The organism is Enterobacter sp. S-33, from assembly GCF_028735835.1.
In the GTDB taxonomy this organism is placed as follows: domain Bacteria; phylum Pseudomonadota; class Gammaproteobacteria; order Enterobacterales; family Enterobacteriaceae; genus Enterobacter; species Enterobacter vonholyi.
On sequence record NZ_CP117838.1, the window covers coordinates 3665518 to 4120430 of the forward strand.

438 protein-coding genes, 8 tRNA genes, 2 other RNA genes, 2 pseudogenes and 1 riboswitch (2 of these 451 only partly in view) are annotated in these 454913 nt (G+C 56.2%); of the genes and pseudogenes, 191 read left to right on the forward strand and 259 right to left on the reverse strand.

From position 1 onward, the window contains the following. The 7 genes from hypD to PUP35_RS17345 all read left to right on the forward strand — a co-directional run. Positions 1-882 carry the 3' portion of a hydrogenase formation protein HypD gene (gene hypD, locus PUP35_RS17315; RefSeq protein WP_274240671.1) on the forward strand. It extends 240 nt beyond the left edge of the window, so only the last 882 of its 1122 coding nucleotides appear in the window; its start codon lies beyond the left edge, outside the window; the stop codon is at positions 880-882. Next, entirely contained in the window at positions 879-1889 is a 1011-nt protein-coding gene (gene hypE, locus PUP35_RS17320) for a hydrogenase expression/formation protein HypE (protein ID WP_111965473.1), read from the forward strand. The genes hypD and hypE overlap by 4 nt, the downstream gene beginning before the upstream one ends. A 56-nt stretch (positions 1890-1945) precedes the next feature. Continuing rightward, on the forward strand, positions 1946-4018 hold the full coding sequence (gene flhA, locus PUP35_RS17325) for a formate hydrogenlyase transcriptional activator FlhA (protein ID WP_115876158.1): 2073 nt from the start codon (positions 1946-1948) through the stop codon (positions 4016-4018). Between the two features lie 153 nt (positions 4019-4171). After that, positions 4172-5170, forward strand: a complete 999-nt coding sequence (locus tag PUP35_RS17330) for an ABC transporter substrate-binding protein (RefSeq protein WP_115876159.1) — start codon at positions 4172-4174, stop codon at positions 5168-5170. After that, positions 5170-6207 (forward strand): FecCD family ABC transporter permease, encoded by a 1038-nt coding sequence (locus PUP35_RS17335; protein WP_111965470.1) that lies wholly within the window; start codon positions 5170-5172, stop codon positions 6205-6207. Before PUP35_RS17330 ends, PUP35_RS17335 begins: the two co-directional genes overlap by 1 nt. Then, on the forward strand, positions 6207-6968 hold the full coding sequence (locus PUP35_RS17340; RefSeq protein ID WP_111965469.1) for an ABC transporter ATP-binding protein: 762 nt from the start codon (positions 6207-6209) through the stop codon (positions 6966-6968). Before PUP35_RS17335 ends, PUP35_RS17340 begins: the two co-directional genes overlap by 1 nt. 16 nt (positions 6969-6984) lie before the next feature. Then, positions 6985-8205, forward strand: coding sequence for an MDR family MFS transporter (locus PUP35_RS17345; protein ID WP_127732136.1), 1221 nt, complete (start codon positions 6985-6987; stop codon positions 8203-8205). Between the two features lie 5 nt (positions 8206-8210). Here the strand turns inward: PUP35_RS17345 and PUP35_RS17350 are convergent, their stop codons facing one another. Continuing rightward, positions 8211-8555, reverse strand: coding sequence for a nitrous oxide-stimulated promoter family protein (locus PUP35_RS17350; protein WP_111965467.1), 345 nt, complete (start codon positions 8553-8555; stop codon positions 8211-8213). A gap of 175 nt (positions 8556-8730) precedes the next feature. Between PUP35_RS17350 and PUP35_RS17355 the strand changes: the two genes are divergently transcribed. Continuing rightward, on the forward strand, positions 8731-8961 hold the full coding sequence (locus tag PUP35_RS17355; protein ID WP_045908493.1) for a SymE family type I addiction module toxin: 231 nt from the start codon (positions 8731-8733) through the stop codon (positions 8959-8961). A 113-nt stretch (positions 8962-9074) separates the two neighbouring features. Then, positions 9075-11636, forward strand: a complete 2562-nt coding sequence (gene mutS, locus PUP35_RS17360) for a DNA mismatch repair protein MutS (protein ID WP_127732138.1) — start codon at positions 9075-9077, stop codon at positions 11634-11636. A gap of 45 nt (positions 11637-11681) precedes the next feature. Here the strand turns inward: mutS and PUP35_RS17365 are convergent, their stop codons facing one another. Genes PUP35_RS17365 through PUP35_RS17375 form a run of 3 tightly spaced genes read right to left on the reverse strand, consistent with a single transcriptional unit; the run spans position 11682 to position 13933 of the window. Next, the gene (locus PUP35_RS17365; RefSeq protein ID WP_003862116.1) at positions 11682-11903 is read right to left on the reverse strand and encodes a non-oxidative hydroxyarylic acid decarboxylases subunit D; all 222 of its coding nucleotides are present in this window, start codon (positions 11901-11903) and stop codon (positions 11682-11684) included. Positions 11904-11913: 10 nt separating this feature from the next. Continuing rightward, positions 11914-13341 carry a non-oxidative hydroxyarylic acid decarboxylases subunit C gene (locus PUP35_RS17370; RefSeq protein WP_115876163.1) on the reverse strand — a complete coding sequence of 476 codons (1428 nt, stop codon included), beginning with the start codon at positions 13339-13341 and terminating at the stop codon, positions 11914-11916. Then, complete coding sequence (locus tag PUP35_RS17375) at positions 13331-13933, reverse strand: non-oxidative hydroxyarylic acid decarboxylases subunit B (protein ID WP_127732142.1); 603 nt, start codon at positions 13931-13933, stop codon at positions 13331-13333. Before PUP35_RS17375 ends, PUP35_RS17370 begins: the two co-directional genes overlap by 11 nt. Before the next feature lie 172 nt (positions 13934-14105). Between PUP35_RS17375 and PUP35_RS17380 the strand changes: the two genes are divergently transcribed. Next, entirely contained in the window at positions 14106-14513 is a 408-nt protein-coding gene (locus PUP35_RS17380; RefSeq protein ID WP_008499596.1) for a MarR family winged helix-turn-helix transcriptional regulator, read from the forward strand. On the opposite strand, the gene PUP35_RS17385 is transcribed toward PUP35_RS17380, so the two are convergent. Continuing rightward, positions 14510-15397 carry a LysR family transcriptional regulator gene (locus tag PUP35_RS17385; RefSeq protein ID WP_127732144.1) on the reverse strand — a complete coding sequence of 296 codons (888 nt, stop codon included), beginning with the start codon at positions 15395-15397 and terminating at the stop codon, positions 14510-14512. The genes PUP35_RS17380 and PUP35_RS17385 overlap by 4 nt on opposite strands. 108 nt (positions 15398-15505) lie before the next feature. Between PUP35_RS17385 and PUP35_RS17390 the strand changes: the two genes are divergently transcribed. Together PUP35_RS17390 and PUP35_RS17395 are read left to right on the forward strand one after the other, a co-directional pair. Then, a complete protein-coding gene (locus PUP35_RS17390; RefSeq protein WP_274240672.1) occupies positions 15506-16708 on the forward strand; it encodes an MFS transporter in 1203 nt (400 codons plus the stop codon). Then, the gene (locus PUP35_RS17395; RefSeq protein ID WP_115876167.1) at positions 16705-17082 is read left to right on the forward strand and encodes a DUF4440 domain-containing protein; all 378 of its coding nucleotides are present in this window, start codon (positions 16705-16707) and stop codon (positions 17080-17082) included. The genes PUP35_RS17390 and PUP35_RS17395 overlap by 4 nt, the downstream gene beginning before the upstream one ends. 52 nt (positions 17083-17134) lie before the next feature. Here PUP35_RS17395 and rpoS read toward each other — a convergent pair whose 3' ends face one another. The 13 genes from rpoS to cysG all read right to left on the reverse strand — a co-directional run bounded on the left by rpoS (position 17135) and on the right by cysG (position 28214). Further along, positions 17135-18127, reverse strand: coding sequence for an RNA polymerase sigma factor RpoS (gene rpoS / locus PUP35_RS17400; RefSeq protein WP_008499600.1), 993 nt, complete (start codon positions 18125-18127; stop codon positions 17135-17137). 59 nt (positions 18128-18186) lie between these two features. Beyond that, positions 18187-19311, reverse strand: coding sequence for a murein hydrolase activator NlpD (nlpD, locus tag PUP35_RS17405; RefSeq protein WP_039024138.1), 1125 nt, complete (start codon positions 19309-19311; stop codon positions 18187-18189). 116 nt (positions 19312-19427) lie between these two features. Then, positions 19428-20054, reverse strand: a complete 627-nt coding sequence (locus PUP35_RS17410; protein ID WP_008499604.1) for a protein-L-isoaspartate(D-aspartate) O-methyltransferase — start codon at positions 20052-20054, stop codon at positions 19428-19430. Then, entirely contained in the window at positions 20048-20809 is a 762-nt protein-coding gene (gene surE / locus PUP35_RS17415; protein ID WP_115876168.1) for a 5'/3'-nucleotidase SurE, read from the reverse strand. Before surE ends, PUP35_RS17410 begins: the two co-directional genes overlap by 7 nt. Further along, positions 20790-21839, reverse strand: coding sequence for a tRNA pseudouridine(13) synthase TruD (gene truD / locus PUP35_RS17420; protein WP_274240673.1), 1050 nt, complete (start codon positions 21837-21839; stop codon positions 20790-20792). Before truD ends, surE begins: the two co-directional genes overlap by 20 nt. Beyond that, a complete protein-coding gene (gene ispF / locus PUP35_RS17425) occupies positions 21836-22315 on the reverse strand; it encodes a 2-C-methyl-D-erythritol 2,4-cyclodiphosphate synthase (protein WP_008499607.1) in 480 nt (159 codons plus the stop codon). Before ispF ends, truD begins: the two co-directional genes overlap by 4 nt. Next, positions 22315-23025 (reverse strand): 2-C-methyl-D-erythritol 4-phosphate cytidylyltransferase, encoded by a 711-nt coding sequence (ispD, locus tag PUP35_RS17430; RefSeq protein WP_127732154.1) that lies wholly within the window; start codon positions 23023-23025, stop codon positions 22315-22317. Before ispD ends, ispF begins: the two co-directional genes overlap by 1 nt. 19 nt (positions 23026-23044) lie before the next feature. Further along, complete coding sequence (gene ftsB / locus PUP35_RS17435; RefSeq protein WP_008499609.1) at positions 23045-23356, reverse strand: cell division protein FtsB; 312 nt, start codon at positions 23354-23356, stop codon at positions 23045-23047. A 166-nt stretch (positions 23357-23522) separates the two neighbouring features. Next, on the reverse strand, positions 23523-23849 hold the full coding sequence (locus PUP35_RS17440) for a DUF3561 family protein (RefSeq protein WP_008499610.1): 327 nt from the start codon (positions 23847-23849) through the stop codon (positions 23523-23525). Between the two features lie 58 nt (positions 23850-23907). After that, on the reverse strand, positions 23908-24513 hold the full coding sequence (gene cysC / locus PUP35_RS17445; protein ID WP_025912398.1) for an adenylyl-sulfate kinase: 606 nt from the start codon (positions 24511-24513) through the stop codon (positions 23908-23910). Then, a complete protein-coding gene (gene cysN, locus PUP35_RS17450; protein ID WP_274240674.1) occupies positions 24513-25937 on the reverse strand; it encodes a sulfate adenylyltransferase subunit CysN in 1425 nt (474 codons plus the stop codon). Before cysN ends, cysC begins: the two co-directional genes overlap by 1 nt. 9 nt (positions 25938-25946) lie before the next feature. Next, positions 25947-26855: a sulfate adenylyltransferase subunit CysD gene (gene cysD, locus PUP35_RS17455; protein ID WP_006811770.1), complete on the reverse strand. Its 909-nt coding sequence runs from the start codon at positions 26853-26855 to the stop codon at positions 25947-25949. A 9-nt stretch (positions 26856-26864) separates the two neighbouring features. Beyond that, positions 26865-28214: a siroheme synthase CysG gene (gene cysG, locus PUP35_RS17460; protein ID WP_168708014.1), complete on the reverse strand. Its 1350-nt coding sequence runs from the start codon at positions 28212-28214 to the stop codon at positions 26865-26867. Positions 28215-28460: 246 nt separating this feature from the next. Between cysG and PUP35_RS17465 the strand changes: the two genes are divergently transcribed. Beyond that, a complete protein-coding gene (locus PUP35_RS17465; RefSeq protein ID WP_115876173.1) occupies positions 28461-29504 on the forward strand; it encodes an aminopeptidase in 1044 nt (347 codons plus the stop codon). A 47-nt stretch (positions 29505-29551) separates the two neighbouring features. On the opposite strand, the gene cysH is transcribed toward PUP35_RS17465, so the two are convergent. The 3 genes from cysH to cysJ are packed head-to-tail and all read right to left on the reverse strand — an operon-like array spanning position 29552 to position 33819. Beyond that, on the reverse strand, positions 29552-30286 hold the full coding sequence (cysH, locus tag PUP35_RS17470) for a phosphoadenosine phosphosulfate reductase (RefSeq protein WP_023344813.1): 735 nt from the start codon (positions 30284-30286) through the stop codon (positions 29552-29554). Between the two features lie 15 nt (positions 30287-30301). Beyond that, positions 30302-32014: an assimilatory sulfite reductase (NADPH) hemoprotein subunit gene (gene cysI / locus PUP35_RS17475; protein ID WP_008499617.1), complete on the reverse strand. Its 1713-nt coding sequence runs from the start codon at positions 32012-32014 to the stop codon at positions 30302-30304. Next, positions 32014-33819 carry an NADPH-dependent assimilatory sulfite reductase flavoprotein subunit gene (cysJ, locus tag PUP35_RS17480; protein ID WP_274240675.1) on the reverse strand — a complete coding sequence of 602 codons (1806 nt, stop codon included), beginning with the start codon at positions 33817-33819 and terminating at the stop codon, positions 32014-32016. Before cysJ ends, cysI begins: the two co-directional genes overlap by 1 nt. 306 nt (positions 33820-34125) lie before the next feature. Between cysJ and queD the strand changes: the two genes are divergently transcribed. Then, positions 34126-34488 (forward strand): 6-carboxytetrahydropterin synthase QueD, encoded by a 363-nt coding sequence (gene queD / locus PUP35_RS17485; protein WP_111965448.1) that lies wholly within the window; start codon positions 34126-34128, stop codon positions 34486-34488. Here queD and PUP35_RS17490 read toward each other — a convergent pair. Continuing rightward, positions 34473-36821, reverse strand: coding sequence for a helix-turn-helix domain-containing protein (locus tag PUP35_RS17490; protein WP_271369223.1), 2349 nt, complete (start codon positions 36819-36821; stop codon positions 34473-34475). The genes queD and PUP35_RS17490 overlap by 16 nt on opposite strands. A 171-nt stretch (positions 36822-36992) precedes the next feature. On the opposite strand from PUP35_RS17490, the gene PUP35_RS17495 reads away from it, so the two are divergent. Then, the gene (locus PUP35_RS17495; protein ID WP_274240676.1) at positions 36993-38162 is read left to right on the forward strand and encodes a M20 aminoacylase family protein; all 1170 of its coding nucleotides are present in this window, start codon (positions 36993-36995) and stop codon (positions 38160-38162) included. A 27-nt stretch (positions 38163-38189) separates the two neighbouring features. Beyond that, the gene (locus PUP35_RS17500; protein WP_271369225.1) at positions 38190-39587 is read left to right on the forward strand and encodes an MFS transporter; all 1398 of its coding nucleotides are present in this window, start codon (positions 38190-38192) and stop codon (positions 39585-39587) included. Between the two features lie 17 nt (positions 39588-39604). On the opposite strand, the gene queE is transcribed toward PUP35_RS17500, so the two are convergent. The 3 genes from queE to PUP35_RS17515 are packed head-to-tail and all read right to left on the reverse strand — an operon-like array spanning position 39605 to position 42597. Next, entirely contained in the window at positions 39605-40276 is a 672-nt protein-coding gene (gene queE, locus PUP35_RS17505) for a 7-carboxy-7-deazaguanine synthase QueE (RefSeq protein WP_023333236.1), read from the reverse strand. 54 nt (positions 40277-40330) lie between these two features. Further along, positions 40331-41038 carry an N-acetylmannosamine-6-phosphate 2-epimerase gene (locus tag PUP35_RS17510; RefSeq protein ID WP_271369226.1) on the reverse strand — a complete coding sequence of 236 codons (708 nt, stop codon included), beginning with the start codon at positions 41036-41038 and terminating at the stop codon, positions 40331-40333. Then, positions 41038-42597, reverse strand: coding sequence for a PTS transporter subunit EIIC (locus PUP35_RS17515; protein ID WP_274240677.1), 1560 nt, complete (start codon positions 42595-42597; stop codon positions 41038-41040). The genes PUP35_RS17510 and PUP35_RS17515 overlap by 1 nt, the downstream gene beginning before the upstream one ends. 165 nt (positions 42598-42762) lie before the next feature. On the opposite strand from PUP35_RS17515, the gene PUP35_RS17520 reads away from it, so the two are divergent. Then, complete coding sequence (locus tag PUP35_RS17520) at positions 42763-43587, forward strand: MurR/RpiR family transcriptional regulator (RefSeq protein ID WP_274240678.1); 825 nt, start codon at positions 42763-42765, stop codon at positions 43585-43587. Between the two features lie 358 nt (positions 43588-43945). Then, positions 43946-45055, forward strand: coding sequence for an SDR family oxidoreductase (locus PUP35_RS17525; RefSeq protein ID WP_115876180.1), 1110 nt, complete (start codon positions 43946-43948; stop codon positions 45053-45055). Between the two features lie 53 nt (positions 45056-45108). On the opposite strand, the gene eno is transcribed toward PUP35_RS17525, so the two are convergent. The 5 genes from eno to rlmD form a co-directional block, all read right to left on the reverse strand. Then, on the reverse strand, positions 45109-46407 hold the full coding sequence (gene eno / locus PUP35_RS17530) for a phosphopyruvate hydratase (protein ID WP_024909267.1): 1299 nt from the start codon (positions 46405-46407) through the stop codon (positions 45109-45111). Positions 46408-46489: 82 nt separating this feature from the next. Continuing rightward, entirely contained in the window at positions 46490-48127 is a 1638-nt protein-coding gene (gene pyrG / locus PUP35_RS17535; RefSeq protein ID WP_032648095.1) for a glutamine hydrolyzing CTP synthase, read from the reverse strand. A 223-nt stretch (positions 48128-48350) separates the two neighbouring features. Continuing rightward, positions 48351-49142, reverse strand: a complete 792-nt coding sequence (gene mazG / locus PUP35_RS17540) for a nucleoside triphosphate pyrophosphohydrolase (RefSeq protein ID WP_115876181.1) — start codon at positions 49140-49142, stop codon at positions 48351-48353. Positions 49143-49208: 66 nt separating this feature from the next. Next, positions 49209-51440, reverse strand: a complete 2232-nt coding sequence (gene relA / locus PUP35_RS17545) for a GTP diphosphokinase (RefSeq protein WP_274240679.1) — start codon at positions 51438-51440, stop codon at positions 49209-49211. A gap of 51 nt (positions 51441-51491) precedes the next feature. After that, positions 51492-52790, reverse strand: coding sequence for a 23S rRNA (uracil(1939)-C(5))-methyltransferase RlmD (gene rlmD / locus PUP35_RS17550; protein WP_274240680.1), 1299 nt, complete (start codon positions 52788-52790; stop codon positions 51492-51494). Positions 52791-52847: 57 nt separating this feature from the next. On the opposite strand from rlmD, the gene barA reads away from it, so the two are divergent. After that, the gene (gene barA / locus PUP35_RS17555; protein WP_274240681.1) at positions 52848-55607 is read left to right on the forward strand and encodes a two-component sensor histidine kinase BarA; all 2760 of its coding nucleotides are present in this window, start codon (positions 52848-52850) and stop codon (positions 55605-55607) included. 89 nt (positions 55608-55696) lie between these two features. Here barA and PUP35_RS17560 read toward each other — a convergent pair whose 3' ends face one another. The 8 genes from PUP35_RS17560 to syd form a co-directional block, all read right to left on the reverse strand. Next, positions 55697-56836 (reverse strand): glycerate kinase, encoded by a 1140-nt coding sequence (locus PUP35_RS17560; protein ID WP_274240682.1) that lies wholly within the window; start codon positions 56834-56836, stop codon positions 55697-55699. A gap of 77 nt (positions 56837-56913) precedes the next feature. Then, the gene (gudD, locus tag PUP35_RS17565; protein ID WP_274240683.1) at positions 56914-58251 is read right to left on the reverse strand and encodes a glucarate dehydratase; all 1338 of its coding nucleotides are present in this window, start codon (positions 58249-58251) and stop codon (positions 56914-56916) included. 15 nt (positions 58252-58266) lie between these two features. Beyond that, positions 58267-59607 carry an enolase C-terminal domain-like protein gene (locus PUP35_RS17570; RefSeq protein WP_274243295.1) on the reverse strand — a complete coding sequence of 447 codons (1341 nt, stop codon included), beginning with the start codon at positions 59605-59607 and terminating at the stop codon, positions 58267-58269. After that, positions 59607-60962, reverse strand: a complete 1356-nt coding sequence (gudP, locus tag PUP35_RS17575; RefSeq protein WP_090418491.1) for a galactarate/glucarate/glycerate transporter GudP — start codon at positions 60960-60962, stop codon at positions 59607-59609. The genes PUP35_RS17570 and gudP overlap by 1 nt, the downstream gene beginning before the upstream one ends. A 294-nt stretch (positions 60963-61256) precedes the next feature. Continuing rightward, a complete protein-coding gene (locus tag PUP35_RS17580; RefSeq protein ID WP_029741558.1) occupies positions 61257-61706 on the reverse strand; it encodes a flavodoxin in 450 nt (149 codons plus the stop codon). Positions 61707-61730: 24 nt separating this feature from the next. Continuing rightward, the gene (gene truC, locus PUP35_RS17585) at positions 61731-62507 is read right to left on the reverse strand and encodes a tRNA pseudouridine(65) synthase TruC (RefSeq protein WP_274240684.1); all 777 of its coding nucleotides are present in this window, start codon (positions 62505-62507) and stop codon (positions 61731-61733) included. Beyond that, positions 62504-62833, reverse strand: a complete 330-nt coding sequence (locus PUP35_RS17590; RefSeq protein WP_047173524.1) for a YqcC family protein — start codon at positions 62831-62833, stop codon at positions 62504-62506. The genes truC and PUP35_RS17590 overlap by 4 nt, the downstream gene beginning before the upstream one ends. Before the next feature lie 632 nt (positions 62834-63465). Further along, positions 63466-64011, reverse strand: coding sequence for a SecY-interacting protein (gene syd / locus PUP35_RS17595; protein WP_274240685.1), 546 nt, complete (start codon positions 64009-64011; stop codon positions 63466-63468). 69 nt (positions 64012-64080) lie between these two features. Here syd and queF point away from each other — a divergent pair, with 69 nt between their 5' ends. The 5 genes from queF (at position 64081) to xni (ending at position 70516) form a co-directional block, all read left to right on the forward strand. Next, a complete protein-coding gene (gene queF / locus PUP35_RS17600; RefSeq protein WP_127732188.1) occupies positions 64081-64923 on the forward strand; it encodes an NADPH-dependent 7-cyano-7-deazaguanine reductase QueF in 843 nt (280 codons plus the stop codon). Positions 64924-65039: 116 nt separating this feature from the next. Beyond that, positions 65040-66404 carry a nucleotide 5'-monophosphate nucleosidase PpnN gene (ppnN, locus tag PUP35_RS17605; RefSeq protein ID WP_023309027.1) on the forward strand — a complete coding sequence of 455 codons (1365 nt, stop codon included), beginning with the start codon at positions 65040-65042 and terminating at the stop codon, positions 66402-66404. 515 nt (positions 66405-66919) lie between these two features. Beyond that, complete coding sequence (locus PUP35_RS17610) at positions 66920-68215, forward strand: HAAAP family serine/threonine permease (RefSeq protein ID WP_111965430.1); 1296 nt, start codon at positions 66920-66922, stop codon at positions 68213-68215. Between the two features lie 65 nt (positions 68216-68280). Beyond that, positions 68281-69648, forward strand: coding sequence for an L-serine ammonia-lyase (locus PUP35_RS17615; protein WP_111965429.1), 1368 nt, complete (start codon positions 68281-68283; stop codon positions 69646-69648). A gap of 112 nt (positions 69649-69760) precedes the next feature. Beyond that, positions 69761-70516: a flap endonuclease Xni gene (gene xni, locus PUP35_RS17620; protein ID WP_115876191.1), complete on the forward strand. Its 756-nt coding sequence runs from the start codon at positions 69761-69763 to the stop codon at positions 70514-70516. 60 nt (positions 70517-70576) lie between these two features. Here xni and rlmM read toward each other — a convergent pair whose 3' ends face one another. The 4 genes from rlmM to PUP35_RS17640 form a co-directional block, all read right to left on the reverse strand. Continuing rightward, a complete protein-coding gene (gene rlmM / locus PUP35_RS17625) occupies positions 70577-71677 on the reverse strand; it encodes a 23S rRNA (cytidine(2498)-2'-O)-methyltransferase RlmM (RefSeq protein ID WP_111965427.1) in 1101 nt (366 codons plus the stop codon). Continuing rightward, a complete protein-coding gene (locus PUP35_RS17630; protein WP_023309031.1) occupies positions 71670-72065 on the reverse strand; it encodes a DUF423 domain-containing protein in 396 nt (131 codons plus the stop codon). Before PUP35_RS17630 ends, rlmM begins: the two co-directional genes overlap by 8 nt. Positions 72066-72104: 39 nt before the next feature. After that, the gene (gene gcvA / locus PUP35_RS17635; protein ID WP_032643156.1) at positions 72105-73022 is read right to left on the reverse strand and encodes a glycine cleavage system transcriptional regulator GcvA; all 918 of its coding nucleotides are present in this window, start codon (positions 73020-73022) and stop codon (positions 72105-72107) included. A 349-nt stretch (positions 73023-73371) separates the two neighbouring features. Continuing rightward, positions 73372-73599: a YgdI/YgdR family lipoprotein gene (locus PUP35_RS17640; protein WP_115876192.1), complete on the reverse strand. Its 228-nt coding sequence runs from the start codon at positions 73597-73599 to the stop codon at positions 73372-73374. 192 nt (positions 73600-73791) lie between these two features. Between PUP35_RS17640 and csdA the strand changes: the two genes are divergently transcribed. Beyond that, on the forward strand, positions 73792-74997 hold the full coding sequence (gene csdA / locus PUP35_RS17645) for a cysteine desulfurase CsdA (protein ID WP_274240686.1): 1206 nt from the start codon (positions 73792-73794) through the stop codon (positions 74995-74997). Then, positions 74997-75443 (forward strand): cysteine desulfurase sulfur acceptor subunit CsdE, encoded by a 447-nt coding sequence (csdE, locus tag PUP35_RS17650; RefSeq protein ID WP_115876194.1) that lies wholly within the window; start codon positions 74997-74999, stop codon positions 75441-75443. Before csdA ends, csdE begins: the two co-directional genes overlap by 1 nt. On the opposite strand, the gene tcdA is transcribed toward csdE, so the two are convergent. Both tcdA and mltA read right to left on the reverse strand, forming a co-directional pair. After that, positions 75434-76240, reverse strand: a complete 807-nt coding sequence (gene tcdA / locus PUP35_RS17655) for a tRNA cyclic N6-threonylcarbamoyladenosine(37) synthase TcdA (protein WP_274240687.1) — start codon at positions 76238-76240, stop codon at positions 75434-75436. The genes csdE and tcdA overlap by 10 nt on opposite strands. Before the next feature lie 75 nt (positions 76241-76315). Beyond that, complete coding sequence (mltA, locus tag PUP35_RS17660) at positions 76316-77413, reverse strand: murein transglycosylase A (RefSeq protein ID WP_111965423.1); 1098 nt, start codon at positions 77411-77413, stop codon at positions 76316-76318. Positions 77414-77621: 208 nt separating this feature from the next. Between mltA and PUP35_RS17665 the strand changes: the two genes are divergently transcribed. The 3 genes from PUP35_RS17665 (at position 77622) to PUP35_RS17675 (ending at position 77941) form a co-directional block, all read left to right on the forward strand. Next, positions 77622-77698, forward strand: a tRNA-Met gene (locus PUP35_RS17665). Between the two features lie 45 nt (positions 77699-77743). Next, a tRNA-Met gene (locus tag PUP35_RS17670) sits at positions 77744-77820 on the forward strand. Positions 77821-77864: 44 nt separating this feature from the next. Next, positions 77865-77941 (forward strand) — tRNA-Met (locus tag PUP35_RS17675). 87 nt (positions 77942-78028) lie between these two features. Here the strand turns inward: PUP35_RS17675 and amiC are convergent. After that, positions 78029-79282, reverse strand: coding sequence for an N-acetylmuramoyl-L-alanine amidase AmiC (gene amiC, locus PUP35_RS17680; protein WP_023309036.1), 1254 nt, complete (start codon positions 79280-79282; stop codon positions 78029-78031). A gap of 227 nt (positions 79283-79509) precedes the next feature. Here amiC and argA point away from each other — a divergent pair, with 227 nt between their 5' ends. Then, the gene (gene argA, locus PUP35_RS17685; RefSeq protein WP_008499655.1) at positions 79510-80841 is read left to right on the forward strand and encodes an amino-acid N-acetyltransferase; all 1332 of its coding nucleotides are present in this window, start codon (positions 79510-79512) and stop codon (positions 80839-80841) included. 34 nt (positions 80842-80875) lie between these two features. Here the strand turns inward: argA and recD are convergent, their stop codons facing one another. The 12 genes from recD to rppH form a co-directional block, all read right to left on the reverse strand. Further along, a complete protein-coding gene (gene recD, locus PUP35_RS17690) occupies positions 80876-82696 on the reverse strand; it encodes an exodeoxyribonuclease V subunit alpha (RefSeq protein ID WP_274240688.1) in 1821 nt (606 codons plus the stop codon). Next, the gene (recB, locus tag PUP35_RS17695) at positions 82693-86235 is read right to left on the reverse strand and encodes an exodeoxyribonuclease V subunit beta (protein WP_274240689.1); all 3543 of its coding nucleotides are present in this window, start codon (positions 86233-86235) and stop codon (positions 82693-82695) included. Before recB ends, recD begins: the two co-directional genes overlap by 4 nt. After that, complete coding sequence (ptrA, locus tag PUP35_RS17700; RefSeq protein WP_274240690.1) at positions 86232-89114, reverse strand: pitrilysin; 2883 nt, start codon at positions 89112-89114, stop codon at positions 86232-86234. Before ptrA ends, recB begins: the two co-directional genes overlap by 4 nt. A gap of 139 nt (positions 89115-89253) precedes the next feature. Beyond that, the gene (gene recC, locus PUP35_RS17705) at positions 89254-92628 is read right to left on the reverse strand and encodes an exodeoxyribonuclease V subunit gamma (RefSeq protein WP_143345477.1); all 3375 of its coding nucleotides are present in this window, start codon (positions 92626-92628) and stop codon (positions 89254-89256) included. 12 nt (positions 92629-92640) lie between these two features. Next, positions 92641-92964 carry a prepilin-type N-terminal cleavage/methylation domain-containing protein gene (locus tag PUP35_RS17710; RefSeq protein ID WP_133295081.1) on the reverse strand — a complete coding sequence of 108 codons (324 nt, stop codon included), beginning with the start codon at positions 92962-92964 and terminating at the stop codon, positions 92641-92643. Next, positions 92949-93350 carry a DUF2509 family protein gene (locus PUP35_RS17715; protein ID WP_127732206.1) on the reverse strand — a complete coding sequence of 134 codons (402 nt, stop codon included), beginning with the start codon at positions 93348-93350 and terminating at the stop codon, positions 92949-92951. The genes PUP35_RS17710 and PUP35_RS17715 overlap by 16 nt, the downstream gene beginning before the upstream one ends. Beyond that, positions 93347-93907, reverse strand: coding sequence for a prepilin peptidase-dependent protein (locus tag PUP35_RS17720; RefSeq protein WP_127732208.1), 561 nt, complete (start codon positions 93905-93907; stop codon positions 93347-93349). The genes PUP35_RS17715 and PUP35_RS17720 overlap by 4 nt, the downstream gene beginning before the upstream one ends. Further along, a complete protein-coding gene (locus tag PUP35_RS17725; protein ID WP_127732830.1) occupies positions 93898-94362 on the reverse strand; it encodes a prepilin peptidase-dependent protein in 465 nt (154 codons plus the stop codon). Before PUP35_RS17725 ends, PUP35_RS17720 begins: the two co-directional genes overlap by 10 nt. A 184-nt stretch (positions 94363-94546) precedes the next feature. Further along, complete coding sequence (thyA, locus tag PUP35_RS17730; protein WP_111966081.1) at positions 94547-95341, reverse strand: thymidylate synthase; 795 nt, start codon at positions 95339-95341, stop codon at positions 94547-94549. A gap of 6 nt (positions 95342-95347) precedes the next feature. Beyond that, positions 95348-96223 carry a prolipoprotein diacylglyceryl transferase gene (gene lgt, locus PUP35_RS17735; protein ID WP_127732210.1) on the reverse strand — a complete coding sequence of 292 codons (876 nt, stop codon included), beginning with the start codon at positions 96221-96223 and terminating at the stop codon, positions 95348-95350. Between the two features lie 193 nt (positions 96224-96416). Beyond that, positions 96417-98663, reverse strand: coding sequence for a phosphoenolpyruvate--protein phosphotransferase (ptsP, locus tag PUP35_RS17740; protein ID WP_111966082.1), 2247 nt, complete (start codon positions 98661-98663; stop codon positions 96417-96419). A 12-nt stretch (positions 98664-98675) separates the two neighbouring features. Next, positions 98676-99206, reverse strand: a complete 531-nt coding sequence (gene rppH, locus PUP35_RS17745; RefSeq protein ID WP_013098553.1) for an RNA pyrophosphohydrolase — start codon at positions 99204-99206, stop codon at positions 98676-98678. Positions 99207-99889: 683 nt separating this feature from the next. On the opposite strand from rppH, the gene mutH reads away from it, so the two are divergent. From mutH to PUP35_RS17760, 3 genes are all read left to right on the forward strand, one after another. Further along, complete coding sequence (gene mutH, locus PUP35_RS17750) at positions 99890-100582, forward strand: DNA mismatch repair endonuclease MutH (protein ID WP_111966083.1); 693 nt, start codon at positions 99890-99892, stop codon at positions 100580-100582. A gap of 128 nt (positions 100583-100710) precedes the next feature. Beyond that, positions 100711-100929 (forward strand): YgdI/YgdR family lipoprotein, encoded by a 219-nt coding sequence (locus PUP35_RS17755; RefSeq protein WP_008499668.1) that lies wholly within the window; start codon positions 100711-100713, stop codon positions 100927-100929. Positions 100930-101060: 131 nt separating this feature from the next. Next, positions 101061-102101, forward strand: a complete 1041-nt coding sequence (locus PUP35_RS17760) for an NADP(H)-dependent aldo-keto reductase (RefSeq protein WP_115876203.1) — start codon at positions 101061-101063, stop codon at positions 102099-102101. Positions 102102-102193: 92 nt separating this feature from the next. Here PUP35_RS17760 and lplT read toward each other — a convergent pair whose 3' ends face one another. Both lplT and aas read right to left on the reverse strand, forming a co-directional pair. Further along, positions 102194-103387, reverse strand: a complete 1194-nt coding sequence (lplT, locus tag PUP35_RS17765) for a lysophospholipid transporter LplT (RefSeq protein ID WP_111966085.1) — start codon at positions 103385-103387, stop codon at positions 102194-102196. After that, on the reverse strand, positions 103380-105539 hold the full coding sequence (gene aas / locus PUP35_RS17770; RefSeq protein ID WP_274240691.1) for a bifunctional acyl-ACP--phospholipid O-acyltransferase/long-chain-fatty-acid--ACP ligase: 2160 nt from the start codon (positions 105537-105539) through the stop codon (positions 103380-103382). Before aas ends, lplT begins: the two co-directional genes overlap by 8 nt. Before the next feature lie 425 nt (positions 105540-105964). Between aas and galR the strand changes: the two genes are divergently transcribed. After that, positions 105965-106981 carry an HTH-type transcriptional regulator GalR gene (gene galR / locus PUP35_RS17775; RefSeq protein WP_127732218.1) on the forward strand — a complete coding sequence of 339 codons (1017 nt, stop codon included), beginning with the start codon at positions 105965-105967 and terminating at the stop codon, positions 106979-106981. Here the strand turns inward: galR and PUP35_RS17780 are convergent. Further along, complete coding sequence (locus PUP35_RS17780; RefSeq protein ID WP_115876206.1) at positions 106942-107427, reverse strand: GNAT family N-acetyltransferase; 486 nt, start codon at positions 107425-107427, stop codon at positions 106942-106944. The two genes, galR and PUP35_RS17780, sit on opposite strands and share 40 nt — an antisense overlap. 220 nt (positions 107428-107647) lie before the next feature. Here PUP35_RS17780 and PUP35_RS17785 point away from each other — a divergent pair, with 220 nt between their 5' ends. Then, positions 107648-108685 carry a LacI family DNA-binding transcriptional regulator gene (locus PUP35_RS17785; RefSeq protein ID WP_274240693.1) on the forward strand — a complete coding sequence of 346 codons (1038 nt, stop codon included), beginning with the start codon at positions 107648-107650 and terminating at the stop codon, positions 108683-108685. Here the strand turns inward: PUP35_RS17785 and lysA are convergent. Next, positions 108655-109917 carry a diaminopimelate decarboxylase gene (gene lysA, locus PUP35_RS17790; RefSeq protein WP_115876207.1) on the reverse strand — a complete coding sequence of 421 codons (1263 nt, stop codon included), beginning with the start codon at positions 109915-109917 and terminating at the stop codon, positions 108655-108657. The genes PUP35_RS17785 and lysA overlap by 31 nt on opposite strands. Positions 109918-110038: 121 nt before the next feature. Here lysA and PUP35_RS17795 point away from each other — a divergent pair, with 121 nt between their 5' ends. Further along, on the forward strand, positions 110039-110971 hold the full coding sequence (locus PUP35_RS17795) for a LysR family transcriptional regulator (RefSeq protein WP_111966091.1): 933 nt from the start codon (positions 110039-110041) through the stop codon (positions 110969-110971). Positions 110972-110990: 19 nt separating this feature from the next. On the opposite strand, the gene PUP35_RS17800 is transcribed toward PUP35_RS17795, so the two are convergent. Continuing rightward, positions 110991-111539 carry a flavodoxin family protein gene (locus PUP35_RS17800; protein WP_045909897.1) on the reverse strand — a complete coding sequence of 183 codons (549 nt, stop codon included), beginning with the start codon at positions 111537-111539 and terminating at the stop codon, positions 110991-110993. A gap of 190 nt (positions 111540-111729) precedes the next feature. On the opposite strand from PUP35_RS17800, the gene PUP35_RS17805 reads away from it, so the two are divergent. Next, the gene (locus PUP35_RS17805) at positions 111730-112122 is read left to right on the forward strand and encodes a winged helix-turn-helix transcriptional regulator (protein ID WP_111966092.1); all 393 of its coding nucleotides are present in this window, start codon (positions 111730-111732) and stop codon (positions 112120-112122) included. Between the two features lie 14 nt (positions 112123-112136). Here PUP35_RS17805 and PUP35_RS17810 read toward each other — a convergent pair whose 3' ends face one another. From PUP35_RS17810 to PUP35_RS17835, 6 genes are all read right to left on the reverse strand, one after another. Continuing rightward, on the reverse strand, positions 112137-112829 hold the full coding sequence (locus PUP35_RS17810; RefSeq protein ID WP_115876209.1) for an aspartate/glutamate racemase: 693 nt from the start codon (positions 112827-112829) through the stop codon (positions 112137-112139). 132 nt (positions 112830-112961) lie between these two features. Further along, positions 112962-114377 (reverse strand): arabinose-proton symporter AraE, encoded by a 1416-nt coding sequence (araE, locus tag PUP35_RS17815; protein WP_149367469.1) that lies wholly within the window; start codon positions 114375-114377, stop codon positions 112962-112964. Between the two features lie 311 nt (positions 114378-114688). Then, on the reverse strand, positions 114689-115450 hold the full coding sequence (kduD, locus tag PUP35_RS17820; protein WP_111966094.1) for a 2-dehydro-3-deoxy-D-gluconate 5-dehydrogenase KduD: 762 nt from the start codon (positions 115448-115450) through the stop codon (positions 114689-114691). 63 nt (positions 115451-115513) lie between these two features. Continuing rightward, positions 115514-116350, reverse strand: a complete 837-nt coding sequence (kduI, locus tag PUP35_RS17825) for a 5-dehydro-4-deoxy-D-glucuronate isomerase (protein ID WP_115876212.1) — start codon at positions 116348-116350, stop codon at positions 115514-115516. A gap of 233 nt (positions 116351-116583) precedes the next feature. Beyond that, on the reverse strand, positions 116584-117762 hold the full coding sequence (locus PUP35_RS17830) for an acetyl-CoA C-acetyltransferase (protein ID WP_133295091.1): 1179 nt from the start codon (positions 117760-117762) through the stop codon (positions 116584-116586). 93 nt (positions 117763-117855) lie between these two features. Next, positions 117856-118722, reverse strand: a complete 867-nt coding sequence (locus tag PUP35_RS17835; RefSeq protein ID WP_274240698.1) for a LysR family transcriptional regulator — start codon at positions 118720-118722, stop codon at positions 117856-117858. A gap of 105 nt (positions 118723-118827) precedes the next feature. Here PUP35_RS17835 and PUP35_RS17840 point away from each other — a divergent pair, with 105 nt between their 5' ends. Then, a complete protein-coding gene (locus PUP35_RS17840; RefSeq protein WP_115876214.1) occupies positions 118828-119289 on the forward strand; it encodes a multidrug/biocide efflux PACE transporter in 462 nt (153 codons plus the stop codon). 119 nt (positions 119290-119408) lie between these two features. Then, a complete protein-coding gene (locus tag PUP35_RS17845; protein WP_274240700.1) occupies positions 119409-120638 on the forward strand; it encodes an amino acid permease in 1230 nt (409 codons plus the stop codon). Positions 120639-120674: 36 nt separating this feature from the next. Here PUP35_RS17845 and PUP35_RS17850 read toward each other — a convergent pair whose 3' ends face one another. Next, on the reverse strand, positions 120675-121145 hold the full coding sequence (locus PUP35_RS17850; protein ID WP_274240701.1) for an Lrp/AsnC family transcriptional regulator: 471 nt from the start codon (positions 121143-121145) through the stop codon (positions 120675-120677). Between the two features lie 115 nt (positions 121146-121260). Between PUP35_RS17850 and PUP35_RS17855 the strand changes: the two genes are divergently transcribed. Then, entirely contained in the window at positions 121261-121872 is a 612-nt protein-coding gene (locus tag PUP35_RS17855) for a LysE family translocator (RefSeq protein WP_274240703.1), read from the forward strand. A 27-nt stretch (positions 121873-121899) separates the two neighbouring features. Here the strand turns inward: PUP35_RS17855 and PUP35_RS17860 are convergent, their stop codons facing one another. Beyond that, complete coding sequence (locus PUP35_RS17860; RefSeq protein WP_032664303.1) at positions 121900-122172, reverse strand: GNAT family N-acetyltransferase; 273 nt, start codon at positions 122170-122172, stop codon at positions 121900-121902. 10 nt (positions 122173-122182) lie between these two features. Further along, on the reverse strand, positions 122183-122413 hold the full coding sequence (gene yjdI, locus PUP35_RS17865; RefSeq protein WP_008499689.1) for a 4Fe-4S mono-cluster protein YjdI: 231 nt from the start codon (positions 122411-122413) through the stop codon (positions 122183-122185). A gap of 176 nt (positions 122414-122589) precedes the next feature. On the opposite strand from yjdI, the gene PUP35_RS17870 reads away from it, so the two are divergent. From PUP35_RS17870 to PUP35_RS17890, 5 genes are all read left to right on the forward strand, one after another. Continuing rightward, positions 122590-124230 (forward strand): ATP-binding protein, encoded by a 1641-nt coding sequence (locus PUP35_RS17870; RefSeq protein ID WP_274240707.1) that lies wholly within the window; start codon positions 122590-122592, stop codon positions 124228-124230. After that, on the forward strand, positions 124214-124909 hold the full coding sequence (locus tag PUP35_RS17875; RefSeq protein ID WP_023294489.1) for a response regulator: 696 nt from the start codon (positions 124214-124216) through the stop codon (positions 124907-124909). Before PUP35_RS17870 ends, PUP35_RS17875 begins: the two co-directional genes overlap by 17 nt. A 168-nt stretch (positions 124910-125077) precedes the next feature. Beyond that, the gene (locus tag PUP35_RS17880) at positions 125078-126166 is read left to right on the forward strand and encodes an ABC transporter substrate-binding protein (RefSeq protein WP_271369248.1); all 1089 of its coding nucleotides are present in this window, start codon (positions 125078-125080) and stop codon (positions 126164-126166) included. An 80-nt stretch (positions 126167-126246) separates the two neighbouring features. Continuing rightward, positions 126247-128016 carry an ABC transporter permease gene (locus PUP35_RS17885; RefSeq protein WP_274240710.1) on the forward strand — a complete coding sequence of 590 codons (1770 nt, stop codon included), beginning with the start codon at positions 126247-126249 and terminating at the stop codon, positions 128014-128016. Next, entirely contained in the window at positions 128009-129079 is a 1071-nt protein-coding gene (locus PUP35_RS17890; RefSeq protein ID WP_023326018.1) for an ABC transporter ATP-binding protein, read from the forward strand. Before PUP35_RS17885 ends, PUP35_RS17890 begins: the two co-directional genes overlap by 8 nt. A gap of 210 nt (positions 129080-129289) precedes the next feature. On the opposite strand, the gene PUP35_RS17895 is transcribed toward PUP35_RS17890, so the two are convergent. Further along, positions 129290-129742: a hypothetical protein gene (locus PUP35_RS17895; protein ID WP_115876221.1), complete on the reverse strand. Its 453-nt coding sequence runs from the start codon at positions 129740-129742 to the stop codon at positions 129290-129292. Continuing rightward, on the reverse strand, positions 129742-131607 hold the full coding sequence (locus tag PUP35_RS17900; protein ID WP_274240715.1) for a VENN motif pre-toxin domain-containing protein: 1866 nt from the start codon (positions 131605-131607) through the stop codon (positions 129742-129744). The genes PUP35_RS17895 and PUP35_RS17900 overlap by 1 nt, the downstream gene beginning before the upstream one ends. Positions 131608-132805: 1198 nt before the next feature. Here PUP35_RS17900 and PUP35_RS17905 point away from each other — a divergent pair. The 7 genes and pseudogenes from PUP35_RS17905 (at position 132806) to PUP35_RS17935 (ending at position 137181) form a co-directional block, all read left to right on the forward strand. After that, complete coding sequence (locus tag PUP35_RS17905) at positions 132806-133072, forward strand: hypothetical protein (RefSeq protein ID WP_061354404.1); 267 nt, start codon at positions 132806-132808, stop codon at positions 133070-133072. A 167-nt stretch (positions 133073-133239) separates the two neighbouring features. Continuing rightward, on the forward strand, positions 133240-133596 hold the full coding sequence (locus tag PUP35_RS17910; RefSeq protein ID WP_115876222.1) for a hypothetical protein: 357 nt from the start codon (positions 133240-133242) through the stop codon (positions 133594-133596). Positions 133597-133768: 172 nt separating this feature from the next. Then, positions 133769-134917, forward strand: a pseudogene (locus tag PUP35_RS17915) (IS3 family transposase). A 20-nt stretch (positions 134918-134937) separates the two neighbouring features. Further along, positions 134938-135261 (forward strand): annotated as a pseudogene (locus tag PUP35_RS17920) (tyrosine-type recombinase/integrase); the annotation flags it as partial. Then, positions 135255-135431, forward strand: coding sequence for a hypothetical protein (locus tag PUP35_RS17925; RefSeq protein WP_274240722.1), 177 nt, complete (start codon positions 135255-135257; stop codon positions 135429-135431). The pseudogene PUP35_RS17920 and the gene PUP35_RS17925, both read left to right, overlap by 7 nt. A gap of 150 nt (positions 135432-135581) precedes the next feature. Continuing rightward, a complete protein-coding gene (locus PUP35_RS17930; protein WP_181899770.1) occupies positions 135582-136043 on the forward strand; it encodes a hypothetical protein in 462 nt (153 codons plus the stop codon). Positions 136044-136053: 10 nt separating this feature from the next. Further along, positions 136054-137181, forward strand: coding sequence for a PAAR domain-containing protein (locus PUP35_RS17935; protein WP_115876223.1), 1128 nt, complete (start codon positions 136054-136056; stop codon positions 137179-137181). An 812-nt stretch (positions 137182-137993) separates the two neighbouring features. Here the strand turns inward: PUP35_RS17935 and PUP35_RS17940 are convergent. Both PUP35_RS17940 and actS read right to left on the reverse strand, forming a co-directional pair. Next, positions 137994-138067, reverse strand: a tRNA-Gly gene (locus PUP35_RS17940). Between the two features lie 80 nt (positions 138068-138147). Beyond that, positions 138148-138891: an amidase activator ActS gene (gene actS, locus PUP35_RS17945; protein ID WP_023294504.1), complete on the reverse strand. Its 744-nt coding sequence runs from the start codon at positions 138889-138891 to the stop codon at positions 138148-138150. 163 nt (positions 138892-139054) lie between these two features. Between actS and idi the strand changes: the two genes are divergently transcribed. Next, positions 139055-139597 (forward strand): isopentenyl-diphosphate Delta-isomerase, encoded by a 543-nt coding sequence (gene idi / locus PUP35_RS17950; RefSeq protein WP_133295107.1) that lies wholly within the window; start codon positions 139055-139057, stop codon positions 139595-139597. 38 nt (positions 139598-139635) lie between these two features. Here idi and lysS read toward each other — a convergent pair whose 3' ends face one another. The 5 genes from lysS to xerD form a co-directional block, all read right to left on the reverse strand. Beyond that, the gene (gene lysS / locus PUP35_RS17955) at positions 139636-141153 is read right to left on the reverse strand and encodes a lysine--tRNA ligase (protein WP_021242046.1); all 1518 of its coding nucleotides are present in this window, start codon (positions 141151-141153) and stop codon (positions 139636-139638) included. 9 nt (positions 141154-141162) lie between these two features. After that, positions 141163-142261 (reverse strand): peptide chain release factor 2 gene (gene prfB, locus PUP35_RS17960; RefSeq protein ID WP_096151315.1). Its coding sequence is split into 2 segments (ribosomal slippage): positions 141163-142185 and positions 142187-142261, totalling 1098 coding nucleotides; the frame shifts between segments, so codons are not numbered across the junction. Positions 142262-142351: 90 nt separating this feature from the next. Then, entirely contained in the window at positions 142352-144085 is a 1734-nt protein-coding gene (gene recJ, locus PUP35_RS17965; protein WP_274240732.1) for a single-stranded-DNA-specific exonuclease RecJ, read from the reverse strand. A 5-nt stretch (positions 144086-144090) separates the two neighbouring features. After that, complete coding sequence (dsbC, locus tag PUP35_RS17970) at positions 144091-144804, reverse strand: bifunctional protein-disulfide isomerase/oxidoreductase DsbC (RefSeq protein WP_111963201.1); 714 nt, start codon at positions 144802-144804, stop codon at positions 144091-144093. A 28-nt stretch (positions 144805-144832) separates the two neighbouring features. Beyond that, on the reverse strand, positions 144833-145729 hold the full coding sequence (xerD, locus tag PUP35_RS17975; RefSeq protein ID WP_111963202.1) for a site-specific tyrosine recombinase XerD: 897 nt from the start codon (positions 145727-145729) through the stop codon (positions 144833-144835). Between the two features lie 101 nt (positions 145730-145830). Between xerD and fldB the strand changes: the two genes are divergently transcribed. Further along, the gene (gene fldB / locus PUP35_RS17980; RefSeq protein WP_008499710.1) at positions 145831-146352 is read left to right on the forward strand and encodes a flavodoxin FldB; all 522 of its coding nucleotides are present in this window, start codon (positions 145831-145833) and stop codon (positions 146350-146352) included. Positions 146353-146358: 6 nt separating this feature from the next. Here the strand turns inward: fldB and PUP35_RS17985 are convergent, their stop codons facing one another. Continuing rightward, positions 146359-146769 carry a protein YgfX gene (locus PUP35_RS17985; RefSeq protein WP_021242050.1) on the reverse strand — a complete coding sequence of 137 codons (411 nt, stop codon included), beginning with the start codon at positions 146767-146769 and terminating at the stop codon, positions 146359-146361. Then, complete coding sequence (sdhE, locus tag PUP35_RS17990; protein WP_006178375.1) at positions 146750-147016, reverse strand: FAD assembly factor SdhE; 267 nt, start codon at positions 147014-147016, stop codon at positions 146750-146752. Before sdhE ends, PUP35_RS17985 begins: the two co-directional genes overlap by 20 nt. A 294-nt stretch (positions 147017-147310) precedes the next feature. Between sdhE and ygfZ the strand changes: the two genes are divergently transcribed. Then, positions 147311-148291, forward strand: coding sequence for a tRNA-modifying protein YgfZ (gene ygfZ / locus PUP35_RS17995; RefSeq protein ID WP_274240739.1), 981 nt, complete (start codon positions 147311-147313; stop codon positions 148289-148291). A 110-nt stretch (positions 148292-148401) separates the two neighbouring features. On the opposite strand, the gene trhA is transcribed toward ygfZ, so the two are convergent. Together trhA and yqfB are read right to left on the reverse strand one after the other, a co-directional pair. Next, the gene (gene trhA / locus PUP35_RS18000) at positions 148402-149061 is read right to left on the reverse strand and encodes a PAQR family membrane homeostasis protein TrhA (protein WP_274240741.1); all 660 of its coding nucleotides are present in this window, start codon (positions 149059-149061) and stop codon (positions 148402-148404) included. Between the two features lie 165 nt (positions 149062-149226). After that, complete coding sequence (yqfB, locus tag PUP35_RS18005) at positions 149227-149538, reverse strand: N(4)-acetylcytidine aminohydrolase (RefSeq protein ID WP_223582476.1); 312 nt, start codon at positions 149536-149538, stop codon at positions 149227-149229. Positions 149539-149589: 51 nt separating this feature from the next. On the opposite strand from yqfB, the gene PUP35_RS18010 reads away from it, so the two are divergent. Together PUP35_RS18010 and bglA are read left to right on the forward strand one after the other, a co-directional pair. After that, entirely contained in the window at positions 149590-150321 is a 732-nt protein-coding gene (locus tag PUP35_RS18010) for a MurR/RpiR family transcriptional regulator (protein WP_032660101.1), read from the forward strand. Between the two features lie 116 nt (positions 150322-150437). Continuing rightward, positions 150438-151871, forward strand: a complete 1434-nt coding sequence (gene bglA, locus PUP35_RS18015; protein WP_274240745.1) for a 6-phospho-beta-glucosidase BglA — start codon at positions 150438-150440, stop codon at positions 151869-151871. Between the two features lie 60 nt (positions 151872-151931). Here the strand turns inward: bglA and PUP35_RS18020 are convergent, their stop codons facing one another. From PUP35_RS18020 to PUP35_RS18055, 8 genes are all read right to left on the reverse strand, one after another. Next, positions 151932-152675, reverse strand: a complete 744-nt coding sequence (locus PUP35_RS18020) for an SDR family oxidoreductase (protein WP_274240747.1) — start codon at positions 152673-152675, stop codon at positions 151932-151934. A 70-nt stretch (positions 152676-152745) separates the two neighbouring features. Next, on the reverse strand, positions 152746-155619 hold the full coding sequence (gene gcvP / locus PUP35_RS18025; protein WP_127732250.1) for an aminomethyl-transferring glycine dehydrogenase: 2874 nt from the start codon (positions 155617-155619) through the stop codon (positions 152746-152748). Positions 155620-155745: 126 nt separating this feature from the next. Then, positions 155746-156135 carry a glycine cleavage system protein GcvH gene (gcvH, locus tag PUP35_RS18030; protein ID WP_008499718.1) on the reverse strand — a complete coding sequence of 130 codons (390 nt, stop codon included), beginning with the start codon at positions 156133-156135 and terminating at the stop codon, positions 155746-155748. Between the two features lie 23 nt (positions 156136-156158). Beyond that, entirely contained in the window at positions 156159-157253 is a 1095-nt protein-coding gene (gcvT, locus tag PUP35_RS18035; protein WP_115876383.1) for a glycine cleavage system aminomethyltransferase GcvT, read from the reverse strand. A 397-nt stretch (positions 157254-157650) separates the two neighbouring features. Next, complete coding sequence (ubiI, locus tag PUP35_RS18040; protein ID WP_274240753.1) at positions 157651-158853, reverse strand: FAD-dependent 2-octaprenylphenol hydroxylase; 1203 nt, start codon at positions 158851-158853, stop codon at positions 157651-157653. Between the two features lie 12 nt (positions 158854-158865). Further along, positions 158866-160044 (reverse strand): 2-octaprenyl-6-methoxyphenyl hydroxylase, encoded by a 1179-nt coding sequence (ubiH, locus tag PUP35_RS18045; protein ID WP_274240755.1) that lies wholly within the window; start codon positions 160042-160044, stop codon positions 158866-158868. Further along, positions 160041-161354, reverse strand: coding sequence for a Xaa-Pro aminopeptidase (pepP, locus tag PUP35_RS18050; protein WP_274243302.1), 1314 nt, complete (start codon positions 161352-161354; stop codon positions 160041-160043). The genes ubiH and pepP overlap by 4 nt, the downstream gene beginning before the upstream one ends. A 31-nt stretch (positions 161355-161385) precedes the next feature. Further along, complete coding sequence (locus PUP35_RS18055) at positions 161386-161964, reverse strand: YecA/YgfB family protein (protein ID WP_029739212.1); 579 nt, start codon at positions 161962-161964, stop codon at positions 161386-161388. 167 nt (positions 161965-162131) lie between these two features. Between PUP35_RS18055 and zapA the strand changes: the two genes are divergently transcribed. The 3 genes from zapA to PUP35_RS18070 all read left to right on the forward strand — a co-directional run bounded on the left by zapA (position 162132) and on the right by PUP35_RS18070 (position 163307). Continuing rightward, positions 162132-162461 carry a cell division protein ZapA gene (zapA, locus tag PUP35_RS18060; protein ID WP_006811891.1) on the forward strand — a complete coding sequence of 110 codons (330 nt, stop codon included), beginning with the start codon at positions 162132-162134 and terminating at the stop codon, positions 162459-162461. A gap of 41 nt (positions 162462-162502) precedes the next feature. Then, a non-coding RNA gene (gene ssrS, locus PUP35_RS18065) (6S RNA) lies at positions 162503-162686 on the forward strand. A gap of 24 nt (positions 162687-162710) precedes the next feature. Beyond that, complete coding sequence (locus PUP35_RS18070) at positions 162711-163307, forward strand: 5-formyltetrahydrofolate cyclo-ligase (protein WP_127732256.1); 597 nt, start codon at positions 162711-162713, stop codon at positions 163305-163307. Between the two features lie 96 nt (positions 163308-163403). Here PUP35_RS18070 and serA read toward each other — a convergent pair whose 3' ends face one another. Both serA and rpiA read right to left on the reverse strand, forming a co-directional pair. Continuing rightward, positions 163404-164636 (reverse strand): phosphoglycerate dehydrogenase, encoded by a 1233-nt coding sequence (gene serA, locus PUP35_RS18075; RefSeq protein WP_274240765.1) that lies wholly within the window; start codon positions 164634-164636, stop codon positions 163404-163406. Between the two features lie 266 nt (positions 164637-164902). Then, entirely contained in the window at positions 164903-165562 is a 660-nt protein-coding gene (rpiA, locus tag PUP35_RS18080; RefSeq protein WP_003860091.1) for a ribose-5-phosphate isomerase RpiA, read from the reverse strand. Positions 165563-165689: 127 nt separating this feature from the next. Between rpiA and argP the strand changes: the two genes are divergently transcribed. Beyond that, on the forward strand, positions 165690-166583 hold the full coding sequence (gene argP / locus PUP35_RS18085; protein ID WP_274240769.1) for a DNA-binding transcriptional regulator ArgP: 894 nt from the start codon (positions 165690-165692) through the stop codon (positions 166581-166583). A 43-nt stretch (positions 166584-166626) separates the two neighbouring features. Here argP and PUP35_RS18090 read toward each other — a convergent pair whose 3' ends face one another. The 7 genes from PUP35_RS18090 to tkt all read right to left on the reverse strand — a co-directional run bounded on the left by PUP35_RS18090 (position 166627) and on the right by tkt (position 174993). Further along, entirely contained in the window at positions 166627-167358 is a 732-nt protein-coding gene (locus tag PUP35_RS18090; protein ID WP_008499728.1) for an oxidative stress defense protein, read from the reverse strand. Between the two features lie 91 nt (positions 167359-167449). Then, positions 167450-168085: an arginine exporter ArgO gene (gene argO / locus PUP35_RS18095; protein WP_021242063.1), complete on the reverse strand. Its 636-nt coding sequence runs from the start codon at positions 168083-168085 to the stop codon at positions 167450-167452. 145 nt (positions 168086-168230) lie between these two features. Continuing rightward, positions 168231-169085: a small-conductance mechanosensitive channel MscS gene (locus PUP35_RS18100; RefSeq protein ID WP_111963216.1), complete on the reverse strand. Its 855-nt coding sequence runs from the start codon at positions 169083-169085 to the stop codon at positions 168231-168233. A 186-nt stretch (positions 169086-169271) separates the two neighbouring features. Further along, a complete protein-coding gene (gene fbaA / locus PUP35_RS18105) occupies positions 169272-170351 on the reverse strand; it encodes a class II fructose-bisphosphate aldolase (protein WP_008499731.1) in 1080 nt (359 codons plus the stop codon). Between the two features lie 92 nt (positions 170352-170443). Then, positions 170444-171607 carry a phosphoglycerate kinase gene (gene pgk, locus PUP35_RS18110; protein WP_023309116.1) on the reverse strand — a complete coding sequence of 388 codons (1164 nt, stop codon included), beginning with the start codon at positions 171605-171607 and terminating at the stop codon, positions 170444-170446. A 49-nt stretch (positions 171608-171656) separates the two neighbouring features. Continuing rightward, the gene (epd, locus tag PUP35_RS18115) at positions 171657-172676 is read right to left on the reverse strand and encodes an erythrose-4-phosphate dehydrogenase (RefSeq protein ID WP_127732263.1); all 1020 of its coding nucleotides are present in this window, start codon (positions 172674-172676) and stop codon (positions 171657-171659) included. A gap of 325 nt (positions 172677-173001) precedes the next feature. Continuing rightward, positions 173002-174993, reverse strand: a complete 1992-nt coding sequence (tkt, locus tag PUP35_RS18120; protein ID WP_274240776.1) for a transketolase — start codon at positions 174991-174993, stop codon at positions 173002-173004. Between the two features lie 272 nt (positions 174994-175265). Between tkt and PUP35_RS18125 the strand changes: the two genes are divergently transcribed. Both PUP35_RS18125 and PUP35_RS18130 read left to right on the forward strand, forming a co-directional pair. Continuing rightward, complete coding sequence (locus tag PUP35_RS18125; protein ID WP_021242066.1) at positions 175266-176024, forward strand: M48 family metallopeptidase; 759 nt, start codon at positions 175266-175268, stop codon at positions 176022-176024. A gap of 210 nt (positions 176025-176234) precedes the next feature. After that, complete coding sequence (locus PUP35_RS18130) at positions 176235-177503, forward strand: OprD family outer membrane porin (RefSeq protein WP_274240777.1); 1269 nt, start codon at positions 176235-176237, stop codon at positions 177501-177503. 52 nt (positions 177504-177555) lie between these two features. On the opposite strand, the gene speB is transcribed toward PUP35_RS18130, so the two are convergent. From speB to PUP35_RS22055, 4 genes are all read right to left on the reverse strand, one after another. Then, positions 177556-178476, reverse strand: a complete 921-nt coding sequence (speB, locus tag PUP35_RS18135; protein WP_014071686.1) for an agmatinase — start codon at positions 178474-178476, stop codon at positions 177556-177558. A 230-nt stretch (positions 178477-178706) separates the two neighbouring features. Beyond that, on the reverse strand, positions 178707-180683 hold the full coding sequence (gene speA, locus PUP35_RS18140; RefSeq protein ID WP_008499744.1) for a biosynthetic arginine decarboxylase: 1977 nt from the start codon (positions 180681-180683) through the stop codon (positions 178707-178709). A gap of 8 nt (positions 180684-180691) precedes the next feature. After that, positions 180692-180823 (reverse strand): acid stress response protein YqgB, encoded by a 132-nt coding sequence (yqgB, locus tag PUP35_RS18145; protein WP_127312443.1) that lies wholly within the window; start codon positions 180821-180823, stop codon positions 180692-180694. A 94-nt stretch (positions 180824-180917) separates the two neighbouring features. Continuing rightward, positions 180918-181061, reverse strand: coding sequence for a hypothetical protein (locus PUP35_RS22055; RefSeq protein WP_441315739.1), 144 nt, complete (start codon positions 181059-181061; stop codon positions 180918-180920). A 425-nt stretch (positions 181062-181486) separates the two neighbouring features. On the opposite strand from PUP35_RS22055, the gene metK reads away from it, so the two are divergent. The 8 genes from metK (at position 181487) to ruvX (ending at position 188570) form a co-directional block, all read left to right on the forward strand. Next, positions 181487-182641: a methionine adenosyltransferase gene (gene metK, locus PUP35_RS18155; protein WP_014885184.1), complete on the forward strand. Its 1155-nt coding sequence runs from the start codon at positions 181487-181489 to the stop codon at positions 182639-182641. Between the two features lie 359 nt (positions 182642-183000). Continuing rightward, complete coding sequence (galP, locus tag PUP35_RS18160) at positions 183001-184398, forward strand: galactose/proton symporter (protein ID WP_111963220.1); 1398 nt, start codon at positions 183001-183003, stop codon at positions 184396-184398. 58 nt (positions 184399-184456) lie between these two features. Further along, positions 184457-184954 (forward strand): SprT family zinc-dependent metalloprotease, encoded by a 498-nt coding sequence (locus PUP35_RS18165; RefSeq protein WP_021242073.1) that lies wholly within the window; start codon positions 184457-184459, stop codon positions 184952-184954. Between the two features lie 94 nt (positions 184955-185048). Then, on the forward strand, positions 185049-185756 hold the full coding sequence (gene endA, locus PUP35_RS18170; protein ID WP_274240778.1) for a deoxyribonuclease I: 708 nt from the start codon (positions 185049-185051) through the stop codon (positions 185754-185756). A 51-nt stretch (positions 185757-185807) separates the two neighbouring features. Then, the gene (rsmE, locus tag PUP35_RS18175; protein WP_021242075.1) at positions 185808-186539 is read left to right on the forward strand and encodes a 16S rRNA (uracil(1498)-N(3))-methyltransferase; all 732 of its coding nucleotides are present in this window, start codon (positions 185808-185810) and stop codon (positions 186537-186539) included. A 19-nt stretch (positions 186540-186558) separates the two neighbouring features. Continuing rightward, positions 186559-187506 carry a glutathione synthase gene (gshB, locus tag PUP35_RS18180; protein ID WP_274240779.1) on the forward strand — a complete coding sequence of 316 codons (948 nt, stop codon included), beginning with the start codon at positions 186559-186561 and terminating at the stop codon, positions 187504-187506. A gap of 87 nt (positions 187507-187593) precedes the next feature. Beyond that, positions 187594-188154 carry a YqgE/AlgH family protein gene (locus PUP35_RS18185; protein WP_020883695.1) on the forward strand — a complete coding sequence of 187 codons (561 nt, stop codon included), beginning with the start codon at positions 187594-187596 and terminating at the stop codon, positions 188152-188154. Then, positions 188154-188570 (forward strand): Holliday junction resolvase RuvX, encoded by a 417-nt coding sequence (ruvX, locus tag PUP35_RS18190; protein ID WP_127732267.1) that lies wholly within the window; start codon positions 188154-188156, stop codon positions 188568-188570. Before PUP35_RS18185 ends, ruvX begins: the two co-directional genes overlap by 1 nt. A 9-nt stretch (positions 188571-188579) precedes the next feature. On the opposite strand, the gene PUP35_RS18195 is transcribed toward ruvX, so the two are convergent. Beyond that, positions 188580-189560 (reverse strand): type IV pilus twitching motility protein PilT, encoded by a 981-nt coding sequence (locus tag PUP35_RS18195; protein WP_274240780.1) that lies wholly within the window; start codon positions 189558-189560, stop codon positions 188580-188582. 17 nt (positions 189561-189577) lie between these two features. Between PUP35_RS18195 and PUP35_RS18200 the strand changes: the two genes are divergently transcribed. From PUP35_RS18200 to hemW, 5 genes are read left to right on the forward strand one after another with little or no spacing between them, the layout of a single operon-like run. After that, positions 189578-190279, forward strand: a complete 702-nt coding sequence (locus PUP35_RS18200) for a YggS family pyridoxal phosphate-dependent enzyme (RefSeq protein WP_274240781.1) — start codon at positions 189578-189580, stop codon at positions 190277-190279. 21 nt (positions 190280-190300) lie between these two features. Beyond that, positions 190301-190867, forward strand: a complete 567-nt coding sequence (locus PUP35_RS18205) for a YggT family protein (RefSeq protein ID WP_111963226.1) — start codon at positions 190301-190303, stop codon at positions 190865-190867. Continuing rightward, entirely contained in the window at positions 190864-191160 is a 297-nt protein-coding gene (gene yggU, locus PUP35_RS18210) for a DUF167 family protein YggU (RefSeq protein ID WP_023309131.1), read from the forward strand. The genes PUP35_RS18205 and yggU overlap by 4 nt, the downstream gene beginning before the upstream one ends. A gap of 3 nt (positions 191161-191163) precedes the next feature. Further along, the gene (locus tag PUP35_RS18215; protein WP_136195092.1) at positions 191164-191757 is read left to right on the forward strand and encodes an XTP/dITP diphosphatase; all 594 of its coding nucleotides are present in this window, start codon (positions 191164-191166) and stop codon (positions 191755-191757) included. Further along, entirely contained in the window at positions 191750-192892 is a 1143-nt protein-coding gene (gene hemW / locus PUP35_RS18220) for a radical SAM family heme chaperone HemW (protein WP_274240782.1), read from the forward strand. Before PUP35_RS18215 ends, hemW begins: the two co-directional genes overlap by 8 nt. A gap of 208 nt (positions 192893-193100) precedes the next feature. Here the strand turns inward: hemW and PUP35_RS18225 are convergent, their stop codons facing one another. Genes PUP35_RS18225 through trmB form a run of 3 tightly spaced genes read right to left on the reverse strand, consistent with a single transcriptional unit; the run spans position 193101 to position 194919 of the window. Continuing rightward, on the reverse strand, positions 193101-193817 hold the full coding sequence (locus PUP35_RS18225; protein ID WP_008499762.1) for a DUF2884 domain-containing protein: 717 nt from the start codon (positions 193815-193817) through the stop codon (positions 193101-193103). Positions 193818-193873: 56 nt separating this feature from the next. Beyond that, complete coding sequence (locus PUP35_RS18230) at positions 193874-194200, reverse strand: YggL family protein (protein WP_003862421.1); 327 nt, start codon at positions 194198-194200, stop codon at positions 193874-193876. Beyond that, on the reverse strand, positions 194200-194919 hold the full coding sequence (gene trmB, locus PUP35_RS18235; protein ID WP_127732277.1) for a tRNA (guanosine(46)-N7)-methyltransferase TrmB: 720 nt from the start codon (positions 194917-194919) through the stop codon (positions 194200-194202). The genes PUP35_RS18230 and trmB overlap by 1 nt, the downstream gene beginning before the upstream one ends. A 144-nt stretch (positions 194920-195063) precedes the next feature. Here trmB and mutY point away from each other — a divergent pair, with 144 nt between their 5' ends. From mutY to PUP35_RS18255, 4 genes are all read left to right on the forward strand, one after another. Beyond that, a complete protein-coding gene (mutY, locus tag PUP35_RS18240) occupies positions 195064-196116 on the forward strand; it encodes an A/G-specific adenine glycosylase (protein ID WP_181574011.1) in 1053 nt (350 codons plus the stop codon). 26 nt (positions 196117-196142) lie between these two features. Next, complete coding sequence (locus tag PUP35_RS18245; RefSeq protein WP_023309138.1) at positions 196143-196415, forward strand: oxidative damage protection protein; 273 nt, start codon at positions 196143-196145, stop codon at positions 196413-196415. Between the two features lie 56 nt (positions 196416-196471). Further along, on the forward strand, positions 196472-197548 hold the full coding sequence (mltC, locus tag PUP35_RS18250; RefSeq protein WP_111963230.1) for a membrane-bound lytic murein transglycosylase MltC: 1077 nt from the start codon (positions 196472-196474) through the stop codon (positions 197546-197548). A 237-nt stretch (positions 197549-197785) separates the two neighbouring features. Then, positions 197786-199042: a nucleoside permease gene (locus PUP35_RS18255; protein ID WP_115876247.1), complete on the forward strand. Its 1257-nt coding sequence runs from the start codon at positions 197786-197788 to the stop codon at positions 199040-199042. A 79-nt stretch (positions 199043-199121) separates the two neighbouring features. On the opposite strand, the gene citG is transcribed toward PUP35_RS18255, so the two are convergent. The 8 genes from citG to PUP35_RS18295 are packed head-to-tail and all read right to left on the reverse strand — an operon-like array spanning position 199122 to position 206433. Continuing rightward, on the reverse strand, positions 199122-199925 hold the full coding sequence (gene citG / locus PUP35_RS18260) for a triphosphoribosyl-dephospho-CoA synthase CitG (protein WP_115876248.1): 804 nt from the start codon (positions 199923-199925) through the stop codon (positions 199122-199124). Then, complete coding sequence (citX, locus tag PUP35_RS18265; RefSeq protein WP_115876249.1) at positions 199903-200442, reverse strand: citrate lyase holo-[acyl-carrier protein] synthase; 540 nt, start codon at positions 200440-200442, stop codon at positions 199903-199905. Before citX ends, citG begins: the two co-directional genes overlap by 23 nt. A 2-nt stretch (positions 200443-200444) precedes the next feature. Next, the gene (citF, locus tag PUP35_RS18270) at positions 200445-201962 is read right to left on the reverse strand and encodes a citrate lyase subunit alpha (protein ID WP_274240795.1); all 1518 of its coding nucleotides are present in this window, start codon (positions 201960-201962) and stop codon (positions 200445-200447) included. A gap of 10 nt (positions 201963-201972) precedes the next feature. Beyond that, entirely contained in the window at positions 201973-202848 is an 876-nt protein-coding gene (citE, locus tag PUP35_RS18275) for a citrate (pro-3S)-lyase subunit beta (protein WP_039269783.1), read from the reverse strand. Continuing rightward, a complete protein-coding gene (gene citD / locus PUP35_RS18280; RefSeq protein ID WP_008499773.1) occupies positions 202845-203138 on the reverse strand; it encodes a citrate lyase acyl carrier protein in 294 nt (97 codons plus the stop codon). The genes citE and citD overlap by 4 nt, the downstream gene beginning before the upstream one ends. A gap of 16 nt (positions 203139-203154) precedes the next feature. Then, complete coding sequence (gene citC / locus PUP35_RS18285; protein ID WP_111963236.1) at positions 203155-204177, reverse strand: [citrate (pro-3S)-lyase] ligase; 1023 nt, start codon at positions 204175-204177, stop codon at positions 203155-203157. Between the two features lie 13 nt (positions 204178-204190). Next, positions 204191-205054: a fumarylacetoacetate hydrolase family protein gene (locus tag PUP35_RS18290; RefSeq protein WP_047173579.1), complete on the reverse strand. Its 864-nt coding sequence runs from the start codon at positions 205052-205054 to the stop codon at positions 204191-204193. 17 nt (positions 205055-205071) lie between these two features. Then, entirely contained in the window at positions 205072-206433 is a 1362-nt protein-coding gene (locus PUP35_RS18295; protein WP_115876255.1) for a 2-hydroxycarboxylate transporter family protein, read from the reverse strand. A 345-nt stretch (positions 206434-206778) separates the two neighbouring features. Between PUP35_RS18295 and PUP35_RS18300 the strand changes: the two genes are divergently transcribed. Together PUP35_RS18300 and PUP35_RS18305 are read left to right on the forward strand one after the other, a co-directional pair. Further along, complete coding sequence (locus PUP35_RS18300; protein WP_164850639.1) at positions 206779-208404, forward strand: ATP-binding protein; 1626 nt, start codon at positions 206779-206781, stop codon at positions 208402-208404. Further along, positions 208394-209086, forward strand: a complete 693-nt coding sequence (locus PUP35_RS18305) for a response regulator (RefSeq protein ID WP_115876257.1) — start codon at positions 208394-208396, stop codon at positions 209084-209086. The genes PUP35_RS18300 and PUP35_RS18305 overlap by 11 nt, the downstream gene beginning before the upstream one ends. A gap of 54 nt (positions 209087-209140) precedes the next feature. On the opposite strand, the gene PUP35_RS18310 is transcribed toward PUP35_RS18305, so the two are convergent. After that, positions 209141-211276, reverse strand: a complete 2136-nt coding sequence (locus PUP35_RS18310; protein WP_274240802.1) for an ornithine decarboxylase — start codon at positions 211274-211276, stop codon at positions 209141-209143. A 181-nt stretch (positions 211277-211457) separates the two neighbouring features. Here PUP35_RS18310 and PUP35_RS18315 point away from each other — a divergent pair, with 181 nt between their 5' ends. Both PUP35_RS18315 and PUP35_RS18320 read left to right on the forward strand, forming a co-directional pair. Further along, positions 211458-212171, forward strand: a complete 714-nt coding sequence (locus tag PUP35_RS18315; RefSeq protein ID WP_047173584.1) for a DUF554 domain-containing protein — start codon at positions 211458-211460, stop codon at positions 212169-212171. Positions 212172-212266: 95 nt separating this feature from the next. After that, positions 212267-212342 (forward strand) — tRNA-Phe (locus tag PUP35_RS18320). 140 nt (positions 212343-212482) lie between these two features. On the opposite strand, the gene PUP35_RS18325 is transcribed toward PUP35_RS18320, so the two are convergent. After that, positions 212483-212875, reverse strand: a complete 393-nt coding sequence (locus tag PUP35_RS18325) for a hypothetical protein (RefSeq protein WP_115876385.1) — start codon at positions 212873-212875, stop codon at positions 212483-212485. A 292-nt stretch (positions 212876-213167) separates the two neighbouring features. After that, positions 213168-213695 (reverse strand): LuxR family transcriptional regulator, encoded by a 528-nt coding sequence (locus PUP35_RS18330; protein WP_274243304.1) that lies wholly within the window; start codon positions 213693-213695, stop codon positions 213168-213170. Positions 213696-213973: 278 nt separating this feature from the next. Between PUP35_RS18330 and PUP35_RS18335 the strand changes: the two genes are divergently transcribed. From PUP35_RS18335 to pgaD, 5 genes are all read left to right on the forward strand, one after another. Next, on the forward strand, positions 213974-214222 hold the full coding sequence (locus PUP35_RS18335; protein ID WP_127732290.1) for a hypothetical protein: 249 nt from the start codon (positions 213974-213976) through the stop codon (positions 214220-214222). Between the two features lie 145 nt (positions 214223-214367). Continuing rightward, positions 214368-216806 (forward strand): poly-beta-1,6 N-acetyl-D-glucosamine export porin PgaA, encoded by a 2439-nt coding sequence (gene pgaA, locus PUP35_RS18340; RefSeq protein WP_274240807.1) that lies wholly within the window; start codon positions 214368-214370, stop codon positions 216804-216806. An 8-nt stretch (positions 216807-216814) separates the two neighbouring features. Then, positions 216815-218752, forward strand: coding sequence for a poly-beta-1,6-N-acetyl-D-glucosamine N-deacetylase PgaB (gene pgaB, locus PUP35_RS18345; protein WP_274240809.1), 1938 nt, complete (start codon positions 216815-216817; stop codon positions 218750-218752). Further along, on the forward strand, positions 218745-220073 hold the full coding sequence (pgaC, locus tag PUP35_RS18350; protein ID WP_274240811.1) for a poly-beta-1,6-N-acetyl-D-glucosamine synthase: 1329 nt from the start codon (positions 218745-218747) through the stop codon (positions 220071-220073). Before pgaB ends, pgaC begins: the two co-directional genes overlap by 8 nt. Next, a complete protein-coding gene (pgaD, locus tag PUP35_RS18355; RefSeq protein ID WP_126534059.1) occupies positions 220073-220504 on the forward strand; it encodes a poly-beta-1,6-N-acetyl-D-glucosamine biosynthesis protein PgaD in 432 nt (143 codons plus the stop codon). Before pgaC ends, pgaD begins: the two co-directional genes overlap by 1 nt. Before the next feature lie 52 nt (positions 220505-220556). On the opposite strand, the gene gss is transcribed toward pgaD, so the two are convergent. The 6 genes from gss to PUP35_RS18385 form a co-directional block, all read right to left on the reverse strand. Further along, entirely contained in the window at positions 220557-222419 is a 1863-nt protein-coding gene (gene gss, locus PUP35_RS18360) for a bifunctional glutathionylspermidine amidase/synthase (RefSeq protein ID WP_274240816.1), read from the reverse strand. A gap of 110 nt (positions 222420-222529) precedes the next feature. Next, positions 222530-223507: an ABC transporter ATP-binding protein gene (locus tag PUP35_RS18365; protein WP_274240818.1), complete on the reverse strand. Its 978-nt coding sequence runs from the start codon at positions 223505-223507 to the stop codon at positions 222530-222532. Then, positions 223504-224481, reverse strand: a complete 978-nt coding sequence (locus PUP35_RS18370) for an ABC transporter ATP-binding protein (protein ID WP_274240820.1) — start codon at positions 224479-224481, stop codon at positions 223504-223506. Before PUP35_RS18370 ends, PUP35_RS18365 begins: the two co-directional genes overlap by 4 nt. Continuing rightward, entirely contained in the window at positions 224474-225319 is an 846-nt protein-coding gene (locus tag PUP35_RS18375; RefSeq protein WP_115876267.1) for an ABC transporter permease, read from the reverse strand. The genes PUP35_RS18370 and PUP35_RS18375 overlap by 8 nt, the downstream gene beginning before the upstream one ends. A gap of 5 nt (positions 225320-225324) precedes the next feature. After that, positions 225325-226278: an ABC transporter permease gene (locus PUP35_RS18380; protein WP_149367632.1), complete on the reverse strand. Its 954-nt coding sequence runs from the start codon at positions 226276-226278 to the stop codon at positions 225325-225327. Positions 226279-226323: 45 nt separating this feature from the next. After that, positions 226324-227913, reverse strand: a complete 1590-nt coding sequence (locus PUP35_RS18385) for an ABC transporter substrate-binding protein (RefSeq protein WP_274240824.1) — start codon at positions 227911-227913, stop codon at positions 226324-226326. 245 nt (positions 227914-228158) lie between these two features. On the opposite strand from PUP35_RS18385, the gene yghU reads away from it, so the two are divergent. Together yghU and PUP35_RS18395 are read left to right on the forward strand one after the other, a co-directional pair. Next, positions 228159-229025 carry a glutathione-dependent disulfide-bond oxidoreductase gene (gene yghU, locus PUP35_RS18390; protein WP_115876270.1) on the forward strand — a complete coding sequence of 289 codons (867 nt, stop codon included), beginning with the start codon at positions 228159-228161 and terminating at the stop codon, positions 229023-229025. 160 nt (positions 229026-229185) lie between these two features. Next, on the forward strand, positions 229186-229518 hold the full coding sequence (locus tag PUP35_RS18395) for a hypothetical protein (RefSeq protein WP_029740720.1): 333 nt from the start codon (positions 229186-229188) through the stop codon (positions 229516-229518). Positions 229519-229623: 105 nt separating this feature from the next. Here the strand turns inward: PUP35_RS18395 and PUP35_RS18400 are convergent, their stop codons facing one another. Beyond that, positions 229624-229878, reverse strand: coding sequence for a hypothetical protein (locus PUP35_RS18400; RefSeq protein ID WP_115876271.1), 255 nt, complete (start codon positions 229876-229878; stop codon positions 229624-229626). Positions 229879-230006: 128 nt separating this feature from the next. After that, positions 230007-231554 carry a methyl-accepting chemotaxis protein gene (locus PUP35_RS18405; protein ID WP_115876272.1) on the reverse strand — a complete coding sequence of 516 codons (1548 nt, stop codon included), beginning with the start codon at positions 231552-231554 and terminating at the stop codon, positions 230007-230009. A 231-nt stretch (positions 231555-231785) separates the two neighbouring features. Between PUP35_RS18405 and PUP35_RS18410 the strand changes: the two genes are divergently transcribed. Next, positions 231786-232826 carry an aldo/keto reductase gene (locus PUP35_RS18410; protein WP_274240830.1) on the forward strand — a complete coding sequence of 347 codons (1041 nt, stop codon included), beginning with the start codon at positions 231786-231788 and terminating at the stop codon, positions 232824-232826. Between the two features lie 70 nt (positions 232827-232896). Here the strand turns inward: PUP35_RS18410 and PUP35_RS18415 are convergent, their stop codons facing one another. Together PUP35_RS18415 and PUP35_RS18420 are read right to left on the reverse strand one after the other, a co-directional pair. Further along, positions 232897-233385: a TIGR00645 family protein gene (locus tag PUP35_RS18415; RefSeq protein WP_008499805.1), complete on the reverse strand. Its 489-nt coding sequence runs from the start codon at positions 233383-233385 to the stop codon at positions 232897-232899. Positions 233386-233466: 81 nt separating this feature from the next. Next, the gene (locus tag PUP35_RS18420; RefSeq protein ID WP_111963268.1) at positions 233467-233970 is read right to left on the reverse strand and encodes an ESA_00282 family adhesion-associated protein; all 504 of its coding nucleotides are present in this window, start codon (positions 233968-233970) and stop codon (positions 233467-233469) included. Positions 233971-234073: 103 nt separating this feature from the next. Here PUP35_RS18420 and PUP35_RS18425 point away from each other — a divergent pair, with 103 nt between their 5' ends. After that, the gene (locus tag PUP35_RS18425) at positions 234074-234478 is read left to right on the forward strand and encodes a hypothetical protein (protein ID WP_032659974.1); all 405 of its coding nucleotides are present in this window, start codon (positions 234074-234076) and stop codon (positions 234476-234478) included. Between the two features lies 1 nt (position 234479). Then, positions 234480-234929: a cytoplasmic protein gene (locus PUP35_RS18430; RefSeq protein WP_115876276.1), complete on the forward strand. Its 450-nt coding sequence runs from the start codon at positions 234480-234482 to the stop codon at positions 234927-234929. Positions 234930-234971: 42 nt separating this feature from the next. On the opposite strand, the gene exbD is transcribed toward PUP35_RS18430, so the two are convergent. Together exbD and exbB are read right to left on the reverse strand one after the other, a co-directional pair. After that, positions 234972-235397, reverse strand: a complete 426-nt coding sequence (gene exbD, locus PUP35_RS18435; protein WP_023333404.1) for a TonB system transport protein ExbD — start codon at positions 235395-235397, stop codon at positions 234972-234974. A 4-nt stretch (positions 235398-235401) separates the two neighbouring features. Next, entirely contained in the window at positions 235402-236133 is a 732-nt protein-coding gene (gene exbB / locus PUP35_RS18440; protein ID WP_023333405.1) for a tol-pal system-associated acyl-CoA thioesterase, read from the reverse strand. Between the two features lie 251 nt (positions 236134-236384). Here exbB and metC point away from each other — a divergent pair, with 251 nt between their 5' ends. Together metC and yghB are read left to right on the forward strand one after the other, a co-directional pair. Then, positions 236385-237572, forward strand: coding sequence for a cystathionine beta-lyase (gene metC / locus PUP35_RS18445; protein WP_274240841.1), 1188 nt, complete (start codon positions 236385-236387; stop codon positions 237570-237572). Between the two features lie 143 nt (positions 237573-237715). Further along, positions 237716-238375, forward strand: a complete 660-nt coding sequence (gene yghB / locus PUP35_RS18450; protein WP_029740714.1) for a DedA family general envelope maintenance protein YghB — start codon at positions 237716-237718, stop codon at positions 238373-238375. A gap of 48 nt (positions 238376-238423) precedes the next feature. On the opposite strand, the gene PUP35_RS18455 is transcribed toward yghB, so the two are convergent. Next, entirely contained in the window at positions 238424-239323 is a 900-nt protein-coding gene (locus PUP35_RS18455) for an AraC family transcriptional regulator (RefSeq protein WP_115876279.1), read from the reverse strand. Positions 239324-239517: 194 nt separating this feature from the next. Between PUP35_RS18455 and yqhD the strand changes: the two genes are divergently transcribed. Continuing rightward, positions 239518-240681 (forward strand): alcohol dehydrogenase, encoded by a 1164-nt coding sequence (gene yqhD / locus PUP35_RS18460; RefSeq protein ID WP_115876280.1) that lies wholly within the window; start codon positions 239518-239520, stop codon positions 240679-240681. A gap of 105 nt (positions 240682-240786) precedes the next feature. Further along, positions 240787-241614 carry a 2,5-didehydrogluconate reductase DkgA gene (gene dkgA, locus PUP35_RS18465; RefSeq protein ID WP_021242117.1) on the forward strand — a complete coding sequence of 276 codons (828 nt, stop codon included), beginning with the start codon at positions 240787-240789 and terminating at the stop codon, positions 241612-241614. A gap of 83 nt (positions 241615-241697) precedes the next feature. Here the strand turns inward: dkgA and PUP35_RS18470 are convergent, their stop codons facing one another. Continuing rightward, positions 241698-243869, reverse strand: coding sequence for a YgiQ family radical SAM protein (locus PUP35_RS18470; protein WP_115876282.1), 2172 nt, complete (start codon positions 243867-243869; stop codon positions 241698-241700). 199 nt (positions 243870-244068) lie between these two features. On the opposite strand from PUP35_RS18470, the gene PUP35_RS18475 reads away from it, so the two are divergent. Further along, complete coding sequence (locus tag PUP35_RS18475; protein WP_111963275.1) at positions 244069-245544, forward strand: TrkH family potassium uptake protein; 1476 nt, start codon at positions 244069-244071, stop codon at positions 245542-245544. A 30-nt stretch (positions 245545-245574) separates the two neighbouring features. On the opposite strand, the gene ftsP is transcribed toward PUP35_RS18475, so the two are convergent. From ftsP to PUP35_RS18495, 4 genes are all read right to left on the reverse strand, one after another. Continuing rightward, the gene (ftsP, locus tag PUP35_RS18480; RefSeq protein WP_023309186.1) at positions 245575-246987 is read right to left on the reverse strand and encodes a cell division protein FtsP; all 1413 of its coding nucleotides are present in this window, start codon (positions 246985-246987) and stop codon (positions 245575-245577) included. Between the two features lie 58 nt (positions 246988-247045). After that, a complete protein-coding gene (gene plsC / locus PUP35_RS18485) occupies positions 247046-247783 on the reverse strand; it encodes a 1-acylglycerol-3-phosphate O-acyltransferase (protein ID WP_045404006.1) in 738 nt (245 codons plus the stop codon). A gap of 164 nt (positions 247784-247947) precedes the next feature. Continuing rightward, positions 247948-250206, reverse strand: a complete 2259-nt coding sequence (gene parC / locus PUP35_RS18490) for a DNA topoisomerase IV subunit A (RefSeq protein WP_111963276.1) — start codon at positions 250204-250206, stop codon at positions 247948-247950. Between the two features lie 118 nt (positions 250207-250324). Next, the gene (locus PUP35_RS18495; RefSeq protein WP_111963277.1) at positions 250325-250726 is read right to left on the reverse strand and encodes a YgiW/YdeI family stress tolerance OB fold protein; all 402 of its coding nucleotides are present in this window, start codon (positions 250724-250726) and stop codon (positions 250325-250327) included. A gap of 138 nt (positions 250727-250864) precedes the next feature. On the opposite strand from PUP35_RS18495, the gene qseB reads away from it, so the two are divergent. The 4 genes from qseB to PUP35_RS18515 all read left to right on the forward strand — a co-directional run bounded on the left by qseB (position 250865) and on the right by PUP35_RS18515 (position 253902). Next, positions 250865-251524, forward strand: a complete 660-nt coding sequence (gene qseB / locus PUP35_RS18500; protein ID WP_023326078.1) for a quorum sensing response regulator transcription factor QseB — start codon at positions 250865-250867, stop codon at positions 251522-251524. Next, a complete protein-coding gene (gene qseC / locus PUP35_RS18505; RefSeq protein WP_274240853.1) occupies positions 251521-252870 on the forward strand; it encodes a quorum sensing histidine kinase QseC in 1350 nt (449 codons plus the stop codon). The genes qseB and qseC overlap by 4 nt, the downstream gene beginning before the upstream one ends. 104 nt (positions 252871-252974) lie before the next feature. Then, complete coding sequence (locus PUP35_RS18510; protein WP_023333418.1) at positions 252975-253556, forward strand: NAD(P)H-dependent oxidoreductase; 582 nt, start codon at positions 252975-252977, stop codon at positions 253554-253556. A gap of 31 nt (positions 253557-253587) precedes the next feature. Beyond that, positions 253588-253902: a putative quinol monooxygenase gene (locus PUP35_RS18515; protein ID WP_008502984.1), complete on the forward strand. Its 315-nt coding sequence runs from the start codon at positions 253588-253590 to the stop codon at positions 253900-253902. An 88-nt stretch (positions 253903-253990) separates the two neighbouring features. Here PUP35_RS18515 and PUP35_RS18520 read toward each other — a convergent pair whose 3' ends face one another. Genes PUP35_RS18520 through PUP35_RS18540 form a run of 5 tightly spaced genes read right to left on the reverse strand, consistent with a single transcriptional unit; the run spans position 253991 to position 258665 of the window. Next, a complete protein-coding gene (locus PUP35_RS18520; protein WP_111963280.1) occupies positions 253991-254878 on the reverse strand; it encodes a MurR/RpiR family transcriptional regulator in 888 nt (295 codons plus the stop codon). Beyond that, complete coding sequence (locus tag PUP35_RS18525; protein ID WP_274240858.1) at positions 254875-255825, reverse strand: iron-siderophore ABC transporter substrate-binding protein; 951 nt, start codon at positions 255823-255825, stop codon at positions 254875-254877. Before PUP35_RS18525 ends, PUP35_RS18520 begins: the two co-directional genes overlap by 4 nt. A 10-nt stretch (positions 255826-255835) precedes the next feature. Further along, entirely contained in the window at positions 255836-256876 is a 1041-nt protein-coding gene (locus tag PUP35_RS18530) for a FecCD family ABC transporter permease (RefSeq protein ID WP_274240859.1), read from the reverse strand. Then, positions 256873-257856, reverse strand: coding sequence for a FecCD family ABC transporter permease (locus PUP35_RS18535; protein ID WP_274240861.1), 984 nt, complete (start codon positions 257854-257856; stop codon positions 256873-256875). Before PUP35_RS18535 ends, PUP35_RS18530 begins: the two co-directional genes overlap by 4 nt. Continuing rightward, a complete protein-coding gene (locus PUP35_RS18540) occupies positions 257853-258665 on the reverse strand; it encodes an ABC transporter ATP-binding protein (protein WP_271369555.1) in 813 nt (270 codons plus the stop codon). The genes PUP35_RS18535 and PUP35_RS18540 overlap by 4 nt, the downstream gene beginning before the upstream one ends. Before the next feature lie 382 nt (positions 258666-259047). Here PUP35_RS18540 and PUP35_RS18545 point away from each other — a divergent pair, with 382 nt between their 5' ends. Continuing rightward, positions 259048-261189: a TonB-dependent siderophore receptor gene (locus PUP35_RS18545; RefSeq protein WP_274240865.1), complete on the forward strand. Its 2142-nt coding sequence runs from the start codon at positions 259048-259050 to the stop codon at positions 261187-261189. An 83-nt stretch (positions 261190-261272) separates the two neighbouring features. On the opposite strand, the gene parE is transcribed toward PUP35_RS18545, so the two are convergent. The 5 genes from parE to nudF are packed head-to-tail and all read right to left on the reverse strand — an operon-like array spanning position 261273 to position 265681. Then, positions 261273-263165: a DNA topoisomerase IV subunit B gene (gene parE, locus PUP35_RS18550; protein WP_111963285.1), complete on the reverse strand. Its 1893-nt coding sequence runs from the start codon at positions 263163-263165 to the stop codon at positions 261273-261275. 28 nt (positions 263166-263193) lie between these two features. Beyond that, positions 263194-263775, reverse strand: a complete 582-nt coding sequence (gene yqiA / locus PUP35_RS18555; RefSeq protein ID WP_047173609.1) for an esterase YqiA — start codon at positions 263773-263775, stop codon at positions 263194-263196. After that, complete coding sequence (gene cpdA, locus PUP35_RS18560; RefSeq protein ID WP_274240868.1) at positions 263775-264602, reverse strand: 3',5'-cyclic-AMP phosphodiesterase; 828 nt, start codon at positions 264600-264602, stop codon at positions 263775-263777. Before cpdA ends, yqiA begins: the two co-directional genes overlap by 1 nt. A 27-nt stretch (positions 264603-264629) precedes the next feature. Continuing rightward, on the reverse strand, positions 264630-265052 hold the full coding sequence (locus PUP35_RS18565) for a DUF1249 family protein (RefSeq protein ID WP_014833293.1): 423 nt from the start codon (positions 265050-265052) through the stop codon (positions 264630-264632). Then, on the reverse strand, positions 265049-265681 hold the full coding sequence (gene nudF / locus PUP35_RS18570) for an ADP-ribose diphosphatase (RefSeq protein ID WP_008502974.1): 633 nt from the start codon (positions 265679-265681) through the stop codon (positions 265049-265051). Before nudF ends, PUP35_RS18565 begins: the two co-directional genes overlap by 4 nt. A gap of 204 nt (positions 265682-265885) precedes the next feature. On the opposite strand from nudF, the gene tolC reads away from it, so the two are divergent. The 3 genes from tolC (at position 265886) to PUP35_RS18585 (ending at position 269386) form a co-directional block, all read left to right on the forward strand. After that, positions 265886-267364: an outer membrane channel protein TolC gene (gene tolC, locus PUP35_RS18575; RefSeq protein ID WP_111963287.1), complete on the forward strand. Its 1479-nt coding sequence runs from the start codon at positions 265886-265888 to the stop codon at positions 267362-267364. A 190-nt stretch (positions 267365-267554) separates the two neighbouring features. Further along, positions 267555-268223 (forward strand): DUF1190 family protein, encoded by a 669-nt coding sequence (locus PUP35_RS18580; protein WP_048028997.1) that lies wholly within the window; start codon positions 267555-267557, stop codon positions 268221-268223. 2 nt (positions 268224-268225) lie between these two features. Continuing rightward, positions 268226-269386 carry a glutathionylspermidine synthase family protein gene (locus PUP35_RS18585; RefSeq protein WP_274240874.1) on the forward strand — a complete coding sequence of 387 codons (1161 nt, stop codon included), beginning with the start codon at positions 268226-268228 and terminating at the stop codon, positions 269384-269386. 92 nt (positions 269387-269478) lie between these two features. On the opposite strand, the gene ygiD is transcribed toward PUP35_RS18585, so the two are convergent. Further along, on the reverse strand, positions 269479-270267 hold the full coding sequence (gene ygiD, locus PUP35_RS18590) for a 4,5-DOPA dioxygenase extradiol (protein ID WP_115876291.1): 789 nt from the start codon (positions 270265-270267) through the stop codon (positions 269479-269481). Positions 270268-270463: 196 nt separating this feature from the next. On the opposite strand from ygiD, the gene zupT reads away from it, so the two are divergent. After that, complete coding sequence (zupT, locus tag PUP35_RS18595) at positions 270464-271237, forward strand: zinc transporter ZupT (protein WP_024906487.1); 774 nt, start codon at positions 270464-270466, stop codon at positions 271235-271237. A gap of 32 nt (positions 271238-271269) precedes the next feature. Here the strand turns inward: zupT and ribB are convergent, their stop codons facing one another. Beyond that, a complete protein-coding gene (ribB, locus tag PUP35_RS18600) occupies positions 271270-271923 on the reverse strand; it encodes a 3,4-dihydroxy-2-butanone-4-phosphate synthase (RefSeq protein ID WP_028017147.1) in 654 nt (217 codons plus the stop codon). A gap of 106 nt (positions 271924-272029) precedes the next feature. Next, a riboswitch (FMN riboswitch) is annotated at positions 272030-272180 on the reverse strand. Between the two features lie 119 nt (positions 272181-272299). Here ribB and ubiK point away from each other — a divergent pair. Then, positions 272300-272596: a ubiquinone biosynthesis accessory factor UbiK gene (gene ubiK / locus PUP35_RS18605; RefSeq protein ID WP_014071796.1), complete on the forward strand. Its 297-nt coding sequence runs from the start codon at positions 272300-272302 to the stop codon at positions 272594-272596. Between the two features lie 77 nt (positions 272597-272673). Here the strand turns inward: ubiK and hldE are convergent, their stop codons facing one another. From hldE to PUP35_RS18620, 3 genes are read right to left on the reverse strand one after another with little or no spacing between them, the layout of a single operon-like run. Then, a complete protein-coding gene (gene hldE, locus PUP35_RS18610) occupies positions 272674-274104 on the reverse strand; it encodes a bifunctional D-glycero-beta-D-manno-heptose-7-phosphate kinase/D-glycero-beta-D-manno-heptose 1-phosphate adenylyltransferase HldE (RefSeq protein WP_274240881.1) in 1431 nt (476 codons plus the stop codon). Between the two features lie 40 nt (positions 274105-274144). Continuing rightward, complete coding sequence (glnE, locus tag PUP35_RS18615) at positions 274145-277000, reverse strand: bifunctional [glutamate--ammonia ligase]-adenylyl-L-tyrosine phosphorylase/[glutamate--ammonia-ligase] adenylyltransferase (protein WP_274240883.1); 2856 nt, start codon at positions 276998-277000, stop codon at positions 274145-274147. A gap of 21 nt (positions 277001-277021) precedes the next feature. Further along, positions 277022-278323: a CYTH domain-containing protein gene (locus PUP35_RS18620; protein WP_274240885.1), complete on the reverse strand. Its 1302-nt coding sequence runs from the start codon at positions 278321-278323 to the stop codon at positions 277022-277024. A gap of 229 nt (positions 278324-278552) precedes the next feature. Here PUP35_RS18620 and PUP35_RS18625 point away from each other — a divergent pair, with 229 nt between their 5' ends. Together PUP35_RS18625 and PUP35_RS18630 are read left to right on the forward strand one after the other, a co-directional pair. After that, positions 278553-279173 (forward strand): TIGR04211 family SH3 domain-containing protein, encoded by a 621-nt coding sequence (locus PUP35_RS18625; RefSeq protein WP_024906484.1) that lies wholly within the window; start codon positions 278553-278555, stop codon positions 279171-279173. Positions 279174-279233: 60 nt separating this feature from the next. Then, positions 279234-280475: a multifunctional CCA addition/repair protein gene (locus PUP35_RS18630; protein ID WP_127732337.1), complete on the forward strand. Its 1242-nt coding sequence runs from the start codon at positions 279234-279236 to the stop codon at positions 280473-280475. A 10-nt stretch (positions 280476-280485) separates the two neighbouring features. Here PUP35_RS18630 and bacA read toward each other — a convergent pair whose 3' ends face one another. Together bacA and folB are read right to left on the reverse strand one after the other, a co-directional pair. Continuing rightward, positions 280486-281307, reverse strand: a complete 822-nt coding sequence (gene bacA, locus PUP35_RS18635) for an undecaprenyl-diphosphate phosphatase (RefSeq protein WP_115876294.1) — start codon at positions 281305-281307, stop codon at positions 280486-280488. 105 nt (positions 281308-281412) lie between these two features. Further along, positions 281413-281781: a bifunctional dihydroneopterin aldolase/7,8-dihydroneopterin epimerase gene (gene folB, locus PUP35_RS18640; protein ID WP_023333447.1), complete on the reverse strand. Its 369-nt coding sequence runs from the start codon at positions 281779-281781 to the stop codon at positions 281413-281415. A gap of 107 nt (positions 281782-281888) precedes the next feature. Between folB and plsY the strand changes: the two genes are divergently transcribed. After that, positions 281889-282503 carry a glycerol-3-phosphate 1-O-acyltransferase PlsY gene (gene plsY, locus PUP35_RS18645; RefSeq protein WP_111963295.1) on the forward strand — a complete coding sequence of 205 codons (615 nt, stop codon included), beginning with the start codon at positions 281889-281891 and terminating at the stop codon, positions 282501-282503. A 91-nt stretch (positions 282504-282594) separates the two neighbouring features. Further along, complete coding sequence (locus PUP35_RS18650) at positions 282595-284061, forward strand: MFS transporter (protein ID WP_274240891.1); 1467 nt, start codon at positions 282595-282597, stop codon at positions 284059-284061. Between the two features lie 42 nt (positions 284062-284103). On the opposite strand, the gene PUP35_RS18655 is transcribed toward PUP35_RS18650, so the two are convergent. Continuing rightward, positions 284104-284526: a MarR family winged helix-turn-helix transcriptional regulator gene (locus PUP35_RS18655; RefSeq protein WP_274240893.1), complete on the reverse strand. Its 423-nt coding sequence runs from the start codon at positions 284524-284526 to the stop codon at positions 284104-284106. 147 nt (positions 284527-284673) lie between these two features. Here PUP35_RS18655 and PUP35_RS18660 point away from each other — a divergent pair, with 147 nt between their 5' ends. From PUP35_RS18660 to ureG, 9 genes are all read left to right on the forward strand, one after another. Beyond that, positions 284674-285687, forward strand: coding sequence for an alpha/beta hydrolase (locus PUP35_RS18660; RefSeq protein ID WP_111963298.1), 1014 nt, complete (start codon positions 284674-284676; stop codon positions 285685-285687). 149 nt (positions 285688-285836) lie between these two features. After that, on the forward strand, positions 285837-286664 hold the full coding sequence (locus PUP35_RS18665) for an urease accessory protein UreD (protein WP_274240894.1): 828 nt from the start codon (positions 285837-285839) through the stop codon (positions 286662-286664). 10 nt (positions 286665-286674) lie between these two features. After that, entirely contained in the window at positions 286675-286977 is a 303-nt protein-coding gene (locus tag PUP35_RS18670) for an urease subunit gamma (protein ID WP_003862556.1), read from the forward strand. 10 nt (positions 286978-286987) lie between these two features. Beyond that, entirely contained in the window at positions 286988-287302 is a 315-nt protein-coding gene (locus PUP35_RS18675; RefSeq protein ID WP_127732343.1) for an urease subunit beta, read from the forward strand. After that, positions 287295-288998: an urease subunit alpha gene (gene ureC / locus PUP35_RS18680; protein WP_274240913.1), complete on the forward strand. Its 1704-nt coding sequence runs from the start codon at positions 287295-287297 to the stop codon at positions 288996-288998. Before PUP35_RS18675 ends, ureC begins: the two co-directional genes overlap by 8 nt. Before the next feature lie 9 nt (positions 288999-289007). Then, entirely contained in the window at positions 289008-289466 is a 459-nt protein-coding gene (ureE, locus tag PUP35_RS18685; RefSeq protein ID WP_274243309.1) for an urease accessory protein UreE, read from the forward strand. 9 nt (positions 289467-289475) lie between these two features. Further along, positions 289476-290015, forward strand: coding sequence for a HupE/UreJ family protein (locus PUP35_RS18690; RefSeq protein WP_274240914.1), 540 nt, complete (start codon positions 289476-289478; stop codon positions 290013-290015). Continuing rightward, on the forward strand, positions 290015-290689 hold the full coding sequence (locus PUP35_RS18695; RefSeq protein WP_274240915.1) for an urease accessory protein UreF: 675 nt from the start codon (positions 290015-290017) through the stop codon (positions 290687-290689). The genes PUP35_RS18690 and PUP35_RS18695 overlap by 1 nt, the downstream gene beginning before the upstream one ends. A 9-nt stretch (positions 290690-290698) precedes the next feature. Further along, on the forward strand, positions 290699-291316 hold the full coding sequence (gene ureG, locus PUP35_RS18700) for an urease accessory protein UreG (protein WP_014071813.1): 618 nt from the start codon (positions 290699-290701) through the stop codon (positions 291314-291316). A 44-nt stretch (positions 291317-291360) separates the two neighbouring features. Here ureG and tsaD read toward each other — a convergent pair whose 3' ends face one another. Further along, positions 291361-292374, reverse strand: coding sequence for a tRNA (adenosine(37)-N6)-threonylcarbamoyltransferase complex transferase subunit TsaD (gene tsaD / locus PUP35_RS18705; protein WP_024906472.1), 1014 nt, complete (start codon positions 292372-292374; stop codon positions 291361-291363). Positions 292375-292610: 236 nt separating this feature from the next. On the opposite strand from tsaD, the gene rpsU reads away from it, so the two are divergent. The 3 genes from rpsU (at position 292611) to rpoD (ending at position 296700) form a co-directional block, all read left to right on the forward strand. Then, positions 292611-292826, forward strand: a complete 216-nt coding sequence (gene rpsU / locus PUP35_RS18710; RefSeq protein ID WP_001144069.1) for a 30S ribosomal protein S21 — start codon at positions 292611-292613, stop codon at positions 292824-292826. A gap of 115 nt (positions 292827-292941) precedes the next feature. Beyond that, complete coding sequence (dnaG, locus tag PUP35_RS18715; protein ID WP_003862574.1) at positions 292942-294687, forward strand: DNA primase; 1746 nt, start codon at positions 292942-292944, stop codon at positions 294685-294687. A 165-nt stretch (positions 294688-294852) separates the two neighbouring features. Then, the gene (gene rpoD, locus PUP35_RS18720; RefSeq protein WP_023309228.1) at positions 294853-296700 is read left to right on the forward strand and encodes an RNA polymerase sigma factor RpoD; all 1848 of its coding nucleotides are present in this window, start codon (positions 294853-294855) and stop codon (positions 296698-296700) included. Positions 296701-296801: 101 nt separating this feature from the next. Here rpoD and mug read toward each other — a convergent pair whose 3' ends face one another. Beyond that, positions 296802-297308, reverse strand: coding sequence for a G/U mismatch-specific DNA glycosylase (mug, locus tag PUP35_RS18725; RefSeq protein ID WP_006812011.1), 507 nt, complete (start codon positions 297306-297308; stop codon positions 296802-296804). Positions 297309-297432: 124 nt separating this feature from the next. On the opposite strand from mug, the gene PUP35_RS18730 reads away from it, so the two are divergent. Beyond that, positions 297433-297508 (forward strand) — tRNA-Ile (locus PUP35_RS18730). Positions 297509-297578: 70 nt separating this feature from the next. Here PUP35_RS18730 and PUP35_RS18735 read toward each other — a convergent pair. From PUP35_RS18735 to PUP35_RS18775, 9 genes are all read right to left on the reverse strand, one after another. Then, positions 297579-297779 (reverse strand): ogr/Delta-like zinc finger family protein, encoded by a 201-nt coding sequence (locus PUP35_RS18735; protein WP_029741756.1) that lies wholly within the window; start codon positions 297777-297779, stop codon positions 297579-297581. Between the two features lie 67 nt (positions 297780-297846). Further along, positions 297847-299001, reverse strand: coding sequence for a phage late control D family protein (locus PUP35_RS18740; RefSeq protein WP_274240916.1), 1155 nt, complete (start codon positions 298999-299001; stop codon positions 297847-297849). Continuing rightward, positions 298998-299462, reverse strand: coding sequence for a phage tail protein (locus tag PUP35_RS18745; RefSeq protein WP_126303110.1), 465 nt, complete (start codon positions 299460-299462; stop codon positions 298998-299000). The genes PUP35_RS18740 and PUP35_RS18745 overlap by 4 nt, the downstream gene beginning before the upstream one ends. An 11-nt stretch (positions 299463-299473) precedes the next feature. After that, positions 299474-301753, reverse strand: a complete 2280-nt coding sequence (locus tag PUP35_RS18750) for a phage tail tape measure protein (protein WP_274240917.1) — start codon at positions 301751-301753, stop codon at positions 299474-299476. Next, on the reverse strand, positions 301746-301865 hold the full coding sequence (locus tag PUP35_RS18755; protein WP_023616176.1) for a GpE family phage tail protein: 120 nt from the start codon (positions 301863-301865) through the stop codon (positions 301746-301748). Before PUP35_RS18755 ends, PUP35_RS18750 begins: the two co-directional genes overlap by 8 nt. A 32-nt stretch (positions 301866-301897) precedes the next feature. Beyond that, the gene (locus PUP35_RS18760; RefSeq protein ID WP_033146681.1) at positions 301898-302206 is read right to left on the reverse strand and encodes a phage tail assembly protein; all 309 of its coding nucleotides are present in this window, start codon (positions 302204-302206) and stop codon (positions 301898-301900) included. 56 nt (positions 302207-302262) lie between these two features. Then, complete coding sequence (locus tag PUP35_RS18765; protein ID WP_248170523.1) at positions 302263-302781, reverse strand: phage major tail tube protein; 519 nt, start codon at positions 302779-302781, stop codon at positions 302263-302265. An 11-nt stretch (positions 302782-302792) separates the two neighbouring features. Next, positions 302793-303980, reverse strand: a complete 1188-nt coding sequence (locus tag PUP35_RS18770) for a phage tail sheath protein (RefSeq protein ID WP_274240918.1) — start codon at positions 303978-303980, stop codon at positions 302793-302795. Between the two features lie 58 nt (positions 303981-304038). Further along, on the reverse strand, positions 304039-304632 hold the full coding sequence (locus tag PUP35_RS18775) for a recombinase family protein (RefSeq protein WP_271369578.1): 594 nt from the start codon (positions 304630-304632) through the stop codon (positions 304039-304041). A 155-nt stretch (positions 304633-304787) separates the two neighbouring features. Here PUP35_RS18775 and PUP35_RS18780 point away from each other — a divergent pair, with 155 nt between their 5' ends. From PUP35_RS18780 to PUP35_RS18790, 3 genes are read left to right on the forward strand one after another with little or no spacing between them, the layout of a single operon-like run. Then, positions 304788-305045 carry a hypothetical protein gene (locus tag PUP35_RS18780; protein ID WP_274240919.1) on the forward strand — a complete coding sequence of 86 codons (258 nt, stop codon included), beginning with the start codon at positions 304788-304790 and terminating at the stop codon, positions 305043-305045. Continuing rightward, positions 305032-305226, forward strand: coding sequence for a hypothetical protein (locus PUP35_RS18785; protein WP_274240920.1), 195 nt, complete (start codon positions 305032-305034; stop codon positions 305224-305226). The genes PUP35_RS18780 and PUP35_RS18785 overlap by 14 nt, the downstream gene beginning before the upstream one ends. 37 nt (positions 305227-305263) lie before the next feature. Beyond that, positions 305264-305311: a hypothetical protein gene (locus tag PUP35_RS18790; RefSeq protein ID WP_274243310.1), complete on the forward strand. Its 48-nt coding sequence runs from the start codon at positions 305264-305266 to the stop codon at positions 305309-305311. A gap of 1 nt (position 305312) precedes the next feature. Here PUP35_RS18790 and PUP35_RS18795 read toward each other — a convergent pair whose 3' ends face one another. The 17 genes from PUP35_RS18795 to PUP35_RS18875 form a co-directional block, all read right to left on the reverse strand. Next, positions 305313-305912 carry a tail fiber assembly protein gene (locus tag PUP35_RS18795; protein WP_274240921.1) on the reverse strand — a complete coding sequence of 200 codons (600 nt, stop codon included), beginning with the start codon at positions 305910-305912 and terminating at the stop codon, positions 305313-305315. Beyond that, a complete protein-coding gene (locus PUP35_RS18800; RefSeq protein WP_274240922.1) occupies positions 305912-306961 on the reverse strand; it encodes a phage tail protein in 1050 nt (349 codons plus the stop codon). Before PUP35_RS18800 ends, PUP35_RS18795 begins: the two co-directional genes overlap by 1 nt. After that, on the reverse strand, positions 306958-307566 hold the full coding sequence (locus tag PUP35_RS18805) for a phage tail protein I (protein ID WP_111964904.1): 609 nt from the start codon (positions 307564-307566) through the stop codon (positions 306958-306960). Before PUP35_RS18805 ends, PUP35_RS18800 begins: the two co-directional genes overlap by 4 nt. Further along, positions 307559-308467 carry a baseplate assembly protein gene (locus PUP35_RS18810; protein ID WP_274240923.1) on the reverse strand — a complete coding sequence of 303 codons (909 nt, stop codon included), beginning with the start codon at positions 308465-308467 and terminating at the stop codon, positions 307559-307561. Before PUP35_RS18810 ends, PUP35_RS18805 begins: the two co-directional genes overlap by 8 nt. 5 nt (positions 308468-308472) lie before the next feature. Continuing rightward, on the reverse strand, positions 308473-308823 hold the full coding sequence (locus PUP35_RS18815) for a GPW/gp25 family protein (RefSeq protein ID WP_023616182.1): 351 nt from the start codon (positions 308821-308823) through the stop codon (positions 308473-308475). Then, positions 308820-309461: a phage baseplate assembly protein V gene (locus PUP35_RS18820; protein ID WP_111964906.1), complete on the reverse strand. Its 642-nt coding sequence runs from the start codon at positions 309459-309461 to the stop codon at positions 308820-308822. The genes PUP35_RS18815 and PUP35_RS18820 overlap by 4 nt, the downstream gene beginning before the upstream one ends. A gap of 112 nt (positions 309462-309573) precedes the next feature. Then, positions 309574-310041, reverse strand: a complete 468-nt coding sequence (locus PUP35_RS18825) for a phage tail protein (protein WP_271369514.1) — start codon at positions 310039-310041, stop codon at positions 309574-309576. Further along, positions 310004-310294 carry an Rz1-like lysis system protein LysC gene (lysC, locus tag PUP35_RS18830; RefSeq protein ID WP_023616185.1) on the reverse strand — a complete coding sequence of 97 codons (291 nt, stop codon included), beginning with the start codon at positions 310292-310294 and terminating at the stop codon, positions 310004-310006. The genes PUP35_RS18825 and lysC overlap by 38 nt, the downstream gene beginning before the upstream one ends. Next, positions 310191-310562: an Rz-like lysis system protein LysB gene (lysB, locus tag PUP35_RS18835; protein WP_274240924.1), complete on the reverse strand. Its 372-nt coding sequence runs from the start codon at positions 310560-310562 to the stop codon at positions 310191-310193. The genes lysC and lysB overlap by 104 nt, the downstream gene beginning before the upstream one ends. Continuing rightward, the gene (locus PUP35_RS18840; protein WP_274240925.1) at positions 310559-311068 is read right to left on the reverse strand and encodes a lysozyme; all 510 of its coding nucleotides are present in this window, start codon (positions 311066-311068) and stop codon (positions 310559-310561) included. Before PUP35_RS18840 ends, lysB begins: the two co-directional genes overlap by 4 nt. Continuing rightward, on the reverse strand, positions 311052-311273 hold the full coding sequence (locus PUP35_RS18845; RefSeq protein WP_023616187.1) for an HP1 family phage holin: 222 nt from the start codon (positions 311271-311273) through the stop codon (positions 311052-311054). The genes PUP35_RS18840 and PUP35_RS18845 overlap by 17 nt, the downstream gene beginning before the upstream one ends. Beyond that, positions 311264-311467 carry a tail protein X gene (locus PUP35_RS18850; protein WP_274240926.1) on the reverse strand — a complete coding sequence of 68 codons (204 nt, stop codon included), beginning with the start codon at positions 311465-311467 and terminating at the stop codon, positions 311264-311266. Before PUP35_RS18850 ends, PUP35_RS18845 begins: the two co-directional genes overlap by 10 nt. A 178-nt stretch (positions 311468-311645) precedes the next feature. Beyond that, a complete protein-coding gene (locus tag PUP35_RS18855; RefSeq protein ID WP_274240927.1) occupies positions 311646-312086 on the reverse strand; it encodes a DinI-like family protein in 441 nt (146 codons plus the stop codon). Positions 312087-312195: 109 nt separating this feature from the next. After that, complete coding sequence (locus tag PUP35_RS18860; protein ID WP_274240928.1) at positions 312196-314385, reverse strand: replication endonuclease; 2190 nt, start codon at positions 314383-314385, stop codon at positions 312196-312198. Position 314386: 1 nt separating this feature from the next. Further along, positions 314387-314608, reverse strand: a complete 222-nt coding sequence (locus tag PUP35_RS18865) for a TraR/DksA family transcriptional regulator (RefSeq protein WP_048028939.1) — start codon at positions 314606-314608, stop codon at positions 314387-314389. Then, on the reverse strand, positions 314608-314835 hold the full coding sequence (locus tag PUP35_RS18870; RefSeq protein WP_271369508.1) for a DUF2732 family protein: 228 nt from the start codon (positions 314833-314835) through the stop codon (positions 314608-314610). Before PUP35_RS18870 ends, PUP35_RS18865 begins: the two co-directional genes overlap by 1 nt. Before the next feature lie 68 nt (positions 314836-314903). Next, on the reverse strand, positions 314904-315242 hold the full coding sequence (locus tag PUP35_RS18875) for a DUF5347 domain-containing protein (RefSeq protein ID WP_274240929.1): 339 nt from the start codon (positions 315240-315242) through the stop codon (positions 314904-314906). 227 nt (positions 315243-315469) lie between these two features. Between PUP35_RS18875 and PUP35_RS18880 the strand changes: the two genes are divergently transcribed. Both PUP35_RS18880 and PUP35_RS18885 read left to right on the forward strand, forming a co-directional pair. Beyond that, positions 315470-316045, forward strand: a complete 576-nt coding sequence (locus tag PUP35_RS18880) for a phage repressor protein CI (protein ID WP_271369506.1) — start codon at positions 315470-315472, stop codon at positions 316043-316045. Positions 316046-316327: 282 nt separating this feature from the next. Beyond that, positions 316328-317497: a DNA repair protein gene (locus PUP35_RS18885; RefSeq protein WP_111964916.1), complete on the forward strand. Its 1170-nt coding sequence runs from the start codon at positions 316328-316330 to the stop codon at positions 317495-317497. On the opposite strand, the gene PUP35_RS18890 is transcribed toward PUP35_RS18885, so the two are convergent. Then, entirely contained in the window at positions 317498-318262 is a 765-nt protein-coding gene (locus PUP35_RS18890; RefSeq protein WP_274240930.1) for a siderophore-interacting protein, read from the reverse strand. 147 nt (positions 318263-318409) lie between these two features. On the opposite strand from PUP35_RS18890, the gene PUP35_RS18895 reads away from it, so the two are divergent. Beyond that, complete coding sequence (locus tag PUP35_RS18895) at positions 318410-318904, forward strand: PadR family transcriptional regulator (protein WP_274240931.1); 495 nt, start codon at positions 318410-318412, stop codon at positions 318902-318904. Here the strand turns inward: PUP35_RS18895 and PUP35_RS18900 are convergent. Together PUP35_RS18900 and PUP35_RS18905 are read right to left on the reverse strand one after the other, a co-directional pair. Beyond that, complete coding sequence (locus PUP35_RS18900; RefSeq protein WP_136195059.1) at positions 318901-320460, reverse strand: methyl-accepting chemotaxis protein; 1560 nt, start codon at positions 320458-320460, stop codon at positions 318901-318903. The genes PUP35_RS18895 and PUP35_RS18900 overlap by 4 nt on opposite strands. Before the next feature lie 337 nt (positions 320461-320797). Then, positions 320798-322318 carry a methyl-accepting chemotaxis protein gene (locus tag PUP35_RS18905; RefSeq protein ID WP_274240932.1) on the reverse strand — a complete coding sequence of 507 codons (1521 nt, stop codon included), beginning with the start codon at positions 322316-322318 and terminating at the stop codon, positions 320798-320800. Positions 322319-322754: 436 nt separating this feature from the next. On the opposite strand from PUP35_RS18905, the gene ygjG reads away from it, so the two are divergent. Continuing rightward, positions 322755-324134 (forward strand): putrescine aminotransferase, encoded by a 1380-nt coding sequence (gene ygjG / locus PUP35_RS18910; protein ID WP_168708009.1) that lies wholly within the window; start codon positions 322755-322757, stop codon positions 324132-324134. A 39-nt stretch (positions 324135-324173) separates the two neighbouring features. On the opposite strand, the gene PUP35_RS18915 is transcribed toward ygjG, so the two are convergent. Further along, a complete protein-coding gene (locus PUP35_RS18915) occupies positions 324174-324776 on the reverse strand; it encodes a helix-turn-helix domain-containing protein (RefSeq protein WP_274240933.1) in 603 nt (200 codons plus the stop codon). A gap of 42 nt (positions 324777-324818) precedes the next feature. Between PUP35_RS18915 and PUP35_RS18920 the strand changes: the two genes are divergently transcribed. Beyond that, on the forward strand, positions 324819-325505 hold the full coding sequence (locus tag PUP35_RS18920) for a B3/B4 domain-containing protein (RefSeq protein ID WP_274240934.1): 687 nt from the start codon (positions 324819-324821) through the stop codon (positions 325503-325505). Positions 325506-325517: 12 nt separating this feature from the next. Then, positions 325518-326366: a dihydrodipicolinate synthase family protein gene (locus tag PUP35_RS18925; RefSeq protein ID WP_271369501.1), complete on the forward strand. Its 849-nt coding sequence runs from the start codon at positions 325518-325520 to the stop codon at positions 326364-326366. 54 nt (positions 326367-326420) lie between these two features. Here the strand turns inward: PUP35_RS18925 and lsrG are convergent, their stop codons facing one another. Genes lsrG through lsrA form a run of 6 tightly spaced genes read right to left on the reverse strand, consistent with a single transcriptional unit; the run spans position 326421 to position 332106 of the window. Next, positions 326421-326714: a (4S)-4-hydroxy-5-phosphonooxypentane-2,3-dione isomerase gene (gene lsrG, locus PUP35_RS18930; protein ID WP_008503162.1), complete on the reverse strand. Its 294-nt coding sequence runs from the start codon at positions 326712-326714 to the stop codon at positions 326421-326423. Then, on the reverse strand, positions 326711-327598 hold the full coding sequence (gene lsrF, locus PUP35_RS18935) for a 3-hydroxy-5-phosphonooxypentane-2,4-dione thiolase (protein WP_271369500.1): 888 nt from the start codon (positions 327596-327598) through the stop codon (positions 326711-326713). The genes lsrG and lsrF overlap by 4 nt, the downstream gene beginning before the upstream one ends. 11 nt (positions 327599-327609) lie before the next feature. Continuing rightward, positions 327610-328611, reverse strand: coding sequence for an autoinducer 2 ABC transporter substrate-binding protein LsrB (gene lsrB, locus PUP35_RS18940; RefSeq protein WP_115876313.1), 1002 nt, complete (start codon positions 328609-328611; stop codon positions 327610-327612). Position 328612: 1 nt separating this feature from the next. After that, positions 328613-329590, reverse strand: a complete 978-nt coding sequence (gene lsrD, locus PUP35_RS18945; protein ID WP_274240935.1) for an autoinducer 2 ABC transporter permease LsrD — start codon at positions 329588-329590, stop codon at positions 328613-328615. Further along, positions 329591-330622: an autoinducer 2 ABC transporter permease LsrC gene (gene lsrC, locus PUP35_RS18950; RefSeq protein WP_111964928.1), complete on the reverse strand. Its 1032-nt coding sequence runs from the start codon at positions 330620-330622 to the stop codon at positions 329591-329593. After that, positions 330619-332106 carry an autoinducer 2 ABC transporter ATP-binding protein LsrA gene (gene lsrA / locus PUP35_RS18955; protein WP_274243311.1) on the reverse strand — a complete coding sequence of 496 codons (1488 nt, stop codon included), beginning with the start codon at positions 332104-332106 and terminating at the stop codon, positions 330619-330621. Before lsrA ends, lsrC begins: the two co-directional genes overlap by 4 nt. A gap of 215 nt (positions 332107-332321) precedes the next feature. On the opposite strand from lsrA, the gene lsrR reads away from it, so the two are divergent. The 3 genes from lsrR (at position 332322) to PUP35_RS18970 (ending at position 337114) form a co-directional block, all read left to right on the forward strand. After that, complete coding sequence (gene lsrR / locus PUP35_RS18960) at positions 332322-333293, forward strand: transcriptional regulator LsrR (protein ID WP_008503156.1); 972 nt, start codon at positions 332322-332324, stop codon at positions 333291-333293. Between the two features lie 33 nt (positions 333294-333326). Continuing rightward, positions 333327-334907: an autoinducer-2 kinase gene (lsrK, locus tag PUP35_RS18965; protein ID WP_274240936.1), complete on the forward strand. Its 1581-nt coding sequence runs from the start codon at positions 333327-333329 to the stop codon at positions 334905-334907. A gap of 185 nt (positions 334908-335092) precedes the next feature. After that, complete coding sequence (locus PUP35_RS18970; RefSeq protein ID WP_274240937.1) at positions 335093-337114, forward strand: NADPH-dependent 2,4-dienoyl-CoA reductase; 2022 nt, start codon at positions 335093-335095, stop codon at positions 337112-337114. Positions 337115-337196: 82 nt separating this feature from the next. On the opposite strand, the gene rlmG is transcribed toward PUP35_RS18970, so the two are convergent. Further along, a complete protein-coding gene (gene rlmG / locus PUP35_RS18975) occupies positions 337197-338333 on the reverse strand; it encodes a 23S rRNA (guanine(1835)-N(2))-methyltransferase RlmG (RefSeq protein ID WP_274240938.1) in 1137 nt (378 codons plus the stop codon). Positions 338334-338416: 83 nt separating this feature from the next. Here rlmG and PUP35_RS18980 point away from each other — a divergent pair, with 83 nt between their 5' ends. The 4 genes from PUP35_RS18980 to sstT all read left to right on the forward strand — a co-directional run bounded on the left by PUP35_RS18980 (position 338417) and on the right by sstT (position 342669). Continuing rightward, positions 338417-338920, forward strand: coding sequence for a YgjP-like metallopeptidase domain-containing protein (locus PUP35_RS18980; RefSeq protein ID WP_023309281.1), 504 nt, complete (start codon positions 338417-338419; stop codon positions 338918-338920). A gap of 70 nt (positions 338921-338990) precedes the next feature. After that, positions 338991-339989: a Gfo/Idh/MocA family protein gene (locus PUP35_RS18985; RefSeq protein ID WP_223580545.1), complete on the forward strand. Its 999-nt coding sequence runs from the start codon at positions 338991-338993 to the stop codon at positions 339987-339989. Between the two features lie 251 nt (positions 339990-340240). Further along, positions 340241-341209: a TerC family protein gene (locus tag PUP35_RS18990; protein WP_274240939.1), complete on the forward strand. Its 969-nt coding sequence runs from the start codon at positions 340241-340243 to the stop codon at positions 341207-341209. A gap of 218 nt (positions 341210-341427) precedes the next feature. Beyond that, positions 341428-342669, forward strand: coding sequence for a serine/threonine transporter SstT (gene sstT, locus PUP35_RS18995; protein WP_115876320.1), 1242 nt, complete (start codon positions 341428-341430; stop codon positions 342667-342669). Between the two features lie 94 nt (positions 342670-342763). On the opposite strand, the gene PUP35_RS19000 is transcribed toward sstT, so the two are convergent. Together PUP35_RS19000 and uxaC are read right to left on the reverse strand one after the other, a co-directional pair. After that, positions 342764-344251 carry a UxaA family hydrolase gene (locus PUP35_RS19000; RefSeq protein WP_115876321.1) on the reverse strand — a complete coding sequence of 496 codons (1488 nt, stop codon included), beginning with the start codon at positions 344249-344251 and terminating at the stop codon, positions 342764-342766. Positions 344252-344268: 17 nt separating this feature from the next. Further along, positions 344269-345681 carry a glucuronate isomerase gene (gene uxaC, locus PUP35_RS19005; protein WP_115876322.1) on the reverse strand — a complete coding sequence of 471 codons (1413 nt, stop codon included), beginning with the start codon at positions 345679-345681 and terminating at the stop codon, positions 344269-344271. A gap of 475 nt (positions 345682-346156) precedes the next feature. On the opposite strand from uxaC, the gene PUP35_RS19010 reads away from it, so the two are divergent. From PUP35_RS19010 to PUP35_RS19060, 11 genes are all read left to right on the forward strand, one after another. Next, on the forward strand, positions 346157-347455 hold the full coding sequence (locus PUP35_RS19010) for an MFS transporter (protein WP_024906406.1): 1299 nt from the start codon (positions 346157-346159) through the stop codon (positions 347453-347455). Positions 347456-347570: 115 nt separating this feature from the next. After that, entirely contained in the window at positions 347571-348347 is a 777-nt protein-coding gene (gene exuR / locus PUP35_RS19015) for a transcriptional regulator ExuR (protein ID WP_274240940.1), read from the forward strand. Positions 348348-348691: 344 nt separating this feature from the next. Beyond that, complete coding sequence (yqjA, locus tag PUP35_RS19020; RefSeq protein WP_008503144.1) at positions 348692-349354, forward strand: DedA family general envelope maintenance protein YqjA; 663 nt, start codon at positions 348692-348694, stop codon at positions 349352-349354. 2 nt (positions 349355-349356) lie between these two features. Beyond that, positions 349357-349740 (forward strand): EnvZ/OmpR regulon moderator MzrA, encoded by a 384-nt coding sequence (mzrA, locus tag PUP35_RS19025; RefSeq protein WP_274240941.1) that lies wholly within the window; start codon positions 349357-349359, stop codon positions 349738-349740. Positions 349741-349883: 143 nt separating this feature from the next. Beyond that, on the forward strand, positions 349884-350252 hold the full coding sequence (locus tag PUP35_RS19030; protein ID WP_149367590.1) for a DUF1090 domain-containing protein: 369 nt from the start codon (positions 349884-349886) through the stop codon (positions 350250-350252). Between the two features lie 31 nt (positions 350253-350283). Beyond that, positions 350284-350589, forward strand: a complete 306-nt coding sequence (locus tag PUP35_RS19035) for a DUF883 family protein (protein ID WP_008503141.1) — start codon at positions 350284-350286, stop codon at positions 350587-350589. Position 350590: 1 nt separating this feature from the next. Beyond that, entirely contained in the window at positions 350591-350989 is a 399-nt protein-coding gene (locus PUP35_RS19040; RefSeq protein WP_014885329.1) for a phage holin family protein, read from the forward strand. Next, the gene (locus PUP35_RS19045) at positions 350986-351282 is read left to right on the forward strand and encodes a YqjK-like family protein (RefSeq protein ID WP_111964937.1); all 297 of its coding nucleotides are present in this window, start codon (positions 350986-350988) and stop codon (positions 351280-351282) included. Before PUP35_RS19040 ends, PUP35_RS19045 begins: the two co-directional genes overlap by 4 nt. Before the next feature lie 206 nt (positions 351283-351488). After that, entirely contained in the window at positions 351489-351881 is a 393-nt protein-coding gene (locus PUP35_RS19050; protein ID WP_023309292.1) for a DoxX family protein, read from the forward strand. Between the two features lie 71 nt (positions 351882-351952). Continuing rightward, complete coding sequence (locus PUP35_RS19055) at positions 351953-352939, forward strand: glutathione S-transferase family protein (RefSeq protein ID WP_127732379.1); 987 nt, start codon at positions 351953-351955, stop codon at positions 352937-352939. A 106-nt stretch (positions 352940-353045) separates the two neighbouring features. Further along, positions 353046-353411, forward strand: coding sequence for a DUF805 domain-containing protein (locus PUP35_RS19060; protein ID WP_274240942.1), 366 nt, complete (start codon positions 353046-353048; stop codon positions 353409-353411). A gap of 41 nt (positions 353412-353452) precedes the next feature. On the opposite strand, the gene yhaJ is transcribed toward PUP35_RS19060, so the two are convergent. Further along, a complete protein-coding gene (yhaJ, locus tag PUP35_RS19065; RefSeq protein ID WP_274240943.1) occupies positions 353453-354355 on the reverse strand; it encodes a DNA-binding transcriptional regulator YhaJ in 903 nt (300 codons plus the stop codon). Positions 354356-354459: 104 nt separating this feature from the next. Between yhaJ and PUP35_RS19070 the strand changes: the two genes are divergently transcribed. Beyond that, positions 354460-355161 carry a pirin family protein gene (locus tag PUP35_RS19070; RefSeq protein WP_274240944.1) on the forward strand — a complete coding sequence of 234 codons (702 nt, stop codon included), beginning with the start codon at positions 354460-354462 and terminating at the stop codon, positions 355159-355161. An 89-nt stretch (positions 355162-355250) separates the two neighbouring features. On the opposite strand, the gene PUP35_RS19075 is transcribed toward PUP35_RS19070, so the two are convergent. The 9 genes from PUP35_RS19075 to PUP35_RS19115 form a co-directional block, all read right to left on the reverse strand. Continuing rightward, complete coding sequence (locus PUP35_RS19075) at positions 355251-355661, reverse strand: Spy/CpxP family protein refolding chaperone (protein WP_115876326.1); 411 nt, start codon at positions 355659-355661, stop codon at positions 355251-355253. A 146-nt stretch (positions 355662-355807) separates the two neighbouring features. Then, complete coding sequence (gene pflB, locus PUP35_RS19080; RefSeq protein ID WP_274240945.1) at positions 355808-358102, reverse strand: formate C-acetyltransferase; 2295 nt, start codon at positions 358100-358102, stop codon at positions 355808-355810. Positions 358103-358117: 15 nt separating this feature from the next. Continuing rightward, positions 358118-359326: a propionate kinase gene (gene tdcD / locus PUP35_RS19085; protein WP_274243312.1), complete on the reverse strand. Its 1209-nt coding sequence runs from the start codon at positions 359324-359326 to the stop codon at positions 358118-358120. Positions 359327-359356: 30 nt separating this feature from the next. Continuing rightward, positions 359357-360688, reverse strand: a complete 1332-nt coding sequence (gene tdcC / locus PUP35_RS19090) for a threonine/serine transporter TdcC (protein WP_127732383.1) — start codon at positions 360686-360688, stop codon at positions 359357-359359. A gap of 9 nt (positions 360689-360697) precedes the next feature. Continuing rightward, positions 360698-361687: a bifunctional threonine ammonia-lyase/L-serine ammonia-lyase TdcB gene (gene tdcB, locus PUP35_RS19095; RefSeq protein WP_111965010.1), complete on the reverse strand. Its 990-nt coding sequence runs from the start codon at positions 361685-361687 to the stop codon at positions 360698-360700. A gap of 101 nt (positions 361688-361788) precedes the next feature. Beyond that, positions 361789-362709, reverse strand: a complete 921-nt coding sequence (tdcA, locus tag PUP35_RS19100) for a transcriptional regulator TdcA (protein WP_008501504.1) — start codon at positions 362707-362709, stop codon at positions 361789-361791. A gap of 996 nt (positions 362710-363705) precedes the next feature. Beyond that, positions 363706-365907: a S8 family peptidase gene (locus PUP35_RS19105; RefSeq protein WP_274240946.1), complete on the reverse strand. Its 2202-nt coding sequence runs from the start codon at positions 365905-365907 to the stop codon at positions 363706-363708. Then, on the reverse strand, positions 365900-367015 hold the full coding sequence (locus tag PUP35_RS19110) for an AAA family ATPase (RefSeq protein WP_274240947.1): 1116 nt from the start codon (positions 367013-367015) through the stop codon (positions 365900-365902). Before PUP35_RS19110 ends, PUP35_RS19105 begins: the two co-directional genes overlap by 8 nt. A gap of 445 nt (positions 367016-367460) precedes the next feature. Continuing rightward, positions 367461-367670 carry a hypothetical protein gene (locus tag PUP35_RS19115; protein ID WP_063157850.1) on the reverse strand — a complete coding sequence of 70 codons (210 nt, stop codon included), beginning with the start codon at positions 367668-367670 and terminating at the stop codon, positions 367461-367463. A gap of 159 nt (positions 367671-367829) precedes the next feature. Between PUP35_RS19115 and PUP35_RS19120 the strand changes: the two genes are divergently transcribed. After that, positions 367830-368612: an OB-fold protein gene (locus tag PUP35_RS19120; RefSeq protein WP_274240948.1), complete on the forward strand. Its 783-nt coding sequence runs from the start codon at positions 367830-367832 to the stop codon at positions 368610-368612. 336 nt (positions 368613-368948) lie between these two features. Beyond that, positions 368949-369509, forward strand: coding sequence for a recombinase family protein (locus tag PUP35_RS19125; RefSeq protein WP_274240949.1), 561 nt, complete (start codon positions 368949-368951; stop codon positions 369507-369509). A gap of 81 nt (positions 369510-369590) precedes the next feature. On the opposite strand, the gene PUP35_RS19130 is transcribed toward PUP35_RS19125, so the two are convergent. The 9 genes from PUP35_RS19130 to garL form a co-directional block, all read right to left on the reverse strand. Next, a complete protein-coding gene (locus PUP35_RS19130) occupies positions 369591-369827 on the reverse strand; it encodes a hypothetical protein (RefSeq protein WP_274240950.1) in 237 nt (78 codons plus the stop codon). Positions 369828-370148: 321 nt separating this feature from the next. Continuing rightward, positions 370149-370850 carry a YagK/YfjJ domain-containing protein gene (locus PUP35_RS19135; protein WP_274240951.1) on the reverse strand — a complete coding sequence of 234 codons (702 nt, stop codon included), beginning with the start codon at positions 370848-370850 and terminating at the stop codon, positions 370149-370151. A 203-nt stretch (positions 370851-371053) separates the two neighbouring features. Beyond that, positions 371054-371182: a hypothetical protein gene (locus PUP35_RS19140; RefSeq protein WP_274240952.1), complete on the reverse strand. Its 129-nt coding sequence runs from the start codon at positions 371180-371182 to the stop codon at positions 371054-371056. Continuing rightward, positions 371179-371670 (reverse strand): hypothetical protein, encoded by a 492-nt coding sequence (locus PUP35_RS19145; RefSeq protein ID WP_274240953.1) that lies wholly within the window; start codon positions 371668-371670, stop codon positions 371179-371181. The genes PUP35_RS19140 and PUP35_RS19145 overlap by 4 nt, the downstream gene beginning before the upstream one ends. 97 nt (positions 371671-371767) lie before the next feature. Further along, a complete protein-coding gene (locus tag PUP35_RS22060) occupies positions 371768-372034 on the reverse strand; it encodes a helix-turn-helix domain-containing protein (protein WP_368077509.1) in 267 nt (88 codons plus the stop codon). 149 nt (positions 372035-372183) lie between these two features. Continuing rightward, a complete protein-coding gene (locus tag PUP35_RS19150) occupies positions 372184-373578 on the reverse strand; it encodes a tyrosine-type recombinase/integrase (protein ID WP_274240954.1) in 1395 nt (464 codons plus the stop codon). Between the two features lie 289 nt (positions 373579-373867). Then, an RNA gene (rnpB, locus tag PUP35_RS19155) (RNase P RNA component class A) lies at positions 373868-374244 on the reverse strand. Between the two features lie 59 nt (positions 374245-374303). Further along, the gene (gene garR / locus PUP35_RS19160; RefSeq protein ID WP_127732385.1) at positions 374304-375194 is read right to left on the reverse strand and encodes a 2-hydroxy-3-oxopropionate reductase; all 891 of its coding nucleotides are present in this window, start codon (positions 375192-375194) and stop codon (positions 374304-374306) included. Between the two features lie 21 nt (positions 375195-375215). After that, positions 375216-375986, reverse strand: a complete 771-nt coding sequence (gene garL / locus PUP35_RS19165) for a 2-dehydro-3-deoxyglucarate aldolase (protein ID WP_127732387.1) — start codon at positions 375984-375986, stop codon at positions 375216-375218. Positions 375987-376360: 374 nt separating this feature from the next. Here garL and garD point away from each other — a divergent pair, with 374 nt between their 5' ends. Next, positions 376361-377932 (forward strand): galactarate dehydratase, encoded by a 1572-nt coding sequence (gene garD / locus PUP35_RS19170; protein ID WP_274240955.1) that lies wholly within the window; start codon positions 376361-376363, stop codon positions 377930-377932. Between the two features lie 155 nt (positions 377933-378087). Here garD and rsmI read toward each other — a convergent pair whose 3' ends face one another. After that, positions 378088-378951, reverse strand: a complete 864-nt coding sequence (gene rsmI, locus PUP35_RS19175) for a 16S rRNA (cytidine(1402)-2'-O)-methyltransferase (protein ID WP_111964947.1) — start codon at positions 378949-378951, stop codon at positions 378088-378090. A 62-nt stretch (positions 378952-379013) separates the two neighbouring features. Here rsmI and PUP35_RS19180 point away from each other — a divergent pair, with 62 nt between their 5' ends. From PUP35_RS19180 to dolP, 4 genes are read left to right on the forward strand one after another with little or no spacing between them, the layout of a single operon-like run. Beyond that, a complete protein-coding gene (locus tag PUP35_RS19180; RefSeq protein WP_274240956.1) occupies positions 379014-381191 on the forward strand; it encodes a penicillin-binding protein activator in 2178 nt (725 codons plus the stop codon). After that, positions 381149-381544, forward strand: coding sequence for a YraN family protein (locus PUP35_RS19185; protein ID WP_111964949.1), 396 nt, complete (start codon positions 381149-381151; stop codon positions 381542-381544). Before PUP35_RS19180 ends, PUP35_RS19185 begins: the two co-directional genes overlap by 43 nt. Positions 381545-381565: 21 nt before the next feature. Then, a complete protein-coding gene (diaA, locus tag PUP35_RS19190; protein WP_003861754.1) occupies positions 381566-382156 on the forward strand; it encodes a DnaA initiator-associating protein DiaA in 591 nt (196 codons plus the stop codon). 9 nt (positions 382157-382165) lie between these two features. After that, positions 382166-382741, forward strand: coding sequence for a division/outer membrane stress-associated lipid-binding lipoprotein (gene dolP, locus PUP35_RS19195; protein ID WP_111964950.1), 576 nt, complete (start codon positions 382166-382168; stop codon positions 382739-382741). 50 nt (positions 382742-382791) lie between these two features. On the opposite strand, the gene PUP35_RS19200 is transcribed toward dolP, so the two are convergent. Both PUP35_RS19200 and PUP35_RS19205 read right to left on the reverse strand, forming a co-directional pair. Next, entirely contained in the window at positions 382792-383829 is a 1038-nt protein-coding gene (locus PUP35_RS19200) for a permease (RefSeq protein ID WP_143345580.1), read from the reverse strand. A 39-nt stretch (positions 383830-383868) separates the two neighbouring features. Then, positions 383869-384513 carry an NAD(P)H-binding protein gene (locus PUP35_RS19205; RefSeq protein WP_111964952.1) on the reverse strand — a complete coding sequence of 215 codons (645 nt, stop codon included), beginning with the start codon at positions 384511-384513 and terminating at the stop codon, positions 383869-383871. Positions 384514-384641: 128 nt separating this feature from the next. On the opposite strand from PUP35_RS19205, the gene PUP35_RS19210 reads away from it, so the two are divergent. Further along, positions 384642-385160 carry a type 1 glutamine amidotransferase domain-containing protein gene (locus tag PUP35_RS19210; RefSeq protein ID WP_115876340.1) on the forward strand — a complete coding sequence of 173 codons (519 nt, stop codon included), beginning with the start codon at positions 384642-384644 and terminating at the stop codon, positions 385158-385160. On the opposite strand, the gene PUP35_RS19215 is transcribed toward PUP35_RS19210, so the two are convergent. Next, positions 385140-385574, reverse strand: a complete 435-nt coding sequence (locus PUP35_RS19215; protein WP_274240958.1) for a YhbP family protein — start codon at positions 385572-385574, stop codon at positions 385140-385142. The genes PUP35_RS19210 and PUP35_RS19215 overlap by 21 nt on opposite strands. Before the next feature lie 14 nt (positions 385575-385588). On the opposite strand from PUP35_RS19215, the gene PUP35_RS19220 reads away from it, so the two are divergent. Next, the gene (locus tag PUP35_RS19220) at positions 385589-385918 is read left to right on the forward strand and encodes a GIY-YIG nuclease family protein (RefSeq protein WP_115876341.1); all 330 of its coding nucleotides are present in this window, start codon (positions 385589-385591) and stop codon (positions 385916-385918) included. Here PUP35_RS19220 and PUP35_RS19225 read toward each other — a convergent pair. Then, positions 385905-386408, reverse strand: coding sequence for a GNAT family N-acetyltransferase (locus PUP35_RS19225; RefSeq protein ID WP_115876342.1), 504 nt, complete (start codon positions 386406-386408; stop codon positions 385905-385907). The two genes, PUP35_RS19220 and PUP35_RS19225, sit on opposite strands and share 14 nt — an antisense overlap. Beyond that, on the reverse strand, positions 386402-386926 hold the full coding sequence (gene ubiT, locus PUP35_RS19230; RefSeq protein ID WP_024906374.1) for a ubiquinone anaerobic biosynthesis accessory factor UbiT: 525 nt from the start codon (positions 386924-386926) through the stop codon (positions 386402-386404). Before ubiT ends, PUP35_RS19225 begins: the two co-directional genes overlap by 7 nt. 211 nt (positions 386927-387137) lie before the next feature. Between ubiT and ubiU the strand changes: the two genes are divergently transcribed. The 3 genes from ubiU (at position 387138) to PUP35_RS19245 (ending at position 390105) form a co-directional block, all read left to right on the forward strand. Next, on the forward strand, positions 387138-388133 hold the full coding sequence (ubiU, locus tag PUP35_RS19235; protein ID WP_021242249.1) for a ubiquinone anaerobic biosynthesis protein UbiU: 996 nt from the start codon (positions 387138-387140) through the stop codon (positions 388131-388133). A gap of 7 nt (positions 388134-388140) precedes the next feature. Further along, the gene (locus tag PUP35_RS19240; protein ID WP_115876343.1) at positions 388141-389019 is read left to right on the forward strand and encodes a U32 family peptidase; all 879 of its coding nucleotides are present in this window, start codon (positions 388141-388143) and stop codon (positions 389017-389019) included. 78 nt (positions 389020-389097) lie between these two features. After that, the gene (locus PUP35_RS19245) at positions 389098-390105 is read left to right on the forward strand and encodes a luciferase-like monooxygenase (protein ID WP_248174971.1); all 1008 of its coding nucleotides are present in this window, start codon (positions 389098-389100) and stop codon (positions 390103-390105) included. An 84-nt stretch (positions 390106-390189) separates the two neighbouring features. Here the strand turns inward: PUP35_RS19245 and mtr are convergent, their stop codons facing one another. From mtr to PUP35_RS19300, 12 genes are all read right to left on the reverse strand, one after another. Then, positions 390190-391434 carry a tryptophan permease gene (gene mtr, locus PUP35_RS19250; RefSeq protein ID WP_115876390.1) on the reverse strand — a complete coding sequence of 415 codons (1245 nt, stop codon included), beginning with the start codon at positions 391432-391434 and terminating at the stop codon, positions 390190-390192. A 142-nt stretch (positions 391435-391576) separates the two neighbouring features. Further along, positions 391577-393472 carry a DEAD/DEAH family ATP-dependent RNA helicase gene (locus PUP35_RS19255; RefSeq protein WP_111964959.1) on the reverse strand — a complete coding sequence of 632 codons (1896 nt, stop codon included), beginning with the start codon at positions 393470-393472 and terminating at the stop codon, positions 391577-391579. Beyond that, positions 393465-393545 (reverse strand): protein YrbN, encoded by an 81-nt coding sequence (gene yrbN, locus PUP35_RS22065; RefSeq protein WP_100122156.1) that lies wholly within the window; start codon positions 393543-393545, stop codon positions 393465-393467. Before yrbN ends, PUP35_RS19255 begins: the two co-directional genes overlap by 8 nt. A 107-nt stretch (positions 393546-393652) precedes the next feature. Further along, entirely contained in the window at positions 393653-394537 is an 885-nt protein-coding gene (nlpI, locus tag PUP35_RS19260; RefSeq protein ID WP_023309331.1) for a lipoprotein NlpI, read from the reverse strand. A 108-nt stretch (positions 394538-394645) separates the two neighbouring features. After that, positions 394646-396784, reverse strand: a complete 2139-nt coding sequence (gene pnp, locus PUP35_RS19265; protein ID WP_111964960.1) for a polyribonucleotide nucleotidyltransferase — start codon at positions 396782-396784, stop codon at positions 394646-394648. Between the two features lie 242 nt (positions 396785-397026). After that, positions 397027-397296 (reverse strand): 30S ribosomal protein S15, encoded by a 270-nt coding sequence (gene rpsO, locus PUP35_RS19270; RefSeq protein ID WP_003861789.1) that lies wholly within the window; start codon positions 397294-397296, stop codon positions 397027-397029. Positions 397297-397450: 154 nt separating this feature from the next. Next, complete coding sequence (gene truB, locus PUP35_RS19275) at positions 397451-398401, reverse strand: tRNA pseudouridine(55) synthase TruB (protein ID WP_115876345.1); 951 nt, start codon at positions 398399-398401, stop codon at positions 397451-397453. Continuing rightward, positions 398401-398805 (reverse strand): 30S ribosome-binding factor RbfA, encoded by a 405-nt coding sequence (gene rbfA, locus PUP35_RS19280; protein ID WP_003024988.1) that lies wholly within the window; start codon positions 398803-398805, stop codon positions 398401-398403. Before rbfA ends, truB begins: the two co-directional genes overlap by 1 nt. 89 nt (positions 398806-398894) lie before the next feature. Then, positions 398895-401582 (reverse strand): translation initiation factor IF-2, encoded by a 2688-nt coding sequence (gene infB, locus PUP35_RS19285; RefSeq protein ID WP_115876346.1) that lies wholly within the window; start codon positions 401580-401582, stop codon positions 398895-398897. Positions 401583-401606: 24 nt separating this feature from the next. Further along, positions 401607-403109 (reverse strand): transcription termination factor NusA, encoded by a 1503-nt coding sequence (nusA, locus tag PUP35_RS19290; protein WP_003861798.1) that lies wholly within the window; start codon positions 403107-403109, stop codon positions 401607-401609. A 28-nt stretch (positions 403110-403137) separates the two neighbouring features. Further along, positions 403138-403590: a ribosome maturation factor RimP gene (rimP, locus tag PUP35_RS19295; protein WP_014833432.1), complete on the reverse strand. Its 453-nt coding sequence runs from the start codon at positions 403588-403590 to the stop codon at positions 403138-403140. Between the two features lie 207 nt (positions 403591-403797). Beyond that, a tRNA-Met gene (locus PUP35_RS19300) sits at positions 403798-403874 on the reverse strand. Positions 403875-404161: 287 nt separating this feature from the next. Here PUP35_RS19300 and argG point away from each other — a divergent pair. After that, positions 404162-405508, forward strand: a complete 1347-nt coding sequence (argG, locus tag PUP35_RS19305) for an argininosuccinate synthase (RefSeq protein WP_274240967.1) — start codon at positions 404162-404164, stop codon at positions 405506-405508. A gap of 187 nt (positions 405509-405695) precedes the next feature. On the opposite strand, the gene PUP35_RS19310 is transcribed toward argG, so the two are convergent. The 6 genes from PUP35_RS19310 to rlmE form a co-directional block, all read right to left on the reverse strand. Continuing rightward, a tRNA-Leu gene (locus tag PUP35_RS19310) sits at positions 405696-405782 on the reverse strand. A 9-nt stretch (positions 405783-405791) separates the two neighbouring features. Further along, positions 405792-406124 (reverse strand): preprotein translocase subunit SecG, encoded by a 333-nt coding sequence (gene secG / locus PUP35_RS19315; protein ID WP_023309338.1) that lies wholly within the window; start codon positions 406122-406124, stop codon positions 405792-405794. Between the two features lie 223 nt (positions 406125-406347). Then, entirely contained in the window at positions 406348-407685 is a 1338-nt protein-coding gene (gene glmM / locus PUP35_RS19320) for a phosphoglucosamine mutase (RefSeq protein WP_274240971.1), read from the reverse strand. Then, positions 407678-408526 (reverse strand): dihydropteroate synthase, encoded by an 849-nt coding sequence (gene folP, locus PUP35_RS19325; RefSeq protein ID WP_127732403.1) that lies wholly within the window; start codon positions 408524-408526, stop codon positions 407678-407680. The genes glmM and folP overlap by 8 nt, the downstream gene beginning before the upstream one ends. 98 nt (positions 408527-408624) lie before the next feature. Next, positions 408625-410559: an ATP-dependent zinc metalloprotease FtsH gene (ftsH, locus tag PUP35_RS19330; protein WP_010436002.1), complete on the reverse strand. Its 1935-nt coding sequence runs from the start codon at positions 410557-410559 to the stop codon at positions 408625-408627. Positions 410560-410661: 102 nt separating this feature from the next. Next, a complete protein-coding gene (gene rlmE / locus PUP35_RS19335) occupies positions 410662-411288 on the reverse strand; it encodes a 23S rRNA (uridine(2552)-2'-O)-methyltransferase RlmE (RefSeq protein WP_003861812.1) in 627 nt (208 codons plus the stop codon). Between the two features lie 127 nt (positions 411289-411415). Here rlmE and yhbY point away from each other — a divergent pair, with 127 nt between their 5' ends. Next, entirely contained in the window at positions 411416-411709 is a 294-nt protein-coding gene (gene yhbY / locus PUP35_RS19340; RefSeq protein ID WP_003861814.1) for a ribosome assembly RNA-binding protein YhbY, read from the forward strand. A 151-nt stretch (positions 411710-411860) separates the two neighbouring features. Here the strand turns inward: yhbY and greA are convergent, their stop codons facing one another. Then, positions 411861-412337 (reverse strand): transcription elongation factor GreA, encoded by a 477-nt coding sequence (gene greA, locus PUP35_RS19345; protein ID WP_014171793.1) that lies wholly within the window; start codon positions 412335-412337, stop codon positions 411861-411863. A 228-nt stretch (positions 412338-412565) separates the two neighbouring features. Here greA and dacB point away from each other — a divergent pair, with 228 nt between their 5' ends. The 3 genes from dacB to pmrB are packed head-to-tail and all read left to right on the forward strand — an operon-like array spanning position 412566 to position 415704. Next, positions 412566-413999 carry a serine-type D-Ala-D-Ala carboxypeptidase gene (gene dacB, locus PUP35_RS19350; RefSeq protein WP_115876348.1) on the forward strand — a complete coding sequence of 478 codons (1434 nt, stop codon included), beginning with the start codon at positions 412566-412568 and terminating at the stop codon, positions 413997-413999. A 2-nt stretch (positions 414000-414001) separates the two neighbouring features. Continuing rightward, positions 414002-414664 carry a two-component system response regulator PmrA gene (gene pmrA, locus PUP35_RS19355; RefSeq protein ID WP_115876349.1) on the forward strand — a complete coding sequence of 221 codons (663 nt, stop codon included), beginning with the start codon at positions 414002-414004 and terminating at the stop codon, positions 414662-414664. Then, a complete protein-coding gene (pmrB, locus tag PUP35_RS19360) occupies positions 414661-415704 on the forward strand; it encodes a two-component system sensor histidine kinase PmrB (protein WP_274240976.1) in 1044 nt (347 codons plus the stop codon). The genes pmrA and pmrB overlap by 4 nt, the downstream gene beginning before the upstream one ends. Before the next feature lie 33 nt (positions 415705-415737). Here the strand turns inward: pmrB and cgtA are convergent, their stop codons facing one another. The 4 genes from cgtA to rplU all read right to left on the reverse strand — a co-directional run bounded on the left by cgtA (position 415738) and on the right by rplU (position 418579). Beyond that, entirely contained in the window at positions 415738-416913 is a 1176-nt protein-coding gene (cgtA, locus tag PUP35_RS19365; protein WP_115876351.1) for an Obg family GTPase CgtA, read from the reverse strand. Between the two features lie 15 nt (positions 416914-416928). Then, positions 416929-417894: a DMT family transporter gene (locus PUP35_RS19370; protein ID WP_111964967.1), complete on the reverse strand. Its 966-nt coding sequence runs from the start codon at positions 417892-417894 to the stop codon at positions 416929-416931. Between the two features lie 96 nt (positions 417895-417990). Further along, positions 417991-418248, reverse strand: coding sequence for a 50S ribosomal protein L27 (rpmA, locus tag PUP35_RS19375; RefSeq protein WP_004385076.1), 258 nt, complete (start codon positions 418246-418248; stop codon positions 417991-417993). A 19-nt stretch (positions 418249-418267) separates the two neighbouring features. Then, complete coding sequence (gene rplU, locus PUP35_RS19380; protein WP_003025032.1) at positions 418268-418579, reverse strand: 50S ribosomal protein L21; 312 nt, start codon at positions 418577-418579, stop codon at positions 418268-418270. 257 nt (positions 418580-418836) lie between these two features. Here rplU and ispB point away from each other — a divergent pair, with 257 nt between their 5' ends. Next, positions 418837-419808, forward strand: a complete 972-nt coding sequence (ispB, locus tag PUP35_RS19385) for an octaprenyl diphosphate synthase (protein ID WP_136195031.1) — start codon at positions 418837-418839, stop codon at positions 419806-419808. A 229-nt stretch (positions 419809-420037) separates the two neighbouring features. Further along, on the forward strand, positions 420038-420325 hold the full coding sequence (gene sfsB, locus PUP35_RS19390) for a DNA-binding transcriptional regulator SfsB (protein ID WP_111964968.1): 288 nt from the start codon (positions 420038-420040) through the stop codon (positions 420323-420325). 61 nt (positions 420326-420386) lie between these two features. On the opposite strand, the gene murA is transcribed toward sfsB, so the two are convergent. The 7 genes from murA to mlaF all read right to left on the reverse strand — a co-directional run bounded on the left by murA (position 420387) and on the right by mlaF (position 425180). Next, positions 420387-421646, reverse strand: a complete 1260-nt coding sequence (murA, locus tag PUP35_RS19395) for a UDP-N-acetylglucosamine 1-carboxyvinyltransferase (protein WP_115876352.1) — start codon at positions 421644-421646, stop codon at positions 420387-420389. 50 nt (positions 421647-421696) lie between these two features. Further along, entirely contained in the window at positions 421697-421951 is a 255-nt protein-coding gene (ibaG, locus tag PUP35_RS19400; RefSeq protein ID WP_008501458.1) for a BolA family iron metabolism protein IbaG, read from the reverse strand. Between the two features lie 126 nt (positions 421952-422077). Beyond that, positions 422078-422371 carry a lipid asymmetry maintenance protein MlaB gene (gene mlaB, locus PUP35_RS19405; protein WP_274240981.1) on the reverse strand — a complete coding sequence of 98 codons (294 nt, stop codon included), beginning with the start codon at positions 422369-422371 and terminating at the stop codon, positions 422078-422080. Beyond that, a complete protein-coding gene (gene mlaC / locus PUP35_RS19410; RefSeq protein ID WP_045403542.1) occupies positions 422371-423006 on the reverse strand; it encodes a phospholipid-binding protein MlaC in 636 nt (211 codons plus the stop codon). The genes mlaB and mlaC overlap by 1 nt, the downstream gene beginning before the upstream one ends. A gap of 18 nt (positions 423007-423024) precedes the next feature. After that, positions 423025-423573, reverse strand: coding sequence for an outer membrane lipid asymmetry maintenance protein MlaD (mlaD, locus tag PUP35_RS19415; protein WP_008501455.1), 549 nt, complete (start codon positions 423571-423573; stop codon positions 423025-423027). A 4-nt stretch (positions 423574-423577) separates the two neighbouring features. Beyond that, the gene (mlaE, locus tag PUP35_RS19420; protein ID WP_010436044.1) at positions 423578-424360 is read right to left on the reverse strand and encodes a lipid asymmetry maintenance ABC transporter permease subunit MlaE; all 783 of its coding nucleotides are present in this window, start codon (positions 424358-424360) and stop codon (positions 423578-423580) included. 7 nt (positions 424361-424367) lie between these two features. Beyond that, positions 424368-425180 (reverse strand): phospholipid ABC transporter ATP-binding protein MlaF, encoded by an 813-nt coding sequence (gene mlaF, locus PUP35_RS19425; protein WP_274240985.1) that lies wholly within the window; start codon positions 425178-425180, stop codon positions 424368-424370. A gap of 227 nt (positions 425181-425407) precedes the next feature. Between mlaF and PUP35_RS19430 the strand changes: the two genes are divergently transcribed. From PUP35_RS19430 to npr, 11 genes are all read left to right on the forward strand, one after another. Beyond that, the gene (locus PUP35_RS19430) at positions 425408-426385 is read left to right on the forward strand and encodes a calcium/sodium antiporter (protein WP_039260412.1); all 978 of its coding nucleotides are present in this window, start codon (positions 425408-425410) and stop codon (positions 426383-426385) included. Between the two features lie 13 nt (positions 426386-426398). Beyond that, on the forward strand, positions 426399-427385 hold the full coding sequence (kdsD, locus tag PUP35_RS19435) for an arabinose-5-phosphate isomerase KdsD (RefSeq protein WP_032659705.1): 987 nt from the start codon (positions 426399-426401) through the stop codon (positions 427383-427385). Positions 427386-427399: 14 nt separating this feature from the next. Continuing rightward, the gene (gene kdsC / locus PUP35_RS19440) at positions 427400-427966 is read left to right on the forward strand and encodes a 3-deoxy-manno-octulosonate-8-phosphatase KdsC (protein ID WP_274243315.1); all 567 of its coding nucleotides are present in this window, start codon (positions 427400-427402) and stop codon (positions 427964-427966) included. Further along, entirely contained in the window at positions 427963-428538 is a 576-nt protein-coding gene (lptC, locus tag PUP35_RS19445; protein WP_115876356.1) for an LPS export ABC transporter periplasmic protein LptC, read from the forward strand. Before kdsC ends, lptC begins: the two co-directional genes overlap by 4 nt. Further along, entirely contained in the window at positions 428507-429061 is a 555-nt protein-coding gene (lptA, locus tag PUP35_RS19450; RefSeq protein WP_033146750.1) for a lipopolysaccharide ABC transporter substrate-binding protein LptA, read from the forward strand. The genes lptC and lptA overlap by 32 nt, the downstream gene beginning before the upstream one ends. Before the next feature lie 6 nt (positions 429062-429067). Further along, entirely contained in the window at positions 429068-429793 is a 726-nt protein-coding gene (lptB, locus tag PUP35_RS19455; RefSeq protein WP_023309359.1) for an LPS export ABC transporter ATP-binding protein, read from the forward strand. Between the two features lie 47 nt (positions 429794-429840). After that, positions 429841-431274, forward strand: a complete 1434-nt coding sequence (gene rpoN / locus PUP35_RS19460; protein ID WP_111964974.1) for an RNA polymerase factor sigma-54 — start codon at positions 429841-429843, stop codon at positions 431272-431274. A gap of 22 nt (positions 431275-431296) precedes the next feature. Beyond that, positions 431297-431584, forward strand: a complete 288-nt coding sequence (hpf, locus tag PUP35_RS19465; RefSeq protein ID WP_111964975.1) for a ribosome hibernation promoting factor — start codon at positions 431297-431299, stop codon at positions 431582-431584. Between the two features lie 82 nt (positions 431585-431666). Next, a complete protein-coding gene (gene ptsN, locus PUP35_RS19470) occupies positions 431667-432158 on the forward strand; it encodes a PTS IIA-like nitrogen regulatory protein PtsN (RefSeq protein ID WP_008501443.1) in 492 nt (163 codons plus the stop codon). Between the two features lie 45 nt (positions 432159-432203). Then, on the forward strand, positions 432204-433058 hold the full coding sequence (gene rapZ / locus PUP35_RS19475) for an RNase adapter RapZ (protein WP_008501442.1): 855 nt from the start codon (positions 432204-432206) through the stop codon (positions 433056-433058). Further along, a complete protein-coding gene (gene npr, locus PUP35_RS19480; protein WP_003861872.1) occupies positions 433055-433327 on the forward strand; it encodes a PTS phosphocarrier protein NPr in 273 nt (90 codons plus the stop codon). Before rapZ ends, npr begins: the two co-directional genes overlap by 4 nt. A gap of 39 nt (positions 433328-433366) precedes the next feature. Here the strand turns inward: npr and mtgA are convergent, their stop codons facing one another. From mtgA to lptF, 5 genes are all read right to left on the reverse strand, one after another. Next, positions 433367-434092 (reverse strand): monofunctional biosynthetic peptidoglycan transglycosylase, encoded by a 726-nt coding sequence (mtgA, locus tag PUP35_RS19485; protein WP_127732416.1) that lies wholly within the window; start codon positions 434090-434092, stop codon positions 433367-433369. Next, positions 434089-434742: an isoprenoid biosynthesis glyoxalase ElbB gene (gene elbB / locus PUP35_RS19490; RefSeq protein WP_274243317.1), complete on the reverse strand. Its 654-nt coding sequence runs from the start codon at positions 434740-434742 to the stop codon at positions 434089-434091. Before elbB ends, mtgA begins: the two co-directional genes overlap by 4 nt. Before the next feature lie 233 nt (positions 434743-434975). Continuing rightward, positions 434976-437309 carry an aerobic respiration two-component sensor histidine kinase ArcB gene (gene arcB / locus PUP35_RS19495; protein ID WP_252093502.1) on the reverse strand — a complete coding sequence of 778 codons (2334 nt, stop codon included), beginning with the start codon at positions 437307-437309 and terminating at the stop codon, positions 434976-434978. Between the two features lie 135 nt (positions 437310-437444). Further along, on the reverse strand, positions 437445-438527 hold the full coding sequence (gene lptG, locus PUP35_RS19500) for an LPS export ABC transporter permease LptG (RefSeq protein ID WP_115876359.1): 1083 nt from the start codon (positions 438525-438527) through the stop codon (positions 437445-437447). Next, positions 438527-439627 (reverse strand): LPS export ABC transporter permease LptF, encoded by a 1101-nt coding sequence (lptF, locus tag PUP35_RS19505; protein ID WP_047650945.1) that lies wholly within the window; start codon positions 439625-439627, stop codon positions 438527-438529. Before lptF ends, lptG begins: the two co-directional genes overlap by 1 nt. Before the next feature lie 266 nt (positions 439628-439893). Between lptF and pepA the strand changes: the two genes are divergently transcribed. The 5 genes from pepA to ahr all read left to right on the forward strand — a co-directional run bounded on the left by pepA (position 439894) and on the right by ahr (position 446520). After that, positions 439894-441405: a leucyl aminopeptidase gene (gene pepA / locus PUP35_RS19510; protein ID WP_023309366.1), complete on the forward strand. Its 1512-nt coding sequence runs from the start codon at positions 439894-439896 to the stop codon at positions 441403-441405. An 86-nt stretch (positions 441406-441491) separates the two neighbouring features. Next, the gene (gene holC / locus PUP35_RS19515; RefSeq protein WP_008502815.1) at positions 441492-441935 is read left to right on the forward strand and encodes a DNA polymerase III subunit chi; all 444 of its coding nucleotides are present in this window, start codon (positions 441492-441494) and stop codon (positions 441933-441935) included. Further along, complete coding sequence (locus PUP35_RS19520) at positions 441935-444790, forward strand: valine--tRNA ligase (protein WP_274240986.1); 2856 nt, start codon at positions 441935-441937, stop codon at positions 444788-444790. The genes holC and PUP35_RS19520 overlap by 1 nt, the downstream gene beginning before the upstream one ends. 123 nt (positions 444791-444913) lie before the next feature. After that, positions 444914-445417, forward strand: coding sequence for a GNAT family N-acetyltransferase (locus tag PUP35_RS19525; RefSeq protein ID WP_271369473.1), 504 nt, complete (start codon positions 444914-444916; stop codon positions 445415-445417). A gap of 83 nt (positions 445418-445500) precedes the next feature. Beyond that, positions 445501-446520: an NADPH-dependent aldehyde reductase Ahr gene (ahr, locus tag PUP35_RS19530; protein WP_021242270.1), complete on the forward strand. Its 1020-nt coding sequence runs from the start codon at positions 445501-445503 to the stop codon at positions 446518-446520. A 43-nt stretch (positions 446521-446563) separates the two neighbouring features. Here the strand turns inward: ahr and PUP35_RS19535 are convergent, their stop codons facing one another. Continuing rightward, entirely contained in the window at positions 446564-448204 is a 1641-nt protein-coding gene (locus PUP35_RS19535; protein WP_127732420.1) for a dihydroxyacetone kinase subunit DhaK, read from the reverse strand. A 137-nt stretch (positions 448205-448341) separates the two neighbouring features. On the opposite strand from PUP35_RS19535, the gene PUP35_RS19540 reads away from it, so the two are divergent. After that, on the forward strand, positions 448342-449844 hold the full coding sequence (locus tag PUP35_RS19540; RefSeq protein ID WP_115876361.1) for a helicase HerA-like C-terminal domain-containing protein: 1503 nt from the start codon (positions 448342-448344) through the stop codon (positions 449842-449844). On the opposite strand, the gene PUP35_RS19545 is transcribed toward PUP35_RS19540, so the two are convergent. Next, positions 449824-450765, reverse strand: coding sequence for a TIGR01212 family radical SAM protein (locus tag PUP35_RS19545; protein WP_271369517.1), 942 nt, complete (start codon positions 450763-450765; stop codon positions 449824-449826). The two genes, PUP35_RS19540 and PUP35_RS19545, sit on opposite strands and share 21 nt — an antisense overlap. Positions 450766-451451: 686 nt before the next feature. On the opposite strand from PUP35_RS19545, the gene gltB reads away from it, so the two are divergent. After that, positions 451452-454913, forward strand: the 5' portion of a protein-coding gene (gltB, locus tag PUP35_RS19550; protein ID WP_274240987.1) for a glutamate synthase large subunit. Its footprint extends 999 nt past the window's final position; 3462 of the gene's 4461 nt are visible here — the first part of the coding sequence; it begins with the start codon at positions 451452-451454; its stop codon lies beyond the right edge, outside the window.

Below are 454913 nucleotides of genomic sequence, written 5' to 3' on the forward strand. Positions count from 1 at the left end.
AGCTGTATTGAAATTGCCAGCCAGCCCGACGTCATTTTCTGCACCTTTGGCGACGCGATGCGCGTGCCGGGGAAAAATGGTTCGCTGCTGCAGGCGAAAGCGCGCGGCGCAGACATCCGGATCGTCTATTCGCCGATGGATGCCCTGACGCTGGCAGCGGATAACCCCGCGCGCAAGGTGGTGTTTTTTGGCCTGGGGTTTGAAACCACCATGCCCGCCACCGCCATCACGCTGCAGCAGGCGAAAGCGCGCGGCGTCGATAACTTTTTCTTCTTCTGCCAACACATTACGCTCATCCCCACCCTGCGCAGCCTGCTGGAAGAGCCAGGCAACGGCATTGACGCCTTTCTGGCACCGGGCCACGTCAGCATGGTGATTGGCACAGACGCCTACGGTTTTATCGCTGAACAGTACAATCGTCCGTTAGTGGTCGCTGGTTTCGAACCACTTGATCTACTGCAAGGTGTCACCATGCTGGTTGAGCAGAAAATAGCGTCCCTGAGTACCGTGGAAAATCAGTACCGCCGCGTGGTGCCGGATGCGGGAAATGAACGAGCGCAGCAGGCGATAGCAGACGTGTTTAGTGTTGAGGGCGACAGCGAATGGCGCGGCCTGGGGCTGATTGCTGAATCCGGCGTGCGCCTGACGCCAGCCTATCGCGCGTTCGACGCCGAAGCGCATTTCCGCCCGCAGCCGCAGCAGGTTTGCGACGATCCCCGTGCCCGCTGCGGCGAGGTGCTCACCGGCAAATGCAAACCGCATCAGTGTCCGTTATTTGGCAATACCTGTAACCCGCAAACCGCCTTTGGCGCGCTGATGGTCTCCTCCGAAGGGGCGTGTGCCGCGTGGTATCAGTATCGCAACCAGGAGAGTGAAGCATGAATACGGTTGAAATGGCGCACGGCAGCGGCGGACAGGCGATGCAGCAGCTGATTAACCGGCTGTTTATGGAGGCCTTTAACAACCCCTGGCTCGCCGAACAGGAAGACCAGGCGCGCATTGACCTCGCCACCCTCACCGCCCAGGGCGACAGGCTGGCCTTCTCCACCGACAGCTACGTGATAGACCCGCTGTTCTTCCCGGGCGGCGATATCGGCAAGCTTGCCGTCTGCGGCACGGCAAACGACGTGGCCGTCAGCGGCGCCGTTCCGCGCTACCTCTCCTGCGGGTTTATCCTCGAAGAGGGCTTACCGATGGAGACGCTCGCGGCCGTGGTCAACAGCATGGCGCAGACCGCGCGCGAGGCGGGGATAGCTATCGTCACCGGCGACACCAAAGTGGTGCAGCGCGGCGCGGCCGACAAGCTGTTTATCAACACCGCCGGAATGGGCGCGATCCCCCCCGATATTCACTGGGGCGCGCAGCGCCTCAGCGTGGGCGACGTGCTGATCGTGACCGGCACGCTGGGCTGCCACGGGGCGACCATCCTGAACCTGCGCGAAGGCCTGGGGCTGGACGGCGAACTGCGCAGCGACTGCGCGGTACTCACCCCGCTGATTCAGACGCTGCGCGGTATTCCCGGCGTGAAGGCCCTGCGTGACGCCACGCGAGGCGGTGTCAACGCCGTGGTTCACGAGTTTGCGGCAAGCTGCGGGTACGGGATTGAACTCACCGAGCGCAGCCTGCCCGTTAAGCCCGCCGTTCGCGGGCTTTGCGAACTGCTGGGTCTGGACCCGCTCAACTTTGCAAACGAAGGCAAGCTGGTGATTGGCGTTGAACGGGCCGCGGCACAAGCTGTTCTTGAACAGCTGCAGGCTCATCCGTCAGGAAAAGAGGCGGCGATGATTGGTGAAGTGGTTGAGCGCAAAGGGGTGCGCCTGACCGGACTTTATGGCGTGAAGCGCACGCTGGATCTGCCGCACGCTGAACCCTTACCCCGTATTTGCTAGGCCGCGCCACAAGCGGCCAGCATGGATTTTTTTGCTCGTTTCTACTGGAAAGCACTATGCCGTATACACCGATGAGCGATCTTGGACAGCAGGGTCTGTTTGACATTACGCGCACACTTTTACAGCAACCCGATCTCGGCGCGCTGAGCGATGCCCTGACGCGGCTGGTCAGGCAATCAGCGCTGGCGGACAGCGCCGCGATTGTGCTCTGGCATAGCGGAACGCAGCGCGCGAGCTACTTCTCAACGCGTGATAATGGCAAAACGTTTGAATACGAAGACGAAACGTATCTCGCGCATGGCCCGGTGCGCCGCATTCTCTCCAGACCTGAAGTGCTGCACTGCAACTTTGCGGAATTTCAACAGGCGTGGCCGCGGCTCGCGGAGAGCAACCTCTATCAGCCGTTCGGGCATTACTGCATGCTGCCGCTGGCTGCAGAGGGCCAGATTTTTGGCGGATGCGAGTTTATCCGCACGACCGACCAGCCCTGGAGCGAGGCGGAATACGAGCGCCTGCACACCTTTACCCAGATAGTGGCCGTCGTCGCGGAGCAGATCCAAAGCCGAGTGACGAATAACGTGGATTACGACCTGCTCAGCCGCGAACGCGACAACTTCCGCATTCTGGTCGCCATCACCAATGCCGTACTCTCCCGCCTGGACATGGATGAGCTGGTCAGCGAAGTCTCGAAAGAGATCCACCACTATTTCAAAATCGATGCCATCAGCATTGCGCTTCGCGGGCATCGCAAGGGCAAGCTGAACATCTACTCCACGCATTATCTTGATGAAGCCAACCCGGCGCACGAGCAGAGCGAAGTGGATGAAGCGGGCACTCTTTCTGAACGGGTCTTCAAAAGCAAAGAGATCCTCCTGATCAACCTCAACGAGCAGGATCCGGTCGCGCCGTACGAGCGGATGCTGTTCAACACCTGGGGCAACAAAATCCAGACCCTGTGCCTGCTGCCCCTGATGTCCGGCAACACCATGCTGGGCGTGCTGAAGCTGGCACAGTGCGAGGAAGGCGTGTTCACCACCGCCAACCTGAAGCTGCTGCGTCAGATCGCCGAGCGTATCTCCATCGCGCTCGATAACGCGCTTGCCTATCAGGAGATCCACCGTCTGAAAGAGCGGCTGGTGGATGAAAACCTGGCCCTGACCGAACAGCTCAACAACGTGGACAGCGAGTTTGGTGAAATCATCGGGCGCAGCGACGCCATGTACAGCGTGCTCAAGCAGGTTGAGATGGTGGCGCAAAGCGACAGCACGGTGCTGATCCTGGGCGAAACCGGTACGGGTAAAGAGCTGATTGCCCGCGCCATCCATAACCTGAGCAACCGCAACAGCCGTCGGATGGTGAAGATGAACTGCGCGGCGATGCCCGCAGGGCTGCTGGAAAGCGATCTGTTCGGCCACGAACGGGGTGCCTTCACCGGGGCCAGCAGCCAGCGGCTGGGCCGTTTTGAGCTGGCAGACAAAAGCTCGCTGTTCCTTGACGAAGTGGGCGATATGCCGCTGGAGCTACAGCCGAAACTGCTGCGCGTCCTGCAGGAGCAGGAGTTTGAGCGCCTGGGCAGCAACAAGCTTATCCAGACCGACGTGCGGCTGATTGCCGCCACCAACCGCGACCTGAAAAAAATGGTCGCCGACCGCGAGTTTCGCAGCGATCTCTACTATCGCCTGAACGTCTTCCCGATCTTCCTGCCGCCGCTGCGCGAGCGCCCGGAAGATATCCCCCTGCTGGTTAAAGCCTTTACCGCGAAGATCGCGCGCCGGATGGGGCGAAACATCGACAGCATTCCTGCCGAGACGTTGCGTACCCTTTCATCGATGGAATGGCCCGGCAACGTGCGCGAGTTGGAAAACGTCATTGAACGCGCGGTGCTGCTGACGCGCGGCAATGTGCTGCAGCTCTCCCTTCCTGAAGTTACGCTGCCTGACGTGAGCGTGCCCGCCGCCGAGACGGCGAAAGAGGGAGAAGATGAATATCAGCTCATTATGCGCGTACTCAAAGAGACCAACGGCGTGGTCGCCGGGCCGAAAGGTGCCGCCCAGCGCCTGGGGTTAAAACGCACCACCCTGCTGTCGCGCATGAAGCGTCTCGGTATTGATAAAGAGAGCCTCATTTAAGGCCTTATTCCGGCGGTGTTTTTCTGACACCGCCTTTTGTTACCCTGCGCGATTGTCCCTCATTGACACAAAATCGTTTCCTCTGTATAAAATTCCGCCTTAATAATGAGTTTCATTTGCATCAAAAATAATTTTAATGAAGGGTAGCGTTTCATGAAGAAGGTCATCTGCGCGTTAGGCCTGGCGGTTGCGTCGGTCAGTTCTGCTCTGGCAACCACATATCCTCTGACGATTGAAAACTGTGGCTATAAAGAGACATTCACCAAAGCGCCGGAACGCGTCGTGGCCCTGGGCCAGAACACCGTCGAAATATTGCTCCTGCTGGGGCTGGAAGATAAGGTGAAGGCCAGCGCCTTCTGGCCGACGAAAGTGTTGCCGCAGCTCGCTGAACAGAACGCAAAAATCAAAACCCTGACGGTCGAAATCCCTACCCTTGAATCCGTGCTTGCGCAAAATCCCGACTTTGTCCCCGCCCAGACGCCACTGCTGCTGGGGCCGGAAAGCAAGGTCGCAAAACGCGACGATCTGATGACTCTGGGCGTGAACAGCTACGTGTCGCCGGGCATGTGCGCGACCAAAAAAGCCACCGGCGATATGTACGGCAGCCGCCAGAAGCTGTGGGATATGACGTATCTCTATCAGGAGATTGAGGACTTCGCCAAAATATTTAACGTTGAAGACCGCGGTCAGGCCGTGATTGCCGATTTCAAAAAACGAGAGGCCGACCTGCGTAAGGAATTCGGCAAGAGCAAAAAAGACCTCTCGTTTGTCTTCTGGTTCTCCAGCTCCTCCCCCTCTGCGGACGCCTACGTCGGCGGTAAAAATAGCCCCTCCGGGTTTATTGCGAGCCTGATGGGCGGCCATAACGCCATCACCTCCGAGACCGAATGGCCAACCGTGGGTTGGGAGAGCATTATTGCCGCCAATCCGGATGTCATTGTGGTGTCCAGCCTCGATCGCAACCGCTGGGCGCTGGATAACGCGGAAGAGAAAATCAAATTCCTGAAAAGCGATCCGGCCGTCAGCCAGCTGGACGCGGTGAAAAAAGGTCATATCGTGGTGATGGACGGTCAGGCCATGAACCCGACGATTCGCACGATTTACGGGGCTGAGCAGGTCGGCGAACAGCTCAGAAAGCTGGGGCTGAACTGATGACCACCGCCGTTCTTCAGGCCCGGCAGAGCCTGGTTCTGACGACCTCGTGTTTGCTCGCCTTCGTCCTGCTATTTCTGGTTATCGCGCTGAGCGTCAGCGTCGGCGAACTGTCCATCCCGCTGGATAACGTGTTTTACGCTATCAGCAATAAAATGGGGCTCACCGATATTCCGCTCACTCGTATCTATGAGAGCGTGATCTGGGACTTTCGCCTGAGCCGCGCGCTGGTTGCGGCCTGCTGCGGCGCGGGGCTGGCCATCTGTGGTGCCGTATTGCAGAGCCTGCTGAAGAACGCGCTGGCGGAACCCTACGTGCTCGGCGTGTCCGCGGGCGCGTCGACCGGGGCGGTTTCTGTTGTCGTATTGGGGATCGGCACCGGTGCGGTGTCGCTCTCTGCCGGGGCCTTTGCCGGGGCGTTCGCCGCGTTTGCGTTTGTCGCATTTCTGACGAACGGCGCGCGCGGCGGGAATGAACGTACTATTCTGGCAGGCGTTGCCGCCTCGCAGCTTTTCAACGCCATTACCGCCTATACCATCAGCACCTCCGCCAGCGCCCAGCAGGCGCGCGACGTGATGTTCTGGCTGCTGGGCAGCTTCAGCGGCGTACGCTGGCCCGAGTTCCAGCTGGCACTTGTCGTGGTGCTGATTGGATTAGCCATTTGCCTCTACTACTCCCGTGCGCTGGATGCCTTTACGTTCGGTGACGACGCCGCGGCGTCGCTTGGCATTGCTGTTCCCTGGGTGCGCCTGGCGCTCTTTACCACTACCGCACTTATCACCGCGACCATCGTCAGCATGGCGGGGTCAATCGGCTTTGTCGGGCTGGTGGTGCCGCACGTCATGCGCTTCCTGTTCGGGCCGCTGCACCGCACGCTGCTGATTGCCAGCGCGCTGGCAGGCGCGATCCTGATGGTGCTGGCAGACATTGCCTCACGCATGCTGATTGCGCCGCAAAGCCTGCCCGTCGGCGTGGTCACCGCGCTGGTTGGCGTCCCCTTCTTTGCCGTGATTATCTACCGTTCAAGGAATAAGTGATGAGCATCTGCGCGGAAAATATTACCTGGAAGGTCGGCAAAAAAGTCATCGTTAATGACGTCTCGCTGAAGGTGTCACGGGGCGAAACGGTAGGGCTGCTTGGCCCTAACGGCTGCGGTAAATCGTCTCTTTTACGTATCCTCGCGGGTCTGCGTCGCCCGGATGCTGGCCGCGTTACCCTGGACGGTCAGGACATCTGCAGCATCGCCAAAAAGCAGCTGGCGCGACGGGTGGCCTTTGTCGAGCAGCACGGTATGACGGACGCCAATATGCGCGTGCGCGACGTGGTGAAACTTGGGCGTATTCCGCACCACTCCGCCTTTTCCAACTGGAGCACGCACGATGACGAGACCGTCACCGCCGCTCTGCAGCGCGTGGATATGCTGGATAAAAGCGACCAGGGCTGGCTGAGCCTCTCCGGCGGCGAGCGCCAGCGCGTCCACATTGCCCGCGCGCTGGCCCAGACCCCGACGGAAATCCTGCTGGATGAACCGACCAACCACCTGGACATTCATCATCAGATGCAGCTGATGCAGTTGATCAGCGAATTACCGGTCACCAGCATTGTCGCTATACACGATCTCAACCACGCCTCGATGTTCTGCGACTCGCTGATAGTCATGCAGAAAGGGCAAATTGTGGCGACGGGGACACCGCAGGATATCTTATCCGAGTCGTTGCTCTGGGACGTCTTCCGGGTCAAAACCAAAATCGAGATCTCACCGTTCCATGGCAAAAAGCACATTCATTTTATCGTTTAGGGGCGAGTGACCAACGATGCCCCTTCGCCCTGCCACCATGCTCTGGCCGCCCGTTTTACTGGGTAGCCAGTTTGTTTTTAACATTGGCTTTTACGCCGTTGTTCCCTTCCTGGCGATATTCCTGCGCGACGACATGCTGCTCTCCGGCGGGCTGATCGGGCTGATCCTCGGCCTGCGCACGTTCTCGCAACAGGGGATGTTTATCGTCGGTGGTGCCCTCTCGGACCGGTTTGGCGCGAAAGTGATTATCCTGAGCGGCTGTATTGTTCGTGTTTCAGGTTATCTGCTGCTGGCCCTCGGGGAATCGCTGTGGCCGATTATTCTGGGCGCGTGTCTGACAGGCATTGGCGGCGCGCTGTTTTCTCCGTCTATTGAGGCATTGCTGGCGAAAGCGGGCACGCACAGCGAGGCGAAAGGTAAACGAAGCCGGGCGGAGTGGTTCGCGCTCTTTGCGGTTTGCGGGGAACTCGGTGCCGTACTGGGCCCGGTCGCCGGCGCCCTGCTAACCGGCCTGGGCTTTCGTCAGGTGGCGCTGGCGGGCGCGGGGGTCTTTCTCGTTGCGCTGGTGGTTCTCTACTTTTGCCTGCCCGCGTCACGCCACGCCGCGCGGACGCTGAAGCTCGTTCCCTGGTGGACGACGTTCCGCCAGCCCCGCTTTGTCGCATTTATTATTGCCTACAGTTCGTGGCTTTTAAGCTATAACCAGCTCTATCTGGCGCTGCCGGTAGAGATCCAGCGCTCTGGCGGTAACGAGAAAGATCTCGGCCCGCTTTTTATGCTGGCCTCCGTTCTGATCATCACCTTACAGCTGCCGCTGGCGCGTTTCGCCCGGCGCGTGGGCGCGGTGAGGATCTTGCCGGTGGGCTTTTTGCTGCTCTCCGCCGCCTTTGCAAGCGTGGCAATATTTGCGTCGACGGCACCGCCAGAGGGCTGGCTGCGCCTGCTGCCGTCAGTCTGTTTCGTGACGCTGCTGACGCTGGGGCAGATGCTGCTGGTACCCTCGGCAAAGGATCTGATCCCGAGGTTTGCCGAGGAGTCCACGCTGGGGGCGCACTATGGCGCACTCGCCACCGCTGGCGGCATCGCGGTACTGGCAGGAAACTTGTTGTTTGGTAGCCTGCTGGATCGCGCGCTGGTACCCTCAACGCAGGCGATGTATCCCTGGCTGCTGCTGGCTCTTTTCCCACTCTGCAGCGCGCTGGCCCTGAACGTTATTTGCCGCCCGCTCAGAAGCTGAACCGGTCACTTTTTCGGACGATACTTTTCCGGCAGCTCCGGCACGGGACGACGGTCATCAATCAGATGGCGGACGGTCAGAATGGGGTGACGCCATAACATACGCGGGCCTGCCCAGCGCATAATCAGCTTCATCTCTTCGCGTTTTGCAGGCTGGTAGCAGTGGACCGGACATTGCTTACAGGCAGGCTTTTCCTCACCAAAAACGCACTTATCCAGGCGCTTATCGGCATAGGCATTCAGCGCCTGATAGTGCCCGTCTTCCACAGAGGCCTGAGGACACTGCTTCTGATACAGCGCGATCATTTTCGCGATGGTCTCTTTTTCGCGAGAAATTCGTTTACCGGACATAGCGACTTACCAAACAATAAAGTGCAAAAATAATACACCTTTCAATGCGGGATTTCAGTTGTTGCATGCGGTTTTCTGAAGCCTGATTCCAGTTTTATCCCTGCACCGCCCGGCAATCACTGGTATTTTATACAGGCATTAGTGATGACTTTTATCCGTGTTGTCGGGAGACCCTATGCAAGAACTCGCTATCAACAAACCCTATCGCCATTTAACAGTGGGATATTTCAGAAAGCGCCATGAAGACCGCAATACCAAGATACCGAAGCGCTACAGCGTGCATGCGGCGCTGAGCTTAAAAGGAGACTGGCTTGAACAGGCTGGGTTTACCACCCACTCCAGGGTTCGAGTGGGCGTCGAGCATGGAAAAATAGTCATTGAGTTAATGTCGGAAGATGCCTCGTAAAGCGACGACATTTTTCTGCGCCGTACCTTTTTTTCATGCGACAATAGAAGGAACAAACGGCCTCTGAGCCGCTCAAAACGGTTTATATTCAAAGAAATGGACATCATAACTCCATGAGCACACTCGACAATTTCGACGCACATACGCCGATGATGCAGCAGTATCTGAAGCTGAAGGCACAGCATCCGGAAATCCTGCTGTTTTACCGTATGGGCGATTTTTACGAGCTGTTTTATGACGATGCCAAACGCGCATCGCAACTGCTCGACATCTCGCTGACCAAACGTGGCGCATCGGCAGGTGAACCCATCCCGATGGCAGGTATTCCGCACCACGCGGTAGAAAACTACCTGGCGAAACTGGTGAATCAGGGTGAGTCTGTCGCCATCTGCGAACAGATCGGCGACCCCGCGACCTCAAAAGGTCCGGTGGAACGCAAGGTCGTGCGCATCGTCACGCCTGGCACCATCAGTGATGAAGCCCTGCTTCAGGAACGCCAGGACAACCTGCTGGCCGCGCTGTGGCAGGACGGCAAAGGGTTTGGCTACGCGACGCTGGACATCAGCTCCGGGCGTTTTCGTCTGAGTGAACCGGCCGATCGTGAAACGATGGCTGCCGAACTGCAGCGCACCAACCCGGCAGAATTGCTCTACGCCGAAGATTTCGCCGAAATGGCGCTGATTGAAGGTCGTCGCGGGTTGCGCCGCCGTCCGCTGTGGGAATTCGAAATTGATACCGCGCGCCAGCAGCTGAATCTGCAGTTTGGCACCCGCGATCTGATTGGCTTTGGCGTTGAAAACGCTCCGCGCGGGCTGTGTGCGGCAGGCTGCCTCCTGCAGTACGTTAAAGATACCCAGCGCACCGCCCTGCCGCATATCCGCTCTATCACCATGGAGCGCCAGCAGGACAGCATCATCATGGATGCCGCCACTCGCCGTAACCTGGAGATCACGCAGAACCTCGCGGGCGGCGTAGAAAATACGCTGGCGTCGGTCCTCGACAATACGGTCACGCCAATGGGCAGCCGTATGCTGAAACGCTGGCTGCATATGCCGATTCGCGATACCGCAACGCTGGTTTGCCGTCAGCAGACGATTGCCGCCCTGCAGGATCGCTATACCGAGCTGCAGCCTGTCCTGCGCCAGGTGGGGGATCTGGAACGTATCCTGGCCCGTCTGGCGCTGCGCACGGCGCGACCGCGCGATCTTGCTCGGATGCGTCATGCTTTCCAGCAGCTGCCGGAACTTCGTGCGCAGCTGAGCGACGTTGACAGCGCGCCGGTACAGAAACTCCGCGAAACCATGGGCGAATTTTCCGAACTCCGCGAGCTGCTTGAACGCGCCATCATTGATGCGCCTCCGGTTCTCGTGCGTGATGGCGGCGTGATTGCTCCGGGCTACAACGAGGAGCTGGACGAATGGCGCGCGCTGGCCGACGGTGCGACGGACTACCTCGATAAGCTGGAGATCCGCGAGCGCGAGCGTCTTGGGCTCGACACCCTGAAAGTGGGGTATAACGCGGTTCACGGTTACTACATTCAAATCAGCCGCGGGCAGAGCCACCTGGCACCGATTCACTACGTGCGCCGCCAGACGTTGAAAAACGCTGAACGCTACATCATTCCCGAGCTGAAAGAGTACGAGGACAAAGTCCTCACCTCGAAAGGGAAAGCCCTGGCGCTGGAAAAACAGCTGTATGAAGAGCTGTTTGATATGCTGATGCCGCACCTGGCCGACCTGCAGCTGAGCGCCAGCGCGCTGGCGGAACTGGACGTGCTGGTGAACCTCGCAGAGCGTGCGGAAACGCTGAACTACACCTGCCCGACCTTTACCGACAAGCCCGGCATTCGCATCACTGAAGGCCGTCACCCGGTGGTCGAGCAGGTGCTGAACGAACCGTTCATCGCCAACCCGCTGAGCCTGTCGCCGCAGAGAAGAATGCTGATCATTACCGGTCCGAACATGGGCGGTAAGAGTACCTATATGCGTCAGACGGCGCTGATTGCCCTGCTTGCCTATATCGGCAGCTACGTTCCGGCGCAAAACGTGGAGATCGGCCCCATCGACCGCATATTTACCCGTGTCGGAGCTGCGGACGATCTGGCGAGCGGTCGCTCAACCTTCATGGTCGAAATGACTGAAACGGCAAACATTCTGCATAACGCGACGGAGCACAGCCTGGTGCTGATGGACGAAGTCGGACGCGGAACGTCAACCTACGATGGTCTGTCGCTGGCATGGGCCTGTGCGGAAAGCCTCGCGAATAAAATCAAGGCCATGACGCTCTTCGCCACCCACTACTTCGAACTGACGCAGCTGCCGGAGAAAATGGAAGGCGTGGCTAACGTCCACCTTGATGCGCTGGAGCACGGCGACACCATCGCCTTTATGCACACGGTGCAGGATGGCGCGGCAAGCAAAAGCTATGGTCTGGCCGTTGCGGCGCTGGCTGGCGTACCGAAAGAGGTGATCAAGCGCGCGCGTCAGAAACTGCGTGAGCTGGAAAGCCTGTCACCGAATGCGGCGGCGACGCAGATTGATGGTACGCAGATGTCGCTGCTGGTGCCAGCGGAAGAGACATCGCCTGCTGTGGAAGCGCTGGAAAACCTCGATCCGGATTCACTGACGCCGCGTCAGGCGCTGGAGTGGATTTATCGCCTGAAGAGTCTGGTTTAGTTTTCTGCGGTCTTTGCCCGGTGGCGCAGCGCCACCGGGCTGTCTTTACAGCAGCGGCGGGATCGTTGGCACCTGCGGCGCCTCGTCAATATCCTTCTGCGTCATGCGGAACGCTTCAGGGTAATGCTCGCGGCTGGTACGACGCAACGGTTCGGTATCTCGCCAGGTATACAGACAATGCTGGCACTGGTAAACGGTCCAGACCCCTTTCACCGGCGACGTCGCCATCACTTCAATATGCTCATCGGCACAACGTGGACAAATCATCTTTTCCTCCTTATTGACGTGAAGCCAGCATCGCGGTCAGTTTTTCAGCCCAGGCTTTGGTTTCAGGCAGATCCTGTACCGGCTGGCTATAGTGGCCACGGGTGTCCGGTGCGACAGGCGTGGTCGCATCGATAATCAGTTTGTCGGTAATGCCCGCCGGACTGGATCCAGGATCGAGTTCCAGCACCGACATGTTCGGCAACTGCACCAGATCGCCTGCCGGGTTGACCTTCGATGACAGCGCCCACATCACCTGCGGGAGGTTGAACGGGTCGACATCCTCATCCACCATGATCACCATCTTCACGTAGCCCAGGCCGTGCGGCGTGGTCATGGCGCGCAAGCCGACCGCGCGGGCAAAACCGCCGTAGCGTTTTTTGGTGGAGATAATCGCCAGCAGACCGTGGGTATACATCGCATTCACCGCCTGCACTTCCGGGAATTCCGCTTTCAGCTGCTGGTAGAGCGGCACGCAGGTGGCTGGCCCCATCAGATAATCAATCTCGGTCCACGGCATACCGAGATAAAGGGATTCGAAAATCGGTTTGGTGCGGTAAGAAACTTTGTCGATACGCACAACCGTCATGTTACGACCACCGGAGTAGTGCCCAGTAAACTCGCCGAACGGCCCTTCAATTTCGCGCTTACGGCCTTCAATCACCCCTTCCAGGATCACTTCAGAACCCCACGGCACGTCGAAGCCGGTCAGCGGCGCGGTGGCAATCGGATATGGGCTTTCACGCAGCGCGCCGGCCATTTCATACTCTGACTGATCGTATTTCAGCGGCGTCGCGCCCATCAGCGTAATGATCGGATCGTTGCCGAGGGTAATGGCAATCGGCAGGTCTTCGCCACGCTCTTCGGCTTTGTGCAGATGCAGAGCAATATCGTGCATCGGTACCGGCTGCAGGCCGAGCTTGCGCTTGCCCTTCACTTCCATGCGGTAGATGCCAACGTTCTGCTTGCCGAAGTTATCCGGGTCAAGTGGATCGCGCGAGACGACGCACGCTTTATCGAGATAAAAACCCCCGTCTCCGTCGTTCAGACGGAACAGCGGCAGAATATCGAACAGGTTAATGTCTTCGCCGTCCACCGTATTCTGCGCCCAGGCCGGATTGGCGCGGCGTTCTGGCGCAATAGGAAATTTATCCCAGCGACGGATAAACTCGTCGATCTGCTTTTTCACCGGGGTGTTCGCCGGCAGCCCCATCGAAATGGCATGGTTCTGCCAGGAGCCGATGGTGTTCATCACCACGCGGGCATCGGTAAACCCGCGAATATTGTCGAACCACAGCGCGGGGGCGCCGTCACCGATGCGGCCGGTCGCGTTGGCTGCCGCCGCCAGATCGGGCTCGGCGTTAACCTCTTCCTCAATTTTCAGCAGTTGCCCTTGCTCATCGAGCGCCTGCAGGAAGCTTCTCAAATCATCAAATGCCATCTTTATTCTCCTGTGAAAAATGTTTCGCCTCCCGCAACCCGTTCCAGCGGCGCGCCTTTTTATGCTCCAGGCCAAACTGGTCAAGCACGCGGGTCACAATATGCTGGGTGATGTCATCGGCGGTTTGCGGATGGTTGTAATACGCAGGCATAGGCGGCACCATCGCCACGCCCATGCGGGAGAGCGCAAGCATATTCTCCAGATGAATGGTGCTGAGCGGCGTTTCACGGGGCACCAGCACCAGCTTACGCCCCTCTTTCAGCACCACATCCGCCGCACGGCCCACCAGCCCTTCGGCATAGCCCGCGCGGATCCCGGCCAGCGTTTTCATGCTGCAGGGAATGACGATCATGCCGTCGGTACAAAACGAACCGGAGGAGATGGTGGCGGCCTGGTCAGCCGGGCTATGGACAACGTCAGCCAGCGCAGCAACGTCCTGGGCGGCGTAAGGCGTTTCCAGCTCAATGGTGGTTTTTGCCCACTTCGACATCACCAGATGCGTCTCTACTTCCGGCATTTCCCGCAGCGCCTGCAGCAGCGCCACGCCCAGCGGAGCACCCGTTGCCCCCGTCATTCCCACGATCAATCTCATTCATCACCTCAATCATTTTGTTCGTGTACGAACATTATCAATAAACTACCCCCGAATACTTTTTCTGACAATATCGTTCGCATACGATCACACTAAATGCTAAAAAATGCCGCATTATCATCCCGGGCTTTAGCCGCTATCATAGGGGGTGATTTTTTCTGTCGGAGTGTTCATGGAACTAAGACAAGAGGCGTTCCACCTGTTACGTCAGCTTTTTCAACAGCATACCGCGAAGTGGCAACATGCCCTGCCGGAGCTGACCAAGCCGCAGTATGCGGTGATGCGCTCTATTGCCGAGCATCCGGGCATCGAACAGGTGGCATTGACTGAAGTCGCGGTCAGCACCAAAGCGACCCTGGCGGAAATGCTCAGCCGCATGGAGGCGCGCGGGCTGGTCAAACGCGAGCACGACCCTGCGGATAAGCGCCGTCGCTTTGTCTTCCTCACGCCAGAAGGTGAGGCCCTGCTTGCAGACTGTAAGCCGGTAGGCAATGAGGTTGATGAGGCCTTTTTAGGCCGTCTTAACAAGGCCGAGCGGGAGCAGTTCTCGGCTCTCATCAAAAAGATGATGCACGATTAATTCACGCTGGTGCGCATAAAATCGATAAAGGTGCGCACTTTCGCTGGCACATGCCGGGCATCAGGATAGACCGCATAGATCCCTTGCCGCGCAAAGGTATACTCCGGTAAAACCGTCACCAGCGTTCCCGCACCAAGCGCATCGCGCACCAGCCATTCCGGCAGTAACGCCACCCCACCGCCTGCGAGCGCAAAAGCCATAAGGGCCTGAGCGCTGTCGGCAAACAGGCGCGGCGCCTTTTTTATCTCGAGCGTTTCAGGCGCGCCGCTGGCATTTTTCACCTGCCAGCGCAGCGGTGAGGCCAGGCGCTCGTGGATAATCCAGTCGGCCTGCGCCAGCTGCGCAAGAGATTCGATCGGGTTTCTCACAAGCCACTCGGGCGTTGCGACGGGGAGAATAGAAAAGTGAGAAATCAGTGCGGCGTGGTTGCGCGAATCGACAAGCGTGCCCAGCCGGATGGCCACGTCAAAACGCTCCGAGATAAGGTCAGCATGCAGTGACGACGAAACGTGTCGGACGCGAAGATCGGGGTGCTGCTGGCTAAACCTGGCCAGCAGCGGCACCACGACCCGGGAGCCATATTCAGGCGTGGTCGTGATCCGCAGTTCACCGGTAAGTCCCGCATGATTCGCGCGGACATCATCCTGCAGCCGTTCGGCTTCCTTCAGAAGCGCCACGCTGCGCTGATGAAAAAGCGCGCCCGCCTCGGTTAGCGTCAAGCGGCGGGTGGAGCGCAGCAGCAGCGTAACGCCCAGCTCATCTTCAAGCTGGCGGATATTGAAGCTAACCACCGCTTTTGTCAGCCCCATCGCCTCTGCGGCCGCCGTAAAACTGCCGGTGTCGGCCACTGCGATAAACATCTGCGTCCGCTGTAGGTTAACCATTATTACGCCTTATACTGTCAAAATATTTTTGACAGTATATCGCGCTTTGTCAGGTTTATCCGTGATTCCCGAGCCGATACGATACGCCACCTCACCGGAGGATCCACCATGACGTATCGCAGCAAAGTTGCCGTTGTCTATCTGCTGGGCTTTTTTCTTGATTTGATCAACATGTTTATTGCCAGCGTCGCCTTTCCGGCAATGGCTCACGCCTTTACTGCCACGCCATCAGCGCTTGCCTGGGTCAGTAACGGGTATATTGCCGGTCTGACGCTGGCGATCCCGTTCAGCAGCGTGCTCGCGTGCCGCATCGGGTCAAAGCGCGTCATCCTGCTCTCGCTTTTTCTGTTCAGCGCAGCCTCAGCTGCAGCGGGCATGTCTGCAACGCTGGAAACTCTGATTGCCTGGCGAGTGCTTCAGGGCGTGGGAGGAGGCTTACTGATCCCCGTCGGACAGGCGCTGACCTGGCAACAGTTCAGGCCTCACGAGCGGGCCCGACTCTCCTCGGTAGTGATGCTGGTTGCGTTGCTTGCCCCGGCCTGCTCCCCGGCTATCGGCGGCGTGCTGGTTCAGACGCTGGGCTGGCGATGGATCTTTTTCGCCACGCTCCCGGTGGCTATCGTGACCTTTGTTCTGGCCTGTCTGTGGCTTAAACACGAAAAACCCACGATGAACGCGGCCAGATTGCTAAACCTGCCCTTGCTCGCGGACCCGCTTTTGCGTTTTTCCATGCTTGTCTATTTATGCGTCCCCGGCATATTTATTGGGGTGAACGTCACGGCCATGTTTTATCTTCAGCACGAGGCGAACATGAGCCCAGCCGCAACGGGAATGCTCATGCTGCCGTGGTCTGTGGCATCGTTTCTCGCCATCACGGCGACGGGACGTTATTTTAACCGTATCGGCCCCCGACCGCTGATAGTCATCGGCTGCCTTTTGCAGGCGGCGGGTATTCTGCTTTTGATTGACGTCAGCTCGTCAACGCTGTTGCCTGCCGTCGCGTTTGCCCTGATGGGCGCGGGGGGAAGCCTGTGCAGCAGTACAGCTCAGAGCAGCGCGTTTCTGACAACGCGCCGGGACGAGATGCCGGATGCCAGCGCGCTGTGGAATCTCAATCGTCAGCTGAGTTTTTTTGCCGGTGCCCTGCTGCTTGCGCAGGTGCTGAACCTGGCGCAGGCGTGGCTGACACCACTCGCCGCCTGGCACGGGATGTTTATTTTTGCTGCAGGCATGACCTTGCTGCCTGTACCGTACGTTTTTCGTCTTAACAATACGCAGGTGCTAAATCAGCTGCGACAGGAGAATTCATGACGCCTTTCGAACACGACATTATCGACCTCCACATTGCGCTTGAAGACTGGTTAGGCAAAGGTGAAGGCGATCCCGACGCCCTGCTCGCCCGCTTCAGCCCAGATTTTCTGATGATCCCACCGGGCGGTGTTCAGATCGACTATATCGGCCTGGCCAGTTTTCTGGAAAAACAGCGTGGAAGCCGTCCCGGACTGAAGATCGTCATTGACGAATTATCCACGATCCAGCGTTGGGATCGTGGCGCGGTGCTCCACTACCGGGAGACGCAAACCCGGACGGACCTGCCCGTCAACGTGCGCTGGTCAACTGCGGTGCTTAATCAGGAAGGCGATCGGATAGTGTGGCGTCTGCTGCACGAAACGGCTAAGCCGTAGCGCAAAAGAAAAAGGCCCGTCTCACGACGGGCCTTTTTTGACGAAAGGTTGCTTATTCGCGGAACAGCGCTTCGATGTTCAGACCTTGCCCCTGCAGGATTTCACGCAGGCGGCGCAGACCTTCAACCTGAATCTGACGAACACGTTCACGGGTCAGGCCAATTTCGCGGCCGACGTCTTCCAGTGTCGCAGCTTCATACCCCAGTAAACCGAAACGACGTGCCAGCACTTCACGCTGTTTGGCGTTCAGTTCGAACAGCCATTTGACGATGCTCTGTTTCATGTCATCGTCCTGCGTGGTGTCTTCCGGACCGTTATCTTTTTCATCGGCCAGGATGTCCAGCAGCGCTTTTTCGGAGTCGCCACCCAGCGGGGTGTCAACGGAGGTAATGCGCTCGTTGAGACGCAGCATACGGCTTACGTCATCAACCGGTTTATCGAGTTGTTCGGCAATCTCTTCTGCGCTTGGCTCGTGGTCCAGTTTATGGGACAACTCGCGCGCGGTGCGCAGATAAACGTTCAACTCTTTGACGATGTGAATCGGCAGGCGGATCGTACGGGTCTGGTTCATAATAGCCCGTTCGATGGTCTGACGAATCCACCAGGTCGCGTAGGTTGAGAAACGGAACCCGCGTTCCGGGTCAAACTTCTCAACTGCGCGGATGAGACCTAAGTTGCCCTCTTCAATCAGATCCAGCAGAGCCAGACCACGATTGCCGTAACGGCGGGCAATTTTCACGACCAGTCGCAGGTTACTTTCAATCATGCGACGACGCGAGGCAACATCACCACGCAAAGCACGACGTGCGAAATAGACTTCTTCTTCGGCCGTTAGCAGTGGGGAGTAACCAATCTCCCCAAGGTAAAGCTGAGTCGCGTCCAGTACACGCTGTGTGGCACCCTGCGATAACAGCTCTTCTTCAGCCAAATCGTTATCACTGGGTTCCTCTTCTACTAAGGCTTTTTCGTCAAAAGCCTCTACTCCGTTCTCATCAAATTCCGCGTCTTCATTTAAATCATGAACTTTCAGCGTATTCTGACTCATAAGGTGGCTCCTACCCGTGATCCCTGAACGAGACACCCTGGCTGGCATGCCCCGTCAAATTATCGCTGCGGCAAGTACTGCAGCGGGTTTACGGATTTCCCCTTGTAACGAATTTCAAAATGCAAGCGTGTAGAACTGGTTCCGGTGCTACCCATGGTAGCGATTTTTTGCCCCGCCTTAACTTCTTGTTGTTCCCGGACCAGCATTGTGTCGTTATGGGCGTAGGCACTCAGGTAATCATCGTTATGTTTGATGATAATAAGATTACCGTAACCGCGCAGGGCGTTACCGGCATACACAACGCGTCCATCTGCGGTCGCGATGATAGCCTGTCCTTTACTCCCTGCGATATCGATCCCTTTATTTCCCCCTTCGGAGGAAGAGAAGTTCTCGATAACCTTGCCGTCAGTCGGCCAGCGCCATGCAGAAATCGGCGAACTGGAGGTCATACTGCTGGCAGTCGGTTCAGTAGAGCTAACCACAGGTGCCGTAACCGGTGCTGTGACAGCAGTCGCAGTCCCTTTATTATTCGGCAACATTTTGTTAGCAGTCTGATCACCTGAATCCTCAGAATACGTAATTACAGGTTGTGAAGCAACCACCGTGGTGGATTTTTGTGCAGGCTTAACGCTGTTATTTTGAGCTGTTACATCGGCCGCTGAAACGGTGTTGCCAGGCGTAAGTGGCGTCCCCGTCGCGTTGCCCACCTGGAGCGTTTGCCCGACTTCCAGACCATATGGGGCCTGGACGTTATTGCGCTGCGCGAGGTCACGGAAATCGTTCCCGGTGATCCACGCAATGTAGAACAGCGTATCGCCGCGTTTCACGGTATAGGTGCTGCCACCGGTGTAGCTGCCTTTCGGAATGTTCCCATACTGACGGTTATAGACTATGCGGCCATTTTGGGTCTGAACAGGTTGTTCAACTGGCTGAACCTGTACTGGCTGTGTAACAGGATGTTGCACAGGCTGAATTTGTGGTGTTTGCTGCGGTGCAGCCGTCCCCATTTTAGGTGGCGGCGTGATTAACATTCCGCTGGACGTGTTACCGGAGCCGCTGTTTCCGCCGACGGAACTCACGGGCGCAGGCGCGTTGTTTGAACTTGTACAGCCTGCCAGCCAGAGCGAAACCAGTGATAATGCCGCAACACGGCTGATGGTGAATTTAGGGCTTCCCGCGCTCATTTATCCCCCAGGAATGTGTTAACTACCAGTGACTTAAAATTTACCGTGATGGCACGAATCTTTCGCGCCACACCATACGCTGAATTTGCCTTAATAACCCTGGATAATTCCGAGTCTCAGGCCAACTCCCCCTTCACCAGAGGCACAAAGCGCACGGCTTCCACGGTGTCGATAATAAACTCGCCGCCGCGCCGACGAACGCGCTTCAACAACTGCTGCTCGTCCCCAACGGGCAGAACCAGAATGCCCCCCTCATCCAGCTGCGACAACAGGGCTGCAGGAATTTCAGGCGGGGCCGCCGTCACGATGATCGCGTCAAACGGGGCGCGCGCCTTCCAACCCTGCCATCCATCACCGTGTCGTGTCGAAACATTATGTAAATCAAGTTGTTTCAGGCGACGACGCGCCTGCCACTGTAAACCTTTGATGCGCTCAACGGAGCATACATGATGAACCAGATGCGCCAGGATCGCGGTCTGATACCCCGACCCGGTGCCAATCTCCAGCACGCGGGAGTCGGGCGTCAGCTCCAGCAGCTCCGTCATGCGTGCCACCATGTAAGGCTGCGAAATCGTCTGGCCCTGTCCGATGGGCAGCGCCACGTTTTCCCACGCTTTGTGTTCAAACGCCTCGTCTACAAATTTTTCACGCGGAACCAGGGCGAGCGCTTCGAGCACGTGCTCGTCGCGGATCCCCTGCGCGCGGAGTTGTTCCAGAAGAGTTTGTACACGTTTGTTTACCATTGCGCGTTCACTCCTGCGCGATCCAGCCAGCCCGACACCACATCATGCGCGCTATACGCGGTTAAATCTACGTGCAGCGGAGTAACCGAAACATATCCTTCATCCACGGCGGCAAAGTCGGTATCCGGACCCGCATCGCACTTGTCGCCGGGAGGGCCAATCCAGTAAAGCGTGTTGCCGCGAGGATCCTGCTGCGGGATCACCTGATCGGCAGGATGTCGGCTCCCGCAACGGGTGACGCGGATGCCTTTAATTTCATCAAGAGGAAGATCCGGCACGTTGATATTAAGAATGCGCCCGGTACGCAGCGGCTCACGGCCAAGCGCCCGCAGGATCGAACAGGTTACCGCGGCAGCGGTGTCGTAGTGCGTGTGGCCATTTAACGAGACCGCCAGCGCCGGGAACCCCAGATGGCGCCCTTCCATTGCGGCCGCCACGGTGCCGGAGTAAATCACGTCATCGCCGAGGTTAGGCCCGGCGTTGATGCCGGAGACGACGATATCCGGACGAGGCCGCATCAGCGCGTTCACGCCCAGAAAAACGCAGTCGGTTGGCGTGCCCATCTGCACGGCAATATCGCCATTATCAAAGGTAAAGGTGCGAAGCGACGACTCCAGCGTCAGAGAGTTAGACGCTCCACTGCGGTTACGATCGGGCGCCACGACCTGCACGTCCGCAAATTCGCGGAGGTGTTTCGCCAGGGTCTGAATGCCTGGCGCGTGGATCCCGTCATCGTTACTCAGCAATATTCGCATAATCACCCGAGGTGTTGATAAGTTCCCTGACAACACTGGTGGCAAAGCTGCCTGCCGGCAGCCAGAAGCGTAACTCGACGGTCACGTCATCCCACCAGTTCCAGCTTAACTGCTGCGGATAGAGCAGCATCGCGCGGCGTGCCGCGTCGACTTTTTCCCGCACCAGCAAGGACTGCAATTCTGGCGCATCCGCCACGGCTGACTGCTCGGCGGCCAGGGCCTCCCCCAGGGTTCCCCAGTCGCCCGTACCGGGCAACGCGGCGGTAATCATCAGCGCTTTTGCGTCCACGCGCGACTGCACATCAGCCATCTCTTCGGCCGTTGCCACAAACCAGCTTCCGCGTCCCGCTAATTGTAGCGCATCGCCAACAACAACTTGATTCGCGTCCGGTTTTTTCAGCCTTTCGCTCACAATCTGATTAAACAACGCGCTGCGGGCCGCCGACAACCAAAAACTGCGTTTATTCCTGTCACGCACCGGCGCGTCGCTTTGCGCCCAGCGCAGCGCGCCCTGCAGGTTGCTGCCGCCGATGCCAAAGCGCTGCGCGCCAAAGTAGTTCGGTACGCCGCGGTCGCTGATGGCGTTCAGGCGTTTTTCAACGTCTTCTCGGTCAGTCACTTCGCGCAGCACCAGCGTAAACGCGTTGCCTTTCAACGCCCCCAGACGCAGTTTGCGCTTGTGGCGGGCATATTCCAGTACCTTACAGCCCTCAAGCTCAAATTTGCTTAAATCAGGCATCGCATTGCCGGGAACGCGCGCGCAGAGCCACTGTTCCGTAACGGCGTGTTTATCTTTCTGCCCGGCAAAGCTCACTTCGCGGGCATGAATTTTGAGGAATTTTGCCAGCGCGTCGGCCACAAAGCGGGTATTGCAGCCATTTTTCAGAATACGCACCAGGATATGTTCGCCTTCGCCATCCGGCTCAAAGCCCAGATCCTCGACCACGAGGAAATCTTCCGGGCTGGCTTTCAGCACCCCGTTCCCCTGCGGTTTACCGTGCAGGTATGTCAGGTTGTCGAAGTCTGTCATTTGCTCGCCTTCACCAGCAGCGCCACGGCTTCACAGGCAATCCCTTCGCCACGACCGGTGAAGCCCAGCTTCTCGGTCGTCGTCGCTTTGACGTTCACGTCGTCCATGTGGCAGCCCAGATCTTCCGCAATAAACACGCGCATCTGCGGAATGTGCGGCAGCATTTTCGGGGCCTGAGCGATAATCGTCACGTCGACGTTGCCAAGGGTGTAGCCTTTCGCCTGGATGCGGCGCCACGCTTCGCGCAGCAGTTCGCGGCTGTCCGCCCCTTTGAACGCCGGATCGGTGTCCGGGAACAGCTTGCCAATATCACCCAGCGCGGCAGCGCCCAACAGCGCGTCGGTCAGCGCATGCAGCGCCACGTCGCCATCAGAATGCGCCAGCAGGCCTTTTTCATAAGGAATGCGCACGCCGCCAATGATAATTGGGCCTTCACCGCCAAAGGCGTGTACATCAAAACCGTGTCCAATTCGCATTATGCCTTCTCCTGATGGGTCGAACGGGTAAGATAAAATTCCGCGAGCTGTAAATCTTCCGGACGCGTCACTTTAATATTATCAGCACGTCCTTCAACAAGCTCAGGATGGAAACCGCAGTACTCCAGCGCAGAGGCTTCGTCCGTGATGGTCGCACCTTCGTTAAGCGCGCGCGTTAAGCAGTCGTGGAGTAATTCGCGGGGGAAAAATTGCGGCGTCAGCGCGTGCCATAGATCGACGCGATCGACGGTGTGGGCGATAGCCCGTTTGCCCGGCTCGGCACGCTTCATGGTGTCGCGCACGGGAGCGGCCAGAATGCCACCCACTTTGCTGGTTTCGCTCAGCGACAGCAGGCGAGCGAGATCGTCCTGATGCAGGCACGGACGCGCCGCGTCATGGACCAGCACCCACGGCGCGTTACCGGCAGCCTGAATGCCTGCCAGCACGGAATCGGCGCGCTCGGCACCGCCGTCGACAACGGTAATCTGTGGATGATTTGCCAGCGGGAGCTGCGCGAAGCGCGCATCGCCCGGGCTGATAGCGATGATCGCCCGCGTCACCCGCGGGTGCGCCAGCAGCGCCGCCACGGCGTGCTCGAGGATCGTTTTATCGCCAATAGAGAGGTACTGCTTGGGACATTCTGTCTGCATGCGCCGGCCAAAACCTGCGGCCGGCACCACGGCGCATACGTCCGAAAAAGTTACTGCCATGTCGTAATCCTGGGCCTGATTATCGATTATTTTGTGCTGAGCCCTGATTGCGTTTAGACGCATCCGGAACCAGACGATAAAAGGTTTCGCCCGGCTTAGTCATACTGAGTTCATTGCGTGCGCGTTCCTCAATCGCCTCTTGCCCGCCATTGAGGTCATCAATTTCAGCAAAGAGTTGATCGTTTCGCGCCTTAAGTTTGGCGTTTGTTGCCTGCTGAGCCGCGACGTCATCGCTTACCCGGCTATAGTCGTGCAGTCCGTTCTTACCGAACCACAGCGAATATTGCAGCCAGATTAGCAAAGCCAGCAACAGCAGCGTTAGTTTACCCATCCTGCCCCCTGAAAAACGGCATCATCATCCCAAGACTTCCCCAGAGCACTACGCCGGGGTAATAGAGATGCCGCAACATCGCGGGCAAATGTACCACATTTTTTCCGCAGAATCGTCCTGCACAATATCGTTACACAGTTGGTTACGGTTTGAATTATGGCTGAAGTTAGCCCATGAGCCACAAAAATAACAGACCAAACATCAGAACCACCGTCACAATCGTGACCACGGTGCTGTACAGGAGCTTACCGTTGAGCAACGAGTGCAGCGCAATGCCAACGACAACCGCCACGGGCATCAGCGCCAGAAAGAAAGGCCAGGTGTAGAGAAAGAAGAACAGCGTGTTGCCGCCGTAGATGAGAAACGGAATACCCAGCGCCAGCAGCCATGAGACGAAGCCAATGATGGCCCCAGGAAATGACCAGGTCGTTTCGTCGTCGGTCGCAAGCGGCTCCGACCCGGTGGTGGTGATGTAATGTTCACTGTTGCGCATAGCTAGTCCTGTGACCGTGACTCATCGTTCGGGAAGACAGCTCCCGAACGATACCGTCTCAGGATCTGATAATATCGTCCCGTCTGAGCAGGTCTAATAATTGGCTTACTAAATTTGTTACCAATTGTTGACCTTCCAGGTGAATTTCAGGCGATTCAGGCGCTTCGTATACCGCGTCAATTCCGGTGAAGTTGCGCAATTCTCCGGCACGCGCTTTTTTGTACAGCCCTTTCGGGTCGCGCGCTTCGCAGACCTCCAGTGGCGTATCCACAAACACCTCGATAAAGCGATCCTGGCCGACGCGTTCGCGCACCATCTGGCGCTCGGCGCGGTGCGGAGAGATAAACGCGGTCAGCACCACCAGCCCGGCGTCGGCCATCAGGCTGGCGACTTCCCCGACCCGGCGGATGTTCTCTTTGCGGTCGTCGTCGCTGAACCCTAAATCGCTGCACAGGCCATGGCGCACGTTGTCGCCATCCAGCAGGTAGGTGCTTACGCCCTGCTGATAAAGCGCCTCTTCCAGCGCGCCCGCCACCGTCGATTTACCCGAGCCGGACAGTCCGGTAAACCAGAGTACAACCCCACGGTGACCGTGGAGCTGTTCGCGCTGGGCGACGGTGACCGGATGAGGATGCCAGACGACGTTCTCATCATGGGCGGCCATTACTTGCCTCCCAGCAGATCGCGCGCGCCCCAGTGCGGGAAGTGTTTACGCACCAGCGCGTTCAGTTCCAGCTCAAAGGCGCTGAATTCAGACGCCACGGCAGCCTGTTTAATCGGTTCGCGTACCATACCGGCCCCGACGGTAACGTTGGTCAGCCTGTCGATAAAGATAAGACCTCCCGTGACCGGATTCTGCTGATATGGATCCAGCACCAGCGGTTCGTCAAAGGTCAGATCGACCAGACCAATACCGTTCAGCGGCAGCTCGGTAACCTCGCGCTGGGTCAGATTGTTGATGTCCACCTGGAACTGAATACCGTCCACGCGGGCGCGGGTCTTCTTGCCGGCGATTTTGATGTCGTAGCTCTGGCCCGGCGTCAGCGGTTGCTCCGCCATCCACACCACATCCACGGAAGCCCCCTGCACGGCGGCCAGCGTTTCCCGGGCATCCACCAGAAGATCGCCCCGGCTGATATCAATTTCGTCTTTCAGCACCAGCGTTACGGCTTCACCGGCCCCCGCGTCCTGCAGGTCACCGTCAAAGGTGACGATGCGTGCGATGGTCGATTCCACACCGGATGGCAGCACCTTGACGCGCTGACCGACCTTTACGGAGCCTGACGCAAGGGTGCCGGAGAAACCGCGGAAATCGAGGTTAGGACGGTTCACGTACTGCACCGGGAAGCGCATCGGCTGGGTGTCGACCACGCGCTGAATTTCAACCGTTTCCAGCACCTCCAGCAGCGTCGGGCCGCTGTACCACGGCATGTTCGCGCTTTGGGACGCGACGTTATCCCCTTCCAGCGCCGAGAGCGGCACAAAGCGGATATCCAGGTTGCCCGGCAGCTGTTCAGCAAAGGTCAGATAGCTCTGGCGGATCTCCTCGAATTTTTCTTCGCTGAAGTTCACCAGATCCATCTTGTTGACCGCCACCACCAGGTGTTTGATCCCCAGCAGCGTCGAGATAAAGCTGTGGCGACGGGTCTGATCCAGCACGCCTTTACGCGCGTCCATCAGCAGGATCGCCAGGTCGCAGGTCGACGCGCCGGTCGCCATATTGCGGGTGTACTGTTCGTGCCCCGGGGTGTCGGCGATAATAAATTTGCGCTTCTCGGTAGAGAAGTAGCGGTAGGCCACGTCAATCGTGATGCCCTGCTCGCGCTCCGCCTGCAGGCCATCCACCAGCAGCGCCAGGTCGAGTTTTTCACCCTGGGTGCCGTGACGTTTACTGTCGTTATGCAGGGAAGAGAGCTGATCTTCGTAAATCTGGCGCGTATCGTGCAGCAGGCGGCCAATCAGGGTACTTTTCCCGTCATCCACGCTGCCGCAGGTCAGAAAACGCAGCAGGCTTTTGTGTTGTTGCGCGTGCAGATACGCTTCCACGCCGCCTTCTTTGGCAATTTGTTGAGCAATAGTGGTGTTCATGGCGGCTCCTTAGAAATAACCCTGACGTTTCTTCAGCTCCATGGAGCCTGCCTGGTCGCGGTCAATCACGCGCCCCTGTCGCTCGCTGGTGGTCGACACCAGCATCTCTTCGATGATCTCCGGCAGCGTCTGCGCGCTGGACTCCACCGCGCCGGTCAGCGGCCAGCAGCCAAGGGTGCGGAAACGCACCATCTGTTTTTTAATCACTTCGCCCGGCTGCAGGTCGATGCGATCGTCGTCGATCATCATCAGCATGCCGTCGCGCTCCAGCACCGGACGCTCGGCGGCCAGATACAGCGGAACGATCTCGATGTTTTCCAGATAGATGTACTGCCAGATATCCAGCTCGGTCCAGTTGGAGAGCGGGAAGACGCGGATGCTTTCGCCCTTGTTGATCTGGCCGTTGTAGTTGTGCCACAGCTCCGGGCGCTGGTTTTTTGGGTCCCAGCGGTGGAAGCGGTCGCGGAAGGAGTAGATACGCTCTTTGGCGCGGGATTTCTCTTCGTCACGGCGCGCGCCGCCGAAGGCCGCGTCAAAACCATATTTGTTCAGCGCCTGCTTCAGCCCTTCGGTCTTCATGATATCGGTATGTTTGGCGCTGCCGTGCACGAACGGGTTAATCCCCATCGCCACCCCTTCCGGGTTTTTGTGCACCAGCAGCTCGCAGCCGTAGGCTTTCGCGGTACGATCGCGGAACTCGTACATTTCGCGGAATTTCCAGCCGGTATCCACGTGCAGCAGCGGGAACGGCAGCGTGCCCGGATAAAACGCTTTACGCGCCAGATGCAGCATGACGCTGGAATCTTTACCGATGGAGTACATCATCACCGGGTTAGAAAACTCGGCGGCCACTTCGCGGATAATATGGATACTTTCCGCTTCGAGCTGCCGCAGGTGTGTAAGACGTTTTTGGTCCATAACCGTTCCTTAAGCCAAATTTACAACAGAAGAACCAAAGCCTTCTGTATCGGTTGTGTGTTGGAACCAGGCGAGCGTGCTGTGCAGCTGCACCACTTCACCCACCACGATCAGGGCGGGCATAGGGGCGTCTTTCGCCAGGGTTGCAAGATGTTCCAGCGTGCCCGTCGCAACGTGCTGATCGACGCGCGTGCCGCGAGAAATGACGGCAACGGGCGTCGTCGCCTCGCGACCGTGCTGAATAAGCTGTTCGCTGATGTCCGCCGCCTTCATCGTGCCCATGTATATCGCCAGCGTCTGGCGGCTCTGGGCGAGATGCGACCAGTCGAACGGCGTGCTGTCCGCCTTGTAGTGGCCGGTCACAAAGGTGACGCTCTGGGCGTAATCGCGATGGGTCAGAGGAATACCGGCGTAGGCCGTCACCGCAGAGGCCGCCGTAATGCCGGGCACCACCTGGAACGGTATGCCCGCTTCGGCTGCCGCCTGCAGCTCTTCGCCGCCGCGGCCAAAGATAAACGGATCGCCCCCCTTCAGGCGCACCACGGTTTTGCCCGCTTTAGCGGCGTCAACCAGCATCTGGTTGGTGTCGTGCTGCGGCACCGAGTGCTCGCCAGCCCGTTTGCCCACGCAGATTTGCTCCGCGTCGCGACGGATCAGTTCGCGCACGCCGTCGGTGACCAGATGGTCGTAGAACACGACGTCCGCGTCCTGCAGCACCTGCAGGCCGCGCAGCGTCAGGAGCCCGGCATCGCCAGGCCCCGCGCCCACCAGGATGATCTCCCCGCCCGTGCTGCCGGGGTTATCCAGTTCATCCTCGAGGATTTTTTGCGCAGCCGTTTCATTGCCGGCATGCATCAGGCTGGCGAAGCGGCCGCGAAACACACGTTCCCAGAAGCGACGGCGTTCCGTCACGCTGGTCAGGCGGGTTTTCAGGTGGTTACGCCAGTAGCTGGCTTTCTCCGCCATGCGCCCGAGGCTGGTCGGCAGCAGCGCTTCGATTTTTTCACGCAGCACACGCGCCAGCACCGGTGCGGTACCGCCGGAGGAGATCGCCACCAGCAGCGGCGAGCGGTCAACGATCGACGGGAAAATAAACGAGCATAAAGGCTGGTCGTCCACCACGTTCACCAGGCGGTAACGGGCCTGCGCGGCGTCGGAGATCCGCTGGTTCAGTTCACGATCTTCGGTCGCCGCAATTACCAGCACCACGCTGTCGATTTGTGACTCGTCGAAATCCGCCTCTGCAACGACCTGCACCTGGGCCCCTGCGCGCTGCAGAAACGCGATTTTGCGATCGGCGATTTCACCCGTGCCAACAACCAGCACCGGTTTCTCTTTAATCGCAGCAAATAAGGGCAGATAGTCCACAGGCAACAACTCACTAACAACGAGGAATAGAGGGACTATAGGGGGCGGCTTAGACCGAATGAAATTACGAATTGGAATGAGTAGTTACTCAATGGAATAACGCCGTAAAAATGCTAATACCAAAAAGTGCTTAACGCGCGAAATTTCGGGCATTTAAGAGCAATTCAAATTGTGTATGGACGATCACAGTTTCATACTAGGCGGGTTATTATTTTGCTCTGTTTTTAAGGACTCACTATGTTTTCCGCAACGCGCCACCGTATTGCTGCCCTGGCGCTCGGCGTTTGCTTTATTCTTCCTGCTCAGGCAAAAAACCAACCTTATGGTGAAATCGCCAATATGCAGGCGCGGCATATTGCCACCGTTTTCCCTGGCCGCATGACCGGCTCGCCTGCGGAAATGCTCTCCGCGGACTATCTTCGCCAGCAGTTTGCTGAGATGGGTTACCAGAGCGACATCCGGTCGTTTCACAGCCGCTACGTCTATACCTCGCGAAATAAAACGAAAAACTGGCATAACGTGACCGGCAGTACGGTGATTGCGGCCCACGAAGGAAGCGCAAAAGAGCAAATTATTATTATGGCGCACCTTGATACCTACGCTCCGATGAGCGATGCCGACACGGATAACAACCTCGGCGGGCTGACGCTGCAGGGCATGGACGACAACGCTGCAGGCCTGGGCGTGATGCTCGAACTGGCCGAGCGGATGAAAGATATTCCAACCCAGTATGGCATTCGTTTTGTTGCCACCAGCGGTGAAGAAGAGGGCAAACTCGGCGCTGAGAATCTCCTTAAACGCATGAGCGCCGAGGAGAAGAAAAATACGCTGCTGGTGATCAACCTCGACAACCTGATCGTCGGCGACAAGCTCTATTTCAACAGCGGGCAGAGTACGCCGGGTACCGTGCGAAAACTGACGCGCGACCGTGCGCTGGCCATTGCCCGCAGCCATGGCGTTTATGCCACCAGCAATCCCGGCGGTAACCCGGATTATCCGCGAGGCACAGGCTGCTGCAACGACGGGGAAGTGTTTGATAAGGCGGGCATTCCGGTGCTGTACGTGGAAGCGACAAACTGGGCGCTGGGCAAAAAAGATGGCTACCAGCAGCGGGCTAAATCGAAGGCCTTCCCGGACGGGACGAGCTGGCACAACGTGATGCTGGACAATCAGCAGCACATCGATCGCGTGCTGCCGCAGCGGATTGAGCACCGCAGTCGTGATGTGGTGAAGGTGATGCTGCCGCTGGTGAAGGAGCTGGCGAAAGCGGGGAAAGCCTGAGGCCGTTAAGCCCGGTGGCGGCTACGCCTTACCGGGCAAAAAGGTTATCACCCTTCATGCAACCCGCACTCGCGCTTCAGCCCGAAGAATCGCGTCTCTTCTTCCGCCATTCCCGGTTCCCACTTACGCGTGGTGTGGGTGTCTCCCACCGACAGATAGCCCTGATCCCACAGCGGATGGTACTTCAGCCCGTGTTTTTGCAGATACTGGTACACCGTCCGGTTATCCCAGTCGATAATCGGCAGCACTTTAAACACCCCGCGCTGCACCGCCAGCACCGGTAAGGTTGCCCGGCTGCCGGACTGCTCGCGGCGCAGGCCCGCAAACCACGTCTGCGCATTAAGCTCTTTCAGCGCCCGGTTCATCGGCTCGACCTTGTTGATCTCATTGTATTTCTCAATGCCCTCAACGCCCTGTTCCCACAGCTTACCGTAGCGCGCCTCCTGCCAGGCCGCGCTTTCCGTCGCGCGGTAGACCTTGAGGTTCAGCCTGAGCTTGTCCGTCAGCTCGTCAATAAACTGATAGGTTTCCGGGAACAGGTAGCCGGTATCGGTGAGGATCACCGGAATGTCCGGACGGATCTGATTCACCAGATGCAGGCTGACCGCCGCCTGAATACCAAAGCTCGACGAGAGCACATATTCTCCCGGCAGGTTTTCCAGCGCCCACGCCACGCGCCCTTCGGCGTCCAGCTTTTCAAGGTGGGCATTGGTTTCTGCCAGCGCCAGAATACGTTCGACTTTTGGCAGGTCATTAAGGGCGTTTAGATCGAGTTCGGACATAGTTACCTCTCGTGGTTACTCCCAGAAATCCCTTGCGGGATCGAGCACCGGGCGAATGATGCCCGCACGCACCGTAAAGTCGCCGAAGCCTTCACCCGCTTCGCGCTCTTTCGCCCAGCGCCCGACAAGCTCGTCGATGGAATCAAGAATTTCCGGCTCGGTGATGTTCTCGCGGAACATGCGCGGAATGCGCGTGCCGATACGGTTACCGCCCAGATGCAGGTTATAGCGCCCCGGCGCTTTCCCCACCAGACCGAGCTCGGCCAGCATCGCGCGACCGCAGCCGTTCGGACAACCGGTGACGCGCATAACAATATGCTCGTCCGGAATGCCGTGTTTTTCCAGAATCGCTTCCACTTTGTCGGTAAACGACGGCAGGAAACGTTCCGCTTCGGCCATCGCCAGCGGGCAGGTCGGGAACGATACGCAGGCCATCGAGTTTTCACGCTGCGGCTTAACCGCATCCATTAATCCGTGTTCGCGCGCCAGCTTCTCGATCTTCGCCTTCTGGCTTTCCGGCACGCCGGCAATAATCAGGTTCTGGTTAGCGGTAATGCGGAACTCACCTTTGTGAATCTTCGCAATTTCCAGCAGACCGGTTTTCAGCGGACGTCCCGGATAATCCAGAATACGGCCGTTTTCGATAAACAGCGTCAGGTGCCATTTATTGTCGATACCCTTCACCCAGCCAATGCGATCGCCGCGACCGGTGAATTCGTAAGGGCGGATCGGCTCAAACTTGATGCCCGCGCGACGCTCCACTTCCGCTTTGAACGTCTCCACGCCCACGCGCTCCAGGGTGTATTTGGTTTTCGCGTTTTTACGGTCGGTACGGTTACCCCAGTCGCGCTGGGTCGTCACCACCGCTTCCGCCACGGCCAGCGTATGCTCCAGCGGCAGGAAGCCGAACTCGCTCGCGGTGCGGGCGTAGGTTTTCTTGTTACCGTGTTCGATGGACAGGCCGCCGCCCACCAGCAAGTTAAAGCCCACCAGCTTGCCGTTTTCGGCTATCGCCACGAAGTTCATGTCGTTGGCGTGCAGGTCGATATCGTTCTGCGGCGGGATCACTACCGTGGTTTTAAACTTGCGCGGCAGGTAGGTCTGGCCAAGGATCGGCTCTTCGTCGGTGGTCGCGACTTTTTCCTGATCGAGCCAAATCTCGGCATAGGCGCGCGTACGCGGCAGCAGGTGCTCAGAGATCTTCTTCGCCCACTCGTAGGCTTCGGCGTGCAGCTCGGACTCATACGGGTTCGAGGTGCAGAGCACGTTACGGTTCATGTCGTTGGCGGTCGCCAGCGCGTCCAGCCCGACCGAGTGCAGCATCTGGTGCACCGGCTTGACGTTCTTCTTCAGAATGCCGTGGAACTGGAAGGTCTGACGGTTGGTCAGACGAATGCTGCCATAAATCGTGTTTTCACCGGCAAACTTGTCGATCGCCTGCCACTGTTTGGTGGTAATCACCCCACCCGGCAGACGGCAGCGCAGCAGCATCGCGTGACGCGGCTCCAGCTTCTGCTCGGCACGCTCGGCACGGATGTCGCGGTCGTCCTGCTGGTACATGCCGTGGAAGCGGATCAGCAGGAAGTTGTCGCCTTTGAAACCGCCGGTGAGACCGTCATTCAGATCTTCAGCAATGGTGCCGCGCAGATAGTTGCTTTCCAGCTTCATGCGCTCGGCGTCTGTCAGTTTACCTTCGACCACCAGTGGCCCTGGATGTTTTTCGCTCATTAGTAGACATCTCGCTGATAACGGCGCTCAACGCGCAGCTCACTTAAAAATTCATCCGCCGTTTCGGCATCCATACCGCCGAATTCGGCAATCACTTCCAGCAGTGCCTGCTCAACGTCTTTCGCCATGCGATTGGCGTCGCCGCAGACATAAATGTGGGCACCGTCATTGATCCAGCGCCACAGCTCTGCGCCCTGTTCGCGCAGTTTGTCTTGTACGTATACTTTTTCTTTCTGGTCGCGGGACCAGGCCAGATCGATGCGGGTCAGTACGCCTTCTTTCACATAGCGCTGCCACTCAACCTGGTAGAGGAAATCTTCGGTAAAGTGCGGATTGCCGAAGAACAGCCAGTTCTTACCCGACGCGCCGTCTGCCGCGCGCTGCTGCATGAAGGCGCGGAACGGCGCAATGCCGGTGCCCGGGCCAATCATGATGACCGGCGTTTCCGGGTTTGCCGGCAGGCGGAAGTTGTCGTTGTGCTCGATAAAGACGCGCACTTCGCCCTCTTCTTCCACGCGATCGGCCAGGAAGCTCGACGCCCCACCCGCGCGCGCGCGGCCTTCGATGTCGTAGCGCACCACGCCGACGGTAACATGCACTTCACTCTCCACTTCGGCCTGCGAAGAGGCGATGGAGTAAAGGCGCGGGGTTAGCGGACGCAGCAGGCCGATCAGCGCATCGGCATCCAGCTGAGCCGGAGAGAAACGCACCATATCGACAATCGGCGTCGTCGCGGCGTAATGCTGCAGTTTCGCCTTGTCGCCCACCAGCGGCAGCAGGGATTCGCTGCGCGTTAAGGTGGCATAATTTTCGACGATATTCGGGGTGTTCACCGTCAGTTCAAAATGCCACTGCAGCGCCTCGGATAACGGCAGCGATTTGCCGTCAACGGTCACAGGCTCGTCGCCTTTCAGCCACAGCAGCTCAACCAGCTCTTTCACCAGCGCAGGATCGTTCTGATACCAGACGCCCAGCGCATCGCCAGGCTGATAGCGCAGCCCCGAGTCGCCTAAATCGATTTCGATATGACGCACGTCTTTTTCTGAGTCGCGGCCGGTAATTTTCTGGTTCACCGACAGGCTCGCCGTCAGCGGCGCCTCTTTGGTGTACGGGCTGGTGTGGATGTCGTTGACAGCACCCGTCGCGGTGAACGCGGCCTGTGCCGACGTCTCTTTCGGCACGCGCGCTTTTAGCACTTCAACGATGCGGGCGCGCCATTCAGCGGCGGCGGTCTGGTATTCGACATCCGCATCAACGCGGTCCAGCAGACGCTCCGCGCCCAGCTCCGCCAGCCTGCTGTCGAAGTCTTTGCCGGACTGGCAGAAGAATTCATAGGAGGTATCGCCCAGGCCAAAGACGGCAAACGCCGTCCCATCCAGCTTCGGCACTTTTTTCGAGAACAGGAACTTATGAAGCGCCACCGCTTCTTCAGCAGGTTCACCTTCACCTTGCGTAGAGGCGACCACCACCAGCAGTTTTTCCGACGCGATTTGCTTGAATTTATAATCCCCGGCGTTGACCAGGTTCACGTTCAGTTTAGCGGCCAGCAGGTCGTCGCGCAGCGCTTCGGCCACGCGGCGGGCGTTGCCCGTCTGCGAGGCGGAAATCAGGGTAATGGCCGGAATCTCAACGGCCGTAGCCGGTGCACCCGCCACAGCGCCAGGCTGCTGATTGAGCATTCCCCAGAAATAACCGGAGACCCAGGCAAGCTGAGTGGGAGAAAAATCAGAGGTGGCAGCCTGAAGGCGCGCCAGTTGCTCCGGGTTCAGGGGAAGCAAATTTGAAGGTGGGGCCTGTGTTGTCATGCGTCGTTATGTTCCAGTAGCCAAGCGGACTTTAAGCGAATAAATCCAAACTGAAGATAAGGTTAACGGCGAGGATAATAACAATTAAAGAAGGGATGGAAATAATAAATAACCAAATGGACTAACCTGTTTTGGTTGTCATGCTTAGCGATAAAACCGATTAAATAATTATTTGAAATATAAGAACAAATAGCGATAAACACCCCGAATACGAGGCGGTGGACGCTCAGAGCCGTTTTAGTTAATGCTAAAAATTGTGCTTTCCGGTACTATGCGGCGGTTTTTTCCGCATTACTGAGAGCGATCATGTCCACCACACTGTTTAAAGATTTCACCTTCGAAGCCGCCCACCACCTTCCGCATGTCCCTGAAGGACATAAATGTGGCCGTCTGCACGGGCATTCGTTCATGGTGCGTCTTGAGATCACCGGTGAAGTTGATCCGCATACCGGTTGGATCATGGATTTTGCCGAGCTGAAGGCGGCGTTTAAGCCGACCTACGATCGTCTGGATCACTATTACCTGAATGAGATCCCGGGCCTTGAAAACCCGACCAGCGAAGTGCTGGCAAAATGGATTTGGGATCAGATGAAGCCGCTGGTACCGCTGCTGAGCGCGGTGATGATCAAAGAGACCTGCACCGCGGGCTGCATCTATCGCGGGGAGTGATTCTCCTCTTCCCCACGCACGTTTAGCGGCGTGAACTCATAGAGCACAAGCGCGTTACTTTCCAGCGATTCTGTAATTTGCCAGCCGTCATAAAGCCGTTCATCGCGTAAGGAAAGCGTTGGGCGCGCTTTGTGCGCAATCCAGCGCCACATCTCCTCATCAGGCCCGCTGTCGCTGTGTACTCCTTCCAGCAACGGATAGAGCGCACCGTTGTGCCGATCGAACAAATGGCTCTTAATGCGCCAGTGACCGCGCATTCCTCGTAGCTCAAGATGATACTGCTGGCGAAAACGCTGAATAAAGGCCTCCTCGCTGGAGAGCAGAGGATTGAAGACCACCACGTTACGCAACAGCAGCTGATATCGCCCCTGATGGCGGAGCAGCAGCACGCTCTTGTCGTTAACGAGCACCTCTCCCCGCAGACGCTGCCACAGCCAGAGTACCCAGTAGATGGGCCGTGGAAGGCCGTGATTATATTGAAGCGCAAGGCTTGATGTATCGAGGGTGTTGTTCGCCCTCGCTTCCCCCTGTAAACCAGAATTAAGCCAGAATCCCGCCAGCCATACCTGTTCTGAAAGCCCGAGCAGATTCTGCATCAACAGCGCACCGCGAAAAAACCAGCCGTTGGTCGCCCGCGTATTCCCCGTAAGAGTGTTCCATGAGAGTAACCATACCGGCAGCGTCCGCTGCCGCTGGCGAAGGGCGGCGAGGATCTGGCGGACCTTTAGCACCGGGTAATTTTCAGAAGAGGAAAGATGCGCGGGATCCAGCTGCGCCAGATCGAGCAGCTCGTTGGCATCTGCCGGACATGCGAGGAAATCAGCCTCGTCCAGAATGTCAGAACGGAACAGCGCGTCACCGCTCAGCTCGCTACCATCGGGGGAGAAGCGATGCCACACCCCCAATTTTGCCTGCGGAAGGTAGGCCCTCAGCGCCGCCCGCTGCGCCCGCCAGGCGTGCTCCTGGGTTTCCGCGTTTGCCTGGGGAGACCAGTGCATGACGACGTGCCAGCCAGCGGTAATGTCGGGCAAAAATCGGTTAACCGAAAGCTGCAAAAAGCGCGTCAGGAGATCGCATCGGGTAGTGACCCCCGTGTGCAGCAGGACCGTCCAGCCTTTTTTCGCCACCCAGGTAAACAATTGCTGCAGATGATACCAACAGGCGTAGCCCGCCATTTGGGGATCGTCCCATCCCGTAGCGAACAGACGGCTGCTGAGAAAAGGTTCGGCGATATCAATGCCCTCAATCGGGATCGCCTCGTGTAGCGCCTCCAGATGCCGACGAACATCCTCTCGCAGCAAATCGTCTAGCTCGCGCAGGGTGATGACCAGCCGCGTGCGGCGCAGCGCGGAAGAGAGCGGATAAAGCTGCTGCACATCCAGTATCCGCTCCTGACACGGGGAGTAGGTTAGCGGCGAGGGTTCCCAACCGCGGGTCTCAGCGTCGTTAAGCAGGCTAAATAACGTATCCACCGCAACAGGGATACGCTGTTCATCCACGGTCGTGCGCGGGCGGAACGCAAGGGGACGATGACGCCCGGCCTTACGAAACTCACCCGGAGACATATTGTGATAGCGCTGGAAACTATCGGTCATCATACGTGTGCTGGCAAATCCATTCTCCAGCGCAATCTGATGCAGAGGGCGGCTGGTGAGACACAGGGCGTCAGCCGCTTTTTCCAGCCGCAGGGCAGTGATGTACTGCATAAAACTAGCTCCCGTCTCTTTTCTAAAGAGACGAGAGAGCCACGCTTCTGAGACGAACTCACTCTCTGCGATTTCGGCCAACGTAATGCGGCGGGTGTAGCTGGCGTCGATCCGCTCCAGTACACGGGCGATGCGCTTGCTTACGTTGGCGTGCTGGTTCCGGGGTTTCTGGCGGACGGGCTGCTGAAAGCGACCAATCAGCAGCAGCAGGATCTCGCTCAGCCAGCGATTCGCCTCCAGCCGGTAGCGATGCGGATCGTTGACGAGCGTCACCACCAGCAGCTGGCGCAGCAGGTGCCGAAGCTCGTCACACTGCGGCCAGCGCCCGCCTGACTCCTCCGGAACCGCGTAATCATGGGCAAAAAAATCATTGTACAGCTGGATTACCCAGCGTCCGGATAGAACGACACGCAGAGTCACATTCGCGTTCTGGCTGATAAGCCTCCATCGCTGATGGCGGTTTATCACTACAAGGCCATTTGTCGGAACCCTTTCTAGTCCCGCCTCGGTTTGCAGTTCAGCTTGCCCTTCCAGCACCCACAGTATCGTCAGCAAATCGCCTTCATCCTGCGCGAACAGGCGAATGTCCTCAACGGCTATCGCAAACTCATTTCCACGATGTTCCATTCGCCCCCTCCACGAAGACAAAAAATGACGCACTCTTTTTTGTCATAACCGAATCGTATGAAAAACAATCAGAAAAAAGGCGTCGATTTACAACAAAAAAGGACATTTTCCGGCAATACGATCGACATAAACTCGAAACTAACACCATTTGGCAGGAAAAGGATAACAAAAATGACACATCCAATTGTTGACGCGCTGCGAGGCTCCGAGGCTCAGTTCACTGAATTACGCCGCGAGTTTCACCGACATCCCGAAACAGGCTTCGAGGAGCACAAAACCAGCGACCGCGTCGCGTCACTCCTGGAGCAGTGGGGCTATGAGGTCCACCGGGGAATGGCCAAAACCGGGGTGGTCGGCACCCTTAAGGTAGGAAACGGCAGCAAACGTCTGGGCCTGCGCGCCGATATGGATGCGCTGCCGATGCAGGAAAATAGCGGCAAAGCGTGGAGCAGCACGGTTGAAGGTAAATTTCACGGCTGCGGGCACGATGGCCACACCACTACCCTGCTTTATGCCGCAGAGTATCTGGCCCGAACCCGCAACTTTAGCGGCTGGCTGCATCTGATTTTTCAGCCAGCCGAAGAGCTGCTGTATGGCGGGCGCGTCATGGTTGAAGATGGCCTGTTTGAACAATTCCCCTGCGACCATATTTTTGGCCTGCACAACATGCCCTCCCAGCCGCTTGGGAAAATTGGCCTGCGCGATGGCGCCATGATGGCCTCCTCTGACACCGTTCATATTGAGGTGAACGGCGTAGGGGGTCACGGCGCCGTTCCGGAACACACCGTTGATGCCACGCTGGTTGCCTGCCATATCACCCTCGCCCTGCAGTCGATTGTGTCGAGGAATATCACCCCATTCCAGCCGGTCGTCGTAACCGTGGGCAGCATCCAGGCGGGACATGCCCCGAATATTATCAACGATAAGGTATTAATGAAGCTGACCGTGCGCACGCTGGACGAAGCGGTGCGTCAAACCGTCCTGCAGCGAATCCACGACATTGCCGTGGCACAGGCTGAAAGCTTCAACGCCACGGCCACGATCCGTCACGTCAACGGCAGCCCGGTGCTGCGCAATAGCCCGCAGGCCAATGACATGGTGCGCACGGTGGCGACCGACCTGTTCGGTCAGGATGCCGTCACGTCGGTGAATGCCTTTATGGGAAGCGAAGATTTTGCGTTCATGCTCGAGAAAAACCCCAACGGCTGTTACTTCACCCTCGGCGCTGGCGATGAGCCGGACCGCTGCATGGTGCATAACCCAGGCTACGACTTTAACGACAAGCTTCTGCTTACCGGCGCGGCACTCTGGAGTGCGTTGACCGAGCACTATCTGCGCTGATTCGCACCAACCCCGGAGGGCCGCACGATGAGTACCGTACCCCTGACAGGCACACCGTCCTACGCCGGTAACGATCGGCTGCTGGCCGGTATTGTGATGAGCGTTCTGACCTTCTGGTTATTTGCGCAGTCGGTGATAAACGTTGTCCCGGCAATGAAAAACAGCCTCGCTATCTCCCTTGAAACCCTCACGCTGGCGGTCAGCCTTAGCGCCTTGTTCAGCGGCTGTTTTGTCGTTGCCTGCGGCGGCTTTGCCGATAAGTTTGGCCGCGTGCGTATGACCTACATTGGCCTCGCGCTGAGCATCATCGGCAGCGCCCTGCTTTTTTTCTCGTGGGAGCCGGTTCTGTTTCTGCTGGGGAGAGCGATACAGGGGCTGTCAGCGGCCTGCATCATGCCCGCCACCCTGGCGCTGATTAAAACCTGGTATCAAGGCAACGCTCGCCAGCGGGCAATCAGCTTTTGGGTGATTGGTTCATGGGGCGGCAGCGGGCTGAGCTCGTTTGTCGGCGGCGCCATCGCCACCACGCTCGGCTGGCGATGGATCTTTATTTTTTCCATGCTGGTGGCGGCGATGGCACTCCTGCTGCTCCGCGGCACGCCGGAAAGCCGAAGCGACGGCGCACGTCGCCATAAGCTAGATATTGGCGGCCTGGTGAGTTTTGTCCTTATGCTGGTGCTGCTGAACCTGTTTATCAGCAAGGGACACGGCTGGGGCTGGAGCAGCGGCCTGTCGCTGCTGGTGCTGGGGGGCTCCGCGCTGGCAGCGGCCTGCTTTGTGCTCACCGGGCGACGCAAGGGTGACGCGGCGCTGATTGATTTTGCCCTGTTTAAAAACCAGGCCTACAGCGCCTCGGTATTCTCTAACTTTTTGCTCAACGGCTGCATTGGCACCATGATGATCGCCAGCATCTGGCTGCAGCAGGGCCACCGTCTGTCGCCATTGCAAACCGGCATGATGACGCTGGGGTATCTGATTACCGTGCTGGCGATGATCCGGGTAGGGGAAAAGCTGCTTCAGCGCTACGGCGCGCGCCTGCCGATGATGACCGGGCCGCTGCTGACCGCAACGGGCATCACGCTCATCTCCTGCACGTTTTTAAGCAAGGAGATCTACATCGTCACCGTCTTTCTCAGTAACATTTTATTTGGTCTGGGGCTGGGATGTTACGCCACGCCGTCAACAGATACGGCGGTGATGAACGCGCCAGAAAACAAAGTCGGGGTGGCCTCGGGGGTGTACAAAATGGGCAGCTCGCTGGGGGGAGCGATGGGGATCGCGGTTACCGCGTCGCTCTATGCGCTGCTGCTGCCGCTGGGCATGGCCAGCGCCGCACAGTATGCCCTCCTTTTCAACAGCGCGATGTGTCTCGCTTCGGTGGGAGTGACCTGGGCGTTACTCCCTTCAGGTCGGGCCCCGCAATAGGCGGGGCCACGAAAGGGTCAGGCAATATTCAGGTACTTGTGCGTCTGCATCGACAGGCGCCAGTTGCGCGCAATACAGGTCTCAATGCACAGGCGCGTCGCGTCGTCTTTCTGGCTGATCGGCTGTAGCGCAATGACGCGCTGCTTTTCATCCGTCAGCGTTGCCAGCAGTTCATCCAGCGCTTCGATATCACGCACGCGCCCAACCGGGTGCTTAATCTCATCCGCGCGTTCCAGCGCCTGAGACAGCACGTCATACCCGCCGCGCATATTCACTTTTGGCGATACCGTCACCCAGGTGGTGTGTGAACAGCGCACTTCATGGGTGCCGCTGGTTTCAATCTGGCAGCTGTAGCCGTTCTTTTCGAGCAGCTCGGTCAGCGGCGTCAGATCGTGGATGCAGGGTTCACCGCCGGTGATCACCACGTGACGCGCCGTCCAGCCCTGACGACCAATAATGGCCAGCAGATCTTCTGAACTGCCCGCGCCCCACTTATCGCTCTCTTTGGTTTTCGCCAGAATGCTAAACAGCGACACTTCCCGATCTGCGAGCTTATCCCACGTATGTTTGGTATCACACCAGGCACAGCCAACCGGGCATCCCTGTAAACGAATGAAAATAGCGGGAACGCCGGTAAAGTAACCCTCGCCTTGCAGGGTCTGGAACATCTCGTTAATCGGGTACTGCATAGTCATCTCAGTAAAGGGGATAAACGATAAGTATCGCAGATCCCCGCCGGATGGTCATGCTCCATCGGTGCTTTGCGCGCCAATCGCCGCCATAAAGCGCTCGGTAATTTGCTGTGGGCGGGTGATCGCACCGCCGACAACGACCGTATGCGCCCCTAGCGCCAGGCATCTGGCCGCGCGTTCAGGCGTATCCACGTTGCCTTCGGCAATTACGGGGACCGTTACGGCAGCCAGCACGGCCTTCAGGAACGCGCAGTCTTTCTCAGGAAGCGAATGGCCCACCGTTTCCGCCGTATAGCCATAAAGCGTGGTGCCGACGCAGTCAAAGCCCAGCGCCTGCGCCGTCACTGCCTCTTCGACCGTTGAAATATCCGCCATCAGCAATACTGAGGAGTAACGTGAGCGTATGCGCGTGACCAGCGTTTCCAGAGATTCTCCGCCGGGACGCTCCCGCGCCGTCGCATCAAGCGCAATGATTTCCGGAGAGACGGCCATGAGCTCATCCACCTCTTTCATTGTCGCGGTGATAAATACCTCGCTTTCCGGGTAATCCCGTTTGATGATGCCGATAACAGGCAAAGAGACCTGCTGCTTAATGGCCTCGATATCCACCACGCTGTTGGCACGAATTGCGGCGGCCCCGCCCTGTGCCGCCGCCAGCGCCATTCGCGACATAATAAACGGGCTATGCAGCGGTTCATTTTCCAGCGCCTGACAGGAGACGACCAGTTTTCCCTTCAGGGTATCCAGTACAGTTTTCATTACGATAAGATCTCTTCCACTTCGTTTTTGATAATCGTGACGTGCGGGCCATAGATGACCTGAACACCGTTGCCGCGCACGATAACGCCGCGCGCCCCGGTGGCTTTCAGCGCCGCGTCATTCACTTTGCTGCCGTCCTTGACCGTAACGCGAAGACGAGTGGCGCAGCAGTCCACCTCTTCCAGATTGTCTTTTCCGCCTAATCCGGCGATCACCGCAGCGGCACGTTCGTTTTGCGGCACGCTGACCTCGTCAGCCATCGCCTCCTTTTCCCGACCCGGCGTGGCGAAATCAAAACGGTTAATCAGATAGCGGAAGGTAAAGTAGTAAAGGAAGAACCACGGTACGCCGACCAGCGGTACGAACATCCAGTTGGTTTTGGCCTCTCCCTGTAAAATGCCGAACAGCACGAAGTCGATGAAGCCGCCGGAGAAGGTTTGCCCGATGGTGATATGCAGCATGTGCGCGAGCATGAATGCCAGCCCGTCAAACAGTGCATGGATGACGTAGAGCACCGGCGCAATAAACAGGAAGGAGAACTCAATAGGCTCGGTAATCCCGGTAAGGAACGAGGTTAACGCCGCAGAGAGCAGCAGCCCGGCAACGCGCTTTTTGTTCTCGGGTTTTGCCGTGTGGTACATCGCCAGACACGCGCCGAGCAGGCCAAACATCATCGTAATAAAGCGCCCGGACATGAAGCGTGACGTGCCCTCATAGAAATGCTGCGTGTTCGGGTCGGCCAGCTGGGCGAAGAAGATCCGCTGCGTGCCTTCCACGAGGTGTCCGTTGACGATTTCACTCCCGCCAAGCGCGGTGGTCCAGAAAGGTAAATAGAAGATGTGGTGCAGACCGAACGGGCCCAGCATGCGGAGAATAAAGCCGTACAGCAGGGTGCCCAGATAACCCGTAGCATCCACCAGCCCGCCCAGACCAAAAATCAGCTTCTGGAAATGCGGCCAGACCACTGTCATGAGCGCACCGACGAGTATCGCCGCCAGGGAGCTGATAATGGGGACAAAGCGCGAGCCGCCAAAAAAGCCCAGGAACTGCGGAAGCGCAATCTTGTTAAACCGATGATGGAGTGCGCAGGTCACCAGTCCAATCACCACGCCGCCAAACACGCCGGTTTCGAGCGTCTGGATACCCAGCGTCATGCCCTGCCCCACGGCCCCCGGGTTCTCCTGCGCCAGTTTGCCGGTGAGGATCAGCAGCGCGTTGATGGTGGCATTCATCACCAGAAACGCGAGTAATGCCGCCAGCCCGGCCGTGCCCTTATCGCTTTTTGCCAGCCCGACGGCCACCCCAACGGCAAACAGCACCGAGAGGTTCGCAAACACGATGGATCCAGCGCTGCTCATGATGGTGAAAATGGCCTGCAGCCAGCTCACGTCTAAAAACGGATAGGCTGCCAGCGTGTTGGGATTCGATAACGCGCCGCCTATCCCCAGCAGCAGACCCGCCGCAGGCAACACGGCAATCGGCAACATAAAGGATTTGCCAAAGCGCTGCGCTTTTTCAAACCATCCTCCTGAAGAAGCCCCACTGAATATTTGCATCATTTTTTCATCCCCTTATTAAACGATGAAAATTTTTACCATATAAATATTTAATAGTGAAAATTATCATCACAAACCAGGACGACGATCATACTTTTTCAAAATGACTGGCATCTTTCCCCCGCTTTCCGCCACACTAGTCGCAGAGAAACGCATTAAGGATCGAGCATGTCAGACCATGAAAACCTGCTGCTGAAGCTACGCCAGGAGGCTTCCGGGTACAGCCCAACACAACAAAAACTCGGCGAGTTTGTCCTCAGCGATCCTGCCCGGGTGCTCTACCTGACGATCACCGAGCTGGCGCGCGAGAGCCACACCAGCGAGGCCAGCGTCACGCGTCTTTGCCGGACGCTGGGCTGCAAGGGCTATAACGAATTTAAAATGGCGCTTGCGCTGGATATTCAGCAGGGCCAGCCCGCGCGTCAGGCGGGCGATGAGATTGATAACGTCGTGGATGAGTCGGTGCAGGCTTTGCAGGATACCGCCCGGCTCCTTGACCGCACGCTGCTTGAAAAGGCCGCACTGGCGCTGCACCAGGCGCAGTCCGTGCAGGTTTATGGCGTTGCGGCCAGCGCGATCCTTGGGGAGTATCTCCACTACAAGCTGTTGCGGTTGGGCAAACCCGCGCAGCTGTTCAGCGATATGCACCGCGCGGCCATGAATGCGACAACGCTTTCAAAAGAGACCCTGGTCGTGGCTATCTCCAGTTCGGGTTCAACGCGGGATTTACTCCACGTGGTGAAGCTTGCCCGCAAGCGCGGCGTTAAGATTCTGGCACTCAGCAATACGCCCCGCAGCCCGCTGGCATCCCTGAGCGACATGCTGCTGGTTGCGGCCAAACCAGAGGGTCCCCTTAGCGCTGGCGCACTCAATGCTAAGGTTGGGGTTATGCTGCTGGTCGAGCTGCTGACCACGTCCATGATTGCGCTGGATGGTCATTACGGCGACGTTAGCCAGCAAACAGCCAGCGCCACGCTTCCCCTTTTGCTCTGAAAATCATTCGCAGGCTAAATAAATCGGCCTGCGACTTATATTGTCTGATTTTCGTTAAGTGGAGTTTTCATCATTTACCCGGTAAATGTTTGGTGTAACAAAGTATTATATTTATTACATTTTGAATTAAGTCCACCATTCGGCACAGGCCTTATAAAATCAATTAAATTCAACGAGTTAAAATTTAAATTTTAATAGATTGAATTTTTACCATTGCGATAATGTCCAATATCTTCACCTGATTTCCTTTCCTTAAAATAAGCTTAAGACGCCACTGATTTCGGCGTTTTATTATTTAAATGCCGTTTACTTTTGCCCGCCTACAATCCGCCTCATCAATCATAATGAGACGGTATTAATGAAGATGTTATTGATTACAGGCGTGACCGGATTTCTGGGCGGTGCAGTTCTTGAAAAAATCCTGACCAACGATCAATCCATAGAACTCCTTTTGCTTGCGCGCGCCAGCGATCCGCAGAGCGGGCTGGAGCGCGTGCTGGAGAATATGCGCAAGTTCAACGTTCCTGAGGACAAACTGGCCTCCCTGAATGTGGACAATATCCTGATTGGCGACCTCAGCCAGCCAGAAGCCTTCCTGAACGATCCCCGTCTGGATCGGGTCACGCATGTCGTGAACTGTGCGGCCGTCGCCTCATTTGGTAACAACCCGCTGATCTGGAAGGTCAACGTTGAAGGAACGCTGGCGCTGGCGCGCCGCATGGAGCAGGTCACAGGACTGCAGCGTTTCCTCCACGTCGGCACCGCGATGTCATGCACGCCGGAGCAGGATTCCCTGGTCGCCGAAAGCGCTGAATTCAGAGAGAATGCTGAACACCTGGTGGAATACACGTTTTCGAAGTCAACCATCGAACAGCTGATGCGCCAGGAGTGCCCTAACCTTCCCCTGCTCATCGCCCGTCCGTCCATCGTCGTTGGCCATACCCGTCACGGCTGCACGCCGTCGAGCAGCATTTTCTGGGTCTTTAGCATGGGCCTGATGCTGCAGAAGTTCATGTGCTCCATGGAAGACCGGATCGACGTTGTTCCGGTGGATTACTGCGCCGACGCGCTGTTAATGTTGCTTAACAGCAACGCGCGTCCGGGGGAAGTGGTGCACATTTCTGCGGGTGAAGAGAACAGCGTTCGCTTTGCGGATATCGATCAGGCGATGGCGCAGGCGCTGGAGAAAGCCCCCGTCGGGGATAAATATGCCCAGGTCAGCTACGAAACGCTGGTCCGAATGCGCCGCGAGTTGAAACATATTTTTGGCCCGTGCAACGAACGTCTGATGCTGAAAGCCATGCGGTTATACGGCGCGTTTGCCACGCTTAACGTGCGCTTCAGCAACGATAAGCTGCTGAGCATGGGAATGCCAAAGCCACCCCGGTTTACGGATTATATCGCCCGCTGCGTGCAAACCACTCAGGGACTGACCATTCCGGAGCAAATGGCGGTTGATTTTAAATAGCCAAAAAAAATGCCAGTCATTCGACTGGCATTTTCATTTTAAGGCTTAAGCAATTATGCCTGGCCTTTGATCTCTTTACGACCGTTGTATGGTGCTTTTTCACCCAGCGCTTCTTCGATACGAATCAGCTGGTTGTATTTAGCAACACGGTCAGAACGGCTCATAGAACCGGTTTTGATCTGGCCTGCAGCGGTACCCACAGCCAGGTCGGCAATGGTAGCGTCTTCAGTTTCGCCAGAACGGTGAGAGATAACCGCGGTGTAGCCAGCGTCTTTCGCCATTTTGATCGCAGCCAGAGTTTCGGTCAGAGAACCGATCTGGTTGAATTTGATCAGGATGGAGTTAACGATGCCTTTCTCGATGCCTTCTTTCAGGATCTTGGTGTTGGTTACGAACAGGTCGTCACCAACCAGCTGGATTTTGTCGCCCAGTACTTTAGTCTGGTATGCGAAGCCAGCCCAGTCAGATTCGTCCAGACCGTCTTCGATAGACACGATTGGGTACTGTTTGGTCAGGTCTTCCAGGAAGTGAGTGAACTCTTCGGAGGTGAACGCTTTGTTGCCTTCGCCAGCAAGAACGTATTTACCGTCTTTGTAGAATTCAGATGCTGCACAGTCCATCGCCAGGGTGATGTCTTTGCCCAGCTCGTAGCCAGCAGCTTTAACTGCTTCTGCGATAACAGCCAGTGCTTCTGCGTTAGAACCCAGGTTTGGCGCATAGCCACCTTCGTCACCAACAGCAGTGTTCATGCCTTTAGCTTTCAGAACTTTAGCCAGGTTGTGGAACACTTCAGAACCCATACGTACCGCTTCTTTCAGGGATTTCGCGCCAACTGGCTGAATCATGAATTCCTGAATATCAACGTTGTTATCTGCGTGCTCACCACCGTTGATGATGTTCATCATTGGTACAGGCATGGAGTATTTGCCTGGGGTGCCGTTCAGTTCAGCGATGTGCTCGAACAGTGGCATACCTTTAGCAGCAGCCGCCGCTTTGGCGTTCGCCAGGGAAACAGCCAGGATTGCGTTCGCACCGAAGTTAGATTTGTTTTCAGTACCGTCCAGATCGATCATGATCTTGTCGATGCCAGCCTGGTCTTTAGCGTCTTTGCCAATGATTGCCTGAGCAATAGGACCGTTTACAGCGCCAACCGCTTTCAGTACGCCTTTACCCAGGAAGCGAGATTTGTCGCCATCGCGCAGTTCCAGCGCTTCGCGAGAACCGGTAGAAGCACCTGATGGAGCAGCAGCCATACCAACGAAACCACCTTCCAGGTGAACTTCGGCTTCAACGGTCGGGTTACCACGGGAGTCGATGATTTCACGACCGATGACTTTAACGATTTTGGACATTAGATTTTCCTCAGTACAAGTTAAACTAAAACTCCAGACAAACAACGCGTACCAAAGGTACGCGTTGCCGTTCTAACTTTTTTTACTTCGCCTGACGCTTCTGGTAGTCGCTGGCGGCTTTAACGAAGCCTGCAAACAGCGGATGCCCGTCACGTGGCGTTGAAGTAAATTCCGGGTGGAACTGGCAGGCGACAAACCACGGATGGTTTGGCACTTCAATGATCTCGACTAACTGATCATCCCCGGAGCGTCCCGCAACACGCAGGCCCGCGGCTTCAATAGGTTTCAACAACATGTTGTTGACTTCATAGCGGTGACGATGGCGCTCGGTGATGACCGGCTCGCCATACAGCTTGCGAACCACGCTATCGTCAGTCAGCTGGCAGGCCTGTGCGCCAAGACGCATGGTGCCACCCAGATCGCTCTTCTCGGTACGGACTTCGACGTTACCTTCTTCGTCACGCCATTCGGTGATAAGCGCCACAACAGGGTACTTACAGTCTGGCACAAATTCCGTAGAGTTCGCGTTTTCCATTCCCGCTACGTTGCGCGCAAATTCGATCAGCGCAACCTGCATACCCAGACAGATGCCGAGGTATGGAATATTGTTTTCACGCGCATAGCGCGCGGTGGCGATCTTGCCTTCTACACCACGGTAGCCGAAGCCGCCAGGGATAAGGATAGCATCCAGATCTTTCAGGATTTCAACGCCACGCGTTTCAACATCCTGCGAATCAATCAGCTTGATGTTCACGGAGACACGGTTCTTCAGACCACCGTGTTTCAGCGCTTCGATCACTGACTTATAGGCATCCGGCAGCTCGATGTACTTGCCGACCATACCGATAGTCACTTCGCCTGCCGGATTGGCTTCTTCGTAAATAACCTGTTCCCATTCAGACAGGTTAGCTTCCGGACAGTTCAAGCTGAATCGTTTACAAATATAATCGTCCAGGCCCTGAGATTTCAACAGGCCCGGGATTTTATAAATGGAATCGACATCTTTCATTGAAATAACGGCTTTTTCAGGCACGTTACAGAACAATGCAATTTTCGCACGTTCGTTCGCCGGAACCGCGCGATCGGAGCGGCAAACCAGGATGTCTGGCTGAATACCAATAGAAAGCAGCTCTTTAACAGAGTGCTGAGTCGGTTTGGTTTTCACTTCACCTGCAGCGGCCATGTATGGCACCAGCGTCAGGTGCATGAACAGCGCGTGTTCACGGCCAATGTCTACCGCCAGCTGACGAATCGCTTCCAGGAATGGCAGGGATTCGATATCACCCACGGTACCGCCGATTTCAACCAGCACCACGTCGTGGCCTTCGCCACCCGCCACAATGCGTTCTTTGATGGCGTTAGTGATGTGCGGGATAACCTGAACGGTTGCACCCAGGTAGTCACCACGGCGCTCTTTACGCAGAACGTCGGAGTAGATGCGGCCGGTCGTGAAGTTGTTACGACGGGTCATTTTGGTGCGGATGAAACGCTCGTAGTGGCCAAGATCCAGATCGGTTTCAGCGCCGTCTTCAGTAACGAACACTTCCCCGTGTTGGATTGGGCTCATGGTGCCCGGATCGACGTTGATGTACGGATCCAGTTTCATCATGGTCACATTAAGGCCACGGGCTTCAAGAATGGCTGCGAGGGAGGCTGCGGCAATGCCTTTACCCAGAGAGGATACGACCCCGCCGGTCACAAAAATATAGTTCGTTGTCATGCTGAACCTGAGAAGTTAGGGTGAAACGATGGAATAACCAGGACGGGAAAGTAGTATACCCGAACACGGCGAGCGCCACAAACTTTCATTCTCCGTCTCCATTCCAGGCCATGACAAACATAAGGAGTGAGAAAATAGCCCCTTTTGGGTAAATGTTTTTGACGCAAATCAAGCGCTTGTCATTTAAAAAATCACACAAATTGCGCTTGATCGCAAAATTTCGTTAGAGATCAGATTCCTGGCGCTTTACTTCCTGCCAGACTTCTTCCATCGCGTCGAGGTCAATACCGCTCATTTCCAGGCCGCGCGAGGCGACAATCCGCTCCACTTCGCGGAAGCGGCGTTCGAATTTCAGGTTGGCTTTTTGCAGCGCCGTTTCCGCTTTTACACCCAGGTGGCGAGAAAGGTTGACGGTCGCAAACAGCAGGTCGCCCATCTCTTCCTCAAGCTTTGCTTCATCCACCACCGCCTGCTGCGCTTCGTGCATCACTTCGTCAATCTCTTCGTGCACTTTATCCAGCACCGGGCCGAGAGAGGTCCAGTCAAACCCCACCGCGGAGCAGCGTTTCTGAATTTTGTGCGCACGCATCAGTGCGGGCAGGCTCAGCGGAATGTCGTCCAGCGCGGAGTGCTGGGATTTTTCTGCCCGCTCGGCGCTTTTGATCTGCTCCCAGCGGGCCAGCACTTCGGTGCTGTTTCCTGCGGTAGCGTCACCGAAAATATGGGGATGACGGCGCTCAAGCTTGTCGCTGATTGCTGCGCAGATATCGTCAAAGTTAAAGCGCCCTTCTTCCTGCGCCATTTGTGCATAGAACACCACCTGGAACAGCAGATCGCCCAGCTCGCCGCGCAGGTCGTCAAAGTCTTCGCGGGAAATGGCGTCCAGCACCTCATAGGTCTCTTCAAGGGTGTACGGGGCAATGGTAGCGAAAGTCTGCTCTTTGTCCCACGGGCAGCCGTTTTCCGGGTCGCGCAGGCGTTTCATGATGCCGAGCAGGCGGTCGATTTGAGTCATGGTTATGTCCTGATAAAAAAATGCCGGGTGGCGACGTTGCCTAACCCGGCCTACGGAAGAGGATGTTTAGCCGCCGTGCAGACGACGCGCGTCAATCACATCCGGCACCTGGTTCAGCTTGCCAAGCACGCGGCCCAGCACCTGCAGGTTGTAGATTTCGATAGTCATATCGATGGTGGCAAGCTGCTCGCGGGTATCGCTGCGGCTGGCGACGCCCAGCACGTTGACCTTCTCGTTGGCAAGAATGGTCGTGATGTCGCGCAGCAGGCCGCTGCGGTCGTTGGCGGTTACGCGCACCACCAGCGAGTAGCCAGCGGAATAGCTTTCCCCCCAGACCGCTTCCACGATGCGCTCAGGCGCATGGGACTGAAGCTCGGCAAGCTGGTCGCAGTCGGAACGGTGAATTGAAATCCCGCGCCCCTGGGTGATAAAGCCGACGATATCGTCCCCTGGAATTGGCTGACAGCAGCGGGCAATGTGGTGCATCAGGTTACCTACACCCTCGACCACCACGCGGCCATTGTCTTTACTGCGCTGCTGCGGCGCGTAGGTTTTCTGCTGCAGCTGCTTCAGCGCCGCCGCATCCTGCTCTTCCGCGCTTGGCTTATTGAACTGCGCCTGCAGGAAATTCACCATCTGATTCAGACGAATATCACCGCCGCCAATGGCCGCTAGCAGCTCGTCAAGCTCGTTGAAGTTGTAGCGCGGCAGCAGGAATTTTTCCGCCTCTTTCAGGCTGATTCCGATATGCTCCAGCTCGTCGTCGAGGATCTGACGACCGGCAAGGATGTTCTTGTCACGATCCTGCTTACGGAACCAGGCGTGAATTTTCGAGCGCCCGCGGCTGGTGGTGACGTAGCCCAGGTTCGGGTTAAGCCAGTCCCGGCTCGGGTTGGGCTGCTTCTGGGTAATGATTTCAATCTGGTCACCCATCTGCAGCTGATAGGTGAACGGTACAATACGCCCGCCGATTTTCGCCCCGATGCATCGGTGTCCCACATCGCTGTGGATGTGGTAGGCAAAATCGAGCGGCGTAGAGCCGGCCGGCAGGTCGACAACGTCCCCTTTCGGCGTAAAGACATACACCCGATCGTCAAAGACCTGGCTGCGCACTTCGTCGAGCATCTCGCCGGAATCGGCCATCTCTTCCTGCCACGCAATCAGCTTGCGCAGCCAGGCAATGCGGTCTTCGTGGCCAGAACGCGCCCCACCGGAGGTGCCTTCTTTGTATTTCCAGTGCGCGGCAACGCCCAGCTCGGCGTCTTCATGCATCTGTTTGGTGCGGATCTGAATCTCAACCGTTTTACCGCCAGGGCCAAGCACCACGGTATGGATAGACTGGTAGCCGTTCGGTTTTGGGTTGGCGACATAGTCGTCGAACTCATCGGGCAGATGACGGAAGTGAGTGTGTACTATCCCCAGCGCGGCGTAGCAATCCTGCAGACGCTCCGCCACGATACGCACGGCGCGTACGTCAAACAGCTCGTCAAAGGCGAGGTGTTTCTTCTGCATTTTGCGCCAGATGCTGTAGATATGCTTAGGCCGACCGTAGACTTCGGCGCGCACGTTCTCTTCTTTCATCGCCTGGCGCAGGCCGCCGACAAACTCCTCGATATAGTGCTCGCGGTCGATACGGCGCTCGTGCAGAAGTTTGGCAATCCGTTTATATTCCGCCGGGTGCAGATAGCGGAAGCAGTAATCTTCCAGCTCCCACTTCAGCTGACCAATCCCTAAGCGGTTCGCCAGCGGCGCATAGATGTTCGTACACTCTTTGGCGGCCAGCACGCGCTCGTCTTCCGGCGCATCCTTTACCTCTCGCAGGTGGGCAATACGCTCGGCCAGCTTGATGACCACGCAGCGGAAATCATCCACCATGGCCAGCAGCATCCGGCGAACGTTATCAACCTGCTCTGAGGAGACGGAATCGGTATGCGCGGCTTTAAGCTGACGAATGGCCGCCATATCGCGCACGCCGTGGATCAGCGCGACGACGGATTTCCCGACGCTGTCGCGCAGCACGTCTTCGCTGACCACGTCCGCATCCGCGAGGGGGAAGAGTAGCGCGGCCTGCAGCGTTTCGATGTCCATGTTCAGCATGGACAGGATTTCAACCATCTCAACGCCGCGCCACAGGAGAAGATCCGAGTCGGGATGCCCCTGCGTGGTGCGCAGACAATAGGCCCAGGTTTCGGTTAAGCGTTCACACGACTGCTGGCTGGAAATTCCCAGACTTGCGATCCATTTTTGTGGGTCAAACTCCCCAGCTTTATTGAGATGTGCACTTCTTACCGCAACCATTGTCCTCTCCTTTAGGGACCAGGGCCTGTCGAAGTCGACAAGCCAAACAAATTAGATGTGCTCGAACAACACCATCGATTCCAGATGCCCAGTGTGCGGGAACATGTCCAGCATTGCCAGACGCTGAATCTGGTAACCCGCGCTGAGTAATGCCTCGCTGTCCCGGGCAAGCGTTGCCGGGTTACAGGAAACATAGACCACACGCTTTGGCGCGAGTTTAATAATATGTGCCATCACGCCCGGGGCACCGGCACGTGCCGGGTCGAGCAAAATTTTATCAAAGCCCTGCTTTGCCCACGGCTGTTGAGTGACATCTTCCTCAAGATTTTGATGAAAGAATGTCACATTTTGCAAGCCGTTCTGCCGCGCGTTCTCCTGCCCTTTCGCCACCAGCGCCTCAACGCCTTCCACGCCGACGACGCTGGCCGCTTCTCGCGCCAGCGGCAGCGTGAAGTTGCCCATTCCGCAGAACAGATCGAGCACCCGATCGCTTTTCTGAACGTCCAGCCACGCCAGCGCTTTCGCCACCATCTGCTGGTTAACGCCATCATTGACCTGAATGAAATCCCGCGGGCTAAACGTTAAGCGTAGCCCGTTTGACGCATACCAGGGCGCCTCACCGGTAACCTGCTCAAGTATCTCGCTTTGTGGTGCCAGGAAAAGCGCCAGGTCGTGGGAATGCGAAAAGCGTTCCAGTTTTTCGCGATCTTTTTTCGACAGCGGTGCGGTGTGGCGCAGCACCATCAGCGGGCCATTGTTTGCCATGACCAGTTCGACGTGCCCGAGATGGCGTACGCCGTCCAGCCCGGAGAGGCAGATGCGCACTTCCGGAAGCAACGCCTCAAGATGGGGCACCAAAATGGGGCACTGCTTCACGTCAACGATGTCGCTGGAGCCGGCCTTGCGAAACCCCATCTCCAGACGATCCGTTTTTGGCTGATAGCTGAGGCTCAGGCGCGCGCGACGACGATAGCCCCAGGGCTCGTCGGCAACAATTTCGTTAACGTGATGTTTGAGCAGACGCGCCAGCGCGCGGCTTTTACTTTTTTGCTGTAATTCTGTGCTCGCATGCTGTTGCTGGCAGCCGCCGCAAACGCCAAAATGCGGGCAGCGGGGCTTCTCGCGCTCCGGGCTATCGTTGAGACGACGCTTAACCTGTCCGCGCGCGAACTGACGTTTATCTTCCGTCAGCGTAATTTCTGCTCGTTCTGCTGGCAGTAAACCTGTTATAAACAGAGCCTTACCATTGTGACGTGCTACTCCCTGACCAAACGGATCGAGGTCCGTGGCTTCAACAGTAATGATTTCACGCGTCGTCACGCGTCGCTTTGCAGAGTAGAATTGCGCCATCGCCGAGATTTTTCTCACATAAACATAATTATCTTAATTGTCCCATAACGGAACGCCATGACCAACTACAGCCTGCGCGCGCGCATGATGATTTTGATCCTCGCCCCCACCGTTCTTATCGGTTTGCTGCTGAGTATCTTCTTTGTGGTGCACCGCTATAACGATTTGCAGCGGCAGCTGGAGGATGCAGGCGCCAGCATCATCGAACCGCTGGCCGTATCCAGCGAGTACGGCATGAACCTGCAAAACCGCGAATCCATTGGGCAGTTAATCAGCGTACTCCACCGCCGCCACTCGGACATCGTACGCGCCATTTCCGTGTACGACGAACATAACCGGCTGTTTGTCACCTCGAACTTTCATCTCGATCCGGCGGCCCTGAAGATCCCGGACGGTACGCCGTTCCCGCGCCACCTCACCGTATTGCGGCGCGGCGATATCATGATCCTGCGCACGCCGATCGTGTCGGAAAGCTATTCCCCCGATGAGTCCGCGCAATCCGACGCCAAATCCAGCAATAATATGCTGGGATATGTGGCGCTGGAGCTGGATCTCAAGTCGGTACGGCTACAGCAGTACAAAGAAATCTTCATCTCTGGCGTGATGATGCTGTTCTGCATTGGCATTGCGCTGATCTTCGGCTGGCGCCTGATGCGCGACGTGACGGGCCCCATCCGCAACATGGTTAACACGGTTGACCGCATCCGCCGGGGACAGCTCGACAGCCGTGTGGAAGGGTTTATGCTGGGCGAGCTGGACATGCTGAAAAACGGCATCAACTCGATGGCGATGTCGCTGGCGGCCTATCACGAAGAGATGCAGCACAACGTTGACCAGGCGACGTCCGACCTGCGCGAAACGCTGGAGCAGATGGAGATCCAGAACGTTGAGCTGGATCTGGCGAAAAAGCGCGCCCAGGAAGCGGCGCGTATCAAGTCGGAATTCCTTGCCAATATGTCGCACGAGCTGCGCACGCCGCTCAATGGCGTGATCGGCTTTACCCGCCTGACGCTCAAAAGCGAGCTCAACCCCACTCAGCGCGATCACCTGCACACCATTGAACGCTCGGCCAACAACCTGCTGGCGATCATCAACGACGTGCTGGACTTCTCCAAGCTGGAAGCGGGCAAGCTGATCCTGGAGAGTATTCCCTTCCCGCTGCGCAGCACGCTTGATGAAGTGGTGACGCTGCTCGCGCACTCGTCGCACGATAAAGGCCTGGAGCTGACGCTTAACATTAAAAACGACGTGCCGGATAACGTTATTGGCGATCCGCTGCGCCTGCAGCAGGTCATTACCAACCTTGTCGGGAATGCCATTAAATTCACCGAAAGCGGTAATATCGACGTCCTGGTAGAGAAACGCTCGATCAGCAGCAATAAGGTCCAGATTGAAGTCCAGATCCGCGATACCGGCATCGGCATTCCGGAGCGCGACCAGTCGCGTCTGTTCCAGGCGTTCCGTCAGGCGGACGCCAGTATCTCCCGCCGTCATGGCGGCACCGGTCTGGGGCTGGTGATCACCCAGCGTCTGGTGAACGAGATGGGCGGCGATATCTCTTTCCACAGCCAGCCAAACCGCGGTTCAACCTTCTGGTTCCACATTAATCTGGACCTCAATCCGAACGTGCTGACCGACGGTCCGATGACGGACTGCCTGAAGGGCAAGCGACTGGCCTACGTTGAGCCTAACGCCGCGGCGGCGCAATGTACGCTCGACATATTAAGCACCACGCCGCTGGAGGTGGTCTACAGCCCAACCTTCTCCGCCCTGGCCGTTGAGCATTACGACATCCTGCTGATGGGGATCCCGGTCACCTTTACCGGCGAGCTGACCATGCAGCAGGAGCGGCTGGCGAAAGCCGCGTCGATGACCGACTATCTGCTGCTGGCGCTGCCTTGCCACGCTCAGCTGAATGCAGAAGAGTTAAAAAATGACGGAGCCGCCGCGTGTCTGCTAAAACCGCTCACCGCGACCCGTCTCCTGCCCGCGCTCACGGAGTATTGCCGTCTTAGCCAGCATGCCCTTCCGCTGATTAACGATGAGCAAAAATTGCCGATGAGCGTGATGGCGGTGGATGATAATCCGGCCAACCTGAAGCTGATAGGCGCATTGCTTGAGGACCAGGTTCAGCATGTTGAGCTGTGCACCAGCGGCGCGCAGGCGGTTGAACAGGCTAAGCAGATGCAGTTCGATTTAATCCTGATGGATATTCAGATGCCGGGCATGGACGGCATCCGGGCCTGCGAGCTGATCCACCAGCTGCCGCATCAGCAGCAAACGCCGGTCATTGCGGTCACCGCACATGCGATGGCTGGCCAGAAGGAGAAGCTGCTGAGCGCCGGGATGAACGATTACCTGGCAAAGCCCATCGATGAAGAGAAACTTCATAGCCTGCTGCTGCGATATAAGCCGGGTCATATCGGCGGGACGTACACGGTTTCCAGCGAGCAGGCTGAGGTAAGCGTTAATCAGAACGCCACCTTTGACTGGCAGCTTGCGCTGCGCCAGGCGGCAGGTAAACCCGATCTCGCCCGCGACATGCTGCAAATGCTGGTCGCGTTTCTGCCGGAGATCCGCAATAAGGTGGAAGAGCAGCTGGTGGGTGAAAATCCGGAAGATCTGCTGGACGCGATCCACAAGCTGCACGGCAGCTGCGGGTACAGCGGCGTGCCGCGGCTGAAAAACCTCTGCCAGCTGCTGGAGCAGCTGCTGCGTGCCGGTACGCCGGAATCGGAGCTTGAACCGGAGTTCCTGGAGCTGCTGGATGAAATGGATAATGTGACGCGGGAAGCGATGAAGGTGTTGGGGAGCTGAGGTAAATGCCCGGTGGCGCTACGCTTACCGGGCCTACAGGTGCACTAACGTAGGCCGGTTAAAGCGAAGCCGCCACCCGGCAACCACAGCTAAAATGCCTGCCCCACTTTCAGCACCGCCGCGATATTCCTTGCGGTCATCCTGACGTTCTCGCTGGCATTTTCCAGCGCGTCTTCCAGGGAGCAGATGGTGTAGATCACGCTAAACACTGCATCAATGCCGTGATCGTGTACTACGCCAACGTCCGCCGTCAGGCTGCCAGCAATGCCAATAACGGGTTTGTTAAAGCGTTTCGCCACCTTCGCCACCCCCACCGGGACTTTGCCGTGGATCGTCTGGCTGTCAATGCGGCCTTCCCCGGTGATCACCAAATCCGCATCGGCCACCTGGTCGGCCAGGTGTAGCGCATCGGTCACGATCTCAATGCCCTGGCGCAGCTGCGCGCCGCAAAAGGCGTACAGCGCCGCCCCCATGCCACCTGCCGCTCCGCCGCCAGCAAGGTTTAGCACGTCGATATCCAGATCCCGGGCAATGACTCTAGCATACTGCGCCAGCGCGTTGTCCAGGGTGACGATCATCTCGGGTGTGGCACCCTTTTGCGGTCCAAATACGGCTGACGCACCGTCCTTTCCGGTGAGTGGATTCGTGACATCACAGGCGACTTCTATCCGACACTCCGCCAGACGTCTGTCCAGCCCGCTCAGGTCGATACGCGCGAGTTTTCCCAGTTCGCCTCCGCCCTGCCTAAGAGGTTGTTCGCTCGCGTCGAGCAATTTAGCGCCCAGCGCCTGCACCATCCCTGCTCCGCCGTCATTGGTGGCGCTGCCGCCAATGCCAATGATGATATGCTTAACACCCGCATCCAGCGCATGCCTAATCAGTTCGCCCGTGCCCCAGGAGGTGGTTTTCAGGGGATTACGCTGTGAAGGGACGACCAGCTCCAGGCCGCTTGCCGCCGCCATTTCAATAAAGGCGCTCTGCTCGTCACCGGATAAGCCATAAAACCCGTCCACCCGCTCACCCAGCGGGCCGGTCACCGGAACATGCACAATGCGTCCCTGCGTTGCCGCGATCATCGCCTCAACCGTCCCTTCGCCGCCGTCCGCAACCGGCAGTTTGACGTAAACCGCCTCGGGAAAGATCTCGCGAAAACCACGTTCTATCGCTGTCGCAACCTCAAGCGCACTCAAACTTTCCTTATACGAGTCCGGTGCGATAACAATTTTCATAAGCCATCCTTACGCATAGTCGTTACGTTAAGCATACACCACGTAAAAGACCGCTCATGGGAGCGGTCCCAATGCGTTTATCGTACCATGCACGGGCATTTATTGTCGAATGTCCAGTCGGGGATCAGATACTGCATCGCCATCGCGTCATCGCGCGCGCCCAAACCGTGTTTCTGGTACAGCTCATGGGCCTTCATCACCTGGTCCATATCCAGCTCAACCCCCAGCCCCGGAGTGGAAGGCACCTGCACCATGCCACCTTTGATTTCAAACGGCTGCTTAGTCAGACGCTGATTACCCTCCTGCCAGATCCAGTGCGTGTCGATAGCGGTAATCGTCCCCGGAGCGGCAGCGGCAACGTGCGTGAACATTGCCAGCGACACGTCGAAGTGGTTGTTAGAGTGCGAACCCCAGGTCAGGCCAAACTCATGACACATCTGCGCCACGCGCACCGAGCCCTGCATCGTCCAGAAGTGCGGGTCCGCCAGCGGAATGTCGACAGACTGCAATGACAGCGTGTGTCCCATCTGACGCCAGTCGGTAGCAATCATATTGGTCGCGGTTGGTAGCCCCGTTGCTCGGCGGAATTCCGCCATCACTTCACGGCCCGAGAAGCCTTGTTCAGCCCCGCACGGATCTTCCGCATACGCCAGCACGCCTTTCAGCTGATTACCAATTTTGATCGCTTCATCAAGCGACCATGCTCCGTTAGGATCCAGCGTCACGCGCGCCTGTGGAAAACGTTTTGCCAGTGCGGTGACGGCTTCCGCCTCTTGTTCCCCGGCCAGCACGCCGCCCTTCAGTTTGAAATCATTAAAGCCATATTTTTCGTACGCGGCTTCCGCCAGGCGCACCACCGCATCCGGGGTCATCGCCTCGTCGTGACGGAGTCGGTACCAGTCGCATTGTTCATCCGGCTGGCTCTGATACGGCAGCGGTGTCAGCCTGCGGTCGCCGACAAAGAACAGATAGCCCAGCATTTCCACTTCGCTGCGCTGCTGTCCTTCACCTAACAGCGACGCGACGTTGACCCCCAGATGCTGACCCAACAGATCCAGCATCGCGGATTCAATCCCGGTCACCACGTGAATGGTGGTACGCAGATCGAAGGTCTGCAGGCCACGTCCCCCGGCATCGCGATCGGCAAAGGTGTTGCGCACGGTGTTCAGGACATTTTTGTACTCACCCAGCGTTTTGCCCATGACCAGCGGAATGGCCTCTTCCAGAGTTTTGCGGATCTTCTCCCCGCCCGGAATTTCGCCCACGCCCGTATGGCCGGAATTGTCTTTGATAATGACAATATTGCGGGTAAAGAATGGCGCATGCGCGCCGCTCAGGTTCATCAGCATGCTGTCATGGCCCGCAACCGGAATGATTTGCATAGAAGTGACGACAGGGGTCGTAAAGGTACTCATCGTGTAATCCTTTTATCAGTGACGTCCAAAAACAGGGCGCTTACGGTCAAATGTCCAGCCGGGGATAAGGTACTGCATCGGGCCCGCGTCGTTACGCGCGCCGCCCGGTAGCTTTTTATACGCCTCATGGGCTTTATGGATCCGATCCCAGTCCAGCTCCACGCCCAGACCCGGCGCATCCGGTACGGCAATTTTGCCATCTATGATTTCCAGCGGATTTTTCGTCAGTCGGGCTTCACCTTCCTGCCAAATCCAGTGGGTATCGATGGCGGTCGGGTTACCCGGCGCCGCCGCGCCAACGTGGGTAAACATCGCCAGCGAAATATCAAAGTGATTGTTCGAGTGACAGCCCCAGGTGAGCCCCCACTCATCGCACAGCTGGGCCACGCGGACTGCGCCTGAGAGCGTCCAGAAGTGCGGGTCCGCCAGCGGTATGTCGACGGCGTTAAGCATCACCGCGTGACCCATTTCGCGCCAGTTGGTGGCGATCATATTGGTCGCGACCGGCAGCCCGGTGGCGCGACGGAACTCGGCCATGACTTCACGACCCGAGAATCCTTGCTCCGCGCCGCAGGGGTCTTCCGCATAGGTCAGGACATCCCCCAGCCCTTTGCACAGGCTAATGGCTTCATCCAGCAGCCATGCGGCGTTGGGATCGACGGTGATCCGTGCATCAGGGAAGCGCTTTTTCAGCGCCCGGGCCGTTTCGATCTCCTGCTCGCCGGGCAGCACGCCGCCCTTCAGCTTGAAATCCTTAAAGCCGTAGCGATCCTGCGCCGCCTCGGCCAGCCGCACCACCGCGTCGCTGGAGAGCGCTTCCTGATGGCGCAGCTGATACCAGTCGTGGTCGCCCGCGGTTCGGGCCAGATAGGGGAGATCGGTCTTATTGCGATCGCCAACGTAGAACAGATAGCCCAGCACGGTGACCGCATCGCGCTGTTTGCCGGGCCCCAGCAGCTCGCAGACCGGAACATTGAGCGCCTTACCCAGTAAATCGAGCAGGGCGGCCTCCAGGGCGGCAACGGCGTTGACCCGCAGTTCAAACGTCCAGGCACCTTTACCGAACGTATCAAAATCCGCCGACTGATTGCCCTTATGCACCCGCTGAACCACCTTGTTCAGACGGGCGATCTCCTGGCCCACGACCTGCGGAATGGCATCGACCAGCGTCTGGTAAATCACCTCTCCGCCAGGGGCCTCGCCCACGCCGGTATTCCCTGCGCTGTCTTTCAGCACGACGATATTACGGGTAAACCAGGCGTTATGCGCACCGCCAATATTGAGCAGCATGCTGTCCTGTCCGGCCACCGGGATGACCTTCATCTCCGTGATGGTTGGACTCGATTGCGTTGTCATCATCCACGCTCCGCTACAGGTTTAAGTTCGACGCGTTTGATATCCCCCACCAGCACCAGGTAACTCAGCACCGCCACCAGCGCATGCACACCTACGTAAATCAGCGCACCGTTAAAGGAGCCGGTGGTGCCGACGATGTAGCCGATAGCGATGGGCGTAACAATCCCGGAGATGTTGCCGAACATGTTGAACAGACCGCCGCTCAGGCCGCTGATCTCTTTCGGTGCCGTATCCGCCATCACCGCCCAGCCCAGCGCGCCAATGCCTTTGCCGAAGAAGGCCATCGCCATAAAGCCGATAATCATCCACTCGGCATTAACATAGTTACAAAACACCATGGTCATGGAGAGCAGCATGCCGAGCACGATAGGCGTTTTACGCGCGATGTTCAGGGAACCGGTGCGGCGCATCAGCCAGTCGGAAATCACCCCGCCGAGCACGCCCCCCACGAAGCCGCAGATGGCCGGGACCGAGGCAACAAATCCCGCTTTCAGAATCGACATGCCGCGTGCCTGCACCAGGTATACCGGGAACCAGGTGATGAAAAAGTAGGTCAAGGCGTTGATACAGTACTGGCCCAGATAGATCCCGATCATCATGCGCGAGCCGACGAGCTGCCTGATCTGCGCCCATTTCTGGCTGAACGGCACTTTCGCCGTCGAGGATTTCTGATCCATGTTGATCAGCGCGCCGCCTTCTGCGATGTACTCCAGCTCTTTTTTGTTTACGCCAGGATGCTGGTTGGGTTCGTGGATCACTTTCAGCCAGATAAAGCTGATGACGATCCCAAGCCCGCCCATGAAGAAGAAGACGTGTGACCAGCCCACCTCATGGGTCAGCCAGCCCATAATGGGCGCAAAGATCACCGTCGCGAAGTACTGTGCGGAGTTGAAAATCGCCACCGCCGTTCCCCTCTCCTGCGCCGGGAACCAGGCCGCCACAATGCGGCTGTTGCCCGGGAAGGAAGGTGCTTCCGCTAGCCCCACCAGGAAGCGCAGCGTGAAGAGCGCCACGATAATGCCGAAGCCGCTGAAGATATCAACGAAGCCCTGCAGCAGGGTAAAGGCAGACCAGATGAAGATGGACCAGAAATAGACGCGTTTCGAGCCAAAACGGTCCAGCAGCCAGCCGCCAGGAATTTGCCCGATGACGTAGGCCCATGAGAATGCGGAGAAAACGTAACCCATCCCCACCGGATCAAGGCCGATATCTTTTGCCATTTCCGAACCGGCAATCGACAGCGTGGCGCGGTCACCATAGTTAAAGGACGTGACGATAAACAGCATCACCACTATCCAGTAGCGGGCATTGGTGCGCTTTTCAGCGCTGCTCGCTGCGTGGCTTAATGTACTCATTGTTGCACTCCTGAAACATAGCTTTCGCCTGGTTCATTCTGTACAGCACCGGTAGGGTAATCAGAATGAGATTGGTTTTTGTCGTTTTAGTACGGCCTGAAGCCGTTTTATAGTGACCGGGAAAGTATATGAAGGAGAGCCTCTTCTCCTCACCGTGCAAAAACACAACATTGAAAGGAGTAGGGAACGTGGTTTGGGGCATAAGCCCAAAGCAGTGGAAGATGCTTCACGGAATCGAGGATTTGGTGCGGCTTCGTTGCCGGGTGGCGGTTAAGCCTTACCCGGCCTGGAGAACTATTTAAGCAGCGTTGCCCAGTGTTCGACCCACGGGTTTGATTCGCTTTCTGGCTCCGGGTGCTCGCCCGCGTCAATCAGCAGCATCTCGCCGACGCGCTGTGCGCTCTGTTCCTGCAGGAGCGCATCGAACTGCTTGCCGCCGCCGCAGAAGTTAGCGTAAGAGCTGTCGCCGAGGGCGATGATGCCGTAGTGAACATCTGGCTGATAGCCAAGCTGGTCTTTAATGCCCTGGAACAGCGGCACGATGCTGTCCGGCAGGTCGCCCTGCCCGGTGGTGGAGGTCACCACCAGAATGTATTTATCTTTATACTTTTCCCAGTCCGCCAGCTCCGGATCTTCATAGACCGTGGCTTTATGGCCCTGGCTGGCGAGTATTGCCTCAGCCTCTTCCGCTACCAGCAGCGAGTTGCCGTACATTGTGCCGACAAAAATGCCTACTTCAGCCATGCTATTTTCCCATATTGAATGCGTTTACTGTTCATCCTGAACGTTGCCCGATACAAACTCAACCCTTTCATTTTCGGGGAGTTGTCCCAGCCAGCCAAACTGTGACAGCGCCTGCATCCAGACGTCGTCCAGCCGCGCACGGATAGTCAGCGGCTCGCCGGTAAACGGGTGCGTCAGGCTGAGCTCGCTCGCGTGCAGCATCAGACGATGGCAGCCAAAGTGTTCGGCCGCGCTGCGGTTCTGGCGTAAATCACCGTGTTTGCTGTCGCCAATAATCGGGTGGCGCAGATGCGCAAGATGGCGTCGCAGCTGGTGCTTACGCCCGGTTTTGGGCAGAAGCTCAACCAGGCTGTAGCGTGTGGTCGGAAATTTGCTGGTGGCCACCGGCATTTCGGTCGTCGCCATGGCGCGATAATCCGTCACGGCGGGCTGCGGGCCTTTGTCATCGCGGGCAAATTTATCGGCGATTTTGTCCAGCTCCTCCACCAGCGGGTAGTCCAGCGTGGCGGACTCGGTCAGCCAGCCCCGCACGATCGCGTGGTAGCGCTTCTGGATCTGATGTTGTTCAAACTGCTGCGCCAGCAGACGCCCCGCCTCGCTGGAAAGCCCCATCAGCAGCACGCCGGAAGTTGGCCTGTCGAGACGATGGGCGGTAAAAACATGCTGACCAATCTGATCGCGAACGGTCTGCATCACCACCACTTTCTCATCACGATCGAGCCAGCTGCGGTGTACCAGCCAGCCGGACGGTTTATTCACCGCCACCAGCCACTCGTCCTGATAGAGGATCTCAAGCGTCATGCATCTTCACCGGCAAACAGGGAATCCAGTTTTTCCAGTTCGACCAGCATGACGTCGCGCGCAGGATGCGTCGCTTCGAGCGCCATTTCATAATAGGGAGAGACAGCAAACGCCTGCGGCAGCGGATGACCGCCCTCAAGCAGGGCGTGCATGCGCGGAATTAACACCCACTGCAGCCACTCAAACGGGGCCAGCGTATCCAGGCAGAAAGGCTGGGTGCTCGCGAACGCTTCTGGCTGCGGCGCGGTCTCCTGCCACAGCTGATGTTGGCGCAAAAGGGCTTCGATGGCGTGCAACTGAGCACGAACGCTATCGTGTTGCGTCATAGTAACCTCAACTGAAAAAGTGAACGGCGCGCAGCATAGCATTGCGGAAGGCAGAAATAAAAAAAGGGAGCACTGTAAAAACAGTGCTCCCGGTTCGTTCCGCAGCATTCCAGCTACAATTCGTGCTCCCTGCTCATCCGTGACAACTTTTCCTGAAGCCCGAAGGCCTGGTTATCCGTCTACCTTTTGCATCCTTCACACATCTTCCTGACGTGTTTGTTTCATCATGAAACGTCCTGGCCTTCCTGACCCACCGACCATCCTGACCGGCTCTCGTTCTCCTTCCTGGAGGTGTCCCTTACGCATCCTGCGTTATCCGCTTCGCTTCATCCTGAAGCCTTCCTGCAGCGCCATCCTGACGAGTCCTGAGTGAGAAACGCCATCATCCTGATGTTCGTTTCTCGTGTCGGCTTCCTGTCGACGGAGATAGAATCCGCTATTCCGCTTCGTCTTACAACCCACTCAGCCAGCGTTGTAAGACGCCGGGACTCCCTAAAAATAATAGGCAAAACAACTAATTCATTGAAAAATAGAGTGATATTAATCTGAATTAAATGAGGTAAGACTGAATGTTCCAGCGATCTCTCACAAACGTTGTAAGAGATCTCTCACACGCGATATAGCATCAGGGATTACAGAAGTGGCTCAAGTCGGGTGAGGAAATCCGCAAGAGAGGGGGCGAGAGTCTCGCGATTGCGGGTACCGATAGTCTCTTTAACCACTTCACCTGACAGGTTACAGACGGAGATAACGTCGAGCTCGCTGTCCAGCGTGGCAATAAAGAGCGTCGGAGAAAACTTAAGGCGTTTTTGCGTGACAAGATGACCAATCAGGTTTTCCTGAACACGCTGCAGATCGTCTTCGCTCCAGGTCTGCAACAGCGTCAGCGTGATATCGGCAAAGCGCGCGGGCATATCCCCTGCAAACTGCGCGGTATAAAATGCGTGAACCGCTGGTTGTACCACAATGTCCATTGCCCGCTCAACCGCATTTACATTTTGCTCGCCGTCGAAGGGTTTTGGTTGCCAGATAACGTAACCGTCGAGCGAAGAGATAATACACGGTGAAGGTACGCCATATAAATCAGAACTTTGCGGCCACGAGCCCTGCTTTTCATGCCATGCGTCGCAGTAGCGGGTCGTAAAGGTAGTGAGGGCATTTGCAGTTTCGATGTCCACCGATTTCTCTCTTCTTGTCAGACAGGATAAACTCAGGCCATAAGTGTACCTGTAAAGTGGCTATGAAACATGTCTTACGAAAATCATCAGGCGTTAACCGGCTTAACGCTGGGTAAATCGACCGATTACCGCGATACCTACGATGCAAGCCTGCTGCAGGGCGTGCCGCGCAGCCTGAACCGCGATCCTCTGGGTCTGCACGCAGACGCGCTGCCGTTCGTGGGTGGCGATATCTGGACGCTGTACGAACTCTCGTGGCTCAACGCACGCGGCCTGCCGCAGGTGGCGGTGGGCCACGTTGAGCTGGACTATGCCAGCGTGAATCTCGTCGAGTCTAAAAGCTTTAAGCTCTATCTCAACAGCTTTAACCAGACAAAATTTAACAGCTGGGACGACGTTCAGCACACGCTGGAACGTGATTTAAGCGCCTGCGCGCAGGGAAAGGTGAGCGTTTCACTGTATCGCCTGCACGAGCTGGAAGGGCAGCCAATCGCCCACTTCAACGGGACCTGCATCGACGATCAGGATATTGAGGTGGAGAATTATGAATTTAGCGCCGATTACCTCGAAAACGCGGCGAGTGGCAAGGTGGTCGAAGAGACGCTGGTCAGCCATCTGCTGAAATCCAACTGCCTGATCACCCACCAGCCGGACTGGGGCTCGGTGCAGATCCAGTACCGCGGCCCGAAAATTGACCGGGAAAAATTGCTGCGCTACCTGGTGTCATTCCGACATCACAACGAATTCCACGAGCAGTGCGTGGAGCGCATCTTTAGCGATATTCAGCGCTTCTGCCAGCCAGAAAAACTGAGCGTTTATGCGCGCTATACCCGCCGCGGCGGTCTGGACATCAACCCGTGGCGCACCAACACCGATTTTGTGCCGGCGACCGGACGGCTGGTGCGTCAATAATATAAATATTTTCACAATATGCGCGGTATCTTCCGCGCTTTAGGTTGTGAAACGTCACGCGCCAGGGCTATTGTAATCAACAGGGAAAGACGATAATCGTCCCGTAAGGAGCTCACTTGATTACACATATTAGCCCGCTTGGCTCAATGGATATGTTGTCGCAGCTGGAAGTGGACATGCTTAAGCGCACGGCCAGCAGCGATCTTTATCAACTGTTTCGTAACTGTTCACTTGCCGTACTGAACTCCGGAAGCCTGACAGATAACAGTAAAGAACTGCTGTCCCGCTTCGAAAGCTTTGATATCAACGTGCTGCGCCGCGAGCGTGGCGTGAAGCTTGAAGTCATCAACCCGCCGGAAGAGGCCTTTGTTGACGGGCGTATCATTCGTTCACTTCAGGCTAACCTGTTTGCCGTGCTGCGTGACATCCTGTTTGTTAACGGGCAGATCCACAACGCAGGTCGTTTCCAGCATCTCGATCTGGAAAGCTCGGTCCATATCACCAACCTGGTGTTCTCCATTTTGCGTAACGCCCGTGCCCTGCACGTCGGCGAAGCGCCGAACATGGTTGTCTGCTGGGGCGGCCACTCCATTAACGAAACCGAATACCTTTATGCCCGTCGGGTTGGAACGCAACTCGGCCTGCGTGAGCTGAATATCTGTACCGGCTGCGGTCCGGGTGCGATGGAAGCACCAATGAAAGGAGCGGCGGTTGGGCATGCGCAACAGCGTTATAAAGAGGGACGGTTTATCGGCATGACCGAACCGTCCATCATCGCCGCTGAGCCACCTAACCCGCTGGTTAATGAGCTGATTATCATGCCGGATATTGAGAAGCGTCTTGAAGCGTTTGTCCGTATCGCCCACGGCATTATCATCTTCCCGGGCGGCGTGGGGACAGCGGAAGAGCTGCTCTATCTGCTGGGTATTCTGATGAACCCGGCCAACAAGGATCAGGTTCTGCCGCTGATCCTGACCGGGCCAAAAGAGAGCGCCGACTACTTCCGCGTGCTGGACGAGTTTATCGTGCACACGCTGGGTGAAGCCGCGCGTCGTCACTATCGCATCATCATTGACGATGCCGCGGAAGTGGCGCGCCAGATGAAAAAAGCGATGCCGCTGGTGAAGGAGAACCGTCGCGATACCGGCGATGCGTACAGCTTTAACTGGTCAATCCGTATTGCGCCAGACCTGCAGATCCCGTTCGAGCCAACGCACGAAAATATGGCGAACCTGAAACTCTACCCGGACCAGCCGGTGGAAGTGCTGGCTGCCGATCTGCGTCGCGCCTTCTCCGGTATTGTCGCGGGCAACGTGAAAGAGATGGGCATCCGCGCCATTGAACAGTACGGTCCGTACAAGATCCACGGCGACCCGGAGATGATGCGCCGCATGGATGATATGCTTCAGGGCTTTGTCGCCCAGCACCGCATGAAGCTGCCGGGCTCTGCCTATATTCCTTGCTACGAAATCTGCACATAACGCTTAGCGATATCTCATCAAAGCCGGGTCGCCCTGTTGCGCGTCCCGGCTTTTTTTATTCCTGATGTAATTCATACGAATCACTTATGTCTTTAACAAACTATGCCCAAACGCAAACGATTACCTTGTTTTCTCAACCGTAAATTATCAGCCTTAAACTAAATTACCCGTCAGAAAATACTAAAAACCCCTTTCTTTACAGCTAAAGACACCTATATCACGGGCCAGTCTTTCAGCTCACATGTCGTTGGTGGTAGCCTTCGCGCCCGTAAATTCTCTTTGGTGTTTTTTTAACAGATAAATGGTCTAAAGATGCCCACATCATAAGTGGATTATTGCATTTGGGATCAGGATCACTGATAGATTCATAACTAGAATGTATCTTTCCGCCCGCCAATAGTTACGGGCAAAAATTATTAAAAAACCGTCACTGAACGAATTTCATATTACCGTCAGGCACTTTTTCATCGGATTTGACTAAAAACCTGACAATTCGCTTCCTCCAGGAGATACAGATGGAAACCACTCAAACCAGCACCGTTGCTTCGATTGAATCCCGAAGTGGTTGGCGCAAAACGGATACCATGTGGATGCTTGGCCTTTACGGCACGGCAATCGGCGCTGGTGTACTGTTCCTTCCTATCAACGCAGGCGTCGGCGGTCTGATTCCGCTGATCATTATGGCTATCATTGCTTTCCCGATGACCTTCTTTGCACACCGCGGTTTGACCCGCTTCGTGCTGTCCGGTAAAAACCCGGGCGAAGACATCACTGAAGTGGTTGAAGAGCATTTCGGCGTGGGCGCAGGTAAGCTGATTACCCTGCTCTACTTCTTCGCGATTTACCCTATCCTGCTGGTTTACAGCGTGGCGATTACCAACACCGTTGAAAGCTTCATGCTGCACCAGCTGCACATGACGCCGCCTCCGCGTGCCATCCTGTCTCTGATCCTGATTGTCGGCATGATGACCATCGTGCGCTTCGGTGAGCAGATGATTGTGAAGGCGATGAGCGTGCTGGTGTTCCCGTTTGTGGCTGCACTGATGCTGCTGGCCTGCTACCTGATCCCACAGTGGAACGGTGCAGCGCTGGAAACCCTGTCCCTGAGCAGCGCATCGGCGACCGGTAACGGCCTGCTGATGACCCTCTGGCTGGCGATTCCGGTAATGGTCTTCTCCTTCAACCACTCTCCAATCATCTCTTCCTTCGCCGTTGCGAAACGTGAAGAGTACGGTAACGGCGCAGAGAAGAAGTGCTCCAGCATCCTGGCACGCGCTCACATCATGATGGTTCTGACCGTTATGTTCTTCGTCTTCAGCTGCGTACTGAGCCTTTCCCCGGCGGATCTGGCTGCAGCGAAAGAGCAGAACATCTCTATCCTGTCTTACCTGGCGAACCACTTTAACGCACCGCTGATTGCGTGGATGGCACCGATCATCGCGATTATCGCCATCACCAAATCCTTCCTGGGCCACTACCTCGGCGCACGTGAAGGCTTCAACGGTATGGTGATTAAATCTCTGCGCGGTAAAGGCAAGAGCATTGAAATCAACAAGCTGAACAAAATCACCGCGCTGTTCATGCTGCTCACCACCTGGGCAGTAGCGACCCTGAACCCAAGCATCCTGGGCATGATTGAAACCCTGGGCGGCCCGGTCATCGCGATGATTCTGTTCCTGATGCCGATGTACGCGATTCAGAAAGTCCCTGCTATGCGTAAGTACAGCGGTCATGTGAGCAACGTGTTTGTGGTCATCATGGGTCTTATCGCAATCTCTGCGATCTTCTACTCCCTGTACACCATGTTCTGATTACCACCCGCGCCGTTTTCGGACGGCGCACTCCTCCCTCTCTGACTGAAAGCAATGGACGCATCATGATTAGCGTATTCGATATCTTCAAAATCGGTATTGGTCCTTCCAGCTCTCATACCGTCGGACCGATGAAAGCCGGTAAGCAGTTCACGGATGACTTGATTGCACGCGGCATCTTGCACGACATTACGCGCGTGGTTGTAGATGTGTACGGCTCGCTTTCCCTGACCGGGAAAGGCCACCATACCGATATCGCGATTATCATGGGCCTGGCGGGAAACCTGCCGGATACCGTTGATATTGATGCGATCCCTGGTTTCATCCAGGACGTTAATACCCACGGGCGCCTGCTGCTGGCGAACGGCGAGCACGAGGTTGAATTCCCGGTTGACCATTGCATGAATTTCCATGCGGACAACCTGTCGCTGCACGAAAACGGCATGCGCATTACCGCGCTGGCCGGCGAAAAAGCGGTATACAGCCAGACTTATTACTCTATCGGCGGCGGTTTTATCGTCGACGAAGACCACTTTGGTCAAACCAGTACCTCTTCTGTCGAGGTGCCGTATCCGTACAAAACGGCGGCAGACCTCCAGCGCCACTGCCAGGAGACGGGCCTTTCCCTCTCCGGCCTGATGATGAAAAACGAGCTGGCACTTCACAGCAAAGAGGAGCTCGAACAGCACTTCACAAACGTTTGGGAAGTGATGCGCGGCGGTATTGAGCGCGGGATCACCACCGAAGGCGTTCTGCCGGGCAAGCTTCGCGTGCCGCGTCGTGCTGCTGCGCTGCGCCGTATGCTGGTGAGCACCGACAAAACGACAACGGACCCGATGGCCGTGGTGGACTGGATCAACATGTTCGCCCTGGCGGTAAACGAAGAGAACGCCGCAGGAGGCCGCGTGGTCACCGCGCCGACTAACGGCGCCTGCGGTATCGTTCCGGCGGTGCTGGCGTACTACGACAAGTTTATCCGTGAAGTGAACGCGAACTCGCTGGCGCGCTACCTGCTGGTGGCCAGTGCGATTGGTTCTCTGTATAAGATGAACGCGTCTATTTCCGGTGCGGAAGTGGGCTGTCAGGGTGAAGTCGGCGTGGCGTGCTCTATGGCGGCGGCGGGTCTGGCGGAACTCTTGGGCGCAAGCCCGGCGCAGGTGTGCATCGCAGCGGAAATCGGCATGGAACACAACCTGGGGCTGACCTGCGACCCGGTTGCCGGCCAGGTACAGGTTCCGTGCATCGAGCGTAACGCGATTGCCTCCGTGAAGGCGGTTAACGCGGCACGTATGGCGCTGCGCCGCACCAGCGAGCCGCGCGTCTGTCTCGATAAGGTTATCGAAACCATGTACGAAACCGGTAAAGATATGAACGCCAAATACCGCGAAACCTCTCGCGGCGGCCTGGCGATGAAGATCGTAACCTGCGATTAAGCCTCTCAGGAAGCCTCGTTTTGCGAGGCTTCTTCCTGTTTTCCCCACCATTCATAGTTTCACGCTGCTGACAGTGTTACCCTTCACGTATGAGATAGAAGGGAGATTATCTGTGGCCGTTCATTTACTTATCGTCGATGCACTAAACCTGATTCGCCGTATCCATGCGGTACAGGGGACGCCTTGTAAAGACACCTGCCTGCACGCTCTGGAACAGCTTATCCGCCACAGCGAGCCCACCCATGCGGTCGCGGTTTTTGATGACGAAGACCGCAACACGGGCTGGCGACACCAGCGTTTGCCCGACTACAAAGCCGGACGCGCACCGATGCCGGACGATCTTCACGCTGAATTGCCCATGCTGCGCGCTGCATTTGAACAGCGGGGCGTCCCCTGCTGGGGCGCACAGGGAAATGAAGCCGACGATCTCGCAGCCACTCTGGCCGTAAAGGTAGCCAGCGCCGGGCATCAGGCCACTATCGTTTCAACTGACAAAGGCTACTGTCAGCTGCTCTCCCCAACTATCCGCATTCGCGACTATTTTCAAAAACGCTGGCTGGACGCGCCGTTTATTGCCAGCGAGTTCGGCGTCTCGCCCGGACAACTGCCGGATTACTGGGGGCTGGCAGGCATCAGCAGCTCTAAGGTTCCGGGTGTCGCCGGTATTGGGCCGAAAAGCGCCGCGCAGCTGCTGGCCGATTTTCAGAGTCTGGAAGGGATTTACGCCCGTCTGGATGAGGTGCCGGAAAAGTGGCGCAAGAAGCTGGAGGCGCATAAAGAGATGGCGTTTATCTGCCGGGAAATCGCAACGCTACAGACGGATTTACAGCTCGACGGGAATTTACAGCAGCTGCGTTTAGAACGTTAAAACCACTACACAGTTTTTTGCCCGGTAAGCGCAGCGCCACCGGGCAAAACAAAGCACGCACTATCGCTCGTCGCGACGTCCGCCGACCGCTGCCCACCAGCGACGAATGTGCACCGTCACCTCTTCGCGGTCGTGATACAGCTGACGCGCCTGGATCTCCACGTTAATACCGTGTTCATCCATCTGCTCCTGAATGTAGGCCAGGTTCTGCGACACTTCCTCATAGCGCTTTTTCATCGGCAGCTTGAGGTTGAAAATGGTCTCACGACACCAGCCGTTGACAAGCCAGGAGGCCATCAGCGCGGCGACTTTTGCCGGCTTCTCAACCATATCGCACACCATCCACGAGATGTTGTTACGGTTCGGGCGATAGCGGAAACCGTCTTCACGCAGCCAGGTGACCTGCCCGGTGTCCATCAGGCTTTGCGCCATTGGGCCGTTATCAACGGACGATACCCACATGTTGCGTTTCACCAGCTGATAGGTCCAGCCGCCCGGGCACGCGCCAAGGTCGACGGCGTACATGCCGTTTGCCAGACGCTCATCCCACTCATCCGCCGGGATAAAGACGTGGAACGCCTCTTCCAGCTTGAGCGTGGAACGGCTTGGCGCATCGGCCGGGAAGCGCAAACGCGGGATGCCCATAAAGAAGGGAGAGTTGTTGGTGGTGTACGAATAGCCTGCATAGCAGCAGCCCGGTGCGATAAAGAAGATATGCACCACCGGACGCTTCGGCGTTTCGTAGTTCGTCAGCACGCCCGCATCACGCAGCGCCGCACGCAGCGGCACGGTGAACTTACGGCAGAACTTCATCAGCTCTTTACTTTCGTTGGTATCCGCCACTTCAACGCGCAGATCGCCGCCCTTTTCCACCACGCCCTGCAGCATGCCGACAATTGGCGTGATGCGGTCTTCCGGCGGAAGATCCTTCAGCAGCTCACCCGCAACAAACATCTGGCGAGCAAAGATCAGCGAGCTGAACGGCAGCTCGCGTGCCAGCTTGTCTGCGTCTTCGGGCTGGTAGCACTCGAATACCACATAGCCCGCGTTCTCTTTCACGCGGGCAAAGCCGAAGACTTCGCGCTTCGCCGCTTTATCGGTAATTTCCGCGGCGCACTCTTTCTCAAACCCCGGGCGACAATATAAAACAACCTTATTCATGAACAACGCCCTTGCGTTTCAGACGGATAGCTCCGATAAACATTAATACCCAACCCGCCAGGAAGCTGAAGCCACCGACGGGTGTAACGAACGCCCACAGGCGTAGATGTGAGAGTGCAAGGCAGTACAGGCTACCGCTGAATAACACGGTACCCAGCGCCATAAACACGCTGCTCCAGTAAAACCAGATACTGATACGACGCTGCATCGCCACCGCCAGCCCAAAAATAGCCAGCGTGTGGAATGCCTGATATTCAAGGCCGGTCTGGATCCAGCCCATCTCTACAGCGCCCAAAGACTTGCTTAATACATGTGCGCCAAAGGCGCCCAGTGCAACAAAAATAAAGCCACTCACCGCGGCAAAAATCAGCATGAATCGGCTGGTCATGTTTAAGTCCTGAGTTGATGCGTGCCCGGCACACAAACGTTATTGTTCATACCTGAAGCGGAATTTTTCTTGCTCGGTTGCCGCTTTCGCCAGTATCCACTGCCGGAAGGCGGCTATTTTACCCAGTTCTGCCTGACTGTCATGACAAACCAGATAAAATGCATTCTTGCTGACCAGTACATCATTAAAAGGGCAGACCAGGCGGCCTGCCTCAATTTCAGACTGCGCCATGACGTTGTTCGCCAACGCCACGCCTTGTCCGTGAATGGCAGCCTGTAACACCATCGCACTGTGGCTAAAGATGGGTCCCTGCTGCACGTTTATATGAGTAAGACCTAATTGACGGGTATAAGTTTGCCAGTCGCGGCGAGAGGCATCATGCAAAAGCGTATGCTGCGCCAGATCAGCGGGAGACTTCAGCGCCTTGTCGCCCGTTAACAGCAGGGGAGAACAGACCGGCAGGAGATATTCTGCGTATAATTTCTCAACACGCAAGCCCGGCCAGTTACCGCGACCATAAAAAATGGCGACATCCACGTCATCGGCCAGCTTGTCCTCCTGACGATCTACCGCCTGGATTCGAACGTCGATCCCCGGATAAGCTGAGTTAAAGCTTGAGAGTCTGGGCACCAGCCATTGAATCGCAAAACTGGGCAATAAACTGACAGTCAGGGCACCTTTTGCACTGCGAGCCTGCAGCTTACGCGTGGCTTCCGTAAGCTGGGAAAAAATCTCTTTAATATCCTGAAAATAGCTCTGCCCCTCTTCGGTCAACAGCAACGAACGGTTGCGTCGACGAAACAGCTTAAGGCCCAGAAAATCCTCCAGAGACTTGATTTGGTGACTTACTGCGGCCTGTGTCACAAAAAGCTCATCTGCTGCGCGGGTAAAGCTCAGGTGACGTGCTGCTGCATCAAAAACACGTAATGCATTAAGAGGTGGCAATCGCTTTGACATGGTTATCTGGCTTAGATGTTAACGGATTTTAACAAACAGGAAACAACGTTTAACCTATTAGTTTTTTTTATCTGAGCCATTATAATTTGTCCGTTGAGGAACTACCAGCAAATACCTATAGTGGCGGCACTTCCTGAGCCGGAACGAAGAGCTTTTTTCGGAATGCGTGTTCTGAAGGGCTTTTGGCTTACGGTTGTGATGTTGTGTTGTTGTGTTTGCAATTGGTCTGCGATTCAGACCACGGTAGCAACGCTACCAATTTTTCACTTCCTGTACATTTACCCTGTCTGTCCATAGTGATTAATGTAGCACCGCCAATTTGCGGTGCTTTTTTTTCGCTTGCGATCTGTTAATGCTCGATCTCTTTCATCTCTTTCACGTCCGTGCGGTTGATCTGCTGCTTGTTCCCGTTAGCATCTTTGTACGAAATCATCCCGGTATCATTATCGGTAGTCGGTTTCCCTTCCGAAACGATAGAACGACCATCGTTGGTGTGCATCACGTAGTTATTACCAGAACAGGCGCTCAGGGCAAAAGAAAACGCACAGGCAGAAATGATTGCAGCTGTCTTATTCATGATTATTCTCCTTTAGCAATTAATGCTATTCAAACCTCGATTTATAACAGGCTAAAACATCCGCCTAACACTATTTAGCATAACCTGCTTTTTTAGGGTCATCAGGATAAGCAGACAATTCTGATAGATATCAACCTCCTTGCCCTGCAGCTGAAATTGCGCGACGATCGCTATATTGAAATGAGGAATCCCATGAACGCTTTCAGCCCTGCGCAGTTCCGCGCACAGTTTCCGGCCCTGGCCGATGCCGGTATTTATCTGGATAGCGCCGCCACCGCCCTTAAGCCCCAGGCGGTGATTGAGGCCACTCAGCAGTTCTACAGCCTGAGCGCCGGGAACGTGCATCGCAGCCAGTTTGCCGAAGCGCAGCGGTTAACCGCGCGCTATGAAGCGGCACGCGATCAGGTCGCTCGCCTGATCAATGCCGAAAGCGGGAAAAACATCGTCTGGACGCGCGGCACGACCGAGGCCATCAACATGGTGGCCCAGTGCTACGCGCGCCCGCTGCTTCAGCCGGGCGATGAGATCGTCGTCAGCGAGGCGGAACATCACGCCAACCTGGTGCCGTGGCTGATGGTGGCCGAGCAGACGGGCGCACGCGTGGTGAAGCTTCCGCTGGGTGCAGACCTTCTGCCCAATGTGGCCCGCCTCCCCGAGCTGATTACCTCCCGCAGTCGCATTCTGGCGCTCGGACAGATGTCGAACGTCACGGGAGGTTGCCCGGATCTGGCTCAGGCCATTCGCATAGCCCATGCCAGCGGGATGGTGGTGATAGTTGACGGCGCTCAGGGCGTGGTGCACTTCCCCGCCGACGTGCAGGCGCTGGATATCGATTTCTATGCCTTCTCAGGACATAAACTTTATGGGCCAACCGGTATTGGGGCGTTGTACGGCAAGCCAGAACTGCTGGCAAAAATGACGCCGTGGCTTGGTGGCGGCAAAATGATTACCGAAGTGTCGTTCGAGGGCTTCAAAACGCAGGACATTCCCTATCGTCTGGAAGCCGGTACGCCGAACGTGGCGGGGGTGATTGGCTTAAGCGCGGCGCTGGAGTGGCTGGCAGAAACAGACATTGTTCAGGCTGAAAGCTGGAGCCGGGGGCTGGCGACGCTGGCAGAGGAAGAACTCAAAAAGCGCCCGGGCTTCCGCTCGTTCCGCGTTCAGGACTCAAGCCTGCTCGCCTTTGATTTTGCGGGCGTACATCACAGCGACATGGTGACGCTGCTGGCCGGGTATGGCATTGCCCTGCGTGCCGGACAGCACTGCGCCCAGCCGCTGCTGGCGGCGCTTGGCGTTAACGGTACGCTGCGCGCCTCGTTTGCGCCGTATAATACCCAAAGCGATGTCGACGCGCTGGTTGCCGCCGTTGACCGTGCCCTTGAAATACTGGTGGATTAATGACTAGCGCTGCTTTAGCCGGACATCCGTTTGGCACCGTCATCACAGAAGAGACCTTGAAACAGACCTTCGCCCCGCTCCAGCAGTGGGAAGATAAATATCGACAGCTGATCCTGCTGGGTAAACAGCTCCCTGCCCTTTCAGACGATCTCAAAGCGCAGGCGAAAGAGATTGCGGGCTGTGAGAACCGAGTCTGGCTGGGCGTGAGCGTCTCCGGCGAAAAGCTGCACTTCTTCGGCGACAGCGAGGGCCGGATTGTCCGGGGCCTGCTGGCCGTATTGTTGACCGCTGTTGAAGGAAAAAGCGCGGCGGAACTGCTGGCCCATTCGCCGCTGGCATTATTTGATGAGCTGGGACTGCGCGCGCAGCTCAGCGCCTCGCGCGGTCAGGGGCTGATCGCGCTAAGCGAAGCCGTGCAGGACGCCGCACGCCAGGCTCAGGCCTGACGCTCCGCTTTCGCCATCATCTTCTTCAGGGCGTGTGACACCGCCACAAAGCCAAAGGAAGCGGTCACCATCGTGGCCGCGCCAAAGCCTGAGGCGCAATCCATTCTCTTTGGGCCTTCCGCCGTGCTTTTCATCGCGCACACGGAGCCGTCCGCCTGCAGGTAGACCAGCGCTTCGGTCGAGAACACGCAGTCAACGCCCAGCTTGCCTTTGCTGTTCTTCACCACGTTAAAGTCGCTCTTCAGGCGCTCACGCAGCTTAGCCGCCAGCGGATCCTGAATGGTTTTCGCCAGATCGGCTACCTGGATCTGCGTAGGGTCGATTTGCCCGCCCGCGCCGCCCGTCGTCACCAGGGGAACCTTGTAACGACGACAGTAGGCGATCAGCGCCGCTTTTGGCCGCACGCTGTCGATGGCGTCAATCACATAGCTGTAGCCTTTGCTCATATACTCCGCGACGTTATCTGCCGTCACAAAGTCGTCGATCACCGTAACCTGACATTCCGGGTTGATCAGGCGGATACGCTCCGCCATGACCTCAGACTTCGCCAGACCGACGTTATCGAGCAGGGCGTGGATTTGACGGTTGGTGTTGGTGACGCAAACGTCATCCATGTCAATCAGGGTGATTGCGCCAATACCGGTTCTTGCCAGCGCTTCTGCCGCCCACGACCCCACACCACCAATGCCCACGACGCAGACATGCGCATCCGCAAACAGCTGCAGGGCTTTTTCACCATATAAACGTGCCGTCCCGCCAAAACGCTGGCGCCAGGCGTCGCTGATTACCACAGACATAAAACCTCAGATGTAAAAAGGGTGAGGTTATCCTCACCCTGAACAGTAATCCGTATTGCGCTCAGAATACCACAATCAGCCGCTGAATACGTTTCCGGCACCTGGTGCCGCCTTCAGTACCCACACGCGTCCGTAGTGATTATACCAGCCCGCGCGATGGCCTGCGTCAGGGCCAATACCCTGATAGATGTCGAAGTGCTGGCCTTTAATCGCCCCGCCGACGTCCAGCGCCACCATCAGACGCAGCTCATACTGGCCGTTGAACTTGCCGTTGTTGTCCAGCAGCGGGACCTCAGCAAGCAGCGTGGTGCCTGCAGGAATAATCGAACGATCGGATGCTACCGACGCGCGGCCAATCAGCGGAACTGCGCTCGCCCCTTTCACCGGCGCGAAGTTTTGCGGTTTAAAGAAGACGAACGACGGGTTCTGCTCAAGCAGCTCGCGCACCTCGGCCTCGCTGTGCTTCTCGCCCCACTCGCGGATCGCCTGCATCGACATATCTTCTTTCTTCACTTCGCCGCGGTCGATCAGCACCTTGCCGATACTGCGATAGGCGTGGCCGTTTTTACCGGAATAGCTGAAGAAGTTAAGTGGCGAACCGTCGCCAAAATCAATGTAGCCGCTGCCCTGAACGTCCATGATGAAGTTATCCATCAGGGAGTTGCTGTAGGCCAGGACGTAGTTTTCGCTCAGCGCACCGGCGTAGATCTCGGCGCGCGACGGGAGGCGACCGCGTTTTGGCGGCATACGGTAGATAGGATACTGGAACTCGCCCTGACGCGAGTGTCGTGCCTGGATAACAGGGGTGTAATAGCCGGTAAACTGGACGTTGCCGTAGTTATCGGCCCCTTCCATCTGCCAGGCGTCGATACCAAACTGGCGCATATTGCGCGTATCGCCGCCTGCTTTCAGCCAGTCCTGGACCGCGTTATATACGCTACTCTGGGCGCCATACAGACGCGGCGACGCGTTGCGGATCTGGTAGACCTGCTCGGAGAAATCACCGGCATTAATCGGTGCGCCGACAGCATCAGGCTGATTAACTAAAGAGAAAGGCTGGGATAACTTCCCGTCTTTATACTGTTGACCGCGATCGGTCGGTTTGGAAGAACAGGCCGCAAGAATCGCTACCATTGCGCCCGTCATCAGATACTTCGCCCAACGTCCTTTCATTATATCTCGTCTTTAAGTTGCCCATTTCCGCGTGATGAAGATAACAAACCACCAGGGCTAATGAAATGCGATCGCATGCCCTTTGGCAAATTTTGCGCAAAAAATAGTCCAAACAACGCCATGTCGTTCAATTTACATACAAAATCATGATAAATGTGAAAAAGGGGTTGCATCACAAGTCTATCCGAGTATAGTGCGCATCCACGGACGCGGGGTGGAGCAGCCTGGTAGCTCGTCGGGCTCATAACCCGAAGGTCGTCGGTTCAAATCCGGCCCCCGCAACCAATTAAAATTTGATGAAGTATCTTCTACGACCAGTAGAAAGACGGACGCGGGGTGGAGCAGCCTGGTAGCTCGTCGGGCTCATAACCCGAAGGTCGTCGGTTCAAATCCGGCCCCCGCAACCAATCAAATTTGAAGAAGTAAGTTTCTACAAGAGTAGAAAGACGGACGCGGGGTGGAGCAGCCTGGTAGCTCGTCGGGCTCATAACCCGAAGGTCGTCGGTTCAAATCCGGCCCCCGCAACCAACACTTCTAAAACAATAAACACCCTGAAGGGTGTTTTTTTGTATCTGTCGTTTGTGAATTTGCCGGGCGTCTACCCGGCTGAGAGCGTTATCCGCGCCGCGCCAGCGTCGCCCCGTCAGAGAAATACGCACGAATCCCTGCCAGAATCGACTCCGCAACCTCCTGCTGGAATTTTGCCGTCTTAAGCTTACGCTCCTCTTCCACGTTACTGATAAACGCGGTTTCAACCAGGATGGACGGAATATCCGGCGCCTTGAGTACCGCAAATCCGGCCTGTTCAACGCTGTTCTTATGCAGCTTATTGATGTTCCCCAGCTTGCCCAGCACCGCTTTACCAAACTTCAGGCTGTCGTTAATGGTCAGCGACTGCACCATATCGAACATGGTGTGGTCGACGTAGCGATCGCCGCTTTTGCTTACGCCACCAATCAGGTCCGAGGCGTTCTGGGTGTCCGCAAGGTATCTCGCGGCGGTACTGGTCGCGCCTTTGGTTGAGAGCGCGAACACGGACGAACCGCTTGGCTGGCGGCTGGTAAACGCATCCGCATGGATCGACACGAACAAATCTGCGCGCTGCTTCTGTGCTTTCGCCACCCGGACCTTCAGCGGAATAAAGATATCTTCATTGCGCGTCATATAGGCGCGCATATTGCCTTCTTTATCAATCAACGCCTTCAGGCGACGGGCAATTTGCAGCACCACGTCTTTTTCACGCGTACGGTATTTTCCCACCGCGCCGGAGTCTTCGCCGCCGTGGCCAGGATCGAGCATGATCACAATCGGACGATCGCGCCCTGCTTTCCCCGGCTGCGGACCACTTTGCGCGGGCGGCACCTGACGCTGAAGATCGCCTTTGTTGTAATCCTCCAGCAGGGCGAGAAGCGGATCCTGAATATCCGTCGCATTGGCCGGGTAGAGATCCATGACCAGTCGCTCTTTAAACGTCGCGACGGGCGCCAGGGCGAACAGCTGCGGCTTCACGTTCTGCTTAAGCTCAAACACCATGCGCACGGTTTGCGGGTCGAACTGCCCGACGCGCGCCGATTTAATAAACGGATCGTCGCCGCGGATCTGCGCCGCCATCCCTTTCAGCACGGAGTTGAGGTTAACACCTTCGAGATCCACCACCACGCGTTCCGGGTTGCTGAGGGCAAATTGCTTATATTTCAGCACGCGATTGGATTCGACCGTCACGCGCGTATAGGTCGACGATGGCCAGACGCGCACCGCTACCACCTGACTGGTTGCGGCAAGACCGACCTGACTGACGCTAAGCAACCACATTGCCCCGGCCCCTTTTAACAAACGGCGGCGGCTTATTGCTGAATTGGATCCCGACATGCTTCTCCCGAGCAAGAACACTGACTGATATACAAAATGTCCAGATTGACCGAAAACTTTAACGAATGACGCATAAACTGTCATCTATAAAAGGGTAAACAATCATACGCTAACGCACGGATTACTTACCAAATTCTGTGGGTCGCGGAAAATTTGCGCTTGCACACGCGGTCACAATCGAATAAAAATACATAAATTACGAATAAACATTCATTAAGGGTTGTGCCATGGTGAAGGAACGTAGAACCGAACTGGTCCAGGGATTCCGCCATTCTGTTCCCTATATCAACGCCCATCGGGGAAAAACGTTTGTCATCATGCTTGGCGGCGAAGCCATTGAGCATGAAAATTTTTCCAGCATCGTCAATGACATTGGCCTGCTGCACAGCCTCGGGATCCGCCTGGTGGTGGTTTATGGCGCCCGTCCGCAGATCGACGCCAACCTGGCCGCTCATCACCACGAGCCGATTTACCACAAACATACCCGCGTCACGGATGCCAAAACCCTTGAGCTGGTGAAACAGGCGGCAGGTCTGCTGCAGCTGGATATTACCGCTCGCCTGTCCATGAGCCTGAACAACACGCCGCTGCAGGGCGCGCATATCAACGTCGTGAGCGGCAACTTTATCATTGCCCAGCCGCTCGGCGTGGACGATGGCGTGGATTACTGCCACAGCGGTCGCATTCGTCGTATTGATGAAGAAGCTATTCACCGCCAGCTGGACAGCGGAGCCATCGTCCTGATGGGCCCGGTCGCCGTTTCCGTGACTGGCGAAAGCTTTAACCTCACCTCAGAAGAGATCGCCACGCAGCTGGCGATCAAGCTGAAGGCGGAAAAAATGATTGGGTTTTGCTCGTCCCAGGGCGTCGTGAACGATGAGGGAACGATCGTGCCGGAACTCTTCCCGAACGAAGCCCAGGCCCGCGTGGAAGCGCTGGAAGCCGAAGGCGATTACCACTCCGGCACCGTCCGGTTCCTGCGTGGCGCCGTGAAGGCCTGCCGCAGCGGCGTGCGCCGCAGCCACCTTATCAGCTATCAGGAAGACGGCGCCCTGCTGCAGGAGCTGTTCTCCCGCGACGGTATTGGTACGCAGATTGTCATGGAAAGCGCGGAGCAGATCCGCCGCGCCACCATCAACGACATCGGCGGTATTCTCGAGCTGATCCGCCCGCTGGAACAGCAGGGTATCCTGGTGCGTCGTTCACGCGAGCAGCTGGAGATGGAGATCGACAAATTCACCATTATTCAGCGCGATAACCTGACCATCGCCTGCGCCGCGCTCTATCCGTTCCCGGAAGAGAAGATCGGTGAAATGGCCTGCGTGGCGGTGCATCCTGATTACCGCAGCTCTTCACGCGGTGAAATGCTGCTTGAGCGCGTGGCGGCACAGGCGCGCCAGATGGGGCTGAGCAAGCTGTTCGTCCTGACGACGCGCAGCATTCACTGGTTCCAGGAGCGCGGCTTCACGCCGGTGGATATTGATTCCCTGCCGGAAACGAAGAAAGAGATGTACAACTATCAGCGCCGTTCAAAAGTGCTGATGGCAGACCTGGGATGATACTAGGCCCTCACCGTCCGGCGAGGGCGTTCGTTCAGAGAGACTCAAATATCGCGCCCAGCCCGCTTCGGCGTTCCGTACGGGTGGCGATCGCCTGCACCAGCACCCGTTCATCGGCATAAAGCGACAGGCGCTGACGCGCGCGCGTAATGGCGGTATAGATCAGCTCGCGGGTAATAACGGGTGAAAGCTGAGTAGGCAGGATCAGCGCCGCATGGTTAAATTCGGAGCCCTGGGATTTATGCACCGTCATCGCCCAGGCGGTTTCATGCTCGGGTAAACGGCTGGGCTGGAAGGACTTCACGCTCCCGTCCGGCATCTGGAACCAGACGCGTAGTCCCTGACCGCAGTCGAGCGCAATCCCGATATCCCCGTTAAACAACCCCAGCGCGCTGTCGTTACGGGAGATCATCACCGGTCGCCCTTCATACCAGCGCGAATGCGGGGTACGGTTAATTTTGCGTTTTTGCGCCAGCAGCTGTTCCAGCCTGTCGTTGAGACCCCGGACGCCAAAGGGGCCTTCCCTCAGCGCACAGAGCAGCTGGTATTCGCCAAACGCGGCAATGACCTGCTCCGGCGCACTTTGCTGTTGTACGCTTGTCAGAAAGTGCTGATACCCCTGCAGGGCGTCGTCCAGCATCGCCTGATACTCTTCCCCGTTTTGCAGCGATTTTTTCTCAATATCCGTAAAGGTTCCGGCAAACACCGCTGAGGTGGCGTGTCTGTCTCCCCGGTTTACGGCCGCCGCAAGCTGGCCGATGCCGGAATCGCTGCCGAAACGGTAGCTTTTCTGCAGCAGACACAGGCTGTCGCGCAACGCCCCTGCAAGCGAGTGGCTTTCAGAGGTGAGCGTACATCCGGTGAGACGCGCTAACTCCTGAGCGCGTTCAGCGGTATATCCCAGACTGGCATAGGTGCAAATATCGCCCAGCACAGCCCCCGCCTCTACGGAGGCAAGCTGGTCACGATCGCCGAGGAAAATGACGCGCGCGTGCGGCGGTAGCGCATCAATCAAACGCGACATCATCGTCAGATCAATCATTGAGGCTTCATCCACCACCAGCACATCCAGGTGCAGCGGGTTACCGGCATGGTAGCGCAAACGCTGGCTGCCAGGCTGTGCGCCAAGCAAACGGTGCAGCGTGCTGGCTTCATTGGGAAAAAGCGCAAGCTGCTCCCCGGTAAGCGGCAGCTTTTGCAGCGCGCCGCCTAACGACTCCGTCAGACGCGCAGCGGCTTTACCGGTGGGGGCCGCCAGGCGAATACGGCACTTTTGCTCCCCCGATAACTGAATCAGCGCGGCGAGCAGTTTTGCCACGGTGGTCGTTTTCCCGGTGCCCGGACCGCCAGAAATGACCGAGATCCGACGCGTTAACGCCACGGCAGCTGCCACTTTCTGCCAGTCTGTCGCATCGTCAGATATAAACAGCGTATCCAGCGTTTGCCGGAGCTGCGTTTCATCGCAGGGAAGCGGGGCGTTGCTCCCACTGAAGAAGCGCGCCACCGTCAGTTCGTTACGCCACAGCCGGTTAAGATACAAACGTTCGCCGACAAGGATCATCGGCGTCCCGGTATCGGCTCCGCTTACGGCAGGCGAGCCGAGTAATATCTCCTGCCAGTCAACGGCGTCACCGAGCTGCGCGAAACACGCCTGTAAAGCTGGCGGCATTTTCTCATCCACCGCCAGACGCGACAGCGGCAGGCACACGTGCCCTTCCCCCGCGTCTTTGCTAAGAATGGCTGCGGCAAGCATGACGGCAGGCTCCTCACCTGCCACCATCATGGCAAACTGCACGTCCAGGTGGCGCAGTAATCGTTGTTCAACCGCGTCCAGCAGTAGCGCCTGCATCGTCATGCCACCTCCTCCGTGCTCGCAGCAAACAGGTTATCCATTTTTTCAATCAGTTCCTCAGCCGGACGCGTGCTAAAGATGCCGGAACGCGGGTCGTTAGCATCCACGCCGCGCAGGAACAGGTAAATCACGCCGCCAAAATGCGCTTCGTAACGGTAATTGGCCATGCGATGGCGCAGGTAACGGTGCAGCGCCAGGGTGTAAAGCTGGTACTGCAGATCGTAGCGATGCAGTTGCATTGCCGACGCCATCGCCTGTTGGGTATAGGCTTCGCTGCTGTCACCGAGCCAGTTCGATTTGTAATCCAGCAGGTAGTAGCGTCCTTCGTGGCGGAAAACCAGGTCGATAAAGCCTTTGAGCATCCCCTGCACCTGGCGGAAATTCAGCGGCGGGCATCCGACAGATAGCGGATCGTACTCGCGGATCAGCGCATCAAGCGCCTCGGCCCTGAGCGGGCTGGCGATGGGGAGATAAAACTCCATCTCCACCTGCTTATCTTTGGCGGTCAACTGATTCAGCGAAATACCCTGCGTCGTGAGCGGCGCGTGCAGAACCGCGCGGATCCAGTCGGTGAGAACCGGCTGCCACTGTGCGTCGTAACCACCGCTCTGTAACATCTTCAGCACCCACTCTTCGGAAACCGGCTGGGTGAAATCCAGCTCTTCAAACAGTCTGTGCAAAAACGTGCCCGGAGAAGCGCCGCGAGGGAACTGGTGCGGCGTCAACACAGGCTCAGCCGGCACGCTACCGGCGCCTGCGGCATCCACGTCCAGTTTTGGCATCAGATCCTGCGCAATACTCTGCCCGTGCTGCTGTAAGCCGGAGTAGCTGGTAACGCGCCAGTCGTCGGCAATGGTACGTACCACCTGACGGGCATGGAGATCTGACTCGTGCGGATCCGGCATGTGCCAGCGGCTGTTATCGGGCAGAGATGGAATATGCAGGGCCACATGCTCAGTGCAAAGCGATTCGATGCACTGGCGCAGGCCCGCCGCGTCTTTGGGCTCACCCTGTTGAATAAGCCGCCCCAGCGCGCTCAGATGAAAATCGCTCTCCCCGGTCTTTTCGCCACGGCGACGGAACAGCGGCGCAACGCCCAGGCTGCAGTGCCATATCGAACGGGTCAGCGCCACGTAAAGCAGGCGCAGGTCTTCCGCCAGACGCTCGGCTTCGGCCAGCTCAACGCTGGACTCCGCGTTGCTGAGATCGAGCACCGCCTCGAACGACTCGCGATCGTGGTAAAAAGCCTGATCCTGCACGCGGTAATTGGCGATAAACGGCAGCCAGACCAGCGGATATTCCAGGCCTTTCGACTTGTGAATGGTGACGATCTGCACCAGATGTTTATCACTCTCGAGGCGCATCTGCTGGCTGGATGAATTGCTGTTCGGATCGGCAATCTGCTGCGCCAGCCAGCGCACCAGGGCGTGCTCGCTCTCCAGCTGCGTACCCGCTTCCTGCAAGAGTTCGCTGATGTGCAAAATATCGGTCAAACGGCGCTCGCCGCCTGCGGTAGCCAGCATATTCTCCGCAATGTGGCGCTGTGCCATGAGCTCGCGCACCATCGCCATGACTCCACGTTTCTGCCATTTTTCGCGGTAGCGAACAAACTCTTCTACCACAGCATCCCACGCGGCTTCGTCATTGTTGAGCGCATCTATATCCCGCGCGTTCAGTCCGAGCATCGCGCTGGCTAATGCGCTACGCAATGTACTTTCCCTCTCCGGGGCCAGCACGGCCTGGAGCAGCCATAACATCTCTTGCGCCTCAAGCGTTTCAAAGACGCTGTCGCGGTTCGAGAGATAGACGGAGGGGATATTCAGTAACGTCAGGGCGTCTCGGATTAATGCGGCCTCCTGACGGCTGCGCACCAGCACCGTAATATCCGATGCCTTTACCGGAGTGGGGTTATCCCCCTTAAACAGCAGCGCCTCGCCCCGCGCCCCCGCACTGAGCCAGTCACGGATTTGCGCAGCACAGTGTTGGGCCATGGCATTTTGATAGTCGGCAACGCCGCAGCCTTCCCCATCCAGCAGCCAGAAGTTCATTGCAGGCTGCGTCACGCCGTTAAACTCGAAGCGCAGCGAGGCATTTTTCGGGGCAAATTTTACCGGCTGAAACGGGATCTCCCGGAACATAAACGCCGTATCCATGCGGCTAAAGAGCGCGTTGACGCTCTCCACCATGCCTGGAGAGGATCGCCAGTTAGTATCGAGCGTGTAGTGCGCGTCAACCTCGCTGCGGGCTTTCATATAGGTGAAAATATCCGCCCCGCGGAAGGCGTAGATGGCCTGTTTCGGATCGCCGATTAACAACAGCGCGGTACCGGGCTGCTGGCGCCAGATACGGCGGAAAATGCGGTACTGCTGAGGGTCGGTGTCCTGAAATTCGTCTATCATCGCAACCGGGAAGCGGGTGCGAATCGCGGCGGCAAGCGCTTCGCCATTTTCACTGCACAGCGCCGCATCAAGGCGGCTCAGCATATCGTCGAAACCCAGTTCACCCCGGCGGCGTTTCTCGCGCGCCACGGCTTCGCGAATTTCGGTCATGGCGCGAGCGATCATCAGATCGTTGAGCGTAAGGTTATCCGCCAGCAGGGTTTCTATTGCCACAAACAGGGGATGCTCAGGCACAATGCCGTCGGCTTTGGTCCGCTCAGCCAGGAAACGCTGGGAGAATTTCTCCAGCGCGTCCGGGAGCTGATAGCCCCGCGTCTCTTCCTGCGCCCAGGCGCTGATCTTGTCGATCCATTTCCCCTGATTGCCGCGGTTGAACTTGCGACGATCGATGCCGGAATTTTCGATGATGGCGTCAATCTCACCGACTGACTCCATCCATTTTTGCTTGATATCCGCAATTTTCGCGATAATTTTTTCATGCCGCGAGGCCAGGGTTTCATCTGCCGGCGGCGGGGATTTGATTACCGGCGCTTCGCCCTGCAGATAACGATCGATCGCGCGCAGCAGCGCTTCCGGGCCTTTCCAGAGCGCGTGTACCGCTTCGGCAATATCACGCTGTAAGGGATAGCAGTGGCGACGCCAGAAATCCGCGCAGGCCTGATAGCGAAGCACGGATTCATCTTCAATGAGCTGCTGTTCGAACAGCATTCCGGACTCGAACGCATTCAGGCTCAGCATACGCTGGCAAAAACCGTGAATGGTAAAGACGGACGCTTCGTCCATCTGCCGTTCAGCGAGCAGCAGCCACTGGGCTGCCTGCTGCTTATCGGCAATCTCTTCCAGAAGGCTGGCGTAGAGGGGGTTATCCGTGCTCTGACGCAGGCAGGCAATGCGAAGCTCGTGGATATTGGTTCGAATACGGCCCCGCAGCTCCGCGGTAGCGGCCTCGGTGAAGGTGACTACCAACAGCTCTTCCACGCTCAAAGGGCGTGGAAAAGCTGCGTTGCCGCCAAGCCCTAACAGCAGGCGCAGATAGAGGGCGGCAATGGTGAAGGTTTTTCCCGTTCCCGCTGAGGCTTCAATCAATCGTTCACCCTGCAGAGGTAAACGTAAGGGATCAAGGGACTCAGCGGTATCGGTCATTCTTTCTTACTCCAGGGCATAGATTGCTGCAGCGCGCTGACGCTCTTCCAGACTTTCCAGCCTTTCGGGTTCACGTACTCCGTTTTCCCATTCTGGCTACCGGAAACCTGAGACAGGATGGTGATTCCCTGCGGCTTAATGACCGCCAGATGGAAGAAGTCGGCAACCTTCTGCGGCGTCAGCTGTTTTATCTCGGCCACTACTTTATCACGCGAATCAAATTTCAGATTACCGCGATCGAAATCTTTGCTCAGCTGAGAGGCTTCTTCACCCAGCGTCTGCGGCGGCTGCATCACCTGCGCGATGACGGCCTGCTGGATCTGAGCAAACTCTTCCGGCTTCATGGCACGCAGTTTTGCTTCCACCTGCGGGAAGAAGGCCTGATAACGCTTCCAGAGATACGCCGGTTGTTTGTCGCTGCTTTGCAGCAGGAAGCCCAGCCCCCACTGACGCCCGACGTTCATGGAGAAGGCAAACACCGCGTAGCCAAGCTGCTCCTCGGTGCGTAACTGGTTATAGAACCACGGCTGAATAATCTGCCCCAGCACGGCACTCTGCGCCGAGCTGGCGAATTCATCATAGCCCGTTGGCACAAATACCGCGGCCAGCGCGGAGTCGGTGCTGTTACCCGCCTTTTCAAAAATCACATTTTGCTTTTTCTCAACCAGCACGTCCTGGTTGCGGCACCACTCGTCGCCTTTAGAGCCGAGCTGAGTGCGAACATTCTGCGCCAGAGTTTTGGCCTGCTCCTCACTCATGTTGCCGACAATCAGGAACTCCGGACGCGTGTTGGTTTTCAGCGCGTCACGGTACGCCAGCACGTCTTTTAAGGAGATGGAAGGCAGCAGCGCGCGGCGCTCCTCTCGCTGGAAATAAGGAACCTGCGACAGCATTTGCGCCGGCATAAGCGCAAGATCGTAGGCCTTGCCCTTCTCGGCAGAATCCATCATCTGGGCATACCAGGATTTAGCCTGCTCAAGCTGCTCTTCCGTCGGCGTGTAGCTGAAGTAGCCCTCCAGCAAGGCCTGGAACAGCTGAGGCAAGCGCTGGGTATAGCCGTTTGCATTAAGCATCAAACCGTTATTGGCGTTGGTGGAGAAGCTGATCCCGCCCACGGCGGCCTGGTTGCTGAGCTGATCGAGAGCGATACCGGCGAGATAGTCATTGAGTGCGAACATCACCTGATTTTTGGCGCTGTTCATTGCTTTCGGGTTACGCAGCACCACGCTGACATCGGCTTTTGGCTCACTGGCAAAATAGCGGCTTGGGGTATACACAACGCGCAGCGTTGGCTCATCAATGATGAGTTCTGGATGCGGATAATCTTTCGTCGTTTTGATCAGCGAGAAATCATCCGGAATATAGGGGTTCAGCTCCGGCAGCTTCAACGCAATCTCCCCGGCCTTCTTCTGCCAGTCGGCGAAGGTCTGAGCGCTGACTTTATCCACCTGATAAGGGGCATCGACAAAGTACGCCGTCTTGTTATGCGGTTCGTTCGGGCTGATGTACCAGATGCGGGCATTCTCCGGCGTCATCATCGCCAGGCGGGCTTTTACCGCCCCGGCATCATACTGGTCGGCAATATTTACCGCGTCAAGGGTATGTTCCACCGGCACGCGGATCATGGTATCCGCCAGCCACTCCACATAGTCCATGTCGCGGGTTATGGATGGGTAGCGGAAGTCGAGATCCAGCACGTGCGCGAGTTCATCAAAATAGCGCTTATCGACGCCTCTCTCGCGCAGCAAAGCGAGGTAGCTAAAGATAGCCGCCACGACTTCATCGCGGTTGGCCAGCCCTTTGTCGGTCAGGGTGGCGGAGATCGCCAGTACGCCGCTATTACCGTTCACTACCGGATCGGAATCGGCGCGAATACCTTCCGCCAGCCCCTGCTTTTGCAGCCAGTCAGACAGCGTACCCGGGCTACGGTTACCTATCAGGTAGGTCACCAGCTCATCGGTTTTACTGCGAAACTGCGCCGTGTTGTTATCAATGCGGAATTCGACGCGCAGCACTTTGCGCGGCATGGCAGGAACGTAGTGGATCACGATACCTTTTTGCGCGTCCGTGACCACCGGAACGGTTATTTGCGGCAGGTCGATATTTTTATTCGGCACCCGGCCAAACGTTTTGGCCGCCATGTCTGCCAGCTCAGGCAAAGGTTTATTGCTGTAGATGACCGCTTTCATCAAGTTAGCGGAGTAGTATTTATCGCGAAACGCGTGCAGGGCATCCAGCACCGGGCTATTCGGTTTGTCGCTCAAGGTTTCGAGGTTACCGCCGGAGAAGCGCGAACCCGGGTGCGCCGGGTTGATGGTCTCGGCGCTGACCTGCGCCATGCGCATACCGTCTCGCGTGCGGGCCATGGTCAGCTCGGCATTCACCGCATTGCGTTCACGATCGGCGTATTTTTTATCCAGCAACGGCGCGGCGATGGAATCAGCCAGACGGTCGACTGCCCCTTCCAGCGCATCATTTTCGACTTCGAGATAAAAGGCCGTGCGGTACGGTGCCGTACTGGCATTGTGGCTACCGCCATGCATCTTGAGAAATTCGGACAGGCTATCTGGCTGTGGGTATTTTTTTGACCCCATCAGCGTCATATGTTCCAGATAGTGTGCAAGTCCAGGATGAGCGTCAGGATCTTCCAGCGACCCAACCGGCACCACTAATGCCGACAGGGATTTCACCGCCTGCGGGTCGGAAACCAGCAGCACGGTCATGCCGTTATCAAGACGAATAGCCTGATATTGACGGGTATCTTTTTCGCTCTTACGGATAGTTTCCTGAACGGGTTGCCAACCGGAGTCTGCGTGAGTGACGGGCGCCCAAAGGGCAATAAACAAAACAAACGCTTTAAACAAGGTGCTGCCTGGCATTACGACCTCTTTATCACGGCTACATCATTAACAAACTGCGTGCTGGACACGCCAACATCTCTTTCTTTGGGTACATCAGTCCGTGATAAGAAGTGCATCATAAATGAACACCCTTAGCTGCGCAATTTTTATACAGCGCTCAGGACTGATTAAATTTAAACAACGGCAGCAGGTAGCGCTGCGCCTCTTCCGTAATAGCCTCAAAGTACTCTGGCTCAAGCGTTCGCCATAAGCGCTGATACCAGACATCTTCACCTTCGCCACGCACCATCATGTTACCTTCGTAGGCCTGCATAAACTTACTGCGGGCTTTCTGCAGCGAAGCCTCATCCGTTAACATCGCATCATTCTGCGCGTCATAACAGGCTTTTATCCAGGCGCCGCCACTTTCCGGCAGTAGCAAGAGGGGTTTGTTCATTCCCTGGCGGTAGCCATCAATGTACAAAGACAGATACCGTAACGCCTGATCAGACTCCATTGGCGGGAAGCGCCATTCGCCCTCTTTGCGCACGAAAATGCGGCTTTCGCCTTTATGCCCACCCGCACTGTAGACAAGATGTTCCAGCCAGAGTTGCAAACCCTGTGAGACGCTAAGCATTGAAGGCCGCCAGCGAAGCAGCCCATCCTGCTGAACCTGGGTTAACCAGCCTGTGAGCTGTACCCCGTTGCAGTTGAGATCGATTTCAATACTATTCCCTGGCTGTCGGCACGCTCTTACGCGCTCTGCCAGGGCGGTCATCTCCTGACACTGCGCCTCCCAGACGATCTCCCCGAACGCCCCATAAGGCAACTGTCCCGCAGCGCGGTAGCGGCGGTATAGTTTTTCAGCATCTTCCTCTTCAACCAGCGCATTCAACAGCTGCAGGTTTAACTGGTAGCGCTCCAGACCTTCCAGCGTAAACGGCTCTGCATCAGGAATTTCACTCTCTTCAGAACGGAAATTGACCTGTAGTCGCTGCTGGAAGAAAGCGCGCACAGGATGCGCCCAAAACCGCTGAAGCTGCTCGAAGGTCAGGGTGTCGACAGGGCGAGGGTCGAGTTCCTGAATAAAATCGGTATGCGCATTCCCCTCTTTTTTCGCCGCTGGCAGCCACTCCTGCGCATAGCTCTGGCGCTCGCTGGCCGTATAGTTCACCGGGTCAAACGGCATGCGGCTGTGGAAACAGGTGATATGGTCTTTCACCCTCTTCTCGCTTTCATCGCAGTTGCGCTCTTCATCCCCCGGCAGGTAGTGGCTCTGACCGATATAATCCACCAGTTCCTGCACCAGAACGGAGGGGAAACGCTCGCTGTTGTCCTGAATCGAACGGCCGATATAGCTGATATAAAGCTTACTCTGGGCGGAAATAAGCGCCTCAAGGAAGAGATATCGGTCATCATCACGGCGGCTACGGTCGCCCCGTTTTGGATTTGCGCTCATTAAATCGAACCCCAACGGCGCGAGCGCGCGAGGATAAACGCCGTCGTTCATGCCAAGTAAACAGACCACTTTAAACGGGATTGAACGCATTGGCATCAGGGTGCAAATATTGATGGGGCCTGCCAGGAAACGCTGGCTGATTCGCTCCTGGTCAAGCCGCTGCGTCAACTCATCCCTCAACAGCGACAGCGGAATGGCCTCCTGATAGTGGGAATTGACGCCTTCGTCGATGATAGCCTGCCACTGCGTTTCAATGAGCGCCATCGCCGCTTCGGTGTCATTGTCCGGCAGGAAGAAATCATTAAGCAACGCTCTGCAAACCGGGAGCCATTCTTCAAGTGGACGCGGCTGCAGCAGCTCGTGTCGCCAGCGGTTAAGCTGCATCAAGAGCGATGCTAAATGCCCCACCAGTTCAGCAATTAACCCGCTGGACTCGTCGTAAGGCAGCACCTCATTCCACTCGCCCTGACTGCTCTCCATGGCGTAGCCCAGCAGCATACGCGTCAGGCCAAATCGCCAGGTGTGCTGCCCGGTTGGAGGAAGTTCGAACTCCTGAACGTTATCGTCATCGATCCCCCAGCGAACGCCAGACTCATTCACCCACTGGCGAAGGTAGCGAAGCCCCTCTTCATTGATGTTGAAGCGTGCAGACAGAACGGGAACATCCAGTAACGCCAGGACATCTTCGGAGATAAAGCGGCTATCCGGCAGTGAGAGTAAAGTGATAAACGCCTGCAATGCCGGATGCGACTGACGGGCACGACGGTCAGAAATAGCATAAGGAAGATATCGCTCGCCCGTCGCGCTGCCAAAGACGGCCTGAATAAAGGGACTGTAGCTATCGATATCCGCCACCATTACCACGATATCGCGTGGCGTCAGTTCGGGATCGTCCTGCAGCATCGCCAGCAGCTGGTCGTGAAGCACTTCGACCTCACGCTGAGGGCTATGGCAAACATGGATCGTGATGCTGCGATCGTCAGCGTCCAGCTTACGCTTGCTGTCGCTGCGTTCGAACTCGTTCGCCGTCACGCCCATGACGGCACGGTTTTCCAGATCCAGAATATCTAACTGAATATTATGCAGCAGGCTGTCCGGAGCGATCTCGACAAAGGCATCCACGTCACCTTCGCCTGAAGAAGTAATGTCTGAAAGCATGTGAATGTAGTCACGCCCCAGCTTCCCCCATGAGGCAAGCAGCGGATTGGGCAAGTTCTGGATACCATCTTCGTCAAAAAGCTGCCCGGCAGTCGAGCCGTCCTTAAACAGCGGGACGGACCGTTCTTCAAAAAGACGCTTTCGTTGGCGAGTTACCAGACGCGCAAGCCAGCGTTCATCGAGGATATCCCCCCAATACTGTCGGCAAGGGTTGGTGAACAAAATATGAATATCAATATGTTTACCCAGCGCATTCAACGCCTTTAGATAGACAGGGGGTAATGCGGATATTCCGCAGATAAAAACGCGTGACGGCAGTCTTGCTGGACGCTCTGTCGCATTTTCGAGTATTGAAATAAACCGATCGTACAGGTTGGCACGGTGCCACTTAGGCTGCCCAAGTTTCTCCGTATGTTCTACCAGTGCTTTCCACAGCGGTGCCTGCCATATTTGCGCCTCCGGCAGACCTTCAACCAGCTCGCCCGCTTCCCAACGAATTAACCAGTCAGAACGGTAAACAAGGTATTGGTCGTAGAGATCGGCAGTACGCGACGCCAGCTGGAACAGCTTGCGCTTGTCGGTATCGTCATTGAGGTAGTGGCGCAGCATGGCGAATTCATCATGCTGCAGCATTTCCGGCAGCAGCGCCATGAGCTTCCAGCTCATGGCCTGCTTGTTGAAGGCGCTCTGCTCCGGGATGTCCGGCAACACGCGCACAAACATCTCCCAGATAAAGCTCGCGGGCAGCGGGAAATCAATATTTGCGGCTATGCCAAATTTACGGGAAAGCGACATTTGCAGCCACTGTGCCATACCGGTGCTCTGCACCAGCACCATTTCAGGCTCAAAAGGATCGTCAAGCCGCTCGCGCTCAACGATAAACTCCATCAGCGCTTCCAGCACATCCAGACGATTTGAGTGGTAGACCCTTAACATAGACGCTCCCGACTACTGGCTAACCGGGCAATGCAGACGCGTTAGCTCACCGCGCCGCCCCAGAGGAGAAATAAGTGTAACCGTGATGCTGACACATCCTGCGTGCGTTGTCTGCCCCCGACTGGCCTGCCAGCCTGCAGGGAGAACATTTGTTGAGAGCTGAGACTGATTCCAGGCATGGTGCCAGAGCTGGCGATACTGGTTAAACAGGGTAAACCGCGCCGCCAGCGCCCGGTGATAACCCGACAAAGCCGTCACGACGATCACCAGCAGCATCATCGCCAGCAGGACTTCCACCATGCTAAACCCTTTTTCTTTGCTCACGGCAGCTGGCATAACGCGCTCTCCTTAAGGGGACAAAAATCACTCCAGCCGTGAGGCAAAAAGCGAACTTCCCCGTCGACAATCTCTGCTGCGCGCCAGAGCAGCAGGCCGCTGTCTCCGGCAATCAGTAACGCGCGCCCCTCACTCAGCTGGCGCAAACACACTCGCCACGCAGGTGTCTTTTTGCACTGAATCTGGGGCTCTGACGACCAGCTCTGAACCCGTCCCCACTCAAGCGCTGACTGTACCGTCGCCTGCTGCTGAAGCGAGCGGCTCTCGCCGCCAACGAGCGCGCTAAACGTTATGAGCTGCTGATTGAGACCCGTGAGGATCAGTGTCCCGAGCACCAGTAAAAGCAGAACCAGCGCCAGCGAAGATATGCCGCGTTGACGATTCAAAGGTTGTATCCCGTGACCGTATACAACGCCTGCCAGGGCTCCCCCTTCTCGCCTTTGCGAATCGCCGCCATTTCGATATTCACCTCAGGCGCAAAACCGGCATGCTCCACTGTTCTTACCACAAAATGCGCGATCGTAAGCCTGCTCGGGTCAGTAAGCTTTTCCCATCCTTTTCCTTCACATGAGGTCGCTCCACGCAGGGTTTCCAGCGCCCCCGACTCCAGACGAAAACCGGTGCTGTCATTTTCTGATGCGCTGTTATCCCAGCTGCCGTTACTGTTGGCGTCCGACCGCACAATGACGCAACTTCCAAGCCTCGCGGTCACCAGCGCCTGCCCCTGACAGTTTCCCGCGCAGTACCCCGCACGCTGAAGCTGTTTGCCCACGGAAAACAGATGATGCCAGACCTCTTCCTCTAGTTCTCTCTGGCCGGATTGCACTAAGACCGCTCGCTGCAAGCCGGGTAAAAATCGCGATGCGCTTATCAGCAAAAGGCTGCTAATCGCCGTAGCAATCAGAACTTCAGTCAGCGAGAAACCACGCTGCCTCATCGACATGAACCTCCCCCAGTGACCTTACACATCCTGATGCGTCCTCCATTTGAGACAATAATCAACCACTCTCCTGCACGGCTTTGAACGCGTATCCGCCCTGCCCACGCCGTATCCCTTAATCCATAGAACGCGAGCGACGGCGTTACCTCGCCGATCGCGACTTCAGGCCAGAGTGGTATCAGCACAAAGGGACTGCCCTTCTCACAGCCTTGGGCGGCAGAGCTCACCAGACAGTCCCGGCCTCCCACCCGCTGATGGGTAATTTGATGGTCGCGGTTGTAGCGGTTGGCATGATTGCGTAGAAAAAGCAGGTAATCTCGCACCTGACTGGCGGTTTGCCACAGCCGCTGCTGCCGCTGCCAGCTGTCCCATCCGTACAGCCCTGAGGCGCTAAGAATAACGACAAGCGATATGGCGACCAGCGTTTCGATAAGCGTAAAACCGTTCTCTTTTTTCATACCGGGAGTGTGGCGAAGCACCGTGAACATGACGAGCATCGAAATATCGTTTTACGAGGCGTTATCCGGAGAATTGGAAGAGTTGCAGCGCGTTGCACGCTTTCTGGATAGCGCTTCGGGAAACGGGATATAGGCGAAAAAAAACCGGCGCTAAACAGCACCGGTTGTGTCACGCTTTATCGCATCAGATAGCGACGGGCGCTTTGATGCCCGGATGTGGGTCGTAGCCCTCAATTTCGAAATCATCAAAGCGGTAATCGAAGATTGATGCCGGTTTGCGCTTGATAACCAGCTTCGGCAGCGCACGCGGTTCGCGCGTCAGCTGGAGATGCGTCTGTTCCATATGGTTGCTGTAAAGATGGGTATCCCCTCCGGTCCAGACAAAATCCCCCACTTCCAGATCGCACTGCTGCGCCATCATGTGGACCAACAGCGCATAGCTGGCAATGTTAAACGGCAGGCCGAGGAACACGTCACAGGAGCGCTGGTAGAGCTGGCAGGAGAGCTTCCCATCCGCCACATAGAACTGGAAGAACGCATGGCACGGTGCCAGCGCCATTTTATCCAGCTCGCCGACGTTCCAGGCGGAAACGATGATGCGGCGCGAGTCCGGATCGTTTTTCAGCTGGTTCATCACGGTGGTGATCTGGTCAATATGGCGGCCATCAGGCGTTGGCCATGCGCGCCACTGCTTGCCGTAAACCGGGCCCAGGTTGCCATTTTCATCTGCCCATTCGTCCCAGATTGAGACGTTATTTTCGTGCAGATACGCTATGTTGGTATCGCCTTGCAGGAACCAGAGCAGTTCATGAATGATCGAGCGCAGGTGGCAGCGCTTTGTCGTCACCAGAGGGAAGCCTTCTTGCAGGTTGAAGCGCATCTGGTGGCCAAAAATGGAGAGCGTACCGGTGCCGGTGCGGTCGTTTTTCGGCGTGCCCTCGTCGAGCACTTTTTTCATCAATTCAAGATACTGTTTCATGGTTCCTCAGGAAATTTGTTGCTGTGGACGACGACGATACGCCCAAATCATCATAATGGTACCCGCGACAATCATCGGTATGGAGAGGATCTGCCCCATGCTGATGTACTGTACCCATTCGCCGGTAAACTGTGCGTCTGGCTGACGGAAGAACTCGACGATAATACGGAATGCGCCGTAGCCAATAAGGAACAGGCCGGAGACAGCGCCCATCGGACGCGGTTTGCGGATAAACAGGTTGAGAATGATAAACAGCACAACGCCTTCCAGCGCCAGCTCGTACAGCTGAGACATATGGCGCGGCAGAACGCCGTAGGTATCGAAAATGGACTGCCACTCCGGATGTGATGGCAGCAGCGCGATATCTTCCGCGCGGGAGCCCGGGAACAGCATCGTATAAGGCACGCTCGGGTCGACGCGGCCCCACAGCTCACCGTTGATAAAGTTACCCAGACGACCGGCACCCAGACCAAACGGGATCAGCGGCGCGATAAAATCCGAAACCTGGAAGAAGTTGCGTTTGGTGCGTTTGGCAAAAATCACCATCACCAGGATCACCCCAATCAGGCCGCCGTGGAAGGACATGCCGCCGTCCCAGACGCGGAACAGGTAGAGGGGATCGTTCAGGAATACAGGGAAGTTATAGAACAGCACGTACCCAATACGGCCACCGAGGAACACGCCGAGGAAGCCCGCATAGAGCAGGTTTTCAACTTCGTTTTTCGTCCAGCCGCTGCCGGGACGACTGGCGCGACGGCCAGCGAGCCACATGGCAAAAATGAAGCCCACCAGGTACATCAGACCGTACCAGTGAAGCGAAACAGGTCCTACTGAGAAAATGACCGGATCAAATTCCGGAAAATGCAGATAACCACTGTTCATCTGTCACCACAAGATGTTGTTATTCCGCTGAAAGTGGACAGCGGTAGAAATGCGATTCTGCCGTAAGCAGAGGCTCCAAAGTTGCGAATCATAGCATAAGGCGGGCGCGGAGGATGCGCCCGAGATGTAAAAGATGTGTATAGGGTGTTATGCCCTCTGGTGCCCTCTCCCACCGGGAGAGGGAGAAAGACGATTAGCGGCCGCCGCGGATCAGGCCGCCCATACCGCGTCGTTCCATAAACGCCGCGACCTGGTGACGGACCTCAGCAGCCAGCTGCGCCTCAAGGCTGCGTTCTGCGAGTTCGCGAGCATCATTGATGTCGATATGTCGCAGCAGGTATTTCACGCGGGCGACAGCGCGACCGTTCATCGACAGATGGCGGTATCCCAGACCAATAAGGATCGCAACGCACATGGAATCCCCGGCCATTTCACCGCACAGGCGTAAATCAATGCCGTACTGCTCCGCTTCACGGGCAATCATCGCTAACGCGCGAATGATCGCCGGATGCAGGCTGTCGTAGATACTGGCGACGCGGGTATTGTTGCGGTCGACGGCCAGAATATATTGCGTCAGGTCGTTGGTGCCGACAGAGATAAAATCAACACGGCTTGCCAGCTGCGGCAGCATAAAGACCATGGACGGCACTTCTAGCATCACGCCGATCCGCGGTTTCGGGATCGCATAGCCGATCATCTCTTCCACTTCACGCCCGGCACGTTCGATCAGCCGCCGCGACTCGTCGATCTCATCAATGCTTGTGACCATCGGCAGCAGGATGCTGAGATTGCCCGTCGCCGCGTTGGCGCGCAGCATCGCGCGCACCTGGATCAGGAAGATCTCCGGCTGATCGAGCGTAATGCGGATCCCACGCCAGCCCAGGCACGGGTTTTCTTCGCTGATCGGCATGTAGGGGAGCTGTTTATCCGCCCCGACATCCAGGGTTCGCAGGGTGACAGGTTTGTCGTTAAACATCTGCAGCATCCCCTGATACTGCGCCACCTGCTCCTCTTCGGAGGGGAAACCGCTCTGCAGCATGAACGGGATTTCAGTACGGTATAGGCCAATGCCGTCGATGCGGCTGCCAAGCTTTTCTTCATGCTCAGGGCTTAAACCGGCGTTGAGCATGACTTTGATCCGCTCACCGCTCTTAAGCTGTGCGGGCAGGTTAACGTCATCTTCCGCCAGCTTGCTTAATTCATTCTCTTCGCTGATAAGACGCTGGTATTCCTGGAGCAGAACCGGCTCAGGATCGACCAGCAGCTCACCGCGATAGCCGTCGACCACCAGCGTACGGCGGTGCAGTACCGACGGCTGAATGTCCGCCCCCATAACGGTAGGGATACCCAGCGCGCGCACCATAATGGCGGCGTGTGAGTTGGCGGCACCATCGCGCACCACGACACCGGCCAGCCTGTCCTGCGGCAGTTCAGCCAGCGTGGTTGCCGACAGTTCATCGGCGACCAGAACAAACCGTTGAGGCCAGGCATTCGGCCCCTGAATGGTGTCATCAAGATGGAACAGCAGACGTTGTCCCAGGGCCCGGAGATCTCCAGCCCGCTCTTTCAGGTAACCGTCGGTCAATGCCGCAAATTGGTCGGCAAATTTCTCGATAACCTTCTTAACGGCCCACTCCGCGACCGAGCCTTTATCCACTTCAGCAAAAAGCTCACGACGCAGACGCGCATCGGAAAGCAGGTGCGAATAGAGGTCGAAAATGGCCGCCGTCTCTTTTTGCGCACCTGCGGCAAAACGTTTGCTGTAACGACGAAATTCATTCGCCGCCTCTTCCAGCGCGGCGGTAAGACGCTCGCGCTCAAGCGCTTCATCAAGCGTTGAGGCTTCGTAAACCTGCTCCATTAACGGCAGCGTGGCGTCCATCCAGCCTTCAGCAATCGCTACGCCTGGCGATGCCGGAAGGGCACGAATGCGCGTATGGCGATACTGGCCAAAGAGCGCGGCAAGCTGAGACTGAGAGAGGATCGCCGCCATCTGCGTGGCCAGCGTGACGAGGAAAGACTCCTCGCTTTCGTCATACTGACGTAGCTCACGCTGCTGGACGACCAGTACGCCGAGCAGCTGGCGACGCTGGATAATCGGTACGCCAAGGAAAGCGCGGAAGCGCTCTTCTTTTACGGAAGGGATGTATTTAAAGCTGGGGTGTTTTTGCGCGTCAGCAAGGTTGATGGGTTCAGCCAGCCGCCCAACCAGACCGACGATACCCTCATCAAATGCGAGCGTTACGGTGCGTCCCCGTGGCTTCTTCAAACCACGGGTCGCCATCAGGTAATAGCAGCGCCGATCGTGGTCGGCCAGATATACCGAACAGACCTCGGTCTCCATCGCAAGACAGATGTCGGTGACCAGAATATTCAGCGCCTCGTTCAGACGCGGAGCGCTGGCCACCTTCTCGACTATTTCTCGCAAGCGGGTGAGCATGATTTGCGTAGCTTAACCTCTTTTACGTCGCCAGGCAGGTGCGCTCTGCGGCTTAGGCGGGATCTCCTGAAGCTGCATGACCACACTTGCAAACTCTTTCATCACCCTACGGTAAACATCGCGTTTAAATGACACGACCTGACGAACAGGATACCAATAGCTCACCCAGCGCCAGCCATCGAACTCCGGCGTACTGCTGGTTTGCATATTGATGTCTGAATCGTTGCCCACCAACTGCAACAGAAACCACTTCTGTTTCTGGCCGATACAAACCGGCTTTGTGTCCCAACGCACCAAACGTTTCGGTAACTTGTAACGCAACCAGTTGCGGGTCGAAGCCAGGATGCGAACATCTTTCCGGCTCAAACCGACCTCTTCAAAAAGCTCCCGGTACATCGCTTGTTCTGGGGACTCTCCCGGATTGATCCCGCCTTGCGGGAACTGCCAGGAGTGCTGACCATATCGCCGGGCCCACATTACCTGGCCCTGACGATTACAAATTACTATTCCTACGTTCGGGCGGTAGCCATCGTCATCAATCACCGGACTACCCCAAACTAAACCTTATATATGAATGATTGTTTCACACTACAGGGAGGCGGTAAACCACTCTCTTACAGGGCTGCAACCTAATAACATTTGAATAACTCACAAATAAGTGCTGAGTTATAAACAGATGAGAGCCATTAAAAGGAATTTTATTCACCTTTTCTGTGGATATAGTTGTGAAGAAGTGTCTAATTACCGATGAACAACCTCAAACAATGCCGTCCCCCCTTTTTTAGCTTAATTCAATAATGCAATTATTTTCATATAGTTAAATGTATTTTCATGAACACAAAACAGAATAGCGTGACGATCGTCACATCAGGGATCATCGTGCTGATGAAAGATCGAACAGCGTCGGTTTTATCCACAGATTGTGCCAATAAGTTAGTCACAATTTGTTTGAAATTTCGATTTTCCTCGCACGTCAAGGCTGTAAATTGAAACAGTAGTCAGGGTTATGCCCAGTTATCCCATTTTTCTGTGGATAACATGGTGTAAGATCCTGTTCATTGTCAGTGACCAGATTTGAACAACCCGTTTTCCGACTCTGGTGAAACGATTTCAAACCAGTAAAAAAACATATAAATCATGTACATGGAATATTCGTACAGAAATAGTTAAACTCTATCCACAGGGGACAATTTCTTCGTTTATTTTTTAATCAAAAGGTTACCATCATGCATCCGCTTACACCCTTGCTCTCACCGCCGTCCAGCGAGGGCCAGTTGCTACAGCAGGCACAGCGTCTTGCAGGCTTTTCGCTTGGCGAGCTGGCGGCAATGGCAGGGCTTCAGATCCCGAAGGATCTTAAGCGGGATAAAGGCTGGATCGGCATGCTGCTTGAACTATGGCTGGGTGCCAGCGCAGGGAGCAAACCCGAGCAGGATTTTGCTGCACTTGGCGTGGAGTTAAAAACTATCCCTGTAGACAGCCAGGGCAAGCCGCTTGAGACCACTTTTGTCTGCGTTGCGCCATTAACCGGCAATACCGGCGTGACGTGGGAAACCAGTCACGTTCGCCACAAGCTGAAGCGCGTATTATGGGTACCGGTTGAAGGTGAGCGTCAGATCCCCCTGGCTGACCGTCGCGTTGGCGCACCGCTGCTCTGGAGCCCGGACGAGGATGAAGAGCATCAACTGCGCCTGGACTGGGAAGAGCTGATGGACATGATTGTGCTTGGGCAGGTAGAGCGCATCACCGCCCGACACGGAGAAGTGTTACAGCTGCGTCCGAAAGCGGCCAACAGTAAAGCACTTACCGAGGCAATCGGCGCGCAGGGTGAACCGATACTGACGTTGCCGCGCGGTTTTTATCTCAAAAAGAATTTCACCGGCGCACTCCTGGCACGTCATTTCCTGTTAAAAACATAGTTTTTTACTTATTTTGCGAGCTCTCAAACATAATCGACTGCTTTTTAAGATTTTACCGCTTCCTCAAGTCGCCTTATCGGGTTAATACTAGATTATGATTTGATACAAGCCAGATGAGGACGATAACGATGAAAAAATGGGCAGTATTAGTGTCAGCAGTCGGTTTAGCGTTTGCCGTATCGGGCTGTAGCAGCGATTACGTCATGGCGACAAAAGATGGTCGAATGATCCTGACCGATGGCAAACCCGAAGTCGACGATGATACCGGTCTGGTCAGCTACCGCGACCAGGAAGGCAATAAAATGCAGATCAATCGCGACGAAGTATCGCAAATTATCGAGCGATAATCAGAGAGAGGTCAGTCGCTTGCTGGCCTTTTTGATTTTTTTCTTCCCCTTTTGCTTCCCCTCTGCCATGTTTATATTCTTTTGTCGGGCACGCCCTGACGCGGTCTATAAGTCTACTGAGGAAGCCGGCTATGCATTATCACCGTATCCCCCACAGCGCTCTGGAAATAAGCCAACTGGGGTTGGGCACGATGACATTTGGTGAACAAAACAGCGAAGCCGATGCCCATGCACAACTCGATTACGCCGTCAGCCAGGGCATTAACCTTATTGATGTTGCAGAGATGTACCCAGTTCCGCCACGCCCTGAAACGCAGGGACTTACCGAAACTTACGTCGGTAACTGGCTGGCAAAGCGCGGCAACCGTGAAAAGCTGGTGATTGCCTCAAAAGTCAGTGGCCCCGCGCGCAATAACGATACCGGGATCCGCCCGAACCAGATCCTCGATCGCAAGAATATCCGCGCCGCTCTGGATGCCAGCCTGAAGCGCCTGCAAACCGACTATCTCGACCTCTACCAGGTGCACTGGCCGCAGCGACCAACCAACTGCTTTGGCAAGCTCGGATACAGCTGGAATGAGAGCGCCCCCGCCGTGACGCTGCTGGAAACGCTGGAAGCGCTGACCGAGTGCCAGCGCGCGGGAAAAATCCGCTACATTGGCGTATCTAACGAAACGGCCTTTGGGGTCATGCGCTATCTGCACCTGGCGGATAAGCACGATCTTCCGCGTATTGTGACTATCCAGAACCCGTACAGCTTGCTTAACCGCAGCTATGAGGTGGGTCTGGCCGAAGTGACGCAGTATGAAGAAGTGGAACTGCTCGCCTATTCCTGTCTCGGCTTCGGCACGCTGACGGGGAAATACCTGAACGGCGCGAAGCCGGCGGGGGCGCGAAACACCCTCTTTAGCCGCTTCACCCGCTACAGCGGTGAGCAGACGCAGAAAGCCGTTGCTGCCTATGTAGATATCGCAAAGCGTCACGGTCTTGACCCTGCTCAGATGGCGCTGGCCTTCGTGCGTCGTCAGCCGTTTGTTGCCAGCACCCTGCTGGGCGCGACCACGATGGAACAGCTGAAAACCAATATTGAGAGTTTCCACCTGAACCTGAGTGAAGACGTGTTAGCAGAGATTGAAGCGGTGCATCAGGTTTATACTTATCCTGCACCATAGCCTGACGCTTTTGCCCGGTGGCGCTACGCTTACCGGGCCTACAGGTGCTCAAACGCAGGCCCGGTAAGGCGAAGCCACCACCCGGCTAGATATCAACGGCGACGCTGCCAAATCCACAAGCCCGCGATCGCAATCGCAAACAGCCCACCAAACCCGACGCCGATCCCCACCACCGGCACACCCACTTTTACCGCCAGCGAGTAAAGCCCCAGCATTAACAGCATTGCCAGGTTTTCACCCAGGTTTTGTACCGCAATGGCATTGCCTGCCCCGACGGTCTGCTTACCCCGTTCCTGCAGCAACGCGTTCAGCGGCACCACGAAGAAGCCCCCCAGAATACCAATCAGGATGAGGAGGACATACGCGGGCAATAACGCATGCTGCAGCGAGAAGATAAGCACCACGACGCCAATCAGGATCCCTGCGGGCATGCAGCGTGCGACCGTCTCGAGCGTCACCAGCTTCGCCGCCGCACCCGCCCCAACCACAATGCCGATGGCCACCATCGCATTAAGATAGGTCGGCGTCGCATTGTCCGTTATGCCCAGCGCCACCGGCACCCACAGGACCAGCAGGAAGCGCAGCGTGACGCCCGCCCCCCAGAACATACTGGTCCCCATCAGGGAGAAACGCGTTTCCCCGTTACGCCACAGCACGCGGCACGCGTTGAAGAAACTGCCGGTCATCGGTTTGAAGCGCCAGGATTGCCCCGGGCGAGCCACTGGCAGCTTCGGAATAAAGAGGTTTGCCACAACTGCCCCGCCATACACCACCGCGCAGATGCCCAGTGCCGCCAGGACATGCCAGTCGGCCAGTACACCGCCCGCGACGGATCCGAGCAGAATAGCGGCAATGGTTGACGACTCCATCAGGCCGTTGGCTTTCACCAGCTTATCGCCCGTGGTCAGCTCTCCGAGGATGCCATATTTCGCAGGGGAGTAGGCGGCAGCGCCAATGCCCACCAGCGTGTAGCCAATAAACGGATTGAAGCCAAAGCAAATGCTGGCGGCACCCAGCAGCTTGAGACCGTTGGCAAACATCATCACCCGGCCTTTCGGGAAGCTGTCCGCTACCTGCCCGACGAACGGAGCAAAGATAATGTAAGCGCCCACAAACACCATCTGCAGGATCGGCTGACTCCAGTCGGGGTAAAACTCGGCTTTCAGCAGCGCCAGCGTGGCGAACAACAGCGCATTATCACCGAACGCAGAGAGGAACTGCGCGGCAATGACCGCCATCATGCCTTTTGAACGCAGTGAGGTGTTAGTGTGTACTGACTCACGCATTTTGCTGTTCCGCCTCTTCAACCATGCCTTTCAGGGTCACGAAATCGGGCTTCCCGCTACCCAGCACCGGGAGCTGCTTCAGGTAGCGAATGTCGCGCGGCACGGCCAGTTCAGGGATACCGTGTTCACGCGCATAGCTTAGTAACCTGTCGCGCTTAAGTTCAGCGTCGGTCGTAAACAGCACCAGCGCCTCGCCTTTGCTGGCATCACTCTTCACCACCGTCGCATGCATCTTATCCGCAGACACGGCCGTTGCCAGCTGTTCGACCATTTCCAGTGAGACCATTTCACCGGCGATTTTGGCAAAGCGTTTCGCGCGTCCCCGAATCTGTACAAAGCCCTGTTCATCAAAACGGACGATATCCCCGGTGTCGTACCAGCCGGTTTCAACCTCGCCGATGACGTTTTCCGCCGTCGGCGCTTCCAGCACGCCCGGGTTTTCCACGCGCAGATAACCGTTCATCACGTTTGGCCCTTTCAGCTGCAGACGGCCACCGTCCTCAATGCCCGGTACCGCCAGCAGACGCGCATCCATTCCCGGCAGGATTCGGCCAACCGTACCCGGTTTCGCCGCCATCGGCACGTTAATCGAGACCACGGGCGCACACTCGGTAACGCCATAGCCTTCAAGAATGCGCAGGCCAAACTTGTCCTGCCAGATCTGGCGCGTGCTCTCCTGCAGTTTTTCCGCACCGGCCACCACATACCGCACGCGATAGAAGTCATACGGATTGGCGAAACGCGCATAGTTGCCCAGGAAGGTTGAGGTTCCGAACAGGACGGTGCAGTTACGGTCATAGACCAGCTCCGGCACAATGCGGTAATGCAGCGGGCTCGGGTAGAGGAACACTTCTGCGCCGGTCAGGAGCGGCGTGAACAGCCCCACCGTCAGGCCAAAAGAGTGGAAAAGCGGCAGCGCCGACATAAAGCGGTCGTTTGCGGTAAAGTCGGCAATGCTTTTGATCTGCTCAACGTTCGCCAGAATGCTCTTGTGGCTGTGGACGACGCCTTTAGGGTTGCCCTCCGATCCCGACGTGAAGAGGATAATCGCGTCATCTTCCGGCTGCTGTTTGACCTGCGCCAGACGCGGCACCAGCAGATGCGCAAAAATCCACAGCTTGTCGCCGGTGGTCACGTCCGCTTTCAGATCCTCCAGGAAGACCCAGCGCACCTGGGTGAGCTGCTCGGGAAGGTGCCAGAGCTTGCCTTTGTCCAGGAACTGTCGGGAGGTAAAGACGGTATTAATCTGCGCTGCGGTGATGGCGCTGGTCAACCCCTTCACGCCCGCCGTGTAGTTCATCATTGCCGGGATACGGCCCCGGGAAACCGCACCGAAAATCACCGCCGCGCTGATGCCCGCATTAGGCAGCATCAGGCCAATTTTTTCGCCTTTTTTGCTGTACTTCTCCAGAATACGGCCCACAAACAGGGTTTTGGTCAGCAGTTTGCGATAGGTGTCGGGGGTAAAGTTGATGTCTTCGATACAGTTTTTCTTCGCGCCATAGCGGTACTGCGCGGATAGCAGAGATTCGTACAGCGTTTCGCGCGGGCGCACGGCCATGCGCGCTTCCATCATAATCTGATGCAGCATTTCCCCGGCGATTTTACGGCGATCGCGGGCACGCGGCGCTTCTGGCATCGGTAACGACGTTGGCGGCAGAATATGCAGGGTTATTTTAGGGAACAGACGCTGCTTCACCAGCCCCTTCAGGCGGCTGAAATGGGTTAGCTCCGCGCCTTCAATGCGCAGCGGTACCACGGTCGCTTTTGATTTCGCTGCAACAAACCCCGCGCCGTCGTAGATTTTCATCAGCGAACCGGTCACTGAAATACGCCCTTCAGGGAAAATAACCACCGGACGCCCTTGCTCAACCAGACGCACCAGATGCTTAATCATCATCGGCTTGGTCGGGTCGAGCGGCACAAAATCAATCAGCGGCGTGAGCCAGCGCATGTACCACTGCTGGCTGATAGAGGTATAGACCGCAAACACCGGGCGCACGGGTAAAAACAGCGCCAGCAGGATGCCATCTATAAAGGAAACATGATTTGGTGTGATAAGAACGCGTTCGCCGCGAAGCGCCTGGGCATCGCCAGTGACGTGGATGCGAAAAAGAATACGGAACAGTGTACGGAAGAACCCAAATAGCATCTCAACTCCCTTTGCCAGCCAGTGTGGAGGGTTGATAGTAAATGGTGGCAGATTACACGAGAAGTGATACGGGAGCGACAGCAAAAGTGGAGGCGAAAAAAAACCTGCGCATCCGCGCAGGTTGGTGCAAGAGATGAGTACGAAATCGTACTAAGAATTCTCACCAATCAATACCTCTGGGATCTCAACTGTATCAATCTCATTAACATCCTCGCCATCGGACAATCGCAACAGCCTGAGGCAAAGTGTAACCAAAGGTTCAGATTGACATTCTTCAGACATGACTGCGCGTGTAACGATTACACCACCAGGGTTGTCCTGCGTCACGTTTGTGGAGAGCGGAAATCCGCTCCCCTTGAATGCGCGCCGCTTTTCCGCAACACTATTTGGTGTGTAAACGCTTACCCCCAATAAGAAGGTAATGAATGGCGACAATAAAGGATGTGGCCCGTCTGGCAGGCGTGTCGGTGGCAACCGTCTCCCGCGTGATTAACGACTCCCCAAAAGCCAGTGACGCATCGCGCCAGGCGGTACAAAATGCCATGGAATCCCTGAACTATCATCCCAATGCCAATGCCCGCGCGCTCGCCCAGCAGTCCACCGAAACCATTGGGCTGGTGGTGGGTGATGTTTCCGATCCCTTTTTCGGCGCCATGGTTAAAGCGGTTGAACAGGTTTCTTATCAGACAGGTAATTTTTTGCTGATCGGCAATGGCTACCATAATGAACAAAAAGAACGCCAGGCCATTGAACAGCTGATCCGCCACCGCTGCGCGGCGCTGGTGGTTCACGCCAAAATGATCCCGGACGCCGAGCTGATTCACCTGATGAAGCAGATGCCCGGAATGGTGATCATCAACCGCATTATTCCCGGATTTGAAAAACGCTGCGTGGCCCTCGATGACCGCTACGGTGCCTGGCTTGCAACGCGGCACCTTATTCAGCAGGGCCATACCCGAATTGGCTATCTCTGTTCAAATCATCCGATTTCTGATGCAGAGGACCGCCTGCAGGGCTACTACGATGCCCTTCGTGAAAACGGGCTGCCGTGTAATGACCGCCTGGTGGCCTACGGTGAACCGGATGAGAGCGGCGGTGAACAGGCCATGACCGAGCTGCTGGGTCGCGGACGGAATTTCACGGCGGTTGCCAGCTATAACGACTCAATGGCCGCAGGGGCGATGGGGGTGTTGAATGACAACGGAATTGAGGTACCGGCAGAAATTTCGCTGATTGGCTTCGACGACGTGCTGGTCTCCCGCTACGTTCGCCCGCGTCTGACCACCGTGCGCTACCCAATCATCACCATGGCAACGCAGGCCGCCGAGCTGGCGCTAGCGCTGGCTGAACAGCGCCAGCCGCCGGAAATTACGCATCTGTTTAGCCCGACGCTGGTTCGCCGTCACTCCGTTGCGTCACCTGCGGAAGCGCAGAGCGAATAACGGTAGAGGTGAACCCGCGTGTTCGGGTATTCCAGACCATCACCGATGTACTGCCAGCCGTAACGTTCGTAGAAGTCGCGGCAGGCAGACCAGAGATGGAGCTCCTCATACCCGGACTGCGCTGCGTAAGCGATAACATGCTGCTGAAGTTGTCCCGCCAGCCCCTTACCTCGCGCCGCCTCATCAACGTACAGCGCCGCCAGCCACGGAAAGAGATCCTGTCGGGTGATCAAATCGCAGCGCCAGAGCCCTACCGTGCCAAGAAGCTGTTCGCCTTCAAGGGCAATAAACGTTAACGGTAGTGCCCCCGGGGTCTGGCTGTGCTCAACGATGCTGTGGAAAAATTCCCGAGAAAGCCCTTCGCCAAAGGCCTGCCAGAGCCAGTCGGTAACCTGCTCTGCGAAGTGTGGAGCCTTGTAAAGCGGGAGGATGACAGCCTTATTCATGTTTCACCTGCATTTTCTCATGTATTTACTGGCCTGATGCTCCAGCCCGGTTCGGTGATTATCTTACCAGAGTCAGGCTATTGAGTTTGACTTCAGGCTGGCCGGACGAATCGTTACCAAAAAGCGTGATCGTGGCAGAGTTTTTGCGCTTCCCGCATCGCTTATACGCCGCGAGGTCTGTGTTAAACTGCAAACCATTACGTGGAAGCAGGAATGTAGAATGGCAACAATGCTGGATGTCTCACTGCGCGCGGGCGTGTCGAAGGCTACCGTCTCGCGCGTGCTGAACGGCACAGGTCAGGTCAAAGAGAGTACGCGTCAGCAGGTCTTTGCTGCGATGGAAGAGCTGGGCTATCGTCCGAACTTTCTCGCGCGCTCGCTGGCTAACCAGACCAGCAACAGCATTGGTCTGGTCGTCTCGACCTTTGACGGCTTTTATTTTGGCCGCCTTCTCCAGCAGGCGTCGCGGCAAACTGAAACTCACGGAAAACAGCTGATCGTCACCGACGGTCACGACGCGCCAGAACAGGAAGAACAGGCGGTGCAGATGCTGGCCGATCGCCAGTGCGATGCCATCGTGCTTTACACGCGCTACATGAGCGAAAAAGCGATCGTCAAACTAATGAACACCGTGAAAACGCCGCTGGTGGTCATTAACCGTGAAGTGAGCCAGGCGCCGGATCGCTGCGTGTTCTTCGAACAGCAGGATGCCGCATTTAAGGCTGTGGATTATCTGATCGAACAGGGGCATCGGGAGATCGCCTGTATCACCGTCCCGATCCATACCCCAACCGGGAAAGCGAGGCTGATGGGCTATCGCAAGGCGCTGGAAAAGCACGGCATCCGTCTGGACGAGCGTCGGATAAAGTACGGCGATGCGGGAATGACCGGGGGATATGAGCTTTGCAAGGAATTGATTGCCGACGGAGTACCGTTTAGCGCCCTGTTTGCCTGTAACGACGATATGGCGCTGGGTGCGTCCAAAGCGTTGCACCAGGCGGGGCTTAAAATCCCGCAGGATATTTCACTGTTCGGCTTTGACGATGCCCCAAGCGCGAAATGGCTGGAGCCTGCGCTCTCATCGGTTTATCTGCCCATCGACAATATGATTGTCACGGCCATCGATCAGGCGATCCGGCTGGCAAAAAACCAGCCGGTCGATGCCATCCCGCCGTTTACCGGCACGCTGGTCTTACGCGATTCGGTCACCACCGGGCCCTACTTTACTCAGATGAGTTCTAAAGCCAGCAGTTCCTGAATGGTCTGGCGACGGCGGATCAGCCGCGCCTTGCCGTTATCAAACAGCACTTCCGGCAGCAGCGGGCGGCTATTGTAGTTAGAGGACATTGACGCCCCGTACGCGCCGGTGTCGTGCAGCACAAGGTAATCACCCGGCTTGACCTCTGGCAGCGCGCGGGTTTCTACTTTGCCGCCTTCCTGCTGGGTAAACACGTCACCCGATTCGCACAGCGGCCCCGCAACGACCGTCTCAACGCGCGGCGCCTGCGTTAAATCACGGCCGTCAGCAGCCAGGGCGGTAATGTGGTGATAGCTGCCGTACATGGACGGACGCATCAAATCGTTAAAGCCTGCGTCAATCAAGACGAAGTGGCGAGAGCCCATCTCTTTCACGCTGCGTACCTGCGAAACCAGCACGCCGGCTTCCGCCACCAGGAAACGACCCGGCTCAATTTCCAGCTTCACGGCATGACCCAGATGCGCGGCAATTTGGTCACGTGCGGCGCTCCATAGACCGTAATAATGATCGGTATCGATCGCCTCTTCACCTTCGCGATAAGGAATAGAGAGACCGCCGCCCGCAGAGATCGCCTCCAGATCCTGACCGAAGTCGACAACCTGGCGCACCATCGCGCCGCACACCTGCTCCAGGTGGCCGTAATCCACGCCAGAGCCAATATGCATATGAATACCCACCAGCTTCAGACCGTAGCGCTGTAATACCTCCAGCGCGGCAGGCATATCGGCATACCAGATCCCGTGCTTGCTATTTTCGCCGCCGGTATTGGTTTTTTGGCTGTGGCCGTGACCAAAGCCCGGGTTCACGCGCAGCCAGACGCGATGGCCGGGAGATACCTGACCCAGCTGCTCCAGCATATCCACAGAACCGGCATTCACCGGGATCTGCAGCTCGTGAACGCGCGCCAGCGTCGCGTCGTCGATCACATCGGCGGTAAAGACGATCGCGTCGCCGTCAGCTTTCGGATCGTATCCGGCCGCCAGCGCGCGTTCGATTTCGCCAAGCGAGACGGAGTCGACCTTCACGCCCTGCTCACGCATCAGGCGCAGAATATGAATATTGGAGCAGGCCTTCTGGGCAAAACGCACCACGTCAAACTGATGCAGGGCGGCGATCTTCTCGCGGACAATCTGCGCGTCGTAGACCCACACCGGACAGCCAAATTCGGCAGGCAGGCGCAGCAGGTTGTCGGCGTTCAAATCGGTATCAGTCTGGTTCAGCGGGCGTGGCATGGTCTTCTCCGGATAAAGGCGTTTTGATGATTACGCCACAGCGCAAAGAGAATAAAAAATATCGTTTTATCGCGAGTCTATGCAAAAATGATATGGACAGTTCTCTGCTTTCAGGTGCCCTATGCCCGCCGTCAATTTACGCCACATCGAGATTTTTCACGCCGTGATGACCACCGGCAATCTCACCGAAGCCGCACAGATGCTGCATACCTCGCAGCCGACGGTGAGCCGCGAGCTGGCCCGCTTCGAGAAAGTGCTGGGGCTAAAGCTGTTCGAACGCACCCGGGGCAGGCTTCACCCTACGGTGCAGGGACTACGCCTGTTCGAGGAAGTTCAGCGCTCCTGGTACGGGCTGGACAGAATCGTGAGTGCAGCCGAAAGCCTGCGCGAGTTTCGCCAGGGCGAGCTGTCGATCGTCTGCCTGCCCGTCTTCTCGCAATCTTTTTTACCGATGCTGCTGCAGCCCTTTCTGGCGCGATACCCGGAGGTCAGCCTCACCATCGTGCCTCAGGAATCTCCCCTGCTTGAAGAGTGGCTTTCGGCTCAGCGCCATGATTTAGGCCTAACCGAAAACCTCTCAACGCCAGCAGGCACGGCGCGCACGGAGTTACTTTCGTTAGATGAAGTATGCGTTCTGCCCGCCGGGCATCGGCTTGCCGGTAAGGCGGTGCTCACGCCTGAGGACTTCCACGGGGAAAACTACATTAGCCTGTCGCAGACCGACAGTTACAGACAGCTGTTGGATACCCTGTTTGCCGAGCATCAGGTCAAACGGCGAATGGTGGTGGAAACGCACAGCGCGGCTTCAATTTGCGCGATGGTGCGAGCGGGCATCGGCGTCGCGGTGGTGAATCCGCTTACGGCGCTGGATTATGCGGAAAGTGGAATTGTTGTGCGTCGGTTTAGCGTCTCAGTTCCTTTTACCGTTAGCCTAATCCGCCCATTGCATCGCCCGGCGTCGGCGCTGGTGGAGGCGTTTAGCGAACATCTGCAGGGAGGGCTAAGTATGTTGGCGGGCCAGCTAAATAAGATGTTGAATCAGACGCCCCGCTGAACAGCGGGCGTCTGAAAACTCAGTTAAAACGTTTCGCAATGGCCGCAACACGCTCGCCGAATTTAACCGCGGTTTGCAGATCGCCGCTGGCAATGGCGCCAGCATCAGCATCCGATGGAGACTGCACCAGCAAACCTACTGAACCGCCCAGATTATTAATGTCCTGACGGGTTGCCGCGAGAGTATTTGACGGCGGCAGCCCCAGGCTCACCCAGATCCCACCGTGCTGAGAGGCTAGCGTTTGCAGATATTGCAACGATACCTGCTTATCACCGTTCAGGCTGGCGCTGTTGCTGAATCCCGCGAACACTTTGTCCTGCCAGCTACGTACGAACCAGGCTTTAGAGGTCGCGTCAGCGAATTTCTTAAACTGCCACGGTACGCTTCCCATGTAGGTTGGCGCGCCAAAAATAATCGCTTTGGCATCGTTGAGTTTTTGCCAGTCGCTTTCCTGAATATCGCCATTACTGTCAATGGCGATAAGCTCAGCCTGCGCGCCCTCGGCGACAGTTTCAGCAACGCGTTTGGTATGGCCGTAGCCAGAATAATAGATAACTACAACGCTCATGATAGATCTCCTGATGCAATATTGCCTTGTGAGTCAAACGATTAAGACGACTTTAAAATTGCTCTGCGAGCCCGTTGCCATTTTCGGTTCCCTGGTATCAAATAGAAACCTTACGTCGTTTTATACACGCAAACATTCACGGGCGTAAGAAGGCACCTTTACCTCACCTGGTTACCTCGAGGGAACCACCATGACCCATACAGCAGTTCTGAAAAAGGAGATGCCTCCTTACAACGTGTTCGATGAGCGCTGCCCGACCCGAGGCGTGCTGACGCGTATCGCCGATAAGTGGGCACTGTTAATCCTTGCGCGTCTGGAGAAGGGACCGATGCGCTTTAGTCATCTTCAACGCGATATTCAGCGAATCACCAAAAAGGTGCTGACCCAGTCTTTACGCAAGCTGGAACGTGATGGGCTGGTGTCGCGAAAGATATTCGCCACGGTACCTGTAACAGTCGAGTACAGCCTGACACCGCTTGGCCAGACATTAACCGAAACGGTGACGGTGCTGGCGCACTGGGTGGAAAATAATATTGATGCCATTGTGGCGGCGCAATCCGCCTATGACGCCGCCAACACGTAAACCAGAACGGGTGCTCAGGACAGCATAAACGCCACGGCATCCGCAGCGTGGATGGCGGTGGTATCGAATACCGGAATCGGGCTTTGCGCTACGGGGACCAGCAAACCAATTTCCGTGCAGCCGAAAATCACCCCTTCGGCCCCCTGCTGCGCGAGTTTATCGATAACGCTGACGTAATACGCGCGGGAAGATTCGCTGAAGGTACCGAGGCAGAGCTCGTCAAAGATAATCTGATTGATGCGCGCCCGATCGTCTTCATCCGGGATCAGGCTCTCGATCCCAAATTCACTGTGCAAACGTCCGCGATAAAAATCCTGCTCCATGGTGTAGCGTGTACCCAAAAGCGCTACGCGGCGCATCCCGGATGCCGCAATCACACGCCCGGTCGCGTCCGCAATATGCAAAAACGGCAGCGAGCAGCGGTCCTCAATATGCGACGCCACTTTGTGCATGGTATTGGTACAAAGCACTATACCCTCGGCGCCAGCACGCTCCAGTCCAAGCGCCGCCTGGGCCAGGATCTCCCCGGCTTTATCCCACTCGCCGCTCGACTGGCAGGCTTCGATTTCATGAAAGTCAACGCTGTGCAGGAGCAGGCTTGCGGAATGCAGACCACCCAAACGCTGCTTCACCCCTTCGTTAATCAGGCGATAATAAGGGATTGTCGATTCCCAGCTCATTCCACCTAACAGGCCGATCGTTTTCATCATCCCTCCTTTTCGTTGATTTCTTCTTTTAACACATCCGGTGCCAATAAAAAAAGGCGCTGCATTCAGCGCCTTTTAAACAAACATTGGTTATCCCCTGCATACGTTGGGCCAGGTAAACGGGCAATACGATCACACGCCGATGTTTCGCAGTTTCTCTCCGGCCATCAGCTTGCGCTCGATGTGTTCCAGCGTCACGCCTTTGGTTTCCGGGATCAGCCAGAACGTGACGCCAATAAACGCCACGTTCAGCACCGTATAGAGCCAGAACGTTCCCGCTGCGCCAATCGCGTCCAGCAGCGTCAGGAACGTCGCGCCGATGATCATGTTCGATACCCAGTTGGTGGTCGTAGAACAGGTGATGCCAAAGTCGCGGCATTTGAGCGGCTGAATTTCGGAGCACAGGATCCAGACCACCGGCGCGGCGCTCATCGCGTAGCCTGCGATACACATCATGGTCATCCCGACAGAAAGCCAGGAAAGTCCGCTTGAGGCCGTACCGTTATCAAACTGCATCAGGCAGTAGCCCAGGATCAGCGTGCCGAGCGCCATCACGCTGAAGCCAATTTTCAGCGCAGGTTTACGGCCCGCCTTGTCCACGGTGAAAACGGCAATAAAGGTGGCGAACATGAAGGTCAGCCCGACCACCAGGGTCGCGATCATCTGCTGTTCCGTGGTGGTAAACCCGGCCATTTTGAAAATCCGCGGAGCGTAGTACATGATGATGTTCATGCCGGTGAACTGCTGCATCGCCTGCAGCAGCATGCCGAGGAATACCGCCCGGCGCACGTTGCGGTTGATTTTAAACAGCGCCCAGCCTCCCTGCTTCAGCTTCAGGCTTTCGCGGATCTCGTTCAGCTCTTCGCGGGCTTTTTCTGAGGTATCGCGCAGCATGCGCAGCACCTCTTCCGCCTCCACGTGGCGCCCTTTTTGCGCCAGCCAGCGCGGGCTGTTTGGCAGGAAAATCACCAGGACGATCAGCACCAGCGCCGGTAAGGCCAGCACGCCCAGCATCGCGCGCCAGTTGCCGCTGTAGCTGAAGTAGGTGTCAGACAGAAACGCCAGCACAATACCCAGCGTGACCATCAGCTGATACATGCTGATCATCTTGCCGCGCACGTTTTCGCTCGCCATTTCGGAGAGATAAAGCGGCGCGGTGTAGGACGCAATCCCCACCGCCACGCCCAGCAGCACGCGGGAAAGCAGCAGGATTTCAACGTTAGCGGCAAACGCCGAGCCAATGGAGCCGGCAACGAACAGAATTGCCCCGACCATCAGGCTGTATTTGCGCCCCAGACGAAACGACAGCCAGCCGTTGAACAGCGCGCCGATGGCCGCACCGAGCATCATGCTGCTCACCACCCACTCCTGCAGGCGACTGCTGAGGGTAAAGTGATCGCTAATAAACGGTAATGCGCCGGCAATAACGCCAATATCCAGTCCAAATAACAGGCCAGCCACGGCGGCGGCAATGGAGACAAACTGGTTCATGCGGCGAGTATCACGCAGCGCAGCGGGCATTAGGGTAGAGTCATTTATCGATGTCATATTTTTCCTGCCTCAACAGCAAAATTCGTTAAATGAAATTACGAGAAAGCGAGGAAAAGTGTCAGGTGGGAAAAGGTGAAGATATGGATCATTTAGCTGCGACATAGCGATCTGTGATGGACATTACAATTTCAACTAACGCTTAATAATCACGTTTTTTTACTAATGCATTAATTTTTCAGAATTAAAAGTGTGATGAATGTCGTTCATGATTTTTTAGTATGGATTTTTCGTGTTTATCCATATGGACTGTGACAATTTTTGAGCAAAAAAACCTCCGCCCGAAAGCAGAGGTCCAGACCCGATGCGGGTTATCGCGCCAGCCAGCCGCCATCAACCGCCACGGTGTAGCCGTTGATATAGTCCGATGCCGACGAGGCCAGAAACACTACCGGCCCCATCAGATCGCCCGGCAGACCCCAGCGCCCCGCCGGAATACGGTCAAGTATTTCCGCGCTGCGCTGCTCGTCTGCGCGCAGCTGCTGCGTGTTGTTGGTCGCCATGTAACCCGGCGCAATGGCATTCACATTGATATTGTGTTTCGCCCACTCGTTTGCCAGCAGGCGGGTCACGCCCATCACGGCGCTTTTGGACGCGGTGTAAGACGGCACGCGGATTCCCCCCTGGAACGAGAGCATAGAGGCAATATTCACGATCTTGCCGCCGTTCCCCTGCGCAATAAAATGCTTCGCCGCCGCCTGGGACATGAAAAATACGCTCTTGATGTTCAGGTCCATCACGTCGTCCCAGTCGCGTTCGCTGAAGTTGATCGCATCTTCACGGCGAATCAGCCCGGCGTTGTTGACCAGAATGTCGATATGGCCGAATTCCGCTACCGCGCGATCCAGCAGTTCAGGAATGGTATCGATTTTACGCAGGTCGGCGGTCAGGCTCAGGAAACGGCGTCCCAGAGCCGTCACGCGCTCGATGGTTTCTGTAGGCTCAACGATATTAATCCCGACGATATCGCAGCCCGCTTCCGCCAGGCCTAACGCCATCCCCTGACCCAGCCCGGTATCACATCCGGAAACCACCGCCACTTTCCCCTGCAGGGAGAATGCATCCAGAATCATGTTTATTCCTTACTCTTTCAGAGCCTGTCACTCACAGGCAGGTTTATGCTTCACTGCCCGCGACTAGCGCAGATCGCTGACCGCAACATGGTCCATATCATCAAAGACCTGGTTTTCGCCCACCATTCCCCAGATAAAGGTGTAGGCTTTTGTCCCAACGCCGGAGTGAATAGACCAGCTCGGTGAAATCACCGCCTGCTCGTTGTGCATCACGATATGGCGCGTTTCCTGCGGCTGCCCCATCATGTGGAACACGCAGGCGTCCTCATCCATGTTGAAGTAGAAGTAGACTTCCATGCGGCGCTCGTGGGTATGGCACGGCATGGTATTCCACAGGTTGCCCGGCGCAAGTTCGGTCAACCCCATGCTGAGCTGGCAGGTCTCCAGCACGTCCGGCACGAAGTATTTATTAATGGTGCGGCGGTTGCTGGTGAGGTTGTCGCCCAGCGTCACGGGTGCGACGTCTGCCGGGGTCACCTTTTTGGTTGGACAGGTGGCGTGGGCCGGCGCGCAGTTGTAGTAGAACTTCGCAGGCCTGCTGGCGTCGATGCTGGCAAAGACCACGTCTTTCGCCCCTTTACCCACGTACAGCGCCTCGCGATGGCCAATCTCATAGCACTGTCCGTCTACGGTGATGGTGCCCGGCCCGCCGATGTTAATCACCCCCAGCTCGCGACGTTCGAGGAAATAATTTACGCCCAGCTGTTTACCGACCTCGCCGCCAACGGAGACGGTTTTCGTGACGGGCATAATTCCGCCCACAATAATGCGGTCGATATGGCTGTAAACCATGGTGTACCTGTCGGCCTCGAATACCTGCTCGACTAAAAACGCATTGCGCAGCCCCTGAGTATCCAGCGTTTTGGCGTGCGCGCTGTGGATGCTTTCTCTGACGTCCACGGTAACCTCCAGATGTGGTCATGCCCGAAGGCGGAAATAAACGAAACAGCGTTCCGTTTTTCATAATGAGCACATACTATCGGCATAAAGTGGGCTTTTCAATAAAATTTAAAACAACGTTTCATTTTTATTTTTGTTTATAACGGAAATGGTGTTCGGATCACAATTAAGCCGCCAGGAGAAAAAGGGCGCGAAAAAAAACCTCCCGGAGGAGGTTTTTTAATAAGAAGAGTTTAGCGTTCGATGGCCAGCGCCACCCCTTGCCCGCCGCCTATACAAAGCGTGGCAATCCCTTTGCGGGCATTGCGCTTTTTCATTTCGTGGACCAGCGAAACCAGGATCCGGCAGCCGGACGCCCCGATAGGATGACCCAGCGCGATCGCCCCACCGTTAACGTTGACCCGCAGCGGATCCCACTCAAGCATTTTTCCGACGGAGATCGCCTGCGCGGCATAAGCTTCGTTCACTTCGATCAGATCCACATCCGAAAGCTGCCACCCCGCACGCTCCAGGCAGCGGCGGGTCGCGTAGACCGGTGCGATCCCCATTAACGCAGGATCAACCCCCACGCTCGCGAACGCCTTAATGCGGGCCAGGACGGGGAGATCGAGCTCAAGAGCTTTGCTTTCGCTCATCATCATAACGGCGGCAGCGCCGTCGTTAATGGAAGAGGCATTTCCCGCAGTCACTGAGCCCTGCATTTCAAACGCGGGGTTCAGCCTGGCCAGGCCTTCAGCACTGGCGTCAGTGCGCGGCTGTTCATCGGTATCTACGACGACATGCTCGCCGCTCTGACGCTGCGTGCTGACCGGGACAATTTCGTCGCGAAAACGACCGGAATCGATCGCCGCACGCGCTTTTTGCTGCGAGCTTAGCGCATAGGCATCCTGCACCTCACGGCTGATGCCGTACTCGCGCGCCAGATTTTCCGCCGTCACGCCCATATGATAATCGTTGAATGCGTCCCACAGGCCGTCATGCACCAGACTGTCGAGCAGCTGACTGTTGCCCAGCTGTGCGCCGGTCCGGCTGTCGGTCAACACGTGCGGCGCGCGGCTCATATTCTCCTGCCCGCCCGCGATGATCACGTCCGCCTCACCACACTGAATGGCCTGCGTCGCGAGATGCAGCGCTTTTAATCCTGAACCACAGACGTCGTTGATGGTGATGGCAGAGACGGTATTTGGCAGCCCACCCTTCAGCGCCGCCTGACGCGCAGGGTTTTGCCCGGCACCGGCCGTGAGGACCTGTCCCAGAATCACCTCGTCAACTTCATGTGCTGCGATCCCGCTACGTTCCACCAGCGCTTTCACCACCACGCTCCCCAGGTCAACCGCCGAGTGACGCGCGAGCGCTCCCTGAAAACAGCCGATAGCTGTACGCAACGCACCCACTATTACGACATCTTTCATCACGACCTCTGTGTTAAATGACATGACGATAGTAGAGGATTGTTACTGGCAATTATCTTAATTGTTTAAAAATAGTGAGTTTAATCACAAGGATCAGCGTGCATCCTGCAGATACTGCCGCAGCCAGCTTCCGGCAACACCGGGAGGGGATCGTTTATTCCACAGCAGATCGATGCCGATCGCCCGCGGCCAGCCGGGAACATTGAGCTGTACCAGGGATTTCGCGGCGGCAAACTCATCCACCAGCGCGCACGGCAAGACGCACCAGCCAAATCCCTGTACCGCCATACTCAAGAGTAACAGGTAATTCGGGGCTGACCAGACAGGCCCGCGCGCGATCTCCGCCTCGCGCTCAAGATAGGTGCTCAGCCGCAGCTCTCGCCAGCCGTGCAGCTCGTCACGCTGAACGTCATGTTGTCCGGCGAGCGGATGCGTGGTCGCGACATAGATCGCCATGCGGGTCTGCATCGGCAGCCGGATAGCGCCGATATCCGTAGGATAACCGTCTCGCGCCTCGGTGAGGCCAATCTGCGCGCGCTCCTTTTGCAGGAGATCGATCACGTCCTCCTCCTCGCCAATCAGACATTCGAATTCCGTATGGGGAAAGCGCGCGTCAAACTGTTTCATCATCTCTTCCAGCACGTCCGGGTTGAGGGTATCGGAAAGGACAAACGTCAGACGCGCCTCCGTTTGCGCTGATAGCGACACCGCCAGCTCATCCAGCCGCGTGCTGGCGGCGAGAATCGCCTGCACGTAGCCCAGCACCTGTTCCCCCTGGGCCGTCAACACCGGCTGGCGCGCAGAGCGGTCAAACAGCTCGAAGCCCAGATCGGCTTCAAGATTGGCAATGGACGTGCTGATCGTCGACTGGCTTTTACGCAGCCGGCGTGCGGCCGCAGAGAAAGAGCCAGCCGCAACGGTCTCAACAAACGCGGTAAGGGCTTCGGGTGAATAGCGCATAACCTATCTACTTTAGCGATGGATACTATCTTTAATATATCAGCTTTAGCGATGAAAATAGGCCACATCAACGCCCATACCGGCGAATTAACGAGGTCTATCGCTATGCAACATCAGGATGCACTCCAACGTAAACTGCCGGAGCGGATCTTTCATGCTGTCTGTTTTGAAGGGATTGCGACGGCGATCCTCGCCCCTACCGCGGCGTGGCTTATGCAGCGTTCCGTGGTGGAAATGGGCGGGTTGACCATTGTTCTGGCGACCACCGCCATGCTGTGGAACATTATTTATAACTTCGGCTTCGACCGCTTCTGGCCCGTTCAGCGGGTCAAACGTACGGCAAAAGTGCGTGCGCTGCATGCGCTTGGGTTTGAATGCGGGTTTATTGTGATTGGCGTGTCGATTGTCGCCGCCGTGCTGGGCGTTACCCTGCTGCAGGCATTCACACTGGAAATAGGTTTCTTCCTGTTCTTCCTGCCGTACACCATGTTCTATAACTGGGCGTACGATTGCCTTCGCGAGAAATTTCTTAAGCGTCGCCAGCAACGGCGCGCCCTGGCAGGCTAAACACCTTCTGGCCGGACGCCCGCTCCGGCCATTCACCTTCGAAGCAACTGCGCTCTCGGTGCATAACTATGGTAAATTGCACTCCATTCCGATGGTTTGATAGTTGAAACGTTGCTCTAATGTCGAAAATTTGGTCAAAAGATGAGACTCTCTGGAGTTTCGCTCTCTACGGCACGGCCGTGGGCGCAGGAACGCTGTTCCTGCCCATTCAGCTGGGCTCCGCAGGCGCAATTGTCCTGTTTATTACCGCCCTCGTGGCCTACCCCTTAACCTACTGGCCGCACAGAGCGCTGGCGCAATTTATTCTGTCGTCGAAAACGAAAGGCAACGAGGGGATCACCGGCGCCGTCTCGCACTATTACGGCAGGAAGATTGGCAACCTGATCACCACGCTCTATTTCATCGCCTTCTTTGTGGTGGTGCAGATTTATGCGGTGGCCATCACCAACTCGTTAACCGAGCAGCTGGCGAAACACCTGACGGTCGATACCGCCGTTCGCGTGCTGGTCAGCCTGGGCGTGGTGCTGGTCCTGAATCTGATCTTCCTGATGGGACGGCATATCACGATAAAAGTGATGGGCTTCCTGGTGTTTCCGCTGATTGCCTATTTCCTGTTTGTCTCGCTCTATCTGATCGGCAGCTGGCAGCCCTCGCTGCTGACCAGCCAGATGGCCGTCGATCGCCACACGCTGCACCAGGTCTGGATTTCGATTCCGGTGATGGTATTTGCGTTCAGCCATACCCCGATTATCTCCACGTTTGCCGTTGACCGTCGCGAGAAGTTTGCCGATGGCGCCATGGATAAATGTAAGAAGATCATGAAGGTGGCGTACCTGATTATCTGCCTGAGCGTGCTGTTCTTTGTCTTCAGCTGCCTGCTCTCTATTTCGCCGTCGTACATTGTGGCCGCCAAAGAGCAAGGGGTGACTATCCTGTCCGCGCTGTCGATGATGCCTTCTTCACCGGCGTGGCTGGGCATCTCCGGGATTGTCGTGGCGATAATTGCGATGTCGAAATCGTTCCTCGGCACCTATTTTGGGGTGATTGAAGGGGCGACGGAGATCGTGAAGTCGTCGCTCAGTCAGGTGGGGGTGAAAAAGAGCCGCGCCTTTAACCGCGCGATTTCCATTATGGGGGTGTCGTTAATCACCTTTGCCGTCTGCTGCATTAACCCGAACGCCATTTCGATGATTTACGCCATCAGCGGCCCGCTTATCGCCATGATCCTGTTTATCATGCCGACGCTGTCGACGTATCTAATCCCCTCTCTGAAACAGTACCGTTCCATTGGCAACCTGCTGACGCTGATCGTCGGGGTGCTGTGCGTGTCGGTGATGTTTGTCGGCTAACGCCCTGCATGCCCGGCGTTCTGCCGGGCATGCCCCTCAGTCTCGCCCAGCTGATTCCAGCGGAAAAGGCCTGTCCTGCACCACCGTTTTCATGACAAGCGTAGAGCGAAGGTGCTGCACGCCGGGCATGGCGGAGAGCTTCTCGTCATAGAGCTTCTGGAAAGCGGAAAGGTCGCGGGTCACGACGTGCATCAGATAATCGGGATCGCCAAACAGACGCTGCGCCAGCACGATCTGCGGGATCTCCTCCACCGCCTCTTCAAACGCGCTAACCGCCTTTCGGTCCCCCTCTTTCAGCGTCGCAAAGACGATTGCCAGGAAGTTAAACCCCATTTTGGCGGGATCCAGGCTGGCACGGTATCCCGTTATGGCCCCGCTTTGCTCCAGCGCCCGCACGCGACGATGGCAGGGCGAGAGGCTCAGATTGACCCGCTCAGCCAGCTCGGTAAGCGACAGGCGTCCATCAGACTGGAGCGCCGCAAGAATTTTTCGATCGATGCTGTCCATTTGGAAGATTTTCTCAATTTCACCGTGTTATGAGCATAACATTGAAAGCCTATTTCGCAGGGTTAACGATATTCTTTTTCGCAACGTTTAACCCACTGCGGGAGTTTTCAGAACGATGGAAATGAGTATTGTGGCCGGCTTTTGGGTGGTTTCGTTTCTGCTCATCATGACGCCAGGCGCCGACTGGGCCTACGCCATTAGCGCCGGGATTAACGGGCGACGCGTGGTACCGGCGGTGATGGGGCTGATGTCCGGACATCTGTTAGCCACTCTGATTGTGGTGGCTGGCGTGGGGGTCGTGATTGCTCAACATCCGCTGGCGTTGACCGGGCTGACCCTCGCGGGGGCCGCGTATCTTCTGTGGCTCGGTATCGGACTGTTGCGTCACCCTGCCGCCCCGGAAAAGGCGAGCTACCACGCGGGAAACTGGCGACAGTGGGCGGTGAAAGGGCTCTGTATTAGCGGCCTAAACCCGAAAGTGTTTTTGCTGTTCCTGGCCCTGCTCCCGCAGTTTACAGACCCGACCGGGAGCTGGTCGTTAGCAATGCAAATGTCCACGCTTGGGATGATGCACCTTATCACCTGTACGCTGGTCTATCTGCTGGTGGGGTATGGTTCGAAAGCGGTGCTGGCGACCCGGCCACAGGCGGCGCGTCTGGTAAGCATGGCATCTGGAGGGATAATGGTGCTGATCGCGATGGTATTGCTGCTTGAGCAGGTAAGATAAAAAAACACCGGCCATCGCCGGTGTTATTTACGCCCGAATATCGTCATATTCCCGCGTTTTATCAAACTCATGCTTCGCGAACGGGCACAGCGGGATAATTTTACGGTTCTCACCGCGCATCTTCTCCACCACTTTCGCCACCAGCTGTTTACCGACGCCCTGCCCTTTCAGGCTCTCATCCACGTCGGTGTGCTCGATAATGCTCAGGTGCTCGCCGGTCGGTACGAAGACAATCTCCGCGACCTGATTGCCGTTCGCATCATTCACGTAAAACTTGTTATGGCCTTCCAGAATTTCCATGGTTCCTCGCTTATTTTTGGCGATACTTCAGCGCACCGCTCGGGCAGGTATCAATCACGCGGACAACCGTTTCAACGTCCACTTCATCGGGAATGATCCACGGTTTACGTTTGAGATTAAACAGCTTTGCGCTGCCACGCACGCAGTTACCGGAGTGTTTGCAGATCCCGGTGTTGAAGTAAACGTCAATTTTCTCGCCGGTATAGGCCCGGTAACCCGCATCCAGTAGCTCTTTATCCATGACATTGCCTCTGTAATTATTATCGTGCTGAATGAAGAATAGCCTGACGGGATCCTGCTGGCTATAACGCCGAAAACGAAAAGCCAGGTCACAACTCTTTTCTTGCCAGATTGCGTCCGCTATTTGCCCATGTCAGGCTCGGCAAATGTCACTTTTACATAACATCCGCAGGTTGAATGAAACGCAGACTCTCTTTTCAGGTAAAGCTATTTTTAGCGCTGGTGTGCTTCTCCTGCCTGCTGTTAGTTCTGCTGGGAACGATCCTGTTTCATTTTATTGACCGGCAGCTCCATCACGATCTCGGCCAGCGCGCCCGGGTTCAGGCCAGCCAGATCGCGCTGATGCCGGGTCTGGCGGCCATGGTCGCGGCCAGAGATATCCCCGGCATCGCCCGGTTAATTCAGCCGCTGCGCGCCGAAAGCGATGCCAGCTATATTGTGATTGGCGATACCGAGGAACAGCACCTCTATCATTCGGAATCCCCGGAGCGTATTAATTTACCGATGATCGGCGGGGATAATGCGGAGGTGTTAAAGGGTAAAACCATTATTTCCGTGCGTCAGGGTGGGATTGGCGTGTCGCTACGCAGCAAAGCCCCCATCTTCAATGCGCAGCATCAGGTGATCGGTATTGTCTCGGTCGGCTATCTGACCTCCTATATTGCCAATATTAACGCCCGTATTCTCTGGCAGTCCGGGCTGTACGGCGCGGCTCTTCTGCTGCTGCTGTTTATGTTCTCCTGGCTGTTTACCCGCAATCTCAAAAAACAGATGTTCCGACTGGAGCCGAAAGATATCGCTCAGCTGGTTTTGCAGCAGCGCGCGCTATTAGAAGCCATGTATGAGGGGGTATTTGCCGTCAATGAAGAGAAGCAGCTGATCTTAATTAACCGCGCCGCACGAGAAATGCTGGATATTCGGCAAAGTGAGAAAGACCTTATCGGTAAACCGCTGGAAGACGTTCTGCAGACGTCGCCGGGCTTTTTATCCCAGCGCTACGCCTCGGTCAGCGCTGGCAGCCACGACCAGATTGCGGTGCTGAACCAGCGCGAGGTGATCGTCAACCGCGTGGCGATTGAGGTCGAACCGGGCGTTGAAAGCGGCTGGGTCTACAGCTTTCGCGACAAAAATGACATCAACACCCTCAGCAGCCAGCTCAGTCAGATCAAGCGCTATGCGGATAACCTGCGCATTATGCGCCACGAGCAGCTGAACTGGACCGCCACGCTGGTGGGCTTGCTGCAGATGAAACACTATGACGAGGCGATTCGTTACATTCAGGTGCAGTCCGAAGGCGCGCAGCGGGTGCTGGACTTTGTCTCCGCCCGTTTTTCCTCTCCCGCGCTATGTGGGCTGCTGTTAGGAAAATACGTCAGCGCGCGCGAAAAAGGCATCGAGCTGCTGTTTGATCCCGCCTGCCAGCTCACCCGCATGCCCGCCACGCTCAACGAAACGGAGCTGATGTCGGTTATTGGAAATCTGCTGGACAACGCGGTGGACGCAACCCTTAAAGCACCGGTCCCCGCGCCGGTAGAGCTTTACATTTCAGACCGTAACCAGGAGCTGCTGATCGAGGTGGCCGACCGGGGCTGCGGGGTGGAGGATGCGATGAAGCCGCACATTTTCCGCCAGGGATTCAGCAGCAAGCCGGACAGCGAAAACGACATTGTGGGCACCGAGCACGGTATTGGCCTGTATCTGGTGGCAGGATATATCGACAAGGCTGGCGGCACTATTGAGATTGCCGACAACACGCCACAAGGGACTATTTTTTCTGTGTTTATTCCGAATGGGCAAAAGCATGACCCGAGCACTTGATGTTGTGATCGTTGAAGATGAGCCGCACCTGGCGGAGCTGCATCGCGAGTATATCGAGCAGAATTTTCATTTGCGCGTGGTGGGCATCGCCGCGTCGATTGAGCAGGCATGCAGCCTGATTCGTCAGCATCAGCCGCGGCTTATCCTGCTGGACAACTATCTCCCGGACGGTAAAGGCGTGGAGCTCATCGATAACCCGCTGCTGAAAAGCTATGAGTGTTCGGTGATCTTCATCACCGCCGCCAGCGATATGCAGACCTGCAGCCACGCCATGCGCAGCGGCGCGTTTGACTACCTCATCAAGCCCGTCTTTTTCCAGCGCCTGCACGCCTCGCTGGAGCGGTTTATGCGCTTCATCCACACCGTACAGCAGGTAAAGGTGGTCGACCAGCATGCGCTGGATCGCCTGTTTCATCTGCCCGCCGCGGAAGCCTCCGTTACGCCGTCCACAAAGGGCATTGAACCCCAGACGCTGGAGCGGATAAAACGCCTGTTCGCCGAGCATCCCGACAGCGCGATGTCGGTTGAAGAGGTGGTGGAAAACGTGGGGATCAGCAAAACCACGGGGCGTCGCTACCTCGAATACTGCGTGGAGAGTGGGTTAATCAGCATCGAAATGCTGTATGGCAATATTGGTCATCCTCGCCGGTTATACCGCAAAGCCCCCGATAAACCGTAATCCAGAACCGTTCGTAAGCTAACGTTCGCGGATTTTATGGTGTTAATTGCTGAAACGACGGCGACAATCACACTTCGGAATCATTGCCCTCGCTTCCCTATTGTCGGAGGCGCGCTTTACGCTATGTTGACAATTAGTTCCTCAAATGTAACTAAAAGGTTAACTATAATGTCGAACACGTTCCGAATTTCTCTGCTTACCGCTACCGTACTGTTCTCTGCTTCTGCACTGTCTGCCCTGCCGCAGGGTTATCCTGCTGAGTATCAAAAAGTGGTTGATGCCGCCACGAAAGAGGGCAAGGTTGTTATTTACTCCACCACCGACATCAAAGCTGCCGGACCGCTGATCCAGGGCTTCGAAAAAACCTATCCAGGCATTAAAGTCGAATACAACGACATGAACAGCACCGAGCTGTACAACCGTTTCATCAGCGAACAGGCCTCCGGCGGCGTGAGCGGCGACGTGGTCTGGAGCTCCTCGATGGACACCGGCCTGAAGCTCGCCACCGACTACGCCATGGAGTATAAATCGCCGGAGCAAAGCCAGCTGCCGAAATGGGCGGTCTGGAAGGATAAGGCATACGGCACTACCTATGAGCCGGTGGTCTTTATCTACAACAAGCGTCTGATCCCGGCCGGCGACGTGCCGGACTCTCACGCCGCACTGGCGAAGCTGATTGCCAGCCAGACGGACAAATTCAAGAACAAAGTCACCACCTACGACATCGAAAAATCGGGTCTGGGCTTTATGCTTTCGGTGCAGGATCACAACGCCGATCCTAACTACTTCAAGACCCTGGCCGACGTCGCCAAAGGAGGCCTGTCGGTGCAGTCGTCTACCGGCACCATGATGGAGCGCGTCTCCTCCGGTGAAAACCTGATCGGCTTCAACATCCTCGGTTCCTACGCGGAAGCGCGCGCGAAGAACGATCCGTCGCTCGGCATTGCCTATCCAAAAGATTACACCCTGGTGCTGTCGCGCGTATCGTTCATCAGCCAGCAATCGCAAAACAGCAACGCCGCGAAGCTGTGGCTGGACTACGTGCTGTCTGAACAAGGGCAAAACATTCTGGCCAGTCAGGCGGACATCCCCTCCATTCGTAACGATATCGAAGGCAAGAATGATATCGACGGCCTGACCAAAATCCTCGGCAACGCGCTGAAGCCAATTCCGGTTGATGAAACGCTGCTGGAATACCTGCAGCCGAAAAAACGCCTGGAGTACATCAAAGAGTGGCGTACCGCCGCCGGTAAATAAGCGTCTGAGTGCGGCGCAGGCCGCCGCGCTCCCTTATCGACTGAGTTCGTTTTTCTGGGCTGCAACACCAGGGATACCCCATGAATACACTACGCAGAAAGTGGCAAAGCCTGCCGCGAGGCATCGTCGTGCTGATAACCGCCCTGGTTATCTACACGCCGCTGTCGTTTATCGTGATACAGAGCTTCCTGTCCGCCCCGTTCTTTTCGCCGTCAAAAGAGTGGAGCTTTGAATCATTTGAATTTATTTTCACCGACCCTGATTTTTATAAGGCCCTGAAAAGCGGCTTTATTCTTGCTTTCGGGCTGGTCTTTATCTCCATTCCGCTGGGTGGCGTGCTGGCGTTTCTGATGGTACGCACCGACCTGCCCGGTCGCCGGTTGATTGAGCCGCTGATCCTGGTCCCGATTTTCGTTTCACCGATGGTGCTGGGCTTTGGCTACGTGGTGGCTGCCGGTCCGGTAGGCTTTCTCTCCCAGTGGGCTCAGGCGCTGATTGGCTTTGTGCCGTGGAATATCTACGACATGTCGAGCATTGTGGTCATCGCCGGCCTGACGCACGTCCCGCACGCCTATCTGTATATCTCGTCAGCGCTGCGCAGCGTGGGCTCCGATGTGGAAGAAGCCGCGCGCACAGCGGGCGCGTCGCCCTGGCAGGTGATGACCTCCGTCAGCCTGCCGATGGTGCGCCCATCCATTCTGTACGCCACCGTGCTGCTGTTCTTCCTCGGGCTGGAAGTGTTCGGCCTGATGCTGGTCCTCGGCGACCCAGAAGGCAACATGGTGCTGGCGACCTATCTCTATAAGCTGACGAACAAGATGGGCACCCCATCCTATAACCTGATGGCGGCGGTTGCCGTGGTGCTGATCTGCATCACCATCCCGCTGGTGATGCTCCAGCGTCGCCTGATGCGCACCGCCAACCGCTTCGTCACCATGAAGGGCAAGGCCTCGCAGGCCCGCGCGCTGCCGCTGGGTAAATGGCGCTGGGTGGCTGGCGCGGTGATTGCCTTCTGGCTCACCGTCACCATCGGCGTTCCGCTGCTCGGCGTGGTATTGCGTGCGTTTATCTCCAACTGGGGCGTGGGCGTTTCGCTGTGGGACGAGCTTTCTCTGAACACCTTCCGCACCATCTGGGCGCAGCCCAACCTGCTGCGCGCCATCGTCAACTCCATGGCGATTGGCGTGATTGGCGGCGCGCTGGCCGTGGTGTGCTACCTGTTTGTCGGCATTGCCATGCACCGTAAGCCGGACAACACCACGCGTTTCCTGGACTATAGCGTGCTGGTGCCGCGCGCCGTGCCTGGCCTGCTGGCGGGTCTGGCATTCCTGTGGGTGTTCCTGTTCCTGCCGATGTGGCTGGATAACTCGCTGAAATCCGGCTGGCTTTCCGGGTTTTCCTGGACCGACTGGATGCGTGAAAACGTCATCGTCTGGCTGCGTTCGCTGCGCAGCACCATTTTCAGCGTCTGGCTGGCCTATACCGTGGTGTGGATGGCTTACGGGCTGAGGCTTATCTCTTCCACGCTGCTGCAGGTAGGGCCGGAGCTTGAAGAGGCGGCGCGCAGTACCGGGGCGACGCGCGGGCAGATCACCCGCCACGTCACCATACCGCTCTCCCGCTACGGTCTGATCGGTTCGTGGCTGCTGATGTTCCTGATCTTTGAGCGCGAATATTCAACGGGTGTGTACCTGCTTTCACCCGGCACGGAAACCATCGGATCGATGCTGGTTTCCCTCTGGGCCGCGGGTGCCATTGATATCGTGGCGGCGCTCTCTTTCATTAACATCCTGCTGGTCGTGGTAGGTCTGGGCATTGCCCTTCGTTTCGGAGTGAAAATACATGATTGAATTAGCGGTTGACGATTTGCACTTAACCTACGGCGACAATCCTGTTTTAAAAGGTGTCTCCATGAACCTGAAGCGCGGCGAAGTGGTCTCCCTGTTAGGCCCCTCCGGCAGCGGCAAAACCACCCTGCTCCGCGCCGTCGCGGGTCTGGAAAAACCGACCCAGGGGTCGATTGTGATTGGCAACAATAAAGTTTACGACGGCACGCCGCGCAGCGAGGTCCCGGCGGAAGAGCGTAACCTGGGGCTGGTATTCCAGTCCTATGCTCTGTGGCCGCACAAAACCGTGTTTGAGAACGTGGCCTATCCGCTCAAGCTGCGCAAAGTCCCGGCCAAAGAGATCCAGCAGCGCGTGCAGGACGTGCTGGACCAGCTTGGCCTGGGCCATCTTGGCAAACGTCACCCGCACCAGCTCTCCGGTGGGCAGCAGCAGCGCGTGGCGATCGGCCGTGCGCTGGTGTACAACCCGCCAGTAATTTTGCTGGACGAGCCGCTTTCCAACCTCGACGCCAAGCTGCGCGAAGAGGCCCGCGTGTTCCTGCGCGAGCTGATTATCAAGCTCGGGCTATCGGCACTGATGGTGACGCACGACCAGAACGAAGCGATGTCCATATCCGACCGCATCCTGCTGCTCAACAACGGCAAAATTGAGCAACAGGGCACGCCGCAGGAGATGTACGGCTCGCCGAAAACGCTGTTTACCGCCGAGTTTATGGGCAGCAACAACCGCCTGCACGGCAAGGTCACCGAAGTGCGCGACGGCAGAGCGCGTATCGAAGGGAAAGGCTGGGTGCTGTGGGGTCAGGCCGGTGAAGGGGTGCAGAGCGGTGATGAAGCCACGGCGGTGATCCGCGTCGAGCGCGTGGCGGTAGTCGAGGGGCCAGGGGAAAATCAGCTTGAGCTGCCGCTGCTCACCAGCATGTATCTCGGCGACCGCTGGGAATACCTGTTCCGCACGGTGGGAGATGATTTTGTCATTCGTGCGTATGGGCATGAGGTTCGGGATCCGCAGCACTGCCATCTTTCGCTGCCTGAGAAGCATGTTTGGGTGTTTCCGAAAGGGTGATGAGTCAATAATTAATCTGCCATGGCCCGGTAGCGATTCGCTTACCGGGTCTACAAAACAAAGAAATGCGCAGATGCCAGGATAGATGGCGCTAGCCATTATTGTTAAGGCATTCTGACTAAAATAGCCACCTGACACTTTTTTCCGTCCGTACGTATAACGGTTTAAGACTCCATATCAAAATATTATTACAGAGCATATAAAGAAAATTTATGCGCCATATCCAGCATTTTTGAAAACTAATTGAACATGCTCCGTCAGTCCAACAAGATCTTCATAGGCGATTTGGCCAAAATCAGGATAATGGTTTTCAATATACTCGTTAACATCTTCCATACCTTCACTCGCTCTGAGATTTTTAACAAATGTAGGCAAAATACGATGATTAACACCAGTACCATACTCTTTCGGATGATGGGTCATACACCACTCAACTTTACCTTTATATGATTGAATCGCATCTTCCAGTAAGGTGATAACTTCTGGAACCTCTTTTTCAAAACGAAAACTGGTATAAGGAGGGCACTTAGAGCGATCAATTTTTTCAAAATGATCATTTATCCATTCATCTTCAATACGGCTCTGATAATGTAACCACTCCAGTTTTCCAAGAGAACCAATGAAGTCCAACAAGATTGTTTCTTTCTTACCTATCGGAAACATTATTTTAACCCCTGTAATTCATCAGAGATCGTAACACTTCCCTGATTTATAGATTTGATATGTTTTTCCCAATCTCCTTTAGGAATCAGTTTTAAGGACACTCTTGGATCGTAAACATACTGACCATCGGTATAAACCTGATGGAAAGCTTGTTCATGTACAATTTTTCCATTTTCATACACATTTAAGTTGTACGGAGTCGTCGGCCTTGCTTCAATAATTTTCCCGTGCCCGCCAGCTGCATCGAGAAGCTTAGGTGCGATATCTGAGCAATCCGTACAATCTGTATTGCCTATCCAGGCAATAAACTTAGGTTCGTTCATTTTTTCAATAACACTCTGATTGGCTGGATAACCGGGATTTTCAGGGCGAACATTTTCAAGGCCGGGGATCTTCTCGTTCTGATAGAAAAGATCATCCAGTGAAGGAGAATCCGGAACAGGCGTAGTTGTCGTCCAGCCATTATTGTTTGACGCTCCATCACCGTTGGCATTACCAGTATGATTTATCCCTCCGGTTGCTACACTATTATTCCCTGTGTTGGAGGGCGTATTTCCGGTTACAGTCTGGTCTCCACCAGTATTTGATGGTCCCGGGTTGATGACCTGCGTACCACCAGTACTGGTGATTGTCTTACCTGTCAGGGACTCATAGGCCGCTTTCTGAGCATCATTTAACTGACTGAGCTGGGAAGGATCATTGAGCGAGGCCACATAGATCAGATGCAACTGCTCATCTTGTGACAATGTATCCATTGCTGATGTGGATGCACCAATCCCCAGTAAAGCACCCAGACCACTGGCAACCAAGCGATCACGGCAAGCAGAAATTTTCAGACATCCCTGTGCAGCCAGTTTACCGCCCTGTATAACGACACCCAGCGAGTTATTCTCAACCTCCACCTTCGCCGTTTCTGACGCCGTCGCCGCCATGGAAACACTGCCATCCGTCACCGCTGCGCCCGCCAGACCACCCGCGATACTCACGAGGCTACTGACCAGCCGTTTTTCCTCTGGCGTCAGGTCACTGGATTTTTTATCTCCATACAGCGCACTCACCAGATGGTCGGTCATCGCCGAGGCCGTAATGGCTCCAATGGCACCGGCCTTCAGGCCATCCGCAGTGCTCCCGCCACTCAGTTGCGTCAGCGCCGCAGCCACAATACCGTGCAGCGCGGCACGGGCTGTCGGGTCTTTCTGCTCCTTGACCAGGGTCGCCAGCAGAGGGGCCGCCCCTGCTGCCGCGCCTGCCTTCAGGTTACCGCCAAGCGCACCTGCCAGTAATCCCGCCGCTGCGCTGCCCTTCGTCCAGAAGGCACTCCCCGGACCGTACTCGGTATTCTGATATCCGGGCTGCGTCTTCAGGAATGCTTCCTGCTCCTGCGGCGTATCGCCCTGCAGTTTTCCTTCAGATGCCAGCTTCGCGCCCAGCGCCGCATTGGATTCCCGCGCTTTCTGCTCCGCATACTTACCGTAAGCATCCAGCGCAGAGGTGGCCAGCGCCGCGCCTTCGCTCTGGACCGCCAGGTTATCCCTGACCTTCTGCACATCACCGTTCACGTCCACGCCGTGGTGGGCGTCAGCCGTATCACGGCTCAGGTCAGCAATATCCTGTTTCTGTCCCGCCGGGTTGCGAATGACAATGCTACCGCCACTCACCGCTGATGAGGTCGTGCCGGTGTGGCTCTCTTCTGACTGGCCCGTACCGATGGCAGGAGCCAGGTTGCGGTTTTCACCGTTTCCGCTGCCGGAAAGCGCCACCGTGTAGCCGTTGCCGCTGGTCTGGCTCTCGTTGTGGAGATTACTGAAACCCAGCGTACCCGTGTCGAGGCTATTTTTATCTGCAGACGCCGTGGATGCAATCACCGCGCCGTCAAGCTGGGTATGATTTCCGGTGGTGACAGCAAAGCGCCCTTGCCTGCGAATATCCCGCTCTGTTCAACAACGCTCTTACCATTCTGGGTGATATTCTCACCCGATGCACTGACGCTACGGGCATCTGGTGAAGCGCAGGATGGATTGGTGGGTTGGCTGTTTACATTGTTGTGGGCAATGGGTACGAAACAGTGGCGGCCTGGCTCGGTGAATATCACCAGGTGATGGCAGACTTTCAGCCCGTTGTGTTAACGTCGCCGTAGTAGCCCTGTGTCTGCTGGCGAATACAAAAATGTGCTTTTATGACATTTGATGAGCTGGTAACTTCAAAGGCCTGAAACCTGAAATTGTGTGGTGAGCAGCCAAACTCATCCAAAATCCTTGAACAAGAGAACTCACTTCAAATCCTCCCGAATGCTTTCCTTTTGTTGATGAAATAGCTGTTGTGTACCCCGCTTCGCATCAACACTCCGAAAAGCAATACCTGACAATTCCAGTCAAGTACTTATAATGAACCGTTATGTTAAATAGACCAAAAAACGAACAGCGAAATGCTCTATTGTGGCAAGTTTTCCCTGTTGTGATGGCCTATGGGATGAAGTAGTCAAATGCATTGTTGGGAGTGTCGGCTGTAGGATATTTTGTGAACATTCTGGTTTTTTGCGGAGGGTCTGGGCTGGTGGTCTAGCAGATCACCAACAGTTCCGAGCCTGATTATTTTAAGCACCAGAGACGAATACTCAATCGTGTGTTTTTCTCATAGTTACCAGTAACATGAATCCACATACTCAAAATCATGTTGAAGAAATCAGCACTCGATCAAATTTTGAATTTTTTTTCTTAATTATTGACATGTCTTCCAGGCCTTACGGTACGAGGACTTAGCCTTTTTTACCCTTTCACAGCTTTAACTTAACGTCAAAATAAACCCTTGTGCACAAAAGAATCATCTCTAAAATATCGACTATGTGGGGCCGCTATTGATTGACCACCCCCACATGTAGTGCTGCGCCTGAATTTTAGGTGTAAAAAACCGGATTCATTTGCATGAACCCGGCTTACAAAGCATGACCAATACGAGTCGCCAAACTCGTACGAATCTTAGCCTTGCCTTCATTTTTCACGGCTTGATTGTGCCAGGCAAAGAGGATCATGTAAACCATAAAATGACGCTCATAAGGAGCATTGCATGACTATTTGTAAACAATCACACCGTTACAATACTCTTTTCATCAGCTTACCTCACGATCAAGGTGGTGAAGGTCGCCATAAATGTTGCGGCTGCGCTTACGATCAGGGTTACCGTGCAGGCTTGGCTCGCACAGGGCAAGTTTGGGTAGACTTAGCCGCCTTACCTGATAGCCAAGCGGGAACCGTTCGTCACAAAAGTCCTCAAGCAGCGTTCGCTGATGGTTATCGTGATGGTGTGCGTGAATCTTACCGTCACGCTGGTTAATGTTGACGAAGGGGCTTCATGCCCCTTCCTTTTTACGGAATAGACCGCCCCAAGTTTTTGTAAGATTGACTTTTTCGGTTTGAGATCTCCCCCATTCATAACGCCTTATTTGCTCTTATCCATTCCCTCCGTAAAATGTTACTTTTGTTAACATCCTAAGGCCTCCCATGAAAAAAGCTCTCATAATCGCGCTTTCGTTATTCTCCTTACCTGTACTCGCAGAAGAAGATCAGGGGCCTGGAAAATATATTTGTGACATTCGCATATCCAGCCAAGGCACAGCTACCAAAATTCTGTCGAGAGCCTCGACTGTTCTTGATAATGAAAATAACTTCATCGTCCAAATGCCCAATGGTGATCAGTTGTATTCCCCTGAACTGGAAAACACTGATGATGGATTAAAACAAAAAGCCGAAAAAGGTGGCGTGACCTTCATTCGCCGTCCAACCTTTGGCGATAGGTTCATTGTGGAAGATGCAAATACAGGGTTCTTCTATAAGATGCGCAACTGTGAGAAGAAATGAGGTAAGTCAGAGAATGAAAAAAATAGTATTGGCTGTACTGTGTCTTCTCCCTATTCTCGCTTTTGCTAACGGATATAAAGTCGTAACGAAAGATGGTGGCAGGTCTTTGTGAATCGCCACGGGTTTAACAGACACCTCAGAGCCATTTAAGATGACTTAAAGAGAAATGCCCATGAGCGGTAAGCGTTATCCTGAAGAGTTTAAAATTGAAGCAGTCAAACAGGTTGTTGATCTTGGTCATTTTGTTTCCAGCGTTGCAACACGTCTTGATATCACCACCCACAGCCTTTACGCCTGGATAAAGAAGTACGGTCCGGATTCTTCCATTAATAAAGAACAGTCAGATGCTCAGGCCGAGGTCCGCCGTCTCCAGAAAGAGCTGAAGCGGATTAAGGACGAACGGGACATATTAAAAAAAGCCGCGACGTACTTCGCAAAGCAGTCCGACTGAGGTATGCCTTTATCCGCGACAACAGCCGTTGCGGGCCTGTTCGTTTGCCCTGTCGGGTTCTGAATGTCCATCCGAGTGGTTTTATTTCTGGCTTCAGCAGCCACATTCACAGCGTCACCAGACAGACCAGATGCTGACCGGGCAGATCAAACAGTCCTCGCTTGAGTCTGGCTGCGTCTATGGTTATCGCAAGATCCATCTCGATCTTCGTGATATCGGACAGCAGTGTGGAGTGAACCAGGTCCGGCGACTGATGAAGCGTGCCGAAATAAAAGCTCAGGTTGGGTACCATAGCCCACACGCGCACGTAAAGACGAAGCCAGCATCGTGACACCCAACAGGCTCCAGCGGCAGTTCAATCCGGCCTCACCGGATGAACGTTGGGCGACGGACGTAACCTACATCCGAACCCACGAAGGCTGGCTGTATCTGGCCGTGGAGGTTGACCTGTTCTCCCGAAAAGTTATCGGCTGGTCAATGCAACCCCGCATGACAAAAGAGATTGTTCTGAACGCATTACTTATGGCGGAGTGGAGGCGTAATCCTCAAGAGCAGGTACTGGTTCACTTTGATCAGGGCAGTCAGTACACGAGCCATGAGTGGCAGTCGTTCCTGAAATCACACGGTCTGGAAGGCAGCATGAGTCGTCGCGGTAACTGCCACGACAACGCGGTTGCGGAAAGCTTTTTCCAGCTACTGAAACGCGAACGGATTAAGAAAAGGATCTACGGAACGAGAGACGAAGCCAGAAGCGATATTTTTGATTACATCGAAATGTTTTATAACAGTAAGCGTCGGCATGGTTCGAGCGAGCAGATGCCACCGGCTGAATATGAAAACCTATATTATCAACGGCTCAGAAGTGTCTAGATTATCCGTGGCGATTCACACAACGCAAGGCAGAGCAAGCCGATATACCAGTGAAGACGGATTTCATCTTTAGCAAGGGCGATCTCCGTAGCAAAGGCAACGCCGTAACCCGTAACACGGTATTCACTGAATTTGGGAAGATGGGACGTAGAGCCGGATTCTCTAACGTGGGCTGCCATACGCCGCGAAAAAGTCGGGGGCGAATCCTATTCGAAAATGGAGTGGCTATTGAAACTATCGCCCATTTCCTGGGACAGACAGATCCGCGCTCAACCATGTATTACATCGGGTACGGTCAGGATGTGCAGGACGATTTAACAGAGGAGTTTTCTTTAGAATGGTGATCGATATGAAACACTTGATTGTGCTGATAGTGGCGCTATTACCAGCCCTGGCGAATGCCGGACAGATAACCCTGATTCTCAGTGATGAAGAGGAGACAGGCAACGCGAAGATTTGCGTATACAGTAACGCCAATTATACGGAGATAGTGACGATCAGACCGTCGCAGTAATGCCGCTACACAATGACCTTTGAGGAGGAGTAACCCCCTTTACTGGTTGCTACGAAACATAATTTCGCTTAAGTCTAACACTTGTTGCTCATGTGGTCATTGCTTGTAAAATAGCCACTGAAATTATTTCCATAGCAAGTAGAGGGACTTATGAAGCAATACACCAATGAACTCACCGCCGAAATGCTGGCAGCATTTGACCAGTCACCATTCACAGCTGAACAGCTCGCGGAAATGAACGAAGAAGCCCGTAATCTGATCGCTGAAAGAAACGCCTACAACCTCGCTCACCCAGTTACAGCCGCTTATCTGATTGCTACAGAGGGTAGCTTAACCCGCAACGGGGGAGCGGTTATTAGTGAATACAACGGGCAGCAGATCGAAATTGAAGACGGAACACGCCTAAATGTATCTCTTGTGGGTGATGAAGTTCGTTATCCAGATGGAACCACCGCGAAAATCAGCACTGAAGTAGGCTATACCTCTGGTAACTCCGCCGCTCTTGTCGGTAGCTTACTCGACAACGGCGACGAAATTATCAGTAGCCCACAGAATGCCGGAAGAAGAGTAGTCCGAGCAGGGGAATCGTTGCCAGAAAACTTTCTGAAATAAGGTGGTCACTATGGCATCGGTTAACAGGGGTTGCACGGTTCACGGTAAGAACGTTGGTCTGCACGGAGATAAAACCTCTACAGGCGCACAATGTATTGCCGCCCGCCCCGGTATGTCTGTTATGGGCTTGTGGAAACTCTACATCGGCGATAAGACCACTCCTTGCCCGAAATGCGGGAAAGTGGGGGTAATTGTGAGCGGAGATCCTCGCTGCTCCAATAGCGCCGCAGTCGCCGTGGATGGTGCGGAAATCCTCTGCGGTTGTCCACAGGGTACTAATTTTCTTATCGCGCCTGGCACAGTTGAGGTTAATATCCCTTCCTGGGCTATAGCGCCTGGAGAGCCAGTGCAGCACGCACAGGTAGCGAAGAAGCAAAACAGCTTTGCTGGCACCTGCAAGCCAGAAGATAACCAGCTATTGAACGGCGTTTACATCTGGACAGAAATCACCGATGCAGGACACGCTTTCGTTTCGGTGCATGAAAATAACTCGATCTACGTTTACACCTACGGGCGCTTTGGTCGAAGAGGACCAGCTAACTTTACAGGCGATGGAATACTTAACTTCTTTACCGGTGACGATGCTCGTAGCTACTACCGTGAAGAACTTTACAAAGTTAATGCTCGGGTATTCAAAATTGATGATGCATCCATAGTGGAGACACGTTCATTGTTTGAAAACCTTTGGAACTCAGGAGCAAAGCCAATCCCTACTGAGAAAATGGGTGAAAGAACCAAACGCAGGGGAAGAGTAATTGACGTCTATGATCTTACTGGTAGCAACTGTACAACTCACACTGTTCAGGTAATTCGTAAATCTGGCTCAAACATTTTCGAAACAAGCTACACATCGACTACAACGCAATTACCGATTGAAGGCGTGGAAGATTTTGCAGTGCCTTTATCTCTGCAAAATTATCTTATGCGCAAGAGCAGCAGCCTAAACTCAATGCAAGTAACTGAAGTTACCAATGAATTTAAAGAGCAGTATCCAAACATAGATAATTACACTCTTGGTGAAGAAAATGCTATGGAGAAAAACCTTGCTGCGGGAGCCTCTACATTAGGTTCGGCTTCTGGTTATTCTGGCGGTACGGTTGGTGGATTCTTGGGTGGTTCATATGACCTTGACGAGTAGAACAAAATGTTTCATCCGATGGGGGAGCATAATCACGATCTCTTTCCTCTACATAGCATCCATTTTGGTCAATGTATTAGATTATGGGATAACGAGAAAATACACTGACATACTCAATGAAAAAACGATCACTATTGAAGCCTGTAATGCTGTGGTGGCTGATTTTGAACAGTATTACGACAGACTAATTGATGTTTCTCTCTTCGGTTACATCATTTCTACCGTGTTGATCCTGATCATCTTCAAGAAAGTGAGATGACCGTCAAAGGCTGGAGAAATCCAGCCTTTCCCCTTCTCCCTGATTTTAGACAATACAAGCCTAATGCCCGTTGGTGGTAAGACAACGCGCGGAGCCGTCAGGCGACAACATCAGGGTATGTCAGACAGTGAAGTTTATCAGGATGACCATGTACCCGAAGGAGCGAGGCCGAACCGCTGGCAGAGCTTGCATGTGGTGTGCAAGTACCGTGACCACCATAAAACCTGTTTATTCCCTGCAACGTCATCGCGACGTGTAGCATGTGGGAGCATCGGCAAAAAATGCGCTTCACTGTAAGGTTATGAGAATCAATGCCCGGATCAGGCTTTGCCTTCACGTTGTGCTATCGCGGTGTGAGGTTGGAACTGCCGCCGCCGAATAGTTATACTCTCATTTCCATAGTAACTATCCGTGACAACTAACAGTGTAATCCCCGTTGGTACTTCGTCGTTCAATGGTAGAACGATCACAGACAACTTATGTTATGTAAGTTGTTGATAGCGAAACACATTAAGCCAGTAGCTGGCGGTGTTTTGCAACAAGGGGAGAGATCTGGAGCGGGCGAAGGGAATCGAACCCTCGTATAGAGCTTGGGAAGCTCTCGTTCTACCATTGAACTACGCCCGCTTTGAGGTGCGTATGGCATTATAGACCTTACGCACCTTCATACAAGCCTCTTCACAACTAAACGGCGATTAAATAATCACTTAGCACTTCGGCTTACTGCCGGGCGCAGGCAGATAGCGCTGCGGATCGATGGCCGTCGCCTTATAGCGGATCTGGAAATGCAGCTTCACTGAATCCGTACCGGTGCTGCCCATGGTGGCAATCTTCTGCCCTGCTTTGACGTTCTGCCCGTTGTTGACCAGCATCGTGTCGTTGTGAGCATAGGCCGTGATGTAGTCTTCACCATGTTTAATCATGATCAGGTTACCGTAGCCGCGCAGCTGGTTACCGACGTAAACCACCTTCCCGGCGCCGGAGGCATAAACCGGCGTACCGCGCGCAGCGGCGATATCAATACCCTTGTTGCCACCTTCCGAGAGTGAGTAAGGGGCGACCACTTTACCGCTGGCAGGCCAAATCCAGCAGCGCTGTCCAACCGGCGGCCATGACGATTGCGGCACCTGATAGGACGGCGTCACTTTGGCGGTTTTGCCTTTCGAAGAGGATTTTTTGCCCGAGGACGATCCGCCGCTAACCTTCAGCTGCTGCCCCACCTCGATGGTGTAAGGCGGCGAGAGGTTATTCAGCCGCGCCAGATCCTTCACGCTGGTGCCCGTTGCGCGCGAAATCCGGTACAGGGTGTCCCCGCGCTTAACGGTGTAGACCGAACCGGAATAGCTTCCCGTATCCGAAGATTTGCTCCCTGAACAGCCCGCCAGTAATAGCGTCAGCGTCAGGCAAAAAATAGCGGTAAGGGGTTTTCTCGTCAGGCTTCCTGCAAACAAAACAGATCCTCGGTCAGCGTGAATGGCGCACTATGATAACAGCCAAAACGAATAAGGGTCATGCCCTTTTCCGCTCTACGAGCCAAACCGTTCGTATAAGAATGCAGTATAATGCTTCGGCTGATGGTGCTGAACCACTCGGCATTTTGGCACTGGAGCATCAATGAGTATTCAAGAACACGTTATTTTGGTAAACGACCAGGGAATGGTGATTGGCACTCAGGAAAAATATGCCGCTCACACGTTACATACCCCGCTGCATCTGGCGTTCTCTTCCTGGCTTTTTAACGCAAAAGGGGAATGTCTGATCACCCGACGCGCCTTAAGCAAAAAAGCCTGGCCCGGCGTCTGGACCAACTCCGTTTGCGGCCACCCGCAGTCGGGCGAAGAGACAGTCCAGGCGATAATCCGCCGCTGCCGCTTTGAAGTGGGCGCTGAACTGACCGATATCACCGCCGTCGCCCCTGAATTTCGCTATCGGGAAACCGACCCGTCCGGGATCGTGGAAAATGAAATTTGCCCGGTATTCGCCGCCCGCATCACCAATGACGTGACGATAAACGAAGATGAAGTGATGGACTATCAGTGGGTTGAGCTGGAGGCGTTATTCCGCGCGCTGGACGCGACGCCCTGGGCCTTTAGCCCGTGGATGGTCATGGAAGCGACGACCGCCCGCGAAGAACTTAAAGCCTTCGCGGCGCAATAAAAAAGCCCCTTTCGGGGCTTTTTTTACATCTTAACGTCTTACTTCACCGGGCGCATCGCCGGGAACAGGATCACGTCGCGGATGGTGTGGCTGTTGGTGAACAGCATAACCATACGGTCGATACCAATGCCCAGACCCGCCGTTGGTGGCAGACCGTGTTCCAGCGCGGTCACGTAGTCTTCGTCGAAGAACATCGCTTCGTCGTCGCCTGCCGCTTTCGCGTCAACCTGGTCCTGGAAGCGCTGAGCCTGGTCTTCCGCATCGTTCAGCTCGCTGAAGCCGTTACCGATTTCACGGCCGCCGATGAAGAATTCGAAGCGGTCAGTGATTTCCGGGTTCTGGTCATTACGACGCGCCAGAGGAGAGACTTCCGCCGGGTATTCGGTGATAAAGGTCGGCTGAATCAGGTGCGCTTCGGCCACTTCTTCGAAGATCTCGGTCACGATACGGCCCAGACCCCAGCTCTTCTCAACCTTGATACCGATGCTTTCCGCGATCGCTTTCGCAGAATCGAAGTTATCCAGATCCGCCATGTTGGTTTCCGGACGGTACTTCTTGATCGCTTCGCGCATGGTCAGTTTTTCGAACGGCTTGCCGAAGTCGAAGACTTCTTCACCGTAAGGGACCTGCGTGGTGCCCAGAATATCCTGCGCAAGGGTACGGAACAGAGATTCAGTCAGCTCGATCAGATCTTTGTAATCCGCATACGCCATGTAGAGTTCCATCATGGTGAACTCTGGGTTATGACGAACGGAGATACCTTCGTTACGGAAGTTACGGTTGATCTCGAACACGCGGTCAAAACCACCAACCACCAGACGCTTCAGGTACAGTTCCGGCGCGATACGCAGGTACATGTCCAGGTCCAGGGCGTTGTGATGGGTGATGAACGGACGCGCAGACGCGCCGCCAGGGATCACCTGCATCATCGGGGTTTCCACTTCCATAAAGTCGCGGTTGACCATGAACTGGCGGATACCGGCCATGATCTGGGAGCGAATTTTAAAGGTCTTGCGGGATTCATCGTTAGAGATGAGATCCAGGTAGCGCTGACGGTAGCGCGCTTCCTGATCCTGCAGGCCGTGGAATTTGTCCGGCAGCGGGCGCAGGGCTTTGGTCAACAGACGCAGCTCGGTGCAGTGGATAGAAAGTTCACCGGTTTTGGTTTTGAACAGTTTACCTTTTGCGCCCAGGATATCTCCCAGGTCCCACTTCTTGAACTGCTCGTTGTAGATGCCTTCCGGAAGATCGTCACGGGAAACGTACAGCTGAATGCGGCCGCCAACGTCCTGCAGGGTCACGAAGGAGGCTTTACCCATGATACGACGGGTCATCATGCGGCCTGCAACGGCCACTTCAACGTTCAGCGCTTCCAGCTCTTCGTTCTCTTTCGCGTCGAAGTCAGCGTGCAGTTGGTCTGAGGTGTGGTCACGACGAAAATCGTTCGGGAACGGCACGCCCTGCTCGCGCAGCGCTGCCAGCTTCTCGCGGCGGGTTTTCAGTTCGTTGTTAAGATCGACTACCGCGTCAGCGCCCTGTGCTTGTTGTTCAGACATGTTGGTTCCTCATAACCCTGCTTTCAAACTTGCTTCGATAAATTGGTCCAGGCTGCCGTCCAGCACCGCCTGCGTGTTGCGGGTTTCAACCCCGGTACGCAGGTCTTTGATGCGGGAGTCATCAAGGACGTAAGAACGGATCTGGCTGCCCCAGCCGATGTCAGACTTGTTGTCTTCCATCGCCTGTTTCTCAGCATTTTTCTTCTGCATCTCCAGCTCATAAAGCTTCGCTTTCATCTGCTTCATGGCCTGGTCTTTGTTCTTATGCTGGGAACGGTCGTTCTGGCATTGCGTGACCAGCCCGGTTGGAATGTGGGTAATACGCACCGCCGATTCCGTACGGTTAACGTGCTGACCACCCGCGCCGGATGCGCGATAAACGTCGATACGCAGGTCCGCCGGGTTAATTTCGATATCAATATCTTCGTCAACTTCCGGGTAAACAAACGCGGAGCTGAAGGAGGTATGACGGCGGCCGCCGGAGTCGAACGGGCTCTTACGTACCAGGCGGTGAACGCCGGTTTCGGTACGCAGCCAGCCGTAGGCGTAATCGCCAATGATCTTGATGGTGACGGATTTCAGACCCGCTACTTCACCTTCAGACTCTTCGATAATTTCGGTTTTGAAGCCGCGCGCTTCTGCCCAACGCAGGTACATACGCGTCAGCATGCTGGCCCAGTCCTGCGCTTCGGTACCGCCGGAACCTGCCTGAATATCGAGATAGCAGTCAGCGCTGTCGTATTCGCCGGAGAACATGCGACGGAATTCAAGCTGCGCCAGCTTCTCTTCCAGCACGTCGAGTTCTGCCACGGCTTCGTTAAAGGTTTCTTCGTCGTCAGCTTCGACGGCCAGCTCCAGCAAACCGGAAACATCTTCCAGCCCCTGGGCCATTTGATCCAGCGTATCTACGATAGCTTCGAGAGAGGAACGCTCTTTACCCAGCGCCTGGGCGCGTTCAGGTTCGTTCCAGACGTCCGGCTGTTCCAGCTCGGCGTTTACTTCTTCAAGACGCTCTTTCTTGGCATCGTAGTCAAAGATACCCCCTAAGAACGTCAGAGCGCTCCGTGAGGTCCTGAATACGGTTTTTTACCGGATTAATTTCAAACATGGTCTGTTTTCTTTTATGGACTTGTCAAAATGCGGTGATAAGAGCGGGATTGTACCGAATCCACGCCCTTTTTTATAGAGATTACTGCCGCTAAATTGGCCAGATATTGTCGATGATGATCTGAAGGGTGCGGTTACCGCGAAACTCGTTGATGTCCAGTTTGTACGCCAGCTCGACCTCGCGCACGCCGTTGTCCGGCCAGATGGAGGTATCGACGTTAAAAGCAATGCCGTCCAGAAGCGGTCCACCGCCCACGGGCTCGACCATCACTTTCAGATGACGTTCGCCGACAATGCGCTGCTGCAGCAGGCGGAATCGCCCGTCAAACAGCGGTTCCGGGAACATCTGCCCCCACGGGCCGGCATCGCGCAGCATTTGCGCCACGTCCATCGTCATCTCAAGCGGTGAAAGCTCGCCATCGGACACCACTTCCCCCTGCAGCAGGGCCGGGTCAATCCAGTCGGTGACCAGCTCGCCGAACAGGCGCTGGAACTCGTCGAATTTCGCCTCTTCCAGCGACAGTCCAGCCGCCATCGCATGGCCGCCGAACTTGATCATCAGACCCGGGTACAGCGTATCGAGACGCTCCAGAGCATCACGCATGTGCAACCCCTGAATTGAGCGGCCAGAGCCTTTCAGCGTGCCGTCGCCCGCGGGTGCGAACGCGATCACCGGGCGGTGGAAGCGCTCTTTGATGCGCGACGCCAGAATGCCGACCACGCCCTGATGCCACTCGGGATGGTACATCGCCAGGCCGCCCGGCAGCGTATCGCCGCTGCGCTCCAGTTTTTCACACAGGGTCAGCGCTTCGGCCTGCATCCCCTGCTCAATCTCTTTACGTGTCTGGTTCAGGGCGTCCAGCTCGTTGGCCAGCACGCGCGCTTCACCGATGTTGTCGCACAGCAGCAGCGCCACGCCGACGGACATATCGTCCAGTCTTCCGGCCGCGTTCAGGCGCGGCCCGAGCGCAAAGCCCAAATCGCTTGCCGCCAGCTTGAGCGGGTCGCGGTTGGCAATTTCCAGCAGCGCCTTGATCCCCGGACGGCACTTGCCTGCCCGGATGCGGCTTAGGCCCTGCCAGGTCAGGATACGGTTATTGGTATCGAGCGGGACCACGTCGGCGACGGTACCCAGCGCCACCAGATCGAGATATTCGGCCAGGTTTGGCACGGCAATACCGCGGGATTCGAACCAGCCCTTATCGCGCAGCAGGGTCCGTAACGCCAGCATCAGATAAAACGCCACGCCCACGCCTGCGAGGGATTTCGATGGGAAATCGCAGTCGAGCAGATTGGGGTTAATAATCGCTTCCGCTGCGGGCAGCGTTTCTCCCGGCAGGTGGTGATCGGTGACCAACACCGGGATCCCCAACGCGTGGGCATGATCGACTCCCGCATGGGAAGAGATCCCGTTATCGACGGTCATGATCATCTGCGCACCCCGGGCGTGGGCCTGATCGACCACTTCCGGGCTGAGTCCGTAGCCGTCTTCAAAACGGTTCGGCACCAGATACGTGACGTTATCGCAGCCCAGCGCGCGCAGGCTGAGCACGCTCAGCGCGGTGCTGGTTGCGCCGTCGGCGTCGAAGTCCCCTACCACCACAATCCGCGTTCCTTCACGAAGGGCGTTGTAGAGCATCTCAGTGGCTTTTTCGATACCGCTCAGCTGCTGCCAGGACAGCATCCCTTTCACGCTGCGTTCAAGATCCTCAGCGCTACGCACGCCGCGACTGGCGTAGAGGCGCTTAAGCAGCGCCGGGAGATCGGCTGGCAAATCAACCGGTTCGACCGCCTCGCGGCGGCGCAATTTTATCGGGGCTTTCACGCGGATTATTTACCACCAAACTGTTTCTGGTGCGCGTCGAGGAATTCTTTCATCTCCTTCGGTCCCTGATAGCCCGGAACGACATAGCCGTTGCTCAGGACAATCGCTGGCGTCCCGCTCACGCCAAACTGCACGCCCAGCGCGTAGTGGTTAGCAATGTCGATATCGCAGGAGGCTGGCTTAACTTCTTTTCCGCTCATCGCATCATCAAAGGCTTTGTTGCGGTCTTTCGCACACCAGATGGCCTTCATGTCCTGCTCTGGCTGGCTCTGCACACCCGCGCGCGGGAAGGCAAGATAGCGCACGGTAATGCCCAGCGCGTTGTAGTCTTTCATCTCTTCATGCAGCTTGTGGCAGTAGCCGCAGGTGATGTCGGTGAAGACGGTAATGACGTGTTTTTCCTGCGCCGCCTTATAGACGATCATCTCTTTTTCGAGCGCGTTCAGGTTTTTCATCAGCAGCTGGTTGGTCACGTTGACCGGCTGCGCGCCGCTCACGTCGTACATTGGCCCCTGAATAATGTGTTTGCCGTCTTCAGTGACGTACAGCACGCCGCTGTTGGTCAGTACTGTTTTCATGCCAGCGACCGGCGCAGGCTGAATATCGCTTCCGGTGACGCCGAGCTTAGCCAGCGACTGCTTGATGGCGGCGTCGTCCGCATGGGCGAAACCGGTAAAGGAGGCTGCCAGCAGGGTGAACAGCGCGAAAGTCTTTTTCATATGTGATCCTGTTACAATTCGTCGGCACTCACGCTCGAGGGTGGTGCTGTTGGTGTAGCTGCCGCAGGCGTTCCGTCGCGACATGGGTGTAAATTTGCGTCGTGGAAAGATCGCTGTGTCCCAGCAGCATCTGCACCACGCGTAAATCAGCGCCGTGGTTGAGCAGATGCGTCGCGAAGGCGTGACGCAATACGTGCGGCGAAAGCTTTTCACTGTCGATACCCGCCAGTGTGGCGTAATGCTTGATGCGATGCCAGAACGTTTGTCGCGTCATCTGCTGTGCGCGCTGGCTCGGAAACAGGACATCGATAGACACGCCGTTGAGCAACCACGGACGGCCATGCTCCAGATACGTTTCCAGCCAGTAAACCGCCTCTTCGCCCAGCGGAACCAGCCTTTCCTTATTGCCTTTACCGATGACGCGCACCACGCCCTGACGCAGGCTGATGTCGCTCATCGTCAGGCCAACCAGTTCCGAAACGCGCAGGCCGGTAGCATACAATAGCTCAAGCATGGCTTTATCGCGTAACTCCAGCGGCAGGTCAACTGCCGGTGACTGTAATAATCTCTCAACTTGTGCTTCGCTGAGATCTTTCGGCAGCCGCTGCGGGAGCTTAGGGGACGCCAGCAGCGCGCTGGGATCGTCCTGGCGAATCTTCTCACGGTAGAGATGCTGGAAAAGCCGACGCATGGCGCTGAGCAAACGAGCGGAGCTGGTGGCTTTGTACCCCCCTTCTACACGTTCACCGAGCAGCGCCTGCAGGTCGTCGCTTTGCGCGCTCGCCAGCGAGAGCTGCCGACGGGCCAGCCACTCCACCAGCATGGTAAGATCGCGCCGGTAGGCGCTGAGCGTATTCTCGGCCAGGTTTTTTTCCAGCCACAGTGCGTCGAGAAACTGTTCAACGAGTGCGAGATCCTTTTCCACATCAGCCCCTTTGATTCTGCAGTCAGGCCATTATGCCTGATTGTGACCGGTTTCTGGTACACTACGCGCAAAGTCAACGCAAGAATTGAGATAGTTACGCGATGAATATTGGTCTGTTCTATGGTTCCAGCACCTGCTACACCGAAATGGCGGCAGAGAAAATTCGCGACATCATTGGCCCGGAACTGGTGACGTTGCATAACCTGAAAGATGACGCGGTCGCGCTGATGGAACAGTACGATGTACTGATCCTCGGCATCCCAACCTGGGATTTTGGTGAGATACAGGAAGACTGGGAAGCCATCTGGGATCAACTTGATTCAGTCAATCTCGACGGCAAAATCATTGCCATGTACGGCATGGGAGATCAGCTGGGTTACGGGGAGTGGTTCCTGGACGCGCTTGGCATGCTGCACGACAAACTGGCGCCAAAAGGGGTGTCGTTCATCGGCTACTGGCCAACCGAAGGTTACGAGTTCACCAGTAAAAAGCCGATTATTGCCGACGGCGAGCTGTTTGTTGGACTCGCGCTGGATGAAACCAACCAGTACGATCTCAGCGATGAGCGCCTGCAAACCTGGTGCGAGCAGATTTTGGGCGAAATGGCTGAAAAGTTTAGCTAACGCATATTATCCCTGCGTCGTCTGTTGCAATAGCATCCGGCGCAGGTCTCGCCACTCGGCAGCATCCATACTGTCAGCCGCCAGCCAAAGATGCTGGCAACGCCCGCCGTCCACCTTGCGTAACCGTAACATCATGCCGCAGTTGAGCATCCAGGGCATACCGAGGATATCCCACTCTTTACCCTGCCAGCGCAGGCGGGAATCCATCAGTAATTTGATCTCTCCCTGACGGGCATTAATTCGACGCTGGCTGCGTACGCTGTCAAAAACGACAAACGAGAGTAACAGCAGCCACAGCGGCGTATAGCTTAGCGGCCACGGCATCAGTAACACAAAGGCCGCAACCAGTCCGTGGAGCAATAAAGACATCCACTGCGAGCGCCACGAGACGCGAAGATCAGATTGCCACAGGACCACGTTCCCGATTCCGTGTTTGAATTAATTGCACCATCCGTTGCAACTCGGTATCGGCGGGTTTGCCGTGGTTCATCAGCCAGTTGAATAAATCCGGATCGTCAGACTCAAGCAGGCGAACAAACAGACGCTTATCATCGTCGCTTAAGGTGTCATATTCATATTCGAAGAAAGGCATGATGGAAATATCAAGTTCACGCATTCCGCGACGGCACGCCCAGTGAATACGGGCCTTGTTGTTAATATCCATGTTCAGTTTCCTGCATTACGTTTGGCACAGTCGGTGCCCCGTTCAGTGTTCTTTATTTCTCTACGGGGACACCAGCTAGTGTAACGTGTTTTTGACCGTTTCATTACTGGAATATTGCGATCGACGAGCAGGCTTCCAGAATAATCCCTACAAAGGCAGCGGATTACATTATTTTGCGTAGCGTTACGCATAACCGGTTTAGGGCACAAATGGCCTGTTGAAAGCGCTTGCATTGCCTGCAGGCTCTTTTACCATTAGGCATTATCAAAGCGTTAAGCAATTCAGGATCTCGTTATGGCATTTACACCATTTTCTCCTCGCCAGCCCGCCGCCTCTGCGCGTCTGCCGCTGACGCTTATTTCTCTTGATGACTGGGCGCTAGCGACGCTCACCGGTGCCGACGCCGAAAAATATCTGCAGGGCCAGGTGACCGCCGACGTCAGCCAGATGACCGAACACCAGCACCTGCTGGCCGCCCATTGCGACCCAAAAGGCAAAATGTGGAGCAACCTGCGTCTGTTCCGCCGTCAGGATGGTTTTGCCTTTATTGAGCGCCGCAGCCTGCAGGAGGCCCAGCTCAAAGAGTTGAAAAAGTACGCAGTCTTTTCCAAAGTCACTATCGCCCCGGACGACGAACATGTCCTGCTGGGTGTGGCCGGCTTCCAGGCACGTGCGGCGCTGAAAAATCTCTTTAGCGAACTGCCGGATGCCGAAAAGCAGCTCGTCAGCGAAGGCGCCACCTCCATCCTGTGGTTTGAACACCCGGCAGAGCGTTTTCTGTTAGTCACGGATGCCGAAACCGCCGAGCGCATCACCGAGGCGCTGCGCGGCGAAGCGCAGCTCAACAACAGTCAGCAGTGGCTGGCGCTGAACATCGAAGCGGGTCTGCCGGTAATTGACGCAGCAAACAGCGCGCAGTTTATTCCTCAGGCAACCAACCTGCAGGCACTGGGCGGCATAAGCTTTAAAAAAGGCTGTTACACCGGCCAGGAGATGGTCGCGCGTGCAAAATTCCGCGGGGCAAACAAACGTGCGCTGTGGACACTCGCGGGACATGCCAGCCGCGTCCCTGAAGCGGGTGAAGATTTAGAGCTGAAGATGGGTGAAAACTGGCGCCGTACCGGCACCGTATTAGCCGCCGTACAGCTGGATGATGGACGTCTTCTGGTGCAGGCCGTTATGAATAATGACATGGAAGCCGACAGCGTGTTCCGCGTGCGTGACGATGCGAATACGCTGAGTATTGAGCCGCTGCCATATTCACTGGAAGAGTGATGCTGTATCGCCCGGTGGCGCTGCGCTTACCGGGCCTACGGTTTTGGTGTCCTCCCTCTCCCTGTGGGAGAGGACCGGGGTGAGGGCAACCGCCCGCACGGCGTAAAAAACTACGCCTGCCCCACGTACAAATAGATCGCCAAAAAGTGGCATACGCTGCCGCCGAGCACAAAGCCGTGCCAGATGGCATGGTTGTAAGGAATGCGCTTGCAGACGTAAAAAATCACGCCGAGCGAGTACACCACACCGCCTAAGGCCAGAAGCGTTACGCCCCCTACCGACAGTTTGACCGCCAGTTGATACACCACAATCAGCGACAGCCAACCCATGGTCAGATAGGTGACCAGCGACAGCACCTTAAAGCGGTGCGCGATGGTCAGCTTAAACAGGATCCCCATCAGTGCCAGGCTCCAGATAACAATCATCAGGCCACGCGACAGCGGCGAGTTGAGCCCCACCAGCAAAAATGGCGTGTAGGTGCCTGCAATAAGAAGATAGATAGCGCAGTGGTCAAATTTCTTGAGCCACATCTTGGCCCGCTGATGCGGGATCGCGTGATACAGCGTCGAGGCCAGGAACAGCAGGATCATACTCCCGCCATACAGGCTGTAGCTGGTAATGGCCATCGCGCTGGCATTAGCGTCCACCGCCTGCACCAGCAATAAGACTAAACCGACAATCCCAAACACCAGGCCAATGCCGTGGCTGATGCTGTTGGCTACTTCCTCAGCCAGCGAATATCCCTGTGCGATTAATGGTCTACTCACCATACAAAACTCCGGGAAAACAAAAGATGATTATTCATCGCATCACTATGCTAACTGAGAATGATTCCAGTGAACACATGTTAGCTAAAATAAAGTTAAACATAACGTTTCTAAATTACAATCAGACAGTTACACTTTAATTTCAGCGAACGCACGTTTCGATTTTAATTATAAACATTTAAAATCAATCACATAAAACTGGTTCTGCCTGGGGTAGATCTCTGCGATCACGCTTTTCAATTCATCCAGGGTCATGTTCTCCTGTTCAGCATGTTTTTGCGTCAATGTGTCGAACGTAACGATTGACGTCCCTGTTACTTCGATGGTGCAAAAATAACCATCATCCTCATAACGCCCCACCCGCAGGATATCGCCGGTTTTGAAATGGGATTCACTTTGATCCCGGATAGTGATGGTTTTACGCCCGGCCAGAATGTCGTCCTGAAAGCGCTGAAAAAAAGTGATGTCGTTTGGCTGCATGTTATTATTCCCTGAAGAAAAGTCTGATGAGTGAGTGTAGCCATTGTGAGCATGTTCTCCCATTCCGCCATTGCCAGTCTCAATAACCTGGAGATGATGGTCTACAACTATGTCATAAAAAATCGTGACAAAGTGATGTACATGACCATTCGCGAGCTGGCGGATGCTGCAGACGTCTCAACCACCACTATCCTGCGCTTTTGCCGCAAGCTTAACTGCGAAGGGTATTCTGAATTCCGCGTGCGCTTTAAGCTGTACCTTGAGCAGAACGAGCCCCAGCAGGCGAACTTCGGCGCCAGCGAAATAATCAGCTTTTTTAAAAGCGTGAATAATGAAGAGTTCGACGCGTTATTGGATAAGGCGGTCGATATTATTTTATCTTCCGAGCGAATTATATTTGTCGGTGCCGGGACATCAGGTTCGCTGGCAAAATATGGCGCACGTTTCTTTTCTAATATTGGGAAATTCAGTAACCATATTGATGACCCTTATTTCCCGGTCACGAATGACATGGCAAAAAATGCGCTGGCGATTGTGCTCTCCGTCTCGGGCGAGACCGAGGAGATCCTGCGCTTCGCCAGCCAGTTCAGCCTGCATCACTGTAAGGTGCTCTCCATTACCAGCCACGAGCACTCGCGCCTGGCAAAACTGGCGGACTTTAATCTCTCCTGGCACGTTCCTCAGACTCGAATTGCAGGCGTCTACGATATAACCACGCAAATTCCCGTCATCTATATTCTGGAATCTCTCGGCCGTAAGCTGGCGAAGAAACTTACAGAATAAAACACCCTGTTTTTTTGATGTGACAAATCACATTTACCGTAAATTGTTATATCGTGACATTTAATTTCGCTTTGCTAGACTCGATGCCAATAAGTCATTTATTGAGAATAGCAGCGATGAAAAAATTGACCTTACCAAAAGATTTTTTATGGGGTGGCGCGGTTGCCGCTCATCAGGTTGAAGGCGGCTGGAACAAAGGCGGCAAAGGGCCAAGCATTTGCGACGTATTGACCGGCGGCGCACACGGCGTACCGCGTGAAATCACGCAGGAGGTGGTGCCGGGTAAATACTACCCAAACCACGAGGCCATCGACTTCCACGGCCACTATAAAGAAGACATCAAGCTATTTGCCGAGATGGGCTTCAAGTGTTTCCGTACCTCCATCGCCTGGACGCGCATCTTCCCGAAAGGTGATGAAACGCAGCCAAACGAAGAGGGGCTGAAGTTTTACGACGACATGTTCGATGAGCTGCTGAAGTACAACATCGAACCGGTGATCACCCTCTCCCACTTCGAAATGCCGCTGCACCTGGTGCAGGAATACGGTAGCTGGACCAACCGTAAAGTGGTTGATTTCTTTGTGCGCTTCGCGGAAGTGGTTTTTGAGCGCTACAAAAACAAGGTCAAATACTGGATGACCTTCAACGAAATCAATAACCAGCGCAACTGGCGCGCACCGCTGTTCGGCTACTGCTGCTCCGGTGTGGTCTATACCGAACACGAAAATCCCGAAGAGACCATGTATCAGGTGCTTCACCACCAGTTTGTGGCCAGCGCCCTGGCGGTGAAAGCCGCGCGCTGCATCAATCCGGAGATGAAAGTCGGCTGCATGCTGGCCATGGTGGCGCTCTATCCATTCTCCTGCAAGCCGGAAGACGTGATGTTCGCCCAGGAATCGATGCGCGAGCGCTACGTCTTTACCGACGTCCAGCTGCGGGGTTACTACCCGTCTTACGTCCTGAACGAGTGGGAGCGCCGCGGGTTCTCCATCAAAATGGAGGCAGGCGACGAGCAGATCCTGCGTGAAGGTACCTGCGACTACCTGGGCTTCAGCTACTACATGACCAACGCGGTGAAAGCGGAAGGCGGCACCGGGGACGCGATTTCCGGTTTCGAAGGCAGCGTGCCGAACCCGCACGTTAAGGCTTCCGACTGGGGCTGGCAGATTGACCCGGTAGGGTTACGCTATTCCCTGTGCGAACTGTACGAGCGTTACCAGAAACCGCTGTTTATCGTTGAAAACGGCTTCGGCGCCTACGACAAGGTTGAAGAAGACGGCAGCATCAACGATGACTATCGTATCGACTATCTGCGTGCCCACGTGGAGGAAATGATCAAAGCCGTTACCCACGATGGCGTGGATCTGATGGGCTATACGCCATGGGGCTGTATCGACTGCGTGTCGTTCACCACCGGCCAGTACAGCAAACGCTACGGCTTTATCTACGTGAATAAACACGACGACGGTACGGGCGACATGTCGCGTTCACGCAAGAAAAGCTTCGAGTGGTATAAGGGCGTAATTGCCAGCAACGGCGAGAAACTTTAACGCCGAGCGCCGTTACGCTTGATCCCCTCTCCCCTTTGGGGAGAGGGTTAGGTTAGGGGTTTACTTCCCACCCGCCAGCTCAATAAAGCTCCCCGTCACGTAAGACGCCTTCTCGCTCAGCAGCCAGACAATCGCCTGGGCGACCTCTTCCGGCTGACCGCCGCGCTGCATCGGCAGCAACGATTTCACGCGATCCACTCGCCCCGGCTCTCCGCCGGAAGCATGGATATCGGTATAGATCAGACCCGGACGGACGCAGTTGACGCGAATGCCCTGCGCCGCTACCTCCAGCGATAAACCCGTTGTCAGCGAATCCACCGCCCCCTTGGACGCGGCATAATCCACATATTCACCCGGCGCGCCCAGACGCGACGCTGCAGAAGAGACATTCACTATCGCCCCACCCTTGCCGCCATACCTGAAGGACATTCGTTTTACCGCTTCCCGGCAGCAGAGGAAGTAGCCCGTGACGTTGGTCGCCAGGACGCGGTTAATGCGCTCAGCGGAGAGATTCTCGATGGTGGATTGCTCAAACAGAATTCCCGCATTGTTGACCAGCGCGGTAAGCGGCTCGCCTTCACGATCGATGCTGTCAAACATCGCCAGCACCTGAGCTTCATCACTGATATCTGCGCGGACGGCAAAGGCTTTACCGCCAGCTTCAACGATCTGGTTTATCACGTCCGTCGCGGCTTTAATGTTGTGATGATAGTTCACCGCCACGGTGTAGTCTTCGCGTGCCAGCTGGAGCGCAGTGGCTTTCCCAATGCCCCGACTGGCGCCGGTCACAAGTGCAATGCCCATTTTCTTCTCCCAATAAAAAAGCCGGGTGGCGCCTTCGCCTTACCCGGCCTGGATTACTGCACCAGCGCGATTACTGGTATTCGCTCATCGGTACGCAGGAGCAGAACAGGTTACGGTCGCCGTAGACGTCATCGAGACGCTTCACGGTCGGCCAGTATTTGTTCGCCACACCTGCCGGGAAGACCGCCAGCTCGCGGGAGTAACCGTGGTTCCACTCAGCCACCATCTCGTGCTGGGTGTGCGGAGCGTTGACCAGCGGGTTATCTTCCAGCGTCCACTCGCCGTCCTGCACGCGGTCGATCTCCATGCGGATGGCCAGCATCGCGTCGATAAAGCGGTCCAGCTCTGCTTTGCTTTCAGACTCCGTTGGCTCAACCATCAGCGTACCCGCAACCGGGAACGACATGGTTGGCGCGTGGAAGCCGTAGTCGATCAGACGCTTGGCGATATCCAGCTCGCTAATGCCGGTCTGCTCTTTCAGCGGACGAATATCGAGGATGCACTCGTGCGCCACGCGGCCGTCGCGGCCGGTATAGAGCACGGGGAAGGCGGACTTCAGGCGAGTCGCAATATAGTTGGCATTCAGAATTGCCACCTGGCTCGCCTGCTTCAGCCCTTCCGCGCCCATCATGCGAATGTACATCCAGCTGATTGGCAGGATAGAGGCGCTACCGAACGGTGCCGCAGAGACCGCGCCCTGACGGGTCAGCATGCCTTCGATCTGCACAACGCTGTGGCCTGGGACAAACGGTGCCAGGTGCGCTTTCACGCCGATTGGGCCCATGCCCGGGCCGCCACCGCCGTGCGGGATGCAGAAGGTTTTGTGCAGGTTAAGGTGCGACACGTCCGCGCCGATAAAGCCCGGAGAGGTAATGCCCACCTGCGCGTTCATGTTCGCGCCGTCGAGGTATACCTGACCGCCGAACTGGTGCACCACTTCGCACACTTCACGGATGGTCTCTTCGTACACGCCGTGGGTGGACGGATAGGTCACCATGATGCAGGAGAGCTTGTCGCCCGCCTGTTCGGCTTTCGCGCGCAGGTCAGCCAGGTCGATGTTGCCGTTCTTATCGCACGCGACCACCACGACTTCCATGCCCGCCATCTGGGCTGAGGCCGGGTTGGTGCCGTGGGCGGAGCTTGGGATCAGGCAGATATCGCGGTGACCTTCGTTACGGCTTTCGTGATAATGACGGATTGCCAGCAGGCCCGCATATTCACCCTGCGCGCCGGAGTTCGGCTGCATGCAGAGCGCGTCATAACCGGTCAGCTTCACCAGCCAGTCGGAAAGCTGGTTGATCATCATATGATAACCTTCTGCCTGCTCTGGCGGGCAGAACGGGTGCAGCTCGGAGAATTCGGGCCAGGTGATCGGGATCATCTCTGCCGCGGCGTTGAGCTTCATGGTGCATGATCCCAGCGGGATCATCGCCTGGTTCAGCGCCAGATCCTTACGCTCCAGAGAGTGCATGTAACGCATCATCTCGGTCTCGCTGTGGTAGCGATTAAAGACCGGGTGCGTCAGGATGGCGTCGTTACGCAGCATGCTGTCCTGAATGGAGCGGCTGTCGAGCGCGACCTCTTTGTCGAGCGCGTCAATGTCCAGACCGTGCGCGTCACCCAGCAGCACGCTGAACAGGTTCAGGATATCGTCGCGGGTGGTGCTTTCATCGAGCGTAATGCCGACGGCGTTGTGGATGTCGCTGCGCAGGTTGATCTCTGCCGCGTTCGCGCGGGCCAGCACGGCCGCTTTGTCCGCCACGTCCACGCACAGGGTGTCGAAGTAGTGGGTATGGCGCAGCTTAAGACCTTTTTGCTGCAGGCCGCAGGCCAGGATATCGGCCAGGCGGTGAATGCGGCTGGCAATGCGTTTCAGGCCTGCCGGGCCGTGGAACACGGCGTACAGGCTGGCGATGTTTGCCAGCAGAACCTGCGAGGTACAGATGTTGGAGTTCGCTTTCTCGCGGCGGATATGCTGCTCGCGGGTCTGCATCGCCATGCGCAGTGCAGTATTACCGGCAGCGTCTTTGGAGACGCCGATAATACGGCCAGGCATGGAACGTTTGAATTCATCTTTCGCGCCGAAGAACGCCGCATGCGGACCGCCGTAGCCCATCGGCACGCCGAAGCGCTGCGCTGAGCCGAATACGATATCCGCGCCCTGTTTGCCCGGTGCCGTCAGCAGCACCAGCGCCATAAAATCGGCGGCAACGCTGACAACCACCTTGCGGGATTTCAGCTCGGCAATCAGCGCGCCGTAGTCGTGAACTTCGCCGGTGGTGCCCACCTGCTGCAGCAGAACGCCGAAAACGTCCTGATGATCCAGCACTTTGTCAGCGTCATCGACGATCACGTCAAAGCCGAAGGTTTCCGCACGGGTGCGCACCACGTCCAGCGTCTGCGGATGCACGTCCGCCGCGACGAAGAAGCGGTTGGCATTTTTCAGCTTGCTCACGCGCTTAGCCATTGCCATCGCTTCGGCGGCGGCGGTCGCTTCGTCCAGCAGAGAAGCAGAGGCGATATCCATGCCGGTCAGGTCCAGCGTCACCTGCTGGAAGTTCAGCAGCGCTTCCAGGCGGCCCTGGGAGACTTCTGGCTGATAGGGGGTGTAAGCGGTGTACCAGCCCGGGTTTTCCAGCATGTTGCGCAGGATAACCGGCGGTAACTGCACGTTGGTATAGCCCATGCCAATGTAAGACTTATAGCGCTTGTTCAGGCCTGCGATGGCCTTCAGCTCCGCCAGCGCGGCGAATTCCGTGGTGGCTTCCCCCACCTGAGGCGGCGTGGCAAGCTGGATGTCTTTTGGCACAATCTGGCCGATCAGTGCGTTTAATGAATCCGCGCCAACTGTCTTCAGCATCTCCTGCTGTTGCTGAGCATCCGGCCCAATGTGACGTTCGATGAAGGCGCCACGGTTTTCAAGCTGGCTTAAAGTCTGTGTCATGAGCGATGGTTCCTGAAACGTGCAGTGAATGTGTTTTCTCCCTCTCCCTGAGGGAGAGGGCTGGGGTGAGGGTGTCGTCTGTTCCCCTCACCCTACCCTCTCCGCAAAGGGGAGAGGGATAATGGCTTACTCGTCTTCTAACAGTGCTTCGTACGCGGTCGCATCCAGCAGCGCGGCAACCTGGGATTCGTCGCTGGCTTTGATCTTGAAGATCCAGCCGCCTTCATAAGGCTCGCTGTTGACCAGTTCCGGCGAATCGCTCAGCGCATCGTTGACGGCGACAATCTCACCGCTTACAGGGGCATAGATGTCAGATGCTGCTTTTACGGACTCCGCCACGGCGCAGTCGTCGCCCGCGCTAACGGTCGTGCCCACGTCAGGCAGGTCAACAAACACCATGTCGCCCAGCAGCTCTTGCGCGTGCTCGGTGATCCCTACGGTGTAAGTGCCGTCCGCCTCTTTGCGCAGCCACTCGTGTTCTTTGCTGTATTTCAGTTCTGCTGGCACATTGCTCATTGAAGTTCTCCTGATAAAAATAGTTAGGCGACCGGCTTACCGGCGCGAACAAAAATCGGTTTGGTCACGTTGACCGGCATTTCGCGGTTGCGGATTTGCACCACCGCCGTTTCGCCAATGCCCGCCGGCACGCGTGCCAGTGCAATACTGTAGCCCAGCGTCGGGGAGAAGGTACCGCTGGTGATCACGCCTTCACGAGGATTGCCGTCAGCATCGGTAAAGCGCACCGGCAGTTCACCGCGCAGCACGCCCTTCTCGGTCATCACCAGACCCACCAGCTGTTCAGTACCCTTCTCGCGCTGCATCTCCAGCGCTTCACGGCCAATAAACTCACGGTCAGCCGGTTCCCAGGCGATGGTCCAGCCCATGTTGGCGGCCAGCGGAGAGACGCCTTCATCCATCTCCTGACCGTAAAGGTTCATTCCCGCTTCCAGACGCAGCGTATCGCGCGCGCCCAGACCCGCAGGCTTCACGCCCGCTTCCACCAGCGCACGCCAGAAATCAGCGGCCTTCTCGTTCGGCATCGCAATTTCGTAGCCCGCTTCACCGGTGTAGCCGGTGGTGGCGATAAACAGATCGCCCGCCTGCACGCCGAAGAACGGCTTCATGCCTTCGGTTGCTTTGCGCTGCTCGTCGTTAAACAGAGAGGCGGCTTTCGCCTGCGCGTTTGGTCCCTGCACGGCGATCAGCGACAGATCGTCACGGACGGTGATGTCGATGGCATAAGGTTCGGCGTGTTGGGTGATCCAGGAGAGGTCTTTTTCGCGGGTGGCGGAGTTTACAACGAGGCGGAAGAAATCTTCAGTGAAGTAATAAACGATAAGGTCATCAATCACGCCGCCCGAGGCATTCAGCATGCCGGTATAGAGCGCTTTGCCCGGCGTCTTCAGTTTGGCGACGTCGTTTGCCAGCAGATAACGCAAAAACTCCCGGGTGCGGCTACCGCGCAGATCGACAATCGTCATATGGGACACGTCGAACATACCGGCATCGGTGCGCACCGCGTGGTGCTCATCAATCTGCGAGCCGTAGTGCAGCGGCATCATCCAGCCATGGAAGTCCACCATGCGGGCGCCGCATAACACGTGTTGTTCGTACAAAGGAGTCTGTTGAGCCATCTTGTCCTCGTTGAAAAATTCACCGTGAAACCCGGTATCGGCCCCGCGTTCGGGCACCGACGCAAACGTTCTCTTTTACCTGAACTTACCACCGAAACCGGCGGTTAACCATAAGGCAAAATGGGTCATCACATTAGCTTATGACCAAAAAACGCTAAAAAGCCTACAGAGTTATTCACTGGAAAAATGCGATTAACCCCGCACAAAATTAACAATGCTCTAACAGGATTTAGCACATGGTGATATTTCGTGCGGAAAATCGGGCCGAATTTCCGTAACGAGAAAAATGCGACATTAGATTATCTAATGCGAAAAATGACGTGAAATTAGAATATTTCAAACGAGGGAATTTCCCCGGCGCAGAGGCCGGGAAAAGAAAGTGTGACAGGGGTCTAAATTAACGCAGCCAGTCCGGCAGGTCGTTAAGACCCATCGCCTGACGGAGGAGTTGGGGCTTAACGCCCGGAAGGGTGTCAGCAAGCTTGAGGCCAATATCGCGCAGCAGTTTTTTCGCCGGATTCGCTCCGGCAAACAGCTCGCGGAAGCCCTGCATGCCCGCCAGCATCATCGCCGCGCTGTGCTTGCGGCTGCGCTCGTAGCGGCGCAGGTACAGATGCTGACCAATATCTTTCCCTTCGCGATGCAGGCGACGCAGCTCCTCAACCAGCTCCGCCGCGTCCATAAAGCCGAGGTTAACGCCCTGTCCTGCCAGGGGATGAATGGTATGCGCCGCATCCCCCACCAGCGCCAGACGGTGCGCCGCAAACTGACGCGCGTAGCGGCCGGTTAACGGGAATACCTGACGTTCGCTTTCAAGCGTGCACAGGCCAAGGCGGTTATCAAAGGCCACGCACAGCGCCTGGTTAAAGGCCTCCGGCGTCGCCTCATGCATCTGCTGGGCTTTTTCCGGCACCAGGGACCAGACAATCGAGCACAGGTGCGGGTCGCTAAGCGGCAGGAACGCCAGAATGCCGTCGTTGTGGAAAATCTGGCGCGCCACGCCGCCGTGCGGCTCTTCGGTACGGATCGTCGCGACCAGCGCGTGATGACGATAGTCCCAGAAGGTCAGCGGGATGTCGGCTTTATTCCGCAGCCAGGAGTTCGCACCGTCAGCACCGACTACCAGACGCGCGGTCAGCATGTCGCCGCTCTGCAGGGTGATAAACGCCTCGTTTTCGCCCCATGCCACCTGCTGGATCTGCGCAGGCGCAATCAGCGTCACGTCGCTGCACTGCTGTGCTTTCTGCCACAGCGCGTGGTGGATCACCGCGTTTTCAACGATGTGCCCCAGATGGCTATAGCCCATGCTTTCATCATCAAAAGCAATATGACCAAAGCTGTCTTTATCCCACACTTCCATGCCGTGATAGCAGCTGGCGCGGTGCGCCACAATATCTGCCCAGACGCCAAGGTGCGTCAGCAGCTTTTCGCTGGCCGCATTGATCGCCGAGACGCGGAGTTCCGGCGGCGCATCCGGTGCAACGGGCTGGGGCTGCTTTTGCTCCAGCACCGCCACGCGCAGGCCGCTGCCCTGCAATCCACAGGCCAATGCCAGTCCAACCATTCCGCCGCCAACGATGGCGACATCAACATTTTGCACGATGATAACTCCTTAACGCGCGACCCAACCCAGGGTCCGCTGCGCCAGCACGTCACGTGCCGGAATGAATAGTTCCATCGCCATCAGCCCGAGGTTGCGGCCCGCAACCAGCGGTGCCCAGCGATTGGCAAAGAGATGGACTAAGCCGTCGGTAACGCCGATGGTGGCCTCTTTATCCGCCTGACGGCGCTTCTGGTAATGAATCAGCACCGAATACGCCCCGCAGTCTTTTTGCTCGCCCCACGCATGCGCCAGTGATTCGGCCAGGCTCATGACGTCGCGTAAGCCCAGGTTAAAGCCTTGCCCCGCGATGGGGTGCAGCGTCTGTGCGGCATTACCGACAAGCGCCAGACGATTGGAGACAGACTGAGACGCCGTGGTCAGCGAAAGCGGGTAGACCGTCCGCTTGCCTGCGTGGGTAATACGCCCCAGCCGCCAGCCAAAGGCTTTCTGCAGCTCGGTACAAAAACGTTCGTCGGACCAGCCCTTAACCTCTTCCGCCTTATCCTGAGGATGACACCACACCAGGGAACAGCGCCCGTCCGACATCGGCAGCATCGCCAGCGGACCATGCTGCGTAAAGCGTTCAAACGCCCTGCCGTGGTGGTCAGCTGCGGTAGAGACGTTCGCAATGACCGCCACTTGCCCGTAAGGCTGCTGGCGCCACTCCACGCCACACTGGGTGCCGAGCGACGAGCGCGAACCGTCCGCGGCGACCAGAAGCTGGCCTTCAAGAACGGTGCCGTTTTCCAGCGTCACGCTAACCGACGCCTCACTACGGCTCACGCTGGCCACGCGCGCGGGGCAATGCAGCGTGACGCCCGGCGCGTCCTGGAGCAGGCGGAACAGTCGCAATCCGACGTCGTGCAGCTCAACGACCTGTCCCAGGGCATCAATCCGGTAGTCCTGCGCGTCCAGCGTGACAAAGCCAGCATGGCCGCGATCGCTGACGTGCACGGTACCGATCGCCGTGGCGCGGTCGGCTATCGCCTGCCAGATACCAATGCGTGAAAGCTGCTGGCAGGTGCCCTGCGCCAGCGCAATGGCGCGCGCATCAAAACCGGGGTGGTTTGACGCCTCTGGCGCAACGGCTTCCACCAGGTGCACCGGAAGCTGGCCCTGCGTCAAATGCGAAATGGCCAGCGCCAGCGTGGCCCCGGTCATGCCGCCGCCAACGATAATCACGCTCATGCGCGTGCCGCTGCCATCAGCGCCTCGATATCGTCAGCGTTTTTCACGACGCTGGCGGTCAGGTTTTCGTTACCGGTTTCGGTAATCACGATGTCATCTTCAATACGAATGCCAATCCCGCGGTACTCTTCAGGCACGTCGGCATCCGGCGCGATATACAGGCCCGGCTCCACGGTTAACACCATGCCCGGCTCCAGCACGCGCGAACGGTCGGTACCGTACGCGCCAACGTCATGCACGTCCAGCCCCAGCCAGTGGCTCAGGCCGTGCATGAAATACGGTCGATGCGCGTTTTCAGCAATCAGGCTGTCGACATCCCCTTTCAGGATCCCGAGCCTGACCAGACCGGTAATCATGATGCGCACCACTTCGCCGGTCACTTCCTGCATGGAGGTACCGGGACGATACAGCCTGAGCGCCGTCTCAAGAGACTCGAGAACGATGTCGTAAATGGCGCGCTGTGCCGGTGAGAACTTACCGTTCACCGGGAAGGTACGGGTGATGTCCCCCGCATAGCCCTGATATTCGCAACCGGCGTCAATCAGCACCAGATCGCCGTCGCGCAGCACGCTTTCGTTCTCGGTGTAGTGCAGAATGCAGCCGTTTTCCCCGCCGCCGACAATGGTGTTGTAAGAGGGATAGCGCGCGCCGTGGCGGTTAAATTCGTGGTGAATTTCGCCTTCCAGCTGGTATTCGAACATCCCGGGACGGCATTTCTCCATCGCGCGGGTGTGCGCCAGGGCGCTGATTTCGCCCGCACGGCGCATCACGTTAAGCTCCTCTTCAGACTTGAACAGGCGCATCTCATGCACCACCGGACGCCAGTCCGTCAGCGTGGCCGGTGCGGACAGGTTCTGGCGCGAGCCTTTGCGCAGCTTATCCAGCGCGGTGAAAACAATCTCATCTGCGTACGCATATTCGCCCTGCGCGTGATAGAGCACGTCGAGGCCGTTAAGCAGCTGATAGAGCTGCTGGTTGATTTCGCTAAACGCCAGCGCGCGGTCAACGCCCAGCTTCGCCGGTGCGGCCTCTTGCCCCAGGCGGCGGCCAAACCAGATTTCAGCAGTTAAGTCACGTACGCGGTTGAAAATCACGCTGTGGTTGTGGGTGTCATTGCTCTTAATCAGCACCAGCACCGCTTCCGGCTCGTTAAAGCCGGTGAAGTACCAGAAATCGCTGCTCTGCCGATAGGGATATTCGCTGTCGGCGTTGCGCGTCACTTCGGGCGCAGCAAAAATTAGCGCGGCGCTGCCCGGCTGCATTTTCGCCAGCAGCGCCTGACGGCGGCGCGAATACTCTTGACTCGAGATAACCATGACACCCTCCTGTGCGTTATTTTTCTTAATGTAAGGTTGGCTTGCGGACTTCCGGCGCGGTCGGCTGTGAGCGCGTAAAGTTATCGTGGCACAGCAGTGCCGCCACGCGCACGTACTCGATGATCTCTTCGAGAGACATTTCCAGCTCTTCCTGGTCTTCGTCTTCATCGTAGCCGAGCTGAGCGATATTACGCAGATCGTCGATCGCCTCACCCGCTTCGCCGGTCACTTTATCCAGTTTAGGCTGCGTCACGCCCAGCCCCAGCAGATAGTGGTTTACCCAGCCGGCCAGCGCATCGGCGCGATCGAACACGCTAACGTCGTCGCCTTCAGGCAGATAAAGCTGAAAAAGGAAGCCATCGTCTTCCAGAGAATCGCTGGTGGCGGCGTGCATTTTACGCAGCGCTTCCGCCAGCTCGTGACCAAACGCCAGCCCTTCATTCGTGAGGTCGTGGATCAGCGGCTGCCATGAGCTGTCGCTGTTTCCGCCGCACAGCATGCCACTGATCAGACCGTGCATTTCGGCAGGGGTTAAACCGACTCCCTGCTGGTTCAGTAACTGGTTTAAATCCTTGTAACCAGGCATTTCGTTCTGTATAGACATGAGCATTCGTCGTCAAAGGGGGGAAGTTTCATGATATGCTACCACTTTGGACCCTGGTGATACCAGAAAAGGGCTTGTATCTTCACATCAGGGTAGCTATAGTGTCGCCCCTTCGCAGCCCCCGGGCCGTAAGCGAAGGCAGCGCAGTCAATCAGCAGGAAGGTGGCATGTCTGCACAACCCGTCGATCTCCAGATTTTTGGCCGTTCACTGCGAGTGAATTGTCCGCCTGAACAAAGGGATGCTTTGAATCAGGCTGCGGACGATTTGAATCAGCGGTTGCAAGATCTAAAAGAACGCACTAGAGTCACAAATACTGAGCAGCTGGTTTTCATCGCCGCGTTGAACATCAGCTATGAACTGACTCAGGAAAAAGCGAAGACCCGCGACTACGCGGCAAGCATGGAGCAGCGCATTAAAATGCTCCAGCAGACCATAGAACAGGCATTGCTTGATCAAGGTCGCAATCCCGAAAGACCGGGACCCAAGTTTGAATAACACTTCTCAGTTGACTATGGTAGAGTAACTGTGAAGACAAAATTTCTCTGAGATGTTCGCAAGCGGGCCAGTCCCCTGAGCCGATATTTCATACCACAAGAATGTGGCGCTCCATGGTTGGTGAGCATGCTCGGTCCGTCCGAGAAGCCTTAAAACTATGACGACACATTCACCTTGAACCAAGGGTTCAAGGGTTACAGCCTGCGGCGGCATCTCGGAGATTCCCTCTCTTTTCTTCTACCGACTACCATGACTCAATTCCCTGAAGTTTCTGCTTCACGCCTGGACATCCGTCAGCTAATTCGTCAGCGCCGCCGTGCGTTAACCTCCGATCAGCAAGCGCATTTTGCCCAGCAGGCCGCCGCCCGTATGATGGCGTATCCCCCTGTCTTGATGGCGCATACCGTTGCGCTGTTTCTGTCGTTTGACGGCGAGCTGGACACCCAACCGTTGATAGAGCAACTCTGGCGCGCCGGGAAGAAGGTCTATCTGCCGGTGCTGCACCCGTTTAGCGAGGGGAATCTGCTGTTTCTGCACTACCATCCGCACAGCGAGCTGGTGGTGAATCGCCTGAAAATCACCGAACCGAAACTCGACGTGCGCGACGTGCTGCCGCTGTCACAGCTGGATGTACTGATCACGCCGCTGGTGGCGTTTGATGAACAGGGCCAGCGTTTAGGGATGGGCGGCGGTTTTTATGACCGGACGCTGCAAAACTGGCAGCAGTACGGGTTGCAGCCGGTGGGCTATGCGCATGATTGTCAGGGCGTGGAGGCGTTACCGGTGGAGAAATGGGATGTGCCGTTGCCGGCGGTGGTGACGCCCAGCAAAATCTGGGTCTGGTAGAATAAAGCCGGGTGGCGCTTACGCTTACCCGGCCTACAAATGCTCAGAGTAGGTCGGGTAAGGCGCAGCCGCCACCCGACACCACAAACCGCACTATCAGTACAGCAGACGCGCGCGAATCGTCCCCGGGATGGCCTTCATGCTCAGCAGCGCTTTCTCGGCCACATCATCATCCGCTTCGATATCAATAACCACGTAGCCCATCTGCGAGTTCGTCTGCAGATACTGCGCGGCAATGTTGACGCCCTGCTCGGCAAAGATCTGGTTGATCGCGGTCAGCACGCCTGGACGGTTTTCGTGGATGTGCAGCAGACGACGACCACCGTGCAGCGGCAGAGACACTTCCGGGAAGTTCACGGCAGAGAGCGTAGAACCGTTGTCGGAGTATTTGCTCAGTTTACCCGCCACTTCCAGACCGATATTTTCCTGCGCTTCCTGGGTAGAACCGCCAATGTGAGGCGTCAGGATCACGTTGTCGAACTCGCACAGCGGAGAGGTAAACGGATCGCTGTTGGTCGCAGGCTCCGTCGGGAACACGTCGATGGCTGCGCCCGCCAGGTGCTTACGCTTCAGCGCATCGCACAGCGCAGGGATATCGACAACCGTGCCGCGCGCGGCGTTAATCAGCAGTGAGCCCGGCTTCATCAGCGCCAGCTCTTCCGCGCCCATCATGTTTTTGGTGGACGCATTTTCCGGCACGTGCAGGCTCACCACGTCACTCATGTTCAGCAGGTCAGACAGGTGTTGAACCTGGGTGGCATTGCCCAGCGGCAGCTTGCTTTCGATATCGTAAAAATAGACATGCATACCGAGAGATTCCGCCAGAATCCCCAGTTGGGTACCGATGTGGCCATAGCCGATAATCCCCAGCTTTTTACCACGCGCTTCATATGAGCCAGACGCCAGTTTGTTCCACACGCCGCGGTGCGCCTTGGCGTTAGCTTCAGGAATGCCGCGCAGCAGAAGCAGCAGTTCGCCAATCACCAGCTCCGCCACGGAACGGGTGTTGGAGAACGGGGCGTTGAAGACGGGAATACCGCGTTTCGCGGCAGCATTCAGGTCAACCTGGTTGGTACCAATGCAGAAGCAGCCGATAGCCACCAGCTTTTCCGCCGCGGCAATAACCTCTTCAGTCAGGTGAGTACGGGATCGCAGGCCAATGAAGTGGGCATCACGGATGGACGTTTTCAGCTCTTCGGTATCGAGCGCGCCTTTGTGAAATTCGATGTTGGTGTAACCTGCTGCACGAAGGCTATCGATTGCTTTTTGATGTACGCCCTCGACCAGCAGGAATTTAATCTTGTCTTTCTCCAGTGATACCTTTGCCATTTACCCGACCCTGTTTTTGTCTGAACTGATGTTGTGCTGGATATGAATCCGCCGTAGCCAACATATCAAAAAAAACTATTGCAGCAATATGAACGTTTGCGTCGGCACTCTGAAGAAAAGTCATACAGAGCAAAATGTCAGAGGAAAATGCTATGGAAATTTACAAACGCGGCAGGATCGGCAAAAGAGGCGTAAAAACGTGACACAAGTCACCGAATTTAGCTTTTCAAAAATTTTTTAGCGGGGGGAGGACTCCCCCCATCAGATCATTTTACGATGGTTTTCACGCCGTCAGCGGTGCCGATCAGCGCCACATCCGCGCCACGGTTGGCGAATAGCCCTACGGTCACTACGCCCGGAATGCCGTTGATGGCATTTTCCAGCGCAATCGCGTCAAGAATTTCCAGACCGTGAACGTCGAGGATCACGTTACCGTTATCGGTGACTACACCCTGACGGTATTCCGGACGACCGCCAAGCTTCACCAGCTGACGGGCAACCGCGCTACGGGCCATTGGGATCACTTCGACCGGCAGCGGGAAATTACCCAGAATGTCGACCTGCTTGGAGGCGTCCGCGATGCAGATAAACTTGTCCGCAACGGAGGCGATGATTTTTTCGCGCGTCAGCGCCGCGCCGCCGCCTTTGATCATCTGCATGTGGCCGTTGATTTCATCCGCGCCGTCGACGTAAATCCCCAGACGATCCACTTCGTTGAGATCGAAAACGGTAATGCCGAGGCTTTTCAGCTTTTCCGTGGAAGCATCGGAGCTGGAAACCGCGCCCTCGATTTGCCCCTTCATCGTGCCCAGCGCATCGATAAAGTGTGCCGCGGTTGATCCCGTACCGACACCGACAATGGTACCCGGCTGTACGTACTGGAGAGCGGCCCATCCTACTGCTTTTTTCAGTTCATCCTGCGTCATGATCGTTTTGCCTGTGGTGTGAAAACTCAGGGCGCATTATAGAACACGTCGAATGGAATTCGTCTGCCACAAAGGGAAAATTGTGTCATAGTGCAGAATAAGCAAAATTAAGGAGTCAGCCAGAGCAATGAAACGTCCGGACTACAGAACACTACAGGCACTTGATGCAGTTATTCGTGAACGCGGTTTTGAGCGCGCGGCGCAAAAGCTTTGCATCACCCAGTCCGCCGTATCACAGCGTATAAAACAGCTTGAAAACATGTTCGGCCAGCCGCTGCTGGTGCGTACCGTGCCGCCACGTCCAACCGAGCAAGGGCAAAAACTCCTCGCCCTGCTGCGCCAGGTTGAACTGCTGGAAGACGAGTGGCTGGGTGACGAACAAACGGGCTCTACGCCGCTGCTGCTCTCTCTGGCGGTCAACGCCGACAGTCTGGCAACCTGGCTGCTGCCGGCTCTTGCGCCGGTATTAGCAGATTCCCCTATCCGCCTGAACTTACAGGTTGAAGATGAAACCCGAACCCAGGAGCGCCTGCGTCGCGGTGAAGTGGTTGGAGCCGTCAGTATTCAGCCTCAGGCGCTGCCAAGCTGTCTTGTCGATCAGCTGGGCGCACTGGACTACCTGTTTGTGGGGTCAAAAGCCTTTGCCGACCGCTACTTCCCCAACGGCGTAACCCGAGCCGCGCTGCTGAAAGCCCCTGCCGTGGCGTTCGACCATCTGGACGATATGCATCAGGCGTTCCTGCAACAAAACTTCGATCTGCCGCCTGGCAGCGTGCCGTGCCATATCGTCAACTCGTCTGAAGCCTTCGTGCAGCTTGCGCGCCAGGGCACCACCTGCTGCATGATCCCGCACCTGCAGATTGAGAAAGAGTTGAAAAGCGGTGAGCTGATTGACCTGACGCCGGGGCTGTATCAGCGCCGGATGCTCTACTGGCACCGTTTTGCGCCGGAAAGCCGTATGATGCGCAACGTCACCGACGCGCTGCTGGCATACGGGCATAAGGTGTTGAGACAGGATTAAAAAGAAAAGCCGGGTGGAGGCTACGCCTTACCCGGCCTACAGATTACTGAGCAGGTTTCGGCTGTGCTGCAACTGGTTCCAGCTGGAACACCACATCCACCTGATCGTCGAACTGGATTGTCGGCTGCTCGTAAGTTTCCTGAGCGGATACCGGGGCGGCATCGGCCTTCATCATACGAACCATCGGGCTTGGCTGGTAGTTAGAGACGTGGTAACGCACGCTGTAAACCGGGCCAAGCTTGCTCTTAAAGCCAGAAGCCAGCTGTTCCGCCTGGTGAATGGCATCATCAATCGCCGCTTTACGCGCTTCGTCTTTATATTTTTCCGGTTGCGCAACGCCCAGCGACACGGAACGAATTTCGTTGAGACCCGCCTTCAGCGCACCGTCCAGCAGCGAGTTAAGCTTATCCAGCTGACGCACGGTCACTTCGACGGTACGCACGGCGCGGTAGCCCTTCAGGATGCTTTTGCCATTCTGGTAGTCGTAATCGGGTTGAGTACGCAGGTTCGCAGAGTTGATATCTTTTTTACCGACACCGTTCTGCTCGAGGAAAGAGAGGTATTGCGCAACGCGATCGTCAGCCTGCTTCTTGGCCGTCGCCGCATCTTTCGCCGCCACATTCACCTCAATTGCCAGGGTTGCAACATCGGGTACCGCGTCCACGCTTGCGGTGCCTGACGTGACGATGTGCGGACCATCCGGCAGTTCACTTGCCTGCACCGACACCGCACCGAAACTTACTAATGCCGCCAGGGCCATCACCTTAAACTTCACTGTTATTCCTCCATGTTGCGAAGAGTGCCCATTAACAGGGCGCATGCCAGCAAGCTTAGCGGGTCTTGTTCAGTTGTCCATAAGACAAGGATTAGTTGAACAATTCCTGGACATGATGAATCCCCTCTTTTGCCAGCTGAAAAGCAATAAACCACATCACCAGCCCCACAAGGGTATTAATGATGCGCTGGGCTTTGGCCGTACGCAGGCGAGGTGCCAGCCATGCCGCCAGAATGGCGAGACCGAAGAACCAGAGGAACGAGGCGCTGACCGTACCGAGCGCAAACCACCGTTTCGGCTCAACGTCCAGCTGTCCGCCCAGGCTGCCCAGCACCACAAAGGTGTCGAGATAAACATGCGGATTAAGCCAGGTGACCGCCAGCATGGTGACGATAATCTTCCAGCGGCCCTGCTTCATGACCTCCGCGCTCGCCAGCTCGAGGTTGCTGCTCATCGCCGTTTTCAGGGCACCAAAACCGTACCAGAGCAGAAACGCCACGCCGCCCCAGGTAACCAGCGCCAGCAGCCACGGAGACTGCATCAGCAGCGCGCTGCCGCCAAAAATCCCGGCGCAGATCAGCAGTAAATCACTTACCGCGCACAGCAGGGCAATCATCAGATGGTACTGGCGGCGGATGCCCTGATTCATCACGAACGCATTTTGCGGTCCGAGCGGAAGGATCATGGCCGCGCCTAAGGCAAGCCCTTGAAAATAATAAGATAGCATGACGATTTTCTCGCAGTGTTGTTCTGGAGGCTGACTATACTGCGCGAATCACATTAGAGGAAATGGATAATATTAATTGGGTATTAGCGGAGCTTATGAAAGTAAAGCCCGGTGACGCTTGCGCTTACCGGGCCTGCGGGAGAAGTTATTCTGCTTCTTTGACTTTTTTGACGTTTACGTCCATCTGCGGGTACGGGAAGCTGATGCCGTTGGCATCGAAGTCGCGCTTAATGCGTTCCAGCACGTCCCAGTACACGTTTTGCAGATCGCTGCTTTTGCTCCAGATGCGCACCACAAAGTTAATGGAGGAAGCACCCAGTTCGTTCAGGCGAACCGTCTGCTCTTTGTCTTTCAGAATGCGATCGTCTGAAGCAATGATATTAGTAATCAGCGACTTCACCTGATCGATATCGGAGTCATACGCCACGCTGATAATCAGTTCGTTACGACGCACCGGTTCACGGGAGAAGTTAATAATGTTGCCTGCAATGATTTTTCCGTTCGGCACGACCACGATGCGGCCATCCACGGTACGCATGGTCGTAGAGAAAATCTGCACCTGCAGCACGGTTCCGGCAATGCCGCCCAGGTCAACGTATTCGCCAGAGCGGAACGGACGGAAGGTGACCAGCAGCACGCCTGCCGCCAGGTTTGAAAGCGAGCCCTGCAGCGCCAGACCAATGGCCAGACCGGCGGCACCGAGAACGGCGATGACGGAGGCGGTCTGCACGCCCACACGGCCCAGCGCCGCAATCAGCGTAAAGGCGATAACGCCGTAGCGCACCAGTGCGGAGAGGAAGTCAGCCACCGTGGCGTCAATGTGACGGGCCAGCATCACGCGGTTAACCGCGTTCGATACGATACGCGCCACGATCATCCCGACGATGATGATGGCAATCGCCGCGACAATGTTCACGGCATAGCTCAGCAATAGCGCCTGGTTGCGTACCAGCCAGTTACCGGCGTTATTGATGCTGTCTACGACATCGAGTTGTTCCATTTATTCTTCCTTTTGTTAAACCAAAACACAAAATCCATCCCCCATGGAGACAGGCAGGTTCGTAAAGGGTAAACAAAAAGCGCCGGGTTTGCCAAACAGATCACAAAAACAGGTCTGGCAGGGTATTGAAAAAGCATAAAAAAAGGCCCGCATTTGCGGGCCTTCTGATGCTGTTAGCAACTCAAATTACAGAACGTCGATCGCGTTCAGTTCTTTGAAAGCCTGCTCCAGACGGGTCACCATAGACGTCTGAGCAGCGCGCAGCCATACGCGTGGATCGTAGTATTTCTTGTTCGGCTGGTCTTCGCCTTTCGGGTTGCCCAGCTGGCCCTGCAGGTAAGCTTCGTTCGCTTTGTAGTACTGCAGGATACCGTCCCAGGTTGCCCACTGGGTATCGGTATCGATGTTCATTTTCACAACGCCGTAGCTTACGGAGTCTTTGATTTCCTGAGCAGAAGAACCTGAACCGCCGTGGAAGACGAAGTTCAGGCTGTTGTGCGGCAGGTTGTGTTTCTTAGACACGTATTCCTGAGAATCACGCAGGATGGTTGGGGTCAGAACCACGTTACCTGGTTTGTAAACGCCGTGTACGTTACCGAAGGACGCTGCAATGGTGAAGCGTGGGCTGATCTTGCTCAGCTCGGTGTAAGCGTAATCAACGTCTTCTGGCTGGGTGTACAGGGCAGAAGCGTCCATGTGGCTGTTGTCCACGCCGTCTTCTTCACCACCGGTGCAGCCCAGTTCGATTTCCAGGGTCATGTCCATTTTGGCCATGCGCGCCAGGTACTTAGAGCAGATTTCGATGTTTTCGTGCAGTGACTCTTCAGACAGGTCGATCATGTGAGAAGAGAACAGTGGCTTACCGGTTGCCGCGAAGTGTTTTTCACCCGCGTCCAGCAGACCGTCGATCCACGGCAGCAGTTTCTTCGCGCAGTGGTCAGTGTGCAGGATAACTGGAACACCGTAGTGTTCAGCCATCTGGTGAACGTGGTGCGCACCAGAGATAGCGCCCAGGATTGCAGCACCCTGAGGAATGTCAGTTTTCACGCCTTTACCTGCGATGAACGCAGCGCCGCCGTTAGAGAACTGAACGATAACTGGAGCTTTAACTTTAGCAGCAGTTTCCAGTACGGCGTTGATGGAGTCGGTACCCACGCAGTTAACTGCTGGCAGAGCGAAGTTGTTTTCTTTAGCTACCTGGAACACTTTCTGTACGTCATCACCAGTGATAACGCCAGGTTTTACGAAATCAAAAATTTTAGACATGTTACTTAGTCCTGTATCTTCGGCCGTTAGAAAAGGTGCGAGCTCTTAAAAGCGCGCTGAAAATTGGGCAGGTTTCCCTGCCCTTGAATGGCTTACTTCTTAGCGCGCTCTTCGAGCATTGCTACTGCTGGCAGTACTTTGCCTTCCACGAATTCGAGGAATGCACCGCCACCAGTGGAGATGTAGGAGATCTTGTCAGCGATACCGAACAGGTCGATTGCTGCCAGGGTATCACCACCGCCTGCGATAGAGAACGCTTCGCTGTCTGCGATAGCGTTAGCAACGATTTCAGTACCTTTGCGGAAGTTCGGGAATTCGAACACGCCAACAGGACCGTTCCACAGGATAGTTTTTGCGTTTTTGAGGATTTCAGCCAGTTTCTGTGCAGAAACGTCGCCCAGGTCCAGAATCTGCTCTTCGTCTTTGATGTCGTTTACAGATTTCAGGGTCGCGGTTGCGGTTTCGGAGAACTCGGTCGCGACGCGAACGTCAGTTGGAACCGGGATATCACAGGTACCCAGCAGGCGTTTGGCTTCGTCAACCAGGTCTGCTTCGTACAGGGATTTACCGACGTTGTGGCCCTGAGCGGCAACGAAGGTATTCGCGATACCACCGCCAACGATCAGCTGGTCAGCGATTTTAGACAGGGAATCCAGAACGGTCAGTTTGGTAGAAACTTTAGAACCACCAACGATAGCCACCATCGGACGAGCTGGTTCTTTCAGTGCTTTACCCAGCGCTTCCAGTTCGTCAGCCAGCAGAGGACCGGCACACGCTACGTCTGCGAATTTACCGATACCGTGGGTTGACGCCTGTGCACGGTGAGCAGTACCGAAGGCATCCATCACGAATACGTCGCACAGTGCAGCGTATTTTTTGGAAAGGGTTTCGTCGTCTTTCTTCTCGCCTTTGTTGAAGCGAACGTTTTCCAGAACAACCAGTTCACCGGCCGCAACTTCAACGCCGTCCAGGTAATCTTTCACCAGGCGAACCGGGTTGGACAGTTTGTCTTTTAGGTAATTAACCACTGGCAGCAGAGAGAACTCTTCGTTGTACTCGCCTTCAGTTGGACGACCCAGGTGGGAGGTGACCATCACTTTCGCGCCCTGCTTCAGAGCCAGTTCGATGGTTGGCAGAGATGCACGGATACGCGCGTCGCTGGTCACTTTGCCATCTTTAACCGGTACGTTCAGATCGGCACGGATGAAAACGCGTTTACCAGCCAGATCCAGATCGGTCATCTTAATTACAGACATGGTGAATCCTCTCGTTGATTCTTAAAGTTTTGCAGACGCACGATGCGTCTTACCTGAAACCTTGAGCGGCCATTGCTAACGTGGTGTCGAGCATTCGGTTAGCAAAGCCCCATTCGTTATCACACCAGACCAGCGTCTTGATAAGGTGTGCCCCACTGACTCTCGTTTGCGTACCATCGACGATGGCGCTGTGCGGGTCGTGGTTAAAATCTACTGAGACCAACGGTAATTCCGTATAGTCAACTATACCATGAAATGCCCCCTGTGCCGCTTTTTGCAGCAACAGGTTGACTTCACAGGCTTTTACAGGTTTTTTTACCGTCACGCTAAGGTCGATTGCGGTAACGTTAATCGTTGGAACACGCACGGCAATCGCTTCAAACCGGTCATTAAACTGCGGAAAAATTCGGGTGATCCCTGCCGCCAGTTTCGTATCTACCGGAATAATTGACTGGCTCGCCGCGCGAGTGCGTCGTAAATCCGGATGGTAGGCGTCGATAACCTGCTGATCGTGCATGGCGGAATGAATCGTGGTCACGGTGCCGGATTCAATGCCATACGCATCGTCTAACAGTTTGATGACCGGAATAATGCAGTTGGTGGTACAGGAGGCGTTGGAAACAATGCGGTGTTCGGCCTGCAGCTCATGCTGGTTGACGCCAAACACGACTGTCGCGTCGAGGTCATTACTGCCGGGATGAGAAAACAGGACTTTTTTCGCGCCTGCAGCCAGATGAGCTTCGCCGTGTTCGCGGTTGCCATAAACACCGGTACAGTCAAGCACGACATCCACACCCAGTTCACGCCAGGGTAGCCCGGAAATGCTGTTCTCATGCAGAACACGAATAGCGTCATCACCCACAAAGAGCTGATCTCTTTCCTGGCGCACATCCCAGGCGAAACGTCCGTGGCTGGTGTCATACTTCAATAAATGCGCCATGCCCGCAGCATCCGCCAGTTCATTGATTGCCACCACGGTTATTTCCGCCCGACGTCCGGATTCATACAAAGCACGAACCACGTTACGCCCGATGCGACCGAAGCCATTAATCGCTACGCGTACGGTCATAGATCTCCTGCAAAGCAATCCCTGAGTTTGAGGTGGCTGAAAGAGTAATCCAGCTACGCCCGAAGGGGAATCCTTGCTGTCACAAACTGCGATTGATTGGTCAATTGTCGAACATTTAATCGACTGAAACGCTTCAGCAAGAATAAGCGAATCGGGGAATAAAAGGAATGTCTGTCCAGATGAATAAGCGAGCTATATGACTTGCGTCACATTTTAGGTGGAATAATGACGCAAAAAAAGCCGGGTGGCGCGCTAGCGCTTACCCGGCCTACTTTCGAGCCATTTGTAGACCCGGTAAGCGTAGCGCCACCGGGCAAAACGGCGATTACAGCAGCTCTTTCGCTTTCGCGACAACGTTCTCAACGGTGAAGCCGAACTCTTCGAACAGCTGCTCTGCCGGAGCAGACTCACCGAAGGTGGTCATACCGACGATGGCACCGTTCAGGCCCACGTATTTGAACCAGTAGTCAGCGATACCCGCTTCCACTGCCACACGCGCGGAAACCGCTTTAGGCAGAACGGATTCACGGTAAGCGGCATCCTGCTTGTCGAACGCATCGGTAGACGGCATGGAGACCACGCGCGCCTTCACGCCTTCGGCAGTCAGTTTTTCCCATGCGGCAACAGCCAGCTCAACTTCAGAACCGGTAGCGATGAAGATCAGCTCAGGCTGGCCCGCGCAATCTTTCAGCACGTAACCACCGCGAGCGATGTTTGCCAGCTGCTCAGGGGTACGCTCCTGCTGCGCCAGGTTCTGACGGGAGAGGATCAGCGCGGTTGGACCGTCCTGACGCTCAACGCCGTATTTCCACGCCACCGCGGATTCAACCTGGTCACATGGACGCCATGTGCTCATGTTCGGGGTCACGCGCAGGGAAGCCACCTGCTCTACCGGCTGGTGAGTTGGGCCGTCTTCGCCAAGACCGATGGAGTCGTGGGTGTAGACCATCACCTGACGCTGTTTCATCAGCGCCGCCATACGCACGGCGTTACGGGCATATTCAACGAACATCAGGAAGGTAGAGGTGTACGGCAGGAAACCACCGTGCAGGGAGATACCGTTGGCAATCGCGGTCATACCGAATTCACGTACACCGTAATGGATGTAGTTACCGGCAGTATCTTCGTTGATTGGCTTAGAACCAGACCACAGGGTCAGGTTAGATGGCGCCAGGTCAGCGGAGCCGCCCAGGAATTCTGGCAGCCATGGGCCGAACGCTTCAATCGCATTCTGAGACGCTTTACGGCTCGCGATTTTAGACGGGTTCGCCTGCAGCTTAGCGATAAACTCGTTCGCTTTCGCGTCGAAGTCAGACGGCATGTCACCTTTCATACGACGGGTGAATTCAGCCGCTTCCTGCGGGAAGGCTTTCGCGTAAGCAGCGAACTTCTCGTTCCAGGCCGCTTCTTTCGCCTGGCCTACTTCTTTTGCATCCCACTGAGCGTAAATCTCTGATGGGATTTCGAATGCAGGGTGTTTCCAGCCCAGCGCTTCGCGGGTCAGTGCGATTTCTGCATCACCCAGCGGCGCGCCGTGGGAGTCGTGCGTACCCGCTTTGTTCGGTGAACCGAAGCCGATGATGGTTTTGCACATCAGCAGGGACGGTTTGTCCGTCACAGCGCGCGCTTCTTCCACTGCACATTTAATCGAGTCAGCATCGTGACCATCAACGCCACGCACAACGTGCCAGCCGTAGGCTTCGAAACGTGCTGCGGTGTCGTCGGTGAACCAGCCTTCAACGTGACCGTCGATGGAGATACCGTTGTCGTCATAGAACGCAACCAGTTTACCCAGCTTCAGGGTACCTGCCAGGGAACACACTTCGTGAGAAATGCCTTCCATCATGCAGCCGTCGCCCATGAACGCGTAGGTGAAGTGGTCAACGATGTCGTGACCAGGACGGTTGAACTGCGCCGCCAGGGTCTTCTCAGCAATCGCCATACCCACGGCGTTAGCAATACCCTGACCCAGCGGGCCGGTGGTGGTTTCTACGCCAGCGGTGTAGCCCACTTCCGGGTGACCTGGAGTTTTGGAGTGCAGCTGACGGAAGTTTTTCAGCTCTTCAATTGGCAGATCGTAGCCGGTGAGGTGCAGCAGGCTATAGATCAGCATAGAGCCGTGGCCGTTGGATAGCACGAAGCGGTCGCGGTCAGCCCATGACGGGTTCTGCGGGTTGTGGTTCAGGAAATCACGCCACAGGACTTCGGCGATATCAGCCATACCCATAGGGGCCCCTGGGTGGCCGGATTTGGCTTTCTGAACTGCGTCCATGCTCAGCGCACGAATAGCATTAGCAAGCTCTTTACGTGAGGACATTTTAACTCCAGATCGGACTGTTAAAGGCCATGCCCTTGACGACAGCGCGTTTTGGGCTACGCCGGAAAAAAGTGCCAACAATGTAACCCAAGCGGCATGCCATGTACATGGACCATTCTTTTGCAGCTTAAGAAATCTCTGGATCATGCTCGCATGTTGCGCAATCTACTCGCCCGGCCCTGTAGATATTCCTTATACTTAGCCCGACACCGGCTTCGCTGACGGTGACCTTTTCGGATTTTATTCAGATTAACGAGTACGGAAGCAACCTCATGAAAATGCGTGCAATAGTGCTGGCCCTGGGTACAACGCTCCTGCTGAGCGGCTGTCAGAATATGGATTCTAACGGTCTGATGACGTCAGGGGCAGAGGCCTTTCAGGCCTATTCCCTGAGCGATGCGCAGGTGAAAGCGCTGAGCGACCAGGCCTGTAAAGATATGGACGGAAAAGCCACGCTTGCGCCGGCCAACAGTACCTACACGCAGCGTCTGAATAAGATTGCTTCCGCGCTGGGCGACAACATCAACGGCCAGCCGGTGAACTACAAGGTGTACATGGCGAAAGACGTCAACGCCTTCGCGATGGCGAACGGCTGTATCCGCGTCTATAGCGGACTGATGGATATGATGACCGACAACGAAGTGGAAGCGGTCATCGGCCATGAAATGGGCCACGTTGCCCTGGGCCACGTGAAGAAAGGGATGCAGGTTGCCCTGGGCACCAATGCCATCCGCGCAGCGGCGGCCTCCGCAGGCGGTATCGTTGGCAGCCTGTCGCAGTCACAGCTTGGCGACGTGGGTGAAAAGCTGGTTAACTCTCAGTTCTCACAGCGTCAGGAGTCCGAGGCGGATGACTACTCCTACGATCTGTTGCGCAAACGCGGCATTAATCCATCAGGCTTAGCCACCAGCTTTGAAAAACTGGCCAAGCTGGAAGCGGGACGCCAAAGCTCCATGTTTGACGATCACCCGGCCTCAGAAGAACGCGCACAGCATATTCGCGACCGTATGGCCGCAGACGGAATTAAATAATTTCAGGAGGAGGCAGTTTTGCCTCCTTTTTATTTCGCATGAATTGTTAACTTAACAGCACGTATCGATAACACCCCTGAAAGCCCCGCCAAATCTGCCCTATGGCATTGAAATGTCTGGTCACATAATTATTGCAAAGGTCACTTTTTCCGGTAATTATCACCTCCGCAGTTATTCAAATTAATATATCCAGACAGAGACGTTCCCTCCGTGAAAAAAGAATTATCATTAGTTGCTTTAAGCTTATTTGCCGCATTACCTGCCGCTGCAAGCCAGCAATCCGACAGCCAGGGTTTTATTGACGACAGCCGTCTGGACCTGTTTTTCCGCAATGCGTATATCAGCCGCGACTACCATCAGGGCCAGCAGGACAAAGCCGAATGGGGTCAGGGGATCATCGCCACGTTTGCATCCGGCTATACCGAAGGGATGGTGGGCTTTGGTGTGGACGGTATTGCTCAATACGGCGTGCGCCTGGACGGCGGTCGCGGCAAAAGCGGCGCAGGCGGCATCGACTTCTTTAAGCAGGAAGACGACGGCCGGGCAAAATCCGATCTGGCAAAGTTTGGCGCAACCGCCAAAATGCGCATCTCGAAAACCGTACTGAGCTACGGGAATCAGCGTCCTGAATTGCCTATCGTCAATGCCGACAGCTCTCGCCTGCTGTTTGAAAGCTACACCGGCGCCATGCTGACCTCAAAAGAGATCGACGGTCTGGAAATCAACGCTGGTTATTTCACCGACGAGCAGCGTAAAAGTGACGATCGCCACGACAGCGGACTGAAGAGCCTCTCCTTCGGCGGCGCGAGCTACCAGTTTAACGACCAGTTCAGCGGCGCGCTTTACGCCTCTCACAATGAAGAGGTGATGAACAAGCAGTATCTGGGCCTGAACTTCAAGCAGCCGTTCAGCACCGGGCAGCAGCTGGTGCTCGACTTCAACGGCTATAACTCCCGTCTCGATCAGAGTTACGCGGACAGCCTCGACACGGGCCGCAGCAACACTATCTGGAGCCTGGCGGCGAGCTACATCTGGGATATTCACACGTTCAAAGTGGCGTACCAGCAGAGCAGCGGCAGTACCGGCTACAACTACGGCGGCTATCGTGACAAGGGCGGCGTGGGTGACGGCGGTAACACCATCTGGCTGGCGAACTCCTACTGGTCAGATTTTAACGGCGAAGATGAACGTTCATGGCAGGCTTCCTACGGTCTGGACTTTAGCGGCCTTGGCTTACCGGGCCTGAGCTGGACCACCGCCTACGTGCGTGGCGATAACATCAAAACCTCTGAAACCAGCAACGGCAAAGAGCACGAGTGGTTTAACCAGATCCAGTACCAGGTGCAGGATGGTCCGGCTAAGGATCTGAAGCTTAAACTGCGCTACTCCGTCCTGCGCGTCTCCAGCAACGCCAGCGATTACAACGTGGGCGGGGACGAGATCCGCGCTTACGTGGAATACCCTTTTAACGTGTTCTAAAGGCAATAAAAAACCTCTCAATAGAGAGGTTTTTTTTCACGCCAGGCGAGGCTTATTCGCCTTTTTTAGCTGCCTGAATGTAGAGCATTTCCAGTGCCAGAGTCGCTGCGGCAAGCGCAGTGATCTCGGACTGGTCATAGGCAGGCGCCACTTCCACCACGTCCATCCCAACAATGTTCAGATCCTTCAGGCCGCGCACCAGTTTGATGGCACGATCTGAGGTCAAACCGCCGATGACCGGCGTACCGGTACCCGGAGCAAAAGCCGGATCCAGGCAGTCGATGTCGAAGGTCAGATACACAGGCATATCACCCACGATTTGCTTCACCTGAGCGATGATGTCATCAACGCCGCGATCGTTAACCTGGCCCGCATCCAGCACGGTGAAGCCGTTGTCTTTGTCGAACTCGGTGCGAATGCCGATCTGCACTGAGTGGTTCGGGTCGATCAAGCCTTCGTTCGGCGCGGTAAAGAACATGGTGCCGTGGTCAAACTCACAGCCGTTCGCGTAGGTGTCGGTATGCGCATCAAAGTGTACCAGCGCCATTTTACCGAAGTGCTTCGCGTGGGCGCGCAGCAGCGGCAGGGTCACGAAGTGGTCGCCGCCGAAGGAGAGCATGCGCTTACCGGCAGCCAGCAGCTTCTCGGCGTGGGCCTGCAGCTTTTCGCTCATCTCACGCGCGTCGCCGAAGGCGTACACCAGGTCACCGCAGTCCACCACGTTCAGGCGCTCGCGCATGTCGAAGTTCCACGGGAAGCGGTTATGCTCCCACGCAAGGTTAGTGGAAACCTGACGAATCGCTGCCGGGCCGTGACGACCACCCGCGCGGCCAGATGTCGCCATATCGAACGGCACGCCGGTGATCACCCAGTCAGCGTCGCTATCGTACGGCTGGAAGTTCATCGGAAGGCGTAAAAAACCAAACGCGTTAGATACCAGAGAGTTATCGTACTGATGACCTAAAGTGCTCATGTCCTGACCTCTTTTAAAGTCGATACATTAAAAACAGATGAAAAAAAATCCCCTCCGCGTCGTTAAACCCGACGAGGAAGGGATTGATTCGTAAATCGCTTATTAGGGCGAATTATCGCCGGTAATGCATACGGGTTCAAGTGAGTATAGCATTCTGCCGGATGGCGGCTTCGCCTTATCCGGCCTACATTCGTAGGCCCGGTAAGCGCAGCGCCACCGGGCATCAGCGACTACTCGTCTTCCAGATACGTATATCCGTACAGACCCGCTTCAAACTCTTCCAGGAACTGCTGCTGGAGCGCGTCGTCCAGACCGGTGTTTTTCACCTGATCGCGGAACTGCGTCAGCAGGGTTTTCGGATCCAGCTGAACGTATTCCAGCATGTCTGCCACGGTGTCCCCTTCATCGGACAGCTCAACTTCCACGCTGCCGTCAGGGAACACGAACACGTCCACCGCTTCGGTATCACCGAACAGGTTATGCATGTTGCCGAGGATCTCCTGATACGCGCCGACCATAAAGAAGCCCAGCATCGGCGGGTTCTCCGGGTCGTATTCCGGCATTGGCATTGTCGTTGCGATGCCGTCGCCGTCAACGTAGTGGTCGATAGCACCGTCGGAATCGCAGGTAATGTCCAGCAGCACCGCGCGACGTTCCGGGGCGTGGTTCAGCCCTTCCAGCGGCAGAACCGGGAACAGCTGATCGATACCCCAGGCATCCGGCATCGACTGGAACAGCGAGAAGTTGACGTAAATCTTATCCGCCATACGCTCCTGCAGCTCGTCGATAATCGGACGGTGCGCGCGGTTGCTCGGGTCGAGCTGTTTCTGCACTTCATGGCACATGTTCAGATAGAGCTGCTCCGCCCACGCGCGCTCCTGCAGGCTGAAGGTGCCTGAAGAATAGCCCACGTGAATATCGTGCAGGTCCATCTGGCTGTCGTGCAGCCATTCGCGCAGGGAACGACGCGTGCCCGGCTCGTGCATCTCCTGCCAGGTTTCCCACATGCTCTGCAGGGAACGCGGCGCATCGTCTGCCGGCGGTGTCGCTTCGGTGGTTTCGCTGCGCTCAACGCCGATGATGTTCGAGACCAGCACCGTATGGTGCGCAGTGACCGCGCGACCGGATTCGGTGATCACCGTCGGGTGCGGCAGGCCGTTCTCTTCACAGGCATCGCCGATCGCCCAGATGATGTTGTTCGCGTATTCGTTCAGGCCGTAGTTCACGGAGCAGTCAGACTGCGAGCGGGTCCCTTCGTAGTCCACGCCCAGGCCGCCGCCCACGTCGAAGCACTGAATATTTACGCCAAGCTTATGCAGCTCAACGTAGAAACGCGCTGACTCACGCACGCCGGTCGCAATATCGCGAATGTTGGCCATCTGCGAGCCGAGGTGGAAGTGCAGCAGCTGAATGCTGTCCAGACGACCGCGCTCGCGCAGGATTTCCACCAGCTGCAGCACCTGGTTCGCCGCCAGGCCGAACTTGGATTTTTCGCCGCCGGAGGACTGCCATTTGCCGGAACCCTGTGACGCCAGACGCGCACGCACGCCAAGGCGTGGCACCACGTTCAAACGCTCGGCTTCTTCCAGCACGATGGCGATTTCGGTCATCTTTTCGATAACCAGATAGACCTTGTGGCCCATCTTCTCGCCAATCAGCGCCAGACGAATGTATTCACGGTCTTTATAGCCGTTACAGACGATCACTGAACGGGTCATGCCCGCATGCGCCAGAACTGCCATCAGTTCCGCTTTGGAACCTGCTTCCAGACCCAGCGGCTCGCCGGAGTGGATCAGAGATTCAATTACGCGGCGGTGCTGGTTCACCTTGATCGGGTAAACCAGGAAGTAGTCACCTTTATAACCGTAGGACTCACGCGCGCGCTTAAACGCGGCGTTAATCGAACGCAGGCGATGTTGCAGGATCTGCGGGAAGCAGAACAGTGCAGGCAAACGCTGGCCCTGAGCTTCACGGGCTTTAACCAGCTTCGCGAGATCCACGCGCGCTTCAGGGACGTCCGGATCCGGGCAGACGCTGATGTGGCCCAGTTCGTTGACGTCGTAATAGTTATTGCCCCACCAGGCAATATTGTAAGTGCGCAGCATCTTGCTGGCTTCCTCGGAGCTCATCGCAACCTCCTGCATAGAACGTAGTACACCCTGTTCGCCCGCTGACGAAGGCGAAAAAGAAGACATGTCGTCAGACATAGCGAACCTCAACTCTTTGTATTAAGTGTAAAACAGTTGACTACTATCGCAGCGTTATACGGCGATAACAACCCATAAACGGCTCCGTTTCCCAGCAGAGTATGCTGAAATCCAGACCGTGCGACCGGTTTCTTATTCATATCATTGTAAAACACGTATCCGAACTCTGTATGACAAGGTTCGGCGAAACCACGAGAAAACTCTTGTATTAACAAGAGCGCCCTTGTTCAGTTTTCACAAAGCGTGACCGGCCCTGGAATCCTGAGAAGCGCCGAGATGGGTATAACATCGGCAGGTTTGCAGACTAAAAATGCGGGTTGCGGGAATCAAATGCACGCCAGAACGGCTGCGCTGAATTAGCGGAAAACGATGGTTCATTATCTCGTATCACCTCCACGGCCGCTTCTGCTGAAACGGACCCCAAGCCAAAGCTAAAAGTTCACTGCTTAACCCGGCTGGAAGTGGCGACACGATGAGTTCATCGAGCGCTTATTTTATATGAGCCGCGCGCCGCGTTTTATACCGAGAAGGGGGCTAAAAAGCAAAACAAAAATGCGCGTGTTGCCGGGGCCGTCAGGAATTATTGCCAGCAGCAATTTCAACTGAGTGAGAGGTTAGTCAAAAAAAACTGGAAATCGGGCGAAGAAGTGACCTAAAATAGCCATCCAGATGTTAATCCATCTATACTGATTAACACTCATACTGCCAGTGTCAAAAACCTGCAGGCCTTGGTAGAATTATCTCCTTTGGCTATTCCACACAGCAGCTTGAGCTAACCAAATTCCTCTTAGGTGAAATAAAACATGGCAAAACACCTGTTTACGTCCGAGTCCGTATCAGAAGGACATCCTGATAAAATTGCTGACCAAATCTCCGATGCGGTGCTGGATGCGATCCTGGCGCAGGATCCTAAAGCGCGCGTAGCGTGCGAAACCTATGTCAAAACCGGCATGGTTCTGGTTGGCGGTGAGATCACCACCAGCGCATGGGTTGATATCGAAGAGATCACTCGTAACACGGTGCGTGAGATCGGCTATGTGCATTCTGATATGGGTTTTGATGCCAACTCCTGCGCGGTACTGAGCGCAATTGGCAAACAGTCTCCGGATATCAACCAGGGCGTTGACCGTGCCGATCCGCTGGAACAGGGCGCGGGCGACCAGGGTCTGATGTTCGGCTATGCAACCAACGAAACCGACGTGCTGATGCCTGCACCGGTCACCTACGCACACCGTCTGGTGCAGCGTCAGGCAGAAGTGCGTAAAAACGGCACCCTGCCGTGGCTGCGCCCGGATGCGAAAAGCCAGGTCACCTTCCAGTATGACGACGGCAAAATCGTCGGGATTGACGCGGTGGTTCTGTCTACCCAGCATTCCGAAGAAATCGATCAGAAATCCCTGCAGGAAGCAGTGATGGAAGAGATCATCAAGCCGGTTCTGCCTACCGAATGGCTGAGCTCTGCGACCAAATTCTTCATCAACCCAACCGGACGCTTTGTTATCGGCGGCCCAATGGGTGACTGCGGTCTGACAGGTCGTAAAATCATCGTTGATACCTACGGCGGCATGGCGCGTCACGGTGGCGGTGCGTTCTCCGGTAAAGATCCGTCTAAAGTTGACCGTTCTGCGGCGTACGCGGCACGTTATGTGGCGAAAAACATCGTTGCTGCCGGCCTGGCTGACCGCTGTGAGATTCAGGTCTCCTACGCAATCGGCGTGGCTGAACCCACCTCCATCATGGTTGAAACCTTTGGTACCGAGAAAGTGCCTTCAGAACAGCTGACGCTGCTGGTACGCGAGTTCTTCGACCTGCGTCCATACGGCCTGATTCAGATGCTGGATCTGCTGCACCCTATCTATAAAGAAACCGCTGCATACGGTCACTTTGGTCGTGAACATTTCCCATGGGAAAAAACCGACAAAGCCGCTCTGCTGCGTGAAGCTGCCGGTCTGAAGTAATCGACTGATATCGCTTTTAAAAGGCCAGCCTTCGGGCTGGCCTTTTTTTGTCGGATGGCGGCTGAAAGGTGTACCCTTTGGAACCGATTACACCGCACCGACACGAATGCGCTTTCAGAATATTCTCTTTGCATGTTCGCCTTTCTTCTGCTGTTACATTCCCTTTCAGTTAAGTCTGAAATGTGTCCTTTCGCGATGCATATCACCTCATTTACCTCTATATTTTCAAAGCTTTAATTTTATTTACGGTTGCAAAGCTGTGTAACCGATTACACCTATGTGATTAATCTCACATATTTTTGTGGGTCGCTCACCTACCCTTAACATCAATAAAACTGATAACCCAACTGGAGGGCATAATGCCTGACAATAAAAAACAGGGGCGTACGTCCAACAAGGCGATGACATTCTTCGTCTGTTTCCTCGCCGCCCTGGCAGGATTACTTTTTGGCCTGGATATCGGCGTGATTGCCGGTGCATTACCTTTCATTACAGAAGAGTTCCAGATCAGCGCTCACACCCAGGAGTGGGTGGTTAGCTCAATGATGTTTGGCGCGGCCGTCGGGGCCGTCGGCAGCGGCTGGCTCTCCTTTAAGCTCGGACGTAAAAAGAGCCTGATGATCGGCGCGATCCTGTTCGTTGCCGGCTCACTCTTCTCTGCCGCAGCGCCTAACGTTGAGGTCCTGCTGGTTTCCCGCGTGCTGCTTGGTCTGGCCGTGGGCGTGGCGTCCTATACCGCCCCGCTTTACCTGTCTGAAATTGCGCCGGAGAAAATCCGCGGCAGTATGATTTCCATGTACCAGCTGATGATCACCATTGGTATCCTGGGCGCGTACCTTTCCGATACGGCGTTTAGCTACAGCGGCGCATGGCGCTGGATGCTCGGCGTGATCATCATCCCTGCGGTTCTGCTGCTGATTGGCGTCTTCTTCCTGCCGGACAGCCCTCGCTGGTTTGCTGCAAAACGTCGATTCCACGATGCAGAACGCGTGCTGATGCGCCTGCGCGATACCAGCGCGGAAGCGAAAAACGAGCTGGAAGAGATCCGCGAAAGCCTGAAGGTCAAACAGTCCGGCTGGGCGCTGTTTAAAGAGAACAGCAACTTCCGTCGCGCCGTTTTCCTCGGCGTACTGCTGCAGGTGATGCAGCAGTTCACGGGGATGAACGTCATCATGTACTACGCGCCCAAAATCTTTGAGCTGGCGGGTTATACCAACACCACCGAGCAGATGTGGGGGACCGTCATCGTGGGTCTGACCAACGTGCTGGCGACCTTTATCGCCATCGGTCTGGTGGACCGCTGGGGACGTAAGCCAACCCTGACGCTGGGCTTCCTGGTGATGGCGGCCGGTATGGGCGTCCTCGGTACCATGATGCATGTGGGCATTCACTCCCCAACCGCCCAGTACTTTGCGGTAGGCATGCTGCTGATGTTTATCGTCGGGTTTGCGATGAGCGCCGGTCCGCTGATCTGGGTGCTGTGCTCTGAGATCCAGCCGCTGAAAGGACGTGATTTTGGCATCACCTGCTCTACCGCAACCAACTGGATTGCCAACATGATCGTCGGCGCAACGTTCCTGACCATGCTCAATACCCTGGGCAACGCGAACACCTTCTGGGTCTACGCCGGTCTGAACATCTTCTTTATTGTGCTGACCATCTGGCTGGTTCCAGAAACCAAACATGTGTCCCTGGAACATATTGAACGTAATCTGATGAAAGGTCGTCCTCTGCGCGAAATCGGCGCCCACGACTAATCCTCACTCGGGAGGTGCCTCTTGCACCTCCCCGCTTCGCGCTTTATGCTCTGCCCCTATGAAAGCACCCCGTCTCCCCATCGCCATTCAGCAGGCCGTTATGCGCAGCCTGCGGGAAAAGCTCGCCCAGGCGAACCTGAAGCTTGGGCGCAACTACCCTGAACCCAAACTCGTTTACCAGCAGCGTGGCACCTCGGCCGGTACCGCCTGGCTCGAGTCGTATGAAATCCGCCTTAACCCGGTGCTGATGATGGAAAACCAGCAGGCGTTTATCGATGAAGTGGTGCCGCACGAGCTGGCGCATCTGCTGGTGTGGAAGCACTTCGGGCGCGTCGCCCCCCACGGAAAAGAGTGGAAGTGGATGATGGAGGCGGTGCTCGGCGTTCCGGCGCGCCGTACCCACCAGTTCGAGCTGGAGTCGGTGCGCCGCAATACCTTCCCCTACCGCTGTCAGTGCCAGCAGCACCAGCTTACCGTCCGTCGCCATAATCGCGTGGTGCGCGGCGAGGCGACCTACCGCTGCGTCAAATGCGGCGAGCCGCTGGTTGCGGAATAATCATCTGAACTTTCAGGAACTTTCCTGATCTGACTGATTGCATACAGGAACAACATTCGTTACGTTGCGGGCTCGTTTTGACACGGAGTGTAAGATGTCCCGTAATTTTTCTCTCGCGGTCGCCTTTCTGACGACGGCGTTCTCAGGCCATGCTCTGGCCGACGGTATCAACAGTTTTTCCCAGGCCAAGGCCGCAGGCGTGAAGGTGAACGCCGATGTGCCGGGCGATTTCTACTGCGGCTGTAAAATTAACTGGCAGGGTAAAAAAGGGGTCGTTGACCTTGAATCCTGCGGCTACAAGGTGCGTAAAAACGAAAACCGCGCCAGCCGTATTGAATGGGAGCATGTCGTTCCGGCCTGGCAGTTTGGCCACCAGCGCCAGTGCTGGCAGGATGGCGGACGTAAAAACTGCGCCAAAGACCCGGTTTATCGCCAGATGGAAAGCGACATGCATAACCTGCAGCCCGCGGTGGGCGAAGTGAACGGCGACCGGGGTAACTTCATGTACAGCCAGTGGAACGGTGGCGAAGGCCAGTACGGCCAGTGCGGTATGAAGATTGATTTTAAAGAGAAAGTCGCCGAGCCCCCTGCCCGCGCGCGCGGCAGCATTGCCCGTACCTACTTCTATATGCGCGACCGTTACGATCTCAACCTCTCCCGCCAGCAGACGCAGCTGTTCAACGCCTGGGACAAGCAGTATCCGGTGACGGAGTGGGAATGCCAGCGCGACGACCGTATCGCCAGAGTCCAGGGGAATCACAACCCTTACGTCCAGCGGGCTTGCCAGGCGCAAAAGAGCTAACCTACACTACGGCAATTCGCTTATATCGCATGACACATGGAATTTCTGACTATGCGCATTCCCCGCATTTACCACCCTGAACTGATTACCGCAGGCCGCGAAATCGCCCTGTCTGATGACGCCGCCAACCACGTTGGCCGCGTGCTGCGCATGGGCGCCGGTCAGGCAATCCAGCTGTTCGACGGCTCGAACCAGGTGTTCGACGCCGAAATTACGCGGGCAGATAAAAAAAGCGTACACGTGAACGTCCTGCGCGGTGAAGTGGATGACCGGGAATCACCGCTGCACATTCATCTGGGCCAGGTCATGTCGCGCGGTGAGAAAATGGAGTTCACCATTCAGAAATCCATTGAACTGGGTGTAAGCCTCATTACGCCACTTTTTTCTGAGCGCTGTGGCGTTAAACTGGACGCGGAACGTCTGAACAAAAAGATCCAGCAGTGGCAGAAAATTGCCATTGCTGCTTGCGAACAGAGTGGCCGGAACCGTATTCCGGAGATCCGCCCGGCGATGGATCTGGAGGAATGGTGTGCAGAAGAGGACAGTGGGCTGAAGCTCAATCTTCATCCGCGCGCCAGCGCCAGCATCAATACGCTACCGCTGCCCGTTGAGCGCGTTCGCCTGCTGATTGGCCCCGAAGGCGGCCTGTCGGCGGACGAAATTGCGATGACGGCACGTTACCAGTTTACTGATATTCTGTTGGGACCTCGCGTTCTGCGCACTGAGACAACGGCACTCACGGCCATTACCGCGCTACAGGTACGGTTTGGCGATCTGGGTTGAAGCATTAACGGAGAAGAACATGATCAAGCTCGGCATCGTGATGGACCCCATCGCAAACATTAACATCAAGAAAGATTCCAGCTTCGCCATGCTGCTGGAAGCGCAGCGTCGCGGCTATGAACTCCACTATATGGAGATGAACGATCTTTACCTGATCAACGGTGAAGCCCGCGCCCGCACCCGCATCGTTAACGTCGAGCAGAACTACGACAAATGGTACGAATTCGGCACCGAACAGGACATTGCGCTTGCCGATCTCAACGTCATCCTGATGCGTAAAGATCCGCCATTCGACACTGAATACATCTACTGCACCTATATTCTCGAACGCGCAGAAGAGAAAGGAACGCTGATCGTCAACAAGCCGCAGAGCCTGCGCGACTGCAACGAGAAGCTCTACACCGCCTGGTTCTCTGACCTGACGCCGGAAACGCTGGTGACCCGCAGCAAAGCTCAGCTGAAGGAATTCTGGCAGAAGCACGGCGACATCATCATGAAGCCGCTGGACGGCATGGGCGGTGCGTCGATTTTCCGCGTGAAAGAGAGCGACCCGAACATTGGCGTGATTGCCGAGACCCTGACCGAGCTGGGCACGCGTTACTGCATGGCGCAGAACTATATTCCGGCGATCAAAGACGGCGACAAACGCGTTCTGGTCGTGGATGGCGAACCGGTTCCTTACTGCCTGGCGCGTATCCCGCAGGGTGGTGAAACCCGCGGTAATCTGGCCGCCGGTGGCCGCGGCGAACCGCGTCCGCTGACCGAAAGCGACTGGGAAATTGCCAGCCGCGTTGGCCCGACGCTGAAAGCCAAAGGCCTGATCTTCGTTGGCCTGGATATCATCGGCGATCGTCTGACCGAAGTGAACGTCACCAGCCCGACCTGCATTCGTGAAATTGAGGCTGAATTCCCGATTTCGATCACCGGAATGCTGATGGACGCTATCGAAAAACGTTTACAGAAATAACCTAACAATACTATTAGTGACAGCGCCTGTGTTTGTCCCCATACTGGGCGCTGTCGCTTTTTAAACCAGGAAACAGTACCTCTGACAATGAATTTACAGCATCACTTTCTTATTGCCATGCCTGCTCTCCAGGACCCGATTTTTCGCCGCGCCGTGGTTTATATTTGTGAATACAATGAAGACGGCGCGATGGGTATTATCATTAATAAACCGCTGGAAAATCTTCAGGTTGAAGGAATTCTGGACAAGCTGAAAATCTCGGCTGAAGAGCGCCTGCCGGAAATACGGCTTGATAAACCTGTGATGCTGGGCGGACCTCTTGCAGAAGATCGCGGTTTTATCCTGCATACGCCGCCGGTGTTCTCTTCCAGTATTCGAATTTCGGATAACACCGTCATCACCACCTCGCGTGACGTGCTCGAAACGCTGGGTACCGCAGAGCAGCCTTCTGAAGTGCTGGTGGCGTTAGGCTATTCGTCCTGGGAGAAAGGCCAGCTTGAGCAGGAGATCCTCGATAACGCATGGCTTACCGCGCCTGCGGACATGAATATCCTGTTTAAAACCCCCATCGCCGATCGCTGGCGTGACGCGGCGAAGCTGATTGGTATTGATATCCTGACCATGCCTGGCGTAGCGGGGCACGCCTGATGAGCGGAACGCTTCTGGCCTTCGATTTTGGCACCAAAAGCATTGGCGTCGCCGTGGGGCAGCGCATCACCGGTACCGCGCGTCCGCTTACTGCCCTGAAGGCCAACGACGGTACGCCGGACTGGAATCTCATTGAGCGCCTGCTCAAGGAGTGGCAGCCGGATGACATTATTGTTGGGCTGCCGCTGAACATGGACGGTACCGAACAGCCGCTTACCGCCCGGGCGCGAAAGTTCGCCAATAAAATCCATGGCCGCTTTGGCGTCTCCGTTAAGCTTCACGACGAGCGTCTTAGCACCGTCGAAGCGCGTGCGGGTCTGTTTGAGCACGGCGGCTTCCGGGCGCTCAACAAAGGCAGCGTGGACTCCGCTTCTGCCGTGATTATCCTCGAAAGCTATTTCGAACAGGGCTTTTAAGCACGGGGCCTACAGCCGCCCCTGCGCCCGTCTCTCCGCCAGGCTCTGGTTAAAGTTCTGCATTCCTGCCTGCAGACCGGTTTGGATGATGCCGGGCAGTTGCCACGTTTTCCCTTCACGAATAAGATTTGCCGCCGCAGCGGTGTTCACCAGCAGTTCATACAGCGCGACGCGGCCGTCCTGCAGATCGGGAAGCAGCTTCTGCGCCAGCACTGCCCGGAGGCTGCCGGCCAGCTGGTTACGCACCGGATCTTTCTCCTGCGCCGGGAACGTATCGACCAGCCGTTCAATCGCCTGCGATGCCCCGCGCGTATGCAGCGTCGCCAGCACCAGATGTCCGGTTTCCGCCGCCGTTAGCGCCAGGCGGACCGTTTCGCTGTCGCGCAGCTCCCCCAGCAAAATAACGTCCGGATCCTGGCGTAAGGCGCTGCGCAGCGCGTCGGCAAATGACGGGCTGTGCTGGCCAATCTCCCGCTGCTGGATCAGGCAACGCTCGCTCTGGTAGATAAACTCCACCGGATCTTCAAGCGTGAGGATATGGCCGTCAGTATGGTGGTTGAGAAAATCGACCATCGCCGCCAGCGTAGTGGATTTGCCGCTGCCGGTCGCCCCGGTGACCAGAATCAGCCCGGCGTCATTGGATAACAGTTCCGGGATTGCCCGCGGCGCGCCCAGCGTAGCGAGCTGCGGACAGGTACGCGGCAACAGCCGCAGCGTCAAAGAGACACCTCTCATCTGCTTAAAGGCACTCCCGCGCAGACGCTGGCCTCCCGTTACCGTCGCGGCAAAATCCACCTGTCCATTTGCCCACCATGTTCCCTGCTGCTCATCGTTGAGCCACGCTTTTAACAACGCCCCGACGTCAGGAGGAGGAAACGGTGCCGGTTCAAGGCGGCCCGTTCTGCGCCAGCGGGGTGGCGAATCACTGCACAGGTGTAGATCGGAGACGTTATGCTTTACACTAAGGGCCACAATTTCTTCCACATCCATAGACTACTCCTCGGAAAATGAACGACATTGCGCATAACCTGGCACAGGTCCGGGACAAAATCTCAGCCGCCGCAACGCGTTGCGGCCGGGCTTCAGAAGAAATTACGCTGCTTGCAGTCAGCAAAACCAAGCCTGCGAGTGCCATCGCAGAAGCTATTGACGCAGGCCAACGCGCGTTTGGTGAAAACTACGTCCAGGAAGGCGTGGATAAAATTCGTTCCTTCCAGGAACAGGGGAATACGGATCTGCAGTGGCACTTTATTGGTCCACTGCAGTCGAACAAAAGCCGTCTGGTGGCGGAGCACTTTGACTGGTGCCATACCGTTGACCGTCTGCGCATTGCGACACGCCTGAACGACCAGCGTCCGTCAGAGATGCAAGCGCTTAACGTGCTGATTCAAATCAACATCAGCGATGAAAACAGCAAGTCCGGCATTGCGCTGAGCGAGCTGGATGCGCTGGCAGCCGAAGTGGCCGCCCTGCCGCGCCTAACCCTGCGCGGGCTGATGGCAATTCCGGCGCCTGAGTCAAGTTATGAAAGGCAGTTTGCCGTGGCACAGCAAATGGCTGTAGCATTTGAGGCGCTTAAAGCGCGCTATTACACGGTAGACACGCTTTCTCTGGGCATGTCGGACGATATGGAAGCCGCCATCGCGGCAGGCAGCACTATGGTGCGCATCGGCACGGCAATTTTCGGTGCGCGCGACTACTCAAAATAATAAGGAAACCTGAGGAACGCCATGAAGACGTTGACTTTCCTGCTCTCAACTGTGCTTGAGCTGTATACGATGGCGCTTTTGCTGCGCGTCTGGATGCAGTGGGCCCGCTGTGATTTTTACAATCCGTTCTCGCAGTTTGTCGTGAAAATCACGCAGCCTGTTGTCGGACCGCTGCGTCGTATTATCCCGGCGATGGGTCCCATCGACAGTTCGTCTCTGCTGGTAGCGTTTATTCTTAGCGTGATCAAAGCGATCGTGCTGTTTATGGTCATCACCTTCCAGCCGATTATCTGGATTGCTGCGGTCCTGATTTTAATCAAAACCGTCGGTCTGCTGATTTTTTGGGTGCTGCTGGTCATGGCCATCATGAGCTGGGTAAGCCAGGGCCGTAGTCCGGTAGAATATGCGCTGATCCAACTGGCCGAACCGCTGCTGCGCCCGATTCGCAACCTGCTGCCTTCGATGGGCGGTATTGATTTCTCGCCGATGATCCTGGTACTGCTGCTCTATGTGGTCAACATGGGGATCGCTGAGCTGCTGCAGTCCACGGGCAATATGCTGCTGCCGGGGCTGTGGATGGCGCTATGAGTGCAGTAAGCACCTGCGCTGACGGGCTGGTTTTGCGGCTGTATATTCAGCCCAAAGCCAGCCGTGACGGTATTGTTGGGCTGCATGGCGACGAGTTAAAAGTCGCCATCACCGCCCCGCCGGTTGACGGCCAGGCGAACGCGCATCTTACCAAATATCTGGCAAAACAGTTTCGCGTCGCCAAAAGCCAGGTCATCATTGAAAAAGGTGAACTTGGGCGACATAAACAGGTAAAAATCCTTAATCCGCAATCTATCCCGACGGAAGTCGCGGCACTGAAAGAACAGGACTAAACCATGCAGAAAGTTGTTCTCGCGACCGGCAACGCCGGTAAAGTGCGCGAGCTGGCCTCGCTATTAAATGATTTTGGTCTGGACGTGGTCGCCCAGACCGATCTTGGCGTGGATTCCGCCGAAGAGACGGGGCTGACGTTTATCGAAAACGCGATCCTGAAAGCGCGTCACGCCGCGCAGATTACCGGCCTGCCCGCGATTGCTGACGACTCCGGCCTGGCCGTGGATTTTCTCGGCGGCGCACCGGGGATTTACTCCGCGCGCTATTCCGGCGTTGACGCCACCGACCAGCAGAATCTGGAAAAGCTGCTTGTCGCCCTTAAAGACGTACCGGACGAACAGCGCTCCGCGCAGTTCCACTGCGTACTGGTCTATATGCGTCACGCGGAAGACCCTACTCCGATCGTCTGCCACGGCAGCTGGCCGGGCGTGATTACTCGTGAAGCGGCTGGCAACGGCGGCTTTGGCTACGATCCGATTTTCTTTGTCCCGACCGAGGGCAAAACCGCTGCGGAACTGACCCGCGAAGAGAAAAGCGCGATATCCCACCGTGGACGCGCGCTGAAACTGTTACTGGAAGCACTGCGTAATGGCTAATTTGCCGCCTCTGAGTCTTTATATTCACATCCCGTGGTGCGTGCAGAAATGCCCGTACTGCGATTTCAACTCGCACGCGCTGAAGGGCGAAGTGCCGCACGATGACTACGTTGCGCATCTGCTGGCCGACCTGGACGCCGATGTACCTTACGCACAGGGACGTGAAGTTAAGACCATTTTCATAGGTGGCGGTACGCCGAGCCTGCTGTCAGGCCCGGCGATGCAAACGCTGCTGGACGGCGTGCGTGCGCGCCTGAACCTGGCAGCGGATGCTGAAATCACGATGGAAGCCAACCCCGGTACCGTTGAGGCCGACCGTTTTGTCGACTATCAGCGCGCGGGCGTGAACCGCATCTCCATCGGCGTGCAGAGCTTTAGCGAGCCGAAACTGAAGCGCCTGGGGCGTATTCACGGCCCAGAAGAGGCGAAGCGCGCGGCATACCTGGCGACCGGTCTGGGCCTGCGCAGCTTTAACCTGGATTTGATGCACGGCCTGCCGGATCAGTCGCTGGAAGAGGCGCTGGACGACCTGCGCCAGGCGATCGAACTGAACCCGCCGCACCTGTCGTGGTACCAGCTCACCATCGAGCCCAACACCCTGTTTGGCTCGCGTCCGCCGGTGCTGCCGGATGACGACGCGCTGTGGGATATCTTCGAGCAGGGTCACAGGCTTTTAACCGCTGCGGGCTATCAGCAGTACGAAACGTCGGCGTATGCAAAGCCGGGCTACCAGTGTCAGCACAACCTGAACTACTGGCGTTTTGGTGACTATCTCGGGATTGGCTGCGGCGCGCACGGCAAGGTGACCTTCCCGGACGGGCGGATTCTGCGTACTGCCAAAACCCGCCACCCGCGCGGGTATATGGAAGGCCGCTACCTGGAGCGCCAGCACGACGTCGAGGCGGCGGATAAGCCGTTTGAGTTCTTTATGAACCGCTTCCGTCTGCTGGAAGCCGCGCCGCGCGCGGAGTTTGCGCTGTACACCGGGCTGGCGGAATCGGTGATTCGCCCGCAGATTGACGAAGCGCTGGCGCAGGGGTATCTCACTGAGAGTGAGGAATACTGGCAGATCACCGAGCACGGCAAGCTGTTCTTAAACTCCCTTCTTGAGCTGTTCCTCGCCGAAGATTCCTGAAGACTGGTTCAGGATTTTGCATCCCGTTCTGCCGGCTGAGGGAAAGGTTGGCAGAGTGTGGGGATGATCGACCTGAAGAGACAGTCGATCACCATGGGTAAAGGATGTTAAAAATTGTTCACCATGTCCCCGGACCGTACACCCTGAAAGGGAGAGGGAGCAAACCATCCCCTCGCCCCTTTGGGGAGAGGGATAGGGTGAGGGGAACTTACTTCAGCGTCCCCACCAGCGCCTTACGGCTGTCTTCCAGCGACACCACGCGCTTACACACGTCTTTGCCGAACTGCTGGAAATCATCTTCCTGGTTCTTCCACTCGTTCTGAATGGAGGTCTGCAGGCCACCCAGACTGCCCAGCACGCCCTGCAGCGGGTTACCGCCGCCTTTCAGCACCGCTTTGGCGCCCATCTCGTTGATGCTGTCCTGCAGGATGCCGCCCATCGCCTGGTTCACCAGCTGCTGCCCGTCGGCACGGACCTGATCGATCGCCTTATAGTGGAACGTCAGGCCGTCGGAGCGCGTCTCGATAATACGGTTCATCTGCTCTTTAAGCTGCTTGTCCAGCTTCGTCAGGCGGGTGCGCATGTTGCTGCTCTCCCCCACCTCTTTGGTGATGATCTTATCCAGCGCCACGCGGCTCTTTTCGACGCGCGTCAGGGCACCTTCATTAATCCACGGCAGCGCGGTACGCAATTCGGACTGGTAGTCTTTCGCCTGCTCGCGCTGTGCGGCAGTCAGGTTGTACTGCTTTCCGTTATAGGTGACGTTCCCTTCTGGCGTAATCACCAGATTGCCGTTCTCGCCTTTGACCTGCACGGTTTGCGGGCTTAACACCACGTCATCACGCGGGGTGACGCTACATTGATAATCCGCATGGGCGGTGAATCCGGTTGCCATCAAAGCAACTGCCAGCAACGTTTTGCGCATCTTAAACACTCCCTCAGACAAAACGGGCCAGCTAATGCTGGCCCCTTACTGCTTAATTAGTCCCACCAAACGTCGAAAAGTTCGCTGACGCGGACATCTTCGAGCTTGTGGTCTTCAAGCCACTTACGTACCAGAGCCTGATGTTCTTCGGTGCATTTACCCACTTCCTGAGTGCAGATCAGACCTTCCCAGGCCAGATAGCCGCTACCGTCGAAGGCCAGCTTGTTTGGCTCGATCACCTCGTTGATGAACGCATCCACGTCCTGATCGATCTGCTCAACGCTGGTGCCTTCCGGGAAACGCCACGCAACGGAGAAGCCCACTTCCTGGAATTCTTCGATGTGCATCTTTTTACGCAGACGACGGCTACGATTCTTTGCCATTATTTCACCCTCTCGAACATTAAGTCCCATACACCGTGACCAAGACGATGGCCACGCTGTTCAAATTTCGTTACCGGACGCGATTCCGGACGCGGTACATAGTCGTTGCTCGCAGACTGGTTTTTATAGCCGTCCAGCGACGACATCACTTCCAGCATATGTTCCGCATACGGTTCCCAGTCGGTCGCCATATGGAAGACACCGCCCAGCTTCAGCTTGCTTTTTACCAGCTCGGCAAACGGCGCCTGAACGATACGGCGTTTATTATGACGCGCTTTGTGCCACGGGTCAGGGAAAAAGAGCTGAACCATGGTTAAAGAATTGTCAGGAATCATTTTGTGCAGCACTTCCACCGCGTCGTGACACATCACGCGCAGGTTCTCAACGCCCTCTTCGTGGGCCGTTGCCAGACACGCGCCCACGCCCGGCGAATGCACTTCGATACCGAGGAAGTTCTGCTCCGGGCGCGCTTTCGCCATGGTCACCAGCGAGGCGCCCATACCGAAGCCAATTTCCAGCGTGACCGACGCGTCGCGGCCAAACAGCTCGGCAAAATCCAGAGGCTGCTCGCTGAACTCAACGCCCATCACCGGCCAGTAGTTGTCCAGCGCGTGTTGCTGACCTTTTGTCAGGCGGCCCTGACGACGGACAAAGCTGCGAATACGGCGCAGCGGGCGACCGTTTTCATCAAATTCCGGTGAAATGACGTCGTTTTTCATAAAAGAGTTGTCTGCTTGTGAGAATGTTCGGGAAACGGGCATTATCCAAAGTTAAGGCTTCTATGCAAGCATGGGAAAGATCCGGTTTACAGCAGATTGACGCTGTGCTGCAATCTGCGTCCCTGATTATGCGAATCGATGACCATGCAAGCCTCTCAATTTTCAGCCCAGGTGCTGGACTGGTACGACAAATACGGGCGTAAAACCCTGCCCTGGCAAATTGAAAAAACGCCTTACAAAGTATGGCTCTCCGAGGTGATGTTGCAACAAACGCAGGTCGCCACGGTGATCCCTTACTTCGAGCGTTTTATGGCGCGCTTCCCGACGGTGACCGATCTGGCCAACGCGCCGCTGGACGAGGTCCTGCACCTGTGGACCGGTCTTGGCTATTACGCCCGCGCGCGTAACCTTCACAAGGCCGCACAGCAGGTCGCCACGCGCCACAGCGGGAAGTTCCCGGAAACCTTCGATGAGGTGGCCGATCTCCCCGGCGTTGGACGCTCAACCGCAGGCGCTATTCTCTCCCTGTCTTTAGGCAAGCATTTCCCTATCCTCGACGGCAACGTGAAGCGCGTGCTGGCGCGCTGCTATGCCGTCGACGGCTGGCCGGGGAAGAAGGACGTTGAAAAACGTCTTTGGGAAATAAGTGAGGCGGTTACTCCGGCTAACGGCGTCGAGCGTTTCAACCAGGCGATGATGGATCTCGGCGCCATGGTCTGCACGCGCTCAAAACCAAAATGCGAACTCTGCCCGGTGAATAATCTCTGCGTGGCGTATGCCAACCATTCATGGGCGCAGTATCCGGGTAAGAAACCCAAGCAGACGCTGCCGGAGCGCACCGGCTATATGCTGCTGATGCAGCACGGTGACGAGGTCTTCCTCGCCCAGCGTCCGCCGAGCGGTCTGTGGGGTGGTCTATACTGCTTCCCACAGTTTGAAGATGAAGACTTGCTGCGTGAATGGCTTAAAAAGCGCGGGATTGCTGCCGATAACCTGACGCAGCTGACCGCGTTTCGCCACACCTTCAGCCATTTCCATCTGGATATTGTGCCGATGTGGCTTCCCGTGTCCTCCTTCGCCTCGTGCATGGATGAAGGCACCGCTCTCTGGTATAACTTAGCGCAACCGCCATCAGTCGGACTGGCGGCTCCCGTGGAGCGCCTGTTACAGCAATTACGTGCCGGTGCAATGGTTTAGCATCGACAAGAAAAAGAGGAATAAGTATGGCCAGAACGATTTTTTGTACTTTCCTGCAGCGTGACGCTGAAGGCCAGGATTTCCAGCTTTATCCGGGCGATCTGGGTAAACGCATCTACAATGAAATCTCCAAAGAAGCCTGGGGACAGTGGCAGAAAAAGCAGACCATGCTGATCAACGAGAAGAAACTCAGCATGATGAACCCGGAACACCGCAAGCTGCTTGAGCAGGAGATGGTGAGCTTCCTGTTCGAAGGAAAAGACGTGCACATCGAAGGCTATACGCCACCGGAAAAATAACAGCGTGCGGGGGAAACCCCGCCGTTAAAGCAAACACAACACGCACTCCCGGAATGATGAAAAAACTTTTAGCGCTAGCCCTTGTTGCGCCGTTGCTTGTCTCATGTTCGTCAAAAAAAGGCGAAGATTACAACGAAGCCTGGATCAAGGACACCAACGGTTTTGACATTTTGATGGGGCAGTTTGCCCACAACATCGAGAACATATGGGGATTTAACGAAGTTCTTATTGCCGGACCTAAGGACTACGTTAAGTACACCGACGCCTATTTGACCCGTAGCCACATCAACTTTGATGAAGGGACGATCACGATTGAGACCATCGCAGGCACGGACCCTGCGGCACGACTGCGTCAGGCGATAATCAAAACCCTGCTGATGGGTGACGATCCTGGCTCTATCGATCTCTACTCCGATGCCGACGATATTACCATCTCGAAAGAGCCGTTCCTGTACGGCCAGGTCGTCGATCAGACCGGTCAGCCGATCCGCTGGGAAGGCCGCGCCACGAAATTTGCCGACTACCTGCTGCAGACGCGCCTGAAGAGCCGCTCTAACGGTCTGAAGATCATCTATAGCGTCACCATCAACCTCGTCCCGAACCACCTCGACAAGCGTGCGCATAAGTATCTGGGCATGGTGCGTCAGGCCTCGCGTAAATACGGCGTGGATGAGTCGCTGATCCTGGCGATTATGCAGACCGAATCCTCGTTTAACCCGTATGCGGTAAGCCGTTCCGATGCCCTGGGGCTGATGCAGGTTGTGCAGCACAGCGCCGGTAAAGACGTCTTCCGCGCGCAGGGTAAATCCGGCACGCCGAGCCGCAGCTATCTGTTCGACCCGCAGAGCAACATTGATACCGGCACGGCCTATCTGGCGATGCTGAACAATGTCTACCTCGGCGGCATAGACAACCCGACGTCGCGCCGCTATGCGGTGATCACCGCCTATAACGGCGGCGCGGGCAGCGTGCTGCGCGTCTTCTCAAATGACAAAGTGCAGGCCGCGAACATCATCAACAGCATGGCGCCGGGGGATGTCTACTCTACCCTCACCACCCGCCACCCGTCTGCGGAATCCCGTCGCTATCTGTATAAGGTGAATACGGCGCAGAAGAACTACCGTCGTCGCTAAAAAACGGCCACTCACCCTGCCCTCTCCCCTTTGGGGTGAGGGCATCAGGCCGCCCCCATCACCCACCCATACGAAAATGTTATTTGCATCACAATCCAAACTGCAAATTAATGTGGATTGCATTTTTTTGCGGGAGGTAACAAAACATATCGTTGCCAACTGATAGAATTGCATCAAATAACAACCCTGAATGTTCCCAAAACAACATATCTCCCGCTCACTTGTGAGGAAAGTAACATGAACCTTAAGCTGCAGCTTAAAATATTGTCGTTTCTGCAGTTCTGCCTGTGGGGTAGCTGGCTGACTACACTCGGCTCCTATATGTTTGTGACGCTCAAGTTCGATGGTGCGTCAATCGGTGCCGTCTACAGCTCGCTCGGTATTGCGGCTGTCTTCATGCCAACGCTGCTGGGCATCGTGGCGGATAAATGGCTAAGCGCCAAATGGCTGTACATGCTTTGCCATCTGGTGGGTGCGGGGACGCTGTTTATGGCAGCCCAGGTGACCACGCCGGGGGCGATGTTCATGGTGATCCTGCTTAACTCGCTGGCCTATATGCCAACGCTTGGGCTGATCAACACCATCTCCTACTACCGCCTGAAGTCTGCGGATATGGATATCGTGACCGATTTCCCGCCAATCCGTATCTGGGGCACCATCGGCTTTATCATGGCGATGTGGGGCGTGAGCTTCGCGGGCTTCGAACTGAGCCATATGCAGCTCTATATCGGTGCGGCGCTCTCCGTGGTGCTGGCGATCTTCACCCTGACGCTGCCGACCATTCCGGTTTCTAACCAGCAGAAAAACCAGAGCTGGAGCACCATGCTCGGCCTGGACGCCTTCGCGCTGTTCAAAAACAAACGCATGGCGATCTTCTTTATCTTCTCCATGCTGCTGGGCGCAGAGCTGCAGATCACCAACATGTTCGGCAACACCTTCCTGCACAGCTTCGATAACAACCCGCTGTTCTCCGGCAGCTTTATCGTTGAACATGCGTCGGTCATGATGTCCATCTCTCAGATCTCTGAGACGCTGTTCATCCTGACCATCCCGTTCTTCCTGAGCCGCTACGGCATCAAGAACGTCATGCTGATCAGTATCGCGGCGTGGATGTTGCGCTTCGGCCTGTTCGCCTACGGCGATCCAAGCCCGTTCGGCACCGTGCTGCTGGTGCTGTCGATGATTGTTTACGGCTGCGCCTTCGACTTCTTCAACATCTCCGGTTCGGTGTTTGTGGAAAAAGAAGTGAAGCCTGAAATCCGCGCCAGCGCGCAGGGTATGTTCCTGATGATGACCAATGGCTTCGGCTGTATTCTGGGCGGCGTGGTGAGCGGTAAAGTGGTTGAGATGTACACCACTAACGGCATCACCAACTGGCAGCCGGTGTGGCTGATCTTCGCGGCGTACTCGCTGGTGCTGTTCTTCGCGTTCATCGCGCTGTTCAAGTACAAGCACGTGCGCGAGCCGCACGGTGCGCAGCCGATCGCGCATTGATTGTTGTGCCCGGTGGCGCTGCGCTTGCCGGGCCTACAAAACAAGACCGTAGGCCGGGTAAGGCGAAGCCGCCACCCGGCTATTTTATTCCAGACAGCACCCAACCCACCGACAGCAAATCCGCGCTACCGCCCGGGCTCAGGTTCCGTTCAATCAGTGCGTTATCCATCTTAAACAACGCCTCGCTGTCCCAGCCAGTGGCCAGTAATTCCCGCGCATAGCCCTGAACGTAGCGCAGCCCTTCCATGCCGCCGCGTGAAACCAGATTACTGTCCTGATTAACCGCCATCAGGCGTAACAGCAGGCCGTGAAGTGAATGTCCGTTCCACTGCGCCAGCGCCTTACGGACCGTCGCAAAGCCGCTCTCAGCCTCGCCGCGCGCCCCGGTTAATCCGTACTGCTGAAATTGCCGCTCGCCCGCCGTCGCCTGCCCGCTGCGTGCGGCCAGCTCCCGCGACACCAGCCCGCGGCAGATGTTACTCACCTCACAGCAGAGGCTATCTGCGGAGATCTTTTTCACACGACCGGCGGCGAAGCACAGTAAACCCAGGGCAAAAATCCCGCCCTTGTGGGTATTCACTCCGTTCGTCGCGGCGTACATCGCCTGCTCGCAGGCCATCCCCATCGGGCGGAGAAGCCTTAGCTGTTCGCCAGCGGGTTTATCCGCATGCGCGCTGCCCAACTCGGCAAAGCGCGTAAACCACGGCGTAATCGCCATAATGCTGCGAACGAACAGCGCATGGTCCATATCGCGATGGGAACCGTTATTGAGCTTGTCCACCAGCCCCGGCTTGGGCGTCAGCTCCAGCTCCTGCCACAGCGCCGCTTCGGCAAGCGCAGGCACGTCAACCGGGCGCGGTTTAGTCGCGAGCAAACCAGTCATCGATCATTTTCTCCACGCGGGAAACCACCTGCTCCACAGGATGAGCGCGCGAACGGGAACAGGCATGAGCGGGCTCGTCGCAGATCAGACAACGCCTTAGATTTGCGCCCAGCGACTGACGCCCGACGTGGCCGTGCTTAGGGCAGATCACGTCCAGATCCCACAGCCTGCCGAGCGGGTGCATCTGCTCCAGATCCGCACAGTGCGCTTTGATTTCCGCCGCCGGATGGGCCACGCACCACAGGGCTTCTGGCCCGGTCGGGAGCCATAGAACCTGGCGGTCCAGCACCTGCCAGCGTTTTTCCCACAGCAGCTGGTCGCACATCTGCAGCGCCACGCCCATGGTATTGCGATAGCGCAGGCTGTCCTTGATTTCCCCTGGCGTGACCAGCGTGAGGGAAATCACCGGTTGTTGATAGTGCTCGAGCATGTCAGCCTGGCGCGCTGCGCGGCGCTCTTTCGCCGCCAGCAGTTCGTCCAGGCTGACACCCGTCCGCACGGGTGTCGCTGAAATCATACTTACTCCTTCACCTGTCGCACGGTGTCGATCACGCTGCCGTCGCGGTAGCGGATCACCCCGACGATTTTGTCGGTAAACTCTATCGGTTTAGGGACGCCGGTCAGGGAGATCGCCCGCTCGTACAGCGCGTTGATATCCACAACCTTCAGCCCGGCTTCCAGCAGCCGCTCGCGGATTTCCGGACGCGCCGGGTTAACCGCGATGCCGTGGTCGGTGACCAGCACGTCGATGCTTTCGCCCGGCGTGAGGCGCGTGGTAACCCGCTTCACGACCGTGGGAATGCGGCTGCGCAGCAGCGGTGCGACGACGATGGTCAGATTCGCCGCGGCGGCCACGTCGCAGTGCCCGCCGGACGCGCCTCGCATCACCCCGTCGGAGCCGGTGATGACGTTGACGTTGAAATCAACGTCGATTTCAAGCGCGCTGAGGATCACCACGTCGAGCTGGTCGCAGCTTGCCGCCTTGCTGCCGGGGTTGGCGTAGACGTTGGTGGAGATCTCCACGTGGTTCGGGTTGCGCGCCAGCGAAGCCGCCGCCTGGCCGTCAAAGCACTGGGTATCGAGTAGCTTTTCGATCAGCCCCTTCTCGTGCAGGTCCACCAGGCTCCCGGTGATGCCGCCGAGCGCAAAGCGTGCCTTCACGCCGCTGCGCTCCATCTTCTCTTCCATAAAGCGGGTGCAGGCCGTGGCCGCCGCGCCGGAGCCGGTCTGCATCGAGAAGCCCGGTTTGAAATAGCCGGAATGCTCGATCACGTCCGCCGCATAGCGGGCGATCATCAGCTCGCGCGGGTTGCTGGTGACGCGCGCCGCGCCGACGCTGATTTTCGCCGGGTCGCCTACGCTTTCAACCTGCACGATGTAGTCCACCTGGTCCTGCACCAGGCTGGCGGGCATATTGGGGAACGGCACCAGCTCTTCCGTCAGCAGCACCACCTTGCGGGCAAAGTGCGCGTCCACCATGGCGTAGCCCAGCGAGCCGCAGCACGATTTTCCGTGCGTCCCGTTGGCGTTGCCAAACTCATCGCTGCACGGCACGCCGAGAAACGCCACGTCGATATTCAGCTCGCCGTCCTGGAGCAGCTTCACGCGACCGCCGTGGGAGTGGATTTGCACCGGCTCGTCCATCAGGCCGTGGGAGATGGCATCTGCCAGCCTGCCGCGCATGCCCGAGGTGTAAATCCGGGTGATGACGCCGCTTTCGATATGCTCGATCAGCGCGTCGTTGCAGGTCATCAGCGAGCTGGAGGCCAGGGTCAGGTTTTTGAAGCCCATGCGCGCCAGCAGCGCCACAACGGTGTTGATCACCCGATCGCCTTCGCGAAACGCGTGGTGGAAGGAGATGGTCATGCCGTCCTGCAGGCCGCAGCGCTTAACCGCCTCTTCAACAGAGGCGCACAGCTTGCGGCTGTGTTTCGCGTCGCTGTCCGCCAGCCACGGCGTGGCGCTGTGGGCGGTATCAAACGGTTTTAGGTCCCGCAGATGGGGAAAATTCACGTGAAGAAGTTCTGTCTGATTCATTATTTCATCCTTACCGACGCACGCCGGAGGCCGCCGCGCGCTCCAGCACCACCTGCGCGTGGTTAATAATCGGTGCATCCACCATTTTGCCGTTAAGCGACACCACGCCCAGGCCGTTACGCTCGCCCTCTTCTGCAGCCTCAATCACCCTTCTGGCGTGATCCACCTCTTCCTGAGTCGGGGCGTAGGCGTTGTGCAGCAGGTCAATCTGGCGCGGGTTGATCAGCGATTTGCCGTTAAAGCCCATCTTGCGGATCAAATCGACCTCGCGCAGGAACCCGGCCTCGTCGTTAACGTCTGACCACACCACGTCGAAGGCGTCGATACCCGCCGCGCGGGCGGCGTGCAGCACGGCGCAGCGGGCGTAGAACAGCTCGGTGCCGTCGCCGCGCTCGGTCTGCATGTCCATCACGTAGTCAAAGGCGGCCAGCGCAATGCCGATGAGGCGCGGAGAGCTGCGGGCAATCGCCACGGCGTTGATGACGCCAATGGCCGACTCAATCGCCGCCATTACGCGGGTGGAGCCGACCTCGCGGCCACACTCCTGCTCGATGCGCTCAAGGTGGCCTTCCAGCTCGTAGATGTCGTCCGGCGTGTCGGTTTTCGGCAGGCGGATCACGTCCACGCCTGCCCGCACGGCGGCTTCCAGATCCAGCAGGCCAAACGGCGTGCTGAGCGGGTTAATGCGCACCACGGTTTCGATATCCTGATACATCGGATGCTGCAGGGCATGGAACACCAGCATGCGCGCGGTATCCTTCTCGCGCAGGGCAACGGCGTCCTCAAGATCAAACATGATGGAGTCGGGACGGTAGATAAAGGCGGTGGAGAGCATGGCGGCGTTGGCGCCCGGCAGGAACAGCATACTGCGGCGGAGTTTGCTCATTTCAGCGCCCCCCAGTTGATGGCCTGTTCATCGGCGGCACGCATCAGCGCGCTTTGCAGGCGGGCGCGGATGACACAGTCCAGCGCCCCTTTGTCTTCAATAATAATTAATCCCTGGTGCACGTTCATGGCGCGCAACGTGTCGTTGACCACCTGGCGAATTTGCTCGCCAAACTGCTTAATCACTTCACTGTGGATGACTATCTCCAGCTCGCCGTGAGCGGGAGCGATTTTCACCATCAGGTCGCTGGACTCCTGCGTTCCGGCCAGCGCCTCCCTTACAATTTTCATGATAAATTCCTGGTAGTTAAGCGACTTCCGCACTCGCACGGTAATGCGTTTCGAGATGCGCGAAGGTGGAGTCCGGGACAATCTCCCGGATCCGGGAAAACTGCTGTGTCTTCAGTAAGCGGCGCACTTCGGACGCCGATATGGCGTTACCGGTGGCCTTGATGCGCGGCATTTCCACCACCTCAATATGTGAGGCCAGCAGGTCGTGCAGCGTCTGGTTGTACTGGCGGGTAATGTCGCAGAACGGCTCCGAGCCGATGAAGCGGTGCGTGATGCCCAGCGCCGGGGCGATAAAGTCCCGAAAGATCAGCACGTCGATCTCGCTCCACGCCTGCTGCACTTTGCCGGTCTCCTTAAGGAAGTAGGCCGGAAAGGTGGCGCGAGAGATGATGTACTGCGAGCCTTCATGCACCACGACGTTCGGCAGATGCGCCACCCCCGCGCGCACCATCTCCAGACGGGCACTGAACGGAAAGAACGAGGCGTCTTCACGCACCACGAACAGATGCAGAGCATCGCACCGCTGCACCGCCTGCTCCACCAGATGGCGGTGGCCGAGGGTGAACGGATTGGCGTTCATCACAATGGCGCCAATATTCTCCCCGCACTTGCGCTTCGCGCGCAGGGAACGGCAGTAGCGCTCGATCCCCTGCGGGGTGTTCTCCATCAGCACCGCGTTGTTCCCGCTCTGGGCAATCGGCCAGAAGCCGCTGCGGGCAAAGCGCTCCCGGTTGCACGGACGGGTGCAGAGGAAGAGGTGAAAATGGCCGCACTCCAGCGCCGCATTTTCCACCTCTGCCAGCAGCCGCGCGCTGAGGTTCTCGCCGCGAAGCTGCTCGTTGACCGCCACGCATTTGATGACGTTGGCAGCAAGCCCAGCGCAACCCACCAGCTGCGAGCCGGACCAGGCTTCGACGAACAGCGTGATGTCGTTGTCCAGGCCAAGGCCGCTGTCTGCCAGCAGGTAGCGGATCTGGCTTAAGCGTTCCGGGTGTTTCGCCACGAGGGTGTGGCGAAAATCGATGGGTTGCGATTGCATGCTGCCGCCTTACTTAATGTGCTGCCGCAAGCCCGACGGCTGGCGCTTCCACGATCACGTTGCTGAGATGACCGATATGCTCGATCTCCACCTCAATGCGATCGCCCTCTTTCATAAACAGCGGGGGATTGCGCTTTTTACCCACCCCGCCCGGAGATCCGGTGATGATCACATCGCCAGGACTTAAGCGGGTGAAGGTGCTGATGTACTCGATCAGCTCCGCAACCTTGTGGATCATGCTGCTGGTGTTGTCTTCCTGCACCATGCGGCCGTTCAGCCAGGTGCGGATTGCAAGCCTGTGCGGATCGGGGATCTCATCTGCCGTCGCCATCCACGGGCCAAACGCGCCGGTTTTGCGCCAGTTTTTACCGGCGGTAAACCAGGTGTGCTGCCAGTCGCGGGCGGAGCCGTCCATGTAGCAGCTGTAGCCCGCAACGTGACGCAGGGCGTCGTCACGGCTGATGTTTTCCCCACCTTTACCGATGATCACCGCCAGCTCTCCTTCGTAGTCGAATTCGCTGGAGTGGCGCGGCTTCAGCACCGGTTCGTTGTGACCGGTCTGTGAATCCGGGAAGCGGACAAACAGCGTTGGGGCCGGGTTGTGCTGGTCAAACTCCTTGCGCTTGTCGGCGTAGTTCATGCCCACGCAGAGGATTTTTTCCGGCTGCTCAATCACCGGTAAGAAGGTGATGGCGCTCATCGGCACGTCCACGGCATCGTTCAGGTAGCGGGTGGCCTGTGCCAGCCCGTTGCCCTGCAGCAGCGCTTTAAGGTCGCTGTAGCGGTCGCCAAGACGGCGGCCTAAATCAATCACGCCGTCGGCCTGGACGATGCCGTAGCTGCGTTTTCCCTGGTATAAAAAGCTTGCGAGTTTCATTGTTCTTTCCTGAAAACTTAAACGAGGAAGTTGCCCAGAATCAGCAGTGAGACAGAGACGTTAATCGCCCCGCCGATACGGGTAGCAATCTGGGCGAATGGCATCAGGCTCATGCGGTTGCCTGCGGTCAGGATCGCCACGTCGCCGGTACCGCCCTGACCGCTCTGGCAGCAGGAGACGATGGCGACATCAATCGGGTGCATACCAATCTTTTTGCCGACGAAGAACCCGGTCGCCACGAGCGCGGAGACGGTGCTGATAATCACCAGCAGGTTGGTCAGCGTGAAGGCGGCCACCAGTTCATGCCACGGGGTGATAGCCACGCCAACGGCAAAGAGAATCGGATAGGTCACAGAGGTCTGGAAGAATTTGTACACCACCTGAGAGCCTTCCAGCAGGCGTGGAGAGGCACCGTTACAGAGCTTCACCAGAACCGCCATAAACAGCATGCCGACCGGAGCAGGCAGGCCAATCAGCTTGTGGCCGAGCATGCCCAGCATGTAGAGCAGCACCGCCAGCAGCGCGCCGGAGGCGATAGTGGTCACGTCCGCCTTGCCGGAGAATGCAGGCTGAGAGACGGTGGCATCGGCATTGGCGCGGTTAGGCATCAGCTGGCCTTCACCGGTCAGGTGCGGGTAGCGTTTACCGAGCTGGTTCAGGCAGCCGGAGATGATGATTGCCGTCAGCCCGCCGAGCATGACCATCGGCAGTACGCGGCCGAGCGCCACGCCCTGATCCATATGCAGCAGGGTGGCATAGCCGATGGAGAGCGGGATTGCACCTTCGCCCACGCCGCCCGCCATAATCGGCAGAATGATAAAGAAGAAGATCTGGAACGGCTCAAGACCCAGCGCCAGGCCGACGCCCATCCCTACCAGCATGCCGACGATTTCGCCGCACAGCATCGGGAAGAAAATGCGCAAGAAGCCCTGGATCAGCACCGTGCGGTTCATGCTCATGATGCTGCCGACGATAATGCAGCAGATATAGAGGTAGAGGATGTTGGTGGATTTGTAGAACTTGGTTGTGGACTCGACCACCACGTCCGGCAGCAGGCCGTAATAGACCAGCGCGGAAGGGATAAAGGTGGCGCAAATCGCCGCCGCGCCGAGCTTGCCGACAATCGGCAGGCGTTTGCCAAACTCGCCGCAGGCAAAGCCGAAGAAGGCCAGCGTGGCCACCATGACCACGATATCGCTCGGCAGTTTTCCGCCCAGGCAATCAATGGCAATCAGCGCGCCCGCCAGAACGAACAGCGGCAGAGGAATAATCCCGATTTTCCAGGTATCCATAATATGCCACCAGCGCTCTTTGAGCGAAGGTCGCTGAATTTCAATCGGGTCGTGGGTAACAGAGAAAGAATCGTCAGTTGTGCTCATAATAAGCCCCTTGGTTATTTTGTGCGTTCAGCTTAGAGTCACAAAGGCTTACTTTATGTGAGGGATGGCATATTAAAAGCGAAGTTTTAATGGCAGCTATGGTTTTAATGGTTTCTTTTATTTAATGTGATTTATACCTTATTTATTGCCGTGGTTTTTATGGTTTCTTTTCTAAATTGAACAAACAAATAACATTTGTTCATGCAGCCCAAAGCACGTTAGCCTTTTGGATAACGCTTTTACAGCGCCCGCTGTGCAAGGGATCACAAGTTTTCGGCAAAGCGGGCGTACGCGCAAAAAAAGATGATATATTGGCGATCTTTGTCGCTACCTTACGTGATAGTTATGAAAGTCTCTTTCCAGATCAAGCTGTTTATTTCGCTGGTTGCCTTTTTCTCAGTGCTTTTTGCGTTACTGGGCGGATATTATTATGCCGACGTAGGGAAACAGCTTTATCAGGAAATGAGTACGCGAGCCAAAATACAGGCTGAAGAGATTGCACTTATTCCGACATTGCGTAATGAAGTTGAACAAAAGAATATCAACGCCATCCATGATTTTATGCAGAAGATTTCTGCGCACAGCGACGCCAGCTTTATTGTGATTGGTGATAATAAAGGCCAGCATCTTTTTCACTCCGTCTTTGCCGACAGAGTGGGCACCACGCTGGTAGGCGGTGACAACGAAGCCGTATTGCAGGGTAAAAGCATCACCACCATCCGCAAAGGCGGGCTGGGCATTTCGCTGCGCAGTAAAGCCCCCATCTTCAACGCTGCAGGACAGGTGGTCGGCATCGTTTCGGTCGGCTATCTCACCAGCTACCTGGACACCATTACCGTCAGTAAGGTGGTCAACATTCTGATTGCCGCCGTGCTGCTGCTGATTGCTCTCTTTATCTTCTCCTGGTTCTTTACCCGCAGTATTAAGAAGCAGATCTTCTCCCTTGAGCCGCGCGAGATCGGCCTGCTGGTGCGTCAGCAGAAGGCCATGATGGAGTCTATTTATGAAGGGGTGATTGCCATTGACGATCAAAGGCGGATTGAAGTCATCAACCAGGCGGCGCGCAAGCTGCTGGGCCTGAGCCAGCCGGCCCGTGAACTGCGCGGACAGCTGATAAGCCAGGTGATCGATCCGGTCCCGTTCTTCGACACGCAGACGATGCTGGCGAAAGATACCCATGACGAGATTTGCCGTTTTAACGATCTCACGGTGATTGCCAGCCGGGTACACATCATGCTTGAGGGGTCGCTGCAGGGCTGGGTGATCACCTTCCGCGATCGCAACGAGATCGACTCGCTGAGCGCCCAGCTCAGCCAGGTCAAACGCTATGTCGATAACCTCCGCATTATGCGCCACGAGCAGTTAAACCGGATGACCACCCTCTCCGGCCTGCTGCATATGGGCCGCTATGAGGAGGCGATTGGCTACATTCAGGCGCAGTCTGAACACGCCCAGGAGCTGCTGGACTTTATCTCTTCGCGCTTCAGCTCACCGACCCTGTGCGGTCTGCTGCTGGGGAAAGCCGCCCGCGCGCGGGAGAAAGGCGTTGAATTGTGCTTCGATCCGGCCTGTCGGCTGGATAAATCATTCCTCCCCCTCGGGGAGCAGGAACTGATTTCAATTATTGGCAACCTGCTGGATAACGCCATCGAAGCGACGCAGCGGTCGCCGCTTCCCCACGCGCCGGTGGAGGTGCTGATAAAGCTCAGCGAACAGGAGCTGATTATTGAAGTCGCCGACCAGGGCGTTGGCATTACACCGGAGATCCGTGAGCGGATCTTTGAACGCGGCATCACCACCAAGACGCGCGGCGATCATGGGATTGGTCTGTATCTGATCGAAAGCTATGTCACACAGGCTGGCGGCGCAATAGAAGTTGCCGATAATACCCCGCGCGGCGCCATTTTCTCCCTGTTTATCCCGGCCACGGGAACCGCCCGGCAACTGGAAGACACCGACTATGCAACATGAACTTATCGACGTACTGATTGTTGAAGACGAGAACGAACTGGCGCAACTGCACGCGGAGCTGATAGGCAAACATCCGCGTCTGAGGCTGGTGGGCATTGCCTCGTCGCTGGCTGCGGCCCAGGCAGAGCTTGCAAATAAACAGCCGCAGCTGGTGCTGCTGGATAACTACCTGCCGGACGGCAAAGGGATCTCGCTTATCAATAACCCCATGCTGGCCCGCGCCAACTGCTCGGTGATTTTTATTACTGCCGCCAGCGATATGGACACCTGCAGCCAGGCCATCCGCAACGGCGCGTTCGACTACATCCTCAAACCCGTCTCCTGGAAGCGGCTCAGCCAGTCGCTGGAGCGGTTTGTACAGTTTGCCGAACAGCAGCGGGTCTGGAAGATTGTCGACCAGCAAAACGTCGATTCGCTGTATCAGCTGCAGGCGAAAAACTACCGCCTGGACAACGGCAGCAAAGGCATTGAGGAAAATACGCTGGCGCGGGTGCAGTCGCTGTTTAACGACAAGGCAACGCACTGCTTTACCGTGGATGAGGTGGTGAGCGAGACGGGGTTGAGTAAAACCACCACCCGTCGCTATCTGGAACACTGCGTCGAGGCGGGTTTTCTGACGGTGGAGATGCTGTACGGTAAGATTGGGCATCCGAGGAGAATGTACAAGCGTAGTGCGGTTTGATGAGACGTTCCCTCTCCCTGGGGGAGAGGGTTAGGGTGAGGGCAGCAGCCCGCACTATCTCAGTACATACCCATATATCCGCTTAATCCCGTCGGCATCCTTCTCGCTGTAAACGCCCTGCAGTTCCGGCGAGAAGCCGGGCAGCAGGTTGATGCCCTCCTCCAGCGCCAGGAAGTAACGCTGTACCGCCCCGCCCCAGACTTCACCCGGCACCACGCACAGCACGCCTGGCGGATAGGGCAGCGCCCCTTCGGCAGCAATTCGCCCTTCGGCATCCCGTATGCGAACCAGCTCCACGTCGCCTCGAATATAGGCCCGGTTCGCATCCTGCGGGTTCATCACCACCTCAGGCAGGCTCTCCTTGCGGAACATCGCCTTCTGCAAATCCTTCACGTCGAAGCTGACGTAGAGATCGTGCATCTCCTGACACAGCTGGCGAAGGGTGTAATCCCGGTAGCGCACCGGGTATTTCTGAAAAATCGTCGGCAGCACGTCCGCCAGCGGCGTGTCGTCTTCAATATGCTGTTCAAACTGGCCCAGCATCGCCACCAGCTGTGCCAGCTTCTCGCTGCTTTCGGCAGGGGTCAGCAGGAACAGGATCGAGTTAAGGTCGCATTTCTCCGGCACAATGCCGTTTTCACGCAGATAGTGCGCCAGAATCGTCGCCGGGATACCGAAATCCGTGTACTCGCCGGTTTCGGCATCGATGCCCGGCGTGGTCAGCAGGAGCTTGCACGGGTCGACAAAGTACTGCTCGCTTGCATAGCCCTCAAAGCCGTGCCATTTGGCCCCCGGCTCGAAGCTGAAGAAGCGCAGCTCGCTGGCAATGGCGTGCGTCGGATGATCCTGCCACGGCCGCCCCGCCACCACCGGTGGGATAAACGGTTTGATCATATGACAGTTGGCAATGATTGCCTTGCGCGCTTCAATACCCAGCTCGACGCACTCCGCCCACAGCCTGCGTCCGCTTTCCCCTTCGTGGATCTTGGCATTCACATCCAGCGCTGCGAACAGCGGATAAAACGGGCTGGTGGAGGCATGCAGCATAAACGCGTTGTTCAGCCGCTTGTGCGGGCAAAAACGCGCCTGACCGCGAATGTGGTTATCCTTTTTATGGATCTGCGAGGTTTGCGAGAACCCGGCCTGCTGTTTGTGCACCGACTGGGTCACGAAAATCCCCGGATCGTTCTCGTTCAGCTCCAGCAACAGCGGGGACGTTTCCGCCATCATCGGAATAAACTGCTCGTAGCCCACCCAGGCGGAGTCAAAGAGAATGTAGTCGCACAAATGGCCGATCTTATCGATCACCTGACGGGCGTTGTAGATCGTCCCGTCGTAGGTGCCAAGCTGAATGATCGCCAGGCGGAACGGACGTGCCTCATCGGCCTTCTCCGGTGCCGCCTCGCGGATAAGATCCCGCAGATACGCATCGTCAAAGCAGTGGTCGTCAATTCCGCCAATAAAGCCAAACGGATTACGCGCGGCCTCAAGATAAACCGGCGTGGCGCCCGCCTGGATCAGCGCCCCGTGGTGGTTAGATTTGTGGTTATTGCGGTCGAACAGCACCAGGTCGCCGCGGGTCAGCAGCGCGTTGGTCACTACCTTGTTGGCCGCCGACGTGCCGTTCAGCACGAAGTAGGTTTTATCCGCGTTAAATACTTTCGCCGCGAACTTTTGCGCGTGCTTAGCGGAGCCTTCGTGGATCAGCAGATCGCCCAGCTTCACGTCGGCGTTGCACATGTCGGCGCGAAACACGTTCTCACCGAAGAAATCATAGAACTGTCGCCCTGCCGGGTGCTTTTTGAAAAAGGCGCCGTGCTGGTGGCCCGGACAGGCGAAAGTGCTGTTGCCCATCTCCACATACTGGCTCAGGGTGTCGAAAAAAGGCGGCAGCAGGTTCTCTTCGTAACGGCTGGCAGCGCTCTCCAGTTCCAGAAACTGCTGAGCTTTGCCCGAGATGACCGCGGTGGCGCCGTCGGGCACCTCCGTTGGCTCCGGAGAGAAAATAAACACCGGCAGCTGAAAGCCCGTGCCTTTCAGCAGTGCAAGGATACCGCTGCGGCTTTCAGCCGTTGTGATGACGACGGCCGCCACATCGGTAAAATCAGTGCTGTCCAGCGTCACCTTTTCGCGGTGCGTAGACACAGTGGAGAGCAGCTCGCGGCTGACGGCAATTTTCATGGTTTTCATAGGCGCAGTTACCCTCACCGGGCGGTGAGACAGGGAGGAGAAAATTCGCGCAATAATGTCACCTTTTATTTTGAGGTGCAAGAAGGAATCAGTATGCACGAAATCAGCCAAAGCTAAGGCCAGCAAAGCCCTGCCGTGCCATAATAATGCAATATCAATGATTAAATAACAGGAGTTAACTTTGGTTATCGGGCCATTTATTAACGCAGGAGCCGTATTGCTGGGCGGCGTACTCGGCGCCGTGCTGAGCCAGCGGCTCCCGGAGCGGATTCGCACCTCCATGCCCTCAATATTCGGCCTGGCATCGTTAGGGATTGGTATTCTTCTGGTGATCAAATGCGCCAACCTGCCGGTGATGGTGTTGGCTACCCTGCTCGGCGCGCTGATTGGCGAATTTTGCTATCTGGAAAAAGGCATTAACAGCGCGGTGAGTAAAGCCAAAAACCTGATAGCCCGACCGGGAAAGGCGAAACACGGCACGCACGAGACGTTTATTCAGAACTATGTCGCCATCATTATTCTGTTTTGCGCCAGCGGCACCGGGATTTTCGGTTCGATGCAGGAAGGGATGACGGGCGACCCGAGCATTTTGATTGCAAAAGCGTTTCTTGATTTCTTCACCGCCACTATTTTTGCCACCACGCTCGGCATTGCCGTGGCGGCGATTTGCGTCCCGATGCTGCTTATCCAGCTGGCACTGGCTACCTGTGCCACGCTAATTCTCCCGCTAACCACGCCGGCAATGATGGCAGACTTTACCGCCGTCGGCGGCCTGCTGCTGCTGGCTACCGGGCTGCGCATCTGTGGGATCAAGATGTTTGCCGTGGTGAATATGCTGCCCGCACTGCTGCTCGCCATGCCGCTCTCCGCGCTCTGGACGCACTTTTTCGCTTAAGGATGCGGCGAAATGGTGAGAGATTGCGCAGTCTGTAACGAAAACAACATTTTTCGTTGACGCCACCGGGCAGATCGGGTTTAATGCGCCCCGTTGCCCGGATAGCTCAGTCGGTAGAGCAGGGGATTGAAAATCCCCGTGTCCTTGGTTCGATTCCGAGTCCGGGCACCACTATTTAAAGAACCCGCCCAAAAGGCGGGTTTTTGCTATATGGCTACGGCCGATTTCTGGGCGCTGATAAGCGTGGCTTTAATGCAGGCACGCTTACGATAATAGTCCGGTAAGTTAATACAGGCGGTGGCTCTTTTTTATCACTTAATTTTGCCGGATAAATTGCTGACCTGATTTGAAAGGTTGTCGTTGCTCCGCTTCATGTCATCAAGGCTTCTTTGCAATCGCTCGATCTTACTCTCCTGCTCAGAATTCTTTCTCTCAAGCTGTAAAACCTTCTGAGTTAGCTCATCGACTTTGCGGTTGTCGGACTTCATCTTCCTCAGGCTATCCTGCATCTCCTTTAGATCCTCCCCCCTGAAATTAGAAGGCTCTATTTCATCTGCACCATAAATTACCGGGATATATCCACTATTAAAGTTGCTGGGTTCGATACTAACCTGAACTTTATTTTGCCCCGTAGAGTGCGCGTAACCTATTGAAGAAAAATAAAAAAAAGAAACAACACACAGACCAGACAGATATTTATTCATTTCTAACGTCCTTTTAAATTTTTCAATCACTTCCAGGAGTCTCATTCTGGTATCACCCGCTCAGGATAAAACACTTGGCTTAGCCTCAGGGAGTTCATAAACGGGGTTAAAGAGCAGAAGACACTTTTCGTTTTTCATTATAATACGCGTTTCCTCTCCCCCAAAATCCAACCGCCACCCGCTCATTTTCTGCCACCTTACATCCGCCGGCATCGAGAAAAGTGCGTTACCACGCACCTTATTAACGAACCCGCCCTCGTGGCGGTTTTTTGCTTTTGAATTCCTGACAACTTTAGGGATCGTTCCCACCTGTGCCCAGCAGTTTATTTTTGAAGATAAACAGACACGCCTCATTGAAGGTCTCCGCCCCCAGGCGTTCCGAGAGCGCCGTACGTTTGCGGTAGAGACTTTTCACTGACGTATTCAGTTCGCCTGCAATCTCCTCCATTGACATGCCTGCCCTCAGCAACCGCAACATGATCGTTTCATGCGTGCTCAGCCGTAAATTCAGCAGCCACTTCGTGGTCAGGCGCCTGCCCTTCATATTGAGCACCAGGTTAAACAGCGAGGCCATGTCCGGCGCCGTCAGCGATGTGTTCATAAACAGCTTCATACTGAGCAGATTCTCCTCGCGATGGCGCATATCAAGCATAACGCAGCAAATCGTTTTTCTCGTTCTGGCCGGATGGCGTATCAGGTAATCATATAAACGAAGCGGCGCACGACTATCAATCAATACAGAATATTCATCTGCACCGTTATCAAATATGTTTCTGTCAATCGAATCGAGCAGGATAATATCCGGAAAAAATATCCGCATCCCCCTGACAAGGTAGCGATCCTGAGTCACTAACACTATTGAAGTTGCCACTAACCATCCCTTTTAGATTAAAGCAAGAACGATCCCTCAGAAAGAAGGCCGCCTTCGTTTTATAGCGCTGTTATATTAACGACAAATGTATTCTGGCTTTGGACATCCCTCAATACACACATTGATGAGTAAGACTTCCTGTAGACTATCATTCAATGTCTGCCTTTAATTATAAATAAAAAACAATCCCAGAAAAGTCACTTCTCTAAACATTAAGAATTTTTGTCATGAAACTTCCCAAACATGCACCAGAAAGTACTTTAATTGAGGCAAATATGCGTCATTTAAAATATATACAAAACTGTCACAATAAAAATAAAACCACTATATTTCAATGTATTACAATTAACGACTCAATTCAAAATAAACACAAAAAACTGCTCATTACAGAATTATCTCAAAACTACACAGCAGCTTTTCAGCATATTTATCCGGCAACATATCAGGTGTACATTACCTCCCATCAAGACCACTGAGATGAGGTTTCATAATTACCTTTAAGTAAGTACCCCATAACGTTACTGCATTCAGATTTAATGTTCCCATTTATGGCCTTTAACGCAGAGTTAAAAGGCGGCCGTGTTATGCAATGGATTCATGATAAACAAATGGCAAATAGATATGGAAAGATCGCTTCGCTTAAGTACATTATTCTTTTATCGCACCCCAACATTATTGTTTCTATTATTACTCTTTCCTGTTCTGGTTCAGGGTTCGGAATCCGTTTATGAGCAACAGATTCAACAGGCGCGTAACGGTAATTACACGTCGTTTCTCGATTATCTTCAGCGTTATCAGCAGCAGCATGCCCTGACGCCTGAACACGTTGCGGACTGGTTACAGGTGGCGGCCTGGGCAGGTCATGATGACGAGGTTATTCAGATCTGGCAGCGCTACAGCATTTATATGCCGCTGCCCGCCCGTGGCGTTGCGGCTGTCGCACAGGCCAGGAGAAATCAGAAAGCGTGGCAGCCAGCTCTGGCGCTCTGGAAAGAAGCGCTGAGCCTTGCGCCGGATAACGACGATTATCGTATCGGCTATATCAAAACCCTGGCCGATGCACGTAAAAATACGCTTGCCCTCAAGGAAGCCCGACAGCTGGTGGCGGAGGATCCCTCTCAGGCGCATCTTCAGACGCTGGGGTATGTCTGGTTACGCCAGGGAAAAAGCTGGGATCGGCTTTTAGCAGACACGCGCGCGCTGAATATCGCGCCAGAAAATCACGCGCTTCTTCGCGAGCTGATCGACGCGCTAACGGATAACCGGGTCAATACTCCCGCTCTCCAGCTTTCAAAAAAGGTGGCGCTGTCCCCAGCGGAGCGTCGTCGTCTAGAGCTGAATGCAGCAGCCGAAAGCGTTCGCCTTGCAGATGTGCCTGGCAGAACAGAAAAAGAGCGCCTGCAGCTTGCGCAATCCGCACTGAATCGTTACGACGCGCTGCTGTCTCGCTGGCAAAGCGAGCCGCAGGCGGCGGAAGACATTATCCTTGCGCGTATCGACCGACTCGGCGCGCTGTATGCCCATGCTGATTACCGGCAGGTCATCAGTGAATATCAGGATCTGACGGCAGCCCGGCATCCAGTGCCGGGCTGGGCAATCGGCTGGGTGATCTCGTCCTACCTCCAGGAGAAAAATACCGCTGCCGCCTTCTCGCTTCTGCATCGCTATCCGCAATACTCATCTGACCCGCAGGACGAAGAGCATGCGCTTTTCTACGCCTGGCTGGATACGGGAGAGTATCAGGCCGCCCGCCAGTACGTTGAGCGCCAGACCCGCAACGTCCCCTGGACCCGTTACGATTTCGGCTCCCCTACCCCTCAGCCGAACGATCGGTGGCTTGCCGGCCAGTCGCTCCGTTTTAACTATTTGCTGGCGACGAATGCACTGCCGGAAGCCGAAAAGCTGGCGCGACGTCTGGCGACAACCGCGCCGGGCAATCAGGGATTGCAGATTGACTACGCCACGCTGCTTCAGGCGCGAGGCCTGCCGCGCGCGGCCGAGCAAACGCTGAAAATGGCGGAGGCGCTGGAGCCCTCGAATCTGGAGCTTGAGCAGCAGCAGGCTTACGTCGCCATGGATCTGCAGGAATGGCGGCAGATGGATTTACTGGCTGACGACGTTATCGCCCGCGCGTCGCGCGATCGCAGCGCAAGGCGTCTGGACAGGCTCCGCACCGTCCACCATATGTCCGAGCTGCGCCTCAACGCGAGCAAGGGTTTGCACTCCGATAACCCCGTCAGCGGGACGCACGACCTCAACTGGGACGCCACGCTCTATGGCCCACCCGTGGCGGATAGCTGGCGGCTGTTTGCCGGCACCCGCTATGCCGAAGGTAATTTCGATGAAGGCAAAGGCTCCAGCCGTCACCTGTTGGGCGGCGTCGAATGGCGGCCACGCAATCTCCAGCTCGAAGCCGAACTCTCCAGCAACCGTTATCACGGGGCAAACAAGCCGGGCGCTCGACTCTCAACAACGTACTTTGTCACCGATAACTGGCATGTCAGCGGCAGCCTTGAGCGCCTGTCGCGCACCACGCCCCTGCGGGCGTTACGCAACGGGATCAACGCCAACCGGGGGGAAGGCGGCGTGCGCTGGTATCAAAACGAGCGTCGTGAGTACCAGTTCAGCGCCGCCCTCAGCCGCTTCTCGGATCATAACCGCCGCCAGGAATACACCCTCACGGGCAAGGAGCGTCTCTGGCAGACCCCGTCACTGACGCTGGATCTCGAACCGGGGATCGCCGCCAGTAAAAATAGCCTGCGGGACACGCTCTACTACAACCCGGCGCGGGATCTCTCCGTGACGGCGGCCCTGGCCGTTGACCATGAGATGTACCGCCATTACGACACCCTCTGGAGCCAGCAGTTCGTGGCGGGAGGCGGCAGCTACTGGCAGAAAAATCAGTCCGCTGGCGCCATCGCCCTGCTGGGTTACGGACAGCGCGTTCAGTGGAACAACGTTATTGATACCGGCGTGATGCTGAACTGGGATAAACGCCCTTACGACGGCAAACGCGAGAGCAACCTCTCCGTCACGTTAGACGCGACTTTACGCTTTTAAGGATGATTATGCTTAACACACGTTTTTCCGCGAGCCTGATACTTCTCGGCTGGCTCTGCCTCAGCGCGAGCGTCTGCGCGCAGGCATTTTCATTTATTGCGCCCAAAGCGCGGCCACAGCTGGAGGCGAGCAAACCCTGGCCGCAGAACCAGTTTCTGGTGCTGGCCTACCACGATGTAGAAGACGATGCCGCCGATCAGCGCTACCTCTCCGTGCGTACCAGCGCACTAAACGAGCAGATAAGCTGGCTGCTGCACAACGGTTATCACATCATCAGCGTGCAGGACATTCTGGATGCCCATAACGGGAAAAAAACGCTGCCGCCGAAAGCCGTTCTGCTCAGCTTTGACGACGGCTACAGCAGCTTTTACACCCGCGTCTGGCCGCTGCTTCAGGCGTGGAACGTCCCTGCGCTCTGGGCGCCGGTGGGCAGCTGGGTGGATACGCCGGAAAATCAAAAAGTTAACTTCGGCGGTCTGATGACGCCCCGCGATCGCTTCGCGACGTGGGACATGGTGCGCGAGCTCAGCCGGTCCCCGCTGATTGAGATCGGATCGCACACCTGGGCCTCGCATTACGGCATTCCGGCCAACCCGCAGGGCAGCCGCGAACCTGCCATCGCCAACCGCTTTTATGATAAAGCCACGGGCCGCTATGAAACCGATCGGCAGTTCAGCCAGCGGATCGGCGATGACGTTCGTAAAGTGACTGAAAAAATCACGCAGGTAACGGGCAAGGCGCCGCGCGCCTGGGTCTGGCCCTACGGCGCCGCCAACGGCACGTCGCTCGCGATCGCCAGACAGCAGGGTTATCAACTGGCCTTTACCCTTGAGGACGGGCTGGGAAATGTGCAGGAGCTGGGGAACATCCCTCGTCTGCTGATCGCCGGCAATCCCTCGCTCAAGGCGTTTGCCAGTACGGTAAGCCAGGTTCAGGAGCACGATCCCGTTCGAGTCATGCACGTCGATCTCGACTACGTTTACGATCCCGATCCGGCCCAGCAGACCCAAAACATCAACAAGCTGATCCAGCGGGTCTACGACATGAAAATCAGCCATGTTTTTCTGCAGGCGTTTGCCGACCCGCAGGGCGACGGCAGGATCAAGGCGCTCTATTTCCCCAACCGTCGTCTGCCGGTCCGGGCCGATCTCTTTAATTTTGTCTCCTGGCAGCTGCAAACACGCTCGGGGGTGAAAGTCTTCGCGTGGATGCCGGTGCTCTCGTTCGATCTTGATCCTGCCCTGCCGCGCGTGCAGCGCCGGGATCGTCAAACCGGCCAGCTGCGCGAAGCCACCGAGCCCTATATCCGGCTCTCCCCGTGGGACCCGCAGGTGCGCCAGCAGGTAACGGACATCTACGAAGATCTGGCCCGCTATGCCAGCTTCAACGGGATTTTGTTCCATGACGATGCGGTGCTGACGGACGTGGACGATGGCGGACAGGACACGACTCGCCAGAAGAGCCAACTGCTTATGGGGTTTACCCACGCCCTGAGCCTGGCGGTGAAGCATATCCGTGGCCCGCAGATAAAAACCGCGCGCAACATGTTCGCCCTACCCATTCTTCAGCCGGAAAGCGAAGCGTGGTTCGCGCAGAATCTTGACGATTTTCTGGCGGAGTATGACTGGACGGTGCCGATGGCCATGCCGCTGATGGAGTCCATTTCGGCTGACGAGAGCGATGCCTGGCTGACGCGTCTGGTTAAAGCGGTCGCCACACGTCCCGGCGCGATCGATAAAACCATTTTTGAACTGCAGGCCAGGGACTGGGATAAGAAACCGCAGCGCGCCGTTTCTGATAGCCAGCTTGCGCAGTGGATGCGCGTGCTCCAGCTGAACGGCGTCAAAAACTACGGTTACTACCCCGATGATTTCATCCACAACCAACCTGATATCTCACGCATCAGGCCTGTATTTTCTTCGTACTGGTACCCTGACAATGACTGATCGCATTATCGCCTTTTCCATTTTATGTCTGGTATTCGGGTTGCCGTTAGGCGTGGCCGCCCTCTTTACCGGCGAGCTGATTCTGGATTTTGTGTTCTTCTGGCCGCTGTTCATGTCCGTGCTCTGGATAACCGGCGGGCTCTATTTCTGGTTTCAGCTTGAACGCCACTGGTCGTGGGATAAAGAGACGCCCGCCCCGACGCTCGCCGGTGAGCCGCTCATCTCCATTCTGATCCCTTGCTTCAACGAGGAACGAAATGCCCAGGAGACCATCAGCGCCGCGCTGGATCAGCGGTATGAAAATATCGAGGTTATCGCCATCAACGACGGATCGTCTGACAACACGGCGGAGGTATTGCAGGCGCTGGCGCAGGAACATCCGCGCCTGCGGGTGATTAACCTCGCGGAGAACCAGGGGAAAGCGCTGGCACTCAAAGCCGGAGCAGCGGCGGCCCGGGGCGATCTGCTGGTCTGCATTGACGGCGACGCCCTGCTCGACCGCGATACGGCAGCGTATCTGGTGGCCCCGCTGATTCAGTATCCCCACGTCGGGGCGGTCACCGGGAACCCGCGTATTCGCACGCGCTCCACGCTGATCGGCCGCATTCAGGTGGGCGAGTTCTCTTCGATTATCGGGCTCATCAAGCGGACGCAGCGGATCTATGGTCGGGTCTTTACCGTCTCGGGCGTCATCGCCGCCTTTCGCCGACAGGCGCTGGCGGACGTCGGGTACTGGAGCCCGGACATGATCACCGAAGACATCGACATCAGCTGGAAGCTGCAGTTGCGCCACTGGGATATTTTTTTCGAGCCGCGGGCGCTGTGCTGGATCCTGATGCCGGAGACGCTCAAGGGCCTGTGGAAACAGCGTCTGCGCTGGGCCCAGGGCGGCGCGGAGGTGTTTCTGGTCAACCTTCGCAGGATTGTGCGCTGGGAGCATCACCGCATGTGGCCCCTGTTTCTTGAGTATGCCCTGTCAACACTGTGGGCCTTCGCCTACGCGATGACGGTGCTGTTATTTATTCTCAGCCATATCGCTCCTGTTCCTGCCAGGCTGACCGTGGAGAGCCTCTTTCCACCGGAGTTTACCGGGCTACTGCTGGGCGTGATGTGCCTCCTGCAGTTCCTCGTCAGTTTGTACATCGAGCGGCGCTATGAACGGAAGGTGGCCAGCTCGCTTTTCTGGGTGATCTGGTTTCCGATGGTGTACTGGATGATCGGCCTGTTCACCACCCTTGTCGCATTTCCAAAAGTCATGCTTAAACGCCAGCGCGCCCGCGCGCGCTGGATCAGTCCGGACCGGGGAAAAGGACGCATTTAATGAACGAAAATACCTTAATTCTGACCGAACATCGGCTGTTGCCACGTCTTTTCGATGCCGCGTTAACGCTGGTGGCGTGGGGAGGCTTTCTGTTTTTCCTGTATGCCCGGCTCTGGATGCAGCTCACCGAGGAGAGCGACCACCGCTGGGGCGTCATTATTGCGTCTTTTAATACGGTGTTGCTCTACCTGCTGTTTGCCGCGCTCAACGGCTGGCTGCTGATTTTGTGGTATCAGTACAATCGCCGTCGGGCCCACGTGAGGCGGCGTCAGCCTGGCTATTTTCATCAGGAGGAGCTGGCCCGCAGCTTTAATGTCTCACCGCAGATCATCTCCGAGATGAGCCAGTACAACCTGCTGACGGTCTATCATGACCAGATTGGCCGCATCATCGATCTGAAGATCAACGGGCAGGAAGAGGAAGAACAGTAACAAAAAGCCCCCGCAGGATGCCCTGCGGGGGCTTTTTTATTGCGGGTAAGAGCTACTTATCTTTAACCACGATCAGCGGCTCAATATCGCTCTCTTTCTTCACCACCAGCGAGTCATCGCCGCGCAGACAGGTCCCACCGTAGTTCCCGCCCACGGTAAAGGTACAGACCTGAATGTACTTGCCGTCGACGTTTGGCAGGCACCACAGTTGCTGGTAGATGTTTTTACGGTCGACAAACTTGCCGCTGGATTTATCCAGCAGTTCGTCCTGGGCGCTAATCAGGTCGATATTGCTGCCGCAGCGTCCGGCAATCGGCTTGGCGGCGTATCCGGTCTGCTTCAGCAGATCGTTGACCTCAAAATCGGTGTCGAGCAGGTAACGATGATTCGGGAACAGTTGCCACAGCACCGGAAGAATCGCCTTGTTGCCGGGAATGACGGTCCACAGCGGTTCAAAGACCAGCACCTCCGGGCGCAGCAGGACGTCAATCAGGCGCACTTCGCCTTCAGGATGTCCGGTGCGGATCGGCACGGCGGCATATTCGGTTTCGCTGACCTCACGGATCTGCTCAATCGCCGTTTCCCACGCCCAGGTCTTCCACACGCAGTTGACGTGGCGACCTTCGTCGTCAATCAACTGTCCGGCGGCATCCCAGCTGAGCGCCCCCAGCCCGTGGAGGATTTTGGTCTCGAACCCGGCCTGCATCAGCGAACGCTGAATAAAGAGCGCGTGATAGTCCTCTTCGACATCGTTGTCCTGCATGATGTGGACGAATGGCCGGGCGTGGCTGTGCTTCCAGGCGCCGGTCAGCTCTTCCAGCAGGCCTTCCGCCGGGTTATGCCCGTTGCCGCGATAGCCGTTTTTCACCCACTCTTCGAGAATCAGCCCGCCCTCGGTATGGCAGGAGGCGGAGTCGGCGTTGTACTCGTAGACCTTGATGCCGCGCTCATCCATGCAGAAATCCATACGACCGGTGATCATATGGTGACGACGCCACTGCCAGGAGAGGCGCAGGCGCGGCCAGAGGATTTTCGGGATGTCGAAAAGCGCCAGCAGGCTGTCGTCTTTCAGCACCTTGTCCGTGGCGTGCAGGTACATCAGATGCAGTTCGTTGGTGGCCTTGATCAGCTCCTGTTCGGCGCTTTCGGTAATGGTGAAGTACTGGCAGGGATCTTTGTTGATCACGTGGCCGTTGGCGCGGATATACGCCTGCTGCAGCGCGTCATTTTCGTTGAGCCACTTGCCGTCGAACTGACGTTTGTTTTTCAGCCGCGCGCCGCTGATTTTCAGCAGTTCACCGTCGATTTCCGGCTGGGGAATGCTGTGTTCCGTATCCTCGGTCTGGATCATCCAGCCGAGAATTTCCGTGTCGCTGAAGGTGTCGTGGAGGGTGTAACACCCGTTCTCCACGCTCAGGCGCAGCTCGCGCGTCCACTGCTGCCCGAGCGGCAGCGGGGAGTGAATCACGTTCTGCTCCGCAATACGCACCCTATCGTCCAGAAGCTGGGTGATCACCGCCACGTGGCCGGTCTCGTGAAACTCGCCGCCCTTTTGCCAGATCAGCAGCGCTCCGGCGCGCGGGGCGCGTTTTGAACCGTTGGCAAAGGCCTGAAGGGGCAGAATGTTATCGTTCACCACCTGACGCAAAAAGCGCAGAGAGAAGATCTCCCACGCCATACCGACGTCGGTAAACACGAAGCCATAGTTGAGGAACAGGAAACGGCGGGCAAACTCAACGCACTGCCACTTGTGGCCCATGTATTCGTTGCCGATGTAGCTGCGAAAATCCGCGTCTTCCGGGTATTTTCGCGGGTCCAGACTGCCGTAATTTGAAGAGTAAATCGCCACGCCACCGGGCGCATAGCCTAACAATGTCCCGAATGGCGCATCACTGCTTAACTTTCCTTTACGCATGTATCCAACCTAAAACAGGCAGGCGGCAATTTTTTATGGGTTGTCGTCGTCTGCACGTTGTAATTAACCTGACAGAGGGACATTTATCATACACCTGCGCGGCGCATTAACTACATGTTAAACAGCCAGCACGCCGCGAAATGCCCTGGCGCGATATCCTGCATCGCAGGCTCCTGCGTCTGGCAAACCGGCATGGCGTGCGGGCATCGGCTGCAAAACTTACAGCCCGGCAGCGCGGACGTAGGGCCGGGCATTTCACCGCGCAGGGTTGCGTCTTCAAGGTTGCGAATCCGCGGGTCGGGCTGGGGAACAGCCGCCAGCAGCGCGCGGGTATAAGGGTGCGCCGGACGCTGATACAGTTCATTCGCCGGGGCCACCTCCACCAGTTTACCGAGATACATCACCCCAATGTGGCTGGAGATATGGCGCACCATCGAGAGATCGTGGGCGATAAACAGATAGGTCAGCCCCAGCTCCTGCTGCAGGTCCTGCAGAATATTCACCACCTGCGCCTGCACCGAAACGTCCAGCGCCGAGAGCGGCTCATCGCACAGCACAAATTCGGGACGCACGGACAGCGCGCGGGCAATACTGATGCGCTGACGCTGCCCGCCGCTGAACTCATGCGGGAACCGTTCAAGGTGTTCCTGCTTCAGCCCCACTTTGTAGAGCAGCGTTTCCGTCCGTTCCCGCTGTTCTTCACGGCTGTAGCCGTGGATCTGCATCGGCTCGGCCACCAGCTGTCGCACCGTCATGCCTGGGTTGAGCGAGGAGTAAGGATCCTGAAAAATCGCCTGCATCCGCTTGCGCAGCGGCTTGAGTTCTTTTTCGCGGGCGTGGGCAATCGCCTGCCCGGCGAAGTGGATCTCGCCCGCGGTAATATCGAAAAGGCGCAGAATGGCGCGTCCGAGCGTCGATTTCCCGCAGCCGGACTCCCCCACCAGGCCAAACGTCTCGCCGGGCTGGATATCAAAGCTCACGCCATCAACCGCCTTCACGGCCGCGCCTTTACGCAGCAGACCGCCGTTAAGCTGATAGTGCTTGCGCAGATCGCGCACGCTCACTAATGGTGCCTGTTGTTCACTCATGCATGAGTCTCCTTATCGGCCCATAGCCAGCAGGCGGCGCGATGGCCCTCTCCGGCGGTGTAAAATGCGGGCTGCCGTTCACACTGGGGCATGCGTTTTGGGCAGCGTTCGGCGAACGGGCAGCCCGGCGGCGGGTTAAGCAGGCCGGGCGGCGAACCTTCGATCGGCGATAGACGCTGATTGACCTCATCCGGGCGCGGCAGCGAGGCCAGCAGCCCCTGGGTGTAAGGATGCGCGGGGCGATAAAAGATGTCCTCTACGCTGCCCTCCTCCATCACCAGCCCGCCGTACATCACCACTACGCGGCTGCAGACCTGCGCCACCACGCCGAGATCGTGGGTGATCAGCAGAATCGCGGTTTGGGTCTGCTGCTGCAGGCTTTTCAGCAAACGCAGGATCTGCGCCTGAATGGTGACGTCCAGCGCGGTGGTCGGCTCATCGGCAATAAGCAGCTTCGGGTTGCAGGAGAGCGCAATGGCGCTCATCACCCGCTGGCGCATCCCACCGCTGAACTCGTGAGGATACTGGTCGTATCGGCGTTCCGCCTCGGCAATCCCCACCTGTTCCAGCATGGCGATCGCCGCCGCTTTGGCCGCTTTTTTCGACAGCTTTTTATTTCGCACCAGGATCTCAGACATCTGCTTGCCGATAGTGAGCACCGGGTTCAGGGCGGTCATCGGATCCTGAAAAATCATCGCGATCTCGTTGCCGCGAATAGCGCGCATCTGCGCAGGGGTTTTCTGCGCCAGATCGTCATTCTGGAAGCGAATGCTGCCGCCGGTGATCCGTCCGTTGCTCCCCAGAAGCTGGATAATCGACTTACAGGTGACGCTTTTTCCGCAGCCCGACTCGCCAACAATGCCGACAAGTTCTCCCGGCTGCACCTGAAAGCTTACGCCGCGCACCGCGTGAACTTCACCCTCGCGGGTGCGGAAAGTAGTTTGCAGGTTATCAAGCGCTAATAAGCTACTCATCGCGATTCGCTCCCGGCTCAAAGGCGGTACGGAAGACATCGCCGAGCACGTTAAAGCTGAACACCGTCAGCAGGATCAGGATGCCGGGGAACATCGCCAGCCACGACGCTTCGCCAATATAAGACTGGGCGTTGTTGAGCATGCTTCCCCACGACGCCGCCGGCGCCTGCACACCCAGCCCTAAGAAGCTGAGCGTCGACTCCATCAGAATGGCCGAGGCGATATTGAGCGTGGCGGCCACGATAATGGTCGGCAGCACGCCGGGAATAATGTGGCGCACGATAATACGCAGCGGGTTTTCCCCCGACGCGCGGGCATAAAGCACGTACTCGCGCTCTTTCACCGACAGGGTTTCTGCCCGCACCAGCCGCGACATGTTCATCCACGTCAGCAGGCTGATGATCAGAATTATGTTATCCACGCCCGGCTTGAGGTAAGCATTCACCACCAGCAGCAGGAAGAAGGCCGGAATGGCCATCAGGATATCCACGGCGCGCATCATCAGGTTATCCAGCCAGCCGCCAAAATAGCCGCTCACCGTGCCCACCACCGTGCCGATAAGCGTGGAAAAGAGCATGGCGAGAAAACCGACCATCAGGGAGATCTGGCCGCCATAAAGCGCGCGGGTGAAGTAGTCGCGTCCGTACTCGTCGGTGCCGAACCAGTGTGCGGCATCCGGCGGTAACGTGCGTGCGCCGAGCGCCATCCGATCCGGATCGTACGGACTTAACCCCGCACAGAGCGCGGCGACAATGAAAATAAAAAGCACAAACAGGGAGAACTGCGCCGGACGGTTGCGGCGCAGCTGGTGACGAACCTGCTGCCAGCGTCTGCTCATCCGGGTTACCTCAGCGTACGAATGCGTGGATCGGCGAAGCGATAAAGCAGATCGGCGATCAGGTTACCGACGATCAGCATCATCGACGAGAGCATGATGATCGCCATGATCAGCGGGTAGTCCAGCGAGGCGATCGACTGGATCCCGAGCAGCCCCATCCCCGGCCAGGAGAAGACGCTTTCCGTCACGTAGGCCCCCACAATCAGCTCACCGAACGACAGTCCGAACAGGGTGATCACCGGCAGCAGCACGTTTTTCAGCACGTGCCTAAACAGAATGCTGGAACGCGTGGCGCCGTAGGCAAGCTGGGTTTGCACGTAGTCGGCCGAGAGCTGCGAGATGGTGTTGGAGCGGATGTAGCGCACGTAGCTGGAGAGGTTGTAGAACGTGAGGGCAATACAAGGCAGTACGCCGTGACGCAGCACGTCCAGCGCGTTATCTTCCATGCCGATGGTGCGCATTCCCATGCTGGGGAACCAGCTAAGCTGCACGGCAAAGACCGTAATGAGCAAGATGCCGAACCAGAAAATCGGCACCGAAATGCCGATATAGGCGAACAGGTTAAGCAGGTGATCCAGCCAGCGATGCTTGAATGCCCCCGCCAGCAGGCCCAGCGGGATCGCCAGCACGATCGCCAGCAGCAGCGACGCGCCCATCAGCCCCAGCGTGGCCGGAATGCGTTCGCCGATCATCTCCAGCACCGGGCGGTGGTAAATCAGCGAATAGCCGAGATCGCCCTGCAGGACATTTTTTAGCCACAGGACGTACTGCGTCACCAGCGGCTTATCCAGCCCCAGGCTCTGGCGAATACGTTCGATATCTTCCGGAGCCATACGCGGCGTAATGTACGCCGCCACCGGATCGCCGGGCGCCAGTTTGACCAGCAAAAACGCCACCAGCGAAATAAAGAACAGCATCGGCAGCAGCTGCAGCAGCCGACGCGTGAGAAGTGTGTTCACGACGTGCCCTTTCAAAAGCCCCGACCTGACGGCCGGGGCAATCGCTTATTTCTGATAGATTTTTGACAGATCCTGGAACAGATAGACCGGTTTCGGCTCCGCTTCCTCGGTACCGCCAAAACGCTTGTCCACCGCGACGGTCGCATTGGTATAGGCGATTGGGTAGTACGTCATGTCGTTCGCCACGGTCTGCTGAATTTGCTTGTAGATATCGGCACGTTTTGCGGCGTCGGTTTCCACGGCGCCTTTATCCCACAGGGCATCAAACTGCGGATTTTTGTAATGCGCGTAGTTATAGGCCTCGTTGCTCATGAACAGCGATTTATAGCCGTCCGGCTCTGAGCCCATGATGTAGCCGCCCAGATTCAGCTCCCACGCGGTGTTGTTCATATCGAGGCTGCGCTGGGACATCGCGTTGGAGTCCAGCGGCATCAGCTCCACGTTCACCCCAATCCCCTTCAGCGCCTGCTGAATGTAGAGCGCCATGCTCTCCTGGGTTTTGTTGGTATTCACATACGCCAGGCGCAGCTTGAGGTTGTCCGGCGCGCCGGACGCTTTAAGCAGCTCTTTAGCTTTTTGCAGGTCGAATTTGTACTGCTCGACGTCATCCGTCTTGTAAAGCGTATCGGGCGTGAGGAAGGACGTCGCCGGTTTGGCGTAGTCCAGCGAGGTAAAGGCGGTCTGGGTCAGCTCGTCTTTGTTGATGGCGTAAGCAATGGCCTGACGCAATTCTTTGCTCTTCATTACCGGCACGTTCTGGTTGAACGTCATATAGGCCAGACGGCCTTCCGGATAGACCACGAAGTCAAACTTACCGGTATTTTTCAGGCGGTTCACGTCCTGCGGGTCAACCATCTTGAGGTTGATTTCACCGTTTTGCAGCGCCAGGTTGGCGGCGTTACTGTCTTTGGCGAAACGGTAGGTGACTGAATCAAGCTTCGCTTTGCCGTTCCAGTAATCGTCAAAACGGGTCAGGGCGTAATACTGCCCGGCGCGGTACTCTTTAAATTTGAACGGCCCGGAGCCGACCGGCGCATCGTTTTTGCTGCTCTTTTCCAGGTCGCCTTCACCGGCGAACACGTGCTGCGGGATCGGGTAAATCTGTACCAGGGTGCCGGTAAAGGCCGCGCTAACCTGCGGTAAGGTGAACTTAACGGTGCGGTCGTCAACCTTGCTTACCTCAACAGGCTTGCCGCCCCAGGTAAACATGCTGCGGAAGAAGCTGTGCTGTTTGGCATCCAGCAGCTTATTGAAGGTGAAGACCACGTCGTCCGCCGTCAGCGGCTGGCCGTCCTGCCATTTCAGGTTGGGTTTTAACGTCAGGGTGTAGCTCAGGTTGTCGGCGGAGGGCGTGAGGCTTTCCGCCAGGCCCCACTCAATCTTGCCGTTATTAAAGCTGTACAGCGGGGCATACAACGCCTGCATGATGGTTAACGTTGTGCGGTCGCTGGCATAAAGCGGATTAACGGCTAACGAGTCGCCGGAGGTAATTCCAATAATTAGCGAACCGCCCTCTTTTGGCGCGTCGCTTTTTGCCGCAGGGGGCGTATTGGTCTCTTTATTTTTCGCATCATCACAGCCCGCCAGGCCTAACGCGAGCGAAACGACCACTGCCGATAACAGAAGCTTGCGCATCTCACTAACTCCTTGCCTAATAAAGTGTTTATAACTGCATCTTTTATTTATGTTGAAGCATCATAGGCAGCTTTATCCATTAACGCATTAGTTATGAAAATGCGATTTTCGATTAAGCTTATGCCGGATTTGATATATATAAGCAGCAGAAGGAATAGCGGTTAATTGATTGCGCTCGCAACGTTAAACGGTTCACAAATCTCCTGCTACACTGCCTCAACACATCACTCAAAAGGCAGGCCAACATGTCAGACAACACGTATCAGCCACCCAAAGTGTGGGAATGGAAAAAGAACAACGGCGGCGCGTTCGCCAACATTAACCGTCCGATTTCCGGCGCAACGCATGAGAAAGATCTGCCCGTGGGCTCCCACCCGCTGCAGCTTTACTCTCTCGGGACACCGAACGGCCAGAAAGTGACGATCATGCTCGAAGAGCTGCTGGCGCTGGGCGTGACGGGCGCGGAGTACGACGCGTGGTTGATCCGCATCGGCGAGGGAGATCAGTTCTCCAGCGGCTTCGTTGAGGTGAACCCGAACTCGAAAATACCGGCGCTGCGTGACCACTCCACGAACCCGCCAACCCGCGTATTTGAATCCGGCAATATCCTGCTCTACCTGGCAGAGAAATTCGGCCACTTCCTGCCGAAAGATCCGGCGGGGCGCACCGAAACGCTGAACTGGCTGTTCTGGCTGCAGGGCGCGGCGCCGTTCCTCGGCGGCGGTTTTGGCCACTTCTACAACTACGCGCCGGTAAAAATTGAGTACGCAATTGACCGCTTTACCATGGAAGCCAAACGCCTGTTCGACGTGCTGGATAAACAGCTGGCGCGTGGTCGCTACGTGGCGGGTGAGGAGTACACCATCGCGGATATGGCAATCTGGCCATGGTTCGGCTGCGTGGCGCTGGGCAGCGTGTACAACGCCGCCGAGTTCCTGGATGCAGAGAAGTACACCAACGTCCAGCGCTGGGCGAAAGACGTGGCGAATCGGCATGCCGTTAAGCGCGGACGTATCGTTAACCGCACCAGCGGCGAGCTGAACGAGCAGCTCCACGAGCGCCATGCGGCGAGCGACTTCGAGACCAATACGGAAGATAAGCGTCAGGCGTAATGTTCCGCCGGGCGGATCCCCGCCCGGCAGCTGAGATCCTTGCCCAGGGCATGATTAGCTTAAAGGTTGAACCGGTATTGCTGGCACTATCTGGACGTTTTTCTCGCGTCAGAGAGTGAGAAATGACGTATCAACCGACAGCAGTCACAAAGGATCTGTTATGAAACTTATTAAAACAACGCTGGTTATCAGCGCCCTCATTTTCTCCACCTCGGGAATGGCCATCGACAAAACTGCAGCTGGCGCGGTAGCAGGCGCGGCGATTGGCGCGGCCACTGGCAAAGATCTGAAATCGACCGTTGGCGGCGCCGTTGTTGGCGCAGGCACGGGTGCTATGTTCAAAAACGGCGGCAAAGGTAAAGCCGCGCGTAAAGGCGGTGCGGTAGGTGCTGCCGTGGGCGCAGGTGCCGCGGCGGTGACCGGCAAGAGCGTGCTGAAAGGTGCAGCCGTTGGTGCGGGCACGGGTGCGCTGATTGGTGAAGCGACGCACTGATACATACAGCCGGGCAGCGCTGCGTTTGCCCGGTATTAATCACATCCCCGATGACGCTTTCCGCTTATTGTCCGTGTCTCATTCCTAATATTTTTCATTACCACATTAATACTTAATATCCCGCGCTTTTTGCCGTCCGGCCTGTTTCATCTGACGTTTATCCTGGCGGCAGTCGTGATTACTCTGGTTATTGTTCGCCACGCAGGTCTGCTTCACCTGCCGTGACGCGTCGCGGGTTTCCTGCCTGACATCACGCGCCACGCGCCGTTCCTGCGCCTGTTGGGTCGCATCGGCAAAAACCGAGAACATCATCAGAAAAATGAAAGAGAGAACAGGGATGAGAGATAACGATCTGTTCATAGCAACACCTCACAGAAGAGAGCCCAGAACGTCAGGGGGGTTAGCAAAAGAATAGCAGTTTCAACGCGAGCTGAATGGGGAAGGCGTTAATAATACAAGGCCGCATCCGGCGGCCTTGTAACGTTGCGTTATGCCGTCAGGCGGAACTTTTGCACCGAGCGCTGAAGCTCTTCGGTCTGACGCTCCAGCGCCGCCGCCGCCGCGGAAACTTCTTCAACCAGCGAGGCGTTTTGCTGGGTAACGCCGTCCATCTGGGTAATGGCAATCCCGACCTGCGAAATGCCCTTGCTTTGCTCCTCAGAGGCGGAAGCGATTTGCTTCATAATGGTCGTCACTTCCGTCACGTCCCGCAGAATCGCATCCATGGTGGTGCCGGTGTCGCCCACCAGCTTCGCCCCCTGCTCTACGCGGGACACGGAGTCGGTAATCAGCCCTTCAATCTCTTTTGCCGCGTTGGCGCTGCGGCTTGCCAGGTTGCGAACTTCTCCTGCCACTACCGCGAAACCACGCCCCTGTTCACCCGCGCGCGCCGCTTCAACCGCCGCATTGAGCGCCAGAATATTGGTCTGGAAGGCAATGCTGTTGATAACGTTAGTGATTTCAGCGATTTTCTTCGAGCTTTCCGAAATACCGCTCATGGTGGTCACCACCTCTTCCACCAGCGAACCGCCGCGGCTGGCGGTAGTTGAGGCCACATCGGCCAGCTGGCTGGCCTGACGCGCGCTTTCCGCATTCAGTTTCACCGTGGCGGTCAGCTGTTCCATGCTGGCTGCCGTCTCTTCCAGCGCAGCCGCCTGCTCTTCGGTACGGGAAGAGAGATCGTTGTTACCGCTGGAGATTTCCGTCGCGCCGCGCCAGATATTTTCACTGCCGGAGCGGATCGTGCTGACCGCTTCGCGCAGGCTGTCCTGCATGGCGCTCAGCAGCGGCACCAGCTGGCCCACGCAGTTGCGGCCGAACGGCTCAATGGGCTGGCTGAGATCGCCCTGGGCAATCTGGCGGAACTGCTGGCGAATGCGATCCAGCGGTTTGACCAGCATCGCCACCAGGTAACGGTCGGTGAAGAGCAGGATCAGCAGGCCGATAATCGTGGCAACGATAATCACCGTGCGGGTCATGCTTGTCAGGCCGTCCACCACCACGCGGGTGCTGTCGAGCGACTTCGCGGCGGCATTATTGAACTCCTCAGCGGCCGCACCAAACGCGCGGCTCAGCGGCGGTGTGACGTTGTTGGCCTGCTGGCGATATCCCTCCAGAGCCCCCTGCTTCGCCTGCTGCATTTGCGGCGTTACGCCCTGTTCAAGCAGCGCCTGCCAGGAGCCGATCACCCTGGAAGAGATCTGCTCATCCATCGGGCCTGGGGAGATCGCCTTCATCTCGGCCAGTTTCTTGCCCATGTTATCCAGCGCCTGTTGGGCAGAGGACAGATCCGGCGTGCCGCCTGCGGCTTTGACTTCCATTGCGCGGCTCAGACGGGTCACAAAGCGGAAATATTGATCGTTACCCTGGCTGAGTACCGTCATCTGTTTAACCAGCTGGCGATCGACTTCGTTGCCATCTGAAACGCGAGAAAGGGACCAGGTGCTGTACAAGCCAACACCCGCCCACATTAAACAAAAGATCCCGAGAATCGTCAGCATGACGAAGCGGATCGTGAAATTACGGAGCATATTCATAAGTCTTCCTTGCCGTGAGGGTGAGTTCGCCCAGAGGCGAGTACTACTCTCGTTATCGGCAGGAAAGAGGGAAATTATAACGTTTTGTGATCATTTTTAATTAGCGTGGCTTCACTGGTCACACAGCAGTTGTTAACCATCAGGCCCGAGCTTCGTGATGTAATTTGTGATGTGATAAGTTCAGGATGAAAACGTTGTTTCGAAAATTTCATCAATAAGAAAGGAGACATCATGTCCTGGCACCCTTACCCCGGCCGCTATGAGAATATGCAATACCGTTATTGCGGCAAAAGTGGCCTGCGCCTGCCCGCGCTGTCGCTGGGACTGTGGCATAGCTTCGGCCACGTCCAGCCTCTTGATGCCCAACGCGCGCTGCTGCGAAAAGCCTTCGACCTCGGCATCACTCATTTCGATCTTGCCAATAACTACGGACCACCGCCGGGTAGCGCGGAAGAAAATTTCGGCCGCCTGCTGCGGGAAGATTTTGCCGCATACCGCGACGAACTGATTATCTCCACCAAGGCGGGTTATGACATGTGGCCTGGGCCTTACGGTTCCGGCGGTTCACGCAAATATCTGCTCGCTAGCCTCGACCAGAGCCTGAAGCGTCTGGGCGTCGAGTACGTTGATATTTTCTACTCCCACCGCGTGGATGAAAACACCCCGATGGAAGAGACGGCATCCGCGCTGGCCCATGTCGTGCAGAGCGGAAAAGCGCTGTATGTGGGGATTTCCTCCTACTCGACAGACCGCACACAAAAAATGGCCGAGCTGCTGCGCGAGTGGAAGATCCCCCTGCTGATCCACCAGCCGTCCTATAACCTGCTTAACCGCTGGGTCGATAAGACCGGCTTGCTGGATGCACTGGAAGCAAACGGTACGGGCTGTATTGCCTTCACCCCGCTGGCGCAGGGGCTCCTGACCGGGAAATACCTGAACGGTATCCCTGAAGGATCACGCATGCAGCGCGAAGGGAATAAAGTGCGCGGCCTGACGCAAAAGATGCTCACCGACGCCAACCTGAGCAGCCTTCGCCTGCTGAATGAGATGGCGCAGGCGCGCGGACAAACCATGGCGCAGATGGCACTAAGCTGGCTGCTGAAAGATGCGCGCGTGACGTCCGTGCTGATTGGCGCAAGCCGCCCGGAACAGCTGGAAGAGAATGTACAGGCGCTGGAAAACCTGCGCTTTACGGAGGACGAACTCAAGCGGATTGACCAGCATGTTGCGGATGGGGAGTTGAATCTGTGGCAGGCGTCGTCTGATAAATAATGCCGCACCGAGCAGTCCCCTCTCCCCTTTGGGGAGAGGGTTAGGGTTAGGGTGAGGGGTAAGGCGTACTTTACTTCTTACTGATCTTATCCAGATACCCCATCACAAACGCAGACAGCACAAACGTCAGATGGATAATGACGTACCACATCAGTTTGTTATCCGGCACGTTCTTCGCGTCCATAAATACGCGTAGCAGGTGGATAGAAGAGATCGCCACAATCGACGCGGCCACTTTATTCTTCAGCGACGAGGCATCCATTTTGCCCAACCAGCTGAGCTTCTCTTTACGCTCGTCGATATCAAGCTGGGAGACGAAATTCTCGTAGCCGGAGAACATCACCATCACCAGCAGCCCACCCACCAGGGTCATATCCACCAGCGAGAGCAGAACCAGAATCAAATCCGCTTCGGCAATGGAAAAGATATTCGGCAGAACGTGCAGGATTTCCTGAAAGAACTTAATCGTCAGCGCGATAAGCGCCAGCGAAAGGCCAAAATAGACGGGGGCCAGTATCCAGCGAGAGGCGTACATGGCATTTTCAAAAAAGCGTTCCATAGAGTCCTGTTTGCAAAAGAAACCAGCGCCCAGTATATCTCAACGGCGCTGACTGTTTGCAATAACTCAACGGTACGTCACTCAGACGTTGTCTGGATTAACTTCCGGACGTGCGTACTCCGGCCAGACAAGCGCCACCAGTTCAGGATAGGCTTCCAGACTGAACTCGCGAAAACACTGCCGCAAATTCAATACGTCCAGATCGGAATAAGATACCTTTTCTCCGTTAAGACAGCGCTTTTTGATATTGTCATAATATTTATAGACTGCTGAATTCAGATCGCTACAGCGACGCTGCGCCTCAAACAGTCCGGGCGTGTCATTAATTTCCGACATTTTCATGCGCTTAATTGTCGCATGTAAAAAGTCGATATATTCGTGGTTCACCCGCCAGTACCAGACAGGCGTAACGGAGTTCATCAATACAGAGAAATGGTCTTCACCTTCCTCTTTTGTCATCAGTTCAGGTTGTGGGGGCTCACTGGCGTCTTTCGACACTTTCGTTTTATTGAACTCCTGCATCAATAAAAGCACACCAGCGGTCAATAATAGTAATGTGATGACCGTAAAAAAGATGCTGTTCATGGGTAGGCTCCATTTTTTTTGATTTTAAATTTGCCTCATGATATTGTCAACGAATCTCACGCCTTTACCAACCCCACCCTGTTGAAATTAAAGGAAATTAAAAATGCTGCCCGACTATCTCGTCCCGGCTAAGTACCACATTACGCCTGTGGAACAGCAACCGACGGAAGCAGAAAAAGAGGCCAGTTTCACTCAGGGGAAAAGAAAGCTCTCTGATTTCGAGCCCGATATATTAATTGGTGTTTCCCGAACTGGCAAATCGCGAAATATGTTGCTGGAAGAGCACGATCGTCATATAAAAGACCGCTTATTTCGCGCTATAAAAATTGAAGCCTTTGTCCACCTGCTGAATGACCTGCAGGCCGAGGGGGAAATAGATGCCCAGAAACTAAGTCAAATAATAGCCGAGAAAACCGAAGAAATTAATGAAGCGGGCAATGAAATTTGGCTTAATTTAATTACGCGCGAAAAAAACAACCCAATTTTTTATAGCCTGGGGGAAGATTAACGTGAAAGAAGTTAAAAATAACGACGTTTATTTGACTTTAGATGATAAAAAAAGTGATGAATTTATCTTAAAGCAAAATCTCGACGCGCTACGAAACACAAAAAATGACGAGATGACGCGCATTACACAAGACCTGGTATCGATCCCGGCGACGCTGGTTCGGCTTAAATGGCAGAATCGCCGTGAAATTTATCCGCTGCAGGTCAAAGAAGAAATTTACGGTGCCGTGATGAATGCCATCATTGAACAGCGGCCAGAGCTGAAAGAGAAGCTTCTGGGGCGCCTCGAGGCCAATTATCAGTATCTGCTCGCCAGAGAAATCGCCACCCTGCGTCTGACGCGCAAGCTGTCAGACGGTGAGTACCGTACCTCAAACGTCACCTGCGTTGCGCTTGATGAGGACGCGCTGGCAACCCCTTCTGCCGCACCAACGAATAACAAAAGCGCATAAACCGACAGGCATAAAAAAAGCCGGCTTTCGCCAGCTTCTTTATCACTTCGAGGCCGCCTTTTCTTCGCCGACCAGTCCAATCTTCAGGTAACCCGCCTGATGCAGCGTGTCCATTACCTTCATCATGGTTTCATAATCAACGGTTTTATCCGCACGGAAGAAGACCGTAGTGTCTTTCTTTCCGCCCGTAAGCTGCTCCAGCGCCGGGATGACTGAGTCGGCCGTCACCGGGTCGTTGCCGAGGAACATGGATTTATCCGCTTTCACCGACAGGTAAACAGGCTTCTCCGGGCGCGGCTGGGGCTGGCTGGAAGATGCCGGCAGATTCACCTTCACATCCACCGTCGCCAGCGGTGCAGCTACCATGAAGATAATCAGCAGAACCAGCATGACGTCGATAAACGGCGTCACGTTGATTTCATGCATTTCGCCGTTATCGTCCAGATTTTCGTTTAGACGCATCGCCATACTATTAACCTGCGCGCAGTTTAGACGCCGCATGCACCGGCTTAACCGAGCTGGCATTCAGATCGAGATCGCGACTTTGCAGCAGCAGAACCTGCGCGGCAACGTCTCCGAGAGTCGCTTTATAGCTGCCAATCATACGCGCGAAGATATTGTAGATGACCACCGCCGGGATAGCGGCAACCAGACCGATTGCTGTCGCCAGCAGCGCTTCTGCGATACCCGGCGCCACGACCGCCAGGTTGGTAGTTTGGGTCTGCGCGATACCGATAAAGCTGTTCATGATGCCCCAGACCGTGCCGAAAAGACCGATGAACGGTGAGATCGCGCCGATGGTAGCCAGATAACCATTGCCGCGCCCCATGTGTCGGCCAACGGCCGCAACGCGACGCTCCAGGCGGAAACCGGTACGCTCTTTGATGCCTTCGTTATCTTCACTGCCAGCGGAGAGTTCCAGCTCGTTCTGCGCTTCATTCACGAGCAGGGTGGTCAGGCTTTTCGCGTGGAAAGATGATGTCATATCTGAAGCCTGATCCAGAGAGCGGGCTTCAGCCAGCTGCTGCTGCTCCCGCTTCAGGCGGCGCTTCTGCGAAAGCAACTCGGCACTTTTGCTGAAGAAGATAGCCCAGGTGACAACGGACGCCAGAATCAGGCCGATCATCACAATCTTAACCACGATGTCAGCATGCTGATACATGCCCCAAACGGAGAGATCCGTCTGCATCAAATTATTACCCACTCTGTATCTCCAGGACGCAAATCACAAAATCTGAGCGTAATAATATCAAAACGTCGTCGAATTGATAGTAGTTCTCATTAGTATTTGCATGGTGCCGTAATTTTCGCTCACTTTCCTTGCGCTTACGCAGTAAAAATTTCTTATGCGGTTTTTTGCTAATATTTTCTGCTTATTCGATAAGCCTCGGGGTGCAGTTTTTTCCAATCGTGGTAGTCTGGACGTCCAGACGTATAAAAACAGGGTTAGCGAACATGACAAAGAAGCATCTTGATACCACGCTGGTACAGGCAGGACGCAGCAAAAAATATACTCAGGGATCGGTCAACAGCGTGATTCAACGAGCCTCCTCGCTGGTGTTTGACACCGTTGAGGAGAAAAAAATCGCCACGCGTAACCGCGCGAAAGGCGGGCTGTTTTATGGCCGTCGCGGCACGCTAACCCATTTTTCTCTGCAGGAAGCGATGTGCGAGCTGGAAGGCGGCGCGGGCTGTGCGCTATTCCCGTGCGGGGCGGCGGCGGTCGCCAACACCATTCTGGCGTTTGTGGAACAGGGCGACCATATCCTGATGACCAACACCGCCTATGAACCCAGCCAGGACTTCTGCACCAAAATCCTCAGCAAGCTCGGGGTAACGACCGGCTGGTTCGACCCGCTGATTGGTGAAGGCATTGCCGAACTTATTCAGCCAAACACGCGCATTGTGTTCCTGGAATCTCCGGGGTCGCTCACCATGGAAGTTCACGACGTGCCGGCTATCGTGAAGGCCGTACGCAGCAAAGCGCCAGAGGCGATCGTTATGATCGACAACACCTGGGCTGCAGGCGTGCTGTTCAAAGCGCTGGAATTCGACATTGATATTTCGATTCAGGCGGCAACGAAATACCTGATAGGCCACTCTGACGGCATGATTGGTACTGCGGTCTCCAACGCGCGCTGCTGGGATCAGCTGCGTGAAAATGCCTACCTGATGGGCCAGATGGTGGATGCCGACACGGCCTACATGACCAGCCGCGGTATCCGCACGCTGGGCGTTCGTCTGCGTCAGCATCATGAAAGCAGCCTGAAGGTCGCCGAATGGCTGGCGCAGCATCCGCTGGTTGAGCGCGTAAATCATCCCGCGTTACCAGGCAGTAAAGGCCACGAATTCTGGCAGCGTGACTTTACGGGCAGCAGCGGGTTGTTCTCATTCGTACTGAAAAAGCGGCTGAATAACGACGAGCTGGCGAGCTATCTGGATAATTTTACCCTTTTCAGCATGGCCTACTCCTGGGGCGGTTTTGAATCCCTGATCCTGGCTAACCAGCCGGAACAGATCGCGGCCCTTCGCCCCGGGGGTGAAGTAGACTTCAGCGGTACCCTGATACGACTGCATATCGGTTTAGAAAATGTTGACGATCTGATTGCCGATTTAGCAGCAGGGTTCGAGCGTATCGTGTAGAGTGCTGGCTGAAAATGTACTCTCTGGACGCTTTTGTGGACACGGCAATGAGAAAAGTCTGCATGAGTTGCGCCCGGGATCAAACCCGACGGACGAATAAGGGAGTACAATAGCGCTATATCTGCTGTTCCACAGGAAAGTCCATGGCTGTTATTCAAGATATTATCGCGGCGCTCTGGCATCACGACTTTGCCGCGCTGGCGGATCCTCACATCGTTGGTATTGTTTACCTCGTGATGTTCGCAACTCTGTTTCTGGAAAATGGATTACTGCCAGCCTCGTTTTTACCCGGTGATAGCCTGCTTTTACTTGCCGGGGCGTTAATCGGGAAAGGCGTCATGGACTTCACGCCAACGATGGTTATTCTCACCTCCGCAGCCAGCCTGGGCTGCTGGCTGAGCTATCTTCAGGGCCGCTGGCTCGGGAATACCCGCGTCGTAAAAGGCTGGCTGGCGCAGTTACCGCATAAATATCATCAGCGTGCGACCTGCATGTTCGATCGCCACGGCCTGCTGGCATTGCTGGCGGGGCGTTTCCTGGCGTTTGTTCGCACCCTTCTGCCGACGATGGCGGGCATTTCCGGTCTGTCGAACCGCCGCTTCCAGTTCTTCAACTGGCTGAGCGCCCTGCTGTGGGTGGGTGTAGTCACCACGCTTGGCTATGCGCTGAATATGATCCCTTTTGTGAAACACCACGAAGATCAGGTGATGACCTTCCTGATGGTGCTGCCGATGTTCCTGCTGGTGGCGGGTCTGGTGGGAACCATCGCGGTGGTGATTAAGAAGAAGTACTGCAGCGCATAATTCAACAAAGCCGGGTGGCGCTGTCGCTTACCCGGCCTGTGTTTCCCCTCAGGCTCCCTGCATCGTTCTGATACGTGACGCATCCTCTCCCGGCGTGACGCCGAAATAGCGCTTAAACTCCCGACTGAACTGCGACGCACTTTCATAGCCCACCCGCATCGCCGCCGCGCTGGCCTTCATGCCGTCGTGGATCATCAACATCCGCGCCTTATGCAGCCGGTAGGTTTTGAGGTACTGCAGCGGAGAGGTGCTGGTCACCGACTTAAAGTTATGGTGAAACGCCGAAACGCTCATATTGGCTTCCGCCGCCAGCTGGTCGACGCTGAGGTTTTCCGTGTACTGGCTTTCGATACGCTTGAGCACGCGGCTTATCAGGCTGAAGTGGGTCTGTCGGCTCACCAGAGCGAGTAACGCGCCGCCGCCCGGGCCCAGCAGCACGTGGTACAGAATTTCGCGGACGATCTGCTTGCCCAGAATACGCGCGTCCAGCGGCCTCTCCATCACGTCCAGCAGACGCTCAATGGCGCAGAGGATCTCCTCCGACAGCGTCGCCGAATTAATCCCGCTCGAGGCCATCGAAGGCTGGAAGAGTTCATCTTCGCCAATCTCCATCAGCAGCTCCTGCAGCTGGAGGATGTCGACATTGACGCGGATCCCCGCCAGCGGAACGGCCTCTGTCGCGAAGGTTTCACATTCAAAGGGTAAAGGTACCGTCAGGAGAAGATATTCATTGGTGTCGTAGCGGAACACGCGCTCGTTGATATAGCCAATTTTATGGCCTGAAAAGAGAAAAACGATGCCCGGCTGGTACATGACCGGCGTGCGCGTCCCCGGCTGCGTGCCATAGAGCAAGCGAATATCCGGCAGCAGATCGCTGGCACGATTCTCATTATCTATCAATCTCTTAATCTGCACAGTGAGCTGCTGGCAGATAGCCTCACGGTTCATCTTGCGTTACTCCAGGTACGGTTTTTGACGCTAACAGTGTGCGTCGTTTTCCGCGCTTTCTCCAGCGCTCTGTAGAAATGGGCAAGACATCGGCAGGAATGTGCATTGAGGGGATAGCCCCGGACGGCCACAATGTGCAGCATCAGGTCGCCCTCTGCGCACCACGGTTTTTCACCCACTAAAGGGAACGAGCAATGAACAACTTTAATCTTCACACCCCAACCCGCATTCTGTTTGGTAAAGACGCTATCGCTGACCTGCGCGCGCAGATCCCTGCTGACGCCCGCGTACTGATCACCTACGGTGGCGGCAGCGTGAAAAAAACCGGCGTACTGGATCAGGTTTATAGCGCGCTGGACGGTCTGGACGTGCGTGAGTTCGGCGGTATCGAACCAAACCCGTCTTACGAAACGCTGATGAACGCGGTGAAAATCGCCCGCGAAGAAAACGTCACCTTCCTGCTGGCCGTCGGCGGCGGCTCCGTACTGGACGGCACCAAATTCATCGCTGCGGCAGCGCACTACGCTGACGGCATCGATCCGTGGCACATTCTGGAAACCCGCGGCAGCGACATTAAAAGCGCCATCCCGATGGGCTCCGTGCTGACCCTGCCAGCCACCGGTTCTGAATCCAACAAGGGCGCGGTGATCTCCCGTAAAACCACCGGTGACAAGCAGGCCTTCATGAACGAACACGTTCAGCCTGTGTTCGCTATCCTGGACCCGGTTTACACCTACACCCTGCCTGCGCGTCAGGTGGCGAACGGCGTGGTCGATGCCTTTGTTCATACCGTTGAGCAGTACGTCACGTACCCGGTGAATGCCAAAATTCAGGATCGCTTCGCGGAAGGCATTCTTCTGACGCTGATTGAAGAAGGTCCGAAAGCGCTGAAAGAGCCTGAAAACTACGACGTTCGTGCCAACGTGATGTGGGCCGCCACACAGGCGCTGAATGGCCTGATCGGCGCTGGCGTGCCGCAGGACTGGGCGACCCACATGCTGGGCCACGAGCTGACGGCGATGCACGGTCTGGATCATGCTCAGACGCTGGCCGTTGTGCTGCCTGCGCTGTGGAATGAAAAACGTGATACCAAACGCGCCAAGCTGCTGCAGTACGCTGAGCGCGTGTGGAACATCACCGAGGGTTCTGACGACGCGCGCATTGATGCCGCCATCGAAGCGACCCGCAGCTTCTTTGAAGGTCTGGGCGTGCCAACGCGTCTGTCCGGCTACGGGCTGGACGGCAGCTCCATCCCTGCCCTGCTGGCGAAACTCGAAGAGCACGGCATGACCCATCTGGGCGAGCACGGCGACATCACCCTGGACGTCAGCCGTCGTATTTACGAGGCGGCACGCTAAGCGTTTTTGTCCCCCCGACTTTCGTTTTTTGACATTTCGTCCAGACTTAATGCACACCCCATCGCCGGAGTCTCCCTCCGGCGATGCGCACCTGAAGGAGGAAAAATGGCAAACCAAACCGTAATCAAGCTGCAGGACGGCAACGTGATGCCCCAGCTGGGGCTAGGTGTATGGAAAGCCGGTAACGACGAGGTCGTCTCCGCCATTCATAAAGCCCTGGAAGTCGGCTATCGGTCGATTGACACCGCCGCCGCGTACAAAAACGAGGACGGCGTGGGGACCGCACTGGCCAGCGCCGGTGTCCCCCGCGATGAGTTATTCATCACCACGAAACTGTGGAATGACGATCAAAAGCGTCCCCGCGAGGCCCTGCAGGAGAGCCTGGAGAAGCTCCAGCTCGACTTCGTCGATCTTTATCTGATGCACTGGCCGGTCCCGGCTATCGACCATTACGTTGATGCCTGGAAAGGAATGATTGAACTGCAGAAAGAGGGGCTGGTGAAAAGTATCGGCGTCTGCAACTTCCAGGTTCATCACCTGCAGCGGCTGATTGACGAGACGGGCGTCGCGCCTGTCATTAACCAGATCGAACTGCACCCGCTGCTGCAGCAGCGTCAGCTTCACGCCTGGAACGCCACGCATAAAATCCAGACCGAGTCCTGGAGCCCGCTGGCACAGGGTGGCGAAGGCGTGTTCGATCAGAAAATTATCCGCGACCTGGCGGATAAATACGGCAAAACCCCGGCGCAGATCGTCATTCGCTGGCATCTGGACAACGGCCTGGTGGTGATCCCGAAATCGGTCACGCCATCGCGCATCGCCGAGAATTTCGACGTCTGGGATTTCCGTCTGGACAAAGATGAGCTGGGGGAAATTGCGAAGCTGGATAAGGGCAAGCGGCTTGGGCCAGACCCGGATCAGTTTGGCGGGTAATTGCGTAAAAAAGCCGGGTGGCGGCTTCGCCTTACCCGGCCTGCGTTTCTACATAAAAACCCCGGCTTGCCGGGGTTTTTTATTTACGCTTTGCGCTTCACGGGCTTCTTAACACTCGAATTACCATTCGAACGCTGATGCACAATCGGTGTGTGCTTGGTCAGCGCCGGGCGCGTATTGCGGTTCTGGCGACGCGCTTCGCGCATCTCATCCAGCGTCGGGGCCGGTACCAGGCAGTCGCGGCGGGAGCCGATCAGGTGTTTTTTACCCATCTCTTCCAGCGCCTGGCGGATCAGCGGCCAGTTTTTCGGATCGTGGTAACGCAGCAGCGCCTTGTGCAGACGACGCTGTTTGTCCCCTTTAGGCACCACCACCTCTTCACTCTTGTAGCCAATCTTACTCAGCGGGTTCTTGCCGGTGTAATACATGGTCGTCGAGTTGGCGAGCGGTGACGGATAGAAGTTCTGCACCTGATCCAGGCGGAAGCGGCGCTGCTTCAGCCACAGCGCCAGGTTGACCATGTCCTCATCACGCGTGCCCGGGTGCGCGGAGATGAAGTACGGGATCAGATACTGCTCTTTGCCCGCCTGCTTCGAGTAGGTGTCGAACAGCTCTTTAAAGCGGTCGTAGCTGCCCATGCCCGGCTTCATCATCTTCGACAGCGGGCCTTCTTCGGTGTGCTCCGGCGCAATCTTCAGATAGCCACCGACGTGGTGCGTCGCCAGCTCTTTGATGTAGCGCGGATCTTCCACGGCGATGTCGTAACGTACCCCGGAGGCTATCAGGATCTTCTTGATGCCTTTCAGGTCACGCGCGCGGCGGTAGAGGTTGATCGTCGGCTCATGGTTAGTGTCCATGTGCTCGCAAATGCTTGGATAGACGCAGGAGAGGCGACGACAGGTTTGCTCTGCGCGCGGCGACTTGCAGCGCAGCATGTACATGTTCGCGGTTGGACCGCCGAGGTCGGAAATCACGCCGGTAAATCCAGGTACCGAGTCGCGAATCGCTTCGATCTCATTGATGATCGAATCTTCAGAGCGGCTCTGAATAATGCGCCCTTCGTGCTCGGTAATAGAGCAGAAGGAACAGCCGCCGAAGCAGCCGCGCATGATGTTGATCGAGAAGCGGATCATCTCATACGCCGGGATACGGGCGTTGCCGTACGCCGGGTGCGGCACGCGCTTGTACGGCAGCGCAAAAACGCTGTCCATCTCTTCGGTGGAAAGCGGGATCGCCGGCGGGTTGATCCAGATAAAGCGCTCGCCGTGCTTCTGCATCAACGCGCGGGCGCAGCCAGGGTTGGTTTCATGGTGCAGAATACGGGACGCGTGCGCGTAGAGCACCTTGTCGGCTTTCACCTTCTCATAGGAGGGCAGCAGCACGTAGGTCTTTTCCCACGGCTTCGGGCGCGGAGGCTGCACGACGATAGCCTTCGCTTCCGCTTTCTTTGGCTCTACCGGTTTGTTATCCGCACACGGCAGATCTTCGCCGTACGGATGTGGGATCGGGTCGATTTTACCCGGCATATCAATAATGCGGGAATCCACTCCGCGCCAGCCCGGCAGCGCCTCTTTCACCATGATGGCGGTATTGCGCACGTCGCGGATGCTGCTCACCGGCTCGCCCTGCGACAGACGGTGCGCCACTTCCACCAGCGGACGCTCGCCGTTTCCGTAAATCAGCATGTCGGCTTTGGAATCCACCAGCACCGAGCGGCGCACGGTATCAGACCAGTAATCGTAGTGCGCGGTACGGCGCAGGCTCGCCTCGATGCCGCCCAGGATCACCGGCACGTCTTTCCATGCTTCTTTGCAGCGCTGGGTATATACCAGGGTTGCACGGTCAGGGCGTTTACCCGCCACGTTATCCGGCGTGTAGGCGTCGTCATGACGCAGCTTACGGTCGGCGGTATAGCGGTTGATCATCGAGTCCATGTTGCCTGCAGTCACGCCGAAGAACAGGTTCGGTTTACCCAGACGCATAAAGTCGTCTTTGCTGTTCCAGTCAGGCTGGGAGATGATCCCCACGCGGAAGCCCTGCGCCTCAAGCATACGGCCACAGATGGCCATGCCGAAGCTCGGATGGTCAACATAGGCATCGCCCGTGACCAGAATGATGTCGCAGCTGTCCCAGCCCAGTTGGTCCATCTCTTCCCGGGACATCGGCAGGAATGGCGCCGGTCCAAAGCAGGCCGCCCAGTACTGGGGCCAGGAGAAGAGGTCACGATCCGGCTGGATCAGGGAAATTGCGCTCATAATGCTTCCGAAGAAAAAATAAACAAAAGGAGCGGGATTATACGCTGTTCATCCGCCGGATTTGAAGAAAAGGATGCAGGAAGCAGGCAGATATTCACGGAACTCGTTAAAATACAGCGCCCTGATAATTTTGGATCATAATATTCACTATATTTTCCGGTGATTTGTCCCGGAATGCGTGTTTGTGCGGAGCTCAGTTGTGAAGCCCAACGATTCGTTACATGTCTCCCAACTGCGGGTTGTCCTTCACCTCTGCGGTTTTCTGGTTCTGCTGTACAGCCTTTCTATGCTGCCGCCGATGGTTATCGCCCTGCTGAATAAAGAGCGGACCTACTTTGCCTTTCTGACCACCTTTTTAACCTTTTTTACTCTCGGAGGGCTAACCTGGCGGGCAACCCGTCACGCGGGCATACAGCTGCGCACCCGCGACGGTTTCGTGATCATCGTGCTGTTCTGGCTGCTGTTTTCATTGATTAGCGCCATGCCGCTCTGGATGGATGACGGGCTACAGCTCTCTTTTGCCGACTCGCTCTTTGAAGGGGTTTCCGGGATCACCACCACCGGGGCAACGGTGATCGGGGACGTCAGCGCCCTGCCTAAATCGTACCTTTACTACCGCGCTCAGCTGAATTTCATTGGCGGGTTAGGCGTCATCGTGCTGGCCGTCGCGGTCCTGCCGCTGCTGGGCATCGGTGGCATGAAGCTCTATCAGTCAGAGATGCCGGGACCGTTCAAGGAGGAGCGCCTGACGCCCCGCCTTGCCGATACCGCGCGCACGCTGTGGGTGACCTACTTCGCGCTGGGTGTGGCCTGCACCCTGGCCTACTGGCTGGCGGGAATGTCCTTTTTTGACGCCCTCTGTCACGGGCTGTCGACCGTGTCACTGGGCGGGTTCTCCACCCGCAGCGAGAGCATTGGGTTTTATGACAGCCACGCGATTGAGCTGGTCGCCGGGGCGTTTTCACTGCTCTCCGCGTTTAACTTCACCCTCTGGTACGTCGCCATTGTCAGACGCACCCTGAAACCGATTCGCCGCAGCCCGGAGGTTAAATTCTTTCTGAGCGCCGCCGCGGTGATTATCGTCATCACCGCCTGGCAGGTCTGGCATGCCGGGATGTACAACGCCACTGATAGCCTGGTGCATGCCTTCTTCCTTGCCAGTTCGATGATGACCGATAACGGCCTTTCGACAGCCGACTATGCCCAGTGGCCAGCACATACCATCTTCCTGCTGTTGAGCGCCAGCTTTTTTGGCGGCTGCGTAGGCTCGACCTGCGGCGGGATCAAAGCGCTGCGTTTTCTCATTATGTTCAAGCAGAGTATTCAGGAGATGAACCAGCTGGCGCATCCGAGAGCGCTGCTGAGCATTAAGGTGGGCAAAAGCGTGGTGAATGAACGCGTCCTGCGCTCGGTCTGGAGCTTCTTTTTTCTCTACGTGATGATTACGGGCTTTTTTGTCTGGTCGCTCAATCTGATGGGCTACGACCTGTTTACGTCATTCGCAACGGTTGCCGCCTGCATCAACAACATGGGGCTGGGATTTGGCGAGACGGCGTCGACGTTCGGCACGTTAACAGAAGGGGCAAAACTGCTGATGTGCGCGGCGATGATCTTAGGGCGTCTGGAAATTTATCCGGTGCTGATACTGTTCTCGCGCTTTTTCTGGCGGGCATAAAACATTCCCGGCGAACCGGGAATGTCAGAATTATGGGGCAGGATTGATCAGCATCTGCCCTACGGAGCCCCTGTCCATCATCTCCAGCGTCTGGCTGTGGAACAGGAACGGGAAATGCGGCCACGAAGGCTGACCGTAGTAGACAAGCAGCTCAACCTGGCCGTCCACCCAGACGGTATCTTTCCAGCCGCGGTCTTCCGGGAACGGCATGGCACCGTTGACGTTGCGGATCAGGAATGCCACCCCTTCAATATGGAACGACTGCGGCATATCTGAACGCACCGTCCAGCGCTCCCAGGTACCCTGCTGCGCGGTAATGTCGATGCGGTTGACGTCCCACAGCGCGCCGTTGATGCCCGGGTCGTCGCCGAGGCTGATATCACGGCTGCGCACCGGCGAGCCGCTCATGATCTCCTGCGGCAGCAGGCGCATGGGCAGGCTATCGGTCACCAGCGGCAGCAGACCGGTTGGACGCAGGGTCAGCACCAGGGTCGAGACCAGAATGCTCGACGGTTCAAAGAACCCGCGAATACGGTCGACAATGCTGGCCGCTTCACCGCAGGTGACAGACACTTCATCCCCATTGGTCATATCAATGAGAACTTCGCGACGTTCGCCCGGCGAGAGCGCAAGCTGTTTGACGGACACCGGCGCCGGTAAAAAGCCCTGATCGCCGGAGATCACGTGCAGCGGACGACCATCGCTCATTTGCAGCTGATAGCGGCGCGAGTTAGACGCGTTGAGCAGGCGCAGGCGCACCCAGCCGCGAGAAACTTCGACATACGGGCTTTGCGCGCCGTTGACCAGCAGCGTATCACCGACGAAGCCACCGCTGCCCGGCTCGCTGTATTCAGGCGTGCCGAAGTTATCCAGACGTTTGTCCTGGATGATAATCGGGAAGTCATCCACGCCGTAGTGATTCGGGATCGGCAGAGATTTGCTGACTTCATCTTCCACAAGCCACATGCCGGCCAGGCCGTTATAGACCTGCTGCGCCGTGCGGTTAGGGGTGTTGGCGTGATACCACAGGGTTGCCGCGCTCTGGCGAATCGGCAGAACGGGCGCCCAGTCGGCGCTGGGTGACATCATTCGCGCCGCGCCGCCAATCAGCGGGCCAGGTACCTGCAGGCCGCTGATGGTCATAGCGACATTTTCAGGGGTGCGGTTACTGTAGATGAGCTTTACGTCATCGCCATTCCACACGCGTATGGTCGGCCCGAGGTAACGTCCGTTAATGCCCCAGACGGGCGCACGCGTCCCCTGGGTAAAGGACCAGTGGCTACGCTGCAGCGTCAGGAAAAGCGGCTGACCGCGACGGGATTCAATTAATGGCGGTATAGGCAGCGGCTGTTGCTGCCCGGCGGCGCTGGCTGTCAGCGGCATCGCACCCGCACAAAGGGCGATCCCCGAAGCCTGAATAAACTGACGCCGACTGAGTGACATATAAGCTCCATCTGAAACGACTAACAACGCGGGAATTCGTTTTCCCTTCAACGCCGGGTTAAATCTTACCGGCGGCTTCTCTCTCTGCGACTTCTTTGTCGAGCTGCGCAATATGCTGAGCCATTAGCTCACGGCAGTGTGCTGCCAATTCACGCACCTGATCTTTACCGTATTTGCTGGTATCGACAGGTGGCAGCATTTCGACAATCACCAGCCCATTATTCAGGCGGTTAAGATTAATCTTATTCGAAGTATTGGAAACGCACACGGGAATAATTGGAACACCTGCCGCAATTGCAGCATGAAACGCACCGGTTTTAAACGGCAGCAGGCCGCGACCGCGGCTGCGCGTTCCTTCCGGGAACATCCAGATTGAGATTTTGCGCTTTTTAAAATGATTCACCACTTCGGCAATGGTGCTGTGCGCTTTTGCACGGTTATTACGGTCGATCAGCAGGTTACCGGTAAGCCAGTACAGCTGACCAAAAAACGGGATCCACAGCAGGCTTTTTTTGCCCACCGTCACGGTCGGTGGAAGCACGATATTAGAGGCCGTCACCATATCGTAGTTGTTCTGATGGTTGGCAATATAGATGGCGTTACCGAAATTCTCCGCCCCTTCCGGCAGACGTTTTTCAACCTTCAGGCCAAACAGCGGAGCAAGGCGCCCGAACATATGGCCAAAGGTGGCGACATGCTTCGGATTACGCGGGCTGAACAGGCAATAAATAGAGCCGAAAATACAGACCAGAATACAGTAGATGACGGTAAGAATAAGACGAACAATATATAGCATAGCGACCTCTGAAGCCCCAACAGCTGACAATTATACTTCACCTGTGGCCAGGTAAGGACTTTATTACGAGCGCGTATTGTTAATCGCAACGCACGAATTAACAACGATTTTACGGGAAATTTTATTGAAATTCCCCCTCCGGACAGAGGGGGGATATCACGACATTACTCTTCGCTGTCGCCCGCCGCGCTGCGTGCAGGAGAGTCAATCTCCACGCGATCGATACGCTGCAGACCGCGCATCAGCGAGCCGCGGCGACCGCGCTCACCCACCACCTTCTGCAGCTCTTCCGGACGAAGCTTGATTTTGCGCTTGCCGACGTGAATGGTCAGCGTGCTCTGCGGCGGCAGAAGGAAGAGGTGCGCCAGGCCATCTTCGCCTTTCGCGGCCTCCGCCGACGGGATGTTGATGATCTTGTTGCCCTTGCCTTTTGACAGCTCCGGCAGATCGCTGACCGGGAACATCAGCATACGTCCGGCGGTAGTGATCGCCAGCAGCATGTCGCTTTCGTTCTCAATCACCAGCGGTGCCATCACGTGAGCGTTGTCCGGCAGGCTAATCAGCGCCTTACCGGCACGGTTGCGGGAAACCAGATCGTTGAAGGTACAGATAAAGCCGTAGCCCGCATCGGACGCCAGCAGCAGCTTCTGGTCATCGGCTTCCATCAGCATATGGTCAACCGTCGCGCCCGGCGGCAGCGTCAGCTTGCCGGTTAGCGGCTCGCCCTGCCCGCGCGCGGAAGGCAGCGTGATCGGGTCAATGGCGTAGCTGCGACCGGTGGAGTCGATAAACGCCACCGGCTGGTTGCTCTTGCCTTTCACCGCCGCTTTGAAGCTGTCGCCCGCTTTATAGCTGAGCCCCGGCGCGTCGATATCGTGGCCTTTGGCGCTGCGTACCCAGCCGCTCTGCGACAGGACAATAGTCACAGGCTCGGACGGCTGCATGTCGTGCTCGTTCATCGCCTTCGCTTCTTCACGCTCGTGCAGCGGAGAACGACGGTCGTCGCCGAAGGCATCGGCATCGGCCTGCAACTCTTTTTTCAGCAGGTTATTCATCTTGCGTTCGGACGCGAGGATCGCCTGCAGCTGATCGCGCTCTTTTTCAAGCTCGTTCTGCTCGCCGCGGATCTTCATCTCTTCCAGTTTGGCGAGATGGCGCAGCTTCAGCTCGAGGATCGCTTCGGCCTGGGTTTCGCTGATGCCAAAGCGCGACATCAGGGCGGGCTTCGGCTCGTCCTCGGTGCGGATGATCTCAATCACCTCGTCGATATTGAGGAACGCCACCAGCAAACCTTCAAGGATATGCAGGCGCTTAAGCACTTTCTCGAGACGATGGTTCAGACGACGGCGTACCGTATCGCGGCGGAACGTCAGCCATTCGGTGAGGATCTCCAGCAGGTTTTTCACCGCCGGGCGTCCGTCGAGGCCGATCATGTTCAGGTTAATGCGGTAGCTTTTTTCCAGATCGGTGGTGGCAAACAGGTGGTTCATCACCTGCTCCATGTCCACGCGGTTGGAGCGCGGCACGATCACCAGACGGGTCGGGTTCTCGTGGTCCGATTCATCGCGCAGGTCGTCGACCATCGGCAGCTTTTTATTGCGCATCTGGGAGGCGATCTGCTCCAGCACTTTGGCGCCGGAAACCTGATGCGGCAGCGCGGTGATCACCACGGCGCCGTCCTCTTTATTCCACACCGCGCGCATGCGCACGGAGCCGCGCCCGTTCTGGTAGATTTTGCGAATTTCCGCGCGAGAGGTGATGATCTCAGCTTCGGTTGGGAAATCTGGCCCCTGCACGATATCCAGCAGATCGTCGAGCGAGGCTTTAGGCTGCTCGATCAGGGTAATGGCGGCTTTCGCCACTTCACGCAGGTTGTGCGGCGGAATGTCCGTCGCCATACCGACCGCAATACCGGTGGTACCGTTCAGCAGGATGTTCGGCAGACGCGCAGGCAGCATCTTAGGCTCCTGCATCGTACCGTCGAAATTTGGCACCCAGTCGACGGTTCCCTGACCCAGCTCGCCCAGCAGCACTTCGGCATATTTAGAGAGACGGGATTCGGTATAACGCATTGCCGCGAAGGATTTCGGATCGTCCGGCGCCCCCCAGTTCCCCTGACCATCCACCAGCGGGTAGCGGTAAGAGAACGGCTGAGCCATCAGCACCATCGCTTCATAGCAGGCGCTGTCGCCGTGCGGATGGTATTTACCCAGTACGTCACCGACGGTACGGGCGGATTTCTTGAACTTGGCGGTGGCGTTCAGCCCCAGTTCGGACATCGCATACACGATGCGGCGCTGAACGGGCTTCAGGCCATCCCCGATAAATGGCAACGCCCTGTCCATGATGACGTACATGGAATAGTTCAGGTAGGCGTTTTCCGTGAATTCATGTAGCGCGAGGCGCTCTGCCATATCGCTCATTACGTGTGATTCCTCAACTCAGAAACCGAAGGGTTTCAGGCAATATTGCCGCAGATACTACCCTATCTGACGAGTTGAGTCACAAAGAAAAAGGGCCGCTCATGCGGCCCTTTCCGGGTTATTTGTTCAGCTTAATGACCTGCTTCACGTCGATTTCAAAATCGTTCCACTCTTTATCGACCTTGCCCTGGATTTCCACTTTATCCTGAGGGGTGACGGTCACGCCGTTCCAGCGCTTGTGGTCAATCTCCACGTTGACCGTGCCGGTCTCATCGCGGAAGGTGTACCGGTCATCGGACAGGCGCTGGGTAATGTTCCCACGCAGCTTCACCCAGCTGTCGTCTTTCATCTCTTTCACCTTCACCGCAGTGGTGAGGTTAGCGTCGTTATCAACAAAACCTCCCGTCTGCGTCTGGGTCTGGGTTTGCGTGGCCGACGGGCCGTTAAATCCGCCCTGCGCGGCAAAAACGGGGGCAGTGGTCATCATCATGATGGCGGCAATAGCAGCGAATTTTTTCATATTAACTCTCCCTTTAATCTGGTTTCGCAGTCCATTAAACAGGGTAATCCTTAACAACTTCTTAAGGGAAAAATTTATTTATTATTGCTGTACAGCAGGCGCTTACAGAGGGTTTACTGACGGCATCAAGGAGGGAACATGCGCATTTTACTGGTAGAAGACGACACGTTAATCGGCGACGGTATCAGGGCGGGTTTAAGCAAAATGGGCTTTAGCGTGGACTGGTTTACCGACGGTAAAACCGGTCAGGCCGCGCTTGCTTCTGCGCCCTATGATGCCGTGGTGCTGGACCTGACGCTGCCGGAAATCGACGGTCTGGACATCCTGCGCGCGTGGCGCGAAAGCGGGCGCAGCGAGCCGGTATTGATCCTGACCGCGCGGGATGCGCTCAACCAGCGCGTGGAAGGGCTGCGTCTTGGCGCGGATGATTATCTCTGCAAGCCGTTCGCGCTGATTGAAGTGGGCGCCCGCCTCGAGGCGCTGGTCCGCCGCAGTCACGGCCAGACGCATAGCGAGCTACGCCATGGCAAGGTCACTCTCGATCCGACCCGTCTCGTCGCCACGCTGGACGGTGAACCGCTGACGCTGAAGCCGAAAGAGTTTGCGCTGCTGGAACTGCTGATGCGCAATGCAGGCCGCGTGCTCCCTCGTAAGACGATTGAGGAAAAACTGTATACCTGGGATGACGACGTCTCCAGCAACGCGGTAGAAGTCCACGTTCATCACCTGCGCCGCAAGCTTGGCAGCGAGTTTATCCGCACCGTGCACGGCATCGGCTATACCCTGGGTGACGCATGAAGCTGACGCAACGCCTGAGCCTGAAGCTGCGCCTGACGCTCCTCTTTTTAGCGCTCTCCCTGACGGCATGGTTTGCCGCCAGCCTGGTGGCCTGGCAGCAGACCACCCACAAGCTGGATAAGCTCTTCGACACGCAGCAGATGCTGTTTGCCAAACGGCTGCTGACGATGGATCTTGACGAGATCCGCGCCCCCGAACGGATGCTCGAGATCCCGAAAAAAGTGAAGCATGGCCGTCTCGATGACGACGCGCTGGCTTTCGCCATTTACGCCGTTGACGGCAAAATGCTGCTGAACGATGGCGAGAACGGGCGCGATATTCCGTACCACTATCGCCGCGACGGGTTTGCTAACGGGCAGCTCCAGGACGACAACGACGAATGGCGTTTCCTGTGGCTGACCTCACCCGACGGGAAGTACCGCGTGGTGGTCGGCCAGGAGTGGGAGTACCGCCAGGAGATGGCGCTGGACGTGGTCAGCTCGCAGCTCACGCCCTGGCTGGTGGCGCTGCCCGTGATGCTGCTGTTGCTGGTTCTGCTCCTGAGCCGGGAGCTAAAGCCGCTGAAAAAGCTGGCGCAGACCCTGCGCTCCCGCTCGCCGGATGCGACCGATAAACTGCCGACGGAGGGCGTCCCTACGGAAGTGCGCCCCCTGCTTGATTCGCTGAATCATCTCTTCGCGCGTACCCAGGAGATGATGACCCGCGAGCGCCGCTTTACGTCCGACGCCGCCCACGAGCTGCGCAGCCCGCTGGCGGCCCTGAAGGTGCAAACTGACGTGGCGCAGCTCTCGCAGGACGATCCGCAGGCGAGGGAAAAAGCGCTGGCGCAGCTGCATGCGGGCATCGACCGCGCTTCCCGGCTGGTGGACCAGCTCCTCACGCTGTCGCGTCTGGACTCGCTGGATAATCTTGACGACGTCGAACCGATAACGCTTGCCGATTTACTTCAGTCGGCGGTGCTGGATATCTGGCATCCGGCGCAGCAGGCAGGGATTGATATTCGCCTCAACAACCACGCCCCGCAGATCAAACGTCAGGGACAGCCCCTGCTGCTAAGCCTGCTGGTGCGCAACCTGCTGGACAACGCCATCCGCTACAGCCCGCGCGGCAGCGTGGTGGACGTCACCCTGGACGCGCGTAATTTTACCGTGCGCGACAACGGCCCAGGCATTTCACCTGACGCGCTGGCGCGCATCGGCGAGCGCTTTTATCGTCCGCCGGGTCAGGATGCCACGGGCAGCGGGCTGGGGTTATCCATCGTAAAACGCATCGCCGCGCTGCACGGTATGCGCGTCTCGTTGAGCAATGCGCCTGAAGGCGGTTTTGAAGTGAAGGTCAGCTGGTAGAGATTATTGCGTTTAATGCAAAAGACTTTGCACATTTTGCTCATTTTTCCGCTCCGTCCTCGCGCGTAGAATACTCGCCATACTCTCATCGTCGAGGACAAATAATGAGCAACATCCTGATTATCAACGGTGCAAAAGAATTTGCGCACTCTAAAGGCCAGCTGAATGACACCCTGACCGAGGTCGCGGACGGTTTCCTGCGCGACGCCGGGCATGATGTTAAGGTCGTACGCGCGGACAGCAATTATGACGTGAAGGCCGAAGTACAGAACTTCCTGTGGGCTGACGTGGTGATCTGGCAGATGCCAGGCTGGTGGATGGGCGCGCCGTGGACCGTAAAAAAATACATGGACGACGTGTTCACCGAAGGTCATGGCTCACTGTATGCCAGCGATGGCCGCACCCGCTCTGACGCGTCCAAAAAATACGGGTCAGGCGGTCTGATTCAGGGCAAAAAATATATGCTCTCTCTGACCTGGAACGCCCCGCTGGAAGCCTTCACCGACAAAGATCAGTTCTTCGAAGGCGTGGGCGTTGACGGCGCGTACCTGCCGTTCCACAAGGCTAACCAGTTCCTGGGCATGGATCCTCTGCCGACGTTTATCGTCAACGACGTGATTAAAATGCCTGATGTCCCGAGCTATATCGCAGAATATCGCAAGCATCTCGCGGAAATTTTTGCTTAACTGGTAGCCTGGAATTAAAGGAGTAGTAAACATGCTTACCGTTATCGCAGAAATCCGTACTCGTCCAGGTCAACATCACCGTCAGGCGGTGCTGGATCAGTTCGCGAAAATTATCCCGACCGTACTGAAAGAAGAAGGCTGCCACGGCTACGCGCCGATGGTGGATGCCGCCACTGATGCCAGCTTCCAGGCGACCGCGCCGGACTCGATCATCATGGTTGAGCAGTGGGAAACCGTCGCGCACCTCGAAGCACACCTGCAGACCGCGCACATGAAAGCGTGGAGTGACGCGGTGAAGGGTGACGTGCTGGAAACCCACATCCGCATTCTGGAGCAAGGGGTTTAAGTTTTCCCTCACCCCAGCCCTCTCCTGACGGGAGAGGGAGAACAGGTCCAGGCCCGGTGAGCGTCAGCGCAACCGGGCTTTGTTGTTTTTAGCTGCTTTTCTTCCCCGGTTTTAACCCGCGATGTAGCTCGTTGATGCGCTTCATCGACTTGATGGTGCGCTGCGGCTCGGTGGAGGCTACGGATAAAATAATCATCTCCAGACACAGCAGCACCGTGCCGTGGAGCGGGATTTTGCCCTTTTCGCCGCCGCGCGGAACGTGGATCACCACGCTGGCCTCCTTGCTGAAGCGTGAATCAAGGGCATTGGTCAGCAGGATGGTGGGAATGCCCAGACGTTTTGCTTCACGCAGGGTGGTTTGCCCCTCCCGGTGCGCGGACTTCTGCGCCATCATCACCAGCACGTCGCCGCGCTGAAGCGCAATCAGCTGCTCGGCAAGCCCTATTCCGGTACGGTTAAGCGGCGTGGCGGGTAACCCCATGCGGCTGAACAGCCTGGCGGTATACTCGGCCAGAATGCCGGAGGCGCCAATGCCAAATATGGCGACCTGCCTCGCCTGCGCCAGCAGAGAGACCGCCTGGGCCATCGCGTAGCGGTTGTGCGGCTCGGACAACACCTCGCAGGTGTGTTGATGCCCCTCCAGCACGAAATCAATGCTCGCGTTGACGTCGCTGGCAAGCGTGTTCACCGTAGTGGACATCTTTTCGCTGGAGGTGACCACCGGACCAAACCACTGCTCAAGCGTTTGCTTGAGATCGCGCAGCCCGGCGAAACCCAGCGCCTGGATGGCGCGGACCACCGTGGCATCCGAGGTTTTCAGTTCCGCAGCAATCTCCATGGCGGTCTGTTCCATCACCGCTTCACGATTGTCATGAATATAGCGTGCAACCTGCAGCAGACGCGGCGTCAGCTGATGCGCCCGCGCGCGAAAACGGTCGCCATAGACATCCACGCGCCCTTTCTCTTTGCGGATCACCGTGAAGCCTCCGGCAGCGGTCGCCCGGCAATCTGAGACTGCACCTGCGCGACCATCAGCCCTAAAGACGCGAACGAATTCGAGATCGCCTCTTCACGCGAGATCAGCACGTAATGCCCGGTTCGGCAGGCATTGAGGAACTGACACCAGCCCGGCATGACAGCATCCATCGCCGCCAGCTCGTCCTGCGGTTTACCGCCCGTATCCCCGCGCCAGGTGGCGAAGACGAAATCGGCATCCAGCTCCGGCAGGCGCTCGGCGCTGACGTCAATCCGTCCCTCTTCCGGGATGGACTCAATCAGCGGCGGGAACTTGAATCCTGCGTCGCGCAGCACGCGGCCCAGCGAGTGGTAGCTGTGCATGGCGTTAATCTTCCCCTGATTCGCCTGAATCACGGACACGGTCACCTTGCTGGTATCAATAGTCGACTTCAGCGCCTTAATCTGCTCCTGATAGCGCCGCTCCAGAACCTTGAGCCGCGCCTGCGTTCCCGTCAGCTGAGCCAGCTTACGGTAGATTTCCGGCGCGCCGCCGTCGAGATGATCGATGCTCACCGTCGGGGCAATTTTCGCCAGCTGTTCCACCGGGGTGTTGCGGGTCGGCTCGGTAACGATCAGATCAGGCTTTGCGGCGGCGATGGCTTCGATGTCGATATCGGCCGTGCCGATAAATTTAATGTCGGAATTATCGAAGTCGACGCCGGTCAACATGCCGCTGGAGCGCAGAAAGTGGCTGCCGTCCGGCCGCGTGCGGCCATGGCTTGCCACCGGCAGCACGCCAAGCTCAATCAGAGGAATGGTGATATCCAGATCGTGTAAGGAAACAATCCGCTTCGGATAAACCGGCACAACGACCTTGCGCCCTAAATCGTCGGTAAAGACCTGCGTCGGCTCCGCCGCGCTCACCGCGAACCCCACCAGCAACAGCATCGAAAACAGTACGCGCATTATAGTCCCCCTAAAATCTGTCCCGACGCTGCCAGAGCAGCAGCAGGAAAAACGGTCCGCCAATCAATGAAATGACAATTCCCGCCGGCAGCTGCAGCGGGAGTAATGCCAGACGCCCGACGTTATCCGCCAGCAGCACCAGCAGCGCGCCCAGCACGGCGCTTCCCGTCAGGAGCGCCGTTTGCCCACCGCGCAGCAGCAGGCGCGCCATATGCGGAGCAATCAGCCCCACGAAGCCTATACTGCCCACGCACGAGACGCAGGCCGCCGTCAGCACCACCGGGGCGAGAATCCGCAGCAGCGCCAGCCGCGTTATGCGCACGCCGAGACCCGCGGCGGCCTGATTGCCGAGCAACGCCACGTCCGCTGCCCGCGCGGTAAACAGCAGCAGCGCAAAAGCGGGAGCTGCCCAGAGCGCGGCCAGGCTCACCAGCGTCCAGTTTGCCGCATGCAGGCTTCCCGACAGCCACAGCATCGCCGTCTGCACGTCCCGCACGTCGGCGGTGGTGATAAAGACGCCCATTGCGGCGGCAAACGCCCACGACACGCCGATGCCGATCAGGATGAACCGCGGGCGCGAAATATCGCGCGCCAGGGCGATAACCACCAGCGCGGTGAGCAGCCCACCGGCCATGCCGACCAGCGGACGCCAGGCCAGGCCCAGCGCCGGGAACTGAAAAATGAGCAGCAGTACCGCCGCGCTACAGCCCTCCTTCACGCCGATAAGCCCGGGGTCAGCCAGACCGTTGCGGGTGATGGACTGCATTGCCGCCCCCGCCATACCGAGCATCGCGCCGCACAGCACCGCCATCAGCAGGCGCGGCAGGCGGATATCCATCACGATGTAGCGCGTCTCCGCCGTCAGGCTCTCAGGAGAAAACAGCGCGCGCCCGATGGCGGAGGTGGGAATGGGCAGAGAACCGTGCGTCAGGCCAAAGCCCAGCAGGCTTAGCGCCACCAGCGCCAAAAGAATCAGGCACGCCAGCGCCCGCGGGCGAACCAGCGCCGATATACGGCCAATTCGGATCGCGCGGAATCCGGCCCGGTTCATTTGAACATCCTCGACGCCATAAAGATGAATACGGGCGCGCCGACCAGGGCCGTCATGATGCCGGTTGCCAGCTCCCAGGGGGTAAACAGCGTGCGGGCGGCGATATCAGCCAGCAGCAGCACCAGCGCGCCGCACAGGGCCGACAGCGGCACCATCACGCGCAAATCGACCGACACCAGACGGCGGATGAGCTGCGGCACGACCAGGCCAATAAAACCAATCGGCCCGGCGATAGAGACGGCCGCGCCGCAGAGCAGTGCGATGGCCAGCAGGGCGAGCAGGCGGGTTTTCAGCAGGGACACGCCAAGCCCCTGCGCCATTCTGTCGCCCAGCGCCAGCATGTTGAGCGAGGGCGACAGCCCGATAGCAAGAACAAAACCAGCGGCTGCAGCCCACAGGGCGCTCTGGAGCATCTGCGCGTTGACCCCGGCGATATCACCCGCCAGCCAGGTGCGCAGGTCGAGCAGCGTCTGTTCATCCAGGATTAACACCGCGGCGGTAATCGACGAGGCAAACGCCGACATCGCCACGCCGCACAGGGTGACCTTCATCGGCGTGAGCCCGGTGCGACCGGAAGAGGAAAACATCAGCACCAGCAGAAACAGCGCGGCAGCACCGGCGGCGGCGATCAGCGGGCGACCAAACGGCAGCGACAGGCCAAGCGCGCTGACGATCACCACTGCCAGCGCAGCCCCGGCGTTGAGCCCCAGAATATGCGGCTCGCCTAGCGGGTTGCGGATCACAGACTGCAGCAGCACGCCCGCCACGCCGAGCGCGGCGCCCGTCACCATCGCGGCGCAGAGGCGCAGCAGTCGTAATTTGATAATGACGTTATGGTCGAAATTGCGCGGGTCGAAGTGGATGAATGCCTCCACTACCGTCTGCGGGGCGATAAAGCGTGCACCGATGCCAAGATGCGTAATCGCACCCAGCGCCAGCAGCAATATAATAATCAGGAGGGCCAGAGAAGCGCGTATCATGGCTGTTCAAGGCTCTGGCGAAAAGGCATAAAGAACGGTTTTCCGGTCAAGGGGTTAATGGACATATGCACGTCCACGTCAAACACCGTTTTGATCAGTTCCGGCGTGCAGACGTCGCCCTCATGTAACACCCCCTCAACTTTCCCCTGGCGTAAAAAAACCAGCGAATCGCCGTAGTTTACGGCAAAGTTGAGATCGTGCAGCACTACCACCACGGTACGCCCGTGCTGGCGGGTCAGGGCATGCAGCAGTTCCAGGATCTCCACCTGGTAGCGGAGATCGAGATATGTTGTCGGCTCGTCAAGCAGGATAAACGGCGTTTGCTGCGCCAGCGCCATGGCGATCCAGCAGCGCTGACGCTGGCCGCCGGATAAGCTTTCCACCGGCATATGGGCAAACTCTGCCGTGCCGGTCAGGCGCAGGGCCTCTTCTACCGCCAGCTCGTCCTCGTCGCTCCACTGACGCATAAAGTTCTGCCAGGGAAAACGCCCGCGCGAAACCAGTTCAAAAACGGTTAACCCTTCCGGAAGCAGCGGCGACTGCGGGAGAATGCCAAGCTGACGGGCGACCGCTTTGGTGGGCTGCTCGTGGATCGCCTTGCCGTCGAGAACTGCCGCGCCGCCAAGCGGCTGGAGCAAACGCGCAATGGTGCTCAGCAGCGTGGATTTCCCACAGCCGTTCGCCCCTACCAGCACGGTCATTTTCTGCTGTGGGAACGCAAGGGAGATATCATCAACGATGATTTTTTTCTGATAGCCCGCAGAGAGGTTCTCCAGAACCAGACCCGGTTTGTGTGTGTTGTGAGCCACGTGAACGCCAACGTAATGAAAAACCAATAAATAAAAATAAAACTCATTCTCTTTTGAGAGTTTGACGCCGCGCCATGTAGTAGTCAAGCGAAGAAACACCCTGGAAAAACCAGGGATAAGCCTGAGTAAAAGTGAAAACTGGACGGCTTGTAAAAACATCTATTTCAATGACTTAATTATTATCCCGCTGCGCTTGTACGCACGGTTAAACGGTGTAGTCGATTTTTTCTTTTTTCCATTTACTACTACATTCACGCATGATTGAATGATTCTCAATTACATGTCCGATGCTACTTACGGCTAACGGACAGACCGTAAAGGGCAATGACTCACACAGTTTGCCGCGAACGCATTCGCGGGATATTTCGGGATAACAGATGTAATGGCTACGTTCACACCTTCACTCTCTGGGGTAAAAGGGCGCGCGCTCTTTTCCCTGCTGTTTATGGCGCCGCTGGTTCAGGCAGCAGATAACACCGCGGCTAAAGACGGCGAAACGCTTACCGTCACCGCCGATCCAAATACGACGGCGGAGGCCACCAACGGCTATCAGCCGCTGAACACCTCCACCGCGACGTTAACCAACATGCCGATGCTGGACATCCCGCAGGTGGTCAATACCGTCAGCGACAAAGTGCTGGAGGATCAAAATGCCACCACGCTGGATGAAGCTCTGTACAACGTCAGCAACGTGGTGCAGACCAACACCCTGGGCGGTACGCAGGATGCCTTCGTGCGCCGCGGATTTGGCGCGAACCGCGACGGCTCGATCATGACTAACGGCCTGCGCACCGTCCTGCCGCGCAGCTTTAATGCCGCAACCGAGCGCGTGGAGGTGTTGAAAGGCCCGGCCTCCACGCTGTACGGCATTCTCGATCCGGGCGGCCTGATTAACGTCGTCACCAAACGCCCTGAGAAGACCTTCGGCGGTTCAATTTCTGCCACCTCTTCCAGCTTTGGCGGCGGTACCGGACAGATCGATGTTACTGGCCCAATTGACGGCACGCGTCTGGCGTATCGCCTCACGGGTGAGTATCAGGACGAGGATTACTGGCGTAATTTTGGCAACGAACGCAGCACCTTTATCGCCCCGTCCCTCACCTGGTTCGGCGACGACGCCACCGTGACCGTGCTCTATTCGCATCGCGACTATAAAACGCCGTTCGATCGCGGAACGATCTTCGATCTCAACACCAAAAAGGCCGTCGACGTCGATCGCAAAACCCGCTTTGATGAGCCGTTTAACGTGACCGACGGCCAGTCCGATCTCGCTCAGCTCAATGCGGAATATCGCCTCAACAGCCAGTGGACCGCGAAGTTTGACTATAGCTACAGCCAGGATAAATACAGCGATAACCAGGCACGCGTGATGGCCTACGATTCAAAAACCGGCAACCTGACCCGCCGAGTGGATGCGACCCAGGGCTCGACACAGCGTATGCACACGACGCGCGCGGATCTGCAGGGGAACGTGGACATCGCGGGCTTTTACAATGAGATCCTGACCGGCGTGTCGTATGAGAATTACGATCTGCTGCGCACGGACATGATCCGCTGTAAGAACGTTAAGGATTTCAATATCTATCATCCGACGTATGGCAAACTCGGCAAATGCACCACCGTGTCGGCGTCCGACAGCGACCAGACGCTGAAGCAGGAAAGCTACTCTGCCTATGCGCAGGACGCGCTGTACCTGACCGATAAGTGGATTGCCGTCGCAGGCATGCGCTACCAGTATTACACCCAGTACGCGGGGAAAGGCCGCCCGTTCAACGTCAACACCGACAGCCGCGACGAACAGTGGACGCCGAAGCTGGGGCTGGTTTATAAGCTCACGCCAGCGGTCTCGCTGTTTGCCAACTACTCGCAAACGTTTATGCCGCAGTCGTCCATTGCGAGCTACATCGGCGATCTGCCGCCGGAAACGTCGAATGCTTACGAAGTGGGCGCAAAGTTCGACCTGTTCGACGGCGTTACCGCCAATATCGCGCTGTTTGATATCCACAAACGCAACGTGCTGTACAACGAAAGCGTGGGGGGGGAAACCATCGCCAAAACGGCGGGCCGCGTGCGCTCCCAGGGCGTGGAGGTGGATCTGGCCGGTTCACTGACCGAGAACACCAATATTATCGCCAGCTATGGCTACACCGACGCGAAGGTGCTGGAAGATCCGGACTACGCGGGCAAACCGCTGCCGAACGTGCCGCGCCATACCGGCTCCCTGTTCCTGACCTACGATATTCACAATGCGTTTGCCGGTAATACCCTGACGCTGGGCGGCGGCGGGCACGGCGTAAGCCGTCGTTCCGCAACCAACGGTGCGGATTATTATCTGCCGGGCTATTTCGTGGCGGATGCGTTTGCGGCGTACAAGATGAAGCTACAGTATCCGGTGACGCTGCAGGTGAACGTGAAGAACCTGTTTGATAAAACCTACTACACCTCATCTATCGCCACCAACAATCTGGGTAATCAGATTGGCGACCCGCGCGAAGTGCAGTTTACGGTGAAGATGGAGTTTTGATGTAAAAAAGCCCGGTGGCGCTAACGCTTACCGGGCTTACGATCCATTCCCTCTCGCTGTGGCAGAGGGTTAGGGTGAGGGCATCAGGCCTCAATATCCGCCATATCGCCTTTCTCCTGCAGCCAGTTACGACGGTCTTCCGAACGTTTCTTGGCAAGGAGCATATCCATCATGGCGTTGGTCTGCTGTTCGTCTTCGTCGCTGATCGTAAGCTGCACCAGACGGCGCGTGTTCGGATCCAGCGTCGTTTCGCGCAGCTGCATCGGGTTCATCTCGCCCAGCCCTTTAAAGCGCTGAACGTTAGGTTTGCCCTTCTTGCGCTTCAGCTGTTCCAGCACGCCCGCTTTTTCTTCTTCCGTCAGCGCGTAGTAAACCTCTTTGCCGAGGTCGATACGATAAAGCGGCGGCAGCGCCACGTGGACGTGACCATTTTTAACCAGCGTGCGGAAGTGCTTCACAAAAAGCGCGCACAGCAGAGTGGCGATGTGCAGACCATCGGAGTCCGCATCCGCGAGGATACAGATCTTGCCGTAGCGCAGCTGGCTCAGATCGTCGCTGTCCGGATCGATACCGATCGCCACCGAGATATCGTGGACTTCCTGCGAGGCCAGCACTTCGTCTGAAGAGACCTCCCAGGTGTTCAGGATTTTCCCCTTGAGCGGCATGATCGCCTGATATTCACGGTCGCGCGCCTGCTTGGCCGATCCGCCCGCTGAGTCCCCTTCCACGAGGAACAGCTCGGTACGGTTGAGATCCTGCGCGGTACAGTCCGCCAGCTTGCCCGGCAGCGCAGGGCCGCTGGTCAGCTTTTTACGCACCACTTTCTTCGCGGCACGCAGACGACGCTGGGCGCTGGAAATCGCCATTTCAGCCAGCATCTCTGCTGCCTGAACGTTCTGGTTCAGCCACAGGGTAAACGCATCTTTCACCACGCCGGAAACGAACGCCGCGCACTGGCGTGACGACAGACGCTCTTTGGTCTGACCGGCAAACTGCGGATCCTGCATCTTCACGGAGAGCACGTAGGCGCAGCGGTCCCAGATATCTTCCGCCGACAGCTTCACGCCGCGCGGCAGGATATTGCGGTATTCGCAAAATTCGCGCATCGCGTCCAGCAGTCCCTGACGCAGCCCGTTGACGTGGGTACCGCCGAGCATGGTTGGGATCAGGTTGACGTAGCTTTCGGTCAGCAGTTCGCCGCCTTCCGGCAGCCACAGCAGCGCCCAGTCGACCGCTTCGGTATCGCCGCTAAAGTTACCGACGAACGGTTTTTCCGGCAGCGTCGGCAGGCCGTTTACCGCTTCGCACAGGTAGTCGTTCAGGCCATCGGCGTAGCACCAGGTCTGCTCGGTATTGTTGACGTTATCCTTAAAGGTAATTTCCACACCCGGACACAGCACCGCTTTGGCTTTCAGCAGGTGCGTCAGGCGGGATACGGAAAAGCGCGGGCTGTCGAAGAAGCTTTCGTCAGGCCAGAAGTGGACGCTGGTGCCGGTGTTGCGTTTGCCGCACGTGCCGACAACCTGCAGATCCTGCACCTTCTCGCCGTTTTCAAACGCGATGTTATAAATCTGGCCGTCGCGACGGACGTTTACTTCCACGCGCTTGGACAGGGCGTTCACGACGGAAATCCCCACGCCATGCAGGCCGCCGGAGAACTGGTAGTTCTTGTTGGAGAACTTACCGCCCGCGTGCAGACGACAGAGGATCAGCTCAACGGCAGGCACGCCCTCTTCCGGATGGATATCCACCGGCATGCCGCGCCCGTCGTCGATGACTTCCAGCGACTGATCGGCATGCAGGATAACGTCAACGCGTTTGGCATGGCCCGCCAGCGCTTCGTCCACACTGTTATCAATAACTTCCTGGCCCAGATGGTTTGGGCGCGTTGTATCGGTGTACATCCCCGGGCGGCGGCGAACCGGCTCAAGCCCGGTGAGGACCTCAATGGCATCAGCGTTATAGGTTTGCGTCATGATTTAAACTAGCAATTCGCATTGATTGTCAGTGGCTGTGCAGTCCAAGAAAATCGACAATCTGGGTGAAATGATTCTCAAAGCCCGTGAAAGCATGGTTTCCGCCCTCTTCTATAGTCTGGCGGCAGGAGGCGTAATACGCCACTGCCTGGCGGTAATCCAGCACTTCATCACCCGTCTGCTGCAACAGCCAGATGAGATCCGGCGCCTCAAGCGGGTCGACCTGCATAACTTTGAGATCGTAAATATGGCGTGACTCTAGCACATATTGCTGCCCGGTGTAGGGGTTCTCGTTTTCGCCAAGAAAGTCCCTCAGCAGCTCAAATGGCCGAACCGCCGGATTAACCACAACGGCAGGTAGCATGAAGCATTGTGAGAGCCAGGTGGCGTAATACCCGCCCAGCGAGGAACCGACCACACCGAAGGTTTCGCCGCCGTGCGCAAGCACAATCGATTCCAGCATCTCCGCGGCCTCTGCCGGGTAAGGCGGCAGCTGAGGGATAATCATCTCAACGTCGGGGTGATGCTCGCTCAGCCACTGGCGAAACAGTGTCGCTTTTGCGGAGCGCGGCGAGCTGTTGAATCCGTGCAGATAAAGGAGCGTAGACATCAATAGCCTTCTGAAGCGGTATCCGGGCGGAATTTTGCACCGGTCAAACGGCAGACTTCCGTGGTCAGCGTGCCGTCGGCATGCAGTTCCAGCCAGCGCCAGCCTGGCGCAATGGTATCCAGCGTAAAGTTGGCGCAGTGCGGCTTAAACTGAACGCAGGTCGACGGCGTCGCCAGCATGCGGCGCCCGTTCCAGTCGAGATCCTGTTCCTGGTGAATATGTCCACACAGCAGGTTTTTCACTCGCGGGAACTTCGCCAGCACGCGATCCAACGCTGCGGAGTTGCGCAGACTGTGCTGATCGAGCCAGCTACAGCCCGCCGGCAGAGGGTGATGATGAAGCAACAGCAGCGTGTGACGTTCAGGTTCAGCAGCCAGTTTGGTCTCCAGCCAGTCGAGCTGAAACTCGCTTAACTCACCGTGCGGGACGCCAAACACCTGGCTGTCCAGCAGCAGGATCTGCCACTGGTCACTCGCAAAAACACATTTCGCCGGAGAAATACCCGCATCCTGGAGAGAACTGTACATAGCGGGCTGGAAGTCATGATTTCCTGGCAGCCAGACGCAAGGCACGCTAAAGCTCGCGATGCCTTCAGCAAAATGCTGGTAGGCCGCGGAAGATTGGTCCTGCGCCAGATCGCCCGTTGCGACAATCAGATCGCATGCACGGTTTTCGGCGTGAATGGCGCTAAGTACCGCCTGATAACTCTCCCAGGTATTCACCCCCAGCAGCGTTTCATGCTTTTCGGCAAAAAGGTGGGTATCGGTGATTTGTAATATCCTGACTGGCGCCCCACCAGCAACAGTCAGGTTCAACAGGCTTTCCAAATGGTGTCCTTAGGTAGGTTTATGACGCTAACAAACCGGAATCGCCATTGCTCCATGTGCTAAACAATATCTTAGCCAGTCGGCTAAAAACTGGTTAATTTGATGCTTTTCGTCGCGTTGATGCAACTTTTTATTCGGGTAATCATACCGCGCCTTGAAGCGAAAGATCTGCTGGCTTGAACACACTTCAGCGACCATCGCGTCGTGATAGAGGCGTACCGTCATCGACGGCAGGCTCCAGTAGCTAATGCTGGGTGCCGTTTGCTCAATTTCCACCAGCGTAGTGTAGCGCGTTGATTCTGTTATCGTTAAACGATACTGCGCGTTGCTCACCTGATAGCTTACCGTTTCGCCGGGTGCGTCGTTTTTCGGCAGCAGGCGGCGCAATTGTGCGAAATTGGTTTCGCACAGGCGCATCATTTCTGGGAAGTCAGGCGTATAGCGCTTCATTTTTTCCACTCGTTTCGTAATGTCTGATAATGCAGCTGCAGCCATTGCAGGGCGATGACAGACGCTGCGTTGTCGATTTTCCCCTCTTCTACCCACTGATAAGCCTGTTCCCGGCTCACCACATGAACCCGAATATCTTCGTTTTCATCTGCCAGACCGTGGATCCCTTCCGCCGTCGTGGCGTCCACTTCACCCACCATAATGGACAAGCGCTCGCTGGTACCTCCCGGGCTTGCCAGATAGCTCAGCACCGGTTTTGTGCGGCCCACCACCAGCCCGGCCTCTTCCAGCGCCTCGCGTCGGGCGACGTCTTCAACCGTCTCACCCTCTTCGATCATCCCGGCCACCATTTCCAGCAGCCACGGGCTCTCACTGACGTCATAAGCGGCGATGCGGATCTGCTCCACCAGCACAACTTCGTCACGCACTGGGTCAAAGGGTAGCAAGACTGCCGCATGCCCGCGCTCAAAAATTTCGCGTCTGATTTCGCCGCTCATTTCCCCGTTAAACAGACGATGCCTGAAACGGTAAAGATCCATTGAAAAAAAACCGCTATAAAGCGTTTCTCGTGCAATAATTTCTACATCGTTTTTGGCGAATGTCACGGGCAACTTTTCTGGTTTTTGCATGAGTCGAGTCCTGGTAGCAATGGTGATGAAATTGTGAATTTCAAGGCTGTTTGGCTGCCGTTTGTAAGGCTATATGGTAGATTGGTGCAAATTACCGCCAGATGGCACGTAACGCCAACCTTTTGGTGTGGATGAATCTGTTAGAATCGGCAATTATTTTTTAATTAGATCAGCGCTAATACTGCTTCACAACAAGGAATGCAAATGAAGAAATTGCTCCCCATCCTTATCGGCCTGAGCCTGACGGGCTTCAGTGCAATGAGCCAGGCGGAAAACCTGTTACAGGTCTACCAGCAGGCACGTCTGGGCAACCCTGATTTACGTAAATCAGCGGCCGATCGTGATGCTGCGTTTGAAAAGATTAACGAAGCTCGTAGCCCCTTGCTGCCACAGTTAGGTTTAGGTGCAGATTATACCTACAGCAACGGTTTCCGCGACGCTAACGGCGTAAACTCCAATGCTACCAGCGCCTCACTGCAATTAACACAGACGCTGTTTGATATGTCCAAATGGCGTGCCCTGACCCTGCAGGAAAAGAGCGCAGGCATCCAGGATGTGACCTATCAGACCGACCAGCAGACGCTGATCCTGAATACTGCCACGGCGTACTTCAACGTGCTGAGCGCGATTGACGCACTCTCCTACACCGAAGCGCAGAAACAGGCCATTTACCGTCAGTTAGATCAAACCACCCAGCGCTTCAACGTGGGCCTGGTCGCGATCACCGACGTGCAGAACGCCCGTTCACAGTACGACACCGTGCTGGCTAACGAAGTGACCGCGCGTAACAACCTCGACAACGCGCTGGAATCCCTGCGTCAGGTCACCGGCAATTACTATCCTGAGCTGGCCTCCCTGAACGTCGACAGCTTCAAAACGGATAAGCCGCAGGCCGTTAACGCCCTGCTGAAAGAGGCGGAAAACCGCAACCTGACGCTGCTGCAGGCGCGTTTGAGCCAGGACCTGGCCCGCGAGCAAATTCGTCAGGCGCAGGACGGCCATCTGCCAACCCTGAGCCTGAGCGCGTCTACCGGTGTCTCTGATACAACCTACAGCGGCTCTAAAACCAATACGTCCCAGTATGACGACAGCAATATGGGCCAGAACAAGGTGGGCCTGAGCTTCTCCCTGCCGCTGTATCAGGGCGGTCAGGTCAACTCCCAGGTGAAACAGGCGCAGTACAACTTTGTTGGCGCGAGCGAGCAGCTGGAAAGCGCCCACCGCAACGTGGTGCAGACCGTGCGTTCCTCCTTCAACAACGTGAACGCCTCAATCAGCAGCATCAACGCCTATAAACAGGCCGTTGTGTCTGCACAGAGCTCCCTGGACGCGATGGAAGCAGGTTACTCGGTCGGTACACGTACTATTGTGGACGTGCTCGATGCGACCACCACGCTGTACAACGCGAAACAGCAGCTCTCCAGCGCGCGTTACCAGTACCTGATTAACCAGCTGAACATCAAACAGGCTCTGGGTACGCTGAACGAGCAAGACCTGCAGATGCTGAACAGCGCGTTGGGCAAACCGGTCTCCACCTCTCCGGACAGCGTTGCACCGGAGAACCCGGAGCAGGTTGCCGCGGTTGATAACTTCAACGCTAACGGCACTACCCCTGCTGCACAGCCTGCTGCCGCGCGAACCACAGCGCCTGCCAGCAAGAGCAATAATCCGTTCCGTAACTAAGAGTGTCATCAGGCCCACTGCGGCCTGATGCCTTCACTCCAGCCCTCTTCCACAGGGAGAGGGCGCATCTGAATCACATCCGAACGTAAGTCAACGTAAAGATCCCCCTGATTCCGCCCCTCTTCGCTTCATTTTCAACCACTCATCCTCTATCCTGAGCGTTATTACCACTGGGTCCTGGAAGACAAAGATGAAACGGACAAAAACGATCAATCACGCGTCGTTCCGCAAGAGCTGGAACGCGCGTCACCTCACCCCTGTTGCGCTGGCGGTCACGGCTGTCTTTATGCTGGCAGGCTGTGAGAAAAATGACGAAACGGTTTCGCTGTATCAAAACGCGGACGACTGTTCTGCCGCAACCGGCAAAGCCGCCGAATGTAAAACGGCTTACACCAGCGCGCTGAAAGAAGCGGAACGTACCGCGCCGAAATATGCCTCACGCGAAGACTGCGTGGCGGAGTTTGGTGAAGGTCAGTGCCAGCAGGCACCGGCTCAGGCAGGCACCGCACCTGAAAATCAGGCGCAGGCGCAGTCCAGCGGTAGCTTCTGGATGCCGCTGATGGCAGGCTACATGATGGGCCGCCTGATGGGCGGTGGTGCAGGTTACCAGCAGCAGCCGCTGTTTAGCTCGAAAAACCCGGCCAGCCCGGCTTACGGTCAATATACCGATGCCAGCGGCAAAGGCTACGGCGCAGCGACCCCTGGCCGCACCGTGACCGTACCGAAAACGGCGATGGCGCCGAAGCCTGCGACCACCAGCACCATCACCCGTGGCGGGTTCGGTGAGTCTGTGGCGAAGCAGACCAGCATGCAGCGCAGCGCGACAGGCACCTCCTCTACTCGCTCAATGGGCGGCTGATCATGGAACGAGTCAGTATCACCGAGCGCCCGGACTGGCGCGAAAAAGCCACCGAGTACGGTTTTAACTTCCACACCATGTACGGCGAGCCGTACTGGTGTGAAGACGCCTATTACAAGCTCACGCTGGCCCAGGTTGAGAAGCTGGAAGAGGTAACGGCCGAGCTGCACCAGATGTGCCTGAAGGTGGTGGAAAAGGTCATCGACAGCGACGAGCTGATGGCAAAGTTCCGCATTCCAAAGCACACCTGGAGCTTTGTCCGCCAGTCGTGGAAAACGAATCAGCCTTCGCTTTACTCTCGCCTGGATCTGGCATGGGACGGCAAAGGCGAGCCTAAGCTGCTGGAAAACAACGCCGATACCCCAACGTCACTGTACGAAGCGGCGTTCTTTCAGTGGATTTGGCTGGAAGACCAGGCCAATGCCGGAAACCTGCCGGAAGGCAGCGACCAGTTCAACAGCCTGCAGGAAAAGCTGATCGAGCGCTTCGCCGAGCTGCGCGAGCAGTTTGGCTTCAACCTGCTGCATCTCGCCTGCTGCCGCGACACGGAAGAAGACCGAGGCACGGTTCAGTATCTGCAGGATTGCGCCGCTGAAGCGGAGGTGGCGACCGAGTTCCTCTATATCGAGGATATCGGCCTCGGTGAAAAAGGTCAGTTCACGGACATGCAGGACCAGGTGATCAGCAACCTGTTCAAGCTCTACCCGTGGGAATACATGCTGCGCGAGATGTTCTCCACCAAGCTGGAAGATGCTGGCGTGCGCTGGCTTGAGCCGGCATGGAAGAGCATTATCTCCAACAAAGCCCTGCTGCCGATGCTGTGGGAGATGTTCCCGAACCATCCGAACCTGCTGTCGGCGTACTTTGCAGAAGATGATTACCCGCAAATGGAGAAGTACGTCGTTAAGCCGATCTTCTCCCGCGAAGGCGCGAACGTGTCGATTATCGAAAACGGCAAGACGCTGGAAGCGGTTGAAGGGCCGTACGGCGAAGAAGGGATGATCGTCCAGGAGTTCTATCAACTTCCAAAATTTGGCGACAGCTATACGCTGATTGGCAGCTGGCTCATCAACGATCAACCTGCCGGAATTGGCATTCGCGAAGATCGCGCGCTGATCACGCAGGATCTGTCGCGGTTCTATCCGCACATTTTCGTGGAGTAAGACTGCGGCCTGATGCCCTCACCCCAGCCCTCTCTACAGGGAGAGGGTGGAAAGACTAAAAACGGCAACCTGACGTTGCCGTTTTGCTTTTATTATCCCACCTGCACCGATAGCATACTCAAACTGCCCATCTCAATACCGTCGACCGGGATCGTCACCGGCTCCTGACCATCCCACGCGCCAAGTACGTACAGCAGCGGCAGGAAGTGCTCCGGCGTCGGGTTAGAAAGCGAACCGCCCTCATGATCCAGATAGTTCACCAGCGGATGCGCCTCAGCCGGCCCCTGCCAGGTCAGGTTCGCTTTAACGTAGTCGTTAAAGGCGGTCGCCCACGGGTACGGCGTGTTCTCACCGTGCCAGCGTGCGGTACGCAGGTTATGCACCACGTTGCCGCTCGCCACCAGCATGATGCCTTCATCACGCAGGGTCGCCAGCTTGCGGCCCATCTCCAGATGCCAGGCGGCCGGTTTGGTGCTGTCGATGCTCAACTGCACCATCGGGATATCCGCATCAGGATACATTTTAATAAGCACGCCCCAGGAGCCGTGGTCAAAGCCCCAGGCCTCTTTATCCAGCGTCACAGGGACAGGCGCCAGCAAATCCACCAGCCTTTGTGCCAGCTCGGGCGAGCCGGGGGCCGGATAATGCGTGTCGTAAAGCGCCTGCGGGAAGCCGCCAAAATCATGAATGGTTTTTGGCGCTTCCATGGCGGTCACGCCCGTCCCACGGGTAAACCAGTGCGCAGATACCACCACGATCGCTTTCGGACGCGGTAGCGTCTCGCCCAGATGACGCCAGGCGCGGGTATAGACGTTGTCTTCAAGAACGTTCATAGGGCTACCGTGGCCTAAAAACAGGGCTGGCATACGTGAAGAAGTCATGGTGATATCCTTACGGAAGGTGTCAATTTAATGGTGCTACATTACGCGCAATCCGGCAAAGATGAACGCAGATAAGCGTGAAGATCATCATCAGGAAATTTGAATGTAAGGAATGTGTAAAGCCGGGTTTTCCCCCTCGCTTTGCCAGAAATGAATAATTTATATTAATGAGAATCATTATCATAAGGAGCAATGCATGTCAGTCCCTCTGATCCTGACCATACTGGCGGGCGCCGCGACCTTCATCGGCGCGATCCTCGGCGTGCTCGGCCAAAAGCCCTCTAACCGCGTGCTGGCCTTCTCACTGGGCTTTGCTGCCGGGATCATGTTGCTCATCTCCCTGATGGAAATGCTCCCTGCCGCGCTGGGCACGGAAGGCATGTCTCCGCTGCTGGGCTACGGCATGTTTGTCTTTGGCCTGCTGGGATACTTTGCCCTCGATCGGATGCTGCCGCACGCGCATCCGCAGGATTTAATGCAGAAAAACGTGACGCCCATGCCGCGCAATATCAAGCGTACCGCCGTGCTGTTAACGCTTGGCATCAGCCTGCATAACTTCCCGGAAGGGGTCGCCACCTACGTGACGGCCAGCAGCAATCTTGAGATGGGCTTTGGCATCGCTCTGGCGGTGGCCTTACACAATATTCCTGAAGGACTGGCCGTCGCTGGGCCCGTGTATGCCGCAACGGGATCGAAACGCACCGCTGTGTTCTGGGCGGGTATTTCCGGGATGGCCGAAATCCTTGGCGGCGTGCTGGCCTGGCTCATCCTCGGTAGCCTGGTCTCTCCGGTAGTGATGGCAGCGATTATGGCAGCGGTAGCCGGGATCATGGTTGCGCTTTCGGTGGATGAACTGATGCCGCTGGCGAAGGAGATCGATCCTAACAACAACCCCAGCTATGGCGTGCTGTGCGGAATGTCGGTGATGGGATTAAGTCTGGTTCTGCTGCAGACCGCAGGAATCGGGTAAAAAAACGCCGGGACATCCCGGCGTTTTTATTATCAGCTGGCTTTGCGCTCGTGCGCCTGGCGATACTCGACCAGATCTTCAATCGTGACCACCGGCATGTTGTGCAGACGGGCAAAGGTGATGCACTCCGGCGCGCGCGCCATGGTGCCGTCATCGTTGGTCAGTTCACACAGCACACCGGCAGGTTTGAAGCCCGCCAGCGTCACCAGGTCGATCGTCGCTTCGGTGTGACCACCGCGGGTCAACACGCCGCCCGCCTGCGCGCGCAGCGGGAAGACGTGGCCTGGACGATGCAGATCGGATGGCTTCGCATCATCAGCAATGGCGGCACGTACGGTAGTCAGACGGTCAGCCGCAGACACACCGGTGGTCACGCCATGCGCCGCTTCAATGGTCACGGTAAAACCGGTACCAAAGGCGCTGGTGTTGTTTTCGACCATCATCGGCAGCTCGAGCTGCTTACGACGATCTTCGGTAATACACAGGCATACGATGCCGCTGCCGTGACGGATGGTCAGCGCCATCTGTTCAACGGTCATGTTTTCGGCGGCGAAAATCATGTCGCCTTCGTTTTCACGGTTTTCATCGTCAAGCACCATCACACCGCGGCCTTCGCGCAGTGCATCCAGTGCATGTTCAACACGTTGAGTTGAAGTGCCAAAAGAGGAAAGTAGCGTCTGATTCATGGTAAAAAAACCTCATTAACATTATGGTTACCAGAATCAGGGCAGTCTTAGGAGCGCCGTATAAGCGGCAAAAAGATAACGTGAGCGGGCCCATGCCCGACTTGATCGTTACTCTCTCCCATCCGGACTCTAACCGTCGGCCCCGGAATTACACCGGATCTGCTGACCTTTGAGTTTTCACCCAAAGCGCTCGCGGGCTTTCAGCGTCACGCTGATTTACCGCCGGTGGGGAATTTCGCCCCGCCCTGAGAATAAGCGAGATAACTATAACGCTATTGATTATCCTGGGCAATGCATAAGCATCAAACAATTTTGTTTACCCCGGGCATGACGCGCTACAATGGACACTAACACCTTTCCATCAAGGGAAACGACAATGATTGACCCGAAAAAAATTGAGCAGATCGCGCGTCAGGTTCATGAATCTATGCCAAAAGGCATTCGTGAATTTGGTGATGACGTAGAAAAGAAAATCCGCCAGACGCTGCAGGCGCAGTTGGTTCGCCTTGATTTAGTCAGCCGCGAAGAGTTTGACGTGCAGACCCAGGTTCTGCTGCGCACCCGCGAGAAGCTGGCGCTGCTGGAACAGCGTCTGACCGAGCTGGAAAACCGCAATGCGCCGGAAGAAGTGAAGCCGGCACCGGCCATTCCGCCGGTGGATGACCAGGAGTAAGTGCGGCCTGATGCCCTCACCCCAGCCCTCTCCCACAGGGAGAGGGTGAAAAAAAACGGGCCAAACGGCCCGTTTTTTTACTTACTGTCTTTCTGAATCTTCTTGATGATGCTGGTGGTTGAGCACCCGTCCTCAAAGTTGAGCACCATCACCTCGCCGCCGTTGGCCCAGACTTCTTCGCTGCCCGCGATTTGCTCCGGCTTGTAATCCCCGCCTTTTACCAGCAGGTCCGGCAGAATACCGGCAATCAGGCGCTGCGGGGTATCTTCTTCAAACGACACCACCCAGTCCACCGCTTCCAGCGCGCCGAGCACAATCATACGCTGCTCGAGCGGGTTCACCGGACGCGTTTCACCCTTCAGGCGTTTCGTCGAGGCATCGCTGTTGACCGCCACAATCAGGCGATCGCCCAGCTTGCGCGCATTCGCCAGATAAGAAACGTGGCCAGCGTGCAGAATGTCGAACACGCCGTTGGTCATCACCACCTTTTCCCCACGCTTGCGCGCGGCGGCGACGGCCATCTTCAGCTCGTCTTCGGTCATGACGCCAAAACCGGTATCCGCGCGACCACGCACCGCGTTTTCCAGCTCGATTGGCGAAACGGTTGAGGTCCCGAGTTTACCCACGACCACGCCCGCCGCGGCGTTAGCGAAGTAGCACGCTTCTTCCAGAGAATTACCCGCTGCCAGCGTCGCCGCCAGAACGCCGATCACCGTGTCACCGGCACCGGTCACGTCGTACACTTCCTGCGCCTGTGTTGGCATATGCAGCGGCGCTTTGCCCGGCTGCAGCAGCGTCATCCCCTGCTCGGAGCGGGTCACCAGAAGCGCAGATAATTCGAAGTCAGCAATGATCTTCATGCCGCGCTCAACCAGCTCTTCCTCGGTTTTGCATTTGCCCGCCACCGCTTCAAATTCGGAGAGGTTTGGCGTCAGCAGGGTTGCGCCGCGATAGCGCTCAAAATCGGTCCCTTTCGGGTCGATCAGCACGGGTACGTTGGCTTTACGCGCCAGCTGAATCATCGTCTGCACGCTCGCCAGCGCGCCTTTGGCGTAATCGGACAGCACCAGCGCGCCGATATTGCCCAGCGCCTGGTTGATACGCTCGTGCAGCGGCTCGGGATCGACGCCTTCGAACCCTTCTTCAAAGTCGAGGCGGATCAGCTGCTGGTTGCGCGACAGCACGCGCAGTTTCGTAATCGTTGGGTGGGTCGGAACAGAAACGAAGTCGCACTTCACGTTCACGTCCGCCAGCGACTTGCTCAGCGCGCGCGCCGCATCGTCGATGCCGGTCAAGCCCACCAGACGCGACTGCGCGCCCAGAGAGGCAATGTTCATCGCCACGTTTGCCGCGCCGCCGGGACGCTCTTCAATGGTGTCGACCTTAACCACCGGTACCGGTGCTTCCGGAGAGATGCGGCTGGTCGGTCCATACCAGTAGCGATCCAGCATCACATCCCCAACAACCATAACTCCAGCACGTTCAAACTCTGGCAGTGTTACTTTCATTCCTGACTCCAGAAAGATTCACAATTTGCGCGCGATAATATCACACTTGATTTGTTACGCACGGTTCCACCAGCCACTTCTGCCAGCTGGCCGTTACCTGAGCGCGTTCTGCGACAAAACAGTCCAGCGCCACGTGCCCCGGCTGCTCCTGCAGCGCCAGGTGATGAAGCTCGTCGCGAAGCGTCGTGTAGGCGCGGGTTAAAGCCTGCGCCTCCTGCTCGTCCATGATGTCGTTTTGCGCCAGCAGTTCCAGAATGCGCACGTTATCCGACCAGCGGGTCAGCTTAGGCTTGTCGTGCGCGTGCAGCAGCACCAGATACTGGGTAATGAATTCAATATCGGTGATCCCGCCCTCGTCGGCTTTGATATCAAAGCGATCGCGATGTTTATTACCCAGATGCGCGCGCATTTTCTCGCGCATCTCGCGCACTTCGGTCTGCAGCGTACTGCCCTCGCGCACGGTGGTCATAACCTCCTTACGGATGGCATCGAACTGCGTTTTGAGCTGCGGATCGCCATATACCACGCGAGCGCGCACCAGCGCCTGATGCTCCCACGTCCAGGCTTCATTCTTCTGGTAATCGGCGAAGGATTCCGTTGAAGTGACCAGCATGCCCGCCGCGCCGGACGGACGCAGGCGCGCATCGACTTCATACAAAATGCCCGACGAGGTGCGGGTGCTGAACAGATGCATGATGCGCTGCGCCAGGCGCAGGTAGAACTGACGCCCGTCAATTTCACGCTCACCATCGGTCATCACGTCAACCGGGCAGTCGTGCAGGAAGATTAAATCCAGATCGGAGCTGTATCCCAGCTCCCAGCCGCCGAGCTTGCCGTAACCCACCACGGCAAACCCTCGCCCCTCACGATCAGCAAGGTGCTTCGGCTGGCCGTAGCGGGCCACCATCTGCACCCACGCCTGCTGCACTACCGCGTCGATGATCGCCTCCGCGAGCCAGGTTAAGTGATCGCTCACTTTCATCACCGGTAGCGTTCCGGCGATGTCCGCCGCCGCCACGCGCAGCATCTGAGCCTGCTTAAACTGGCGCAGCGCCTCCAGCTGCTGCTCTTCGTCTTCTTCCGGCACGCGCAGCAGATACTGACGCAGCTCGTCCCGGTAGGCATCCGTCGCCGTGGGTTGATACAGCGTATTCGGGTCGAGCAGTTCATCCAGCAGCAGCGGATAGCGCGCCAGCTTGTTGGCCACCATCGGCGAGGCGGCGCAGAGCGTAATCAGATGCTTCAGCGCCCCCGGGAACTCGCTCAGAAGCTCCAGATACGTGGTGCGCGTAATAATCCCGCTCAGCAGCGGCATCATGCGCGACAGCGGCACCGGCGCGTCCGCCCGCGAGCAGACCTCGCTCAGCAGATGCGGCATCAGGTGATCCAGCACCTGACGACCGCGCGGGCCGATGGCGCGTTTGTTCAGTTCGAGACGGAAATCCGCGATCAGCGCCACCACGCGATGGCGGGCGTCGTCACTCAGGTGCGCCAGCACGGGGGTCGTGTCATCTTCCTGAAGTGCGTCCTGCCACAGCTCGCGCCAGTGCTCGGAAAGCGCGTCGTCCTGCGATTCACTTTCGTCATCACCAATCAGCTCGTTAAAGATGCGGCGCACGCCCGCCATGTGAGCGTCCAGCCGTTCGGTCAGCGTAGACCAGTCATCCACGCGCATGCCCCAGGCCAGGCGCGCCCGATTAAGGTCATCCCCCGGCAGGGTCTGGGTCTGTTCGTCGTTGATGCTTTGCAGCAGGTTTTCCAGACGTCGCAGGAAAAGATAGGCCCCGCGCAGGGTTTGCGCGTCGCCGTCCGGCAGCAGATGAAGCTGCTCGATGGCGCTCAGCGTCGGCAATAGCGAACGGGACTGCAGGGACGGCTCACGCCCGCCGCGAATAAGCTGGAAGACCTGAACGATAAATTCGATTTCGCGAATGCCGCCCGCGCCGAGCTTGATGTTGTCCTTCAGCCCGCGACGGCGAACCTCACGGGCGATCATCCCTTTCATATTACGCAGAGACTGGATGACGCTGAAGTCGATATAGCGACGGAACACGAACGGGCGCAGCATGGCGCGCAGTTCGTTAGCGTAAGCGTCGCCGCTGTCGCCCATGATCCGCGCTTTAACCATCGCATAGCGCTCCCAGTCACGCCCCTGCTCCTGGTAGTAATCCTCCAGCGCGGCAAAGCTCAGCACCAGCGGTCCGCTGTCGCCAAACGGACGCAGGCGCATGTCCACGCGGTAAACAAAGCCGTCCTGCGTCGGCTGATCCAGCGTCTTAATCAGACGCTGACCGAGGCGGGTAAAGAACTGGGCGTTGTCCAGCTCGCGACGACCGCCGCGCGTGGAGCCGTTCTCGGGCCACGCGAAAATCAGGTCGATATCGGAGGAGAAGTTCAGTTCGCAGCCGCCCAGCTTGCCCATCCCCAGAATCAGCAGCGGCTGAGGAACCCCTTCCTCGCTGCACGGCGTGCCCCACTCTTTACAGCATGCGGCGTAGAGCCAGTCGCGCGCGGCGACAATCAGCGTCTGCGCCAGTTCGCTTAACTGCTGCAGCGTGCTCTCTTCGCCCACCAGCTCCAGCGCCTGAGCCCAGGCAATGCGCACCATCACCCGACGGCGGAACTGACGAAGGACGCGCATCAGCGTCGCTTCATCCGCTACGTCTTCGAGTGCGGCCTGCAGCCAGCCGGCATAGTGCCGCCACTCGTCCGCCTGCGGCGGTGCGTTTTCAAGCTCCGCCAGCCAGTCCGGGTAGACGGCGATGCTTTCCTGCACAAAATCACTGAAGGCGAGCACGCTCTTCGCCTGCTCGCTTAACGATGACGCCGGTAATGACTCAGGCAGACGTTCGCAAACGGTCTGCCACTGCTGCTGTAACGGTGAAGAAAGCGGCATTCTAGGGGTTCCTTGCCAGAGTTAACGTTTTCCGCTGTGCAGCCAGTACGGCTCCTGCGAAATGGCCTCGTTACGGAAATGCTCTATCTCGATATGCTGACGGGTTTCAATGGCATGCTTCAGCCCCTGCCAGTTTTCCAGCCACGCCTGCGCCTGTGGCCCGTCGTAGGCACCGGAAAGGAGCAGCATGCTGTCGATGTTGCGCGAAAGACGGGGAAGCTGATCGCCATACTTATCGCCGAGCGGATACGCAAAGGTGCTCTTCAGTTCAGCGGCATGACGGGAAAGATGAATGTCCGCGAAACGCTTAAAGTTTTCCGCGATTTTGGCCTCGGCTTTCGCATCCAGGAAGGCGCGCCAGCCGCGCGTGACCAGAAACTCGGTCAGCGCCAGTTTTGCCGAAGCGGCCTGCGGGCTGTAGATCGCCGTTTGCGCTGAGACGTCGGAGAGCATCAGCGTTTCGGTTTGCGTCAGCAGATCACGTAAGTGAGCGCTCGCTTTGCGAGGAACGATGCCGCCGAATAGCGTCAGGGTGTGGCGCACCAGGGCAATCGCCGCGAGCACGTGGGATTTCGCGTTTTTCACATTTCGCACCCACAGCTCTTCATGGTACTGCCACTGAGAAAGCGCCAGCTCCAGCGCGGCTTCCAGACCCTGTTCAACGCTGGCTTTCGGCGCAACGTGCAAAATGGTCGTCTCTTTCAGCACGCGCGGCGCATTTCCGGCGGCCAGATGGTAACCCCGCGCGGCTTTGCTCAGGCTCCCCTGGCGTAATCCGGAATGGTTCACCAGCCTGCGCGCCAGCTTCAGAACGTCATTTGCGTCCCCTTCCAGCAGCTCAAGCTCCAGTTCGCAAATCGGTTCCTGGAATTCCCCTGCCTTCACCTCACCCAGATCGAGGGCGATTTCGATGCGGCTTTTGCCTTCCGTCACCAGCCATTTTTCGCGCCAGAAATCGGTGCTGAACAGCGGCTGTACCTGTTCCGCCAGCGCGGAAGGCAGCTCCCCTTCCGGCCAGACTTCCGCCGGGAAACGTTCCAGCTCAAGTTCTGGCTTACTGATGTCGATATTGTATTCCGGGCGCTGATGTAAACCGCCGACCACGCGGCCGGCAATTTTCATCGTCATCTCGTAGCGCCCGCTCGCGCCACGGATGCGCAGCCCCATATCGTGGCGGCGCAGCCAGTTGTCTGGCGTTTCGTAATAGATATTAAGCAGTTGTACCGGTGCATGGTGTTCGCCGGAAAGCGTATGCAGATGCTGGCGGAGTGCGTCAACGCTGTCTTTTTCGACGATAAATTTTAATTCGATTTCCTGAGCCATAGCCTTGTACTTTTGCGGGCGTCACAGACGCGTCAATGAGGGCGAACTTCCTCGCCATTTATTTGTCAGTACATAGTATTTTGCGCCAAATTGCCATGCAATGAGCAATTTGTCGGGCGTAAATGTGTAGAGTCGTGACACAGATGATTCTGATTGCTGACGAATGCTTTGCGTAGAGACACTGTTGCCACTACTATCGTTCCACTATTTATGAAAATAACGACTAATGATGCTTAAATTACGCCTGATTGGACTTACTTTACTCGCTTTTAGCGCCGCAACCGCAGTGCACGCTGAAGAAAAGCGTTACGTTTCTGACGAACTGAACACCTGGGTACGCAGTGGCCCCGGAGATAATTATCGCCTCGTGGGTACGGTAAATGCCGGCGAGGAAGTCACCCTGTTACAGACCAACGCGGACACCAATTACGGTCAGGTTCGCGACAGTACCGGCCGTACGTCCTGGATCCCGCTGAAAGAGCTGAGCACCGTGCCAAGCCTGCGCACGCGCGTTCCCGATCTGGAAAACCAGGTGAAGACCCTGACCGACAAGCTGAACAACATCGACGGCACCTGGAACCAGCGCACCGCTGAAATGCAGCAGAAAGTAGCGCAAAGCGACGGTGTGATTAACGGTCTGAAAGAAGAGAACCAGAAACTGAAAAACGAGCTGATTGTCGCGCAGAAGAAAGTGAATGCCGCCAATCTGCAGCTCGACGATAAACAGCGCACCATCATCATGCAGTGGTTTATGTATGGCGGCGGCGTACTGGGCGTCGGTCTGGTGCTGGGCCTGGTTCTGCCGCACCTGATCCCGAGCCGTAAGCGTAAAGACCGCTGGATGAACTAATTCGTCTTCTCTGCCAGACTTACGTATCATTCTGGAAAAGAGAAAACGGGAGAGTTGGGCGTGAAAAGTTATCTGGTCGGTGGTGCGGTACGTGATGCGTTGTTAGGTCTGCCGGTCAAAGATAAAGACTGGGTGGTGGTTGGCGCCACCCCGGAAGAGATGCTCGACGCGGGCTACCAGCAGGTAGGCCGCGATTTTCCCGTCTTCCTCCACCCGAAAAGTCGTGAAGAGTATGCCCTGGCGCGTACCGAGCGGAAATCAGGTTCGGGCTATACGGGCTTCACCTGCTATGCCGCGCCGGACGTGACGCTGGAGGAAGATCTTCTGCGCCGCGATCTCACCATCAACGCGCTGGCGCAGGACGAGAACGGCCAGATCGTTGACGCTTATGGCGGCCAGGACGATCTGCGCAACCGTCTTTTACGTCACGTCTCCCCGGCGTTTTCTGAAGATCCGCTCCGCGTCCTGCGCGTGGCGCGCTTTGCCGCACGCTACGCCCATCTCAGCTTCCGTATTGCCGATGAAACCATGGCGCTGATGACCGCCATGACCGAGGCGGGCGAGCTTGAACACCTGACGCCAGAGCGCGTCTGGAAAGAAACGGAAAATGCTCTCACAACGCGCAACCCGCAGGTCTTTTTCCAGGTCCTTCGCGACTGCGGCGCGCTGAAGGTGCTCTTCCCGGAAATAGACGCGCTGTTTGGCGTGCCTGCTCCGGCGAAATGGCACCCGGAAATTGATACCGGCGTACACACGCTGATGACCCTGAGCATGGCGGCCATGCTCAGCCCTGACGTGGACGTGCGCTTTTCCACCCTGTGCCACGATCTCGGCAAAGGCCTAACGCCAAAAGAATTCTGGCCTCGCCACCACGGGCACGGCCCGGCAGGGGTGAAGCTGGTCGAGGGGCTGTGCCAGCGTCTGCGCGTGCCGAACGAAATCCGCGATCTGGCGAAACTGGTGGCGGAATTCCACGATTTGATCCACACCTTCCCCATCCTCAAACCGGCCACCATCGTTAAGCTTTTCGATAACATCGACGCCTGGCGTAAACCGCAGCGCGTGGAGCAAATCGCGCTGACCAGCGAAGCTGACGTGCGCGGGCGTACCGGGTTTGAGGCGTGCGATTATCCGCAGGGGCGTTTACTGCGTAAAGCCTGGGAGGTAGCAAAAGCGGTGCCGACGAAGGACGTTGTCGAGGCGGGATTCAAAGGTCCGGAAATTCGCGAAGAACTCACGAAACGGCGAATTCAGGCGGTGTCTGACTGGAAGGAAAAACACTGCCCTCAGCCAAAAGACTGAGGGCTATCGGTCAGAAGAAGACTACGTACACCGCAGCGGCAACGATAAAGCGATAGATCGCGAACGGAATGAACGAGATACGCTTAATCAACTGCAGGAAGGTTTTGATGGCAATCAGCGCCACGATAAACGCGGTGATGAAGCCAACGGCGAACATTGGAATATCGCCAGTCGTCAGGAAGTGATAGCTCTTATAGACGTCGAGTACAGTGGCGCCCATCATCATCGGCACCGCCAGCAGGAATGAGAACTCTGACGCGGCGTAACGGCTTACGCCCATCAGCATCCCGCCGGAGATGGTAGCGCCTGAACGCGAGAAGCCCGGCCACAGCGCCAGACACTGGAAGCAGCCAATGATAAACGCCTGACGATACGTCATATCGTCCAGCCCTTCCGCGCGCGGCGTTTTCGGCTTCAGCACTTCCGCGGCGATCAGCAGGAAGCCGCCCACCACCAGCGCATACATCACGTTAATCGGGTTAAACAGCGATTTGATGGCGTCGTGGAAAACCAGCCCCAGCACCACCGCCGGGATCATCCCGAGCAAAATATGGATCAGCGACAGGCGACCTTTACTCATCCCTTCGTGCTGCGGCGGACGGCCAAAATGGATACCGATCAGGCCAAACAGACGGCGCCAGAACATCACCACCACCGCCAGAATCGAACCCAGCTGGATAACCACTTCAAACGTTTTGGCGGTATCGCCTTCAAAGCCCAGCAGATGGCCAACGATAATCATATGGCCGGTACTGGAAACCGGTAAAAACTCCGTCAATCCTTCGACCACACCCAGTATTGCCGCCACCAGCAGCGAGTGCATATCGCTCATCTATAAACCCCTAAAAAGATATAAAAAAACGGTCGCCCCAACGGCTACCGTGAAAGATACAGCTTTAAGACCGGTATAACCTAAAATGGTTTAGCAATTATGACGTTAATTCTTGCCTTTCAGATTTGTGCCACGCTCAATGATGACGCCAACGTTGGCGGCGCGCGCCACCGCGCCCGGCTTGCTCAGCTTGATGCGTACCCACGGTGAGTTGAATTTTTTCAGCAGCAATTCTGCGACTTCTTCCGCCACCCGTTCGACCAGCGCAAAACGTTGCCCTTCAACGTGGGCAATGACCGTTTCACTGATGTCGGCATAGCTGAGACAGTCGTTCACGTCATCGCTTTTTGCCGATTTGCGGTTATCCCATCCCATTTCGATATCGAACACCAGCTTCTGCTCGATGGTCTGTTCCCAGTCGTAAACACCAATTGTGGTGATTACCGAAAGTTGCTCTATAAATACAATATCCATCACGACCTGCCTGCTTTTTGGCTAAACCGGATACCACTTCCGGCGAATTATGCGTATTATCCACAGATGCTGAGAATACAGATACATTTTCAAAACGGAACAGCGTTATGAGTGCAATCGCGCCTGGAATGATCCTCCTCGCCTATCTTTGCGGCTCAATCTCCAGCGCCATTCTGGTCTGCCGCATCGCCGGGTTACCCGACCCGCGTGAAAATGGTTCCGGGAATCCGGGGGCGACCAACGTACTACGAATTGGTGGCAAGGGAGCAGCCGTAGCGGTTTTGATTTTTGATGTTCTGAAAGGGATGCTGCCCGTCTGGGGCGCGTATGCGCTGGGCGTCACGCCGTTCTGGCTGGGGCTTATCGCTATTGCGGCCTGTGTCGGCCACATCTGGCCCGTATTCTTCGGTTTTAAAGGTGGCAAAGGTGTGGCGACCGCCTTTGGTGCCATTGCGCCTATCGGCTGGGACCTAACCGGCGTGATGGCCGGGACCTGGCTATTGACCATTCTGCTGAGCGGCTATTCCTCGCTGGGCGCCATCGTCAGCGCGCTGATCGCCCCGTTCTACGTCTGGTGGTTTAAACCTCAGTTCACCTTCCCGGTGTCGATGCTCTCCTGCCTTATCCTGCTGCGTCATCACGATAATATTCAGCGCCTGTGGCGTCGTCAGGAGACCAAAATCTGGACGAAGCTCAAGAGGAAGAAAAAAGACGCGCCGTAAGGGTTAGTTATGCCTTATAGCCAAATGTGATTTTGGTCACCTTCTGCCTGTGGTAACTGTTAATGACACAACACAACCACATTAGAAGAAAATGGCTGAAATCACAGAAACAACTCCCCTTTCAACGGCAGAAAAACACCCCGATGGCGACATCCAGTGGGTGCGCAGCGCTTCGGATGTATCACGCCTCGTTAATGACGGCTCACAGGGCCGGGCCAATGCCCGCATCGTGGTCGGTATCGCGCTGGGCGGGATTTTCCTCGATGCTTACGATCTGGGCGCGCTGGCCTTCGGCATAAAAGATATCACCCGCGAATTTAACCTGACGCCCGCCGGGACCGGTATGGTGGCCTCGGCAATTACCTTTGGCGCGATTGTCGGGGCGCTGCTCGGGGGGTACCTCACGGATAAAATCGGGCGCTACCGCGTTTTTATGGCTGATATGGTGTTCTTCGTGGTGGCTGCCATCGCCTGTGCGCTGGCCCCGAACGAATATGTGCTGGCGGGAGCCCGCTTTGTGATGGGGCTTGGGGTCGGGATCGACCTTCCCGTGGCGATGGCGTTTTTAAGCGAGTTCGCCAGGCTGAAAGGTCCGGGAAACAAAGCCTCCAGCGTCGCGATGTGGTGCCCTACCTGGTATGCAGCCATCAGCGTCTCCTACCTGCTGGTGCTGTTCTTCTACGCCGCGCTGCCGGAAAGCCACAGCGACTGGCTGTGGCGTTTAATTCTCGGCTTTGGCGCGGTGCCCGCGCTGGTGATTATCGCCATCCGCAGCCGCTATATGAGCGAATCGCCGGTATGGGCGGCGAATCAGGGCAATCTGAAGGAGGCGGCGTCGATTTTGCGGCAGTCGTACAATATTAACGCCCACGTCCCGCAGGATGCGCTCGGCCAGCCTGCACCCGTCGTGAATAAAGCGAAATGGTCAAACTATCTGAATCTATTTCGCGGCGTCTACTTACGCCGCACGACGCTCGCCACGCTGCTGTCCGTCGTCTCCTCGTTCGCCTACAACGCCGTGGCGTTTGGTCTGCCGGTGATCATCTCCAGCTTCTTTGTCCAGTCGATGCTCACCACCATTCTCATTTCTCTGGTGCTTAACCTGCTGTTTGCCTTCGTCGGCGGACTGCTGGCGGTACGCTACGTGCCGCGCTTCGGCGCATGGCGAATGTCGCTTGCGGGTTATGCCTGCCAGCTTGTCGCGCTGCTGGGCCTCGCGCTGATTGGCCGACCGGAAGGTGCCTCTGAAGGCGTGCTTGCCGTGGCGATGCTGGCGCTATTCCTTTTCGGTCAGGGCTTTGGCCCGGGCGCGCATACCATGACGTTCGCCTCGCTGAGCTACCCGACCTCGCTGCGCGGCGTGGGCGTGGGTCTCAACCAGACGCTGATGCGCAGTAGTTCTACGCTGTCGCTGTTCCTGTTCCCGCTGCTGGTGGCGTCGCTCAACACCGCCGTGTTCTGGGTGATTGCGCTGGCGCCGTTTATCGGCCTGGCATCGCTGCTGGCGATCCGCTGGGAGCCGTCCGGGTATGATGTGGATGCGGAGGACTATCGGTAACGACACATCGCTTCGGTGGGTTCCCCACCCACCGAAGGGTTCTTACAAATCGTCCAGCAGCGTTCGGGAGAGTTTTTTTAGCATATCAAGCTCATCATCGTTCATCCGCATGCTGCAGCGAATCTGGTCCGGCAATGCCATCACCCGTTTTTTCAGTTCTTTCGCCTTATCGGTCAGCACGACATTTTTCATCCTTTCATCCCCCACAACCGCGATACGGTTGAGGAATCCTTTTGCCTCAAGCTTTTGTACAAGCGGCGTCAATGTGCCCGAATCAAAAAACGTCATATCGCTGAGATCGCGAAGTGGAATGTTGTCTTTCTCATAAAGCGCCATCAAAACAACGAATTGCGGGTAGGTCAAATCCATCTCTTGCAGTAAGGGACGATACTGGCGAACAAACGCATTGGTGACCGAGTACAGCGAGAAGCAAAGTAAATCATCTAGCGTTTTGTTTTCTTTCATTTTTCTATCAACTCCGAATCTGTTGCCTAAAAAAATTATAAATAATGTTTGACTAAAAGTATCTTGCACGCAAGTATTAAACCAGCAACTAAGTAGCACACTATTTAGTTATCTCATCCGTTCAAATGCGCTTAAAGAGGTACCACCATGAAAACACTAACCGCCATCCTGGTTTCTTCCGTCTTCGCGTCAGCTGCTGCATCCGCTCAAACCACCAATACCCCAGCTCCGACCGCAGGCGTACAGGCGTTTCTTAATATTCTGAATTCCGGCAAGGGTAAGCCAATGGAACAGATGACCCCGCAGGAGGCCCGCCAGGTACTGATCGGCGCGCAGCAAGGCGCAAAACTGCCGCCCGCTCAGGTTTCAGAAAAAACGATCCAGGTAAATGGTCAGGCGATCAAACTGAAAATAGTGAAACCTGAAAACGCGACCGGCACGCTCCCGGCATTTATGTTCTTCCACGGCGGCGGTTGGGTGCTGGGCGATTACCCAACCCATGAACGCTTAATCCGCGATCTGGTTCGCGCATCAGGCGCCGCAGCGGTTTACGTTGATTACACGCCGTCACCTGAGGCTCATTTCCCGGTGGCCATCAATCAGGCCTATGAAGCGACAAAATGGGTAGCCGAACACGGTCAGGAAATTGGCGTGGACGGTAGCCGTCTGGGTCTGGTCGGTAACAGCGTGGGCGGCAATATGGTGGCTTCCGTTGCGCTGCAGGCAAAACAGTTCAATGGGCCCAAAATTCGCTACAACGTCATGCTCTGGCCTGTGACCGATGCGAATTTTGATACTGCCTCGTATAACCAGTTCGAGAACGGCTATTTCCTGTCGAAAAACATGATGAAATGGTTCTGGGATAACTACACCACCAGCGCTGCCGACCGCAACAATATCCTGGCCTCTCCGCTTCGCGCCAGCGCCGCGCAGTTGAAAGGTTTCCCGGAGACGCTGATTCAGACAGCTGAGCTGGACGTTCTGCGGGATGAAGGTGAAGCATTCGGGCGTAAGCTGGATGCGGCTGGCGTCCCGGTGACCGTCACGCGCTATAACGGCATGATCCACGATTACGGCCTGCTTAACCCGCTGAGCCAGGAGCCAACGGTTAAAGTTGCCCTGGAGCAGGCAGGCGCAGCGCTGCATGAGCACCTGAAATAACGGCATCGCGATGTTTGTCAGACAGCACGTCCCCCGGGGCGTGCTTTTTTGTTTCGTCTTAACCGCCATCCATAAGCGACTCATATGACAGCCTTCATTTCTGCCAGGGCATACTGAAACGACCCCGATGATGAGCAGATGGATGCAGCATGTTAGCAGCTCAGGTCACTGATAATTCGTACAAAGGCTGGCAGGCGTCGCTTGCCCTGCAGTTTTGTCACACCCCTGAGAAAACCCTACTGCACTCCGCTCATCACGTCGGGCCGCTTACCGTTCAGCGTCCATTTTATCCCGAAGGGGAAACCTGCCACCTTTATCTGCTGCATCCGCCCGGCGGAATTGTGGGCGGCGATACGCTGGACATTTCCGTTCGGCTGGACGCCAAAAGCCATGTGCTTATCACGATGCCCGGCGCCAGCAAGTTCTATCGCAGCAGCGGCCCGCAGGCTCGTCTGAGTCAGCATTTTTATCTCGAGGAAGATTCCACGCTGGAGTGGCTGCCGCAGGACACCATTATCTTCCCCGGGGCAAATGCCGCGCTGCGCTCCGTCTTCCACCTGAAGACCTCCAGCACGCTGCTGGCGTGGGAGCTTTATTGTCTGGGGCGCCCGGTGATCAATGAGACCTTCAGCCACGGCACGCTGGAGAGCCGCCTTGAAGTCTGGGTTGAGGATGAACCGCGCCTGATTGAGCGTCAGCACCTTGCCGACGGCAATCTCACGCCCGTCGCCGGATATCCATGGCTCGGCACGCTGCTGTTCTATCCGGCCAATGAAGAACATCTCGACACGGTACGCGAACGGCTCGCGCCGCTGGAACACTTTGCGGGGGCAACGCTCACCGACGATCTGCTTTCGGTGCGTTTTCTCTCCGATGACAACCTGATTTGCCAGCGGGTGATGCGTGACGTCTGGCAGTCGCTTCGCCCGCTTCTCACCACCAAAACCGCCTGTTCGCCGCGTATCTGGCAGACATAAGAGAAACGTTATGGAACTGACCCCCAGAGAAAAAGACAAGCTGTTGCTGTTCACCGCCGCGCTGGTTGCCGAACGCCGCCTTGCGCGCGGGGTAAAGCTTAATTACCCGGAATCGGTCGCGCTGATCAGCGCCTTCATCATGGAGGGCGCGCGCGATGGCGAAACCGTCGCCTCGCTGATGGAGGCGGGCCGCCACGTCCTGACGCGCGATCAGGTAATGGAAGGTGTGCCGGAAATGATCCCGGATATTCAGGTCGAAGCCACCTTCCCGGACGGATCGAAGCTCGTCACCGTCCATAACCCGATCGTCTAAGGAGCGCGCGATGATCCCAGGTGAATACCAGATCCAGCCCGGAACGATTGCGTTCAACGTCGGGCGTGAAATCCAAAGCGTGGTTGTCGAAAATCACGGCGACAGGCCGATCCAGGTCGGATCGCATTACCACTTTTACGAGGTCAACCCGGCCCTGAAGTTCGAGCGGGAAGCCACCAAAGGCTACCGGCTGAATATCCCGGCGGGCACCGCCGTGCGCTTCGAGCCCGGCCAGAAGCGTGAGGTGACGCTGGTTCAGGTCACGGGCGCGCAGCGCATTTTCGGTTTTCGCGGCGAGGTGATGGGCGAGGTGAAACATGGCTGAGATTTCACGCCGGGCATATGCCGATATGTTCGGCCCCACCACCGGCGATAAAGTGCGGCTGGCCGACAGCGAGCTATGGATCGAAGTGGAAGACGATCTCACGATCTACGGCGAAGAGGTCAAATTCGGCGGCGGAAAGGTGATCCGCGACGGCATGGGTCAGGGGCAGATGACCGCAGACGACTGCGTGGATCTGGTTCTCACCAACGCGCTGATCGTCGATCACTGGGGGATCGTAAAAGCCGATATCGGCGTAAAGAACGGGCGGATCTTCGCCGTCGGCAAAGCCGGTAATCCGGACATTCAGCCCGGCGTGACGATCCCGATTGGCGCGGCAACGGAAGTGATTGCCGCCGAGGGGAAGATCGTCACCGCGGGCGGGATCGACACCCACATCCACTGGATCTGCCCGCAGCAGGCGGAAGAGGCGCTGGTCTCCGGCGTCACGACCATGATCGGCGGCGGCACCGGCCCCGCAGCGGGAACCAACGCCACCACCTGCACGCCGGGGCCGTGGTATATCGCCCGCATGCTGCAGGCAGCCGATACGCTGCCGGTGAATATCGGCCTGCTCGGCAAGGGTAACGGCTCCAACCCGGATGCCCTGCGCGAGCAGATTGCCGCCGGTGCTATCGGGCTGAAGATCCACGAAGACTGGGGCGCGACGCCTGCGGCGATCAACTGCTCGCTGGAGGTGGCCGAAGAGATGGATATTCAGGTGGCGTTGCACAGCGACACGCTGAACGAGTCCGGGTTTGTCGAAGACACGCTGGCGGCCATCGCAGGGCGCACCATCCACACTTTCCATACCGAAGGCGCAGGCGGCGGCCACGCACCGGATATCATCACCGCCTGCGCGCACCCGAATATTCTGCCCTCCTCCACCAACCCGACCCTGCCCTACACGGTGAATACCATCGACGAGCATCTCGACATGCTGATGGTTTGCCATCACCTCGATCCGGATATCGCCGAGGACGTAGCGTTTGCCGAATCCCGCATTCGCCGGGAGACCATCGCAGCCGAAGATGTCCTGCACGATATAGGCGCGTTCTCGCTAACCTCGTCAGACTCGCAGGCCATGGGCCGCGTCGGGGAAGTGATTATCCGTACCTGGCAGGTTGCGCACCGCATGAAGGTCCAGCGCGGCGCGCTGCCGGAAGAGACCGGCGATAACGACAACTTCCGCGTGAAGCGCTACGTCGCCAAATACACCATAAACCCGGCGCTGACCCACGGTATCGCCCATGAGGTCGGTTCGATTGAGGCGGGCAAGCTGGCGGATCTGGTGGTCTGGTCCCCGGCGTTCTTCGGCGTCAAACCCGCCGCCATCGTCAAGGGCGGGATGATCGCCTGCGCGCCGATGGGCGATATCAACGCCTCGATCCCCACGCCGCAGCCGGTGCATTACCGCCCGATGTTTGGCGCGCTGGGTGCCGCGCGCCACGCCACCCGGCTGACGTTTATCTCGCAGGCCGCCAGTGCCAACGGCATCCCGCAGCAGCTCAGCCTGCAGAGCGCCACGGCGGTGGTAAAAGGCTGCCGGACGGTGAAAAAGGCCGACATGATCCATAACGGCCTGCAGCCCAATATCACCGTCGACTCGCAAACCTACGAGGTGCGCGTCGACGGCGAACTGATTACCAGCGAACCGGCTGACGTTCTGCCGATGGCGCAACGCTATTTCCTGTTTTGAGGAGTGATGATGATTTATTTGACCCAACGTCTGGACCACGCGCACCCGACTACCGCCAGCGTCACGCTGCCGATTGACGTGCGGGTGAAAAGCCGCGCCCGCGTGGCGCTTAACGACGGTCGCGAAGCCGGGTTGATGCTGCCGCGCGGCCTGCTGCTGCGCGGGGGCGACCTGCTGACCACCGACGACGGCAGCGAGGTTGTCGAGGTGATCGCCGCGCCGGAGTCGGTCTCCGTGGTGCGCTGTGCCGATCCGTTCCTGCTCGCCCGCGCCTGCTACCACCTGGGCAACCGCCACGTGCCGCTGCAGGTCATGCCCGGCGAGCTGCGCTATCACCACGACCACGTTCTCGACGACATGCTGCGCCAGTTCGGGCTGGAAGTGGCCTACGCCAGCCTGCCGTTTGAACCGGAAGCGGGCGCTTATACCAGCGATGCCCACAGCCACTCTCACGCTCATTCACATTAAGGATTAATCATGCGTAAGTATTTACCTCTGCTGCTTCTGGCCTTTTCCGTTCCCGCGCTCGCGCATCCCGGCCACGGCGCCGACAGCTTCCAGGCCGGTTTTCTCCATCCGCTGACCGGACTCGATCACCTGCTGATGCTGGCGGGTGCAGGCGTGCTCTCGGCACTGAGCGGCCGCAAGCTCCTGCTGCCGTTTGCCACCCTCGGCATGATGCTCGTTGGCGCTATTGCGGGCAGCCTGCTCGGCGGCTTCAGCGGCATGGAGATGCTGATTATCGCCTCGCTGGCGGTCTGCGGCGTGATGATGTTTAAAACTGAAAATCGCTTGCTGCTGGCAGTGCCTGCCCTGGCGATGTTCCACGGCTGGGCGCACGGCGTGGAGATGTCCGGCCACAGCTTCTGGCTCTTCACCAGCGGCTTTATGCTCGCCAGCGCCACGGTGCTGTGCGCCAGCTTTGCCGCAGGGCTGCTGCTGCGCCGTCACGACGGCCTGCGTAAAACCTTCGGCGGCGGGCTGATCGTCTCCGCCCTGCTGGCACTGATGAGCTGATGGATCATTCCCGCCAGTTGCTGCGCCTGATGCAGCTCTCCAGCAGCAGCCTGCCGGTCGGGTCGTTTACCTGGTCACAGGGGCTGGAGTGGGCCGTTGAGGCGGGCTGGGTCACGGACGCCAACGCCTTTAAACGCTGGCAAATCCAGCAGATGGAGCAGAGCTTTTTCTGCGTCGACCTGCCGCTGTTTATCCGTCTTTATCAGGCCTGTGAGCAACGCTCGCTTACAAATGCAAAACGCTGGACGGCATACCTGCTCGCCTGTCGGGAAACGCGCGAGCTACGAGAAGAAGAGCGCAACCGCGGGGCGGCCTTTACGCGGCTGATTAAGAGCTGGGAACCTGACTGTCTGCCCGAATGGCTGCCGCTGTTTATGCAAAGCCAGCTCTGCGGCATGGCGTGGCTCGGCGTTCGCTGGGGCATTAGCGCGCGCGAACTGGCGCTGAGTCTGGGCTACAGCTGGATGGAGAGCGCGGTCATGGCGGGCGTCAAGCTGGTGCCGTTTGGGCAACAGGCCGCGCAGCAGCTGATTATCGAACTGAGCGACCACTACGCCGCCGGGTTTGAACAGGCATTTTTACGTAGCGACGACTCGCTGGGGGCAGCAACGCCGCTGTCCGCCATCGCCTCGGCGCGCCACGAAACCCAATATTCACGACTATTCCGTTCCTGAGGAGTCAACATGGCTGATTACAAACATCCCCTGCGCGTGGGCGTGGGCGGCCCGGTAGGGTCGGGCAAAACCGCGCTGCTGGAAGCGCTCTGCAAGGCGATGCGCGATACCTATCATCTTGCGGTGGTCACCAACGATATCTACACCAAAGAGGATCAGCGCATCCTGACCGAAGCGGGCGCGCTGGAGCCAGAGCGCATCGTGGGCGTGGAGACGGGCGGCTGCCCGCATACCGCTATCCGGGAAGATGCTTCGATGAACCTGGCGGCGGTGGAAGCGTTGAGCGAGAAGTTCGGCAATCTGGACCTGATCTTCGTTGAAAGCGGCGGTGACAACCTCAGCGCGACGTTCAGCCCTGAGCTGGCGGATCTGACCATTTACGTGATCGACGTGGCCGAAGGGGAAAAAATCCCGCGCAAGGGCGGGCCGGGGATCACCAAATCCGATTTTCTGGTCATCAACAAAACCGATCTCGCGCCGTACGTGGGTGCCTCGCTGGAGGTGATGGAGCGCGATACCAACCGCATGCGCGGCGAGCGTCCATGGACCTTTACCAACCTGAAGGCGGGTGACGGTCTTGCGACGATTATTGCATTTCTGGAAGAGAAAGGGATGTTGCGGGTGTAGTCAAACGATCCCCTCTCCCTGTGGGAGAGGGTTAGGGTGAGGGATTACGCCTCCGGCAGTTCCGCCAGCGGCCAGCGCGGACGCACGGACACGCTCAGGTCGGACGTTGCCCCCGCATTAAGGCGCACCATCCCGGCGTAGGCGATCATCGCCCCGTTATCAGTACAGAATTCCGGACGGGCATAGAACACTTCCCCGCGACGCTTTTGCATCATCTCGGCGAGCTTCGCGCGAAGCGTGCGGTTAGCGCTCACGCCACCCGCCATCACCAGACGCTTAAAGCCGGTCTGATCCAGCGCGCGCTTGCACTTGATCATCAGCGTGTCCACTACCGCATCTTCGAACGCGCGGGCGATATCGGCGCGGGTTTGCTCGCTGTCGTCGTTATTGCGGATCGTGTTGGCCGCAAAGGTTTTCAGCCCGGAGAAGCTGAAGTCCAGCCCCGGACGGTCGGTCATCGGACGCGGGAAAACAAAGCGCCCTTCCGTTCCCTGCGACGCCATTTTGGACAGCATCGGGCCGCCCGGGTAATCCAGACCCAGCAGCTTGGCGGTTTTATCGAACGCTTCACCGGCGGCGTCGTCGATCGACTCGCCCAGCAGCTCGTACTTGCCAATGCCCGTTACGCTAATCAGCTGCGTATGGCCGCCGGAAACCAGCAGCGCAACAAACGGGAATTCAGGCGGATTCTCTTCCAGCATCGGCGCCAGAAGATGCCCTTCCATATGGTGAACCGGGATGGCCGGCACGTCCCACGCGAAGGCCAGCGAACGACCAACGGTTGCGCCAACCAGAAGCGCACCGACCAGGCCCGGGCCTGCGGTATAGGCCACGGCATCAATATCGGTTGAGCTCAACCCGGCCTCTTTCAGCGCCGCCTGAATCAGGGGAACCGTTTTACGCACGTGGTCACGAGAGGCCAGTTCAGGGACGACGCCGCCGTAGTCAGCGTGCAATTTCACCTGACTATACAGCTGGTTGGCCAGAAGTCCTTTTTCGTCGTCGTAAATGGCGATGCCGGTTTCATCGCAGGATGTTTCAATACCCAGTACACGCATGACTTGTTTTACCTCGTTTCAATACCGCGCAGTGTAGAGCCTGGGCGGGTTGATGTAAAACTTTGTTCGCCCCAGGAAGAAGGCTCGTGTATACTCCTCACCCTTATTAAAGTCCCTTTCAAAATCGCATCGGTGCTTTACAAAGCAGCAGCATTTGCAGTAAAATTCCGCACCATTTTGAAATAAGCTGGCGTTGATGCCAGCGGCAAACCGAATTTATTAAAGGTGAGAGTTACATGCCGGTAATTAAAGTACGTGAAAACGAGCCGTTCGACGTAGCACTGCGTCGCTTCAAACGTTCATGCGAGAAAGCAGGTGTTCTGGCTGAAGTTCGTCGTCGTGAGTTTTATGAAAAACCAACGACCGAACGTAAGCGCGCTAAAGCTTCCGCTGTGAAACGTCACGCGAAGAAACTGGCTCGCGAAAACGCACGCCGTACTCGTCTGTACTAATTGGTTGAGGGCCTCAGCCCTCAATTGACAGACAGAGTAATAGTCGTAAGGCCGTGCTTCCGGAAGGAATGCGCGGCTTGTTTTCGTTTATAAGTCGCTTAAATTTTTGGGGCATATGGCCGGAAGAATCCCACGCGTTTTCATCAATGACCTGCTTGCCAGAACCGACATCGTCGATCTCATCGACGCGCGGGTAAAGCTGAAAAAACAGGGCAAGAACTACCATGCGTGCTGTCCGTTCCATAACGAAAAAACCCCCTCCTTCACCGTAAACGGTGAAAAGCAGTTTTACCATTGCTTCGGCTGTGGTGCTCACGGTAATGCCGTTGATTTTTTAATGAACTACGACAAGCTCGAGTTCGTTGAAACCGTCGAAGAGCTGGCGGCGATGCATAACCTTGAAGTGCCGTATGAAGCAGGCAGTGGGCCAAGTCAGATCGAGCGCCATCAACGACAAACGCTGTATCAACTGATGGATGGCCTGAATTCGTTTTACCAACAGTCTCTTAAGCACTCTGCGGCTGAGCCTGCGCGCCAGTATCTGAACAAGCGCGGACTGAGCGACGATGTCATTGCGCGTTTCGCTATTGGTTACGCCCCGCCCGGCTGGGACAACGTGTTAAAGCGTTTTGGCGGCAATAGCGAAGATCGTAAATCTCTCATCGATGCAGGCATGCTGGTCACCAACGACCAGGGACGAAGCTACGACCGCTTCCGCGAACGGGTGATGTTTCCGATCCGCGACAAGCGAGGCCGGGTAATTGGTTTTGGTGGTCGCGTGCTGGGTGATGCCCTGCCGAAATACCTTAACTCCCCGGAAACCGATATTTTCCATAAGGGCCGCCAGCTTTACGGTCTTTATGAGGCGCAGCAGGATAACGCGGAACCTCCGCGTCTTCTGGTCGTCGAAGGCTATATGGACGTCGTTGCGCTGGCGCAGTACGACATTAACTACGCGGTTGCGTCGTTAGGTACGTCCACCACCGCCGATCATATTCAACTGCTGTTCAGGGTGACCAATAACGTCATCTGCTGTTACGACGGTGACCGTGCAGGACGCGACGCCGCCTGGCGTGCGCTGGAAACCGCGCTACCCTATATGACCGACGGGCGTCAGCTACGCTTTATGTTCCTGCCCGACGGTGAAGACCCGGATACGCTGGTGCGTAAAGAGGGCAAAGCGGCGTTTGAAGCGCGGATGGAGCAGGCTCAGCCGCTCTCCACGTTTTTGTTTAACAGCCTGATGCCGCAGGTCGATTTGAGTACCCCTGACGGGCGCGCGCAGCTCAGCACGCTGGCGCTGCCGTTAATCAGTCAGGTGCCCGGCGAAACGCTGCGCATCTACCTGCGTCAGGAGTTAGGCAACAAGCTCGGCATTCTGGATGACAGCCAGCTTGAACGTTTAATGCCTAAACAGGCTGAAAACGGCACGGTTCGCCCCGCGCCTCAGCTAAAACGCACAACCATGCGTATACTGATAGGGTTACTGGTCCAAAACCCCGAGCTTGCGCCGCAGGTGCCGTCGCTGGCGGGTTTGAACCACGAAAAATTGCCCGGACTTGGCTTATTTTCAGAACTGGTCAACACGTGTTTGTCACAGCCAGGTCTGACCACCGGACAACTTTTAGAGCATTATCGCGGCACAAAAGAGGCCGCTACCCTTGAAAAATTGTCGATGTGGGACGATATAGCAGATAAGGACATTGCAGAAAAAACGTTCACCGACTCACTCAACCATATGTTTGATTCGATGCTTGAGCTGCGCCAGGAAGAGTTGATAGCTCGCGAGCGCACACACGGTTTGAGCAGCGAAGAACGCCGGGAGCTCTGGATGATTAACCAGGAACTGGCGAAGAAATAAGTCAAAAACAAAAGTATTTAACGGCTTAAGTGCCGAATATCGATCGGGAAGCCCCCGGCAGCCGCACTGAGAGGCAGCGGCAAAAATATAAGTACGCCCTCGCTTTAAAGGTTGGCAGCCCCATCGCCGACACCAATCAAACGAATTAAGTGTGGATACCGTCTTATGGAGCAAAACCCGCAGTCACAGCTGAAACTTCTTGTCCAACGTGGTAAGGAGCAAGGCTATCTGACCTATGCCGAGGTCAATGACCATCTGCCGGAAGATATCGTCGATTCAGATCAAATCGAAGACATCATCCAAATGATCAATGACATGGGCATTCAGGTGATGGAAGAAGCACCGGATGCCGATGATCTGTTGCTGGCTGAAACCTCCAACAACACTGACGAAGATGCGGAAGAAGCTGCTGCACAGGTACTGTCCAGCGTGGAATCTGAAATCGGGCGTACCACCGACCCGGTCCGCATGTACATGCGTGAAATGGGTACCGTTGAACTGTTGACCCGCGAAGGCGAAATTGACATCGCAAAACGCATCGAAGACGGGATCAACCAGGTTCAGTGCTCTGTCGCCGAGTACCCGGAAGCGATCACCTATCTGCTGGAGCAGTACGATCGCGTTGAAGCGGAAGAAGCGCGCCTGTCTGACCTGATCACCGGTTTTGTCGACCCGAACGCTGAAGAAGATATGGCGCCTACCGCCACTCACGTCGGCTCTGAACTGTCTCAGGAAGAGATGGATGATGACGAAGACGAAGATGAGGAAGAGAGCGACGACGACACCGCGGACGATGACAACAGCATCGACCCGGAGCTGGCGCGTGAGAAGTTTGCCGAGCTGCGTACCCAGTACGAAGTGACGCGTGACACCATCAAAGCGAAAGGCCGCAGCCACGCTGCCGCTCAGGAAGAGATCCTGAAGCTGTCTGAAGTATTCAAACAGTTCCGCCTGGTGCCAAAACAGTTCGACTACCTGGTAAACAGCATGCGCGTGATGATGGATCGCGTACGCACCCAGGAACGCATCATCATGAAACTGTGCGTTGAGCAGTGCAAAATGCCGAAGAAGAACTTCATCACCCTCTTCACCGGTAACGAAACCAGCGAAACCTGGTTCAACGCGGCTATCGCGATGAACAAGCCGTGGTCTGAAAAACTGCACGACGTGAAGGACGATGTGCATCGCGGCCTGCAGAAACTGCATCAGATTGAAGAAGAGACCGGCCTGACCATCGAGCAAGTAAAAGACATCAACCGTCGTATGTCCATCGGTGAAGCGAAAGCTCGCCGTGCGAAGAAAGAGATGGTTGAAGCGAACTTGCGTCTGGTTATCTCTATCGCCAAGAAATACACCAACCGTGGCCTGCAGTTCCTGGATCTGATTCAGGAAGGCAACATCGGTCTGATGAAAGCGGTTGATAAGTTTGAATACCGTCGTGGTTACAAGTTCTCCACCTATGCAACCTGGTGGATCCGTCAGGCGATCACCCGCTCTATCGCGGATCAGGCGCGCACCATTCGTATTCCGGTGCATATGATTGAGACCATCAACAAGCTCAACCGTATTTCCCGCCAGATGCTGCAGGAGATGGGCCGCGAGCCGACGCCGGAAGAGCTGGCCGAGCGCATGCTGATGCCGGAAGACAAGATCCGTAAAGTGCTGAAGATCGCCAAAGAGCCAATCTCCATGGAAACACCAATCGGTGATGATGAAGATTCGCATCTGGGTGATTTCATCGAGGATACCACCCTCGAGCTGCCGCTGGACTCTGCCACCACCGAGAGCCTGCGTGCTGCGACACACGACGTTCTGGCTGGCCTGACCGCTCGTGAAGCGAAGGTCCTGCGTATGCGTTTCGGTATCGATATGAACACCGACCACACGCTGGAAGAAGTGGGTAAACAGTTCGACGTTACCCGCGAACGTATCCGTCAGATCGAAGCGAAGGCGCTGCGTAAGCTGCGTCATCCAAGCCGCTCTGAAGTGCTGCGTAGCTTCCTGGACGACTAATCCGTCCTGACCGTGAAAAAGCTCCCTTCGGGGAGCTTTTTTTGTTTATTCCCTCTCCCTGTGGAAGAAAGTCAGGGGTGAGAGCATCAGGCAGCAGGGGATTAAAGCCCCCGCACCATCAGCGCCTCATCAAGCTCCCTGTAGGCCTCCACCAGCTTATCCAGCGTCGCCCTGTTGAGCCCGCTCGGATTCGGCAGCACCCAGACCTGCGTCACACCGATAGTAATGTTCTGCTTACCCCACTTAGCGCCACGCTGGCTGAAAGCCTGCTCGTAGGCCTGCTTGCCGAGGATCGCCAGCGCGGCCGGCTGATAGTCTTCTATTTTCTTCACCAGCTCACGCCCGCCGCTTCGCAGCTCATGGAGGTTGACCTCACTTGCCTGTACAGTCGGGCGTTCGACCAGCATGGTAATTCCGCAGCGCGTATCCAGCAGGTGCTGTTCCTCTTCGGGCTTGAGTAACCTGTCGGTAAACCCGGCCTGGTAAATCACCTTCCAGAAGCGATTCCCCGGATGGGCGAAGTGAAAACCGGTGTGCGCCGAGGACTTGCCCGGGTTAATTCCGCAGAACACCACCCGCAGGCCAGGGGCCAGAATATCGTTGATCATCTTTACTCCCGCTGATACATCGTTATGGAAGTATAAAGGATTGATTATGCGTTGTTTATAAAAACAGCAGGCAGGTGCGAATGGCTGGATTGCTGCGGGGAGTTACTTTATAATTCACCGCCACGGCCCCTTAGCTCAGTGGTTAGAGCAGGCGACTCATAATCGCTTGGTCGCTGGTTCAAGTCCAGCAGGGGCCACCAAATTTTAGTTTTAGAATCATATGATTAAGCCACTCGACTGAGTGGCTTTTTTATTGGTTTTTTTGAGCAGCTAACCGTGGTTCAGCGAAGCCGTTCGGACACGCTCAGAGGCGCCCGGGGTTGCGATCAGGCGCTCCACGGACTCCATCGTCACGAACGTACAGCTGCAGTCCACATTGGTGCACTGGTGATAGCGCTCTTTGGTATTTTCACTTAGATAGCGACTGGTACGCGCATGCGCAGAGTGCTTGCACTTAGGACAATGAAACATGTACCCCTCCACTTAATTCACATTTTGTGAATTAATAATACCTAAAATAAAACCAATAGCAACTACATTACTCACTATCAACAGTAAATTTTTCGTCGCTGACGTTCAGCTCAAGCTTAAGCTGCGTGGTAAATCCGCTATCGTTGAGGGTATGCACCACCTCGCTGATGATCCACGCCTGCTCGTCAATGACGCGTTTAAAACCGTTTACCAGCACCGGCGTTTCGGGGAACAGATCGGCGCGTCCCAGGGCAAGCTGGATGGAAAACTCTACGGTTCCCCGCTGAAGCGCGCGCCACTTAGCCTCTGCGGCCCTGAGCGCCTGCTCTTCAGAGGCATAAACCGTGGTGAGCTCAAATACGTTTTCCGCCGATCCCACCAGCCTCTCTTGCGGTTTCTGCTCCTTGCCTTCTGTTCGCGCTACCGGTGCGGCGGCATTCGGGTGCTGCAGTGCTTCTGTCGCCTGCCCTCCAGGTTGACGAGAGATACTCAATTGAGGATTTTGCTGTTTGGGGTCGCGCGTTTGCAGCCATTTGGCCGTTACGCCGGAATAATTTTCACGGTCAGCTATGGAAAAAAGGTGCTTATCTCCATCCCCACGTTCAATCATCATTAAGGAAAGCGGAGTGCCGCTGGCCGTCACGGCCTGGCCCGCTTTCATAAAGATAATCTTCCCGGCTTTGATTGAAACAAATGCTCCATTACGTTCAGCAAGGCGGGAGAGGAACGCCGCGTCTGTCTCCTGAGACTGGTCAATATGAGAGATGGCGATGGATGCAAGCCCCGACGCGACGCTGGCGGTCAACTGGTTACGCTGAGCGATGGTATCGACTATCGCGCCAATCGTCGTGTCATGCCACGACTGTTCGCGCCGCACGTTTAGCTTTCCACGAAAATCTGCGCTGAATCCCCGGATGGTCAGCGTGTCCGGCGCGCCCCGGAAATGAATCGCATCAATCGTAAAGTCCCCTTTCTCCTCGAGCGGGGTTCCCTCCCATCCCAGCCATAAGGACAGCCTTGCCCCCCGGGCAGGCAAGTCCAGCAGCCCGTCGGAATCATCCAGCACAATATCCAGCTGATCGGCTTCCAGCCCCCGTTTGTCGGTCATGGTCAGGCTGATAAGACGATGGCTGAAATTTTGCGTGATATCACGATCGTCAAGCTTAAGCATAAAATCAGGGGCGATTTTTCCACCCGCCCGGATATTCATTTCGGCGATCATCCCACCAGCCCTCCAATGCTATTCCGTGCGCTTTCCACCAGCTCTGAGGTCTGCGTTCGCAGGTCGCCAAACGTCGTCATCAGCGATTCGTCCACGCGTTTTAGCGACAGGGTAAACTCAATTTTTCGGGCGGTACCGTCACTGTAAAAATCCGAATGCGTGTGGGTGACTTTCTCAATGACAAACATGCCGTGAATGATGCCGGTACCGTCTATCAACGGCCATGCCCGCCCCTCATTTGCCATCAGCTCAACCGCCTTGAGCGAAAGCCGCCCTCCCGTGAGTTCCGGGTAAAGTAAGCCAGAGAGGCTAAAGGATGTCTCACCTTCGCCAAGGTACTGCCAGGCTTTGGGTTTCCCGATGCGAGCGCTGGATGCCCAGCGGTAGTCTTTTGTGAATATCATTGACTGATACGGTAAGGTTCGTCGTTCAAAGACAAACAGACCCAGCACCATTAACATTTTCTCTCTCCTCAACTATACATAAAGCTGGATTGCTGCCGTCTCGCTTTATCCTGTTCAATATTATCTATCGTCTCCCGGATTTGACGCGTCAGATCCGTTCCGGAGGCCGTGCCCCCCTGAAGCGTGATGTTATATTCGCTTTTACTCTGATCGACGTAAGAGCGTCCTCCAGTAGCGATGGTCGGCTGATACCCCAGGCTGCCGCCAGAGATCCCCGCGCCCGGAATATAAGCGCTGCCCGCCGGTGAGGATGCCGCTTCTGCTTTTGCCGCAGCGGCGTCGAGATCGCCCGACTCGTTTTTGATAATACCGAGCTTCTCCAGCAGCCAGCTGGCCTTGCCGCTCAGGCTATTAAAGAGATCAAGCGGGGCCATTAACGCATCGCCCAGCGCCTGACCAAAAATCACGCCAGCGTTTTTACAGCCATCCAGCGTTTCCTGCGTCGCCTTGATCGGCGTAATCAAGTCGGTGAACCATTGCCAGATACCGCCCAGCTTCTCCGAGATAGCGTCAAATACCGCCATCACCGGTGAGAACAGCGCACCCAGCGGTGCGAAAGCCGTCGAAAGCCCTTCCATCACCCCACCAAAGAAGGCGCTGATGGGCTCCCAGTATTTAAAAATCAGTAAGGCACCGGCAGCAATCGCCGCGCCAAGGGCAATCACCGGCCAGCTAAGGGCACCCAGCACCGTCATGATGGCGCCGCCCACCACGCTGAATATCGTTCCCAACATCCCGGCCGCGGTAATAACCATATTGACGCCCGTCAGAACCGGGCCGATAACCGTGCCTACGCCGCCCAGTACACCAGCAAACGCCTGCGCGCCGACAACGATGCTGGCGAGGGTCTGCGTCAGCTCAGGGTTGGCATTCACCCAAAGGGAGGCCGTGCCAAGCCAGCCGGTTGCGGTTGTTATCAGGTTGCGCAGAGCGCCATCCGCTTTATCAAATACATCAATCTTCAACCCGTTCCACGCGGCCTGGAATCGGTTGATATCGCCGTCAAGATTATCGGTCTGCACGGACGCCGCAATCGCGGTACTGCCTTTTGCTCCCTGCAACTGCTGGCGTTTTTCATCAAGCGATCCATCACCCGCAGCGGAAGCCAGCGCCCCCGCGGCTTTTATGGCATCCGGAGTCTGAACATGGCGCAACATCGCGCTGAGCGCGTCCCCCGCGGCAGCGCCTTTCATTCCTTTTTCTGCCAGAACGCCAAGCAGCGCGGTGGTCTCTTCAAGCCCCATACCGGCGGCACCCGCAGCGGGCGCAGCGGAGGTGACGGCCGCCACCATCTCAGCGAGGCTGGTATTCGAAGAGGTAAAACCGCGCGTAAGCACATCTGCGATGCGTCCCGCATCCATATCGCCCAGGCTATACGCGGCCTGCGTGCTGGCGATCATATCGGCGGCTTTAGCCGCGTCGACACTCCCCGCCAGGCTGAGGTTGACCGTTGGCGCGGTGGCCGCAAGCAGCCCATCGGCGTCATAGCCTGAACGAGTCAGTTCGGTTTGTGCCCGGAGGACCGTATCTGCAGGTACTCCGGTCCTGGCACTAACCTCCCGCGCCTGCTGGCGAATCGCCTCAAGCCGGGAATCCCCCTTCGCCAGGCCAAGGTTTGCCTGGATGGCCGACATCTGCTTTTCAAAGCTGATGCCAGGGGCGATAAACCGGGACGTCTGGTCAAAGCCCGCTTTTGCGATGCCCACGCCCGTATTCGCAAGCTGACGCACCCGCGCGGTAACGCGTTTGCCTGACTCGTACCGATTCTGAACGGTACTCAGCCGCTCCTGCTGCTGATTGACGCGGGCCAGCGCATCCCGCTGTCGGTTAAGCTGCTGCGTTTTTTCGCTGATGTGAATTTTTAAACGACGTTCATCCGACGAGAGCGTGCGCGTGTTGACTCCCGCCTGAGCGAGTTCAGCGCGCTGACGCTGTAACGAGTAGCGTAAGCTGTTGTACTCAAGCTTAAGGTCGGCCGCAGATTTTCGGGCTGCAGTCAGCGCATCAGCCTGCGCCTGGCTGGGGTTTTGCGTGTTTTTAAACTGCACCGCCAGCGCCGCGGCCTGCTGTTTCGCCTGAGCAAGCGACTGCTCCGTCGTGGCGAGCCGGGCATTTGCTTTTCTGAAGCCGTTAATGCGCCCCGCCTGCTCATCGAGCGCCCCCAGCGCCGTCTGCGCATCGCGGATATCGCTCGCGAGAGTGAGGCTGGCGTTCTGGAGAGCGTTAAGCGGTCGGGTTGCCCGGTCAACTGCCTTAAGCAGCTCCTGAAGACTGACATTATTACTCATGGTGGTTTCCGCTTCGCTGCAGCGCTTTTTCGCGCCATAAGAGGAGTTCGGTCACGCTCAGGGAGTACAGTTCTGACGGCGGCCAGTGAAAGATCACCGCGATATCCGCCATCAGATCGTCGACCGATAGATTTTCGGGAAATTTCAGCGAGCCGAAGCCGGTGACAAAAAACCGATCACCTTACCTGCAAAAGAGAGCAGATCGCAGGCATCCAGGCGCGCAACCTCATGCTCGGTCAGCGCCGGCGAGGTCATTCGCGGCAGCACCTTAATCAGCGCATCCACGTCAGATTGCGCCAGCGACGCCAGCGATACGCCGCGCAGGGTCCCCGCATTGGGTTTTGCGACGGTCACCTTTTCGATTTTTTGCTCGCCGCGCTGAACGGGGCTATCAAGCGTGACGATATGTGGGTTTTCACTTTCGTTCATGGCGGTCTCGTTGATATGTTCCATTTCGTTACTCTTCAGAAAGTTAACTCACCGGCCGGTAATCCCGGCCGGTTAAAGGGTTACAGGCCGATGGCCTTACGGTGTTCTGCCAGGCGATCGACGCCGTCGACTTTGAGCACCATGTTGATGATGTCGATTTCGATGATCTCTTTGCCATCAATGGTCAGCTGGTAATAAGCGCATTCGGTGGACATCTTGGTGGTGCCGCTCTCGCCCTGCTTGTTTTCACCGCCATCAAACTCTTTATGACGGCCGCGCATGACGATTTCGACGGCGGAGATTTCGCCGGTGTCATCGCGCTGATAAGAGCCGGTAAAGCGCAGCGGCACGCTGTCCGCGCCCGGAGAGGCGTACTGCGCCCACAGCGCGGCGTCCGGCAGACCGCCAACGGTCCACTCCAGCGCCAGAGCATCATCGTCCAGGCCGAGGTCCACAGAGACCGAGCCCGGCATACCGCCGCCGCGATACTTCTCCAGCTTGCGGGTAAGCTTCGGTAAGGTCACAGACTCAACAACGCCCATATAGCTCAGGCCATCGTTGAAAATATTCAGATACTTAAGTTTGCGTGGTAACGCCATACATCGGCTCCTTAGCTGTTAACCGAATCTGACAGGTCTGCCAGATAGGTATCGGTGATGCGCTGGCGCAGGGTCAGATTTTCCAGCGGCGGGACAGGGGTGTAGTCGTAATCGATATACAGTTTCCCCGCTTTCAGGGTGGTTGCATCATTCGACTCAGGGTCATACCAGCAGGAGCCGTCGACGATATAGCCGTTTGTTTTCAGCTCGCGGAACTTGGCATTAATACCGGAAACGATGTCGCGGATAAGCGTTGGCGTGATAGGTTTATCCATCGCCCACGCATGCGCTTCCGCCATGGTATCGGCCAGCACCTGCGCGGTACGGGTGTAGTTTTCAAAGACGAATAACGGATCGTCAGAGCAGGTACGGTTACCCCAGAATTTGAAGCCGTCGTTGCGAATCAGCGTGGTGACGCCCGCCTGGTTAAGCAGGTTCGCATCGGTAGCCTGCTCTTGCAGATCCCAGGACACTGAGGCGCTTACGCCCGTGACGCCGTTGACACCAACGTTTGACAGGGTTTTATGCCAGCCCATGGTCTGGTCAATTTTGGCGCGCAGGCCAAGCGCGCGGGCGGTCGCCCAGGCCGTCGTCGTTGCGTTCGTGGTGGTATCCCATGCCAGAAAATCAGGATGGATAACCATCAGCTCGCGCTGGCTGAAGTTTTTGCGGTAGTCGATCGCCTCAGAAATGGTTTTACATCCCCATGCGCTGACATAGCCGAACGCGCGCAGGCTCTGGCACATCGCGGCCAGTGCGGTCGCCACTTCCTGAGAATCCAGCCCCGGGACGCCGAGAATACGTGGCTTAACGCCGGTCACTGTTTTCGCGGTCAGAAGCGCCTTCAGACCGGTATATTTACCGTTTTCATCAGTGGTACCGATGATGTTGGAAATGGTCTGCTTGCGCGCCTCTTCCGGGGTTTCTGCGGTGCCTTCAGCCACACGAACAACAACGACAACCGGTTTACACTGGTCGGCGATCGCCTGCAGAGAAGCGGACAGCGTCCCCGCCTTGCCGGCTTTCGCAATCGCATTTTGCACGTTGGTAATGAGCACTGGCTCGTTTAAAGGAAATGTCTTGTCGTCAGCATCGCTGGCCGTACAGACCATACCGATGATTGCCGTCGAGACGGTGGAAATGGTGCGGGTGCCATCGTTGATTTCGATAACTTCCACGCCGTGGTGAAAATCACTCATCCGTTTAACTCCTTGGTTGGTTGGTGAGTGATATTGTCGCGGTTGGAGTTGTTATGGGCTAACTGTCACCGTCCAGCGGTGACTGGCACAACGATTGTCCGACTATCGTGGCGGGGAATTTTTTATAAAGCGTGGAAACACCCACATCAAAAATTAACGCAACGCGCTGCCGGGATTCTCCGGCAGCAATCAGTCTTCCAGCCTGAGCCCATTCCTCCTGCGTCAATTTAGGGCGTCTGCCACCAATTCGTCCCTGTTCTCGCGCTGCGGCCAGCCCGGCGCACGTCCTCTCGACAATGAGTTCGCGCTCCATTTCAGCAAGCGCCCCCATGATATGGAAGAAGAAACGACCCATTGGCGTTGAGGTATCAATGCTATCAGTCAAACTGCGGAAATTAATGCTTCGCTGGCGTAGTTCCTCGGTCATTGAAACAAGGTGGCGCATACTGCGCCCGAGCCGATCGAGTTTCCATACAACGAGAGTATCGCCCGCATTCAGCTGTCTGAGGGCACGATTGAGCCCTGGTCTGTTTGTCGATTTACCGCTGATTTTATCTTCAAAAATGAGCTCACATCCTGAACGCTGCAGCGCGTCACGCTGTAAGGCGGTGTTTTGTTCATTTGTTGACACGCGTATGTATCCAATAAGCATGGTCTTTCTCTCCGTCAAAACCGGAAATCATGCCATTTAATGGATAAACACGCATTTTCGAAAACCTTGGTTTGGGAGGAGCTAAATACGTAACCAGTCGAGGAAGTAACGCAAATGGAGCTTGGGTAATATGGTCGGATGGAGCCATTGAGGTTATGGGGTACGGTGTAATCCTTGATAACGGCCTGGCAACGGTTAATTACCCAATTGCGCTACCAGGTATAAGCCGCTATATCAGCATTGCCGAACGTCTTTCTGCTGATCCCGGCACTACGCCCAACTATGCTCATTCATCAATGATCATTGATGCTTTAACAACAAATGCCGGTTTCAAAGCTCGTTGCACAATGGCCGCAACGGGTGCCCCATCAAATAATGGTTTTTCGTGGAGAGTTTACTATGCGCCTATTTAATCCGAGCACAATGACGGAGGTCATTCATGGTTTCCACGATACTGTTGGTGCTATAGAGCTCCCTGAGGATAACTGGTTTTTCACGATGCGGGAAATACCAGAGGGAATGCGGCTTGACGTCAATGAAAAAGGTGAACCAACTCTTATGGAAATTAAATTTGATGTATCAGGCAACGAATAAATGAATACGTTTCCTGGCTGAATGCAGAAAATATCAGGTGCTGCTGATGATTATTGATACATCAAAAGCACCCGATATTGAATGACCTATACCTCGGGTTTCGGTGGAAGGTTAAGATTCGGAGCGGTATCGGTATCAACCTTAGTTAACTTATAACGATACCGCTGCCATTCAGTCAGACGTGGGATATCTGCATCATCAATGTAGCCTCCAGCCTGAGCATCTACCAATGGTGCGATAATTGCAGATGCTTCCGCTAGCAATGCAGTTTTCTGCTGTTCAGCCTTTACCACATCCGCAGAGTGTTTCGCTTTTGCGTCGGTTATCCACTCGCTGCCATTCCACTTATCATATGGCGTTCCAGGGGCTTGTGTAGTCGTATCTTTCGGATAATCACCCGGTAGGGAAATCGTGACTTTCTCACCTGACTTTGTGCTATATACAGTTTTACCGCGATGATCGGCGAGGTACTCCCATGCGCTTAAGTCAGAGGTGCGACAAATGGTAAAACCTTCTTTAGATTCTTCAGGCGCATCAATACATGATAAGGCTGGAATGCCTACACCTTCCGCTAAATATTCAACGGATGAAGAAAGATATTCACCCGTCTCCCCATCATAATTAAACACAGTAATCTCACCGGCCATAATGGCGATATTTTCACTGTTTAATTTTGCCATCACCATTATGCGGCCCTCACGATGTAGTTAAATGCGATGTTACGCGGGCGAGCGCCAAATGATGACCTTTGCCCTGTAATTGAGGAAATCATTCCAGCGGTACTAATATGTGACCATGATGGGCTATTGTCGACAACGCTATCGAAATCACTCACTGCAATATAAGCAGTTCCATCAGAATAACCGCCAACAAACATCCCAATCCCAGAACCAAACTGAGCTGACAGCAAACCCCTCCCGCTATCTATTCCTCTGCCATCATCCCAGCCACGGATAAACTCAGCGCGAAGGTCTGGCAGTTTGAGGGCAGGATAAGCAAGCGCAAGCTTCGGATATTGGGAAGCCGTGAACGCAGCTCCATTGCACTTAAGCCACCCCGTCGGTGGAGTTGCTGACGGCCACGGAACGGGGACGCCAACCGGCAAAGCGGAACCTTCTCCCAAACCAAGGTTTTTGAGAACCTCAGCACTCAACCCCGCATCGGCAATTTCTTTTAACGCATTGGCAATTAAGGGATACTGTTTATGAGGATTATCAGCAGCAATATGCTTTTTCATCTGATCGTCAGCGTAGCCCTTAACCTCAATAACTTTATTGTCAACATACTGGCGCGTTGCCAGCACAACTGATGGATCAATTTTCAGGGAAATTGACGATGTGCTCGACACAATCAGAATCATGCGAATGGTCTGCGTGCGGCCACTTCCTTCCTGCAGCTGAGGCTTGTATGTTTCCGGGCAGTTAGCTACGGCGATCAGAATGCCATCGTCGTCATAGAGACCGATCTCTCGGATCCAGAAACCGCCCTCGTTCTCGGGAATTATCTGTTCAGCGATGATCTGGCTGGTATTATTTGGGTCAACAGCGAGCAGGTTCAGCGGCGCTATGCGTTTTTGGTTGACGAGCTTCGTCTGCGCCGGATCGGGGGTTGGCAACGTTCCGTTGGCGTCGCCTACCGCCATTTGCGTCAGGTTGAGTTGCGTACCAAGTGCCGTCGCGTTAGCTAGCCGCGCCGCGCCCTGATTCGTCAGTATGGCAAAATATTTTGCGGTCATGCGTTCACTCTCAGGTTATCAATCAAATGGATGGCCGAGGCCGGGTAATAATCACCACCGACAATAAGTTCCTCAGTGGTGTAGGGGTAAACAGCCAGCGCATCGCCGTGATAGCATCCTGCGCCAACATAAAACTCTCCCGTCGAGCTCAGGCTGATAGCCAGCCCGGTCATATGTCTACTTGCCGGTTTGGCATCTTCAATGAGCCGTTCAAGCTCCTGATACATTTCGTCAGTGATGCCGTTATCAAGCACACCGACAACCAGACGGAATGTGCCAGGCTCCTCACCGAGCTGCCACCACTCGCGCACCTCAATCAAAAAGCCAAGCGGTTCCACCACGCGACGCAATGCGCTGATGGTTCCTTTGTGCTGATGGACGAAAAATGAGGACATAATGACGCTGCGTTTGGTGCTCTCCGGCCACGCCTCATCCCAACGGTCTACCGACAGCGCCCATGCCAGGTAGGGAAGTAAATTCACCGGGCACGCGCTGGGGTTCCATAACGTGCGTAGCGGTACCGGCACACGCTCAATATTCGAGAGCGCAGCGGCAGCAGCGATTTCCAGCGGTGAGGACCCAACGGGTAATAACCTTTCACTCATCCGAACCCCCGATCGCTATCTGATACGAGGTACAGTTCGATGCCTGCGACTTACTCAGTACAATGTCAGAGTGGGGAGACTCCAGTTCAACGCGCTGCACACCTTCAACGTGAAGTGCTGCATAGATGGCCGACAGACGGATATCGCGTCCAAGGCGATGCTGCGCGCTGATATAATTTTGCAGCTTCTGCTCTGCTGCCTGCCTGATAGGTTCAGACTCTGGTCCGGGATAAACGTAGAGCGTTGCGTTTATCTTGTAAGGCACGATTTCTGCTGACTGAACAGTCACACGATCGCCGACCGGGCGGACGGTTTCAGCGTTAAGCGCTTTTTCAACAACCGCCAGTAGTTCAGGACGAGCGGTACCATCACCCTCACGGGATAACACCGAAATCGTCACATACGCAGGCTGAGGGCTTTCAACCGAAACGTCAGCGACCCGTCCGTCGGCGCTTCGACCATGATATTCATAGGCTCCAACCGGCCCCGCGACGCTCACCCCTTCAAATGCCTGCTGCGCACGCAGTCGCAGGTCAGCATCAGACTCCATGACGGCAGCCGTTGGCGGAATGGTAGTGTCATCGCCCGGGGTGATGGTCAGGCGTTCGGTATTATTGTTTCCCGCAATAACGTCCAGATCGTGACCGGAAGAATAGGCCAGCGTCACGGCCAGCGCAGCCTCATTAACGCGCTGGCGCCAGATAACTTCCCGGTAGGCGTTCTCCTGCAGAAGCTTCACAATCGGCTCGGATTCCAGCGTCAGCGTCCGTGCGATCGCCTCTCGCTCCTCTTCCGGATAGAGGGAGACAAAGGTGGCCTTTCGTTCTGCCAACAGCGTTTCATAATCCACCTCCTCCACGACATCAGGCGCGGCGAGCTGGCTCAGATCAACAATAGCCATAGCGTTTAACTCAGTGAAATGGTGATAGAAAAGGATTGTCCGGAGGTCGGACGCGTGCCGGTGATATCGACATACAACGTCCCGTCGTTCTCCGAACGTTCGAAAGTGATGGCCGTCAGGCTTATCCGCGGCTCCCATTTCTGGATGGCGGAATAACAGGCGGCCATGATCTGCAGGCGCAGCGCCGGGCTCTGCGGCCTGTCTATCATCGCCGCCAGCAGCGAGCCGTAATCCCGGCGCATGACCCGCGAGCCAATCGGCGTAACCAGAATGTCGCGCACGCTCTGCCGGATGTGGTCAGCCTCTGAAAGGCTTAGCCCGGTCTGCCTGTTCATTCCCCTGTAACGCACCGTCATTGTGTCCCCTTAGTCCAGCTTCCGCCGCTTTGCACGCTGCCGTGCGCGTGGTTGTCCACCTGCACTCCGTTGGAGGTCAATTTACCGCCGGAGTGCTCAATATTTCCGCTCATCACCCCGCCCTTCTGCACTTCCAGCGAGGCGGTAATTAACTTGTTGGTACACACCACTTCAGGCGTATCCAGCGTGATGCGGGACGTTGAAATCACCCGCACCTCCGGCACGGTGGCAGTCAGCGATTCAGAAGCGGAAATGTCGGCCGTTTTAATACCTGACACCGTCAGCGCCCCGCGTCCGGGTTCGTACTCGATCACCGCGCCGTCAGGAAACGAGACGTGGAACGCGTCAGGCGACCCGGACGGCGCCGGATGGTCGTCAGAGAAAATGCCGGGCAGCACAAAGGCAGTATCCAGCTCACCGCCGATGGCCAGCAGCAGCACCTGCTCTCCCTCGGAAGGGGCCCACCACACGCGCGAACGTCCCGCACGGCAGGTTAGCCAGTTCAGCCAGGTGGTTTTCATCCCGCCGGTCTGGACACGGCAAAGCCCTCTGTTGAGGTCAACGTCGGTCACAACACCGATACGAATCAGATTGCGGATCGCGCGAGCGATACCGTGCATGGAAGTTAATGTATTCATGAGAAGAGAATGCCGTTCAGGAGGAACGGCAGCAACGAGACGGGGTTTTCTGCGGGATGATACAACAAGCGGTCCAGACGGCAGGCGGCTGGCGGCCTTCAGCGTGGGGAGCTTAGTCCTCCCACTGGCTGACCAGCTCACCGTTGATGTACAACGCCTTCGGACGCGTGACGCGCTCCGGCAGCGGCGGCTCCGGGGAATAGGTCGCGTGCAGAACGCCCTGTTCCTCGGAAACAAGAATGCGCTCGGTTAATTGCATGCTGATGCTGATATCCATCGTAGCGTCATCGTTTAAGACGATCGCGAAGGTATATCCGTTTTTGCGTCCGTCATCGAGGGTAAAAATGTCCGGCTGGTTTTCCCGCAGCCAGGCCAGCACCGGGACAAAAAAGCCCTCGCTGTCGCCGGTGAAACCGTTGACCTTCGCGTTCAGCGCATACCGTTTTTCAAAGGAGAGCGAGGAGGCCTGGCGGGCGTCTATATTGCCGCTGCCGACCGACATTTGCAGGCGCTCCGGGTTGGCATTCAGTTGGGGGATCGCGTCAATTAATGCCTGACGCAGGCTCTTGAGTTTGTGCATCGAGTTTATCCTGACAGTCTTTAATGGTTTCAACCTGCAGCGCGCAGGCGATAAGGGCGTACTCAAGCCTGCGAATATCGGCGCTGAGATCGCCGTTAGTGGCGGGTTCGCTTCCCGGCATCGGGCAGCGGCTCACCTTCGGGCAGGCGTTATAAACAATGGGCTGCGGAGGCGCAGGCGGTGCGGGTGTGCAACCTGCGGACAGCATCAGGCAGCTGAGCGGTATACCAGCGGCGTAACGCTTCATTTTCATTGAGTAATCTCCCGATAGTCGCTTCCCGTCTTGCCCTCTCCTCGCCAGCAGTAACAAGCTCCTCACGGAGCCTGACCTGGGCGTTTTCATTTGCTCTGGCCATCCGCTGTGCCAGGAAAAGCTGTTGATTAAGCTCGGCGAGAGCGTTTTTTTGCTCGCTGGCAACCCGGTTCGCGGTGGCTAAGGAACGGGAAAGGTTCAGGTTGTCATGACGAAGCCACAGCGTGATGGCCAGCAGCCCGGCCAGCGCCAGCATGAGCGTTCTCATGGCAGCCCGTTCATGCACCAGGCCATCTCGCGGACACGGCGGTTTTCCAGACCGGTATTTTTGACGCCGTTGACGTACACCCAGCGGGTAAGCTGTTCGCACGCCTGCGACCACTGTTTACGCTTAATAAAAGACACCAGAGCCGAACGGCAGGCGGCGCCTGCGCCAACATTAAAGGTAAAACTCACCAGCGCGTCGTAGACCCGCGGCGGCATCTCCACCGGCGCGCACGTCGCCAGCCGTCGCTCAACGTTGAGTACATCAGCAACCAGATTTACAGCGGCCTCACGCTCGGTAATGTCCCGCGTCGGCACAACGTTTGCCGTGTGGCCAATGCCTGACGTCCAGACCCCAGCGCTGCACCGGTAGGGCGAGAGGCGACAACCTTCGAGATCGGCAATCAGCGCCAGCCCCTCAGGGGACGTTTTCAGTAATCGAAAATCGGGCATCAGCACCGCCAGGGCCAGCACGCCGGCGACGCTGCAACGCTTAATGATTGAGTTCACGAATGCTCTTCTTATCGAGGCCCAGCGACTGGAGATAGCGCCAGGTTTTTCGCTTAAACCAGTAGTTCGTCAGCGCGGTAAAAATGGCGCAAACACTCCCCACGTACAGCGCGACCTTTTCAGGAGACATCGCCCCGAACCAGGCCAGCGCCACGGCCAGCCAGTAGGCGATAAACGTGGTGATTTTCTCCAGGCTCAGTCCCATAGATTTACGGATTCTTTGGTGGGGGCGCTATTTACCTCCGGCATCTCTACCGGCTTACCGTGAGGCAAGATAACGCCTGACTCCGCGAGGCCAGGATTGGCCTTCAGAACGGCTTCTACGACGCCAGCCGTGCGCCCATAATAGCGGGCACAAACGGCATCAAGCGTGTCCCCCTGCATTGCATAGATCTTCATCAGACGCTCCTAACATCCGGTTACCAGGTACCGTAGAGTTTCCCGGGCTGGCGGCCTTTTCGCTATCGCTGATGGATGGACAATCACGGACACAACAGACCGTCCACAAGCAGCGAAGCGTGGGTCAACGAAAGCGTAAAATCTGAATGAGGGCGTGCGTTCGGGTAATGACGCTGGGCTAGCGCCAGCTCTCGTCTTCCCAGACTTCCCGGAGAATATTATTCAGCATCTCACGATCGGCTTCTCCTTCAAGCCCCTGGAGCTCTACTCCCGTCATCGATCCTATTTTCACGGTCACTCGCGATGACGGGAACAGGGACCTTATTCGGCGGGTCAGTTCGTTCTGGAAGGCCTCGACGACGCCATGGCCAATCTGCTGGTCTTTATCGAGCGTAATGTTCACCCGAACGTTACCCTCTTTTTTGATTCGTTCCGGAACAGGCGATGCTGAGAAAACAACGGTAAATGCGTTGTTTTTGATTAAATTTCCCCGCGCAATCTCAGCAATCAAATTCAGGGCAATCTCACGATCTCTTTCCTGACATGTTCCTTCTGTCGTCAGTCGAGCAATCATCTCGACACGTTCAATCATGACCTGCTCGTTCAACTCTCTGTCCACACAACCTCCACCACGAGATACTGTACAAACATACAGTAGCACGTATTCATAAAAAGAGTGAAGCGAAAAATCAGAACTACTCACGGTATGTGCATGATATCGATGGAGATTAGCGTGCTCTCAGAGCGAACAGATCTGATAAATGCCCAATACGTTCAAGGATTTTCCGCGCCTTGTGCTGATAAGAACGCGCTGCCGGAAAGAGCGTTCCGTCAGCTGCGCCTCTGCACCATTTGTCGTTAAAGCGGCTAACGCCGCCCGCCATAAGATGCAGGGCCTCTGCGCGGCTGATGGCGATTCCGGTGGCGAGCCAAACCTCATCAATCACTTTCTCCGGGACCCCGTTCTGCAGATCCCGCTCGTAGACAAAGGGCGCCGCTGCGCTGGGTCGTATGTGCCTGATGCGCTCGGTTAATGCCCGTCTCGCACGCCGGTTAAGGGGTTGAGAGAGATCGCTCAGCGTACAGTTATTGACAGAACTCCGAGAAGGCGCTGTTACATTCTCAGGCTCCTGGGCCCGCTTCGGCACAATTTTCCACTGCGTCAGGCGGGTTAAAACCGGGCTGCCCGCGCCGAAGGCGGAATCGTACACGCCGCGGATGCGGACCGTTTCTTCGCCGTACTGGTTAAACCCGGTACCCGGCTCATACAGCGTGCGCACCTGTAAATCATCGCGACGCACAAACGGACCGCCCTGTGCAGTGACGTAACCCGCCCAGTCACCGGCGTCGGCAGCCTCATGGACTGCAGCAAACTCGACGCTCAGACCGCGCGCGGCCTCAGCGTCTGCCAGTCGGCGCAGCTCGCGGTAGACCGTTACCGGCGCGCCGCCGATGAACTGAAACTGGCGAATGTGCCAGCGCCCCGCCCAGGCCGATACGGAGGACGCCGTCTCCTTCAGCAGCCCGCCGCTTTCGTTATCGGTCTCACCATCGAGCGCATAGCCGTCGATATTCTTTGAGATGTATTTGGCGATATAGCCGGTAGCGCTGCCTTTCTGCGGATCGATCGCGTCCGCGTGAAAGCGCGCCTGTCTGGCGCTTTCGCTCTGCAGCTCAGCGGCATCCTCCTGCCGCGCGTAGTCCCCGATAATCCGGCGAACACATTCGACATCTTCCGGCAGCATAAACATCAGCATGTGCCAGTGGGGCGTACCGTCATGATGGGGTTCCGCAACGCGGATACCGAAAATACGGATCCCATCACGGTGGAGCTTTGCGCGGATGCGCGCCCACAGCCGGGTGAGGTAGCCTTGCGTCTCCGCCGGACTGGCCCCGTTCCACTTCGCGTTGGGGTAACCTGATTTCAGCGTCGCGTGATACTGCGCGGGCGCGGTTAAGGTATAGAACTCGCCCACATAGCCCAGCGCCTCACAGATATTTTCAAACCCGCGAATGCGGGTCATCAGTTCACAACGGCGTATCGCCGGGTTGGCCACCGAGCTATCGAATTTTTCAATCAGGCTGATGCGGTTGCCCTCTTCATCTTCCAGCTCCACGCCCTTGAGAAATTCGCGGGTGCGGCGCTTCTGTTCGCGCCACTCGGTCACGCAGCGTTTGCTCGCATACGCCGTTCTCTTTTTGCTGACGTTGCCAAGGGCAATCTGCAAATGCTCGCGCCAGGCAGCCGCGATCCGACGTAAACGCCCGCGCCACCACGCCTCGGAAAACATGCGGATCACCGCCGCGGCAACGTCATCTTTGTTGAAAAACGTCTTCGACACCCGCTCCCAGTGCGGTGGCGACACGTTGAACTGTCGGGCGATTAGTCCGGCGCGCTGATACCAGACGTACAGCGTCTGGTATTCGCCCATTTCAGCATCGTTAATATTCGCCAGCTCGCCGCGAATAAAGCTGGCGACATCTGCGGCCAGCAGGTCGATGTCCGCGCGGGACATATCCGGAATGCGGTTATAGCGGGCAACCAGTTCAACCATCCGCGAGGCGAGGTATTGCAAAAGCTGAGTGTCGAAATGGCCGTCGAACACGGCCCTGGAGACTTCCTCGTGCAGTCCTGTGCAGGCATAGCGATCGGAGACCCGCCGCAGGCGAGGTAACATCCTTTTGCAGAAGCGGATCAAAAAGGCGTTAGCCTGGGGATTGCCCCGATGCTGTTCGAGGGCGTCAACGGCGCGCCAGACCTCAAAACGCACGCAGTCAGGCTGCTGTGAGAGAACCATTCTTGCCTGCTGCAGCGCCGCGAAGAAGCGATCGCGACGCTGCTGCTGGGCATGGGTAAGATAAGGGCTGGCAATGGCCGACCGCGGTGCATTCCACGGATAAGCGAATGACGTAGCCAACTCACCCTCCCCGGACGTGTTTATTTTTCATCTCCGCGATCTCCTGACAGGTGACGCACAGGGCCACGCCGGGCACCGCCATACGGCGCGCCTGTGGTATTGGAGCCTCGCACTCCTCGCAGAAGAAACGCGAAGGCGATGCGGGTCGTCTGCGGGCGCTATTAATGTGGCGCTCTCTGTCTTCCTGCTCGCGCGCCTGGGCAAGATCGATAAAATCGGCCATCAGTGCAGCTCCTGGGATTCACGCTCGTAGCGAGCCGCCTCGTGGCACAGCAGTTCGGCAACGTCTTCTCCGCTCATGCCGGTTTTGTAGATCTGGCTTGCCAGCGCTTCCAGACGCAGGGAGACCGCAAGGGCGCGCGCGCATCGTTCCTCTGTTTTTGCCTCTGCCAGCAGGCGTTTCAGTTCTTCACTTCCGATTGGATAAGGGCGGTTTTCACTGTGTCGCATCACGCGTTCTCCTTAAATTCAGGCAACAGGGTGCCCGGCGGGTTTACGCCATTCGTTTTTGGGTTGGGTTACAACGGCATGGTCAGCCGTTCAGGAAATAAACTCACAACAGCACGAAAATGATTCATCGCGGTAATTAGCGCTCTTTTCTCCTCTGTGGTCAGCTCGCTGATATCGCACTCATGACGGGCGACGGGTAATCTCGCCAGGAAAAAGAGAGCGGCCAGCGCCCTGCTGTTCTCCTCAAAAAAGGGATCGCGCTTATCGCGCATGTCGGCCATAAACCGCGCCAGCTCTTTCCCGCTATCGCTCCCGAAGCGGGCGCGCAGTTCAGCGATGTGGTTAAGCCCGCTAAGACGCGCCCCCACGCTTAGTGGAACCCTTGCACTGGCAGCTTCTATCGCCATATCTCCCCTCGCATAAATATATGCACGCTAATGCGTTCAAAACGGGCAGAGCACGGCTTTTTCCGCCGTTTGAGGATTGCGATTTCGGAAGCCATGCTGCATGATTCCCATTTTGATAATGCCTGCAATCATTAGCCTCAGTTTGCCAACGTCTGCCGCTGATTGCCCGAATTTGCAATGATACTAATACCCAAATGAGTATTAGTAAACACCCAAAGGAATATATTTTGATATTAGATTCTCAAGTGAATAATGAAGAATTGCTCGATAGAATCTGTCAGGTATATGGTTTTACGCAGAAAATCCAGCTGGCCCGACACTTTAATATCGCCGCCAGCTCGCTTCAGAACCGCTACGCGCGCGGTACCATCTCTTACGACTTTGCGGTTCAGTGTGCGCTGGACACTGGCGCCAGCCTCCGCTGGCTGATGACCGGCCAGGGTGCGCAGTTTGCAGGAAACCCCGCCCCGGGCGATCCCGTTTCGGTTTCGACATTCACACTCAGTGACGGGAGGCTGGAAGAAAATTCCATTTTGAGTATCGACTCTGCTTTCTTTAGCAAACCGCTGGCACGCGGAATCGCCGTCCGCACGGAGGGGAAGCTGCACTTTATCGAAAAAGAGGCGTCGTTAACCGACGGCCTGTGGCTGGTTGAGATTGAAGGCACCGCGAGCATCCGCGACCTGACGCTGCTGCCGGGGAAAAAACTTCACGTGGCGGGCGGCAAGGTTCCGTTTGAATGCGGCATCGACGAGATAAAAACAGTGGGTCGCGTGGTGGGAATTTATAGCGAGGTTAGCTGAGGCCGGGTCGGTTGCATTCGCCACCAAAGATGAGGCGCTTGCTTTCGGGTAGGACACGGTAAAACCCGTGGCAGGGGAAAAAGAGGATCGATGCACATTAACAGGGCTGGTGAACGTGTGGTATTACGCTTTATTGGGTTTACCCCATAGTGAGAGCAACATCCATCAGCTAATTAAAGAAATCCCCCATCGCGCCGATCATCATCCGTGTGTATTATTTCCTGTAGCTTTTACAACAACTAACCTTAACTCAAATACTTAAGCGCCAAAGCGAAAGGCATCATGAGCACACCGATCAAACGGCTAGAAATCATTAAAAATGCCATTGAGCTGGAAGATGACGACATCATCCAGAGCCAGCTGACACGCCTGAAAAATGAAGCGTTTGACGATGAGCTACAGGCAATCGTCGTGGCGCTTGAGGGAAAAAACTACACCGAGGCTATGGCGGCCATTACCGCCTGGCTGCAGGGTCAGCGCGCCGTGACCCAGTGGCGCGATCCGCAGGTGGCGGCCAGCAAGCTAGAGCTGAAGGCGCTGGAAGAGCGCCTACGCGATCTGATTGACCGCCGCAACGCCCGTGTGCAGCAGCTTGATGAATTCAACGATCTCTATTTCTCCCGCCTCGGGCCGTTGATGCAGCAGATCCTCGCCCTGCGTAAAACGCTGGCCGAGCTTAACCTGCGTCGTCAGCAGGCGGAAGCGCGTCGTCGCGAGGAAGATTACCGTCGCTGCCAGCGCTATATGGCGCAGGCGGTAGAAGTACTGGCGACGCTTACCCAGCGCTGGCGCGATCTCCCGGCTGACTCCGTGCAGGCAGCCGAGGCGCGTAAACATCTGGAGCAGCAAAGTAATCTCATCGCCAACCTGCTGGCCGAAGCGCTGGAGCTGGAGAGCGGCTTAACGCGTGAAGAAGAGCCTGCGCGTCAGGCTCGCGACGAGGCCAACGAAGAGTACGAGAAGTATCGCGAACAGCATCACGATGCCGAAGTGCGGCTGCGTAAAGGAAAGCATCTTTCGGAAGAAGATCAGAACGAACTCAAGCGTCTCTGGCGGCAGGCGAGCAAGCTCTGCCACCCGGATCTGGTGGCGGACGATCTGAAAGAAGAAGCCAACAACATGATGGTGCAGCTTAACCAGGCGAAGCAGCGCGGCGATGTGAAAGCCATTCGCTCGTTGGTGGCCCGCCTGCAGCAGGGCTTCGAGCCATTGATGGCAAGCGACAGGCTGAACGATCTGGAACGTATCCGCAAAAAAATGGCGCAGGTCCGCGAGCAGATCGACATTTTAGTGAATGAGCTGGCGGAGCTGGAGAAAGAGGAGTCCTGGCTTCTGGTCTCGTCGCTGAGCAATATGGAAGCGTACTTCGCTCAGCAGGAGAAAGCGCTGCACGAGGTCCGCGCCTCGCTCGAACATCAGGTGAGCGAAGCGCAGCTGGATTCAGCAGCCTGATTATTTGGCGTGCCAGTATGCGCTGGCACGCACCAGCTGTGGATCAATCGCGTCGGCTTCAAACTGACGGCTCAGCCTTTTCACCACCTTCCCTTCCCCGGTCAGCCAGATAAAATAATCGTCCCCCGGAACGGTCAGCGCAGCCAGATGATCTGCGACTGCCTGCTCGCTGTGGCCCACCACCCAGGTGATGTTGAACTCGCTCAGGTGCGCCAGATAGTCCTTATAGGATTCATCCCCAACCGTCACGACCGCGTGAACGTCCGGGCGAACCGGCAGTTGCGCAATGCTTTCTAAGCGTCGACGCAGCGCGGGCATACCGGACTCATCGCACACGTACAGCTGCCAGGCGTAATCCTCCGGCACCACCAGCGAGCCGCGCGGGCCGCCGATGGTCAGCTTGTCTCCCGCTTTCGCCTCAATCGCCCAGCTGCTGGCAATACCGCCGTCATGAATGAAGAAATCGAGAACCAGCTCATGATTTGCCTCGTCGTAGAGCGGCGTATAGTCTCGCGCCTGCGGACGCACGCCGTCGCCCCAGTCGATGCCTTCTTCGGTAACCACCGGCGGCACGAACGCCGCCCCGGGTGCCGGGAAAAAGACTTTGGTATGGTCGTCGAAACCGCGGGAGCTAAAGCCCTCCAGTGCCTCGCCGCCTAAAACAATGCGCTGGAAACCCGCGCTGGCGCGCTCAACGCGGAGCACCGTCAGCTCGCGAAAACGCAGGTCATTACGAACGCGCTGTGGGTAACGGGTAGTTGCCATTTTTAGCCCCTTCTCTGGTGAATACGATATATCTAAATCAATTTTCAAATGATAATGATTACTAATAAGTAAAAATGCAAGATCTTTTAGATTGCATCTGAATATATCTTAGATATAGTTTAGATGTATCAAAATGAAGGGCATACTATGCGACACGAACATGAGGGCGGCGGGCGGCGGCCGCGCTTTTTCGGCCACGGCGATCTGCGGCTGGTGATTCTGGATATCCTGACCCGCAACGCGAGCCACGGCTACGAGCTGATCAAAGAGATCGAGAACCTGACCCATGGGAATTACACCCCGAGCCCAGGGGTCATCTATCCAACCCTGGATTATCTTCAGGATCAGACGTTTATCACCATTACGGAAGAAGAGAACGGTCGCAAGAAGATTGCGATTACCGCTGAAGGACAACGCTGGCTGGACGAAAACCGGGAACAGCTGGAACAGATCCAGGTGCGTATCAAAGCGCGTTCTGTCGGTTTTCAGCTACGCAAAAACCCGCAGATGAAGCGGGCGCTGGATAACTTCAAAGCGGTGTTAGACCTGAAGGTGAATCAGGGAGAGCTCAGCGACGCGCAGCTCAAGCAGATTATCGGCGTAATCGACCGCGCGGCGCTGGAGATCTCCCAGCTGGATTAAGCCGGTGCGTGCTCGCTCACGCGGAAGACGCGTACCAGCTCTTTCAGGTGCATCGCCTGTTCATTAAGCGATGCTGCCGCCGCGACGGACTCCTCCACCAGCGCGGAGTTCTGCTGGGTGGTGGCATCAATCAGGCCAATCGCGCTGTTAATCTGCGAGATACCTTCCGTCTGCTCGTGGCTAGCCTGGCGGATTTCCCTCAGAATCACGTCCATCTCTTCTACGTTGCCGACCATCCCGTTGATCAACGCACTCGCTTTTTCAACCAGGTTCATCCCGTCCTGGGTCTGGCTGGTAGAGCTCTCAATCAGCTCGCGGATTTCGCTGGCAGACGACGCGCTCTTCTGGGCAAGCTGACGCACTTCACCGGCGACCACCGCAAAACCGCGACCGTGCTCGCCGGCGCGCGCCGCTTCCACCGCCGCGTTCAGCGCCAGAATGTTGGTCTGGAACGCAATGGCGTCGATCAGGTCGATAATGTCGGACATCCGGTTGGACGTCTCGTTAATCAGGCGCATTTTGCTGGTCACCTGCTTCATCATCTCACCGTTGTTTTTGACCACCGTGGCGGCATCAGCCGAGAGGTTGGTCGCTTCCCCGGTATGCGAGGCGGTATTTTTCACCGTCGCGGTGATCTGCTCCATCGAGGCGGCGGTCTGTTCAACGGAGCTGGCCTGCTCTTCCGTGCGCGCGGCCAGATCCTGATTCCCGGCGACAATCTGCGCGGCTGCGCTGGAGATATTCTCCGAGCCGGTTTGCACCTGCTGCACAATGTCCAGCAGTCGCGTTTTCATCTCCATCAGCGCGTGCAGCAGCAGACCCGTTTCGTCTTTACCGTGTGGCGTGATGCTGCCCGTGAGATCGCCCTCAGAAATGGCTTTTGCAAAATGCACCGCCTCGCCGAGCGGACGAGTAATAGCGCGCACGATAAACCAGCCGATCAGGCTGCCTGCCCCGACGCTAAAGAGCGTGAGCAGGATCAACAGCAGGCGGTTAGACCGGAAATCCCCTTCCACCTGCGCGCCAGCGCTCTGCATCTCGCTGTTTTGAATGGTAATCAGCTCCTTCACCTTCGCTTTATAAGCCTGCTGCACGGCGAGGGTGGTGGTCATCATCTCCTGAATAGCGCCCGCACGATTGTTGTTCTGCACCGCCTGCAAAATGCGGTAGCGCGAGTCCAGATACTGCTGACGCACGCTGCGGATCTCCGCCAGCACCTGCTGAGACTTTTGATCCTGCAACGCGGTGTTCAGCTCTCCCAGGATCACCGTGATATGCTCGCTGATCTCTTTCAGGCGCTGCTGAGATTGCCCAGTGTAGGTGCCCTGCTCGTCCAGCAGCATCAGCTGTTGAGTGCTAATAAATTCCTGGAAGTTATCAATTAACTGGTTCGCTTTTACCGTGGTCGGATAATCACTGGTAATAATGGATTGCATCCCGTTATTAGCCCGGTTCAGACTCAGCAGAGACAGGCTCGCGCTGATCGCCATCAGGACAATAAAGAACCCAAACGCCAGAAATAATTTCGTGCCGATCTTTACGTCATGTAAGAACATATTTTCTCCATCGATGTGATTATTTCTCAGACGATCGCTGTTATCGGTAACGATTTCGCTAACTTTATGAGTTTGATCGTTTTTTTATTTCATAACCCACACAATGGATAGGTAGAGGCTATTAATATTGCCCCATTGATCGTTACCAGACCACCAGAGAGGCATTTTTCAAAATAGCCTTCTGGATAATTGACTTAGGCAGGGATAAATAACTGAGGTACTTTCTTTAGTTATTTAATATTAGATTAACAATAAAATACATTAATAGTCACAAGCAGAAAATAAAAAGCCGTTTATTCCTTACGAAATAAACGGCTTTTTTTGGAACATTACTGGCTCAATGAAGCACAGTCACCGCATCCTTGAGACGTCCGGCGCGATGCTTCACCATCGCAGAAATGTGTGCGCTCTCCTCGACCAGGTCGGCGTTTTTCTGCGTAATGCTGTCGAGTTCAGCCACCGCACGGGTCAGCTCAGAGAGTCCGGTTGCCTGCTCGGAGGTCGCGTGGCTGATCTGGGCGATAAGCTGCGTCACGTTTTTCACCTGTACCACAATATCATCCATCGTACGGCCTGCGGCATGCACCTGCTCAGAGCCGGACTGCACCTTGCTGGCGCTGGCATCAATGAGTTTACGAATATCATTCGCGGCACTGGCGCTGCGGCTGGCGAGATGGCGGACTTCGCCCGCGACCACGGCAAAACCTTTTCCCTGCTCGCCTGCCCTAGCCGCTTCAACCGCCGCGTTCAGCGCCAGAATATTGGTCTGGAAAGCGATGTCGTTAATCAGGGAGGTAATTGAGCCAATTCGCTGCGTGCTGTCGGCAATATCATCCATCGTTTTAACGACGGTCTGCATCGCATTGCCTCCTTTTGTCGCCGCGCTGCTCGCGGCCACGGAGAGTTTGTCCACCTCGGCGGCGGTTTCGGAGTTACTCTGAACGGATGCGGCCATCTGATTCATTGTCGCGACGGTCTGCTGCACGTTCGCCACGGTCTGACGGGTCCGATCGTTCAGATCTTCATTTCCCTGCGCCAGCCTGTCGCTGCCGTCACGGACGCTAACCACCTGGCTCGACACGTCATTAATCAACCAGCGGCACATCAGGCCAAGCTGCCCTACCGCGCGCAGCGTCAGCCCCAGCTCGTCGCTGCGGTTCAGATGCTGCACGCTGTTGCGCTCACCGGTTGCGACCTTCAGCGCCTGTCGAGCCACATTCTCTACCGGGCGGACAATCTGGTGCTCAAAGAGCAGCGTCCCCAGCAGCATCACCACCGCAGCAGCAACGAGCGGCATCCACCCGGCGGAGGTCACCGCCAGGGTGGAGGCGAGTAGGGCAAAGAGCACCGCCATCACGCTGCGCACGCGCCAGCGCAGCGGCATGGCAGGCAGTTTGCCCAGCCAGCCTTTTCCAACCACCAGCCCCTTATGCACACGTTTCTTACAGCTCCCGTCGTTGAGCGCCCGGTAGAGCGGTTCCACGGTGGCAATCTCTTCCGCCGTGGCTTTGGTGCGAATGGACATATAGCCCGTGACCTGCCCGTGGCGCACCATCGGCACTGCGTTAGCACGCACCCAGTAGTGATCGCCGTTTTTGCGCCGGTTTTTGACAATCCCACTCCACGGTTCGCCCTGCTGCAGCGTGTACCACATATCGGCAAACGCGGCTTTTGGCATGTCGGGGTGGCGTACCAGATTGTGCGGCTGGCCCGTCAGCTCATCAAGCTGGTAGCCGCTCACCTGCACAAAAGTGTCGTTGGCGTGAGTGATGTAGCTGTGGACGTCTGTGGTAGACATTAAGGTGGTGTCATCGTCCAGAGGATATTCATTCTGGGTGACATAGGTTGGAGAGGACATCGTGGGCATCCCTTGCAGGTTATTTGAATGTTAATTTTGTGGGTCAATGTTTTTTCGGCGGTAAACAATTTATCTTTAGTTGTTAAACTTGATGAAGATCGCAGATTTCACTTAAACCATACTTTTTGTACGATTTTATAATTCATTGATTTCAAATACTTTCGCAAAGAAATTACCTATAAAGCATGACCAGTTAACGCCCACTTAAGTTGCACCGAATGCACTTCTTTAGTGCAGTTGCGCTTTTTCGCCCCCAATTATCCTTATCTGTCCTGTACCGCTAAATCCCGTTTCGGTTGCTTCGGCATGATTAAATATTGTGCAACATTATTTTAACCTGGCGTTTATCCCGATTTTCGTTAAGGCATCTGAAGTGGCGTAATCCCTGCAATACTTAAACCAGTATCATGTGATACGCGATCCCCGGGAGCACATTTTGAACAGGTTACCTTCCAGCGCCTCGGCTCTTGCCTGTACCGCGCACGCACTGAATCTCATTGAGAAGCGAACGCTTGATCATGAGGAGATGAAACAACTTAACCGAGAGGTCATCGATTACTTTAAAGAACACGTCAATCCAGGGTTTCTGGAGTATCGCAAATCTGTTACCGCCGGCGGGGATTACGGAGCCGTAGAGTGGCAAGCGGGGAGTCTTAACACGCTTGTCGACACCCAGGGACAGGAGTTTATCGATTGCCTTGGTGGTTTTGGTATCTTCAACGTGGGGCACCGTAATCCAGTTGTGGTTTCCGCCGTACAGAATCAACTTGCGAAACAACCTCTCCATAGCCAGGAACTGCTCGACCCGCTTCGCGCCATGCTCGCGAAAACGCTGGCGGCCTTAACGCCCGGCAAACTGAAATACAGCTTCTTTAGCAACAGCGGCACGGAATCGGTCGAAGCGGCGATAAAGCTCGCCAAAGCGTACCAGTCGCCGCGCGGGAAATTCACCTTTATCGCCACCAGCGGCGCGTTCCACGGTAAATCCCTGGGCGCACTGTCCGCTACCGCCAAATCCACCTTCCGCAAACCGTTTATGCCGCTGCTGCCGGGCTTCCGCCACGTGCCGTTCGGCGACATTAACGCCATGCGCACCGTGCTGAGTGAATGCCGTAAAACCGGCGATGACGTGGCGGCGGTGATCCTGGAGCCGATTCAGGGTGAAGGCGGCGTGATCCTCCCTCCGCAGGGCTATCTGCCTGCCGTGCGTCAGCTGTGCGATGAGTTTGGCGCGCTGCTGATCCTCGACGAAGTCCAGACCGGGATGGGGCGCACCGGCAAGATGTTTGCCTGCGAGCACGAGAACGTGCAGCCGGACATACTGTGTCTGGCGAAGGCGCTTGGCGGCGGCGTGATGCCGATTGGCGCAACGGTGGCCACCGAGGAGGTGTTCTCGGTGCTGTTCGACAACCCGTTCCTGCATACCACCACCTTTGGCGGTAACCCGCTGGCCTGCGCGGCGGCTCTTGCGACCATCAACGTGCTGCTGGAACAAAACCTGCCCGCGCAGGCGGAGCAAAAAGGCGACATGCTGCTGGACGGCTTCCGTCAGCTAGGCCGGGAGTATCCGGATCTGGTGCAGGATGCGCGTGGTAAAGGGATGCTGATGGCAATTGAGTTTGTCGACAACGAAATCGGCTACAGCTTTGCGAGCGAGATGTTCCGCCAGCGGGTGCTGGTGGCCGGAACGCTCAACAACTCGAAGACTATCCGCATTGAACCGCCGCTGACTCTGACGATTGAGCAGTGCGAGCAGGTGCTGAAAGCGGCGCGTAAAGCGCTGGCAGCGCTGCGGGTGAGCGTGGAAGAGGCGTAAAAAATCACCGGGCCTACAGGCGTTTGTAGGCCCGGTTTTTTAGCGATGAAATTCCGCCACCGTCATGGTGAAGCGAAGCACGGTATCGCCCTCATTGGCGTAGCCGTGCGCCGCTTCCATTTTCGCCACAGCCGATGCGCCAGCGTTAACCTGGGTCACCGTCTCATCCACCGTCAGCGTTAAAACGCCTTCGTTCACGTGCAACAGCTCAAAGGTTCCCGCCGGGTGCCCCGGAGAGGTAAAACGCTCCCCCGGCTGCATCTCCCATTGCCATAACTCAATCATATCCGGGCCTGCCGTTCCCGCCAGCAGTCTGGCGCGTCCACCCTGTTCGCCCTGCCACAGCACCGGAATAGTCTCTTCTTCGATAACATGCACCAGCGGCTCGCTGGAGACGTTAACGATATCCGCCACTGAGATACCGAGCGCGGCAGCCACTTTGCACAAGATGGCGATACTGGGGTTGGCTGCGCCCTTTTCGATCTCTACCAGCATGCCTTTACTGACGCTTGCGCGGCGGGACAGCTCGTCCAGAGATAGCTTTTTCTCTTTGCGCCAGTTGCGTATGCGGTTCGCGACGGCCAGGCTTACCTGGGCAACATCGGCCCCGTGCGCAGTCATTATATTGACTTTATCAGTCATTGGTCACTACCATGGTATAAAACAGTCAATACAGGATTATTTATGTCTCTCGTTACGCCGTCAATAGACTCACGTCTTGCCGGGATTGCCCCAGGCTTTCGGGCGCTGAGCATTCTGGTTGAAGCTGCGCCAATTACCCACCCGGAGGTGGCGGCTGCCGCGCTGGCGCAGGCCTGCCAGCAGATGATTAATGATGATGTGCCCTGGGCTGATGCACACCTTTCAGGCTGGGATGACGTGTTTAAAGCCTTCGGCGCGAAACCGAAACGCACGCCCTGCTCGGCATCCGCCCTGCGTAAGCGGGTCCTGAAAGATGGCTCGCTGCCGCCGCTGGATCCGGTGGTGGATATCTATAACGCGGTGAGTATTCGCTACGCCATTCCGGTCGGCGGAGAAAATCTCGCGGCTTATTCGGGCACGCCGCGTCTGACGCTTGCCGACGGCAGCGAGCCATTTGATACCTTCAAAGAGGGACAGCCGGTGGTGGAACATCCGGAACCTGGCGAGGTTATCTGGCGCGACGATACTGGCGTCACCTGCCGCCGCTGGAACTGGCGCCAGGGGATACGGACGCGCCTCGATAGCCAGGCGCAATCCATGTGGTTTATTCTTGAAAGCCTGCCGTCGATGCCGCTTGCGGCGCTGGATGAGGCGGGAGATGAGCTGGTCAACAACCTGCAGCGGCTGATGCCGGGGGCCACGGCTCAGGTTCAGATGCTGACGCTGTAAGAGGACAACACGATGTTTTACGGGTTAAGCGCTTTTCCGTTAACGCCCCTGAAAGAGGGGACGTTTGACGAGCAATCCTTCATCAATCTTCTGCGCCCCGTGGTCGACGCTGGCGTGGATTCTCTGGGCATTCTCGGCTCAACGGGAAGCTATGCCTATCTGACTGTAGAAGAGCGCGGTCGGATCGCACGCTGCGCGGTGGCGCATGCTGATGATATTCCGGTCATCGTCAGCATTGGCGCACACCGGCTGGACGATATACTGCGTCTGGCTGACGACGCGCAGGCGGCAGGTGTCTCCGGCGTGCTGATGGCCCCCGTGTCCTACCAGCGATTAACGGAAGACGAAGTGTTTAATCTCTATGAAACGGTGACCCGCCAGCTCTCCATACCGTTGTGCATTTACGATAATCCGGCCACCACCGGGTTTGCGTTTAGCGATGAATTGTTATTTTCCGTCGCGGCCCTGCCGAATGTGGGATCCATTAAGCTTGGTCGCGTGCCGGAAGACCTGTCGCAGGTACGCGCCCGTCTTCCTGAGACAGTCACGCTGGGCATCGCCGGCGACTGGCGAGCGGCCTCTGCCCTGCAGGCCGGGTTTGACGTCTGGTACTCGGTGCTCGGCGGATTGTTCCCGCAAACAGCGCTGGCGATTGCCCGTTCGAAAGAGACTGCCCAATCCGAGCGATTAGAGCCACTGTGGGAATTGTTCCGTCACTACGGCAGCTTACGGGTTATCGCGGCGGCGGCAGAGATGATGGGAAAAGTGGCTGCACCTGCGTTGCCGTTCCCGTTGCAGGCGGTTCAGGGTGAGCCGCGTGAAGCGCTCGCGAGATTACTTGCCCATCTGGAGCTGGTTTGAAAAATGCCGGGTGGCGCTGCGCTTACCCGGCCTACAACACTTTTATAACGCCTGTTACTCCGGCAACAGCCCAACAAAGCTGCGCTTTTTACGCGGCTCCGACATCAGCTCCTCAAGCTTGTCCACGCACGCCAGATAGTGCGGGGTTTGCTTGTGTGCCAGCACCGCCTCTTCGTCTTTATAGGCTTCGTAGATAAAGAACCGGGTTTTTACCCTCGGGTCCTGCAATACGTCAAAACGCAGGTTCCCCGGCTCCTGGATTGCGCCCTCGTGGTTGGCGCGAAACACTTCCAGAAACTCGTCTACCCGCTCGGGCTTAATGTTGATTTCCACCAGCGTCACGTTCATTTTGCTTCTCCCTGTTTCTTTTCCTGCCAGAACTGGAACGCATCGCGGGCATTCCAGCTCTCGTGAACCACTTTTTTCACCGCCTTCAGCATGGCGAGCGGCGCGCTGGACTGGAAGATGTTGCGCCCCATGTCCACGCCGGATGCCCCCTGGTCGATCGCGCGCCAGCACATCTCCAGCGCCTCGTGCTCAGGAAGCTTTTTGCCCCCGGCGATGACGATCGGCACCGGGCAGCTGGCGGTCACTTTTTCAAAACCCTCATCCACGTAGTAGGTTTTGACGAACTGCGCCCCCATTTCGGCGGCGATGCGGCTTGCCAGCGAGAAATAGCGCGCGTCGCGCGCCATCTCTTTCCCCACGCCCGTTACCGCCAGCGTCGGCATGCCGTAGCGCGCCCCTGCATCGACAAGCTTGATGATGTTGTTGATCGACTGATGCTCAAACTCGCTGCCGATGTACACCTGCGCCGCCACCGCGCAGACGTTCAGGCGCAACGCGTCTTCCATCGCCACCGCCACGCACTCGTTGGAGAGTTCGCCCAGAATCGAGTTACCGCCGGAGGCGCGCAGAACCACCGGTTTGTTCGTCGCGGCGGGTACCTGGCTCCTGAGGATGCCGCGGGTGCACATCAGCACGTCGGTTTCACCAAACAGCGGCGCGATAGAGAGGTCGATACGCTCAAGGCCGGTAGTCGGCCCCTGAAAGTAGCCGTGGTCAAAGGCCAGCATCACCGTACGGTTGCTCTGCGGATTGAAGATGCGCGCCAGCCGCGACTGCATGCCCCAGTCCAGCGAGCCGCAGCCCTTCAGGGTGAACGGCACATTTTGCTGCGGCGTGCCGATGCCAAAATCCTTGCCGTCTTTGATGTCGTCTAAATCAGCCATTTGCTCCCCCGTCAGAAATCGTATTTGCTGATGTTCTCTTTGGTGAACACCACGCGTTCCGGCAGCAGCACGATGCCGTTGCCCTTCGCCTCATACTGGTAGCCCTGCACGCTGTTCGGCTCGACCTTCAGCGCCCCGATGTTTTTTACGTCCACGCTGTCGCCGACGTTAAGATCGCCTTTTTTCAGCAAACGATCGGCGACATTGACCGCAATTTTGCCCTGTTGCACCACGTCCCACAGGCCGAAGGCCTTCACCGTGCCGCGCTCAACGTACGGACGCATCACGTTCGGCGTGCTGAAGCCGACAATCGCCACCCCTTCCCGCTTCAGGTTTTCCGCCGCCTGCGCCGCCGCCGGCAGGGCGTTGGCGTCCGGGGCGATAATCGCATCCAGATCCGGGTAGGCTTTTAAGATCCCTTCGGCGGTTTGCAACGATTTGGTGGCGTCGTTATAGCCAAACTGGGTCGTTACGATCTGCCACTGGGGGTGATCTTTCTCGATTTTGGCCTTCGCCTCTTTCACCCACTGGTTCTGGTCGGTGACGGTGGGGCTTGAGTAGAAGAACGCCACTTTGGCATTCGGTTTGGTGACCTGCTTGCCCGCCATCTCCACCAGCAGGCCGCCCAGCTGTTCCGGCGTCCCCTGGTTGATGTAGATGCTGCGGCACTCCGGCCTGGTGTCGGAATCCCAGGTCAGGACCTTGACGCCGCGCTGCATCGCGCGCTTAAGCGCCGGACACAGCCCGTCCGGCGACACGGCGGAGACGATAATGGCGTTATAGCCCTGGTTGACGAAGTTATTGATGAGCTGCACCTGGCCGGAAACGCTCGGCTCGGTCGGGCCGTCGTAGGTCACGTCCACGCCAAGATCTTTCCCCGCCTCTTTCGCGCCGTTGCCGCCGCTGGTGAAGAAGCCCACGCCCACCAGCTTCGGGATAAAGGCAATGCGGTCCGCCGCCTGCGCCGAAGCGAAGCTGAGGGCCATTGCCAGGACGAGCAGTTTTGTTTTCATCTTACGCTCCGGATAGTTTTCTAAAGAGAGATCGCACCCATTCGCGGTGCAGACTCAGCGAACGTCCCATCACCACCACAACCAGCAGCGCCCCTGACAGCGCGCTCGACACCTGATTGGGGATACCGACCATCTGTAAACCCTGCTGCAGGTACCCCACCAGCAGCGCCGCCAGCGCCGTACCGACAACCGAACCTGAACCGCCGTAGATATTGGCTCCGCCGAGCACGGCGGCGGTGAGCGCGGGCATCAGTAAATCGCGCCCAAGATCCGAACGCGCGGAGCCGAAATAGGAGACCATCACCAGCGCGGCAATCGCGGAGGCAACGCCCACCAGGCCGTACAGCGCGTAGGGCATACCGTTTACCGACAGCGCCGCATAGCGTGCCGCACGCGGATTTTGGCCAATCAGGAACAGATGACGGCCAAAGCGCCCGCGGTGGGTAATGAGCCAGAAGAAGACGGTGATTACCGCGAACAAGACCAATGGGATCGGCAGGCCCAACACCGTGAGGTTAGCGAAGGCGGTAAAGCTGTCCGGGAAGCCGCCGATGCCCTCGTAGCCCGTGGCCCCCGCCATGCCGGAGAGCAGCAGCGCGCCGCCGCCGTAGAGGTAGAGCGTGCCGAGGGTGATAACTAAAGGGCTGATGCCGGTGTAGTGGATCAGCGCCGCATTCATCAGCCCGCACAGCAGGCCGAGCAGCAGCGTCAGCGGAACGGCGGCCGCCATCGGCCACCCCCCCTGCATCATCACCCCCAGCGCGATGGCGCACAGGCCAATGGTCGAGCCGAGGGAGATGTCGATCCCGCCGCTGACGATCACCAGCGTCAGCGGCAGCGCCACAATGCCGATGCAGATGAAGTCGCTGGTGCTGAACAGCAGCATGTTGATATCGAGCATGCGCGGGTTGATGGCGCCAAAGAGCAGGATCTCCAGCACCAGCAAAATCAGCAGCGCGCTTTCCCAGTTAAGCCTCATTTACGCCACCTCTTTTTTACGTTTGGGAAAGGGGGTGACGTGCTTTCCCCCTCTGTTACCCGGCTGGAAGCGACCGTACTTCAGCGCCCGCTGATGCCGCGCCAGCGCCTGGCGCAGACGCCCGTCGAGCACCAGCACGCCCAGCAGCACCAGCCCGGCGATAAAGTCGTTCCACCACGCCGGGAGCCTGAACAGCACCAGCACGGTGTCGATTTGCGTCAGGAAGAACGCACCGAGCAGCGCGCCAATCAGCGTCCCCGTGCCGCCCAACAGCGAAATGCCACCCAGTACGCAGGCGGCGATGGCCTTCATCTCCAGCCCGCTGCCGGTCTGGTTGGGCACAAAGCCAATCTGCGCGGCAAAGACGATCCCGGCGCAGGCCGCCAGCATGCCGTTGAGGGTGAAGGCGATCATACGGGTGCGGTTCACCGCCACGCCCAGCTGGCGCGCGGCGGCAAGGTTATCCCCCACCGCGTAGAAATCACGCCCGAACGCGGTGCGCGACAGCGTCCACGCGCCTGTGGCCGCGATGGTCAACACCACCATGCCAAGGGGCGACACGCCGACGGCGGCAGGCTCAGAGAGGGATTTCAACCCCGGCGGCAGCCCTTCAATCCACTTTCCTCCCGTCCAGAGCAGCATCGCCCCGCGGTACAGCCCCAGCGTGCCGAGGGTCGCGACAATCGCCGGAATGCGCAGCCCCACCACCAGAAAACCGTTGAACGCCCCGGCCAGCGCCCCGATCGACAGTGCGAAGAGAATGGAAACGGGCAGGCTGTAGCCGCCGTTCAGCGCCACGCCGACGGCGATGGCGGACAACCCGACCGTTGAACCGACGGACACGTCGATATTGCGGGTCAGCATTACCAGCGCCGCGCCGATGGCCAGCAGGATCAGGATCTGTGAGCTGGCGAAGATCATCCCCAGCGTCTGCAGGCTGAAGTAAGAGGGATTCAGCGCCACCAGCACGGCGAACAGCGCCAGAATGGCGAGAAACGCGCTCAGCTCGCGGTTTTTCAGTAAGGTCTTCATGATTGCCCTCCGAACGCCAGCGCCATCATGCGATCGAGGCTGACGGCGTGGCGCGGCAGTTCGCCGCTGAGCACGCCCTGGTGCATCACCAGCACGCGGTCCGCGAGGCCCGGAAACTCATCGAGATCGCTTGAGATCATCAGCACCGCCACGTTCTGCGCCGCCACGCTTTTGATAAGCTGGTAGATATCGGCGCGCGCCGAGACGTCCACGCCGCGCGTCGGCTCGTCGACGATCAGCAATAACGGGTTGGCTTCCAGACAGCGTGCAAGCAGCACCTTCTGCTGGTTGCCGCCGGAGAGCGTGCGCACGGTTTGATCCGCATGGTTGAGCTTGATCCCCAGCGCCCGGTGATAGCGCTCCACCACCGCGGACTCTCTTTTCCGCTGCTGCCAGAGCGACGGCTCGTTCAGCGCCACGGTGTTCCAGCGGATCGGCGCGTCGAGGAACAGGCCGGATACCTGCCTGTCTTCCGGCAGGTAAACCAGGCCTTTTTCCAGCCGCAAACGCACCGGCTCGTTGGCGATCTCCTGGTTCTCCAGCCAGATGCGTCCCCCGCGTACCGGCCGCAGGCCGTAGAGGGTTTCGGCAAACTCGGTGCGCCCGGAACCCACCAGCCCGGCCAGGCCGACGATCTCCCCGGCGTAGATCTCAAGGCTCAGATCGATAAACCCTTCTCCGGTCAGGTCCTCTACCCGCAGCACCGGAAAATCCTGCGGCTGGGTGCGGCGGTTGCCCGGCAGCGCCAGCCACAGCTTTTGCGTATCGCTCAGGGATTTCTCGCGGCTCACCGGCGTCATGGCGGCGATCAGGGCGCTATCGTCAAACTGCGCGGTTTCGCCGCTCAGCACCACCGCGCCGTCGCGCATCACCGAGACGTGGCTCGAAAGCACGCGAATTTCCGGCAGCTTATGGGAGATAAAGACGATCCCGACGCCGAGTGTCTGCAGGGCGCGGATCTGACGAAACAGCCGTTCGGTTTCGCCCGGCGTGAGGGAGGCCGTGGGCTCGTCGAGGATCAGGATCCTGGCGTTGCGCATTAATCCGCGCAGGATCTCCACCATCTGCTGATCCGCCACCTCCAGGGTGCTGGCGGCGGCGTCGAGGTTGAGCTGGCACTGCAGCTGCTCAAGTTTCTCCGCCAGCCTTTTTTCCAGATCGCGTTCGCGCGGCAGGCGGAACAGGATGTTTTCCCGCACCGTAAGGTTGGGGAACAGCAGCGGCTCCTGCGGCACCAGGTAAATGCCGAGCCTGTGCGCCTGCACGGGCGTCAGCCGCGCATATAACTGCCCCTCGACGGAAAGTTCACCGCTGTCCGGCGTCTCGACCCCGGCGATGATCTTCATCAGCGTCGATTTTCCCGCGCCGTTTCCGCCCATCAGCGCGTGCACCTGACCCGCAAGCAGCGTGAAATCAATGCCTTTCAGAACCGGCACGCCTGAGAACTGCTTGCTGATATTCCGCGCGTCGAGAAGTGGTGTCATCATCGCTCCGCTATTGAACAAATGATTTTTAGATTTAATAATGTTCAAAAGCGTAGACGGTGAACTATATTTACAACCGTGCAGGGATCACAGTTTTATCGATTGAGATTCAGATAAACCAGAAACGATCGAAATGATCCGTTTTGTCGCGTGGCTCACACTTTCCCTCTGCGTCATCACGAACATATGATCTAAATTTTTATAAGAGTTCAACTATGAGCGATAAACGCACTGCGGAAGAAGGACGGTTTGCCGGGCTGGCGCTGGCGGAAGAGGAGCTGGTGGCACGCGTAGCCTGGTGCTACTACCACGACGGGCTGACCCAGAACGATATCGGCGAGCGGCTCGGGCTGCCGCGTTTGAAGATTTCTCGCCTGCTGGAAAAAGGCCGTCAGTCAGGGGTGATCCGCGTGCAGATTAACTCCCGCTACGAGGGCTGCCTGTCGCTGGAAACCGAGCTACAGCAGCGCTTTGGCCTGAAGCTGGTGCGCGTGATGCCTGCCTTAAATACGCCGCCGATGAACGTGCGGTTAGGCATTGGCGCGGCGCAGTCGCTGATGGGCGTGCTGGAACCCGGCCAGCTGCTGGCGGTGGGGTTCGGTGAAACCACCATGAGCAGCCTGCAGCACCTGAGCGGATTTATCAGCTCACAGCAGATCCGCCTCGTGACGCTCTCCGGCGGCGTAGGGCCATATATGACCGGTATCGGCCAGCTGGACGCGGCCTGCAGCGTCAGCATGATCCCCGCCCCGCTTCGCGTGTCATCCGCCGAGGTGGCCGGGATCTTAAAACGCGAGACCAGCGTGCGGGACGTGATCCTCGCCGCCACCGCCGCCGACGTCGCGGTGGTTGGCATTGGTTCGGTGAACCAGCGCCGCGACGCTACGATACTGCGCTCCGGCTATATCAGCGAAGGTGAACAGCTGATGTACGCCCGCAAAGGCGCGGTCGGCGACATTCTCGGCTATTTCCTCAATGCCGAAGGCGAATGCGTTGAGGAGCTGGAGATCCATAAAGAATTACTCGGCGTCTCGCTTGATGAGCTGGCGCAGCTGCCCACCATCGTTGGCGTGGCCGGCGGGGAAGAGAAAGCCGATGCGATTTATGCCGCACTGAAGGGTCGCCGTATCAATGGCCTGGTGACGGAAGAGACGACAGCCCGCGCGGTGCTGGCTCTGGCCAAATGAGAGCCCGCCCTGCGCTAACAGCGAGGCAAGCTCATGAGTTACCTTTTAGCGTTAGATGCAGGGACAGGCAGCGTTCGCGCCGTTATTTTCGATTTACAGGGCAACCAGATTGCCGTCGGTCAGGCCGAGTGGAAGCACCTGAGCGTTGAGAACGTGCCGGGGTCGATGGAGTTCGACCTCGAGACCAACTGGCAGCTGGCCTGCCGGTGCATTCATCAGGCGCTGTCGCGCGCGAATCTGACCGCAGCAGATATTCAGTCCGTCGCCTGCTGTTCAATGCGCGAAGGGATCGTGCTGTATGACCGCAACGGCGAGGCCATCTGGGCCTGCGCCAACGTCGACGCCCGCGCCAGCCGCGAAGTAGCCGAACTCAAAGAGATCCGCGATGACCGTTTTGAATCCGAAGTGTATGAGGTTTCTGGCCAGACGCTGGCGCTGAGCGCCATGCCGCGCCTGCTGTGGCTGGCGCACCATCGTCCGGATATTTACCGCAGCGCCGCGACCATCACCATGATCAGCGACTGGCTGGCGGCTAAGCTCTCCGGCGAGCTGGCGGTCGACCCGTCTAACGCGGGCACCACCGGCATGCTGGATCTCTTCTCCCGCGACTGGCGTCCGGCGCTGCTCGACATGGCCGGGCTGCGCGCCGATATCCTCTCCCCGGTGAAAGAGACCGGCACCGTGCTGGGTGCCATCACCCATGAAGCCGCGCAGCAGAGCGGCCTGCGCGAAGGCACGCCGGTAGTGATGGGCGGCGGCGACGTGCAGCTGGGGTGCCTGGGGCTGGGCGTGGTTCGCGCCGGACAAACGGCGGTGCTGGGCGGTACCTTCTGGCAGCAGGTGGTCAACCTGCCACAGGTGCGCACCGATCCTGAGATGAACATCCGCGTGAACCCGCACGTCATTCCCGGCATGGCGCAGGCGGAGTCGATCAGCTTCTTTACCGGGCTGACCATGCGCTGGTTCCGCGACGCCTTCTGCGCGGAGGAAAAGCTGATTGCCGAGCGGATGGGGATGGACACCTACTCTCTGCTGGAAGAGATGGCGAGCCGCGTGCCGGCGGGTTCCCACGGGGTGATGCCGATCTTCTCCGACGCGATGCATTTTAAGCAGTGGTACCACGCCGCGCCGTCGTTTATTAACCTCTCCATCGACCCGGAAAAATGCAACAAAGCGACGCTGTTCCGCGCCCTGGAGGAGAATGCGGCGATCGTCTCGGCCTGCAACCTGGCGCAGATTTCACGCTTCTCCGGCGTAACGTTTGAAAGCCTGGTCTTTGCGGGCGGCGGTTCCAAAGGCGCCCTGTGGAGCCAGATCTTAAGCGACGTAACCGGCCTGCCGGTGCGCGTGCCGGAAGTGAAAGAGGCGACGGCGCTCGGCTGCGCGATTGCGGCAGGTGCTGGCGCGGGGCTGTTTGCCGATATGGCCTCGACGGGCGAACGGCTTGTGAAGTGGAGCCGCGAGTTCACGCCAAACCCGGCGCACCGCGAGCTGTACGACAGCATGATGCAGAAATGGCAGGCGGTATATGCGGACCAGCTCGGGCTGGTGGACAGCGGACTGACCACGTCGATGTGGCAGGCTCCGGGGCTGGTACGGGCAGCAGCGCCGTAAATAACGCCGGATGGCGCTACGCTTATCTGTCCTGGGGATTTGTAGACCCGGTAAGCGCAGCGCCACCGGGGAAGTTCTTTGAGATCTATCACAATCATTCGATCCCGCTTTTACCTTTCCGCTGCCGCTGGCTAAATTAGTAACTCATCCGACCACATAACAATAATTTTACACTGGAAGAGACTATGAGCCGCTACCCGTCGTTATTCGCCCCTCTCGATCTGGGGTTCACCACACTCAAAAACCGCGTGTTGATGGGCTCGATGCACACCGGGCTCGAGGAGCATCCGGACGGGGCCGAGCGTCTGGCAGCCTTCTATGCCGAGCGCGCGCGCCATGGGGTGGCACTGATAGTCACCGGCGGCGTGGCCCCTTCCCCTTCCGGCGTCGGCATGGAGGGCGGCGCGGTGCTGAACGATGCGTCGCAGCTGCCGCACCACCGCATTGTGACCGACGCGGTGCACAGCGAGGGCGGTAAAATCGCCCTGCAAATTCTGCACACCGGACGCTACAGCTACCAGCCGAATCTGGTTGCGCCATCGGCCATTCAGGCGCCGATCAACCGCTTTAAACCTCACGCCCTCACCCACGACGAGATCCTGGCGCTGATCGACGACTTTGCCCGCTGTGCGGCGCTGGCGCGTGAGGCGGGCTACGACGGCGTGGAGGTAATGGGCTCAGAAGGCTATCTGATTAACGAATTCCTCGCGGCCCGCACCAACCAGCGCGACGACGAATGGGGCGGCGACTATGCCCGCCGGATGCGCTTTGCCGTGGAGGTGGTGCGCGCGGTACGTGAACGTGCGGGTTCGGATTTTATCATCATCTTCCGCCTGTCGATGCTCGACCTGGTGGAAGGCGGCGGCACGTTCGACGAAACCGTGCAGCTGGCGCAGGCGATAGAAGCCGCAGGTGCGACGATTATCAACACAGGGATTGGCTGGCACGAGGCGCGCATTCCGACCATCGCCACGCCGGTTCCGCGCGCGGCGTTCAGCTGGGTAACGCGCAGGCTGAAAGGGAAAGTGTCTGTTCCGCTGGTCACCACCAACCGCATTAACGATCCGCAGGTGGCGGACGATGTGATTTCGCGCGGCGATGCCGACATGGTCTCGATGGCGCGCCCGTTCCTCGCCGATGCCGAACTGCTGTCCAAAGCGCAAAGCGGCCGCGCGGATGAGATCAACACCTGCATCGGCTGTAATCAGGCATGCCTGGATCAGATCTTCGTCGGGAAAGTGACCTCCTGCCTCGTCAACCCGCGCGCCTGCCACGAAACCAAAATGTCGGTGATCCCGGCGACAGCGAAAAAACGCCTGGCGGTTGTCGGCGCAGGGCCTGCGGGCCTGGCGTTTGCGGTCAATGCCGCCTCGCGCGGGCACAGCGTGACGCTGTTTGATGCGCTGGGGGAGATTGGCGGGCAGTTTAATATCGCCAAACAGATCCCCGGCAAAGAGGAGTTCTACGAAACGCTGCGCTACTACCGCCGGATGATCGAGCTGACGGGCGTCGAGCTGCGGCTTAACCAGTTTGTCCGCGCGGCGGATCTGACTGATTTCGATGAGGTGATCCTGGCGAGCGGGATCGTACCGCGCACGCCTTCGATCGAGGGTATCGATCATCCAAAAGTGCTGAGCTATCTCGACGTGCTGCGTGACAAAGTACCGGTTGGCGAGAAGGTGGCGATTATCGGCTGCGGCGGGATCGGCTTTGATACCGCCATGTATTTGAGCCAGCCGGGCGAGGCGACCAGCCAGAACATTGCCGAGTTTTGCGTCGAATGGGGCATTGATACCAGCCTCAGCCAGTCCGGCGGATTACGCCCGGAAGGGCCGCAGCTGCCGAAAAGCCCGCGCCAGATAGTGATGCTGCAGCGTAAGGCCAGCAAGCCGGGTGAAGGGCTTGGCAAAACCACCGGCTGGATCCACCGCGCCACCCTGCTCTCACGCGGGGTGAAGATGATCCCGGCTGTCAGCTACCACAAGATCGACGACGAGGGGCTGCACGTCACGATCGGCGGCGAGCCGCAGCTCTTGCGCGTGGATCATGTGATTTTATGTGCCGGGCAGGAGCCAAAGCGCGATCTGGCCGATCCGCTGCGCGAAGCCGGTAAAACGGTGCATCTGATTGGCGGGTGCGACGTGGCGATGGAGCTGGACGCGCGGCGCGCGATTGCGCAGGGGACGAAATTAGCTCTGGCGATCTAGGGCATTGCCCGGTGGCGCTGCGCTTACCGGGCCTACAAAACCGTAGGCCTGTGCAAGCGAAGCGCCGCCAGGCAAAACAATCTTAACGACGGCGTCCCAGCTTCACCGACTTCAGCACCACAAACTTGTTGTTCGTCGCAACGGTAACGCAGTTACCGAAAATCTTCTTCAGCTTGTGGAAGTAGTCCAGGTGGCGGTTGGCCACGATGTACAGCTCGCCGTTGATCTTCAGGCAGCGGCGCGCGTGGTGGAACATCTCCCACGCGACGTTATCCGTCAGGGCGTGCTTCTGGTGGAACGGCGGGTTGCAGAACACGGCGTTAAAGCGGAACGGCTCTACGCCGGACAGCGCGTTGTTGATCATAAACTCGCAGCGGTCCAGCGCGTCCGGCATGTTGGTTTCCACGTTCAGACGGCTGGAGGCCACCGCCATCGGCGATTCGTCGCTGAACACCACGCTGGCCTCCGGGTTCTTCGCCAGCAGCGTCAGGCCAATCACGCCGTTGCCGCAGCCCAGGTCGACAATCTCTCCTTCCAGATTTTCCGGCAGATGTTCCATAAAGAAGCGCGCGCCGATATCCAGACCAGTGCGTGAGAAGACGTTCGCGTGGTTGTGGATGGTCCAGTCGGTCCCTTCCAGCTTCCAGCTCAGGGTCTCTGGCGCGTCGGCCAGCTCGGGAGCGGTGAACGTACAGTTGATCAGGCGCGCTTTTTTCCACGCCAGCGTGGTGGTGGTCGGGCCGAGAACCTTCTCGAACAGCTCCAGCGTCGAGGTGTGAATATCGCGCGCTTTGGCACCCGCGATGATACGGGTTTCTGGCGTCACGACCTTACGCAGCGCGCGCAGCTGCTGCTCCAGCAGCGCCATGGTTTTTGGCACTTTGATCAGCACCACGCCCGGCGCCTGCGGGTAGTCCGCGGTGCTGTCGAGGAACTTCACGCTGGACTCTTCGATGTCGTTATGGCGCAGGTTTTCACGCGTCGCCAGCTCGCTTAAGTAGGAATCGCCGATGCTGTACGGCGTGTGCTCCGCCAGGGCACAGCCCAGCGCGCCGAAGGCGTCATTCAGGATCAAAACCGGGCCGCGGATTTCAGTCTCATCCAACTGTTGCAGCAGATATTCATCCGCCGCTTCCCACGCCTGAAGCGGGTTAACGTCGTCCGTTTCCGGGAAACGTTTAAGGTTGAGTGAACGGAAACCGTTGTCTAAGTGGCTCATCGGCCCTCCTGAATGGTAAAATTTGGCGTATCCCTGAAAAGGGTGCGTGAGTATACCCGTTTTCGCATTAATTTGGGCTTTTGATGAACCAACTTACTTATCTCCAGGGCTATCCGGAGCATTTACTGACTCAGGTTCGCAGCCTGATTGCCGAGCAGAAGCTCGGCGCGGTGCTGGAAAAACGCTATCCCGGCACGCACGATTTCGCGACCGATAAGGCCCTCTGGCAGTATACGCAGGATCTGAAAAGCCGGTATCTGAAGAGCGCCCCGCCGATCAACAAGGTGATGTACGACAACAAGATCCACGTGCTGAAAAACGCGCTCGGCCTGCACACCGCCGTCTCACGCGTTCAGGGCGGCAAGCTGAAGGCCAAGGCGGAGATCCGCGTCGCGACGGTTTTCCGTAACGCGCCGGAGGCGTTTCTGCGGATGATCGTCGTCCACGAGCTGGCGCACCTGAAGGAGAAAGAGCACGACAAAGCGTTCTACTCCCTGTGCTGCCACATGGAGCCGCAGTACCACCAGCTGGAGTTTGATACCCGCCTGTGGCTTACGCATTTATCGTTAAATGGTAATGCGGAATAGCGCACGCGAATTGTCATGATGACGTGCTACAGTGGCTAAAGGTTCCCCGCTACGGAGTACGTAAACGTTTATGATACGTTTCGCAGTCATTGGAACGAACTGGATCACGCGCCAGTTCGTCGACGCCGCCCACGAAACCGGCAAACTGAAACTTACCGCAGTCTATTCCCGCAGCCTTGAGCAGGCGCAGAGTTTTGCCAACGATTATCTCGTTGAGCATCTCTTCACCTCGCTTGATGAGATGGCGCAAAGCGACGCCATTGACGCGGTCTATATCGCCAGCCCGAACTCCCTGCACTTCCCGCAAACGAAGCTGTTCCTCAGCCATAAAAAGCATGTGATTTGCGAGAAGCCGCTGGCATCAAATATTGAGGAAGTGGAGGCGGCCATTGCGCTTGCCCGCGAAAACCAGGTGGTTCTTTTCGAAGCGTTCAAAACCGCCAGCCTGCCGAATTTCCTGCTGCTGCAGCAGTCCCTGCCGAAAATCGGCAAGATACGCAAAGCCTTTATTAACTACTGCCAGTACTCGTCGCGCTACCAGCGCTATCTGGACGGCGAGAACCCGAACACCTTTAACCCGGCGTTCTCGAACGGCTCGATAATGGATATCGGATTCTACTGCCTGGCCTCTGCCGTGGCCCTGTGGGGCGAGCCGCACGGCGTCACGGCTACCGCCAGCCTGCTGGAGAGCGGCGTGGATGCGCACGGTGTCGCGGTGCTGGATTACGGTGATTTCAGCGTGACGCTGCAGCACTCCAAGGTGAGCGATTCCGTGCTGCCGAGCGAAATTCAGGGCGAAGCGGGCTCGCTGGTCATCGAGAAGATCTCCGAGTGCCAGAAGGTGAGCTTTGTCCCGCGAGGTGGCAAAGCCCAGGAGCTGACGCAGCCTCAGCATATTAACACTATGCTCTATGAGGCAGAGGTCTTCGCCCGTCTGGTGGAAGACAACGAAGTGAATCACCCAGGCCTTGCGGTGAGCCGCACCACGGCGAAGCTGCAAACGGAGATCCGCCGCCAGACCGGCGTGGTATTCCCTGCAGACGGCGTGGGCGCGGAGGTTATCGCGTAAAGCTGTGTAATGAAACGGCGCAGACCATTGACGAAACCAATGGTCTGACATATTTTGTTACCTGCAAAGGGGAGTAACTTCTTCGTCGGTGGATCGTCATTACGATGCGTGCAATACCGCATCCGGTCGCCGGGCAACCTTCGTGGTTGTAAGTGAGACCTTGCCGGAAGGCGAGGTCTATGCATAAAAAGCTAACGGCTATCGTCTTCTGACCATGGCCGTTTTTGTTTTTTATGTGTAAGGAAAATAGTATGCATTCTGTCGGCACTCCCATGTTGTGGGGCGGATTCGCGGTTGTCGTGCTCATCATGCTGGCGATCGACCTCTTTTTGCAGGGACGTCGCGGCGCGCACGGCATGACCATGAAACAGGCCGCCGCCTGGTCGCTGGTGTGGGTCACCCTCTCTCTGCTCTTCTGCGCTGCCTTCTGGTGGTACCTGGCCTCGACTGAAGGCCGCGCAGTTGCCGACCCTCAGGCGCTCGCCTTCCTCACCGGTTATCTGATTGAAAAAGCCCTGGCGGTCGATAACGTCTTCGTCTGGCTGATGCTGTTCAGCTACTTTGCCGTACCTGCTGCCCTGCAGCGTCGCGTGCTGGTGTACGGCGTGCTGGGCGCGATTATCCTGCGTACCATCATGATCTTCGCTGGCAGCTGGCTGATTACCCAGTTCGAATGGCTGCTGTACGTCTTCGGCGCGTTCCTGCTGTTCACCGGGGTCAAAATGGCGCTGGCGAAAGAGGACGGCTCTGCGATTGGCGATCGCCCGCTGGTGAAGTGGATCCGCGGCCATCTGCGCATGACCGACAAGATCGAGAGCGAGCACTTCTTCGTGCGCAAGAACGGCCTGCTGTTTGCCACCCCGCTGCTGCTGGTGCTGATTCTGGTTGAGCTGAGCGACGTGATTTTCGCCGTGGACAGCATTCCGGCGATCTTCGCGGTAACCACCGACCCGTTCATCGTCCTGACCTCTAACCTTTTCGCCATTCTCGGCCTGCGTGCCATGTATTTCCTGCTGGCAGGCGCGGCGGAGCGTTTCTCCATGCTGAAGTACGGCCTGTCGGTGATTCTGGTGTTTATCGGTATCAAAATGCTAATCGTCGATTTCTACCATATCCCGATCGCTATTTCGCTCGGCGTGGTATTTGGCATTCTGATCGTGACGCTAATTATCAATACCTGGGTTAACCGCCAGCACGATAAGAAGCAGCAGATGGAGTAATCCCCTCACCCCGGCCCTCTCCCACAGGGAGAGGGTGAACACACTTTTGTAACGCAGTAGTTAAAAAATATGATGCAACACGTAAAATCCAGCATTTTACGCTTCCCTCCTTTGGCACATTCCCTATACTCGACCAGGCAAACATTTACTTACATCCGGACATAAATGTGACTAAGAGCACATCCGGGATGGAACGCAATTTCACTCAGGAAATATGTATGAGCATACAATCAAGCGGTCTGTTCGCGCGCCTGGCGCAGGGCAGCCTCGTTAAACAAATTCTGGTCGGGCTGGTGCTGGGTATTCTGCTGGCGATGGTGTCAAAACCTGCCGCGGAAGCCACGGGGCTGCTCGGGACGCTGTTCGTAGGTGCACTGAAAGCCGTCGCGCCGGTACTGGTTCTGATGCTGGTCATGGCGTCAATTGCCAACCACCAGCACGGACAAAAAACTAACATTCGCCCCATTCTGTTCCTTTATCTGCTGGGAACCTTCTCGGCTGCCTTAACGGCCGTGGTGTTTAGCTTCCTGTTCCCGTCCACGCTGCACCTGACCAGCGCGGCCGGTGATATCACGCCGCCGTCCGGCATTGTCGAAGTCCTGCGGGGCCTGCTGATGAGCATGGTCTCTAACCCCATCACCGCGCTGATGAGCGGAAACTACATTGGCATCCTGGTCTGGGCGATTGGTCTGGGCTTCGCGCTACGCCACGGCAACGAGACCACGAAAAACCTGGTCAACGATTTGTCCAACGCCGTGACCTTTATGGTGAAGCTGGTGATTCGCTTTGCGCCAGTCGGTATTTTCGGGCTGGTCTCCTCCACGCTGGCAACTACCGGTTTTGACGCACTGTGGGGTTACGCGCAGCTGCTGGTTGTGCTGGTCGGCTGTATGCTGCTGGTGGCGCTGGTGATCAACCCGCTGCTAGTGTTCTGGCAGATCCGCCGCAACCCGTATCCGCTCGTGCTGACCTGCCTGCGCGAAAGCGGCGTAACCGCCTTCTTCACCCGCAGCTCGGCGGCGAACATTCCGGTTAACATGGCGCTGGCGGAGAAGCTGAACCTGGACCGCGACACCTATTCCGTTTCGATCCCGCTGGGTGCAACCGTGAATATGGCGGGTGCGGCAATCACCATTACCGTGCTAACCCTGGCGGCGGTGCATACGCTGGGCATTCCGGTGGATCTGCCAACCGCGCTGCTGTTGAGCGTCGTGGCGTCGCTGTGTGCCTGTGGCGCATCGGGCGTGGCGGGCGGTTCCCTGCTGCTGATCCCGCTGGCGTGTAATATGTTCGGTATCCCGAACGAAATCGCCATGCAGGTGGTAGCCGTCGGCTTTATCATCGGCGTGCTGCAGGACTCCTGCGAAACCGCGCTGAACTCCTCTACCGACGTGCTGTTTACCGCAGCGGCCTGTCAGGCGGAAGACGCGCGTTTAGCGAAGAACGCCCTGCGAGGTTAACAGCAAAACGGCAACCCTGAGGTTGCCGTTTTTAGTGTTTGTACCCTCTCCCTGTGGGAGAGGGTCAGGGTGAGGGCACCAGCCCGCTCCCTATTTAAAGCGTCACACCACTCTTAAAGATCGCCAGCTCGCGGAAGTCGTTCTTCTCGTTACAGGTTTGCTTGCCGTTGGCAAATTCCACAATCGCGTCCACGAATTCCGTCAGCAGCTGCGGCATCGCTTTGCCGTGAATCAGCTGGCCCGCATCAAAGTCGATCCAGTGTTTTTTCTTCGCCGCCAGCTCGCTGTTGGTGGCAATTTTCACCGTCGGCACAAAACCGCCGTACGGCGTGCCGCGACCGGTGCTGAACAGCACCATATGGCAGCCGGCGCCCGCCAGCGCGCTGGTGGCGACCGCATCGTTACCCGGTGCGCTCAGCAGGTTCAGACCGTGCGTTTTCAGGCGCTCGCCGTAGCGCAGAACGTCCACCACCTGGCTGGCGCCCGCTTTCTGGGTGCAGCCGAGAGATTTCTCTTCCAGCGTGGTGATCCCGCCCGCTTTGTTACCCGGAGACGGGTTCTCGTAAATGGGCTGATTGTGGGCGATGAAATACTGTTTGAAGTCGTTCACCATGGTGACGGTCTTCTCAAACGTCTCTTCGTCGCGGCAGTGGCTCATCAGAATACGTTCCGCACCGAACATCTCCGGCACTTCGGTCAGCACAGTGGTGCCGCCGTTGGCAATGACGTAATCCGAGAAGCGACCCAGCATCGGGTTGGCAGTGATGCCGGACAGGCCGTCAGACCCGCCGCACTCCAGACCAAACTTCAGCTCGCTCAGCTTGCCCGGCTCGCGCTTGTCGTGGCGCATCACGTTATACAGCTGATGAAGCTGCTCAACGCCCGCTTCCACTTCGTCGTCCTGATGCTGACACACCATAAAATGCACGCGCTCAGGATCGAACTCACCGAGCGTCTCGCGGAAGGCGTCCACCTGATTGTTCTCGCAGCCCAGGCCGATCACCAGCACCGCCCCCGCGTTCGGGTGGCGCACCATGTTTTGCAGCATGGTGCGGGTATTGATGTGGTCGTCTCCCAGCTGGGAGCAGCCGTAGGTGTGGCTGAACAGATGTACCCCGTCAGTGCCTTCGGCACTGTTGGTCTCTTTCAGAAAACGCGTCTGGATCTGCCGCGCGATGCCGTTGACGCAGCCGACGGTCGGGAGGATCCACAGCTCGTTGCGGATCCCCACCTCACCGTTAGCGCGACGGTAGATCTGTACTTCACGATCTGCCGCCTGACGCTCTTCCGCGGGTAAATCAGGTTGATAGCTGTACTCGTCCAGATCGCTTAGATTGGTGCGGGTATTGTGAGAATGAATATGTTCACCCGGCTCGATATCCGCTAACGCATGCCCAATCGGAAGACCGTACTTAATGATGTTGTCCCCTTTGGCGAGAGGCTTCACGGCAAACTTGTGTCCGCGAGCAATCGCCTGACGCAGGGTGACGCTCTGGTTATCAACGGTCACCACGTCGCCTTCATCGAGATCCGTCAGCGCGACGGCCACGTTATCCAGCGAATGGATTTTGATGTATTGCATATCAACCTCAAACGGCCCTAGTTCAGTTCAATGGCGAAGTAGTCACGCGCATTGTTAAAGCAGATGTTTTTCACCATTTCGCCCAGCAGCTGGATATCCGCTGGCGCTTCGCCTGCGTGCACCCAGCGGCCAATCATCTGGCACAGAATGCGGCGGAAATATTCATGACGGGTATAGGACAGGAAGCTGCGGCTGTCGGTCAGCATGCCGACAAAGCGGCTTAGCAGGCCAAGCTGCGCCAGCTGCGTCATCTGACGTTCCATACCGTCTTTCTGATCGTTGAACCACCAGCCGGAGCCGAACTGCATCTTGCCCGGCATCCCTTCGCCCTGGAAGTTGCCGACCATGGTACCCAGCACTTCGTTATCGCGCGGGTTCAGGCAGTACAGGATGGTTTTAGGCAGCAGATTTTGTTCGTTCTGTTTGCTCAGAAGTTTGGACAGCTCTTCTGCCAGCGGACGGTCGTTGATGGAGTCGAAGCCTACATCCGCACCCAGCAGCTTAAACTGGCGCTGGTTGTTATTGCGCAGCGCACCGATATGGTACTGCTGTACCCAGCCGCGACGCGCATATTCCGCACCGAGGAACACCAGTACCGCCGTTTTGAACTGCGCCACTTCGTGCTCGCTAAGCGATTCACCGGAGAGACGACGTGCCAGAATGCTGTCCAGCTCGGCCTCGTTTGATTCTGCAAACAGCACCACGTCCAGCGCGTGGTCAGAGACTTTACAGCCGTGCGCCGCGAAGTGATCCAGACGTTTGGTCAGCGCGGTTTGCAGGTCGGTGAAACGACGGATGTCGGTATCGGACACTTCCGCCAGCTTCGCCATGTAGTCGGCGAAGGTAGCCTGCTCAATGTTGAAGGCTTTGTCCGGGCGCCAGCTTGGCAGCACTTTGATATCAAAAGAGGTGTCTTTGGCGATAACCGCATGATGCTCCAGAGAGTCAATCGGATCGTCGGTGGTGCCCACCATCTTCACGTTCATCTGCTTCATGATGCCGCGCGCGGAGAAGTTATCCTGCGCCAGCAGGGCGTTGCAGCGCTCCCAGATTTCATCGGCGGTCGTTGGGGAGAGCAGTTTGCCGGTGATGCCAAACGGACGGCGAAGCTCAAGGTGCGTCCAGTGGTAAAGCGGGTTGCCGATGGTGTGCGGAACAGTCGCCGCCCAGGCGTCAAACTTCTCGCGGTCGGTCGCATCGCCGGTACACAGGCGCTCAGCCACGCCGTTGGTGCGCATGGCGCGCCATTTGTAGTGGTCACCCTTCAGCCAGATGTCATACAGGTTTTTGAAGCGATAATTTTCGGCAACCTGCTGCGGCGGTAAATGGCAGTGGTAGTCGAAAATCGGCTGGTCTTTTGCGTAGTCGTGGTACAGGCGGCGAGCAAATTCGGTATCTAACAGAAAATCGTCGGTCATAAACGGCGTCATTATCGTCTTCCTCATTACGGGAGCGCAGAAAGCGTATGTTCATATGCTGCAAAGTTATCACACCAATTTCCACCAGCCGACGTTTTTTTCGTGAGTGAGATCAATAAACGTCAACAAATAAATTACCCTCAATGGAGTAAACCCTTCTACAAGCCGCATCATTACTGGCTTTGCGCTCAGCAATTAATGTCCCCACAAAGAATCATACATTTGTGATGTCACTCACCTTTTAAAGTTGTATGACAAGTTATCTTTTCGCCGTCGCAAACTATAAGCCGACGGAATGCATTCCTGGTGTCAGATACACCAGATTTAACGGTACGGATACCGACTTATGCACGCTTACTTATGGCAAGGTTCGGGCCGTTCCGGGACATGCTCCCGGCTGCGCCCCTCCCGTTACACAACTGCTCCCGGAAACGGTCGAGAGGTTGCCGCGTTCTGGCGCGGAAATAACATAACGATGAGGTTTTAGATGCGTAAAATTAAAGGGTTACGTTGGTATATGATTGCACTGGTGACGTTAGGCACCGTGCTGGGCTACCTGACGCGTAACACCGTGGCAGCAGCAGCGCCAACGTTGATGGAAGAGCTGCATATCTCCACGCAGCAATACTCCTACATCATTGCCGCCTACTCCGCGGCTTATACCATCATGCAGCCTGTTGCTGGCTATGTGCTGGACATTCTCGGTACCAAAATCGGTTATGCCTTCTTCGCCATCGCCTGGGCGGTGTTCTGCGGAGCCACCGCGCTGGCGGGAAGCTGGGGCGGCCTGGCGCTGGCGCGCGGCGCGGTAGGTGCAGCTGAAGCCGCCATGATCCCCGCAGGGCTGAAAGCCAGCTCCGAGTGGTTCCCGGCAAAAGAGCGTTCCATTGCGGTCGGTTACTTCAACGTCGGCTCGTCCATCGGGGCGATGATTGCACCACCGCTGGTGGTGTGGGCTATCGTGATGCACAGCTGGCAGATGGCGTTCATCATCTCTGGCGTGCTGAGCTTTGCGTGGGCCATGGCGTGGCTGATTTTCTATAAACATCCGCGCGATCAGAAAAAACTGTCTGAAGAAGAACGCGAGTACATCATTGGTGGTCAGGAAGCGCAGCATCAGACCAACAACGGCAAAAAAATGACCGTCTGGCAGATCCTGGGCACCCGTCAGTTCTGGGGTATCGCCCTGCCGCGTTTCCTGGCCGAGCCGGCATGGGGTACCTTCAACGCGTGGATCCCCCTGTTCATGTTTAAAGTCTACGGCTTTAACCTGAAAGAAATCGCGATGTTCGCCTGGATGCCGATGCTGTTCGCTGACCTGGGCTGTATCGTGGGCGGATACCTGCCACCGCTGTTCCAGCGCTGGTTTGGGGTGAACCTGATTGTTTCCCGTAAAATGGTAGTGACCATGGGCGCACTGCTGATGATTGGCCCGGGCATGATCGGCCTGTTCACCAGCCCGTATGTGGCCATCGCCCTGCTGTGCATCGGCGGATTTGCTCACCAGTCCCTGTCCGGCGCGCTGATTACGCTCTCCTCTGACGTCTTTGGCCGTAACGAAGTGGCCACCGCCAACGGCCTGACAGGGATGGCCGCCTGGACCGCGAGTACGATGTTTGCGCTGGTGGTCGGCGCACTGGCGGATACCATCGGCTTCAGCCCGCTGTTCGCCGTGCTGGCTATTTTCGACCTGCTGGGCGCTGTGGTGATCTGGACGGTGCTGAAAAGCAAATCGGCAGAAGAGCTGGCGAAAGAGTCCCTCGGGAAACCGGCTACGCAAAGTTAGCGAAAATGCGTTTCACCGAAGCCGCCTCCGGGCGGCTTTTTTAGTGGCAAAATCTGGAGAGTGGCACGCAAAAGTGGTATAACAAATCATCTGCCGTACCCTGCCTGGAGCGCATATGGAAATCACCGAACCACGTCGTTTATATCAACAACTTGCTGCCGAGCTGAAAGATCGCATCGAGCAAGGAGTCTATCTTGTCGGTGATAAACTTCCCGCCGAGCGCTTCATTGCGGATGAAAAAAGCGTCAGTCGCACCGTGGTGCGCGAAGCCATCATCATGCTGGAAGTGGAAGGCTACGTTGAGGTACGCAAAGGCTCCGGCATTCACGTGATTTCTAATCTGCCGAAACACTCTCCCGTCGCGGACGAAAGTCTGGAATTCGCCAGCTACGGTCCGTTTGAGCTGCTCCAGGCTCGCCAACTGATCGAAAGCAATATTGCTGAGTTTGCGGCGACGCAGGTGACCAAGCAGGACATCATGAAGCTGATGGAAATCCAGGAGAATGCCCGTAAGGAAAAATGTTTCCGCGATTCAGAGTGGGATCTGCAGTTTCACGTCCAGGTCGCCCTGGCAACCCAAAATACGGCGCTGGCGGCAATTGTTGAGAAAATGTGGACTCAGCGCGTTCATAACCCGTACTGGAAGAAACTGCACGACCATATCGATTCCCGTACCGTCGACAACTGGTGTGACGATCACGATCAAATCCTTAAGGCGCTGATTCGTAAAGATCCCCATGCCGCTAAGCTGGCGATGTGGCAACATCTGGAAAATACCAAGCAGATGCTGTTCAATGAAACCAGCGACGACTTCGAATTTAACGCTGACCGCTATCTTTTCGCCGATAATCCCGTTGTTCATCTCGATGCGGCCCCCAGTGCCGCAAAATAGATGACCTTCCCGCTGGCAGGCGCCTCGCTGCGCCTTCTGGCTCCAGTGGGTAAGCAAAACATATATAGTGTCAGCCTTTGTAAATCCCCTCGCTCACTTCCTGGGCTTACGCCAAAATCAACTCACGCCTGCAAATTCTGTGACGCAGAACGTTGGGCTTTGTTACAATTGGATTCACTTCGTTATTTTGTAAGTTAGTGCTTGCTAACCAGCCAATTAACAGGGAAACGTGTTGGCCACACCGCAATGTGTCCGCGAGCGACCATAATGAAATCATAACAATGTCGCCGTGCTGTTTGCCCCGGATAACAGGCGTGACGTTAACCGATTTCCAGGAACACTGAATGGAACTTTTGACCCAACTACTGCATGCCCTTTGGGCGCAGGATTTTGAAACGCTGGCCAACCCTTCCATGATTGGCATGCTCTATTTCGTCTTGTTTATGATCCTGTTCCTTGAGAACGGTTTGCTGCCTGCTGCCTTCCTGCCTGGTGACAGTTTGCTGGTGCTCGTTGGCGTGCTGTGTGCCAAAGGGGCGATGGCGTTTCCGCAAACTATTTTATTACTGACCGTCGCGGCCAGCCTCGGCTGCTGGGTGAGCTACATCCAGGGTAGATGGCTGGGCAATACCCGGATCGTCCAGAACTGGCTCTCGCACCTGCCTGCACATTATCATCAGCGGGCGCACCACCTTTTCCATAAGCACGGGCTTTCCGCGCTGCTGATTGGCCGCTTTATCGCGTTTGTACGTACGCTGTTGCCGACCATTGCCGGTCTGTCGGGGCTGAGCAGCGCCCGCTTCCAGTTCTTTAACTGGATGAGCGGTCTGTTATGGGTGCTTATTCTGACAACGCTCGGCTATGCGTTGGGTAAAACGCCGGTGTTTATGAAATATGAAGACCAGCTGATGTCCTGCCTGATGCTGCTACCTGTGGTTCTGCTGGTCTTCGGCCTGATCGGCTCTCTGGTCGTGCTGTGGAAAAAGAAATACGGAGCCAGAGGCTAACGATGGCTATCTCACCGCTTGCCCTGCGCCGTTTTGCCTGTGCCGTGATTACACTGGTGGTGCTCTGCGCCATGCTGCTGGCATGGAGCGCGCTTTCGCACCAGGAATCCACGCTTGCCATTCGCCCGGTGAACCAGGGTGCCAGCGTGCCTGACGGTTTTTCTGTCTGGCATCATCTGGATGCGAACGGGATCCGCTTTAAAAGCATCACTCCACAGGACGACGTTTTACTGATCAAGTTTGATTCCCGTGCGCAAAGTGCCGCCGCGAAAGTGGTTCTCGACCGTACGCTGCCGCACGGGTATATCATTGCCCAGCAGGAAGATGAGAGCCAGCCTGCAGCCTGGCTCTCGTTGATTCGCGATACGTCGCATCGGTTTGGATAACTTCCAGGATTCCGAATCTTTTCACTCACTTTGGTGAATCCCCCGTTTACTTACTATGCTTAAGTACGCGGAGCACCCCTCGACTGTACTCCGCATAACTTTGGATAGCGGCTTACGCCGCAACACAATGGAAGGTTTCGATAATGAAATTCCGCATGACTCTGGCTCTGGCCCTTTTTTCTTTAAGCACAGCATCCTTCGCAAACTCTCTTTGTCAGGAGAAAGAACAGGATATTCAGCGTGAGATCGGTTATGCCGAAAAGCATAACAATCAGCACCGTGTTGACGGTCTTAAAAAAGCGCTGAGCGAAGTGAAAGCGAACTGTTCAGACAGCAAGCTTCGTGCCGACCACAAGAAGAAAATCGCTGAACAGAAGGACGAGATAGCCGAGCGCCGTCGCGACCTGCAGGAAGCGAAAGAGAAAGGAGATGCGGATAAAATTGCTAAGCGCGAGAAGAAGTTGAAAGAAGCGCAGGACGACCTGAAAGCGCTGGAAGCTCGCGATTATTGAGTTAACGGAAATCTCAACAGGAGAGAGAATCATGTCAAAAGATACGACGTCTGAACATCTGCGCGCTGAACTGAAATCCCTGGCCGATACCCTTGAAGAGGTGCTGAACTCCTCTGCTGACAAGTCAAAAGAAGAGGTCAGCAAGCTGCGCAGCAAGGCGGAGCAGGCCCTGAAAGAGAGCCGCTACCGCCTGGGTGAAACCGGTGATGCACTGGCGAAACAGACCCGCGAAGCGGCTGCCCGCGCGGACGAATACGTGCGTGATAATCCATGGACGGGTGTAGGAATTGGTGCCGCAGTGGGTGTGGTACTGGGTGTCCTTCTGACGCGTCGTTGATATGGAAGATCCTCGTCACGCACAAGGGCCTGCTAACAACGTCCTCGGCATCGGCCAGCGTATTTTAACAACGCTGGTCGGGATTGCCGAAACGCGCGTCCGGCTGGCAGTGGTTGAGCTGGAAGAGGAGAAAGCGAACCTCTTCCAGATGCTGCTGATGCTCGGACTGACCATGCTCTTCGCCGCGTTTGGTCTGATGAGCCTGATGGTGTTAATCATCTGGGCCATTGACCCGCAGTATCGTCTTAACGCCATGATTGCCACCACCGTCGTTCTGCTGGTAGCAGCGTTGATTGGCGGTATCTGGACGCTGCGTAAAGCGCGTAAGTCCACGTTCCTGCGCCATACGCGTCAGGAGCTGGCTAACGACCGCGCCCTGCTGGAGGATGACAAGCCGTGAGTGGTAAAGCCGAACGTCAAAAGCGAAAAGCGTACCTGCTAAGCCAGATCCAGCAGCAACGGCTGGATCTGTCGGCCAGCCGTCGCGACTGGATTGACGCGACGCGACGGTTTGACCGAGGCTGGAACACCTTCCTGAGCCTGCGTTCATGGGCGCTGGTCGGCAGCAGCGTGATGGCTATCTGGACGGTTCGTCATCCAAATATGCTCATCCGCTGGGCGCGCCGTGGGTTTGGTGCCTGGAGCGCCTGGCGTCTGGTGAAAGCAACGTTGCGGCAGCAGCAATTACGCTAGCCTTCTCGCCGGGTGGCGCAACGCCACCCGGCAAAATCCTCCCCCTCCCTTACTCAATATCTTTGAAGAAGATTGACAGTTTTCCTTGCTAACAATTGCCACCCGCCCCGTTTATTATCCTCTCCATCGACAGCAACGACGCGGTATCTACCCGGAATTGCAGACAAATAACGTTCAGCCGCTGATGTGGTTTCCTGGAGAGTAAAATGAAAAAATTAGAAGATGTTGGTGTACTGGTAGCGCGTATTCTGATGCCAATTCTGTTCATCGTAGCAGGTTGGGGAAAAATCACCGGTTATGCGGGTACCCAGCAGTATATGGAAGCCATGGGCGTTCCGGGATTCCTGTTGCCACTGACCATTCTTCTTGAGTTCGGCGGCGGCCTGGCAGTCCTGTTCGGCTTCCTGACCCGCACTACCGCGCTGTTTACCGCAGGCTTCACCGTGCTGACGGCTTTCATCTTCCACAGCAACTTTGCGGAAGGCGTGAACTCTCTGATGTTCATGAAAAACCTGACCATCGCGGGTGGCTTCCTGCTGCTGGCCGTCACTGGCCCGGGCGCATACAGCATCGACCGCGTTCTGAATAAGAAATGGTAAGCACGCTATACTGAATGAACTCAAAGCGAGGAGACATCTCCTCGCTTTTGCTATCTGACGGAGGAGAAAAAATGGGACAACTCGTAGACGGCGTATGGCAGGATGTCTGGTATGACACCAAATCCACCGGAGGTCGCTTCAAGCGCTCAGTTTCGGCCTTCCGTAACTGGCTGACCGCCGACGGTGCCCCCGGCCCGAGCGGCGAAGGCGGCTTCGCGGCTGAGAAAGACCGTTATCATCTTTATGTTTCCCTTGCCTGCCCGTGGGCGCACCGCACGCTAATTGTGCGCAAGCTCAAAGGTCTCGAATCCTTAATTCCGGTTTCGGTGGTCAACCCACTGATGCTGGAAAACGGCTGGACGTTCGACAGTGATTTTCCTGCGGCAACCGGCGACGAACTGTATCACCACGATTTCCTGTACCAGCTCTATCTGCGCGCCGATCCGCACTACACCGGTCGCGTGACCGTGCCTGTGCTGTGGGACAAGAAAAACCAGACGATTGTCAGCAATGAGTCTGCGGAGATCATCCGCATGTTCAATACCGCATTTGATGCGCACGGCGCCCGCGCCGGAGATTATTACCCGGTTGAACTGCGCGATAAGATTGACGAGCTGAACGGCTGGATTTACGACAACGTCAACAACGGTGTCTACAAGGCCGGTTTCGCCACCAGCCAGGAAGCGTATGACGAAGCGGTCGGGAAGGTGTTTGAATCACTGGAACGCCTGGAGCAGATCCTGGGCCAGCATCGCTACCTGACGGGCGATCGCCTGACGGAAGCGGACATTCGCCTGTGGACCACGCTGGTTCGCTTTGATCCGGTTTACGTCACCCACTTTAAGTGCGATAAACACCGCATCAGCGACTACCTGAACCTGTATGGTTTCCTGCGCGACATCTACCAGATGCCGGGCATCGCCGACACGGTCGACTTCGACCATATTCGCACCCACTATTTCCGCAGCCACAAGACCATCAACCCGACGGGTATTATCTCCATCGGCCCGTGGCAGAACCTGGATGAACCGCACGGGCGCGACGTCCGATTTGGATAAATATTAAGGGCATCAATAGATGCCCTTTTTTAATTCACAATCTCCATCTATCCTTACTTTGATTGCTTAGAAAACAAGTGATTGACCGATTATTGAGGCAAGGAAAATGGACTGGTATCTGAAAGTACTGCGCAACTACATTGGATTTGGTGGCCGCGCCCGCCGCAAAGAGTACTGGATGTTCGTTCTGGTGAACTTCATCCTCATCATGGTGCTGGGTATTGTGGATAAAATTCTTGGCTGGGAGCGGGTTGGCGGTGAAGGCGTGCTGACCACCATTTATGGCCTGTTAGTCCTGCTGCCATCGTGGGCGGTACTGTTCCGTCGGCTGCACGATACCGATCGTTCGGCGTGGTGGTTATTGCTGCTGTTGATCCCGATCGTGGGCTGGATCGTGATTTTGATTTTCAACTGTCAGAGCGGAACGCCGGGCGAAAACCGCTTTGGTCCCGATCCTAAGATCGGCGCGTAAATTACTGCCCGGTGGCGCTTACGCTTACCGGGCCTGTACGCTTATTTGTTGTGGTGCGCAAAGAGCTTTGGAATTTCTCGCAGGCACCACGATTTGGCTTCGCCCATGCTGTCGCGACGCCACGCCATAATGATATCCACTTCGCTGGTGTACTCCGGGCTCACAACCCGCAGTCGTCCTTCCGCAATATCTTTTTCCACAAACGGGTACGGCATCGTCGCCACGCCCAGACCGGCCAGCAGCGCCTGCCGTTTGTCCTCCAGCGAGGTCACCGTCAGACGAGGCTGTTTATCCAGCAGCTGCACCGTCAGCACCGGACGCTCGCGCGCGGTATCCGCGACCGCCACGCCGCGATACTTCACGCGCGTCACTTCAGAGAGCGGCTCGGGTTCCTGATGAATCGGGTGGCTGGGGGCGGCAACGTAAACGTTCATCACGCTGTAGAGCTTGCGCGAGTTGATTTCCGACGATGAGCGGAAGTGCATGTCCGGCGCAATAACGATATCTGCCCTGCCCGTCTCCAGACGTTCCCACGCCCCTGCCAGCACCTCGGTGATGATGGACAGCTGCGTATTGGCCTTCGCCGCCAGGCGGTCCACCAGCGGGAACAGCGCTTCGGTCGGCACCAGCGCTTCGGTCACGAGCGTGAGATGGGTTTCCCAGCCGCGCGCCAGCGCTTCGGCGTCTGTCGTCAGCTTGTCCGCCGCTTCCAGCAGTACGCGGCCGCGCTCCAGCAGCATTCGACCGACGTTGGTGAATTTTGTTCGATGTCCGGAGCGGTCAAAAAGCACCACGTCCAGCTCTTCTTCCAGCTTTTGCATGGTGTAGCTCAGCGCAGACGGAACGCGCCCCAGCTCATCGGCCGCCGCCGCAAAACTGCCGCGCCGGTCAATCGCGTCCATGACGCGAAGCGCCTCAAGCGTCAATGCTCTTTCTTTAGCCATCTCGTTCTCATTCAGGAAATTTGAACATACCGGGCAGAATATCTGGCTAACAATGAAGCGTCCATACCTTTACCATTGTTTTAGTGTAAAGAGAGGTCAAGTTTATGATTACGACAAGAACAGCTAAACAGTGCGGACAAGCCGATTTCGGTTGGCTGCAGGCCCGCTACACCTTTTCCTTTGGACACTACTTTGACCCTAAACTCCTCGGTTACGCTTCACTGCGCGTGCTGAACCAGGAAGTGCTCGCCCCGGGCGCCTCCTTCCAGCCGCGTACGTATCCGAAAGTCGATATCCTGAACCTGATCCTGGAAGGCGAGGCAGAATACCGCGATAGCGAGGGCAATCATGTCCAGGCAAAGGCTGGCGAAGCGTTGTTAATTTCCACGCAGCCGGGCATCAGCTACAGCGAGCATAACCTCAGCAAAGATAAAACGCTGACCCGCATGCAGCTGTGGCTCGACGCCTGCCCTGAGCGGGAAAATCCGCTGGTGCAGAAGTTAGATTTAACGGGCGATAAGCAACAGCTGATTGCATCGCCGGACGGCAGTACAGGTACCCTGCAGCTGCGCCAGCAGGTGTGGCTGTATCATATCGAACTGAAGAAAGGTGAACAGGCGAGCTTCCAGCTTCACGGTCCGCGCGCCTATCTGCAGTCTATTCACGGTACGGTGCATGCGGTGACGCACACGGAAGAAAAAGAAGCCCTCACCTGCGGCGACGGGGCGTTTATTCGTGATGAAGCGAATATCACGCTGGTGGCAGATACGCCGCTGCGCGCGCTGCTGATTGATTTGCCGGTTTAGAGAATGCCCTCACCTTAACCCTCTCCCAACGGGAGAGGGAACCGCTCGAGCCTCGGCAGAATTATCCGGCGCCGTACGCGACGACGAAATCACTCTGCCAGCGCGTTGGCCATATCAGTTCTAATCTGTTTACGCTGTTCCGGCGTTAATACCTGGCTGACGTCGAAGTAATATTTCACGCGGTAATAACGGGTCTGCTCTTCAATTTTGCTAAAGGCGGCAAGCTGGCTTTTGACCGTGCTTTCGTCCCATTTACCCGCCTGGAACATGTCGACCAGCGCGCCGTCCTTCACGCCCGTCATCGGGATCTTGCTGACATTTTGTTCCAGCTGCTTATGCAGATCTTCAATCTTCTTAACCTGCTCATTGCTGAGCTTCAGGTGCTGTACCAGCGGATCCTGCGATGGAGACGGAGCAGCCTCAACGTTCGCGGCCTGTGCCGTAAAACTGCACACTGCCAGCGAGGCGGCGACCAGCGCAATACGGGTCATTTTCATCATCTTACTGTCCTTACATGCTGTGATAGGAAAAGCGGGCATTGTTTTTCAAGAGCGGATGAATATGTGTGAGTAATTATATAAACAATTTTGTATGTTTCGCGGGCAAAAACATGCCCCCTGGTTTGAGGGGGCATGAGCACTTAGATTTAGATTGACTGGGTAAACGTTCGAGAAATCACGTCCTGCTGCTGTTCCCGCGTCAGCGCATTAAACCGCACCGCATAGCCCGAAACGCGGATGGTCAGATTCGGGTAATTCTCGGGATGCGCAATGGCATCGAGGAGCATCTCCCGGTTCATCACGTTAACGTTCAGGTGCTGCCCGCCCTCAATAGACGCTTCGTGATGGAAGTACCCGTCCAGCAGCCCTACCAGGTTGGTTTTGCGAACCAGCTCGTCCTTGCCCAGCGCCTGCGGCACGATAGAGAAGGTGTAGGAGATCCCGTCTTTGGCATAGGTGAACGGCAGCTTGGCGACCGACGTTAACGAGGCCACCGCCCCTTTCCTGTCGCGCCCGTGCATCGGGTTTGCGCCTGGGGCAAACGGCGTGCCGCCGCGTCGTCCGTCCGGCGTGTTCCCGGTCTTCTGGCCGTAAACCACGTTAGAAGTGATGGTCAGGATCGACTGGGTCGGCACCGCGTTGCGGTAGGTTGGCAGCGCCTGAATTTTCTTCATAAAGCGCTCCACCAGGTCGCAGGCAATGCTGTCCACACGGTCGTCGTTGTTGCCGTACTGCGGATAGTCCCCTTCAATCACGAAATCGACCGCCAGGCCGGTATGGTCGCGCACCGGCTTCACCGTAGCGTATTTAATCGCCGACAGGGAATCCGCTGCCACCGACAGCCCGGCAATGCCGCAGGCCATGGTGCGATAGACATCCCGGTCGTGCAGCGCCATCAGAGAGGCTTCGTAGCTGTACTTATCATGCATGTAGTGAATGAGATTCAGGGCGCTGATGTACTGCATCGCCAGCCAGTCCATAAAGTGATCGAGACTCGCCATCACGGTGTCGTAATCCAGCACGTCGTCCAGCAGCGGCTCGGTTTTTGGCCCGACCTGGATCTTCAGCTTTTCGTCCACCCCACCGTTGATCGCGTACAGCAGCGTTTTGGCAAGGTTGGCGCGCGCGCCAAAGAACTGCATCTGCTTGCCGATCACCATCGGGCTGACGCAGCAGGCAATGGCATAATCGTCGCTGTTGAAGTCCGCACGCATCAGATCGTCGTTCTCATACTGCAGCGAAGAGGTGACGATCGATACCTGCGCGGCGTATTTCTTAAACGCGATCGGCAGCTGTTCTGACCAGAGGATCGTCAGGTTCGGCTCCGGCGCAGGTCCCATGGTGTGCAGGGTATGCAGATAGCGGAAGCTGTTTTTGGTCACCAGCGTGCGTCCGTCCAGCCCCATGCCGCCGATCACTTCCGTCGCCCAGATCGGATCGCCGGAGAAGAGCGTGTCGAACTCCGGCGTGCGCAGGAAGCGCACCATGCGGATCTTCATGATGAAGTGGTCGATCAGCTCCTGCGCCTGCACCTCGCTCAGCCGCCCCGCCTGCATGTCGCGTTCGATGTAGATATCGAGGAACGAGGCCGTGCGCCCCAGCGACATCGCCCCGCCGTTCTGGGATTTCACCGCTGCCAGGTAGGCAAAATAGACCCACTGCACCGCTTCCTGAGCGCCCATAGCCGGGCGCGAGATATCAAAGCCATAGTTGGCCGCCATCTGCTGGATCTGCAGCAGCGCGCGCCTGTGCTCCGCCAGCTCTTCGCGCAGGCGGATCGTTGCCTCCAGATCTTCGCCGCGCTCCAGCCTGCCCTGCAGATCGGCAAACTGAAGTTCACGTTCGCGTACCAGATAGCTGATGCCGTAGAGCGCCACGCGGCGGTAATCACCGATGATGCGTCCGCGCCCGTAGCCGTCCGGCAACCCGGTCAGCACGCCGGATTTACGACAGCGCATCATCTCCGGGGAGTAGACGTCAAACACACCCTGGTTATGGGTTTTGCGCAGCTCGGTAAAGAGATATTCAAACTGCGGATCCATCTCCCGCCCGTAGGCCTCAAACGAGCTGCGGATCATGTTGATCCCGCCGTACGGATGCAGGGCGCGCTTGAGCGGCTTTTCGGTTTGCAGGCCGACGATCGTCTCCAGATCCTGGTCGATGTAGCCAGGCCCGTGGGCCGTAATGGTGGTGGCAATGTTGGTGTCGAAATCTACCGGGGCGTGGGTGGCATTCTCCTGGCGAATGCCGACCATTACCTTCTGCCACAGCGCCGTCGTTGCAGGCGTCGCCTGCGCGAGGAAAGCTTCATCGCCTTCATAAGGGGTGTAGTTATGCTGAATAAAATCGCGGACGTTGACGGCGTTTTTCCATTCTTCACCGCGAAACCCGGCCCATGCGTCGCTGTAGGGTGCGACGCCCGTATCGATTGTTACATTCATGTGATTCTCGCTTTATCAGGCGTAAGCCGCGGCCGGGGTAACCTTCCCAAGACGGAGGGCGTCCAGCGCGATCATTTTTTCTTCGTTGGTAGGGATAACCGCGCAGGCCACGCGGGACGATTCGGTGGAGATCACGCGCTCACCCGCGCTGCCCGGCAGGGCATTTTTAGCGTCGTCGAGGTTGATGCCGAAGACTTTCAGATGTTCCACCACCAGCGCGCGAATCAGCGTTGAGTTTTCGCCAATGCCGCCGGTAAAGACCACACCATCCAGGCGGTGCAGCGACGCCGCGTGCCCGGCGATATGTCGCGCAATGCGGTGAACAAAGGTATGGATAGCCAGCTGCGCCCGCTCATTGCCTTCGTGCCAGGCTTTCTCCAGCGCGCGTAAATCGGAGGAGATGCCGGAGATCCCAAGCAATCCCGACTCTTTATTGACCACGCGCTCCAGATCCTCTAACGACTGGCCGGTCTGCTGGGCAATCCACGCCATCGCGCCGAAGTCCACGTCGCCGCAGCGCGTCCCCATTATCAGCCCTTCCAGCGGCGTCATCCCCATCGAGGTGTCGACGCTTTCGCCGTTGCGCACCGCGCAGATGGACGCCCCGTTGCCGAGATGGGCAATCACCAGGCCGCTGTCATCGGGGGACAGGCCGAGAAGCGTATGCGCCTGCGCGGCCACGTAGCGGTGAGAGGTGCCGTGGAAGCCGTAGCGGCGCACGCCCAGCGCTTCAAAATAACGATACGGCAATCCGTACAGATACGCCTGAGGCGGCAGCGTCTGGTGGAAGCTGGTATCAAATACCGCTACCTGCTGCACGCCCGGGAACAGATGTTGTGCAGCTTCCACGCCGCTCAGGTTGGCGTAGTTATGCAGCGGCGCCAGCGGTGAGACCTGGCGGATCTGCTCAATCACCTCTTCCGTGATCAGGGTCGACTCGCTGAAAAGATTGCCCCCGTGAGCAATGCGATGGCCAATTAAGGCCACGCTGCTCATCAGGTTACGCTTCTCCAGCTCCAGGGCGATGGCAGCCAGCGCCCCTTCGTAGTCCTGGTGAGCCAGTCTGGCCGGCTCACCCCCGTTCACGGAAATAATGGCCTTCTCGGTGTTGATCCCGTCTGCAATGCCCGTCATCAGGGCGTCGCAGCTGCTGGCGTCGAGCACCGAAAACTTAACAGAGGACGATCCGCAGTTAATAACCAGTACAACCGGAAACTCAATCATCATGTGACTCCGCTCTTCCTGAGCAATGGTTTAGAACAGTTTGTAAACGATATTCAGAATGGTCAGCAGGCCGACCGCGGTAACGAAGACGTTCTCGGTACGCCCTTTGTATTTAGCCAGCGCTGGTGCTTTGCGGATGGCATACATCGGCAGCAGGCACAGCAGAGAGGCGATGATTGGCGCGCCCATGGCTTCGATAAGGTCGAGAATGTTCGGGTTGGCGTACGCGACAACCCAGGTGGAGCCCATGATGAACACCATGCTGATGGTGTTCAGTTTGCCGACAGAGACCTTCTTCTTATCGCCTTTGTAGCCGAACTTGAGGATCAGGCCATTCAGCCCTTCCAGCGTGCCCAGGTAATGACCGAAGAAAGATTTGAAGATAGCGACCAGGGCAATAATGGAAGCGCCATATTCCAGTACCGTCGCGAACGTCGATTTAGTGCCGGACATGGAGGCAAAGTGGTTCGCCAGGTAAGAGAGCACCGGAATGTTCTGCGCTTTGGCGTCCGCCATGTTCTGCGGAGAGAGCGTAAACAGGCAGCTAAAGGCGAAGAACATCACCACAGCCACCATCAGCAGGCTGGCGCGGCCGATGATTTTGGAACATTTCTGCTCGGTGAACTCTTTACCGAACTCCGGCTCGTACTCTTCGCGCTTGGAGACCACGAAAGAGGAGACGATAGGCGAGAAGTTGAAGGAGAAGACCATGATGGAGATACCCAGCCACACCGTGACCAGAATGCCGTCATGGCCGGTGAAGGCGATATCACTCAGGTTGACCTGGTCGATCACCGCGGAGTTCCAGTAAGGGATCAGCGACAGGGAAATCAGCACCAGGCTGGCAATAAACGGGAACACCAGGAAGCTCATTACCTTCACCATCAGGTCTTTACCAAACCAGATAACAAAGGCCATCAGCAGCAGCAGGAACAGCGCCACCACGCCGCGGTTCAGCGCAGGCAGCTGGAGCTGGTTTTCCCAGAAGGTCATAAAGGTGTTGGTAATGGTGACGCCGTAAATCCACAGCAGCGGGCAAATGGCGAAGAAGTAGAGGAACGTAATGACCACCCCACCCGTTTTACCAAAGTGCTCTTCCACCGTTTCGGTGATGTTACCGGAGACATTGCTGCCGGACAGGCAGAGGCGCGCCAGCGCGCGGTGACAGTAAAACGCTATCGGGAACGCGAGAACCAGCATCAGCAGGATAGGGATTAATCCGCCAAAGCCCGCGCGGATGGGGAAGAACAGCACGCCTGCGCCAATGGCGGTACCAAACAGGCCAAGCGTCCAGGTGGTATCAGACTTACGCCAGGAGGACGTTTTTGTCTGGCCAACGATAATGCTTTCTGTGTTGCTCATAGGTCACCTTTATGCGTCAACGAAGCCGGTAATTTGGGAAACACGGGAGAGATCGATATTGCCGCCGGAAATAATGCAGACGGTTTTACGACCCTGAATATAGTGATCAAGCCTGCCGCTTAATAACGCGGCACAGGCCAGCGCGCCGGCACCTTCTGTCACTACTTTATTTCGCTGAATAAGCGCGATCATGCTGTCGCGAATGTTGTCTTCGCTCACCAGCACAATGTCATCGACCAGTTCACGAACGATCTCGAAGGTTAATTTCCCCGGGCGAGAGACATCGCAGCCGTCGGCTAACGTGCCGGTAACGCGATGGTTGGTTATTTCTCCGGCATGCCAGGAGGCAGCCATTCCGTGCACGTTTTCAGACTGTACGCCGATGATATTAATGGTGGGATTGATGGATTTAATTGCCGTTGCAATCCCGGCAATTAGTCCACCGCCGCCGATAGGCACAATGACGTTATCCACGTCATATAAATCTTCAAGAATTTCCAGACCGATGGTGCCCTGCCCGGCGATGACTTTTGCATCGTCGTAAGGGGGAATAAAAATACGCCCTTCCATCTCGACGATTTCGCTGACTTTGGCGATGGTGTCGTTGAAGTTCTCGCCGTGCAGCACGACTTCCGCCGAGTAGTCGCGCGTCGCGGCCACTTTAGACTTCGGCGCCCCCATCGGCATCACCACTTTGCCGTCGATGCCAAGCATGGCGCAGGAGAGAGACACCCCCTGCGCGTGGTTCCCCGCGGAGCAGGCGACAACGCCTTTACGTTTTTCAGCGTCGGTCAGTGAGCTTAATTTGTTAAACGCGCCGCGGATCTTAAACGAGCCGGTGCGCTGCATGTTCTCGAACTTCAGGAATATTTCGCCCTTACAGCGTTCGCTGAGATAATTCGAGCGCGGCATACCGGTTTTATATATTTTTCCTGCCAGTCGTTTTCTGGCGTCCTGAATATCTTCAATGGTTACAGGGAGATCGTAGGTAATATGCATAATATCCTCGTTATAATAATTCATTCTTTTTCAGGCAAAGTCAGGGTGTCAGCGCGTTAACACGTTAACGCGCTGGGTGTTTTAAAATAAATACTAATTATTCATCGTCGTCTTTCGATATTCATCGACGAATACTGTTTTGCCAGCTCAACTAATACTGACGCCGATTTTTTAATCCTGTAATTTTTAGACCACACGGCGGCATAACGCGCCACGGGTAATTCATCTTCCACGGGCAGCACAATAAACTGGTCGGAACCGAATGGCGCAATCATGTCGCGGGGAATCACCGTCAGATAATCGGCATTCAGGACAAGGTTATAAATGGTGACGACCGAATCGGTCTGGACGATGTTTTCGATGCTGATGTGGTTGTCTTGCAGGGTGGTCAGAAGTTCTTTGTAGTAGCCCATATCGGTTTGCGGCATCACCCACTGCTCGTGCGTGAGCGATGCCAGTGTCGTCGGGCCGGTGCACGTTCGCGTTTTACTGGCGACCAGCACAAATTCGGACTCAAACAGCGGTTCGACGTGCAGATCCTGTAGCAACATTTCATCGCTCAGGGTGCCGATAGCGAAATCCAGACGACCGTCGCGAATGGCCGGAAGGAAAGATGAGAGCTGGGCTTCATACATCGAGACGCGTGCTTTCGGGAACACTTCCTTGAATTTTTTGATCATCTCAGACAGGAAGGTAAAGCCGATCAGCGACGGGTAGCCAAAGGAGACGTCCATAACGGTGCTGAAGCTCAGGCTGTTAATTTCACTCACCATGTTTTTCATTTCGCGGGTGATCGACTCTGAGTACGAGAGCAGAACCTGGCCCGCGGCAGTGAGTTTTACGCCTGTGTTTTTACGCACCATCACTTCCACGCCGAAGTAGGACTCAATATCGCTGATGATTTTGCTGACTGCAGGTTGCGTCAGGCCCAGCTGTCTTGCTGCAGAACCTATGGAGCCACTTTTAATGACTTCCTGAAATACCACGAGGTGCTGTGTTTTCGGTAGAATAATAGTGTTCATAATATTCTGCGCTTATTTCCCTATGACGGGGTGAATTCTACTCAATAATCTTTAAAGGGGTATGTGCTGTTACTCACAATTTGCTTTCCCGGCCCTTTAACCCACACACCAAAAACAAAATAAAATCGTTATATTTCATTAATATACAAAGATATAAATATGCTACTACACTGATATTGATCAATAAAAATAGCGGTAATAAATTAATTTTATGGCGATAACCCGGATAAATTTTACCGTCCGGAAAAAATCAATAAAGACGATATTTCAGGCAATTAAAGGCCAATAAATAACCGCTATTTGTTTGAAACATTCTTTCAATTTATCAAGTTTTTCTAACGCGAATTTTCAGGCTTGCGGAAAAGAGTGGAATGCGTCACATATTCACGGGAGAAATGTATTTAATTTCAATATATGCATATCAAACAAGAAAAATTTTGCGATCATTAAGATAACAATATTAACAAATTACCAATGCTGTAAATCTTCTGTTTTTTAGCGTGAAATTTTGTGATGACGATCGTCAACAGATGCAGGAACGATACTGAAGGAGCAAAAACAGTGAAATGTGCTTAATGTCGCAAATATGAGAATTGATGTCGTTTGTTCGGTTGCCGGGCGGCGCAGCGCTTACCCGACCAGCAACATTCAGAAAGCAAAAACCCCGCCGAAGCGGGGTTTTTTAAGAAGTGAAACTGACCGATAAGGCGGCTTCGTTAAACCATACGTCAGGCATCTGCGGCGCTGGGGTTGTCGTGTGTCGCAGACTGTATCTCACTTTGTGTGACAGATAAAGGCAAAAGAAGAGCTGCGATAAAGACGGTAAAAGTCGGCTATGAGCGAGAAACAGATTTTGTTGTAAGGTAGCCATAACCGTTCTTACTGAATGTAAGCACACATGATGTCTTTCCTTCTCCTGTGACCAGGTAGTGCCACGTTAATGATGACAATACCTGGAATTGCACATTACACAGGGGCTGGGTTGGTGCACCAGATTCAAAGTCTGACTGGTACTGGTACAGAAATACGTGGCTGTATTTCAATCAGACGAGTGTCAGACTGAAGAATGCCAGTGAATATTTCCGGATTTTTGGGGGCTTCTAGCGAAACGACGAACGCATATCGAATGCTAGCAGCTTTCGCACCGTCTATCTGATCTCCGCCAGCGCGCGCCATGTAATGGATCTCAAAGCTGGGAGCGACTAAGCTCTTACCTCTTTTATTAAGCTCAGCGCTTAACACAGACTCCCACTTACCCGCATCAGCACGCAGTTCTGCTTCTGTTGCGACAGATTTCTGCTTAAAAAAAGACTGAGTTTTTTCAGGGTCAGGTCGAAACGTGATTTCGACTCCAGCTCGCGTATACATGGATGTATCTTGTGGATCCACAGGGGTAGAAAAACAGCAGGTTGCTTTGATTTTAACGTCACCTGTAATGCCAGCCTCCGGGATCGGGAGCGGAACGCGCAGATATTTTCCTGGTGTCAGCTCACCTTGATACAGAATGCGGGCAGTACCTGCAGGAGATTCAATTATCTGGCCAAGATCATCTGGAATTTTTCCCCAGCCGACGTCGCCTTTATCATGACCAGAACGGTCGGCGGCATTGATCAAGAGCGCCTTAATCGCTAGAGGAGAGATGTCATGACCTAAGATGGCGCGAATACCCACCGCGTAACGTAACAGATACGGGGCAGAGAAACTGGTACCGCATGTCGGAACTAGCTTTGCGGGATCACGATCGCTTGGCACGTGAAAATACTGGCGAGGGGTGCCACCAAATGCTACTAGGTCTGGTTTGACCAACCCTGGTGATCGACCCGGCCCCACCGCGCTGTAGGAAGCACGCTTCCACCCATCTTCGATCTGGTCGGCTGCACCTACAGCTAGTGCATTTACACAATCAGAAGGGACCTGTATGCGATTGAGACTTAATGAGCTCTCACTTTCACCGTTATTCCCTGCTGCAATCGTCAGGAAGGTATCTCCATCTGCCAGATAGGTGTCAATCAGCGATGTCCATGGATGGATCTCATCATCATCAATTGGTAGTGCAGGACCGAGACTGAGATTAAGAAACTCGTACTGACGCGACAGTAAAATATCTTCGAGGTGGCTCAGAGTGCGATAAAGCTCATATTGGTCCTCGCCATCGAGGTTATTATCGAGAATACGGTGATGGTCAACATACGAGTATGGTCGGCTGGCCGTCTCCCCTGGCCAGAGCGGGCCAAAAAGAAATGCTGAAGTCACACCTAGACCATGCGCTGGTCCATCCGGGTGATCTTCAGCAGAAGTATCTGCATGTGAATAATTGCCTACCCAACGTTCTAGTACGTGTTTATCAGGTAAACCTCCATCAAGAATGGCAACACGTACGTCAGAAGCGTAAGGCTGAACGTCTGGCAGGTCTATGTTCGCCCCTACCGCCCCCCCCCTGGTAAGAGGACGAAACGAACGCAGCGAGGGAAGCGGCCTCACAACACGCAGGAATGTAAAAGTGGCAAGGCGATTGAGTTCACTCTCGTTACCAGCAATAGGCATAAACCAGAGGCTGCCTACCTCAATTGCCATTTTATCTTTAACACTGAATCCCAATTCCTGCGCATAACTGATAAAAGCTGCTTTAATAAAATCATTGTTTCCGAGTGGCATCAGTTGTAAGCCCACCTCCCAGAATCCTTCAAAACCCTCCGCATTCTGCTTAATTTTTTCTGAAACGTCAGGCTCGGCGACGCTCCAGATATGAAACAAATCTGCTGCACCGCGCGTTTGCTCTGAAAAGTTATCCAACTCCTGACTGAATTCGGTTAGCCGGTCGCGTTTGCCTGCCACAAAAATCTTAGTTGTTGGGGAGGCCACGGGCTCCCCAACACGCGTCCAACGATCAGGAAGAACATCGACGCCCTTACTGCCAATCGAACGCACCGACATTTCCTTAAACAGCGTTCGGGGAAAATGCCCCTTCGCTATGTAGGAAGGATGAAGGGTTATTGCCGCAACCGCAAAATCTCTAGGACAAGCGTCATCATCAAGCTTATTCAGTTGACTTACCGTGTGCTTAAACTGAGGTTTAAGTCGGTCCATCACTTCAGAAAATGTATAGATAGGAACCGAATTTGGATTAATTTTCGGTGGTGGCTTTAGTGACGAGAGCAGTTCCGCTTTTCCGATTATATAATTACGTTTTTCAGCCATTGGTTAACTCCTTTGTCGCCAAACGTTTACGTATTGTGTCCCTGCTGACATTTGCAATTTTGGCCGCGTTTTGCTGTGTAAGCCCAAATTCACGTACCAGCCTGACAGCAAAGCTGATTTTTTCTGCTTTGGTTTTGGTCCCGACATCAAAATCAAGCTGCGTTATCAGGTCCGCTTCAAAACTTTCCGGGCGAAGTAAGTGTAACCTGCGTAATTGGGAGATCTCGCGCTTAATATTGCTATATGACTGACCTCGCAGGCTTTCTTTTAGAAGATCATACCAAGGGGCAAAGGTAGGGAAGTCCTGAGCGGCAAAGAGACGGATCGCCTCTGCCACCTGCATCTCATCGGGCAATTCAAAGGTCACCTCAAGGTCAAATCTGCGCCAAAGGGCAGGATCAACTAACTCAGGATGGTTTGTCGCTGCAACCAACATGCCGCTGCTCGGCCAGTCCTCAAGCTCCTGTAGCATGATCGTAACGAGACGTTTCAGCTCACCCACATCAGATTCATCCGTACGCTTTTTGGCGATGGCATCAATTTCATCCAGCAAGAGTATGGAGGGATGAGATTTGGCATAATCGATCACGCTACGCAGGTTACTACCTGTACGACCGAGGAAGCTACTCATGACCGTGGTGAGGTCAAGTGTGTAAAGGGGAAGCCCCAACTGCTGAGAGAGCCACTGCGCCGTCATCGTTTTACCCACTCCTGGAGGTCCACTGAAAATTAGTGATTTCGTTGGTATCAGGCCATGACGTTCCAGTAAATCGCTTTTCTTCCTTTCAAGTAATACCTGCTCAAGCTGGTTCTTTACCTGGCTCTGCAACAAAGGCTGTTCGTAACCGTATTCGGTAACTGGGACTTTAAGCATTGTCTGTGGGGCCGCCTCATCATGACCACTCCCCGGAAACTCAAATGAAGAAGCTTCTTTTCTCATAACATCATGAGAACGGACTGGACTGAGCTTAAGCAGCTCTTCAATTTTAACTGCCATCTGCGGATCAGTTTTTCGAAGGGAGCGAATATGTTTTGCAAGATAGAGCCGTAAATCTTTATCGCTCCCCTCCAAGGCCAGCTTAACAATACTGACTAAATCTAGTTCCATTTTCACACCTTTGGCAACATAAAACATAACCCATTGAATAAAATAAATTTTAATAAAATAATTCAATGCGTGTTTTGACTATTTTTTAGCATTATAGTCACTAGCCATGCAGAAGTCAGCAGGTGCTGTGTTTTTTTACAGTATAAAAATTTTGGATGTTTGCGATAAAAGTTATTGCTGTTTGACAAACGGAAAGTTACTGAGGATGGGCCAGCACTCCTTGCCTCCCGATTAAGGTGGTCAACAGTCAGCAGTAGTAACCAGTAATGTGAGTATTCCGAAAACTTCCTTCAAGCAAAGCGCCGTATTATGTGTAACTCCTCCGGAGCGGTTGATAAAAACCTCTCCTGACACAACAGACTATACCCAAATGAAGAAAGTCACATTTGAATCCATTGTGTATCTATCGATTCTGGGTAGCCAGCTAAAGATCATCCACCCAGATTTACTCACTGTCAGCCGTATCGAAACTTTTGCTGTACGGGCAATGCTTCGACTTGGTGACGTAGGTAAAGGTGTAAATGCTATTGCTGTAGATGCACAGGGTTTGCCCGTTCGCCGTGGTTGACTGCTCCGGGTTGCTCATAGTTATACGCCCGGCATTAACACTGAACGCAGCAAGAAGAAATCCCATCAACAACGCTCTTCTTACCATCTCTAAACCTCCACTAAAGCTGATTTCAGCCGCCTTCCTGCAAGCGGCGTATTTAAGATGCATCTCAATTATTGATCTGTAAAAACGATCGATAATATAATTTCGATCGATAAAATCTATTATCAGTTTTAACGGTCAAGTCTGCATACAGGAAGAAGCATGAAAAAAATTATTGCGCTACCTCTGGTGTTCTGCACTTTCTCGTCCATAGCTGGTGGTGCGGTCTCGAACGAAATCCAGCCATACCCCGATCACCTGGCTGCATATGTCAAAACGCTTGTTACAGCCAGTTGCGACCAGGTACTTTCAGATGATGGAAAGAACTCCATTGATAGAGCCATCAAGTCCATCAGCGCTAGCGCCACTAAAGGAATGACTGCCGACACGGAAAGCTACTACGCCGTTTACAATTCAATCGTCTTTGGCGCTGAGATGGGGGATAAGCTGAAAAATGCTAAGAAACAGAAAATGATTCTGGCAACGAAAGACAAAATTGGAATAGATAGTTGTGGTGGTGTAGGTGCTTATGCATTGATACAGAAGGATTTTAGAAAGATGACTCTTGCGGGGCTAATGCCTTTAGCCCCGCAATCTGGTGTCGTAAAACCAAAGGCGACATCTTCTGACGAAAGCGTGTATCGTACTACGGCGAAAGGTCTGGCTGAACTTTATAAAGCTAACGAGGTTGCAGCCGATGACAAAATTGGTGGTCGTAGGGTGGAAGTCACCGGAACTGTTCAGGACATAACAAAAAATTTCGCGAATGATGTCGTTCTTAAACTTGAAAGCGGTAACCGCTTTATGCCTGTCAGCCTGAGTATGTCTGATTCAGAAAAGACGAAGGCGTCGAAGCTGAAAAAGGGGCAGAAGATCAACGTGACTTGCGAAAAAATGCAATTTTTCATTGGTGCACCGTCTGGCGGCAACTGCACTTTTAACTAATCTGTCATACGGTCTGCCGGGTAAAATTCCCGGCAACTTACCCAATTCCCCCGCTGCGAAGAAATCAGAAGTCCCCCCACCTTGTATACAGCCAGCAATGCAAATATCACAGTCGCATTCTCAGCACGGCCTAACGGATTTTCTCCGTTCGCAATAGACACGCAGGATCTTTACCAAATATCCGTAAGGGTTGTTGCTGGTGGTGGTTGCTGTCTCGTTTGAGTAGACACAGTTGATACTTACCGCACATGTTCAAATTGGGTATCTAAATGATGTTGTTTTAACTTATTTGATACTGTATCATTAAGACCATGAATATGAGACTTTGAGGCAGATATGAAAACTTTCGGGTATGTACGGGTAAGTAGCAAAGATCAAAATGAAGCGCGTCAAGTTGAAGTGTTGGCTACGAAGGCTGACGAGATTTTGATCGATAAAGCCAGCGGTAAGGATGCAGACAGGCCAGCCCTAAAAGAGCTAATGAGTAAAGTTCGCTCTGGCGACACGGTTCGAGTTAAAAGCGTTGACCGTCTGGCCCGTAATACCCGCGATCTGCTGGAGATTCTGGAGGAACTTACCACAAATGGTGTGAGAGTTGAGTTTATCGATAATCACATGGTGTTTGATGATTCACCCACCAGCAAATTTATGATCACAATGCTCGGAGCCGTCGGTGAACTGGAGCGCTCTTTTATTCGCCAACGTCAGAATGAAGGCATCAAGATCGCGAAGGCGAAAGGTGTATTCAAAGGGCGACAAAAAGATGAAGAGACCCGCAGGAAGGTCGCTGAGTATCTGGCTAAGGGGACATATTCCAATGAAGAGATTTATAAGCTGGTGGGATGTGGTCGGGCTACTTTTTTCCGTATCAAAAAGGAACTGACTCAAGCACTGTAGATTGCAATCGATGTCAGCCTCTTAAGGTAAAACGCCCTCTTATGGCTAGGGCGTTTGATAAAACTTCAAAAATGACATGCGTCATTTTTTTTCAAAATCATCTTTCCACAGCCATTCGAACTCTTCATAGTAGCTGTCTAATTCAGTATGCTCCAGGTGTTCGTTACTATTCATTTCCAAAGCTGATTTCGCAGTGTCAATCAAGCGACAGAGAGCTTCTCTGTTATCTTCATTTTCCCTGAAATCATGTTTTTTTAACCAGTAGTTCAATTCATGGTCTTGCTCTTTTGAAATGTGCTTCCCAACCGGATGTGCCATAGTTACTCCATTTTAAAATGTGCAAATTGCCATACTGTTATTGTGGTTTATTGTGGGTTTTCAAGAGCAGGATATTGTTTTTTTATAGATATTTGATTCGGGAAAGTAGGAAGCATGTACCAGAGGTCGTGGACTGAATGGATTGAATATTTTCTTGCAGAGATGAGAATAATACGCTATTTTTAAAAGTTAACCCGTGAGTGTGAATGTAAGGCCCTGTTAAACGCAGCGTACGCCGTCTTGAGCGCTCTTTGTGGTGTCGGTAATGCGAAGGTACTGCTTTTTGTTTTCATGGGCTTAGGGCGCGTTACGCGAAGGATTTTATGACTTTTCCGTTTCCTGCACCTTCATCTGCAATCTTGAACTGGAAAATATTTTCGGTTGTCCTTTTTTATCGCCACCTTTGCCGCGATTTTTAGCAAGATACGAAACCCGTTTAACCATAGCTACCAGTGAATCATGATCACCTTGCCTGATTATGTAGCGGCCTTGCGGAAGATGGACGCGAGAAACTCCATCTGTTAAATCAGACCAAATTCGACTGATGCGCCCAATCATTCCCTCATTTCCAAATCCCGCTGTTCGGACCTGAAAGTATGGCAGGGCGATCCAGCAGTGATAATGCACTTGTTTTGCTTTTTCTTTTTCCCGGCACCAGCCATACGCGAATTTTTTGATCGGCTGATTGCTCCAGGCTTTCGCGGTAAATTCACCACGCAGGCGGGTAAAGAGTTCGCTGATCAGGATGTTGCTATCCTTCGTGCTCATTCCATCAGGCACCGATAAATCAAAGCGGAAACCGTAAACCTCGCTGTAATGCGACTGCATCGCGCGAAGTTGCTTAATGAAGGTGTCGATGATTTCTTTTCGAAGTGGGTTACTATTTTTGTTGTCTGGATCATGATTGAGGCGATATTGCAGACCATCATGAGAATACACCGGAGAATGAATCAAAGAGTAACGCCCGCTACTATCGCGGTGGTGTGTAATGTGCGCTGCTGCATCAAAAACTGCCTGTGACATAATCCCCCATAAAAGATAGATCTCCCTAAATATAAAGATATTAATAAGAACCAGTACGCGAGAAGGAACGCCCAACTTTTCCAGATGCCTATCGGCACTGGGCTATGTGAAGCGAACCCCATTATTATTTTTACTCAGAAAACTTTCCATTATTTGGCTTGTTAACCTTTAATCTTAATCCCGCACGGATGACATTGCAATGATTATTTTATTCGGCGATATTTTTCCGGGTTAGCGTCAGCAAGTGCTTTCGCCTTTGCGATGGCGCGTTTCAACGCTTCTTCATCGATAACATTAACGGGGCACTCGCGCGGTGCCTTTGGTGTGGTCACGCTTTAACACCATTCAGGAGAGAGCGTAAGCGATCCCGCATTGCTGCTTGCTCTGCCTCTGCTTGTTCTTTAGCTTTCCGGTGTGAGTCCTCAGCGGCTTGTTGCATCAGTACGTCAATTTCACGCTCCATAGCGGTAAACAGTTCATCGCTGTAAGCGTCAGATACTTTGGAGCGTAGCTCTTTGAGTTCCGTTTCGATCAGTGGGTCAGGCTTTTGTAGAGTCACGGAAATCATCGATGAATTGGCAAGCACTGAAGCAGGGCCAGAAAGATGAAACCGCCAGCCGTCAAGGATCAGAGTCTGGAACCTGTCCACCAGCCGCGCCGGAATGTCAGCAAAGTTCTGGAACTTGTTATAACGGGCTTCGGCGTTTTCAATGCGGCGCTGCAAAACTTCTGGATTTGGTTGGTATTTTGCAGCAATTTTATCGATAAAAGTCTGTAATTCTGGGTCGATCTGGTTAGACAGTTTTTTCTTTGTTGTCATGCGGGTCTCCGTAATCGGTAGTCAATAGGCGTGGGTATTCGCTGGCGCTGGTGATGTGCGTCAGTCATTACCGCTTTGCAGTGGTTTCTATGGTCTATCAGTAAGTAACGTTGTAAGTCTGGTTGCAGGTCGGACAGAAGTTCGGTCTTCCTGCTGTCAGAAGATACCAGCGGCACACACTCGAACGGTCAACAATGAAATCCACCAGCCCAAAATCGGCAAATGCGGATAAATTTCTGTGCGTTGTCGATAAAGGAATATTCACCAATCGTGACAGGTCGAAAGCTGTTAACGGGATATGGTTTTGCGTCAGGTAGTGAAGAAGGTGAATTCGTGAAATCGTCAGAGTCAGTCCGGACTTCATGAGAATGCTGACCAGCGTTTTACGTTCTTCTGAGAAAGGCGGTGAAAAAGCTGGTAGCGTTAAGGCAAAGCACAAAATGACCTCTCAATAAGTTATTCATTATAAGAGGTATTTTATCATAAAATCACGCAAATAGGAACAGTTATCATTTAAAACCAATCAACACTATCAACCACTGGAAGCAAGTCAGAAACTTTCATCTTGCCTGTATAAACCTTAGTTTGTCCCTGGTTTGAATGCTCATGGCCGATTGTCTGCTGAACAAGCGTGAGGGTATGTTTTGCCTGAATTTCAGTTACGAAAGTGTGGCGTAAGCTGTGAACAATGCGCCTGTTTTTAAAATCGTCAAGGTAATCAATATTCAATTGCTCACGTATCGCGTGGAACAACCGGGTTACCTGACTTCGATTAGTAATCTCGGGAAACAGGTAAGCATCTGGCTTTTTGCCATCCAGATACAGCAAGAACCCCATGTCAAGAAGACGCTTTGCGATAGGAACCTGTCGAATGCCTGCCTCAGTTTTACTATCCCCGATCATTATGTAATGCCTCTGGCTATCCTCGTCCAACCGCACATCGGAAACTTTCAGTTTTGCGATTTCAGAGCGTCTAGCGCCAGTGTACGCCAATAGCAAAAAACCCCATTTATTCCACCCTTCCAAAGTTGCAAAGTGACATACTAATTTTCGCATTTCTGCTCGAGTGTAATAACCATAGCTGTGGCTTTTAGCTTGGTACGTAACGTTAAGTGTCGGTGATGATTCAAGAATATCCTCTTCTTTAGTCAGGTAGGTTGAAAACAACCCCTGACACAGTTTCAGATAATCTTTGACCGTTTTGGATGAAACCAGATCTTCTTCTGGGACTTCATCCAAGTCCAAACATTGCTGGATCGTCATCCGGTTATAAGGCCTCTTATTCTGACGAGGTAAACCTTCAACTACCTCAAGCAGGTTTTTAATATCACGTCGAGTAATGTCAGAAACTTGAGTGTCAGCCCCCAAAACCGCCTCTATCACTTCATAGTATTTTTCATTCCCCTGCCGAATCTTGGGAGTCCAGTCCGACTTAAATTTTACAAATCCCTTCCATGCATCGGATAAGGTTAGTTTAGAGATTAAGGGTGTTGCAGGTTTATCTTCTGAGATGGAAACGTAATCATTGTCAGGTCGCATAGAGCTAACAATCTGCCGATAATCTGAATGTCGTTGATCCAGAAAGGCTATATGCGCATCGCAGTAATGTCGCCATCGGAGATCGTACTCTGAAGCCAAATAATCAACTTCATCCTCCATGCCCGTAAGATCAAACTGGCTACCAAGTTGTTCGATAACCGAATCCAATGACAACGGGTCAGAGTCTTGTTTGAAGGTAAAATCAAGCAATTGCCCGAAATCTCTCGCATTCCGTTTTTCATCAACCAGAGAACCTGACTTTCGCAATGTACTACGCACTTTTGAGGGAATTTTTTTTGCCGCGGCGTAAAAAGCTGCCTGAATTTTGAGCAAATAACTATCAATATCGTCTTGTTCTAACTTCTTCATTTTCTGCACTATGTCCAAAAGTTGCGCTGGCTCCATCTTGGCCGATTTTACAAAAGAAATGAATATAGAGAGACGGGAAGATATAAATCTTGCTCTAGTGGCTGAATCGCAGCCCAGAGACACACGAAAAAAACCACCTGAGGGTAGTCTGAAATGAAGGCTGTAGCGATTGCCACGCTTTAGGATGTTGGGGATGGAACAGCCGTTGGTGTGTCTCTTTTGTATCACAGTCTGTGTCACAGTTTTGCCTTAGAAAGCCTGAGACACACCAACGTATTGTTTTAGAAGAAGTTGAAGCTGACCGATAAGCCGGGTTCTGTCGTGGACAGTCATTCATCTAGGCCAGCAATCGCTCACTGGCTCAAGCAGCCTACCCGGGTTCAGTACGGGCCGTACCATGTGAACCCCTATTTGGCCTTGCTCCGGGTGGAGTTTACCGTGCCACGGACTGTTACCAGCCGCGCGGTGCGCTCTTACCGCACCCTTTCACCCTTACCTGATCCCGCTTGCGCGGGCCATCGGCGGTTTGCTCTCTGTTGCACTGGTCGTGGGTTTCCCCCCCAGGCGTTACCTGGCACCCTGCCCTATGGAGCCCGGACTTTCCTCCCCTCCGCCCGTCTCCCCCGAAAGGGACGACGACGAAGCGGCGACTGTCTGGTCAGCTTCGGCGCGCAGTATAGAGGGTTTGCACGCCGCTGTCACCCTCAGGTATGGGAAAGCCGTGATTAACGCGCCACTTCCACCTTCGCCAGTTTTTCGTAATAGCATGCAATCGCGCTGTGATCTGCCGTGCCCAGGCCATCGGCACGCAGCGCCTGCATCATCTCCATAACTGCTGCGGTCAGCGGCAGCTGTGCGCCCACGCCGTGTGACGTATCCAGCGCGTTCGCCAGATCTTTGATATGCAGGTCGATGCGGAAACCGGGTTTGAAATTACGCTCCATGACCATCGGCGCTTTGGCATCCAGTACGGTGCTGCCCGCCAGACCGCCGCGAATGGCCTGATAGACAAGGTCCGGATTGACGCCCGCTTTGGTTGCCAGCGTCAGCGCTTCAGACATGGCGGCAATGTTGAGTGCCACAATCACCTGGTTTGCCAGCTTGGTCACGTTACCCGCCCCAATCTCTCCGGTGTGTACCACGGAGCCCGCCATCGCTTTCATCAGGTCGTAGTATCTATCGAAAACGGCTTTATCACCGCCGACCATCACCGACAACGTGCCGTCGATCGCTTTCGGCTCACCGCCGCTGACCGGCGCATCCAGCATATTGACGCCCTTTGCCTTTAGCGCCTCGCTGATTTCACGGCTTGCAAGCGGTGCGATAGAGCTCATATCGATCAGCACCAGGCCAGGCTTCGCGCCGTCGATAATGCCGTTTTCACCCAGCGCAACCTCTTTGACATGCGGGGAGTTAGGCAGCATGGTGATGATGACATCGCACTGCTCGGCAATGGCTTTCGCGGTGGTGGCGGCTTCTGCGCCAGCCGCTATCACCTCAGCCACGGCCTGTGGATTATGATCGGAGACCACCAGCGAGTAACCTGCTTTGATGAGGTTCTTACTCATTGGTTTACCCATGATCCCCAGGCCAATAAAACCCACTTTCAGCGTCATAATCTGTTTCCTCAATGATGGTTATTTTTTAAAAGCGTCCGCTAATTTCTGCGTGGCCGAGCGGAATACGCCGAGGTCGCTGCCGACGGCAACAAACGTGGCTCCCCACTCCAGATAGCGACGGGCGTCAGCCTCAACCGGTGCCAGAATGCCGCACGGTTTGCCGTGTGCTTTAGCACGGGCAAAAATGTGCTGGATCGCGCGCTGCACGTCAGGGTGGCTGGCATTACCCAGATGGCCAAAGGCGGCAGCCAGATCGCTTGGGCCAACGAAGATACCGTCCACGCCGTTGGTGGCTGCAATCGCATCGACGTTATCAACGCCCTGCTGGCTCTCAATCTGAACCAGAATGGTGATGTTGCTGTTGGACTGCGCGAAGTAGTCCGGCACGGTGCCAAACATATTGGCGCGATGCGAAACGGAAACGCCGCGGATCCCTTCTGGCGGATAGCGCGTAGAGGCTACGGCCAGTGCCGCTTGTTCTTCTGTCTCCACAAACGGGATCAGGAAGTTATAGAAGCCGATATCCAGCAGGCGCTTGATAATCACCGGCTCGTTGGTGGGGACACGCACTACCGGGGCGCTGTGGCTGCCTTTAAGCGCCATCAGCTGCGGAATAAAGGTGCTGATATCGTTCGGCGCATGTTCGCCGTCCAGCACCAGCCAGTCGAAACCAGCCAGGCCCAGCACTTCGGTGCTGATAGGATTTGCCAGCGCGGACCAGCAGCCAATCTGAATCTGGTGCGTCGCAAGAGCCGCTTTAAATTTATTCGGGAAGATATCGTTATTCATCGTATTTACCTTTTTAATTCCGCAGCCTTTTTCAGCATCATTTTATTTATTCAGACACCGCGCCAGCATGATATTTATTATTCTGCCGTATTCTGGCGTGATAAAAACGTCATTCAGTATAAGGCGCAATCCGCGACCGCACATTGTTTTAATGCTCAGGTATTACGGTATATTTTGATAAAAATTTTTGCATATGCACAAAGCACTGGGCGCTAATGCACAGAATCAGGGATTACTGGTTCGGGAGCGATCGAGATCACATTTTCATATCCCCTATGCTGACATGCTTTATTTCTGCAAGCCGCGTATTTATTTCTACCATTAGAAAATTGGCTGAATTTATTATCAGACACTTTGCTGGAGAATATTGAACAATGGCCGACATTGAAATTCGACAGGCATCGCCGACGGCGTTTTATATAAAAGTTCACGACACCGATAATGTAGCGATTATTGTCAACGACAATGGCTTAAAAGCGGGTACCCGCTTTCCGGACGGGCTGGAACTGATTGAGCATGTTCCGCAGGGACATAAAGTCGCCCTGGTGGATATCCCTGTTAACAGCGAAATCATACGTTACGGTGAAGTCATCGGCTATGCCGTTCGTTCGATACCTCAGGGAAGCTGGGTGGAGGAGTCGCTGGTGGCGCTTCCGGAAGCACCGCCGCTGAATACGCTTCCGCTGGCAACCCGAGTGCCGGAACCGCTTCCCCCGCTTGAAGGCTATACCTTTGAAGGCTACCGCAACGCGGACGGCAGCGTCGGCACTAAAAATCTGCTCGGCATTACCACCAGCGTACACTGCGTGGCGGGCGTAGTGGACTACGTGGTGAAAATCATCGAACGCGATCTGCTGCCGAAATACCCGAACGTCGACGGCGTGGTGGGCCTGAGCCACCTCTACGGCTGCGGCGTGGCGATTAACGCCCCTGCTGCCGTGGTGCCTATCCGGACTATCCACAATATCGCCCTGAACCCGAACTTTGGCGGCGAGGTGATGGTCATCGGTCTGGGGTGTGAAAAATTGCAGCCAGAACGGTTGCTTCAGGGGACCGAGGATGTCAAAGCCATCCCGGCAGACGAGGCCAGCATCGTGCGCCTGCAGGACGAACGTCACGTTGGTTTCCGCTCAATGGTCGACGATATTTTGCAGGTAGCAGAACGCCATCTGGACAAGCTCAACCGCCGCCAGCGCGAAACGTGTCCGGCGTCGGAGCTGGTGGTCGGAACCCAGTGCGGCGGCAGCGATGCCTTCTCCGGCGTGACGGCCAACCCGGCGGTGGGCTATGCGTCCGATCTGCTTGTTCGCTGCGGCGCCACGGTGATGTTCTCCGAGGTGACTGAAGTGCGTGACGCCATCCATCTGCTGACGCCGCGCGCCGTTAATGAAGAGGTCGGCAAGCGCCTGCTTGAGGAAATGGCCTGGTACGATAGCTATCTCGAGATGGGCAAAACCGACCGCAGCGCCAACCCGTCTCCAGGCAACAAGAAAGGCGGCCTGGCAAACGTGGTGGAAAAAGCCCTTGGTTCGATTGCCAAATCCGGGCAGAGCGCGATTGTGGAAGTGCTCTCTCCGGGCCAGCGCCCGACGAAACGCGGCCTGATTTACGCGGCAACGCCGGCCAGCGATTTCGTTTGCGGCACGCAGCAGGTCGCGTCCGGCATTACGGTGCAGGTCTTTACCACCGGGCGCGGCACGCCGTACGGCCTGATGGCGGTACCGGTGATCAAGATGGCGACACGCACCGAGCTGGCAAACCGCTGGTATGACTTAATGGACATCAACGCGGGTACTATCGCGACCGGAGAAGAGAGTATTGAGGACGTGGGCTGGAAGCTGTTCCACTTCATTCTGGATGTCGCCAGCGGGAGGAAGAAAACCTTCTCCGATCAATGGGGATTACATAACCAGCTGGCGGTGTTCAACCCGGCACCGGTGACGTGATTTTCCGTCCCACATCTATCCCGCATTCAGGTAACCCGCCGGACACGCCGCAAACCATCCAGGTTGAGGCGATACCTGTTGGCTAAAAGACGCATAACGATCCGTAGGCCGGGTAAGGCGTAGCCGGCACCCGGCAAAAACCGGCAGGGGATGCCTTACTCCCCCTGCTGCTCCAGCGCATACTTATACAGCGCATTTTTCTTCACGCCGTGAATTTCTGCCGCCAGCGCAGCGGCTTTCTTCAGCGGCAGTTCCGCCTGCAGCAGCGTCAGCGTGCGCAGCGCGTCGGCAGGAAGCGCGTCTTCTTCCGCCTTGTGCCCTTCGACAATCAGCACCATTTCACCCTTGCGGCGGTTTTCGTCTTCCTTCACCCACGCCAGCAGCTCGCCCACCGGTGCGCCGTGGATGGTTTCCCAGGTTTTAGTCAGCTCGCGCGCCAGCACCACATAACGGCCTTCTCCCCAGACGGTCACCATATCTTCCAGGCTCTCCAGCAGGCGGTGCGTGGATTCGTAGAAAATCAGGGTGCGCGGTTCCGCTTCCAGGTCTTTTAAAACGTCGCGGCGGCCTTTGGATTTGGCAGGCAGGAAGCCTTCATAGCAGAAACGGTCAGACGGCAGACCTGCAGCGCTTAATGCAGCAATCGCGGCGCACGGCCCGGGCAGCGGCACAACGCGAATACCGGCTTCGCGACAGGTACGCACCAGGTGATAGCCGGGATCGTTGATCAGCGGCGTACCGGCGTCGGAGACCAGAGCAATGTTCTGCCCCTCTTTCAGCTTCGCCACCAGCGTTTCGGCTTTTTGTTGCTCATTGTGATCGTGCAGAGCAAACAAACGGGCGTTAATCGCGAAATGTTGCAGCAGCAGGCCGGTGTGTCGGGTATCTTCAGCAGCAATTAAATCAACAGCTTGCAGTACGGTGAGCGCACGTTGGGTAATATCAGACAAATTCCCGATAGGAGTAGGTACAATATAAAGCTGGCCTTGAGAATTATCTGCCGTTTCGTGTTGTTTCATTGTTTCGTCCGTATTGCCGATTTAATATTGAGCATTGCGTAAAAAAAATCACTGGATACAGTATGGTACCGTTAACGTTTCTTCGAAAAAAAGCCACGCGCAGCGTGCCGCTTCTGCTGGCAGCCCTGATCTTTGCAGGCTGTGGTACCCAGGCACCTGACCAGAGCACCGCCCATCTTCAGGGTTCTGCTCAGGCTGATTCTGGCTTTTATCTGCAGCAAATGTCGCAGAGTTCAAATGATACCAAGACCAACTGGCAATTACTCGCCATTCGTGCACTGCTGAAAGAGGGTAAAACCCAGCGGGCTGCCGAACTGTTTAACCAGTTGCCGAAAGATCTTAACGACGCCCAGCGTCGCGAGCAGAGCCTGCTCTCTGCCGAGCTGAAGGTCGCGCTGAAAGATTACGCCGCCGCGAAGAAGATCCTCGGGGACATTGACGTGAGCGCGCTGGATAAAAACCAGCAGGCTCGCTTCTGGCAGGCGGGCATTACCGCTGAGCAGGGGCGCCCTTCCCTGACGCTGCTCCGCGCCCTCATCGCGCAAGAGCCGCTGCTCGGCGGTGCCGAAAAGCAGAATAATATTGATGCCACCTGGCAAGTGCTGGCTTCGATGACGCAGGAACAGGCGCAGGCTCTGGTCATCAACGCCGATGAAAACGTTCTTCAGGGCTGGCTGGATCTGCAGCAGATGTGGTTTAACAACCGCAGCGATCCAAAGATGCTGAAAGCCGGTATTACGGACTGGCAGACACGCTACCCGCAAAACCCGGGTGCGAAAATGCTGCCAACCCAGCTGGTGAACGTGCAGAACTTTAAGCCAGCGTCCACCAGCAAAATCGCCCTGCTTTTGCCGCTCAACGGCCAGGCGGCGGTGTTTGGCCGTACCATTCAGCAGGGCTTTGAAGCAGCGAAAAACGGCACGACGTCGGTCACCGGCAGCGCTGTTCCCGCCCAGGCGGCCCAGGCGGCTAACGTGAGTGATGTTGTGAGCCCATCCGCCGCCGAGACCAGCGACCTGACCACCGCGCAAGCTCCGGCGCAGGGCACGATGCAAAACCCGGTGACGGCCCCGACAACGCCTCCAGCTGAAGCTGCACCGGCTACAGCTGCACCAGCTACGGCAGCACCTGCGACCCAGGCTCCAGCCGAGACCCAAGCGGCACCAGCACCTGACGCAACGGTAGAACAGCCTCAGCAGCAGACTGCACAACCCGCGGCCCAGCCTGCCGCTCAGCCGCAGGCCGTAGCAACCACCAGCGCCAACCCGGGCGCTGAGGTGAAAATTTACGACACCAGCTCGCAGCCGCTTGACCAGGTACTGACTCAGGTTCAACAGGACGGGGCGAGCATCGTTGTCGGCCCGCTGCTGAAAAACAACGTGGAAGAGCTGATGAAGAGCAATACCACGCTGAACGTGCTAGCGCTCAACCAGCCTGAGCAGGTTCAGAACCGGGCCAATATCTGCTACTTCGCGCTTTCCCCTGAAGATGAAGCGCGCGATGCGGCGCGTCATATTCACGAGCAGGGTAAGCAGGCTCCGCTGCTGCTCATCCCACGCAGCGCGCTGGGCGATCGCGTGGCCAATGCCTTTGCCGATGAGTGGCAGAAGCTGGGCGGCGGCGTGGTGCTGCAGCAGAAATTCGGCTCCGTCTCTGAACTGCGTGCGGGCGTAAACGGTGGAGCGGGTATCGCGCTTAACGGCAGTCCTGTCACCGCGAGCCTGCCGCAGCAGCAGGGCGTGACGATTGGCGGCCTGACGATCCCGGCCCCGCCTACCGACGCGCAGATTAGCGGTGGCGGTAAAGTGGATGCGGCCTATATCGTTGCCACGCCGCAGGAGATCGCCTTTATCAAACCGATGATCGCGATGCGTAACGGCAGCCAGAGCGGCGCAACGCTTTACGCCAGCTCACGCAGCGCGCAGGGCACCGCCGGCCCGGATTTCCGTCTGGAAATGGACGGTCTGCAGTACAGCGAAATCCCGATGCTGGCTGGCAGCAATCCGGCGCTGATGCAGCAGGCGCTGAGTGCCGTACGTAACGATTATTCTCTGGCGCGTCTGTATGCGATGGGTGTCGATGCATGGGCGCTGGCGAACCACTTTACCCAGATGCGCCAGGTGCCGGGCTTTGAGCTTAACGGCAATACCGGCGATCTGACCGCCACCCAGGACTGCGTGATCAACAGGAAGTTATCATGGCTCAAATACCAGCAGGGGCAGATCGTCCCGGCCAGTTAAGCCGAAAAGAGACCGGCGATGCGTGGGAATTAAAGGCGCGTCGCTGGCTTGAAGGCAAAGGACTGCGTTTTATCGCCGCCAACGTCCGCGGGCGCGGCGGCGAAATCGACCTGATCATGAAAGACGGTCAGGTCACCGTGTTTGTAGAAGTCCGTTTTCGACAGTCCTCTCGTTTTGGCGGTGCTGCCGCCAGCGTGACGCTCGCCAAACAACATAAATTATTACAGACTGCCCACTTGTGGCTTGCCCGCCATAATGGGAGTTTTGATACTGTGGATTGCCGGTTCGATGTGATAGCCTTCACCGGAAATGAGATCGAATGGCTTAAAAACGCTTTTGGCGAAGACGCATAATTAAGATTTAAAAGGGATAACGTGCTCGAAAGAATTAAAGTGTGCTTCACAGAAAGCATCCAGACTCAGATTGCCGCGGCGGAAGCCCTTCCGGATGCTATCTCGCGTGCCGCAATGACGCTGGTGCAATCCCTGCTAAACGGCAACAAAATCCTCTGTTGTGGCAACGGCACGTCAGCCGCCAACGCACAGCATTTTGCTGCCAGCATGATCAATCGCTTTGAAACAGAACGCCCGAGTTTACCCGCCATTGCACTTAATACCGATAATGTGGTCTTAACGGCGATTGCTAACGATCGTCTGCATGACGAAATTTACGCAAAGCAGGTGCGAGCCCTGGGTCACGCCGGAGATGTGCTGCTGGCCATCTCCACGCGCGGCAATAGCCGGGATATTGTCAAAGCCGTTGAAGCTGCCGTCACCCGCGACATGACAATCGTGGCCTTAACCGGCTATGACGGGGGTGAGCTGGCGGGTCTGCTTGGGCCGCAGGATGTGGAAATCCGCATTCCTTCTCACCGGAGCGCACGTATTCAGGAGATGCATATGCTCACGGTGAACTGCTTATGTGACTTGATCGATAACACGCTTTTCCCTCACCAGGATGATTAAGGAGTTCTTATGAAGGCTTTATCGACCCTCGCAGTCCTTATGTCTGCATTACTGCTTCAGGGATGTATCGCTGCGGCCGTTGTGGGTACCGCCGCGGTAGGCACCAAAGCGGCAACCGATCCGCGCACCGTGGGAACGCAGGTGGATGACGGTACGCTGGAGCTGCGCGTCAACAGTGCGCTGTCGAAAGACGAACAAATCAAGAAAGAAGCGCGTATCAACGTGACGGCTTATCAGGGCAAAGTGCTGCTGGCAGGTCAGGCACCGAATCTGGAGCTCGCCTCTCGTGCGAAACAGATTGCGATGGGCGTAGAAGGGACCACTGAGGTGTTTAACGAAGTGCGTCAGGGCAAGCCAATTGGCCTGGGTGATGCCTCTTCCGATACCTGGATCACCACCAAAGTACGCTCCCAGCTGCTGGGCTCGGACCAGGTGAAATCCTCCAACGTGAAGGTGACGACAGAAAACGGTGAAGTGTTCCTGCTGGGTCTGGTGACCGAACGTGAAGGGAAAGCGGCGGCCGATATCGCCAGCCGGGTGAGCGGCGTGAAGCACGTCACCACCGCGTTTACTTACATCAAGTAAGCTACACCCGACTGTAAGCCCGGTGAGCGCTCGCGCCACCGGGCTTTTTTTCACATCAACGCAATACTCCCCACTATCACCCCGCTCAACGCCACTAGCCCTGCGGTCAGCCACAGCGCTTTCGCCGGGAATGACTTACGCAGCATAATCAGCGACGGCAGGCTGATGGCAGGCAGCGTGATGAGCAATGCCAGCGCCGGCGCGGTGCCCATACCGGCCAGCATCATGGTCTGAACAATGGGAATTTCTGCGGCTGTAGGGATCACAAACAGGCAGCCTGCAACGGCCATCGCAATGACCCACAACAGCGTGTTATCGATAGCGCCATCCGCATGCGGGAAGAGCCAGACGCGCGCCGCCCCGAGAACCAGTACCGCCAGGATATAGACCGGGATGGTGCTCCAGAAAAGCTGCCATAGCGCCTTGCCCCAGCGTGCGAAGAAACCGCCCTGCGGCTCGCTAACGTCCAGCTCAACAGACGCGGACTCTGGCGCCTTATCCTTCACCAGATTCTGCACCAGCGTCGCCACCACCAGCACGGTCAGCAGTCCGGCCACCAGACGAATGAACGCAAAATGCCAGCCCAGTACAAAGCCCATAAACATCAGCGTTGCCGGGTTGAGCAGCGGGTTGCCCATCCAGAACGCCAGCGCGCCGCCCATCGACACGCGCTGGCGACGCATTCCAGCAGCCACAGGCGCGGCGCAACAGGAGCACATCATCCCCGGCAGGGAGAAGATCGTTCCCAGCAGCGTACCCTGAAAGCGCGGCTGTCCAAGGGTTTTCACCAGCCAGTTGCGCGGGATCAGCACCTGAATCAGTGAGCCCAGGATCACGCCTAAGACCGCGGCCTTCCAGACGGCAAGAAAGTAGACCATGGCATAGTCCCACGCCGCCTGAAGCGGGCTGGCATCAGCCTGAGCGAGAATAGATTTACCGATGCTGTGCGTTTCGGCGGCGGTGAAGGCTTTACCGTAGTACGGCTGCCATTTCACGTACCAGAGGCCAACAATGACCACGAGAAAGAAGAGTGCGGGCTTCCACCATTGAACAGGTGTTGCCGCCTGAGATGAAGACTGACCAGTCATAGCATTCCCCGGAGAGTATGAGTAATTAGCCGGGGGAGTTTACGCCTCGCCCTGCGCGATTTCACGCAGTTTTGCCGAAGGGATAATGTTTACGCCCGCTTTCGACGGGGCCAGTCCCTCTTTTAACAGCGCACGCGCGACGTCCCGCGCCTCGATGGCTTTCCAGTTGCCGGGAAGGATGCGAAACAGCGGGGCCATGATCGACTCGTTAAAGCGGCGCTCGTCCCGGTGGCCGATCAGCATTGAGGGGCGCACAATCGTCAGTTGCTCCCATTTCTGCGCAATCAGCGCATCCTCCATCTTGCCCTTCACCTTGTTGTAGAAGAAAGGCGATCCGGCACTGGCGCCCAGCGCGCTGACCACCAGAAAATGTCTGGCCCCCAGCTTTTTCGCCGTGAGCGCGGTGTCCACCACCAGCGTGTAGTCGGCGTGGATAAATGCCTCTTTGCTCCCCGCCTCCCGCCGCGTGGTGCCCAGACAGCAAAAGGCGATATCAATCGGGTCCTGCACCTGCGCCAGCGCATCCGTCAGCTGAGGATCGTGCGGGTTAAAGACGCCGGAGATGTCCGCCAGCGGTCGACGCGTCGGGGCGGCGATGTAGTTCACGCGGCGATCCTGAATCAGCAGCCGCAGCAGGTGATCGCCCACTAGCCCGGTAGCACCCGTAATCAATACCTGACTCATCTTATCCCCTTTACAGAATTGTCCGTTTGCGAACTCAGCGTCGTCGACCACACTTAGAAGTCTGTTACAGGTAAGTATTTACCACAAGCGGAGAAAAATCAGTCTGAAGCCAAAACAACGGAGGAAGCATGGGCAAGAAAATCGCAGTCTTGATTACCGACGAGTTTGAAGATTCAGAATTCACCTCTCCTGCAGAGGCGTTCCGCAAGGCGGGACATGAGGTCATCACCATTGAAAAAGAGGCGGGCAAAACGGTGACAGGCCATAAGGGCGAGGCCAGCGTGACCATCGACGAGACCATCGATAACGTTAGCCCCTCAGATTTCGACGCCCTGCTGTTACCCGGCGGCCATTCACCGGATTCCCTGCGCGGGGACGAGCGTTTCGTGACCTTTACCCGGGACTTTGTTTCTACCGGCAAACCGGTCTTTGCCATCTGCCACGGCCCGCAGTTGCTCATCAGCGCAGAAGTGGTCCGCGGGCGTAAGCTCACGGCGGTGAAACCGATCGTTATCGATCTCAAAAACGCGGGTGCTGAGTTTTACGATCAGGAGGTGGTCAACGACAAAGACCAGCTGATCACCAGCCGGACTCCGGACGATCTCCCGGCGTTTAATCGCGAAGCGCTACGCCTGCTCGGCGCGTAGCCAGTGCAGCTTCTTGCCAAAGCCCAGGGTGTTGTCGGTAAATTTCAGCTCATCGAGGCGGATTTCCCACACCGGGGCTTTTAGCGCAGCGGCAACCGGAAAGCGGCGCGTGTAGTGCTTACGACGCGCGTTGCTCTCTTCTCCGTCCAGACGACGGATCTCCCCTTTAAACTGCACGCCGCGGATCAGCGCGACCGTTTTCGGCTGGCCGTTCACCGTGCCCGCGACCTTAGCCTGCTGGCCGGTCATCTGCGCATGACGCGTTTTGTCTTCACTCATGACATAAAACGCGACGCGCTCCGGATCGTAGTAGTAAAACGCGTTTGCGCACCACATCTCACCCTCGCTGTAGACGCACCAGGTGACGACGTGCTGCTTCGCCAGCCAGCGGTTGATGGCTGCCAGTGTTTCCATTTTCGTTCTCTCTCATGCTATGGTGCGTTCACCTTAACATACTGAATCTGTTTACCGTGTGCTGGTTTCTCTATCTTGTCCGAACCGCTGATAACGCACTCTACACCGGGATCACCACCGATGTGGCGCGGCGTTTTTTACAACATCAAACGGGGAAAGGGGCAAAAGCGCTGCGGGGGAAAGGGGAATTACAGCTCGCCTTTTCGGCGCCCGTCGGTGACCGATCGCTGGCGCTCAGGCTGGAATACCGCATCAAGCAGCTGACGAAGCGCCAGAAAGAGCGCCTCGTGACCGGAGACGGCTCCTTTGAGGCGCTACGCGAGAGCCTGATTAAAAGCGGTTGAAATGGTCGTGGTACTCGACCAGGCCATTGACGCCGTTAAGCGCGTCGTCCGCCAGACGGTGTACCTGGAAAGCGGATTCCGTACCCGGCCAGCGGCAGCGCAGATCGTAACGCGCGGCCTGCTCGAAGCCTAAACGGCCATAGAACGCCGGATCGCCCAGCGTTACCACGGCCGCATAGCCGAACTCATTGAGCGAATCCAGCCCTTCATAGACCATCTGACGCGCCAGCCCTTGCCCGCGATAGTTTTCATCCACCGCCAGCGGCGCCATGCCTACCCACTGCAGCTCTTCGCCCTGAACGGTTACCGGACTGAAGGCAACATAGCCCACCACCTGACCTTCATCATCGGTGGCAACCAGCCCCAGCGTAATCAGGCCGTCTTCGCGAAGATCGTGGACCAGTTGGGCTTCGGCATCGCTCGTAAAGGCTCGGCGCAACAACGCATCGATCCCCGGCGCATCAATCCCAATTTCGACTCGAATCAGCATGGCTCACCTACTGAAGTGTGTTTACCGTCCGGCGGGGTTTTCAGCCCGGCCTCAACGAAATCTGCCATTTGCATTAGCATCACGCGCAGCGCTTTCGGCATCTGCTCCAGCTCAATGGCATCCATTAAATTCTTCACGTACAGGCCCAGCTCCGTGTCGCCTTCAATCACCAGACGGCGCTGGAAGAAGAGCGTGTCCGGATCCTGCTTGCGCGCGGCGATCATCAGCAGATCGCTGGCGTTGGCGCTAAAGCTCACGTCCGCCTCGGCGGTTTCGCGGACGATGAGCTGGTCATTCTCAACGGAGGTAAACCAGCGCAGCCCGATGTCACGCACCTCAATGCTTAACCAGCGGCCTTCCAGGAACTCCAGCTCGCCATCCTGCAGCGCCTGGCGGAACTGCCAGCTCAGGACCTGCTCCAGCACCTGGCGTTTAAGCGCGAACGGCGCCAGCTTGACCGGCACGCTCAGCATTGACGGACCAAATTGTACGAGACGTGAACGCAGTTTATCCAGCACGAGCTTTACTCCCTGATATCTATAGTCCTGCTATTTTGCCATATCCGAAGCGCAACATAGCGGCGTAAATCAACAAACCATCGTCCGTCGTACCTCATTATTGGTGCCATCAATACGCCATTAGCTGCCTTAAATCAAAAATTGTCGCGTATGGGTTAATTAAAATCCCAGCTCGTTAACATTTTTGCGATCGACAACATCAGGATAAATTATGGAGCTGCTCTGCCCAGCCGGAAATCTTCCGGCGCTTAAGGCGGCCATCGAAAATGGGGCCGATGCGGTCTATATCGGGCTGAAAGATGACACCAACGCCCGCCATTTTGCCGGCCTCAACTTTACGGAGAAAAAGCTTCAGGAAGCCGTTAACTTCGTTCACCAGCACCGCCGCAAGCTGCATATCGCCATCAATACCTTTGCTCATCCTGACGGCTACGCCCGCTGGCAGCGCGCGGTGGATATGGCGGCACAGCTGGGTGCCGATGCGCTGATTCTGGCCGACCTCGCCATGCTTGAGTATGCGGCAGAACGCTATCCCCATATTGAGCGCCACGTCTCTGTTCAGGCATCTGCCACCAACGAGGAGGCCGTACGATTTTATCACCGAAACTTTGACGTAGCCCGCGTGGTGCTGCCGCGCGTGCTCTCTATTCATCAGGTTAAGCAACTCGCGCGCGTCACGCCAGTGCCGCTGGAAGTTTTTGCCTTTGGCAGCCTGTGCATTATGGCCGAAGGCCGTTGCTATCTTTCCTCGTATTTGACCGGCGAGTCGCCGAATACCGTCGGGGCCTGCTCCCCTGCCCGCTTCGTTCGCTGGCAACAAACGCCGCAGGGGCTGGAATCTCGTCTGAATGAGGTGCTGATTGACCGCTATCAGGATGGTGAAAACGCCGGTTATCCGACGCTGTGTAAAGGCCGCTATCTGGTCGACGGCGAGCGCTACCACGCGCTCGAAGAGCCTACCAGCCTTAATACGCTCGAGCTGCTGCCTGAACTGCTGGCGGCCAATATTGCCTCGGTGAAAATCGAAGGTCGTCAGCGCAGCCCGGCCTACGTGAGCCAGGTGGCGAAAGTGTGGCGTCAGGCCATCGACCGCTGCATGGCGGACCCGCAGAACTACGCCCCGCAGCAGGCCTGGATGGAAACGCTCGGATCGATGTCCGAAGGCACGCAAACCACGCTGGGCGCGTATCACCGTAAATGGCAGTGAGAAAATCATGAAATATTCATTAGGGCCGGTGCTTTACTACTGGCCAAAAGAGACGCTGGAAGATTTTTACCAACAGGCTGCCTCCAGCAGCGCCGATGTGATTTACCTCGGCGAAGCGGTGTGTAGCAAACGCCGCGCCACCAAAGTGGGCGACTGGCTTGATATGGCGAAAAACCTGGCCGGCAGCGGCAAACAGGTCGTGCTCTCCACGCTCGCGCTGGTGCAGGCCTCTTCTGAACTGGGCGAGCTGAAACGCTACGTAGAGAACGGCGAGTTCCTGCTGGAGGCGAGCGATCTCGGCGTGGTGAACATGTGCGCCGAACGCAGGCTGCCGTTTGTCGCGGGCCATGCCCTGAACTGTTATAACGCCGTGACCCTGCGCCTGCTGCTCAAACAGGGGATGACGCGCTGGTGTATGCCTGTTGAGCTCTCCCGCGACTGGCTGGCAAACCTGCTGACCCAGTGCGAAGAGTTGGGCATTCGTAACAAGTTTGAAGTGGAAGTGCTGAGCTACGGGCATCTGCCGCTGGCCTATTCCGCCCGCTGCTTTACCGCACGCTCGGAAGACCGTCCAAAAGACGAGTGCGAAACCTGCTGTATTAAGTACCCAAACGGACGCAGCATGCTGTCCCAGGAGAATCAGCAGGTGTTTGTTCTCAACGGCATTCAGACCATGAGCGGCTATGTCTATAACCTCGGCAACGAGCTGGCGTCTATGGACGGGCTGGTGGATATGGTGCGCCTGTCACCGCTCGATAACGGCGTGTTTTCGATGCTGGATGCCTTCCGCGCCAACGAAAACGGTGCTGCTCCGCTGCCGCTTACGGCAAACAGCGACTGTAACGGCTACTGGCGACGGCTCGCAGGACTGGAACTTCAGGCCTAAAAAAGGCTCACTTTGTTAACAACGGTTATCATTTTTTAATGCAGTATTAAAGATTCACCGTCGACAAAGTGAGCTGTTATGACTGACAAAACCATTCCGTTTTCGGTGCTGGATCTGGCGCCGATCCCACAAGGCTCCTCGGCAAGAGAAGCCTTTTCGCACTCTCTGGATCTGGCTCAGCTGGCCGAAAAGCGTGGCTATCACCGCTACTGGCTGGCCGAACACCACAACATGGTGGGCATCGCCAGCGCCGCCACCTCGGTACTGATTGGTTATCTGGCGGCAAACACTACCACACTGCACCTGGGATCCGGCGGCGTGATGCTGCCAAACCACGCTCCTCTGGTGATCGCCGAGCAGTTTGGCACCCTGAATACCCTCTATCCGGGCCGTATCGATTTAGGGCTTGGCCGTGCGCCGGGCAGCGACCAGCCGACTATGCGTGCCCTGCGTCGCCATATGAGCGGCGATATCGACAACTTCCCGCGCGACGTGGCCGAACTGGTGGACTGGTTCGACGCGCGCGATCCGAACCCGCACGTGCGTCCGGTACCGGGCTACGGCGAGAAGATCCCGGTGTGGCTGCTGGGCTCGAGCCTCTACAGCGCGCAGCTTGCCGCCCAACTGGGGCTACCGTTTGCATTTGCCTCGCACTTCGCGCCGGATATGCTGCATCAGGCGCTGCATCTCTACCGCACGAACTTCAAACCGTCCGAGCGTCTGGAGAAGCCGTACGCGATGGTGTGTATCAACATCGTTGCCGCCGACAGCAATCGCGACGCGGAATTCCTGTTTACCTCCATGCAGCAGGCGTTTGTGAAGCTGCGTCGCGGTGAAACGGGCCAGCTTCCGCCACCGGTGGAGAATATGCATCAGCTGTGGTCAGCCTCCGAACAGTATGGCGTGCAGCAGGCGCTGAGCATGTCGCTGGTAGGCGATAAAGCGAAAGTGCGTCACGGGCTGGAGGCTGTGCTGCGCGAAACGCAGGCGGATGAAATTATGGTTAACGGCCAGATTTTCGATCACCAGGCGCGTTTGCACTCGTTTGAGCTGGCGATGCAGGTGAAAGAGGAGCTGGTGGGGTAGGTTTTTGCCGGATGGCGGCTTCGCCTTATCCGGCCTACGCGATCCCTGTAGGCCCGGTAAGCGTAGCGCCACCGGGCTTTGCGTTTACTGATAGACAGGCAGCAGGTTAAAAGTCGACAGCACGTGGACCAGTGCGTTACCTACCCCAAACACCAGGATCAGTGCAATCATCGGCTTGCCGCCCCAGACGCGAAATTTCGGGCTGCCGAAGCGTTTACGTGATTTACGTGCCAGCAGCGCGGGCACAATTGCCGCCCAGATGGTTGCCGCCAGCCCTGCATAGCCGATGGCGTACAGGAAACCGTTCGGCCACAGCAGGCCGCCCACAATCGGCGGCAGGAAGGTCAGCAGCGCGGTTTTGAAGCGCCCCATCGCAGAATCATCAAAGCCAAACAGATCCGCCAGGTAGTCAAACAGGCCCAGCGTCACGCCGAGGAAAGAGCTCGCCACCGCAAAGTTAGAGAAAATAACCAGCAGCAGATCCAGGCTGCGGCTGTTCAGCACGCCGCTCAGCGCCTGCACCAGCACGTCAATGTTACCGCCCTTCTGGGCAATGCCGATAAATTCCGGACGCGGGATGTTGCCCATCGTCCCCAGCAGCCAAATCACATACAGCCCCAGCGCCAGCAGCGTGCCGTAGACCAGACACTTCACAATGGTGCGCGGATCTTTGCCGTAGTACTTCATCAGGCTCGGCACGTTACCGTGGTAGCCGAACGACGCCAGACAGAACGGCAGGGTCATCAGCAGGTAAGGCGTGTAGGAGGTGTTCACTTCGGCGACGTTAAACAGCGTGGCGGGCGTCACGTGCCCCAACAGACTGCCGAAGGTCAGGAAGAAGGTGATGACCTTCGCGCCCAGTACGATTGCCGTCATACGACTCACCGCTTTGGTACTCATCCAGACGATAAACGCCACAGCCAGCGCGAAACATAGCCCCGCCAGACGCGCCGGAACGTTCAGCGACATCTCCGAGAAGGTGTGATGCAGAATCGAGCCGCTCGCTGAAATATACGCGTAGGTGAGGATATACAGCACAAACGCGATGGAGAGCCCGTTCACCAGATTCCAGCCTTTGCCCAGCAGATCTTTGGTGATGGTGTCGAAACTGGAGCCAATCCTGTAGTTCAGGTTCGCCTCGAGGATCATCAGCCCGGAATGGAGCATACAGAACCAGGTAAAGACCAGCGCGGCCAGCGACCAGAAGAACCACGCACCGGACATGACCACGGGCAGGGAGAACATCCCGGCACCTATAATGGTTCCGCCGATGATCACCACGCCGCCAAGCAGCGAAGGTGACGTTTGGGTGGTGGTTAGTGTCGCCATACAGCCTTTTCTCCAGTCAATCATACGGTTCTGCATTTTAATGTGACGCACTGTACCAGTACAAGAGTACAAAAGGAATAAAAAAAGCCCCGATCGCATGAATCGGGGCTGTATATTTTACTTTACGTCAGAAGCGTAAGGCTTACGCGTCACCGAAACGACGACGGCTGGTGCCTTCTTCACGACGCGGGCCACGGCTTTCGCGGCGCTCGCCGGAGAAACGACGGCCTTCACCACCGCGACCTTCGCTGCGACCGCCTTCACGACGCTCACCGCCGAAACCGCGACCACCGCCACGACGTTCGCCGCCACGGTCAGGACGTGGCTGCGCATCACCCAGCAGCTGCATGTTCATCGGCTTGTTCAGGATGCGGGTACGCGTAAAGTGCTGCAGCACTTCGCCCGGCATGCCTTTTGGCAGCTCGATAGTAGAGTGGGATGCGAACAGCTTAATGTTACCAATGTAACGGCTGCTGATGTCGCCTTCGTTAGCGATCGCGCCAACGATGTGACGAACTTCAACGCCATCATCACGGCCCACTTCAATGCGGTACAGTTCCATGTCACCTGCGTCGCGACGTTCACGACGTGGACGGTCTTCACCACCACGCTCTGGACGGTCACCACGTGGGCCACGATCGTTACGGTCGCCACGACGTTCGAAGCGATCGTCACGGTCACGGAATTCACGCTTAGGACGCATCGGTGCATCTGGTGGCACGATCAGGCTACGTTCGCCCTGAGCCATTTTCAGCAGTGCTGCGGCCAGGGTTTCCATGTCCAGCTCTTCGCCTTCAGCAACAGGCTGAATCTGCGACAGCAGCGCACGGTACTGATCCAGATCGCTGCTTTCCAGCTGCTGCTGTACTTTAGCGGCGAATTTTTCCAGACGGCGTTTGCCCAGCAGCTCTGCGTTTGGCAGGTCCGCTTCTGGAATGGTCAGCTTCATGGTGCGTTCGATGTTACGCAGCAGACGACGCTCGCGGTTCTCAACGAACAACAGCGCACGGCCAGCACGACCCGCACGACCGGTACGGCCGATACGGTGAACGTAAGACTCGGAATCCATCGGGATGTCATAGTTAACAACCAGGCTGATACGCTCAACGTCCAGACCACGTGCTGCCACGTCGGTTGCAATCAGGATATCCAGACGACCGTCTTTCAGACGCTCCAGAGTCTGCTCACGCAGAGCCTGGTTCATGTCGCCGTTCAGCGCTGCGCTGTTATAGCCGCTACGCTCCAGGGCTTCAGCCACTTCCAGGGTCGCGTTTTTGGTGCGAACGAAAATAATCGCCGCATCAAAATCTTCCGCTTCCAGGAAACGTACCAGCGCTTCGTTTTTACGCATGCCGTACACAGACCAGTAGCTCTGGCTGATGTCCGGGCGAGTGGTTACGCTGGACTGAATACGCACTTCCTGCGGATCTTTCATGAAGCGTTTGGTGATACGACGAATCGCTTCTGGCATGGTGGCAGAGAACAGCGCGGTCTGATGACCGTCCGGGATCTGCGCCATGATGGTTTCGACGTCTTCGATGAAGCCCATACGCAGCATTTCATCTGCTTCATCCAGCACCAGGCCGCTCAGTTTAGAGAGGTCCAGAGTACCGCGCTTCAGGTGATCCAGCAGACGGCCCGGCGTACCGACAACAATCTGTGGACCCTGGCGCAGGGCGCGTAACTGCACGTCATAACGCTGGCCGCCGTACAGGGCTACCACGTTTACGCCGCGCATATGTTTAGAGAATTCCGTCATTGCTTCTGCAACCTGAACAGCCAGTTCACGGGTTGGAGCCAGGACGAGGATCTGCGGTGCACGCAGGTCCGGATCAATGTTGTTCAGCAGCGGCAGCGAGAATGCTGCAGTTTTACCGCTACCAGTCTGGGCCATGCCCAGCACGTCACGACCAGAAAGCAGGTGTGGGATACACTCAGCCTGGATCGGAGATGGTTTTTCGTAACCCAGATCGTTAAGGGCTTCAAGGATAGGAGCCTTCAGGCCCAGATCTGCAAAAGTGGTTTCGAATTCAGCCATGTAGTACGAGTGCCTCAATGTCAATGGCGGCCAGTCTACTTAGCTCATCGTGAAAATGATTAGCAATTTTCATTGAAAAGTGTGAACCGGCTCAAAGTAGGTGTATTGACGAACAACAACGCCCTCACCAGTTAAGGTGATGGCAATCAAAAGATTACGGGCTGATGTTTATGTCGTCAGCTATTGCTGGTCCGATTCTGCCAGGTCGTCATGCTCCTGGCCCAAGAGCGATAATTCCAACAATGCATAACGGTGCTCAACGAAGTTGTGTACGTTGTTAGCAACCGCTAATTTGAACAGTGCCGTAGCGCTGTCCATATCCCCCAGACTTAGGTAGTACTTACCTAAATAGAAGTTGGTTTCACTGAGATGCTCAGCGAGCGAGGTGTTATCCGTTGCGTCCGCCTTGAGGCGTTCCATCAGCGTTGCTTCGCTAATGTTGCCCAGGTAGAACTCGACAATGTTCCATCCCCACTGTTCCTTGTCCGATTTATCGAAGCGCTGTTTCAGTGCCTCTTTTGCCTGCTTCTCATCGAGCTTCCGCTCAACGATGTAAAGCCACAGGCTACGGAAAGGATCATTAGGATCGTCTTGATAAAACGCCAGCAGATCATCTTGCGCTAACTTATCACGACCGCCGTAATACAATGCGATACCGCGATTCAAGTGCGCGTAGTTGTAAGTTGGATCAAGCTCAAGTACAGAATCAAACGCTTCATAGGCAGCATCAAAATTGCCTGCCTGCGTTAAATAAATGCCTAAGTAATTGAATACTTCAGGCATATCAGGTCGGATAGCCAGCGCTTGTGAAAAATCATTTCGCGCCAGTGCCCTCAGACCGAGACTATCATACAACACTCCGCGCTCATATAAAAGCTGTGCGCGTTCTTCATCGGTTAAAGCCCGACTGGCAAGTATTTGTTCCATGCGTGCCAGAATCACTTCTTGCTGCAAAGTCGGTTGCAATGGCACTGCGAGGACTTCGCTCTTACGCCAGGCAGAGTTGCTGCATCCTGCCAGCGTTAAAGCTGTCGCAACGAAACACCAGCGCAAAAAAGGCTTCATTTCCCACTCCCGAAGACAACTATTGGATGAACGTCCTGTCCCCCGGCGGCTTAACAAGGCGTCCTGCCTGATAATAGGCCCTCCGCAAAGCGGAGGGCAAATGGCAACTTACTCGCCTTGCTGTTCTGCTGCCTGTGCTTCTGGCGCAGCAGCTGGCTGAGACTGCTCGGTTGCTTCTTTAATGCTCAGACGGATACGGCCCTGGCGATCAACTTCCAGAACTTTAACCGGTACTTCCTGACCCATCTGCAGGTAATCGGTCACTTTCTCAACGCGCTTGTCAGCGATCTGAGAAATGTGAACCAGACCTTCTTTACCGCCACCGATGGCAACGAACGCGCCAAAGTCAACGATACGGGTCACTTTACCTGCGTAGACGCGGCCCACTTCGATCTCTGCAGTGATTTCTTCGATGCGACGGATCGCGAATTTCGCTTTCTCGCCGTCGGTTGCTGCGATCTTCACAGTACCGTCATCTTCGATTTCGATGGTGGTGCCAGTCTCTTCGGTCAGCGCACGGATTACGGAGCCGCCCTTACCGATAACATCTTTGATCTTGTCTGGGTTGATCTTGATGGTGTGGATACGTGGAGCGAACTGAGAAATGTCGCCACGCGGCGCGTTAATCGCCTGTTCCATCACGCCCAGGATGTGCAGACGCGCACCTTTAGCCTGGTTCAGAGCAACCTGCATAATCTCTTTGGTGATACCTTCAATTTTGATATCCATCTGCAGCGCAGAGATACCGTCGCGGGAACCCGCCACTTTGAAGTCCATATCACCCAGGTGGTCTTCGTCACCCAGAATGTCAGACAGAACAACGAAGTTGTCGCCTTCTTTCACCAGGCCCATTGCGATACCCGCAACGGCGGCTTTGATTGGCACGCCTGCATCCATCAGCGCCAGAGAAGCACCACATACGGAAGCCATGGAAGAGGAACCGTTGGATTCGGTGATTTCAGACACCACACGTACGGTGTACGGGAATTTGTCTGCTTCTGGCATTACTGCCAGCACGCCGCGCTTCGCCAGACGACCGTGACCAATTTCACGACGCTTCGGCGAGCCAACCATACCGGTTTCGCCTACGGAGTACGGAGGGAAGTTGTAGTGGAACAGGAAGCTGTCAGTGCGCTCGCCCATCAGTTCGTCGATGATCTGTGCGTCACGTGCCGTACCCAGGGTCGCGGTAACCAGCGCCTGCGTTTCGCCACGGGTGAACAGCGCGGAACCGTGAGTACGTGGCAGAACGCCAGTACGCACGTCCAGGCCGCGGATCATGTCTTTTTCACGGCCATCGATACGCGGCTCGCCTGCCAGAACGCGGCTACGAACAACGTTTTTCTCGATTGCGTGCAGGATTTCGCCAATTTCGTTAGCGTCCAGCGTTTCGTCTTCGGCAACCAGGGTCGCGGTTACTTCAGATTTGATCACGTCAACCTGAGCGTAACGCTCCTGCTTGTCAGTGATGCGGTACGCATCGCTCAGACGAGATTCTGCCAGAGCTGCAACGCGTGCGTTCAGCGCGTCGTTTGCCGCTTCTGGCTGCCAGTCCCAACGTGGTTTACCGGCTTCTTTCACCAGATCGTTGATGTTCTGGATAACGATCTGCTGCTGGTCATGGCCGAAGACCACAGCACCCAGCATCTGGTCTTCGCTCAGCAGTTCAGCTTCGGATTCAACCATCAGCACCGCCGCTTCAGTACCCGCAACAACCAGGTCCAGCTTACTTTCTTTCAGCTCTTCCTGAGTTGGGTTCAACACGTACTGGTCGTTGATGTAGCCAACGCGCGCGGCACCGATTGGGCCATTGAATGGAATACCAGACAGTGACAGGGCAGCGGATGCGCCAATCATGGCAACGATGTCCGGGTTAACCTGTGGGTTAACGGAAACAACGGTCGCGATAACCTGTACTTCGTTAACGAAGCCTTCCGGGAACAGCGGACGAACCGGGCGGTCAATCAGACGCGCGATCAGGGTTTCGCCTTCACTTGGACGGCCTTCACGACGGAAGAAGCCACCCGGTATTTTACCGGCAGCGTAGGTACGCTCCTGGTAGTTAACGGTCAGCGGGAAGAAGTCCTGACCTGGTTTAGCTTTTTTCTGGCCAACAACGGTAACGAATACCGCGGTGTCATCCATGCTTACCATAACGGCAGCAGTAGCCTGACGAGCCATCATGCCGGTTTCCAGCGTGACGGTATGTTGACCATACTGGAATTTACGAACGATCGGATTCAGCAAAGTTCTGTCCTTTCTTAAATGTTTGAAAGCACACCACCGGTGTGCTGTCGTTTTAACCCGACCTTCTTCGCATCCTCGCGACTAATGACAACCAACACCCCCATGGGTGAAGCCTCTCATTAGCCGCGCGAACCTCTGCAATGAAGATCATTTATAGCAACAATACAATAGTTTCCAGTGAATTGCTGCCGTCTGGTTGAAAAAAGGGGCCATCAGGCCCCCTTTTCTGAAACTCGCAAGAATTAGCGACGCAGACCCAGACGCTCGATCAGCGCGGTGTAGCGTGCAACATCTTTACGTTTCAGGTAGTCGAGCAGTTTACGACGCTGAGAAACCATACGCAGCAGACCACGACGGCTGTGGTGATCTTTTTTGTGCTCTGCAAAGTGACCCTGCAGGTGGTTAATCTGTGCAGTCAGCAGTGCAACCTGAACTTCGGTAGAACCGCTGTCGTTAGTACCACGACCAAACTCAGAAACGATTTTAGCTTTAGCTTCAACGCTTAGAGACATTTTCAAACTCCAAAGTATAAAGAATGTAAGGATGCCGATCTCTAATTCAGCGATCCCATGTACGCCCCGCAGATTGTTAAACAATTTACCAGGCGTTAAGCGGCGATATTCTACTCGTCTCCCCTGCTTATCGCAAGGTGAGCCGTTATCACCGTCACGCGTCGACCGGATATTCGACGACCAGACGACGCGGCGCAACGCGCCCTTCGCCATCCATTTCGCCCATACCGATGAATTTCCCTTCGTCACCTTCGGTCACACGTACCAGGCCTTCCAGCGGTGCTTCCGCCGTACGAACCGGGTTGCCGTTCTTAAAGTAAACGGACGATGTTAAAGGAAGATTAACGACCGGGAAGTCCGCTGCCGGACTGTCCATCGGCATTAGCAGTGGATCCAGCAAATCTGCCGGCGCGATCCCCTGCGCTTCCGCCTGTTCTAACAGCTCGCGCAGATGTTCCAGGGTCACCATCCGCTCCACCGGATACTTGCTCACCGCCAGACGACGCAGGTAAATCACATGCGCGCCGCAGCCCAGCTTTTCACCGAGGTCGTCAATGATGGTGCGAATATAGGTCCCTTTCGAACAGTGTACTTCCAGCTCCAGCTCATCACCTTCGTGGCGAATAAACAGCAGCTCATACACGGTAATCGGACGGGCTTCACGCGGGACTTCAATGCCCTGGCGCGCATATTCGTAGAGTTTTTTTCCCTGATACTTCAGCGCCGAATACATCGACGGCACCTGCATCGTGTCACCACGGAAACTCTCCAGCGCAGCATCAAGCTGTTCCGCGCTGAACGTCACCGGGCGCTCTTCCACCACCTGACCATCCGCGTCGGAGGTATCCGTGCGCTGGCCCAGCTTAGCGATAACGCGGTAACGCTTATCGGAGTCGAGCAGGTACTGGGAAAACTTTGTTGCCTCTCCCAGGCAGACCGGCAGCATGCCGGTTGCCAGCGGATCGAGCGCGCCGGTGTGGCCCGCACGGTTGGCGTTATAAATACGCTTAACTTTTTGCAGCACGTCGTTGCTGGAAGCGCCCTGGGGTTTATCCAGCAGCAGCACACCATGCACGTCGCGACCACGACGACGAGGACGACTCATCAGTCCTCCTTGCTGTCGTCCGCCGGGTTAACACGACGCTCATCGTCATGTTTAACCACGCTGGTCACCAGGTTGGACATACGCATACCTTCAACCAGCGAGTTGTCGTAGAAGAAGGTCAGTTCAGGCACGATACGCAGGCGCATCGCCTTGCCGAGCAGAGAGCGGATGAAACCAGACGCTTCCTGCAGCGCTTTAATGCCGTTTTTCACTGCCGCTTCGTCCTGATCGTTCAGGAAAGTAACGAACACTTTTGCATAGGCCAAATCGCGGGACATTTCGACACCGGAAACGGTGGTCATCATGCCGACGCGCGGGTCTTTGATTTCACGTTGCAGAATGAGCGCGATCTCTTTCTGCATTTCCTGCGCTACGCGCTGAGGGCGACCAAATTCTTTCGCCATAATAAATTCTCCAGACAAAAAAGGGGCTAAAGCCCCTTTTTGAAATTATTGCCGGGTGGCGCGAGGCGATCCCGGCTTACAATCGAAAATTAAGCGATGGTACGCTGAATTTCGATGATCTCGAACACTTCGATCATATCGCCAACGCGAACGTCGTTGTAGTTCTTCACGCCGATACCACATTCCATGCCGTTACGGACTTCGTTAACGTCATCTTTGAAGCGGCGCAGGGATTCCAGCTCGCCTTCGTAGATAACCACGTTGTCACGCAGTACGCGGATTGGGTTGTGACGCTTGATGTTACCTTCGGTAACCATACAGCCCGCGATTGCACCGAATTTCGGTGATTTGAACACGTCACGTACTTCAGCCAGACCGATGATCTGCTGTTTCAGCTCAGGAGACAGCATGCCGCTCATCGCTGCTTTCACTTCGTCGATAAGGTTATAGATGACGGAGTAGTAACGCAGATCCAAGCTTTCGGCTTCAATCACTTTACGCGCAGACGCATCCGCACGAACGTTGAAACCAACCAGGATAGCGTTGGACGCAGCAGCCAGGGTCGCGTCGGTTTCGGTGATACCACCTACGCCAGAACCGATGATCTTCACTTTCACTTCGTCGGTAGACAGTTTCAGCAAGGAGTCGGAGATCGCTTCCACAGAACCCTGAACGTCGGCTTTCAGAACGATGTTCACTTCGTGAACTTCGCCATCGGTCATGTTGGCAAACATGTTCTCGAGTTTAGATTTCTGCTGACGAGCCAGTTTAACTTCACGGAATTTACCCTGACGATAAAGTGCCACTTCACGCGCTTTCTTCTCGTCACGCACCACGGTCACTTCGTCACCAGCAGCCGGAACACCGGACAGACCCAGGATTTCAACTGGAATGGACGGACCTGCTTCCAGCACTTCCTGACCCAGTTCGTTACGCATTGCACGAACGCGACCGTATTCGAAACCGCACAGAACGATATCGCCTTTATGCAGCGTACCTTCGCGAACCAGAACGGTAGCAACCGGGCCACGTCCTTTATCCAGGAAGGATTCGATAACCGCACCGCTCGCCATACCGTTACGGATGGCTTTCAGCTCTAGAACTTCGGCCTGCAGCAGGATCGCGTCCAGCAGTTCGTCGATACCGGTACCCGCTTTCGCAGACACGTGTACGAACTGGCTTTCGCCGCCCCACTCTTCCGGCAGAATACCGTACTGGGAAAGTTCGTTTTTAACACGATCGGGATCCGCTTCTGGCTTATCGATCTTGTTCACTGCAACCACAACCGGCACACCCGCTGCTTTCGCGTGCTGGATAGCTTCGATGGTCTGCGGCATGACGCCGTCGTCTGCAGCAACAACCAGAACAACGATATCCGTCGCCTGAGCACCACGAGCACGCATTGAGGTAAACGCGGCGTGACCCGGGGTATCCAGGAAGGTGATCATACCGTTGTCAGTTTCTACGTGGTATGCACCGATGTGCTGGGTAATACCACCCGCTTCGCCAGAGGCAACCTTGGTAGAGCGAATGTAGTCAAGCAGAGAGGTTTTACCGTGGTCAACGTGACCCATGATGGTCACTACCGGTGCGCGCGGTTCTGCCGCAGCACCTGTGTCACGGTCGCTCATTACCGCTTCTTCCAGCTCGTTTTCACGACGCAGGATAACTTTGTGACCCATTTCTTCCGCAACCAGCTGTGCAGTTTCCTGATCGATCACCTGGTTGATGGTTGCCATAGCGCCCAGCTTCATCATCGCTTTGATGACCTGAGAGCCTTTAACCGCCATCTTGTTCGCCAGTTCGCCAACGGTAATGGTTTCGCCGATCACAACGTCACGGTTAACGGCCTGAGCTGGCTTCTGGAAGCCCTGCTGCAGAGCGGAACCTTTACGCTTGCCGCCTTTACCACCGCGAACAGCCGCGCGTGCTTCTTCACGGTCAGCTTTAGATTCAGCGTGCTTGTTGCCTTTTTTCGCCGGACGCGCTGCTTTTGCATTACGACCACGGCCACGACCGCCTTCAACTTCACGATCGTTATCATCTTCAGCCTGACGCGCGTGCTGAGAAGTGGTCACGTGATAGTCGCTGGTGTCTTCAGACTGCTCAACGGTATCAACACCGTTCTTCTCATTTTCTTCAGCCATACGACGCGCTTCTTCGGCGACGCGGCGAGCTTCTTCTTCCAGCTTACGGCGGGCTTCTTCTTCCGCTTTACGCTTCAGCTCGGCAGCTTCATTTTCACGGCGGGCTTTTTCAGCCTGGGCGGTTTTGGTCATTTCGTCTGTCTGTTGATTGCTCACTTTGTCTTTTTCCGCAGCGTCACGCTTCACTTTATCACTTGCGTCGCGTTTCGCTTTTTCTGCGGCCTCACGTTCAGCTTTTAATTCTGCTTCACGTTTGGCGGCTGCTTCCGCCTCACGCTGAGCTTGTTCTTCCGCTTCACGCTGTGCCTGCTCTTCCGCGGCAAGGCGTTCTGCCTCTTGCGGATCACGTTTTACAAAGGTGCGCGTCTTGCGGACTTCAATTTGTACCGATTTGCTTTTACCACCGGTACCAGGGATGTTTAACGTGCTACGCGTTTTGCGCTGCAGCGTTAACTTGTCAGGCGTAGAACCGTGTTCACGGTTCAGGTGCGTTAACAAGGTTTGTTTTTCTTGCGCGGTCACCGAGTCATCAGCGGACTTCGGGATCCCTGCATCAGCAAATTGCTGTACCAGGCGGTCCACGGAGGTCTGAATCTCAGCAGCCAGCGATTTTACAGTTACATCAGTCATGCTGTTCCTTCCTGCTACAGTTTATTACGCTTCGTCGCCGAACCAGCAAATATTACGTGCGGCCATGATGAGCTCGCCGGCTTTCTCGTCGGTTAAACCTTCGATATCAGCCAGGTCATCAACGCCTTGCTCAGCGAGATCTTCCAGCGTACAAACACCACGGGCAGCCAGCTTGAACGCAATCGCACGATCAAGACCTTCCAGATTCAGCAGGTCATCAGCCGGCTTCTTATCGCCAAGGCTTTCTTCCTGAGCCAGTGCCAGGGTGGTCAGTGCGTTTTTAGCGCGTTCACGCAGGGCTTCAACGGTTGGTTCATCCAGACCGTCAATTTCCAGCAGCTCTTTCATTGGCACATAGGCCAGTTCTTCCAGCGTAGAGAAACCTTCTTCTACCAGAACAGTGGCGAAATCTTCGTCAATATCCAGGTATTTGGTGAAGGTATCGATCGCCGCATGGGCTTCAGCCTGATGCTTAGCCTGCAGGTCATCAACGGTCATGACGTTGAGTTCCCAGCCGCTCAGCTGTGACGCCAGGCGTACGTTCTGACCGTTACGGCCGATTGCCTGCGCCAGGTTGCCCGCTTCAACAGCGATATCCATGGTGTGTTTGTCTTCGTCAACAACGATAGACGCCACATCAGCTGGAGCCATTGCGTTGATCACGAACTGCGCCGGGTTGTCATCCCACAGAACGATATCAATTCGTTCACCGCCCAGCTCAGTAGAAACAGCCTGGACGCGCGCACCGCGCATACCGACGCAAGCACCGACCGGGTCGATACGCTTGTCGTTGGTTTTCACCGCAATTTTCGCACGGGAGCCCGGATCGCGAGCCGCCGCTTTAATCTCAATAACTTCTTCACCGATTTCCGGTACTTCAATACGGAACAGTTCTACCAGCATTTCTGGTTTAGAACGGGTCACGAAGAGCTGTGCACCACGCGCTTCAGGGCGAACGGCGTACAGAACACCGCGAATACGGTCGCCTGGACGGAAGTTTTCACGCGGCAGCATATCTTCACGCAGGATCACGGCTTCAGCGTTACCCGGCAACCCTTCGGATTTGATCTCCAGGGAGATGTTGTCGCGGTTCACTTTCTTCACCACACCGGTGATGATCTCGCCTTCCTGATCGCGGAACTGATCGACAACCAGCGCGCGCTCGGCTTCGCGCACTTTCTGCACGATAACCTGTTTAGCGGTCTGGGTGGTGATACGGTCGAAGGTCACAGATTCAATCTGATCTTCAACGTAGTCACCCACGTTCAGACTTTCGTCTTCGAAACGGGCGGCTTCCAGCGTGATCTCTTTGGTCGGCTGGGTCACTTCTTCAACGATTACCCAACGACGGAATGTATCGAAGTCACCGCTTTTACGATCGATTTCTACGCGAACATCGATCTCTTGTTCGTATTTTTTCTTGGTTGCTGTAGCCAGTGCACTTTCCAGCGCTTCGAAAATCTTCTCACGCGGCAGTGATTTCTCATTGGAGACGGCTTCAACAACAGCCAAAATTTCTTTGTTCATCGCGGGCTTTTCACCTCAATCCAGACTGTTAAAAGTGGGGAACCAGGTTCGCCTTCTGGATATTACTCAGCGCGAACACTTCATCTTTGCCTTCGACTGTTACCGTGATCATTTCACCATCAACGGCTTTGATAATTCCCTGCCATTTACGGCGGTTCTGTACGGCCATACGCAGAACGAGAGCCACTTCTTCACCGGTAAAGCGCACATAGTGCTCGGCCGTGAACATCGGGCGATCGAGGCCAGGTGAGGAAACTTCCAGGTTGTACGCAACGGTAATTGGGTCTTCAACATCAAGAACCGCACTCACCTGGTGGCTGACATCAGCACAATCATCAACATTGATGCCATCTTCACTATCAATATAGATGCGCAGCGTCGATGTACGGCCGCGAACGAATTCGATGCCGACCAGTTCGTAGCCCAGTGCTTCGACCGGTGCAGTAATCATCTCTGTTAATTTTTGCTCTAATGTGGACAAGCCCACCCCCAAGACATAAAAAAAGGGCGTAAAGCCCAGTTATTCTGTAGTCAGATAACAAAAAACCCCGATAAATCGGGGCTTTAGATAACTGAACCCTATAGCCACAACTGTGGCCTGGAGCACTTTCCTAAAGAATTTTTTCAAATCCAGCTACGAAGGCTCTAAGTCTTCACAGTATATTTGAAAAAGAACTTTATGGGAAAGTGGTTGCGGGGGCCGGATTTGAACCGACGACCTTCGGGTTATGAGCCCGACGAGCTACCAGGCTGCTCCACCCCGCGCCTGAAACGTGGCAAATTCTACGCGTTTTGGACAGAATTTGCAAATAATGCTGGGATTTGGTACCGAAGACGGGACGTAAAATCGGCGTTTAGTATATTGATAGTTTACCCCACCTGTCAAGGCGACTTCCGCCAGCTCGATCGGACCAAAATTTTTACAAAAAACGCACGAGTCTCTTCCGGTCTTCGCCAAAAGATGATTAAATGAATACTCACTTATTTTGCATAAAAATGCACAAGAGAGCGAAAGCGGTCTCTAATCAGTCAATCAAGCAGGGTTTTATTCTATGACGACGATTCTCAAGCATCTTCCGGTAGGACAACGTATTGGCATCGCTTTCTCAGGCGGCCTGGATACCAGCGCTGCACTGCTGTGGATGCGCCAGAAGGGAGCGGTTCCGTATGCTTATACTGCGAACCTGGGTCAGCCGGATGAGGACGACTACGATGCAATTCCTCGTCGCGCTAAAGAGTATGGTGCAGAGAACGCGCGCCTGATTGACTGCCGTAAGCAACTGGTCGCGGAAGGTATCGCGGCTATTCAGTGCGGTGCGTTCCATAACACCACCGGCGGTCTGACCTATTTCAACACTACCCCGCTGGGCCGTGCGGTTACCGGCACCATGCTGGTTGCGGCGATGAAAGAAGACGGCGTCAACATCTGGGGTGACGGCAGCACCTATAAAGGAAACGATATCGAACGTTTCTATCGTTATGGCCTGCTGGCCAACGCCGAACTGCAGATCTACAAACCGTGGCTGGATACCGACTTCATCGACGAGCTGGGTGGTCGTCATGAGATGTCCGAGTTTATGATTGCCTGCGGCTTTGACTATAAGATGTCAGTCGAGAAAGCCTACTCCACCGACTCCAACATGCTGGGTGCGACGCACGAAGCGAAAGACCTGGAATTCCTGAACTCCAGCGTGAAGATCGTTAACCCGATCATGGGCGTGAAGTTCTGGGACGAGAACGTCAAAATCCAGGCTGAAGAAGTTATCGTACGTTTCGAACGCGGCCATCCGGTAGCGCTGAACGGTAAAACCTTCTCAGACGATGTTGAGCTGATGCTGGAAGCTAACCGGATTGGCGGTCGTCACGGCCTGGGCATGAGCGATCAGATTGAAAACCGTATCATCGAAGCGAAAAGCCGTGGCATCTATGAAGCCCCGGGTATGGCACTGCTGCACATCGCTTACGAGCGCCTGCTGACCGGTATTCACAACGAAGATACCATTGAGCAGTATCACTCTCATGGCCGTCAGCTGGGTAAACTGCTGTATCAGGGCCGCTGGTTCGATCCTCAGGCACTGATGCTGCGTGATGCCCTGCAGCGTTGGGTGGCAAGCGCGATCACCGGTGAGGTGACCCTGGAACTGCGTCGCGGTAACGACTACTCCATTCTGAATACGGTGTCTGAAAACCTGACCTATAAAGCAGAGCGTCTGACCATGGAGAAAGGTGAATCCGTGTTCTCACCGGACGATCGTATTGGTCAGCTGACCATGCGTAATTTGGACATTACCGATACCCGCGAGAAGCTGTTCAACTATGTTGAGAATGGCCTGCTCTCCGCGAATTCCGGTAACGGCCTGCCTCAGGTTGAAAACCTGGAGCATAGCGATAAGAAGTAATCGCTGATGTAGCATGCAAAAGGCGTCCTGGGGACGCCTTTTTTATTTGGACTTTCTTAGGGCGGGTAAGCGCAGCGCCACCCGCCATTTTGCCCGGTGGCGCTGCGCTTACCGGGCCTACAAAACCACACCTCAGAATATGCAGACGAAAAAAAAGACGTCTTTCGACGTCTTTTTTCTGGAATATTGGTACCGAGGATGGGACTCGAACCCACAAGCCCGTTAGGGCACTACCACCTCAAGGTAGCGTGTCTACCAATTCCACCACCTCGGTACAGAATACTTAGTGCGGGATATCGCTGGTTGGCTTAGCCGGTGCAGCTGGCTGAGTCTGCTCAGTTTTCGCTGGCGCGCTCAGATTTTCCCACTCGCTTCCTTTGCTGGTCTTGTTGCTGTTGATATTGCCAAGCACCAGGCTGATGATGAAGAACAGCGTAGCCAGAATCGCCGTAGTGCGGGTCATGAAGTTCGCAGAACCACTTGAACCGAACAGCGTACCGGAAGCGCCTGCTCCGAAGGAGGCTCCCATATCAGCGCCTTTACCTTGCTGCAGCATAATCAGCGCTACGAGAGCGATGGCTACAATAAGGAAAACAACTAAAAGAGCTTCGTACATAATCAACCTGTTCCTTGCGGATTTGCCGCATACCAATGCTTCGACCAATTAGCAGGATTTCTGTTTCCCACTGAAGCGGGTGTGAATACTAACCAAAGCGAATCACCTTCGCAAGGGCATTTTCGACGCATTGTATCAACTGCGGAAAAAAACAGCAAAAAGCCATTAATTGCTTAAAACAAAGGCGGCAAACGCCGCCTTTTTAAACATTTAGCGTGCAAGATTATGCAGCTTTTACAGCATCCGCAATACGGTGCGCGAATTCGGTTACCTGCGCTTCGTCTTCACCTTCCACCATCACGCGGATCAGCGGTTCAGTGCCGGATTTACGCAGCAGCACGCGTCCACGATTGCCGAGGGCCGCTTCAACGTCAGCCATCACCGCTTTGACGTTCTCATTTTCCAGCGGATCGCCTTTACCGGCAGTAAAGCGTACGTTTACCAGGATCTGTGGGAACATTTTCATGCCGCTGCACAGGTCGTGCAGGCTCATATGGTTGCGCGCCATAGCGGCAACCACCTGCAGCGCGGCCACAATACCGTCACCGGTGGTAGTTTTGTCGAGCAGGATCACGTGACCCGAGTTTTCTGCACCGATACGCCAGCCCTTCTCCTGCAGTTTTTCCAGCACATAGCGGTCACCCACCTTCGCGCGGACAAAAGGAATACCGAGCTGTTTCAGGGCCAGTTCCAGGCCCATGTTACTCATCAGCGTACCTACCGCACCGCCGCGCAGCTGGCCCTGACGCAGGCCCTCACGGGCAATAATGTAGAGGATCTGATCGCCGTCGACCTTGTTACCTTCGTGGTCGACCATGATCACGCGGTCACCGTCGCCGTCAAGCGCAATACCCAGATCGGCTTTTTCTGCCAGAACACGCGCCTGCAGGGCACGAACGTCAGTTGCCCCCACCTGCTCATTAATGTTCAGACCATTCGGCTCGCAGCCAATGGTGATTACTTTCGCACCCAGTTCGCGGAAGACATTCGGGGCGATGTGATAGGTCGCGCCATTTGCACAGTCCACCACAATTTTCAGATGAGCCAGGCTCAGCTCATTCGGGAAGGTACCTTTACAGAATTCGATATAGCGACCCGCCGCATCGACGATACGGTTCGCTTTACCCAGCTCTGCGGAATCAACACAGGTAATCTCTTTTTCCATCTCAGCTTCAATAGCTTCTTCCACGTCATCCGGCAGCTTGGTGCCATCAATGGAGAAGAATTTAATGCCGTTGTCGTAGAACGGGTTGTGAGAAGCTGAAATGACAATCCCCGCTTCCGCACGGAAGGTGCGCGTCAGATACGCGACTGCAGGCGTTGGCATTGGGCCCGTAAAGGAGGCGGACAGTCCCGCAGCCGCCAGACCCGCTTCCAGGGCGGACTCCAGCATATAGCCCGAAATACGGGTGTCTTTACCGATGATTATTTTACGTGAGCCATGACGCGCAAGCACTTTACCAGCAGCCCAGCCGAGCTTCAGGACAAAATCAGGGGTGATGGGAGCATCGCCTACGCGCCCACGGATACCGTCGGTACCAAAATATTTACGATTACTCATAGCGTTTGTTTTCCTTCGCTGCCAGTGTGGCTTCCACCACACGCATGGCTTCTACTGTTTCTTTGACGTCATGGACACGAATAATGTGCGCACCCTGCATCGCCGCAATCACCGCGCAGGCCAGGCTGCCGCTCAGGCGTTCGCTCGGCCCCACGTTCAGCAACTGCCCAATCATCGACTTTCTCGACATTCCCACCAGTAACGGCAGGCCAAAATGATGGAATTCCGATAAGCGCGCAAGCAACGCATAATTGTGGGAGAGATTTTTACCGAAACCGAACCCTGGGTCGAGCAGCAATTTCTCTTTTGGGATACCTGCACGTTCACAGCGTTCGATATGCTCAATAAAGAAGCGATTTACGTCGGCAAAGACATCGTCATACTTCGGCGCGTCCTGCATAGTTTTTGGTTGGCCCTGCATATGCATCAGGCAAACCGGCAGCCCCGTTTCCGCAGCCGCCTCAATCGCCCCCGGTTCGGTAAGTGAACGGATATCATTGATAATGTGAGCGCCTACTCTCGCCACTTCACGGATCACCTCTGGTTTGGAGGTGTCAACGGAGATCCACACTTCAAACCGCTGTGCGATTGCTTCAACGACCGGCACCACGCGCGCCAGCTCTTCTTCCACAGACACGTCCGCCGCGCCTGGACGCGTCGATTCGCCGCCAACGTCAATGATGGTGGCACCCGCATTAATCATTAAATTCGCGTGCTTAACCGCCTCGATAAGCGTGTTATGCGCACCGCCGTCAGAGAAGGAGTCAGGGGTAACATTCAGGATCCCCATCACGTGGGGATGTGAAAGATCGAGATGCGAGTCCTGAGCGAATAATTTCATGGCGAAATCCCTGGTATCTATATCGTTAAACAGAAATGAAAAACCCCGGAGCAAGCTCCAGGGTTTGAGGTACAGACAAACGCTTCAACAGCAGTGGCTTACTTATCGCCCAACTGTTCTGACATGGTGTTGCCCGGATTTGGCGTACGCGGTTCATCAACCGGACGCGGCGCACGCGGGGTGCCATTGTTGTCAGAATTATTGGAAGCGCCTGGGTCTTCCCAGCCTGCTGGCGGACGTACTTCGCGGCGCGCCATCAGGTCGTCAATCTGCGGTGCATCGATGGTCTCATATTTCATGAGCGCATCTTTCATCGAATGCAGGATGTCCATATTGTCGTTCAGGATCTGGCGCGCACGCGCATAGTTACGTTCTACCAGAGATTTAACTTCCTGGTCGATGATACGTGCCGTCTCATCGGACATATGTTTCGCTTTAGCCACAGAACGGCCCAGGAATACTTCACCCTCTTCCTCTGCGTACAGCAGCGGACCGAGTTTGTCGGAGAAGCCCCACTGAGTCACCATGTTACGCGCCAGGTTTGTCGCCACTTTAATGTCGTTGGACGCACCGGTAGAAACATGTTCCACACCGTAGATAATCTCTTCTGCCAGACGACCACCGTAGAGGGTAGAAATCTGGCTTTCCAGTTTCTGACGGCTGGCGCTGATCGCGTCGCCTTCAGGCAGGAAGAAGGTCACACCCAGCGCACGACCGCGCGGAATAATCGTCACTTTATGCACCGGATCGTGTTCCGGCACGAGGCGACCGATAATCGCGTGACCCGCTTCGTGGTATGCCGTGGACTCTTTCTGCGCTTCCGTCATCACCATGGAGCGACGTTCCGCACCCATCATGATTTTGTCTTTCGCTTTCTCAAATTCCACCATCGATACGACGCGCTTGTTACCGCGAGCGGCAAACAGAGCAGCTTCGTTGACCAGGTTAGCCAGGTCCGCACCGGAGAAGCCTGGAGTACCGCGCGCAATGATTGCCGCATCGATATCTGGCGCCAGCGGCACGCGACGCATGTGAACTTTCAGAATCTGTTCACGACCGCGAACGTCCGGCAGACCCACAACAACCTGACGGTCGAAACGGCCTGGACGCAGCAGCGCAGGGTCAAGTACGTCCGGACGGTTAGTCGCCGCGATAACGATGATACCTTCGTTACCTTCGAAGCCGTCCATCTCAACCAGCATCTGGTTCAGCGTCTGTTCACGTTCATCGTGACCACCGCCCAGACCTGCGCCACGCTGGCGGCCTACGGCGTCGATTTCATCGATGAAGATAATGCACGGTGCTGCCTTCTTGGCCTGCTCGAACATGTCACGCACACGAGATGCACCAACACCCACGAACATTTCGACGAAGTCAGAACCTGAAATAGTAAAGAACGGCACCTTCGCTTCGCCCGCGATGGCTTTCGCCAGCAGGGTTTTACCGGTACCCGGAGGGCCAACCATCAGCACCCCTTTCGGGATCTTACCGCCCAGCTTCTGGAAACGGCTCGGTTCACGCAGGTATTCAACCAGTTCACCGACCTCTTCTTTCGCTTCGTCACAACCGGCGACGTCAGCGAACGTGGTCTTGATCTGGTCTTCCGTTAGCATACGCGCCTTGCTCTTACCGAACGACATGGCACCTTTGCCACCGCCGCCCTGCATCTGGCGCATAAAGAAGATCCAGACGCCGATAAGAAGCAGCATCGGGAACCAGGAAATGAAGATAGAAGCCAGCAGGCTTGGTTCTTCTGGCGGCTCACCTACCACCTTGACGTTTTTGGTCAGAAGGTTATCAAGCAGCTTAGGATCGTTCACCGGGATGTAAGTCGTGTAACGGTTACTATCTTTCTTGGTAACGTTGATCTCACGTCCGTTGATACGCGCTTCGCGAACCTGGTCCTGATTGACCTCCTGCAGGAAGGTAGAATAATCCACCTTGCGGCCATTCGACTCGCTGGGCCCAAAGCTCTGGAATACTGACATCAGCACAACGGCAATGACCAGCCAGAGTATTAGGTTTTTCGCCATGTCACTCAAGGGATTAACCTCATATTACAACTGTGTTAAAAACAGCGTCAGGATACTCTATATCCAGTTTCATTCAAACTTTCGCCTGAAATCTACCGGTTATCATTTTCGCCCGGTCGCTACAATATACACTTCTCGGGAACGGGCCCGGGAAGAGTCCGGCTTACGAACTTTAACCTTCGCAAACAGGGAGCGAATTTCCTTAAGATACTCCTCGAAACCTTCGCCCTGAAACACCTTCACAACAAAACTACCACCAGGCGCTAGTACATCACGACACATTTCTAACGCTAGCTCCACCAGATACATGGCGCGGGGGATATCCACCGCCGGTGTTCCGCACATATTTGGTGCCATATCTGACATGACAACCTGGACCTTACTGTCACCTACACGATCAAGTAACGCTTTCAGCACTAATTCATCACGAAAGTCGCCCTGAAGGAAGTCGACACCGACGATGGGATCCATTGGTAAAAGATCGCACGCGATGATTCGGCCCGTTCCGCCGATCTGCGTTACCGCATACTGGGACCATCCGCCAGGTGCCGCACCGAGGTCTACAACCGTCATCCCCGGCTTAAAAAGTTTGTCACTTTGCTGTATTTCATCAAGTTTAAACCAGGCACGGGAACGCAACCCCTTTTTCTGTGCCTGTTGAACATATTTATCGCTAAAGTGTTCCTGAAGCCAGCGGCTGGAGCTGGCAGAACGCTTTTTACCTGTCATTTAACATTTCCGTCCTGGTTCATCGTTACCTGCCTGTGACGTAAATTTCTACGCAGCTATTTGGCGATATAAGGGAGATGGCGGTAGAATGAACCGTTTTCAATCCCAACGTAAGCAAAAATATACGATGAATCTTAGTACTAAACAAAAACAGCACCTTAAAGGTCTGGCACATCCGCTCAAGCCTGTAGTGATGCTTGGCAACAATGGTTTGACCGAAGGGGTGCTTGCCGAGATTGAACAAGCGCTGGAACACCACGAGCTGATCAAGGTGAAAATCGCCTCTGAAGACAGAGACACTAAAAACCTGATCGTGGAAGCCATCGTGCGCGAAACCGGCGCCTGTAATGTACAGGTCATCGGTAAAACGCTGGTGCTCTACCGCCCATCTAAAGAGCGTAAAATCTCGCTGCCACGCTAAGGATATCCTGAATTAAACACATTTTCTGTGTGAAACGAGGGATTTCTGTCAGCAGGCGAGCAAAATGCCATGCTCCTTGAGTTGATAAAAGGCCGCTATGCGGCCTTTTTCTTTTCTTTACAATGTATCAACATCTTACTAGAGAAGCGAATTACAGGTATTCAACCTTAATAATTTCGTATTCCACTTCACCGCCAGGGGTGCGGATGGTGACAACATCGTCCTGCTCTTTGCCAATCAGGCCGCGAGCAATCGGAGAGTTTACTGAAATCAGGTTCTGTTTGAAGTCTGCTTCATCATCACCGACGATGCGATAGGTCTGCTCTTCGTCGTTGTCCAGGTTCAGCACGGTCACGGTAGAACCAAAGATCACACGCCCATTGTTAGGCATTTTGGTGATATCGATAACCTGTGCATTGGACAGTTTTGCCTCGATATCTTTAATACGCCCTTCACAGAAACCCTGCTGCTCACGAGCGGCGTGGTATTCAGCGTTCTCTTTCAGGTCGCCATGCTCGCGCGCATCCGCGATAGCGGCGATGATTTCAGGACGACGCACGGATTTCAGGAAATCCAGCTCTTCGCGCAGTTTTTCGGCACCACGTAAGGTCATCGGAATAGCTTGCATTTGTTATACCTCTTAAACATTCCTGTTGGGAGCAGTGTTCCCTGCTCCTGCCCACCTAAGCGGGCAAGAAGCAAAAAGAAAACCGACCCGGGAGCAATGCCCCAGGTCAGCAGCAATTTTTCAATTTGATATGCATTTTACCGCGAAGTTCACTATGGGTCATCGTTTACTTTGCAGTGCTATGCACCGTAGTATGACGGTTTGTTTTCGGGTTGTTAGCGCGAGATTATGCGATTTTCCAGATTTATCATCGGATTGACTACCAGTTTAACGTTCACTGCCCAGGCCGCGAATGTTGATGAGTACATTAATCAGCTCCCCGCAGGCGCGAACCTTGCCCTGATGGTGCAGAAGGTTGGCGCACAGGCTCCCGAGATTGACTATCACAGTCAACAGATGGCGCTGCCTGCCAGTACCCAAAAGGTGATCACTGCCCTCGCCGCCTTGCTCCAGCTCGGTCCTGACTTCCGTTTTACGACCACACTCGAGACCAAAGGTAACGTCGAGGGTGGCGAACTGAAAGGCGATCTTATCGCCCGTTTTGGCGGCGATCCGACCTTTAAACGCCAGGATATCCGCAATATGGTTGCGGTACTGAAAAAATCTGGCGTGCAGAAAATTGATGGCAATGTGCTGATTGACACGTCCATCTTTGCCAGCCACGATAAAGCTCCTGGCTGGCCGTGGAACGACATGACCCAGTGCTTTAGCGCCCCACCCGCCGCCGCGATTGTTGACCGTAACTGCTTCTCGGTTTCACTTTACAGCGCGCCAAAGCCAGATGATTTAGCATTTATCCGCATAGCATCCTACTACCCGGTCACCATGTTTAGCCAGGTTCGCACGCTGGCGAAAGGTTCCCCGGATGCGCAATATTGTGAGCTGGACGTCGTGCCTGGCGATCTTAACCGCTTCACCCTTACCGGCTGCCTGACGCAGCGCGCCGATCCACTGCCCCTGGCCTTTGCGATACAGGATGGGGCAAGCTATGCGGGTGCAATTCTGAAAGATGAACTGAAGCAAGCGGGCATAACTTATACCGGCACGCTGCTTCGTCAGACGCAGGTCAACCAGCCCGGCACGGTCATCGCCAGCAAACAGTCTCCTCCGCTGCATGATTTACTGCGGATCATGCTGAAAAAATCGGACAACATGATTGCCGATACGGTGTTTCGCATGATTGGTCACGCGCGTTTCGGCGTGCCGGGAACCTGGCGCGCGGGTTCAGACGCGGTTCGGCAGATCCTGCGCCAGCAGGCCGGAATCGATCTGGGTAATACCATCGCCGTCGATGGCTCCGGACTATCGCGTCATAATTTGATCTCTCCGGCCACGATGATGCAGGTGCTTCAGTACATTGCACAGCACGACACTGAGCTAAACTTTATTTCAATGCTGCCGCTGGCCGGGCATGACGGTTCTCTGCAGTACCGTGCCGGGCTTCACGCTGCCGGTGTGGATGGTAAAGTCTCCGCGAAAACAGGCTCACTGCAGGGGGTTTACAACCTTGCAGGCTTCATCACTACCGCCAGCGGACAACGCATGGCATTCGTGCAGTATCTTTCCGGCTATGCCGTCGAACCGACCGACCAGCGCAATCGTCGTATTCCGCTTGTTCGCTTCGAAAGCAGGCTTTATAAGGACATCTATCAGAATAACTAGCGATGAAACTACTCATAGTTGAAGACGATCTGTTATTGCAGGAGGGGCTGGCGCTAGGTCTGGCCAATGAAGGGTACGCCCTCGACTGTGCTGGCACCGCAGCGGAGGCGGACTCTCTGATTCAGAGCGGCGAATACAGTCTGGTGATCCTCGATTTGGGCTTGCCTGATAAAGACGGCGCCACGCTGCTCGGCCAGTGGCGACGTCGCGGCATCGCCAACCCGGTATTGATCCTGACGGCACGAGATGCCCTTGAAGACCGTATCGCTGGCCTCGATGCAGGCGCTGATGATTACCTGGTGAAGCCTTTTGCGCTCGCGGAGCTGCAGGCTCGGGTGCGAGCGTTGATTCGCCGCTATCAGGGCCATAGTGATAACTTACTGACCGACGGCGATATTACGCTGAATTTGCAAACCCAGCAGGTGCTGCGCCAGGATCAGGCCGTAGAGGTGACGCCAAAAGAGTTCGCCTTGCTTACGCGTCTGATCATGCGGAGCGGGCAAACGGTACACAGAGAAACGCTCCAGCAGGATATTTACTCCTGGCAGGACGATCCCGGCTCAAATACCCTTGAGGTCCACATCCATAACCTGCGGCGTAAACTCGGCAAAGACAGGATCAAAACCGTTCGCGGCGTCGGCTATCGTCTGGAGAGCCAGAAATGAACAGCATGCGTCGGCGTTTGATGGTGCTGCTGGCGGTGATTCTCCTGTTTTTCCAGCTGATAAGCGTTATCTGGCTATGGCATGAAAGCCGTGAACAGATTGGTTTTCTGGTCAACGAAACGCTGTCAGCAAAAGCGCGCAATAATCACGTCGAGAAAGAGATCCGTGAAGCGATTGCCTCGCTGCTGGTTCCTTCCCTGGTGATGGTCGGCTTTACCCTGCTCTTCTCCTTCTGGGCGGTAACCTGGATAACCCGACCGCTGAATAAACTCCGCGACAGTCTCGCTAACCGTTCGGCCGATAACTTAACCCCGCTTCCTATGTATTCCGACATGGAAGAAATTGGCGCGGTGACGACCTCCCTGAACCAGCTATTGGCACGACTGGATAACACCATTCAGCAGGAGCGTCTCTTCACCGCAGACGCCGCACACGAGCTGAGAACGCCTCTGGCCGGCATCCGGCTTCATCTTGAGCTCATGGCGCAGTCAGGCGCGCCTCAGGCCGCGACGTTAATTAGCCGTATCGATCAGCTCATGCATACCGTCGAACAGCTACTAATGCTGGCCCGTGCCGGACAGGCAATGGCGAGCGGGCACTACGAAACCGTGAACTGGACGGAAAATATCATTGAACCTCTCGGCCTGGGCCATGAAGCCAAAGAGCATACGGTGATTTGGCCCGCTAAAAGCGCGCTCACGGTTCAGGGAGACGCTGTACTCCTGCGCCTGATGCTGCGCAACCTGCTGGAGAATGCAGGGCGCTACAGCCCGCCAGGGACAACGATTACAGTGACATTAACCGAGGTCGACGGGGGGACGCAGATCAGCGTTATCGATCAGGGTCCAGGGATTGATGAAGCGCACCGAGTGTCAATCACCGAGCCATTCCGCCGCCTTGACCAGCGCTACGGAGGGAGCGGTCTGGGCCTGAGTATCGTGCAGCGCATCGTCCAGCTACACCACGGCAGGCTGACCCTTGAAAATGGCGCTGAAGGCGGTTTAATCGCCAGCTGCTGGCTGCCCACAACGCTTCAATAAAAAAGCCCCCATAATGGGGGCTTTGAACAGATATTAGTGCTTGTAGATGAACTCGACGCCTTCTTCGTCGTCTTCATCCCAGTCATCGTCCCAGTCTTCATCGTCTTCTTCCGCTTCCAGCTCTTCGAGCTGCTGACGGTGGTAGTCATCCCACATGAATTCGACTTTTTCAGGCTGTTTGACTTCTTCCGCCTGAACAATTGGGTTCTCAATGATGAATGTCATCACATCCCAGCACAGATCCTTCACGCCAACCTGGCTTGCCGCAGAGATCAGGTAGTACTTATCTTCCCAACCCATCGCTTCAGCAATGGCTTTCGCTTTTGCTTCCGCTTCGGTTTTGTCCATCAGGTCGATCTTGTTGAAGACCAGCCAGCGTGGTTTATTCGCCAGTTTTTCGCTGTATTTTTCCAGCTCGCCCACGATGATACGGGCGTTTTCAACCGGATCGGAACCGTCGATAGGATCGATATCGATAAGGTGCAGCAGTACGCGGCAGCGCTCAAGGTGCTTCAGGAAGCGAATCCCCAGACCGGCCCCTTCCGCGGCGCCTTCAATCAGACCCGGGATATCGGCAACCACGAAGCTCTTCTCGTTATCCATACGGACAACACCCAGGCTTGGTACCAGCGTGGTAAACGGATAGTCTGCTACTTTTGGCTTGGCCGCAGAGACGGCGCGAATGAACGTCGATTTACCGGCGTTTGGCATACCCAGCATGCCCACGTCTGCCAGAAGCATCAGCTCCAGCTGCAGGTCGCGCTTATCGCCCGGCGTACCCATCGTTTTCTGACGCGGCGTACGGTTAACGGAAGATTTGAAACGGCTGTTACCCAGACCGTGCCAGCCGCCTTTCGCCACCATCAGGCGCTGACCGTGTTTGGTCATGTCACCCATGGTTTCACCGGTCCCCTGGTCAATCACGCGCGTACCGACCGGAACTTTAATGGTGACGTCTTTACCGCGTTTCCCGGTACAGTCACGGCTTTGGCCGTTTTGGCCACGTTCAGCGCGGAAGGATTTTTCGAAACGGTAGTCGATCAGCGTGTTGAGGTTCTCATCCGCCTCCAGCCACACGTCACCACCATCCCCGCCGTCGCCGCCATCAGGACCGCCACGTGGGATATACTTTTCACGGCGGAAGCTCACGCAACCGTTGCCGCCATCACCAGCCACGACCAGGATCGTCGCTTCATCAACAAACTTCATTTTACTCTCCGTAACTCATTCGCCTGAGCGGGGGACTACTACAACCGCTTCATTTTTGCGCCAACGTCCCCAAAGACGATGACCAATGGCGGAATACATCGCGCCCGCAACCACGACAAACGCACCGAGATAACCCAACAGGTTGAGCATCGGTCTGACGAAGACATCGGGCCAGGCCATTGATAACAAATCTGAAAATAACAGCGTAAACAGCGGAGTAAGCGTAATTAACGCGCTCACCTGTGCTGCCTGCCAGCGCGCCATCGCTTCGGCCAGCGCGCCATAGCCGACCAGCGTGTTCAGCCCACAAAAAATGAGGCACGCCAGTTGCCAGTCGCTAAGCTGAGAAATCACTCCCGGCTTTGCTAATGGCAGCAATGCTATTGTACACAAAGTGTACAGCAAAAAGAGGATCTGCTGTGAGGCAAGACGACGCAATAACACCTTTTGTGCGACGCCATAGCTCACCCAGACCGTTGCTGCCCCCACACCGAAAATTACACCCCATGTGTAATCCGTCAGGCGAGTGAAAATCTCAATCAGACTGGTGTTGAAGAACATCACCAGACCGCATAGCAGCATGCTCGCCCCGATAATCTGCGTACCACGCATCTTTTCCTTGAGGATAAAGACGCTGGCGATCATCATGCCAACCGGTGAAAGCTGACCTATCACCTGCGACGCCGTGGGGCTGAGATATTGCAGGGAAGAGCTGAACAGGATGAAGTTACCGAACAGACCGCCCGTCGCGATAGCCAGCAATACCAGCCAGCGCGGTTTACGAAAGAGCCGCAAGGGTGGAAGCTTACCTTTGATTGCCAGAATGGCCCCGAGGCCGATGCTTGCCATCAGAAAGCGATAAAAAACCACCGTAGGCGGCTCCATCACTTCCAGTACCTGCTTCATTGCAATTGGCAGCGCACCCCAGCACATTGCGGTAGTGAGCGCCAAAAGAATACCAATGCCGGCCTGCTGCTTCATGCCCGTTTTCCCTACAGAAAAAATTACCGGGTTTCCAATGTAAAAAGCCCCGCAACAGGTTGCGGGGCTTTAATCCGTTACCGGACCGAGAAAACCTTACTCAGCAACGATGCTGATGTATTTACGGTTGTTCGGGCCTTTAACTTCAAATTTCACTTTACCGTCTGCTTTAGCAAACAGAGTGTGGTCACGACCGCAACCTACGTTGTTGCCAGCGTGGAATTTGGTACCACGTTGACGAACGATGATGCTACCCGCCAGAACGGATTCGCCACCGAAACGCTTAACGCCCAGGCGTTTAGCTTCTGAATCGCGACCGTTACGTGTGGAGCCGCCAGCCTTTTTATGTGCCATTTAAATCTCTCCTCAGGTCTTAGGCGCTGATGCCAGTAATTTTCACATCAGTGAACCACTGACGGTGGCCCTGCTGCTTACGGTAGTGCTTACGACGACGAAACTTAACGATTTTAACTTTCTCGCCACGACCGTGTGCAACAACTTCAGCTTTGATAACGCCGCCATCAACGAAAGGAACGCCGATTTTGACTTCTTCACCGTTTGCGATCATCAGAACTTCAGCGAACTCAACAGATTCGCCAGTTGCGATGTCCAGCTTTTCCAGGCGAACGGTCTGACCTTCGCTTACTCGGTGTTGTTTACCACCACTTTGGAAAACCGCGTACATATAAACTCCGCTTCCGCGCACGTCCTCGTATGAATCAGAGTGCGCTATAAATATTCACAATAGGGCGCGAATATTACGCAAAACGCGAGCCTTTGACAAGTGCTACCGTCAATACATGAAGAAAAAAAACACAACACGTACGGTAACGTTTATCTGAGCCGTTTTTTCAGTACAATCAGCACTACTATTGATAAACCGAAACCCTTCGTTACCCCATTGAAGATGGGATCAACAGGATAAAAAGCCCGGCTTTTGCGATGAATTTAGAAAAAATCAACGAGTTAACCGCGCAAGATATGGCGGGTGTGAATGCAGCAATCCTGGAGCAACTCAACTCTGACGTTCAACTGATCAATCAGTTGGGTTATTACATCGTCAGCGGCGGCGGTAAACGCATTCGTCCGATGATTGCCATTCTGGCTGCCAGAGCCGTTGGCTATCAGGGAAATGCCCACATCACTATCGCAGCGCTCATCGAATTTATCCACACTGCGACGCTTCTGCATGACGATGTGGTGGATGAATCGGATATGCGTCGTGGCAAAGCCACGGCAAACGCCGCTTTCGGGAACGCAGCCAGCGTCCTGGTGGGAGATTTTATTTATACCCGCGCCTTCCAGATGATGACCAGTCTGGGCTCCCTTAAAGTGCTGGAAGTAATGTCCGAAGCCGTAAACGTCATTGCTGAAGGCGAAGTGCTGCAGCTGATGAACGTGAACGATCCTGACATCACCGAAGAAAACTACATGCGCGTGATCTACAGCAAAACCGCGCGCCTGTTTGAAGCGGCGGCCCAGTGTTCCGGCATTCTGGCTGACTGTACCGAAGCACAGGAAAAGGGCCTGCAGGACTATGGCCGCTATCTGGGTACGGCATTCCAGCTGATCGATGATTTACTGGACTACAGTGCGGACGGCGAGACGCTCGGCAAAAACGTGGGCGATGACCTGAACGAAGGCAAACCGACCCTGCCGCTGCTGCATGCTATGCGGAACGGAACAGCCGACCAGTCGAAAATGATCCGCGAAGCGATTGAGCAGGGAAATGGTCGCCATCTTCTGGAACCTGTACTGGAAACCATGGCTATCTGCGGATCGCTGGAATGGACCCGTCAGCGTGCGGAAGAAGAAGCCGACAAAGCCATCGAAGCGCTTCAGGTTATTCCAGACAGTCCGTGGCGCGAGGCACTGATTGGTCTTGCCCACATCGCCGTCCAGCGCGACCGTTAATCCCCTTGTATCTCCCCGCAGCGATAGCGGGGAGTTCCTGTACACGCCTGTAAATTCCGTGTTCATGTAAATTCATCGGTTTAGAGACCGCATGAATAAAGCCATGTCTTATTCTGAATATCCCATCAAGTAACGCGAACTTTTTAGAACAAGAAGTTGAAATGGGTATAGTAAACCCCGTCGTTTCAGAAGAAACGGCGTAGGTGAATCCGAACTTAAGGACGGCGTTATGGATACGAAATTTATCGACTGGCACACGGCTGATATTATTGCCGCACTGCGCAAAAAAGGCACTTCACTGGCAGCAGAGTCCCGCCGCCATGGACTGAGTTCTTCAACTCTGGCAAACGCCCTCACCCGCCCCTGGCCCAAAGGAGAATTAATTATCGCAACGGCACTGGATACGCATCCGTGGGTGATTTGGCCTTCACGCTACCACGATCCCATTACCCATGAATTTATCGACAGATCGCGCATGATTCGCCAGAGAAGAGTAAAAAGAGAACCGCAGGAATAACGCGTTTTTTGACAGGAACAGCAACCCCCCGGTCATTTCTGGCAGGGGGCTGCCGGAACGATTACTCGCCCTTCACACGCTCGATGTTGGCACCCAGCGCGCGCAGTTTATCTTCGATACGCTCATAGCCACGATCGATGTGATAGATACGATCCACGATCGTTGTACCTTCCGCGATACAACCCGCCAGCACCAGGCTTGCAGACGCACGCAGATCGGTTGCCATCACCTGAGCGCCGGACAGCGTCTCAACGCCATGGCAAATCACGGTATTACTTTCGATCTCAGCACGTGCACCCATACGGATCAGCTCCGGTACGTGCATAAAGCGGTTCTCGAAAATGGTTTCTGTGATGAAGCCAGTACCCTCGGCGACCAGGTTCAGCAGGGTGAACTGCGCCTGCATGTCAGTTGGGAACGCCGGGTGTGGCGCCGTACGCACATTGACTGCTTTTGGACGCTGGCCATGCATATCGAGGCTGATCCAGTCTTCACCGACTTCAATATCCGCACCCGCATCGCGCAGTTTCGCCAGCACCGCATCCAGGGTATCTGGCTGCGCGTTGCGACAAACAATCTTACCGCCAGAAATCGCCGCTGCGACCAGGAATGTACCGGTTTCGATACGGTCCGGCAGAACGCGATACACGCCACCGCCCAGACGCTCAACGCCTTCGATGGTGATACGGTCGGTACCCTGGCCGGAGATCTTCGCACCCAGCGCCACGAGGAAGTTGGCGGTATCCACAATCTCCGGTTCACGCGCGGCGTTTTCGATGATGGTGGTGCCTTCTGCCAGCGTCGCCGCAGACATAATGGTGACCGTTGCGCCCACGCTCACTTTGTCCATGACAATGTGCGCGCCTTTCAGACGACCATTAACGGACGCTTTAACGTAACCTTCTTCCAGCTTGATCTCTGCGCCCAGTTTTTCCAGACCAAAGATGTGCAGGTCAACCGGACGCGCACCGATGGCGCAACCGCCCGGCAGAGAAACCTGACCCTGACCAAAACGCGCCACCAGCGGGCCAAGCGCCCAGATGGATGCACGCATGGTTTTCACCAGATCGTAAGGTGCTGAGAAGTTGTTCACCTTGCTGGCGTCGATCCAGACGGAACCGTTACGCTCAACTTTCGTGCCCAGCTGGGTGAGCAGCTTCATGGTGGTGTCGATATCTTTCAGCTTCGGTACGTTCTGAATTTCTACCGGCTCTTCAGCCAGCAGCGCAGCAAAGAGGATTGGCAGCGCGGCGTTTTTCGCGCCAGAAATTGTGACTTCGCCCTGGAGACGCGTTGGCCCCTGTACACGAAATTTATCCATTGTGTGCTCTCTTATAAATTCAACCGTGCTGCGGGCCTGTCGCCCTCAGCTCAAAAACCGTTTAGTTTGCGATCGCGTGCCCACTCTTGCGGGGTGAACGCTTTAATCGACAGGGCGTGGATGCGGTTATCCGCAATATATTCCATCAGCGGCGCGTACACAGCCTGCTGTTTCTTCACGCGGCTCATACCGTCGAACATCTCACCCACAGCAATAACCTGGAAGTGACTGCCATCGCCAGTGACGTGGGCTTCCTGAAGGGAGAGTGCATTCATCAGCACTGTCTGGATTTCATGATTTTCCATGGGTTCTTAATCATCTGATAGTGAAAACAAGCCCAACATCTTAGAGCAAAGTGGCGTTGTCTTAAACAAGCAAAAAGCCCTGACGATGAAACTGTCAGGGCTTTCGGAAGTAACGCACTGAAAATATTAACGAGGCAATACGTCCTGAGGAAGATTGTAGAGCTGAGCAAGGGTCACGACATTCTCGCTCGCGCCGCGAAGCGTGACGCTAGCCCCCTGCTTTTTCTCTACAGCAATCAGATGGGCAAGCAGCGCAACCCCGGCCGTATCCACCCGCGTGACCTCGGTTAAGTCGATAAGCGTCACGCCCTGCATCACTTCATGGCGTTTGTCCCACAGTGGGTTCAGCAGATCCTGATCCAGTTCACCGGACAGCTTTAACGTCTCGCCTTCACGCGACCAGCTGAGTTGCTGTGACATTACTTCTTCTCGTCCAGCGTGATTTTCTGACGAGCAATGGACTGCAGCTGAGCGGTCAGGCCATCAATGCCTTTGGTGCGCAGCAGATCGCTCCATTCGTTCTGTTTGGTGGTGATCATGCTTACGCCTTCGGCGATCATGTCATACGCCTGCCAGTGACCGGTCTGGCTGTTTTTACGCCACTGGAAATCCAGACGAACCGGCGGACGACCGTTAGGATCGTTGATCGTCACACGGATAGGGACGATGGTCGCATCGCCCAGCGGCTGCTCGGGCGCAATCTGATAGGTCTGACCGTGGTACATCGCCAGCGCCTGGCCATAGGCCTGTTTCAGGTATTCACGGAACGCGGCAAAGTAGGCCTCACGCTGCGCAGGAGTCGCGTCTTTGTAATAGCGGCCCAGCACCAGCGCACCCGCATATTTGATCTGCACGTACGGCAGCAGCTCCTGGTCAACCACGTCACGCAGGTAATCAGGATTAGAACGAATCTTAGGCTGTTCGTTTTTAAGACGGTCGAATGTCTTCTTCGCCGCTTCGTCCATCAGTTTGTACGGGTTACTCTGATCCGCAGCGTGGGCGGCGGTAAGAGGGGCGATGACCAGCATGGCAACCATTAACAGTCGTTTAAACATGAATGACTTCTCCTGATATTAATTCGCAGCACCTGGGGTCGGCGCGGCGTTGGTATGGTCTTCACTCTGCGCAGGGGCATTGTCAGACTTTTTATCATCCCCTTTACTGTTGTAAAGGAACTGACCAATCATATCTTCCAGCACCATGGCGGACTTGGTGTCCTGGATCACGCTCCCGTCCTTAAGGATAGTCGTTCCCAGCTCGGGGTCTTCAAAACCGACGTTAAGCGCCAGATATTGTTCGCCCAGCAGACCGGAAGTCCGGATAGACAGGGAGCTGGTGTCCGGAATGTGGTTGTAACGCTCTTCGATATCCATCGCGACGCGAGGCAGATAGGTCTTCTCATCCAGCGTAATGTCGGATACGCGCCCGATCACCACGCCGCCAATACGGACCGGTGAACGCGCCTTCAGCCCGCCGATGTTATCGAAGGTGGCATAGATGCGATACGTCGGTTCTGTGCGCACAGACGTGATATCCGCCGCTCTCAGGCAGATAAACAGTGCGGCTAGCAGCGCCAGCAGCAGGAATACACCGACCCAAATTTCATTTTTTCTCGTTTGCATGAACTCAATTCCCAAACATCAGTGCGGTGAGCACAAAATCCAGACCCAGTACGGCCAGCGACGAATGAACGACTGTACGTGTAGTAGCACGGCTAATGCCCGCCGACGTCGGAATCGCATCGTAACCATTAAACAATGCAATCCAGGTAACCGTAATGGCAAATACCACGCTCTTAATCAGGCAGTTAACCAGATCCATTCGCAGGTCAATGGCGTCCTGCATGGCAGACCAGAAGAAACCGGCGTCAATGCCTTTCCAGTGCACGCCAACCAGCGAACCGCCCCAGATACCCACGGCGACAAACAGTATCGTCAGCAGCGGTAAAGAGATGACCCCCGCCCAGAAACGCGGCGAGATCACGCGACGCAGCGGATCGACCGCCATCATCTCCATGCTGGAGAGCTGCTCGGTCGCGCGCATCAGGCCAATTTCAGCCGTTAAGGCCGACCCCGCGCGCCCGGCGAAAAGCAGCGCCGCCACAACGGGCCCCAGCTCGCGCAGCAGCGAGAGCGCCACCAGCATCCCGAGACTAGTTTCCGCACTGTAGGTTGTCAGAACAAGATAGCCCTGCAGCCCAAGCACCATACCGATAAACAGACCGGAGACAATGATGATGAGCATCGACAGCACGCCGACATTATAAAGCTGGCGCACCAATAGCGGCGCGTGCTTACGGAATTCCGGCTTGCCAACCAGGGCGTTGAATAACATCAATCCGGCACGCCCGAACGTCCTGATGGTTTTTATGCCACGGTGTCCGAGAGCGGCCAACGCATTTAACAGCATGAGTGGCTTAACTCCCTATTCCCAGTAAATCGTCACGATAGTCGCCTGCCGGGTAGCGGAACGGCACAGGGCCATCGGCAATACCGTCGAGGAACTGTCTAACACGCGGATCGCAATTTTCCTGCAGCGCCTGAGCGCTACCGTGTGCGACGATCTTTTTGTCCGCCACGATATAGGCGTAATCGGCAATGCTCAATACTTCCGGTACATCGTGAGACACCACAATGCAGGTGACGCCAAGCGCGCTGTTCAGCTCAGAGATGAGCTTCACCAGCACGCCCATCGTAATGGGATCCTGTCCAACAAACGGTTCGTCGAACATGATTAAATCAGGTTCTAATGCAATGGCTCTCGCCAGCGCGGCGCGGCGCGCCATGCCGCCGGACAGCTCCGAAGGCATCAGCTTCGCGGCTCCCCGCAAGCCAACGGCTTCGAGCTTCATCATCACCGTGCTTTTCAGCAGTTCAGGTGGCAGACTGGTATGCTCGCGCAGCGGATAAGCCACGTTATCAAAGACGTTCATGTCGGTGAACAAGGCGCCCGACTGAAAGAGCATGCTCATGCGTTTGCGGACAGTATACAGGCGCGAGCGCGAAATCTCCGGGATGTTTTCGCCATCAAAGAGGATTTCACCGCTATCCGGTGGGATCTGCCCACCAATAAGGCGAAGCAGGGTCGTTTTACCGATCCCGGACGGCCCCATAATGGCAGTGATCTTGCCACGCGGAACGGTCAACGAAATATCATCAAATATCAATCTGTTGGCGCGAGAAAAACTCACCCCGCGGACATCGACTAAATTCGCCATGGTTTGGCTCATTTATAGTTCCTTTCTTATCCTGCTCACGTTAAGGCATGTAGCCTGAATCAGCCCTAAACTCAGCATTTTTACAGAATAATAACCGTAGAGGTTAGCGAAAGCTGGCATTTGTTTTACTTTTCCGGCGCATAAAGTCAAAATTAGGAATTCGTTACGCCTCAGACTGTATGCAGTCCAGCCGTTCACGCGCGATGGACCGACGAGTATACCTGAAGAAAGGACTTTTGATGCTTTTAGCAACAGCACTGTTAATAATTGGTTTACTTTTGGTCGTCTACAGTGCTGACCGTTTAGTATTTGCTGCATCTATCCTGTGTCGCCTGACGGGCGTACCGCCTGTCGTCATCGGGATGACCGTGGTCAGTGTCGGAACGTCACTTCCTGAAATCATCGTCTCTGTCTCGGCATCGCTGCATGGTCAGTTAGACCTTGCAGTAGGCACCGCGATTGGCTCTAACATCGTCAATATACTCTTGATTTTAGGCCTGGCCGCACTGCTCCATCCATTTCGCGTGCATTCTGATGTTCTGCGCCGTGAATTGCCGCTAATGTTAATCGTAAGCCTGTTGGCAGGCTGCGTATTTTACGATGGCGTACTGAGCTACAGCGACGGTATTTTCCTGCTGGCGCTGGCCGTCATTTGGTTGCTGTATAGTGTTAAAATCGCCCGTCAGGCGGAAAAACAGGGTCAGGATAGCCTCACGCGTGAGCAGGTCGCCGAACTTCCGCGAGAAGGCACGCTGCCTGTTGCCCTGCTCTGGCTTGGTGTTGCGCTGATCATCATGCCGATGGCAACGCGTATGGTCGTGGATAACGCGACGGTGCTGGCGAACTATTTCGCCATCAGTGAACTTACCATTGGTCTGACGGTGATTGCCATCGGTACCAGCCTGCCGGAGCTGGCCACGGCCATTGCGGGGGCACGTAAAGGTGAAGATGACATTGCCATTGGTAATATCATCGGTTCCAACATATTTAATATCGCCATTGTGATGGGCCTTCCGGCCCTCATTACGCCAGGGCCCTTTAATCCCCTGGCGTTCTCGCGTGACTACGGCGTGATGTTATTGGTCAGCGTGATATTTGCCCTGCTCTGCTGGCGGCGGCAACGACAGATCGGCAAAGGCGCAGGCGCGCTGCTGACGGGTGGATTTATCGTATGGATGGCGATGCTGTACTGGCTCTCGCCTCTTCTCTCTGGGTAAACGGAAACGCATTATGTCGCAAATAGAATTGCAGCCGGGTTTTGACTTTCAGAAAGCAGGCAAAGAGGTTCTGGAGATTGAACGTGAAGGTCTGGCGCAGTTAGATCGGTACATTAATCAGGATTTTAGTCTGGCATGTGAGAAGATGTTCTACTGTGCCGGCAAAGTCGTGGTGATGGGGATGGGTAAGTCCGGCCACATTGGACGTAAAATGGCGGCAACATTTGCCAGCACCGGAACCTCTTCCTTCTTTGTACACCCGGGGGAAGCCGCGCACGGCGACCTGGGTATGGTCACGCCGCAGGATATCGTCATCGCACTGTCTAACTCCGGCGAGTCCAATGAAATTCTGGCGCTGATCCCGGTACTGAAACGATTGCAGGTTCCGCTTATTTGCATGACCAGCCGTCCGGAAAGTAGCATGGCGCGTGCGGCCGATATTCACCTGTGCGTGAAGGTTCCCAAGGAGGCCTGTCCGCTCGGCCTGGCGCCAACGTCCAGCACCACCGCAGCGCTGGTCATGGGTGATGCGCTTGCCGTCGCACTGCTTGAAGCCCGCGGTTTTACGCCGGAAGATTTCGCGCTTTCCCATCCGGGCGGCGCGCTGGGGCGCAAGCTGCTGCTTCGGGTAAACGATATTATGCACACCGGGGATGAGATCCCTCACGTCAGCAAAGAGGCCTCCCTACGTGATGCGCTGCTGGAAATCACCCGTAAGAATCTGGGTATGACGGTCGTATGCGACGATCTGATGAAAATTCAGGGGATCTTCACCGATGGCGACCTGCGCCGCGTGTTCGACATGGGTGTTGATGTCCGTACCCTGGGCATTGCCGACGTGATGACGCCGGGCGGTATCCGCGTGCGTCCGGGTACGCTGGCCGTGGATGTGCTGAACCTGATGCAGTCCCGCCATATCACCTCCGTTATGGTTGCCGATGGCGACCAGTTGCTGGGTGTGGTACATATGCATGATCTGCTGCGCGCAGGCGTAGTGTAATGAAGGATAAGACAATGAGTAATGCGGGTGCATCCCTTGCAACCTGTTATGGCCCGGTCAGTACCCAGATGATGGCAAAGGCGAAAAACATTCGTCTGCTTATCCTGGATGTGGATGGCGTACTCTCCGATGGCCTGATTTACATGGGCAATAATGGTGAAGAGCTGAAAGCATTTAACGTCCGCGACGGCTATGGTATCCGCTGTGCGCTCACCTCGGGTATGGAGGTGGCTATCATCACCGGGCGAAAAGCTAAACTGGTAGAAGACCGCTGTGAAACCTTAGGAATTACTCATCTGTATCAGGGGCAGTCCGATAAGATGGCGGCGTTTAAGGATTTACTGGGTAAACTGGCTATCGCACCGGAAAACGTGGCCTACGTTGGGGACGATCTGATTGACTGGCCCGTGATGGCTGAGGTCGGGCTGAGCATCGCTGTTGCCGATGCGCATCCGCTGCTGATCCCGCGCGCTGACTACGTTACCCACATCAACGGGGGCCGTGGTGCCGTCCGTGAAGTCTGCGATCTGCTCCTGCTGGCGCAGGGCAAGCTTGATGAAGCCAAAGGGCAATCGATATGAGTAAAACCAGACGCTGGATTATCATTTTGCTTTCGCTAGTCGCACTGGTATTGATTGGCGTGAACCTTGCCGATCGCGACGATACGCAAACGGAAGTGGTTAACAATAGCGATCCAACCTATAAAAGCGATCACAGCGAAACCGTGGTCTACAGCCCGGAAGGCGCGCTGAACTATCGCCTGATTGCCCAGCATGTTGAATATTTTTCAGATGACGGTATTTCGTGGTTTACCCAACCGGTGATGACCACATTCGATAAAGACAAAGTGCCGACGTGGTCAATTAAGTCAGATCGGGCCAAACTGACAAATGACCGTATGCTTTATCTGTACGGCCACGTTGAAGTCAACGCCCTGACCGCTGACTCGCAACTGCGAAAAATTACGACGGATAATGCCCAGATCAACCTGGTAACCCAGGACGTGACGTCGCAGGATCTGGTCACACTGTATGGCACAACATTTAATTCCAGCGGTTTGAGAATGCGCGGGAACTTACGCAGCAAGAACGCCGAGCTGATTGAAAAGGTTAGAACCTCCTATGAAATTCAAAACAAACAAACTCAGCCTTAAAGTAATTATCGCCAGCGCGATGCTGGCGACCAGTCTCCCCGCGCTTGCTGTAACGGGCGATACCGACCAGCCGATTCATATCGAGTCCGACACCCAGTCTCTCGATATGCAGGGTAACGTCGTCACCTTCACGGGTAACGTCGTCATGACCCAGGGCACCATCAAAATTAACGCTGACAAAGTGGTCGTTACCCGTCCGGGTGGCGAGCAGGGCAAAGAGATCATTGATGGTTATGGCAACCCGGCAACCTTTTACCAGATGCAGGACAATGGCAAGCCGGTAAAAGGCCGCGCCTCGCATATGCACTACGAGCTGGCGAAGGACCTGGTAATCCTGACCGGAAACGCGTATCTGGAACAGCTGGACAGCAACATTACCGGCGACCAAATCACCTATCTGGTGAAAGAGCAAAAAATGCAGGCCTCCAGCGAGAAAGGTAAACGCGTCACGACCGTACTGGTTCCGTCGCAGCTGCAGGACAAAGGCAAGGGCCAAGCCCCGGCACAGAAGAAGAGTAACTAATCCGTTATGGCAACATTAACTGCAAAAAACCTCGCGAAGGCCTATAAGGGCCGCCGTGTCGTAGAAGATGTCAGTTTGACCGTCAACTCCGGCGAAATCGTGGGGCTGCTTGGCCCTAACGGTGCGGGTAAAACGACAACCTTCTACATGGTCGTTGGCATTGTGCCGCGCGATGCCGGCAACATAATCATTGACGATGAAGACATCAGTCTTCTGCCGCTTCACGCGCGCGCGCGTCGCGGGATCGGCTATCTGCCGCAGGAAGCCTCCATTTTCCGTCGTCTTAGCGTTTACGACAACCTGATGGCGGTCCTGCAAATTCGTAACGATCTGACCAGCGAACAGCGTCAGGATCGTGCCAACGAGCTGATGGAAGAGTTCCACATTGAGCATCTGCGCGACAGCCTCGGTCAGGCACTCTCCGGGGGCGAACGCCGTCGCGTTGAGATTGCGCGTGCGCTGGCCGCAAACCCTAAGTTTATCCTTCTGGATGAACCGTTTGCGGGTGTTGACCCGATCTCGGTTATCGACATTAAACGTATCATTGAACACCTGCGCGACAGCGGGCTTGGCGTACTGATCACCGACCACAACGTCCGTGAAACGCTGGCCGTATGTGAACGCGCGTATATTGTGAGCCAGGGCAATCTGATCGCCCACGGTACGCCACAGCAGATCCTCGAAGACGATCATGTTAAGCGCGTCTATCTTGGGGAAGACTTCAGACTCTGATAGGGTAGAGGTAACGTAACGCCGAACCGGAGAAAAATGCTCTGAACATGAAGCAAGGTTTGCAATTAAGGCTCAGCCAACAACTGGCGATGACGCCGCAGCTACAGCAGGCAATTCGCCTGTTGCAACTGTCCACGTTAGAACTTCAGCAGGAGCTCCAGCAGGCGCTGGACAGCAACCCCCTGCTGGAACAAACCGATCTTCATGACGAGGTAGATACTCAGCAGTCACAGGACACTGAAGCGCTTGATACCGCCGACGCACTCGAACAAAAAGAGATGCCCGACGAGCTTCCGCTGGATGCCAGCTGGGATGAAATCTACACCGCCGGAACGCCTTCCGGTACGCGTGCGGACTACCAGGATGATGAGCTACCGGTCTATCAGGGAGAAACCACCCAGTCGCTGCAGGATTACCTGATGTGGCAGGTGGAACTCACTCCCTTCTCCGATACCGACCGCGCGATTGCCACCTCAATTGTCGATGCCGTTGACGACACCGGCTATTTGACCGTCACGCTTGACGATATTCTGGAAAGCATGGGCGACGAAGAGATAGAGCTTGAGGAAGTTGAAGCCGTTCTGAAGCGCATCCAGCGTTTCGATCCGGTAGGCGTAGCCGCAAAAGATCTGCGCGACTGCCTGCTAATCCAGCTTTCTCAGTTCAGCAAAGAGACGCCATGGCTCGACGAGGCGCGCGTGATTATCAGCGATCACCTGGATCTGCTGGCGAACCACGATTTCCGCACCCTGATGCGCGTCACGCGCCTGAAAGAAGATGTGCTGAAAGAAGCGGTGAATCTGATCCAGTCACTCGATCCACGCCCGGGACAGTCAATCCAGACCAGCGAGCCTGAGTACGTTATTCCGGACGTGCTGGTCAGAAAACACAATGGCCGCTGGGTCGTTGAACTGAATTCAGACAGCATCCCTCGCCTGCAAATCAACCAGCAGTATGCCTCCATGTGCACCAGCGTGCGTAACGACTCCGACAATCAATATATTCGTAGCAATCTTCAGGAAGCGCGATGGCTGATCAAAAGTCTTGAGAGCCGAAATGATACGCTGCTACGCGTCAGCCGCTGTATTGTCGAACAGCAGCAGGCTTTCTTTGAGCAGGGCGAAGAGTATATGAAACCGATGGTGCTGGCGGATATCGCCCAGGCCGTCGAGATGCATGAATCAACCATTTCCCGTGTCACCACGCAGAAGTATCTGCATAGTCCACGCGGTATTTTTGAGCTTAAGTATTTCTTCTCCAGCCATGTGAATACCGAGGGCGGCGGCGAAGCGTCGTCAACGGCCATTCGTGCCCTGGTGAAGAAGTTGATCGCCGCGGAGAACCCCGCGAAGCCGCTAAGCGACAGTAAGTTAACCACCATGCTGTCCGATCAGGGTATTATGGTGGCACGTCGTACTGTTGCGAAGTATCGAGAGTCTTTATCCATTCCGCCGTCCAACCAGCGTAAACAGCTGGTCTGACACAACCGATAAGGAAGACACTATGCAGCTCAACATCACTGGACAAAACGTCGAAATTACTGAGGCTTTACGCGAATTCGTGAACGCGAAGTTTGCAAAACTCGAGCAGTATTTCGAAAGGATCAATCAGGTCTATATTGTGTTGAAAGTGGAGAAAGTGACTCATATCTCGGATGCCACCCTGCATGTTAACGGGGGTGAACTGCATGCCAGTGCGGAAGGGCAAGACATGTACGCTGCTATCGACGGCTTGATTGATAAGCTTGCGCGACAGCTCAATAAACATAAAGATAAACTGAAACAACACTAATTGTCCGGGCAGTTAACGGGTGCAGGACGGCCTGTTGTGAAACACAACAGGCCATTTGTACAGTTAGCGCTTAGGTGAAATTATGATGAACAACGATTCCGCTCTTCAACTGAGCAATGTCCTTAACCAGGAATGTACCCGCAGTGCGGTTCACTGCCAGAGCAAAAAACGTGCGCTGGAGATCATCAGTGAACTGGCTGCTAAACAGCTGGGCCTGCCGCCGCAGGTGGTGTTCGAAGCGATTCTGACCCGTGAAAAAATGGGCAGTACCGGTATCGGCAACGGCATCGCGATCCCACACGGCAAACTGGAAGAGGATACCCTGCGTGCCGTTGGTGTGTTTGTGCAGCTTGAAACACCCATCGCCTTCGATGCCATTGATAACCAGCCCGTCGATCTCCTTTTCGCGCTGCTGGTGCCTGCCGATCAGACGAAAACCCACCTGCATACGCTGTCGCTGGTCGCAAAACGTCTGGCCGATAAAACCATTTGCCGTCGACTGCGCTCGGCCCAAAGTGATGAAGAGCTCTACCAAATTATCACTGAAGCAGAAGGCAATCAGGATGATGCATAACCAGGAGATGGCCTTCACATCTGTTGTCCTGAGGAGAAACGGAACATGGTGCTGATGATTGTCAGTGGCCGTTCAGGGTCGGGGAAATCCGTTGCTCTGCGCGCGCTGGAAGACATGGGTTTTTACTGCGTTGATAACCTGCCGGTCGTGTTGTTGCCCGATCTGGCGCGCACGCTTGCGGAGAGACAAACCTCTGCAGCCGTCAGTATCGACGTCCGTAACATGCCTGAATCGCCAGAGATCTTCGAACAGGCAATGAGCAACCTGCCTGACACGTTCTCGCCTCAGCTGCTGTTCCTTGATGCAGACCGCAATACGCTAATCCGTCGCTACAGCGATACCCGTCGCTTGCACCCGCTTTCCAGTAAGAACCTCTCTCTGGAGAGTGCTATCGATGAAGAGAGCGACCTGCTGGAGCCGCTGCGTTCTCGTGCCGACCTGATTGTCGACACCTCTGAGATGTCCGTTCACGAGCTGGCAGAAATGCTGCGCACCCGGTTATTGGGTAAACGCGAGCGTGAACTGACGATGGTGTTCGAATCCTTTGGCTTCAAGCACGGTATCCCGATTGATGCGGATTATGTTTTCGACGTGCGCTTCCTGCCGAACCCGCACTGGGATCCGAAGCTGCGTCCCATGACCGGCCTGGACAAACCCGTCGCGGCCTTCCTCGACCGGCACACAGAAGTACACAATTTTATCTACCAGACGCGAAGCTACCTTGAGCTATGGTTACCTATGCTGGAGACAAACAATCGTAGCTACCTGACGGTAGCGATTGGCTGTACCGGTGGTAAACATCGTTCGGTTTATATCGCCGAACAGCTGGCCGACTATTTCCGCTCGCGCGGTAAGAACGTTCAGTCCCGTCATCGCACGCTGGAAAAACGTAAAACATGACCGTAAAACAGACCGTTGAGATCACCAATAAGCTGGGCATGCATGCACGCCCGGCGATGAAGCTGTTTGAGCTGATGCAGGGTTTCGATGCAGAGGTTCTGCTGCGAAATGACGAAGGCACCGAAGCGGAAGCGAACAGCGTGATCGCGCTGCTGATGCTGGATTCCGCCAAAGGGCGCCAGATTGAAGTCGAAGCCACCGGACCTCAGGAAGAGGAAGCGTTGGCAGCTGTGATTGCGCTGTTTAATGCAGGGTTTGACGAAGATTAAGGTCAGCTATTAAGGCGGGTAGCGCTGCGCTTACCCGCCCTACATTAATTTATTGCTCTCCATAAACCCTTCCCCTCCCAACTGACGCATCTGGCGCATGATCCACGCCTGACGGCTACGCACGTACCCTGACGGGGCACTGGCTTTAAAACGGATGGGATTAGGCAGAACAGCCGCGAGCAGCGCCGCCTCCGACATGCTCAGCTTGCTGGCGGGTTTATTAAAATAGCGTTGAGATGCAGCTTCGACACCAAATACCCCGTCACCAAACTCGGCAACGTTGAGATACACGGTCAGAATGCGTTTTTTGCTCCAGACCGTTTCCATCCCCAGGGTCAACCCCGCTTCCAGCCCCTTTCGCACCCAGCTGCGGCCGTCCCACAGAAACAGATTTTTGGCCGTCTGCTGCGACAAGGTTGACGCACCGCGCACGCGGTTTTCATGGCGTTCATTATGGGCTAGCGCCTTCTCAATGGCCGCAACGTCGAATCCCCAGTGCTCCGGGAATTTCTGATCCTCCGCTGCGATGACCGCCAGCCCCATGAACGGCGAGATCTCGTCCATGCTCACCCAGTCAGAATGGGCAACATAGCCGAAATCACCGCTGAGCCACGCGCCGAGCTGACGCTCAACCATCACAGCGGAGAACGGGACCGGCATAATGCTGAACAGGGCGAGTCCACCGCCCCAAAACACCGCCAGCACCAGAACGATGCGCAACAGGATACGTTTTACCCACGCGCCAGCACCGGATTGACGACTCATTCAGCCAGCACCAGCACTCGGGCGACCAGCTTTTCGATCCCCATAGCCGCTTCTGCAATATTCTGCGCCAGCATATACGCAGGCGTGGTGACTATTTTGTTATCTTCATCAACCACAATGTCATCCACCGGGCACGGAACGTGTTCGCCCCCCATTTCCTCTACGATTTCCGCGGTATCAATATCCGTCCCGATGGTCAGGCGCAGCGGGAAATCAAAAATCCTGGGCAACATCGCCGGTGCGATACAGATAAAGCCCAGCGGTTTCCCTGCCGCATGCATGGCCTGCGACAGCGCTTTGAGATGAGGATCGATCTGACACTCCGCGCCCTGCTCGGCAAAGGTACTGAGATTTTTGGCCGCGCCAAACCCACCCGGCACAATGAGCGCATCAAGCTCTGCAGGGTCTGCCTGAATAAGAGGATGGATATCACCTCGCGCAATACGCGCGGCTTCAACCAGCACATTACGGGTTTCCGCCATTGGTTCACCGGTCAGATGGTTAATCACATCCGACTGATTTTTGTCTGGCGCAAAACAAATAACCTCCGCTCCCTGCTTAGCCAAGGCCAGCAGCGTGATTACGGCTTCATGTATCTCAGAACCATCGTAAACACCGCATCCGCTCAGCACGACACCAATCTTTTTCATCATGACAATCCTTTTCTGCAACTTGCTGAAGCACATTAATAATTTTGATTAAAACGCTATGCTTCACACATTTCACTGATTCATGTAACAAATCATTTAAGATTTGCTATCTTATCTGCGTGCGGCCTAAATTTTTCAGGCAGCGCCCTTTCGAAAATAACTTTAAAAAAACAGGCGCAGCCACGATTTCCCTGGTGTTGGCGCAGTATTCGCGCACCCCGGTTAAGCCGGGGTCATTTTTTTCTGGCGTCGACCCAGGCTTTAAGCACCGCAACATCGTTTTGCCACTCTTGTTTCATCTCTTCAACCCAATCACCCACGTTATCTTCCCATGCAGGTAAATCAGGCGACTGAATCTGTTGACCCAGCTGCTGAAGATGGCGCAAACCGACCGAGCCGGCGGCACCTTTGATTTTATGTCCTTCTTCGACGATGCCTTTCTGGTCCCGGGCCGTCAGGTTTGATTCCAGAACGCTCAGATAGCCCGGCATCATTTTTTCGAAGACCGCCAGACCATCGGTAATAAGTTTCGGGCCTACCAGATCGATATACTGCTCCAGCATCGCGGTATCGAGTATCGTTTGGGCTTTTGCACTATCAACAGACGTCATGGTGCTCTCCTCTTCATCACGGGTATCCCAGAACTTCTTAATCATGGCGGTCAGAGCAGGCACCGCCAGCGGCTTGCTGAGTACATCGTCCATACCGGCATCGAGATACTCTTTTTTATCTTTTAGCACGTTCGCCGTCAGCGCCACCAGCGGCGGCAGTTCGTCGGCCGCGTACTGACGCGTCAGCTCACGCGAGATATCCAGCCCGGTCATATCCGGCAGCTGGATATCAAGCAGCACAAGGTCGTATTCGCCCGGTTCAAACATCTCCAGTGCGGCCTTACCGGTCATCGCGACATCCACGCTGTTGCCCAGTTTTTCCAGCACCGAGCGAGCCACAATCACGTTCAGCTCAATATCCTCCACCAGCAGAACGTGCAGGGCAGGCAGCGGCATATCGTCATTTTCGAAGGTATCTTCTACCTCTTCCGCCACCGCCGGCGCATGGACCGTCAGCGTGAAGGTTGACCCTTTGCCCGGCTGGCTGGCAACGGTGATATCGCCGCCCATGCTCTTCGCCAGACGTTTAGAGACCGCCAGGCCAATGCCTGTTCCGGTCGCCGGTTTTCCGCCGTTGCTGTCCTTCACCTGGTAGTACATGGCAAAGATTTTGTCCTGCTCCTCCTGCGGAATACCAATCCCGGAATCCTCCACCTCGAAGTGCAGCATATCTCCTTCGTCATAGCGTATGCGCACCGCCACCTGCCCCTTCTGGGTAAATTTCACCGCGTTGCTGATAAGGTTCCACAGGATCTGGCGCAGACGCGTGCCGTCAGTCACCACTTTATGCGGCAGCGGCAGGGTTGGCTCCATGACAAAACTCAGTCCCTTCTGCTGCGCCTGCAGGCCAGACAGGTTTTCGAGATCGGCAAGGAAGCTGGTGAAATCAACAGGCTGATTATCAAGCTGAACTTTACGGCGCTCCATCTTATCCATATCAATAATATCGTTGAAGATATTACCCAGCGTGACCGCTGAGACATGAATAGTCTTGAGGTATTTTTCCTGCTCTGCGGTCAGGTCGGTATCCAGCAGAATACGGCTCAGCCCGACAATGCCGTTAAGCGGCGTGCGCAGCTCGTGGCTGATGGTGGAGATAAAGGTGGTCTTGTCGCGACTGGCGCGCTCCAGGGCATCCTGATAGCGCTTACGCTCGGTGATATCGCGGCCAAAGCCCATCAGGCCGTGGCGTTTCCCCACGCGGTCATAGTAGGGCACCTTACGGATCTCAAAACAGGCTTTGCGTCCGTCCGGGTAATCCAGCCACTGTTCATAGGTTAGCGAGACGTTATGACGGAAGACTTTTTCGTCGGTCTCCATGACCTTGGCCGCCGCCTCTTCAGAGTAAACGTCCTGCGGCTTCAGGTGAATCAGTTGCTTCTCGCTTTTCCCGGTGAGCAACTCCATCGCCCGGTTACAGCCGGAAAACTCTTTATCTTCATTGCGGTAAAACACCAGGTCCGGCGACGCATCGAGGAACGACCGCAGGAAAGAGGATTGCTGCTCAAGCTGGATCTGCGTGACCTCGCGCTCTTTCATTTCGATTTTCAGCTGCTCCAGCGTGGCCTGACGTTCGGCTTCCGCCTTCTCACGATCGGAGATCTCCTGATTCAGCTGCGCAATGTTGTCTTTGAGCTGGACGTTGAGCTTCAGGTCGCGCTCACGCATCTCTTCCAGTTTATCGACCAGCTTAGACAAACGCTGACGGGACTCTTCCAGCTGTTCAACCACTACGGAAAGGAAATAGACCGCCCAGGGGGTAATGAGCAAGCCAAAGAAGATGGAGCGGATGACGTCGATACTCTCGACCTGACCATGCAGAACCATAGTAACGGCCATTTGCACGACAATGGCCAGAACGACCAGCGCCAGCGCAAGCAGCATGGAGAAACGCACCAGCCCAAGCTTCATCATCAGGTCGACGTAATACTGGGCGAGCATTCGAATTTGCTTCATAGAGGATCCCTTCACGACGTTATCGCTCAATAATACTCAAATTCAGGGCGAGGCGTTGAAGGTTATGAGAAAAAGTGCGGGGTGAAACAGGTGATTAGCCTCGCTCCCGGGTAACCGGAAGCGAGGAGAGGTCATTCAGGAGCGTTTCAACATCAGCCAGAGGCTGATCAGGAGGAAGCTGGCGCTTGGCAGCAGCGCACCAATTATCGGCGGAATGCCATAAACCAGCGTCAGCGGACCGAAGATCTGATCGAGCACGTAGAACACAAAGCCGAAGCTGATGCCGGTCACGACGCGAACCCCCATCGGCACGCTGCGCAACGGACCGAAGATAAACGACAGCGCCATCAGCATCATTACCGCCACGGACATTGGCTGGAAGATTTTGCTCCACATGTTGAGCTGATAACGTCCCGCATCCTGCCCGCTCGACTTCAGATATTTCACATAGTTGTGCAGACCGCTGATGGAGAGCGCGTCAGGATCCAAGGCAACAACACCGAGCTTGTCAGGCGTCAGGTTGGTCTTCCACGTGCCGGTTACCGTCTGAGAACCCGTAATCTGTTTCGGATCGGTCAGGTCGGATTCATCAACCTGGGACAACCGCCACTGCTTATGTTCGGCGTCAAATTTCGCCGAAGAGGCGTGGCGAACGGACTGCAGACGGCGCTGGTCATCGAAAGCGTAGATGCTCACCCCGCCCAGTTCATCATTCCCCTTCACCCGTTCGATGTAGACGAAGTTTTTACCGTCTTTAGCCCATAAACCTTGCTGAGTCGAGAGCAGTGAACCACCGTACATGGCCTGAGCACGGTAGTTACGCGCCATCTGTTCACCCTGAGGCGCAACCCATTCGCCAATCGCCATGGTCAACAGCACCAGTGGGATTGCGGTTTTCATCACCGACAGCGCAACCTGCATACGGGTAAAACCCGAGGCCTGCATAACGACCAGCTCGCTGCGCTGCGCCAGCATTCCCAGCCCCAGCAGCGCCCCCAGCAGGGCCGCCATCGGGAAGAAGATCTGTACATCTTTCGGCACGCTGAGCAGGGTATACATCCCCGCGCCCAGCGCGTCATAGCTCCCCTGCCCGGCTTTTTTCAGCTGATCGACAAATTTGATAATGCCGGAGAGCGACACCAGCATGAACAACGTCATCATGATGGTGGTAAAAATGGTTTTACCGATATAGCGATCAAGAACGCCAAACGCCTGCATTAGATGGCTCCTTTACGCGAGAATCGGGCACGTATACGGCGCACAGGCACCGTATCCCACAGGTTTAACCCCAGCGCCAGTAAGATGTACAGGCTGTTGACGAACCATGTCCAGACCATAGGGTCCAGCTTACCCTTCGCGCCGTTGGAACGAATCGAGGTTTGCAGCAGGAAATAGATCAGGTAAAGCAGCATCGCCGGCAGCATAGAGAGCACGCGTCCCTGACGCGGGTTCACCACGCTCAGCGGAACGACAATCAGCGCCATCATAAACACGGTGAAGACGAGCGTGATACGCCAGTGGAACTCAGCGCGCGCCCGGTCAGTATCGGTATTCCAGAGGGTACGCATGTCCATTTGCTCGGTATCCGTTGGATCGAGCGCCACGGTCTGATGGCCGATAATGGCCTGATAGTTCTGGAAATCGGTAATACGGAAGTCGCGCAGCATCGCGGTGCCTTCAAAACGGGTACCCTTGTTCAGCGTCACGACCTGTGAACCATCTTTGCGCTGAGCAAGCTGACCGGAATCTGCAACCACCACTGAAGGACGCGCGTTTCCTTTGGGACGCAGCTGCGCAAGGAAGACGTCGTTGAATTTACTGCCGTCAACGCTCTCAATAAACAGCACGGAGTTTCCGTCGGTTGCCTGCTGGAACTGCCCCTGGGCTAACGCCGCCATGCCGGGGTTGGCTTTCGCTTCGGCCAGCACTTCGTCCTGATGGCGGGAAGACATGGGCCCCGCCCACATCACATTCACCGCCGCAACGATACCCGTGAACAGCGCCAGTATCATGGCGGCTTTCACCAGGACCGCTTTGCTCAGGCCGCAGGCGTGCATCACCGTGATTTCACTCTCGGTGTAGAGTTTCCCAAGCGTCATGAGCAGGCCAAGGAAAAGACTTAGCGGCAGGATAAGCTGCGCCATTTCCGGGATCCCTAAGCCAAGCAGGGAAAGTACCAGATTTGTTGGAATTTCGCCGTCAACGGCCGCACCGAGGATCTTAACCAGCTTCTGACAGAAAAAAATCAGCAGCAGGATGAAAAGGATCGCCAGTTGGCTTTTGAGCGTCTCCCGCACCAGATATCTTATGATTATCACTTTAAATACGCCCGTAAAAACCCGTCTCTTTGCTGGAAAATCGCTTGTTTCATGGCTTAAACGTCATTTATTCTCTTGAGTCGTCGAAATCATCGCTAAGATTAAAACATCCGGCGGATTCACGCTTCAGGATTGTTTCTGACGTGTCGAAACCGTAGTAACGTAAGATTAACACGAAGTCACCACAACAGCGGACATGAGTTACGAAAGGTTTCAATTCTATCCGTAGCTGCCGCCGTTGTCTTTAAGATTCAGGAGCGTAGTGCATGGAGTTCAGTGTAAAAAGCGGTAGCCCGGAGAAACAGCGGAGTGCCTGCATCGTTGTGGGCGTCTTTGAACCACGCCGACTCTCCCCGATCGCCGAGCAACTCGATAAAATCAGTGACGGCTATATTAGCGCCCTGCTGCGCCGTGGCGAACTGGAAGGCAAACCTGGGCAGACGCTGTTACTGCACCATGTTCCGAACGTACTGTCAGAGCGTATTCTGCTGATTGGCTGCGGCAAAGAACGCGAGCTGGATGAACGTCAGTATAAGCAGGTGATTCAGAAAACAATCAATACGCTGAATGATACTGGCTCAATGGAAGCCGTCTGCTTCCTGACCGAGCTGCACGTCAAAGGGCGTAACACCTACTGGAAAGTGCGTCAGGCGGTTGAAACGGCAAAAGAGAGCCTGTACAGCTTCGATCAGCTGAAAACCAATAAAAGCGAGCCGCGTCGTCCGCTGCGTAAAATGGTCTTTAACGTGCCAACCCGTCGTGAACTGACCAGCGGTGAACGCGCCATTCAACACGGTCTGGCCATTGCAGCCGGCATTAAAGCGGCTAAAGATCTCGGCAACATGCCGCCGAACATCTGTAACGCGGCATACCTCGCTTCTCAGGCGCGTCAGCTGGCCGACGCCTACAGCAAAAACGTCATTACCCGCGTCATCGGCGAACAGCAGATGAAAGAGCTGGGGATGCACTCTTATCTGGCGGTCGGTAACGGCTCGCAAAACGAATCCCTGATGTCGGTCATTGAGTACAAAGGCAACCCGTCCGAAGACGCACGCCCGATTGTGCTCGTCGGTAAAGGCCTGACCTTCGACTCCGGCGGTATCTCCATCAAGCCTGCCGAAGGCATGGATGAGATGAAGTACGACATGTGCGGCGCGGCGGCGGTTTACGGCGTGATGCGGATGGTTGCGGAACTTCAGTTGCCTATCAACGTGATCGGCGTTCTGGCGGGCTGCGAAAACATGCCTGGCGGCCGCGCCTATCGTCCGGGGGACGTTCTGACCACCATGTCCGGCCAGACCGTTGAAGTGCTGAATACCGACGCCGAAGGCCGTCTGGTACTCTGTGACGTGTTGACCTACGTTGAGCGCTTCGAGCCGGAAGCGGTGATTGACGTCGCCACGCTCACCGGAGCCTGTGTGATTGCGCTGGGCCATCACATTACCGGCCTGATGTCGAACCACAATCCGCTGGCGCATGAGCTGATTGGTGCGTCAGAGCAGGCCGGGGACCGCGCATGGCGTCTGCCGCTGGGTGACGAATATCAGGATCAGCTGGAGTCTAACTTTGCGGATATGGCGAACATTGGCGGACGTCCTGGCGGGGCGATCACCGCGGGCTGCTTCCTGGCGCGCTTCACCCGCAAGTACAACTGGGCGCACCTGGATATCGCGGGCACCGCGTGGCGCTCCGGCAAGGCCAAAGGCGCAACCGGTCGCCCGGTAGCGCTGTTGTCGCAGTTCCTGCTCAATCGTGCGGGTTTTAACGGCGACGAGTAAGTCAAAACGGCAGTAAACCGTAGGCCGGGTAAGGCGAAGCCGCCGCCCGGCTTAAGCATTTAAAGTGAGCACAAGAAGCCCCATATATGAAGAATGCAACGTTCTACCTTCTGGACAACGACACCCATCAGGATGGCCTCAGCGCCGTCGAACAGCTGGTGTGTGAAATTGCCGCAGAACGTTGGCGCGCAGGCAAACGCGTGTTGATAGCCTGTGAAGATGAGCAGCAGGCGATTCGTCTCGATGAAGCGCTGTGGGCCCGCCCGCCGGAGAGTTTTGTTCCGCATAACCTGTCAGGCGAAGGTCCGCGCGGCGGGGCACCGGTTGAAATTGCCTGGCCGCAAAAGCGCAACAGCAGCGCGCGCGACATTCTGATTAGCCTGCGGATAGATTTTGCAGATTTTGCCACCGCTTTCACAGAAGTGGTAGACTTTGTCCCTTACGAAGAATCTTTGAAACAACTGGCGCGCGAACGCTACAAAGCGTACCGCCTGGCTGGTTTTAACCTGAATACGGCAACCTGGAAATAATGGAAAAGACATATAACCCACGCGATATCGAACAGCCGCTTTACGAGCACTGGGAACGGCAGGGCTATTTCAAGCCTAACGGCGACGAAAGCAAAGAGTCCTTCTGCATCATGATCCCGCCGCCGAACGTCACCGGCAGTTTGCATATGGGTCATGCTTTCCAGCAGACCATCATGGACACCATGATCCGTTACCAGCGCATGCAGGGCAAAAACACCCTGTGGCAGGCGGGGACTGACCACGCGGGTATCGCGACCCAGATGGTGGTTGAGCGTAAAATTGCCGCTGAAGAAGGAAAAACCCGCCACGACTACGGTCGCGACGCTTTTATCGACAAAATCTGGCAGTGGAAAGCGGAATCTGGCGGCACCATTACCCGTCAGATGCGTCGTCTCGGCAACTCCGTGGACTGGGAGCGCGAGCGCTTCACCATGGATGAAGGCCTGTCCAATGCCGTTAAAGAAGTCTTCGTTCGCCTGTATAAAGAAGACCTGATTTACCGCGGCAAACGCCTGGTAAACTGGGATCCGAAACTGCGCACCGCAATTTCTGACCTGGAAGTGGAAAACCGCGAGTCTAAAGGCTCCATGTGGCACATCCGCTATCCGCTGGCCGACGGTGCAAAAACCGCCGACGGCAAAGATTACCTGGTGGTCGCGACCACCCGTCCGGAAACCCTGCTGGGCGATACCGGCGTGGCCGTTAACCCGGAAGATCCGCGTTATAAAGATTTGATCGGCAAATTCGTGGTGCTGCCGCTGGTAAACCGCCGTATTCCGATTGTGGGCGACGAACACGCCGACATGGAAAAAGGCACCGGCTGCGTGAAAATCACCCCGGCGCACGACTTCAACGACTATGAAGTGGGTCGTCGTCACGCCCTGCCGATGATCAACATTCTTACCTTCGACGGCGATATCCGCGAAAGCGCAGAAGTGTACGACACCAAAGGCAACGAATCCGACGTTTATTCCAGCGACATCCCGGCGGAGTTCCAGAAGCTGGAACGTTTTGCCGCGCGTAAAGCGATCGTGGCTGCCGTTGACGCACTGGGCCTGCTGGAAGAGATCAAGCCTCACGACCTGACCGTGCCGTACGGCGACCGTGGTGGCGTGGTAATCGAGCCAATGCTGACCGACCAGTGGTACGTGCGTGCCGACGTGCTGGCGAAACCGGCTGTGGAAGCGGTTGAGAACGGCAGCATTCAGTTCGTGCCGAAGCAGTACGAAAACATGTACTTCTCCTGGATGCGCGATATTCAGGACTGGTGTATCTCTCGTCAGCTGTGGTGGGGTCACCGTATCCCGGCATGGTACGACAATGAAGGCAACGTCTACGTTGGTCGCAGCGAAGATGAAGTGCGTCAGGAAAACAACCTGAGCGCGGATGTTGCCCTGCGTCAGGACGAAGACGTGCTGGACACCTGGTTCTCCTCCGCGCTGTGGACCTTCTCCACCCTTGGCTGGCCAGAAAACACCGACGCGCTGCGTCAGTTCCATCCAACCAGCGTGATGGTGTCCGGTTTCGACATCATCTTCTTCTGGATTGCCCGCATGATCATGATGACCATGCACTTCATCAAAGACGAAGACGGCAAGCCGCAGGTTCCGTTCCATACCGTCTATATGACCGGTCTGATCCGCGACGACGAAGGCCAGAAGATGTCCAAGTCCAAGGGGAACGTTATTGACCCGCTGGACATGGTTGACGGTATCTCTCTGGAAGAGCTGCTGGAAAAACGTACCGGCAACATGATGCAGCCGCAGCTGGCGGAGAAAATCCGCAAGCGCACCGAGAAGCAGTTCCCGAACGGGATTGAGGCTCACGGTACCGACGCCCTGCGCTTCACCCTGGCGGCACTGGCCTCTACCGGCCGTGACATCAACTGGGACATGAAGCGTCTGGAAGGTTACCGTAACTTCTGTAACAAGCTGTGGAACGCCAGCCGCTTCGTGCTGATGAACACCGAAGATCAGGATTGTGGCTTCAACGGCGGCGAAATGACGCTGTCTCTGGCTGACCGCTGGATCCTGGCGGAATTCAACCAGACGGTGAAAGCGTTCCGTGAGGCGCTGGACAGCTACCGCTTCGACATCGCGGCGGGCATCCTGTATGAATTCACCTGGAACCAGTTCTGCGACTGGTATCTGGAGCTGGCGAAGCCGGTCATGAACGGCGGCACTGAAGCGGAACTGCGCGGCACGCGCAACACGTTGATTACCGTTCTGGAAGGCCTGCTGCGCCTGGCGCACCCGGTTATTCCATTCATCACCGAGACCATCTGGCAGCGCGTGAAGGTGATTGCCGGCATCAACGCAGATACCATCATGCTGCAGCCGTTCCCGGAATTCGATGCGGCGAAAGTGGATGAAGCGGCATCAGCGGATACCGAGTGGCTGAAGCAGGCGATCGTTGCGGTACGTAACATCCGTGCTGAAATGAACATTGCCCCTGGCAAACCGCTGGAGCTGCTGCTTCGTGGCTGCAGCGAAGCTGCCGTTCGTCGCGTCACAGAGAACAACACCTTCCTGAAAACTATGGCGCGTCTGGAAAGCATCACCGTGCTGCCTGCGGATGACAAAGGTCCGGTTTCCGTGACCAAAATCATCGACGGCGCCGAGCTGCTGATCCCGATGGCGGGTCTGATCGACAAAGACGCCGAGCTGGCTCGTCTGGCGAAAGAAGTGGCAAAAGTCGACGTGGAAATTGGCAAAATCGAAAGCAAGCTGGCGAACGAAGGCTTTGTCGCCCGCGCGCCGGAAGCGGTCATCGCGAAAGAGCGTGAGCGTCTGGTTGCCTTCGCCGATGCGAAGACCAAGCTGATTGAGCAGCAGGCGGTTATCGCTGCCCTGTAATGCTTTTACCCCTTACGCTTCAGAGCGTAAGGGGTATCCTTCCTGAAAACTCCTCGCTTGCACTCCCCTTTCTGCGGTGCTATTAACAGCAGTTATGTGTCAATTTTTGTAATGAGTAATGCTATGAGCGTGATTACCCCCGTCGCGACGACGATGCGCCGGATCGCTGAGCAGGACAACCCGGCTATCGCCGCCGTTATCCGCACCGTTTCTGCCGAATATGGCCTGACGGCTGACAAAGGCTACACGGTTGCCGACCCGAACCTGGACGCGCTTTACCAGCTCTACAGCCAGCCAGGGCACGCCTACTGGGTAATCGAGCAGAACGGCCAGGTTGTCGGAGGCGGCGGCGTGGCGCCCCTCAGCTGCAGCGAGCCGGATATCTGCGAGCTGCAGAAAATGTATTTCCTGCCAACGGCACGCGGACAAGGACTGGCAAAAAAGCTGGCGCTGATGGCGCTGGACCACGCGCGAAAGCAGGGTTTTACCCGCTGCTACCTTGAAACGACCGCCTTCCTCAAAGAGGCCATCGGCCTGTATGAACATCTGGGCTTTGAGCATATCGATGCGCCGCTGGGCTGTACCGGCCACGTTGATTGCGAAGTCAGAATGCTGAAAAGTCTGTAACTTTCGTTCCTGCCCTCTTCTGTTAAGCGGCTGTAAACTGAATGCTCTACACTCTCAGTTCACACCACAACGGGGGAAACACGATGTCGAAGATAAAAAGCTACGCCGCACCGCAGGCGGGTGCAGAACTTGAGCTGTACGAGTACGATGCGGGCGAACTAAAAGCAGAAGACGTCGAAGTACAGGTTGATTACTGCGGGATCTGCCACTCGGATCTCTCGATGATCGACAACGAATGGGGCTTCTCCAGCTATCCGCTGGTTGCCGGACACGAAGTCATTGGCCGCGTCGTGGCGCTCGGTAGCGCCGCGCAGGACAAAGGGCTGAAAGTGGGCCAGCGCGTGGGCATTGGCTGGACGGCACGCAGCTGTGGTCACTGCGATGCCTGTATCAGCGGCAATCAAATCAACTGCCTCGAAGGCGCCGTTCCCACCATTCTCAACAAAGGTGGTTTTGCCGATAAACTGCGCGCCGACTGGCAATGGGTCATCCCGCTGCCGGACAGCATTGATATCGAATCCGCCGGTCCGCTGCTGTGCGGCGGTATCACCGTCTTCAAACCGCTGCTGATGCACCATATCACCGCTACCAGCCGCGTCGGCGTCATTGGTATCGGCGGACTGGGGCATATTGCCATTAAGCTGCTGCACGCGATGGGCTGTGAAGTCACGGCGTTCAGCTCGAACCCGGCCAAAGAGAAAGAAGTGCTGGCGATGGGGGCGGATAAAGTGGTGAATAGCCGCGATCCGCAGGCGCTGAACGCGCTGGCGGGCCAGTTTGATCTGATCATCAACACCGTTAACGTGGATCTCGACTGGCAGCCGTACTTTGAAGCGCTGGCCTACGGCGGTAACTTCCACACCGTGGGTGCGGTGATGAAGCCGCTGCCGGTTCCGGCGTTTACCCTGATCGGTGGGGATCGCAGCATATCCGGTTCTGCTACCGGTACGCCGTACGAGCTGCGCAAACTGATGAAATTCGCCGGACGCACCAAAGTGGCGCCGACCACCGAACTGTATCCAATGTCGAAAATCAACGAAGCGATCCAGCACGTGCGCGACGGTAAAGCCCGCTACCGCGTGGTGCTGAAAGCGGATTTCTGATGTGAGTTTGCCGGGTGGCGGCTTCGCCTTACCCGGCCTACTTTCACTGCTGCGCCAATACGTTAAATACTTCCGCTACCGCGACCGCTCCCGGATCCATTACCCCATCCAGGTTCTCTTTATTGACATACGACGAGCGTCCCGCGCCGGCTTTCGCCATTTTCGCCGTTGCTTCGGCACCGTGCTGTGCTGCCTTCGCCGCTGCCTCGATATCTCCCTTCAGCAACGCCTCCAGCGCCGGTTGCAGCGCGTCGATCAGCGTGCGATCGCCGAGATCTGCCCCACCGTACTGCTTCATCTGCGCCAGTCCGCTGAGCAAGGCCTCAGGGAGTGGCTGACCATCGTGAAGCTTTTGCCCGGCCGCAGTGAAGAAGATCGACATCAGCACCCCGCTCGACCCGCCCATCACCGTCGCCAGCCGCTCGCCAACCAGCAGCAGCAGCTTAGACACATCATTAAGCGGGAGCGTGTTCTCCTCCAGTCGCTGCGCAATATCCCGCGCCCCTTGCGCAAAGGTGGAGCCGGTATCGCCATCACCCACTTTCGCATCCAGCGCGTTCAGGCGGTTTTCCAGCTGGATCAGCGTTTTTGTCACTGAGAAGACACACGCTCCTACCTGCGGATTGTCCGATGAGGTATATTCCACTCGATCATGAATGGCGCTGTGCTCAACGGTACGCAGTGGCGCAAACGCCACGGGCTTCTGCCAGCCCAGCGTCTCGACATCAGCGTAAATCGCCTTTTCGAAGAAATCAGTGAGCTTCAGCAGCGTCAGCGAAAAGCCTTTCATATCCAGCGCGCTGACCAGCGGCGCTGGGCCAATCAGGTACGCGATGTTCTCTTTCAGCGCCGAGTGCGCCAGCTCTTTGGTCAGCAGCGCCATCTCCAGCGCCGATACGCCGCCAAGATTGTTAATCAATACCGCAAAACGCCCCTCGCCCGCCTGCGCGCGTAACGGCGTCACCAGGGTGTCGATAATGGCTTTGCTGTTTTGCGTATCCACCACGGAAGCCCCGGGCTCGCCGTGAATGCCCAGGCCCAGCTCGACATGGCCTTGTTTAATCCGCCCCTCTTCATCGTCGCTGCCCGGCAGGTTGCACGTTTGCATCGCCACGCCCAGGCTCCAGAGGTTATCGCAGGCCTGTTGCGCAATATCCCGCACCTCGCTCAGCGATTTCCCCTGCTCCGCCGCATAGCCCGCAATCTTGTGCACCAGTGCCGTACCGGCAATACCGCGCGGCTGCTTGTTATCCGGCAGCGCGATATCGTCCGCCACGATCACCATCTCCACCTTAAGACCGTAACGTTTAGCCTTTTCCGCCGCCAGACCAAAGTTCAGGCGATCGCCGGTGTAGTTTTTTACGATCAGCAGACAGCCCCGGTCGCCCGTGACCGCCACAATGGCATTCAGCACCGCATCCACGCTCGGCGAAGCAAAAAGATCACCACACACTGCCGCCGTCAGCATCCCTTTGCCGACAAACCCGGCGTGCGCGGGTTCGTGGCCTGAGCCGCCGCCGGAGATCACCGCCACGCGGCTTTTGTCCCAGTCGCCGCGTGCGACGATCCTGATGGCCGGATCGATATCAAGCTTGACGAGATTAGCGTGTGGTGCAGAAAGCAGTATGCCTTCAATGGCATCGTTGACCAGCTGTTTGCGATCGTTAAAGAAGAATCTGGACATAGTTTCCCACTATTTTGTGAACCGTATGCAAAAGCATAGTCCGCGCTGGATAATGCGCCGCAAAGTCAGGAATTTACTCAACCAAATTGCGGCCAGGTTGCCTATACTCCACCCAGGACTAAGAGAGGAAGCGCATCATGAGTACACCATTGTTAATTGCCAGGACGCTGGAAAAAGAGCTGTATTTACTGCCCGCGATGGCGAACCGCCACGGTCTGATCACCGGAGCGACCGGGACGGGGAAAACCGTCACCCTGCAAAAGCTGGCGGAGTCGCTTTCAGAGATTGGCGTACCGGTCTTTATGGCTGACGTGAAAGGCGATTTAACCGGTGTGGCTCAGGATGGGACGGCATCTGAAAAACTGCTCGAGCGGCTGAAAAATATTGGCATCACGGACTGGACGCCGCACGGTAACCCGGTGGTGGTGTGGGATATCTTTGGTGAGAAAGGCCACCCGGTGCGCGCCACCGTCTCCGATCTCGGCCCACTGCTGCTGGCCCGTCTGCTTAACCTCAACGACGTGCAGTCCGGCGTGCTGAATATTATCTTCCGCATTGCCGACGATCAGGGACTGCTGCTGCTTGATTTCAAAGATCTACGCGCCATTACGCAATACATCGGCGATAACGCCAAATCCTTCCAGAACCAGTACGGCAATATCAGCAGCGCCTCGGTGGGCGCTATTCAGCGCGGTCTACTGACGCTTGAGCAGCAGGGCGCTGAGCATTTCTTTGGTGAACCCATGCTGGATATCAAAGACTGGATGCGCACCGACAGCAGTGGCAAAGGCATTATTAACATCCTGAGCTCAGAGAAGCTCTATCAGATGCCGAAACTCTATGCCGCCAGCCTGCTGTGGATGCTCTCCGAACTGTACGAACAGTTACCGGAAGCGGGCGATCTGGAAAAACCGAAGCTGGTGTTCTTCTTTGACGAAGCGCATCTGCTGTTTAACGACGCGCCGCAGGTATTGCTGGATAAGATCGAACAGGTTATCCGCCTGATCCGCTCCAAAGGCGTCGGCGTCTGGTTTGTCTCGCAAAACCCGTCGGATATCCCCGACAACGTGCTCGGGCAGCTCGGCAACCGCGTGCAGCATGCCCTGCGCGCCTTTACGCCAAAAGATCAGAAAGCGGTGAAAGCCGCCGCGCAAACCATGCGCGCCAATCCTGCCTTTGATACCGAAGCGGCGATTCAGGCGCTAGGCACCGGTGAAGCGCTGATCTCGTTCCTGGATGCGAAGGGCAGCCCGTCTGTGGTAGAACGCGCCATGGTGATCGCGCCTTGCTCGCGCATGGGGCCGGTGACCGACGATGAGCGCAACGGCCTGATTAACCACTCTCCGGTTTACGGGAAATACGAAGACGAGGTGGATCGCGAGTCCGCGTTCGAGATGCTGCAAAAAGGGGTCCAGGCGACAACGGAATCGCAGGATGCGCCTGCCGCTAAAGGGCAATCTGTCGCCGTCGATGACGGCATTCTCGGTGGGCTCAAAGACATTCTGTTCGGCAGCACCGGGCCGCGCGGCGGCAAGCGCGATGGAGTGGTGCAGACCATGGCGAAAAGCGCAGCCCGACAGGTCACCAATCAAATCGTGCGCGGCATGCTGGGGAGTTTGCTAGGCGGCCGTCGCCGCTAGACGCGGAATCCAGGGGCGGCCCAGCGCCGAACCCTGTACGCCGTTCTCCTGCAGATAGCGGTCAATTTCCACCATCCCCGTCCAGCGGTTTTCACACCATAGCGGTGCCAGAAGCGTTGGACGGCGGGCACTGGCCGAGATGCGATGGTAGACAATCTCCGCTGGCGTGTGGCGAATCATCTCCCCCGCCGTCACCGTATAGTCCTCAAGCTCGATACCGCTTAACCGCCCGGCCTCCCAGGCTTTCGCCATAATGCTGCCCTTCACGATATGCAGCGGGTGCAGCTTAATGCCGTCCACGCCGGTTTCAACCACCTTTTCCAGCGTTTCAAGACCATGCTGTTGACCCTCGCCGGGTAACCCAACAATCAGATGCGAGCAGACCTTCAGCCCGCGCTCTCGGGCCAGGCGCGTGGTGCGCTGGTAGCAGGCGAAATCATGACCACGGTTAATACGGTGCAGCGTTTTGTCGTGCGCGGTCTGCAAGCCCAGCTCCAGCCAGATCTCGTAGCCTTGTTCTTTGTACTCGCTGAGCAGGTCCAGCACCGCGTCCGGTACGCAGTCCGGGCGTGTGCCCACGCACAGCCCAACAATATTGGCCTGGCTGACGGCCTGCTGATACATCGAACGCAATACCTGCACCTCCGCCCACGTGCTGGTGTAGGCCTGGAAATAGGCCAGATATTGCTTCGCGCGGTTCACCAGGCTGGCCTGATGGGCAAGCTGTTCAGCGATAGATTTATGCCGCTGGGCCTCGTCAGCAAAGGACGCAACGTTACAGAAGGTGCAGCCGCCGCGCCCGATGGTGCCATCGCGATTCGGGCAGCTAAACCCGCCGTGCAGCGTCAGCTTATGAACCTTTTGCCCGTACCGCTGCAAAAGATCCCCACCAAACATATTGACTAATTTCTGTAACTGCATAATCTGATAGACCGTCCCGGAGAAAGGGGACAAGCCTGCCACTTTTAGCCTCTGTCGGCGATGACCTGGATCAATCGCCCTGGACGGCCTTTATCCATATGAATAAATACTCACGATTACTGCAATTTCATTCACGCCGCCTGTGATTACTTTTCCTTATGTTCTGATTGTTTTTTTCATTTATAGCGCCACCACTGAAAAACAGTGGGTTTATGCGGGTTTGCATCCATTGCCAGATTATTGTTCTGCTATAAAACCGCTATTCAGCACGCTACATTGATAATACCGCTTTCATATAGTGAGTCAGATCACACTCCGCTGCTCGCTCTCAGGTCATTCAATCAATGTAAAAATAGTTAAATACACTTAAAATACAAAAACATAGACTCTCTTTAGCACATTTTTGTATAAATAAGATTGCCATTTGACCTGTGTACCAATTCCCGATAAGTTGGAAATCCGCTGGAAGCTTTCTGGATGAGCGGCCTGCTCATCATATTTATGCAGTAATTGAGATTCCCTCTGAAGCAAGTCCTCAAACTTGTTTACCTGCGCGAAAGGATGAAAAAGAGGGCGAATGCGAGGTCCGCGTATGAAACGCAAACCCCGTCGCCATGCTCTTTCTGTGCCTGTGCGCCACGGTAAAGTTCAGTGGGAGCCCGACGAGCCTGGGGAGGTTCACTGATATGTTGTACGATAAATCCCTTGAGAAGGATAACTGTGGTTTCGGCCTGATCGCCCACATAGAAGGCGAACCTAGCCACAAGGTAGTGCGTACTGCTATTCACGCACTGGCCCGTATGCAGCACCGTGGCGCCATCCTTGCCGATGGTAAAACCGGCGACGGTTGCGGCCTGCTGCTGCAAAAACCGGATCGTTTCTTCCGCATCGTGGCGGAAGAGCGCGGCTGGCGTTTAGCCAAAAACTACGCTGTCGGCATGCTGTTCCTGAATCAGGATCCTGAAAAGGCTGCCGCCTCACGCCGCATCGTCGAAGAAGAACTTCAGCGTGAAACCCTGTCGATTGTCGGCTGGCGCGATGTGCCAACCAACGAAGGGGTGCTCGGTGAAATCGCCCTCTCCTCGCTGCCTCGTATTGAACAGATTTTCGTCAACGCGCCTGCGGGCTGGCGTCCACGTGATATGGAACGCCGTCTGTTTATCGCCCGCCGCCGCATTGAAAAACGTCTCCAGGACGATAAAGAGTTCTACGTCTGTAGCCTCTCTAACCTGGTGAACATCTATAAAGGTCTGTGTATGCCGGCTGACCTGCCGCGCTTCTACCTGGACCTGGCGGACCTGCGTCTGGAATCGGCCATTTGCCTTTTCCACCAGCGCTTCTCCACCAACACCGTTCCACGCTGGCCGCTGGCTCAACCGTTCCGCTACCTGGCGCACAACGGCGAGATCAACACCATCACCGGTAACCGCCAGTGGGCCCGTGCCCGTACCTATAAGTTCCAGACGCCACTGATCCCTGACCTGCACGATGCCGCGCCGTTCGTGAACGAAACCGGCTCGGACTCCAGCTCGATGGATAATATGCTGGAACTGCTGCTGGCGGGCGGGATGGATATCGTGCGCGCCATGCGTCTGCTCGTGCCGCCGGCCTGGCAGAACAACCCGGATATGGATCCTGAGCTGCGCGCGTTCTTCGACTTCAACTCCATGCACATGGAGCCGTGGGACGGCCCAGCGGGCATCGTTATGTCCGACGGCCGTTTTGCTGCCTGTAACCTGGACCGTAACGGTCTGCGTCCGGCGCGCTACGTTATCACCAAAGACAAGCTCATCACCTGCGCCTCTGAAGTCGGCATCTGGGATTACCAGCCTGACGAAGTGGTCGAGAAAGGCCGCGTTGGTCCGGGCGAGCTGATGGTTATCGACACCCGCGGTGGGCGCATCCTGCACTCCGCCGAAACCGACAACGATCTGAAGAGCCGCCACCCGTACAAAGAGTGGATGGAGAAGAACGTGCGTCGCCTGGTGCCGTTCGAAGATCTTACGGACGAAGAAGTGGGCAGCCGCGAGCTGGACGACGATACTCTCGCGAGCTACCAGAAGCAGTTTAACTACAGCGCGGAAGAGCTGGACTCTGTCATCCGCGTGCTCGGTGAAAACGGCCAAGAAGCGGTCGGCTCGATGGGTGACGATACCCCGTTTGCCGTGCTCTCCAGCCAGCCGCGCATCATTTACGACTACTTCCGCCAGCAGTTCGCGCAGGTGACCAACCCGCCAATCGATCCGCTGCGTGAAGCACACGTGATGTCGCTGGCCACCAGCATCGGTCGTGAGATGAACGTCTTCTGCGAGGCCGAAGGCCAGGCGCATCGTCTGACCTTTAAATCGCCGATCCTGCTGTATTCAGATTTCAAACAGCTCACCACCATGAAAGAGGAGCACTACCGCGCCGACACGCTCGACATTACCTTCGACGTGAACGAAGCGAGCCTTGAAGAGACGGTGAATGCGCTGTGTGACAAAGCCGAACAGATGGTGCGTAACGGCACCGTGCTGCTGGTGTTGTCCGACCGTAATATCGCGAAAAACCGTCTGCCTGTACCTGCCCCGATGGCGGTCGGCGCTATCCAGACGCGTTTGGTCGATAAGAGCCTGCGCTGCGACGCGAACATCATTGTTGAAACCGCAAGCGCCCGCGACCCGCATCACTTTGCCGTGCTGTTGGGCTTCGGCGCGACGGCGATCTACCCGTACCTAGCCTACGAAACGCTGGCCCGTCTGGTGGATACCCGCGCGATCGACAAAGATTACCGCGCGGTGATGCTGAACTACCGTAACGGCATCAACAAAGGTCTGTACAAGATCATGTCCAAAATGGGCATCTCGACCATTGCCTCCTACCGCTGTTCTAAGCTGTTTGAAGCGGTCGGCCTGCATGACGAGGTTGCCAACCTCTGCTTCCAGGGCGTGGTCAGCCGCATCGGCGGCGCCGGTTTTGCGGACTTCCAGCAGGATCTGGTGAACCTGTCCAAGCGCGCCTGGCTGGCACGTAAGCCGCTGGTTCAGGGCGGTCTGCTGAAATACGTTCACGGTGGCGAATACCACGCCTATAACCCGGACGTGGTGCGCACGCTGCAGCAGGCGGTTCAGAGCGGTGAATACAGCGATTATCAGCAGTACGCTGAGCTGGTGAATAACCGTCCGGCGGCGACGCTGCGCGACCTTATTGCCCTCAATCCGGGCGATGAAGCGGTCAGCATTGACGAAGTTGAACCGGCATCGGAACTGTTCAAACGCTTCGATACCGCGGCGATGTCCATCGGCGCGCTGAGCCCGGAAGCCCACGAAGCGCTGGCGGAAGCCATGAACAGCATCGGCGGCAACTCCAACTCCGGCGAAGGCGGTGAAGACCCTGCGCGTTACGGCACCAACAAAGTGTCCCGTATCAAGCAGGTGGCATCCGGTCGCTTTGGCGTAACGCCTGCGTACCTGGTCAACGCCGACGTGATTCAGATTAAAGTTGCTCAGGGTGCTAAACCGGGCGAAGGCGGTCAGCTGCCGGGTGATAAAGTCACCCCGTACATCGCCAAACTGCGCTATTCCGTGCCGGGCGTGACGCTGATCTCCCCGCCGCCGCACCACGATATCTACTCTATCGAGGACCTGGCGCAGCTTATTTTCGACCTGAAACAGGTCAACCCGAAGGCGATGATCTCCGTGAAGCTGGTTTCCGAACCGGGCGTTGGCACCATCGCGACCGGCGTGGCGAAGGCCTATGCGGATCTCATCACCATTGCCGGTTATGACGGCGGTACCGGCGCAAGCCCGCTCTCCTCCGTGAAATATGCGGGCTGTCCGTGGGAGCTTGGCCTGGTGGAAACCCAGCAGGCGCTGGTGGCTAACGGTCTGCGTCATAAGATCCGTCTGCAGGTGGATGGCGGTCTGAAAACTGGCCTCGACATCATCAAGGCGGCGATCCTCGGTGCGGAAAGCTTCGGTTTCGGTACGGGTCCAATGGTCGCGCTGGGCTGTAAATACCTGCGTATTTGCCACCTGAACAACTGCGCAACCGGCGTTGCAACCCAGGACGAGAAACTGCGTAAGAACCACTATCACGGCCTGCCGTTCAAAGTGACTAATTACTTTGAGTTCATCGCCCGCGAAACTCGCGAGCTGATGGCCCAGCTG

What these genes read in the sequence shown, in the direction of transcription:
- PUP35_RS18495 (WP_111963277.1), bottom strand. Translation starts at nt 250,726, where the DNA reads ATGAAAAAATTCGCTGCTATTGCCGCCATCATGATGATGACCACTGCC.
- surE (WP_115876168.1), bottom strand. Translation starts at nt 20,809, where the DNA reads ATGCGAATATTGCTGAGTAACGATGACGGGATCCACGCGCCAGGCATT.
- ubiK (WP_014071796.1), top strand. Translation starts at nt 272,300, where the DNA reads ATGATTGACCCGAAAAAAATTGAGCAGATCGCGCGTCAGGTTCATGAA.
- citX (WP_115876249.1), bottom strand. Translation starts at nt 200,442, where the DNA reads ATGATTTCAGCGACACCCGTGCGGACGGGTGTCAGCCTGGACGAACTG.
- PUP35_RS18330 (WP_274243304.1), bottom strand. Translation starts at nt 213,695, where the DNA reads ATGCGGATATTTTTTCCGGATATTATCCTGCTCGATTCGATTGACAGA.
- PUP35_RS19010 (WP_024906406.1), top strand. Translation starts at nt 346,157, where the DNA reads ATGCGTAAAATTAAAGGGTTACGTTGGTATATGATTGCACTGGTGACG.
- PUP35_RS17395 (WP_115876167.1), top strand. Translation starts at nt 16,705, where the DNA reads ATGACGCCTTTCGAACACGACATTATCGACCTCCACATTGCGCTTGAA.
- murA (WP_115876352.1), bottom strand. Translation starts at nt 421,646, where the DNA reads ATGGATAAATTTCGTGTACAGGGGCCAACGCGTCTCCAGGGCGAAGTC.
- lsrC (WP_111964928.1), bottom strand. Translation starts at nt 330,622, where the DNA reads ATGAAGACCTTACTGAAAAACCGCGAGCTGAGCGCGTTTCTCGCCATT.
- PUP35_RS19030 (WP_149367590.1), top strand. Translation starts at nt 349,884, where the DNA reads ATGAAATTCCGCATGACTCTGGCTCTGGCCCTTTTTTCTTTAAGCACA.
- lsrK (WP_274240936.1), top strand. Translation starts at nt 333,327, where the DNA reads ATGAGTTACCTTTTAGCGTTAGATGCAGGGACAGGCAGCGTTCGCGCC.
- PUP35_RS19540 (WP_115876361.1), top strand. Translation starts at nt 448,342, where the DNA reads ATGAGTACACCATTGTTAATTGCCAGGACGCTGGAAAAAGAGCTGTAT.
- PUP35_RS18985 (WP_223580545.1), top strand. Translation starts at nt 338,991, where the DNA reads ATGATACGTTTCGCAGTCATTGGAACGAACTGGATCACGCGCCAGTTC.
- csdE (WP_115876194.1), top strand. Translation starts at nt 74,997, where the DNA reads ATGACTAGCGCTGCTTTAGCCGGACATCCGTTTGGCACCGTCATCACA.
- PUP35_RS17930 (WP_181899770.1), top strand. Translation starts at nt 135,582, where the DNA reads ATGAAGCAATACACCAATGAACTCACCGCCGAAATGCTGGCAGCATTT.
- PUP35_RS18820 (WP_111964906.1), bottom strand. Translation starts at nt 309,461, where the DNA reads ATGAATACATTAACTTCCATGCACGGTATCGCTCGCGCGATCCGCAAT.
- citC (WP_111963236.1), bottom strand. Translation starts at nt 204,177, where the DNA reads ATGCAATCGCAACCCATCGATTTTCGCCACACCCTCGTGGCGAAACAC.
- PUP35_RS18585 (WP_274240874.1), top strand. Translation starts at nt 268,226, where the DNA reads ATGGAACGAGTCAGTATCACCGAGCGCCCGGACTGGCGCGAAAAAGCC.
- PUP35_RS17590 (WP_047173524.1), bottom strand. Translation starts at nt 62,833, where the DNA reads ATGACGCAACACGATAGCGTTCGTGCTCAGTTGCACGCCATCGAAGCC.
- gcvH (WP_008499718.1), bottom strand. Translation starts at nt 156,135, where the DNA reads ATGAGCAATGTGCCAGCAGAACTGAAATACAGCAAAGAACACGAGTGG.
- mutY (WP_181574011.1), top strand. Translation starts at nt 195,064, where the DNA reads ATGCAAGCCTCTCAATTTTCAGCCCAGGTGCTGGACTGGTACGACAAA.
- rpsO (WP_003861789.1), bottom strand. Translation starts at nt 397,296, where the DNA reads ATGTCTCTAAGCGTTGAAGCTAAAGCTAAAATCGTTTCTGAGTTTGGT.
- rpsU (WP_001144069.1), top strand. Translation starts at nt 292,611, where the DNA reads ATGCCGGTAATTAAAGTACGTGAAAACGAGCCGTTCGACGTAGCACTG.
- zapA (WP_006811891.1), top strand. Translation starts at nt 162,132, where the DNA reads ATGTCTGCACAACCCGTCGATCTCCAGATTTTTGGCCGTTCACTGCGA.
- PUP35_RS18655 (WP_274240893.1), bottom strand. Translation starts at nt 284,526, where the DNA reads ATGAAAGAAAACAAAACGCTAGATGATTTACTTTGCTTCTCGCTGTAC.
- zupT (WP_024906487.1), top strand. Translation starts at nt 270,464, where the DNA reads ATGTCAGTCCCTCTGATCCTGACCATACTGGCGGGCGCCGCGACCTTC.
- PUP35_RS17755 (WP_008499668.1), top strand. Translation starts at nt 100,711, where the DNA reads ATGAAAAAATGGGCAGTATTAGTGTCAGCAGTCGGTTTAGCGTTTGCC.
- PUP35_RS18990 (WP_274240939.1), top strand. Translation starts at nt 340,241, where the DNA reads ATGCATTCTGTCGGCACTCCCATGTTGTGGGGCGGATTCGCGGTTGTC.
- exuR (WP_274240940.1), top strand. Translation starts at nt 347,571, where the DNA reads ATGGAAATCACCGAACCACGTCGTTTATATCAACAACTTGCTGCCGAG.
- PUP35_RS18400 (WP_115876271.1), bottom strand. Translation starts at nt 229,878, where the DNA reads ATGAACAGATCGTTATCTCTCATCCCTGTTCTCTCTTTCATTTTTCTG.
- lysB (WP_274240924.1), bottom strand. Translation starts at nt 310,562, where the DNA reads ATGAGAACGCTCATGCTGGCGCTGGCCGGGCTGCTGGCCATCACGCTG.
- PUP35_RS18905 (WP_274240932.1), bottom strand. Translation starts at nt 322,318, where the DNA reads ATGTCCTCTCCAACCTATGTCACCCAGAATGAATATCCTCTGGACGAT.
- PUP35_RS17780 (WP_115876206.1), bottom strand. Translation starts at nt 107,427, where the DNA reads ATGAATAAGGCTGTCATCCTCCCGCTTTACAAGGCTCCACACTTCGCA.
- ahr (WP_021242270.1), top strand. Translation starts at nt 445,501, where the DNA reads ATGTCGAAGATAAAAAGCTACGCCGCACCGCAGGCGGGTGCAGAACTT.
- dolP (WP_111964950.1), top strand. Translation starts at nt 382,166, where the DNA reads ATGAAGGCTTTATCGACCCTCGCAGTCCTTATGTCTGCATTACTGCTT.
- rpiA (WP_003860091.1), bottom strand. Translation starts at nt 165,562, where the DNA reads ATGACGCAGGATGAACTGAAAAAAGCAGTAGGATGGGCCGCTCTCCAG.
- PUP35_RS17850 (WP_274240701.1), bottom strand. Translation starts at nt 121,145, where the DNA reads ATGGACAGCATCGATCGAAAAATTCTTGCGGCGCTCCAGTCTGATGGA.
- PUP35_RS18915 (WP_274240933.1), bottom strand. Translation starts at nt 324,776, where the DNA reads ATGACTGATAAAGTCAATATAATGACTGCGCACGGGGCCGATGTTGCC.
- lsrR (WP_008503156.1), top strand. Translation starts at nt 332,322, where the DNA reads ATGAGCGATAAACGCACTGCGGAAGAAGGACGGTTTGCCGGGCTGGCG.
- parE (WP_111963285.1), bottom strand. Translation starts at nt 263,165, where the DNA reads ATGACGCAAACCTATAACGCTGATGCCATTGAGGTCCTCACCGGGCTT.
- gcvP (WP_127732250.1), bottom strand. Translation starts at nt 155,619, where the DNA reads ATGACACAGACTTTAAGCCAGCTTGAAAACCGTGGCGCCTTCATCGAA.
- rlmM (WP_111965427.1), bottom strand. Translation starts at nt 71,677, where the DNA reads ATGAATAAGGTTGTTTTATATTGTCGCCCGGGGTTTGAGAAAGAGTGC.
- barA (WP_274240681.1), top strand. Translation starts at nt 52,848, where the DNA reads ATGACCAACTACAGCCTGCGCGCGCGCATGATGATTTTGATCCTCGCC.
- ftsP (WP_023309186.1), bottom strand. Translation starts at nt 246,987, where the DNA reads ATGTCACTCAGTCGGCGTCAGTTTATTCAGGCTTCGGGGATCGCCCTT.
- lysA (WP_115876207.1), bottom strand. Translation starts at nt 109,917, where the DNA reads ATGCCACGCCCGCTGAACCAGACTGATACCGATTTGAACGCCGACAAC.
- PUP35_RS19525 (WP_271369473.1), top strand. Translation starts at nt 444,914, where the DNA reads ATGAGCGTGATTACCCCCGTCGCGACGACGATGCGCCGGATCGCTGAG.
- PUP35_RS17810 (WP_115876209.1), bottom strand. Translation starts at nt 112,829, where the DNA reads ATGAAAACGATCGGCCTGTTAGGTGGAATGAGCTGGGAATCGACAATC.
- ftsB (WP_008499609.1), bottom strand. Translation starts at nt 23,356, where the DNA reads ATGGGTAAACTAACGCTGCTGTTGCTGGCTTTGCTAATCTGGCTGCAA.
- PUP35_RS19180 (WP_274240956.1), top strand. Translation starts at nt 379,014, where the DNA reads ATGGTACCGTTAACGTTTCTTCGAAAAAAAGCCACGCGCAGCGTGCCG.
- PUP35_RS18900 (WP_136195059.1), bottom strand. Translation starts at nt 320,460, where the DNA reads ATGTTCTTACATGACGTAAAGATCGGCACGAAATTATTTCTGGCGTTT.
- PUP35_RS18770 (WP_274240918.1), bottom strand. Translation starts at nt 303,980, where the DNA reads ATGAGTGATTTTCACCACGGCGTGGAAGTTATCGAAATCAACGATGGC.
- PUP35_RS17580 (WP_029741558.1), bottom strand. Translation starts at nt 61,706, where the DNA reads ATGGCTGAAGTAGGCATTTTTGTCGGCACAATGTACGGCAACTCGCTG.
- speA (WP_008499744.1), bottom strand. Translation starts at nt 180,683, where the DNA reads ATGTCTGACGACATGTCTTCTTTTTCGCCTTCGTCAGCGGGCGAACAG.
- PUP35_RS17440 (WP_008499610.1), bottom strand. Translation starts at nt 23,849, where the DNA reads ATGCGCAACAGTGAACATTACATCACCACCACCGGGTCGGAGCCGCTT.
- npr (WP_003861872.1), top strand. Translation starts at nt 433,055, where the DNA reads ATGACCGTAAAACAGACCGTTGAGATCACCAATAAGCTGGGCATGCAT.
- PUP35_RS19130 (WP_274240950.1), bottom strand. Translation starts at nt 369,827, where the DNA reads ATGGCACATCCGGTTGGGAAGCACATTTCAAAAGAGCAAGACCATGAA.
- ispF (WP_008499607.1), bottom strand. Translation starts at nt 22,315, where the DNA reads ATGCGAATTGGACACGGTTTTGATGTACACGCCTTTGGCGGTGAAGGC.
- PUP35_RS18185 (WP_020883695.1), top strand. Translation starts at nt 187,594, where the DNA reads ATGAATTTACAGCATCACTTTCTTATTGCCATGCCTGCTCTCCAGGAC.
- PUP35_RS19115 (WP_063157850.1), bottom strand. Translation starts at nt 367,670, where the DNA reads ATGGTAAGAAGAGCGTTGTTGATGGGATTTCTTCTTGCTGCGTTCAGT.
- rpoD (WP_023309228.1), top strand. Translation starts at nt 294,853, where the DNA reads ATGGAGCAAAACCCGCAGTCACAGCTGAAACTTCTTGTCCAACGTGGT.
- PUP35_RS17385 (WP_127732144.1), bottom strand. Translation starts at nt 15,397, where the DNA reads ATGGTTAACCTACAGCGGACGCAGATGTTTATCGCAGTGGCCGACACC.
- tdcC (WP_127732383.1), bottom strand. Translation starts at nt 360,688, where the DNA reads ATGAGCAACACAGAAAGCATTATCGTTGGCCAGACAAAAACGTCCTCC.
- PUP35_RS19070 (WP_274240944.1), top strand. Translation starts at nt 354,460, where the DNA reads ATGATTACGACAAGAACAGCTAAACAGTGCGGACAAGCCGATTTCGGT.
- mlaF (WP_274240985.1), bottom strand. Translation starts at nt 425,180, where the DNA reads ATGAGCCAAACCATGGCGAATTTAGTCGATGTCCGCGGGGTGAGTTTT.
- parC (WP_111963276.1), bottom strand. Translation starts at nt 250,206, where the DNA reads ATGAGCGATATGGCAGAGCGCCTCGCGCTACATGAATTCACGGAAAAC.
- PUP35_RS18515 (WP_008502984.1), top strand. Translation starts at nt 253,588, where the DNA reads ATGCTTACCGTTATCGCAGAAATCCGTACTCGTCCAGGTCAACATCAC.
- metC (WP_274240841.1), top strand. Translation starts at nt 236,385, where the DNA reads ATGACAAAGAAGCATCTTGATACCACGCTGGTACAGGCAGGACGCAGC.
- yhaJ (WP_274240943.1), bottom strand. Translation starts at nt 354,355, where the DNA reads ATGGCTAAAGAAAGAGCATTGACGCTTGAGGCGCTTCGCGTCATGGAC.
- PUP35_RS18650 (WP_274240891.1), top strand. Translation starts at nt 282,595, where the DNA reads ATGGCTGAAATCACAGAAACAACTCCCCTTTCAACGGCAGAAAAACAC.
- PUP35_RS17380 (WP_008499596.1), top strand. Translation starts at nt 14,106, where the DNA reads ATGGAACTAAGACAAGAGGCGTTCCACCTGTTACGTCAGCTTTTTCAA.
- PUP35_RS19545 (WP_271369517.1), bottom strand. Translation starts at nt 450,765, where the DNA reads ATGCAGTTACAGAAATTAGTCAATATGTTTGGTGGGGATCTTTTGCAG.
- aas (WP_274240691.1), bottom strand. Translation starts at nt 105,539, where the DNA reads ATGCTATTTGGGTTCTTCCGTACACTGTTCCGTATTCTTTTTCGCATC.
- PUP35_RS19050 (WP_023309292.1), top strand. Translation starts at nt 351,489, where the DNA reads ATGAAAAAATTAGAAGATGTTGGTGTACTGGTAGCGCGTATTCTGATG.
- queD (WP_111965448.1), top strand. Translation starts at nt 34,126, where the DNA reads ATGTCCACCACACTGTTTAAAGATTTCACCTTCGAAGCCGCCCACCAC.
- ureG (WP_014071813.1), top strand. Translation starts at nt 290,699, where the DNA reads ATGGCTGATTACAAACATCCCCTGCGCGTGGGCGTGGGCGGCCCGGTA.
- qseB (WP_023326078.1), top strand. Translation starts at nt 250,865, where the DNA reads ATGCGCATTTTACTGGTAGAAGACGACACGTTAATCGGCGACGGTATC.
- PUP35_RS17375 (WP_127732142.1), bottom strand. Translation starts at nt 13,933, where the DNA reads ATGAGATTGATCGTGGGAATGACGGGGGCAACGGGTGCTCCGCTGGGC.
- PUP35_RS18785 (WP_274240920.1), top strand. Translation starts at nt 305,032, where the DNA reads ATGCGCCTATTTAATCCGAGCACAATGACGGAGGTCATTCATGGTTTC.
- rpoN (WP_111964974.1), top strand. Translation starts at nt 429,841, where the DNA reads ATGAAGCAAGGTTTGCAATTAAGGCTCAGCCAACAACTGGCGATGACG.
- PUP35_RS17520 (WP_274240678.1), top strand. Translation starts at nt 42,763, where the DNA reads ATGTCAGACCATGAAAACCTGCTGCTGAAGCTACGCCAGGAGGCTTCC.
- PUP35_RS18895 (WP_274240931.1), top strand. Translation starts at nt 318,410, where the DNA reads ATGCGACACGAACATGAGGGCGGCGGGCGGCGGCCGCGCTTTTTCGGC.
- cysI (WP_008499617.1), bottom strand. Translation starts at nt 32,014, where the DNA reads ATGAGCGAAAAACATCCAGGGCCACTGGTGGTCGAAGGTAAACTGACA.
- gcvA (WP_032643156.1), bottom strand. Translation starts at nt 73,022, where the DNA reads ATGTCAAAGCGATTGCCACCTCTTAATGCATTACGTGTTTTTGATGCA.
- PUP35_RS17615 (WP_111965429.1), top strand. Translation starts at nt 68,281, where the DNA reads ATGATTAGCGTATTCGATATCTTCAAAATCGGTATTGGTCCTTCCAGC.
- mutH (WP_111966083.1), top strand. Translation starts at nt 99,890, where the DNA reads ATGCATCCGCTTACACCCTTGCTCTCACCGCCGTCCAGCGAGGGCCAG.
- lysS (WP_021242046.1), bottom strand. Translation starts at nt 141,153, where the DNA reads ATGTCTGAACAACAAGCACAGGGCGCTGACGCGGTAGTCGATCTTAAC.
- gudP (WP_090418491.1), bottom strand. Translation starts at nt 60,962, where the DNA reads ATGAGTACATTAAGCCACGCAGCGAGCAGCGCTGAAAAGCGCACCAAT.
- PUP35_RS18295 (WP_115876255.1), bottom strand. Translation starts at nt 206,433, where the DNA reads ATGAGCACAACTGACGATTCTTTCTCTGTTACCCACGACCCGATTGAA.
- PUP35_RS18415 (WP_008499805.1), bottom strand. Translation starts at nt 233,385, where the DNA reads ATGGAACGCTTTTTTGAAAATGCCATGTACGCCTCTCGCTGGATACTG.
- nlpI (WP_023309331.1), bottom strand. Translation starts at nt 394,537, where the DNA reads ATGAAGCCTTTTTTGCGCTGGTGTTTCGTTGCGACAGCTTTAACGCTG.
- mtgA (WP_127732416.1), bottom strand. Translation starts at nt 434,092, where the DNA reads ATGAGTCGTCAATCCGGTGCTGGCGCGTGGGTAAAACGTATCCTGTTG.
- PUP35_RS17855 (WP_274240703.1), top strand. Translation starts at nt 121,261, where the DNA reads ATGGAAATGAGTATTGTGGCCGGCTTTTGGGTGGTTTCGTTTCTGCTC.
- PUP35_RS17525 (WP_115876180.1), top strand. Translation starts at nt 43,946, where the DNA reads ATGAAGATGTTATTGATTACAGGCGTGACCGGATTTCTGGGCGGTGCA.
- PUP35_RS18970 (WP_274240937.1), top strand. Translation starts at nt 335,093, where the DNA reads ATGAGCCGCTACCCGTCGTTATTCGCCCCTCTCGATCTGGGGTTCACC.
- PUP35_RS18510 (WP_023333418.1), top strand. Translation starts at nt 252,975, where the DNA reads ATGAGCAACATCCTGATTATCAACGGTGCAAAAGAATTTGCGCACTCT.
- yqgB (WP_127312443.1), bottom strand. Translation starts at nt 180,823, where the DNA reads ATGAATAAGAAACCGGTCGCACGGTCTGGATTTCAGCATACTCTGCTG.
- yghB (WP_029740714.1), top strand. Translation starts at nt 237,716, where the DNA reads ATGGCTGTTATTCAAGATATTATCGCGGCGCTCTGGCATCACGACTTT.
- cysD (WP_006811770.1), bottom strand. Translation starts at nt 26,855, where the DNA reads ATGGACCAAAAACGTCTTACACACCTGCGGCAGCTCGAAGCGGAAAGT.
- PUP35_RS18755 (WP_023616176.1), bottom strand. Translation starts at nt 301,865, where the DNA reads ATGGCGGATATCGCGGTGATCTTTCACTGGCCGCCGTCAGAACTGTAC.
- pepA (WP_023309366.1), top strand. Translation starts at nt 439,894, where the DNA reads ATGGAGTTCAGTGTAAAAAGCGGTAGCCCGGAGAAACAGCGGAGTGCC.
- pgaA (WP_274240807.1), top strand. Translation starts at nt 214,368, where the DNA reads ATGGAAAGATCGCTTCGCTTAAGTACATTATTCTTTTATCGCACCCCA.
- ureE (WP_274243309.1), top strand. Translation starts at nt 289,008, where the DNA reads ATGATTTATTTGACCCAACGTCTGGACCACGCGCACCCGACTACCGCC.
- bglA (WP_274240745.1), top strand. Translation starts at nt 150,438, where the DNA reads ATGAAAAAATTGACCTTACCAAAAGATTTTTTATGGGGTGGCGCGGTT.
- kdsC (WP_274243315.1), top strand. Translation starts at nt 427,400, where the DNA reads ATGAGTAATGCGGGTGCATCCCTTGCAACCTGTTATGGCCCGGTCAGT.
- pflB (WP_274240945.1), bottom strand. Translation starts at nt 358,102, where the DNA reads ATGAATGTAACAATCGATACGGGCGTCGCACCCTACAGCGACGCATGG.
- lptA (WP_033146750.1), top strand. Translation starts at nt 428,507, where the DNA reads ATGAAATTCAAAACAAACAAACTCAGCCTTAAAGTAATTATCGCCAGC.
- speB (WP_014071686.1), bottom strand. Translation starts at nt 178,476, where the DNA reads ATGAGCACTTTAGGTCATCAGTACGATAACTCTCTGGTATCTAACGCG.
- epd (WP_127732263.1), bottom strand. Translation starts at nt 172,676, where the DNA reads ATGACCGTACGCGTAGCGATTAATGGCTTCGGTCGCATCGGGCGTAAC.
- elbB (WP_274243317.1), bottom strand. Translation starts at nt 434,742, where the DNA reads ATGAAAAAGATTGGTGTCGTGCTGAGCGGATGCGGTGTTTACGATGGT.
- ureC (WP_274240913.1), top strand. Translation starts at nt 287,295, where the DNA reads ATGGCTGAGATTTCACGCCGGGCATATGCCGATATGTTCGGCCCCACC.
- nusA (WP_003861798.1), bottom strand. Translation starts at nt 403,109, where the DNA reads ATGAACAAAGAAATTTTGGCTGTTGTTGAAGCCGTCTCCAATGAGAAA.
- PUP35_RS18200 (WP_274240781.1), top strand. Translation starts at nt 189,578, where the DNA reads ATGAACGACATTGCGCATAACCTGGCACAGGTCCGGGACAAAATCTCA.
- PUP35_RS18395 (WP_029740720.1), top strand. Translation starts at nt 229,186, where the DNA reads ATGAAACTTATTAAAACAACGCTGGTTATCAGCGCCCTCATTTTCTCC.
- PUP35_RS17785 (WP_274240693.1), top strand. Translation starts at nt 107,648, where the DNA reads ATGGCAACAATGCTGGATGTCTCACTGCGCGCGGGCGTGTCGAAGGCT.
- PUP35_RS18325 (WP_115876385.1), bottom strand. Translation starts at nt 212,875, where the DNA reads ATGAATAAATATCTGTCTGGTCTGTGTGTTGTTTCTTTTTTTTATTTT.
- PUP35_RS18925 (WP_271369501.1), top strand. Translation starts at nt 325,518, where the DNA reads ATGTTTTACGGGTTAAGCGCTTTTCCGTTAACGCCCCTGAAAGAGGGG.
- pgaC (WP_274240811.1), top strand. Translation starts at nt 218,745, where the DNA reads ATGACTGATCGCATTATCGCCTTTTCCATTTTATGTCTGGTATTCGGG.
- PUP35_RS18425 (WP_032659974.1), top strand. Translation starts at nt 234,074, where the DNA reads ATGCTGCCCGACTATCTCGTCCCGGCTAAGTACCACATTACGCCTGTG.
- PUP35_RS17390 (WP_274240672.1), top strand. Translation starts at nt 15,506, where the DNA reads ATGACGTATCGCAGCAAAGTTGCCGTTGTCTATCTGCTGGGCTTTTTT.
- yqhD (WP_115876280.1), top strand. Translation starts at nt 239,518, where the DNA reads ATGAACAACTTTAATCTTCACACCCCAACCCGCATTCTGTTTGGTAAA.
- fbaA (WP_008499731.1), bottom strand. Translation starts at nt 170,351, where the DNA reads ATGTCTAAAATTTTTGATTTCGTAAAACCTGGCGTTATCACTGGTGAT.
- PUP35_RS17330 (WP_115876159.1), top strand. Translation starts at nt 4,172, where the DNA reads ATGAAGAAGGTCATCTGCGCGTTAGGCCTGGCGGTTGCGTCGGTCAGT.
- PUP35_RS19535 (WP_127732420.1), bottom strand. Translation starts at nt 448,204, where the DNA reads ATGTCCAGATTCTTCTTTAACGATCGCAAACAGCTGGTCAACGATGCC.
- glnE (WP_274240883.1), bottom strand. Translation starts at nt 277,000, where the DNA reads ATGCCGCTTTCTTCACCGTTACAGCAGCAGTGGCAGACCGTTTGCGAA.
- PUP35_RS18745 (WP_126303110.1), bottom strand. Translation starts at nt 299,462, where the DNA reads ATGTTAATGGTGCTGGGTCTGTTTGTCTTTGAACGACGAACCTTACCG.
- rpmA (WP_004385076.1), bottom strand. Translation starts at nt 418,248, where the DNA reads ATGGCACATAAAAAGGCTGGCGGCTCCACACGTAACGGTCGCGATTCA.
- uxaC (WP_115876322.1), bottom strand. Translation starts at nt 345,681, where the DNA reads ATGACGCCGTTTATGACCGACGATTTTCTGTTAGATACCGAATTTGCT.
- PUP35_RS19220 (WP_115876341.1), top strand. Translation starts at nt 385,589, where the DNA reads ATGCTATGGTGCGTTCACCTTAACATACTGAATCTGTTTACCGTGTGC.
- trmB (WP_127732277.1), bottom strand. Translation starts at nt 194,919, where the DNA reads ATGAAAAACGACGTCATTTCACCGGAATTTGATGAAAACGGTCGCCCG.
- citE (WP_039269783.1), bottom strand. Translation starts at nt 202,848, where the DNA reads ATGAGCAAACTCCGCCGCAGTATGCTGTTCCTGCCGGGCGCCAACGCC.
- PUP35_RS19125 (WP_274240949.1), top strand. Translation starts at nt 368,949, where the DNA reads ATGAAAACTTTCGGGTATGTACGGGTAAGTAGCAAAGATCAAAATGAA.
- mtr (WP_115876390.1), bottom strand. Translation starts at nt 391,434, where the DNA reads ATGGCGACACTAACCACCACCCAAACGTCACCTTCGCTGCTTGGCGGC.
- lptB (WP_023309359.1), top strand. Translation starts at nt 429,068, where the DNA reads ATGGCAACATTAACTGCAAAAAACCTCGCGAAGGCCTATAAGGGCCGC.
- PUP35_RS17795 (WP_111966091.1), top strand. Translation starts at nt 110,039, where the DNA reads ATGCCCGCCGTCAATTTACGCCACATCGAGATTTTTCACGCCGTGATG.
- PUP35_RS18205 (WP_111963226.1), top strand. Translation starts at nt 190,301, where the DNA reads ATGAAGACGTTGACTTTCCTGCTCTCAACTGTGCTTGAGCTGTATACG.
- PUP35_RS18850 (WP_274240926.1), bottom strand. Translation starts at nt 311,467, where the DNA reads ATGAAGATCTATGCAATGCAGGGGGACACGCTTGATGCCGTTTGTGCC.
- pyrG (WP_032648095.1), bottom strand. Translation starts at nt 48,127, where the DNA reads ATGACAACGAACTATATTTTTGTGACCGGCGGGGTCGTATCCTCTCTG.
- PUP35_RS18535 (WP_274240861.1), bottom strand. Translation starts at nt 257,856, where the DNA reads ATGATACGCGCTTCTCTGGCCCTCCTGATTATTATATTGCTGCTGGCG.
- gshB (WP_274240779.1), top strand. Translation starts at nt 186,559, where the DNA reads ATGATCAAGCTCGGCATCGTGATGGACCCCATCGCAAACATTAACATC.
- PUP35_RS18865 (WP_048028939.1), bottom strand. Translation starts at nt 314,608, where the DNA reads ATGGCCGATTTTATCGATCTTGCCCAGGCGCGCGAGCAGGAAGACAGA.
- flhA (WP_115876158.1), top strand. Translation starts at nt 1,946, where the DNA reads ATGCCGTATACACCGATGAGCGATCTTGGACAGCAGGGTCTGTTTGAC.
- galP (WP_111963220.1), top strand. Translation starts at nt 183,001, where the DNA reads ATGCCTGACAATAAAAAACAGGGGCGTACGTCCAACAAGGCGATGACA.
- PUP35_RS18885 (WP_111964916.1), top strand. Translation starts at nt 316,328, where the DNA reads ATGAGCACACCGATCAAACGGCTAGAAATCATTAAAAATGCCATTGAG.
- idi (WP_133295107.1), top strand. Translation starts at nt 139,055, where the DNA reads ATGAGTATTCAAGAACACGTTATTTTGGTAAACGACCAGGGAATGGTG.
- argP (WP_274240769.1), top strand. Translation starts at nt 165,690, where the DNA reads ATGAAACGTCCGGACTACAGAACACTACAGGCACTTGATGCAGTTATT.
- PUP35_RS17370 (WP_115876163.1), bottom strand. Translation starts at nt 13,341, where the DNA reads ATGGCATTTGATGATTTGAGAAGCTTCCTGCAGGCGCTCGATGAGCAA.
- araE (WP_149367469.1), bottom strand. Translation starts at nt 114,377, where the DNA reads ATGACATCGATAAATGACTCTACCCTAATGCCCGCTGCGCTGCGTGAT.
- rbfA (WP_003024988.1), bottom strand. Translation starts at nt 398,805, where the DNA reads ATGGCGAAAGAATTTGGTCGCCCTCAGCGCGTAGCGCAGGAAATGCAG.
- PUP35_RS18100 (WP_111963216.1), bottom strand. Translation starts at nt 169,085, where the DNA reads ATGGAACAACTCGATGTCGTAGACAGCATCAATAACGCCGGTAACTGG.
- hpf (WP_111964975.1), top strand. Translation starts at nt 431,297, where the DNA reads ATGCAGCTCAACATCACTGGACAAAACGTCGAAATTACTGAGGCTTTA.
- sfsB (WP_111964968.1), top strand. Translation starts at nt 420,038, where the DNA reads ATGGATACGAAATTTATCGACTGGCACACGGCTGATATTATTGCCGCA.
- tolC (WP_111963287.1), top strand. Translation starts at nt 265,886, where the DNA reads ATGAAGAAATTGCTCCCCATCCTTATCGGCCTGAGCCTGACGGGCTTC.
- rapZ (WP_008501442.1), top strand. Translation starts at nt 432,204, where the DNA reads ATGGTGCTGATGATTGTCAGTGGCCGTTCAGGGTCGGGGAAATCCGTT.
- endA (WP_274240778.1), top strand. Translation starts at nt 185,049, where the DNA reads ATGTCCCGTAATTTTTCTCTCGCGGTCGCCTTTCTGACGACGGCGTTC.
- mzrA (WP_274240941.1), top strand. Translation starts at nt 349,357, where the DNA reads ATGGCTATCTCACCGCTTGCCCTGCGCCGTTTTGCCTGTGCCGTGATT.
- PUP35_RS17885 (WP_274240710.1), top strand. Translation starts at nt 126,247, where the DNA reads ATGAATACACTACGCAGAAAGTGGCAAAGCCTGCCGCGAGGCATCGTC.
- PUP35_RS18670 (WP_003862556.1), top strand. Translation starts at nt 286,675, where the DNA reads ATGGAACTGACCCCCAGAGAAAAAGACAAGCTGTTGCTGTTCACCGCC.
- PUP35_RS18920 (WP_274240934.1), top strand. Translation starts at nt 324,819, where the DNA reads ATGTCTCTCGTTACGCCGTCAATAGACTCACGTCTTGCCGGGATTGCC.
- PUP35_RS19430 (WP_039260412.1), top strand. Translation starts at nt 425,408, where the DNA reads ATGCTTTTAGCAACAGCACTGTTAATAATTGGTTTACTTTTGGTCGTC.
- cysC (WP_025912398.1), bottom strand. Translation starts at nt 24,513, where the DNA reads ATGGCCGCCCATGATGAGAACGTCGTCTGGCATCCTCATCCGGTCACC.
- PUP35_RS18545 (WP_274240865.1), top strand. Translation starts at nt 259,048, where the DNA reads ATGGCTACGTTCACACCTTCACTCTCTGGGGTAAAAGGGCGCGCGCTC.
- nudF (WP_008502974.1), bottom strand. Translation starts at nt 265,681, where the DNA reads ATGCAAAAACCAGAAAAGTTGCCCGTGACATTCGCCAAAAACGATGTA.
- PUP35_RS18675 (WP_127732343.1), top strand. Translation starts at nt 286,988, where the DNA reads ATGATCCCAGGTGAATACCAGATCCAGCCCGGAACGATTGCGTTCAAC.
- PUP35_RS17720 (WP_127732208.1), bottom strand. Translation starts at nt 93,907, where the DNA reads ATGTCGATGAGGCAGCGTGGTTTCTCGCTGACTGAAGTTCTGATTGCT.
- PUP35_RS17725 (WP_127732830.1), bottom strand. Translation starts at nt 94,362, where the DNA reads ATGAAAAAAGAGAACGGTTTTACGCTTATCGAAACGCTGGTCGCCATA.
- PUP35_RS17500 (WP_271369225.1), top strand. Translation starts at nt 38,190, where the DNA reads ATGAGTACCGTACCCCTGACAGGCACACCGTCCTACGCCGGTAACGAT.
- PUP35_RS17560 (WP_274240682.1), bottom strand. Translation starts at nt 56,836, where the DNA reads ATGAAAATTGTTATCGCACCGGACTCGTATAAGGAAAGTTTGAGTGCG.
- tkt (WP_274240776.1), bottom strand. Translation starts at nt 174,993, where the DNA reads ATGTCCTCACGTAAAGAGCTTGCTAATGCTATTCGTGCGCTGAGCATG.
- tdcA (WP_008501504.1), bottom strand. Translation starts at nt 362,709, where the DNA reads ATGAACACTATTATTCTACCGAAAACACAGCACCTCGTGGTATTTCAG.
- mlaE (WP_010436044.1), bottom strand. Translation starts at nt 424,360, where the DNA reads ATGCTGTTAAATGCGTTGGCCGCTCTCGGACACCGTGGCATAAAAACC.
- PUP35_RS17640 (WP_115876192.1), bottom strand. Translation starts at nt 73,599, where the DNA reads ATGAATAAGACAGCTGCAATCATTTCTGCCTGTGCGTTTTCTTTTGCC.
- PUP35_RS18195 (WP_274240780.1), bottom strand. Translation starts at nt 189,560, where the DNA reads ATGGATGTGGAAGAAATTGTGGCCCTTAGTGTAAAGCATAACGTCTCC.
- amiC (WP_023309036.1), bottom strand. Translation starts at nt 79,282, where the DNA reads ATGTCGGGATCCAATTCAGCAATAAGCCGCCGCCGTTTGTTAAAAGGG.
- PUP35_RS18845 (WP_023616187.1), bottom strand. Translation starts at nt 311,273, where the DNA reads ATGGGACTGAGCCTGGAGAAAATCACCACGTTTATCGCCTACTGGCTG.
- pgaD (WP_126534059.1), top strand. Translation starts at nt 220,073, where the DNA reads ATGAACGAAAATACCTTAATTCTGACCGAACATCGGCTGTTGCCACGT.
- PUP35_RS18070 (WP_127732256.1), top strand. Translation starts at nt 162,711, where the DNA reads ATGACTCAATTCCCTGAAGTTTCTGCTTCACGCCTGGACATCCGTCAG.
- cysN (WP_274240674.1), bottom strand. Translation starts at nt 25,937, where the DNA reads ATGAACACCACTATTGCTCAACAAATTGCCAAAGAAGGCGGCGTGGAA.
- ygiD (WP_115876291.1), bottom strand. Translation starts at nt 270,267, where the DNA reads ATGACTTCTTCACGTATGCCAGCCCTGTTTTTAGGCCACGGTAGCCCT.
- PUP35_RS19255 (WP_111964959.1), bottom strand. Translation starts at nt 393,472, where the DNA reads ATGGCTGAATTCGAAACCACTTTTGCAGATCTGGGCCTGAAGGCTCCT.
- argO (WP_021242063.1), bottom strand. Translation starts at nt 168,085, where the DNA reads ATGCTATCTTATTATTTTCAAGGGCTTGCCTTAGGCGCGGCCATGATC.
- arcB (WP_252093502.1), bottom strand. Translation starts at nt 437,309, where the DNA reads ATGAAGCAAATTCGAATGCTCGCCCAGTATTACGTCGACCTGATGATG.
- PUP35_RS17800 (WP_045909897.1), bottom strand. Translation starts at nt 111,539, where the DNA reads ATGAGCGTTGTAGTTATCTATTATTCTGGCTACGGCCATACCAAACGC.
- PUP35_RS19200 (WP_143345580.1), bottom strand. Translation starts at nt 383,829, where the DNA reads ATGACTGGTCAGTCTTCATCTCAGGCGGCAACACCTGTTCAATGGTGG.
- PUP35_RS17465 (WP_115876173.1), top strand. Translation starts at nt 28,461, where the DNA reads ATGTTTTCCGCAACGCGCCACCGTATTGCTGCCCTGGCGCTCGGCGTT.
- PUP35_RS18300 (WP_164850639.1), top strand. Translation starts at nt 206,779, where the DNA reads ATGAAAGTCTCTTTCCAGATCAAGCTGTTTATTTCGCTGGTTGCCTTT.
- lsrG (WP_008503162.1), bottom strand. Translation starts at nt 326,714, where the DNA reads ATGAACGTGACGCTGGTGGAAATCAACATTAAGCCCGAGCGGGTAGAC.
- garL (WP_127732387.1), bottom strand. Translation starts at nt 375,986, where the DNA reads ATGAATAACGATATCTTCCCGAATAAATTTAAAGCGGCTCTTGCGACG.
- dnaG (WP_003862574.1), top strand. Translation starts at nt 292,942, where the DNA reads ATGGCCGGAAGAATCCCACGCGTTTTCATCAATGACCTGCTTGCCAGA.
- PUP35_RS19150 (WP_274240954.1), bottom strand. Translation starts at nt 373,578, where the DNA reads ATGAAGAAGTTAGAACAAGACGATATTGATAGTTATTTGCTCAAAATT.
- PUP35_RS18625 (WP_024906484.1), top strand. Translation starts at nt 278,553, where the DNA reads ATGCTTAAATTACGCCTGATTGGACTTACTTTACTCGCTTTTAGCGCC.
- PUP35_RS18365 (WP_274240818.1), bottom strand. Translation starts at nt 223,507, where the DNA reads ATGAGTGAACAACAGGCACCATTAGTGAGCGTGCGCGATCTGCGCAAG.
- PUP35_RS18310 (WP_274240802.1), bottom strand. Translation starts at nt 211,276, where the DNA reads ATGAAAACCATGAAAATTGCCGTCAGCCGCGAGCTGCTCTCCACTGTG.
- PUP35_RS17835 (WP_274240698.1), bottom strand. Translation starts at nt 118,722, where the DNA reads ATGCGCTATTCACCCGAAGCCCTTACCGCGTTTGTTGAGACCGTTGCG.
- PUP35_RS17490 (WP_271369223.1), bottom strand. Translation starts at nt 36,821, where the DNA reads ATGGAACATCGTGGAAATGAGTTTGCGATAGCCGTTGAGGACATTCGC.
- folP (WP_127732403.1), bottom strand. Translation starts at nt 408,526, where the DNA reads ATGAAATTATTCGCTCAGGACTCGCATCTCGATCTTTCACATCCCCAC.
- lptC (WP_115876356.1), top strand. Translation starts at nt 427,963, where the DNA reads ATGAGTAAAACCAGACGCTGGATTATCATTTTGCTTTCGCTAGTCGCA.
- PUP35_RS18370 (WP_274240820.1), bottom strand. Translation starts at nt 224,481, where the DNA reads ATGAGTAGCTTATTAGCGCTTGATAACCTGCAAACTACTTTCCGCACC.
- PUP35_RS18800 (WP_274240922.1), bottom strand. Translation starts at nt 306,961, where the DNA reads ATGACCGCAAAATATTTTGCCATACTGACGAATCAGGGCGCGGCGCGG.
- PUP35_RS18815 (WP_023616182.1), bottom strand. Translation starts at nt 308,823, where the DNA reads ATGACGGTGCGTTACAGGGGAATGAACAGGCAGACCGGGCTAAGCCTT.
- galR (WP_127732218.1), top strand. Translation starts at nt 105,965, where the DNA reads ATGGCGACAATAAAGGATGTGGCCCGTCTGGCAGGCGTGTCGGTGGCA.
- qseC (WP_274240853.1), top strand. Translation starts at nt 251,521, where the DNA reads ATGAAGCTGACGCAACGCCTGAGCCTGAAGCTGCGCCTGACGCTCCTC.
- recB (WP_274240689.1), bottom strand. Translation starts at nt 86,235, where the DNA reads ATGACCGATACCGCTGAGTCCCTTGATCCCTTACGTTTACCTCTGCAG.
- citF (WP_274240795.1), bottom strand. Translation starts at nt 201,962, where the DNA reads ATGAATCAGACAGAACTTCTTCACGTGAATTTTCCCCATCTGCGGGAC.
- PUP35_RS18825 (WP_271369514.1), bottom strand. Translation starts at nt 310,041, where the DNA reads ATGCACAAACTCAAGAGCCTGCGTCAGGCATTAATTGACGCGATCCCC.
- PUP35_RS18405 (WP_115876272.1), bottom strand. Translation starts at nt 231,554, where the DNA reads ATGAATATGCTCCGTAATTTCACGATCCGCTTCGTCATGCTGACGATT.
- PUP35_RS18305 (WP_115876257.1), top strand. Translation starts at nt 208,394, where the DNA reads ATGCAACATGAACTTATCGACGTACTGATTGTTGAAGACGAGAACGAA.
- PUP35_RS18795 (WP_274240921.1), bottom strand. Translation starts at nt 305,912, where the DNA reads ATGGTGATGGCAAAATTAAACAGTGAAAATATCGCCATTATGGCCGGT.
- pmrA (WP_115876349.1), top strand. Translation starts at nt 414,002, where the DNA reads ATGAAACTACTCATAGTTGAAGACGATCTGTTATTGCAGGAGGGGCTG.
- lsrA (WP_274243311.1), bottom strand. Translation starts at nt 332,106, where the DNA reads ATGACACCACTTCTCGACGCGCGGAATATCAGCAAGCAGTTCTCAGGC.
- rsmE (WP_021242075.1), top strand. Translation starts at nt 185,808, where the DNA reads ATGCGCATTCCCCGCATTTACCACCCTGAACTGATTACCGCAGGCCGC.
- PUP35_RS18580 (WP_048028997.1), top strand. Translation starts at nt 267,555, where the DNA reads ATGAAACGGACAAAAACGATCAATCACGCGTCGTTCCGCAAGAGCTGG.
- yhbY (WP_003861814.1), top strand. Translation starts at nt 411,416, where the DNA reads ATGAATCTTAGTACTAAACAAAAACAGCACCTTAAAGGTCTGGCACAT.
- PUP35_RS18165 (WP_021242073.1), top strand. Translation starts at nt 184,457, where the DNA reads ATGAAAGCACCCCGTCTCCCCATCGCCATTCAGCAGGCCGTTATGCGC.
- PUP35_RS18375 (WP_115876267.1), bottom strand. Translation starts at nt 225,319, where the DNA reads ATGAGCAGACGCTGGCAGCAGGTTCGTCACCAGCTGCGCCGCAACCGT.
- queF (WP_127732188.1), top strand. Translation starts at nt 64,081, where the DNA reads ATGTCTTACGAAAATCATCAGGCGTTAACCGGCTTAACGCTGGGTAAA.
- infB (WP_115876346.1), bottom strand. Translation starts at nt 401,582, where the DNA reads ATGACTGATGTAACTGTAAAATCGCTGGCTGCTGAGATTCAGACCTCC.
- PUP35_RS18125 (WP_021242066.1), top strand. Translation starts at nt 175,266, where the DNA reads ATGAAAATGCGTGCAATAGTGCTGGCCCTGGGTACAACGCTCCTGCTG.
- PUP35_RS17905 (WP_061354404.1), top strand. Translation starts at nt 132,806, where the DNA reads ATGACTATTTGTAAACAATCACACCGTTACAATACTCTTTTCATCAGC.
- PUP35_RS19120 (WP_274240948.1), top strand. Translation starts at nt 367,830, where the DNA reads ATGAAAAAAATTATTGCGCTACCTCTGGTGTTCTGCACTTTCTCGTCC.
- PUP35_RS17895 (WP_115876221.1), bottom strand. Translation starts at nt 129,742, where the DNA reads ATGTTTCCGATAGGTAAGAAAGAAACAATCTTGTTGGACTTCATTGGT.
- argA (WP_008499655.1), top strand. Translation starts at nt 79,510, where the DNA reads ATGGTGAAGGAACGTAGAACCGAACTGGTCCAGGGATTCCGCCATTCT.
- dacB (WP_115876348.1), top strand. Translation starts at nt 412,566, where the DNA reads ATGCGATTTTCCAGATTTATCATCGGATTGACTACCAGTTTAACGTTC.
- PUP35_RS17340 (WP_111965469.1), top strand. Translation starts at nt 6,207, where the DNA reads ATGAGCATCTGCGCGGAAAATATTACCTGGAAGGTCGGCAAAAAAGTC.
- PUP35_RS18420 (WP_111963268.1), bottom strand. Translation starts at nt 233,970, where the DNA reads ATGAACAGCATCTTTTTTACGGTCATCACATTACTATTATTGACCGCT.
- recC (WP_143345477.1), bottom strand. Translation starts at nt 92,628, where the DNA reads ATGTTAAGGGTCTACCACTCAAATCGTCTGGATGTGCTGGAAGCGCTG.
- rplU (WP_003025032.1), bottom strand. Translation starts at nt 418,579, where the DNA reads ATGTACGCGGTTTTCCAAAGTGGTGGTAAACAACACCGAGTAAGCGAA.
- PUP35_RS17840 (WP_115876214.1), top strand. Translation starts at nt 118,828, where the DNA reads ATGCAACATCAGGATGCACTCCAACGTAAACTGCCGGAGCGGATCTTT.
- ptsP (WP_111966082.1), bottom strand. Translation starts at nt 98,663, where the DNA reads ATGCTCACCCGCTTGCGAGAAATAGTCGAGAAGGTGGCCAGCGCTCCG.
- PUP35_RS18805 (WP_111964904.1), bottom strand. Translation starts at nt 307,566, where the DNA reads ATGAGTGAAAGGTTATTACCCGTTGGGTCCTCACCGCTGGAAATCGCT.
- PUP35_RS19035 (WP_008503141.1), top strand. Translation starts at nt 350,284, where the DNA reads ATGTCAAAAGATACGACGTCTGAACATCTGCGCGCTGAACTGAAATCC.
- PUP35_RS17875 (WP_023294489.1), top strand. Translation starts at nt 124,214, where the DNA reads ATGACCCGAGCACTTGATGTTGTGATCGTTGAAGATGAGCCGCACCTG.
- mlaC (WP_045403542.1), bottom strand. Translation starts at nt 423,006, where the DNA reads ATGTTTAAACGACTGTTAATGGTTGCCATGCTGGTCATCGCCCCTCTT.
- yqfB (WP_223582476.1), bottom strand. Translation starts at nt 149,538, where the DNA reads ATGCAGCCAAACGACATCACTTTTTTTCAGCGCTTTCAGGACGACATT.
- secG (WP_023309338.1), bottom strand. Translation starts at nt 406,124, where the DNA reads ATGTACGAAGCTCTTTTAGTTGTTTTCCTTATTGTAGCCATCGCTCTC.
- PUP35_RS18455 (WP_115876279.1), bottom strand. Translation starts at nt 239,323, where the DNA reads ATGAACCGTGAGGCTATCTGCCAGCAGCTCACTGTGCAGATTAAGAGA.
- trhA (WP_274240741.1), bottom strand. Translation starts at nt 149,061, where the DNA reads ATGGTGAGTAGACCATTAATCGCACAGGGATATTCGCTGGCTGAGGAA.
- PUP35_RS18230 (WP_003862421.1), bottom strand. Translation starts at nt 194,200, where the DNA reads ATGGCAAAGAATCGTAGCCGTCGTCTGCGTAAAAAGATGCACATCGAA.
- cgtA (WP_115876351.1), bottom strand. Translation starts at nt 416,913, where the DNA reads ATGAAGTTTGTTGATGAAGCGACGATCCTGGTCGTGGCTGGTGATGGC.
- PUP35_RS19370 (WP_111964967.1), bottom strand. Translation starts at nt 417,894, where the DNA reads ATGAAGCAGCAGGCCGGCATTGGTATTCTTTTGGCGCTCACTACCGCA.
- PUP35_RS18530 (WP_274240859.1), bottom strand. Translation starts at nt 256,876, where the DNA reads ATGAACCGGGCCGGATTCCGCGCGATCCGAATTGGCCGTATATCGGCG.
- lysC (WP_023616185.1), bottom strand. Translation starts at nt 310,294, where the DNA reads ATGAAAATGAAGCGTTACGCCGCTGGTATACCGCTCAGCTGCCTGATG.
- pgaB (WP_274240809.1), top strand. Translation starts at nt 216,815, where the DNA reads ATGCTTAACACACGTTTTTCCGCGAGCCTGATACTTCTCGGCTGGCTC.
- nlpD (WP_039024138.1), bottom strand. Translation starts at nt 19,311, where the DNA reads ATGAGCGCGGGAAGCCCTAAATTCACCATCAGCCGTGTTGCGGCATTA.
- PUP35_RS18565 (WP_014833293.1), bottom strand. Translation starts at nt 265,052, where the DNA reads ATGAAGCGCTATACGCCTGACTTCCCAGAAATGATGCGCCTGTGCGAA.
- PUP35_RS18980 (WP_023309281.1), top strand. Translation starts at nt 338,417, where the DNA reads ATGAACCAACTTACTTATCTCCAGGGCTATCCGGAGCATTTACTGACT.
- PUP35_RS17910 (WP_115876222.1), top strand. Translation starts at nt 133,240, where the DNA reads ATGAAAAAAGCTCTCATAATCGCGCTTTCGTTATTCTCCTTACCTGTA.
- folB (WP_023333447.1), bottom strand. Translation starts at nt 281,781, where the DNA reads ATGGATATTGTATTTATAGAGCAACTTTCGGTAATCACCACAATTGGT.
- PUP35_RS19000 (WP_115876321.1), bottom strand. Translation starts at nt 344,251, where the DNA reads ATGCAATACATCAAAATCCATTCGCTGGATAACGTGGCCGTCGCGCTG.
- plsY (WP_111963295.1), top strand. Translation starts at nt 281,889, where the DNA reads ATGAGTGCAATCGCGCCTGGAATGATCCTCCTCGCCTATCTTTGCGGC.
- PUP35_RS18750 (WP_274240917.1), bottom strand. Translation starts at nt 301,753, where the DNA reads ATGAGTAATAATGTCAGTCTTCAGGAGCTGCTTAAGGCAGTTGACCGG.
- lsrB (WP_115876313.1), bottom strand. Translation starts at nt 328,611, where the DNA reads ATGAAAACAAAACTGCTCGTCCTGGCAATGGCCCTCAGCTTCGCTTCG.
- PUP35_RS18780 (WP_274240919.1), top strand. Translation starts at nt 304,788, where the DNA reads ATGGGGTACGGTGTAATCCTTGATAACGGCCTGGCAACGGTTAATTAC.
- PUP35_RS18290 (WP_047173579.1), bottom strand. Translation starts at nt 205,054, where the DNA reads ATGAAACTCGCAAGCTTTTTATACCAGGGAAAACGCAGCTACGGCATC.
- PUP35_RS17610 (WP_111965430.1), top strand. Translation starts at nt 66,920, where the DNA reads ATGGAAACCACTCAAACCAGCACCGTTGCTTCGATTGAATCCCGAAGT.
- PUP35_RS17410 (WP_008499604.1), bottom strand. Translation starts at nt 20,054, where the DNA reads ATGGTAAACAAACGTGTACAAACTCTTCTGGAACAACTCCGCGCGCAG.
- bacA (WP_115876294.1), bottom strand. Translation starts at nt 281,307, where the DNA reads ATGAGCGATATGCACTCGCTGCTGGTGGCGGCAATACTGGGTGTGGTC.
- hypE (WP_111965473.1), top strand. Translation starts at nt 879, where the DNA reads ATGAATACGGTTGAAATGGCGCACGGCAGCGGCGGACAGGCGATGCAG.
- PUP35_RS17760 (WP_115876203.1), top strand. Translation starts at nt 101,061, where the DNA reads ATGCATTATCACCGTATCCCCCACAGCGCTCTGGAAATAAGCCAACTG.
- PUP35_RS18255 (WP_115876247.1), top strand. Translation starts at nt 197,786, where the DNA reads ATGAACCTTAAGCTGCAGCTTAAAATATTGTCGTTTCTGCAGTTCTGC.
- garD (WP_274240955.1), top strand. Translation starts at nt 376,361, where the DNA reads ATGGCCGACATTGAAATTCGACAGGCATCGCCGACGGCGTTTTATATA.
- kduD (WP_111966094.1), bottom strand. Translation starts at nt 115,450, where the DNA reads ATGATTCTGGATGCATTCTCCCTGCAGGGGAAAGTGGCGGTGGTTTCC.
- PUP35_RS18870 (WP_271369508.1), bottom strand. Translation starts at nt 314,835, where the DNA reads ATGCGACACAGTGAAAACCGCCCTTATCCAATCGGAAGTGAAGAACTG.
- PUP35_RS18735 (WP_029741756.1), bottom strand. Translation starts at nt 297,779, where the DNA reads ATGTTTCATTGTCCTAAGTGCAAGCACTCTGCGCATGCGCGTACCAGT.
- PUP35_RS17860 (WP_032664303.1), bottom strand. Translation starts at nt 122,172, where the DNA reads ATGGAAATTCTGGAAGGCCATAACAAGTTTTACGTGAATGATGCGAAC.
- lsrF (WP_271369500.1), bottom strand. Translation starts at nt 327,598, where the DNA reads ATGGCTGATTTAGACGACATCAAAGACGGCAAGGATTTTGGCATCGGC.
- PUP35_RS22055 (WP_441315739.1), bottom strand. Translation starts at nt 181,061, where the DNA reads ATGAACCATCGTTTTCCGCTAATTCAGCGCAGCCGTTCTGGCGTGCAT.
- dkgA (WP_021242117.1), top strand. Translation starts at nt 240,787, where the DNA reads ATGGCAAACCAAACCGTAATCAAGCTGCAGGACGGCAACGTGATGCCC.
- PUP35_RS17870 (WP_274240707.1), top strand. Translation starts at nt 122,590, where the DNA reads ATGAAACGCAGACTCTCTTTTCAGGTAAAGCTATTTTTAGCGCTGGTG.
- PUP35_RS18020 (WP_274240747.1), bottom strand. Translation starts at nt 152,675, where the DNA reads ATGGGCATTGCACTTGTGACCGGCGCCAGTCGGGGCATTGGGAAAGCC.
- mug (WP_006812011.1), bottom strand. Translation starts at nt 297,308, where the DNA reads ATGATCAACGATATTCTGGCCCCTGGCCTGCGGGTGGTGTTCTGCGGA.
- PUP35_RS18620 (WP_274240885.1), bottom strand. Translation starts at nt 278,323, where the DNA reads ATGGCTCAGGAAATCGAATTAAAATTTATCGTCGAAAAAGACAGCGTT.
- metK (WP_014885184.1), top strand. Translation starts at nt 181,487, where the DNA reads ATGGCAAAACACCTGTTTACGTCCGAGTCCGTATCAGAAGGACATCCT.
- PUP35_RS17365 (WP_003862116.1), bottom strand. Translation starts at nt 11,903, where the DNA reads ATGATTTGTCCACGTTGTGCCGATGAGCATATTGAAGTGATGGCGACG.
- ptrA (WP_274240690.1), bottom strand. Translation starts at nt 89,114, where the DNA reads ATGCCAGGCAGCACCTTGTTTAAAGCGTTTGTTTTGTTTATTGCCCTT.
- pmrB (WP_274240976.1), top strand. Translation starts at nt 414,661, where the DNA reads ATGAACAGCATGCGTCGGCGTTTGATGGTGCTGCTGGCGGTGATTCTC.
- pgk (WP_023309116.1), bottom strand. Translation starts at nt 171,607, where the DNA reads ATGTCTGTAATTAAGATGACCGATCTGGATCTGGCTGGTAAACGCGTT.
- PUP35_RS18245 (WP_023309138.1), top strand. Translation starts at nt 196,143, where the DNA reads ATGGCCAGAACGATTTTTTGTACTTTCCTGCAGCGTGACGCTGAAGGC.
- PUP35_RS19040 (WP_014885329.1), top strand. Translation starts at nt 350,591, where the DNA reads ATGGAAGATCCTCGTCACGCACAAGGGCCTGCTAACAACGTCCTCGGC.
- PUP35_RS18695 (WP_274240915.1), top strand. Translation starts at nt 290,015, where the DNA reads ATGGATCATTCCCGCCAGTTGCTGCGCCTGATGCAGCTCTCCAGCAGC.
- PUP35_RS19110 (WP_274240947.1), bottom strand. Translation starts at nt 367,015, where the DNA reads ATGGAACTAGATTTAGTCAGTATTGTTAAGCTGGCCTTGGAGGGGAGC.
- yghU (WP_115876270.1), top strand. Translation starts at nt 228,159, where the DNA reads ATGTCAGACAACACGTATCAGCCACCCAAAGTGTGGGAATGGAAAAAG.
- PUP35_RS18335 (WP_127732290.1), top strand. Translation starts at nt 213,974, where the DNA reads ATGAAACTTCCCAAACATGCACCAGAAAGTACTTTAATTGAGGCAAAT.
- PUP35_RS19210 (WP_115876340.1), top strand. Translation starts at nt 384,642, where the DNA reads ATGGGCAAGAAAATCGCAGTCTTGATTACCGACGAGTTTGAAGATTCA.
- PUP35_RS19145 (WP_274240953.1), bottom strand. Translation starts at nt 371,670, where the DNA reads ATGACAACAAAGAAAAAACTGTCTAACCAGATCGACCCAGAATTACAG.
- citD (WP_008499773.1), bottom strand. Translation starts at nt 203,138, where the DNA reads ATGAAAATTGTAAGGGAGGCGCTGGCCGGAACGCAGGAGTCCAGCGAC.
- fldB (WP_008499710.1), top strand. Translation starts at nt 145,831, where the DNA reads ATGAATATTGGTCTGTTCTATGGTTCCAGCACCTGCTACACCGAAATG.
- yjdI (WP_008499689.1), bottom strand. Translation starts at nt 122,413, where the DNA reads ATGGATAAAGAGCTACTGGATGCGGGTTACCGGGCCTATACCGGCGAG.
- PUP35_RS18665 (WP_274240894.1), top strand. Translation starts at nt 285,837, where the DNA reads ATGTTAGCAGCTCAGGTCACTGATAATTCGTACAAAGGCTGGCAGGCG.
- serA (WP_274240765.1), bottom strand. Translation starts at nt 164,636, where the DNA reads ATGGCAAAGGTATCACTGGAGAAAGACAAGATTAAATTCCTGCTGGTC.
- PUP35_RS19520 (WP_274240986.1), top strand. Translation starts at nt 441,935, where the DNA reads ATGGAAAAGACATATAACCCACGCGATATCGAACAGCCGCTTTACGAG.
- PUP35_RS19185 (WP_111964949.1), top strand. Translation starts at nt 381,149, where the DNA reads ATGGCTCAAATACCAGCAGGGGCAGATCGTCCCGGCCAGTTAAGCCGA.
- mlaD (WP_008501455.1), bottom strand. Translation starts at nt 423,573, where the DNA reads ATGCAAACGAGAAAAAATGAAATTTGGGTCGGTGTATTCCTGCTGCTG.
- cysH (WP_023344813.1), bottom strand. Translation starts at nt 30,286, where the DNA reads ATGTCCGAACTCGATCTAAACGCCCTTAATGACCTGCCAAAAGTCGAA.
- rlmG (WP_274240938.1), bottom strand. Translation starts at nt 338,333, where the DNA reads ATGAGCCACTTAGACAACGGTTTCCGTTCACTCAACCTTAAACGTTTC.
- truD (WP_274240673.1), bottom strand. Translation starts at nt 21,839, where the DNA reads ATGACAGACTTCGACAACCTGACATACCTGCACGGTAAACCGCAGGGG.
- PUP35_RS18385 (WP_274240824.1), bottom strand. Translation starts at nt 227,913, where the DNA reads ATGCGCAAGCTTCTGTTATCGGCAGTGGTCGTTTCGCTCGCGTTAGGC.
- ubiU (WP_021242249.1), top strand. Translation starts at nt 387,138, where the DNA reads ATGGAGCTGCTCTGCCCAGCCGGAAATCTTCCGGCGCTTAAGGCGGCC.
- sstT (WP_115876320.1), top strand. Translation starts at nt 341,428, where the DNA reads ATGAGCATACAATCAAGCGGTCTGTTCGCGCGCCTGGCGCAGGGCAGC.
- rpoS (WP_008499600.1), bottom strand. Translation starts at nt 18,127, where the DNA reads ATGAGTCAGAATACGCTGAAAGTTCATGATTTAAATGAAGACGCGGAA.
- PUP35_RS18410 (WP_274240830.1), top strand. Translation starts at nt 231,786, where the DNA reads ATGTCCTGGCACCCTTACCCCGGCCGCTATGAGAATATGCAATACCGT.
- exbD (WP_023333404.1), bottom strand. Translation starts at nt 235,397, where the DNA reads ATGGCGATGCGTCTAAACGAAAATCTGGACGATAACGGCGAAATGCAT.
- ispB (WP_136195031.1), top strand. Translation starts at nt 418,837, where the DNA reads ATGAATTTAGAAAAAATCAACGAGTTAACCGCGCAAGATATGGCGGGT.
- ftsH (WP_010436002.1), bottom strand. Translation starts at nt 410,559, where the DNA reads ATGGCGAAAAACCTAATACTCTGGCTGGTCATTGCCGTTGTGCTGATG.
- PUP35_RS19060 (WP_274240942.1), top strand. Translation starts at nt 353,046, where the DNA reads ATGGACTGGTATCTGAAAGTACTGCGCAACTACATTGGATTTGGTGGC.
- tsaD (WP_024906472.1), bottom strand. Translation starts at nt 292,374, where the DNA reads ATGCGTGTACTGGGTATTGAAACATCCTGCGATGAAACCGGCATCGCC.
- holC (WP_008502815.1), top strand. Translation starts at nt 441,492, where the DNA reads ATGAAGAATGCAACGTTCTACCTTCTGGACAACGACACCCATCAGGAT.
- lptG (WP_115876359.1), bottom strand. Translation starts at nt 438,527, where the DNA reads ATGCAGGCGTTTGGCGTTCTTGATCGCTATATCGGTAAAACCATTTTT.
- ispD (WP_127732154.1), bottom strand. Translation starts at nt 23,025, where the DNA reads ATGGCAGTAACTTTTTCGGACGTATGCGCCGTGGTGCCGGCCGCAGGT.
- PUP35_RS17845 (WP_274240700.1), top strand. Translation starts at nt 119,409, where the DNA reads ATGTCGAAAATTTGGTCAAAAGATGAGACTCTCTGGAGTTTCGCTCTC.
- truB (WP_115876345.1), bottom strand. Translation starts at nt 398,401, where the DNA reads ATGAGTCGTCCTCGTCGTCGTGGTCGCGACGTGCATGGTGTGCTGCTG.
- mlaB (WP_274240981.1), bottom strand. Translation starts at nt 422,371, where the DNA reads ATGTCACAGCAACTCAGCTGGTCGCGTGAAGGCGAGACGTTAAAGCTG.
- citG (WP_115876248.1), bottom strand. Translation starts at nt 199,925, where the DNA reads ATGACTGGTTTGCTCGCGACTAAACCGCGCCCGGTTGACGTGCCTGCG.
- PUP35_RS17805 (WP_111966092.1), top strand. Translation starts at nt 111,730, where the DNA reads ATGACCCATACAGCAGTTCTGAAAAAGGAGATGCCTCCTTACAACGTG.
- PUP35_RS18875 (WP_274240929.1), bottom strand. Translation starts at nt 315,242, where the DNA reads ATGGCGATAGAAGCTGCCAGTGCAAGGGTTCCACTAAGCGTGGGGGCG.
- gudD (WP_274240683.1), bottom strand. Translation starts at nt 58,251, where the DNA reads ATGAGTACCTTTACGACCCCTGTCGTCACTTCTATGCAAATCATTCCG.
- dsbC (WP_111963201.1), bottom strand. Translation starts at nt 144,804, where the DNA reads ATGAAAAAGACTTTCGCGCTGTTCACCCTGCTGGCAGCCTCCTTTACC.
- glmM (WP_274240971.1), bottom strand. Translation starts at nt 407,685, where the DNA reads ATGAGTAATCGTAAATATTTTGGTACCGACGGTATCCGTGGGCGCGTA.
- PUP35_RS22060 (WP_368077509.1), bottom strand. Translation starts at nt 372,034, where the DNA reads ATGAAGTCCGGACTGACTCTGACGATTTCACGAATTCACCTTCTTCAC.
- PUP35_RS17495 (WP_274240676.1), top strand. Translation starts at nt 36,993, where the DNA reads ATGACACATCCAATTGTTGACGCGCTGCGAGGCTCCGAGGCTCAGTTC.
- lgt (WP_127732210.1), bottom strand. Translation starts at nt 96,223, where the DNA reads ATGAACAGTGGTTATCTGCATTTTCCGGAATTTGATCCGGTCATTTTC.
- mutS (WP_127732138.1), top strand. Translation starts at nt 9,075, where the DNA reads ATGAGCACACTCGACAATTTCGACGCACATACGCCGATGATGCAGCAG.
- ubiH (WP_274240755.1), bottom strand. Translation starts at nt 160,044, where the DNA reads ATGAGCGTGATTATCGTTGGCGGCGGCATGACCGGGGCCACGCTGGCG.
- PUP35_RS17935 (WP_115876223.1), top strand. Translation starts at nt 136,054, where the DNA reads ATGGCATCGGTTAACAGGGGTTGCACGGTTCACGGTAAGAACGTTGGT.
- ibaG (WP_008501458.1), bottom strand. Translation starts at nt 421,951, where the DNA reads ATGGAAAATCATGAAATCCAGACAGTGCTGATGAATGCACTCTCCCTT.
- PUP35_RS17830 (WP_133295091.1), bottom strand. Translation starts at nt 117,762, where the DNA reads ATGAAAGATGTCGTAATAGTGGGTGCGTTGCGTACAGCTATCGGCTGT.
- ribB (WP_028017147.1), bottom strand. Translation starts at nt 271,923, where the DNA reads ATGAATCAGACGCTACTTTCCTCTTTTGGCACTTCAACTCAACGTGTT.
- kdsD (WP_032659705.1), top strand. Translation starts at nt 426,399, where the DNA reads ATGTCGCAAATAGAATTGCAGCCGGGTTTTGACTTTCAGAAAGCAGGC.
- PUP35_RS17890 (WP_023326018.1), top strand. Translation starts at nt 128,009, where the DNA reads ATGATTGAATTAGCGGTTGACGATTTGCACTTAACCTACGGCGACAAT.
- rlmE (WP_003861812.1), bottom strand. Translation starts at nt 411,288, where the DNA reads ATGACAGGTAAAAAGCGTTCTGCCAGCTCCAGCCGCTGGCTTCAGGAA.
- PUP35_RS18660 (WP_111963298.1), top strand. Translation starts at nt 284,674, where the DNA reads ATGAAAACACTAACCGCCATCCTGGTTTCTTCCGTCTTCGCGTCAGCT.
- argG (WP_274240967.1), top strand. Translation starts at nt 404,162, where the DNA reads ATGACGACGATTCTCAAGCATCTTCCGGTAGGACAACGTATTGGCATC.
- PUP35_RS18890 (WP_274240930.1), bottom strand. Translation starts at nt 318,262, where the DNA reads ATGGCAACTACCCGTTACCCACAGCGCGTTCGTAATGACCTGCGTTTT.
- mltA (WP_111965423.1), bottom strand. Translation starts at nt 77,413, where the DNA reads ATGAAAGGACGTTGGGCGAAGTATCTGATGACGGGCGCAATGGTAGCG.
- PUP35_RS18760 (WP_033146681.1), bottom strand. Translation starts at nt 302,206, where the DNA reads ATGGAACATATCAACGAGACCGCCATGAACGAAAGTGAAAACCCACAT.
- PUP35_RS17710 (WP_133295081.1), bottom strand. Translation starts at nt 92,964, where the DNA reads ATGCCAGCTGCCGTGAGCAAAGAAAAAGGGTTTAGCATGGTGGAAGTC.
- yqjA (WP_008503144.1), top strand. Translation starts at nt 348,692, where the DNA reads ATGGAACTTTTGACCCAACTACTGCATGCCCTTTGGGCGCAGGATTTT.
- PUP35_RS18775 (WP_271369578.1), bottom strand. Translation starts at nt 304,632, where the DNA reads ATGCTTATTGGATACATACGCGTGTCAACAAATGAACAAAACACCGCC.
- eno (WP_024909267.1), bottom strand. Translation starts at nt 46,407, where the DNA reads ATGTCCAAAATCGTTAAAGTCATCGGTCGTGAAATCATCGACTCCCGT.
- tcdA (WP_274240687.1), bottom strand. Translation starts at nt 76,240, where the DNA reads ATGTCTGTGGTAATCAGCGACGCCTGGCGCCAGCGTTTTGGCGGGACG.
- hldE (WP_274240881.1), bottom strand. Translation starts at nt 274,104, where the DNA reads ATGAAAGTAACACTGCCAGAGTTTGAACGTGCTGGAGTTATGGTTGTT.
- queE (WP_023333236.1), bottom strand. Translation starts at nt 40,276, where the DNA reads ATGCAGTACCCGATTAACGAGATGTTCCAGACCCTGCAAGGCGAGGGT.
- lplT (WP_111966085.1), bottom strand. Translation starts at nt 103,387, where the DNA reads ATGCGTGAGTCAGTACACACTAACACCTCACTGCGTTCAAAAGGCATG.
- PUP35_RS18055 (WP_029739212.1), bottom strand. Translation starts at nt 161,964, where the DNA reads ATGTCTATACAGAACGAAATGCCTGGTTACAAGGATTTAAACCAGTTA.
- PUP35_RS18740 (WP_274240916.1), bottom strand. Translation starts at nt 299,001, where the DNA reads ATGATCGCCGAAATGAATATCCGGGCGGGTGGAAAAATCGCCCCTGAT.
- PUP35_RS17630 (WP_023309031.1), bottom strand. Translation starts at nt 72,065, where the DNA reads ATGACCAGCCGATTCATGCTGATTTTTGCCGCGGTGAGTGGCTTTATT.
- hemW (WP_274240782.1), top strand. Translation starts at nt 191,750, where the DNA reads ATGGCTAATTTGCCGCCTCTGAGTCTTTATATTCACATCCCGTGGTGC.
- PUP35_RS17510 (WP_271369226.1), bottom strand. Translation starts at nt 41,038, where the DNA reads ATGAAAACTGTACTGGATACCCTGAAGGGAAAACTGGTCGTCTCCTGT.
- PUP35_RS19205 (WP_111964952.1), bottom strand. Translation starts at nt 384,513, where the DNA reads ATGAGTCAGGTATTGATTACGGGTGCTACCGGGCTAGTGGGCGATCAC.
- plsC (WP_045404006.1), bottom strand. Translation starts at nt 247,783, where the DNA reads ATGCTATATATTGTTCGTCTTATTCTTACCGTCATCTACTGTATTCTG.
- PUP35_RS19105 (WP_274240946.1), bottom strand. Translation starts at nt 365,907, where the DNA reads ATGGCTGAAAAACGTAATTATATAATCGGAAAAGCGGAACTGCTCTCG.
- PUP35_RS17355 (WP_045908493.1), top strand. Translation starts at nt 8,731, where the DNA reads ATGCAAGAACTCGCTATCAACAAACCCTATCGCCATTTAACAGTGGGA.
- PUP35_RS18225 (WP_008499762.1), bottom strand. Translation starts at nt 193,817, where the DNA reads ATGCGCAAAACGTTGCTGGCAGTTGCTTTGATGGCAACCGGATTCACC.
- PUP35_RS19075 (WP_115876326.1), bottom strand. Translation starts at nt 355,661, where the DNA reads ATGATGAAAATGACCCGTATTGCGCTGGTCGCCGCCTCGCTGGCAGTG.
- PUP35_RS19215 (WP_274240958.1), bottom strand. Translation starts at nt 385,574, where the DNA reads ATGGAAACACTGGCAGCCATCAACCGCTGGCTGGCGAAGCAGCACGTC.
- PUP35_RS19225 (WP_115876342.1), bottom strand. Translation starts at nt 386,408, where the DNA reads ATGCTGATTCGAGTCGAAATTGGGATTGATGCGCCGGGGATCGATGCG.
- PUP35_RS17880 (WP_271369248.1), top strand. Translation starts at nt 125,078, where the DNA reads ATGTCGAACACGTTCCGAATTTCTCTGCTTACCGCTACCGTACTGTTC.
- cysJ (WP_274240675.1), bottom strand. Translation starts at nt 33,819, where the DNA reads ATGACAACACAGGCCCCACCTTCAAATTTGCTTCCCCTGAACCCGGAG.
- yggU (WP_023309131.1), top strand. Translation starts at nt 190,864, where the DNA reads ATGAGTGCAGTAAGCACCTGCGCTGACGGGCTGGTTTTGCGGCTGTAT.
- truC (WP_274240684.1), bottom strand. Translation starts at nt 62,507, where the DNA reads ATGACGCTTGAGATCCTCTATCAGGACGAGTGGCTGGTGGCGGTGAAT.
- PUP35_RS18690 (WP_274240914.1), top strand. Translation starts at nt 289,476, where the DNA reads ATGCGTAAGTATTTACCTCTGCTGCTTCTGGCCTTTTCCGTTCCCGCG.
- csdA (WP_274240686.1), top strand. Translation starts at nt 73,792, where the DNA reads ATGAACGCTTTCAGCCCTGCGCAGTTCCGCGCACAGTTTCCGGCCCTG.
- recD (WP_274240688.1), bottom strand. Translation starts at nt 82,696, where the DNA reads ATGACGATGCAGGCGCTACTGCTGGACGCGGTTGAACAACGATTACTG.
- gss (WP_274240816.1), bottom strand. Translation starts at nt 222,419, where the DNA reads ATGCGTAAAGGAAAGTTAAGCAGTGATGCGCCATTCGGGACATTGTTA.
- ruvX (WP_127732267.1), top strand. Translation starts at nt 188,154, where the DNA reads ATGAGCGGAACGCTTCTGGCCTTCGATTTTGGCACCAAAAGCATTGGC.
- PUP35_RS19135 (WP_274240951.1), bottom strand. Translation starts at nt 370,850, where the DNA reads ATGTCACAGGCAGTTTTTGATGCAGCAGCGCACATTACACACCACCGC.
- tdcB (WP_111965010.1), bottom strand. Translation starts at nt 361,687, where the DNA reads ATGCATATTACCTACGATCTCCCTGTAACCATTGAAGATATTCAGGAC.
- relA (WP_274240679.1), bottom strand. Translation starts at nt 51,440, where the DNA reads ATGGTTGCGGTAAGAAGTGCACATCTCAATAAAGCTGGGGAGTTTGAC.
- thyA (WP_111966081.1), bottom strand. Translation starts at nt 95,341, where the DNA reads ATGAAACAGTATCTTGAATTGATGAAAAAAGTGCTCGACGAGGGCACG.
- PUP35_RS18470 (WP_115876282.1), bottom strand. Translation starts at nt 243,869, where the DNA reads ATGAGCGCAATTTCCCTGATCCAGCCGGATCGTGACCTCTTCTCCTGG.
- ptsN (WP_008501443.1), top strand. Translation starts at nt 431,667, where the DNA reads ATGATGAACAACGATTCCGCTCTTCAACTGAGCAATGTCCTTAACCAG.
- sdhE (WP_006178375.1), bottom strand. Translation starts at nt 147,016, where the DNA reads ATGGATATTAACAACAAGGCCCGTATTCACTGGGCGTGCCGTCGCGGA.
- garR (WP_127732385.1), bottom strand. Translation starts at nt 375,194, where the DNA reads ATGACGCTGAAAGTGGGTTTTATTGGCCTGGGGATCATGGGTAAACCA.
- PUP35_RS17335 (WP_111965470.1), top strand. Translation starts at nt 5,170, where the DNA reads ATGACCACCGCCGTTCTTCAGGCCCGGCAGAGCCTGGTTCTGACGACC.
- PUP35_RS19240 (WP_115876343.1), top strand. Translation starts at nt 388,141, where the DNA reads ATGAAATATTCATTAGGGCCGGTGCTTTACTACTGGCCAAAAGAGACG.
- PUP35_RS17925 (WP_274240722.1), top strand. Translation starts at nt 135,255, where the DNA reads ATGGTGATCGATATGAAACACTTGATTGTGCTGATAGTGGCGCTATTA.
- rlmD (WP_274240680.1), bottom strand. Translation starts at nt 52,790, where the DNA reads ATGGCGCAATTCTACTCTGCAAAGCGACGCGTGACGACGCGTGAAATC.
- PUP35_RS18215 (WP_136195092.1), top strand. Translation starts at nt 191,164, where the DNA reads ATGCAGAAAGTTGTTCTCGCGACCGGCAACGCCGGTAAAGTGCGCGAG.
- PUP35_RS17345 (WP_127732136.1), top strand. Translation starts at nt 6,985, where the DNA reads ATGCCCCTTCGCCCTGCCACCATGCTCTGGCCGCCCGTTTTACTGGGT.
- PUP35_RS17570 (WP_274243295.1), bottom strand. Translation starts at nt 59,607, where the DNA reads ATGACAACGCAATCGAGTCCAACCATCACGGAGATGAAGGTCATCCCG.
- PUP35_RS18010 (WP_032660101.1), top strand. Translation starts at nt 149,590, where the DNA reads ATGTTCTCCCATTCCGCCATTGCCAGTCTCAATAACCTGGAGATGATG.
- yqiA (WP_047173609.1), bottom strand. Translation starts at nt 263,775, where the DNA reads ATGTCTACGCTCCTTTATCTGCACGGATTCAACAGCTCGCCGCGCTCC.
- yrbN (WP_100122156.1), bottom strand. Translation starts at nt 393,545, where the DNA reads ATGAAAATTGCTAATCATTTTCACGATGAGCTAAGTAGACTGGCCGCC.
- lsrD (WP_274240935.1), bottom strand. Translation starts at nt 329,590, where the DNA reads ATGAGGCTTAACTGGGAAAGCGCGCTGCTGATTTTGCTGGTGCTGGAG.
- rsmI (WP_111964947.1), bottom strand. Translation starts at nt 378,951, where the DNA reads ATGAAACAACACGAAACGGCAGATAATTCTCAAGGCCAGCTTTATATT.
- PUP35_RS18765 (WP_248170523.1), bottom strand. Translation starts at nt 302,781, where the DNA reads ATGGCGTTACCACGCAAACTTAAGTATCTGAATATTTTCAACGATGGC.
- tdcD (WP_274243312.1), bottom strand. Translation starts at nt 359,326, where the DNA reads ATGATTGAGTTTCCGGTTGTACTGGTTATTAACTGCGGATCGTCCTCT.
- PUP35_RS18525 (WP_274240858.1), bottom strand. Translation starts at nt 255,825, where the DNA reads ATGCGCGTACTGTTTTCGATGCTGTTGCTGGTGGGGTTCGCGGTGAGC.
- PUP35_RS17350 (WP_111965467.1), bottom strand. Translation starts at nt 8,555, where the DNA reads ATGTCCGGTAAACGAATTTCTCGCGAAAAAGAGACCATCGCGAAAATG.
- ygfZ (WP_274240739.1), top strand. Translation starts at nt 147,311, where the DNA reads ATGGCATTTACACCATTTTCTCCTCGCCAGCCCGCCGCCTCTGCGCGT.
- mltC (WP_111963230.1), top strand. Translation starts at nt 196,472, where the DNA reads ATGAAAAAACTTTTAGCGCTAGCCCTTGTTGCGCCGTTGCTTGTCTCA.
- PUP35_RS18810 (WP_274240923.1), bottom strand. Translation starts at nt 308,467, where the DNA reads ATGGCTATTGTTGATCTGAGCCAGCTCGCCGCGCCTGATGTCGTGGAG.
- mazG (WP_115876181.1), bottom strand. Translation starts at nt 49,142, where the DNA reads ATGACTCAAATCGACCGCCTGCTCGGCATCATGAAACGCCTGCGCGAC.
- PUP35_RS19055 (WP_127732379.1), top strand. Translation starts at nt 351,953, where the DNA reads ATGGGACAACTCGTAGACGGCGTATGGCAGGATGTCTGGTATGACACC.
- PUP35_RS17515 (WP_274240677.1), bottom strand. Translation starts at nt 42,597, where the DNA reads ATGATGCAAATATTCAGTGGGGCTTCTTCAGGAGGATGGTTTGAAAAA.
- greA (WP_014171793.1), bottom strand. Translation starts at nt 412,337, where the DNA reads ATGCAAGCTATTCCGATGACCTTACGTGGTGCCGAAAAACTGCGCGAA.
- gcvT (WP_115876383.1), bottom strand. Translation starts at nt 157,253, where the DNA reads ATGGCTCAACAGACTCCTTTGTACGAACAACACGTGTTATGCGGCGCC.
- PUP35_RS19245 (WP_248174971.1), top strand. Translation starts at nt 389,098, where the DNA reads ATGACTGACAAAACCATTCCGTTTTCGGTGCTGGATCTGGCGCCGATC.